This window comes from Microbacterium sp. NFH-22A-Y (assembly GCF_021401375.1).
Lineage (GTDB): Bacteria > Actinomycetota > Actinomycetes > Actinomycetales > Microbacteriaceae > Microbacterium > Microbacterium hominis.
In genome coordinates this window covers 113348-574720 of record NZ_JACBGF010000002.1, presented here as the reverse complement: position 1 = coordinate 574720, position 461373 = coordinate 113348, and the positions used below count along the sequence as shown (strand labels likewise).

Below are 461373 nucleotides of genomic sequence, written 5' to 3'. Positions count from 1 at the left end.
CAGCGGCGGCGACCCTTCTTGTCGTCCTTCTCGTGGCCGCGGAAGGTGCGGGTGGGCGCGAACTCGCCCAGCTTGTGACCGACCATGGTCTCGGACACGAACACGGGGATGTGCTTGCGTCCGTCGTGCACGGCGATGGTGTGTCCCAGCATGGCGGGGATGATCATCGAACGGCGCGACCAGGTCTTGATGACGTTCTTGGTGCCGGCATCGTTCTGCGAGACGACCTTGCGAAGCAGGTGCTCGTCGACGAAGGGGCCCTTCTTCAGGCTGCGAGGCATCTTCCTCTACTCCTACTTGCGCTTCTTGCCGGCGTTGCGACGGCGGACGATGTACTTGTCGCTTTCCTTGTTGGCGTGGCGGGTGCGACCCTCAGCCTGGCCCCAAGGAGAGACGGGGTGACGTCCACCGGACGTCTTGCCCTCACCACCACCGTGCGGGTGGTCGACCGGGTTCATCGCGACACCACGGACGGTCGGGCGCACGCCCTTCCAGCGCTTGCGGCCGGCCTTGCCCCAGTTGATGTTGGACTGCTCGGCGTTGCCGACCTCGCCGATCGTGGCGCGGCAGCGCGCGTCGACGTTGCGGATCTCGCCCGACGGCAGACGGAGCTGCGCGTAGGGGCCGTCCTTGGCGACCAGACGCACCGAGGCGCCGGCCGAGCGCGCCATCTTCGCGCCGCCGCCGGGGCGGAGCTCGATGGCGTGGATGACCGTACCGGTGGGGATGTTCTTCAGCGGCAGGTTGTTGCCCGGCTTGATGTCGGCGCCCGGACCGGACTCGACGACGTCGCCCTGCTGCAGCTTGTTCGGCGCGAGGATGTAACGCTTCTCGCCGTCCACGTAGTGCAGCAGCGCGATGCGCGCGGTGCGGTTGGGGTCGTACTCGATGTGAGCGACCTTGGCGTCGACGCCGTCCTTGTCGTTGCGACGGAAGTCGATGACACGGTACTGGCGCTTGTGGCCGCCACCGATGTGGCGGGTGGTGATGCGGCCCTGGTTGTTGCGGCCACCGGTCTTCGACAGCGGGCGCAGCAGCGACTTCTCAGGCGTCGATCGCGTGATCTCGGCGAAGTCTGCCACCGACGAACCGCGGCGACCCGGGGTCGTGGGCTTGTACTTGCGAATAGCCATGTTGGTTGTCCTCTATCCCAGCTGTCAGCCGACGGCCGTGAAGATGTCGATGGTGCCCGACTTCAGCGTGACGATGGCGCGCTTGGTGTCCTTGCGCTTGCCGGTGCCGAAGCGGGTGCGGCGGGCCTTGCCCGTGCGGTTGAGCGTGTTGACCGCGGCGACCTTGACGCCGAAGATCTTCTCGATCGCGAGCTTGATCTCGGTCTTCGAGGCGCGCGGGTCCACCAGGAAGGTGTACTTGCCCTCGTCGATGAGCCCGTAGCTCTTCTCCGAGACGACCGGCTTCAGGATGATGTCGCGCGGGTCCTTGTTGACGGAGACGTTCATGCCGAGACCTCCTCGGTGGTGGCGCTCTTCGACGCGACGAACGCGTCGTAGGCGGCCTTGGTGAAGACGATGTCGTCGGAGACGAGAACGTCGTAGGCGTTCAGCTGGTCGAACGTGAGCACGTGGACGTACGCGAGGTTGCGCACGCTCTTGACGCTCAGCTCGTCGCCGCGCTCGATGACGACCAGGACGTTCTTGGTCGGCGCGAGCTCGGCGAGGACGGCCGCAGCGGCCTTGGTCGACGGGGCGCCCTCGATGCCGAACGAGTCGACGACGTGGAGGCGGCCACCGCGAGCACGGTCGCTCAGCGCGCCCAGCAGGGCGGCGGCGATCATCTTCTTGGGGGTGCGCTGGGCGTAGTCGCGCGGCTTCGGGCCGTGGACGATGCCACCACCGGTCATGTGCGGCGCGCGGATCGAGCCCTGACGGGCGTTACCCGTGCCCTTCTGCTTGAAGGGCTTGCGGCCGGCACCCGAGACCTCGCCACGACGCTTGGTCGAGTGCGTGCCCTGGCGAGCCGCGGCGAGCTGCGCCACGACGACCTGGTGGATGAGGGGGATGTTCGTCTTGACGTCGAACAGCGCGGCGGGCAGCTCGACCGAGCCGGCCTTCTTGCCGTTGGGGCTGTGGACGTCGAGCGCGAGAGTCGAGTCAGCCATGATCAGGCACCCTTCACTGCGTTGCGGACGTAGACGATGCGGCCGCGCGCACCGGGGACGGCGCCCTTGACGAGCAGCAGACCCTTCTCGGCGTCGACGGCGTGCACCGTGAGGTTGAGGACGGTCACGCGCTCGCCACCCATACGGCCGGCCATGCGCATGCCCTTGAAGACGCGGCTCGGCGTCGACGAGGCGCCGATCGAGCCGGGCTTGCGGTGGTTGCGGTGCGCACCGTGCGAGGCGGAGACGCCCTTGAAGTTGTGGCGCTTCATGACACCCGCGGTGCCCTTGCCCTTGCTGGTGCCGACGACGTCGACCAGCTGGCCGGCCTCGAAGGTGGCGTCCACGGTGAGCTCCTGACCGAGTGAGTAGTCAGCGGCATCCGCGGTGCGCACCTCGGTGAGGTGGCGGCGAGGGGTCACGCCGGCGGCCTCGAAGTGGGCCGTCAGGGGCTGGTTGACCTTGCGCGGGTCGATCTGGCCGTAGGCGATCTGGACGGCGTTGTAGCCGTCGCGCTCCGGCGTGCGCACCTGGGTGACCACGTTGGGGGCCACCTCGATGACGGTGACGGGAACGAGCTTGCCGTTCTCGTCCCAGACCTGGGTCATGCCGAGCTTCGTGCCGAGCAGGCCCTTGGAAACCTTTTCGTTGATGTGTGCCATGACCGGGACCTCAGAGCTTGATCTCGATGTTGACGTCGGCCGGGAGGTCGAGGCGCATCAGCGAGTCGACGGCCTTGGGCGTCGGGTCGATGATGTCGATCAGGCGCTTGTGGGTGCGCATCTCGAAGTGCTCGCGGCTGTCCTTGTACTTGTGGGGCGACCGGATGACGCACACGACGTTCTTCTCGGTCGGAAGGGGCACGGGGCCCACGACGGTGGCGCCTGCGCGGGTCACCGTGTCGACGATCTTGCGCGCCGACGTGTCGATGACCTCGTGGTCATACGACTTCAGGCGAATGCGGATCTTCTGTCCCGCCATTGTCTGCTCACTCTCTTTCTCGCGTCGTACCTCGGGGGCATTGGACGCACAGGGCACAGGGTTGTGCCGGGCACTTGCGCACCACTGTTCTGATGTCAGTCCCGACCGCCGCGCGCACGCGCACGGATCCCGTTTCCGGGTGGAGTCGGATTGTCGTGTTCTGCTGCCCGCGGCCTAGGTCACTGCGCGTTCTCGTGAAGAGGATGCGCCGCCTATGCACTGCCCTGGCAGTGATCCCGCGCCGCGCTTTCGCGCACGCAGGAATGTGGAACTGGTCTAGTCTACGTGCCTCCCGGGCGTGTCGCAAACCCGGGCGTGTCGCGGACGGCGCGCGGCCTCGGCATCCGTCCGCGGGCGCCGCATCACGGCACAAAAAAGGGGAGGGGTGGGCCCTTGGGGAAAGCCCACCCCTCCCGGTCTCCGCGGGACGCGCGACCCCCCGATCACGCGTCCCGGGTCTCAGCGCGCCGCGTCCCCCCGACGCGGACGCGCGGCATCGAGGACGACGCCACGGCGCGGACGGCGTCGACGCGGAAGCCCCCCGGCATCCACGTCGACGGCGATTCGTCCATCGCCGGCAGGAGCGAGAGGCGCGCGGCCGGAGATCCCGTACCGCGGCGAGTGTGCTCGGGTCCCCCGAACGTCCCCCATAAATCCACGAGCAGCGCTCATGCCCCCACAACCTGTCACCGTGCACACACGCATTCTCTTCGTGGTGCGGCGGAACGAACCCCCACAGTTCGTCCAGTCGGTCTCAGCCCCCCGGCGTCGTACTGACCAAGGTCGACGCTAAGCGGTCCGGGTCCCGGCGTCAAGTCGGTTTTGATCTCGTTTTCGACACGGCACGACGAAGGGCCGGATGCCGCGGCATCCGACCCTTCTCGAACTCAGTTGCCGATGGCGCCGTCGACCTGGTCGCGCACCTCGTCGACCTTCGCGTCGAACTGGTCCGGGGCGACCTTCTTGACGAAGTCGGCCGCAGCGTCGAGGACGCTGTCGCTGACCTCCTCCGCCTTGTCGGAGTGGATCACCTCGTCGATCTTGTCCTTGTTCTGCTCGAGGAACTGCTTCCCCTGATTCACGATGTCATCCAGCCCCATGGCCGTCCCCTCTTCGTCGATCGATGCGGCGCGGGCGCGCTCGCTGCCATTCTGGCCGCAGACGACGTCGAGCAATAGGGGGCGGACCCCCGGAAACGACGACGCCTCCGGGAGCGCGAGGCTCCCGGAGGCGTCGTCGGTGCGAAGTGCTTACTTCAGGATCTTGGTGACGGTACCGGCACCGACGGTGCGGCCACCCTCACGGATCGCGAAGCCGAGGCCCTCTTCCATGGCGATCGGCTGGATCAGCTCGACCGACATCTCCGTGGTGTCGCCGGGCATGACCATCTCGGTGCCCTCGGGCAGCGTGATGACGCCGGTGACGTCCGTGGTGCGGAAGTAGAACTGCGGGCGGTAGTTCGTGAAGAACGGGTTGTGACGGCCACCCTCCTCCTTGGAGAGGATGTACGCGGTGCCCTCGAAGTCGGTGTGCGGCGTGACCGAACCCGGCTTGACGACGACCTGACCACGCTCGACGTCGTCACGCTTGGTGCCGCGCAGGAGCAGACCACAGTTCTCGCCGGCCCAGGCCTCGTCGAGCTGCTTGTGGAACATCTCGATACCGGTGACGATCGTCTTCTGCGTCGGGCGGATGCCGACGATCTCGACCTCGGAGTTGATCGCCAGCGTGCCACGCTCGGCGCGGCCCGTGACGACCGTGCCACGGCCGGTGATCGTGAAGACGTCCTCGATGGGCATGAGGAACGGCTTGTCCTTGTCGCGCACCGGGTCCGGGATGGACTCGTCGACGGCGTTCATCAGCTCGACGATCGACTCGACCCACTTCTCGTCGCCCTCGAGAGCCTTCAGGCCCGAGACGCGAACGACGGGGGCGTTGTCGCCGTCGAAGTCCTGCGAGCTGAGGAGCTCACGGACCTCGAGCTCGACGAGCTCCAGGATCTCCTCGTCGTCGACCATGTCGCTCTTGTTGAGCGCGACGAGCAGGTAGGGCACGCCGACCTGCTTGGCGAGCAGGACGTGCTCACGCGTCTGCGCCATCGGGCCGTCGGTGGCGGCGACCACGAGGATCGCGCCGTCCATCTGAGCGGCACCGGTGATCATGTTCTTGATGTAGTCGGCGTGGCCGGGCGCGTCGACGTGCGCGTAGTGGCGCTTCGGGGTCTCGTACTCGACGTGCGAGATGTTGATCGTGATACCACGCTGACGCTCTTCGGGAGCCGAGTCGATCGACGCGAAGTCACGCTGCACGTTGGTCGCCGACGGGTACTTGTCGGCGAGCACCTTCGAGATGGCAGCGGTGAGCGTGGTCTTGCCGTGGTCGACGTGACCGATCGTTCCGATGTTGACGTGCGGCTTGGTCCGCTCGAACTTGGCCTTGGCCACTGGGTCCTCCTCAGGACATTCGTGTAGAGGTTCCGGGCGCTGGATTGCGACCGGTGCTCTACGGGGATGGGTGTCAGTCTAGACGACTGGGTCTGTATTCAGTTTGTGCGGATGCTGTGCGCGGGGCCGTCTGCGCAGACGGCCCTGCGCACGGCATCCAGAGCGTTACTCGCCCTTGTTCTTCTGGACGATCTCGTCGGCGACGGCCTTGGGGACCTCGGCGTACGAGTCGAACTCCATCGAGTACACGGCCCGGCCCGAGGTCTTCGAGCGCAGGTCGCCGATGTAGCCGAACATCTCCGACAGCGGGACGAGCGCGCGGACGATCTTGATGCCCGAGCCGTCCTCCATCGACTGGATCTGGCCACGACGCGAGTTCAGGTCGCCGATGACGTCGCCCATGTACTCCTCGGGCGTGCGCACCTCGACGGCCATCAGCGGCTCGAGGATGGCGGGGGCGGCCTTGCGGACGGCCTCCTTGAAGCCCATCGAACCGGCGATCTTGAACGCCATCTCGGACGAGTCGACGTCGTGCGATGCACCGTCGAGCAGGATCGCCTTCACGCCCACGATGGGGTAGCCGGCGAGCACGCCGACGTTCATCGCGTCCTGGAAGCCCTGGTTGGTCGGCTCGATGTACTCGCGCGGGATACGGCCACCGGTGACCTTGTTCTCGAACTCGTACGTCTTGTCGGCCGTGACCTCGAGGGGCTCGAGCGCGAACTGGATCTTCGCGAACTGGCCCGACCCACCGGTCTGCTTCTTGTGGGTGTAGTCGTGGCGCTCGACCGCCTTCTTGATCGTCTCGCGGTAGGCCACCTGGGGCTTGCCGACGTTGGCCTCGACCTTGAACTCGCGCTTCATGCGGTCCACGAGGATGTCGAGGTGCAGCTCGCCCATGCCCTTGATGACCGTCTGACCGGTCTCGGGGTTGAGCTCGGTGCGGAAGGTCGGGTCCTCTTCGGCCAGCTTCTGGATCGCGGTGCCCAGCTTCTCCTGGTCGGCCTTGGTCTTCGGCTCGATGGCGACCTCGATGACGGGCTCGGGGAAGGTCATCGACTCGAGGACGACGGGCTCGGCGGGGTCGGCCAGGGTGTCACCGGTGGTGGTGTCCTTGAGGCCGATCACGGCGTAGATGTTGCCCGCGGTGACCGAGTCGACCGGGTTCTCCTTGTTGGCGTGCATCTGGAAGATCTTCCCGATGCGCTCCTTCTTGCCCTTGGTCGAGTTGATGACCTGGGCGCCGGAGTCGAGGTGACCGGAGTACACGCGGATGTAGGTGAGGCGACCGAAGAACGGGTGCACCGCCACCTTGAACGCGAGCGCGGCGAACGGGTCGTTGGCGTCGGGGTGACGCTCGATGACCTTCTCCTCGTCCTTGGGGTCGTGCGCCTCGATGGCGGGCACGTCCAGGGGCGACGGCAGGTAGTCGACGACCGCGTCCAGCATCGGCTGGACGCCGCGGTTCTTGAACGCCGAGCCGCAGAGCACGGGGTACAGCTCGCCGCCGACGGTGAGCTTGCGGATCGCGCCCTTGATCTCGGCGAGCGTGAGCTCCTCGCCGCCGAAGTACTTCTCGAGCAGCGCCTCGTCGGTCTCGGCGACCGTCTCGAGCAGCTTCTCGCGGTACTCGGCCGCGCGGTCGGCCAGGTCGGCCGGGATCTCCTGGACCTCGTACTTGGCGCCCATGGTGACATCACCCTTGGCGTCGCCGGGCCACACCAGGGCACGCATCTCGACGAGGTCGATGACGCCGACGAAGTCGTTCTCGGCACCGATCGGCAGCTGCAGCACGAGCGGCTTGGCACCGAGGCGGTTCACGATGGTGTCGACGGTGAAGTAGAAGTCGGCGCCCAGCTTGTCCATCTTGTTGACGAAGCAGATGCGGGGCACGTCGTACTTGTCGGCCTGACGCCAGACGGTCTCGGACTGGGGCTCGACGCCCTCCTTGCCGTCGAAGACGGCGACCGCGCCGTCGAGGACGCGGAGCGAGCGCTCCACCTCGACCGTGAAGTCCACGTGGCCCGGGGTGTCGATGATGTTGATCTGGTGCTTGTTCCAGAAGCAGGTGACGGCGGCCGACGTGATCGTGATGCCGCGCTCCTTCTCCTGCTCCATCCAGTCGGTGGTCGAGGCGCCGTCGTGGGTCTCGCCCAGCTTGTGGTTGACACCCGTGTAGAACAGGATGCGCTCGGTCGTCGTCGTCTTGCCGGCATCGATGTGCGCCATGATGCCGATGTTGCGGACCTTGTTGAGGTCGGTGAGCACTTCTTGTGCCACGGGGTGTCCTTACGTGTGGTTTCGGGTTGCGGACGTTTCGACTCGGCTCTGCGAGCCTCGCTCAACGACCGGGGGGGGGTGGGCCCCGCCGGTCGTTGAGCGAGCGCAGCGAGTCGAAACGCGTTACCAGCGGTAGTGCGCGAAGGCGCGGTTCGACTCGGCCATCTTGTGGGTGTCCTCGCGGCGCTTGACCGCGGCACCGAGGCCGTTCGAGGCGTCGAGGATCTCGTTCTGCAGACGCTCGGTCATCGTCTTCTCACGACGACCCTTCGCGTAGCTGACGAGCCAGCGCAGCGCGAGGGTGTTCGCGCGGTGCGGCTTGACCTCGACCGGCACCTGGTAGGTCGAGCCACCGACGCGGCGGCTCTTGACCTCGAGGGTGGGGCGGACGTTGTCGAGCGCCTTCTTGAGCGTGGCGACGGCATCCTGGCCGTTCTTGGCCTCGACGCCCTTGAGGGCGTTGTAGACGATCGACTCGGCGAGCGACTTCTTGCCGTCGACGAGGATCTTGTTCACCAGCTGGGTGACGATCGGAGCACCGTAGACCGGGTCGTTGACGACGACGCGGCGAGGTGCGGGTCCCTTGCGAGGCATCGGACTCAGCCCTTCTTGGCGCCGTAGCGGCTACGGGCCTGCTTGCGGTTCTTGACGGCCTGGGTGTCCAGGGCGCCGCGAACGATCTTGTAGCGGACACCGGGGAGGTCCTTGACACGGCCTCCACGGACGAGCACGAGCGAGTGCTCCTGCAGGTTGTGGCCCTCACCCGGGATGTAGGCCGTGACCTCGGTGCCGTTGCGGAGCTTCACACGGGCGACCTTGCGCATGGCCGAGTTCGGCTTCTTGGGCGTGGTCGTGTAGACGCGGGTGCAGACACCCGCCTGCTGGGGGTTCGACTTCAGGGCGGGAGCCTTGGTCTTGGTGACCTTCGGCGAGCGACCCTTGCGAACCAACTGCTGAATGGTTGGCACGTTCTCTCCTTGTAAGTCCGTGCGGTCTTCTCGTCCGCACGGGTGCTGCACGGTGACAGCGATGGTGGTTTCACCACAGATCCACCGGCGCGGCGGTGTGCCGAGCGTGTGTGGTGGATATGCCGTGGGGGCGGCCTGTTCGCAGACCGGTCCCGCTGTGTGCACCCGCCCCCTCCGCAGGCCGTGGCACGGCGGAGGGCGCGCATACGCGCACACCCGGTCAATACTACGCCGTATGACGAACTCGGGCAAACGCGCCCGGTGAGTCGCCGCACGGCCCACGGATGCCGTCGCGCGGGCCCCCGCTCAGTGATCGAGACGCTGCAGATGGAACTCTTCGTCGCCCAGGAAGAAGCGCTCGCCGGCGTCGATCTTCGATCCGGGTTCGACCTCGACCTCCTCGCCCATCAGCGTGCGCACGAGCACGCCGTTGGTCGAGGCCAGATCGGTGATGGTCCACACGTCGTCGTGGCGTTCGAGGCGCGCGTGGGTCTTCGAGACGGTGAGCGCCTCCCCCGGCACCGCGACCAGCTGCGCGCGCGGGAAGGCGGCGTCGCCGGAGGGTCGGCGCCCCAGGATGACGATGTCCGAGGTGATCGGCACGGGGGCGCCCGAGACCGGGACCAGCTGCCAGGTGGGCTTGCGGGCCCGGCGCGTGATGATCGTCTGATCGAGGTCGTCGTCGCCGGCGTCCCCGCGGCGGTGCTGGGCGGCGACGGCGCCCGCGGCCGAACGGGGCGACCCGGCGGCGGGCGAGCCGATGACCGCGGAGACCTCTCCCGACAGCTCCGGGAACCCGTCGGGCTCGTTCGGGGCGACCGCGAACGCCGGCCACGGGCGGGCGCGGCGCAGCTCGGGTTCCGGCGCCTCCGAGGACGGCCGGGCGGCGGCCGGCGGGGCGGCATCCGTCGCGGCCTCGGGCTCCCCACGCCGGGCGGGCGCCGGCTCGGGCACGGCGGCACGGGCCGCCGCCTCCGCCGCCGAGACGCGCTGGACGGGCGCGTCCGCCGGCGCGGCCGCCTGCTCCGACGGCGACGGCAGCGCCGTGCTGCGCCGGCCCGGCACGAAGTCGATGGGGGCGTCCTCGGTCACCGGCGGCATCGCGTGGCGCCACCCGGCGCCCGAGCTCGGCGGGAACGGCGACGGCGCGATCGCCGAGACGTCGTCGATCTCCGACGGCCATGCGTCGTCGTCGGAGGGAGGGCCGGCCTCGGCGGACGAGGCGACGACGGCCGCGGCGGACACGGGCGCGGGCGCCGCGGGGCGCGTGGCCGCCGGCGGGGAGACGACGGGCGAGGGCCCCACCGCGGCGGCGGGCTCGAGGGACGCTGCCGGGGCATCCGCGGCGGACGCATCGGGGACGAGAGGGGCATCCGCCGGGCGGTCGTCGAGGACGGACGCCGCGGACTCCGGCGGCGCGGTCGTCGTGTCGGGCGGGGTCCACTGCGCGGCCGGCGCGGAGGGCGGCGGCGCGAACAGGCGGACCAGGTCGTCGTCGGCCTCGTCCGCGTCGGCGTCCGCGCGACCGCGCGCGGGGGCGGCATCCGGGGCGGCGGCATCCGCGGGCGCGGCCAACGGCGGCTCCGGGACGAACGGCCCCGTCGGCAGCACGGAGACCACGACCGGCGCGGGCGATGCGGGTTCGGCGGCGAAGACGCCGCCGAGAGTGGCGGCGCGCGACGCGCCCTCGGAACGCGATCCCCCGGCGCGGGCACCCAGCCAGCGGGCCGGACCGAATCCGAGGATGCTCGCCCAGACCACGAACAGCACGGCGGAGACCACGGTCATGCCGGCGCCGTACCCGAATCCGGGGTTGATGCGGTGCGCGGCGACGATCAGCAGCACCCAGACCGCGACGGGGCCGAGGACCGGGACGAGCAGGAGCAGGATCAGCCAGGGACTGAAGCCGCCCCACGCCAGCACCGTCGCCTGATTGAAGAACGGCACCCAGCCCTTCCAGGCCTCGTCGCCCATCTTCCGGAACATCGCCGCGAGCGCCAGGGCCGTCCAGACGTACAGGGCGAGCCCGACGCCGACGGCGACCAGGCCCAGCAGGGCGCCGACGGAGTCGCCGATGGGTGCGTTCATGCGGTGCGCCGCGGGCGGGATGCCGCGCGACTCCCCCTCTCGAAGTGTGACCGGAACGATCGCGGGACGAACGATCTCAACGATACGGCCGCACGGAGCCGGCGCCACCGGGTCGGTGCGAGCACGGTGCGTTCCTCGTCGACGATCCGCCAGAACGCGTCGGCCTCGTCCGCGTCGATCACGCGCGCCGAGAACACCGCTTCGTCCGCGGCGCGCGCGAGGCCGCCGGCGGACGGGCGCGACAGCGCGGCGGCGATCTCGGTGCGCGTCGCGGCGGCCGGCAGCGGACGACGCGCGTCGGTCGCAGCATCCAGGTACTCGTCCCATCCGCCCGCGATGCGCGCGGCCGGAGCCTCCTGCCGGCGGCGGCGGCGACGGCGCACGGCCTTGGCGATCACGATCGCGAGGAAGGGCCCCGCCAGCACCAGCAGGACCGCGAGCACACCGCCGGCGACGCCCAGCGCGGTCCACAGTCCGCGCAGATCCAGAGCGTCGGAGCGGTCGGCGGGGGCGGCGGTGTCTTCCTGCGCGGGACGCTGCGGCTGCACCTCGTCGACGCCGTCGGGACGCACGGAGGTCGCGATCTGCGGGTCGGGCTGCTCCGTCACCTCGCGCTGCGGGGGGCGGGTGTGCTGCGGGGTCACGTCGACGGGGATCCACTCCCCCGTCGACGCGCGCACCTCGACCCAGGCCGACACGTCGCCGGCCCGGCACACCCCGTCCGTGCACGCGGCGGCATCCGGATCGGTCGACGACAGACGCGTGCCCACGACGATCCGCGCCGGGAAGCCGAGCTCGCGGGCGATGAGCGCGACGGCCACGGAGAACTGCTCGTCGTCGCCGACGGCGGCCACGAGGTCATCGGATGCCGCGGCGGCCGGGTCGGCCTCACGGGCCAGCAGCGCCGTGAACATGTCGTCGATGCGGGCGAGCGAATGGCCCGACGCGCTCGGGGCGAAGCGGTACCCGCCGGCGGCGGACAGCTCGCGCATCCAGGCGGCGCCGCCGTCCTGGCCCGTGAGGGCATGGCTGAGGTAGCCGCGCTCCCGCAGCAGGGCGACGATCCCCTCCAGGGCCGCGCCTCCCGTGCCGGTCGCGTGCTGCTGCACCCACGTGCGCAGGCTCGCCGGAGCCGCCGGTGCGCCGCCCGCGGCATCCGACGCTCCGCTCGCGGCGGACTGCCCGCCCGGCGCCGACACCGAAGCCAGCGCCGGCGCCGGCGCCACCGCGGCGCGCAGACGGTACTCGTCGCCGTCCTGCCAGGGGGCCGTCTCGACAGCGGCGTCGCGCGCGTCGCTCACGTAGAACCCGTCGGCGAGCACGCCGGCGCGCGGGCCCGTGAACGAGACGGATGCCACGACGCCCGCCGACGGCATCCAGAGCCCGTCCAGCGCCCCGATCGAGAAGACGGCGTCCACGGGGGCGCCGGCCACCATCGGGCGCGCCGACGCGAGGCGCACGAAGGGATCGCCGGCGGCGTCGGTGCGGAAGACGGCGCCGTCGTAGGCGTCGAGGACCGCCAGCCGCACCCGGTCGGGGACGGCCTCGCCGGACACGCGGAAGAGCTCCTCGTCGATGCGCGCGTCCGCGAACAGGGCGCGGTACGAGCTCAGGGGGCTGACCGCCTGCGAGATCTCCTCCCGCGGGCCGGTCACGCCGCGCAGCACGTCGCGCTGTTCGGGGGCGGCGACCGCGGGGACGGCGAGCGCCGCGACCGTGGCGATCGCGACCATCCCGGCCCCCAGCGCCGCACGCCGCAGCGCGGGCCCTCGCCCGCGGCTCGTCGCCGCACCGAGGCGCGCGCCCGCGTCGTCGGCCGCACGACGCAGGGCGCGCCGCCGCCCGTCGCGCGTGCGCCACGCCAGCCACAGCACGCCGCTGAGCAGGACCCCCGCACCCACGGCCGTCTCGACCGGTGCGCGAAGCGTCACCGCGCCGACGACGAGCGGCGCGCTCACCTCGGCACGCCCGAACAGCAGTCCGAACGCCGCCATCGCGATGGCGACCGGCACGGCGAGGACCGCGAGCGCATCCGTGCGCCAAGCGAGCAGCAGCACGCTGGCGGTGCCGACGAGGAAGACGACGAGCGCGGGGACGAGGAGGTTGCGGTAGGAGCCGACGGGCAGCTCCACGGTCAGCAGGTCCTTCCACCCCCACAGCACACCGGCGCCCAGCTCGCCGAGTCCGTGCACGACGTCCTCCGCGGAGCCGGTGCGAGCCGGCACGGCCAGCGGTACACCCACGATCAGGATCGTCGCGGCGAGCAGTCCCGCGGCGGCCCACCCGCTCCAGCGCCGCCACGCCACGAGGGCCGCGACGGCCGCCGCGAGCACCGCGGCGACGGCGACGAGCAGCAGGAAGGCCGGCGAGCGGTAGAGGGGCCAGGCCGCCACCGCGGCGAGCACCACCGCCACGAGCGCGTAGATCCCGCCGGCGACGATCCTCATGAGCGTGCGCCTCTCAGCAGCAGCCCGGCGAGGTCCTCGATCGTGCCGATCGTGAGCACGGTCAGCGGACCGGCCGCCTGCGTGCGCGGATGCGCGCGCTCGTCGCAGACGACCGCGATCACCGCGGCATCCGCGGGGAAGGCCAGGGCCGCCAGACGCAGCGTCGCCAGCCCCACCCCGGAGCCCGCCACGAGGACGACGACGGACAGCCGCTCGTTCGCCTCCGCGGTGAGGCGGCAGACCTCGGGGAAGGACATCGTCTCGGTGAGGCGCTCGACGCCGCTGAAGCCGTCCAGGACCACGCGCGGCGAGCCGGCGGGGATGTGCCGGATCGCGCGGAGGCGGCCGCGGACGACGCGCGGGATCTCGGCACCGACGACGATGTCGAGGTCGCGCGCGTCGTGCACGGCGCGCAGGGCCAGGGAGCCAGCGGCGCTGACGGCCAGCTCGAACTCGTCGTCCGAGGCGTACTCGCCCGCCGCGAGGCCGAGCACGACCGCCATCCGCGACCGCCGGGACTCCTCGTACTGGCGCACCATGAGCCGGCCGGTCTTGGCGGTCGACTTCCAGTGGATCTGGCGGCGGGCGTCTCCGGGCGCATACTCGCGGATGGCGTGGAAGGACATGTCGGCGTCGACGAGCCGCCGCGTGGCACTGCCGTCGAGGTCGCGGATGAGGCCCGCGCTCGACGAGGGGACGGCGACCGTGCGGGGGTGCACGAACAGCTCCTGCACCTCCTCGAACGCGTGCTCCCGGCGCAGCAGGCCGAGGGGATCCGAGCGGATCGTGGTCGCGGGTCCGATGCGCACGACGCCGCGGCGCTGAGGGGGCAGCTCCAGGGCATGCCGCGACACGGCGCCGGGGGCGAGCAGCGGGACGCCGAACTCGACCAGGCCCGCCCCGATCGGCACGTCGATGCGCCCCGGAAGGGCCGTGCGCGACCCGACGTTGCGCACCTCGACCGTCGCCCGGGCGGGAGTTCCGGCCACGACCCGCAGCCGGTCGAGCACGAGGCCCACCTCGTACGCCCGTGCGTTCAGCAAGAAGGGGATGCCGAGGATCAGGAGCGTCAGGGCCGCGACACCCGCGACGATCGCCTCGACCCAGCCGAAGGCGATGCCCGCGGCGAGTCCCGCCGTGGCGGCGAGGATCACCAGCGCGCCCGCGGGACGAACGGTCGCGCGCGCCCACTGGACCACGACGTGCGCGCCGGCGCGCACGGTCGTCCACGCGCGCGACGCCCGCAGCGCCGCGCCGACGAGGCGACGGCCGCGGCGCGCGGTGACCTCCGTGCGCTCCCCGGTGAGGCCCCCGGCCGACGTCCGGGTGAGCCGCGACTCGGCCGGCAGGGCGCGGCTGTCGCCGAGCGTCACACCGGCTCCCGGCGGGTGGGCGGCGCGACGTCGAGCAGCACCTGCCCGACCACGGCCTCGGGCGTGACCCCGTCGAACTCGGCCTCCGCGTGCAGGATGAGGCGGTGGGCGAGGACCGGCACCGCCAGACGCTTGACGTCGTCCGGGGTGACGTAGGTGCGGCCGTGCGAGGCGGCGCTGGCCCGCGCCGCGCGCGTGAGCGCGAGGGCGCCGCGGATGCTCACCCCCAAGCGCACCTCGTCCGCGGCGCGCGTCGCGTCGACGATCCGGGCGATGTAGTCCAGGACGAGCGCGTCGACGTAGACGTCGGCGGCGAGCTCCGTCATCCCGACCAGCGCGCCGGGGGTGATCACGGCGGGCAGGTCCGCGATCGGCACCGCGGCGCGGTCGAGGATGCGCACCGTCGCCGCGTGGTCGGGGTAGCCGAGCGCCGTCCGCAGCAGGAAGCGGTCGAGCTGCGCCTCGGGCAACCGGTACGTTCCGGCCTGCTCGACGGGGTTCTGCGTGGCGAGCACGAGGAACGGCGCGCCGACCGTGCGCGAGACGCCGTCGATGGTGACGCGCCCCTCCTCCATGACCTCCAGCAGGGCGGCCTGCGTCTTGGGGCTCGCCCGGTTGATCTCGTCGGCGAGCACGATGTTGGCGAAGATCGGACCGGCGTGGAAGTCGAAGGCCCCCGTCTTCTGGTCGTACACGGTGATGCCGGTGATGTCGCCCGGGAGGAGGTCGGGCGTGAACTGGATGCGCGTCGTCGTGCCCTGGACCGACTGCGCGACCGCGCGCGCGAGCGACGTCTTGCCCGTGCCCGGGACGTCCTCGATGAGCACGTGCCCCTCGCTCAGCATCGCCGTGAGCACGAGCTCGACGACGTGGCGCTTGCCGAGGACGGCGCGCTCGACGTTGTCGGCGAGCTGCGCGAACGTCTGCGCGAACCAGGTCGCCTGCTCGGTGGTGATCGTCATGGGGGACTCCGTGGGGGTCAGCCGGCCGGGTCGGGCGCGGTGGAGGGCGTGCAGCGGGTGGACAGTTCTGCGGTGGCCGGCGACAGGTTCCAGCCCTGGCCGGACCAGTCGACGACGACCTGGATGCCGGCGACGCGCGCGGCATCCGCCGGCACCGTCCACGGGTCGGCGCCGGGGGCGATGAGCGCGTCGTTGCGGTCGTAGTAGCGGATGGCGGCGGCGTCGAAGGCGATGTCGGCGCGCGAGCCGCTCGAGCTGCCCGAGGGCTCGAGCGTCGCTCCGCCCGTGCAGGATCCGAGCGTCCACGAGGCCTGCACCTGGTACGGGGCGCTGCCCGGCGCCGGGGTCACCGCCCCCCAGGCGGACTGCCACCAGCCGTCCTTGTGCTCGTAGCGCACCTCGATCCCGGGGTCTTTGTCGAACACGCTGCTCGGCAGTCCCCGGAAGACGACGTCGTTCTCGTTCGGCGGCGTCTCGGGGGAGGTCGGCGTCTGATCGATCGTCCAGGTCGCCCGGCCGGCGTCGTTCCCGCTGCCGCTGACGTGGGCCGTCGGCCCGACCACGAAGGTGTAGCCGGTGGGCGCGGCGCCGCTCTGCGTGGCGCGCACCTGCTGCGTGACGGTCGCCCGCCCGAACGACGTCCCGTCGTACCAGGACTCGACGCAGAGCACGAAGGTGTACAGCCGGCCGTCCGGAAGGTCGCCGAAGACCCGCCGCGCGCCATCCTCGCTCGTGCGACAGCTGTCCGCCGAGACCGGACCGTCGGCGGCGGGCGGGCCGTCCACGCGCACGATGCCGTAGCGCACGCGCGCATTGTCGCCGCCCGGCGACGCCGTGCCGACGGCGGTGATGTCGACCCGGCCGCCGCCGACGTTCACCGCCGTCAGGCTCAGCGCCGCCCCGGTGGGCGCGCCGATGCCGTAGGCCTGTACCGTCATGCTCCCGATCGCGGGGCCGGGAAGGCCCGGGGGGACGGCGTAGCGGGAGACCGGGGTCACCGTCACGGGCGTCGCGGTGTTCGCGCCGACGCGGAACGTCGGGACGGACACCTGGGTCTGATCGGCGGCGACGGCGATCGTGCGCGTCTCGCCGGAGGGGCTCGAGATCTGCAGTGCGCCGGTGTCGGCGGCATCCACACCGGTGAGCGTCAGCGCCGCGACGCCGCCGTCCGCGCCCGCCACGACGGGGACGGCGCTCCCGCCCGTCGGAGCGGCGGGCGGATCGTAGGCCCACGCGGTGGTGCGCACCGACGTCAGCGAGGCGCCGACGGCGTTGACGGCCACCGCCTCGTAGGAGCGCTGCTCGCCGTTGGGCGCGCTGATCGGCGGGCAGATGCCCTGGGGCGTGCACACCGCGACCCGCTGCCCGCCCTGACGCACCTCGAAGCCGGTGAGAGCCGGATAGGCGGCCTGCGCCGGTCCGGGGTCCACTCGCAGCGTGAGGCTGCCGTCCGCATACGCGGACTGCGCGACGCTGGCCGGCGCGCGGGGGAAGCCCTGCAGGTCGAGGAGGATGCGCCCGTCGCGCGCACTCGCGCTCTGGCGCCCCTGCGCGTCGCGGACCGTGAAGCTCGCCGCGCAGGCCGCACCCGGCGCGTCGTCGGTCCAGCTGGCGACGACGCTCGTCGGCGAGACGACCGCGAACGTGACCCCCGTGCACGCCGCCGCCGGCGCCACCGCGACCACCTGCAACGGCGTGCTCGGCAGCGGGTTGACCTCGCCGTTGGCCCCGATGACGTCGATCGTGCACGAGCTGCCGGCCGCCTGGCTGCACTGCTGCTGCACCGCGCCGCCCTGCGGGAGGGTCGAGGGCGCGGCGCCGACGCGGAGCGAGATGCGGGCGGGGGCGACGCCCGGGTGCGAGGCGACCTGCACCACGACGCCCTCGACGGTTCCGGGAACGGCGGCGTCGCGCCCGCGGACGGTGAGCTGGGCGCCCTGCAACGAGACGTCGAAGGATGCCGGTGTGCCGTCGATCCGGTAGACGATCGCCTCGGGACGGCCCTGCCAGGTCGTCATCGCGCCGAGGTCGAACACCTGGGTGTCGCCGGGGGCGACCTCGAGGGCCGCCGGCGACAGCCGCGGCTGGGGGTCGAGCGGGGTGACGACCACCGCGATCGACAGCACGGTCCACGTCGACTGGCCGGACAGCCGGACCGGCACGAGGCAGGCGTCGGTCCAGGGGGCGTCCGCGCCCGCGGTGTAGCGCAGCGTCGTGCCCGACACCACCGTGCACGTCGCGGCCGCACGCGCACCGGAGGCGCGCACCTCGTCGGACATCTCGAGCGTGCGCCCGCGCGGCACCGCGACGAGCGTGCTGACGTCAACGTCGGCCTGGCCGTTCTCCCCCACCGTCAACGGCGGCGACCCCGGCCGGAGGGTGAGCGGGGCGTCGGCGACGGCGGGGATCCGCAGGAACGCGTAGGTGGTCACCGGTCCGGCCGCGGTGGGGCCGGTGACCGAGAACGCGATGAGGTGCGCGCCGTCGTCCACGCTGCCACGCAGGCGGGTGCCGTCGACGGTGATCCCGGCCGGGGCGCCCCACAGCCCGACCGTGAGCTCGGCGGTGTCGCCGCCGGACCACACCGCCTTGCCGGCGAGCACGTCGATGCCGCGGGCCAGGTCGTCGCGTCCGTCGGCGCTGAGCACGGTGTCGGAGACGACCGGGAAGTCGGCGACGCGCTGGGCGACCACCTTCACGACGATGAGGCCGCGGGCGGTGTTGCCCGACGAGGAGACGACGTCGTACAGGAACGACATCGTCCCCGGCGACGCGCCGGCGGCGATCGTCAGCGCGTCCTCGCTCTGCGCGACGATCCGATCCTGCAGCCGCGCGAACTCGGCGGTCGGCGTGCCGTCGAGCGCGAACTCGGGCACGTCGGGGCGCACGCGCTCCAGCGTGAGACGCCCCTGCAGGGGATCGATGTCGTTCGCGAGCGGATGCACGCGGATGACGTTGCCGTCGCCGGCCTGCACCTGCACGTAGTCGGTGTAGGTGACGGGGGCGGGGCTGGCTTCGCCGTCGAGCACTCCCACCCGCACGGTGCCGATGGCGCTCCGACCCGACGGGTCGACGACGCGATAGGTGAAGGAGTCCTGCCCGGAACTGCCGGCGACGCTCGAGTAGACGATCGACGCCCCGTCCGCGGAGATCACGGCGGAGCCGTGCGCCGGCTGGTCGACGATGCGGTCCAGCCGCACGACGTCGCCGTCGGGATCCATGCCGAAGCCGCTGAACGGGATGGTCGTCGACAGGCCGCTGAGCACACGGCCGGACAGGGTGCGCGGCAGCGGATCGCGGTTGCTCTCGTCGCCCGCGACGCGGATGCGGACCGTCGCGATGTCACCGAGGGCCGGGGCCCCGGTCGTGAACGCGCGGTACTCCACGGTGTAGTCGCCCGGCGTCGTCGGCGCCAGGTAGCGCAGCACGTCCCCCGCCGCGAAGGCGAGGGCGTCAGGGCTCGACGAGACGATCGACTCGGGGTCCAGCCGCGGCCGGGTCCCGACGGCGGCGACGTCGTTGTCGAGCACCGGGATGTCGATCTGCGAGCCGGCGCGGACGACCACACGGTCATCGACCGCGATCGGCGCCTGCTCGTCGGCGGAGGGCAGCAGGTACACGGTGGCCTCGCCGATCACCGACGAGCCGTCGTCGGTCGTCCCGTCGCCGACGCGGTACGAGACGGTGCCGAGCAGCCCCGACTCGCCCGAGGGCGTCGTCCCCGACACCCGCAGCTGACTCTGGGCCACGATGTCGGCGGACAGCGACGCTCCGGTCGCCGGACGGATGACCGGATCGCTCAGCAGCAGCACGCGCCGCGTCGGGTTGGTCACCGCGGCCAGCACGTCCACCGTCGCATCCGCCTGCGGCCGGACGAAGGCGACGACCGGCGCGGTCGACAGGTTCGCGGCACCCGCGGCATCCAGGAGTGTGAGGCGCACCGTGCCGGTCGCCTCGCGTCCGCCCGCCGAGACGGTGACGGCCACGCGGTAGGCGCCCGGGGATGCCGCGGCGAAGTCGAACGTCGTCGAGCCGCCGACGACCGTCGCCGTCGCGGCGGCGTCGTCGAGCACGCGCGCCGCCGTGAGGGTGAGGTCACCCGCCGTGCCGGTCACGTGCGGCGCGACGTCGACCGACACGCGCGAGCCGGCCACGTCGACGACGGCGAACGACTGCACGACCGGCTGCGCGTCGTCGCGGATGCGGATCACGAGCTGCCGCGTCGCCGTGGCGCCGCGGACGTCGGCCACGGTCACCGTGACCGACGCGGCCTGCTCGCCCTCGACACCCGTGTCGTGGTGCTGGAAGACGACATCGCCCTCCGGCGTCGTGGCGACCTGCCCGAGCCCGGAGTCATCGGTCGCCGACAGCAGGAGCACGGGATCGCCCTCGGGATCCACCCAGTCGCCGAGGACGGGCACGCTGACGGTTCCGCCGGGGGCCACCTCCGGGCTCGGCCAGTCCTGCCGGCACGCCTCCACGCCGCACCAGACCGGGGCGGAGTTGTCCTCGTCGGAGACCGCCCGCAGCGTCACGGTCGCCGGCGGCGACAGCAGCCCGTCGGCGGTGGTCCCGTCGGTGACGGCGTAGGAGAAGGCGGCGGTCCCCGACGCCCCCGGCGCGACCCGCACCGCCAGGCGCTGGCGGTCGTCGGTGGTCGTCACCGTTCCGAAGGCCGGGTCCAGCCCCGTGACGGATGCCGGATCGACGGCGAGCACGTCGTCGTTCGGATCGTGGTCGTTCAGCAGCACCGGCAGGCTCACGAGAGCCCCGGGGCGCACCCCGAAGGCATCGTCCTGGGCCACCGGCGGACGCGGGTCGATGACCGGCGGCGGCTTCTGGTCGTTCGTCTTCGGGGCGGTCTGGACGTCGTCCTCGATGTCCCAGTTCTGACTCGACGGAAGGAGCCGCCCGTCGGGCACCGACCACACCCACCCGGATCGGGCGTCGTTGAGGACGACGCCGTCGCCGGCATCCACGAACACCGGTCGGCGCTGCGATCCGAGCCCCTGCCCGGCGTAGTCCAGCGGCACGTCCGCGCCGGTCGAGGTCCACAGCGTGCCGCCACGCGTGCCCTCGCCGAGCCACGCCGCGCTCACGACGCCCTCGCGGACGACGGGGCGCGCCGGCGTGCCGCGCGAGGTCGTGCTGTCACCGAACACCCGCTCCGCGCCGTCGCCCGACACCGGGATGCGCACGAGCCCGGACTCGTCGGCGACGTACACCGCGTCGCCGTCGGCCGAAGCACGCCCCACCGCCGTCGCTCCGGCGATCGGCACGCGTCCGCTCCCGCCGCGCGTCCAGAACCGCCCCGCGTCCGCCCCGCCCGTCTCCACGAGCACCCAGTCGTCGCCGGCGCCCGTGAGCACGGGCCGCTCCACCGTGGCCGCGACGGTGTCGGTGGCCAGGACGCTCCCGGTGGCGGCGTCGATGCGGGCCACCGTGCCGGCACTCGCGGAATAGCTGAAGACCGTGCCGCCCGATTCGGCGGCCACCGCCACCGAGGCCGCCACGTCGACCGCCGCCGCCGGTCCCGCCGACAGCCTGCCCACGAACACCGTCCCCGCGTCGGTGCGGTAGGCGACGATGTCGCCGGAGGCGTCCATGTCGGCGGTCCCCGCCGGCGCCGCCGTCGCCGAACGCAGGCCGTCCGCATCGAGATCGACCGGCGCGGCGTCGTCGATCCGCACGACCTTCGCGTCGCTGTCGGTGAACATGTAGGCGGCGTCGGCGGCGCCGACGATCCGGCTCGGGTTGCTGACGGCGCGCACGGTGTCGATCTCACCGATCGCGGTGTTCACGCGGGCATAGCGCAGGGAGTCGGCCTGCAGCACCCACGCCGTGGTCTGACGCGGCGGCGTGCGCTGGGCGTCCAGGCCCGGCCAGACCACGCTCACGCCGGCGATGAGCGCCAGCGCCGCGCCCGCGGCGGCGAGGCCCACGACCGTCCCGCGTTTCATGGGCCGATCACCGTCCACAGTGCGGCCCCGGCGGCGAGGAGCCCGCCCACCGCGACGATCGCGCCGACCACGGAGAGCACGATCACGCGCGGGGACCACAACCTGCGCGGCTCCGAGGCGCTGAGCCCGGTCGCGTCGTCCTCGGCGCTGGGGGTGCGGCGCGCGACGGCATCCGTCGGAACGCGGCGCCGGCCCTCTGCCACGCGGCTGCGGGCCGGGCCGCGCGCGGACACGTCGGTGAAGTCGACGGCGTCGGATGCCGGCATCCACTCCTGGGTCGGCACCTCCAGCGGCGTCGGCGCGAGTCCGACCGACCGCTGCACGTCGCGGATGGCTTCACCGAACGCGCTCGCCGACGCGTAGCGACGGTCGGGATCGCGGGTCATGGCCGTCGCGAGCACCTGCTGCAGCGCGTCGGGGACGTCGGGGCGCGGGATCGGGACGAAGGTCGCGCGAGCGATGCGGCGCCGCATGAGCTCGCGGGTGTTCTGCTCCTTCTCGCGACGCTCGAACGGGCTGTGCCCGGCGAGCAGGGAGTACACGGTCGCGCCGAGGCTCCACACCTCGCTCGCGATCGTGCCGCCGCTGTGCTCGGCGACGACCTCGGGCGCGCTCCACGGGATCGACATCGCGAGCACGTCGGAGGCCGCGCTGCGCTGCAGCGACGACGAGATGCCGAAGTCGGCCAGGACCGCCGACCCGAAGCTCGTGACGAGGATGTTGCTCGGCTTGATGTCGCGGTGGATGAGCCCCGCCCGGTGCGCGGACTCCAGCGCTCCCGCCAGGCGCACGGCGACCGCCATCACCTCGTCGACCGGCATCCGCTCGATGCGGTAGCGCTGGGCGAGCGAGCCGGGGCAGTACTCCATGACGATGTACGGGCGCCCGTCGGCCGAGATGCCCGCCTGGTAGACGGTCACGATGGCGGGATGCGCGGACAGATGCGCGAGCACGTCGGCCTCGGCGTTGAACATGCGCAGCAGATCGGGATCGCGCTCCCCCGCCGGCAGCACCTTCACCGCGACGGCGCGCCGGGGCATGTCCTGCTGATACAGGAAGACGTCGGCGAAACCGCCGGACCCCAGTGGACGCACATAGTCCAGCCCCGGCAGCTGCGGCGGCGCAGACGGGAGCCTGCGCGTCATGGCACCCCTCAGTCATCTCACGGACCCGGTCCCCGACGACGTCGACGACCCGGCCATGCTAACAAAACCCCCGGATAGCCCCTCCGCCGAGCCGCCACGTCCCGGCCGAGCCGCCACGCTCCGGACGGGCCGCGCGGTGGCGGTTCGGCGAACGGATAGCGGGTCGCGGGGGCGGGGGGAGCTACAGGTCGGGCAGGCCGGGGTCGGCGTGCGGGTCGAACGGGGCATCCAGCGAACGCGTGAGCTCCTCCAGCATCGCCGTGATCTGCGGCTCGACGTATTCGGCGATCGCGGCCTGGATGCGCAGCCGGTGGTGCAGCAGCACGGCGCACACCTCGCGACCGACCATGTTCGCGTAGTCGTCGGCGAGACCCACCTCCTGGCGCAGGGCGGCCTTCGCCTCGTCGCTCAGGGGCGGAAGGGCGGGGATGTCGGCGTCCGCCTCCTCGGCGAGACCGCCGATGGTGAACAGGAAGGGCGCCCCGGGAACGGGATCGGGATCCATCGGCAGGCCCTCGAACTCGGGGTCCAGGCCCTCCGCGGGACGGTAGCTGCGGGCGCGGTTGCGCGCCGCCTGCTGGTCGAGCTCGGCCTGCAGCATCGGGAGGTTGCGGGACGTGTAGTCCGCGACCGCGTGGTCGACGATGGTCTTGATGCGGGTCGACAGCCCATGCTGCACACCGTGCGGGACGTCGGAGCCGAGACCCGCCGCCGACAGCACCGGCGAGCCGAAACAGCGCCGGCACGGCGCGACGCGGCCCCGATGCGTGGAGGGCTCCCAGCGCGGCAGCCAGCGCAGCCACGCGTCCACCGCCTGGCTGACCTGGGTCTCGATCGACCGCTCCACGGGTCCATTGTCGCGGTTCCGGGCCGTTCCCGGCGGATTTGCGTCGCGGCATCCGCCGCAGGCGCTGTCGAATCCTGCTCGGAGGACGCCGCGAGGGTGTGCGCGGCGTCGCCGGCCGCGCAGGGCTCAGTCCTCGTCGCGCTCCCACGGCCAGCGCGGACGATCGGCACCGGTGCGCACGAGGGCGACGGCGACCCAGCCCGCCACGAGGGCGGCGGATGCCAGGACCACGGCGAACCACGAGGTCGCGAACCCGCCGATCGCAGCCGCGGTGCGCGCGGCATCCGTACCCCCGAGCACCGCCCCGACCAGCACGCCGAGAAGATAGGCGAGGAACGTCGCGACGACGACCGTGAGGACGGCGACGTACCGCGGTCGGGCCGGCCGGACGGCGAGCCACGTCGTCGACGCGAACGCCGCGAGCGCCAGCACCGCACCGCCCACGCCGGGCAGCTGCCCGAGCCCTGTCACCGGGAGCACCTCGGCGCCGCTGAACAGGCTCAGCATGCCGAACCCGGCGATCAGCAGCGCGAAGAAGCCCACGACGGCGAACGCCGTCGCGATCGGGGGCGCGACGCCGCCGCCGTCTCCGGCGCGGGGATCGCGCGACCCCGACATCAGCTCTGGTGCAGTCGCGGGCCCGCCTCGAGCGTGCGCTCGTACTCGCGCTGCGCCTCGTCGTTCAGCTCCGTCACGCGCTTGCCGCGCGCGGCGACCCAGGCGCCGAACCAGATCGTGAGCTCGCGGCCGAGCACGAAGGCGACGATCGCGAGCGGCGCCAGCAGCTGGCCCTGGACGAGATCCGCACCCTGTCGCGCCGTCAGCGTCCAGAACGGGGCCTGGAACAGCTGCCCCAGCAGGTGGCCGGCGTACGCCACGACGCCCACGAGCAGACCGAAGACCACCCAGTGACCCCAGCGGCCGCGGTTGATGATCGCGCCCAGCAGCCAGAACCCGAGGAAGAAGACGACCACCGGCACCCACAGCCACCACGACTGAACGGCCGCGAGCGCCGCCGTGCCGATGTTGGCTCCCGTGACGTCACCCGTGATGGCCTTCAGTCCGAGGGCCGCGCCGAGGTACAGCACCCCGAAGGAGACGGCGGCGAGCAGGCCGATCGCACCGGCCGCACCGCGGTTGCCGCGCAGACGCGGCGGCTCGGGGGCCTGGACGAAGATCGGCTGCGGCGCCGGCGCCACGACGGGAGCGACGGGCTCGGCGACGACGACGGTCTCCGCCGCGGCGCCGGAGTACGCACCGGGCACATAGGCCTCATCGACCGGGTCGTCGGCGTACGAGGAGCCGTAGACCGGGGCGGCGGGCGCCGTCTCGGCCGCGGCGACGGTCTCGGGGGCGTCGCGGGGAGCGTCCGCGACCGGGGCGGCAGGCGCGGCGGGAACCTCGGCGTCCGCGGGCTCAGCCGACACGACGGGCTCGTCGACCGCGGCCTCCCGAGAGGCGGCCTCCGCGTCGGCGAGGCCGGCATGGGCGCTCGCGACGGCGTCGTCCACCGACGTGGTCTCGACCGGGGTCGGCTCCTCGATCGGTTCGCCGTACTTGGGGTCGCTCATGGCGTGTGCTCCTCACGCGGGACGTGTGCCGCCGCACAGCGAGCGTAACCCGCACCCCGCGCGCCGGAGCGGAGCCATGCCGACGTGTCTCGACCCCCGGCGCCTGTGGGCCGCCTATCGTGAGCGCATGACCGTTCGCCCTCGCCTCGCCGCCCTCGGCCTCACGCTGCTCGCGGTCACGGGTCTCAGCGCCTGCGCCGGCGTGCCGGACGGCGGCGCCACGACCTCGGGCGCGACGGCCAGCGCGGCCCCCGCGACCCCCTCTCCCGCGCTGACCCTCGCCGCGTTCCCCATGGGCGCCTCGACGTCCACGACCGCGCTGCCCGCCGACCTCCCGCAGGGATGCCGCGACATCCTCACGGCGACGGTGCTGAAGGAGCTCGAGGGAGTACCGCTGAACGCGGACGGGATGGGCGGCGGCATCCGCTCCGACAGCACCCGGGTGTGCGTCTGGGGTGAGCCCGGGGCGGTCGCCACGCGGCTCGTGACCCTCATCGGCTACTCCCCCGATCGTGAGGCGCGCGACGCCCTCTACGCCCTCGGCAACGACGGCTACACGTGCTACGAGCCGCACGGCGGCATCCGTTGCGAGAAGACCTGGCAGTCGCCGACGCTCGCCGTGGAGGAGGGACGCACCCTGTTCTACCGCGACGGCGTCATCGTCGACACGCAGTACTCCAACCTCGCTCCCGCCGGCTACACCGACGCGGTCATCGACGCGCTGTGGCCGCCGGCGGGATCTCCGCCGCGGACGAGCGCCCCGACGCCCAGCCCGACGCCGACGCGGTAGCCGTCATCCCTCCCACGCGCTGAGGGCGCCCCACCGATCGTCCCGGTGACGGTTTCGTCGCGCCTCCCGCATCAGCACGGTGGCCGCCCGGTCGCGGGGGTTGTGGGCGACCCACGTGTCCACGGCGCCCTGGACCCAGTCCGTCGCCCCCAGTGCGGGGAAGTACAGCAGGTGTTTCAGGAGCGACCGGGCCTCGGGGCGAGTCCCGTGCACCCGCAACCACGACCGCACGGGGTCGAGCACCCAGGCGGCGCGCCGGTAGTCGGCGTCGTAGAGCAGGGCTCCGAGGAGCTCTCGAGCACCGGCATCCATCGTGTGGTCCTGAAGCCACCTGCGCACGGCGTCTTCGACCCACGGCGCGGTGCGCAGCGCCTCCCGTTGGCAGGCACGAGCGAGCAGCGGGCGCGCATCGGCGGACGCACCGTGGTGGTCGAGCCACCGTCGGATGGCGTCGTGGACCCAGGGCACGACATGAAGGTCGTCGTTCTCGAGCAGACGAAGCAGGATGCCGCGGGCGCCCTTCTCCGTTCCGTGGGCCTCAAGCCACCGGCGGGCATCGGAATGCACCCAGTCGGCGGACGCGAAGTCATCCTGCTCGATCACTCGCGCCAGGACGTCGAGCGTGTCGGCGTCGTCGCCGTGCGCGTCGATCCAGGTGCGCAGCGCGGTCTGCACCCACTGCCTCTCGCGCAGGTCGGGCTGCTCGATGAGGCGGGTGATGATCACGCGCGCCTCCGCGGAATCGCCGTAGGCGTCGAGCCAGCGGGACACGGCCGCCTGTGCCCACGGCTGCGTGCGGAGCTGGTTCTGCGCGATGACATTGCCCAGGATGCTGCGGGCTTCTCTCGACGTGCCCCAGACCTCCAACCACGACTCGACCGCGACGCGTACCCACTCTTCGGTGCAGAGCAGACTCTGACCGACCAGTCTCGAGAGAACGCCGCGAGCCTCCGGTGTGCGCCCGTGGAGCGCCAGCCAGGAGGAGACCCACCCTTGAAGTTCATCCGCGGGATACAACGGCGCGTGACCGACGATCTCGGCCAGGACCGTACGCGCATCGACGTCGTCGCCGTTGACCTCGAGCCACCGGGCGGTGCTCTGGCGCACGGTGGGCATCCCAGCCGCCGCGGGGGACTGGACGAGCGTCACGAGGACGCGACGCGCCTGCGGCGCCGCCTCGTTCGCGCTGAGCCACGGGACGATCACAGAGCTGACCCACTCGCTGTCCTGCCGCGTCGCGGTGCCGGCGATCCTGGCGATGAGCATGAGGGCCGACGGCCGGGTGCCGTAGAGAGCGAGCCATTCCTCAACAGCCGACCGAACCCACTCGAGTCGACTGAACTCGACGTTGCCGATGAGCGACGCGAGCACATTCTGCGCCGTCTCTTCGGAGCCGTGGAGCCGGCACCACTCGCGCCAGCAGTCGCCGACCAGCGCGGCGGTGTCCTCCGTCCTCAAGCGAGGATCGAGAAGGAGGCGCAGGACGGCCGCAAGCTCGCCGTCGTTCGTCTGGAGGACGGCGGCCCGCAGGACCGGAAAGGCCGCCTCCGCCCAGCCCCGCAGATAGAGGGAGCGCTCTTGCGGGGTAGCACGCCCGGAGGTGGCGGCATCCGTCGCGTAGCGCTGGAGGTGCAGGAGCAGGCTCGCCGCGGAGGGGAGGTGAGCGGCCACCGAGGTGAACACCACGCCCGCGTACTCGCGGCGCCCGTTCTGGATGTCGCTCTCGACGACCTCCGACATCAGGTGATCCACCACGGTGTCGTGGATCGAGGCCACTTGGCCGTCGGCGACGGCGACCCACCCCGCCGTCACCAGATGATCCAGCGTGCGTCGGGCGAAGAGATCCGGATCGTGCTCGCCCACGGCCTCGCAGACCCCGCTCGCGCCGCGCAGCGCGACATCCGTCGAGGCGGGGGTGGCGGCGACGAGGGCCACCGCGACGCAGAGAGCGGGCGGCAACTCTCTGCGCTCCGCCAGTCGCGCGGTCCGTGTGCCCGCGTAGCCGTCGTCGGCGAACCTCCGGCGCAGCCAGTCACCGAGATCACCGCTGCGAATCGCGGACGTCTCGCTGGCGCGCAGCGGAGCGTCCCGCGCGAGGGCCTCGAGCTGGCGGGCGATGAGGGTCGCGATCATGGGACGCGACCCGACGAGCCGTCGGAACTCTTCGTCCCCCAGCTGAACGGCCGCGGTGGGGGCGACGGACAACGCGATGGCGTGGGAGACACGTTGCTGATGCTGCTCGCTGTTGTCGATGGCCACGATCTCGAAGGGGCCGAGGTCGGGCGATGTCGCGAGCCAGCCGGGGCGCGCCGCGGCGAGGAACGACACCTGGATGCCGTGATCGCGCGCCTCGGGCAGGAGCTGGTCGCGTAGCTCGTGCAGCGCGAACCCGTCGAGCTCATTGGGATAGTCGATCAGGACGAGTACGGGCGCGGTGCTGGCCAGGACCACGGCCTCGAGGTCGCTGACGGTGCTCGACGGCGTGTGCAGGAGATGGATGACATGCCAGCCGGTGCGATGCGCCCGAGCGGCGATCTCGAGGAGCAACCGGGTCTTTCCCGCGCCCCCCACTCCTTTGAGGAGCAGGGCGCAGCCGTCGTCCGAGGAGAGTCGACGCCAGATGTTCTCGCGGTGCGCCGGATGATCCGGTGCGGGGTCGATGTACTCGTGGGCGCCGGCGACCTGGCCGCCGCTGCGACGCTGCAGCAGTGCGGTGTATCGACCGTGACTGGCGAACGCGCGAGACGTGGAGGCGAGCAGGTGCGCGGTCAGCAGCTCCTGAATGACACCGAGCGACGATTGCATCGCCGCCGCGTCGGCGAGCAGCTGACGTTCGGTCCACGAGGCGAAACGGATCGCACTCGCGCGCAGACTCTCACGAAGCGCCGCGCCGATCACACTCGCGTCGGCCGCATCGCGGACCCCGAGCGCGCGCAGCGTGTCGTCGTCGAGATACTCATCGAGGGGCGATGCCGCGCCGGCGCCGAGCCACGCCAGGAAAGAGGGGTGCTTCGCGACTTTCGTCGTGAGCACCGCGGAGGAGGTCCCCGCCGACCGCTCCACGTCCGCGACGACGGCACGGCGGAAAGCGCGATCGGCGAGGGCCTCACGGATCGAGGTCGCGGCCTCGCCGGTGGCCGCCCCCCACCCGAGATTCAATGCCTCGGCGAGATCGAACACCAATCCCATCCGAGATCCTCGCCCTTTATCGCGCTGACATTTCCGCTCAGCATAGCGACGCCGAGGCGGACGCCGAGCCGGACGCCGAGCCCGACGCCGACGCGGTGGCCGTCATCCCCAGACGCGCTTGGCGGTGCGGGTCACGTAGTCCGACGGATGCCACGCGTTCTCGCTCGTGGACAGCCACAGCCCGCCGCCGGCCTCGATCGTCTCGGTGAGGTCGCCGTCGGTCCGGCTGCAGCGGGTGCGCTCCTTCTCCGTCGTGCAGAAGAACCCCGCGGCGGGGAGCGCGGCGGCGGCGAGAGGTCCGGCATCCGTCGGCACCGTCGCGAGCGTCGTGGAGACGCTGCCGGCGTCGGCGTGCCAGAAGCAGGTGAACGTGACCTGCGGCTGCAGCGCCGTGACGAGCTGGCCGGCCGTCGTGGTCGGCGCGTCGGTCGAGGGGGTGAGCACCGCGCCCCGGGTGAAGCGCAGCGCGGCCCAGAGGGCCTCGTCGTACAGTCCGGCGCAGTCGGTGGGGACGCCCGCTGCTTCGTCGTCGGCGGCCGCGACCGGTTTCGAGGTGGCCGGCCCTTGGACGGCGCCGCCGACCCACGAGACGGATGCCGGGATCATCGGGATCGCGAGGTACGCCAAGGCGCCCACGGTCGCCGCGCATCCGATGCCGACGACCCACGCGAAGAGGGCGTTCCTGCCGCCGATCCGGGCCATGTCCTCAGGCTAGCCCGCCGCGCGGGGGTCACCCCCCGCGCCGTGCGCGAGCCGCCAACATCCGTGCGAGCCGCCATCACCCGGACGTACCGGGGGATGGCGGCTCGGCTGGGGCGTGGCGGCTCGCGGGAACGGCGAAGGGCCCCAGGAACGCGTCCTGGGGCCCTTCGCTCGCGATCAGTTGTAGGTGCCGGGCGTGAAGTCGTCCGTCGAGAAGCTGTCGAAGTCGACATAGCTCAGGTCGGCGTCGCTGTACGCGCCGTCCGAGGCGAAGATGCGGTTGGGGTACCGCTCGCTCTTGGCCTCCTCCGTCGCCTCGACCACGACGTTGCGGTACTTCGCAAGGCCGGTGCCGGCGGGGATGAGCTTTCCGATGATGACGTTCTCCTTGAGGCCGACGAGCGGGTCGCTCTTGCCCTCCATGGCCGCCTGCGTCAGGACGCGGGTGGTCTCCTGGAACGATGCCGCCGACAGCCACGACTCCGTCGCGAGCGACGCCTTCGTGATACCCATCAGCTCCGGACGGCCCGACGCGGGGCGCTTGCCCTCGGCCACGGCCTCGCGGTTGATCTGCTGGTAGCGCTTGAAGTCGACCAGCTCACCCGGAAGCAGCGTCGTGTCGCCGTGGTCGACCACGGTGACCTTCCGCAGCATCTGGCGCACGATGACCTCGATGTGCTTGTCGTGGATCGGCACACCCTGCGAGCGGTACACGCCCTGCACGCCGCCGACGAGGTACTTCTGCACCTCGCGGGCACCCTGCACGCGCATGACCTCCTTGGGGTCGAGCGTTCCGACGAGGATCGGCTGACCGACCGTGACGCGCTGGCCCTCCTCGACGAGAAGCGTCGCGCGCTTCAGGACGGGGTAGACGTGCGGCTCGTCGCCGTTATCGGGCGTCAGGATGACCTTCTTGGCCTTGTCGGTCTCATCGATCTTGATGACACCGTCGGCCTCGGCGATCGGGGACGCGCCCTTGGGGGTACGCGCCTCGAACAGCTCCTGCACACGGGGCAGACCCTGCGTGATGTCGTCGGCCGACGCGGAACCACCGGTGTGGAAGGTACGCATCGTCAGCTGCGTGCCGGGCTCACCGATCGACTGCGCCGCGATGATGCCCACGGCCTCACCGATGTCGACGAGCTTGCCGGTCGCGAGCGAACGGCCGTAGCACTTCGCGCAGACACCGACGGCCGAGTCGCACGTGAGCACCGAGCGGACCTTGATGGTCTCGACGCCGGCGGCCACGAGCTTGTCGATGAGCACGTCGCCCACGTCGTCCCCGGCCTCCGCGACGATCTCGCCCGAGGGCGCGACCACGTCGGCGGCGAGGGTACGGGCGAACACCGAGTTCTCGACGTTCGCGTCGCGCACCAGCGTGCCGTCGGCACCCGGAGCGGCGATCGTGAACTCGAGGCCCTTGGAGGTGCCGCAGTCGTCCTCACGGATGATGACGTCCTGCGAGACGTCCACGAGACGACGCGTCAGGTAGCCCGAGTCGGCCGTACGGAGGGCCGTGTCGGCCAGACCCTTACGGGCACCGTGCGTCGCGGTGAAGTACTCCGCGACCGACAGCCCCTCGCGGTACGAGGAGATGATCGGGCGGGGCATGATCTCACCCTTGGTGTTGTTGACCAGGCCTCGGATACCCGCGATGTTACGGATCTGCAGCCAGTTACCACGGGCGCCCGAGCTCACCATGCGGTTGATGGTGTTGTCGGCCGGGAAGTTGGCCTTCATGGCCGCCTGCACCTCGTCGGTCGCCTCGGTCCAGATCTTGATCTGCTCCTGACGACGCTCGGCGTCGGTCACGAGACCCTTCTCGAACTGGCCCTGGACCTTCTGCGCCTGCTTCTCGTACTTGGCGATGATCTCGCCCTTGTTCGGCGGGGTCAGGATGTCGCTGAGCGCGACCGTGACACCCGAGCGCGTGGCCCAGTAGAAGCCGGCGTCCTTGATGCGGTCCAGGGATGCCGCGACCTCGACCTTGGGGTACTCCTCGGCCAGCTTGTTGACGATCTGCGACAGCTTGCCCTTGTCGGCCTGCTCGCGCACGAACGGGTAGCCCTTGGGGAGCGTGTCGTTGAAGATCGCCTGACCGAGCGAGGCGTCCACGAGACCGTGGCGCTCGTAGCCCTCGGGGGCTTCGCCCTCGAGGAAGGTCAGACCGGGGATGCGGATGCGCACCTTGGCCTGCAGGTCGAGGGTGCCCTCGTCCTTCGCCAGGATCGCCTCGCCGACCGAGCCGAACACGCGACCCTCGCCCGCGGCGCCCTCCTTGACCGTGGTCAGGTGGTGGAGGCCGATGATCATGTCCTGCGAAGGCAGGGTGACCGGACGGCCGTCCGACGGCTTGAGGATGTTGTTCGACGCGAGCATCAGCACGCGGGCCTCGGCCTGGGCCTCGACCGACAGCGGCAGGTGCACGGCCATCTGGTCGCCGTCGAAGTCCGCGTTGAAGGCGGCGCAGACGAGCGGGTGCAGCTGGATGGCCTTACCCTCGACGAGCTGAGGCTCGAAGGCCTGGATGCCGAGACGGTGCAGCGTGGGCGCACGGTTGAGCAGCACGGGACGCTCGCGGATGATCTCCTCGAGCACGTCCCAGACCTCGGGACGCGTGCGCTCGACGGCACGCTTGGCCGCCTTGATGTTCTGCGAGTGACCGAGGTCGATCAGGCGCTTGATCACGAACGGCTTGAACAGCTCCAGCGCCATCTGCTTGGGCAGGCCGCACTGGTGGAGCTTGAGCTGCGGGCCGACGATGATGACCGAACGGCCCGAGTAGTCCACGCGCTTGCCGAGCAGGTTCTGACGGAAGCGGCCCTGCTTGCCCTTGAGCATGTCGGACAGCGACTTCAGCGCACGGTTGCCGGTGCCGGTGACGGGGCGACCGCGGCGGCCGTTGTCGAACAGCGCGTCGACGGCCTCCTGCAGCATCCGCTTCTCGTTGTTGACGATGATCTCGGGGGCACCGAGGTCGATCAGGCGACGGAGACGGTTGTTGCGGTTGATCACGCGGCGGTACAGGTCGTTCAGGTCGCTGGTGGCGAAGCGCCCACCGTCGAGCTGGACCATCGGACGCAGCTCCGGCGGGATCACCGGGACGACGTCGAGCACCATGGAGGCCGGGCTCATGCCGGTCTGCAGGAACGAGTTGACGACCTTGAGGCGCTTGATCGCGCGGATCTTGCGCTGGCCCTTGCCCTCGGAGATCTGCAGGTGCAGCGACTCGGCCTCGGCGGCCAGGTCGAACGCCTGGAGGCGACGCTGGATCGACTCCGCGCCCATGTAGGCCTCGAAGTACTGGCCGAAGCGGTCCTGCAGCTCGTGGAAGACGTCGTCCTCCTGCTTGAGCTGGCCGACCTCGAGGCCGCGGAACTCGTCCCACATGCGCTCGAGCTTGGCGACCTGGTCGTCCGCGTTCTTGCGGATGGAGGCCATCTCCTTCTCGGCGGCGTCCTTGACCTTCTTCTTCTGGTCGGCCTTGGCGCCCTCGGCCTCGAGTGCCGCGAGCTCCTCCTCCAGCTTGGCCAGACGCGTCGCCACACGGGCGTCGCGGCGGTCGCCGAGGTTCTTGATCTCGAGGCGGAGGTTCGCCTCGTGCGTGGGCATGTCGCGGTGGCGGGCGTCCTCGTCGACCGAGATCACCATGTACGCGGCGAAGTAGATGACCTTCTCGAGGTCCTTCGGCGCCATGTCCAGCAGGTATCCGAGGCGCGAGGGCACGCCCTTGAAGTACCAGATGTGGGTGACGGGGGCGGCGAGCTCGATGTGGCCCATGCGCTCACGGCGGACCGAGCTCTTGGTGACCTCGACGCCGCAGCGCTCGCAGACGATGCCCTTGAAGCGGACGCGCTTGTACTTGCCGCAGGCGCACTCCCAGTCGCGGGAAGGTCCGAAGATCTGCTCGCCGAACAGACCGTCCTTCTCGGGCTTCAGGGTGCGGTAGTTGATGGTCTCGGGCTTCTTGACCTCGCCGTACGACCAACGACGGATGTCGTCAGCGGTGGCCAGGCCGATGCGAAGCTGATCGAAAGTGGTGGACTCGAGCACTGGTTCTCCTGTGTCTCAGAAAGTTTCGTAACGGCCGGGTCAGATCTCGTCGATGGACGAGGACTCGAAACGGCTGGAGATGTTGATGCCGAGCTCCTCCGCGGCGCGGAAGGCCTCGTCATCCGTGTCACGGAGGTTCACCGCGGTGCCGTCGGCCGAGAGGACCTCGACGTTCAGGCAGAGCGACTGCATCTCCTTCATGAGCACCTTGAACGACTCGGGGATGCCGGGCTCCTGGATGTTCTCGCCCTTGACGATGGCCTCGTAGACCTTCACGCGGCCGACGATGTCGTCGGACTTGATCGTCAGGAGCTCCTGGAGCGCGTACGCGGCGCCGTAGGCCTCGAGGGCCCACACCTCCATCTCACCGAAGCGCTGACCGCCGAACTGCGCCTTACCACCGAGCGGCTGCTGGGTGATCATCGAGTAGGGGCCGGTCGAACGCGCGTGGATCTTGTCGTCCACGAGGTGGTGCAGCTTGAGGATGTACATGTAGCCGACCGAGATGGGCGCCGGGAACGGCTCGCCGGAGCGGCCGTCGAACAGCGTCGTCTTGCCCGAGCTGTCGATGAGACGCTCGCCGTCGCGGTTGGGCAGCGTCGAGTCGAGCAGACCCGCGATCTCCGCCTCGTGCGCGCCGTCGAACACCGGGGTCGCGACCTTCGTGCCGGGAGCGGCCTCGCGGGCCTCCTCGGGCAGGTGCACGGCCCACTCCGGGGTGCCCTCGACCTTCCAGCCCTGCTTGGCGATCCACCCGAGGTGGGTCTCCAGCACCTGGCCGAAGTTCATTCGACCCGGGATGCCGAGCGGGTTGAGCACGACGTCGACCGGCGTGCCGTCCGCGAGGAACGGCATGTCCTCGACGGGGAGGATCTTCGCGATGACGCCCTTGTTGCCGTGACGGCCGGCGAGCTTGTCACCCTCGGTGATCTTGCGCTTCTGGGCGATGTAGACCACGACGCGACGGTTGACGCCCGAGCCCAGCTCGTCGTCGCCGTCCTCGGCGTTGAACTCCTTGACGGCGATGATCGTGCCCTGCTCGCCGTGGGGCACCTTCAGCGAGGTGTCACGGACTTCGCGGCTCTTCTCGTTGAAGATCGCGCGCAGCAGGCGCTCCTCGGCGCTCAGCTCGGTCTCACCCTTGGGCGTGACCTTGCCGACGAGGATGTCGCCGGGACGCACCTCGGCGCCGATGCGGACGATGCCGCGCTCGTCGAGGTCCTTCAGCAGGTCGGGGCTGACGTTGGGGAGGTCACGGGTGATCTCCTCCTTGCCGAGCTTGGTGTCGCGAGCATCCACCTCGTACTCCTCGATGTGGATCGAGGAGAGGGTGTCGTTCTTGACGAGGTCCTGGCTGAGGATGATGGCGTCCTCGAAGTTGTGACCCTCCCACGTCATGAACGCGACGAGCAGGTTCTTCCCGATCGCCAGCTCGCCGTTCTCGGTGGCGGGGCCGTCGGCGATGACCTCGCCGACCTCGACCCGGTCGCCCGCCGAGACGATGACGCGCTGGTTGTAGGAGTTGCCCTGGTTGGAGCGGTCGAACTTGCGCAGGAAGTAGTCCTTCGTGCCGCCCTCGTCGAGCTGCACGGTGACGACGTCGGCGGAGACCTCCATCACGACACCGGCCTTGTCGGCGGTGATGACGTCACCGGCGTCGATCGCGGCGTAGCCCTCCATACCGGTTCCGACGAACGGCGAGTCGCTGCGCAGCAGCGGCACGGCCTGACGCTGCATGTTCGCACCCATGAGGGCGCGGTTGGCGTCGTCGTGCTCGAGGAACGGGATGAGCGAGGTGCCGACCGACACCATCTGGCGCGGCGAGACGTCCATATAGCCGATCTCGTCGGCGTGGAACAGGTCGACCTCGCCGCCCTTGCCGCGGCGGGCGAGGACGCGCTCGGTGGCGAACGAGCCGTCGGCGGCGAGCTCGGCGCCCGCCTGCGCGACGATGTAGTCGTTCTCCTCTGATGCCGTGAGGTAGTCGATCTGGTCGGTGACCTTGCCCTCGACCACGCGGCGGTACGGCGTCTCGATGAAGCCGAACGCGTTGATGCGGGCGAACGAGGCCAGCGAGCCGATCAGACCGATGTTCGGGCCTTCCGGGGTCTCGATCGGGCACATGCGGCCGTAGTGCGACGGGTGGACGTCGCGGACCTCGACGCCGGCGCGCTCACGCGACAGACCGCCGGGGCCCAGGGCCGACAGGCGGCGCTTGTGGGTCAGACCCGCGAGCGGGTTGTTCTGGTCCATGAACTGCGACAGCTGCGAGGTTCCGAAGAACTCCTTGATCGCGGCGACGACCGGGCGCACGTTGATCAGGGTCTGCGGCGTGATGGCCTCGATGTCCTGCGTGGTCATGCGCTCGCGGACGACGCGCTCCATGCGGGACAGACCCGTGCGGACCTGGTTCTGGATGAGCTCGCCGACGGCGCGGATGCGACGGTTGCCGAAGTTGTCGATGTCGTCGACGTCGAGACGGATCTCCGCGGCCTGACCGCCCCGGACACCCGGGATCGTCGTGTCGCCGTTGTGGAGGGCGACGAGGTACTTGATCGTCGCGACGATGTCGTCGACGGTGAGCACCGAGTCGCTCAGCGGCTTGTCGAGGCCGAGCTTCTGGTTGATCTTGTAGCGACCCACCTTGGCCAGGTCGTAGCGCTTCGGGTTGAAGTAGAAGTTGTCCAGCAGCGCGCGGGCGGCCTCGGCGGCGACCTGCTCGCCCGGACGGAGCTTGCGGTAGATGTCGCGGAGCGCGTCCTCCTTGGTGAGGATCGTGTCCTTGCTCAGCGTGTCGGCGATCGACTCGTAGCCGGCGAACTCGGCGAGGATGTCCTCGCTCGACAGGCCGAGGGCCTTGAGGAAGACGGTGACGGACTGCTTGCGCTTGCGGTCGATGCGCACGCCCACCTGGTCGCGCTTGTCGATCTCGAACTCGAGCCATGCGCCACGGCTGGGGATGACGCGCGCCGAGACGATGTCCTTGTCGCTGGTCTTGTCGGGGGTCTTGTCGAAGTAGACGCCCGGGCTGCGGACCAGCTGGGAGACGACGACACGCTCGGTGCCGTTGATGATGAACGTGCCCTTGCCGGTCTGCAGGGGGAAGTCGCCCATGAAGACCGTCTGGGTCTTGATCTCACCGGTGAGGTGGTTCATGAACTCGGCCTCGACGTACAGCGGCGCGGCGTACGTCTTGCCGCGCTCCTTGCACTCCTCGATCGAGTACTTCTCCGGCTCCAGGTACGGGTTCGTGAAGCTCAGCTGCATCGTCTCGCCGAGGTCCTCGATCGGCGAGATCTCCTCGAAGATCTCCTCGAGGCCGCTGGTCTCGGGCACGTCGGTGCGACCGGTCTCCTTCGCCTCTGCGACGCGAGCCTTCCAGGCGTCGTTGCCGACGAGCCAGTCGAAGGACTCCGTCTGCAGCGCGAGAAGGTCGGGGACCGTCAGCGTGTCGGAGATCTTGGCGAACGACAGGCGCGATGCGCCGCGGCCGTTCTTGGGGGTGGTGGTGGAATTGGTTGCGTTGCGCGCAGCAGCCAAGGGGATTACCTCCATGAGCCCGGGCAGGGGCTGGTTTCCTTGTCGTCAGGTGGAGTGCTCCGTTCCACTCCTGCGCAACACACCCCGACATGTCGGGGGCGCACAGGCACAAGCCGACCACCATATGAGGGCATGGGGGAAGGGAGCGCAACTACCCACTATAGTCCGGGCGACGCGCCATGTCCAGTCGATTCTTGACGCGTGCCGGATGCTGCGGTATAAACGCGCGACGCGGCGTCCGCCCGGCACCGTGCGGAGCCGCTCAGGGGACCGTCCGTGCGTGGCGGAAGCGGATGCGGGTGCCCGGTCGCGCCTGGCCGAGCGCGTCGCGGTCGGCGTCCGTGACGACCGCGACGACGGGATAGCCGCCCGTCACCGGACCGTCGGGCCCGAGGATGACGGGGCGCCCGTCCGGGGGCACCTGGATCGCCCCCGGGAGCATCCCCTCGCTCGGAATCTCGGCGGTGTCGGTGCGCTCGAGCCCCGGTCCGTCCAGACGGATGCCGACGCGGTCGGCCTGTGCGGACACGGTCCACACGGCGTCGAAGAGCGGCGCGAGCGTGCGGACCAGGTGTGCGCGCGGGCCGGGGGCGAGCGCGACCTCGAGGTCGGCGCCGGGCGGGCTCCACGGCCGCAGGTCGTCGGCGGGGAGGGGCCCCGCCACGGCGTCGCCGACGACGAGCGCCGTGTCCGCCGACAGCGGCGACGGCCCGAGACCGGCGAGGGTGTCGGTCGCGCGCGAGCCCCACAGCCGCGCGGCCTCGACGCCGCCGCGCAGGGCGAGGTAGCCGCGCGCGCCGTGATCGAACCAGTCGATGCGCAGCTCCGCACCCGGCGGCCAGCGATGGGCCGCATACGGGTCGACCGGGCGACCGTCCAGGAGGACCGGACCCCACGCCCCGGCGACCGCGAACCAGACGTCGTCGGATGCCGAGGCCTCGCGTACGGCGCGGAACCCGCCCATCGTGATCTCGATGCCGGCGGCGTTCTCGTCGGTGCCGACGAGCCGGTTCGCCGTCCGCAGTGCCGCCCGATCGGCGGCTCCGGAGACCGCGACGCCCGCCGCGAGCGCGCCCGGCCGCCCCTGGTCCTGCACGGTGGCGAGCAGCCCCGGCGCGAGGACGCGGATCGCGGCCGCATCCGCATCCGCTCGTCCGCCCGCGGGCGCTGCCGCGCGCCCATGAGAAACCATCGGCGCACCGAGACCACGCTCGGCATGCGATGTCTCGGTGCGCAATCGCGGTCTCGCGGACACGGCGGGCGTCGCGGAGGCGGCGGAGAGGGGCACGAAGCGGACGAGGTCGCCGGGCTGGAGGAGCGCGGGGGTCGCGGCATCCGGATCGAACAGCGGCGCCGAGGTCGTGCCGATCAGCTGCCACCCGCCGGGCGTCGCGCGGGGGTACGCGCCCGAGAACGCGCCGGCGAGGCCGACCGCGCCGGCCGGAACGCGGGGGCGCGGACGTGCACGTCGCGGCACGTCGAACCGCCAGTCGGGGCTCACGAGATAGCCGAAACCGGGCGCGAAGCCCGTGAAGGCGACCGTCCAGCGCGCAGCGGCGTGCCGGCGCACCAGCTCGGCGGGCCGGATCTCGAGCAGGGATGCCGCCTCCGCGAGGTCGTCGCCGTCGTAGACCACCGGGATCTCGACCGTGCGGGGCGTGCGCGCCGGCGCGGGCGTCCCGTCGGCGACGGCCGCGGCGATCCACGCTCGCGCCGCCGTCAGCGGCAGCACGGCGGGATCGACGACCACCAGCACCGTCCGCGCGGCCGGGACGAGGTCGACGACCCCGTCGATGCGCCCGGACGACAGCCGCGCGTGGAGGGCGAGCACGCGCTCGAGCCCATCCGTCTCGACGAGCAGGCCGCGGTCGCCGAACGGGCGGACGGAGACGGCGTCGGTCACCACGGCGCCGCGACCGCGATGCCCGCGGCATCCAGGGCGCGCCGCACGGCGCGGGCCATCTCGACCGCGCCCGGGGAGTCGCCGTGCACGCACAGCGACACCGCGCCGGTGTCGAGCAGGGTGCCGTCGACGGCCTCGACCACGCCGTCGCGCGCGAGCCGCACGGCGCGGTCGGCGACCTGACCCGGGTCGTGGAGGAGGGCGCCGGGCGCTCCGCGCGGAACGAGCGTGCCGTCGGGCAGATAGCCGCGATCGAGGAACGCCTCGAGACGGAAGGGCAGCCCGGCGCGAGCCGCCTCGGCGGCGATGAGGCCGTCGAGGCCGAGGATCGGGACGGCGCGCCCGAGCCGGGCGGACAGCGCGGCGACGGCGCCGACGACCGCCGCGGCGTGGGCCGCGTCGTCGCGGACCGCGTGATAGAGCGCGCCGTGCGGCTTGACGTAGCGGATGTCGGCGCCCGCGGCGTCGAGGGCGGACAGCTGCGCGTCGAGGCTCGCCCGCAGGTCGGCCGGGCCGATCGCGAGCCGCGCCCGCCCGAAGCCGGCCCGGTCGGGATAGGACGGGTGCGCGCCGATCGCGACCTCCGTCACCGTGGAGCGTTCGACCGCCGCGCGCATCGCGGCGGCGTCGCCGGCGTGGCCGCCGCAGGCGATCGAGGCGCTCGAGATCACCGCGAACATCGCGTCGTCGTCGCCGGTGGGCACCCCGTCGACCGTCTCGCCCAGATCGGCGTTGAGATCGATGACCGCCACGCTCCGAGCGTACCCGCGGGGTCCTCGACGCGGCGCACGCAGCCGACGTGCACAACTCCTCCTCCTTGTCGCACGGCGAGGCTCTCGCAGGTGATGGGGCAGGTCGAGGCGGAGTTGTGCACGCTGCTCCCGACCCGGCACGCCCGGTAGCGTGGGGGCATGGCCCGGGCACGCGTGGAGGACGACGGACCGCAGGCGCGCCTGTCCGACGGCACGCTCGCGCGCGTCGTGCCGAGCCGGTTCGCGGGCGGGTACGAGCTCGACGTGGACGGCACGCCGCAGTCGCACGTCGACCTGGACGACCCCAGCCACCTCCACTTCGAGTACGTGGCACGGATGGGCGCGGTCATCGACCGTCTCCGGATGCCGCGGCAGCCCCTCACCGCCGTCCACCTCGGCGCGGGCGCCCTCACCCTCCCCCGCTACGTCGAGCACACGCGGCCGGGCTCGCGCCAGCAGGTGATCGAGCTGGAGCAGCCGCTCGTCGACCTCGTCCGCGCGCAGCTGCCGCTCCCCCGCGGCGCGCAGATACGGGTGCGGATCGGCGACGCCCGCGACGTCGCCGCCCGACTGCCGGCCGGGCTGCAGGGCGCCGCCGACCTCGTCGTGTCCGACGTCTTCGCCGGGGCGCAGACTCCCGCGCACCTGACGACGGTGGAGTACTTCCGCATCCTCGCGGGCCTGCTCGCTCCCGACGGCGTACTGCTCGTCAACGTGGCCGACGGCGCCGGCCTCGCCTTCGCGCGCCGCGAGGTCGCGACGGTGCGGGCGGTGCTGCCAGAGGTGATCGTCCTCGCGGAGGTGCAGACGCTCAAGGGGCGCCGCTTCGGAAACCTCGTCATCGCGGCCTCGCCGTCGCCCCTTCCGATCGAGTGGCTCCCGCGCCTGATGGCCGCGGGCCCCCACCCGGCGAAGGTGGCCCAGGGCGCCGAGCTCGACGAGTTCGCCCGGGGCGCGCAGGTCGCGACGGATGCCGACGCCACCGCATCCCCCAAGCCCGCCGCATCGGTCTTCGAGCGTTGAGAATCCGGCGGCGCGGCGTGTGCGCACGGGCTCGCCGCGGCGGTCGGGTGAGACTGGACGGGCGCGCCGCACGCCCGCGCGATCCCGACGGAGGAGGGGGCTGCCGATGAGCTACATCAAGGGATACGACCCGCAGACCCTGCGGGAGATCGTCGACCCCGTCGACTGCCGGGAACGCCTCGACGAACTGGGAGACCAGCGGAGCCTCCCCGCGCTCCTCGAGCGGGTCTGGCTGCTGAAGGTGCTCGATCGCCTCGACGAGTCGCTCGTCGTGTCCGAGCAGTCGGTGCGGGTCGCCCGCATGGGCGGCACGCGCAAAGACCTGCTGCGCGCACGGATCCTGCACGCGAGCGTGCTGCAGTTCCGCGGGGCGTTCGCGGCAGCGCACCAGGAGCTGACGACCTGCGCCGAGGAGGCGGAGGGCCAAGGGTGGGCCGCCCTGGCCGCGTTCGCCTTCCAGCACCGCGGGAAGGTGAGCTACGAGGCCGAGGACTTCGCCGACGCGCGCGCCGACTTCAAGCGCGCCCTGTTCCTGCGTCAGCAGGCGGGTGCTCCCGAGGAGCAGCTCGAGTCGACGCTGCTCGCCATCGAGGCCGCCGATCGTCGTCGCACGGCTGTCGCCAGCTGAATGTCGCAGCCCCTCCCTAGCGTGACCGCATGACCGATCTGGACGTCGTCCGGCGCGAGGCCGAAGAGCTGATCCACGCGCATCTCGACACCTCCTGGACGTTCGCGTTCGACAACGCGAAGCGACGGGCCGGCGCCTGCGACTACACCCGCCGGCGCATCACCGTGTCGCGCTACCTCGCCGCCCGCTACGACGACGAGACCAACCGGCAGACGCTCCTGCACGAGGTCGCCCACGCCCTCGCCGGCCCGCGCACCGGCCACGGGGCGGCGTGGAAACGCACGGCGCGCGCACTCGGCTACACGGGCGGAACCACCCACCACGGCGAGACGGCCACCGAGCTCGCCCCCTGGGTCGGCGTGTGCCCCGCGGGTCACGTCGCCTATCGGCACCGCCGCGCGACGCGCCCCACCTCGTGCGCCCGGTGCTCGCGCTCGTTCGACGACCGGTTCCTGTTCACCTGGACCCGGCGCGAGATCTCCTCGGCCACGCGGCGCGCGGCGATGACACCGCGCGAGACCGTCGGCGCCGGGCGCTGACGGCGCCGCTGCCGGGCGCCGCGTTTCGACTCGTCGCTGCGCTCCTCACTCAACGACCGGGGGTGCGGGGCGGGCGGGCGTTTCGACTCGTCGCTGCGCTCCTCGCTCAACGACCGGGGGGGGTGCGGGGCGGGCGCCGCGTTTCGACTCGTCGCTGCGCTCCTCGCTCAACGACCGGAGGGTGCAGGCGGGCAGGCGTTTCGACTCGTCGCTGCGCTCCTCGCTCAACGACCGGGGGGTGCGGGGCGGGCGCCGCGTTTCGACTCGTCGCTGCGCTCCTCGCTCAACGACCGGAGGGGGTGGCGGGGCCCCGGTCGTTGAGCGAGCGCAGCGAGTCGAAACGCCCCGAGCCGAGCGGAAGCACCCCGAAGCGCCGGGTCAGGCGTAGGCCACGAACACGCCCGCGCGCAGGACGGGCGCGGATGCCGCGGCATCCACCTCTGCGGCCGCGAGCACCTCGTCACGCGCGTCACGTCCGATGAGCTCCTGTCCCGAGCCGCTCGCCGTGAGGAGGTGGCGCACGGCGGGCCGCAGCCCGCGGAAGGCCTCGCCCGCGGCGGCGGCTTCGGGCGACGTGTGGTCGATGCCGCGCGCACCCAGGGCGTCGATGACGGCTCCCGCGCCGAGCAGGTCCTCGACGGCGAACCGCAGCCGCGCATCGGACTCGCGGCCGGAGAGCTCACCGGCGGCGAGCACGAGGATGCTCGTGCGCGCGCCGCGGCGGCGCTGCTCCGCGAGGATCGCGTCGGCCACGGCGGCCGCATTCACGAGCGCACCGAGCAGCACGACGGCGCCGGTCGCGCCCGCACGCGCCGCGATCGCGGCACCGTTCACCGACGCGGCGTGCGCGGCGTCGTCCAGCGCCACCGCGTCTCCGGTCGCGACGCGGCGGGCGACCGTGCTGGAGAACCGCAGGACGTCGACGACGACCACGACGTCGGACGCCGCGACGCGATCGAGGCCGTCGGCACCCCATTCGAGGCGCACCTGGTACCGGGACTGATCGAACGGGGAGGCCATGTCTCCAGGCTACGGGGGCACCGGTGCGAGACTGGCGGTATGCGGATCATGCTCAAGCTCGTCCTCGACTGCGATGCGGATGCCGCGTGGCGCGCCCTGCACTCACCGCGTGCGGTCGCCGACCTCTACGGTCCGTTCCTCGACCTCGCGCCCCTCGCCGCCGAAGGCCTGCCGACCAGACTCGTGCCGGGCGCCGACGTCCCGGTGGCGATGAGCGTCGCCGGCGTCATCCCGCTCGGATCGCAGCTGATCCACGTCAGCGAGCGGCACACGGTCGACGCCCACGGCCCCGTGCGGATCTTCCGCGACAGCGGCATCCCGCTGACGGGACCGCTGGCCGCCCTCGACGTGTGGGACCACCAGATGGCGGTGGCGCCGGCGCCGGGCGACCCGTCGAAGACGCTGTGGCGCGACCGGCTCGTGATCGGCGGGGCCGCCGCGCCCGCGCTCTGGCCGGTGCTCTGGGCGACGTGGCAGTGGCGCGGCGCCCGCCTCGCCGCGCTCGCGCCGACCTGGGCCTTCGACCCCGACGCCCACCGCGACGAATCGCCGGCTGTCGCGGTCGAAGCCTGACCGCGACAGCCGGCACCGGACACCCCCAGGCATCCGGGTCCTCACTCGGCGAGCGCCTCCACGGCCGTCACCCGCGTCGCCAACCGCGTCGGGACGACCGTCGCGACGACGGTGAGGAGCGCAGTGGCCAGCACCACGACGAGCACCGGCATCCATGGCACGGCCGGGACCACCAGCGTCGGCGCGGAGAGCGCGGGCGGCACGGCCACCGAGCCGAGCAGCGACTGCGCGGCCACCCACCCGTAGGCGACGCCCAGCACGAGCCCGAAGGTGAGCGCCGTGATGGTGACGTGCACGGCCTCGAGCAGCACGACCCGTCGCACCTGGCGGGAGGAGAGGCCGAGTGCCCGCAGCAGTCCGAGCTCGCGACGTCGCTGGACGACGCCGATCGTCAGCAGGTTGACGAGGCCGACGGCGGCGATCACGGCCGAGACGGCGACCAGCCCCATCATGATGGCGGCGAAGGTGTCGAGCACGCGATCGAGCTCCGCGGGCGGCGTTCCCCCCGACGACGACGCGATCACGGCTTTGACCGACGCGCCGGCGACCGCGAACATCACGACGAGCGTCACGCCCATGACCACCCCGATCGCCATGCGGCTCGCCCGCTCGGGGTAGCGCAGGGCGTTCTCGGCCGCGAGTCGCGCCGGCGCCGACCGACCGAACAGGCGTCCGGTGAGGCGCAGCAGCGGCGGCATGACGATGACGGCGCCGAGGGTCAGGCCGGTGAAGGACAGGATGCCGCCGAAGAAGGCGACGATGACGCCGAGCGGCGACACGAGCCCGACGACGACGCCTCCGGCCAACAGCGCCGCCCCGGCGAACGACAGGATCACGGCCGCGACATCGCGCGCCGGCGAGCGGGTCTGCTCGTGCGTGCGCGGGGCCGATCCGGCGAGCGCCTGCAGCGGGGTGACGGTCAGCACCCGCCGCGATCCGCTCCATGCACCCGCCCACGTGGTCAGCGCGACGACGGCGGCGGGCAGCAGCAGCACCGGCTGCGCGACGGCGTAGCCGGCCATGATGCCCAGCAGCGCGTCGGCGAGGCGCACCAGGACGGCGGCGGCCGCGGTGCCCACCGCCAGACCGACGGCGGCACCGATGATCCCGACGCCGAGACCCTGGCGGCCGACCTCCTGGCGCTGGGCACGAGCGGACGCGCCGATGAGGCGCATCATGGCGATGTGACGGGTGCGCCCGGCGACGATCGTCGCGAAGGTGTTCGCCGTCACGATCGCGGCGACGTACACGGCGACACCGACGAGCAGGACGCTGAGGATGCCGAGCACGATCGCGACCGTCTCGCTGTTGCCGAGATACGGGTCGGCGCGCGCCCATGCCGCGATGTAGCCCGTCGCGGTGAGCAGCAGCACCCCGAACGCCGCGGAGATGGCGGCGACGAGCACGGTCGCGCCCATCCCCCGCTCGCGCACCCACGCGAGCCGCGACGCGCGGGACGTGATCGCCGCCGGCGCGCCGAGCGAGACCGGATCGGCCACGGCGGCGCTCACACCGCCACCTCGGACGCGAGCATGAACGCCGAGACCTGCTCCGCGCTCTGCCGGGGCTTGTCGGCGACGACCCGCCCGTCCCCGAGGAAGAGGACGCGATCGGCGTGGGCGGCCGCGATCGGATCGTGGGTGACCATCGCGATCGACTGCCCGTGCTCGCGGCTCGCGGTCCGCAGCAGCGCGAGCACCTCACGGCTGGAGCGCGAGTCGAGGTTGCCCGTCGGCTCGTCGGCGAACACCAGGTCGGGTGCGGTGGCGAGGGCGCGCGCGATCGCCACGCGCTGCTGCTGCCCGCCCGACAGCTCGTGGGGGCGGTGCCGCAGTCGATCGCGCACGCCGAGGGAGTCGATGAGGCTCTCGATGCGGGCGCGCTCCAGCGCCGTGGGCCGGCGCCCGTCGAGGTCGAACGGCAGCAGGATGTTGCTCAGCGCGTCGAGGGTCGGCACGAGGTTGAAGGACTGGAAGACGAAGCCGATGCGCCGGCGCCGCAGCAGGGTGAGCTCGAGGTCGGACAGCCCCGTGATCTCGGTGTCGCCGATCCAGGCACGGCCCGTCGTGGCGGCATCCAGTCCGGCCATGATGTGCATGAGCGTGGACTTGCCCGACCCGGAGGGCCCCATGATCGCGGTGAACTCCCCGCGACGGATGCCGACGGTCACGCCGTCGAGTGCGCGCACCCCCGTCTCGCCGGCTCCGTAGGTCTTCGTGACGCTCTGCACCCGGGCGGCGAGGCCCAGCTCGGTGGTCGTGATCTCCATATCCCTCACGCTACGGACGCGACCACGGGCACCGCGTCGGCCTGCGGTCGCGAACGCGTACATCGCGAGGATGACGCACCCGGACGGTCGGGGGCGGCCCCGCCGCCGACCGGCGGGTCATCCGCGGGTCAGGCCAGCCCGTGCTCGAAGGCGAACACGACGAGCTGCACCCGGTCGCGGAGGGAGAGCTTGCCGAGGATGCGGCTGATGTGCGTCTTCACGGTCGCCTCGGAGAGGAACTCCCGTTGCGCGATCTCGGCGTTGGACAGTCCTCGGGCGGCGAGGGCGAAGATCTCGCGCTCGCGATCCGTCAGCTCGGTGAAGGTCTCGGGGATGGTGCGCGACGGCTCGGAGAACTGCGCGAACAGCTCGCGGGTCGCCGAGGCGGCGATGACCGCCGATCCCGACTGCACCGTCCGGATCGCGGCGAGCAGGAACTCCGGGTCGGCGTCCTTGAGGAGGAAGCCGCTGGCCCCCTGCCGGATCGCCCGCGCGGCCGCCTCGTCGAGGTCGAAGGTGGTGAGCATGACGATGCGGGGCGGGTCGGCGGCCAGCGTCGGATCGGCGAGGAGCTCGGCCGTCGCGGCGAGGCCGTCCATCACCGGCATCCGGATGTCCATCAGCACGACGTCGGGCCGGGTCTGGCGCACGACGCGCACGCCCTCGGCGCCGTCGCCCGCCTCGCCGACGACCGCGAGGTCGGACTGCGAGTCGATCACCATGCGGATCCCCGCACGGAAGAGGGCCTGGTCGTCGACGAGGACGACCCTGATCGGGGCGCTCATGCCTGTCCCCCGGCGGCGGCGGACGGTGCGATCGGCAGCCGCGCCCGCACGACGAACAGGGCGCCCTGCCGGCTCGCGTCGAGCTGGCCTCCGACCAGCTGCGCACGCTCGCGCATGCCGATCAGGCCGTGCCCGCGGTACTCCTCGGCGGATCGGTCGCCGGCGACGGAGCCGCCCGCGGTCTCGACGGGGGCGACGGGATTGCGCACGGTCAGTTCCACTCCCCCAGCGTGCCACGCGAGATCGACGCCCACGGCCGCATCGGCGCCGTGGCGGAGCGCGTTCGTGAGCGCCTCCTGCAGAATGCGGAACACCGCGAGCTGCACGGCCGCGGGCACCTCCCCGACCGGCGCCGGATCCACGTCGACCCGGAGCGTCACACCCGCCGCACGCACCTGCGCGTAGAGCTGCTCGAGGTCGGCGAGGGTCGGCTGCGGGCCCTCGGCCTGCGTGTGGCGCAGCTGGGTCAGCAGCATCCGGACGTCGGAGAGCGCGGCGCGGGCCGTCGTGGAGATGGTGCCGAGCGTCACGGCGGCGACGGCGGGGTCGGATGCCGCGGCGTACCGCGCCCCGTCGGCCTGGGCGATGACGACGGCCAGCGAGTGGGCGACGACGTCGTGCATGTCTCGCGCGATGCGGGTGCGCTCCGCCTCGGCGACGGCGGTGGCCTCGGCGAGCTCCTGCGCGCGACGGTTCTCGCGGGCGCGCAGGCTCGTTCTGACCAGGGCGCCGGCGGTCCAGGCGAGCAGGAGGGCGAAGGCGGCGGAGGCGAAGGTCGCCGCGGTGGCGAAGACGTAGGTGCCGATGCCGCTGGTGGTCCACTGACCGAGCACGAGCGGCATGACGATGATGTAGATCGCGATGGCCACCGCCCCCAGCAGCGACGACGCGAACCCGAACCAGAAGGTGCGCCGCGCGCCGTAGGCCGCGGTCGTGTAGAGCACCCCGAAGATGGCGATGTTCGCCGGCAGCGGCGGCAGGCCGGTGGCCATCTGGAGGACCGCGGCGGCCCAGCAGACCGCGAGGGCGAGCTCGGGTGCCAGGCGGCGGACCGCGGCGGCCCCGGAGAAGACGAGGGTGAGCGCGAGCGCGACGATCAGCGCGACCCGCGAGGGGACCATCGCCGACCCGATCCCGTCGGACGGCACGAGCGTCGCGAACAGTGCGAACAGCGCGAACAGGCCGGCCGCGACGATGTCGACGGTCAGCTGCATGCGGGTCAGCGTCCGAAACACGCTACGACGCTACGCGACCGCCGCGCGCGGCGGCATCCATCGAGCGATGTATCGCCGTCGGCGCGCGCCGGGCCGGATCGGACCGCTTGGTCCGCGCGGTCTGCTTGGCCCGCGCGGCCCGCCTGGTTCGCGCGGTCCGCGCCGTCAGCCCGACTGCGGCACCAGCGGTCGGTGCTCGTAGAAGGTCTGCAGCACGACGGTCGTGCGGGTGCGGACCGCGGCGGCGAGCCGGATCTCACGCACGAGGTCTTCGAGGGCGCGCGGCGACGCGACACGGGCGAAGAGCATGTAGCTGGCGTCACCGGCGATGGAGTGGCAGGCCTCGATCGCGTCGAGGTGCTCGAGGAGCTCGGGGGCGTTGTCGGGCTGAGCCGGGTCGAGCGGCGTGATCTCGATGAAGGCGGCCAGCGGGCGCCCGACCGCCTCGGCGTCGACGAGCGCGCGGTAGCCGGTGACGACACCGCGCGACTCCAGCCGCTTGAGGCGGGCCTGGACGGCGGAGATCGAGAGCCCGACCGCGGCGGACAGGTCGGCGAGCGTCATCCGGCCGTCTCGCGAGACCTCGGCCACGATCCGACGGTCGACATCATCTTCCATGCATGGAAGAATATCCGATGCAAGGCAGTCTTGCCGTAAATATTCCTGTCTCGACGAGCGGAGGTGCCCACCATGTCCCTTTACACGCCCACGAAGTCCGTCATCGGAGAGCCCGAGGTCGTCGAAGACGACCGACCCATGGTGCCGCTCGTCGAAGACGACCGACCGATGGTGCCGCTCGTCGAAGACGACCGACCCATGGTGCCGCTCGTCGAAGACGACCGACCGCTCGAGCAGCAGCCCGCCTGGCAGGCGCTGAAGGATGCCGTCGGCCGGCTGCAACCGCTGCAGGCGCAGGACGGCTCGGTTCCCGGCGACGCCGACCGCGCCGTCGCCGCCGACCTCATCGACACCATCGCCGCCGGCATCCGCACCCTCGCACCGCTGTTCCCGCACGACGCCGACTACCTCTCGACCTGCGTCGTCGACCTCCGCCGGTGGGCGGACGCCGACTTCCCCGTGCCGGACTTCCTCGACTCGCTGGTCGCCTTCCAGCCCCAGCGCGCCCGTGTGGATGGCCTCCGCCACCTCGTCGTGTTCCCGATGTACACGCAGAACGGGTCGCGCGACCGGCACCTCGAGGCCGTGCTCTGCGAGGTGATCTGGCCGGAGTTCATCGGCGAGCTGGAGCAGACCTACACCAACGGCCTGTTCGTCTCGCTGCGGCTGATCGACTTCACCTCGGGCTACGACACCAACTCCGCCGTGCTCTTCCCCGAGACGGTGGCGATGCGCGAGATCCCCTCGTTCACGTGGGGGGCGATCTTCCAGGACCGCGAGGCCGCACGCTTCCGGCGGGTGGTGGCCGCGGCATCCGAGATCACCAAGCTCGACGTGCCGGACGGCGTCGCCCGGATGCTCGCCGATCAGGGCCTCACCGAGCGGACGTTCGTCATGTGGGACCTCATCCACGACCGCAGCCACATGCGCGGCGACCTGCCGTTCGACCCGTTCATGATCAAGCAGCGCATGCCCTACTTCCTCTACACGCTCGAGGAGCTGCGCTGCGACCTCACGGCGTACCGGGAATGCGTGGGCATCGCCGCGCGACTGTCGGCACGCGCGGCGGACGGTCACCCGCTGACGGATGCCGAGACGGCCATGCTCGACCACGCGCGCCTGGTGCAGTACGCCGTGATCTTCGATCGGATCTTCCGGTTCGCGATCACCGGCTCGCGCGTGCGCAACTACGACGGCCTCGGCGGCCAGCTGCTGTTCGCCTGGCTGCATCGGCGCGGGGTGCTGCACTGGACCGACACCGCGCTCGCCTTCGACTGGGACGGGGTGCCGGACGCCGTCATCGCCCTCAGCGACGCGATCGACCGCCTGTACTGGGAGTCGATCGACCGCCCCAAGGTCGCCCACTGGCTCGCGGCCTACGACCTGGTGCGCAGCGTCGTGACCCCGCATCCGGCCTCGGCCTGGGCGCACGGCCTGCCCGACGACGTGCTCGCCGGCGCGCCGAAGGGGTACACCGACGCGGTGCTCGACGACGAGTTCCCGCTCTCGATGTTCTTCGAGGCGCTCGACAAGAAGATGCAGGGCGTCATCGCTTCGACGGCGGGCATCACGGGTCGCGATGGGTGACGGGGTCCGCGGGCGCACGGTCGTGATCGCGGGTGCCACGAGCGCGAGCGGGCGCGCGGCGGTGCACGCGCTCCGGAGCGCCGGGGCGGTCGCGATCGCCGTGGGCCGCGACGACGCGAAGCTCGGCGGGCTGCGCGATCTCGGCGCGCGGACCGCGGTGTGCGATCTGACCGACGAGGCCGAGGTGGGCGCGTTCGCGGCGGCGCTCCGCGCCGACGGGACGCCGGTGGACGGCATCCTGCACCTCGTCGGCGGATGGCGCGGCGGCGGCGGGCTGCCGGGCCAGAGCGACGCCGACTACCGCGCGCTCGAGGCCGGACTGACCGCCCAGCGGCACGTCACCCGCGCTTTCTGGGGCGACCTGATCGCCTCGGATGCCGCGCGGGTCGCGATCGTCTCCTCGACCGCGGTCGCGCGCCCGCTGGCGGGGGGCGCCAACTACGCCGCCGTCAAGGCGGCGGAGGAGGCGTGGGCGCGGGCGATGGCCCAGGGGTTCGCTGCGGATGCCCGCGGCGCGCACCGCGCGCCGGCGGCGGCATCCACGATCTTCCGGGTGCGCGCGCTCGAGGGCCTGGAGGAGGAGCTCGCGGCGGCGTTCCTCGGCCTCTGGGACCGGGGAGCGGACGAGGTCAACGACGCCGTCATCACCCTCGGCCCGGGCTGAACTCCTCCATCGCACGCCCCTGGCCGCCGGACGCGGCCCTGTCGCCCCATACGCCCGCCTCGATGGAGGAGTTCGGGCCAGGGGGCGGCGAGCCGCGGTCTGCGACGTCGCGGACTCGCGCCCCCGAACTAGATTGGATACCCGTGACCACTCTGCATGACACGACCGCCCGCGGCTTCGCCAGCGACAACTACTCCGGCGTCCACCCCGAGATCCTCGAGGCGATCGCCGCGGCGAACCACGGCCACCAGATCGCCTACGGCGAAGACGCCTACACGATCCGTCTGCAGGAGGTCTTCCGCCGCCACTTCGGCGAATCCGCCGAGGCGTTCCCCGTCTTCAACGGCACCGGGGCCAACGTGGTGGGCCTGCAGTCGATGCTCCCCCGCTGGGGCGCCGTGATCGCGGCATCCACCGCCCACATCAACGTCGACGAGGGCGGCGCGCCCGAGCGGGTGGCCGGGATCAAGATCCTGAACGTCCCCACCCGCGACGGCAAGCTCACCCCCGAGCTCGTCGACCGCGAGGCCTGGGGCTGGGGCGACGAGCACCGCGCCCAGCCGCTGGTGGTCTCCATCACCCAGTCGACCGAGCTCGGCACGCTGTACACCCCCGACGAGATCCGCGCCCTCGCCGACCACGCCCACGCCCACGGCATGCGCCTGCACCTCGACGGCGCCCGGATCTCCAACGCCGCCGCCGCCCTCGACGTCCCGCTGCGCGCCTTCACGACCGACGCCGGCGTGGACGTGCTGAGCTTCGGCGGCACGAAGAACGGCGCGCTCGGCGGCGAGGCGGTCGTCGTCCTGAACCCGGATGCCGCGGAGGGCCTGCTCTTCCTGCGCAAGCTCAACATGCAGCTCGCCTCGAAGATGCGCTTCATCTCCGCGCAGCTGGTCGCACTGCTGGAGGGCGACCTGTACCTGCGCAACGCCCGGCACGCCAACGCGATGGCCCAGCGCCTGCGCGCCGGCGTCGAGGCGGGCATCGCGGACGGGTCGATCACCGGGGTGGGCTTCAGCCAGCCGACGCAGGCCAACGGGGTCTTCGCGACCCTGCCCGACGGCATCGCCGACGCGCTGCGCGAGAGCTTCCGCTTCTACGACTGGGGCCCCGCCGGCGGAGGCTCGACGGAGCGCGACGGCGATCCGTCGAGTGCCGGTGGGGAGGATGCCGCGAAGAACGAGGTCCGCTGGATGTGCTCGTTCGACACGTCGGAGGACGACGTCGACGCGTTCGTCGCGGAGCTCGCGCGCCTCACCTGATCCCGGCGCGGCCGGGCTCTCACCGCCGCATCCGCGGAGCGGTCACGCCCCGGCGAGCCACTCCCGGTACGCATCGAACGCGTACGGGCGCCCGAGGAAGGCCTCGACGAGCGCGGTCGCGTCGCGGCGTCCCCCGGGCTCGAGGATCTCGCGCCGATAGCGGGTCGCGGCCTCGGCATCCATCAGATCGCCCCCGAACCCCGAGAGCAGGTCGCGGGCGATCACGAGGCTCCACTGATACGTGTAGTAGCAGGCGCCGTATCCCGTCAGATGGCCGAAACCGGCGTACGGATGCCGGGCCCGCAGCGGCTGGACGGGACTCGTCGAGGCGTACCAGTGCTCCGTCGCGGCCTGCAGATCGGCCGGTCGATCCACGTGCAGGTGGTACGACACGTTGGCGTGACCGAGCTGGCGCCGCACCTCCAGCGCACGGCCGAAGCCGTCGGCGACGCGCATCTTGGCGACCAGATCGGCCGGAATGGGCTGCCCGTCGGCGTCGGCGGTGAAAGAGGCGAGGACCTCGGCATCCCAGGCCCATTCCTCGAGGAGCTGGCTGGGTGCCTCGACGAAGTCCCACTCGGTCGCGACGCCGGAGAAGCGGACGAAACGCTGATCGCCGCCGAGGATGTCGTGCACGAGGTGGCCGAACTCGTGGAAGAAGGTGACGACCTCGTCGTGCGTCATCAGCCCGCGCGAGAAGTTGCACAGCAGCACGGCCTCGGGGAGCACCCGTCCGGTCACCCCCGGGGCGAGCGGGAAGCACGCGGCGTGGTTGTACTTGCCGTCGCGCGGATGCAGGTCGAGGTGGATGCGACCGAGCCGCTCCCCGGCACGCACGACGTCGTAGGAGCGGACGTCGTGGTGCCAGGTGGGCACGTCGACCGGCACGTACTCGACGTCGAGCAGCCGCGACGTGGTCGCCAGGACGCCCGGCAGCACGCGGTCGAACGAGAAGTACGAGCGCACGAGCTGCGCATCGACGTCGTGCCGCTCGCGGCGCAGGGCGCTCAGCAGGTAGAAGAAGTCGGCGATGGTCACCTCGGTGGCGGCGGGGTCGTCGCGCTGGAGCCGCGCGAGGAGCACGGGGTACTCCGCCGCGGCGGCCGCCGCCGAGGCCTCGTCGAGGCGCGCGAGGAACTCCGCGATGGCCGCGCTGCCGCCGTCCGGGCGACCGGCGCCGATCATCCGCGTCTCGGTCTCGAAGTCCGCCCAGTCGCCATACCCGAGCAGCTGCGCCCGCTCCGCCCGCACGGCGAGCAGCTCCGCGAGGACGGCGTCGTTCTCGGGCCAGGCGAGGTCGTTGTAGGCCTCGACGAGCGCGGTGCGCGTGGCCCGGTCCGTCGCGTATTCCCGTACGGGCATGAGGTCGGTGTACTCGGTGGTGAGCACGACGAGGCCGTCGTCGCCGACGGGGTGGTCGTCGATGAAGTCCTGCGGCAGGCCGGCGAGCCCCGCGGGCGGCACCCGGATCTCGCGCCGTCCGTCGCGCACGTTGCGCGAGAACTCCAGGCTGAGCTGCGTGTCGCGGTCGGTGAGCTCCCGCACGCGCTCCCGCTCCGCGTCGGGAAGGGCGACGCCGCCGCGCCGGAAGTCGCGTCGCAGGTGGTCGAGCAGCCGGCGCTGATCGGCGTCGAGACCGTCGTCCGGCAGGTCCGCGAACGCGGCGAAGAGGCGGTCGTCGAGCAGTCGCGCGGCCGACAGGGCCTCCAGCGCCTGCACCTGCTCCTCCGCGGCGGCGCGCACCGCGGCATCCGGATGCGCCTCGCTGAGCAGATACGCCTCGCTCGTGGCCTGCCGCAGGGCGAGGTCGGCGTCGTTCCACAGCTCCAGGCGTGTCGCGGCGTCGAGGTCGTCGTCCGCCGCGGCGAGGCGTGCGTCGAGGTCGGCGACGAGGGCGACGGCGGCGGCCGGGCGGGCGGACGCGAAGGCGCTCCAGCCCGGGGCGTCGGTCGGGAAGGCGAGGGGCTCGATCGCGGTCATGCTCCGAGCCTACGACGGCGCGCCGTTGGCGCACCGAGGGCTCGACGGCTACGACGGTCGGTTCAGCGGCGCCCGAACAGGGTGTCGGCCACGGTCGGACGGAAGTGCCGGGCGACGTAGGTGAGCGCCTCGTCCACACCGAAGGCGCGCGTCGAGTTGCCGACCCGCACCCAGAGCTCCTTCGCGGCGCCCTGGGTCACGAAGACGGGCTCGGCGGCGCGCGGACACCGCACGGCGCAGACCGTGCGCCCCTCGACCTCTGCGAAGCGGATGCGGGGCATGGCGGCGGCGTTCTTGCCGAGGCTCGCCGCCAGCATGTCGCGCAACCACAGCTCGAAGCGGTCGGCGTCGGGGGTGCGCAGCGTCGCGAAGTCGCGGTCGAGGCCGTGGACGCGGCCGTCGTCGTCGACGCCGATCACGAGGGTGCCGCCGGCACTGTTCAGGAACGCGGCGACGGTCTTGGCCACGACCTGTTCCATGCGGGCGTCCTTCTTGTCGTCACGGACGTTCCAGCGCGCCGTCTCCTTGAACTCGACCTGCTCGCTCTCGCCCTTCTCGAGCAGCGCGGCGACGTCGATGGCACCGTCGCGGCGCACGATCGCGGCGATGCCGGCGACGACGAAGGACAGTCCCAGGCTCGTTCCCGCGGCCAGCAGCAGCGACGTCGGCATCCACAGTCGCAGCCCGAAGAAGAACCAGCCCGCGAGGAACAGCCCGAGGCTCACCCCGAGCAGGGAGACGATCGTCATGACCGACAACGGCAGGGAGAGGCGGGCGCCGAAGATGCGGCGGAGCACCCACGCGATGACGAAGGAGAGCAGCAGCGCGAGCGGGAGGGCGCCGGCGAAGTCGACCAGCATCTCGCTACGGGGCACGGTGATCACCTCTGAATCGGGGCGGGGGCGGGGTGAGGGTGAGACGGGCGGTGCGTCAGCGCAGAGCGCCGACGCTCGCCAGCGCCAGACGGATGAGGGTCGAGCGGCCGCCCTCCATCTCGGCGGCCAACGACTCCGACGACGCCTCTTCCGGGGTCATCCAGGTGACCTCCAGCGCGTCCTGACGCGGCTCGCAGGTGCCCGTCACGGGGATGACGAAGGCGAGGGAGACCGCATGCTGGCGATCGTCGTGGAAGGCGCTGACGCCCGGCAGCGGGAAGTACTCCGCCACCGTGAACGGCACGGGCTGCGGCGGAAGCTGCGGGAACGCCATGGGGCCGAGGTCGTTCTCGAGGTGGCGGAAGAGGGCGTCGCGCACCGTCTCGCCGTAGCGGACGCGCCCCGAGACGATCGAGCGGGTGATCTCCCCCAGCGGCGTCGCGCGCAGCAGCACGCCCACCTGCGTGACCGCACCGACGCCGTCGGTGCGCACCGGAACGGCCTCCACGTACAGGATCGGCAGTCGCCGACGCGCCTCGGCCAGCTCGATGTCGGTCAGCCACCCCGGGTTGGCGGCGCTGCCCGGCGTGGGCGAGCCGAACGAGCCGTCGCCCATCGGGTGGCCCGGACGCCCGCCGCCGAAGCCGCGGAGCGGATCGCGGGGGGTCCCGTCGTCGTCGCGTTCGTTCGGATCGGGGTCGGGGGTTCGAACGGCCATGCCTCATGTATACCCGCACCTCCGGTCGCCCCGTGTCCGCGACGCCCGTCGACGCCGGCGGTCGGGTGCCCCCGCGAGCACGGCCGCGGTGTCGGCGGAGGCTGAGAGGATGTCGGTATGAGCGCGATCGCGATCGACGACGACGCCGTCCTGTGGTCGGCGCCCACCGCCGAGCGCGCGGGCCGACCGCTGCTGCTGCTCCTGCACGGGTACGGCTCCGACGAGCGCGACCTGTTCGGCCTGGTCCCGTTCCTGCCCGATGCGTATGTGTTCGCGGCCGTGCGCGCACCGCTGTCGCCGCCGTTTCCCGCGCCGGGCTGGTCCTGGTACCCCATCGAAGGTCTCGACGGCCGCTCGAGCGGGGCGGTGACCGACGCCGCTGAGGCGCTGATCGCGTGGGTGGAGGCGGCGACGGATGCCGAGACCATCGGCATCCTCGGCTTCTCGCAGGGTGCGGCCGTCGCCCTGCAAGCCCTTCGGCTGCGGCCCGAGCGGTTCGCGTTCGCCGTCAATCTCGCGGGATACGTCGACCCGTCGCCGCTGCCCGCCGACGCACGGCTGGCCGAGCGGCGCCCCCCGGTCTTCTGGGGACGCGGCGCCCGCGACGAGGTGATCCCGCCCGCCGCCGTCGCCCACACCGTCCAATGGCTCCCCGAGCACGTCGAGCTCAGCGGTCGGGTCTACACGGGACTCACCCACAGCGTGTCGCAGGAGGAGCTCGACGACGTCCGCGTGTTCCTGCAGAAGCGCCTCGACGACGTCGCCGCCGGCCGCCCTGGCGAGGGCGCCGCGGGCTGAGGTAGGCTGTCCGGGTTCCTGTCCCGAGTGTGAGGAAGACCGTTGAAGGGTTTCGACGCCGCGCTGTGATCCCGCGCTGAGCCGTCGACCCTCCGTCCCTCCTCGGACACCGGGTTCTCCGACGCGTCGGCGCATCCTTCCGCGCCGGCCGTCGACCCTCCCGTCGTCCCGGGAACGGTGTCGTGCGCGCCTGCGCCCCGACATCGTTCACGACATCGACAGGAGGCTCCCATGCCCCACCCCTCACCCGCGGTCGTCCTCGACCGCCTCACCTTCGCCTGGCCCGACGGCACGATCGCCGTGGACGACGTCTCCGGCGCGTTCGGCACCGGCCGCACCGGGCTCATCGGGCGAAACGGCACCGGCAAGTCCACCCTGCTCGCACTCATCGCGGGACGCCTCGTCCCGGCATCCGGCGCCGTCGTCCGCACCGGCGCCGTCGAGATGCTGGCCCAGCGGCTCGACCCCCGGACGCGCGTCGCGGACGTGCTCGGCGTGGCCGGCGCCCTCGACGCCGTCCGCGCGATCGGCGCCGGCGACGTCGATCAGCGTCACTTCGACACGGTCGGCGCCGATTGGGATGTCGAGGCGCGCGCCGTGGCCGCCCTCGCCGAGGCCGGCCTGCCGCCCGACGCGCTGGATCGTCGCGTGGGAGAGCTCTCCGGCGGCGAGGCGATGCTCGCGGCGATCGTCGGCATCCGACTGCGCGGCGCCCCGATCGCTCTGCTCGACGAGCCCACCAACAACCTCGACCGCGACGCCCGCGCCCGCGTCCACGAGCTGGTGCGGGGCTGGCGCGGGACACTCATCGTGGTCAGCCACGACACCGCGCTGCTGGATCTCATGGACGACACGGCGGAGCTCTACGACAACGAGCTGACGACGTTCGGTGGACCCTACTCGCACTGGCGCGCTGCGCACGAGGCGGAGCAGGCGGCGGCGCGGGAGGCCGAGGCGGCGGCGCGTCAGCACGTGCGGCGCGAGAAGCGCGACCGCATCCATCAGGAACAGGTGCTCGCGACGCGGGCCGCGGTCGGCAGGAAGGCGTCGATGGACAAACGCGCGCCGAAGATCGTCATGGGTGGGAAGAAGCGTGCCGCCCAGGTCTCGGCCGGCCGCCTCCGCGTGGAGGCGCGGGGGAAGGAGGAGGACGCCCGCGCCGCGCTCGACGTCGCGGAGCGTCGCGTCCGCGACGACGAGTCCGTGCACATCGACCTGCCCGACCCGCGGGTGGCCGCCGGCCGCCGCATCGCGACGATCCGCGATGCGGAGCGGTCGTGGACGGTGCAGGGGCCGGAGCGGGTGGCCCTGGTCGGTCCGAACGGCGCCGGCAAGACGACGCTGCTGGAGCGCCTCGTCGGCGACGGTCGTGGCACCCCGACCGATGTGGATGCCGTGGCCCACACCGACCGGATCGGCTACCTCTCGCAGCGCGTCGACGGCCTGGACGACGAGGCGTCGCCGCTGGTGAACCTGCGGCGCGCGGCGCCCGGGGTCGGCGACGTCGAGCTGCGCAACCGCCTCGCACGGTTCCTCCTGCGCGGCGACACGGTGCTGCGGCCCGTGTCGGCGCTGTCGGGCGGCGAACGGTTCCGGCTGGCGCTGGCCTGCCTGGTGATGGCCGACCCGCCGCCCCAGCTGCTGGTGCTCGACGAACCGACGAACAACCTCGACCTCGACACCGTCGATCAGCTCGTCGCGGCGCTGTCCGCGTTCCGCGGCGCCGTGCTGGTCGTCAGCCACGACGACGGCTTCCTGCGCCGCATCGAGCCCGACCTCGTCCTCGAACTGCGCGACGGCCGGCTCGCCGAGTCTGTGGTGGGCTGAGCGGGTGAGCTGGGGCCGCCCGGGTGGCACGGCTGGTCGAGCCGGCCGGTCGAGCCGGCACGGACGGCCGTATTCAGTCTCCCCGGGTGCCGCAGCGGCGCTGGACCGCCTGATTCCGGGCCCGCCACCGCCCGATGACGCCGCGGAGACTGAATACGGAACACGCGCCGCACCCCGCGTGTCGGCGGTCCGCGGGATGATGGATCGATGGCCGATGTGCTGGAGCGGTTCGGTCCTGCGACCCAGGACTGGTTCCGTGGCGCCTTCGCCCAGCCGACGACCGCGCAGACCGGGGCATGGGAGGCGATCTCGGCCGGCAAGCACGCCCTCGTGGTCGCCCCCACCGGCTCGGGCAAGACCCTGTCGGCGTTCCTGTGGGCCATCGACCGGGTGTTCCGGGAGAAGGCCGCCGCCCCGGCCGACGGTACGGCCCCCGCGGGCGTCGCGCCCGCCGGGGCGGCCAGAAAGAGGCCGCCGAAGAAGGATGCCGCGGGCACGCGCATCCTCTACATCTCGCCGCTGAAGGCCCTCGGCGTCGATGTGGAGCGCAATCTCCGCTCGCCGCTGGTGGGCATCGGCCAGGCCGCGCGCCGTCTCGGCATCCCGTTGCCGGAGGTGACCGTCGGCGTGCGCTCGGGCGACACACCCGCCGCCGACCGCCGCAAGCTCGTCACCGATCCGCCCGACATCCTCATCACGACACCCGAGTCGCTCTATCTGATGCTCACCTCCCAGGCGGCCGAGACCCTGCGCGACGTGCACACCGTGATCGTCGACGAGGTGCACGCCGTCGCGGCCACCAAGCGGGGCGCCCACCTGGCGGTGAGCCTCGAACGGCTCGACGCCCTGCGCCGCGGCGACGATCCGGATCGCCCTGCCGCGCAGCGGGTGGGGCTGTCGGCGACGGTGCGCCCGATCGACGAGGTGGCGCGCTTCCTGGGCGGCTCCGCCCCGGTCGAGATCGTCGCTCCGCGCGCCACGAAGGCGTTCGATCTGCGCGTCGTCGTGCCGATGTCGGACATGCTCAACCCCCCGCCCCCGCCGGAGCACCGCCCGGATGACGACGCCGAGGGCGCGACGGCGGCGGATGCCGAGGGTGACGGCGACTGGTTCGCGCCGTCGCCGCCCACGGAGATCACCGGATCGGTGTGGCCCCATGTGGAGGAGGCGATCGTCGACCGGGTACTCGCGCACCGCTCGACGATCGTGTTCGCGAACTCGCGGCGGCTCGCGGAACGACTGACCGGGCGCCTCAACGAGATCTACGCGGAACGCCTCGGCCTCGAGCTGCCCGATGCGACGGTCCCCGCTCAGACGATGGCGCAGGCGGGCGCGAGCGCCGGCGCCCCTCCGGAGCTCGCGAAGGCCCACCACGGCTCGGTGTCGAAGGAGCAGCGCGCGCAGGTCGAAGACGAGCTGAAGCGCGGCATCCTGCGCTGCGTGGTCGCGACGAGCTCGCTCGAGCTCGGCATCGACATGGGCGAGGTCGACCTCGTCATCCAGGTGGAGGCACCGCCGTCGGCGGCGTCCGGACTGCAGCGCGTCGGCCGCGCCGGACACCAGGTGGGCGAGGTGAGCCGCGCCGCGCTGTTCCCGAAGCACCGCGGCGACGTCCTGCACACCGCGGTGGTCACCGAGCGGATGCTGGCGGGGCAGATCGAGGCCATCGCTGTGCCGCAGAACCCGCTCGACATCCTCGCCCAGCAGACGATCGCGGCCTGCGCCGTCGGCCCGGTCGACGTCGAGGGCTGGTTCGAGACCGTTCGCCGTTCGGCGCCGTTTCGGACCCTCCCGCGCTCGGCATACGAGGCCACACTCGACCTGCTCGCGGGCAAGTACCCCTCCGACGAGTTCGCGGAGCTGCGCCCGCGCGTCGTCTGGGACCGCGATCACGGCACCCTGACGGCGCGCACCGGTGCGCAACGCGTCGCCGTGACGAGCGGTGGCACCATCCCCGACCGGGGCCTGTTCGGGGTGTTCGTCGCCGGCGAGACCCGCAACGCACGCGTCGGCGAGCTCGACGAGGAGATGGTCTACGAGTCGCGGGTGGGCGACGTGTTCACCCTCGGCACCACGAGCTGGCGGATCGTCGAGATCACGCATGATCGCGTCAACGTGCTGCCCGCGTTCGGCCAGCCGGGCAAGCTGCCGTTCTGGCACGGCGACGGCCTCGGACGGCCCGCCGAGCTGGGCGAGGCGCTGGGGCGTTTCTCCCGCGAGGTCGCCGCCGCGGGCTCCGAGAAGGCCACCGCGCGTCTTCGCGACTCGGGGCTCGACGACAACGCCATCGGCAACCTGCTGGCCTATCTCGACGAACAGAAGGAGGCGACGGGCAGCCTCCCCACCGACCGCACCCTGACGGTCGAGCGTTCCCGCGACGAGGTCGGCGACTGGCGCATCATCCTGCATTCCCCGTACGGCATGCACGTCCACGCGCCCTGGGCTCTCGCCGTCAACGCGCGCATCCGCGAGCGGCTCGGCGTGGAGGGGTCGGCGGTCGCGAGCGACGACGGCATCATCGCGCGCGTGCCCGATGCCGAGAGCGAGCCGCCGGGAGCCGATCTGTTCGTCTTCGAACCCGACGAGCTGGAACGGCTCGTGACCGACGAGGTGGGCGGCTCGGCGCTGTTCGCCTCGCGCTTCCGCGAGTGCGCCGCCCGCGCCCTGCTGCTGCCCCGCCTCAACCCCCACAAGCGCTCGCCACTGTGGCAGCAGCGGCAGAAGTCCGCGCAGCTGCTGGAGGTCGCCAAGAACCATCCCACCTTCCCGATCATCCTGGAGACGCTGCGCGAGGTGCTCCAGGACGTCTACGACCTGCCCGCCCTGCTGCGCATCGCGCGGTCGATCGGCGACCGGCGCATCCGCCTCGTCGAGACCACGACCAGCCAGCCGTCGCCGTTCGCACGCGATCTGCTGTTCGGATATGTCGGCGCGTTCATGTACGAGGGCGACTCGCCGCTGGCCGAGCGCCGGGCCGCCGCGCTCTCGGTGGATCCCGCGCTGCTCGGCGAACTGCTCGGCAAGGTCGAGATGCGGGAGCTCCTCGACCCCGCGGTGATCGCGCAGTTCGAGCGCGAGGCGCAGCGGCTCGATCCGTCGCGCCGCGTGAGCGGCGTGGAAGGGGTGGCCGACCTGCTGCGCCTGCTCGGGCCCCTGGATGCCGCGGAGGTCGCGGCCCGCCTCGAGGCCCCCGACGTCACGCCGGCCCCCGCCGGGGACGAGACGGATCCGGCCGCGGACGCTGCTGCGACGGACGCGGCTGCGGCACAGACCGTGGCGGCGTCCCTGCTCGGGGAGCTGATCGACGCGCGTCGCGCGATCCGCGTCACGGTCGGCGGCGTCGAGCGCGTCGCCGCCATCGAGGATGCGGGCCGGCTCCGCGACGCTCTCGGAGCGGCGCTTCCCGTCGGCATCCCCCTCGCCTTCCTCGAGCCCGTCGCCGACCCGCTCGCCGACCTCGTCGCCCGCCACGCCCGTACCCATGGCCCGTTCCGGACCGCGGACGTCGCCGCGCGCCTCGGCGTCGGCACGGCGGTCGCGCGGCAGACGCTGCAACGCCTGGAGTCGCAGGGGCGCGTGTCGGCGGGCTTCTTCCTGCCCGACGCCGCCGCCACCACCGACGGACGCGCCCCCGCGGACGACCTGGAGTGGTGCGACAGCGAGGTGCTGCGACGCCTGCGGCTGCGATCCTTGGCGGCCATCCGCGGCACGGTCGAGCCGGTCGCCCCGGAGTCGTACGCGCGGTTCCTGCCCGCCTGGCAGCACGTGGCCGGGTCGGCCGGCGGCCGTCCGATGGAGGGCGTCGACGGAGTGCTCGCCGCGATCGAGCAGCTCGCGGGCGTCCCCCTCCCGGCGAGCGCGTGGGAGTCGCTCGTGCTGCCCGCGCGGGTCAGCGACTACACGCCCGCGATGCTCGACGAGCTCACCTCGACGGGCGAGGTCGTCTGGTCGGGGCACGGCTCGCTGCCGGGGCGCGACGGGTGGATCGCGTTGCACCCGATCGACGCCGTGCCGCTCACCCTCGCCCTGCCCGACGACCCCGAGCCGCCCACGGAACTGGAGCAGCGGATCCTCGACGCGCTCGGCGCGGGCGGCGCCTTCTTCGCCGGCCAGCTCGCCGGTATGACGTCCGCCCTCAGCGAGCAGGCGGTCGTCGAGGCGCTGTGGAACCTGACCTGGACCGGACGGGTGACGAACGACACCTTCGCGCCGGTGCGCGGCCTGCTCGCCGGCGGATCGCAGGCGCATCGCACGACGCGGCGCACGCCGCGGGCGCGGATGTTCCGGGGCACCTCGATCGCGGCGACCGTCACGGCACCGCGGGCGGCACCCCCGCGCCCTCCCCTCGTGGGCGGCCGGTGGTCGCTGCTGCCGCAGCCGTCCGCCGACGCCGCGCTTCGCGCCGCGGCATCCGCGAGCCTGCTGCTGGAGCGCTATGGCGTGGTCACTCGCGGGGCGGTGCAGGCGGAGGGGGTGCCCGGCGGCTTCGCGCAGACCTACCGTGTGCTGGCGGGTTTCGAGGATGCGGGCCACTGCCGTCGCGGATACTTCATCGAGAAGCTCGGGGCGGCCCAGTTCGCGGCATCCGCCACCGTCGACCGCCTGCGCGAGTACGCCGCGCTGCCCGATCCCGCGCCGCTGCGGGCGGTGACGCTCGCCGCGACCGATCCCGCCAACCCCTACGGCGCCGCGCTCGCGTGGCCGGCGCTGGAGGCGGTCGCGCACCGGCCGGGACGCAAGGCGGGAGGACTCGTGACGCTCGTCGACGGCGCCCTCGTGCTCTATCTCGAACGCGGCGGACGTTCGGCGCTCGTGTTCAGCGATGACGACGACGTGCTCGCCGCCGCCGCCGCCAGTCTCGTCGACACGGCGCGACGCCGGCACCTCGACACCCTGACCGTCGAGCAGGTGTCGGGCGCGTTCGTCTACGGCACGCCCGCCGGACGGGCGCTGCAGACCGCGGGCTTCGTCGAGTCCAGCCGTGGCCTGACCCTGCGGTGGCAGCGGTGACCCGCGGGGGCGCCGGAAGCGGCCGCGCGATCCACGGAGGGGCGCATGCCTGAGGGCGACACCGTGTTCCGCACCGCCCGACGGCTGCACGAGGCGCTCGCGGGCGCCGAGGTGACCCGCTTCGACCTGCGCGTGCCGCGGTACGCCACGGCCGACTTGACGGGTGAGCTCGTGCACGAGGTCGTGCCGCGGGGCAAGCACCTGCTGATGCGCATCGGCGGCTTCACCCTGCACTCGCACCTCAAGATGGAGGGCCGCTGGCTCGTGTTCCGCCGCGGCGAGCGGTGGCGCTCCCCCGCCTTCCAGGCGCGCGCCATCGTCGGCACCGCGCAGGTGGATGCCGTGGGCTTCGAGATCGCGATGGTCGACCTCGTCCCCACCAGCGAGGAGGACGCCCTCGTCGGCCACCTCGGTCCCGACCTGCTCGGCCCCGACTGGGACCCGGCCGAAGCGGCGCGCCGCCTCTCCGCCGATGGGAGGCCCGTGCACGTGGCGGTCCTCGATCAGCGCAATCTCGCCGGGCTCGGCAACGAGTACGCCAACGAGCTGCTTTTCGTCCGCGGCATCCTGCCGACGACGCCGGCCGCCGACGTGGATGTCGCGGGTCTGGTGGACACCGCCGCGCGGATGATCACCGCCAATCGGGACCGACCATCGCGGACCTTCACCGGTGACACCCGACCGGGTCGGCAGAACTGGGTCTATCGGCGCGAGCGCAAGCCCTGCCGGCGGTGCGGCGCGCCCATCCGCCGCACCGAGCTGGGCGCGACCGAGACGAGCGAGCGCATCGTCTTCTGGTGCCCCGTCTGCCAGACGTGACCGCGGCGTCCACCGAGGACGCCGCAGAATCGGAGCGTCGCACCGCATTCGGATGCCGCGGCATCCCCCGACCGCATCCGTGATCACTCTCTGCATGTACTGCAGCCGCGCGGGAGCACGCCCGGCGCCACCACCAGAATCGGACCACGGTCACAGAATCGGATGCCACGGCCCCCACCCTCCGCATCCGTGACCACTCTCCGCATCTGCTGCAGCCACGCGCGAGCACGCCCCGCGCCACCACCAGAATCGGACCACGACCACAGAATCGGATGCCACGGCCCCCACCCTCCGCATCCGCGACCACCCTCCGCATCTACTGCGGCCACGCGCGAGCGCACCCCGCGCCACCACCAGATTCGGAGAGTGGTCACAGAATCGGATGCCACGGCCCCCACCCTCCGCATCCGTGATCACTCTCCGCATCTGCTGAAGCGCGGCGACGGCGACACGCCGGCGCGCGGGTCAGCGACCGAGGTAGCGGCCGGGACGGTGGTTCAGGGCCAGCACCAGGTTGAGGAGCACCGCGCCGGCGGCGCTCATCAGCACGTTCTGCCACGGGACGACCAGCAGCGCGAGCGCGACGATCAGCACGTCGAAGATCATCATCGTCCAGCCCGCCCGGAAGCCCGTGCGGTCCTGGATCTCCAGCCCGATGATGTTGATGCCGCCGACGCTCGCGCGATGGCGGAAGAGGATGAGCACCCCCACGCCCGCCAGCAGGTTGCCGGCGAGGGTGCCGTAGAGCGGCTGCAACCCCTCGATGGGGAAGAGGGCGTCGTGCAGCGGCGCGAACGCCGACACGAGCGCGATGGAGATCACCGTGCGGATCGTGAAGTCCCAGCCCCGACGCCAGACCGCCAGCAGCGCGAAGGGCAGGTTGACCGCGGCGAACAGCACCCAGAACGGCCAGCCGGTCGCGTAACCGAGGAGCAGCGAGAGGCCGGCCGTGCCGCCGGTCACCGCCTGCGCGGCGTGCAGCAGGTGCAGTCCCGACGAGACGAGGAAGGTCCCGGTGAGCAGGCCGAGGATGTCTTCGCCGACCGAGTGATCCTGCGCCTTGGTGTCGAAGACGAGCGTCGGACCGGTGGTCGGGTCGTCATCTGCGGGAGCGGTCACGGCATCCATCTTCGCAACATCCGCGGGGCGCGACGTTCATAGCCGCCGCGTAGCCGCCGCCAAGGGGGCGCCTACCGCGACCGCCGAGGGTGGTCCTCATGAAAAAGCGTGTCAAGCACTCCCTCATCGCCGGTGGGGTCGCGGTCCTGCTCGCCGCGGGGGGCGGGACGGCCTGGGCACTCGACCGGTTCGTCGTCCCCCACGTCGTCGTCTCGGACGTCGCCGCCTACGAGGCGGCGCAGAACGGGACGGCCTCGGCATCCCCCACGGCATCGGCGTCCGCCGACGCGACGAGCACGGCCTCGACGCCCGTCGTCACCGCCACCACCTACACCTCCGACGACGCGGCGATCTCGATCAGCACGCACACCCAGGGCACCGGGGACGCCACGGTCACGTACTACGTCGCCGACATCACGCTGAGCGACGCGACCGCGCTGCGCAGCGCCTTCGCGAACAACCAGTTCGGCGAGAACATCACGGCCCTCGTGAGCGAGACGGCGACCGCCAACGGGGCGGTGTTCGCCGTCAACGGCGACTACTACGGCTTCCGCGACTCGGGGATCGTCATCCGCAACGGCGTCGTCTTCCGCGACGACGGCGCACGCGAGGGCCTCGTCTTCTACAAGGACGGCACGGCGGCGGTGTACGACGAGACGCAGACCTCGGCCGCGGAGCTGCTCGCCGACGGGGCGTGGAACACGTTGAGCTTCGGTCCCGCGCTGGTGGAGGACGGCGCGGTCGTCTCCGGCATCGACGACGTCGAGATCGACACCAACATCGGCAACCATTCGATCCAGGGGGAGCAGCCCCGCACGGCGATCGGCGTCATCGACGAGAACCACATCGTGATCGTGGTGGTCGACGGGCGCAGTCCGGGCTACAGCGCGGGCGTCACGATGAGCGGACTCGCCGACATCATGGTCTCGCTGGGCGCCACCACGGCGTACAACCTCGACGGGGGCGGGTCGAGCGAGATGTGGTTCAACGGCACGGTCGTCAACAAGCCCTCCAACGGGGGCGAGCGCGCGACGAGCGACATCCTCTACATCGCGGCGGGGTGATCGCGATGCACATCGTCCTGATCCCCGCGTACGAACCCGATGGCCGTCTCGTCGACGTGATCGCCGCCCTCACCGCCGCGGCGCCCGAGACGCCCGTCCTGGTCGTCGACGACGGCTCGGGTGAGCGGTTCTCCCCGGTGTTCGCGGCCGCCGCGGCGGCGGGCGCCGTCGTGCTCCGGCACGGACGCAACCGCGGAAAGGGCGCGGCGCTGCGCACCGGGTTCGCTCACGCCGCGCGGGCATGGCCGGGCGCGGCGGTGGTGACGGCGGATGCCGACGGCCAGCACACCCCGGCGGACATCCGCCGCGTCGCCGACGCGGTCGATCCCGACGGCGCGCGGCGTCCGCGGGAACTCGTCGGCCAGTCCGCCGGCTCCACCTCCGGCCCGCGGGCCGGCGCCCCCGCAGCGACGCCGACGGCGACGGCACCGGCGGCGGACGACGCGGCCCGCGCGCGCACGATCGTGCTCGGGGCCCGCGCCTTCTCCGGGGAGGTGCCGCTGCGCAGCCGCGTCGGCAACGGCACCACCCGCTGGGCCTTCCGCCTGGCGACCGGGCAGCGGCTGCGCGACACCCAGACGGGGCTGCGGGGGTATCCGGCCGCGACGCTGCCGTGGCTGCAACAGGTTCCCGGCGACCGGTTCGAGTACGAGCTGGCGATGCTGCTGCGCGCCCGCGGCGCCGGGATCGCGCTCGCGGAGGTGCCGATCGAGACCGTCTACCTCGACGGCAACCGCTCCAGCCACTTCCGGCCGGTGGCGGACTCGGTGCGCGTGTACGGCCCGCTGCTGAGGTTCACGGCCTCGGCGCTGCTCGCCTTCGCGATCGACACCGCCGCGCTGCTCGTGCTGGACGCGCTGACCGGGTGGCTGCTCTTCTCGGTGGTCTTCGCACGTCTGTTGAGCGCCAGCGTGAACTTCGCCGTCAACCGCTCGTTCGTGTTCGGTCGCGCCCGGTCGCTTCCCACGCGCACGACGGCGCTGCGCTACTTCTCGCTCGCGGGGCTGCTGCTGGCGGCGAACTACGGCATCCTCAGCGCCCTGACGGACGCCGGCATCCCCGTCCTGCTGGCGAAGATCGCGACCGAGACGACCCTCTTCGTGGTCAGCTACGGCGTGCAGCGGACGGTCGTGTTCGCCCCGACGCCCGGCCGGGAATGATTCCCGCCCCGACGCGGTTGCGATCACCAGGAGGGATTCGTGGGTAAGAACTACATCGACATCGAAGACGATCGCGGGCAGACGCTCCGCTATCGAAAGCACGTCAACGGCCGCGGGCTGGTCGCGAACGGCGCGAAGGTGCACGCCTCCGCGCTCGTCGAAGCGGGCGCGTATGTCGAACCGGGCGCGCAGATCGCCGCGGGCGCCCACATCGGCCGCGGCGTCTGGATCGAGCCCGACGCGGTCATCGGCCCCGACGCGGAGATCGCCCCGCACGCGCACATCGGATCCGGCGCGGCCATCGGCCCGCGCGCGAAGATCGGTGTCCGCACCGTCGTCGGCGCGCACGCGCGCGTCGCGGGCGGATCGCTCATCGGCGACGACGAGCAGATCGCCGACGGCGAGCGCGTCGCGACCGACCGCCGCGGATTGCGCCTGGCCGCCTGACGCCCGCCCGTCCCGCGTCGTCCGCCGGCCCACCCGGCTACGCTGGCCTGCATGGCAGGCAGTGGTGCGGGACGCGCGAACCGGCGCGGGGGCAGACCCGCCCGCCCGGGTTCGGGGCGCACGTCCGGAGCGCCCGCGGGCGCGGCCAAGAAGCCGCCGCAGAAGAGGCCCGCACCGCCCCCGCCGCCCGTCGAGCCGCACGGCACGTTCCGACTCGGGGCGATCGAGGGCGCGACGCCGGGCACCTGGATCGACCGCTGGCGTGAGCGGATGCCGCGTGTCGCGGTCGACCTGGTACCCCTGGGCATCGCCGATCAGCGTGAGGCGGTCGCCTCGGCATCCGTCGACGCTGCCCTCGTCCGCCTCCCGCTGGATCGCGCGGGGCTGCACGTCATCGAGCTGTACGACGAGGTGCCGGTGGTGGTGTGCGCGGCCGACTCGCATCTGACGGCGGCCGACGAGCTCACGCTCGACGACCTCGACGGCGAGGTCGTCATCGCGCCGCAGCATCCGCCCGTCGAGATCGCGGTGCCCGGAGCGCTCGTTCCCCGGTTCGCGGCACCCGAGAGCGTCGGCGAGGCGATCGCGATCGCCGCGTCGGGGGTCGGCGTCGTGATCGTGCCGATGTCGCTCGCGCGGCTGCACCACCGCAAGGACGCCACGTTCCGCCCCCTCGTCGGCGGACCGGTGTCGACCGTGGCCCTCGCGTGGCCCGTGTCGGCCGACGGCGACAACGGACCGCTCGTCGACGCGTTCATCGGGATCGTGCGCGGGCGCACCGCCAACTCGTCGCGCTGACGTCACACGCGGCCGCGTCGCGGCATCGCCGCCTAGACTCTCCGCATGGCTCCGCTCGTCTACGTGTGCGCGCGCCCCCAGCAGGGCGCGGCGGCCGCCGAGTACGAATCGTTCCGTCTCGCCATGCACCTCGACGAGGGCGATCTGCAACGGTGGGACCTCGTCCGCGACCCGTGGCCGGCCGATGCCGCCGTCCGGTGGCGCGGCGCCGTCGTCGGGGGAAGCCCGTTCAACGTGACCGACCCCGAGTCGGCGAAGACCGCGGCGCAGCGACGTCTCGAAGCCGACCTGGCGCGCCTGGCGGAGGCGGCGGCGGCCGGGGAGACCGCGGCCCTCTTCACGTGTTACGGCATCGGCGTCGCGACCCGCACGCTCGGCGGGGAGGTCACGCGCGCCTACCCCGAGGACACCGGACCGACGGTCGTGAACCTGACGGACGAGGCCCGCCGCGACGGCCTGTTCGGCGCCCTCGCGCCCACCTTCTCGGCGCTCACCGCGCACAAGGAGGGAACGGGGCGGATGCCGGAGGGTGCGGTGCTGCTCGCGACCAACGAGGCCTGCCCCGTGCAGGCCTATCGCCTGGGCGACACGCTCTACGCGACCCAGTTCCACCCCGAGCCCACCGGTCGCGCCTTCACGGAGCGCATGGCGGTCTACCGCGACGACGGCTATTTCGCGGCCCACGACTACGACCGCATCGCCGGGCTGGTGCTCGCCGCCACGCTCACCGAGCCGATGCGCATCCTCCGCGCCTTCTCGCAGACGTTCTGACGCGCGACCCTCGTCAGTCCCCGATGGTCGCGGCGACCGCGCGTCGGCGACCTGCCGCCGCGATCGCCGAGACCAGCACGACGCCGGCCACGACGAAGGCCGCGGTCGCGACCGCGGGGGCGTGCGGCTCGCCGCTCGTGCGCGCGATCCCGATCCACACGAGGCCCCACGACATCGCGAGCGCCGGGGCGATGCGTCCGCCCGATCCGAACGCGACCGCGACACCGACGAGGGCGACGACGACCAGGACGATCACGCCCCACAGCTGCTGACTGTCGGCATCCATCGCGGGCACGACGTCCGCGGCCAGCCAGGCCGTGATGTTGGCGACCGTCGCGAGGCTCACCCAGCCGAGGTGGATGCCGACGGTGCCGTCCATGAGCAGTCGATCGGCCCACGTCTCCGGAGGCGTCCGCACGAGAGCCCGCAGCGTCGCCACCAGGGCGACCAGGAGCACGATGATCGCGATCACCGTGGCCGGCAGCGTGAGGAACTGCGCCGCGAGGAGCCAGCCGCCGTTGAGGACGGCGGTGAGCGCGATCCACCACCCCGCGCGCCGCTGGCGCTCCCGCCCACGCTGTGCGGGCAGGGCCTGCCAGACGGCGTAGGCGACCATGAGGACGTAGACGACGGACCAGATCGAGAACGCCGGCGTCGCCGGCGCGAGCACGGTCGCATCGGCATCCAGTGCGCCGCCCTGCAGGTCGCGGACGTTCGTGCCGCCGAACAGTCCGGTCCCCACCATCGCGGCGATGATCATGAAGACCACCGCGGAGATGACGACGATCTGACGCGCGAGGTCGGCGCCCGTGGGGCTCTGCGTGCCGCGAGAAGTGTCCATGCCATTCACGGTATGGAGGGATGCCGCCGTGCGCCAGGCCCTTGACAGGCACCGCGACGGCGCCCGGCGCACCGGCGATCAGCGAGACACCGGCGGTCAGCGAGACACGGGGCCGACGACCGCGGCGGTGTCCGCCGGGAGCACGAGGGCACCGGCGTCCGCAGCGCCCGCGGGGGCGCCGGACGTGGCGAGCCACACCTCGCGCCCGTCGAGGTCGATGCTCCACGGCTCGGGCGAGAGGTTGACGTAGACGGCCGCGGCGTCGCGGCGGAGCACCCACCGTCCGGGGCCGGCGCTCTCGGCCCCGTGCCCGCGGCGATCCGGATCGGTCAGCTCGGGGCGGGCTCGCCGCAGCCGCGACAGCGCCCGGTACAGCTCCAGCAGTCGCGCGTGCACGCCGGCGCCGGGCTCCGCCCAGTCCAGCTTCGACCGCTCGAACGTCGCGGGATCGTTCGGGTCGGGCACGAGCGCCTCGTCCCAGCCCATCCGCGCGAACTCCGCCGTGCGGCCCGCGCGGGTCGCGGCGGCGAGCTCGGGCTCGGGATGCGAGGTGAAGAACTGCCAGGGCGTCGAGGCCCCCCACTCCTCCCCCATGAACAGCATCGGCGTGCCGGGGGCGGTCATCGTCAGCACCGCCGCCACCTCGAGGCGCTCCGCCGACAGCGACTGGCTGAGCCGGTCGCCGGCGGCGCGGTTGCCGATCTGGTCGTGATCCTGCGCGAAGGTCACCAGGCGCCATGACGGCACCGCGGCGGGGATCGGCGCCCCCCAGTCGCGATCCCGGAACGAGGAGAACGTGCCGTCGTGGTAGAAGCCGTCGGTCCACGTCTTCGGCAGCGCCTGCGGGTCGGCGAAGTCGGCGTAGTACCCCTCCGTCTCCCCGGTGAGGGCGACGTGCACCGCGTGATGCCAGTCATCGACCCACTGCGCGGTGAGCCCGTAGCCGCCGGCCTCGCGCGGAAGGATCATCACCGGGTCGTTGAGGTCGCTCTCCGCGATGAGCGTCAGCGACCGGCCGAGGTGGGCCGACAGCGCGTCGACCCGCTCGGCGATCTCCCGCAGGATGTGCACGGGGCTTGCGGCCGACTCGTGCAGGGCGTGCACGGCGTCCAGGCGCAGACCGTCGACGTGCATGTCCCCGAGCCACATCAGCGCGTTGTCGATGATGTGGTCGCGCACCGCGCGCTGGTCGAGGTCGACGCTCGATCCCCACGTCGTGCTCTGCCCGTCACGCAGGTACGGCCCGAACTCGGGCAGGTAGTTTCCCGAGGGGCCGAGATGGTTGTAGACGACGTCCTGCACGACCGCGAGGCCCGCCGCGTGCGCCGCGTCGACGAAGCGGCGGTACGCCTCCGGCCCGCCGTAGTCCTCCTGCACCGTGTACCAGAGCACGCCGTCGTAGCCCCAGTTGTGCGTGCCGTTGAAGCCGTTCACCGGCAGCAGCTCGACGTGCGTGACGCCCAGGTCGACGAGGTGCGGCAGGCGCCCGATCGCGGCATCCAGCGTGCCCTCGTGTGTGAACGTGCCGACGTGCAGCTCGTAGACGAGTCCCCCGGCGAGCTGACGCCCGGTCCAGGCCGCATCGGTCCAGGCGAAGGATGCCGGGTCCTCCCAGGCCGAGAGCTCGTGCACGCCCCGCGGCTGACGCCGCGAGCGCGGGTCGGGGCGCACGGCACCGTCGTCGAGCACGAAGCCGTACTCGTCGCCGGACGCCAGCGTCAGCGGAGCCGTCCACCAGCCGGCCTCCCCCGCGATCAGCTCGACGTCGTCGAGCCCCGGTCGCCGCAGTCGCACCCGCGCCGCGCGCGGCGCCCACACCTCGATCGTCATGCGACCATCCTGCCGGTCGCGACGAGATCGCCGTGACCCCTTGACCTCGCCCCACGAGCGGTCCTCTGCGAGGATGCTCCCCGTGCACCCTCGTCTCCTCTCCCGCCGCGCCCGCATCGTGAGTGTCCTCGCCGCCGCGACGGCCCTGCTGGCCGGATGCACGGCGCCGGACCCCGGCGCCGTGGCGAGCGGCGCATCGTCCGCCGGCCACGTCGTCGTCGACTACGCGGCGACGACGACACCGGAGAACGAGACCGAACGACGCCTCTTGCAGGACGCCGGGCTCCTCGAGGCCTTCGCCGCGTGGATGGAGGAGACGGTGCGCCTGCCGATGGACATCACCCTCGTCGCGAAGGAGTGCCAGGACGCCAACGCGTTCTACACGGCGCAGGACTCGACGATCACCGTGTGCTACGAACTGCCCGCGAGCGAGCGCGTCTCGCTGCGCGCCGACGGCACCGCCGACGCGGACATCGACACGCAGCTGCTCGAGAGCGCTCGCGAGGTCCTCTTCCACGAGGGCGGCCACGCCCTCGTGGCCGAGCTGGACCTCGCATTCACGGGCCGGGAGGAGGACGTGGCCGACCAGTTCTCCGTCTACGCGCTCACCGGCACCGAGGCCGACACCGACTCGCTGATCACGGTGGCGAAGCTCTACTACCTGCGGGCGCAGGCGGTCACGACCATCGACGAGCTCCCGTTCTCCGACACGCACGGACTCGACGCGCAGAGGTCGGCGAACTTCCTCTGCTACGTCTACGGGGCCGCCCCGGACCGCTACGACTACCTCGTCACCGACGGCGTCCTCGACGGCGACCGCGCCGCCGGGTGTCCGGAGGAGTACGCCCAGCTGACCGCGGGCTGGAGCGCCCTGCTCGCGCCGTTCCGGACCACCTCCGCGACCTCCTGACTCCGGCACCGGGCCCCGCACCGCGGGGCCCGGTGTCGTCGCTTCGCCTGTCTGCGTCCGCGCAGCGCGCTCAGTCCGCCCAGCGGGAGGGGCCGCCGGATGCCGCGAACTCCGCCGCCGCCGCGGCACGCAGCTCGGGGTCGGCCGCGTAGGCGACGGCCGTCGCGGCGAGGGCGGCCGCGGCATCCACGAGCGCGTCGGTCGCGGCCGGCAGCACCGTGAGGTCGGCGAAGGCCGCGTTGTGCGGGAAGACGTCGTCGGGTCCGCCGAGGCCGAGCGACGGGTGGATCGACGGCACGAGCCGGCTGACGTTTCCCATGTCGGTCGACGGTCCGCCCTGCGGCGGCTCGGCCGGCGGCGGGACCTCGTGCCCGCGTGCGGCGAACGCATCCACCCAACGCGAGGTCAGGGCGGTGTTCGTCTGCAGCGGCAGGTACGGCGGGACCGGGTCGACGTCGATCTCGGCGCGCGTTCCCGTGGCGAGCGCAGCACCCTCCAGCACCGCGACGACGCGGTCGGTCAGCTCGCGGAGCGCGGCGACGTCGGCCGACCGCACGTAGAACAGCGCCGAGGCGCGTTCGGGCACGATGTTGGGCGCGGCGCCGCCGTCGGTGATGATGCCGTGGAGGCGGTCGGTCGGCAGGATGTGCTGGCGCAGTTGCGCGATGCTCTGGTACGCCGTCACGACGCCGTCGAGCGCGTTGCGGCCGAGCCACGGTGCCCCCGCGGCGTGCGCGGCGCGGCCGTGATAGGTCACGGCGACCCGCCGCACCCCGGTGGTGCGCTGGCCGAGCACCGAGCTGGTGCCCGATCCGCTCGAGGGGTGCACCATGCCCGCGGCATCGACGTCGTCGAAGCCGCCGGCGCGGATGATGAGCTCCTTGCCGCCGCCGTTCTCCTCGGCGGGGGTGCCGATGAGCGACAACCGCCCGCCGAGGCCGGCGACCACCGGCGCCGCCGCGAGGTACGCGCCCACGGCGACGGCCGCGATCACGTTGTGCCCGCAGGCGTGGCCGATGCCCGGCAGGGCGTCGTACTCGGCGATGATCGCGAAGTGCGGGCCGGATGCCGCGCCTGCCGCGGCCGTGCTCGCGCGCAGGGCGGTGTCGAGGCCGAAGGCGCCGACCTCGACATCCACACCGTGTGCCGCCAGCAGCGACGCGATGCGGGCGACCGACGCGTGCTCCTCGAAGCCGATCTCGGGCTCGTCGTAGAGCTCGCGCGCGAGCCGCTCCAGCTCGGGGCGGAGCCGCTCGACGGCGTCCGCGATCTCCGCGTCGGCGCTCACAGCTCGACGAGCTCGCCGTCGGCGCGGCGCAGCGTGAGCCGGAACCCCGACTCCTCGCCCGCCACGACCTCCGCGACGCCGTCGCCCAGGCCGTACGCGCCCAGGATCGCCTGCAGCGGCGCGGGGTCGGGCTCGGTGCGCACGAGCGAGACCAGCTCGATGGTGGGGATGTCGCTGAGGCCCGGCTGCGGGGTCGTGCCCCAGTCGATGAGGAACGGCACGTCGATGCGACGGTTCTCCCCGCGGGTGAGCCGCCACTCCAGCAGCGTTCCGTCGGGCGTGCGCCGCGAGAGGTCGCTGACGTCACCCGGGTCGTAGCCACCGGCGCGAGCGGTGGCGACCGTCGCCTCGATGTCGGACGGGTGCACCGCGTAGGCCTGCACGCGGGGCGCGGCGAGGGTGGCGATGCCGAAGGTCTCCGGCAGTTCCGGCTCGGGACGCGCCGGGTTCGGGCCGATCAGCTCGATGTACTGCGGGCCGCGGCTGCCGTCGACCGTGAGCGCGACGAGCGCGTTGGCGGTGCCGGTCGGATGCGCGCCGCCGGGCGCGGCGACGACACCGGTGCGCTCGGCGAACCAGTCGACCAGGGCGGCCAGGTCGGGGCCGGCGATGACGACGTGGTCGAGAAGGGTGGGGATGCTCATGGATGTCCTCGCTATCGGGGTGGAACGTCTATCGGGTCGCGGCGCGTCGCGCGGGCACTTCGGGCTCGCCGAGCGACAGCATGAGGCGGTTCGCCCAGTTGAAGAACGCGGCGCCGCCGATGACGTCGACGATCTCGGCGTCGTCGAGGCCCGCATCCCGCAGGCGCGCGATGTCGGCCTCGCCGAACGCGAGCGGGGTGTCGGCGAGCGCCACGGATGCCGCGACCACCGCGTTCCACGTCTCGTCGCCGAGGTCGGCCTCCACGCCCTCGTCGAGCAGGCGCTGCACGTCGGCCTCGCGACCGGACTCGCGGGTGGCGGAGGCGGCGTGCACGGAGGCGCAGAAGACGCAGCCGTTGTGACGCGAGGTGGCCGCGGCGGCCAGCTCCCGCTCGGCGCGCCCGATGCCGCCGGAGACGTTGTAGAAGATGTCGAGGTCGGTGAGCGTGCGGGCACGGAGCGCCTCGGGGTCGCGTGCGAGCAGCCGGAAGTACGGCATCTTCGCGCGCGCGGGCTCGATGAGCGCGTCGCGCTGCACGTCGGTCAGCTCGTCCTCGGCCACCGGCAGCAGCCACGGCACCCAGCCGAGCCCCTGCTGCGTGAAGGCGTCGGGGCGGGCGAGGTCGGGGTACGTGGTGACGGTGTCGGTCATGTCAGGCTCCTTCGGACACGGCGGCGGCGGGAACGGCGACGGAGGCCGCGGCGAGCGTGCGCAGCCCCCACGCGACCCGCAACTGGAACGTGAGGAACGCGACGAGCTGCGACAGCGACACGATGTCGTCGGGGCTCCACCCGGCATCCACAAGGGCCTGGATCGCCTCGGCGCGGGCCTCGCGCGGACGGAAGACGAGCAGGTGCGTGTGCGTGAAGGCGGCCGCCAGTCGCGTCTGGAGCGCCTCCGCGGTCGCCGCGTCGGGTGTCCAGCGCGCGCCGTCGGTGGACTCCCCCTGCAGACGCGGCTCGCGGTAGGCGCCGAACGGCCCGGTCGCGGCGGCGGAGTCCGCGGCCGCCGCGACGACGGAGGTCAGCGCGGGGGCCTCGTCGCCGAGGAGGTCGCCGTAGAACGCCGTCGCCTCGGCGAACCCGTGCAGCTGCGAGACGAAGGAGGCCACCGCGTACCGCTCGGCGAGCGGGAAGGTGCCCGGGTCGGCGGGCTCGAGGAGCGCCTCGAAGCTGCGCTGCGCGTTCTCCCGCGCCTGCGCGCGCTGATCGCGCACGGCGGCGAGTGCGTCGCCCGGCGCGATGCCGGCCAGCAGGTCGATGATGTCGGCGGTGGGCGTGCTCATGCGATTCCTTCCGTGGGGGTGCCGGCGAGGGCGAGCGGCCGGTGCGCGCGATGGAGGTCGGCGGCGGCGTCGGGGCCGACGGTGAAGCCGAGGCGCGGAGCGACCTCGTCGGCGAGCAGCTGCAGCGAGCGGAGCGTGAGATCGTGGGTTGCCGCGATCGAGTGCACCTGGAACGAGACGTCGCTGGCCGCCGGCAGCGTCCGGTCGGCCGACAGCGACGCCACGACCTCGTCGACCGTGCCCACATGGGTGTCGGTGATCCGGATGAGCTCGTCGAGCGAGACCCCGTCGGTGTCGATGCCGAACATCGTGCGGGCGAGGTGGCGCAGGCCGTCGCCGGCCAGTTCGAGGGCGCGCGTGCGGTCCTCGGGATCGACGACGAGCGCGGTCCGCGACGCGAGGATGCGCACGGGCGCACCCTCGGGCAGGGCGGCGCGGTACGCCTCGATGATCGGCAGCTGCAGCTCGTGCAGCGGCGCGTCGGGAGCGTCCGGCGTGCGCGGCTGCGTGCGCGACAGCAGCAGGCCGTCGCCCCGCTCGCCTGCGCGGCGGCCGCCGTCGACCGAGAAGGTCGCCTGCCAGATGCGCGCCGACAGGTCGCCCGCGGAGGGGTAGATGTGCGAGTCGGTGCCGCGGACGCCGCGGCCCTCGAGTGCGTCGAGGAGCACGTCGAGGTGGTCGGCGAAGATCTCCCGCCGCCGGTCGGACTCCCGCCCGAACGCCGCGAACGACGACGGCGTGCCGCCGGTGGCCAGACCCAGCTGCACGCGCCCGCCGCTCAGCTGATCGAGCACGGTGGCGTCCTCCGCGACCCGCAGCGGGTCGTCGAGGGGCAGCGTGACGACGCCGGTCGCCAGCGCGATGCGGCTCGTGCGCTCCGCCGCGGCGGCCAGCAGCACGAACGGCGAGGGCAGCCCGCCCTCGTGCTCGCCGAAGTGGTGCTGCGCGACCCAGGCCGACGCGAAGCCGCTGCGCTCGGCCTGGGCGATCTGCTCGATCGCGAACCGGTAGCGGTCGGCGGCGGACGCCTCTTCGAGCACGCGGCTGAAGAAGCCGAGACGGGGGCCGCTCATGCGGGTACCTCTTCCTTGCGGGGGGCGGTCGGGTCGGGGGGCGTCGCCGTCTCTTCGCGCAGCGATGCGCCCGGGATCGCGGCGAGCAGCTCGCGGGTGTACTCGTGCTGCGGACGGTCGAAGACGGTCGCGGCGGCGCCGTGCTCGACCTGGCGGCCGCGGCGCAGCACCGAGACGGTGTCGGCGATCTGGCGGACGACGGCGAGGTCGTGCGAGATGAACACGTAGGTGAGGCCGAGCTCGCTCTGCAGCCGCGCGAGCAGCCGCAGGATCTGCGCCTGCACCGTCACGTCGAGCGCCGAGACCGCCTCGTCGAGCACGACCAGCTCGGGTTCGACGATCAGCGCCCGGGCGATCGCGACGCGCTGGCGCTGCCCTCCGGAGAGCTCCCGCGGATGCCGCGCCCCGATCTCGGGCGCGAGCGCGACGAGCTCGAGGTGGTGCGCCACGCGGTCGGCGCGGTCGGCGCGGGAGCCGATGCCGAAGTTGCGCAGGGGCTCGGCGAGGATGTCGGCGATGCTCTGGCGCGGATCGAGCGACGCGTACGGGTTCTGGTACACGAGCTGGGTGGTGCGGTGGAACGCGCGCCGCGCGCGCCCGCCCGACAGCGCCGTGACCTCCGTGCCGCCGACGCGAATGGTCCCGCGCGTCGGGCTGTTGAAGCCCGCGATCGAGCGCCCCGTGGTGGTCTTGCCCGAGCCCGACTCCCCGACGAGCGCGTGGGTCGTGCCGCGGGCGACGGTGAACGACACGTCGTCGACCGCCCGCAGCGGCGAGCGTCCCGCGCGGCGGAACTCCTGCGTGAGCGCGGAGACCTCCACGAGCGTGTCCGCGCCGGCCGCGGCATCCGGGGCGACCCGGTCGACGACGCGCGCGAGCGACGGCGCATCGGCGAGGAGGGTGCGGGTGTACGCGGATGCGGGCGCCGCGAGGACCGCGGCCGTCGCTCCGGCCTCCTGCACCTGACCGGCGCGCATCACCACGAGCGCATCCGAACGATCGGCCGCGACGGCGAGGTCGTGCGTGATGAAGAGGATGCCGGTGCCCGTCTCGGCCCGGAGCTCATCGAGCAGGTCGAGGACCGTCCGCTGCACCGTCACGTCGAGCGCACTGGTGGGCTCGTCGGCGATGATCAGCTCGGGCTGCAGCGCGAGAGCCGCCGCGATGAGGACGCGCTGGCGCATCCCGCCCGACAGCTCGTGCGGGTACTGGCGCGCGCGGGTCTCGGGGTCGTCGATGCCGACGCGCTCGAGCAGGTCGATGACGCGCGTCTGGATCTTGGCGCGGTCCTTCCACCCGTGGATGCGCAGCGCCTCCGCGACGCTCCAGCCGATCGTCGCGACCGGGTTCAGCGAGTTGCCCGGGTCCTGCGGGATGAGCGCGATGCAGCGTCCGCGCAGGTGCCGCCACCGCCGCTCCGACAGTCCCACGAGCTCGGTGGGTCCGTCCGTGCGCTCGGACAGGCGGATGCTGCCGCCGGCCACGCGGCCGTTGCCGGCCAGGAGGCCGATGACCGCCTGCGCCACGGTGGTCTTGCCCGAGCCCGACTCGCCGACGAGCGCCGTGACCGACCCCGCCTCGACATCGAACGAGACGCCGCGCACGGCGTCGACGGGGCCCCGGCGGGTGCGGTACTGCACGGCCAGGTCGCGGATGGACAGCAGCGGCTGCGCGCTCACGCGGCATCCCCTCCTCTGAGGGCCTGGCTGAGGCGGTTGGTGGCCAGCACGACGAACACGACGATGAGACCCGGAAGCACGGTCAGCCACCAGGCCGTCGCGACGTAGTTGCGCCCCTCGGCGATGAGCAGACCCCACTCGGGCGTGGGCGGCGGAGCGCCGTAGCCGAGGAAGCCGAGGGTGGAGATCTGCAGGATCGCCGAGCCGAACTGCAGAGCGGCCAGGGCGATCACCGGGGTCAGCGAGTTGGGGAGGATGTGCCGCCAGAGCACGCCGAAGAAGGTGCCGCCGGAGCCGTAGGCAGCCTCGACGAAATCGGTGACGCGCACGCTGACCACGCGGGAGCGCGCGAGACGCGCGAACACGGCGATCGACGTCACACCGACCGCCACCGCGGCGCTGGTGGTGCCGAAGCCGAGCAGGATGACCACGCTCAGCGACAGCAGCAGGGCCGGGATCGCGAGGAGCACGTCGACCACGCGCATGAGCACCTCGTCGACGGGCCCGCCGAGGGCGCCGGCCGCCAGTCCGATGGCCGTTCCCACGATGAGTCCGACGAGCACGGCGACGAGCGCGCCGATGATCGACTGCGACGCGCCGTAGACGACGCGGGCGTAGAGGTCGCGGCCCGTGGCGTCGGTGCCGAACCAGTGCTCGGCGCTCGGCGCCTGCAGCGCGGGCGCGACGGTCTCCGTCGGGTTCTGGCTCGTGAACAGGCTCGGGAACAGCGCCCACAGCAGGGCGACGACGATCACGAGGGCCGGGACGACGAAGCCGGCGCGCGAGAGGAGGCTCCGCCAGCGGAGGCGGCGATCGGCGGCGGGAGCGCCGGGGCCGGAGCCGCCGGGTGCCGTGTCGCCGGCGAGGCCGGCGGTGGTGGCGAGCGCGGTCATCGGGTCTCTCCTCGGGTTGCGGCGCCGACCGGTTCGCCGACCTCGGCATCCAGGCGCTCGTCGACGGCGCGCTCCGCGGCATCCGTCTCATCGGCCGCGCTCGCGCCGCCGCGGGTGCGGCCGGCGGTGCGCAGCCGCGCGTCGAGCACGGGGTAGAGCAGATCGACGATCAGGTTGATGACGACGAAGGCGACGGTGGAGATCACGACCACGGCCAGCAGCACCGGGGTGTCGCGGTTCGCGACGGCCTGGGCGGTGAGCTGGCCGATGCCGGCCCGCGCGAACACCGTCTCGGTGACGACGGCGCCGCCGACGAGCTCGCCGAACAGCAGGCCCGCCATCGTGAGCGTCGGCAGGAGGGCGTTGCGGGCGACGTTGCGCCACAGCAACCACGGCGTGCTCGCGCCGCGGGCGCGGACGACCGCGACGAACGGCTGCTCGCGCACCTCGTCGATCGAGCGCATGAGCACCTGCGCCAGCGGAGCGGCGATCGGGATCGCGAGCGTGATCACGGGCAGGATGAGCGCCTGCACCGGGTCGGCCCCGATCACCGGGACGAGCCCGAGGCGGAACGAGAAGACCTGGATCAGGATGATGCCGATCCAGAAGACCGGCAGCGAGACGAACAGCGGGGGGATGCTGCGGAAGACGCGCCGCAGCGCCCGCCCGGCGCCGTACGTCGCGGTGAACGCGATCGTCACCGCCAGCAAGACCGCGAGCGCGAGGCCGAGCACGGCCAGCGTGAGCGTCGGCGGCAACGCGGTGGCGATCAGGTCGGAGACGGCCGCGCCGCTGGCCACCGAATAGCCGAAGTCTCCCGTCAGGAAGCCCGCGATCGAGCGGAAGTACTGGACGATGAGCGGCTGATCGGCACCCAGCGACTGGCGGATCGCCTCGATCTGCTCGGGGGTGAGCCCCAGCTCGGGGCTCCCGTACCGGGCGATGACGGCATCGCCCGGGAGGGCCGCCAGCAGCAGATAGGCCGCCGTGTAGGCCAGAGCGAGGACGAGCACCGCCTGGCCCACACGACGAAGGACGTACGACATGGATTCTCCGTGAACCGGTCCGGGAACCGGGTTCTCAGCCTGCGAGCCAGGTCGAGTAGAACGTCGGGCGACCGACCGACTCCGTCTCGAAGCCCTGCACCTTGGCGGTCAGGCCGAACACCTGCGGCTCCTCGAAGATCGGCAGGATGTACGCGTTCTCGGCGAGGTACTTCTGCGCCGCCTCGGACGCCGCCTGACGCTCGGCCGTCGTGGGCTCGGACGCGATCGCCTGCAGCAGCGTGTCGAGCTCCGGGTCACCGACGGTGCCGTCGGCCGGGTTGAGGTTGAGCAGCGTGTTGCGGTTCTTGGAGAAGTACTGCGACTTCAGCACATCGAAGTCCGCGCGGCCGACCATCGAGTGGTACACCTGGATCGTGCTCTGATCGGTCGACGCCTTGGTCTGCGCGGCCATGTCGCCCGCGAACAGCGACACCTGGATGCCGAGCTTGCCCAGCTGCTCCTGGATGAGGGTCACGACCTCCTTGGAGCGCGGCTGCGGCAGCGCCTCGTTGAAGGAGAGCGTCAGCTTCTCGCCGTCCTTCGCGCGGATGCCGTCGGAGCCGAGCGTCCAGCCGGCCTCGTCGAGCAGGGTGGCCGCCTTCTCCGGGTCGTACGTGTAGTACGACGAGGTGTCGACGTAGCCGAGGGCGGTCGTGGCGAGCGCACCGGTGGCGAGGGGGTAGTTCTTCGTGAACAGGGTGTCGACGATCTTCTGACGGTCGATGCCGGCGATGATCGCCTGGCGCACCCGCACGTCGGCCAGACGCGGCTCGCGGAAGCGGAAGCTCAGGCCGTTGTTGACGCCGTTGGTCGCGGCGGCGTGCAGCGACAGGCCGCCGGCCGCGAACTGGGCCTCGTCGGGTGCGGGGATGTTGCGGGCGATGTCGGCCTGGCCGGCGACGACCGTGCCGACGCGGACGCTGTTCTCGGCGGCGACGACGTAGTCGATGCCGTCGAGGTAGGCCGCGCCCTGGTGCTTCAGCGACGGCGGCGCCCAGTTGTAGTCCTTGCGCGCGGTCACGCTGGTCTGCGTGCCGATCTGCTCGTCGGAGATGACGAACGGGCCGCTGCCGATGATCTTGGTGGCGTTGCCGGGGCCGAACTGCTCGCTCGTGCGGTCGAGTGTCGCGTCGGAGAGCAGCCCCGAGTTGATGGTCGAGACGGCCTGGGCGAATCCGGGCGACGGCGCCGTGAAGTGGAAGACGACCGTGTGCTCGCCGGTGACCTCACCGTGGTCGTAGTTGTTGATCGCCTCGGACACGGTCAGGGCGCGACCCTTGTCGCCCTTGCCGTAGAGGTCGATGTTCTTGACGACGTTGGCCGCGGTCAGCGGCGTGCCGTCGGAGTAGGTGACGTCGGTGCGCAGATCGAACGTGTACTCGGTCGCATCGTCGTTGACCTTGTAGTCGGTCGCGATCCACGGCTCGAGTTCGAGCGTCTCGGGGTTCTGGTAGAGCAGACGGTCGGTGATGTTGTTGACGATGCCGCCGTTGGGGTAGAAGCCCGCGGACGGCGGATACAGCGTCGTCCAGGTCTGCGGCTCGAGGTAGGTCAGGGTGCCGCCGGTCTTCGGCTCGCCGCTGCCGTCCGAGGCGGACGGAGCGGAGGCGCCGGAGGCGCAGCCGGCGAGGAGGGCGACCACGGCGACGGTGGATGCCGCCGCGAGGGCCGTGCGGGTGAATCGGGACATGGTGGTCTCCTGGGATGCGCCGGATGGCGCTGCGGTGTTCGGGATGATCCAGCCCACCATGCGACCCGAGGGCGGAGCCAGTCGCCGGTCACGGGGCGTAAGCGTTCGTCACGAAACGTCATACGCGCTGCGTTTCGACTCGCTGCGCTCGCTCAACGACCGGCGGGAGCGCTGCGTTTCGACTCGCTGCGCTCGCTCGACGACCGGCGGGAGCGACCCCCCGCGCTCGCTCGACGATCGGCGGGAGCGACCCCCCGCGCTCGCTCGACGACCGGCGCCCCGCCTCAGCCCCCGGTCGTTGAGCGAGCGGCGCAGCCGCGAGTCGAAACGCCCCGGCCCCGTCCGCGCCGAGCGGTCAGTCGCCCGCGACCAGCAGCGCGACCGGCAGGTCGGCGAGCACGACGGCCAAGGGCGCGGCCCCGCCGGCGAGCTCGCGGCCCGTGAACGCATCGCGCCAGCGCCCCGCGGGCAGCAGCACCGCGATGTCGCCCCAGCCGCCGCGCGCCGCGAGCCCGACGGGCAGACGCGTCGCCACCGCGATCGCACCGCCCCGGTCGAACGCGACGGCGTGCGCGGATGCCGCGCCGACGACGGGCAGCGGCGTGTACCGCGTGAACAGGTCGGGCCGGTCGCGGCGCAGCCGCAGGGTCCGCGACACGACGAGGAGCTTGGCGCCGCCGGTGCCGTCGAGCGGCGGCATCCACCCGTCGTCGAGCCGTGCGAGCAGCGCGCGGCGGCCGGCGAAGTCGACGGGGCGGCGGTTGTCGGGGTCGACGAGCGAGAGGTCCCACAGCTCCGTGCCCTGGTAGACGTCGGGCACGCCGGGTCCGGCCAGCTGCAGCAGCTTCGCCGACAGGGAGTTCGATCGGCCCGCCTCCAGCACCTCGGCGACGAGCGCCTCGACCGTCGGCCGCGCGGACGCGAACGCGGCATCCACGATCCCGTGGACCCGCGCCTCGAAGGCCTCGTCGGGGTCCGTCCAGCTCGTACCCACCCCGCCCTCGCGGGCCGCCTTCTCGGCGTAGCCGTGCAGGCGCTCGGGCAGGGCGGGGTCGTCCGACCACGCGCCGATCACCGCCTGCCACAGGAGCGCATCGAGGGGGCCGTCGCCGGTGGATGCCGTCGCACGGAGCGCGTCCAGCGCCTCGGCCCAGCGACCGGGGATCTCCGCGAGCACCGAGAGGCGCGCCCGCACGTCCTCGGAGCGCTTCGTGTCGTGCGTCGTCAGGGCCGTCAGGGTGTGCGGCCACGAGGCCTGGCGACGCGCGAACGCGGCGTGGAGTCCGGCGACGTCGAGCGCGAACAGCGACGGATCGCCGCCGACCTCGGTGAGCGACGTCAGCCGCGTGTACCGGTAGAACGCGCGGTCCTCCACGCCCTTGGCGGTCACCGGGCCGGTGGTCTGCATGAAGCGCCGCGACAGCTCGGCGTCCGCATCGGCGACGACCTCCGCCAGCGCGACGAGGGCATCGGCGAGGTCGGGCCGGCGCGCGGATGCCGTGGCCACGGCATCCGCCAGCAGCTCGCGGCCGGCCGGGAGGTACGCGCGGTAGACGGGGAAGGCGGCGAGCAGCTCCGCGAACGCGTCACGCGCACGGGCGTCGCCGAGGTCGGCGCGCACGGCGTCCGGCAGGCAGCGGATGAGGCGACCGACCTCGGCGGCCTGCGACGTGTCGGCGATCTCGCGTTTGGTGCCGCCGATCATGTCGTGCCAGTCCCCCGGCCCGCCGCGCAAGCGCTCGTCGAGCGCGGTCAGCGCCGGCGCACCGGCGGGGTCGACGAGCACCCGGTCGATCTCGCCGAGGGCGTCGTAGCCGGTGGTGCCGTCGGTGGCCCACCAGCCGGGCAGCTCCTCCCCCGGCTCGAGGATCTTCTCGACGTAGACGGGGATGCGCTTCGACGCGGCGCTGCGCGCCTCGCTCAACGACCGGGAAGCATCCTCCTCCCCCGCCGAGCGGGAAGCGCCCACGTGCCGGTCGTCGAGCGCGCGCAGCGCATCGGAGCGCGCCTCCCGCGCGTCCGCGACCGCCGCGGCGAGCGCGTCGAGGTAGCCGCCCGGATCGGCGAGGCCGTCGGGGTGGTCGATGCGCAGCCCGTCGACGAGCCCCTCGCGCACCCACCGCAGGATCTCCTCGTGCGACGCGGCGAAGACCTCGGGAAGCTCCACCCGTACGCCCGCGAGCGAGGTGACGGTGAAGAAGCGCCGGTAGTTCAGCTCCTCGGCATCCCGCCGCCACGACGTCACCCGCCAGTGCTGCCGCTCCAGCACGTCGCGCACCGCGAGGCGGTCGGTCGTCGCGTGCAGCGGCGCGGTGCCGGGGGCCAGCGGCAGCACGAGCTCGTAGTAGCGCGCCGTGCCGAAACCGTCGTCGTCGCCCGCCGGCGGTGCCACCTCGATCTCGCCGCGACCGAGCACCTCGTCGAGCGTCCCGCCGAGCACCGGCAGCACGACGCGCTCGGCGCCGTGCTCCCAGTCGATGTCGAACGCGGCCGCGTGCGCCGAGCGGCGCCCGTGGGTGAGCACGTCCCACCACCACGGGTTCTCGGTCGGGTCGGCGACGCCCTGATGGTTCGGCACGATGTCCACGAGGATGCCGAGACCGGCGTCCCGTGCCGCCGCGACGAAACGCGACAGCCCGCCCGGACCGCCGCGGTCGGCGTCCACGCGCGTGGGGTCGACGACGTCGTAGCCGTGGTCGGAGCCGGCCGCCGCCTGCAGGATCGGCGACAGGTAGGCCCAGTCGACGCCGAGATCGCGCAGGTAGTCGGTGACGGTGGCCGCGGCATCCAGGTCGAACGACGCCCGCACCTGGAGGCGGTAGGTCGAGGCGGGGCGGGGCGCCGTGGCATCCGACATGATCAGTGCGGCAGCTCGGCCTGCGGCGCGGGAGAGCGGACGATGTCGATCGGCACCGTGAGGGCGGCGAGCGACGCGGCGACCGAATGGTCGACGTCGGGCTTCTCCTCCTGATAGTCGCGCAGGACGATCAGCGAGCGCCCCGCCAGCTCGATGGCCTCTCCGCCGTTGCGCGGGTACGTGTCGGTGAGCTGGCCGGTCGTGTCGACCACGATCTCCCACTTCGGGCTGAACTCGGCGCGCGGGATCGTGAACTCGAGCCCTTCGTCACCCGCGTTGAACAGGATGAAGAAGTGGCGGTCCTCGATCTGCTCGCCGCGCCGGTCGCGCTCACGGATGCCGGCGCCGTTGAGGAACACGCCGACGGCGCGCCCGAAGCCCGACTCCCAGTCCTCCGGCTGCATCTCGGTGCCGTCGGGACGCAGCCACGCGATGTCCGGCAGCGGAGCCCCCTCTTCGCGGCGGACGGGGCGCCCGTCGAAGAAGCGGCTGCGCCGGAAGGTCGGGTGCTCGCGGCGCAGGCGCGCGAGCGCCGCCGTGAACTCGACCAGCGGCTGATCGACGTGGCTCCAGTCGATCCACGTGATCTCGTTGTCCTGCGCGTAGCCGTTGTTGTTGCCGCCCTGCGTGCGTCCGAGCTCGTCGCCGTGCGAGATCATCGGCACGCCCTGGCTCAGCAGCAGGGTCGCGAGGAAGTTGCGCTGCTGGCGGGCGCGCAGCGTGAGAACGCCCTGGTCGTCGGTGGGGCCCTCGACGCCGCAGTTCCAGGACCGGTTGTGCGATTCGCCGTCGTTGTTGTCCTCGCCGTTGGCCTCGTTGTGCTTCTCGTTGTACGACACGAGGTCGCGGAGCGTGAAGCCGTCGTGGGCGGTGACGAAGTTGATGGATGCCACGGGTCGCCGCCCCGAGTTCTCGTAGAGGTCCGCCGAGCCGGTCAGGCGCGACGCGAACTCGCCGAGGGTGGCCGGCTCGCCGCGCCACAGGTCGCGGACGGTGTCGCGGTACTTGCCGTTCCACTCCGTCCACTGCGGCGGGAAGTTGCCCACCTGGTAGCCGCCGGGGCCGATGTCCCACGGCTCGGCGATGAGCTTGACCTGCGAGATCACCGGATCCTGCTGCACGATCTCGAAGAAGGCCGCGAGCCGGTCGACCTCGTAGAACTCGCGGGCGAGGGTCGCGGCGAGGTCGAACCGGAAGCCGTCGACGTGCATCTCGAGCACCCAGTAGCGCAGCGAGTCCATGATCAGCTGCAGCGTGTGCGGGTTGCCCACGTTCATGCTGTTGCCGGTGCCGGTGTAGTCGGTGTAGTACCGCTTGTCGTCGGCCTCGAGGCGGTAATACGCCTCGTTGTCGATGCCGCGCATGGAGAGGGTCGGGCCCAGGTGGTTGCCCTCCGCGGTGTGGTTGTAGACCACGTCGAGGATGACCTCGATGCCGGCGGCGTGCAGCGCCTTCACCATGCTCTTGAACTCCTGCACCTGCTGGCCGCGCTGGCCGGTCGAGGCGTAGGTGTTCTGCGGGGCGAGGAAGGCGATCGTGTTGTAGCCCCAGTAGTTGCTGAGACCCTTCTCCTGCAGCGTGGAGTCGTTGACGAACTGGTGCACCGGCATGAGCTCGATGGCCGTGACGCCGATGTGCTTGAGGTGCTCGATGATCGCCGGGTGCGCGATCGCGCTGTAGGTGCCGCGGATCTCCTCGGGGATCTCCGGGTGCAGCTCGGTGAGGCCCTTCACGTGGGCCTCGTAGATGACGGTCTCGGCATAGGGCGTCTTCGGCTGCCGGTCGCCGGCCCAGTCGAAGAACGGGTTGACGACGACGCCCTTCATCATCGCGTGCGCCGAATCCTCGTCGTTGCGGGAGTCGGGGTCGCCGAAGTCGTAGCCGAACACCTCCTGGCCCCACTGCACCTGACCCTCGACGGCCTTCGCGTAGGGGTCGAGCAGCAGCTTGTTCGGGTTGAAGCGCTGGCCGTTCGCCGGGTCGTTCGGCCCGTGGACGCGGTAGCCGTAGCGTTGGCCCGGCTGCACGGTCGGCAGGTAGACGTGCCAGACGAACGCGTCGACGTCGCGCATCTCGATGCGCGTCTCCTTGCCCCGGTCACCGAACAGGCAGAGCTCGACCCGCTCCGCGCCCTCGCTGAAGAGAGCGAAGTTGGTTCCGCTGCCGTCGAAGGTCGCCCCGAGCGGGTACGCGGATCCTGGCCATGACTGCATGTGCGACTCCCTGTTCGATGACATCGCTCGGTGACATCGCTGCCACACCGTGACGAGACCGCCCCGTGACGAGATCAGCCTAGGGGGCGGATCCTCGCACCGGGGTGTCGGGCGGTGGGTCTGGACGGGGGCGCGCGGAGTTGCTATGCACCCGCGGCATCCCCGCGAGAAACCAGCCCCGGCGCGAGAAAGACGTGCAGAGGTGATGTCTCGCGTCGGGGATGGTTTCTCGACGGCTGCCGGATGCCGGCTCGGGCGAGGGGGATGCCGTCAGGCGGGGAGGAGGCGGGCGGCTTGGCGGGCGGCGCCGAGCGCGACGTACTCCCCCGGTGCGGGCACCTCGACCGGCACGCCCAGCACGTCGGGCGCGATGCGGCGGACGGCCGCCGACTGCGCCCCGCCGCCGACGAGCAGCGCGCGCTCGATCGGCACGCCGAGCCCGCGGATCGCGTCGAGGCCGGCGGCGAGCCCGCGCAGCATCCCCTCGACGGCGGCGCGGGCGAGGTTCTCGCGCGTCGTGGAGGCGAGCGTCATCCCGGTCAGCTCCGCGGTCGCGTCGGGCAGGTTCGGTGTGCGCTCGCCTTCGAAGTAGGGCAGCAGCCGCAGCCCGCCGGCCCCGGATGCCGCGGCCAGCGCGAGCGCGCTGAGCCCGTCGTGATCGACGGCGAGCAGCCGGGCGGTCACGTCCAGCACACGCGCGGCGTTGAGCGTCGCCACCAGCGGGAGGAAGTGGCCGTCGGCATCGGCGAAGCCCGCGACGGTGCCGGTCGGGTCGATCGTCCGCTCCGCGCTGACGGCGAACACCGTGCCGCTGGTCCCGATCGACACGACGACATCGCCGACACCGGCTCCGACCCCGAAGGCAGCCGCCGCGTTGTCGCCCGCGCCCGCGCCGACGCGGCGCCCGTCGGCATCCGCGACCGACTCGAGCGGGCCGAGCACGCGCGGCAGCGCGGCGTCGTGGCCGAGGGCGGCGACGAGCAGCGCGCGGTCGTAGCCGTCGGTCGCCGGATCCCAGTAGCCGGTGCCCGACGCGTCGGAGCGATCGGTGATCAGCTCGTCGAACGCCGGGGCGCCGTCGGCGACGGGGCCGTAGCCGCGCAGCCGCCACGTCAGCCAGTCGTGCGGGAGCGCCACGGCGGCCACGGCCGCGGCGTTGTCGGGTTCGGCGTCGCGCAGCCATCGGAGCTTCGTGATCGTGAACGAGGCCACCGGCACGACTCCCGTGCGCGCGGCCAGGGCGTCGGCGCCGAACTCGGCGATCAGATCCGCCGCCGCCCCCGCCGAGCGGGTGTCGTTCCACAGCAGGGCGTCGCGCACGACCCGACCCTGCGCGTCGAGGGCGACCATGCCGTGCTGCTGCCCGCCGATCGCCCAGGCGGCGACGTCGGCGATGCCGCCGGCATCCGCGATCGCCGCCTGCAGCGCGACCCACCACGCCTCGGGATCGACGCTCGTGCCGTCGGGATGCGACGCGCGCCCCGTCCGCACGACGGTGCGCGTCGCGGCGTCGACGATGACGACCTTGCAGGACTGCGTCGAGCTGTCGACGCCCATCACGAGTGCCATGTCGGCATCCTCATCTCTTCGTGAGTCGGGGGCGTCCGCGCGTGAGACCCCGGCCGGACGACCAGGGTCTCACGCGCGGACGCGGGCGGATGCCGGGGTCAGCGCGCGCCGAGCAGGTGCTCGGTCGCGAGCTGCTGCAGCCTCACGAAGCCGAAGCCCTTGCCGCCGAGGTACGCGTCGGTGTCGAAGTCCTCGTAGGCGGAGCGGTCGGCGACGAAGTCGTCGTAGCTCTCGCCCTCGGCGAACGTCGGCTGTGCGAGCTCCGCGACGCGCGCGGCGGCGAGCGCCTCCTGCACCTCGGGGTCGGCGCGGAACGCGGCCGCACGCTCCTTGAGCAGCAGGTAGGTGCGCATGTTGGCGGCTGCCGAGTCCCAGACACCCGTCTCGTCCTCGGTGCGCGACGGCTTGTAGTCGAAGTGACGGGGGCCCTCGTACGACTGCCCGCCGTTCGGGCCGCCGTTCTCGAGCAGGTCGACCAGCGCGAACGCGTTGTGCAGGTCGCCGTGACCGAACACGAGGTCCTGGTCGTACTTGATGCCGCGCTGGCCGTTGAGGTCGATGTGGAAGAGCTTGCCGTGGTACAGCGCCTGCGCGATGCCGGCCGCGAAGTTCAGCCCGGCCATCTGCTCGTGGCCGACCTCGGGGTTGAGGCCCACGAGCTCGGGACGCTCGAGCGAGTCGATGAACGCGAGGGCGTGACCCACGGTCGGCAGCAGGATGTCGCCGCGCGGCTCGTTCGGCTTCGGCTCGATCGCGAAGCGGATGTCGTAGCCCTTGTCGACCACGTAGTCGCCGAGGAAGTTGACGGCCTCGCGGTAGCGCTCCAGCGCCTGGCGGATGTCCTTCGCGGAGTCGTACTCGGCGCCCTCGCGGCCACCCCACATCACGAAGGTCTGCGCGCCCAGCTCGGCGCCGAGGTCGATCTGGCGCAGCACCTTGCGGATCGCGAAGCGACGCACGTCGCGGTCGTTCGAGGTGAACCCGCCGTCCTTGAAGACGGGGGCGCTGAAGAGGTTGGTCGTGACCATCGGCACGGTGAGGCCGGTCGCGTCCAGCGCGCCCTTCAGCCGGTCGATCTGATGCTGCCGGTCCGCCTCGGAGGAGCCGAACGCGAACAGGTCGTCGTCGTGGAAGGTGAGGCCGTACGCGCCGAGCTCGGCGAGCTTCTCGACCGCGTGGACGACGTCGAGCGGCGGACGGGTCGGCCCGCCGAACGGGTCGGTGCCGTTGTAGCCGATGGTCCAGAGACCGAAGGTGAACTTGTCGGCGGGGGTCGGGACGGTCATGGCGCTCCTTCGCGAGGACTCCCGTGAGGGAGTTTTGTTGTTAGTCACAACCTATACCACGACGCACCCTCCGTCCACCACGCCCACCGGCATCCGCGCCTCTAGGGTGGACGCGTGGCACGCGCAGAGGGAACCGTCGAGGGCGTCCGTCGCGCCAACCTCTCACGGGTGCTGCGGCTCGTGCACGAAGACGGCCCACTCTCGCGTGCCGCCCTGACCGAGTCGACGGGTCTGAACCGCTCCACGATCGGGGCCCTCGTCGCCGACCTCGTCGCGGCGGGACTCGCCAGCGAGGGCGCCCCGGAGGTGCATCGCCGCGTGGGGCGCCCCTCCCCCTCCGTCGCGGCCGCGCCGGATGTCGTCGCGATCGCGGTGAACCCCGAGGTGGACGCGCTCACCGTGGCGGCGATCGGGCTCGATCGCACGATCGTGCTGCGCGAGCGCATCGAGTTGGAGGGACTGATCTCGGCCGCGCAGGCCGTCGAGCTCACGACCGGCGTCACCGACCGGTGGCGCGGGGGCGAGCTCGCCGCCCACCGCATCGCGGGCATCGGCGTGGCCGTGCCCGGCCTCGTGCGCACCGCCGACGGCCTGGTGCGCCGCGCGCCGCACCTCGACTGGACCGACGCCCCGCTACGCGACACCCTCGCCCGCGCGAGCGGGCTGCCGGTCGCGATCGACAACGACGCCACGCTCGGCGCCCTCGCCGAGAGCATGTACGGCGCGGGCCGCGACGTGAGCGACCTGATCTACCTCAACGGCGGCGCGAGCGGCATCGGCGGCGGGCTGGTGATCGGCGGGCGCCTCGTGCGCGGCGCCGGCGGCTACGCGGGCGAGCTGGGCCAGAACCGCCCCGGGATCGCACAGCCCGCCGACCGCCGCTCCGGCGCGCAGGGAACGCTGGAGGACGAGGTGAGCCGGTCGCGACTGCTCGCCGTCGTCGGTCTGCACAGCGCGGACGAGCCGACGCTCGAGCGGGCGATCCGCGAATCGCGCAGTGTGGAGGTGGCCGCCGAGGTCGAGCGCCAGCGCCGCATCCTGGCGACGGCGCTCGCCAACGCCGTCAACGTGCTCAACCCGTCGACCGTCGTGCTGGGCGGCTTCCTCGCGACGATCCTGGAGCAGGATGCCGAGGCCCTCCTGTCCGCCGTGCGCGCGCAGGCCATGGCGATGAACGCCGAGGACCTGCAGCTGCGCCCGGCCGACCTCGGCCCCGACCGCCTGCTCGTCGGCGCCGCCGAGATCGCGTTCGAGGCGCTGCTGACCGATCCGCTCACGCCCGCGTGACGGTCCGACGCCGGGAGCGACCGGCGCCGCGCACCCCGGACGGCGGCGACCGGACCGTGCGTCAGCGCAGCGGAGCGGTCGTCGCCCGCGGGATCAGGCGCGTCGGGAGCACCAGGTGCGTCGCCTCCGGGGTGGCCCCGGCCAGCATGGTGACCAGCATCCGCGCCGCCTCGGCGCCGAGACGCTGGATGGGCTGGCGCACCGTGCTCAGCGGGCGCGCGGTGAGGAATGCCTCGGGGATGTCGTCGAAGCCGATCACCGACAGATCCCCCGGGACGTCGAGCCCGAGCTCCGCCGCGACGTCGATCAGTCCGAGCGCGGTGCGGTCGTTGGCCGCGAACACCGCGGTCGGGCGGTCGGGCTGCTGCAACAGGGCGCGTCCGACGACGCGCACCGTGTCGGGGTCGTACATTCCGACGGCCACGAGGGCGGGATCGAAGCGGATGCCGGACTGACGCAGTGCACGGCGGTAGCCCGCCTCGCGCATCTCCGAGGAGCGCAGTTCGGGGCGGCCCGCGAGGTAGCCGATGCGGCGGTGGCCGAGCTCGATGAGATGCATCGTCGCCTCGAAGCCGCCGGTGAGGCTGTCGGATTCGACCGAGGGGATGTCCACCCGGCCCGCGTGGGGGTCGACGGCGACGATCGGGACGTCGGCGTTCACACCCACCACGGTCGGGGTGACCATGATCGCCGCGTCGATCAGCGTGCCGCTGAGCCGGCTGAGCGAGCGCCGCTCCCACCCCTGCGGGTCGGCGTCGCGGGCGCCGCTGTAGGCCAGCAGGTCGTAGCGATGCCCGCTCAGCGCGGCGCCGACCCCCTTGAGCACCTCGGCACTGAACGGCTCGAAGTCCGACACCAGCACGCCCACGACGCCGGTTCGGCGCGAGCGCATGCTGCTGGCGACCAGGCTCGACTCGTACCCGAGCTCGGCCACGGCGTCGAGCACGCGCGACACGGTCTCGCTCGCCACGCCGTATCGACCGTTGACCGCTTTGGAAACCGTGGCCACGGACACACCGGCGGCCGCGGCGACGTCATGGATGGTGGCTCTGCGACTCACGTGGGTGATACTACGGGCGCGGAAACGTTATTGAAAAGGTTTTTGAAAACGTTTGACGTCGTTGACAACAAATAGTCACACTGGTGCTCATTCCGGCCCGAACGCGTTCACCGGAATACTCCGTGCCCCGAATGACCGGGGTGAGGCTCAATGAGGAGGACAGGAATCACATGAAGGCGAACAAGATCCTGACCGGAGCGGCGCTCCTGGTCGCGGGCACGCTCGGTCTGAGCGCCTGCAGCGGCGGGTCGGGCGACACCAACGCCGACGGCAAGGTCGAGATGACGCTGTGGCAGAACTCGACCACGGGCCCCGGCCAGCAGTTCTGGAAGGACGCCATCGCGGCCTTCGAGAAGGCGAACCCGAACGTCACCATCACGATGCAGTCGGTGCAGAACGAGGACATGGACGGCAAGCTGCAGACCGCCCTCAACGCGGGCGACGCTCCCGACATCTTCCTGCAGCGCGGCGGCGGAAAGCTCGCGGCGATGGTGCAGGCGGGCCAGCTCATGGACCTCACCGACAAGATCGGCGACACCGCGAAGTCCGAGATCTCCGAGGGCTCGTTCAAGGCCGAGACCTACCAGGACAAGATCTGGGCGATGCCGCTGGCGGTGCTGCCGAGCGGCTTCTGGTACAGCTCCGACCTCTTCACCAAGGCCGGCATCACGACCGCCCCGACGACGATCAGCGACCTCGAGTCGGCCGTCGACAAGCTCAAGACCGCGGGCGTCGCCCCGATCGCGCTCGGCGCGAAGGACGCCTGGCCCGCCGCGCACTGGTACTACAACTTCGCCCTGCGCGAGTGCAGCCCCCAGACCATCGAGAAGACCGGCGACTCGAAGGACTTCAGCGACGGATGCTGGCTGAAGGCCGCCGAAGACCTCAACGACTTCGCCGCGACGAAGCCGTTCAACGAGGGCTTCCTCACCACCTCCGCCCAGCAGGGCGCCGGCAGCTCCGCCGGTCTCGTCGCCAACCACCAGGCCGCGATGGAGCTCATGGGTGCCTGGGACCCGGGTGTGATCGCCTCGCTCACCCCCGACGAGAAGCCCCTCCCCGACCTGGCGTGGTTCCCCTTCCCGGAGGTCTCCGGCGGCCAGGGTGAGCCGGGATCGATGATGGGCGGCGTCGACGGCTACTCGTGCTCGGCCAAGGCGCCCAAGGAGTGCGCGGACTTCCTGAACTTCATCGCGTCGGCCGACCAGCAGGAGGCGTACTACGCGGCCTTCAGCGCCCCGCCGGTCAACAAGACCGCCCAGGCCGCCGTCAAGGAGCCCTACCTCCAGGAGGTGCTCGCCGCCTACAACAAGGCGCCGTTCGTCTCGCAGTGGCTCGACACCGTCCTCGGCCAGAACGTCGGCAACGCGCTGAACGTGGCCGTGGTCGACCTGCTCGCGGGCAAGAGCAACCCGCAGCAGATGATCCAGTCGGTCACCGACGCGGCCAAGAAGGGCTGATCGGATCGTGTCCCTCCGCGAGACCTCCGTGGCCGTCACCGACCCGGAGACGGATCTCGCGCAGCACGGCGGGGGCGGCGTGACGCCGCCCCCGCCCACGCCGCGCCGCCGTCCCCGTGGACTGGGCTGGGCCGGGAGATTCGAGATCGCGCTGCTCGTCGGGCCGGCGCTGATCATGTTCCTCGGCTTCGTGATCTTCCCGGTCGCGATGGCGGCCTACTACGGCTTCTTCCGGTGGCAGGGCTACGGCGCCCCCACCGACTTCGTCGGCCTGCAGAACTATCTGACGATCCTCACCGATCCGACCTTCCTCGAGGCGCTCGGCCACAACGGCTTCATCGTCATCGCCTCCATCGTGCTGCAGGGGCCGGTCGCGGTGCTGCTGGCACTGCTGCTGAACCGCCGGATGCGGGGGCAGTCCCTCATCCGCGTCCTCATCTTCGTGCCGTACGTCATCGCCGAGGTCGTCGTCGGCACGGGCTTCGGGCTCATGCTGCAGACACAGGGAGCGCTGAACGGCCTGCTGGAGAGCTGGGGGCTCGGCGCGCTCGCCCACGACTGGATCTCCGATCCGGCGATCGCCATCTGGACGCTCATGGCCATCCTCACCTGGAAGTACGTCGGCTTCGCCGTCATCCTCTTCCTCGCGGGGCTCCAGGGCATCCCGGAGGAGCTCTACGAGGCCGCCGCCCTCGACGGCGCGGGATACTGGCAGGCCCACTGGCGCATCACGCTGCCGCTGCTGGCGCCCACCCTGCGCATCTGGGCGTTCCTGTCGATCATCGGCGCCCTGCAGCTGTTCGACCTCGTCTACATCATCTGGGGCCAGTACGTCGCCTCGACGGCGGGCACCTCCACGATGGCGACCTACATGGTCGTCAACGGCCGCAACGCCGGCAACTTCGGCTTCGGCAACGCCGTCGCCGTCGTCATCTTCGTCATCTCGCTCGTCGTCGCCCTCATCTACCAGCGCTTCGTGCTGCGCCGCGACACGGCCGGCGCCATCACCGAAGGGAAGAAGACCCGATGAGCGCGCTCACCGTCGACACCGCCACCCTCGCGACCGGCGCCGCCGGCCGTGGGCCCGCACGCCGCCGCGCGAAGGAGCGCCTGCCCTGGGGCAGCCCGCTCGTCTACTTCATCGCGCTCGTCGTCATCGCCCTCATGCTCGCCCCGGTGCTCTACATCGTCATCGGCGGGTTCCGCAGCAACTCGCAGATCACGGTCGATCCCGCCGGCTGGCCCGACCCGTGGAACGTGCAGAACTACCTCACGGTGCTCACGGGTCCGCAGTTCTGGCGTCAGGTGCTCAACTCGCTGATCGCGGCGACGGCCACCACCGCGGGCGTCGTCGCGCTGGGACTCATGGCGAGCTACGTCATCGCGCGCTACCCGTTCCGCGGGCGCGGCGCGCTCTACGCGCTGTTCGCCGCCGGGCTGATGTTCCCGATCACGGTCGCGATCACCCCGCTGTACATCGTGATCCGCGACCTCGGTCTCATGAACTCGCTGGCCGGGATCATCCTGCCCCAGATCGCGTTCGCGCTGCCGACGACCATCATCATCCTGGTGCCGTTCCTCCGGGCGATCCCCGACGAGATCCAGGAGGCCGCGTTCATCGACGGGTGCAGCCGCCTGGGCTTCTTCTGGCGCATGGTGCTGCCGCTGTCGGTGCCGGGCGTCATCACCGTCGGCATCCTGGCGTTCATCGGCAGCTGGAACAGCTACCTGCTGCCCCTGTTCATCCTCAACAACGAGGCGAGCTTCACCCTGCCGCTGGGCGTGCAGGCGTTCTCGTCCCAGTACTCGGTCGACACCGCCAAGGTGCTGGCCTTCACCTCTCTGTCGATGCTCCCCGCGCTGCTGTTCTTCAGCCTGTTCGAGCGTCGTATCGTCGGCGGCCTCACGGGCGCCGTGAAGGGCTGATCCGCATGACGATCTCCGACAACTCCCTCGACCGCCGTCTCGTCCAGCCGGTCTCGCCACGGGTGGCCGCCCTCATGGCCGACATGACGCTCGACCAGAAGGTCGCGCAGCTGGTGGGCTTCTGGGTCGACCAGGGCGAGGAGGCGGTTGCGCCCCTGGCCGACGAGATGAGGGCCGGCGAGACGACCGCCTCCGACCGGTACGAGCAGGCCTCCGCCCACGGGCTCGGTCACCTCACGCGCGTCTACGGCACCCGGCCGGTGGATGCCGCGGAGCGCGCGAGCTGGCTGTGGGAGCAGCAGCAGCGGCTGCGCGCGGCATCGGGCCACGGCATCGGCGCGATCGTGCACGAGGAGTCGCTGACGGGACTCGCGGCCTGGAAGGCGGCGACCTTCCCGACGCCGCTCGCGTGGGGCGCCGCGTTCGACCCCGAGCTCGTCGAGCGCATGGGCCGCCTCATCGGCGACACGATGCGCGAGCTGGGCGTGCACCAGACCCTCGCACCGGTGCTGGACGTCATCCGCGATCCGCGCTGGGGCCGGGTGGACGAGTGCATCTCGGAAGACCCGTACGTCGTGGGCACGATCGCGACGGCCTACGTCCGCGGCATCCAGGATGCCGGGGTGCACGCGACCCTGAAGCACTTCGTCGGCTACTCCGCGTCGCAGGCGGGTCGCAACCACGCACCCGTGCACGCCGGTCCGCGCGAGCTCGCCGACGTGTTCCTGCCGCCCTTCGAGATGGCGGTGCGCGACGGCGGGGCGCGGTCGGTGATGAACTCGTACACGGACGTGGACGGCATCCCCGTCGCCTCCGATCCGCGACTGCTCACCGATCTGCTCCGCGGCGAGTGGGGCTTCGACGGCGTCGTGGTGTCGGACTACTTCGCGATCGCGTTCCTCCAGACGATGCACGCCGTCGCCGTCGACCGCACCGAGGCGGCGCGCCTGGCCCTGACGGCCGGCATCGACGTGGAGCTGCCCAGCGGCGACGCGTACGCGGCCCCGCTGCGGGAGGGCCTGCGCGACGGTCGCATCGACGAGGCGCTCGTCGACCGCGCGCTGGCGCGTGTGCTCGCGCAGAAGGAGGAGCTCGGCCTGCTCGATCCCGACGACAGCGCGCCGCCGACCGCCGTCGACCTCGACTCCCCCGCCCACCGCGCCGTCGCGCGCGAGCTGGCCGAGCGCTCGCTGGTGCTGCTGTCGAACGACGGCACGCTGCCGCTGGCCCGTCCCGGGCGCGTCGCCGTGATCGGGCCGAACGGCCACGACGCGTCGGCGCTCATGGGCTGCTACTCCTTCGCCAACCACGTGCTGGCCCACCACCCGGGCACGCCGTACGGGTTCGCGATCCCGACGGTCGCCGAGGCCCTTCGGGCCGAGCTGCCGGAGGCCGCGATCGTGTCGGTCGCCGGCTGCGACGTCGAGGGCGATGACCGCTCGGGCTTCGCCGCCGCGGTGGATGCCGCAGCATCCGCCGACGTGGCGATCGTCGTGGTCGGCGACCGCGCCGGGCTGTTCGGACGCGGCACGGTCGGCGAGGGCAACGATGCGGAGAGCCTCGAGCTGCCCGGGGTGCAGCGCGAGCTCGCCGAGGCGGTCGCCGCGACGGGCACGCCGGTCGTGCTCGTGGTGGTCACCGGCCGACCCTACGCTCTGGCCTGGGCGCTGGACGGCGACGCGGGCTCGGCCCCCGCAGCCGTCGTGCAGGCGTTCTTCCCGGGCGAGGAGGGCGGCACGGCGATCGCCCGCGTGCTCACGGGCGCCGTCGCCCCGTCGGGGCGGCTGCCCGTCTCGCTGCCACGGTCGGCGGGCGCGCAGCCGTTCTCGTACCTGAATCCGATCCTCGGCGGCGACAGCGAGGTGACGAGCGCCGACAGCACGCCGGTGCGACCCTTCGGCTTCGGGCTCGGGTACACGACCTTCGCGCGCACGGGCCTGTCGGCACCCGAGGAGGTCGCCGCGGGCGACGAGCTGACGGTGACCGTGACGGTCGCCAACACCGGTGACCGCGCCGGCACCGAGATCGTGCAGCTGTACGCGCACGACGTGCACGCGAGCGTCGTCCGCCCGGTCGCGCAGCTGCTCGGCTACGCGCGGGTGAGCCTGGCACCGGGGGCGTCCGCCACGGTCCGCTTCGACGTGCCGACGGCGCGCCTGGCGTTCACGGGACGGGACGGCATCCGGATCGTGGAGCCGGGCCGCGTCGACCTGTGGGTCGGCGCGTCGGTCGCCGACCGCGAGACGGCCGCGACGGTCACCCTCACGGGCGACGTGCACCGGGTCACCGCCGCGGACGCGCGCACCGTGGCCACCCACGTCGAGTAGCGGTCTCTCGTCTCTTCCGCCGCTCGATCGGACGGCCCGCCCCTCCCGGGGCGGGCCGTTCTCACGCGTCGATCAGGCGAGGGCGAGCTCGACGGTCGCGAAGGCGTGCGGGGGCAGCTGCAGGCGCAGGACGCCGTCGTCGATCGACGCGTCCAGCGGCACCGGGCGGACGACGTCGGGGCTCTCCGGCGTGTTGTGGGCCGCGGCGTCCGCGCCGGTGAGCACCCGGGCGCGGGTGAGCGTCGCGGCACGGCCGCGCAGGTCGATCTCGACCGCGAGCGGACCGTCGACGCCGACGTGCGTGAGCGACAGGAGCGCCGCGCCGTCCTTCGTGGATGCCGACAGCGACAGCGCCGGCAGCTCCGCGCCGTCGACGCCGACGGAGGGAACCGACACGACGTGCGCGGGCACGGACTGCGCGTCGTGGTGGCCGACGTTCATCTCGTACACGTGGTAGGTCGGTGTCAGCACGAGCCCGCCGTCGTCGTCGGTGAGGATCATCGCCTGCAGCACGTTGAGGGTCTGGGCGATGTTCGCCATGCGCAGGCGCGCCGCGTGGCGGTGGAACACGTCGAAGTGGATGCCGGCGACCAGCGCGTCGCGCACCGTGTTCTGCTGGAAGAGGAAGCCGGGGTTGGTGCCGGGCTCCACGCTCCACCAGGTGCCCCACTCGTCGCACACGAGGTCGATCGACCGCTCGGGGTCGTAGGCGTCCATGACCGCCTCGTGGGCGCGGATCACGCGCTCGATCTCGTAGGCCTTGCCGATCGTGCGCACGTACTCGTCGCGGGAGAACGTCGTGGCCGACTCCTTCTGGATGCCGGTGCCGGCGTGCGTGTAGTAGTGGAACGAGATCGCCTGGAACGGGGACGGCTGCGGGTCGGGCGCGTTCGACGACATCGCCGAGGCCATGAGCGCGTGCGTCCAGCGCACGTCGTCGTCGGCCGCGCCCGCGGCGATGCGGTACAGCCGGTTGCCGTCGTGCTCGCGGCAGAACGTCGCGTACCGGCGGGCGAGCGAGGTGTAGTACTCCGGCGTCATGTGGCCGCCGCATCCCCAGGCCTCGTTGCCGAGGCCCCAGAAGGGCACCCGCCAGGGCTCGTCGCGACCGTTCTCGCGGCGCAGACGCGCCATCGGGCTGTCGCCGGAGCGGGTGAGGTACTCGACCCACTCGCTCATCTCCTGCACCGTGCCGCTGCCGACGTTGCCGTTGACGTAGGGCTCGGCCCCGAGCAGGTCGCAGAGGTCCATGAACTCGTGCGTGCCGAACGCGTTGTCCTCGACGACGTCGCCCCAGTTCGTGTTGACCATCGTCGGGCGCTCATCGCGGGGCCCGATGCCGTCGCGCCAGTGGTACTCGTCGGCGAAGCATCCGCCCGGCCACCGGAGGTTGGGCACGTGCAGGCGGCGCAGGGCCTCCACGACGTCGAGGCGGATGCCGCGCTCGTTCGGGATCGGCGACTCCTCCCCCACCCAGAAGCCGCCGTAGATGCACCGGCCGAGATGTTCGGCGAAGTGCCCGTAGAGGTGGCGGCTGATCTGCGGACCGGTGACGTCGAGGTCGACGGCGGCGCGGGCGATGGTCATGACGGCTCCCGTTGTTCTGCGGCGACATCGCCGTACGGCCATCCTCCCACTAATATGTTCCGCATGACAACAAATATGGATCTCGCCGCGCTGATCGCAGACGATGCGGACGTGCGCGCGCTCTTCGCCGGCGACGGGATCCGTTACCGCGCCTCGGCATCCCTGCCCGATCTCACCTGGCACGCCCAGTCGACGTGCGCCCGGATCAACCGGATCTTCTTCGACGACCCCGCCGAGGCCCAGCGCCTGTTCCACGAGCTCGTGCCGGGCGCCGGATCCGGCATCGACTTCCGTCCGCCGCTCAACCTCGACTACGGCATCGGGCTCACGATCGGCGACCGCACCTTCCTCAACAAGGACTTCCTCGTGGTCGGCGGCGGTTACGTCACGATCGGCGCCGACTGCCTCATCGGGCCCCGCTGCAGCATCTACACGCCCAACCACGCCGAGGATCCGACCCTCCGCCGGGAGGGATGGGAGCGCGCGTCCGCCGTCACGATCGGCGACAACGTCTGGCTCGGCGGCTCGGTCACGATCCTGCCGGGCGGGACGATCGGCAGCGACAGCATCATCGGAGCCGGGTCGGTGGTCACACGCGACATCCCTGCCGGGGTCGTCGCGGTGGGCAACCCGTGCCGCGTCGTGCGGCCGATCCGCGCCGACGTCTGAGGGGCGGCACCCGCGCGCCGGAGGGCGCGGCATCCGCGGGGCGAGGGTCAGCGCAGCGAGAGCTGATCGTCCAGGTAGTCCGCCAGGGGGCGGCGCGCGCCGGCCGGCGTCCACGTCACGAGCGGGATGCCGTCGACCAGCGCCAGCGGACCCGACGCCTCCCCGCGGCGCACGGCGTCGAGGTCGATCGCCGTCGCACCGAGATGCAGCACCTCGCCGTCGGCGAACCCGCCACGCGCCGCGGCGGCGGCACGCTCGGAGCGGGCGCGCTGAGCCTCGGCGGTGTAGCCGCGGATCGCCTCGGTGCGGGCGCGCAGCACCTCGCCGGTCGCGAAGAGGTCGGCATCCCCGATCAGCAGGACGCCGACGTGCCACGCCTCACCCACCGGCACGATGCGCGGCGCGCGGCCGAACCCGAGCAGGCGGCGGGCATGCGCCCAGTCGCCGAGCCGCTCCTTCGGCGTGCCCACGAGCCGGCGGCGGGCGTCGTCGAGGATCGCATCGAGCAGTCCCGGCCCGACGGGGACGTCGGCGCCGGACGCGGACGGGGCGGTCATCGGGGGCCGGGCCGCACCGTCAGGTCGCTGATGACCGCGTCGCGCGGCAGGTCGAGCGCCGTGAGCGCGGCCGTCGCCACCGAGGCCGGGTCGATCCACCGATCGGGGTCGTAGGCGGCGCCCTCCTGCGCATGCACCTCCGCCTGCATGGGCGTCGCGGTGCGCCCGGGGTACACCGTCGTGACGCGCACGCCGTGCTCGGCCTCCTCGCCGCGCAGGGCATCGGCGAGTGCCTTGAGCCCGTGCTTGGACGCCGCGTACGCCGCCCAGTTCGGATGCGCCGTGAGGCCCGCCCCCGAGTTGACGAACAGCACCTGACCGCGCGCCGCGCGCACCCGGGGCAGCAGCACGCGGGTGAGCTCGGCGGGCGCCACGAGGTTGACGGCCAGCTGGCTCGTCCACGCCGAGACGGGCAGGTCGCCGACCCGCCCGAGCTCCACGATGCCCGCCGCGTGGATCACCGCGTCGATCCGGTCGGGGATGCCGTCGGCATCCCGCACCGCGTCGGCGATCGTCTCGGGGTGCGCGAGGTCGGCGACGATCGGGATGCTGCCGGGGAACGCGCGGACGAGGTCGTCCGCCCGCGCGCGGTCGCGCACGACCAGCACGAGCCGGTCGCCGCGCGCCGCGAGCCGCTCTGCGATGAGGGTGCCGATGCCGGAGCCCGCTCCGGTGATCACGTGGGTGGCCATCTGTCCATCCTTCCACCGCGGATGCCGCCCGCGCCCGCCGACGGCTCAGACGGCCTTGTCCTCCATGCCCCACGGAGAGCCGTAGCCACCGGGCGCCGGCGCCGCGAGCAGATCGAGGAAGGGCTTCGCGTCGAAGGCCTCGGGGCCGAGCACGCCGGTGCCGGTCCAGACGCCGGTCGCGAGCAGCTCGAGGGCGATGACCGGGTTGATGGCCGTCTGCCAGACGACCGCCTGGGAGCCGTACTCGCGCATCGTCTGCTCGTTGTCGGCCACGTGGTAGAGGTAGGTCGAGCGGGGACGGCCGTCGACGCCGGTGCCGGTCACCCAGACGCCCGCGCAGGTCTTGCCGCTCATCTTGTCGCCGATGGTCGCCGGATCGGGCAGGCACGCGGCGACGACATCGCGCGGCGACACCTCGACGCCCTTGACGTTCACCTTCTCGGTGCTGTCCAGGCCGAGCTTGTGCAGCGTCTTCAGCACGCCGATGAACTCGTCGCCCAGCCCGTACTTGAAGGTCACGCGCTTGGCCTTGGTCCACCGCGGCATGAGGAGCACCTCCTCGTGCTCGACGTTGACGCACTCGACCGGGCCGATGCCGTCGGGGAAGTCGAACACCTCGGGCTCGCTGAACGGCGCCGTCGTGTACCAGCCGCAGTCCTCCTCGTAGATGACCGGCGGGTTGAGGCACTCCTCGATCGTCGTCCAGATCGAGAACGAGGGCGCGAAGTCGTATCCGGCGACGACGAGGTTCGCTCCGTCGCGCACGCCCAGCTCGTCGATCTCGCTGAACAGGTGATCCTCGGCGTAGCGGGCGAACACGTCCGACAGCCCCGGCTCGACGCCGATGCCGACGAGCGCGAGCCGACCGGCATCCTTCCACTGGTCGTCCTTGGCGAACTGCTCGTCGCCGAGCTTCACCCCCGGCAGCGCGTGCGGCTGCTCGGGGTGCGGCGTCGAGAGGCTCATCGCCATGTCGAGGTAGGTCGCACCGGCGGCGAGCGCGCCGTCGAAGATCGGCATGACGAAGCGGGGGTCCACGGCGTTGAGCACGTGGGTGATGCCGTGCGCCTCGATGAGCCCGGCCACCGCATCGGCACGGGAGGCATCGACCTGGGCCGCCTCCACCCGCGGGTCGGCGACCTCGGCGACGAGCGCCTGCGGGCGCGCCGGGTCGTAGTCGGCGATGACGAGCTTCTCGAAGAAGTCGCGACGCACGGCGATGCGGACGGCGGCCGAGCCGACGCCGCCGGCGCCGACGATGAGGATACGCATGGTGTTCCTTAGTCGTGGTGATGAGGGTGCGGATGCCGGGTCGGCGCGGGCCGCCCGAGCCCGGCCGGGAGCCGGGGAGGTCAGATGCCGCCGTCGATGGAGCGGACGATGTCGCCCGGCTCGTCGGGCACGAGGACGGGGGTCTCGCGGTTGAGGGCCCGCCCCTGGAAGAACGGCTTCGAGCGCGGGAAGACGAACCAGACGAACATGAGCACGACGCCGACGAGCAGGGCTCCGATGCCGACCACGAACGTCCCGCCGATGCCCAGCAGCACCGAGTTGCCGTAGTCCACGTCGTACATGTCGATCGCCGACTGCACGAACGCGAACGTCAGCATGAGGGCGCCCAGCAGCGGGAAGATGCCCTTGAGCCACAGGTCGCGCGCGGAGCGGCCGAGGTCGCGCCGGTAGTACCAGACGCAGGCGAAGCCGGTGATGGCGTAGTAGAACGCGATCGCGAGCCCGAGCGACAGGATCGAGTCCTGCAGGATGTTGTCGCTGATCAGCGTCATGCCGACGTAGTAGCAGATGGCGACCGTGCCGCCCACGATCGTGGAGAACGAGGGCGTCTTGTAGACGGGATGCACGGTCTTGAAACGCGCGGGGAGCGCGCGGTAGACGCCCATCGCGAGCGTGCCGCGGGCGGTGGGCAGGATGGTCGTCTGCGTCGAGGACACCGCCGAGATCAGCACCGCGACCACCAGCAGCCACCCCCACGGGCCGAGCAGTCCGTCCTTGATCGCGAGGAAGAAGTCGTCCGCGTTGTCGGCGTTGCCCAGCCCCGTGCCGTCCTCGCCGAGCCCGGCGTACATCATCGCGGCGATCGTCACCGACACGTAGGTGAACAGCAGGATGATCGTGGTGAGCAGCGCCGCACGACCCGGGATGCGCTTGGGGTCCTTGGTCTCCTCGTTGAGGGCGAGGCAGGTGTCCCAGCCCCAGTAGATGAAGAGGGCGAGCAGCACCGCCTCGGTGAAGCCGTGGAAGTCGGTGAAGGCGAAGGGGTTCAGCCAGTTCCAGTCGAACGGCGTGGGGTTCGGTGCCGACCCGGCGAAGAACTGCCAGAGCGAAGCGACGACGAAGATCGCCAGCGCGAGGTACTGCACGGCGAGCAGCACGTTCTGGATCCGTTCGCCGATCTCCACGCCGCGCCAGCTCACCCACGTCATCGCCGCGATGAACAGGACGGCGACCAGCACGATGCGCCAGTCGTTGTTCTCGAGTTCCAGACCGAACAGGTCCCAGAAGTAGACGGAGGCGATCTGCGCGAGGTTCGCGAGCACGACCATGCCGGCCACCGCGACGCCCCAGCCGCCCATCCATCCCACCCACGGACCGAACGCCTTCGTCCCCCAGGTGAAGGTGGTGCCGCAGTCCGGGATCTCGTTGTTGAGCTCGCGATAGGCGAACGCGATGAACAGCATCGGCACGAAGGCGATGATGAACGCGATCGGCGCCTGGCCCCCGACGGCGAGCACGACGAAGCCCAGGGTCGCGACGAGGGAGTAGACGGGGGCGGTGGATGCCAGACCGATGACGGTCGACCCCCACAGGCCCAGCGTGCCGGCGGCGAGGCCTTTGCCCTCGCCGCGTTCCAGGTGGATCGGTGTGGTGCTGCCGAAGTCGCTCATCGCTCTTCTCCGCCCTCGCGTGATCATGCGTGCGCCGACGTCCCCAGTGACGCGGTGAGGGAAGACTAGAACGAGAGCGCACGCGAGCGCGGTCGACACGAGGGCGAATCTGCGCTGATCATGCGGCCCCCGCGTACATTCCGGGGCTGGGGGCGGGGGCGGGGCGGGGGCGGGGCGGGGGCGCGAGTCCCGGCATCCCCCGAACCCAACTGCAAGGCCTCCCGGGCGACACGCCGCACCGGATGCCGCCGCCACGGCGCGCCGCGCCTGCGCCCTTGCAGTTAGGCCCCGCCGTCACCGAGCACCGCGACCACCGCCACCGCCGCTTCGGCAGCCCGAGTCCCGGCATCCCCCAAACCCAACTGCAAGGCCTCCCAGGCGACACGCCGCACAGGATGCCGCGACCACGGCGCGCCGCGCCCGAACCCTTGCCGTTCGGTCTCCGCCGTCACAGCGCGGCACGACCACCGCCGCCGCCGCATCGGCCAAGCCCGACTCCCGGCATCCCCCAAACCCAACTGCAAGGCCTCCCGGGCGACACGCCGCACAGGATGCCGCGACCACGGCGCGCCGCGCCCGAACCCTTGCAGTTCGGCCACCCGCCGCCACCCGCCGCCACCCGCGGCCACCCGCACCACCCCCGCACCACCCCGCAGGCGCACCACCCCGGCGGTCAGACGGTGGCGCCCTCGGCGTCCACCAGAGCGGCCGCCGTCTCGAGACCGCGGATCGCCTCCCGGGGCGACGTGCGCACGAGCGCGAACGCGGCGACGACGAGACCCGTCACGGCGCCGGCGAGGCGCGTGCGCCCGACAGCGGATGCCGCGGGCACCGCGGCGTCGACTCCGCGGGAGATCGCCGCGTGCAGCTCGGCGCGGTAGTCCTCGATGACGCGGGCCACCTCGGCGTCGCGCGACACCGGGGCGCCGGCGGCGTTGATGAGGAGGCAGCCGTGGGTGGCGGGCATGGACCCGACCCGGCCGAACGCGGCGGTGAGTCCCCGCAGATAGTCGGCGAGCGCCCGCTCCTCGACCGCAGCGGCCTGGAGGGGAGCCAGACGCGGACGGACGATCTCGTCCAGATAGCTCTGCACGGCTTCGTCGAACAGTCCCCGCTTGGATCCGAACGCGTTGTAGATGCTGGAGCGGTTCAGCCCCGTGGCGGCCTCGAGCCCCGCGATGGACGCGTCCTCGTAGCCGTGCTCCCAGAAGAACTGCCGTGCGGCGCGCACGACCGCCGCACGATCGAACTCACGACTCCTGGCCACGGCATCCGCCCACTTTCCGAAACGACCGTTTCAGTATATATTGAACCAGTCAGTTCAGAAACAGGAGGATCCCCCATGGTCATCGTCGGTCTCGTGCTCGCCTCCCTCGCGGCGCTCCTGCACGTCTTCATCTTCTGGCTCGAGTCGATCGCGTGGACCACCCCCCGGGCGCGGGCGACGTTCGGCACGAGCGAGACGGAAGCCCAGGCCACGCGCGAGATGGCGTTCAACCAGGGGTTCTACAACCTGTTCCTCGCGATCCTCGTCGCCGTCGGCGTCATCCTCTTCGCCACGGGCGCCACCGCCCCCGGAGCGGCTCTCGTCTTCGCCGGCGCCGGCTCGATGGCCGCCGCGGCGCTCGTCCTGCTGCTGTCGAGCCCCGACAAGGCGTCCGCCGCGCTGAAGCAGGGTGTCCTGCCCGCGCTCGGCGTGATCGCGCTGGCCATCGGCCTTCTCATCTGACGCCACCCGCGTCCCCCTCCCGCCCCACCACCGGGCTCCGACCCGCACAGCCCGACCCCATCCCACAAGGAGAACGAATGACAGACGCCACCAGCACCCAGATCCAGCTCGCCGCCCGCCCCGTGGGGTGGCCGACGCACGACGACTTCCACGTCGCGCAGGTCACCTACGGCGCCCCGCAGCCGGGCGAGGTGCGCGTGCGCAACGAGTTCGTGTCCGTCGACCCCTATATGCGGGGACGCATGAACGACACCCGCAGCTACGTCGCGCCGTACGCCCTCGGCGAGACCATCACCGGCGGCGCCGTCGGACGCGTCGTGGCCTCGGCATCCGACGACCTCCCGGTGGGCACCGTCGTGCTGCACCAGCACGGATGGGCGGACATCGTCCAGGCGGATGCCGCGACCTTCCGCGCCATCCCCGAGATCCCCGGCGTGCCGCTGTCGCTCAACCTGCACATCCTCGGCATGACCGGCCTCACCGCCTATGTCGGTCTCACGGCGATCGCGCACCTGAAGCCCGGCGACACGGTCTTCGTCTCGGGCGCCGCCGGCGCGGTGGGCACCGCCGTGGGCCAGATCGCCAAGCGCCTCGGCGCCGGCCGGGTCATCGGCTCGGCCGGGACGGCGGAGAAGGTCGCCCTCCTCACCGAGAAGTACGGCTACGACGCCGCTTTCGACTACAAGTCCGGCGACGTGCGCACGCTGCTCGCCGAGGCCGCCCCGGAGGGAATCGACGTGTTCTTCGACAACGTCGGCGGCGACCACCTCGAAGCCGCCCTCGACGTCTTCAACGACGGCGGCCGCGCGGCCCTCTGCGGCGCGATCACCGGTTACAACACGACCGAGCGCACGGCGGGCCCCGACAACATGTCGAACATGATCACCCGCGCCCTCACCATGCAGGGCTTCACCCTCGCGGCGTACCTGCACCTCGCGCCCGAGTTCCAGCAGCACATGTCGGGCTGGTTCGCCGACGGCGGCATCGTCTACGACGAGACGATCGTCGACGGCATCGAGAACACCGTCGACGCCTTCCTGTCGATGATGCGCGGCGCCAACACCGGGAAGATGCTCGTCCGCATCTGAGCCGCGCCCGACGCGCGGAGGCGCGCCGCATCGGGGTCGCGTCCGCCCTGTGACACTCGTCACGGCGGATCGCGGCCCCGATTCGCGTCGTGGGCACCCCCGCGCGGCGCGCGCCGACCCGCTCGCGCGGCGGCCGGCCGAGCGCTCCCCGCGGGAGTCAGCGCAGGGCGAGCAGTCGGGCGGTGTCGCCGAAGACCTCGAGCCCGGCGCACGCACCGACGCCCTCCAGCAGCACCCGCCCCGCGGCATCCGCGTGCCGGATCATCACCCGGGCGTCGAGCGTCTCCTCCACCCGCTGGTGCATCGCGGTGCGCAGCGGCGCGTGCAGGAGACCGCCGCGCACACGCTCGGCCTCGAGCTCGAGATGCCCGTCGGGTCCGCTCATGCTCCAGCGCACCCGATCGTCGTCGATCTGCAGGCTGCGCTCGCGGGAGCGGTTGTAGGTGGTCCAGCGGTGCAGTCGGCCGCTGTGACGAAGCCCCACGATCGACCCGCGGAACGATCCGCGCAGCCACGGGATGATCGCCACGGATGCCACGAGTGAGGCATCCGTCGGCGCGTCGTCGACCGTGTCGATGTGGTTCGACGCCAGCCAGACGTAGCCGGCGGGAAACGCCTGACCCCAGTCCTTCTCGATGTAGCCGCGTCCGCCGTCGAACGCGACCTCCGCGCCCTCGACCTCCAGCGTGCCGGCGAGCCCGTGCCCGAAGGAGACGACGCCGTGGAAGCACTCCATGAACGGCACGAGCCCGTACCAGCCCATGATCCCGGGTTCGCGGGCGGTGACCGGCCACGGTTCGAGGGCCGTCGTGTACGAGATCCGCCCGCGAAGCTGCGGCAGATCGAGCACCGCACCTTCGGCGTCGAACACGTTCGCCCCGACGCGCACTTCGAACCGTCGATCGGATGCCGAGAACTCCGCCGGATCGTAACGGTGGTACCACGACCTCCCCGAGACCCCGTCGAGCACCTGGACGAACGCCTCGTCCACCGGCATCCCGCCGCGCCCGTCGCCCCGGAAGACCCCCGGGATCACCGCCCAGCGCTGCGCCCGGTCGGCCGTGACGAGCTTGACGTACCAGCCCTCGAAGAAGGGCCGCCCGGCCCCACAGCCGTGGAAGGCCTCGGGATGCCGCGCCCCCCGCAGATACGCCATCGGAGTCCGCATGCGGCTCACCCTACGCCCGGCCCGGGACGTTTCGACTCGCTGCGCTCGCTCGACGACTGGGGGGTGGGGGCGGGGGCTTTGCGCGACGGGGCGGGGGCTTTGCGCGACCGGACTGCAAGGGATCCGACGCGACACGCCGTGACCACGGCATCCGCGCCGGCGTGTCGCCTGACAGGCCTTGCAGTTGCGTCAGGGGGATGCCGCGGGGCGGAGCGTTTCGACTCGCTGCGCTCGCTCAACGACCGGGCGTGAAGGCGGCACGGGCGACCGGGCCCAGCGCGACCGAACTGCAAGGGAACCGACGCAACACGCCGTGACCACGGCATCCACGCCGGTGTGTCGCCCGACAAGCCTTGCAGATGAGTCAGGGGGATGCCACGGGACGGGGCGTTTCGACTCGCTGCGCTCGCTCAACGACCGGGCAGTGGGGGCGCGGTCGACCGGGCCCAGCGTGACCGAACTGCAAGGGATCCGACGCGACACGCCGGGACCACGGCATCCACGCCGGTGTGTCGCCCGACAGGCCTTGCAGTTGCGTCGGGGGGATGCCGCGGCGCGGGGCGCTTCGACTCGCTGCGCTCGCTCAACGACCGGGCAGTGGGGGCGACGCGGTCGACCGGGCCCAGCACGACCGAACTGCAAGGGATCCGGCGCAACACGCCGTGACCACGGCATCCGCGCCGGCGTGTCGCCCGACAGACCTTGCAGATGCGTCGGTGGGATGCCACGGCGCGGGGCGCTTCGACCCGCTGCGCTCGCTCAACGACCGGGCGAGAGAGCGGCGCGGGCGACCGGGCCCAGCGCGACCGAACTGCAAGGGATCCGACGCGACACGCCGTGACCACGGCATCCGCCCCGGCGCGTCGGCTGACAGGCCTTGCAGTTGCGTCAGGGGGATGCCGCGGGGCGGGGCGTTTCGACTCGCTGCGCTCGCTCAACGACCGGGCGTGGCAGCGGCGCGGGCGACCGGGCCCAGCGCGACGGGACTGCAAGGGATCCGACGCGACACGCCGTGACCACGGCATCCGCGCCGGCGTGTCGGCTGACAGGCCTTGCAGTTGCGTCAGAGGGGATGCCGCGGGGCGGGGTCAGCCGACGGCGGTCCCGAACAGCGTGCCGACGAGGAAGGTCGCCCCGAGCGCGAGCGCCCCGCCGATCACCGTGCGCATGATGGCGCGACCGCGGTTGGCCCCGCCGAGCCAGGCGGCGAGGTAGCCGGTGACGGCGAGCGCGACGAGCACCGCGATGAAGGTCCAGATGAGGCGTGCCGGGTGCGGCAGCAGCAGGATCGTCGCCATCGGCAGGAGGGCGCCGACGGTGAACGCGATCGCCGACGCGAGGGCCGCGTGCCAGGGGCTGACGACGTCGTCCTGATCGATGTTGAGCTCGGCCGAGAGGTGCGCGGACAGCGCATCGCGCTCGGTGAGCTCGGTCGCGACGCGCGTCGCCGTCTCCTCGCTCAGACCCTGCGCCCGGTACAGCCCGACGAGTTCGACGAACTCGGCTTCGGGATCGTCGGCGAGCTCCTTGCGCTCCTTCTCGATGAGCGCACGCTCGGTGTCGCGCTGGCTGGACACCGAGACGTACTCGCCCAGCGCCATCGAGATCGCGCCGCCGACGAGCGCGGCCGATCCGGCCAGCAGCACGGGCATGACCTCCGACGTCGCACCGGCGACGCCGACCACGACCGCGGCCGTCGACACGATGCCGTCGTTCGCGCCCAGCACCCCGGCGCGCAGCCAGTTGAGTCGCTGCGCGATGCCGGTGCGGTGCGGCTCGTCGGGGTGGGAGGAGTCGATCTCGCTCATACCGTCACCGTAGGCCGACCGCTGCGGGTCCGCCAGCAAGGCAAGCCCAAGCGAACTCGCCCGAGCCCGCCGTTGAGCGGGCGCAGCGCGTAGAGACGCGCCGTCAGGCGAGCGGATGCTCGTGCAGCGCCGACGAGAGGCTCGTCCCGTTGACGTCGAGGTACAGCTGGCCCTCGGTCACCGAGAGGGTGACGGCGTTGCGCCGCTCGACGGCGTCGGCCGCGGCATCCACGAAGCCGGGGTCGAAGGTGCGCAGCACGATGGCGTCGGCGCGGTGGATCTTCTTGCCCGCCCACAGGGGCAGGAGTTTCGCCGGGTCGCGGTGGCTGTAGACGACGGTGCGGTCGGCGAGCTTGCTGCCGCGGTGCAGCCGGTCGGCGTCGGGGGCACCCACCTCGATCCAGGCGGTGATCGATCCGGTCGCGTCGCGCACGAGCACGGCGGGCTCGTCGGTGGCCGACACGCCCTCGGTGAAGGCGATGCCCTCCACGTACTCGAGGCAGTACGCGAGGAGACGGGTGACCATGAAGGCGTCGGTCTCGGACGGATGCCGCGCCATGCGCAGCGACAACTCCTCGTAGACGCCGCGGTCGACATCCGCCACCTGGACATCGAAGGTGTGCATCACCGCGCCGGTCGCCATCCCTCCAGCCTAGGCGGCCGACCGCCGCGACGCCGCCGTTATCCTGGTCGCAGCCAGGAGGAGAGAACCCATGCCGATCACGGATGCCGCGGCGCGCACCGAGGCGATCGCCGACTACCGCATCGTCGGTGCTCCGGCGGAGCCGAACCTCGAGGGCCTGGCTCGCCTCGCGACGACCCTGTGCCGCGTGAGCGGTGCGGCCGTCAACATCATCGACGACCGGTACCAGTACCAGGTGGCCACGTCGGGGGTGGAGGGGGCGATCTGCGATCGCGAGGACTCGATGTGCGCGGTCGTGCTGCCCGACGCCCGGCACGTCTTCGTCAGCGACGCGCGCGCGGACGAGCGCTTCGCGGCGAACCCGTTCGTCACCGGCGAGCGCGGTCGCGTGCGCTTCTACGCCTCCAGCCCTCTCATCACCCCCGCGGGCGTCGCGATCGGCACGCTGTGCGTCTTCGACGACACGACCGGCACCCTGACGGCGGAGCAGAGCGCCGCGCTGGACCTCCTCGCCCGGCAGGCCGTGGAGGTGCTCGAGCTTCGCCGGCTCACCCACGAGCTGGAGCGCTCGAACGATCAGCTCGCGCACTTCGCCGGCCAGATCAGCCACGACCTGCGCAACCCCCTCACCGCGCTCATGGGCCAGCTCGACCTCGCTCTCGACGGGTTGGACGACGGCGACGGCTCACGGACGGTGCGGGCGCTGGGGCGGGCGGATGCCGCGGCATCCCGCATGGGCACGATGATCACCGAACTGCTGGCGTACGCGCGCGTGGGCGGGGCGGAGGCCCACCGCGAGCCCGCGGCGCTCGGTGTGATCGTGGAGGGAGTGGTCGCCGACCTGGAGCGGGCGGTGGCCGCGTTCGACGCCGCGATCACCGTGCGCATCGAGCCCGACGACGCGATCGTCTGCGACCCGACGCTCCTCGCCGTGCTGCTGCAGAACCTCCTCGCCAATGCGCTGAAGTTCGCGGCATCCGCCGGCGTCTCCCCCGTCGTCGACCTCGACGCGCAGGTGGGCCCGGCCGGGTGGACGATCACGGTCGACGACAACGGACCGGGCGTGGCCCCCGAGCTGCGCGAGCGCGTGTTCGAGGTCATGGAGCGCGGCGACCCGGGAGACGTGCCGGGGCTGGGGCTGGGACTCGCGACCTGCCGGCGCATCGTTCAGGCGCACGGCGGGCGCATCGCGATCGAGGACGGCGCGCTCGGCGGAGCGCGCGTGCGGGTGACGCTGCCGGCGGCGTGAGAGCGCTCGCCTGCGGCATCGGCGCGAGGCTCACTCGGGGTCGATGAGGAAGTTCGTGATGCGGGCGGTGGCCAGGTGGGCGCCGTCCTCGTGCGTGACGACGATCTGATGCGCCGTCGAACGACGCCCCAGATGCAGCGGGGTGGCCGTCGCACGGATCACGCCCTCGCGCGCGCCGCGGTGGTGCGTGATGTTCAGGTCGACACCGACGCACGCCTTGCCGAACGTGGAGGCGTAGACGAGCGCCGCCCACGACCCGACCGCCTCGGCGAGCGCCGCGCTCGCCCCGCCGTGCAGGCGCCCGAGCGACTGCGTGTTGCCCGCCACGGGCATCTCGGCGATCACGGCCGCCACGCTCTGCTCGAGGACGACGATGCCGAGCTTCTCATCGAGGGCGCCCGGGACGATGCGCCAGGGCTCGTGCGGACCGGCGCGCAGCGCCGAGGGGTCGGCGGGGCTGCTCACCGCGTCGCCGCCGCATCGGTCGGGCGTCGCTGCAGGCCGTCCCAGGCGATGCGCAGCACGTCGTCGGCGATCGCATCGGGGTCGAGGGGACCGCCCGGCCGGTACCACTCGGTGAGCGAGTTGACCATGCCGAAGACGAGGCGGGTCGCCACGGCGGCGTCGATGTCGGCGGCGAGGGCGCCGGCGGCCTGCGCATCCTCGACGAGGGCCGTGACGCGCTGGTCGAACAGGCGGCGGCGCTCCAGCGCCGCGCGCTCGACGTCGCTGTTGCCGCGCACCCGCAGCAGGAGCGTCACCTGGGGGAGCTGGGCGGCGAGCACCCGCACCGCCCCGCGCACGACGGCGCGCAGGGCTTCCATCGGCGGTATGTCCGCGGCGGCGGCCTCGTCGAGCACCGACTCGAGCGCCGTCAGCGCGTCGTCGAGCGCGGTGCTCAGGATCGACTCCTTGGAGTCGACGTGGTGGTAGAGCGCCGATTTGGTGAGGCCGAGCCGTCCGGCGAGATCGGCGACCGACGTGGCGTCGTAGCCCTGTTCGTTGAACAGCTGGACGGCGATGTCCACGACCTGCGCGCGGTCGTACCCCGGCCGCCCTCGGCGCGCAGCCGCCGGCGGGGTGGCCGTCTCCGGCTGCGGCGCGGTCGCGTGCACGGTCATCGCTCCAGTCTGGCACTGCGCCGATCGGGTCCGGCGGCGCGCGTCCCCGCATCCGGCGACGGCGGGTTGCCCCGGCGTCGGGACCTCTGTCATTATTACTGAACGATCATTCGGTAATCAACCCCGATGAGCGGATCCGCCGATGGGGGCGGACGAGAGGATGACGATGTCCGAGGCCTACCTGATCGGCGGCATCCGCACCCCCGTCGGCCGTCACGGCGGAGCCCTCGCCGACGTACGGCCCGACGACCTCGCCGCCCTCGTGGTGCGCGCCGCCGTGGACCGCGCCGGCATCGCGGTCGACGAGGTGGTGCTCGGGGCGGCGAACCAGGCGGGCGAAGACAACAGGAACGTCGCCCGCATGGCGGTGCTGCTCGCGGGGCTGCCCGACGAGATCCCGGGTCTGACCGTGAACCGGCTGTGCGCCTCCGGCATGTCGGCCATCGCGATCGCCGCCAACGCCGTCCGCGCCGGCGAGGCCGACGTGATCGTCGCCGGCGGCGTGGAGTCCATGACCCGCGCGCCCTGGGTGCAGGCCAAGCCGTCGCGGCCGTGGGCCGCGCCCGGCGAGACGCACGACACCTCGATCGGCTGGCGGTTCGTGAACCCCGCCCTCGCGCGGCGCGAGAAGGCCACCCTGTCGATGCCCGAGACGGCGGAGGAGGTGACCCGGCTCGAGGGGATCACCCGGGCGGATGCCGACGCGTTCGCGCTCCGCAGCCACCGGCTCGCGATCGCGGCGATCGACGCGGGACGATTCCGCGACGAGATCGTGCCGGTGCCCACCCGCGGCGGCGCCGTCGACACCGACGAGGGACCGCGCCGGGACACCTCCGCGGAGGCGCTGGCGGCCCTGCGCCCGGTCGTGGCCGGCGGCGGGGTGGTCACCGCGGGAAACTCCAGCGCGCTCAACGACGGTGCCGCCGCCATCGTGGTGGCCAGCGCCGACGCAGTCGCCCGTCACGGTCTGCGGCCGCGGGCGCGGATCGTGGCGCACGCGGCGGCGGCGCTGGCGCCCGAGATCATGGGCCTCGGGCCCGTCCCGGCATCCGAGAAGGCCCTCCGCCGGGCGGGCCTGGACGTGTCCGACATGGGAGCCGTCGAGCTCAACGAGGCCTTCGCCGCGCAGTCACTGGCCGTGATCCGCCGCCTCGGGCTGCGCCCCGAGTCGGTGAACGCGGACGGCGGCGCGATCGCCCTCGGACATCCGCTGGGATCGAGCGGCGCGCGCCTGGTCGTCACCCTGCTGGGACGGCTCGAGCGGGAGCGGTCCCGCTACGGGCTCGCCACGATGTGCGTCGGCGTCGGCCAGGGCACCGCGATGATCGTCGAGCGCGTCGCCGACGGGGCGATCACCCGATGACCGAGCCGAGCGTGCGCATCGAGGAGCGCCCCGACCGGGTGGTGGCGATCCTCGACCGACCGGCGACGCTCAACGCGATCGACCAGACGATGGTCGACGAGCTGCACGCCCTGTGCGCCCTGCTCGAAGCGCACCCGAAGACGCTCCTGCTCACCGGCGCGGGCGGCGTGTTCGCCTCGGGCGCCGACATCGCGCAGTTGCGCGAACGCACCTCCGCCGATGCCCGCCGCGGCATCAACTCCACGCTGTTCCGCCGGATCCGCGCGCTGCCGATGCCGGTCGTCGCCGCGATCGACGGCTACGCGCTCGGCGGGGGCGCGGAGCTCGCCTACGCGGCCGACCTGCGCATCGCCACGCCGGGGGCACGGTTCGGCAACCCCGAGACGGGGCTCGGCATCATCGCCGCCGCCGGCGCGACCTGGCGCCTGCCCGAGATCGTGGGGCACGCGCGCGCGAGCGACCTCCTGCTGACCGGTCGGATGATCGACGGCGAGACCGCCCTCGCGTGGGGACTCGTGAGCGCTCTGCATGAGCGGGCGGAACTTCTGGCGGCGGCGCACGCGATCGTCGACCGCATCGCCGCCAACGGCGCACGCGCGACACAGCTGACCAAACAGGCGCTCAGCGCGCCGATCGAGGCCCACCCCGCGATCGAGCTCGAGCTGCAGGCGGAGCTGTTCGACAGCCCCGAGAAGGCGGCGCGCATGACGGCGTTCCTCGAGCGGCGTCGCGACCGCGCCCACCGGACGGAGCCGCGCCGGTGAGCGCGCGGGATGCCGAGGCCACGCCCCCCGCCCGCGTGGGCGTGCTGGGCGGTGGACGGATGGGCGCCGGGATCGCACACGCCTTCGTGCTGGCCGGCAGCCGGGTCGCCGTCGTCGAGCGGGACGAGGCGAGCGCGCAGGCCGCGCGCGGCCGCATCGGTCGGATGCTCGCGGAGTCGACGGCGCGCGGCTCCGCGACGGCGCCGCTGTCCGCGCTCGAGGCACGCGTGCGCGTCGACCTCGACCCGGCCGCGTTCGACGGCGCCGACCTCGTGGTGGAGGCGGTGCCCGAAGACCGCGACGTCAAGACTGCGGCGCTGGCGCGCATCGCCGCGGTCGTGGGCGCGGCATCCGCGATCGCATCGAACACATCGTCGATCTCGATCGACGCGCTCGCGACCGCGGTGACGCGGCCGGAGCGTTTCCTGGGCCTGCACTTCTTCAACCCGGTGCCCGCGTCGTCGCTCGTCGAGGTCGTCGCGGGGACGGCGACGACACCGGGGCTCGTCGAGCGTGCCCGCGGCTGGACGCTCGCTCTCGGCAAGACGCCCGTGGTGGTGCGCGACAGTCCGGGCTTCGCCTCGAGCCGCCTCGGCGTCGCCCTGGGACTGGAGGCCATCCGCATGCTCGAGGAGGGGGTGGCCGACGCCGCCGACATCGACGCGGCGATGGAGCTCGGCTACCGGCATCCGATGGGTCCGCTGCGCACGACCGACATCGTCGGCCTCGACGTGCGGCTCGGCATCGCCGAGGAGCTCGAGGCGGCATTCGGCCCGCGGTTCACGCCCCCGGCCCTGCTGCGGCGACTGGTCGCCGAGGGCAACCTCGGCCGCAAGACCGGTCGCGGGTTCTACGAATGGAGCGACGCCCGATGACCGAGATCCTGCCCAGCTACGTGCGCGACGGCTGGTGGTCGCCGACCGACGACAGCGAGACGGCGACGGTGCGCGATTCCTCGACCGGCGCCGAGGTGTGCCGCGTCGGCACGGTCGGCATCGACCTGGCCGGGGCCGTCGCCCACGCCCGCAGCGTCGGACAGCGCACGCTCGGCGCCCTGACCTTCCACCAGCGCGCCCTCCTGCTGAAGCAGTTCGCGATCGCGCTGACGGCGCGCAAGGACGAGCTGTACGCACTCTCGGCGCGCGCGGGCGCCACGGCGCGCGACGCGGCGGCCGACGTCGACGGCGGCATCGGCGTGCTGTTCACCTACGGCTCCAAGGGCCGCCGCGAGCTGCCGAATGCGCGGGTGGTGCTCGACGGCCCCGTCGAGACGCTGTCGGCGGACGGCTCGTTCCTCGGCCGGCACGTGCTCACGCGCCTGCCCGGGGTCGCCGTGCAGATCAACGCGTTCAACTTCCCCGTGTGGGGCGCCCTGGAGAAGTTCGCCCCCGCGTTCCTCGCCGGCATGCCGACGATCGTGAAGCCCGCGACGCCGACCGCCTACCTCGCGGAGGCGTGGGTGCGCATCCTCATCGCATCCGGGCTCGTCCCCGACGGCACGCTGCAGCTGGTGAGCGGGCCGGTCCCCGGGCTGTTCGACCTGCTCGAGCTGGGCGACACCGTGAGCTTCACGGGCAGCGCCCCGACGGCCTCGCGCCTGCGCGCGCAGGTGCGGCCGGGCGTGCGGTTCACGAGCGAGACCGACTCGATCAACGCCTCCGTGCTGGGGCCGGATGCCGCGCCCGGCACCCCCGAGTTCGACGCGTTCGTCCGCCAGCTCCTGGTCGAGCTCACGACCAAGGCCGGCCAGAAGTGCACGGCGATCCGCCGCGCCATCGTGCCGGCCGGCCGGGAGGACGCGCTCATCGACGCGCTGGCCGCGCGGATCGCCGAGCGCGTCGTCGTCGGCGACCCCCGCGGTCCGGGCGTGACCATGGGACCGCTCGTCTCGCGCGACCAGCGCGACGAGGTGCTGCGCCAGGTCGCGGCGCTGCGCGAGGCCGGCGGGCGCCTGGTCCTCGGCGACGTCGACGAGCCCGCGGTCGTGCACGCCGACGGGACCGTCGCCCCCGCCGCGGAGGGGGCGTTCGTCGCACCGATCGTGCTCGCGTTCGACGCCGCGGATGCCGGGGCCGCGGTGCACGAGGTGGAGGCGTTCGGACCGGTCACGAGCGTGATCGGCTACCGCGACCTCGACGAGGCGGGCGCGCTCGTCGCCCGCGGCGGCGGCTCTCTCGTCACGAGCGTCGCGACGCATGATCCCGCGGTCGCGGCCGCGCTGCTGACGCGCATCGCCGACGTCAACGGGCGCGTGCTCTTCCTCGACCGCGACGACGCCCGCACATCCACGGGTCACGGGGCCCCCGTGCCGCATCTGGTGCACGGCGGGCCGGGTCGCGCCGGCGGAGGCGAGGAGCTCGGCGGCATCCGCGCCCTGCACCACTACCTGCAGCGCACGGCGGTGCAGGGCTCGCCGCGGATGCTGACCGCCGTGACGGGCGTGTGGCACGCCGGCGCCGAGGTCGACGTCTCGGACGTCCACCCGTTCCGCAAACCCCTCTCGCGGCTGCGCATCGGCGACCGGATCGCCTCACCCTCGCGCGAGGTGACCCTCGACGACATCGAGGCGTTCGCGCACCTGACCGGAGACACCTTCTACGCCCACATGGACGAGGAGGCGGCCGCGGCGAACCCGTTCTTCCCGGGCCGGGTCGCCCACGGCTACCTGCTGGTGTCGTGGGCGGCCGGCCTGTTCGTCGATCCCGACCCGGGCCCCGTGCTGGCCAACTACGGGCTGGACGACCTGCGCCTGCTCACGCCGGTCTCGCCCGGCGACCGCATCCGCGTGACCCTCACGGCGAAGCAGATCACGCCGCGCGAGACCGACGACTACGGCGAGGTGCGCTGGGATGCGGTCATCCACAACCAGCGCGATGAGGTCGTCGCCGCCTACGACGTGCTGACGCTCGTGGCGAAGGAGTGGGCGGCGTGAGCGGCGCCGAGGAGATGATGCGCCGCGACGCGGCCTCCGCGATGCTCGGGATGATCGTCGAGCGCTCCGCTCCCGGCGACGCCGTCGTGTCGATGAGCGTCCGTCCCGACATGCTCAACGGCCATGCGATCACGCACGGGGGGATCGTGTTCGCCCTCGCCGACACCGCCTTCGCCATCGCGTGCAACGAGGACGAGCGGGTGACCGTGGCCGGGGGTGCGGACATCACGTTCCTGCACCCCACGACGGCGGGGCAGACGCTGACGGCGCACGCGGTGCGACGGGCCCGGACGGGCCGCACGGGGCTCTACGACGTCCGGGTGGTCGATGAGACCGGCACCACCGTCGCCGAGATGCGCGGCCGTTCGGTGACGACGCGGCGCCACCCGGCCGGCGACCCCGCGGACGAGGGCGATCTTGACTTACTGAACGATCGGTCTGTAAAGTGACACCATCGTCCAGCCGAAGGAGTCGACGATGACGGCACCGACCGAGGATGAGCTCCACGGCGAGTTCGATGCGCTCATCGCGGCCGATCAGCGCATCGAACCGCGCGATTGGATGCCGGAGGCCTACCGCAGGACCCTCATCCGGCAGATCTCCCAGCACGCGCACTCCGAGATCATCGGCATGCAGCCCGAAGGGGCCTGGATCACGCGGGCCCCGAGCCTGAAGCGCAAGGCGATCCTGATGGCGAAGGTGCAGGACGAGGCCGGGCACGGGCTCTACCTCTACTCGGCGGCTCAGACGCTCGGCATCACGCGCGACGAGATGACCCGGCAGCTCATCGACGGACGCGCGAAGTACTCCTCGATCTTCAACTACCCCGCGCCGTCGTGGGCCGACATGGGCGCGATCGGGTGGCTCGTCGACGGTGCCGCGATCTGCAACCAGGTGCCGCTGTGCCGCGCGTCGTACGGACCGTACGGCCGCGCGATGGTGCGCATCTGCAAGGAGGAGTCGTTCCATCAGCGCCAGGGGTTCGAGATCCTCCTGAGCCTCATGCAGGGCACGCCCGCGCAACGCGCGATGGCGCAGGAGAGCGTCGACCGCTGGTACTGGCCGGCGCTGATGATGTTTGGACCACCCGACGACGCCTCCCCAAACTCCGCGCAGTCGATGGCGTGGAAGATCAAGCGGTTCAGCAACGACGAGCTGCGCCAACGCTTCGTCGGGATGCTCGTCCCACAGGCCGCGGCGCTGGGGGTGACCCTTCCCGACCCCGCCCTGCGCTTCGACGAGGAGCAGGGGCGCTGGATCATGAGCGAGATCGACTGGACCGAGTTCCACGAGGTGCTCGCGGGGCGCGGCCCCCTCAACGCCGAGCGCATCCGCAACCGGCGCGACGCGCACGAGGAGGGCGCGTGGGTGCGCGAAGCGGCCGCGGCCTACGCGGCCAAGAAGGCGGCGCGGACCGCCGCGACGGGCAGGGCCGCCTGATGCCGACGCCGGGCGGCTCCCCCGACGAGACGTGGCCGCTGTGGGAGGTCTTCGTCCGCGCGAGCCGCGGCCTGAGCCACGTGCATGTCGGATCGCTGCACGCGCCCGACGCCGAGCTGGCGGTGCGCAACGCCCGCGACCTGTACACGCGACGGGGCGAGGGCGTGTCGATCTGGGTGGTCCCCTCGGATGCCGTCACCACGAGCGATCCGGGGGCGAAGGGCGCCTTCTTCGAGTCCCCGGCGGGCAAGAATTACCGCCACGCCGCCTACTACACGGCATCCGAGGGGGTGCCGCACCTGTGACCCCGACATCCGACGACGTCCCCCACGGCACGGTCGAGGTCGACCGCGCCGCGCTCGACGAGGAGTTGCGGGGCACTCGCCGCCGCGCCGCGACGGCCGATGTCGCAGAGTACGCGCTGCGACTGGGCGACGACGCGCTCGTGCTGGCCCAGCAGCTCTCGCGCTGGATCGCGCACGCCCCGGAGCTGGAGGAAGACGTCGCGCTGGCCAACATCGCACTCGACCTCCTGGGCCACGCGCGCTCGCTGCTGCGCTTCGCCGGCTCGTACGACGGCAGGTCGGAGGACGACCTCGCCTACTTCCGGGGTGAGCCCGAGTTCCGCAGCGCGTGGCTGTTCGAGCAGGACAACGGCGACTTCGCCCGCACGATCGCCCGCCAGCTGATCGCCTCGGTCTACCTGTTCGAGCTCTACACCGACCTGCAGGCGTCCGAGGAGCCGGCACTGGCCGAGATCGCGGCCAAGGCCGTCAAAGAGGTGGACTACCACCGCGATCACGCCGCGCAGTGGACGCTCCGCCTCGCCGGCGGAACCGACACGTCGCGCCGCCGCCTGCTCCGCGGACTGACCGACATGTGGCCCTACGTCGACGAGCTGTTCCGCGACGACGCGCTCATCGACCGCCTCGGCGGCATCGCCGTGCGTCCGTCGTCTCTGCGGGAACGCTTCGACGACGTGGTCGCGGGCGTGCTCGCCGAGGAGGAGATGAGCGTCCCCGGGGTTCCCCCCGCCGCCGGGGGCGGGCGCGACGGACGGCACTTCCCCACGCTGGGGTTCGTGCTGGCCGAGATGCAGGTGCTCGCCCGACAGCATCCGGGGGCGACGTGGTGACCGCGGCGGCGGTCGAGACGGCGCGCGCCGCGGTCGCCGCCGTCTGCGACCCGGAGATGCCCGTGCTCACCATCGACGACCTCGGCGTGCTCCGGGACGTCCGCGTCGACGAATGCGGGGTCGTCGTGACGATCACGCCCACCTACTCGGGCTGTCCGGCGATGGACGCGATCCGCGACGACATCGTGCGGGCGCTCGCGCACGCGGGATTCGACCGGGTGAGCGTCGAGACCGTGCTGTCGCCCGCGTGGACGACCGACTGGATGAGCGATGCCGCGCGGCGCAAGCTCGTCGCCGCGGGCATCGCACCGCCCTCCGGACGGGCCTCCCTCGCGCGGTCGGGCGGCCCCGTCCGCGTGCGCCTCGCGGTGCGCTGCCCGCGCTGCGGCTCCCTCGACACGCAGGAGGTGTCGCGGTTCGGCTCGACCTCGTGCACGGCGCTGTTCTCCTGCCGCGCCTGCCGGGAACCCTTCGACCATGTCAAGGCGCTCTGAGGGGATCCGACCGTGCGCACCGACACCGCCGCGCCCGCCCGCCGCCGCGCCCGCTTCCACCGTCTGCGGGTGGCGGACGTGCGAGCGCTGACGGCGGATGCCGTGGAGGTCACGTTCGCGGTGCCCGACGAGCTCGCCGACGCGTTCGACTACGCCCCCGGGCAGTACGTGGCGCTGCGCACCGTGATCGACGGCGTCGAGGTGCGGCGCTCGTACTCGATCTGCCGGCCGCCGGTGCGCGGCGCCATCGCCGTGGGCATCAAGCGCGATCCCGGTGGGCGCTTCTCGACGTGGGCGCACACGGCGCTGCGGCCGGGCGACGAGATCGACGTGATGAGCCCGCAGGGCACGTTCGTGTCGGCGCGGGCCGATGCCGCCGCCGGCCACGTGGTCGGCATCGCGGCGGGCTCCGGGATCACACCGATCATGTCCCTCGCGGCATCCGTGCTGAGCGCCTCGACGACGTCGCGGTTCACGCTCGTGTACACCAACCGCTCGTCGACGGACGTGATGTTCGTCGACGAGCTGGCCGACCTCAAGGACCGCTATCCCGCGCGCATCGCCGTGCACCACGTGCTCTCGCGCGAACAGCGCGCCGCCCCGGTGCTGTCCGGACGCATCGACGAGGAGCGGCTGCGGCTCATCCTCACCGCGCTCATCCGCCCCGAGACGGTCGACGAGTGGTTCCTCTGCGGCCCGTTCGCGCTCGTGCAGCTCTGCCGTGACGTGCTCGCCGATCTGGGCGTCGACGCGGATCGCGTGCGCTTCGAGCTCTTCACGACCGGGGAGGCCCCGGCGCCCGCCACGGCACCCGGCACGGCGGGCGGACGGCCGCGCGCTGCGCGGCCCGACGAGCGGGTGCACCGCATCGACCTCACGCTGGACGGCACCTCGACGCGCGTCGACAGCCCGGTCGACGCGCACGAGAGCATCCTGACGGCCGCGCTGCGGGTGCGCCCCGACGTGCCCTTCGCGTGCGCGGGCGGGGTCTGCGGCACCTGCCGTGCACGCCTCGTCTCGGGTTCCGTGCAGATGAGCGAGAACTATGCGCTGGAGCCCGAGGAGATCGAGCGCGGCTACGTGCTCACCTGCCAGTCCCACCCGACGACCGCGCGCGTCGTCGTCGACTACGACGTGTGAGGGGAAGCCGTGATCGAGTACGCGTTCGAGCGCATCGAGACGGATGCCGGAGGCACCGCCGATCTGGCGACGATCACGCTCCGCAACGCGGCGGTCCGCAACGCCGTCGACGAGGAGTCGCTGCGCGCCCTCGACGCCGCGTACCGGAGGGCGGAGGCGGACGGCGCCCGCGCCGTGCTGCTGCAGGGCGAGGGCCGGGCCTTCTGCGCGGGCCGGGACATCTCCCGCGTCGATCCTCGCACCGACGACGTGCCGGGCTACCTCGACGGCCTGCTGGCACCCCTGCTGCGACGGATCGCGGACTTCCCGGCGCCCACCTTCGCGGCGGCCCAGGGCGCCTGCCTCGGCGTGGGCCTCGGCCTGCTGATCGCCACGGACGTCGTGTACGTGGCCGACGACGCCAAGATCGGGTCGCCCTTCGGCGCGCTCGGTGCGGCGCTGGACTCGGGGGGCCACGCGTTCTTCCTCGAACGGCTGGGGGCGCACCGCACCCTCGACCTCGTCTACACCGGCCGCCTCCTCACCGGCGCCGAGGCGGTCGCGGGCGGTCTCTTCTCGCGGTCGATGTCCCCGGACGAGCTGGCCCCTCGCACCCGCGAGGCGGCGATCGCCGCGGCATCCGGCCCCACCGCCGCCTTCGTCGCGAGCAAGCGGCTCCTGTGGCGGCTGCGCACCGAGCGGCTCGGCTTCTGGGACGCGCTCGACGCCGAGAGCAGCGTGCAGGCGACCCTGTCGACGACCGAGGACTACCGCGAGGGCTTCGCCGCGTTCCAGCAGCGGCGCGCACCCGTGTTCCGCGGACGGTGAGCCGGTGTCGGCGACGTGCGGCAGAGTGTGAAGCGCACGTCTTCGGACCCCACCGGAAGGACCCCATGCAGCAGCGCACGATCGGACCGTTCACCGTCTCCGCCATCGGGCTGGGCGCCATGCCCGTCTCGATGAACAACGACAACGTCCTGCCCGACCGGGGTGACGCCGTGGCGACGGTGCACGCGGCGCTGGATGCCGGGGTCACCTTCATCGACACGGCCGACATCTACGCGCCGTCCTGGGATCAGATGGGCCACAACGAGCGCATCGTCCGCGATGCGCTCGCCTCGTGGGACGGCGACACGAGCGGCATCCTCGTCGGCACGAAGGGCGGCATCACGCGCACGGCCGAGAAGGACTTCGGCCGCGACGGCTCGCTCGCCTACCTGCGCTCGGCGGTGCAGCGCTCCCTGGACAACCTCGGGGTCGAGGTCATCGACCTCTACCAGTACCACCGCCCCGACCGCTGGATGGTCTACGGCGAGATCATGCAGAACCTGAAGGCACTGCAGGACGAGGGACTCGTCCGCGCGATCGGCATCTCCAACGCGAGCGTCGAGGAGATCGCGATCGCCCGGGAGGTTCTCGGCGAGGGCAACCTGACCAGCGTGCAGAACGAGTTCTCGCCGCGGCATCCGGGCAGCTTCGACGAGCTGCGGTACTGCGACGCGCACGGCATCGCCTTCCTGCCGTGGAGCCCGCTCGGCGGCACCGGCGGGGGCGGCCGTTCGGTGGGCGAGCGGTTCGGCGTCTTCCGGGAGATCGGCGAGGCCCACGGCGTCAGTCCTCAGCAGGTGGTGCTCGCGTGGGAGCTGTCGCTGAGCCCCGTCGTGGTCCCGATTCCGGGGGCACGACGCGCGGCATCCATCATCGACTCGGCGCGCGCAGCCGACCTCGCGCTCGATGCGGACGAGCTCGCACGCTGCTCCGCCGCGGTGGGACTCGAGCTCTGACACCGCGTTTCGACTCGCTGCGCTGCCGCGAGTCGAAACGCCCTCACCCGGCGCAGCCCACCCGGTCGTTGAGTGAGCGGCGCAGCCCACCCCCCGGTCGTTGAGCGAGCGGCGCAGCCGCGAGTCGAAACGCCCTCACCCGGCACCGCCGCACCCCCGGTCGTTGAGCGAGCGGCGCAGCCGCGAGTCGAAACGCCCTCACCCGGCGAGCCCACCCGGTCGTTGAGCGAGCGGCGCAGCCGCGAGTCGAAACGCCCTCACCCGGCGGCGCTGAGCTCCTCCTGCCGCGACAAGGCGAACGCCTCGAGCAGCCGCTCGGTGTCGGCCAGCTGCGCGAGCCAGGTGACGCGCACGATGTCGATCCGGTCGTCGGGCTCCTGCAGCCGGGAGAGGTACTCCGCGATGGGCGCGAAGCCGCCGGGCGCGGTCTCGTGCAGCTGCAGCATCCGGAGGGCGATCTTCGTCTGCTCGCCGTAGATCGGCAGCTGCGGACCCCGCGGCGCCGTCAGCCCGATGAAGTACAGCTTCTCGAGCCCCGCGGGCACGATGCCCCCCGCGAACCGCAGCGGCACCGACGAGCGGCGCTCGATCAGCGCCTCGTCCAGGAACGGCAGGGAGACGTGGAAGCCCGTCGCCCAGAGGATGGTGTCGTACTCCCCCGCGGTGCCGTCGGCGAAGTGCACCGTCGTGCCCTCGATGCGGTCGATGCCGGGACGGATGTGCACCCGGCCGTGCTGCACCCAGTACAGCAGCAGGTCGTTGACGACCGCGCGCCCCTCGGCGAGGGTCGCGGCGGCGGGAGCCGGCATGCCCGGGTAGTCCTTCGCCTCGCCGATCGAGACCTTGGCGAGCATGCGGGCGATGAAGTCCTGCTCCTCGGGCGAGAACTGCCCCATCCACGGGATCTCCTGGCGGGGCACGCCGAAGTACGACTTCGGCTGGAAGAACATGCCCTCGCGCATCACGATGTCGACCTCGAAGCGGTGCTGCGCCGCGTCGACGGCGAGGTCGCAGCCCGAGTTGCCCGCGCCGACGACCAGCACCCGGCGCCCCGTGATGTCGGACGTGTTGCGGTACGAGCCGGAGTGCACCTGGGTGCCGGTGAAGTCACGACCGACCGCCGGGACCTTCTGATCCCACAGGTGGCCGTTGGCGACGAACACGCCGTCGTAGTCGCGGGACTCCCCGGTCGACAGGGTGACGGTCCAGCCGGCCGACCCGACCGGCCCCTCCGTCGCGCGCGGCACGACCGCGACGACCTCGACGCCGAAGACGACCTTCTCGAACAGACCGTGCTCCTGCGCGTACGCGGCGAGGTAGTCGCGCACCTGGTCGCGCCGCGGGAAGTGCGGGTACTCCGCCGGCATGGGGAAGCCCTCGAAGCCGGTCATGTCGCGCGAGGTGATGAGGTGCAGGGCGTCGTAGTCGGTGTTCCAGTGGCCGCCGACCCGGTCGGACTTCTCGAAGCAGTCGACCTGGTAGCCGGCACGGGTGAGCTGGACGACGGCGGACATGCCGGCCGCGCCGGCTCCGATCACGCAGTAGCGGGTCATGCGGGGGTTCCTTCCTGGGAGGTGGATGCCGCGGCGTCGGGGACCAGCCGCCGGGACGTGTGGAGCAGCGCCGCGCGTCGGGCGCCGGCCGCGGACGGGTAGCCGCGATCGGTGGGACGGATGCCGGCGTCGGCGAGGTGGCAGAGCTGCAGGACGTGTTCGAGCGCGAGCCGGTTCGGGTCGATCACCGGCACGTCGGCCGCGGTGCTGACGGCGCGGTAGCCGTGCGCGTCGAAGATCGCCCCGAGGTAGCCGCATCCGACGACGACCGCATCGGCGCCCTCGTCGACGGCGACCCGGGCGGACGCGTCGAAGCGCTCGATGAGGTCGGTCGGATCGTCGACGGCGCGCAGCACGTCGAGGTGCGTGGACTCGGGCCGGTAGGCCCGCACGGGCGGCGCGGCGAAGACTCCCGCACCTCCCAGCCCGCGGATCTCGTCCGCGAAGACCGGGACGAGGCTGTCGGCGACGGTGACGACCGCGGCGCGGCGGGCGAGCGAGCCCATCGCGCGCACGCTCGCCTCGGCCAGGCCGGTGACGGGGACCGTGACGGCGGCGCGGACGACCGCGGTCGGCGCACCCCAGCATCCGATGACGAACGCGTCCGCGTCGCCCGCCTCTTCCAGCGTGGCGGCGCGGGCGAGCAGGACGGCGTCGCTGAGCAGACGGTTGGCGGGGGTGCGGATGCCGCCGGCGTCGGCGCCCGCGTGGACGAGGCGCGTGCGCACCCGCCCCGCGGCGAGCCGTGCGATCCGTTCGCCGAGGAAGTCCCACAGCCCGCCCAGGGCCGGATCGCCCACGGTGGCCTCGAGCCAGACGACGGATCTCATGCGTACCCCCGGTTGAGCCGGCGCTCGACCCAGACCGACAGCCAGGTCGCCGGGACGGCGATGGCCGCGTAGATCAGCCCGGTCAGCGCGTAGACCCACAGGTACTGGAACGTGATCGTGCTGACCTGGTACGCCTGGCTCATCAGCTCGTTGACCGAGATGGAGTACGCCAGCGAGGTGCCCTGGAACGACATGATCGCCAGGCCCATGAGGGCCGGGATCGAGGCGCGCATCCCCTGCGGCAGCACGACACGCACGAACGTGGTCGTCCGCGACAGCCCGAGGGCCGCCGACGCCTCGCGCTGACCGGTGGGCACCGACTGGATGCCGGAGCGGATCATCTCGGACGAGTACGCCGCGGCCGTGAAGGTGAGACCGATCACCGCGGCCCAGAAGTTCTCGAACAGCACGCCGAGGGCGGGAAGGCCGAAGTAGACGATGTAGAGCACGACGAGCGCGGGGATGCCGCGGCCGACCTCCACGAGCACGAGGCACGGCCAGCGCACCCAGCCGCGCTGAGCGGACACCCCGAGGGCGAACAGCAGCCCGATGAGGTAGCCGAGCACGACGGAGAGGGCGGTCAGCTGCAGGCTGACGACGAGCCCCTGTCCGAGCCGGGGCAGGTAGACGGCGAGGTCGATCATGCGACGGCCTCCTTGCGCAGGCGGGTGTCGAGCCGGCGTGCGGTGACGGCGATCGGGATCGACACGACGAGGTACACGGCGGCGGCGAGGAAGAAGGGGACGATGCCGGCGACGGCCGGGTTCTGCCGGGCGAACATCGTGGCCTGGAAGACCATGTCGGCGACGCCGATCGTCGAGGCGATGGACGAGTCCTTCAGGAGCGACAGCAGGAAGGTCGCCATCGACGGCAGGGCGGTGCGGAACGCCTGGGGCGCCAGCACGCGGACGAAGGTCGTGACGCGTCCGAGTCCGAGGGCGGCGGCCGCCTCACCCTGGCCGCGGGCCACGGTGGCGAACGCGCCGCGGTAGATCTCGGCGAGGTAGGCGCTGGAGATGAGGCCGAGCCCCGTGACCGCCGCGGACAGCGAGTCGAAGCGGATCGTGCCCACCTGCACGCCGAAGTAGATGAGGAACAGCCACACGATCGGGGGCACGCCGCGCACGATGTCCACGACCAGTCGCAGCGCGAGTCGCAGCGGCAGGATGCGCGAGCGCAGGCCGAGCATGAGGGGGATGCCGAGCACGACCCCCACCGCGTAGGCGAGCGCCGTCACCAGCAGGGTCATGGGGAGGCCGGCGAGGACGAGGAGCATCGCCGCCGAGATGTCGACGCCGCCCATGTCAGCGCTCCAGCACGGCGCTGAGGAAGCGCCGTGTGCGCTCTTCGCGGGGGTCGGCCATCACCTCGTGCGGCACGCCCTCCTCGATGATGCGCCCGTCGGCCATGACCACCAGGTGGTCGCCGACGTCGCGGGCGAACTGCATCTCGTGGGTGACGACGATCATCGTCATGCCCGACTCGGCGAGCTCGCGCATGACGGCCAGCACCTCGACGCCGACCTCGGGGTCCAGCGCGCTGGTCGGCTCGTCGAACAGCATCGCGCGCGGGTTCAGCGCCAGCGCGCGCACGATCGCGATGCGCTGCTGCTGACCGCCGGAGCACCGACCCGGATGCTGGTGCGCCTTGTCCTTGAGGCCGACGCGGTCCAGCAGCGTGAGCGCGCGCTGCTCCGCTTCCTCGCGGGAGCGGCCGAGGATGCGCTCCTGCGGGAAGGCGACGTTGCGCAGCACGCTCATGTGGGGGAACAGGTTGAAGGACTGGAACACCATGCCCACCTGGCGCCGCAGGGCGAGCAGGTCGCGGTCGGGGACGCGGCGGCCCGCGGTGATCGTCTGCGAGCCGACGGTGATGGTGCCGGCATCCGGGGTCTCGAGGAGGTTGACGCACCGCAGCAGGGTGCTCTTGCCGGAGCCCGACGGCCCGATCAGGGCGGTGACGCTGCCCGGGCTGACCGACATGGAGATGTCGTCGAGCACGAGGTGGTCGCCGAAGCTCTTCGACAGGTTCTCGATCGTCACTCCGGCGATCGCGAGCTCGTTGGCCTGCGTGATGAGGGGTCGGGACACGGCGGTTCCTAACGTTCGAGGTGGTGGGGGCGCCCGGCGCCCCCACCACGGCCGGCTCAGCGGATGGAGGTCGCCGCTTTGTCGGCGGGGACGATGAGGGAGTCGGGCAGGTCGTAGCTCGCGTTGAGCTCGGCGAGCGTGCCGTCGGCGCGGAAGCCGTCGATCAGCTCGCTGAACGCGTCGGCGAGCGCCGTGTTGTTCTTGTCGATGGGGAACGCGATCATCGGCTGCTCGGTGGTGATGGCCACGCGGTCGTCCTCCTGGGCCGGCTTCACGACGAAGCCGGTGTCCTTGTAGGCGACGGTCGCGACGGCGTACCCGTCGAGGGCCGCCTGGATCCGACCGTTGAGGAGGTCCTGCTTCATCTCGGCGGTGCCCGGGTAGGTCTTGAACTTGTCGCCGAGGATGCCGGACATGTCGGCCTCCCACGAGAAGCCCGCGCCGGAGCCGACCGCGCCGACGCTCTCCAGGCCCGTGACGGTGTCGATGCCGTCCTTGGAGATGATGCCCATGGAGTCGTAGAAGGTGGGGCTGGTGAAGCCGACCTTCTCGGCGCGGGCCGCCGTGACGTACCAGCCGCCCGTGATCATGTCGGTCTTCTTCTGCTCGCTGATCATCGGGATGCCGTTGGCGTAGGTGATCGGCACGAACGCCAGGGCGAGGCACTCGGCCTCGGCGAGCTTGCGCACGACGTCGATTTCGAGGCCGGACGCGTCGGAGCCCTTGGTCTGCGTGTAGGGCAGGTTCTCCGGCACGCCCACCGTGAGGGTGCCCGGCGTGAAGGTCGTCAGCCCTTCGTGCGCGGGGGTGCAGTCGGAGGCGACGGTGGACGCGGGGGCGGCGGAGCCGGCGCAGCCGGTGAGCAGCACGGCGACGGAGGCGATGGACACGAGCGCGGTGGCGGCGCGGGCGCGGGTGGTGCGGGACATGGCTTCCTGCTTTCTGGGTAGTGCTCGAGTGGGTTTTCGGGTGTGGATTCGGGTGGGTCAGACGGCCGTCAGGCCGCCGTCGATCGTCAGGACGGATCCGGTGACGAAAGAGGAGGAGTCGGAGATGAGGTAGCGCACGAGCGGGGAGATCTCGTCGGGGCGCGCGCGTCGGCCGAGGGGGGCGCCGGAGGAGCTGCCCCCGGCGGGCTCGTCGTCGTTCATCGGGGTGTCGACGCCGCCCGGGCAGATCGCGTTGACGCGCACCAGCGGCGCGTACTCCACCGCGGCGACACGCGTCAGCGCGAGCACGGCGGCCTTCGACGCCGAGTAGGCGGCGTAGCCCGCGGTCCCCACCAGCGCCGCCGTCGACGACACGTTCACGATGGACCCGCCGGTGTGCATGAGCGGGGCGAGGGCGCGGATGCCGAGGAACGCGCCGAGCGCGTTGACCCGGTCGTGCAGGAGCCAGGTGGCCGCGTCGGTGTCGGCGATCGCCCCGTGCCGGAGGATGCCCGCGTTGTTGACGAGGCCGACCAGCGGGTCTCCCGTCTCGGCGAGCTGCGCGGCGAGCACGGCCCACCCTCCCTCATCGGCGACGTCGAGGGAGAAGTAGCGCGCGTCGGCGCCGCGGTCGCGCAGGGTCTGGGCGACGGCGCGACCGGCGTCGTCCATCCGGTCGGCCAGCACCAGCGCGTGGCCGGCCTCGGCCAGGGCGGCGGCGTGTGCCGCTCCCTGACCGCGCGCCGCGCCGGTGATGACCACGATGCTCATCGCATCACGTCCGCACCCGACAGGACGATGGTCTCGCCGTCGAGGAACGCGCCGTACTCGGGCTGGGAGACGAGCCACACCCACGCCGCGATCTCCTCGGGCGTCGCGACGCGGCCGAGGGGGATCGACGCGGCGGCCGCCTCCATCCGACCGGTCGCCGCGTTGCCGGGCGTCGCGACCCAGCCGGGTGCGATGCCGTTGACGCGGATGCCGTCGGGGGCGAGCTCGAGGGCGAGCGCCTTGGTCAGCATGACGACCGCCGCCTTCGAGGCGCCGTACAGGAGCTGACCGGGTGACACCGTGAACGCATCGACCGACGCGAAGTTCACGACGGACGCGCCGCGCGACAGGCGGGGGCGTGCGGCGGCGATCACGTTCAGCACGCCCAGGACGTTGATGTCGAAGATGCGCCGGTAGGTGGCCTCGTCGTAGCTCGCGAGCGTCGTCGGCGGGTAGACGCCGGCGATGTTGGCGACCACGTCGATACCGCGGCCGGGGGCGAGTACGGCGTCGACGGCGGCGGCCACGGCCTCCCGCGACCGGACGTCGGCGACGATCCGCAGCACGTCGCCGTCGATATCGGCGGGCTCCGCCGGCCAGGCGACATCCAGCGCGACCACCGTGTACCCGCGCTCGCGGAAGAGCTCGACGGTGCTCTGTCCCATTCCGCTGGCGGCCCCGGTGATGAGTGCAACCGGGGGTGTGGGGGTCTGCATGCGGGGATCTCCTCGGATAGTCGGGCCGTGTAAAACCCAGTGGACCACTGGCCGTCCACCAAGGACAATCCTCAAACCGTTATAGTCGCCATAGGACAAACCTCTACAAAGCGAGCGCCCATGGCCACCCCGACCGTACGACAGCTGCAGTACTTCCTCACCGCGGCGCGGCTCGGCACGTTCTCCGCGGCGGCCGCCGAACACCACATCGCGCAGCCGAGCCTGTCGGAGCAGATCTCGGTCCTCGAGGCCAACCTGGGGCTGCGGCTGTTCACCCGCACGACGCGGCGGCTCCTGCTCACCGACGTGGGCAAGCAGCTGGTCCCCCTCGCCGAGAAGACGCTCGCCGACGTCGACGAGATCGCCGACTTCGGGCGCCGAGTGGGTTCGCTCGAGGAGGGCACGGTGCTGTTCGGCACCTTCAACAGCGCCCACCTGTACCTTCTGACCGACCTGATCCGCGAGTTCCATTCGCGGCATCCGGCCGTGAAGGTCAAGGTCACCGGCTTGAACTCGTCCGAGGTCGCCGAGTCGGTGCGCAACGGCGACCTGGAGGCCGGGATCGTCCAGCTTCCGATCGACGACCGACAGCTGCGTCTGATCCCCGGCATCTTCGTGGACCACGTCGTGTACGTCTCGCGCAACCCCGAGCACACCCGCGCCCCGATCGACATCCGGACGCTCTCGACCCGGCCGCTGATCCTGTCCGAGGCGCGGTGGTCGCTCGACGATCCGCTACGCGTGTCGCTGCTGGAGCGCGCGCAGGCCGCGGGCGTACGGCTCGACCCGATCATCGAGGTCGAGTTCCAGACGCACGCGCTGGAGCTCGCGGCGCAGGGCGTCGGAGACTCGCTCGTGTCGTACCACGTCGGCCGCTCGGTGATCGCCGAGCGCGGCCTCTACATGACGCCGCTGTCACCCGCCGTCGAGGAGCACTACGCGTTCGTGACCCGCCGCGCCGGCTCCATCTCGCCCGCGACGGCCGCGTTCATGGCGCTCGCCCGCCAGATCCTCGCCGGCCTGCAGGCGCCTCCGCCGACGGCGGGCTGACCCGGGCGCACGTCGTTTCGACTCGCTGCGCTCGCTCAACGCCCGGCCCGCCCCCGGTCGTCGAGCGAGCGGCGCAGCCGCGAGTCGAAACGCCCCACCCACCGCCCCCGGTCGTCGAGCGAGCGGCGCCGCCGCGAGTCGAAACGCCCCCCACCGCCCCCGGTCGTTGAGCGAGCGGCGCCGCCGCGAGTCGAAACGCCCAACCCACCCCCTCCCCCCGGTCGTTGAGCGAGCGGCGCAGCCGCGAGTCGAAACGCCTCACCCCACCCCCGACCATCGGCTGGTTTTTCACGACACGCGTGGCCACGCGTCACGGCACCGAAACGCACGGCATCCATGATTGCGGGATGACGCACAACGAGCCGACGTCCGGGTTGGACCCGGAGGACGCCCGCGAGAACGCGCGCGAGCTGACGGGCGATCGCACCGAAGCGGTGCAGGACTTCTCCAGCGAGGATGCGGGCTACCACAAGACCCTGCGCCCGCGACAGATCCAGATGATCGCGATCGGCGGCGCCATCGGCACCGGTCTGTTCATGGGCGCCGGCGGCCGTCTCGCCTCGAGCGGACCGTCGCTGATCCTGGTCTACGCGGTCTGCGGCTTCTTCGCGTTCCTCATCCTGCGCGCGCTCGGGGAGCTCGTGCTGCACCGCCCGTCGTCGGGGTCGTTCGTGTCCTACGCCCGCGAGTTCTACGGCGAGAAGCTCGCGTTCGGCGCCGGGTGGATGTACTTCCTCAACTGGGCGATGACCTCGATCGTCGACGTGACGGCGGCCGCCCTCTACGTCAAGTTCTGGGCGCAGTACTGGGAGCCGCTGCAGCAGATCCCGCAGTGGCTGATCGCCCTCGTGGCCCTGGTCGTCGTGCTGTCGCTGAACTTGGTGAGCGTCAAGCTCTTCGGCGAGATGGAGTTCTGGTTCGCCCTCATCAAGGTCGCGGCCCTCGTGATCTTCCTCATCGTCGGCACCTGCTTCCTGATCTTCGGCGGCGCGACGGATGTCGGGCCCACCGGCTTCAGTGTGATCTCGGACAACGGCGGTCTCTTCCCGATGGGTGTCGTCGCACCCCTGCTGGCCATCTCGGGCGTGGTCTTCGCCTACGCGGCCATCGAACTCGTCGGCACGGCCGCCGGCGAGGCGGAGAACCCCGAGAAGGTCATGCCGAAGGCGATCAACACGGTCGTCATCCGCATCGCCGTCTTCTACGTGGGCTCGATCCTGCTGCTGTCGCTGCTGCTGCCGTTCGGCACCTACGAGGCCGGGCAGTCGCCGTTCGTCACCTTCTTCTCGCACATCGGCTCGCCGCAGACCGGCGCGATCGCCGGCTCGGTCATGAACTTCGTCGTCCTCACGGCGGCGCTGTCGAGCCTCAACGCGGGCCTGTACTCGACGGGCCGCATCCTGCGCTCGATGTCGGTCAACGGGTCGGCGCCGGCGTTCACCGCGGCGATGAGCCGCAACGGCGTGCCGTACGGCGGCATCCTGCTGACGGCCGTCATCACGCTCGCGGGCGTCGGCATCAACGCGCTCTGGCCGTCGCAGGCGTTCGAGATCGTGCTGGAGGTGTCGGCCCTCGGCATCATCGGCGGGTGGGCGACGATCATCCTCTGCCAGCTCAAGCTCGTGAAGTGGGCGAAGGAGGGCAGGCTCCAGCGGCCGTCGTTCCGTCTGTTCGGAGCGCCGTACACGTCGTACCTGACGCTGGCGTTCCTCTTCTTCGTGCTCGTGACGATGGGCTTCTCCGAGACGGGACGGTGGGTGCTCGCCTCGCTGATCGTGCTGATCCCGGCGCTGATCATCGGCTGGTTCGCCGCCCGCGGCAAGATCCAGGCGGCCGTCGCCGCGCGCGAGGGCTACACCGGCACCCATCCGGTCATCGCCGAGCGGCAGGCGACCGAAGCGGCCAAGCGGCGCCGCTGAGGTCGCGGCACGACCTGGCAGACTGGGCGCATGCGACGCTCCCGGACTCCGCGCGTCGCGCGGGGTGCCGTCGTCGCCTCCGTCGCGACGTTCACGGCGCTCGTGTCGCACGTCGTCGCCGGCGGGTCGGTTCCCGGACCGTTCGGGATCGTCGCCCCGTGGATGCTGGCGCTCATGGTGTCGACGCTCCTCGCCGGCCGGACGCTCTCCGCGGTGCGACTCGGGCTGAGCGTCGTGGCGAGCCAGCTGCTGTTCCACACCCTGTTCGTGATGGGCGCCCCCGTCTCGGGCGCCGCCTCGGCGATCTCGCACCACGATCACGGTGCGATGGCGATGTCCGCGGATGCCGTCACCACCACGTCTGCGAGCGCACTCGTGTCGGCGCTGTGCGCCGACCCGCTGATGTGGGCGCTGCACGCGGCGGCCGCGCTCGTCACGACCGCTGCGCTGTACCGCGGCGAGCGCACCGTCCGCGCCCTGCTGCAGCTGGCCCGTGACATCCGCGCCTGGGCCCGCCGCGCGGTCGCGCGGGCCCGTACCGTCATCGCCCGTCCCGTTCCCGCCGCCCGTGCGGCCGACGCGGTCGCCTGGAGGGTGCGCCCCGCCGCGCACGTCGTCGACGGTCGCCGCCGCGGACCCCCGCTCGCCCCCGCGCTCTGATCCCTGTCCCCGCCCGCGACGCGATGTCCGGGCGCGGATCCGCTGTGCGCTCGCACCTGCGTCGTGAGCGCGCGATCGATCGGTGGTCGTTCCATGTCGTCTTCCCGTTTCCGCACCCGTCTTCGCACGCTGCTGCTCGCCGTGGCCCTCGCCGGCACGTCGGTGCTCGTCACCGCCCTGCCCGCGGCGGCCCACGATGAGCTGCTCGGCAGCACCCCGGCATCCGGGGAGGCGCTCACCGACGCCCCGGCGGAGGTGACACTCACCTTCTCGGCCGACGTGCTGACGATCGGCGCCGCCGTGATCGTCGCAGACGGAGCGGACCGCGACTGGGTCGCCGGCGCCCCCGTCGTGCGCGACGGCACGGTGACGGTGAGCCTCGACCCGCAGCTGCCGACCGGCGGTTACGAGATCCGCTGGCGTGTCGTCTCGCAGGACGGGCATCCGATCAGCGGGATCATCCCGTTCACGGTCGGCGGCGCCGAGCCGTTGACGCGGACGCCGGCGGCCACGGCCCCGTCGACATCGACGGATGCCGGAACGGCCGCGGACGCACAGGACACCACCGCACAGGATCAGGGCGCACGAGAGGACCAGGGGATCATCCGGATCCTGCTGGTCGGCGCGGGCGGGGCGATCATCGCCGTCGCCGCCTACGCCGCTTTCCACTTCCTCCGCCGAAAGAAAGGCACCTCCTCGTGAGCATCCACACCACCACCCGCACCCGCCTGAGCGTCGCCGCCCGCGCCGGCGCTCTTCTGAGCGTCGGCCTGCTGGCCTTCGCGGGCTGCGCCAGCACGAGCTCCTCCGCCGGATCGACGCCGTCCGCCTCGGCGACGAGCGCCGACGCCGGCGCCGCCGTGACGATCTCCGACGCCTGGGTCAAGGCTGCCGACTCCGGCATGTCCGCCGCCTTCGGCACCCTCCGCAACGACTCGTCCGCGCCGGTCACCCTCGTGTCGGCGACCTCCCCGGCCTCCTCCATGCTGCAGCTGCACGAGACCGTCTCCGACGCCTCGGGCGCGATGGTCATGAAGGAGAAGGACGGCGGTTTCGTGATTCCGGCCGGCGGTGAGCTCGTGCTGCAGCCGGGCGGCAACCACATCATGCTGATGGACCTGACCGCGCCGCTGAAGGCGGGTGAGGAGACCCGCTTCACGCTGACGTTCTCCGACGGTTCCACGGCGGCGTTCTCGGCCCCGGTCAAGGACTACTCCGGTGCCAACGAGACCTACCAGGGCGGCGAGATGGACATGAGCCCGAGCCCCACGCCGAGCAACTGATGGCCGCGCCCGACACGGGCGCGGGTCGATCGGCGTCGACCCGGCGGCAGTTCCTCCTCGGAGGAGCTGTCGCCGGTGTCGGCGCCGCCGCCGCCATCGGCATCGACCTCGCCCTCACCCCGTCTCCCGACGCGGCCGCGCCGGCCGCGGCATCCGTCCCGCTCAACGGCACCGAGATCGTGCCGTTCCACGGCGTCCACCAGGCGGGCGTCGACACCGACGCGCAGGCGCACGGGACGTTCGTCGCGCTCGACCTGCACGCCGATGTCGACCGCGACGACCTGCGCCGCCTCCTGCGCGTGCTGAGCGATGACGCCGAGCGGCTGACGCAGGGGCGGCCGGCCCTCGCCGACTCCGAACCGGAGCTGGCCGCGGCGCCCGCCCGCCTCACCGTGACGTTCGCGTTCGGACCCGGGCTCGTCTCCCGGGCGCGGGGAGCCGCGCCGAGCTGGCTGCGACCGCTGCCCGCGTTCGGCATCGATCGCCTCCGCGACGAGTTCAGCCACGGCGACCTGCTGCTGCAGATCGCCGGCGACGACCCGCTGACGGTCGCCCATGCGACGCGGATGCTGCTGAAGGACGCCCGCAGCTTCGCCGAGGTGCGCTGGACGCAGCAGGGGTTCCGCCGCGCCTACGGCACGGTCGCGCCGGGCACGACCATGCGCAACCTCTTCGGCCAGGTCGACGGCACCGCGAACCCTCAGCCCGGAACCGGCCACTTCGAGGAGGTCGTCTGGTCGGATGCGGGGTGGATGGCCGGAGGCACGGGCATGGTCATCCGCCGCATCCACATGGACCTCGACAAATGGGACAGGCTCGACCGCCCGGGACGCGAGGACTCCGTCGGGCGCACGCTGTCCAACGGCGCTCCGCTCACCGGTGCGGCCGAGCACGACGAGCCCGACTTCGATGCGAAGACCCCGGTCGGCTTCCCTGTGATCCCGGAGTTCTCGCACGTGCGCCGCTCGCGGCCCGATGATGCGAGACAGCGGATCTTCCGTCGCGGCTACAACTACGACGAGCGTCCGGACGGCGGGCAGGTGTCCGACTCGGGGCTGATCTTCGTGTCGTTCCAGGCCGACGTGGACGCTCAGTTCGTTCCCATCCAGCGGCGGCTGGACGAGCTCGACCTGCTCAACGAGTGGACGACGCCGATCGGCTCGGCGGTGTTCGCCGTCCCACCCGGGTGCCGGCCGGGCGGGTACATCGGGGAGACGCTGCTGGCGTGACGATGCGGGCCGACGGCAGCCGGGCGGGCGCGCCGGTAATAATGCGGAGTCGACGGCGCACGCGGCGAATCCTGCCCCTATCCTGGAGCGGCGCGAGGTGCGGCACGTCCACCGCCGGGGGGCCGGCTCGAAGAGAGGTGTCCTGGGGATGGTGGATGCGGCATCCGTCGCCGTCGTCGACGACCACGAGCTCGTCGCGATGGCGGTGCAGAACCTCCTCGCCGCGACGCCCGAGGTCAGCTTCGTCGGTCACGCCCGCACCGTCGACGAGCTGGTGCGCCACCCGCGACGTGCCGAACTGGTCCTGCTCGATCTGAGCCTGCGCGACGGATCGCATCCGGCGGACAACGTCGCGGCGCTGCGCCGCTGGGGCGCCCAGGTTCTCGTGCTGACCTCCGGCGAGGATCCGTACCTCGTGCGCGCCGCCTCACGCGCCGACATCCGCGGCGTCGTGAGGAAGTCCGCGCCGTCGGCGGGGCTGCTCACCGCGATCGTGTCGGCGTCGCGCGGCGAGCACGTCTCGACGGCGGAATGGGCCTCGGCGCTGGACACCGATCCTCTGCTCGAGGGCGCCCCGCTCACCGCGCGCGAGCGCGAGGTCCTGGCGCTGTACGCGTCGGGGCTGGGCGCGCGGGACGTTGCGACACGGCTGTTCATCTCCGAGAACACCGTCAACGATCACCTTCGCCGCATCCGCTCCGTCTACCATCAGCTGGGCCGCCCGGCGGCGACGAAGGTCGAGCTGTATCAGCGGGGCCTCGAAGACGGCTACGTGCCGGTACCGCGGCGTGAGTGACGAGGATGCCGCCGAGCGCGCCGCTCGGCGGGTGCTGCTGGCGACCAGCGGCGCGATGGTGGCGGCGGTCGGCACGTTCAACCTGACCGTCGTGGCCCGCGAACACCCCGTCCTTCCCCTCTGGTATCTGATCATCGTGGTCGCCGCCACGGCCATCACCATCGTCGGCGGGGCGCTCTCCCCCCTGCTGGGCACCCGGATGCTGCGCCGCACGGCCGGCGCCGCGACGATCCTGTTCTGGGCCGCAGTCATCCTGTTCGCCCCGGCGGCGGCGACGTCGGAGGTGGAGCGGATGCCGTGGGTGCTGACGGCATCCAGCGCCGCCACCGCCTGCGCGCTCGTCGCCTTCGGCCCGCGTGCGGGGTGGGCCACGCTGGCGATCGGGACTCTCGCGGGGGCGACGTACCGTCTCACGTTCGGAGGCTTCGATCTGGACGGAATCGTCAACGACTCGCACGCGCTGCTGACCGCGGCCGTGGTCTGCGTGCTCGGCGGGCATGTACTGTCGGTCGGCGCCGGCCTGGACGCCGCCGCAGCGGAGCGCCGGGCCGCCGCGGCCCGCGAGTCGGCCGAGCGGGGTCGCCTGGCGGCGCGGACGCACGCGGCCGCCCTCGTCCACGACGAGGTGCTGGCGACGCTCGTGCTGGCCGCCTCCGAGCTCCCGGTTCCGCTCGATCGACTCGCCGTCCAGGCGCGGCGGGCGGCGGGGATGGTCACGTCGCTCGTCGACGACGGCGCGCGCGAGCCTCTCCCGCTGGATGCCGAGCTGGTCGTGGAGACCCGCCGGCAGGGTGCGGAGCTGACCTGCGACATCGAAGGTCCCCTCCTCCTCGACGACGGTGCGACCACGGCGATGCTGGGGGCGACGCGTCAGGCGCTGACGAACGCGGCCCGGCATGCACCGCTGGCGCGGCGGCAGGTCCATCTCCGTTCCCGCGACGACGACGTCCGCATCGACATCGTCGATGACGGCCCCGGCTTCGAGCTGGCCCGGATCGACGACGACCGCCTCGGCATCCGCCAGAGCATCGTCGCGCGCATGGAACGCGTTCCCGGCGGCGCCGCCGAGATCGTCTCCACACGAGGAGTCGGCACGCGCGTCACGCTGCGGTACGCGCCGCCCGCGCCGGGCGTCCAGATGGCGGCGGTCACCGACTCCGCGGCGCTGCGACGCGGTGTGACCCGCATCGGGGTGGGCTACGTCGTGCTGCAGTCGTTGTGCGCGATGGCGGCGACGGTCGTGGCGCCGCACACGTGGGCGCTGCAGGTGGCGGCACTGGCGGCGATCCTGGTCACCGCCGAGCTGCTGCGCCGCTCCCTGCCCGCCGAGCCGTCGTGGGGCCGGTCGATCGGCGTCGTCGGGCTCGTGGTCGGTGGCACACTCGGCACCGTCGCGGTCGCCCCGCTGACCTACGGCACCCTGTGGCCGGTGATGGCGCTGTCCTTCCTGCTCGTGCCGCTGGCTCTGCGAGGGCGCGGGGGCACGGCGCTCGTCGGCGCCGCCCTGGTCGTCGGTGTCCTGATCGCCGCGGGAGCCGCTCAGGGCGTCGCCCCCGGCCAGATCCTCCAGCTGATCACCCGCCCCGGACTGGTCGTCGGCGTCGCCGTCCTGATGCTGCACGTCATCGCGCGCATGCAGCGGGGCATCGTCGTCCTGCACCATGAGGCCGTCGCCGCCGCGGAACGGCAGAGCTGGTCGATGTCGGCGCGTGCGGAGCTGCGCGAGCACGCCGACGATCTCGCCGCCTCCGTCGTGCCCCTGCTGAACCGCATCGCCGAAGGGCGGTCGCCCTCACCCGAGGAGCGGCGCGCCTATGCGGCGCAAGAGGGACGACTGCGCGACGACCTGCGCGCCGGCGCGCTGGCGCGTGAGCCGCTGCGCAGCGCCGTCGCGGCCGCGCGCGCCCGCGGCGTCGACGTGGTCCTGCTCGACGACAGCGGCGCCGCCGCCGCCGACGACGGGATCGATGCGGCCGTGGGGTGGATGGCCGAGAGCATCTCCGATGCGCGCCGGCACGTCGTCGGACGCTTGCATCCGGACGGACGAGCCGTGCGGGCGACCATCGCGATCGACGGCCGCCCGCACGTGTTCGATGCCGTCAGCGGTCACGACCCGTCGAGGAGCTTCCACGGCGAGTAGTCGTGATCGAGCACCGACCGATCGGGACGCTGTCCCTGCGACCACCAGCGCGCCTCGTACCCGCTGCCGTCGTACAGGACGCGATCGCCCTGGTTGTAGAGGCCGGTGGCGGACCATTCCGGGTAGGTGCCCTCCGGCAGCTGCGGCAGGGTGAACGGGCGGTCGCTCGAGAGCACGGGGCCCACGTAGGTCCACGCGGATGCCGCGGCATCCAACGAGGGGTCATCGGGCTGGGGGCCGTCCTCGTTCCACCACTTGGACACGTAGACCGAGCCCCGCCAGACCACGAATACCCCCGCCGAGTAGAACGACTGCGACGTCCACAGCGGGAAGGGGCTGGTGGCGGCGTCGTCGGGGACGATCGGACCGTCGTGCGGGGTGAGGGGCTCCCCCGACGGCGTGCCCGTGTGCCCGTCGGCGAGGATGCCGGCGAAGCTCACGCCGGCCTGATCGACGCCGCTGCACAGGGGCGAGACCCGATGCACGAGCGGGTAGTTCGATCCGCAGGTGCGGTCGCGGTTGAGGGACCACATCGACATCCTCGCGATGCCCTGCGCGGTGGCGTAGTCGGCGAGCGCCCGGGCGTCATCGAGCGTGAAGACCTCGCGCTCGATGTCGCTCTGACCGATCATCGGGGTCGCTCCCAGCAACGCCCACGCTCCGCCCGGCGGCAGGGTGCGCCCGTGGGCGTCCCACAGGTCGGTGACCTGCCGGGCGGTGGCGTCCAACGCGCTGATCGCCAGCGACGACGTGGAGGCGGCGTGATCGTCGGCGTTGAAGTCCATCGTCATGGCGTTGACGCCCGCGATCTCGACTCCCCCGTCGAGCATCGCCGAGACCTGCGCGGACCCCTGGGCGGTGAGACCGTCGGGCGCCACGGGCAGTGTGAGCCACACCTGCAACGACGTGCCCTCCGCGCTCCGCTGCTTCTGCAGCTGTGCGATCGCCGCGGCACGTCGTGCCGTCGCGGCCGCGTCGTCGAGAGCATCCCCTTCGATGTCGAGGTCGACGGTGTCGATGCCGTACCGGTCGAGCACGGTGCGATACGCCGTCGCCAGGGCATCGACCGTCGCACACGCGGAGGCCAGCTCGGTGTTGAGGGCGCCTCCGAACGACACCGCGAGCGGGCGCCCCTCGCGCTGCATCCGCTCGACGCGACGATCGAGCTGGAACCGCTGGGCGGCGTCGTCGAGCGTGTACGTGCGTCCCCACGTGGGCGTGCAGTCGTCGTCACCCGCGGCGACGACGAAGGCGAGGACCAGCCCCCCGGGGGCATCGTCCATCGTGCTGCGCGACAGCTCGTCGCCGGATTCGAGCGTCACGTCGTAGTACGGCGCGAACCAGCGGTGGGCGGCGTCGGCGCCGGCCACCGCCGGCGGCAACGTCGGAACGAGGGCGGCCGCGGTCGCGCCGAGTCCCAGCGTGACGACCACGGCCATGCTGAGGGCGAGGCGCCCGAACGAGAGCTGCCGTCCGGCGAAACGCGAACGCCGGGGCGCGTGCACCGGGCTCATGAGAGTGCTCCGATCGCGTCCAGCGGCCCGTCGTCGAGGACCGCAGCCCACCGCGGAGAGGAGGCGACGGCGGGCGCGGCGGCGTCCCTCTTTTCCACCCAGATCCAGTCCATCCACGCGAACCAGAGATCGGATGCCGTGGCACGCACGCCGATGAGACGCACGATGGCCCACAGCGTCGCGATCGTGGTGAACGCCGCGAAGACCGCGGTGCCCCATGCTCCCGCCATCCCGGCGCGCACGCCGACGGCGCCCGCCACGAGTACCAGCGCCAGGGGCGCGACGAGGAAGAAGGCCGGAACGCGGGTGCGCGACGACACTTTCGGCGTCCGGGCGAACTGCGCCTTACGGCCGGTCAGGACCTGCAGCACCGACGCCGCACTGCCGGCGAGATTGACGGGCAGGAGCAGGAGGTTGAGTCCGTAGATGGCGACGACGTCACGCCGGTGGTAGCCGAGCACGCGCAGATCCGACGCCATCTCGACGAAGTAGGGCAACGCGATCAGCATGAGCAGGATGGTGACCAGCTGCCCGTCCATCGGGTAGAGAGTGAGCACCGCGAGCAGGCCCACCGTGACCCAGGAGATCGAACCGAGGTAATTCAGTCGGAGCAGCCGCTCGGCGACCCGCATCGGCTCGCCGACGCGGCGACGGCGAGCGGCCAGGGCGCGCAGGGCGGGGATGATCAGCAGCCCGCCGTCCGCCCAGCGGCGACGCTGGATGACGAGGGAGCCGAAGTCGGGCGGTGTGGCGCTGTAGCTGAGGCGCTCCGGGTAGTTCATCAGCGTCCAGCCGTGCTCGGCGATGTCGATGCTCGACTCGGTGTCCTCGATGGCCGTCCGGTCGGAGATGTACCGCACGATGCGCGTGCCGTCTTCCACCGACTCGCGTCGCAGCGAGGCCAGGGCCTGCCAGCGCAGCACGGCGTTCGCGCCCACCCAGAACGTCGCCCCGAACGCCGTGAGTCCCTGGTGCACGATGTGCTGCAGGTCGGTCGTCGCCCCGGCGATGCGTTCGAGCCGGGTCGGAGCCCCGCGGTAGGCGGAGTAGGGCGTCTGGGCGACCGCGACGCGCGCGTTCTCCGGCTGCTCGAGGGTGTGGACCAGCGTCGCGCAGTACCCGGGCAGCAGCATCGAGTCGGCGTCCAGGGTCAGCACGTAGTCGGGTTCGGCCACCTCGAGGGTGCTGCGCCCGGCGCCGGCATCCTCGAGCACCCGCTGACCGCCCACCCATCGCTCCCGGTAGCGACCGCCGATCAGGCCGAGGTACGCGTTCAGGTTCATGGCCTTGTTGGACACGTGCGACAACGAGGCGTAGCGCCGCCGCTCGAAGGTGGAGGCGTCCACACCGAAGATCCGCACGAGGCGGCTGACGAGCTGATGCGCCCGCGCGAGCGTCAGCGGCGCCGCCCCGCTCTCCGCGGCTTCGAGCAGCGCCGCGGCCGTGGCCTCGAGATCGGATGCCAGGCGCCGCAGCACCTGCTCGACGAAGAAGACCTCGACGTGCGTCCGGGTCGGCGCCTCCTCGGCGCGTGCGTGCAGCCACTGTGCGCACGCCGCGTGCTCGCGCATCACGAGCTCCGTCGCCGCGGCCGCGGAGAGTTCGCCCGCGCGGATGCGGGCGGCGGCGGCATCCACGCGCTCGAAGACCGGCCGCAGTGCGGCATCCAGCTCTCCCGTCAGGGCGCGGCACCCCTCCAGCCCGGCGCGCGCCGCGTCGTCGGCGGGGTCGGGGTCGTCGTCCAGCAGCAGCACGACGTCGAGCCGCGGAAACTCCTGCAACGCGACGGACCAGAGCGCCATCCGCACGAGGTCGGGATCCTCGCGTCGAGAGGGCAGCAGAGCGGTCAGCAGGGGTTCGTGATCGAAGAAGTGCTCGTCGATCGTGATGCGGCGGGGGCGGCGATGATCCGCGAGCCGAGGAAGGGCGCCCGCCCGCGCGAGCAGATACATGCAGGCCGAGAACGTGAGCGCGGTCACGGAGACGAGGAACAGCGTCGTGGCCAGGAGCTGGGTGGAGTCGACGAGCGCACCGCCGCGAGAGAGGGTGACGATGACCGTCGTGAGGTAGAGCATCCACAGCACCACGCACGAGATCAGGGCGATCCGCGACCGCGCGATACGGGCCGTGGAAGGCCGTGCGTGCTGCGCCGGCTGCGGTGTCGCGTCGCGATCGGTGCCGCGCTGGCGGCGGCGGGCTCGGGTGACGGCGGTGTCTGAAGTCATGGTCGATGTTCCTTCGACGGGGGGCCGCGGCGTCGGGTCGCCGCGGCGACGTGCCCGACAAGTCCCAGGTCGGTCACGATAGGGCCATCGTGCCGGGCGGGGCGGTCTCGTAGCGGCCGTTTCAGCCACCGGAATCGGTGGTTCTCCGTCGCACCCGGACACCCGATAAGGTCGGGCCATGTCGATCCCTCCGGATGCCGTCGACGGCACGCCTCGCACCGCCGCACCGACTCCGCCGGCCGTCGCCCCGGACGCCTACCGCACGTTCGGCATCGTCGGATTCGTGCTGTCGTTCTTCGTCGTCCTCAATGTGGCCGGCCTCGTGATCAGCATCATCGCCCTGGTCGGCTCTCGTCGGAACGGCCACCGCAACGGGTTCGCGCTCGCGGGCGTCGTCATCGCGGGCATCGGGGTCGCCGTGGCACTGGTGATCCTGTTCGTGATCGGCGCCACGCTCGTGGATGCGGCGCAGACCTGTGCACGCCTCGGAGAGGGCGTGCACACCGTCGGCCCCGCGACATACACCTGCGGACCCGGCTCCTTCTACGTCCGCTACGGCGGCTGACCGGCAGCCGCCGACGAACAAGGCCCCGACATCCGCGTGATGGTTCCGCGACCGGTGCGACGTACGACCGCCGACGCGCGGCCGTCGAAGGTCGTGTGCCGATCGGTGACGAAGCTCTCCTCCGTCGCCGCACGATGAGGGTCACGGATCCGGGCATTGAGCCCCCACGCTGCCAGCGGCCCCCGGCGCCGCTGGCGCGGGCGCTTCGAAGGCACCCCATGGATCGACCGGCCCGCCGCCGGCGATGAGCTTCGCGGCATCCGCGGGGCTCACGCCGCGTTCATACTTTCGTCGTCTCGCCATCCGTGTGGCGCGACCAATAGCGTGAGGTCATGGAGTCTCCTCAAACGCCGGCGGCCGATGCCCGTGACGCGCCACAGCTGACTCGACGTCAGGTCGTCGGCGTCGCCGGAGCGGCCGCCGCGACCTACGTTGCCGGGTCAGTCGTTCTGGGCGCCGCCCCAGCAACAGCCGCGGGGACCTGGACGCGCGCCCAACACGATGCACTCCCGATCGCGTGGAATCATCCGTTCACGCAACGAGCAGAGACGCGCCTGGGCGTGGACGGTTACCCGGAGCCCAGCTATCCAGGTCATCGTGGCGTCGACTACTACGTCACGCCGCGCGCAGGCACGCCTGCGTGCGCGGTCGCAAGCGGAGTCGTGACCGGTGGGGGTTACGAGCCGAGCGGGCGCGGTCAGTTCGTGACCATCAACCACGGCTCCGGGGTCTTCGGCGACTACTGCCACTTCATCCAAGGCAGCACGAGTGTGTCGATCGGGCAGAACGTGAGCGGCGGCACGGTGGTCGGCCTCACCGGCTTCACCGGCTACCTTGATCCCCCTGAGCGCGAGAACTCGCATCTTCACCTGCGCCTGTACCTGAGCGACGGCACCAACCTGAATCCGATTTGGTTGGTCACGAACGCCCCGCTCGCCGGGGACAGCCCGACAGGCCCGCCGCAGAACCCCGGAGAGGACGAACTCATGTACAAACTCATCACGTTCGCAGAGAACCAGCAGGTCTGGATCGTCGGCATCAGCGGTAAGCGCAAGTACATCCCGAACACCTACCACCTGAGCCTGCTGCAGCGATTCCTGAAGGGTGACAGCCTGCTGGGCGCGGAACTCGACATCATCGCGGGGTATCAGGCAGCCGTCGCTCCCTGAGCGAACCTCGCGTCGACGCTCCTCCCGAGCGCAGCCCGCCCTGGCACCATCCTCCCCGGCACGCGCCGAGGCTGCGCTCGTTTGTCCCCCCTGACCAGGTGGTGGTCCGAGTAGAAGCAGCAGTCGACGAGTAGCCGACCGCTCATCGCGTCCTCGACGACGAGGGGAAGGCCGGGGCGGAGGCGCGAGGCGGATGCAGGGAAGGAAGAACCCCCGCGATCCCAGTGTTTCCAGGGGATCTGCGGGGGTTCTCCGTGGCGGTGACGGTGGGATTTGAACCCACGGTAGGGGGTTACCCTACACAACTTTTCGAGAGTTGCACCTTCGGCCGCTCGGACACGTCACCGCCGTATAGCTTACGACACTCCGCGGGGCGCCGCGAACCGAGGAGATGTGGGATGCCGAGGAGCCCGGCGACCGGAAAGCTCCTCGGATCGCGTCATCTCCTCGGAAACGAGACGGTGAGTGTGGCCGGCGACGGCCGCGGCATCCCGAGCGGCCCTGTCCACCCCCTTCTCGATGTCCGTGCCGCGCCCTAGCGTGAGGACATGACCGAGCGGACACCGTGGCAGACAAGCTGAGCCCCCCGCAGCGCCTGGTGCTGGCGATCGCGATCCTCGGCTCGTTCGTGGCGTTCCTCGACGGCACCATCGTCAACGTGGCGCTGCCGGCCATCGCGCGCGACCTCGGCGGCGGCCTGTCCACGCAGCAGTGGACCGTCGACGCGTATCTGGTCACCCTCGGCGCGCTCATCCTCGTCGCGGGCGCCGTCAGCGACGCGTTCGGTCGCATCCTCGTGCTGCGCATCGGCCTCATCGGCTTCGGCATCGCCTCGGTCGCCGTCGCCCTTTCCCCCTCCCCCGAGCTGCTCGTCGCGGCGCGCGCGGTGCAGGGCGCGGCGGGGGCGTTCCTCGTCCCGAGCTCGCTCGCCCTCATCACGGCCACGATGCACGAACCGCTGCGCTCCCGCGCGATCGGCATCTGGACGGCATCCACCACCGCGGCCATGATCGTGGGCCCCCTGGTCGGAGGGGTGATCGTCGACAACTCCTCGTGGCGATGGGCGTTCGGGATCAACCTCCTGCCCATCGCCGTCGCCCTGTGGCTGCTCACCCGACTCGCCCACCGCGACGAGCGCCGCGCCGGCGCCCACGTCGATGTGCTCGGGGCGATCATGTGCACCCTCGGCCTCGGCGCGGCGGTGTTCGCGCTCATCGAGCAGCCCCACCTCGGCTGGACCTCACCGGCGATCTGGATGCCGGGGCTCGCCGGGCTCGTCCTGCTCACCGGGTTCGTGTGGCGCCAGCGTCACGTTCCCGATCCGATCCTGCCCCTCGACCTCTTCCGCAGCCGCAACTTCTCCGCGGGAAACCTCTCGACTCTCTTCATCTATGCCGCCCTGTCGCTCAACGGCTTCGTGCTCGCGATCTATCTGCAGCAGGGCGCGGGCCTCAGCGCCACCCTCGCCGGACTCGCGAGCCTGCCGACGACGCTGCTCATGATCGCCCTGAGCGCACGCATCGGCGCCCTCGTCGGCCGGTGGGGACCCCGGCTGTTCATGACCGCGGGCCCGCTGATCATGGCCGGCGGCGCCCTGCTCCTGCTCCTCGTCGCCGACGACTTCGACTACTGGTGGCAGGTGCTGCCGGGGATGATCGTGTTCGGTCTGGGACTCGCGCTCACGGTGTCGCCGCTGACGTCCACGATCCTCGGCGCGACCGACCCCGACCGCTCCGGCATCGCCTCGGCCGTCAACAACGCCGTCGCCCGCGTCGCGGGACTCCTCCCGATCGCCGCACTGGCGGCCATCACGGGCGGAACCCTCGATCTCGCGGGCTTCCACCGCGCGGCGATCACGACGGCCGCGCTCCTCGTCGTCGGCGGCCTCGTCGCGCTCGGCGGCATCCGCAACCCGTCCTCCGCCGGACGGGATCAGCCCGCGGCCGATCCTCCCGGCCCGTAGAGCGCCGCGATACCGGGAGAGCCGATACCGCCCTCGTACGTCGGATGCTGCGGCCACCCGTGCGGCGAATCCTCCCAGGCCTCCTGACGCCCGTACGGCAGCACGTCGACGAGCCCGTGGAGGTGCCCGAGCTGCTCCGTACCGCGACCGTCGGTGTGCCAGGTGCGGTAGACCGTGTCGCCGTCGCGCAGGAACACGTTGACGGCGAACCCCGCATCGGGCGGCGCCCCCATGTCGGCTCCGAACGGGCTGTGCGCCGTGGAGTACCAGTCCATGCGGTTGCCGACGCGCTCCCGGTAGGCGAGCGCCTCGTCGATCGGCCCCTGCGTCACGATGACGAACCGCGCGTCGTAGTCGTCGAGGAACTCGAGCCGCGTGAACTGGGCCGTCCAGCTCGTGCAGCCCGGACATTGCCACTGCTTCCCGTCCGCCCACATGTGGCTGTAGACGATCAGCTGCGGCTTGTCGCCGAAGATGTCCGCGAGTCGCACGGGGCCGTCGGGCCCTTCGAGCACATAGTCCGGCAGCTCGACCATCGGCAGCCGGCGTCGCTGCGCGGCGATCGCGTCGAGCTCGCGGGTGGCGGCCTTCTCGCGTACGCGGAGGGCATCGAGTTCGCGTCGCCAGGTGTCGGCGTCGACGACAGGGGGCAGGGCCGGGGCATCCGTCATGCCGCCCATCGTCCGCCGCTCGGCAGCCGCCCGCAAGGGCCGCGCCGGTCGCGGGACGCCACCGCCGACGCGGCCGCGGTGGCCTCGGCATCCCCCGCCTGTCAGACTGGGGCCATGAGCGTGATCGAGAACTCGAAACTCACCGTCGTCGGCGCCGGCGCGGTCGGATCGTCCGTCGCCTATGCGGCCCTCATCCGCGGCTCGGCCCGCCACGTCGCCCTGTACGACATCGCGGCGGAGAAGACCGAGGCCGAGGTGCTCGATCTGGCGCACGGCGCGCAGTTCACGGGGTCGAGCGACATCATCGGCGGCGCCGACATCTCGGTCGCCAAAGGCTCGCACGTCGTCGTCATCACCGCGGGCGCCAAGCAGAAGCCCGGCCAGACGCGTATCGAGCTGGCCGGCGTCAACGCCAGCATCCTCAAGTCGATGATGCCGCAGCTGCTCGACGTCGCCCCCGACGCGACGTTCGTCATCGTCACGAACCCCTGCGACGTGCTGACCGTGCTCGCGCAGGAGACCACCGGACTGCCCTACGAGCGCATCTTCGCCTCCGGCACCGTGCTCGACACCTCCCGCCTGCGCTGGAAGATCGCCCAGCGGGCGGGCGTGTCGATCTCGAGCGTGCACGCCTACATCGTGGGCGAGCACGGCGACACCGAGTTCCCGCTGTGGTCGCACGCCACGATCGGCACCGTCCCGATCCTCGACTGGCAGCCGCTCGACGGCCAGCCGAAGTTCACGGTCGAGGAGCTCGACCAGATCGCCGTCGACGTGCGGGATGCCGCGTACAAGGTCATCCAGGGCAAGGGCGCGACCAACTACGCCATCGGGCTGTCGAGCGCGCGCATCGTCGAGGCGATCCTCGACGACGAGCACGCGGTCATGCCCGTCTCGGCCGTGCTCGACGACTTCCACGGCGTCAGCGGGGTCGCCCTCTCGGTGCCCGCGGTCGTCTCGGCCGCCGGCGCGGTGCCGATCCGTGAGACGTCGTTCTCCGACCACGAGCTCGGACTGTTCCGCCGCTCGGCGGACGCCCTCCGCGAGGTCGCCGACTCGCTGCGCTGAGTCGCGGGCACCGGCGGGGCAGCCGCCGCGCGGGCACTGTCGGATGCCGCGACTAGCCTGAACGCATGGCATCCAAGCGCACCGCGACCACGAGCGCGTTCCGCTGCACGGAGTGCGGCTGGACGAGTGCCAAGTGGGTGGGTCGCTGCGGTGAGTGTCAGCAGTGGGGCACGGTCGTCGAGGCCGTGTCGTCCACGCCCGTCCACGCGGTGGCGCCGCTCGCGCCGACGCGCGCGGCCCGCCCCATCACCTCGATCGACACGCGCGAGACACCCCGGCGCACGACGGGCATCGGCGAGTTCGACCGCGTGCTCGGCGGGGGGCTCGTGCCGGGGGCGGCGATCCTGCTGTCCGGCGAGCCGGGGGTCGGCAAGTCGACCCTGCTGCTCGAGGTCGCCGCACAGACCGCGCGCGCAGGACGACGCGTGCTCTACGTCAGCGCGGAGGAGTCGCTCGGGCAGGTGCGGCTTCGCGCGGAGCGCACGGGCGCGCTGCACGACGAGCTCTACCTCGCCAGTGAGACCGATCTCGCCACGATCCTCGGTCACGTCGACGAGACCCGGCCCGAACTGCTGATCGTGGACTCGGTGCAGACCGTCGCCTCGAGTCTCGTCGACGGGGCGCCCGGACATCCGAGCCAGGTGCGAGAGGTCGCCTCGACGCTCATCCGCGTCGCCAAGGAGCGCGATCTCCCGGTCATCATCGTCGGACACGTCACCAAAGACGGTCAGGTCGCCGGGCCGCGCGTGCTCGAGCACCTCGTCGACGTCGTCTGCCACTTCGAAGGTGATCGGCAGACGGCGCTGCGGTTCGTCCGCGCCCTCAAGAACCGTTTCGGCGCGACCGATGAGGTCGGATGCTTCGAGCAGACCAGCCGCGGCATCGCCGAGGTACCCGACCCCAGCGCGCTCTTCCTCGGTCACGGCTCCCGCGAACCGGGGACCTGCGTCACGATCGCGATGGAGGGGCGGCGCGCCCTGCCCGTCGAGGTGCAGGCGCTGACCCTGCCCGGGTCGGGGCCGAACCCGCGGCGCATCGTGAGCGGCGTCGACGGCGCCCGCGTGGCGATGGTGCTCGCGGTGCTCGAGAAGCGGGCCGGCATCCGCGTGTCCGACCAGGACGTCTACGTCTCGACCGTCGGCGGGGTGCGGCTGGTCGAGCCCGCGGCCGACCTCGCCATCGCGCTGGCGGTGGCGAGTGCCGTCACCGGCCGGGCGACGCCGAAGGGCCTCGTCGCGATCGGCGAGCTGAGCCTCGCGGGCGAGGTCCGCGCCGTGACCGCCCACGAGCAGCGCCGGTCGGAGGCGAGCCGGGTCGGGTATCGGTCGGTGATCGACACGGCATCCCGCGATCTGCGCGGAGCCCTGCGCGATCTGACGCAGCGGCATCCGGTCGAGCCGGGCGACCAGCCCGACTTCTGATCCTCCCCCGCTCCACCCGGTCGTTGAGCGAGGACGCGCAGCGACCGAGTCGAAACGCCGAACCACCGCGTTTCGACTCGCTCCGCTCGCTCAACGACCGGGGGGGCACCACCGCACCTCCAACACCCGGACGTTGAGCGAGGACGCGCAGCGACCGAGTCGAAACGCCGAACCACCGCGTTTCGACTCGCTCCGCTCGCTCAACGACCGGGGGCAGCACCACCGCACCCCCAACACCCGGACGTTGAGCGAGGACGCGCAGCGACCGAGTCGAAACGCCGAACCACCGCGTTTCGACTCGCTCCGCTCGCTCAACGACCGGGGCGCAGCTCCGCTCGCTCAACGACCGGGGGGGCAACACCACCGCACCCCCAACACCCGGACGTTGAGCGAGGACGCGCAGCGACCGAGTCGAAACGCCGAACCACCGCGTTTCGACTCGCTCCGCTCGCTCAACGACCGGGGGTGGCGAAGCCGCTCAACGACCGGGCGGCGAAGCCGCGGTCAGGCGCCCAGGTCGAGGGCCGCCAGAAGGTCGCCGGGCGCGGCCTGCATCGGATGCGGGCCGGCGATGTCGAAGAAGACGGTCGTGATCTCCTCCCGGTGCGCGGCCAGGAACGCGCGCAGCCACGCGGGCGACTGCAGTGCGACCGCGGGCGGCAGCGCTTCGGGTTTGTTCGCGGCGTCGCTGAAGAGCAGCAGCGCGACATCGCCCGTGTTCGGGTCGCGGTACGTCCAGACCTCGCCGCTGTCGCGGGGGTCGTCGCGCTGGCCCGGCCGCAGGAGCGGCGCCACGGTGGGACCGTGCCGCAGTGCGAAGGCGAGGGCGGCCATGTCCTGGGTCTGCAGGGCGTCGGCGAGCTGCGTGTTGCGGAACTCGAGCGGGGGCTTCGCGCGCTTCTTGCCGACCATCCGTCCAGCATACGAGGGTGTCACCGGTCGCCAGAAAGGAGGGGCCCTCTCGATCCCCACATTGGGGGCTGGGGGGATCGAGAGGGCCTGAGCTCGTCGGGCGTTCGTGCCGGAGATGCCGGTCATTGGGGGTGACGCGACGACCGTCGTTGGGGGCGACGGCGGCTCGCACCGAGAGCTGAGACAAGGGTAACCTCGCTCACTTCGGTGGCGGCAACGAGGAACGTGAGAAATCTCTCAGACTCAGAGATATATCAGTATCTAGATATCGTCAGCGCAGTTCGAACATCTTCGTGTCGGCGGCCTGGATGCCTCCGATGGACACCGACAGGTGGTAGTAGCCGGCCGCCGCCTGGGGTCGGGACGACCCGCACGTGTCGACGGACGACCGCGTGCGATCCCACTGCAGCGGACTGACGCTCGACACCGTCTGCCCGCCGGCGAGCTGCACGACCTGGTCGCTGGACTCCGACTGACAGTCGGTCGAGCGCCACCAGGTGTCGCTCCCGCTCGTGATCACGAACGACTGCGTCGCCGTGCCGACATTGATCAAGCAGGGCACCGCGGTCGTGTTGGAGAGCGTGATCGACAGCTTCGGCTGCTCGCCCGACGCGTAGACGTCCTGGTCGGTGACGGCCTGCACCGAGATGTCCGCCGTCGAGCAGGCCGCGACGGCCGGGGTGCTCGCCGAGGGGTCGGGCGCCGGTGCGGGCTCCTCGGATGCCGCGGCATCCGCGGCCGGAGTCTCCGGCGCCGGGGAGGTGACGAGCGCGCTGGGCGAGGCGCTCGGTGTCGCCGACGGGGATGCCGCCGGCTCTCCGCTTCCCCGCCACGGCTGCCAGAACGCCAGCACGACGGCGGCCACCACGGCGATCAGGATCAGCACGGCCACGAGCCGGCGCCGCCGGTACACGGCGGGGCTGGGTCGTCGTGTGCGACGCGTCGGGGTGCTCACCCTTCCAGGCTAGGCCGCGGCATCCCCCGCCCTCGACGTGGCGCGCGGGGGGTCAGAGGTTCTTCAGCATCCGCGTGTTGCCGAGCGTGTTCGGTTTGACGTGCGCGAGATCCAGGAATTCCGCGACACCCTCGTCGGGGCTGCGCAGCAGCTGCGAGTACACGTCGGGGTCGACGACCTGCTCGCCGATGGGGGCGAATCCGCGGCGGGTGAAGAAGTCCACCTCGAAGGTGAGGCAGAACAGTCGCGTGAGACCGAGCTCCCGAGCGCGCTGTTCGAGCTGCGTGACGATCGCGCCGCCGACGCCGTGGTGCAGCCACTCCTCCGCGACGATCAGGGTGCGGATCTCGCCGAGGTCCTCCCACATGACGTGCAGCGCACCGCACCCGATCAGCTCGTCGCCGATCTCCGCGACGACGAACTCCTGCACCGATTCGAAGAGCGTGACGATCTCCTTGCCGAGCAGGATGCGGCGCTGCACCCAGGGCTCCAGCAGGTCCAGGATGCCGCGGACGTCGGAGGTCCGAGCGGGGCGGACGACCGGTCGCGGCGGCCGGGCCGGGTCGGAGGGGGCGGGAAGGGTCACCGACCCACTGTATTGCCCCCTACGCTGGAGCCGGGAGGGGACTTCGCCGTGAGTGTGTTGCGCGACTATGCCGCGACGGTGTCGCAGCCGACGCTGCCCCTGTCGGCACCGCCGGAGACGTTCCGCTACGACGAGTTCGTCGATGCCGAGGGCGGCCTGCGCCCCGGCTGGAAGGCGCTGGCAGCCCACGCGCTCAGCCTCACCGCCGACGATCTCCACCGCGTCGACGGCGAGATCGTGCGTTTCCTCGCCGATGACGGCGTCTCGTATCTGCGCGGCGAGTCCGGCCCGCAGCCCTGGCAGCTGGATGCCGTGCCGTTCGTGCTCGACGCCGCCGGCTGGTCGCCGCTCGAGGTCGGCCTCGCCCAGCGCGCCGAGCTGCTGAACGCCGTGCTGGTGGATCTGTACGGCGAGCAGTCCCTCCTGCGGGAGGGCATCGTGCCGTCTGCCGTGGTGTTCGGCCACTCGGGTTTCACCCGTCCGCTGGCGCGGGCGAGCGCCGTCGACCCGCATCCGCTCCTGCTCGCCGCCACCGATCTGGGCCGTGACGGTCACGGCGACTGGCATGTGCTCGCCGACCGCGTGCAGGCACCGTCGGGGCTGGGATTCGCGGCGGAGAACCGCCGCGTCATCTCACAGGTGCTCCCCGACCTCTTCCAGGAGGGGAGTCTGCACCGCATCGACCCGTACTTCTCCGCCCTGCGGGCGGCGCTGCTGTCGTCGGTGGCCGACGAGGTCGAAGACCCCCGCGTCGTCATCCTCTCCCCCGGAACCCTGAGCGAGACCGCGTTCGACCAGGCCTTCCTCGCGACCGCCCTCGGCTTCCCGCTGGTGCAGGGCAACGACCTCGTCGTGCGGGACGGGTACGTGTGGATGAAGCCGGCGGGCTGGCCGCGCACACGCCCGACCGACCGCATCGATGTCATCATCCGCCGAGTGGATGCCGCGTGGTGCGACCCCCTGGAGCTGCGCGGCGACTCACGACTCGGTGTCGCCGGGCTGACGGAGGCCGTGCGCCGCGGCCGCGTGCGGCTCGTGAACGGGCTCGGTGCGGGCGTGCTCGAGAACCCGGGCCTGCTGCCGTACCTCCCGGCCGCGTGCGAGCACCTGCTCGGCGAGCAGCTGCGCATCCCCGCGGTGCCGACCGTGTGGTGCGGCGAGCCCCAGGCGCTCGACGCCGTGCTCGCGCGCCTGCGCGACGGCGACCCGGAACTGATCGTCCGGACCGTCGACGAGCCGCGCAGGGTCTTCAGCGACCTGCCGGCCGACGAGCTCGCCCGACGCGTCGAGGCCGCTCCGCACCGCTTCGTCGGGCAGGATCTGCTCCCGCTGTCGCAGACGCCCGTCTGGGCGTCGGGCGCCGACGGCCAGGGCGCGCGCATCGGTGCGTTGCCGCTCACGCTGCGCGCGTTCGCGCTGCGGTACGGCTCGGCCTACCGTCCGCTGGTCGGCGGCCTCGCGACCGTCCGCGAGAGCCCCGACGGCCCGCTGCGGACGAAGGACGTCTGGGTGCTGAAGGCGGCGGAGGACGATCCCGACCAGAACCTGGCGGAGATCGCCCCCGGTCCGACGGCGCGCAGCATCCCGCCGCTCGCGCCCCGCGCACACGCCGACATGTTCTGGATCGGCCGCTACGCCGAGCGCACGGAAGACCTCCTGCGTCTGCTGCTCACCGCGCAGACCGAGCTCGACCAGCCGGGAGCCTACGCATCGGGCGCTCTCGCCGAGAGCCCGCGCGTCCTGCTCGACGTGCTGGGACGGCTCGCCGGCATGCGGTCGCTCGATCCCGAGGCGGAGTTCCGTTCCCTGCTCCTCGACGCGCGGCGCCCGGGATCGGCGGCCCACTCGATCGCCCGGTTGCGCGAGGCGATGGAGGGCGTGCGCGACCAGCTGTCGGGCGACACGTGGCGCGTGTTCGCGACGATCGATCGGGCGACGCGGGCCCTGCGGGGATCGGCCCACCCGCACCGGACGGCGGAGTCGGGCGGCCGGATGCTGTCGGCGATGCTGTCGCTGTACGGCATCACGGCGAACATGATCCGCGACACGGGCTGGCACATGATCGAGGCGGGTCGCTTCCTGGAGCGCGGTCTGCAGCTGTCGGAGCTGCTGTCGACGGCCCTCGCCGACCGGCACGGCCCGCGCGCGGCGCGCAGCGTGCTGGAGGCGGTGCTGCTGGCGGCCGAGAGCGTCGTGACGCACCGTCGACGCTACCGCGGCTCGATGCGGGCCGCCGACGTGCTCGATCTCCTGCTGCTGGACCACAGCAACCCCCGCTCCCTCGCCTTCGCCCTGGCCCGCTTGCGCGAGCATCTGGCCGCCATGCCGGCATCCACCGGCTCGACGCGCGCGGAGCGTCTGCTCGACCACCTCGAGACCGAGCTGACCGCCGCCGATGTCGCGACGCTGGGCGCGATCGAGGGGGGCCGTCGCGAGGTGTTGGTCGACTTCCTCGCGGGCGTCACGGCGCAGCTCGAACAGCTCTCGGATGCTGTCACCCACCTGCACTTCGAGAGCGGCCCGCCGGCCGTGGCGATGACCGACCTGTCCCTCGTCGAGCTGATGGAGAGCCGCGCATGATGCAGTACCGCGTGTGGCACCGCACGGCGTACGCCTACGGCAAGCCGGTGCAGGACAGCGTCGGGCAGTTCCACCTCGTCCCCCGCGAGCTGCCGTGGCAGCAGGTGTCGTCGGCGCGCGTCGAGGTCGACCCGGCGCCGGGAGACATCGCGCCCGATACCGATGCCTTCGGCAACTCCGCCACCTACTTCCACCTCACCGACCCGCACGATGAGCTCACCATCACGGCATCCAGCGATGTCACCGTGCATGAGCCCGCCTACGACGCCGATGCCCTCGCGCGGCCGTGGGAGGACGCCCGGCCACTGCAGAACCCGCACCTGCCCGAGGCCTGGCGGGCCGTCGAGTACGCCCTCGAGTCGCCGCGGGTGCGGCACGAGGCCGAGGCCGCCGCCTACGGCGCCGCCTCGCTGACGCCCGGTCGTCCGATCGGCGAGGCCGCCACCGACCTCATGCGACGGATCTACCGCGACTTCGACTACGACAAGACGGCGACCACCGTCACCAGCACGGTCGGCGATGCGATGCGCGCCCGCGCGGGCGTCTGTCAGGACTTCGCGCACGTCGCGCTGGCATGCCTGCGGTCCCACGGCGTCGCGGCGCGCTACGTCTCGGGGTACCTCGCGACGCAGCCGCCGCCCGGCAAGGAGCGCGTGTTCGGTGCGGATGCCTCGCACGCCTGGCTGGCCGTGTGGCTGCCCGGCACCGACCAGTGGCTCGCGATCGACCCGACGAACGACCAGTGGGCGAACGACCGATACGTCACGGTCGCGTGGGGTCGCGACTACGGTGACGTGTCGCCGGTGCGCGGCATCATCTTCACGAAGGCGAAGAACTCCACGCTGCGCGTCTCGGTCGACGTCGCGCCGCTCGCGGTCGCGGACGGCGCCGCGTGAGCTCGGCGATGGGAAGCGGACGACCGGTCATCGGACTGACCACCTACCTGGAGCGCGCGCAGCAGGGCGTGTGGGACGTGCGGGCCGCGTTCCTGCCGCACGTGTACCTCGACGCGGTCACCGCCGTCGGCGGCGCGGGCGTGCTGCTCACACCGCAGATCGAGCCGGATGCCGCGGCGGAGGCGGTCCTCGACGGTCTCGACGGCCTCGTGCTCACCGGGGGTCTCGACGTCGACCCCGCGCTCTACGGGGCCGATCCGCACCCCGAGACCGACGCGCCGCGCCGCGACCGCGACGCGTGGGAGCTCGCGCTGCTGGCCGGGGCGCGTCGCCGCGGCATCCCGGTGTTCGGCATCTGCCGCGGGCTGCAGCTCGGCAACGTCGCCTTCGGCGGGACGCTGCACCAGCACCTGCCCGATGTCCTCGGCACGGATCGGTACCAGATGGGCGGGGGCGTCTTCGCCCTCAACACCGCGACGGTCTCCGCGGGCTCCCGCCTGGCCGCCGTCGTCGGCGCCGGCGACATCGCGGTGCGCAGCTACCACCACCAGGGCATCGACCGGGTCGGCGACGGCCTGACCGTGACGGCGCGCAGCGACGACGGGCTGCCCCAGGCGATCGAGGCCGCCGACGGGTCGTGGTTCGTCGCGGTGCAGTGGCATCCGGAGGAGGATGCCGCCGACCGGCGCCTCTTCGCGGCCCTGGTCGCGGAAGCGCGCCGCTTCCGCGCGGGGCGTTAGGCGTTCGCCGCCGCCGCGGGAGCGGGCGGCGGTCCCGAACTCCTCCAGCTGCCCGCTCGCACCCCGAAAAGCGGTGCCCTCGACGCCTGCGACGGTCGGTGTGGAGGAGTTAGGGCCCGGGCCCTCACCCGCCCCGCCCCGCCCCCGGTCGTTGAGCGAGGCGCGCAGCGCCGAGTCGAAACGCCCCCACCCCGCCCCCGGTCGTTGAGCGAGGCGCGCAGCGCCGAGTCGAAACGCCCCCACCCCCGCCGCACACGCCGGAGGGGCGGATGCCGCAGCATCCGCCCCTGCGGGTGACGTTCGATCCGGGTCAGCCTCCGGCGACGATGTCCGGGGTGGCCTCGATGGCTCCCGCCGCGCCGACGCCGACCGCGACCTTCTCGCCGCGCGGGCCGTGCTCGAACAGGAACTTGCCGTTCTCGGCATCCACCTTGACGTGGTCGCCGGGGTTGAGCTCACCGTGCAGGATCCGCTCGGAGAGCTGGTCCTCGACCTCGCGCTGCATGGCGCGGCGCAGCGGCCGGGCACCGAGCGTCGGGTCGAACCCGATCTCGATGAGGCGGTCCTTCGCGGCGTCCGACAGCTCGACCGTCATGTCGCGGTCGAGCAGACGCTCGCTCAGCCGCTTCGTGAACAGGCCCACGATCTGACGGAGCTCGTCCTTGTTGAGCTGCGGGAAGACGATGACGTCGTCGACGCGGTTGAGGAACTCGGGCTTGAAGTGGCGCTTCAGCTCCTCGTCGACCTTGCCCTTCATCCGCTCGTACGTCGTCTGCGCGTTGCCCTCGACCTGGAACCCGACCGGGCCGCCGGCGATCGCCGACGAACCGAGGTTGGTGGTCATGATGATGACCGTGTTCTTGAAGTCGACGACGCGGCCCTGACCGTCGGTCAGGCGACCCTCTTCGAGGATCTGCAGCAGCGAGTTGAAGATGTCGGGGTGCGCCTTCTCGATCTCGTCGAAGAGCACGACCGAGAACGGCTTGCGCCGCACCTTCTCGGTGAGCTGGCCGCCCTCTTCGAAGCCGACGAACCCGGGAGGGGCACCGAACAGCCGCGAGACGGTGTGCTTCTCACCGAACTCGCTCATGTCGAGCGAGATCAGCGCGCCCTCGTCGTCGAACAGGAACTCGGCGAGCGCCTTGGCGAGCTCGGTCTTCCCGACGCCCGTGGGGCCGGCGAAGATGAACGAGCCGCTGGGACGCTTCGGGTCCTTGAGCCCGGCACGCTGGCGGCGGATCGTGCGGCTGAGCGCGGCGATCGCCTCCTCCTGGCCGATGACCCGCTGGTGCAGCGCCTTCTCCATGAAGACGAGACGGCTGGTCTCCTCCTCGGTGAGCTTGAAGACGGGGATGCCGGTGGCCTGCGCCAGCACCTCGGCGATCAGACCCTCGTCGACCACCGCGTGGCTGGCGACGTCGCCGCTGCGCCACTGCTTCTCGAGGCGCAGACGCTCGGCGAGCAGGGACTTCTCCTCGTCGCGGAGGGCCGCGGCCTTCTCGAAGTCCTGCTCCTCGCTGGCGGTCTCCTTGTCTTCGCGGACCTTGGCGATCTTCTCGTCGAACTCGCGCAGCTCCGGCGGGCTCGACAGGATCGACAAGCGCAGACGGGCGCCGGCCTCGTCGATCAGGTCGATGGCCTTGTCGGGCAGGAAGCGGTCGCTGATGTAACGGTCGGCGAGGTTCGCAGCCGCGACGATCGCGCCGTCGGTGATCTGCACCTTGTGGTGCGCCTCGTAGCGGTCGCGCAGCCCCTTCAGGATGTTGATCGCGTGGGGCAGGCTCGGCTCGGCCACCTGGATCGGCTGGAACCGGCGCTCGAGCGCGGCATCCTTCTCGAAGTGCTTGCGGTACTCGTCGAGGGTCGTCGCACCGATCGTCTGCAGCTCGCCGCGGGCGAGCAGCGGCTTGAGGATCGAGGCGGCGTCGATCGCGCCCTCGGCGGCACCCGCACCCACGAGGGTGTGGATCTCGTCGATGAAGACGATGATGTCGCCGCGGGTGCGGATCTCCTTGGTGACCTTCTTCAGGCGCTCCTCGAAGTCGCCGCGGTAGCGGGAACCGGCGATGAGCGAGCCGAGGTCGAGCGAGTAGACCTGCTTGTCCTTCAGGGTCTCGGGCACGTCGTTCTTCACGATCGCCTGCGCGAGGCCCTCCACGACGGCGGTCTTGCCGACGCCGGGCTCACCGATGAGGACGGGGTTGTTCTTCGAGCGGCGCGAGAGGATCTGCATGACCCGCTCGATCTCCTTCTCGCGTCCGATCACGGGGTCGAGCTTGTTGTCGCGCGCGGCCTGCGTGAGGTTGCGGCCGAACTGGTCGAGCACCGCCGAGCCGCCCTGGGCGGCCTGCTGGTTCTGCTCGCCGGCACCGGCGGCGACGCCCGCGGGCTCCTTGCCCTGGTAGCCGCTGAGCAGCTGGATGACCTGCTGGCGCACCTTGTTGAGGTCGGCGCCGAGCTTGACGAGCACCTGGGCGGCGACGCCCTCACCCTCGCGGATGAGACCGAGCAGGATGTGCTCGGTGCCGATGTAGTTGTGGCCGAGCTGCAGCGCCTCGCGCAGGCTCAGCTCCAGCACCTTCTTCGCGCGCGGCGTGAAGGGGATGTGGCCGGTCGGCTGCTGCTGACCCTGGCCGATGATGTCCTGGACCTGCTCGCGGACGGCGTCCAGCGAGATCCCCAGGCTCTCGAGCGCCTTGGCGGCGACGCCCTCGCCCTCGTGGATGAGACCGAGCAGGATGTGCTCGGTGCCGATGTAGTTGTGGTTGAGCATCTTCGCCTCTTCTTGGGCGAGAACGACCACACGACGGGCACGGTCCGTGAATCTCTCGAACATTCGTCGACACTCCTCCGGCGCACGTCTTCTGGTGCGCTTACGTCGAGGGTAACGATCAGCGAATGCCGGTATGCCCGTGTTCGCCGTCGGCGCACCGCCGCGGCATCCGCTCGGCCCGCCGCCCGCACGAGCGAGGCGGGTCCGTCCGACGAAGGCCTCGCCGCCACCGAGCGGACCGAGACGATCCGCGGGCTCGGCTCAGCCGGCGATGGGGATGGTGACCGGGGTCGCGAACTGCGCGTCGCCGCCGGAGAGCGTCGCGGTCATGCCGGATGCCGCGGTCGCGCCGTCGACGTGCGCGAGGGCGACGCGCGGCGCCATGTCCATCGTGCAGGGCTGACCGTCCGGCAGGTCGGCGAAGGTCACCGCGATGTCGGTCTGGCCGGCGACGGCATCCTTCACGGTCGGCGCGCACGAGGACGAGCCCCACGTGAGGATGGCCAGCATCCCGTCGCCGACCCAGCCCGCCGAGGGCGCATAGTCGGCCACCTCGGGTCCGGCGTACGGGGACAGCACGGTCTCGCCGGGCGCTCCCCCGTCGAGGGACACCGTGAGGGCGATCTTCTGCGTGGCGTCCACACCGGCCGGCAGGGAGACGAGGCTCGCGCGGGGCGCGTAATCGGCGGTGCAGACGACATCGCCGGTGGGGTTGTCGAGGGTGACGGCGACGGAGCCGTCGGCCTGGAGGTCGACCGCGGAGGCGGTCGGCACACAGCTGGACGAGCCCTGGGTGACGACGGCCACGGCGCGGCCCCCGTCGAGCCAGCCGGCCCAGACCTCCAGCGCGCTCGCGTCGCCGCTCGCCGCGGGCGTCGCCGCCGGCGAGTTGGAGCCGGATGCGCAGCCGGCGAGCGCGAGCGCCCCCGAGATCACGAGGGCGGACAGGGCGAGCGCGCGTCGGGACGTCATGGCACCATCCTGGCGGAGCGTTCTGAACCCGTCCCGTGAGGGCGGTCACGACCGGATAACGACTGCCGCGCGCCTCACTGCAGGGCGGAGGTGAGGCGCGCGAGGTTGTCGAGCACCGTCGAGCGCAACGGCTGCTTCATCCACTCGTCGAGCGTCAGTTCGCGGCTGAGCGCGCGGTACTCGTCCTCGACGGCGCGCAGCTGGCCGACGAAGTCCTCGCCGCGCACGAGCAGCGAGATCTCCAGGTTGAGGCCGAAGCTGCGCATGTCCATGTTGCTCGACCCGATGACGGCGACCTCGTCGTCGATCGACATCGACTTGGAGTGGAGGATGAACGGCTTCTCGTACATCCAGATCTTCACTCCCCCGCGCAGCAGGGCCTCGTAGTAGCTGCGCTGCGCGTGGTAGACCATCGCCTGGTCGCCCTCTTCCGAGACGAACAGCTCGACGTGGACGCCCCGCTGGCACGCCGTCTGGATCGCGAGCAGCAGTCCTTCGTCGGGCACGAAGTAGGGCGAGACGATGATGATCTTCTCACGCGCGGCGAAGAGCAGCGTCATGAACAGCTTGAGGTTGTTCTGGAACTCGAATCCCGGGCCGGACGGGATGACCTGGCAGTCGAGGTCTCCGCCGCCGGTGCGCACGTCGAAGAGCTCGATCCCCTCGACGATCTCATCCGTCTCGCTGTACCAGTCGCTCAGGAAGACGGCGTTGACGGATGCCACGACCGGCCCGTCCAGTCGCGCCATCATGTCGACCCAGTGCAGGCCGCGCTTGATGTTCTTGCGGAGGTTGTAGGTGGAGTCGGTGACGTTCTGCGAGCCCATGAAGGCGGTGTGCCCGTCGACGACGAGGAGCTTGCGGTGGTTGCGCAGATCGGGCCGCTGGTACTTGCCGCGCAGCGGCTGCACCGGCAGCATCAGGTGCCACGTCGCACCCATGGCGTCGAGCCGGCGACAGGTCTCGGCGTAGAAGGGCTTGCCCCGGTTGGCCCAGTGGTCCAGCAGCACCCGCACCACCACGCCCCGCTCGATGGCGTCCTCGAGGGCGTCGAAGAAGACCTCGGTGGTGGCGTCGCACTGCAGGATGTAGAACTCGACGTGCACGTAGCTCGTCGCCTCGCGGATGGCGGCGGCCATCTCCTCGATGCTCTCCTCGTATCCGGAGATGAGCGTCGCGTCGTTCTCACCCGAGAGCGGCATCGCCCCGAGGTTGCGGTTGAGCCGTACGAGCTGAGCGAACCAGAGCGGCGGGTCGGGGCGCAGCGTGCCGAGGTCGAGCCCGTGGCTGGTGGTGCGGATGTAGTCGTTGATCTGCTGCTGCTTCTTGCGGCGCTTGCGCGGCAGGCGCGGATTGCCGATCATCAAGAAGAGGAAGACGCCGATCAGCGGGATGAAGTAGATGGCGAGCAGCCACGCCATCGCCGCGGTCGGGCGACGGTTGCGCGGGACGATGATCACCGCGAGGATGCGGACCGTCACATCGGTCACGAAGACCAGGATCACCCAGGCGAGGGTCCATCCGGTCTGATCCACGTCGCTCTCCCCGCTGTCGGACTCCGCCCAGCGTAGCGACTATCTCCGACTCAGGTCGTCGGCGGCGCGTCGGCGGTCGCGGCCGTCGGGGATGCCGCGACGCGCGCCTCCTCGCCCGCGCCGACGGGCGGCAATCCGCGCTTGGCGCGCTCTTCGTTCTCGACCTCGGTGTAGACGCGACGCTCGGTGCGATCCATCCGCAGGATCGAGCGCAGGACGAACACGAACAGCCCCAGCACGACGACGGTCGGCAGGAGCGACCACGCGACGGCGGTCCAGTACGAGTCCATGCCCTCCATCGTACGCGCGTGGTCGCCGTCTCCTCCCCAGCACCGACGTCCGCGGAGGTTGTCCACGGGTGACGTCCGCGCCGCCCGGCGACCTCGCCCGCCGATCAGACTCGCCGCATGTCCACGATCGTCCGGGCCGCCGACGCGGCACAGTTCCTGTCCGTCCTCCCGCACATGCTGGGGTGCACACCGCACGACAGCGTCGTGGTCGTTCCGCTGGCGCAGGGGCGGAGCCGCGGCGTCCTGCGCGTCGATCTCCCATCCGAGGAGGCGGCCGCCGGCGCCGCGGCCAGCATCATCGGCATGGCCTGCCGCATCGCCGAGGTGGAGACCGTGATGATCGTCGTCTACACGGATGCCGAGATCAGCGCGGATGCCGCGGACGGGGAAGGGGCGGCGGCCGACGGCGGCGCGCGATCCGCGGGTGCACTGCCGCACCGTCCGGTCGTCGATGCGCTCCTGAACCGCGCCGACGACTGCGGACTCCCGGTCGGCGATGCGTTGATCGTCGCGGCGAACGGCTGGGGTTCGGCGCGAGCCGACGGCCTGCCGCCCGGCGGTCACCCGCTGGCCGCCATCGCGCCGCGCGACGACCTGCCCGCGGAGGCCGTCGACGGTCCGCTCGCCGCGGATCAGGCCGCGGGAGCGCGGCTGCCCCTCCCCGGCGTCACCCGGCGACGCGCCGTCGGGCAGGCGCTGCGCTCGCTCGACGCGGCCCTCGAGACCCTCTGCGGCATCCCTCGGGTGAGCGGATCCGCTCCCTCCCGTATCGACCCCGCCGCGCTGCAGGCGGCGTGCGCGCTCGACGACCTGCCGGCCCTGTTCGAACGCGCACTGTCGTGGAACGCCGAGGATCTCGCACCGATGGATGCCGCGATGCTCGGCTGGTGCTTCGCACGTCCCGCGCTGCGCGATGTCGCGCTGGTCCAGTGGGCGAGCGACGTCGACGGCGGCGACGCGGCGATGGAGGCGCAACGGCGCTGGGAGGACGGCGAGGAGTACCCGAGCGATCTCGCGGAGGTGATGTGGGGCGACGGACCCCGCCCGGATCCCGTACGCCTCGACACGGCGCTGCGCCTGGCGCGCGCGGTGGCGGCGGTCATGCCGAAGAAGCGGCGCGCGGGGGCTCTCGCGGTGTGCGGCTGGATCGCGTGGGCCCGCGGCCGCTCGACGCACGCGGAGGCGTACATCCGGCAGGCGCTGCACGCTGAGCCGCGGCACGGGCTCGCGGAGATCGTCGGCTCTTTCGTCACCGCGGGCCATCTGCCCGACTGGGCGTTCCGTGCGCGGTAGTCGTCAGGCCGACGCGGCAGCGAGCTCGCCGAACCCGTCGTCGACGAGTCGGCGGATGGCATCGACGGCCGCGGCGGCCTCCGCCCCGATCGCGGTGATGCGCACGGTGTCGCCCTCCGACGCTCCCAGGGTCAGCAGACCGATCAGGCTGGCGGCGGAAGCGGGGCCGGCACCCGTCGTGACATCGGCGATCGCGACGTCCGCATCGAACCCGCCGGCGGCTTTGACGACCAGGGCCGCCGGCCGCGAGTGCAGCCCCATCGGGTTTCGCAGCAGCGCGTCGACGGAGGCATCCGGCGTCGACGCGCCGTCGGGGGCGACCGGGGTGAGGGCTCCGGGGTTGGCCGCGCCGGGGGCGGGCGCTCCAGGCGCTGCGGGGATGGACGCGCCGGGGGATGCCGGCGATCCCTGCGGCTGCTTGGCCGCGAGCGCGGCGGCGGCCTCGTGTGCCACGTCGTCGAGGCTGCCGCCGGTGGCCGCACGCACCATCCCCGCGGTGATGCCCTCCACGAAGGGACCGTCGCTGATGCGCACCGGCACCGTGCTCGTGCGCAGGTCGAGAGCCAGCTCGGAACTGATCACCGCGGAGCCGAGGTCTGTGATGATCACCACGCCGTCGGAGTCGGCCAACGCATCGACGGCGTCGGCGATGGCCGCAGCATCCGTGCCGAATCCGCCGTCGGCGCCCGAGGCGACCCGCACCGGCGGGGCCTCACCGTGGACCATCTGCATCGCGAGGTCGACGGCGGCGTGCGCGAGGGGCTCGCTGTGCGAGACGATGACGAACCCGATCACGCCGCCTCCCCGGCGAGCGCGTCGGCGAACGCCCTCAGCAGCAGAGCGGTCGAGGCCGAGCCGGGGTCGATGTGACCGACGCTGCGCTCCCCGAGATACGAGGCGCGCCCCTTGCGTGCGACGAGCGGCTCGGTGTCGGCGCTGCCGCGCTCGGCGGCGTCCGCTGCTGCTCCCGCCGCCGCGGCCAGCGTCGCACCGCCGGCGAGTGCGCGGTCGAGCGCATCCAGGGCGGGGCCGAACGCATCGATCATCGTCTTGTCGCCGGGCTGCGCGTGCCCGCGCGCCACGACGGCGGCGACACCGGCGGACAGGGCGTGAGCCCATTCGACTGCCGACAGCGACGTGCCGTCGGGCGCGTTCTTCCCCATGTCGAGGAACAGCGTTCCGTACAGCGACCCGCTCGCTCCGCCGACCTTGCTGACGAGGGTCATACCCACGGCCTTGAAGAACTCCGGCACCGTCTGCGGCGGCGTCGCGTCCAGTTTCGCGACGATCGCCGTGAAGCCGCGATGCATGTTCGTGCCGTGGTCCGCGTCACCGATCGCCGAGTCGAGCGCGGTGAGCCGGTCGGCCTCGGCGTCCAGCCGGGCGGCGCCGAGACGCACCCACCGGTCGAGGATCTCGAGCGTCACCGCGTCGGTCGTCGCCGCATCCGTCATCTCAGCGCCCCCACCGCAGCGCGCTCGTCTCGACGGGAGCATCCCAGAGGCGCAGCACCTCGTCGTCGGCGCGCAGGAGGGTCAGCGAGCACCCCGCCATGTCGAGGCTCGTGACGTAGTCGCCGACGAGGCTCCGCGCGACGGTGATGCCCTTGGCGGCCAGCGCGTCGGCGATGTCGGCGTAGATCACGTACAGCTCGATGAGAGGAGTGCCGCCCAGCCCGGTCAGCAGAGCGATCACGGGAGCCCCGGTGAAGTCCAGATCGCCGGTGATCGCCTCGACGAGCTCGCCCGCGATATCGCGCGCCGGCGCGAGGGGCACGCGGGTGCGCCCGGGTTCGCCGTGGATGCCGACACCCATCTCCATCTCGTCCTCGGGCAGATCGAAACTGGGATGCCCGACGGCCGGGACCGTGCAGCTGGTGAGCGCCACCCCCATCGACCGCCCCTGCGACGCGACGTGCTCGGCGACCGCTTTCACCTCCGCGAGGCTCTTGCCCTCCGCGGCCGCGGCTCCGGCGATCTTCTCGACGAGCAGCGTCGTGCCGACGCCGCGACGCCCGGCCGTCCAGGTCGAGTCCTTGACGGCGACGTCGTCGGCGACGATGACGGATTCCGAGGCGATCCCCTCGTCGGCGGCCAGCTCGGCCGCCATCTCGAAGTTGAGCACGTCGCCCGTGTAGTTCTTGACGATGAACAGCACGCCCGCACCGGAGTCGACGGCCTGCGCGGCGGCGAGCATCTGGTCGGGCGTCGGCGAGGTGAACACTTCGCCGGCACAGGCGGCATCCAGCATGCCCGCACCGACGAACCCGCTGTGCAGCGGTTCGTGACCCGAGCCGCCCCCCGAGATGAGGGCGACACGTCCCTCTCGCGGAGCGTTGCTGATCACGACGCGGTTGTCATGATCGACCGTGAGCTCGGGATGCGCGGCCGCGACGCCGCGCAGGGCGTCGGCCAGCACCGCTTCGGCCGAGTTGATGAGCTTCTTCATGCGCGGTTCTCCTCTTCGCTGAGTTCTTCGCTCGAGTTCTTGGCTCGGGTTCTTCACTGGCTTCTTCGCGGTGCGTCACGGGGCCGCGGCTGCACCGTGGGGTTTTCGACATGATCGACTGCGATTCGTCTATGTCGAATATCTTCCCCATCTGCACCCCTGTCAAGAGGTAGTGTGACGTCCACCGTCCGCGCGCGAAAGGCCTCGGGATGATCCAGTCCATCGACCGCGCCGCGCGCATCCTCTCTCTGCTGCAGGGCGCGCGGCGTCTCGGCATCAGCGAGCTCGCCGCCGCGCTCGAGCTGCCGCCGTCGACGGTGCACGGCCTCGTGAAGTCGCTGCAGGAGCACGGCCTGGTCGCGCAGGAGACGCGTGGCAGCCGCTACGCGCTCGGCCCGGCGCTGCTCACCCTGTCGAGCGTGTACCTCGACACCCTCGACGTGCGCGGTCGGTCGCTGCGCCGTATGCACGATCTGTCGCACCGCACCGGACTCGCCTCGCGCCTCGGGGTCGCGCACAACACCGACGTCCTCGTCATCCATCACGACCGGCGTCCCGACGGCACCGAGCAGATGCCCGAGACCGGCATCACCCTGCCGGCCCATGCGTCCGCGCTCGGGAAGGTCCTGCTCGCCTACGACGACGCGTTCCGCGCGGACGTTCTCACCCGCGATCTGGCGGACCTCACCGGCGACACCGTCACCGACGGCGACGCGCTGCGCGACCAGCTCGCCGGCGTGCGCGACCGGGCCCTCGCCACCGAGGACGAGGAGGCGGTGATCGGGGATGCGTCGATCGCGGTCCCGGTCGCCGGGGAGGACGGTGTCGTGGTTGCCGCGCTCGGGGTCGTGTTCCCCGCGCCCGCGTCCGCGCTGGATGCTGCGGTGCTCAAGGAGCTGCGCGACGCGGCGCAGGCGATCTCGCGCGATCTCGGTGCGCCCGGCTGGCCCCCGCGACCCGGGTCCGGGATCTGATCACCGCGTTTCGACTCGTCGCTGCGCTCCTCGCTCAACGACCGCGGCTCCACCCCACCCCACCCCCGGTCGTTGAGCGAGGCCGAAGGCCGAGTCGAAACGCCCCACCCCGCCCCCGGTCGTTGAGCGAGGCCGAAGGCCGAGTCGAAACGCCCCGCCCCCACCCCCGGTCGTTGAGCGAGGCCGGAGGCCGAGTCGAAACGCGCCGCGCCCCCGGTCGTTGAGCGAGGCCGAAGGCCGAGTCGAAACGCCCCACGCCCCTACTTCACCAACGGGAACAGGATCGTCTCGCGGATGCCGAGGCCGGTGATCGCCATGAGCAGTCGGTCGATGCCCATGCCCATGCCGCCCGTCGGGGGCATGCCGTGCTCGAGCGCCCGCAGGAACTCCTCATCGACGCGCATGGCCTCGTCGTCGCCGCGGGCGGCGAGCTTCGCCTGCTCCACGAAGCGCTCCCGCTGGATGACGGGGTCGACCAGCTCGGAGTATCCGGTCGCCAGCTCGAAGCCGCGGACGTACAGGTCCCACTTCTCCACGACGCCCGGGATCGAGCGGTGCTCCCGCACGAGGGGCGAGGTGTCGAGCGGGAAGTCCATAACAAACGTGGGCCGCTCCAGGCCGCCCTTCACGAAGTGCTCCCACAGCTCCTCGACGTACTTGCCGTGGGTCGCGACCTTCTCGGGCACCTCGACGCCGACGGAGGCGGCGAGCGCCTTCAGCTCGTCGAGAGGGGTTTCGGGCGTGATCGAGATGCCCGCGGCATCCGACAGCGACTCGTACATGGAGATGCGGTCCCACTGCCCGCCGAGATCGAACGCGGTGCCGTCGGCCCAGGTAACCGTGGTCGAGCCCGCCACCGCGATCGCGGCGTTCTGGATGAGCTCCTGGGTGAGGTCGGCGATCCCGTTGTAGTCCGTGTACGACTGGTAGGCCTCGAGCATCGCGAACTCGGGGCTGTGGGTCGAGTCGGCGCCCTCGTTGCGGAAGTTGCGGTTGATCTCGAACACGCGGTCGATGCCGCCGACCACGGCGCGCTTGAGGAAGAGCTCCGGGGCGATGCGCAGGTACAGCTCGGCGTCGAAGGCATTGGAGTGGGTGACGAACGGCCGGGCGGCGGCGCCGCCGTGCTGCACCTGGAGCATGGGGGTCTCGACCTCGAGGAAGTCGTGGTCGGTGAAGGTCTGCCGCAGCGACGCGTTCACCCGCGCCCGGGCGACCGCCGTCTCGCGCGCCTGGTCGCGCACGATGAGGTCGAGGAACCGCGAGCGCACCCGGCTCTCCTCCGACAACTCGGTGTAGAGGTTCGGCAGCGGCAGCAGCGCCTTGGCGGCGATGACCCAGTCGGACACCATGATCGACAGCTCGCCCCGCCGGCTGGAGATGACCTGACCCGTGACGGAGACGTGGTCGCCGAGATCGACGAGGTCCTTCCACGCCTGCAGCGACTGCTCGCCCACCTCGGCGAGCGACACCATCGCCTGGATGCGGCTGCCGTCGCCGGCCTGCAGCGACGCGAAGCACAGCTTGCCCGTGTTGCGGCTGAACACCACGCGGCCCGCGACGGCGGCGATGACGCCGGTCTCCGCGCCGGGCTCGAGGTCGGAGTACCGCGCGCGAAGGGCGGCGATGGTGTCGGTGACCGGAACGGTGACCGGGTAGGCGCCGCCCGCGGCATCCGCACGCTCGGCGAGCAGCCGCTCGCGCTTGGCGAGGCGCACCGCCTTCTGCTCGTGCACGTCGGCGAGATCGAGATCCCCGGCGTCGGGCGCGGCCTGGACGGGCGTGGACGCAGCGTTCGGCGTCTGAGTCATGGTGCGGGGCTCCTCGGAATCGACGTTCCAGTCTACCGAGAGCGCACTCCTCATCCCCCGGGGGCCGCGGCTCCGGGAAGACCCGGCCGCGTCAGACGTCGATGACCGGCGAACCGTCCTGGAGGGCACGGTCGACCGCCGAGTGGACGAGCATCGACAGGTACCGCCCGGGCTCCTCGATGCCCGCCGTCCGCAGCAGCGACGTCGCCTGCCGCACGACGGATGCCGAGAACTCGGTCGCCGTCGCGATGGCCTCGCCGTATGCCGCCCGGTCCGCTTCGGCGACGACGACGGGCTCGCATCCGAGCTCCACGGCGAGGGCCTGCGCGATCGGCAGCACGGCGGCCGGCGCGGTGACCGCCGCGAACGCGTCGTGCAGCAGCCGCAGGTCCATCGAGGTGCCGGTGAAGGTGACCGCCGGGTGCACGGCGAGCGGGATGGCGCCCCGGCGCGCGGCGGGAGCGAGCACGTCGGTGCCCCACACCGGGTCGGTGTGCAGGACGAGCTGGCCGATCTGCCAGCGCTCGAGCTCGGCGAGCCCCGACACGAGACCGGGAAGCTCGTCGTGCGGCACCGCCAGCACGACCAGCTCGCTGCGGCGCACGATCTCGTCGGGATCCAGCACGGGAACGCCGGGGAGCACCGCTTCGACGCGGTCGCGGTCCGACCCCGCCGTGATCCCGACGAGCGCATGGCCGGCTCCGGCCAGCGCCGCACCGATGACCGGTCCGACCTTCCCTGCGCCGATGATCCCGACACCCAGCCTGCTCGCGCCTGTCACGCGTTCTCCCTCCGTTCCTCGCCCGCCGGTCCGACCGCCGCGGCGGCGCTGACGGGCAGGTCGCGCGCACCGGCACCCGCGTCGGCATCGCCCGCACCGGCATCCTCGGCCCCGCCGGCAGCGCCCGCTCCGGCATCCCCCACTCCAGCATCACCCGCTGCGCCGTCACCCGGCTCGGCATCCCTCGGCGGCTCGGCGTCCCATCGATGGGAGCGGTCGGTGGCGGCGGCGGCGATGACGGCCGCCGCGATCCGCTGCCACAGCCCGTAGGCGTCATCGCGGTCGATGATGCCCACCGCTCCGGCGACCTGTCCGGCGACCGTGTGTCCGGTCAGGTTCGCGACGCGGCGGGCACGGTCGAGCGGACCCTGCGAGATGCCCACCGACTGCAGGCGCGCCAGCGGGAGGATGATCAGCGAGCGCCAGATCATGCCGCGGCGCAGCAGCAGCGCATCGGGCGTCAGCAGCACGCCGTTGCGCCGCCACGAGAGCGGCCGCAGCCACCAGGCGCGCCGCGGGGTCGTGACGTACGGATCGCCGGCGTGCGGGCCGAGGAGGCCGTGGACCACCAGTTCCTGCCACTGTGCGGCCGAGATGCCGGGAAGGAACAGGCGCAGCACCCGTTCGACGTCATCACGGGTGCCGACGGGCAGCACGTCGGCGAACTGCTGGGACTGGGCATCGTTCGCGGAACGACCCGAGAGTCGATTGACCCGGATGGCCCACCACCCGAAACCGCGCCACAGCAGCGGCTGACGGATCTCGAACGCGTGCACCCGACCCGGCGGCAGCGTCTCGGTGATCGTCGTGAACAGCCCGAACGTGATCCGCACCCCCGAGGGCGTGGGGGCGATCGAGTATCGCAGCGCGCGCGTGATCGTACGGAACCAGTACGCCCCGAAACCGAGGATCGCGGGCACCAGCGTGAACAGCACCCACGGCGTGCCCACGATGGCCCCCACCACGATCGCGGCCGCGAGCAGCAGCAGCCAGAGGGTCGATCCCGACAGCAGCCGGGAGGCGATGAGGCGTCCGGGCGGGATGTGCACGACGGATGCCGGTTCGGCGACGGGCTGCTCGGCGCCGTCGATCAGCCCGGTCAGTCCGGCGCTGACGGCCGCCACGGCGGCGCGGCCGCGACCTGCCGGGCCCCCGGCATCCGCGGCGCGTGCGAGCTGGCGACCCGACGCGAGGCGCAGGATGTCCGCCCGCACCGCCTCGGCGTTGGCGGTCGAGAGGTACTCGAGCTTGACGTTCGCGTCGAGGCCGGCGCCGACGACTTCGAGCTTCGCGGCACCGAGCAGGCGTGCGACCATCGGGCGCGTCAGGTTGACCCCCTGCACCCGGTCGAGGGGCGCCCGCCGGTGTGTGCGGAAGAGGATGCCGCTGCGCACCTCGACGTCGTCACCGGTGATACGGAAGGTGTGGAAGCGCCACGACAGCCAGAACCCGCCCAGCAGCAGCAGGAGCACCCCGAGCACGGCGAGCAGCGCGAGGAGGACGAGGTTGTTGCTGACGACGTAGTCCACCGGGTCGGCCTCGTAGCGTTCCCAGTCCTCGAGACCCGGGACCAGCCACCCGATGATGCGATCGCGGAGGTTGGTGATGACGATGCCGAGCACCACGAGGAGGAAGAGCCCTCCGCGCAGGACGGGCGTGAGCGGATGCAGCCGGTGCCACTCGCCGTCGCTGAGGGGCGAGCGCACGTCGGCGACGGCGGCGGGATCGGTCACAGGCCGGTCCGCCTCGTCTCGGCCACCGCGATCAGGGTGTCGCGCAGGCGCTCGGCGGCGGGCTGCGCGAGCCCGGGGATCGTGACGCCGGTGGTCGCGGCAGCGGTGACGAGCTTGAGCTGGGCGATGCCGAACACGCGGTCCAGGGGCCCGTGGGTGATGTCGACGAGCTGCATGCGTCCGTAGGGGACCGCGACGAGACGCTGCCAGAGGATGCCGCGGCGGAAGACCAGGTCGTCCTCGCGGAGCTGATAGCCGTAGGCGCGGGCCTGGCGCGGCAGGATCACGAGCGTCCAGACCGTCACGACGACGACGATCGCCGCCGGGATCCAGACCCACGTCAGACGCAGGACGAGCGCACCCACCAGCGCCGCGGCGAGGACGAGCACGAGGAACGTGATCGTCGAGATCAGCCGGACCCAGACGTAGTTGCGCGAGAGCTGGTGCCACGTGCCGTCGCCGAGCGGCAGCCGGTTCGCGCTGCGCGGCTCGAGGATGCGCTCGTACGTCCCCTCGTCGAGCGCCTCACCCGCACCCCCGGTCGTTGAGCGAGCGAAGCGAGTCGAAACGCCCTGAGCCTCGCCCTCACCCCCGGTCGTTGAGCGAGCGGAGCGAGTCGAAACGCCCTGAGCCTCGCCCGCGCCCCCGGTCGTTGAGCGAGCGAAGCGAGTCGAAACGCCCTCACCCACGCCCGCGCCCTCACCCGCCGAAGGACCGTCAGTCGTGGTGGGAGAGACCGAAGCCGGGTTCGGGAGGTCCGGGGTGCTCGTCATCGTCGTCCTTCCGGATGGTGCAGAGGTGTTCGGCCACGAGGCCCGCCGCAACGAGCACGAGGCCTCCGACGATCGAGGCGATCACCGCTCCCGTCGAGCCTAACGAGGGCGCGACGGGACGGGTGAGCAGGAAGGCGAGCAGGCCGCCGGCGACCCCGGCGACCGCGGCTCCGACGAGCGTGGACGCCTTGGCGAGCATCGCGATGCGCACGGCGCGGAACGGGTCGACGGGTGTCGGGTTCGCCCCCGAGATCGCCCGCCGGATCGGCAGGGCGAACAGCACGAGCGCGATGCCCAGCAGCACGAGCAGGATCGGCAGCAGGAACGACGGCGTGAAGGTCGGGCGCCCCGTCGCGGTGAGCACCTGGTCGATGGCGAAGCCGAGGAACACGCCGATCGCGACCGCGGCGACGATCGTCCCCGCTCCCGTCCGCTTCACGCCGCACCGCCGTCCGCCGGCGCGGCTCCCGCATCGGGCCCGGATGCCGGCGCCTCCTCCAGACGCGCGAGAAGCTCATCCACCCGCCCGGCGCCCGGGAGCACGGCATCCGGGTCGACGTGCAGCCACGGCGCGAGCACGAACGTCCGCTCCGCCGCCCGCGGGTGGGGCAGGGTCAGCGCGGGGTCGGCGGAGCGCACGTCGCCGTAGGCGATGAGGTCGAGGTCGAGGGTGCGGCTCTGCCACCGCAGGTCGTCGACGCGCCGCGGGGGCCTCCCATGCGCCTCCTCGATGGCGTGGAGGTAGCCGAGCAGCACCGAGGGCGCGAGGCGCGTCGTGACGAGGGCGACGGCGTTGAGGTAGGCCGGGGCCTCGGCATCCGGTCCGTCGAGGGTCAACGCGACGGTCTCGATCGGGGCCGAGGCCACGATCCGGGTGGTCAGCGGCAGGCGGGCGAGATCCTCGAGGGCGGCGGTCATGGTCGCCTCGCGGTCGCCGAGGTTGGTGCCGATCGCGACGACGGCGACGGTCTCGTTGTGATCCCGGGGCGAGGACTCGTCGTGATAGCCCTGCGCGAGGCGGCGGTTCATGCGGACGCTCCTTCACGGACGCGGCGGATGGAGACGCTCACATCGTCGAACGGCACCGCGATGGGCGCCTGCGGTTTGTGGATCGTGACCTCGACGGCATCCACGCGGGCGTAGCCGAGCGCGCGGTCGGCCACGCGCTGCGCGACGGTCTCGAGGAGGTCGGCGGGATCGCCCGCGAGGACGGCGGCGACCTGGTCGGCGAGCTCGCCGTAGTGCACCGTGTCGGCGACGTCGTCGCTGCGTGCGGCGTCGGCGAGCGAGAGCTCCAGCACGACGTCCGCGATGAAGACCTGTCCCTCACGGCGCTCGTGCTCGTAGACCCCGTGGTAGCCCGTCGCGCGGACTCCGGTCAGCGTGATGCGGTCGCTCATGCGTGTCCTCCGTCGCTCTCGCCGTTCCAGTTCGTCCAGACCGCGAGCGCATCGCGCGTGGCCGCCGCGTCGTGCACCCGCACGGCCCACGCGCCGCTCTGCGCCGCCAGCACGCTGGTGACCGCGGTCGCGAGGTCGCGCCGTTCGGCCGACACGTCCTCCTCGGGAGTGAGGGCGGCCAGCGCTTCGGCGAGGAACCGCTTCCGACTCGTGCCGACGAGCACCCGCGGACCGATCGCGACGACCCGCTCCAGTGCCCGCAGCGCCTCCCAGTTCTGCGCACCGCGCTTGCCGAAGCCGATGCCGGGATCGAGGATCACCCGGTCGGGAGAGATCCCCGCCGCGACGGCCGCGGCGAGGCGCACCTCGAGCTCCGCGATGAGGTCGCGGCCGAGGTCGTCGTACCCCGCGTGGGCGTACATGTCGGCGGAGGGCCCGCGCCAGTGCTGCAGGACGACGTCGACGCCGGATGCCGCGACCGCGCTCAGCATGTCGGGATCGCTGAGACCGCCCGAGACGTCGTTGACGATGCGGGCACCGCGCTCGACGGCGGCGAGCGCGGTCGATGCGTTCATCGTGTCGATGCTGACCGTCGCGCCGTCCGCGACGAGAGCAGCGATCACCGGAAGCACGCGCGCCCGCTCCTCGGCGGGATCCACCCGTTCCGCGCCCGGCCGGGTCGACTCCCCGCCGACGTCGAGGAGGTCGGCGCCGGCCGCGCGCAGGGCCCGGCCGTGCGCGACGGCGGCGTCGGCGGACAGGAAGCGCCCGCCGTCGCTGAAGGAGTCGGGCGTCACATTGACGATGCCCATGATCGCCGTCATGTCGGCGTCCCGGTCACGAGCATCATGATCTCGGCACGGGCCGCCGGGTCGGCGAGGGCGCCGCGCGCGGCGATCGTGACCGTGGCGGCATCCGGCTGGCGGCCGCCGCGCATCGTGACGCACTCGTGGTGGGCACCGAGCACGACCAGCACCCCGCGGGCATCGAGCGCCGCCGCGATCGTGTCGGCGATCTGCTCGCCCAGTCGCTCCTGCACCTGCGGCCGCGCGGCGAGCACCTCCACGACCCGGGGCAGCGCCCCGAGCCCGACGACCTGCTCGCCCGGGAGATACGCGATGTGCGCGCGCCCGGCGAACGGCAGCAGGTGGTGCTCGCAGACCGAGCGGAAACGGATGTCGCGCAGCAGCACCGCCCCCGACGGCAGCGTGTCGGGTGCGGGACCCCGCGACACGCTGATGGTGTGGGCCAGCGGAGCGCCGGCATCCTCGCCGACGCCGGCGAAGAAGTCGGCGTAGGCCTCGGCGACGCGCTGAGGGGTCGCCTTCAGCCCCGGGCGATCGGGGTCTTCCCCGATCGCGACGAGGATGTCGCGCACGGCGGCGGCGACGCGGTCTCGATCGACGGCCACGTCACGAGCCTAGGCGGTGGCGGGGCGCGCCTGCCCGCTCGGGCGACGCTGCGCCGCCGTGTGCGCGGCCGGCTGGTCCTCGGCGACGGATGCCGCGGCCAGCCCGGTCTCGTCCTGCCGGCGCGGCACGTCCACCGGCGGCAGCATCGAGACGGGACGGTCGTCGCTGGACAGCCACTGCGGGCGCGGCGGCAGCTTCCTGACGTCGGTGAAGATCTCGGCGAGCTCGAGGTGGTCGAGCGTCTCCTTCTCCAGCAGGGCGAGGGCCAGCTTGTCGAGGATGTCGCGGTTCGCGTTGATCACCTCGTACGCCTCGTTGTGCGCCTGCTCGATGAGCTCGCGCACCTGCTGGTCGACGCGCTCGGCGATGCGCTCGGAGAAGTCGCGTCCGTGACCCATGTCGCGCCCCATGAACACCTCACCCGAGGACGAGCCCAGCTTGACCGGGCCGACGTCGGTGGTCATGCCGTACTCGGTGACCATCTTGCGAGCGATGCCCGTCGCCTTCTCGATGTCGTTGCTGGCGCCGGTGGTCGGGTCGTGGAAGACGATCTCCTCCGCGACGCGGCCGCCCATCGCGTACGTCAGCTGGTCCTGCAGCTCGTTGCGGGTGACGGAGTACTTGTCCTCGAGCGGAAGCACCATCGTGTAGCCGAGGGCCTTGCCGCGCGGAAGGATGGTGACCTTCGTGACCGGGTCGGTGTTGTTCATCGCGGCGGCGGCGAGGGCGTGACCGCCCTCGTGGTACGCCGTGATGAGCTTCTCCTTGTCCTTCATGATGCGCGTGCGGCGCTGCGGACCGGCGATGACGCGGTCGATCGCCTCGTCGAGGGCTCGCATGTCGATGAGCTGCGCGTTGGAGCGCGCCGTCAGCAGGGCGGCCTCGTTGAGCACGTTCGCGAGGTCGGCACCGGTGAAGCCGGGCGTCTTGCGGGCGATGACGGCGAGGTCGACCGACGGCGACAGCGGCTTGCCGCGGCCGTGCACCTCGAGGATGCGCTGACGGCCCTTGAGGTCGGGGGCGTCGACGCCGATCTGGCGGTCGAAGCGGCCCGGACGCAGCAGGGCCGGGTCAAGGATGTCGGGACGGTTGGTCGCCGCGATCACGAGCACGGACGCCTTGGGGTCGAACCCGTCCATCTCGACGAGCATCTGGTTGAGCGTCTGCTCGCGCTCGTCGTGACCGCCGCCCATGCCGGCGCCGCGGTGACGGCCGACGGCGTCGATCTCGTCGATGAAGATGATCGCGGGGGCGTTCTCCTTGGCCTGGTTGAACAGGTCGCGAACGCGGCTCGCACCCACGCCGACGAACATCTCCACGAAGTCGGAGCCCGAGATGGAGTAGAACGGCACGCCCGCCTCGCCGGCGACGGCGCGCGCGAGCAGGGTCTTTCCGGTTCCGGGAGGGCCGTACAGCAGCACGCCCTTCGGGATGCGGGCGCCGACCGCCTGGAACTTCGCGGGATCCTTCAGGAAGTCCTTGATCTCCTGCATCTCCTCGATGGCCTCGTCGGCACCGGCGACGTCGGCGAAGGTGACCGTCGGGGTCTCCTTCGTCACGAGTTTCGCGCGGGACTTGCCGAACTGCATCACCTTGCTGTTGCCGCCCTGGGCAGCGGAGAAGAAGAACCAGAAGAGCAGACCCAGCAGCAGGATCGGGATCAGCAGCGACAGGAGGCTCTCGAAGAAGGTCGTGCGCGGCACGACGTCGTTGTAGCCGTCCTTCGGGGTCGCGGCATCCACCGCCGAGACGACCTCGTTCGCGCGCGCGCCCACGTAGTAGAACTGCACCTGCGTGGCGCCCTCGAACGGTGCGGACAGGGTCATGTCGACCCGCTGGTCGCCGTCGGTGTTCGTCACCTGGGTGACCGTGCCGCCCTTCAGGAGCGTCAGGCCCTCCTGCGTCGTGATCTGCTTGGCGCCGGTGAGCGTCGAGATCAGCGACATGCCGATCAGCAGCAGGGCGCCGATGAGCAACACGTAGACGAACGGGTTGCGGCTGAGCTTCTTGAAGTCCATGATCCGCTCAGGCTACCGCGCACCGACTATGGGGCGTCTGTGCATTCGCCACAGGCGAACCGGGAGGGACCCGGGCTCCGTCTGCGTTTCGACTCCTCGCTGCGCTCGTCGCTCAACGACCGGGACTTTCCCCCCGGTCGTTGAGCGAGCGCAGCGAGTCGAAACGCCCACCCCACCCCGGTCGTTGAGCGAGCGCAGCGAGTCGAAACGCCGCGTCAGCTGTAGACGTGCGGCGCGAGCACCGCGACGTCGCGCAGGTTGCGGAACCGCTCGTCGTAGTCCAGGCCGTAGCCGACCACGAACTCGGTGGGGATGTCGAAGCCGACGTAACGGCAGTCGATCTCGACCTTGGCCGCTTCGGGCTTGCGCAGCAGGGCGAGGATCTCGATCGAGGCGGCGCCGCGCGAGGCGAAGTTCTCCAGCAGCCAGCTCAGGGTGAGGCCCGAGTCGATGATGTCCTCGACGATCAGCACGTGCTTGCCGGTGAGGTCGGTGTCGAGGTCTTTGCGGATCTGGACGACACCGCTGGACTTCGTGCCCGCACCGTACGACGAGACGGCCATCCAGTCTATGACGATGTCGCGGCGGAGCTTGCGGGAGAAGTCCGCCATCACCATGACGGCACCCTTGAGCACCCCCACGAGGAGCAGCTCCTTGCCCTCGTAGTCGGCCTCGACGCGCTGGGCGAGCTCACCGAGCTTCTCGTGGATCTGTTCCTCGGTCACGAGGATGGTGGACAGCTGGTCAGCGATGTCGGCTGCGCGCATTCCTCGATTTTAGGCCCGTCGGCGGGCGTTCTCAGTCCGCGACGAACTCCAGCCGGCTGCCACTGCGCCGGGCACGGCATCCGGGGAGGTCGATCGGCCCCTGACCGTGCCAGTCGGTGACGAGCCGCGCGACCTCGAGCGTCTGGGCCCGGGTGAGGCTCGCCCCGAACTCGCTCGCGACGACGTGCCGGATGATGCGGTGACGCAGGGCCGGCGGGTTGGCGGCGAGCGCGGGAACCGAGACCGCGATGCCGGCCTCGGCGTGTTCGACGATGTCCTCGATCGTCTCGTCGATCATGTCGGCGAAGGCCGCGGCATCCTCGCGGAGCTGGTCGCTCGTGCGGGCGAGGGCTTCCGCCACGCCGGGGCCGAGCTCGGCCTCGAGCACGGGCATGACGTCCTGGCGCACGCGCACGCGCAGGAACCGGCGGTCGAGGTTGTGCGGGTCCTCCCACGGCGGCAGCCCCGCCGCGGCGCAGGCCGCGCGGGTGGTGGCGCGGCGCACCTCGAGCAGGGGACGCAGGATGCGGATGCCGTCCTCGACCCGGTCGGGCGACATCGCGCCGAGACTCGCGGCGCCGGAGCCGCGGGCGAGGCCGATGAGCACGGTCTCGGCCTGGTCGTCGAGAGTGTGGGCGAGCATGATCGCCTCGGCCCCGGCCTCCCTCGCGGCGGCGAGCAGGGCCGCGCGGCGGGCGTCGCGGGCGGCGGCCTCGGGCCCGCCGTCGGTGCCGACCTCGACCCGGACGACCCGCGCGGTGAGACCTCGCTCCTCCGCGACGGCCGCCGCACGCGCGGCGACGCGGTCGGACCCGGGCTGCAGGCCGTGGTCGATGACCGCAGCGGATGCCGCGATGTTCGCTTTCGGCGCCTCGAACGCGACGGCGTCGGCGAGTGCGAGCGAGTCGGCGCCGCCCGAGAGCCCCACGAGCACCGGCCCCGTCACGGTCGCGAGGGCGGTGCGCACGGCACGACGGATCTCGGCGACGGCGGGATCGAGGCTGGGGCGATGGTCCACGGCATCCACGGTAGCGAGTTGCCACCCGCACAACTCCGCCTCAATGGGGGTAGGGGCCTCCGACCGGACCGATACGGGCGGCTGAGGCGGAGTTGTGAAGGTGACGGCTGCGCAACCGGCGCGCGGTGGCCCCCGGACTAGGCTGGATGCCGGCATCCACCAGACCCTCCGAACATCCACCAGATCCTCCGAAGGAGCACCAGTATGGGCGCATACGACGCCGTCATCGAGATTCCGCGCGGCAGCCGCGTGAAGTACGAGGTCGACCACGGAACGGGTCGGGTGTTCCTCGACCGCGTGCTGTTCACGCCGATGGGCTACCCCGCCAACTACGGCTTCTTCGAGGACACCCTCGGCGAGGACGGCGACCCGCTCGACGTACTGCTGCTGCTCGACCGCGACCTGTACCCGGGTGTCATGGCGAAGGTCCGCCCCGTCGCGGTGCTGAAGATGCTCGACGAGGCCGGCGGTGACGACAAGGTCGTCGCCGTGCTCGCGAAGGACCCGCGCTGGAACCACATCCAGGACGTCGACGACCTCGACGAGTGGACCAAGGGCGAGATCGGCCACTTCTTCGAGCACTACAAGGACCTCGAGCCCGACAAGTGGGTCAAGGTCGACCAGTGGGCCGGCGCCGAAGAGGCCGAGCGCCTGGTGTCCGAGGCCTTCCAGCGCTTCCAGGACGAGGGCGCCCAGACGGCCACGCAGGGCGAGGGCCACGCCCCGAAGACCATCTGAGCCCCGTCTCACACGCAGAAGAGCGGATGCCGATCGGCATCCGCTCTTCTGCGTGTTCGGCGCGAGCCGTCAGTAGACGTTGATGCCGTGGTCGAGGAGGACGGGCGCGGGGTCGATCCGCACGCCCTGCCAGTAGACCTCGAAGTGCAGGTGGCAGCCGGTGGAGGCTCCGGTGTTGCCGACGTAGGCGATGACATCGCCGGCGTTGACCCACTGGCCGTAGCTGACGCTGTAGCCGCCGTTGACGATGTGCGCGTAGCCGGTGACGATGCCGCCGCCGTTGTCGATCTTGATGTAGTTGCCCCAGTCGCCGGTGTACTGGGCCCAGACCACCGTTCCGGAGGCCGCCGCGTAGATCGGCGACCAGCAGGAGGTGGCGAAGTCGATACCGCGGTGTCCGCCGCTGGTGCACGAGCCGTTGCCACACACCGAGCCGCGGTTTCCGAACCACGAGCTGATGTAGCCGGATGCCGGGCGCACCCAGCCTCCGGTGCCGGCCGATCCACCGCTGCCGCTGCTTCCGCCGCTGCTGCTTCCGCCGCCGCCACCACCGCCACCGGCGTTCGCCGCGGCTTCGGCCTCGGCCTGCCGCCGACGCTCTTCGGCGAGGGCGGCCTGACGGGCCTCCTCGGCCTTGCGCGCGGCCTCGACGCCGGCCTGGTAGTCGGCGACGGTCTTCGCGGTCTGGTCCTGGAGTGCCGCGAGCTGCGCCTGGAGCGTGCCGAGGTTCTTGTCCTGCTCGGCGAGGGCGGCCTGCGCCGCGGCGGCGGCATCCTGGGCCGCCTGCATCTTCTGCTCGGCTTCCTTCTGCAGACGATCGCGCTCGTCGCGCGCCACCTTCGCCTTGTCGCTCAGGCTCTGGGCGTTGTTGCGGGCGCTCACCGCGTCGGCGTAGACGCCGCGGTTGGCCTCGACGAGGCGGTCCATCGTGCCGAGCTTGGTGAGCAGGTCGTCGGCGCTGGCGGCGGAGCCGGAGAAGAAGAGCTCCATCGACGGGTCGTCGCCGCCGGAGCGGTACTGCTGCGCCGCGAGGCGTCCGAGCTTCTTGGCGGTCTCGGTGGCTCGGGCCGATTCGGCGTCCGCCTGCGTCTGGAGCGCATTCGCGTTGTCGGCGGCGGTCTCGAACGCGATCTGCGCCGCGACGTACTCGTTCGCGAGGCGTTCGGCTTCGGCCTGCTTCGCGGCGACGTCGGCCTGCAGTGCGGCGATGAGGTCCTGGATGCGGGAGACCTCGGCCGCCTTCGCGGCTTCGTTGTTCTTGGCGTTCTGGACGTCATCCCAGGAGGGGTAGTCGGCGGCGAACGCCGACGGGCTGAACCGCAGTCCGAGAGCGCTCACGGCGCCGAGGCTGAGAACGCCCAGGCCCGCCAGTCCGAGCGCCGTGCGGCGGCTCAGGGGGCCCCGGAGGGTCGTCAGTTCCTTCGCGGTCGGCGCGCACCCGCAGTCCTCCGCCGAAGCGGCCTTCTCGGTCTTCACCTCGAACCTCCGTCATTCACGCGCGTCGACCCCCGCCATCCTGCGATGGCAACACACGTCACACTAACAACATTCGTCACATTCGCCCAAGGGTTTCTTCGACGCCCCGAGGGGAGCGAATCCGGCCGCGACCAGCGGCGACGTGCCTGCGCGCGACGGATGCGGATGCCGCCATCCTCCCCCGCGGAGGGGGCGCGCCGCGGCATCCCACGCCCTCGATTTCCGATTTGGGGAGGGATCTCGTATGCTTGAGCGTCGGTAAGAATGAGCCCTCGGGTTCGCTCGGCCCCATCGTTTAGCGGCCTAGGACGCCGCCCTTTCACGGCGGTAGCACGGGTTCGAATCCCGTTGGGGTCACTCTCCGACACACAACTGAATACGTATGGCCCTGTAGCGCAGTTGGTTAGCGTGCCGCCCTGTCACGGCGGAGGTCGCGGGTTCAAGTCCCGTCAGGGTCGCTCCGAGCGACGGGCCCTTTTCTTTCGAGATCGAGGGCCCTTCGCGTAGGACGCGGCAGGTTCTGTACAGCGCGTGCCGCGCGGCTCTGTAGCTCAGTTGGTAGAGCGCACGACTGAAAATCGTGAGGTCACGGGATCGACGCCCGTCGGAGCCACACGGACCGTCGTTACAACGGTCCCAGAAACCCTCGCCTAGCTTCTACATGGCGGGGGTTTTGCTTTGGGCTGGTGAGGGCGTCTTCGTAGCCGCTCTGCTCTGTGCGCCTCCGGCTTGATGAGCGAGAGCCCGGGGCAATGCTCGGCCTGCAGGCCGGGAACCGCAACAACAAGAAGCGGGGATTGGGCCACGCGTTCCTGCACCACTCCGTGGACGACTGCACCCGGCTCGCCCACTCAGAACAGCTCGGCTACGCACGCAAGGAGACCGCGGCAGCGTTCTGGGAGCGCGCCCGCGCGTTCTTCACCGAGCACGGCATCACCGTGACGGGCGTGATGACCGACAAAGGCTCCTGCTACCGATCCCACGTACTCACCGACGCGCTCGGCACGACCGCAACGCACCGCCGCACCCGCCCTACCGGCCGCAGACCAACGGGTAGGTCAAGCGCTTCAACCGCACCTCCCGACCGAATGGGCGTACGCCGCGACCTATCCGTCAGACGCCGCCCGCGCAGCGACCTACGACGCCTGGCTCCATCACTACAATCACCATCGGCCCCACACCGGCCTCGCAGGCTCAACCCCTGCCGAACGCGTTCACAACCTCACGGGGACCAGCTAGCCCCCCCCCCCCCCCCCCCCCCCCCCCCGTTTTGTCTGCAGCGAACGATACCCTCGGTGCATGCAGGGGATAGTTCGTCACACGCTTCGCAATCTGAACAGCATGGACGCAGTCGACGACGTCATCGCGGCCTCCAAGGCATGGGTCGACGGCGACACCGTGATCCTCGATTTCCAACGCTTGCACACAACCTGGCCGGACACGACTGTTAGCTTGGCTGCGGCTCTCGACTACCTGCGCACCCATCGCCGTATGAAGTTCATACCCGATCATCTCCACTTCAACCAGTCAAAGACCTGGCTACACGCACCTCGTGCTATCTCCGAGCTATCGAAGAACGATTACCCGACCAATGTTGTCTGGCGTTATGACAGCGAGCGCGAGGCACAACTGCTGGCGGACGCCTTCATGAAGAGCCTCACCGATCTGGTTGTTTGCGAATCAGGCGTGATCGACACCCTGAATTGGTGCATCTACGAAGTACTGGACAACGTCTTTCAGCACAGCCATGCCGATCGCGGCTTCGTGATGATGCAGGTTCACACCCGCAACCGCACCTGCGTATTGGGCGTCACAGACACGGGCCGCGGAATCCACCGCGCCATGGTCGATGCGGCTCACGGCAGTTCGGTCGACCCGACGCGAGTCCGAACTGCTGACAGTGCTATCGCACACGCGCTAGAACAGGGGGTGACTAGCAAGGGCAAAGATAACCAAGGCAACGGTCTCCACGGCCTTCGAAGAGCGGTCGAGATCAACGGCGGCCAGCTATCCGTGCGGTCCGGTCGCGGCTCCTGGCGATATCGCGACGCGGCTGTCACGACTGCGATCGATGTTCGTCGACCGCTACTGGACGCGAACTCAAGCCATTCGACGACCGTGGATTGGCGTCTGGATTGCGCAAAGGCCGTCAGCATCAACGAGGCACTTGGCCGCCCAGAGATTGAGAGCGCTGTCCTCGAAGCGATTACGACAGCAGAAGACTACTATCGCATCGACGCGACTGAGCTTGAGGCGCTCGTCGGTTCACGTCAGCATGGTTCCGAGGTTCGAACCCGAATCCGGAACTATGTCACGGCCGGCGCGGGTCAGGTTGTTCTCGACCTTCGCGGCATCCCCTTGGTGTCCTCCAGCTTCGCCGACGAGGTAATGGGAAAGCTCGCTCTCGAGATGGGCGAGTTGGAGTTCAGGCGCACGATATTCGTCGACGGCGCTTCGCCTGTCAACCGCGGGTTGATTGAACGAGCCATTGAGCTGCGTCTTCAGTCGGGCACCTGAGCCGGGGAGATTGCTTCCCGGGCCGATCCTAGGCCGAAAAGCTGGCTGACGTCATCCATGACCAGCCGCCACCGCTCAGCACGACTTCCGCGGAATCACGCGGCGAACGAGCGCCCGTGAGCAGCAGCGAACCCGGCGCATGCAACTGAAAACCGTAAGGTCACGGGATCGACGCACGTCGGTGCCACGGGGACATTCGTTACAACGGTCCCAGAAACCCTCGCCTAGCTTCTACATGGCGGGGGTTTTGCTTTGCCCTGGTGAGGGCCGTTTTCCACTTGAGCTCACGGGTCGAGGTCGCGAATGGAGACGCGCTTCGCGTAGAGCAGGCGGTCCCGAGGCGGCTCCTCGCCGTCCAGACCCTCGCCGGGGCCGACCCACGCGAACCCGACGATGTCTTCACCGACCTCGGCCACACGGATGACCATGCCATCCCGCCGCTCCGCCAGCACCTGACGCCACATCCGGTGCCGCCTGTCGACGTACTCCGCCGAGAAGTAGCCGTCGGGCAGCAGATGCGCGTAGGCCTCCTTCCACGTGGCGACGTGGAGCTCGGCGACGGCCGCCGCATCCGCGGGCTGGGGCTCTCGGATCACGAACGCCATGCACCGATCGTGTCACGAGCGATCACTCCGATCGGCCCGCGGCGAGGGCCCGCCGGCGCGGGTGCGTGCCCCCTCCGAGACGGGCGGCGCCCGACTGATATCCTTCTTACCCCCACCCGGAAAGTGCCCCATGGCCGAACGCGTCGCCGAGCGGGTGGCCCGTCTCATGGCGGAGCACCCCGACATCATGGTCCGCTTCACCTCGGCTGTCACCGCTGACAGCTACCTGTTCAGTATGAGCCGCAGCATCCCGGTGATCTTCATGAACCCCGTCCACGAACCGCTGGTCGAGAGCCTGCGCGCTGCGCAGCAGAATCGAGACAACGCGGCGACCGCCTGACGCCTCGGGCGTCGCCGGGGCCTCCCGGCTACGCACCGACCTCGGGTGTGGGCCGCACGGCGTTCGCGGCGGGGTCGACGACGAGCTGGGCCGTCGTTCCCGCGTCGAGCACGGTGTTGCGCACCGAGCCCGGCTCGACGAGGACCGTGATGACGGCGAGATCCTGCGCGGTGCGCGCCGACAGCAGCGCGTCGACCTGTGCCGCGACGCAGTCGTCGCCCACGTCGGCGCCCCGATCGCGCGCGACCACGTGCGTGCTCGCGACGTAGTTGTCGGTCCCGGAGACGATCTGGATGATCACGGGCTTCGCGCCGACGGGACGGACGTCGCCCGCCGCGATGACCGTCGAGAAGTGGTTGGCGATGAGCGAGTTGCCGTCGCCCTCGACGCGCAGCAGACCGTACTCGTCGTCGCGGCCGGCACCGGCACCGAGGAAGGGCGTCCAGGGCTCCTGGTCGCGGAGGAAGTGGTTCGCGGCGACCAGGTTCTCCGCACTCGCCCCGTCGAGCACGACCATGCCGGGAGCGAACGCGTGGAGGCGGTTGCCCGTCACGTTCGACCGCGTGACGCCCCGCAGGTGCACGCTGCTGGCTCCGCGCGGGAAGACGTTGTTGGCCGAGACGAGCAGACCGCCGTGAAGTTGTCGTGGATCGAGAGCGCATCGGCGTGGTGGATGACCAGCGCGTGCTCGAGGTAGACGAAGCCCATGCCGTTGATGCGCACGGAGTCGTTGGCGGTGGCGGCGTAGATGCCCGTCTTGCCGTTGACGTAGGTGTTCTCGGGATGCCGCTCCGACCCGTCGGGCTCGAAGTGCAGGCCATCGATGCAGAATCCCGCGAACTCGATCGAGCTCAGCCGCGGCCGACATCCCGCCGACGGTCCGCCGACGGGGGCGAATAGGGTGAGGCCATGGAGCAGCCCGTCGCCCCCGAGGTCACGACATCCACCGGCACCGTTCGCGGCAGCCGGACCGACGGGATCGGCCGCTTCCTCGGCATCCCGTACGCGGCGGCGCCCGTGGGCGGACGCCGCTTCCGCGCGCCCGCCCCGCCGGCGGCCTGGTCGGGCGTGCGCGACGCGACGCGGTTCGGCGCGACGGCGCCGCAGGGGCCCTACGCAGGCGCGATCGGCGCGCTCCTCAGCTGCCCGGTGATCGAGGGCGACGACATCCTCACCGCCAACGTGTGGACCCCGGCGGATGCCGCGGCATCCGCCGCCCCCGTCGTCCTCTGGATCCATGGCGGCGCCCTCGAGCGCGGGGCCGCGGCCGAGCCCACCTACGACGGGACCGGCTTCGCCCGCGACGGGATCGTGTTCGTGTCGGTCAACTATCGCCTCGGCGTCGAGGGGTTCAGCGTGCTCGACGGGGCGCCGACGAACCTCGGACTGCTCGACGTGGCACGGGCGCTAGAGTGGGTGCACGCCGAGATCGGCGCCTTCGGCGGCGACCCCGCTCGCATCACGCTGATGGGAGAGTCCGCCGGTGGGGCGCTGGTGGCCGCACTCCTGTCGCGCCCGGCATCGCGCGCCCTGGTCGCCGGCGCGATCATCCAGTCCGGGCCGCTCGACGCGGCACCCCTGCAGAAGGCGCGCCGCGCGTCGGATGCGATCGCGCGCCGCCTCGGCATCCCGGCGACGCGCGAGGCGTTCGCGGCGCGGACGACGGCCGAGCTCCTGCGGGCGCGATCGCAGATCGCCGCCGGCTCGTCCCCGTTGCGAGGCGCACCCGGCTTCACGCTCGCGCTCGACCCGGAGACCCTTCCCGCATCGCCCGTCGACGCGCTGCCCAGCCTCGGGATACCGCTCCTGATCGGCACCAACACCGACGAGTACCGCCTCTGGCTGACGCCCGACGCCATCGCCGACATCGGCGGCGTGAAGTCGTGGCTCGCCCGACGCGCCCTGCGCACCCCCGAACGCGCCGCCCGGGCCGTGCGGGCCGCGATGCCCGACGCGAGCGCCGGCGAGGTCCTCGGGCAGCTGCTCACCGACCGCCTCCTGCGCGGCCCCGCGACCCGCGTCGCACGGGCGCGGACCGCCCCGACCTACGTCTACGAGTTCGCCTGGGAGAGCCCGGTGCGAGACCTCCGCGCCGCGCACGCGTTGGAACTCGGCTTCGTCTTCGACACCCTGACGACCGATCAGGCCGTGAGACTGGCGGGCGACGACGCACCCGCCGACCTCGCCCGCGACATGCACCGCGCGTGGGTGGCGTTCATCACGACGGGTGATCCCGGCTGGCCGGCTTTCGGCGCCGATCGGACGACGAAGGTGTGGGATGCCGCGTCGCGCGTGACCCCTCAGCGCCGCGCGGCCGTCGTCGACGCACTGGGGTAGGGCGCTTCGACTCGGCGCTGCGCGCCGCGCTCGACGACCGGGAGGTGGGCGGGAGGGCGCGGGCGGCGAGCGCGTCTGAACACCGGGAGAACGGGATCTGTCCACAGTCCGACGATTGACGGTGGCGCTCCGCACGATCGGCGGGGTAGAGTCGCTCCCGACGCACGCGTGACAGCCGGGGGGCTGGTCCGCAGGAGACGGGGGTCTTCGCGTCGTCTTACTGGGGATGGGGCGGATCACGATTCGCCCGTCGGTTTGCTGGGGGGCAAAATGCCGACTTTGCTGTTGCGTTCCGTCGTGGCGGTGGTCACGCGATGACCGCGATCCACGACGCCGCGAGCATCGCGCGAACGGGCTTCGCCGCACCGTTCACGACGATCACCTCGCGGGCATCGGCGACCGCCGGCCCGTCACGGGCGCTGGAGCGGCGTCACTCGTGGGAACGCCGCTACCGGTGGATCCTGCGCACGAGCGACGCCGCCGCGGTCGTGATCACCTGCGCGATCGCGACGGTCGTGTCGACAGGGGTCGCCGGCGGTCCGCTCGCCGCCGGCGACCCCGGCCTCGTCGGTCAGATCGCCCTCGTGACCGCGGCCGTGTGGCTGCTGATGCTGTCGCTGTTCGCCACGCGCGATGTGAAGCTGATCGGCTCAGGCGCCGCCGAGTACACCCGGCTGGTGCACGCGACCGGATTCGCGTTCGGGCTGCTGGCGATGCTCGACGTCGCCCTCGACGTCGACGGCATCCGCTCTCAACTGTTCGTCGCGCTCCCGCTGGGCGTCAGCGTCCTGCTCGTGGAGCGCTGGCTGTGGCGCCGCTGGCTGATCCGCCGCCGCGCGACGGGGGCCTACACCTCGCGCGCCATGGTGGTCGGCGACCGCGCCGACGTCGAGTACGTCATCCGCACGATCGCCGACCCCGGGCTGGGCTATCAGGTCGTCGGGGCCTCGCTGCGCGGCGACGAGCTCGACAGTCTCCGCGTCGACGACGCCACCTACCCGGTCCTGCGCACACACACCGTCGCGGAGGCGGCCGCCGCCCTCGACGCCGACACGATCATCGTCGCCAGCGGCGGTGATCGCGATCCCGACGACATCAAGCACCTCGCCTGGCAGTTGGAGAACACGGCGGCCGAGCTCGTCATCTCGAGCCGCCTGTCCGACGTCGCCGGACCCCGCATGTCGCTGCGCCCGATCGAGGGCCTGCCGCTCATCCACGTCGAGATCGCCTCGTTCGCCGGTCGCGCCTATCTCGCCAAGCGCGCGCTCGACATCGTCGTGTCCGCCACGGCCCTTCTGCTCTTCGCACCGGTCGCGGCGGTCATCGCCCTCGCGATCCGGCTCGACTCGCCCGGTCCGCTGCTCTTTCCCCAGGCACGGGTCGGACGGGACGGTCACGAGTTCCGGATGATCAAATTCCGCTCGATGACCGTGGATGCCGAGGAGCGGCGCGCCGCGCTGCTCGCGGCGAACGAGGGCGCGGGCCCGCTGTTCAAGATGCACGACGACCCTCGTGTCACCCGCGTGGGCCGGATCCTGCGGAAGTACTCGCTCGACGAGGTTCCCCAGTTCTGGAACGTGCTGGTCGGCGACATGAGCGTCGTGGGTCCGCGCCCTCCCCTCCCGAGCGAAGTCGCGACGTACGACGACGACGTCCTCCGCCGGCTCTACATCAAGCCGGGTATCACCGGCCCCTGGCAGGTGGGCGGACGCAGCGACCTGAGCTGGGAGGAGAGCGTGCGCCTCGACCTGCGCTACGTCGAGAACTGGACCGTGATGACCGACCTGGTGCTCATGTGGCGGACGGTGCGCGTCATGCTCCGCCCGGACGGGGCCTACTGATGACGCGCCGCACCGTCCGCATCCTCGGCACCCACGGGGTGCCGGCCGCCTACGGCGGGTTCGAGACCGCCGCCGAACACGTGGGGCTGTACCTGCGCGACCACGGGTGGGACGTCGTCGTCTACTGCCAGGTCGACGGGGAGGGCGAGATCGCCTCCGACCGGTGGAACGGCATCGAACGCATCCTCATCCCCGAGCCGCGCGACGGCTGGAAGGGCACCTCGCACTTCGACCTCGTGTCCATCCGCCACGCGACGCAGCACCACCGCGACGGCGACGTCTGGCTGACGTTCGGCTACAACACGGGCGTCCTCGACGTCATGCCGCGCCTTCGCGGCATCCCGAACGTGATCAACATGGACGGCATGGAGTGGACCCGCCGCCGGTGGGGCCTCGCGAAGCAGGGCATCCTGCTGGCCAACGAACGCCTCGCGGGTCTCGTGGGCGACGTCCTGATCGGCGACCACCCCGTCATCTCGGCCTATCTCGGACGCCACTTCGGCCGCCGCCGGGTCGAGACCATCACCTACGGCGCCCCTTCGGTGACGTCGGCACCGGTCGCGCCGGTGCGCGACCTGCACCTCGAGCCCGACGCCTACGGCATCGTGGTCTGCCGTCCCATTCCCGAGAACTCCGTCCTCGAGATCGTCACCGCGTGGTCGGCGCGACGCCGCGGGATGCCGCTGGTCGTGGTGGGCCCGTACACCGACACCGATCCGTATCACGTCGCCGTCCGCGCGGCGGCATCCGACGAGGTGCGCTTCCCCGGGGCGATCTTCGACAGCGGGCGCCTGCAGGCGCTGCGCTTCCACAGCGCGCTCTACCTGCACGGGCACACCGTCGGGGGCACGAACCCGTCCCTGGTCGAGGCGATGGGCGCCGGCAACGCCGTCGTGGCCCACGACAACAGGTACAACACGTGGGTCGCGGGCCCCGGGAACGCCTATTTCCGAGGTGCGGACGATCTCGGCGACCTGCTCGACGACCTGCTCGCCGACCCGCGACGCCGACGTCGCATGGGCGAGGCGAGCCGCGCGCGCCATCGCGAGGAGTTCACCTGGGACCACATCGGTGCCCAGTACGAGCAGTCGCTGCTCACGGCGCTCGCGCGCCACGGTCATGTCACTCGACGAACGGAGGTGCTGGTGTGATCGATGTCGCTGTCGTGGGCCTCGGCAAAATGGGGCTGTCTCACCTGTCCATGATCAAGGCGCACCCGGAGGTGAACCTCGTCGGCGTGTGCGACGCGACGGGGTACCTCCTCGACGTCCTCGCCAAGTACACGGGGGTGGCGACCTTCAAGGATCTCGGCAAGATGCTCGACACGGCACAGCCCGACGCGATCATCGTGGCCACTCCCACCCACCTGCACGCGGGGATGATCCGCGAGGCGATCCGCCGCGGCATCCATGTGTTCTGCGAGAAGCCGCTCGTGATCGACCCCGACGAGGGCGCGGAGCTGACCGCCCTCGCCGAGGCGCGCGGGATCGTCACCCAGGTCGGGTACCACAACCGCTTCGTCGGGGCGTTCCGCGAGGTGCAGCGACTGCTGGAGCTCGGTGCGATCGGCACGGTGGAGACCGCGCTCGCGGAGGCGTACGGGCCGGTGGTGCTCAAACCCTCGGGTCACACGTGGCGCAGTCAACGGGCCACGGGCGGAGGATGCCTGTACGACTACGCCGCCCACCCGCTGAACCTGCTGACCTGGTATCTCGGCGAGCCGGAGTCCGTCAGCGGAAGCCAGCTCACCAGCATCTTCTCCGCCCAGATCGACGACGCCGTCGCCGCGACCCTCCACTACCCGCAGGGGACGGCGCAGATCATCGCGAACTGGTCCGACGAGTCGCAGCGCAAGATGACGACGAAGGTGACCCTCTGGGGCGAGCACGGGCGCATCTACGCCGACCGGCAGGAGATCCAGGTCTACCTGCGCGACACGGCCGAGATCCCCGAGGGCTATCGCGCAGGCTGGAACGTCCGCTACACGACCGACCTCACCGCCGCGCCCTGGTTCTACCTGCGCGGCGAGGAGTACAGCGCGCAGCTCGACGCCTTCGTGTGGCGCGTGCGTGCGCACGCCGTGCACGGTCAGAACGACTTCGGCTCGGCCGCCGCCACCGATCGCGTCATCGCCATGATCAGCGAAGACGCGACCCGCGTCGACGCGAGGCTGACGACCCCCGGACACGTCGCCACCATCACACCCCTGCCCGCTCGACGCGGCAACCCGTTCGGAACGGCGCTGCGTGCGCTGCGAGGAGGAGCACGATGACTCTCATCACACCGTCGTCCACCCGGACCATGGATCGCCTGCTGTTCGGCGACAACCAGTTCTTCGGGGTGAACCACATGTCGGAGGAGAAGGCGCGCGCCCAGCAGATGCGCTTCCAGGACACCGACGCGATCATGTCGGTGCTGGATGCCGCGTACGACGAGGGCGTCCACACGTTCATGTGCACCACCCACGACCGCATCGGGGAGATCGCCGAGCGCGTGCGGACCCATCCCGACCGCTACGAGGGCATGAGCTTCTTCCCGTGCATGCCGTACGCGCACAAGTACGCGAACGCGATCACCGACGACGGCTTCCTCGGGGCCGTGCGGCGGTTCCTGCCGGAGGAGGGTCTGCTCGACAGCATCGCCCGCGGCGCGTCCTCGTTCGCCCGCAAGGACATCGAGGGCGTGGCGACGCTGCTCATCGACGCCGAGCTGAAGATGTTCGCGGGACTGTCCACCCCGGTGATCTGGCTGCAGAACGTGATCGTCGACCTGTTGTCGGGGCTCGGCTTCACGGACGCGTTCCGGATCTTCGCCGACCACGTCCGCACGCGCTACGGCGCCGAGCCGGGCTTCATCACGATGAACCTGCCGCGGGTGCTCGACGATCTCGACCGCGCCGGGGTGGAGAACCCGATCGTCTGCTCCAACATCAACAAGCTCGGCTTCCGCATGTCGGGCGGGGTGGAGAGCTATCTCGACGCGATGGAGCGACGGCCCTTCCGCGCCGTGGCGATGTCGGTCTTCGCGAGCGGGGCGATCTCTCCGCGCGAAGCCATCGAGTGGGTGACCGCGCTGCCCAACCTCGAGGCGATCGTGTTCGGCGCCTCCAGCCGCGCGAACATCGCGTCGACGGTGAGCCTCGTCGACGAGTACTGGCCCGAGCGCTGACATGTCCGCCGCCGATCGCGCTCGCACCGTCCTCGTCGCCAACCCGTCCGCCGATCTGTACGGGTCGGACCGGATGATGCTCGAAGGGGTCCGCGGCCTCGTCGAGCTCGGGTGGCGCGTGGTCGTGACGAGCTCGGACGACGGCCCGCTCATCCCGCTCCTTCGCGCCGCCGGGGCCGACGTCCGCTTCCTCGATGCGCCCGTCATCCGCAAGAGCGCCCTGCGTCCGCGCGGTCTCGTGCGACTGCTTGGCGACGTCGTGGCGCACGGGCCGAGGATGCGGCGCCTCATCGCCGACGTCGGCGCCGATGTGGTGCTGGTGAACACCGTGACCATCCCGTTCTGGATCCTCGCCGCCCGCCGCGCGGGCGTGCCGAGCGTCGTCCACGTGCACGAAGCCGAGTCGACGCTTCCCGCCGCCGCGCGGGCGATCCTCACCCGCCCCCTGCGGTGGGCGTCGGGCGTGATCTTCAACTCTCAGACCAGTCGGCGCGTCGCCGGCTCGGCGTGGCTGGAGCGCCGCGATCGCGCGCGCGTCGTTCCCAACGGCGTCGCCGGACCGTCGGCACCGACCCCCGCCCGGATCCGCCTCGACGCACCGCTGCGCATCGTCTACGTCGGGCGGCTCTCGCCGCGCAAGGGCGTCGACCTCGTCGTCGACGCGGTGGCGCGGCTGCAGGGGCTCGGGCTGGCGGCCGAGCTGGAGATCGTCGGCGACGTCTTCCCGGGCTACGAGTGGTACGAGCAGAGCCTGCGCGACCGCGTCTCCGAGCTCGCCATCGGCGAGCGGGTGCGATTCGCCGGCTTCCAGCGCTCGGTGTGGGACCGCCTCTCCGCCGCCGATGTCGCCGTCGTCCCGTCGCGCGGCGCGGAGTCGTTCGGCAACGTGCTCATCGAGGCCGCGCTGTGCGCCCGCCCCGTCGTGGCGGCCGACCACACCGGCCTGCGGGAGGCGTCCGCGGACCTCGCCTCGGCGCTCCTGGTGGCCACGAACGACGTCGACGCCCTCGCGGCGGGACTGCGGCGCGTGCACGACGAATGGGATGCGATGCGGGAGGGCGCCTGGGGGGATGCCGAGCGCGTCCGGCTGCGCCACTCCCCCGATCGGTACCACCGCGCGCTGTCCGCGGCGCTTCTCGAACGCCTGGGCGAGGAGACGGGATCGGCCGCTGCGCCGGCGCACGCACCCTCCCCGCAGGCCGGATCACGACGGCCGCGACTCACGGAGGAGCTGACACCATGACCACCGAGAGATCTGCGTCCGGGGCGCTGTCCCGCGGCATCGGCGCGACGCTGCTGGCGCTGATCGTCGCCGCCGGGGCGACGGGCTGCGCGGCCTCGTCCCGCGGCGATGCGGCATCCCCGCCCGCGGCGACGCCGGCCGCGGCGACGCCCACGACGACGCCCGGAACGGCCGCGACCGCATCGCCCGCCCCCGCGGCGCCGACGGCAGCCGCGGATGCGCCCGTCCCGAAAGCCGGCCGCGACGGCGCCCCCGCCGCTCCCGCGATCAGCGCGGCGGTCGCCTCGCCGGCCGAACAGGTGACGTACGGCGACGGCGTCGTGCTGAGGATCTCGTCCGTGACGTACGGGTCCGAGACCGCACAGGGACCGGGCGCCGCGACGGGCCGCGAGTTCGCGCGCATCTCGCTCGAGCTGACCAACGGGTCGGACGGCGAGATCGACGTGTCGTCCACCGTGGTCACGGTGCTCGACTCTTCCGGAGCCCGCCTCGTTCCCGTGTACACGACGGAGTCCGGCGCACGCGACTTCGCCGGCACGGTCGGGCCCGCAGCGATCACGACCGCCGTGTACGCCGTCGCGGCACCGGCCGATCACTCCACGCCGCTCACGATCGTCGTCGACTTCGACGCCGTCCACACCTCCGCGGTCTTCCGCGGGGCTCTCAGCTGATGTCCGTCCGTCCCGCCTGCCACGGCGTCCCGCACTCCGTCCGAGGAACATCATGATCCGCACCACTTCGCGCCGACCGCGGCTGGCCCGCCTGCTCGCCCCCGTCATCGCCCTGGCGACGATCGTCGCCGGAGCCGTCGTCGTCACCGCCGCGCCCGCCTACGCGGACGCGGCGCCTGCGGCGCCCGAGACCGCGACCGTCGACCTCCTGCCCACCTGGCAGATCAACGGCGTCGTCTGGAGTCAGGCCGTCGCCGGCAACACCGTGTACGTCACCGGCAGCTTCACCAAGGCCCGGCCCCCCGGGGTGGCCGCGGGAGGGGCGGGAGAGATCGACGCGAACAACGTGTTCGCCTTCGACATCACGACGGGCAACCCGGCCCCGAACTTCTCGCATTCCTTCGACGCGCAGGGGCTGGTCGTCCGGGCCGCGCCCGACGGCAAGACGGTCTACTTCGGCGGCGACTTCACGACCGTCGACGGGCAGGCACGGGCGCACGTGGCCGCCTTCGACGTCGCGACGGGAGCGCTCACCGGCTGGGCGCCCCGCACGGACGGGCAGGTGCGCGGCTTCGCCGTGATCGGCGACACCGTGTACGCCGGCGGCAACTTCCGTTCCAGCAATGGTCAGCCGCGCACCGAGCTCGCCGCCTGGAACGCGACGACGGCGGCGCTCACGCCGTGGGCGCCGACCGCCGCCGGCAACGGGTTCGTCTGGGACATGCTGACGAGCCCCGACAACTCCCGCATCATCGTCGCCGGATCGTTCACCCTCCTCAACGGCGCCGCCGCGTTCGGCATGGGAGCCCTGGATGCCGCGACGGGCGCGGCCCTGCCGTGGGCGGCGGTCGACCGCATCCGCACCGCGGGGCTGAACGGTGCGATCTCCAGCCTCAGCACCGACGGCACGCAGGTCTACGGCACGGGCTACGCCTTCGGTGCCGGCGCCTCGTTCGAGGGCACCTTCGCCGCCGATCCCTACACGGGCGCCCTGAACTGGGTGAACGACTGCCTCGGCGACACCTACTCGAGCTTCCCGCAGGGGGGCGTGCTGTACGCCGTCGGTCACCGTCACGACTGCAGCGTCGTCGGCGGGTTCCCCGACACCAACCCTCGGTCGCGGTGGATGAAGGCGACCGCCGAACCGACCTCGCCGACCGGTGTCATCACGCGCAAGGACGCCTACGGGTGGGACTTCACGGGTCTGCCGTACGCCGGCCTGCTCAACTGGTACCCCGACCTGGAGTTCGGCTCCTACACCTCCGCCCGCCAAGCGGCCTGGAGCGTGACGGGCAACAGCGACTACGTGGTGCTCGCCGGCGAGTTCCCGAAGGTGGGCAGCACGGCCCAGCAGGGACTCGCCCGGTTCGGCAAGCGCACGGTGTCGCCGCACCTGAGCGGGCCCATCTACACCTCCGCGATGACACCGGCGCCGTACTCGAACGAGCGCGGCACGGTACGCGTGCCCTTCGCGAGCGCCTGGGACCGCGACGGCGCCCCCATCACCTACGACGTCTTCCGCAGCCCGGCCACGAAGATCGCGACCTTCACCCGCACGGACAGCCGGTTCTGGTCGTTGCCGAGCCTCAGCATCACCGACACCGGACAGACGCCCGGCGCCCAGGTGCGCTACCAGGTGCGCGCGAAGGATGCCGACGGCAACGTGCAATGGAGCGCCTGGTCGCCCTGGACCACCGTCTCCGATGCGGCGACATCCGCCTATCGTTCGGCCGTGCGCAGCAGCGGCGCCTCGCACTACTGGCGTCTGGGCGAGGGCTCCGGCACGCGCCTGTACGACGACATCGGCGACATGCCCGGAACCACGACGAGCCTCACCCTCGGCACGCCGGGCGCGCTCGCTGGCGACACCGACACCGCCGTGACGTCGACCGGCGGCAGCACGCCCCGGATGACGACACAGGACGTCGTCCCCAGCGATGCCGCGGTCACCGTCGAAGCCTGGGTGAACACGACCAGCACCCGGGGTGGACGCATCGTCGGCTTCGGCGACTCCGCCACGGGCACGTCGTCGTCCGGCGGCACCGACCGCGTGCTGTACCTCGATGCCTCCGGGCGTGCGAACTTCGCGATCAACGACGGCAGTTACCGCACGATCTTCAGCCGCGCCGGGGTGAACGACGGCCAGTGGCACCACATCGTGGGCACGGTCGACGGCTCCGGCATGCAGCTGTACGTCGACGGCATCCGCGCGGGCAGGTCGCAGGCCGCGACCTCACCGAAGAGCTACGCGGGCTACTGGCGCATCGGCGCCGACCAGACCGGCGGCTTCACCAACCGTCCGAACGACGCCGGCCTCGCCGGCAGCATCGACGACGTGGCCGTCTACCCGAAGGCCCTGCCGCAGAGCGACGTCCAGGCGCACTACCTCGCCAGCGGACGTTCCGCGAGCTGGAGCGCCGTCGCGACCGACGCCTACGGGGCGACGGTGTCGACCGACCGTCCCGACCTGTACTGGCGGCTCGATGAGCCCGCCGGCAGCACCACCCTGACGGATGCCGCCGCGGGCGGACCCACGGGCGCACTGGCCGGAGCGGTCACCCGCTCGGTGGCCGGCATCACGGGTTCCGGGACGGCCACCACCTTCAACGGGACCAATGCGGTCGGCGTCGCCCAGGAGGCGTGGGACTCGCCGCTGGCCTACAGCGCAGAGCTGTGGTTCAAGACGACGAGCACCAAGGGCGGCAAGCTGATCGGGTTCGGCAACACGTCCTCCGGTCTGAGCAGCAGCTACGACCGTCACGTCGTGATGCAGTCGAACGGACGGGTCAACTTCGGCACGTACAACGGGACGCAGAACACGATCACCAGCACCGGCGCCTACAACGACGGCCAGTGGCACCACCTCGTCGCCTCGCAGGGCGCCAGCGGGATGAAGCTGTGGATCGACACGCAGCTCGTCGCGAGCTCGCCCGTGGCCACCGGCCAGGCCTACCGCGGATTCTGGCGGATCGGCGGGGACAAGACGTGGGGGAACACCTCCAGCAACTACATCGCCGCGACCCTCGACGAGGTCGCCGTCTACCCCGGCGTCCTCAGTGAGGACCGCGTGCGCGCGCACTACGCCGCCGCCGGACGAGTGCCGAGCGAGCGCGCGCCGGTCGCCGCCTTCACGCTGTCGTCGACATATCTCGGCATCGGCGTGGATGCCTCCGCCACGACGGATGCCGACGGCAACCTCGCCACCTACGCGTGGAACTTCGGCGACGGGACGTCGGCGGCCGGCCCGACGGCGACCCACACCTATGCCGCGGCCGGGACATACACGGTGACGCTGACGGCGACCGACGCGACCCTGCTGACCGGAGCACTGTCGAAGACGGTGACCGTCGCGCCGAACCAGGCGCCCACGGCATCCTTCACGCCGACGATGGACCACCTCGCCCTGACGGCCGATGCGAGCGCATCCCGCGACACGGACGGCAGCGTCTCCTCCTACGCGTGGGACTTCGGCGACGGGTCCACCGCCACCGGGGCGACGGCGGCGCACACGTACGCCGCGCCCGGGGACTACACGGTGCGCCTCACCGTCACCGACAACGACGGGCTCACCGGGACGACGACCCGCACGGTCACCGCCAGCGCCCGTCCGAACCAGGCGCCGGTCGCCGCGTTCACCTCGACGACCGACTTCCTCGCGCTCACGGTGGACGCCACGGCCTCGTCCGATGCCGACGGCACGGTCGCCTCCTCTGCCTGGGACTTCGGCGACGGGACGACCGGCGCGGGACCGACCGCGACGCACACGTACGCCTCGGCCGGGACCTTCACGGTCGCGCTGACCGTCACCGACGACGCCGGCGCGACGGCCACGACCTCCCGCGCCGTCACGGTCGTGGCCAACCGTGCGCCGACCGCCGCGTTCACCACCACGGTCGCCGATCTGCGGGTGACCGCGGACGGCAGCGGCTCGGCCGACCCCGACGGGACGGTCGCCTCGTACGCCTGGGACTTCGGCGACGGGACCACCGGCTCGGGAGCGACCGCGACGCACGACTATGCGAGTGCCGGCACGTACACCGTCACCCTCACGGTCGCGGACGACCGCGGCATCACCGCGACGCAGAGCGCAGCGGTGACCGTCACCGCTGCGCGCGTGTGGGCGCGCGACGACTTCGAACGCACCGCGACCGGCGGGTGGGGTGCGGCCGATGTCGGCGGGACGTGGGCGATCACGCCGGGAACCACGACCGCGACCTCGAAGTTCTCCGTCGCCGGCGGGGTCGGCAAGGTCACTCTGTCGCCCGGCAACTCCTACACCGCCGCGCTGACGTCGGCGGCACCGTCGACGGACACCGAAGAGCGGTTCACGGTGTCGTTCAACCAGCCCGCGACCGGAGGCGGCTCCTACTTCTCGGCCATCGGACGCCAGGTCGACGCCGCGAACGACTACCGCGCCAAGGTGCGCGTGGCCTCCACCGGCGCCGTCGCGGTGTGGCTGACCCGCACGGTCGGCGGAACGGAGACGGTGCTCACCAGCCTCACGATCCCGAACACGACGGTGACGGCGGGCGACGCGCTCAGCATCCGCTTCCAGGTGACCGGTGTCAACGCCACGACCCTGAAGGCCAAGGTCTGGCGCACCGCGTCGCCGGAGCCCGCCGCGTGGACGCTCACGTCCACCGACGCGACGGCCGTGCTGCAGGCACCCGGCGTCGTCGGGATCAACAGCTACCTGTCCGCGAGCGCGACGGCGGCGCCGGTGGTCTACTCCTACGACAGTCTGTGGGCCGGCCCGGCGAAGTAGCAGGACCCGGGCGCGCACCCCGCCGCCCCGCACCCCGCCGCCCGTCATTGCGTCGCGGCTGCGGGGTGCCGCGGCCGCGTGCCGGCGGCGCCGGCCCGGGCGCGGTCGCCGATCAGGGCATCCGCGCCCCGACACCGTTCGGGGCGCCCGTCCACAGCGCGGCCGCACGCGCGGGTCGCGCCTGCGCGAGGCCGTTCACCGGCACGTCGCCGAGCAGGGCGCCGTTCGCCGCGGTCACGGGACGGCCGTCGATCGCGAGCGAATGGAGATCCTGTCCGGTGGCCACGCGGTACGCGTCCAGCGAGGTGAACACGAACGGATTCACGTTCGCCGCGCCGCGGGACCACACGACGAGCCACGCGGGCTGCGGGGCGCCGGCCGGTGAGGCCGTGTTCCGCTGGAACACGTTGCCGTCCGAGCGGATGTTCAGGTCGCTTGCGGCGTACCGGTGCGAGTAGTCCTCGACGCACAACGTGCACGTGCCGGAGCTGCCGGCGATCACGTTGTTGCCGATCGAGATGTCACGGATCAGCCAGGGCATCGTGGGGTCCGGGAAAGGGCGTCGCGGGTCGTGGCCCGGCACCGCCGGGTCGGCGGCGTCACGCGGATCCTGCACGATGTTGACGGTGCGGTTGCCGCCGACGATCGTGTTGTTCCAGATCAGGACGTCCCCGGTGTTGTTGATCTTCAGCCCGTTGCCGCCGTTTCCGACCACGAGGTCATCCACGACGTCCACCTTCTGGGTGAGCTCGATGAACGCGCCGTGACCGAGGTTGCCGACGAGGTCGCTGGAGGCCACCGTCAGGTCGTAGACCGACTGATCGGTCCAGATCCCCGGACCGTCGTTGCGCAGGAACGCGGAGTCGGTGATGTCGACACCGCGCGACTTCGCGATCTTGATCCCGCCCGACACGGGGGCCTGGTTGAAGTGCTCGGCGTTGTTCTCGACGGCGAGTACGTCATCGACGCGCAGGCGGTCGGCGAGGTTCGCTCCGATCCCCATGAGGCCGTTTCGCGCCACCGTCACGCCGTGCAGGGTGGCATCGCTCGCCCCCACGAACACGCCCGTGGTCGCGTTGTCGTACACGACGACGTTGTCGAGAACAGCCCGCGGCGCCTCGATCGTGACCGTGCCCATCATCCAGACCGAGGTGGCGTAGCGCCGGATGCCGATGTCGCGCACGACCGTGCCCTCGCCTCGCACCGACAGCGCCTTGGCCAGCACCGACGCGCGCACCTGATGCCCGTCCGGTGCGGATCCGATGTAGAGACGGCGCGCGGCGGCATCCACGTAGAACGTGCCCGGCGCGAGCGCCGCACGGCTGCCGACCTGCGCGAGGGCGGCACCGTCGATCCAGACCTGGTCGGGATGCGCGGCGAGCGGATGCGCGGAGTTGAGCCATTGCCAGCCGCTCGCGGTGCCGTCGGCGGCGCCGCGGGTGAAGGTCGGGCTCGAGTCGAAGTCGGAGGTCCAGCCGTCCACGTACCAGGCGCCGTCGGCGTTCTTCCACCCCGTGACGAGGCGCGATCCATCGAGCCACACCTGCTCTCCCGGCGCGGACTGGATCGTCACGCCCTTTCCGGCCGGGACCGTGACGCTCTCGTTGTAGGTGCCGCCGCGCACGACGATCACGGCACCGGCCGCCGCCCGGTCGACGGCGCTCTGCACGGTCGAGAGGGGCGCCGCCGCCGTGCCCGCACCGCCCGCGCGAGCGCGTGAGTCGACGAAGATCGCGCCGGCGGGCGCGGGCGGCGCGACGGTGCCGAGGGGGGCGGCCCCACGGACGCGGCGCGTGCCGGAGACGTCCCAGACCGGTGCGCCATCCGTCGTCGCGGGGACGGCGGCGGGCGGCGCGCTCGTCGGCGTCGGGGCGGGAGTCGGCGTCGGCGTGGCGGTCGGGGTCTGGGTCGGCGTGGCGGTCGGGGTCGGCGCCGCGGTGGGGGTCGCGGGAGCGCTGGGCGTCGCGGCGGCTGCGGTCGTCGTCACGCGGTAGTCGTCGAAGACGATCGCCTGCGCGGGGGAGCTGCTGGAGAGGTAGGCTCCGACGCCCACGCCACCCGCGCCCGCCTGGCGCGACGAGCTCGCGTCGATCGCCGACACCCGCGCGACGACGCCGGCGACGCTCACGCTGGCGTCGATCGCGACCGCCGCAGTTCCGCGCACACTGGTCTGCACGGTGAGCGGTGAGCCCGCGCTGACGCGAGGGACCTGCGTCGTGCGGGCGAGCACCGTCTGCGTGCGGCCGTTCACCCGCAGCACCTCCAGCAGCGCCGCACCCTTCGCATCTACGACGACCTGCACGTGATACCGCCCGGCGGCGGTCGTGCGCGACTGCAGATTGAGATAGACGCCGCGGCCGAAGGCGGGCAGCTGCGGCACGGTGAAGACGACCGACTGCGACACGTCCTCCGCCGACACGACGGCCGGCGATGCGGTCACCGACGTCCCCGGTACGCGCAGCGTGGCCTGGGCGGTCCCGCCCGAGACGGCGAACGCGCGCGGGTCGGAGAGCCGGTACGCGCCGCCGACCGGAGCGTCGCCCAGCCCTGCCGAGACCCGACGATCCATCGTGTCGGACACGACGAGCGTCGGGCCGGATGCCGCGGCGGGCTGCGACGCGGATGCCGCCGCGGGGACGGCCCCGAAGAGGATCGCGCTCGCGGCGACGATCGCCGTCAGCGCGCGGAGGGAGACGGCTGTCGCCGAAGAACGCATGAGGAGTCTCTTTCTCCCCAAGAGTCCGCCCGCGGCAGAAAACACCGGCGGGTCACACCGACCCTAACAACCCGCGGTGGACGGACCACGCACTATGAGACTCTTCTCACGCCGCCCCGCCGGTCGCGGGCTCACCCGAGCCGTCCCATGCGTCGGAACCACACCGGCAGCGCGGCCACCAGATAGAGCACGGCGGCGATCGCGAGCAGCGAGTACACGACGGCGAAGACCGGCGGCATCCCCCACAGCACGAACGAGAGGCACCACACGCCGTAGTCGACGGGGAGTCCGAGAACGGATCGCAGCGGCGACGAGCCGCCCGCCTCCGCCGCTTGCGGCACGCCCGACCGTGCGCGCAGCAGGTCGTTCAGGATCATGGCGAAGAAGGTCACCGTCGCCACGATCGCGAACCCGAGCGGGACCAGCGTCCACGCGAGCGGCAGGCCGAAGAAGCGGAACGCGCCGATCGCCACCGCGATGTGGAGCGAGACGAGCTTCGCGGCATCCACGACGTGGTCGAGCCATTCCCCGGCGAGCGATCCTCCACCCCGGAGGCGCGCGACCTGCCCGTCGGCGCTGTCCCACGCATACCCCGCGGCCAGCAGCAGCCAGACGCCGATGCCGAGGGCCGTCGACGGCGGGACCAGCGCCAGCAGCGCCACGCCCGTGAAGGTGAGGACCGCGCTGACCGCCGTCACCTGGTTCGGCGACAGCCCCCACGTGTACGCCCCGGCGGCGATCACCCGCCCGACGGGGCGGTTGACGTACAGCGAGTAGGCGGGCGCGCCCCGCCCCCGCCCCTTCTGCGCGGAGCCGAGCAGGGCGTAGGCGTGGGCGATCGTCACGGGGTCACGGCTTTCGCCTGGAAGTCGTCGAACCGCACCGCAGACGGGAGGGCCGTGAAGCCCGTGCCCGCGTACGTCGTGAAGCCGGGGAAGCCGGCCGTCTGCAGCGCGGCCGTCGTGTCGGTCGTGCTCAGCTGCCACGCCGCCGGCTCGGCCGTCCCGGCCGGCCAGATCTTGCTGCGCAGCGCCGTGGTGCCGGTGCCGTCGACCTGCACCCGGACGCTGTAGACCGTGCCGGCGCTCACGGTGAAGCCCGGGAGATCCAGCGACGCCAGCACGGTGCCGCCGCGCGCGAGCTGCGCCTGCACGGCGCCGCCGGGCGCGATCACCCACCGGGCCCGGTAGTCGTCGGAACCCACGACCCGGCCGAGCGCCGAGACGTACATCCGGGCGCCCGTCGGGAGGGCGGAGAGCGAGAAGCCGAACGTCAGATCCGTGCTCGTCGAGGTGGCCGCGTTGAGCGTGGCGGAACGGGTCTGCCCGGCGGCCTGCGTCGTCAGCTTCGCCGCGCCGGCGTCGATCGCGACGTTGGCCGTCCCGGAGGTCTGTGTCCAGGTCCCCCCGGTGGTCGCCGCCCCGAGGACCGTCCCCGACGTGCGTTCGAAGGCATCCACCGCGAACGGGGCCGCGGCGGGCGCGGTCACGGTCACCGGGTTGGTCGTGGTGCCGGTGGCGCCCTTGTCGTCGGTCACCGTCAGCTTCACCGTGTACGTCCCGGCCGCCGCGTAGGCGTGCGACGCGGTCGCCCCCGTGCCGGTCGCCCCGTCACCGAAGTCCCAGGCGAACGCCGTCACCGTGCCATCCGGATCGGACGAGCCCGAACCGTCCACCGCCACCGACAGCCCCGACGGCGTCGAGGTGAACACCGCCGTCGGCGCCTGGTTCACCGGAGCCGCACCCGCGGACGATCCGGCCCAGAAGTTGTCGAAGCGCGTCTCGAAGGGCACGGTGGTCACGCCGCCGCCGAGGTAGACGCCGAGCCCGACGGCCCCCGGCGCCTGCAGGGCGGCGGTGGCGTCGGTCGCCGTCGCCGTCCAGGCGGTCGGCTCGGCCGTGCCGACCTTCCAGACCTTCACCCGCAGCGTCGTGGGCGAGGTGCCCACCGCCTCGGTCCGCACGTGCAGGGTGTCGCCGGCGGCGACGGTGAGAGCGGTGCCCACGTTCGCCAGGGTCACGCCCGTCTGCTGCAACTGCACGGTGAGGCCGCCCGACGGGGCGACGACGAGCCGCGCCTTGTACTCCGCGATGCCCACGCGCCGCGAGTGCACCGTCACGTACGCGCTGCCGCCGACGGGACGCTGCGGAAGCGTCACGTCCACGTCGACCGCGGTGTCGGTGGACGACACCCCCGTCAGGTACGCGTAGCGCTGCGACGTTGCGGACGGCTGGATGAAGACGGCCTTCGTGCCGTCGACGCGATAGTTGGATGCCGTGTTGGACAGCGTCCACGCACCGCCGTTGTCGGCGGTGCCGAGCCCCGCCGCCACGGCCCGGTTGAACGAGTCGTTCGCATAGGTCGCCCCGACGACCGGAGCGGTCACCGTCACCGGGATCGCCTGCGTGGCCGTCGCCCCGTCGTCGTCGGTGACGGTGAGCGTGATCGTGTAGGAGCCCGCCGTCGTGTAGGCGTGGGTCGCCGTGACGCCGCTGCCCGCCGGGGAACCGTCGCCCCAGTTCCAGGCGTACCCCGTGACATGCCCGTCGCCGTCGGTCGATCCGCCCGCGTCCACGGCGACCGTGAGGTCGGTGGCGGTCGAGGTGAACGACGCCGACGGCGCCTGGTTGGCCACCGCGACGACGGGCGCGGACGACGTCGCCGTCGCCCCCTTGTCGTCGGTGACGGTCAGGGTCACCGTGTAGGTGCCCGCCGCCGCATAGGTGTGCGTCGCCGTCGCACCGGCACCGTCGGGCGTCCCGTCGCCCCACGACCAGCTGTACCCGGCGACCGTGCCGTCGGCATCCGTCGAGCCGCTCCCGTCGACGGCGACCGCGAGCTTGGTGACGCTCGACGTGAACGAGGCGGTGGGCGGGAGATTGGCGGCCGCTCCCGTCGCGCCCAGCGCGTGATGCTGGGCGACGTCGCTCGCCGCGAGCGGGGCCGCGTAGACGGCGACCTCGTCGATGCGGCCGTCGAACTCCCAGTCGCCCGGGCCCCACGTCACGTCGCCGCCGACGTGCCAGTAGCCGGTGTAGTCCTGCGCGTTCGACTGGGTGTTCGACCCCTTCAGCACGCCGTCGACGTAGAGCCGCATGCCCTCGCTCCCCTGGGTCGCCACGACGTGGTGCCACGCACCGTCGTTGTACCCGGGCCCCGACTGCAGCGTCTCGGCGAACCCGACCCACACGCCGTAGACGAGGGTGCCGTCCGGCGTCATGTAGACGTGCCGGTCGTAGTTGTTCGAGTTGCCGTCCGGGCTGTTGCCGAACCCGATGATCTTGCCGCCGGTGGTCGTCGACGTCTGGAACCACGCCTCCAGGGAGTACGACCTCGGATTGGAGAACGTGTTCTTGCTGATGACCTGACCGCCGGCGAAGGTCGCGGCGGTGTCGGCGACCCCGGCGAGCGCCCCGCCCGCGCCCGGCGCGACCGCGCCGATGTAGGTGCCGGGCTGGCCGAAGCCGGAGGAGTCGGCGGCGACCGGTCCGTTCTGTTCACCCAGACGCCAGTAGAGCGAGGGCTCGAGCGCGTACACGGCGGCGCCGTAGGCGTCGCTCGGCGCGGTCGCCGCGGTCAGCGTGCGCCCCGATGCGACGTAGTGCGCGGCGACCTGCTGGCGCGTCAGCGGCGCCCCGTAGATCGCGACGTCGTCGATCGCCCCCGCGAAGAAGGCGTTGCCCGACCACGGGCTGTCGCCGCCGACGCGCCAGTAGCCGTTGTACGGCTGCGCGGACGTGACATCCGTGCGCATGGCCACGCGCACACCGTCGACGTACAGGACCATGCCCGACGCGCCCATGCCCGCGGAGATCTGATGCCATTGCCCGTCGTTGTAGGTCTTCGACGACGTGATCGTCTGCGCCGAGCCCGGGTAGACGCCGAAGGTGATGCGCCCGTCCGGCTCCATGTACACGTGGCGGTCGTAGTTGCTCGAGGTGCCCGTGGAGCTGTTGCCGAACCCGACGATCTTCCCGCCGGCCGTCGTGGTCGTCTTGATCCACGCTTCGATGCCGAACGAGTCGGGACCGGCGATCGGCTGCGTCGTCGAGGCGAACCCCGCCGCGCTGCCGTCGAAGGTCGACGAGGGTCGCGCGTCGTTGAGCATGGCGCCGGCGGTGCCGCGTGCGACGCCGCTGTTGACGCTCAGGTCGGCCGCGCCCGCCCAGTCGTAGGAGACGGTCGTCGAGTCGTCGTCGAGAGGCCAGTAGTCCAGCGGCGCGTCCGCGAGGACGGCATCCCTGTAGGCGCTCGCGGTCGAGGTCCCGCTCGCGGTGACCGTCGCGGTGCCCCCGAGGATCGCGTGCCCCTGCGGATCGGTCGCGCGCACACGGTAGGTGTAGGTCGTTCCCGACGTCACGGCGTTGTCGATGTAGGCCATCGCGGGGAGGCCCCAGTCGGGCGACTTGGAGCGCACGTTCTCGAACGTCTTGACGACGACGTTGTTGCGGAGCACCTCGTAGGTGAGGAACTCGCTGTCGCGGTCGTAGTTGAGCGGCCAGCTCACGCGCACGGATCCGCCCGACAGCGAGATCGCAGTCGCCGGCCACGCCGTGTTCCACAGGAGCGGCCCCTGCGCGTTGGTCGACTTCCCGCCGACCGCGAAGCGCACGAGGCCCTGTTGGCCGGTGTTGTTCACGCGGGTGAACTCGCCGCCGTAGACGAGGTACTGTCCGTTGCCGTTGACGGTCCACGGTCCCTGCGATGCGCCGCTGACCGAGCCCGTGTTGAAGCTCGGGAACCAGTGGAGCAGTCGCGGCGCCGGGTTGCCGCCGAAGTCGTAGTAGCCGTTGTTGAGCCCGGCGGGCGTGATGCGGGCGGGCTCGTTGGTCACGGCGATGCCGCGGTAGAACGTCCACGGGTCGCTCTGCGGGAAACCGTCCTCGAGGCTGCCGCAGTAGTGGGAGTGGCCCGCCGCGTAGACGACGTCGCCCATCGGCTGGACGTCGTACTCGTCGCCGTGGCAGTCGTTGACCCACACGAGGCTTCCCGTCGCCCACGACGAGCGGAAGCTGCCTTCGAGGTTCCCCCCGCTGCCGTACACGTAGCCCGTGCCGTAGAACGACCCGGCGCCGTCGGACTTGAGCGACAAGATCGAGGCGTCCAGCCCGGCGTTGCGGATCACGTCGTTCGTCTGGAAGGGAAGCAGCGAGGCGTCGGCGGCGCTGACCATCGCGAGGCCGTAGCCCGGATTGCTGCTCCCGTTGAGCGTCTGGAAGTTGCCGCCGAGCACGACCTTGCCGCCGTCGGGCGAGACGACGACGACGCGGCCCTGGCGCCCCTCGAGCACCGGGGCCCACGGCAGCAGCGCGCCGGCGCGGGTGACCGCCGCCGCACCGGCGCGGTCGTTGCCGGAGATGCGGCCGAAGGTGCCGGTGAGATAGACCGTGTCGTTCGTCGCGGCGACGCCCGAGGTGACGCCGTTGGAGTTCGGGTTGAAGCTCGAGAGCGTCCCGCTCGGGAGGTCGAAGGCCGCCACGCGGTTGCGCGTCTGCCCGTTGACGGTGGTGAAGTCGCCGACGATGTACAGGCGCGTGCCGTCGGGCGAGGCCTCGACCTGACGCACCTGCGCGTTGATCGACGGCGCGAACGAGGCGATCAGGACGCCGGTCGTGATGTCGTAGGCGAGCAGGTTGCTGCGGGGCGTCTCGTTCGTGCCCGCCGCCGCGCCGGCCGGGCGCGCGGACGTGAACTTGCCGGCCGCGTAGACGACGTTGCCGACGACCGCCTGATCCCAGACGATGCCGTTGATCTGCACCGTCGGGAGCGCGTCGGCGGTCACGGTCGACGGCGTCCCCGTCGGCGGGCTGACGTCGGCGTGCGCCGGAGCGACGGCGACGAAGCCGCTGATGACGACGGCGAGCGCCGTCACGAAAACCGCCGCGATGTTCCGCGTCCGCTGTACGCCGACGCCGGCACGAATACGCACCATGACTCCCCCAGTCATCCCCCGCGACCGGATCCCCATCCGTTGATGCCGCGAAGGCGATAGTCCCCCCAGCGCCCGCTACGGCCTGGGGCCGACGAAGACGATGTCTGGCGCAGACGCCAGCAGGTCGACGGTAACACGGATGTCCCCCTCCGCCGCAAGGGGTGCGACGAACGTGAAGTCCGCCGTGGCCTCGGCTCCCGGGGCGATGGATGCCGGGAAGGTGCGCGCGGTCTTGTCCGTGACGGCGATCGCCGGCGTCCTGTCGTCGCCGCCGTAGCTGAGGGTGACGCTGGATCCTGCGGTGTCGATCGGCGTCGTCCCGCCGTTCGCGATGCGCACCGACACCGTGATGGCATCCCCGCTCGGCTCGCCCGGGACGTCGCCGGTGAACGAGCCCGCGGTGAGACCGACCACCTCCACGACGGCGCCGGCCACGGGCGGGGCGGCCTGATCGAGCGGCACCTCCGTCGAGGAGGGCGGCTTGGCGACGTCGGCGGTCGCGCCGGGGCTCGGCGTCTCGAAGGCCGTCGGCTGCGGCGTGGGCGTGGCCCACGACGGCGACGGCGACGCGGCGGCCGCGGCATCCCCCGCCGGGCCCTGGCTCACCACCGCCCACACGATCCCGCCGACGAGAAGCGTCGCGACGAGCGCGAACACCAGCCACGGCGCCTGCGTGCGCGCACGCCCGATCCCACCCCTGTGATCCGTCATACGGAAAGCACCCCCCACGTGCTCACGCACCGTGTCGGGGCCCCAGTTCCCCGGATGCGTTCCCTCAGCGTACGCCGACGACGCCCGCCTGGCGAGGGTGAATCCGCGGCCGGTCGTCCGGCGGCGGGCGATCCCCGTGCCGGGAGCGACGTGTGAGCACCGCCGAGAGCGTGACGAACAGCACGAAGGGCATGGCGCTGTCGACCATGCCGCTCTCCGTGAAGGTGCGGATGACGAACATCGTCAGCAGCGGCAGCACGAGACCCCGGCGCGAGCCCGCCGTCACGGCGGTGACCAGACACCACGCCACGAGGAGGCCGACGAGCACGACGCCGACGAGGCCGGCCTGCGCGAGCAGCGACACCCAGCTGCTGTCGAGCACCTGCGAGGAGCGCCACTTCTCCTGGACCGCGACCTCCTTGACCGACAGCCCCACTCCCAGCCAGCGCTCCCACGACGTCCAGTCCCAGCCCAGCACCACCTGCCATCCCGTGAGGCGCGAGTCCAGCGCGGTGCTCTCGGCCGACGTGCCGCCGCGACTGGCGAGGCCGTCGACGACGCCGGTGAACACCACGACCGCGTAGACGAGCGGCACGAACGCGAGCAGCGCGTAGAGCACGCCGCGTCGGCGGACGCCGTTGGTGATCAGCGCCACGATCGCGCCCGCCAGCGTCCCGACGAGCGCGATGCGCGAGCCGGTCGCGACGACGATGGCGAACAGCACGACGATGCCCGCGACGGGCCCGGCCCGCACACCCCGACGCAGCACGAGGATGACGAGGGCGATCAGCGGCAGCGCCGCCAGCCCAGCGAGCTCGTTCGGATGGATCTCGGGGATGCCGCCGCCCAGACGTCCCCCGGCGAGGGTGCGCGCACCGGTCGCCGCGGCGACGATCGCCACGAGGGACATCGCCGTCAGCAGCGCGGCCACCGCCCGATCCCACGGCGCGTTGGTCAGCAGCAGCAGCAGGGTCGCCATGACGATGAACACCCGCGTCACCAGCACCGCGGTGGCCGTGCCGTTGCCGGCGACCACGCCGCCGAGGAGGCTGACGGCCAACGTGAGGGCGAGGACGGCCGCGGGGCCGAGCCCGACGGGAATGCGGTGCCGCGTGTACAGCGTCAGCGCCGCGGCGCCGCCGAGGGCGACGAGGGCGATCGCCGCCTTCGCGAGGACCACCGGGTCCACCCCTCCGGCATAGAAGGCCTGGGGCCGCCACGGGATCACGCTGACGATCACCAGCAGGAACAGGGCCGTGAGCACGGCGAAGCGCCGACGGGTGGGATGCGCCGCGTCGGCGTGCGCCGCGACGCGGACGGGCATCCTCGATCGCACGACCGTCGACATCAGCGGAGCCTCAGCGCGGCGTCGGCGCAGGCTGCGGGTCGTCGCCGCCCCGCCAGGTCTCGGTGACGACACCCGTGGAGTGCGCCGGGGCGCCGGTGAGGAGGACCCCCAGCGGGTGCACGTCGGCGAAGGAGAGCTTGGTGACCAGGGCCGTCAGGGCGGATGCCGACGTCGACCCGCTCCGCACGGCGATGACCACGCCGGTGCCGTCGCGGACGAGCTCGCGGGCGACCGCGGTCGCCCCGGCATCCGCGATCGCGACGGCCGCGTCGATGTGCTCCGCGAGGGCCGCCCAGAGTAGCGGCATCCGCTCCTGGAGCACGGCCGTGGAGGGAGGCACGGCATCGGCGAAGCGCCGACCCGCCACCTCCGCGGCGAACTCGAGGTCCGCGGGCCACGACGCCTCCCCGACGAGGTCCAGGAGCGCGGCGAGCGATGCCGGCTCGTCGCTCGGATCGGAGTCGGCACGGGTGTCGACGATCGTCGCAGTGCGCCCCGCCGCGGCGAAGGCGGCGGCCAGGCCGTCCTTCTCGGCGTCGGCGATCGCGTCGTCGGACGCCGTCAGCACGAGCACGGCCGACACCTGCGGGCCGCCCAGCACGCCGAGGTTCGCGATCGTCTCGTCCCAGGCGGACTCCTGATCGAGGCTCCCGCCGCGCCGCCACCGCCGACGCCGCGGGATGCGCCCGACGACCCGCAGCCCGGCCAGGCGACGGACGTCGGAGATCGTGATGACGGTGCGGTTGGTCACGGTGCGGTAGACCGCGACGATGCCGCCGACCGCGATGCCGAGGATGAGGCCGAGCCCGGTGATCGCCAGCACCTGCGGCGAGACCGGCGCGAGCGGCTCGACCGCCGGCAGCACGACCGTGAGGTTGACCTGGTAGCGATCGTCCGCGTCGGAGTTCTCCGTCGACTCGATGAGGCGCGACAGATGCGACGCCGCCGCGTTGGCGATCGCCGCGCTGAGCGGCGCCGTCGGGGCGTCGGCCCGCACGACGAGCAGCACGGTGTCGGTGGTGTTCTCGGCGGAGACCATCCTCCGCAGGTCACGATCGCTGTACTCGTCCGGCGACAGTCCCAGGTCGGTGCGGATGCCGCTGATCACCTGCGGACTGTCGACGAGCTCCGGATACGACCGGATCCGCGCCAGGCTGAACTGGTTGCGCTCGAACAGCGACGCTTCCTTCGAGTCGACCTGCAGCATCATCGTCGACGTGGACGCGTAGGTCTCCGGCAGCAGCTTCGCGACACCGTAGGCCGCGCCCGCGCCGAGCAGCGCCATGATCAGGACCAGCAGCCATCCTTCACGCAGGATCCGTCCATACGGAACGTCGTCCATGCTCCCCACCCCCCCAAGATGAGCCCGACCGCCGGACGTACCCCTGTCATCGTCCGAGCGTCTTCGTGCTGGGCCGAACCTACCACCAGAGTGCTCGACGCGCCTCTGCTCACAGGTGGTTGGGAGAGACGGCCCCGGGGACGGCTCAGGCCGGGGGAGGATCGGCATCCGGTCGCGCCGAGGCCGCGATCGCGCGGAGGGCGAGTCCGCCGAGCAGGGATGCCGCGGCGAGCGCGAACGGCACGAGCGCGGCGCCGCCTCCGGCCAGCAGCACGACCGCCGTGAGCACGAGGGCCAGCACCGTGTCGGCCAGGCGGATCAGGAACACGGCCCGCTGGCGCCCGCCGACGGCGCTCAGCGCCCCGTAGGGGGTCACCATCGCGACCGACAGGCCGTAGACGAGCCATCCGACGAGCGTCACCGGATCGAACGCGACTCCGAAGGCGAGCGGACCCAGCCAGGGGGCGAGGGCGAGGGCGACGCCGCTCATCGCCGTCGTCCCGACGACGAGCACGACGACGACGCGGTCGGCCTCGCGGAGCGATCCGGCGCCGCCCGCGCGCCGCCGGTCGGCGAAGCGCACGAACAGGAACGACGAGAGGCCGCCGACCACGAGCAGGAGCGGCGACGCGTAGGTGCGCGCCGCTTCGAGCAGACCGACCGCTGCCGCCCCGGAGACCGCGAGCACGGCGAGGCGGACGACCGTGAGCATCGCCGGTCTCAGCGTCTGCTGCAGTCCGCGCCAGGCCCCGTATCCCCACACGGACGCCAGATCCGCACCGCGCCATCCGACCAGCACGCGCTCGGCGCGCGGCAGCAGCCGCCAGCCCACCAGCGCGCCGACGCTCTGCCCCGCCGCGATCGCGCCGAGGAAGGCCGCCAGCGAAAGCCCGCCGAGCGCGGCCGCACCGCCGAGGAAAGCCGCACTGACCGCGAAACCCGTGAGGTCGGCGGCCACGACACGGGTGAACCCGTACCCGGCCATGAGGAGCCGGCGCACGATCTCCTCCACCACGAACGCGGCCAGCGCGAGCGCGAACAGCAGCGCCTCCAGGGGGCTCGCGAACCCGGTGAGCGCCGCGACGGCGCCCGCGAGCAGGGCGGTCGCGCCGGCGGCCACGGCGAGCCAGACCTCCAGCCCCGCCCGGATGCGACGGGACGCGCGATCGAGCACGACGAGGGCGTCGCCGACGAGGCCCGTGACGATGCCCGAGGCCAGCACGACGACACCGTAGAGGATCGCGAAGCGCCCGTAGTCCGCGATGCCGAGGAGGCGGGCGACGAGGATCTGCAGCGCGAGGCTGACCGCCGCCTGCGCCGCCTGCGCCGCGATCGCCCCCACCGCCTGCCGCTTCACGCCGTCCCCTTCCCCCTCGCCCATCATGCCCGAGTCGGGCCGCGCGCCGAGGGGCCGCCTGCGCCCGCACTGTCGTCGACGACCCGGGTGCGGTAATGTGCAGCCGTGGGCCGGGGGGCCCGCATCGAGCCGGGGGGCTCGGACCGGGCCGGGGGGCCCGGGATTTCACGTCAGCAGCTGGGGGGGCTCGCTATGGCTGTGTCGATCGGATACGCCGCGGGGGCGTTCGATCTGTTCCACATCGGACACCTGAACATCCTTCGACATGCGAAGGAGCAGTGCGATCTGCTCATCGCCGGGGTGGTCAGCGACGAGATGCTCCGGCTGGTGAAGGGGGTCGAGCCCTTCGTCCCGACGATCGAGCGCGCGCAGATCGTCCGGGACATCAGGTACGTCGACCACGTCCACATCGAGACGGTGCCCGACAAGCTCGAGGTCTGGCGGGAGGTGGGCTTCACCCACTTCTTCAAGGGCGACGACTGGCGCGGCACCGAGAAGGGCCTCCGCCTCGAGCGCGACTTCGCCGCCGTCGGCGTGCAGGTCGTGTACTTCCCGTACACGGCGCACACGTCGAGCACGCAGCTGCGGCGCGCGCTGGAGGCGGCGAGCGCGGCCGGCGAGGACCGGCCGAGCGCGCGCGAGACCGCCTGACGACGCCACGACGGATGTCGCCGCCGCGCCGTCCCGGCCGAGGTCAGGCGCGCGCCGACGAGAGGAGGAGCGGGCCGACCGTAGGATGATCCCGGGCGCGGGGTGCGCCCTCGTCTTGGGGGTCATACATGGGCGGTCTGCAGACCAGTCGTGGCGTTCTCGGCCGGGCGCTCGCCGCCGGCCTCATCGTCGGGGCCGTCGCGGCGGCACTGTCCGGCTGCGCATCCGAGCCGACGGACGGTTCCACGCCGGATGCCGGGGCCTCGGCATCCGTCGCCTCGCCGACGCCGACGCCGACGCCGCTCACGGCGTCCGAGCAGCTCCTCGCCGCCCACCCCGACGTCGTGGGCGCCTGCGCCGTCAGCTTCCGCGTCGACGGCGTCACCCTCGATCCACAGCTGCAGGTGCAGGACCGCCTGTACGACCATCTCCCGATCCCCCGCGCCGACGGACGCGTCTTCGCGGGGTGGTATGCCGATGCGGCGACGGCGGCCGCGGCATCCGCCGACCCCGCCGCGCACGCCGGAGACCCCGCCACGAGGATCAACGGATCCGACCTCGTCTCGTGCACGGAGCGCCAGACGACGCTCTACGGAGCCTGGACGAACGCCGACGCGGTCACCGCCGCGAAGGCGCGGGTGCCGATCCTCATGTACCACCAGTTCACGACCAAGCCCGGCGGCGAAGAGGGCTGGCTGCGCGGCAACTACGCGTACATCGAGGACTACCGCGCGCAGATGCAGTACATCAAGGACCAGGCGTTCTACCTGCCCACCTGGGACGAGCTGAGCGCTTTCATCGACGGAGCGCTGTACCTCCCCGATCACTCGGTCATCATCACCGACGACGACGCCGACCCGTCGTGGTTGACCATGGCCTCGCCGATCAACGAGCAGCTGCAGCTCATGGCGACCTCCTTCGTGATCACCGGCTCGGGCGTGCCCGCGCAGAACCGTTTCATCCTGCCGCGCTCGCACACCAACGACATGCACAAGGCGGGCGCGAACGGAAAGGGGGAGATGGTCAACCTCTCCGCTGCGCAGATCGCGGCCGACATGACGGCGTCGGCGACGGCGCTCGGGGGCGTCGCCGAGGTCATGGCCTATCCGTACGGTCACAACAACGACACCGCCAAGGAGGGCCTCCGCGAAGCCGGCTTCGAGATGGCGAGGACCATCGAGCAGGGCTACGTGTCGGTCGGCACGGAGAAGCTCGCGCTGCCCTGCATCCGCATCAACTACGGGATGGGCGTGCCCGATCTGAAGAAGCAGATCGGCTGATCACCGGCGCCGCAGGACCTTGCGGAACTGACAGAGCACGCACAGCACTTGCCCAACTCCGCGTCGATAGGCTGGGACGGTTCTGTCCCTGACCGATCGCGAGCGCATGCCCATGGATCTTTCCGTCATCGTTCCCACCTTCAATGAGGGGGAGAACGTCGCCGAGCTGGTCCGACGCATCGGCGCGGCGCTGGGGGACGTCGACTTCGAGATCGTGTTCGTCGACGACTCGACCGACGACACGCCCGCCACGATCGCAGCGGTCGCCCGGGCCACCGACTTCCCCGTCCGTGTCATCCACCGCGACGCGCCCGAGGGCGGTCTGAGCGGCGCCGTGCTCGAGGGCTTCCGCAGCGCGCAGGCGCGCTGGTGCCTCGTGATGGACGGCGACCTGCAGCATCCGCCGGAGGACATCCCCCGCATGCTCGACCGCGCCGCGCTCGGCGACGTGGACATCGTTGTCGCCTCGCGCTACGTCGCCGGCGGCACCGCCGGCGGGCTCGCCGGAGCGACGCGCACCGCGGTCTCGCGCACCTCCACCCTTCTGACGAAGGCCATGTTCCCGCGGAAGCTGCACGGCTGCACCGACCCGATGACCGGGTTCTTCCTCGTCGACCGCGACACCGTCGACCTCGACGACCTGCGCCCGCGCGGCTTCAAGATCCTGCTCGAGATCCTCGCGCGCCGTCAGATGCGCATCGGCGAGATCCCGTTCGCCTTCGCCACCCGCTTCGCCGGCGAGTCGAAGGCGACGTTCTCGCAGGGCATGCGGTTCCTGACCCAGCTGGCGATGCTCCGCTTCGGCCGTATGTCGGCGTTCGCCCTCGTCGGCGGCGTCGGGGCGATCGCGAACCTCGTCATCATGTGGGGTCTCATCCACCTCGGCATGAACTACCTCACCGCCGCGATCATCGCGAGCGAGGTGACGATCATCGGCAACTTCCTGCTGCTCGAATACCTCGTCTTCGCCGACATGCGCTCCGAGTCCGGCCAGATGTGGGTGCGTTTCCTGAAGTCGTTCGCGTTCAACAACGTCGAAGCCGTCGTCCGCATCCCGATCATCCCGCTGCTCGTGCAGGGCGCCCACATCCCGAGCGTCCTGGCCGCGGCGATCACGCTCGCGGCGGCGTTCGTGGTGCGATTCGTCTACCACGCACTGTGGGTGTACGCCCCGAAGAAAACGTCCACGTCCCGTGTGGCGACCCGGGCCGTCAGCCGCGCCGCCGAGCGTACGCTGGAATCATGACCTCCGAGAACACCCCGATCACGATGTTCGGCGCCGACTGGTGCCGCGACTGCATCCGCACCAAGAAGCAGCTCGACGAGCTGGGTGTGGAGTACACCTATGTGGACCTCGTCGCCGACCCCGCCGCCGCCGACGTGGCCCGCGAGATCTCGGGTCGCACGAACATCCCCGTCGTCGTCTACCCCGACGCCTCCCACCACGTCGAGCCGACCAACGCCGACGTCGAGGCGAAGCTGCGCGAGCTCTCGCTGATCTGAGCGCGCGCCCGGGACCGGGCCGCGAGCCGCCGGAACGGCATCGAGTGGCAATGACCCTGGGACTGCGTCTCGCTCCGACGTAAGCTGGAGGCCCGCGCGCGAGCGCGAACCCGCTTCGAAGGAGAACGCCGTGACCGCAGGCGCCCCGTCCGCACCACCGAAGACGTCGACCGGAGACCGGCTCGACCACGACGTGCAGGACGATCTGGATGCCGCGATCGCCCAGCTCCGCAGCGGCACCCGCGCGTGGAGCGCCCTCACGCTCGGCCAGCGGCGCACGCTGATCCGCCGCGTCCGCGTCGCGACCGCGGCGGTCGCCGAGGAGTGGGCCGACACGGCGGCGACCTCGAAGGGACTGCCGCCCGGGCATCCGCTGCGCGGCGAGGAGTGGCTGTCCGGACCGTACGCGGCCCTCGTCGCCCTCGACGCCTACGCCGACACCCTGCACGCCCTCGCGGTCGGCCGGTCGCCGCTCGAAGACCTCCGCACCGGGTCCGCCCCCGGTGCGCGCACGGTCGTCCACACCTCGCCGCTGACGGCGACCGACACGCTGCTGCTGTCGGGCTACACCACCGAGGTCTGGCTGCAGCCCGGCGTCGACGCCGCCACCGCCCGCCGCGAGGCGGGCCTCGGCCAGCTCGACCCCGCGGCATCCGGCGGTGTGGGCCTCGTGCTCGGCGCGGGCAACATCACCTCCATCCCCTACCTCGATGTGCTGTACGAGCTGCTGGCGTTCAACCGCGTCGTGATCCTCAAGGTCAACCCCACGCAGGACGCGCTGGTGCCGGTGTTCGAGCGCGCGCTGGCGCCGCTCATCGAGCCCGGACTCCTGCGGATCGTCCGCGGCGGCGGCGACGTCGGGGGCTACCTGACCCAGCATCCGGACATCGATCACGTGCACATCACCGGCTCGGAGTCGACGTTCGGCGCGATCGTGTGGGGGCCGTCGCACACGCCGGGAGCCGCGGGTGCGGCCACGCGTCGGCGGCGGGAGGGACGACCGCTGCTGAAGAAGCCGATCACGGCCGAGCTCGGCGGCGTGTCGCCCATCATCGTGGTGCCCGGTGACTGGTCGGCGGCCGACCTGCGCTTCCAGGCGGAGCACGTCGTCACCATGCGGCTGCACAACAGCGGCCACAACTGCATCGCCGGGCAGGTCGTGCTGCTCTCGGAGGACTGGCCGCAGCGCGACGCGTTCCTCGACGAGGTGCGCGCCGCGTACGACCGCGCGCCCTCGCGACCCGTCTGGTACCCGCACAGCCAGAGCAAGCTCGACGCGGCGCGCTCCTCCTACCCGGATGCCGCCTGGTGCGCCGGCGGGACCCGCGCCCTCATCGAGGCGCGCCCCGAGGATGCGACCACCCTCGAGACGACCGAGTACTTCGCGCCCGTGCTCGCCGTGGTGGGCCTGCGCGGGACGGGTCAGGAGTTCCTCGACGCCGCCGTCGCGCACGCCAACGACCGGCTCGTCGGCACCCTCGGCGCCAATGTGCTCATCGACCCCGTCACCCAGAACGCGCTCGGCGACGGCTTCGAACGCGCCGTCGCCGACCTGCGGTACGGCACCGTCGCGGTCAACGCCTGGACGGCGTTCGGGTTCCTCACCCCGACGGCGACCTGGGGCGCGTTCCCGGGAGGCACCCTCGCCGACGCGCCAAGCGGCATGGGCATCGTCCACAACGCGCTGCTGCTCGACCGGGTCGAGCGCACGGTCGTGCGCGGCCCGTTCCGCCCGTTCCCCCGGTCCGTCTCCTCCGCCGCCCGCGGCGGCGGCCTGTCGGTGCTTCCCAAGCCGCCCTGGTTCGTGACGTCGCGCACCGGCGCCGCCGTGTGCGAGGGGTTCACGCGGTTCCGCATCGACGGCAACCCCGCGAAGATGGCCGTCACGCTCGTGAAGGCCTTCGGCGCGTGAGCGCGTCGAGACGGGCGACCCGCGGGAGGCCGTCCACGCTGGAGGCCGACTACGTCATCGTCGGCGCCGGCTCCGCCGGGGCCGCCCTCGCCGCCCGTCTCAGCGAGGATCCGGCGACGTCGGTGCTCGTGCTGGAGGCCGGGCCGCCGGACGCGGCCCTCGCGCTGCACGTGCCGGCGGCCTTCTCCACCCTGTTCCGGGGGCGCTACGACTGGAACTACGACACGGTGCCCCAGCGCGAGCTGGAGAACCGCACCATCTACTGGCCGCGGGGAAAGACGCTCGGCGGGTCGTCGTCGCTCAACGCGATGATGTGGGTGCGCGGTTTCGCCGCCGACTACGACGAGTGGGCGCAGAGCGCCGGCGACAGCTGGTCGTGGGCGTCGCTCGCGCCGTACTTCCAGCGCGTCGAGGCGACGCAGGGCGCCGCCGACGCCAGCCAGGGCACCGCCGGCGCGCAGCCGGTCGAGCACCAGCGCGATCCCCGGCCCCACACGGCGGCATTCCTGCAGGCCGCGCGCGAGCTGCGGCATCCCGTCACCACCGCGAACCTGCCCACCCGTCAGGGCTTCTCCCAGACGATGGTCACGCAGCACCGCGGCGCCCGCGCCTCGACCGCCGACGCGTACCTTCGCCCGGCCCGCGCCCGAGCCAACCTGCGGGTCGTCACCGACGCCCTCGTCCGACGCGTCACCTTCGAGGAGGGCGACGGACGCCCCCGCGCCACCGGCGTCTACGTCGACATCGCCGGCATCACCCGGCACGCGCGCGCCCGCCGCGAGGTCATCCTCGCCGGCGGAGCGATCAACACGCCGCAGCTGCTCCTGCTCAGCGGGATCGGCGACGCGGACGAGCTCCGCAGCCACGGCATCCGGGTGCGGGTCGATGCCCCCGGCGTCGGTGCGAACCTCCAGGACCACCTCGTGGCGGGGCTCGCGCCCGCCGCCCGCGGCGGAACGCTCTACGGGGCGCAGCGGCCCGGCCAACTGGCGCGCTACCTCTCCTCGCGACGCGGCATGCTGAGCTCGAACGTGGCCGAGGCCTACGGCTTCGTGCGCACCGCGGTCGCCGACGACCGGGGCGCGCCCGCGGGGCTGCCGGACATCGAGATCATCTTCGCCGCCGCCCCGTACGTCGGTGAGGGCCTCGTGCCGCCGCCCGCGGAGGGCATCACCGTGGGGGCCATCCTCCTGCGCCCGCGCAGTCGCGGGATGATCCGTCTGGCCTCGGCCGACCCCACGGACGCCGCGATCATCGACCCCGGCTACCTCACCGATCCCGAGGGCGTCGACGCCGAGACCCTGCGGGCGGGGCTCGCGGAGTGCGAACGCCTCATCGCGACGCCCGCGCTGCGCGCCGTGACCACCGGCGGATGGGTGCGGCCGGCCGGTGGCGAGCGGATGAGCGCCGCCGAACGCATCGAGTTGTCGCTGCGGCGGTATTCGCACACCCTGTACCACCCGGTGGGCACGGCGCGTATGGGCGAGGACGCGGCATCCGTGGTCGATCCCGCACTGCGCGTGCGCGGAGTCGACGGCCTGCGGGTCGCGGACGCGTCGGTGATCCCCACGATCATCCGCGGGCACACGAACGCGCCCGCGATCGTGATCGGCGAGCGCGCCGCGGACCTCATCCGCGCGGTCTGACCCCGCCCGCCGAGTGGTGCGCGCGGGGGGCGCGGGCGCCGGTAGGCGGCCGGCCTCAGTGGGCGGTGGCGGTGGAGCGGTGGCGCCGGTGGGCGCGTGACCAACGCCGGACACCGTCAGCTCACCCGCGGGCGCGCCGCAGAAGCCCGCGGGTCGTCTGCCGGGCCCGCGTCGATCGTCCGACGTTCGTCACGGCGAACCGGGGACGACCAGTGGCGGCGTGGACGCGGCGGCGGGTGGCGCGGGTGGGCGGGTGACCAACGCCGGACAACCGTCAGCTCACCCGCGGGCGTGCCGCACAAACCCGCGGGTCATCGGCCGGGCCGGCGTCGATCGTCCGACGCTCGTCACGGCGAACCGTCGAGGCCCGCGGGGCCGCGACCCCGACCGCCCGGGATCAGCGTCCGGAGCGGCGCGGGCCGCCATTCTGCCGCACGACCGATCCCACCATGAGCTTGCCGCCGGTGGCACCGGCTCCCCCGGCGTGCGTGGCGCGGCGTCCCGCCGTGCGCGCGTTGCCGGATGCCGCGGGCTGCGCGGCGGCACGGTGATCGCGAGCCGGGCGCTGCTCGCGACCGCCGGCGGCACGGTCGGCGGCCGGGCGTCCGGCACGATCCGCGGCCGGGCGTCCGGCGCGGTCCGCGCGGGGCTGATCCTGGCTGCGCTGGCCGTTGCCACGGCCGCCGCGTCCGCCCTGGCCGGCCGGCGCGCCCTCGCGGGCCGCGCGCTTGCGCTGCGCATTGGCGCCCTGGCTGCGACCGCCGCCGCCCTGGCCACGGCCGGGCTGCTCGGACTTCGGCGCGGGTGCGACGTAGGGGGCGACCTCACCGACGAGCGCGGTGACCTGCGGGGAGGTCGGCGTCACGGGCACGGGGGTCGCGGTGATCGCGGCCTTGCGGAGGAGGTCCTTGACGTCCTTCTCCTGACCGGGCAGCACGAGCGTGACGACCGAGCCCTCGGCGCCGGCGCGGGCCGTGCGGCCGGAGCGGTGCAGGTACGCCTTGTGCTCCATGGGCGGGTCGACGTGGATGACGAGCTCGACGTCGTCGACGTGCACACCGCGCGCGGCGACATCGGTGGCGACGAGCACCTTCGCGGCGCCCGAGCTGAAGGCGGCGAGGTTGCGGTCACGGGCCGGCTGCGACAGGTTGCCGTGCAGATCGACCGACGGGATACCCTGCGACGTCAGCTGCTGGGCGAGCTTCTTGGCGTGGTGCTTGGTACGCATGAAGAGGATGCGACGGCCGGTGCCCGAGGCGAGCGTGCGCACGAGCTCCTTCTTCTCCTCGACGCCGCCGACGTGGAAGACGTGGTGGGTCATCGCGGCGACGGGCGAATGCGCCTCGTCGACCGAGTGCAGCACCTCGTTCTGCAGGAACCGCTTCACGAGCTTGTCGACGCCGTTGTCCAGCGTGGCGCTGAACAGCAGGCGCTGCCCGTCGCGCGGGGTCTTGTCGAGGATGCGCGTGACCGAGGGCAGGAAGCCCAGGTCGGCCATGTGGTCGGCCTCGTCGATGACGGTGATCTCCACGGCATCCAGCTTCACGAAGCCCTGCGAGATGAGGTCTTCGAGGCGGCCGGGGCAGGCGACGACGATGTCGACGCCGGCCTTCAGCGCGGCGACCTGGCGGTTCTGGTTGACGCCGCCGAAGATCGTCGTGGTCTTCATGCCGTACGCGGCCGCCAGGGGCTCGAGGGTCGCGTTGATCTGCGTCGCGAGCTCACGCGTCGGCGCGAGCACGAGACCGAGGATGCGGCCGGAGCGGCGGCTGCCGCCGGCGAGCGGGCCGCCGAGGCGGGCGGCGAGGGGGATGGAGAAGGCGAGGGTCTTGCCCGAGCCGGTCTTGCCGCGGCCGAGCACGTCGCGGCCGGCGAGCGTGTCGGGCAGGGTGTCGACCTGGATGGGGAAGGCGGTGGTCTTGCCGTCCTTCGCGAGCACGTCGAGCAGGGGGGCGGGCACGCCGAGCGCGCCGAAAGTGATGTCAGACATGGTGATGTTTCTGGGCGGGACGCCCGGATCGGTGGCCTCTGCGCGGATGCGCACAGGGTCGCCGTACGAAGAATGTCAGCCGATCATCCGGTCGGGGCCGGGCGGCGAGGGAAGCGTTCTACGACGCGAGAGCGCCGATTCGGCGCTGCAAGTACCCCCATCCTAGCAGTCCCCCCACCCTCCCCCTTCTCGCCGAGCCGCTATCGCCCGGCCGAGCCGCCACGATCCGGCCGGTACAGCGCGTGGCGGCTCGCACGCGGAGTAGCGGCTCGCGCTCCAGGGGGAGAGGAGGAGGGGGGCTAGGCGAAGCGGTCGGTGGCGGCGCGGAGGGCGCGGGCGATGCCGGGCTCGGATGCCGAGTGGCCGGCGTCGTCCACGACGACGAACTCGGCCTCGGGCCACGCGCGGTGGAGGTCCCATGCCGTCATGATCGGGGTGCACACGTCGTAGCGCCCCTGGACGATGACGGCGGGGATGTCGCGGATCACGCCGACGTCGTCGATGAGCTGGCCCTCGCGCAGCCACCCGCCGTGCACGAAGTAGTGGTTCTCGATGCGGGCGAACGCGACGGCGGTCGCGGCGTCGGTCATCGAGGCCACCAGATCGGGATCGGGATGAAGGGTGAGCGTCGACATCTCCCACGTGGTCCACGCGATCGCCGCCGGCTCGTGGACGGCGGGATCGGGGTCGGTGAGCCGCCGGTGGTAGGCCTCGATCATCCGCGAGCGCTCGAGCACGGGGATCGGCGCGACGTACGCCTCCCACAGATCGGGGAAGATCGCCGACGCGCCACCCTCGTAGAACCACTCCAGCTCGTGGCGACGCAGCGTGAAGACGCCGCGCAGCACGATCTCGCTGACGGCATCCGGGTGGCACTGCGCGTAGGCGAGCGCGAGGGCGGAGCCCCACGATCCGCCGAAGACCTGCCACCGGTCGATCCCGAGGTTGCGCCGCAGCAGCTCGATGTCGGCCACCAGGTGCCAGGTCGTGTTGAACCGCGGATCGGCGTCGGGCGCGCTCATGTGGGGCGTCGACCGGCCGCAGCCGCGCTGGTCGAACAGCACGATGCGGTACCTCTCCGGGTCGAAGAAGCGGCGGTGCCACGGCGAGGTGCCGCCGCCGGGACCTCCGTGCAGGAACACGACGGGCTTGCCGTCGGGGTTGCCGGACTGCTCCCAGTAGACCCGTTGGCCGTCGCCGGCCAGCAGGTACCCCGTCTCATAGGGCTCGATCGCGGGATACAGGATGTCGTCGAGGTGCGCCGGGCCGTTCACAGTTCTCCTCCCGACACCGAGAAGGTGTCGCAGGCGTCGAGCCCGCTCTGGTATCCGGTGGTGAACCAGCGCTGGCGCTGCCCGCTCGACCCGTGGGTCCAGGTCTCGGGGTTGACCCGTCCCGACTGCGCCTGGATGCGGTCGTCGCCGACGGCGGCCGCCGCATCGAGCGCGTCGCGCAGCTGCGCGTCGGTGGGCTGCTGCAGGTAGGCCACGCCGTTCGCGTCCGTCGTGGAGGTCGCATCCGCGATCCACGCGCCGGCGAAGCAGTCGGCCTGCAGCTCGGTGCGCACCCCGTTGCTGGTCGGCCCGGTGCCGTCGTTCGGGTACTGGTCCATGATCCCGGTGATCTGCTGGATGTGGTGGCCGTACTCGTGGGCGAGGACGTAGAGCTGGGCGAGGTCGCCCGCCTGCGCTCCGAACTGGCTGCGGAGCAGGCCGAAGAACGTCGGATCGACGTAGATGGTCTCCTCCGGCGGGCAGTAGAACGGGCCCGTCGCGTTCGAGGCCGTGCCGCACCGCGTCGAGGTCGACCCGTCGACGATGATCAGCTGCGGCGCACGGTAGCCCTGCACCTGATCGGCCCAGTAGCCGTCGAGCGCCTTCTGTCCGAACACGAGCCGGCAGTCGTCGTTCGCGTTCGCGTCGGCGCCGGTGTCGCAGCCCGCGATGGCGGAGTCCTGCCCGCCGCCCGTGCCGCCGAGCAGGCTCGTGACGTCGCCGCCGGTGAAGAGCACGAGCAGGAGCACCGCGATCCCACCGAGGCCGGCCAGCCCGCCGCCGGCGACCGCCGCGGCACCTCCCCCGCGGCCTCGTCGCCGTGCGGTCGTCCCTCCCAGCTCTGCATTGCTGTTGAAGGTCATGCCCCACCGTACCGCCACCGGGCTTGCCCCCGTAGGCTCAGATCCATGGATCCCACGACAGTCACCGTGACCGGAGCCGGCGGACAGATCGGCTACGCGCTGCTGTTCCGGATCGCCGCCGGCGACATGCTCGGCGCCGACCGTCCGGTGCGTCTGCGCCTGCTGGAGATCCCGCAGGGGCTCGCCTCCGCCGAAGGGGCCGCACTGGAGCTGCAGGACTGCGCGTTCCCCCTGCTGGCGGATGTCGAGATCACCGACGACCCGCGCGTCGCCTTCGACGGCGCCAACATCGCGATGCTCGTCGGAGCCCGTCCCCGCTCGGCCGGGATGGAGCGCGCCGACCTGCTGGCGGCCAACGCGGGCATCTTCGGTCCGCAGGGCGCGGCGCTGAACGCGGCGGCCGCCGACGACGTGCGCGTCGTGGTGGTGGGCAACCCCGCCAACACCAATGCGCTCATCGCGGCGGCATCCGCCCCCGACATCCCGGGCGAGCGCTTCGCCGCGCTGACGCGCCTCGACCACGACCGCGCGCTCGCCCAGCTCGCCGCCGCGCTGGAGACGCCGGTGGCGGCGCTGCGCGGCGTCATCGTCTGGGGCAACCACTCGGCGACGCAGTTCCCGGACGTCGCGCACGCGACGGTGGCGGGACGCCCGGTCACGGACGCGCTGGCCGAGCGTCTCGGCGGCAGCGCGGCGGCCGCCGCCTGGCTCGACGAGGCGTTCGTGCCGCGGGTCGCCCAGCGCGGTGCCGAGATCATCTCGGTGCGCGGATCGTCGTCGGCCGCGTCGGCGGCCCACGCTGCGATCTCCCATGTCCGCGACCTCGTGCACGGCACGGGCGACGGCTGGACGTCGGCGGCCGTCCTGTCGCACGGCGAGTACGGCGTGCCCGCGGGGCTCTACTCGTCGGCGCCGGTGACGAGCGACGGCACGGCGTACCGCGTCGTCGACGGGCTGGAGCTGGACGGGCGCGGCCGCGCCCGCCTCGACGCCTCGGTGGCCGAGCTGGTCGCCGAGCGCGACGCGGTGCGCGCCCTCGGTCTGATCTGAGTCCGCGGTGAGCGACCTCACCTGGCTGATCGCGGGCATCGCGGTCATCGGCGTCTCGACGGTCCTCGCGCGGCGGCTCGGCGTCGCGGGGCCGCTGATCCTCGTCGCGATCGGTCTCGTGGCGTCGCTGCTGCTGCCGGCGTTCTCGGTGCCGCCGGACCTCATCCTGGTCGGCATCCTCCCGCCCCTGCTCTACGCCTCGGCCGTGCGACTGCCGGCGGTCGAGTTCCGTCGCGACGCGATGCCGATCGCGGGCCTGGCCGTCGTGCTCGTCGTCATCAGCGCCCTGGCCCTCGGCACCCTGTTCTACTTCGCCATCCCGGGACTCGACTTCGCGCTCGCCGTCGCCCTCGGCGCCATCCTCAGTCCCACGGATGCCGTCGCCACCTCGATCGCGAAGAAGCTCGGCATCGCGCCGCGGGTCATCACGATGCTGGAGGGCGAGAGCCTGCTGAACGACGCCACCGCGCTCGTGCTGCTGCGCAGCGCCGTGGCGGCATCCGCGGCGGGGTTCTCGCTGGGCAGCACGATCGGCGCGTTCGCGTGGGGCGTGCTGGTCGCGGTCGTCATCGGCGTCACCGTGGGCGTGCTCACCCTGCGGATACGGCGGTGGATCGGCGAGCCGGTCGCCAACACGGCGATCGGCTTCATCGTGCCGTTCATCGCGTACCTGCCCACCGAGCACCTGGGCGGCTCGGGCCTCGTGGCCGCCGTGGCCGCGGGCATCACGACCGGTCAGGGTGCCGCACGGTGGTCGACCCCCGAGCAGCGGGTCTCCGACGAACTGAACTGGCACACCCTCGAGCTGCTGCTGGAGGGCGCGGTCTTCCTCATCATGGGGCTCGAGCTGCGCGACATCGTCACCGGCAACATCGACAAGCACAACGGTGTGGGCATCGGCATCACGCTGGCGCTGGTGGCGCTCGCGATCGTGCTGGCCGTGCGCGCGCTCTACGTGTCGGGACTCGTGTTCCTCATCGACCGCCGCGCCCGGCGGATGCAGCGCGACCGGCTGCAGGCGTTCAGCGACCGTCTCGACGCCTTCGATCCGGGCACGAGCGATCTGCGCGAGCTGAGACCGCCGCGCGAGGACGGGGACCCCGCCGGCGGGGAGCGGCCGGGGCTGCTGCGACGCACGGCGCGCGGCACCGCCCGCCGCCTGGCCCGTCGCGTCGCACGTCGAGAGCCGGATGCCGCCGCCACGCAGCAGCGCGTCGAAGGGCTCCGGTCGCGGATCGGCCGGGTGCTCAACGACATGGACTACTACCAGGGCTCGCCCCTCGGGTGGAAGGACGGGGTGGTCATCGTCTGGGCCGGGATGCGCGGCGTCGTCACGCTCGCGGCAGCCCAGACGCTCGAGCCGTCCACCCCCGCGCGGGAGCTGCTGATCTTCATCGCGTTCGTCGTCGCCCTCGTCAGCCTCATGGTGCAGGGGCTCACCCTCCCCTGGGTGATCCGCATGCTGAAGATCCCCGCGAGCACGGGCGACGGCGGCTCTGCGGAGGAGGGCGAGCGGCTGGACGACGAGCTGCGCGAAGCCGCCCTCGCGCGGCTGCGCACGCCCGGGCTGGCGGATGCGAGCGGCGTGCCCTACCCGCCGGAGGTGCTCGCGAAGCTGGCCGAGCGGATGAGCGCTCCCCGGATCGAGTCGCCCGAGATCAGCTCGGCCGGCGTGATCGACCTGCGGATCGCGCTGATCGAGGCGATGCGGGAGCGGCTCGTCGACGTCTCGCGGGAGGGGTCGTACTCGTCCGCGGCGCTGCGCCACGCCCTCGCACAGCTCGACGCCGACCAGCTGAGCATGCAGCTGCGCCGCCTCGAGGACGACTGACGCGCGCCGCTGCACGTCGCACACGTGCGTGTCGGCGCCGTGGGACAGAATGGATGCCGTGAGCACCCCGCATCCGGACGACCAGCGCGCCCCCGCCGACTACGCGGAGTCGATCGCGCTGCCCGCGGTCACCTCCGCGGTGCCCGTGGTCGTCTCGGGCACCGACTGGTGGGCCGCCCGTCCGGCGGGCTCGCGACTGGTGGGGCTCGTGGTCGCCCGCGACGACCTGCCGTCCGTGATCGCCCAGCGCGACGCCCTGGCGGAGTTCGGGGTGCCGATCGAGGGCTTCCGGCATCCCGCCCCCGAAACCGGCGAGAGCTGGTCGGAGCGCCTCACGCGCCTGTTCGGCCGACTGGTGTCGGGCGACGTCGTCGTCGTGGCCGACAAGCACGCCCTCGGGCGCACGGTCGACGAGGAGACCCACGCGATCGCCGAGCTGCGCCGCCGCGGGATCATCGTGAAGGTGCTCGGCCACTCCCGCGGCTGACGCCTCCGGCGGCGATCGTCGTCCCCCGAGGTTCGCGAGGCCCTCCACCCGCGGCGTCGGAGCACCGGGGTGGAAGGCCTCGTGAACCTGCGGAGCGCGGGCGCGCTCCGCAGGTCGACATCACTGACCGAGCTGGCTGGCGAGCTGCTCGTCCGTCGACTGGAGGGCCTGAGCGGCCTTCTCGAGGAAGGCCGCCATGCCCTCGATGCCCTGGACCGTCTTGGTCGCACCGGTGGTGAACTCGGTGTACGAGGCGTCGAACGCGCCCGAGGCACGGCTCGTGGTGAAGCCGTCCTGGACCAGCTGGGCGACCAGCTGACGCAGGCGCTGGAGGTTCGCCTCGAGCTCGCTCTGGCCGTCACGCAGGCGCGAAGCGGCCGAGTTCATCTGGTCGTAGGTGACATTCAGATTGGCCATGAGGGCCCCTTTCATCTGGCCCGGCCGGTGTGCCGGGAGGTCTTGTTGTTTCGACGATAGGCGGCGGTGCCGCCCGTGACCATGGGCAGAACTCCCCATGAGCGCTCCGTGCGGGCGACGTTCGCGCGCCCCGTCACGAGACGGCTCCCGTCGCCGCCAGCTCGGCCGCCGCGGTCGCGATCGGGAACTGGATGCGCACCGTCTTGCCGCGGTGGGCGAGGATGCCGCGCCCGACGGGCAGCTCGCCGCGGACGAGGCGCGGGAACGGGGTCTTGAGCACGACCTCGCCGTCGATGGTCTCCGGCTGGAGCACCACGCCGCGGCGCGCCGCCTTGATCTCGCCGAGCAGGCCGAAGTTCGTCGTCCACTCGCTCATCTCGCCGACGACGACGAAGAAGACCTCGCCGCGGCCCGCGCGCTTCACGAGGGTGGAGAGGTTCATCTCGATGAGAGAGGTGGCGAACTCGCCGATGCCCTCGAGCACGACGATCGGCACGGCGCCGCCCTCCGCGGTGCGGTCGGCGGCCTCGTCGACGGCACCGAGCACCGCCATCGCCGCCGAGGCGGATTCGGCGGTGGCCGTCCACGCGACGGCATCCTGCACCGGGGAACGGCGATCGCCGATGTAGAAGGCGGCCGTGTCGGGCCGTGCGCGCAGGGTCTGGCGGACGATGGCGGCGGCGGCGTTGGAGCGTCCGGCACCGGGCGAGCCCGCCACGATGAACGTGCCCGCCGGCTCGATGCCGTAGGGGCCGAGATCGAGGTCGGACAGGCCGATGGCGACCCCCGTGCCCGCCGTCGGCGGCAGCTCGTCGATCGCGTACTCGACGGGAAGCGCGCGGATGCCGGGGGCGGGCGTCGTGCCGCGGCGGATCATCGCCTCGGCCATGCGATCGATCGCCAGCGACTGGTCCTTCGTGCTCGCGGCGCCGCCGATCACGGCGATCTGCGCTTCGTGGTCGTCGACGATCGCCCGCCCCGGCGCCGCGTCGGGCCCGAGGATGTCGCGCGGCATCCCGAGCAGCGCGTAGCCGTCCTCATCCGCCATGCGCAGCACGATGCGGCGCTGGATCATGGCCTGCAGCGAGGTGGGCACGCTCTGCCCGCGGTCGGCCGTGAGGGCCACGTGGATGCCGAGGCCACGACCGTCGGTGAGCACCTGCTGGAACGCGCGGTAGGACTCCGCGCGACCGGGCACGCCCTCGAAGGCGGAGCGGAAGGCGGGGAAGCCGTCGACGAGCAGCAGGATGCGCGGCTCGTCGCCGCGGCCGGCGAGCGTGCGGTACTCGGTGAGGGTCGACGCGCCGGACGCCGCGTACGCGTCGCCGCGGCGGTCGAGCTCGGCCCGCAGCATCCCGAACAGCCGCTCGATGCGCTCGGTGTCGTCGCCCGAGATCACCGCGCCGACGTGCGGCAGCGACTCCAGCATGCGCAGTCCGCCGGTGGCGGCATCCAGCCCGTACACGTGCACGGGACCGCCGCGCGGCGTGATCCCGGCCGAGACGGCGAGCGTGCGCAGCGCCACCGACTTGCCGGAGCCACCGGTGCCGAAGACGGCGAGGTGGCCCTCGGTGTCGGGTTCGAAGAAGAACGGCACCTGGTCCTGGCGCTCGGGCACGTCGACGACACCGAGCACCAGCCGCGCGTCGGTGCGCTGGTGCAGCTTGGTCTGGTCGAACGTCCGCGCGAGCTCGTCGAGCCACGGGCGGCGCGGCGGAGCGATGCGGGCCAGCTGGGCCGCGTCGCCGAAGCGGGCGACCAGGAGCTGCTGGTCGTTCGGGCCCAGATCCTCGGTCTCGGCGGGGGCCTCGGAGACCGCGGGCTTCTCCCACAGGGGCGCCTCGCCGAGCAGGAACGGGCGGACCTCCACCGCCGGCTCGGGCTCGGCGCGCAGGCTCCAGCCGCCGGAGTAGGCCGACTGGAAGAGGCTCATGCGGCCCGGTCCGGTCTTCGCGATGCCGCGCCCGGGGATGCCCGGGTCGAACAGCGCGGCCTCCTTCGAGCCGATGACGTCGTCCGAGTCGGTCTCGTCGGCCATGCGGAGGGCCACGCGGAGGTTCGTGTTGGCCCGCAGGTTGTCCTTGATGACACCGGCCGGACGCTGCGTCGCCATGATGAGGTGGATGCCGAGGGAGCGCCCACGCTGGGCGATGTCGACGACACCGTCCACGAACTCGGGCACCTCTTTGGCGAGGGCGGCGAACTCGTCGATCACGAGCACGAGGGCGGGCGGCGCATCGGGGTCGGCGGCCTTCTCGAGCTCGAGGAGGTCCTTGGCCTTCTTGCGGTTGAAGAGGTGCTCGCGGTGGTGCAGCTCGGCGCGCAGGCTCGTCAGGGCGCGGCGGACCAGGTGCGGACTCAGGTCGGTGACGAGACCCACGCAGTGCGGCAGGTTGACGCAGTCGGCGAAGGCCGAGCCGCCCTTGTAATCGACGAAGAGGAACGTCACGCGCTCGGGGCTGTACTCGGCGGCCATGCCGAGCACCCACGCCTGCAGGAACTCGCTCTTGCCCGAGCCGGTCGTCCCGCCGACGAGGGCGTGGGGGCCCTGCTGGCGGAGATCGAGGTGGAGCGCTCCCTGCGCCCCCTGGCCCACGAGGGCGCGCAGCTTCGGCTGGTAGCCGGCGCCGGAGCGCGTCGCGCGGATCGACGCGTTCTGCGTCCAGCGGTCGATCACGGCGTCGGCGCTGGTCGCCATGTCGGGGCCCAACAGCTGCAGCAGCGGGATCGTGCGCGGCACGTCACCGGCATCCTCGGCGACGTCGCCGATGTCGGTGATGCGCGCGAGCGCCCGGGCGACGACGCCGAAGCGCGCGGCGTCGAGAGCCTCGACGCGCAGCGGCGCGACGACGGCGCCCAGGCGCACGAAGTGCGCGCTCGCATCGCCGTCGGCGGGCAGTTCGACCCACGTGCGGCAGGCCGCGGGCAGGTGCTCCACCTTCGAGACGGCCCACACCGGGACGACGCCGCTGCCGGCGGCCCGCTCGCTGAGCTGGATCAGCCGGCCGCGGTCGACGGGGGCGTCGGGCGTGATGATGACGACATATGCCGGAAGCGGCATCTCCTCCTCGCGCCCGCGGGACTCGCCCACCTCGGCGCCGGCGGAGGTCGCGGCATCCGTCGCCTTGAGGGCCCGCAGCCGCCGCAGCCGCTTCGTGCGGGTGTCGACGAGCTCCTCGAGCTGCGCGAGCAGCCGCGAGGCGGTCGCCGCGTTGTCGGCGATGGGTGCCGTGCCCAGGGCGTCCTCGGCGGCCCACGTGTGCGGCAGCCACTTCAGGTCGGCGAGCGCCGCGCGGGTGGCGGGGCCCACGAAGGCGACGATGTGGACATCCGACGGTGCGTGCAGACCCGCCGTCTGTGCCAGGAGCGCGCGGGCGGTGTCGCCGACGCGCGCGGTGGCCCCCGCGATGCCGATCGCCCCCGCCTCGGCGAGCGACTCGAGGATCGGCACGTCGTCGACCTCGCGGAAGGCCTCGACGACCTCGTCGAGACGGTCGACGTACGAGGGGATCGCCGCATCGCGCTTGGTGGACTCCGCGACCGTGTTGCGGCTCGCAGCGATGCCGTCGCCCAGACGCACGTGCAGGAACGACCAGTGCTCGGGCCGGCGCGTCCAGACGAGCGGACCGGCGGCGAGCGCGTCGGCGCAGATCGGGTCGAGCTCGGGCACCTCGCCGCGGCGGACGCGACGCTCGGTCTCGCGCTCCTGCTCCAGGCGCGAGGAGAGCCGCGTCAGCTGCTGCTCGAAGCGGTCCTTGTCGCGCTGCAGCTGCGCGCGCCCCTGCAGGCGCGTCGTCAGCCACGTGCCCAGCATCAGCAGCGGGGATGCCGCCACGAACACGAGCGCCATCGGGTTCCTCATCACGAAGAACAGCACCGCACCCATGATCACGGGCGCGATCATCGCGAGCCACGGGAACATCTGCGGCGCGGGCGGCGCGGGCAGGTCGGTGCCCGGCAACTCCTCGCCGAGGTAGCGGGCCTCGACCCGCGGCGAGCGCACGAACGGGACCTGCCGCCACGTCGAGGGCGCGACGGTCGCATCTCCGGCCGCGGTGATGCGCACGCGCGTGTCGCCCAGGACGGCGTCGATCTCGCCGTCGGCGGCGGTCAGATAGGTGACCGGTGCGCCGTCGACGAGGATGCCGTTGGCCGAGTTGAGGTCGACGAGCTCGGCCCGTCCCTGCCCCACCTCGAGCCGGGCGTGCCGCTTCGAGACGAGCGGGTCGTCCAGCACGATGTCGCACTGCGGGTCGCGACCGATGATCACGACCGTCCGCTCCAGCGGGATCGTCGTCCCGGCGCCGGGCCCGGACACGATCTCCACCTCGCCGACGCGCTGTCGCGGCTGGTAGCCGGCCGGGACGACCCGGATCGCCGACCCCGCGCCGAGCTGGACGTGGGCGACGGATGCCGCGGCATCCAGCACCTCGCCGGGTCCCTGCGCGATCGTGCCGAACGCTTCCAGGGTGACGTCCTCGCGCGGGTCGCCTCCGCCGCGGGGGTCGACCTCGGCGATGGTGCGGGCGAGGTCGCCGACGGTCGCGTCGGCGTCGGCGTTGATGACGAGATCCTCGGGTTCTCCCCCGGGTCGGACGAGGGTCGTGCGCAGCTTCATCCGTCTTCCTTTCGGCGCGGGGCGTCGTCGCCGGCCTCGCGCTCGAAGCGCGCGGGATCGTCGAGCAGGGCGAGGTCGTCGCGGACGACCAGGCGCGAGGCGACGGCGTGCTCGACGAGGCGCACCCGCCGGTTGGTCGCCGAGCTCGTCACTCCGCCGCGCAGCCCGGGGACCCCCTGACGGTCGAGCTTGTCGCACACGTTGTCGAGCTTGCGGTTGAAGCGGGTGATGCTCCAGCCCAGGCGCTGGGCCGCCGCGGCGGAGCTGGGCAGCTCGCTCATGCCGGTGCCCTCGCGGCGCAGCACGGGCTCGGCGAGGGACAGGATGAGGAGCTTCTGGCTGGGCGTGAGGGGAACGGCACCGATCGTCGACTCGCCGTCGGCCACCCGCTCCGGAACCGTCGCACGGAACGCCGGCTGCGCCGTGTGCACCGACAGCTCGTAGGTCGTGGGACCCGCGCTGAACACCACGGTCGTTACGCCGAACACGATCGGCAACCGCGCCCCCGGCGCCAGCTGCGCCTGCACGCGACCCTCCGTGTCGGTGACGGTCGCCGACAGCCGCGAGCCGATGTTGACCAGCCACCACAGTCCGCCGGACTGCTCGATCGAGAGGAAGTGCCGGTGCAGGAAACGGTTGTCGTCGATGGCGAGGTCGCCCTCGCGCCCGATCGTGAACCGCGTTCCGGACGGCACGGTGACGTACTCGCCGGCGAACTCGACGGTGATGTCCGCCCCCGTCACGTCGTCCCCGGGGGCCTCCGCGGGGGGAACGGTGTCGTGGATGTCGGTCATGGGGTGCACTTCCGTGTCTCGGTGCCCGCGGTGCCGTCCTTGCGGACGAGCGTCACCGCGATGCAGGTCGTGCCGCCGGCATCCACCGGCAGGGTCACGCTCGTCTCGGTGACCTTGCGGGTCTCGCCGTCGCCGGCGAGCGTGTACGGATACCAGAGATAGCCGTCGCCGTCCTGCGGCTCGGGATTGGTCCAGGTGAACACGGCGTCGCCGCCCTGCACCGTGCCGGCGAGCGCCTCCACCGGCGGCACGTACCCGCCCAGCGGGTCTTGCGGCGCGGCGGACGTCGTCGGCTCGTCGTCGGCGGGCGGCTGCACCGCGGGCGCCACGAGGCTGGCGCCGACGGCGACTCCCGCGACGACGACCACCACGGCGGCGATGCCGAGACCGATCCACAGTCCGCGGCGCGTGCGCGGTGCCGGCGCATCGGCGGCGTCGGCCGCCTCGGCGGGATCCGCGACGGACGGCGACGCGGCGGCAGCGACGGCGGGGTCGACGGTGCGGGCCGCCGCGGCCCGGCCGGGTCGGCGGATCGTGGACGAGGTGTCGAGGTCCGCCGCCTGCGGCGCGATGGAGACGGGGCCCCGCAGCAAGGTCGGGTCGGCGGTGTCGGTGGGAACGGGCGGCGCCGGGACGACGGCGGGCGCGGCGGCCGCGGTGGCCGCGGTGTCGTCCGTCCGGTCGCGCCGACGCGTCGGGCCGGCGGCCGGGTGGGTCTGCGGCTCGATGCTGACGATGCCGCGGACGCGCGTGAGCTCGCCGTCGAGGTCGTCCTCGGCGGCGTCCTCGGGGGCGTCGTCGAGGATGTCGATCGGGGTCACCGAGTGGGCGAGCTCGATCTGCACGCGCTGGAGGGCCCGCGCGAACGCGATCGCCGAGTCGTAGCGGTCGCCGGGGCGCTTGGCCATCGCGCGTTCGAGCACGGCCTGGAGCGACGGCGGGGCGTCGGCGCGCTCCAGACGCGGCACCGGCTGGGACTCGATGCGCTGGATGAGATCGGCGCCGCCGTTGCGCCCGCCCGGCTGCTCGAACGGCGAGCGACCGGCCAGCAGCGTGTAGACGGTGGCGCCCAGGGCGTAGACGTCGGTGGCGACGCCCGAGCCGGGCACGTCGCTGAACGACTCGGGCGGCGACCACGGGATCGACATCCCCGCCGACGACTCCTCCGACTCGGCGGTCGTCGCGATGCCGAAGTCGGTGAGGGCCGGACGGTTGTACTCGGTGACGAGGATGTTCGCCGGCTTGATGTCGCGGTGCAGGATGCCGGCGCGATGCGCGGTCTCGACGGCGGCGGCGACCTGCACGCCGACCCGCAGCGCCTCGGCGACCGAGAAGGCCGCGGCCCGCGAGCGCACCTGCAGATTGGGGCGCGAGCAGTACTCCATCACGAGGTACGGACGCCCGTCGTCCGAGACGCCCGCCTGGTAGATGGTGACGATCGCGGGATGCGTCGACAGCAGCGCCATGACGTTCGCCTCGGCGGTGAACTGCTCCGCCGATCCCGACGCCATGCGGTCGGGGAGCATGACCTTCACCGCGACCCGGCGGCGCGGCAGGTGCTGCTCGTAGAGGTAGACGTCGGCGAAGCCGCCGGAGCCGAGCACGTCGACGTAGGTGAACCCGGGCAGCGCGGGCGGCGGTGCCGGAGGACGCTTCGCGGCGCTCACGGGAGGTCCTCGAAGGTCACGGTGACCTCGTCGCCGAGGTCGAGGACGTCTCCCGTGACCACCATGGTCGGCTCGTTGGGGTGCAGTCGCACCGGCTCATTGCCGCCGCGCAGCAGCACCGTGCCGTTGGTGGTGTCGAGGTCGGTGACGAGGACGTGCTCGCCCTCGGCGCGGATCTCCACGTGACTGCGCGAGATGTCCTGCTCGGGGCTGTCGACGGCCACGAGGGTCGGCAGCTCGGCTCCCGAGGTGCGCGTGGACTTCGGGCGACGTCCGATCACGACGGGCCGCTCGAGCTCCACGACGCGGCCGGTCGACAGTCGGATGCGGCCCCGCGCGGGGCGGCGGGCCGGGACGCTGTCCGTCGACTCGAACGCGATGCGCTCCGCCCGCATCGCCCGCACGTCCGCCACGGCGATCGTCGCGCCGTCGTGGTCGCCGAGCCCATCGGGCGTGGCCGGTGCGTCCGCTCCGTCCGCTGCGCCGGGCCGCGGCGCCGCGGCGGGAGCGGCCGGGTCGGCCGACGGGGCGGGTCCGGGTTCCGCACCCGGTGCGGCGGCGGCATCCGCGGCATCCGTCTCCGCTTCGACGGGGGCGATCGCCGCCGCCGACACGGGACGGGCGACCGTCTCGCCCCACAGCAGGTCGTACTCGTCCACGGGTGCGGGCTCGGCGTCCTCGGCGGCCGTCGCCTCCGGGATCAGCGTGTCGGCGGAGGTGTCGGCACGCGGCGCCACCCCGGGCTCGGGCGGGGATTCGGGTGCCGCATCGGACTCGGACTCGGACTCGGCGGGAGGCGCGGGCTCGGCCGCCGTCGCCGCCACCGGCGCGGCCGTCTCGGCGGGTTCTGACGCCGCCGCCGGGGCGGTCGCCGACCGCGCCCCGAACAGTCCCGGCGGCACCGAGTCGATGACGGATGCCGAGGAGGCGGCGGGTGACGAGGAGATGGCGGGTGCCGCGGAGGCGGCAGATATCGAGGAGATGGCGGATGCCGCGGAGGCGGCAGCGGCCGACGGCTCCTCAGCATCCGACATCTCCTCAGGATCGGACGGCTCGGCCGCCCCGACAGCCGGCGCAGCAGATTCAGCGGATGCCGCGGATGACGCGGATGCCGCGGCCGTGGCGACCGCCGGCTCGACCCGGGTCGGCGACGCGCCCAGCTCCAGCCGGATCTGGTCGGCGCGCACGACGCCGGAACGCAGCGGCACGTCGGCGGCCGGCGCGGTCGTGGCCCCGGCCGGCACGATCGTCGCGCGGACCGCTCCGGGCAGGAAGCGCTCGGTCCACGTCGCGACGCCCGTGCCCGACACGGCCTCGACGCCGTCGCCCTCGACGATGATCTCCACGTCACCGCGCACCGCGACGCGCAGACCGCCGGGCTCGGCGATCGCGAGCGCGAACGGCGGGATCGCGGCCAGCGAGGTGCCGAACGCGCCGGTGAGCGCCTCCAGCACCGCCCCGATCCCGCCGGTGCCGAGGCCGCGCCAGATGGTCGCCGCCGTCGCCGCCGACACGACGGGCGACAGCGCCGCCAGGGCGCCGTCGTCGACAGCCACCCACCAGGCGGCCTCGGCGTCGGCCGGCCGGTAGTCGACTCGTGTGCTCGTCATCGCATCCCCCACCATCAGAAGTCACCCCTCGCGTCCGCGCGCGGGCGCGTATCGCCGTCGGCGTCGCCGCGTCGCGCCCCCGCCGGCGCGGTGTCGTACACGTCGTCGTAGCCCGACACCGCGAGCGCGTCGACGACGACGGCCGTGATGTTGTCGCGCCCGCCGTGCACCAGCGCCTCGTGGATGAGGCGGGTGGCCGCGGCATCCGGATCGGACTCGTCGGCGAGGATGTCGCGCAGCCGCTCGGCGGACAGCTCCCCCGACAGCCCGTCGGAGCAGACGAGGATGCGGTCGCCCGGCGCGGCGGGGACCATCCAGTAGTCCGCCTGGCCGTCGCTTCCCGCGCCGATCGCTCGGGTGATCTCGTTGCGGCGGCTGTCGGTCGCGGCATCCGCTCCGCTGAGCACGCCCGCGTCGAGGAGCTCCTGGACCACCGAGTGGTCGACGCTGATCTGCTCCAGGACGCCGTTCGCGAAGCGATAGGTGCGGGAGTCGCCCACGTTCACCGTGAGCCAGTAGCCCACCCCGCCGACCTCCGCGACCACCACGCCAGCGAGGGTGGTGCCGGCGGCGCGGCCGTCGCTGGCGATCGCCTCCACGCGGGCGCGGGCACGACGCAGCGCCGTGCGCATCTGATCGATCGCCAGGCTCGCCCCGCCGACCAGGTGCGCGAACTCCGCGACGACGGCGGCACTCGCACGGTCGCCGGCGTCGTGACCGCCCATCCCGTCGGCGACCAGGAACAGCGGCGCCTGCGCGAGGAACGCGTCTTCGTTCACGCGGCGGCGCAGCCCCGTGTGGGTCGCCGCGCCCGCGCGCACGACGATGGGCACCGCGGTCACGACGCCACCTCGATCGTCACCTGCCGGTCGCCGAACTCGAGCACGTCGCCGCTGCGCACGCGCGTGCGTTCCCCCGGGACCAACGGCTGCGCATCCGCGCCGCCGACCCCGCGGCGCAGCACGACGCCGTTGGTCGAATGCCGGTCGACGACCCAGACGGAACGGTCGTCGGCGGGGACGAGCTCGAAATGGGTCTTGGACAGCGACAGCGTCTCATCGCGCACCGCAGAGACCATCGCTCCCGTCTCGGGGGCGGGATTGCGCCCGAAGAGCGTGCGGCCGTACACGGCCTGGCGGGTGCCGTCGTCCCAGACGAGGCGCGCGAACGGCCGCTCGCCCGTGGAGATGCGGGTCTCGTCGAGGTTCTCGATGAGCGGGACGTCGGCCGTCCGCGGGCCGGGCGCCGCCGCGGTGTCGCGGGCGGGCGGCGGGCCGACCGGCGCCGCATCGACCGTCGGCACCGCCGGCGCCGAGGCGGGTGCCGGCTCGTCCAGACGGGAGGGGTCGCTGACGCCGGGGACGAAGGAGATCACGCCGCTCGCGAGCGGTGACGCGGGCGCCGGGGCGGCGGGGCCGGCCGGCGTCCAGCCGTCGAGGTCGGCGGCGTCGCCGGCCGGGAGGATGGGCGCGGGCGGGAGCACCGACGGCGCGAGAGCACCGACGGGAGCCGCCGGCGTCGGCGCGACCGACGCGTCCTCGGAGGGCACGGCCGGGCGGCCGGCGACGTCGGTCATCACCGCTCCCGCGGCACGGTCGTGCCAGCCGCGACGCCACGGCGTCCCGTCGAACAGGGGGGAGAAGTACCCGACCACGATCGCGGCGCCCAGGCCCCAGACGAGGTTGCGCCCGAGCGCTCGACCGAAGCCGAGGGGCGCGGCATCCGACGCGCCCTCGCGGACGAGGCGCAGACCGAGAGCGCGCATGCCCAGCGAGCCCGCCCCCGCCTGCAGGACCGTGTAGACCACGAACCAGCCCAGCCCGACGACGTACGCCAGCAGCACGGCGACCGGCAGCGGCAGCCCGCCGCCCGTGCCGAACGAGATGCCGGCGAACACACCCACGGCGATCAGCAGGACGATCAACCCGATCGCCGCGTCGATCAGATACGCGCCCGCACGACGCCCCAGCCGAGCCGGGCGGTGGACCGATGCCGGATCACTCATCGGAGGACTCCGTTCCACGAGAGGGGTGTCGACGGATGCTGCGCCGCACCCAGGCGCCCACGGACGCGCCGGCACCGGCCACGGTGCGGCGCACGGCCTGCCACGGCGGGCCGCCGTGGCGCAGGGAGCGCAGACTGAGCCGCGCGCGCAGGCGCTGCCACAGCGTGGCGGAACCCCTCATCTCCCCGACGATGTCGTCCACCTCGCGCCAGAACGTCTCGACGTCCTCGGGCGTCGGATCACCCGGTCCGAAGACATCGACATCGGCCCGGGTCGCGAGCGAGGCCACGCGCGGCTGGGCGAAGGCGGCACCGAGCACGTCCGCGCTCTCGGCACGGGTGGCGCCGGCGACGACGGGCGCGCGCAGATCGACGGCGGAGTCGACCAGTTCGTCCCAGCCGCCGGAGATGCGGTCGGCGGTCCGCGCCGCCCCGCGCCGACGCGCCCGCCGGGCGCCCTTGATGACGCCCATCACGATGAAGGGGGCCAGCAGCAGCGCGAGCACCCCGAGGGTGATGCCGCCGTAGAGCAGCACCGGCCCGAGCCAGCTGAGCCCGGCCGCCTGGTCCTCCTCCTGATCGCGGTTCTCCGCGATCGCGGGCGGCAGGTCGGCCGGCTCCTGGGCCGGGGGCGGCGGCTGCAGCACCTGCGGCTTGGGGTTCGCCTTCGGCTTGGTCGACTGGTCGTTCGGCTTGTTGTCCTCGTCCGGCGTCGGGTCGAAGACGATCCAACCGTGGTCCTGGAACGCGATCTCGACCCAGGCGTGGAGGTTGCCGCCGGTCGCGGTGAGCGTGGGACCGTCCTGCGGGTGCTTGTCGTCGGCGTGCCACCCCATCACGACGCGGGCCGGCATGCCGAGCTGCGTGGCCATGAGGGCCATGGCGACCGCGTACTGCTCGTCGTCGCCGACCATCTGCTCGCTGCCGAACAGCGACGTGATGCGGGCGGCGCCATGACCGGAGAGGGAGAGGACCTCGTCGCCGAGGCCGTGGCTGAAGAAGCCCTGCGTGTGCAGGTAGCTCTCGAGGGCCCGCGCCCGCTCGATGGGCGTCTCGGCGCTCGCGGTCGCCTTCGACGCGAGGTCGGCGATCTTCTCGGGGATGCCGCTCTGCTTCGGCATCTTCAGCGACGCGAAGGGGACATCCGCCAAGGCGGCGTCGCTGGGCTGCTCGGGCACGACCGTCTCGATCGTGTAGGCGTCGCCCTTCGCGAGGCCGATCGGGGAGACCGCGGTTCCCGTCGCATCGTTGAAATGGGTCGTGCGGGCGAGCTCGGACGCCCGCGGCCCGTCGAAGGCGAAGTCGCGGACGGCACCGACATCCGGCACCCACACGCCGTCGAGGTCGCCGACCTCCACGCGCACGGTCGCCGGGGTGCCCGTCGCGGTCGGCGACATGTTCGAGCGGATCGGCGTGAACGCGCTGGACGAGCCGGCGCCGTCATCCGAGACGTTGTACACGATGCCGTCGTACGCATCCATCGTCGCCAGTCGCACCCGGCCGTCCTCGGGCAGCCCGGTGACGGTGAACAGCGTCTTGTCGGCGTCGTCGCGGACGTGGCCGCGGAACGACTGCAGCGGACTGGGGTACTGCGTGACATCGAACGGCGGAACGATGAAGTCGCGCAGGATGTACCGCGGCGGGGTCGCCACGGCGGCCGTCGCGATGCCCGCCGCCGAGGCCACCGCCAGCACGATGCCGCCCGCGACGAGGCGGCGCGTGCGGGAGCTGCGCACCGTGGCGGCGTCGGAGGCGCCGGCGGACTCCACCCGGACGGCGGCGCGGTCGTGGTCCCACACCCGCCGCAGGGCGAGCCACACCGTCGCCACGACGGCGAAGAGGATGCCCTGCACGAGCGGCGCCGCGGGCTCCGCGACGCCGAGGAGCACCGTCGTGACGAGCACGGCGAGCGCCGGCAGCAGCGCCCAGGCCGCCTGACGGGCCCGCAGCGCGAGGGAGCCCGTGAGCACGGCGCCGACGAGCGTGAGGATGAACGGCACGACGAGGTGGCCGTCGCCCGCCGCGACGGGCGGGACCGTGGTCAGCAGCTGCTTCCACGAGGTGACGGCGCCGAGGGCGAGCTGCTGCAGGGTGTCCAGCGTCGGCACGACGCCCAGCAGCGCGGTGTGCGGCAGCGCGAGCGCCCCGCCGAACACGAGGTAGGCGCCGACCGTGCCGCCCGCGAGGCTCAGGATGCCCCAGCGCCACCGCGCTCCGACCACTGCGAGGGCGAGACCGAGCGCGAGGCCGCCGATCCCGGCGACGAGGTACTGCGGCGAATCGAACGTCGGGGCGAACCCGATGACCGACACGATGAGCAGGAGGGCGGCGGCGACGACATCCAGCGCGACGCGGCGCGGCTCCCGCGTCTCCGGCACCCGCGACGACGCGGGACGCGGGCGCAGACGCGGCATCCGGGCCCGGGCGCTCACGACAGCACCTTCCGGACGGCGCGCGGCAGCTGGTCGAGGGCCCCGATCGTGACGACGTCGGCCTCTCCGATGCGCTGGAGGGCGGGCGCGTCGACGCGGACGTCCGCGACGACGGCGAGGGCGCGCACGCCCTGCGGCAGACGGGAGCAGGCCAGACGCAGCTCGGCGGCGTCGATCCGGGCGCCCGTCACGAGCACGACGACCGCGGCATCCGGGGCGTGCGCGGCGATGCTGCCGGCGAGGGCGACCGTGCCGCCCAGCCGGGGCCGCGACGCGCCCAGCATCGACAGCTCGTCGAGGAAGCGCCGCGCCGTGACGGAGCGCACCGGGCCGTGCTGCGTGCGGACGTCGAGGATGCGGGAGTCGCGCAGGGCGCGCAGCCCCACCGAGCCGGCGACCGAGATGGCGAGCTCGAACTCCTCGGCCTCGCGGTACTCGTCGGGAAGGGTCGAGAGCCCGACGACGAAGTGCGAGCGCCGCGTCTCCTCGTACTGGCGGACCATCACCTCGCCGACGCGCGCGGTCGACTTCCAGTGCACGTGCCGCAGGTCGTCGCCCGGCTGGTATTCCCGCAACGCGTGGAAGGAGACGTCGTCGCGGGACAGGTGCTGCACCGGCAGGCCCTCGAGGTCGCGCAGGTGCCCGAGCGAGAGGCCGTCGAGCGTCGTCGTGCGCGGGTGGACGTAGAGGTCGACGGCCTGGCGGCGGTCGTGGGCACGCTCGAACAGCCCCAGCGGATCGCCGCGGCGCACGCTCACCGGGCCGACCGACAGGACGCCACGTGCCGTGGTCGGGATGGCGAAGACCTCTTCGTGCTCCTCGCCGGGAACGAGCCGCGGCACCTGGAAAACGCCCCGGCCGGCGCCGACGGGCAGGATCACTTCCGAGGGCAGGAGGGTGCGCGAGGTGCGGTTGGCCAGCATGAGGCCGCCGACGGCGCGCTCGCCGACGACGACGTGGGTGCGCGTCAGATCCAGCCCGATCTCGTACGTGGTCCGCCCGAAGAGGAAGCCGAGGCTGACCACCAGCGTGGTCGTGACCACGCCCGCGACGACGAGGAACTCGCGCCAGCCGTACGCGAAGGCGAGCCACCAGACGAGCACCGCCGTCGCGATCAGCACCCAGCCGAGCGGCTGCACGACGTCGGCGACCGTGCGCAGCGCACGTGTCGTGCGCCGCCGCACCACCTCGATCCGCTCCCGGCGGCGCTCCGCCGCCGTCGCCTCGCGCGGGGCGACCAGAGGCGCCTCGTCGTCGCCGGCGACGTCCTCGGATGCCGGCGCGGGTGTCGGCGTCCCACTCGCGGGTACGCCGGAGTCGCCGCCCCGCCGGCGCGCACGACGCGACGGGGTCAGGGTGTCCGGCGCCGACGACATCAGCTCGCGGCCCGCGCCAGGGGTGCCTCGACCGCGCCGACGGCGCGCTGCACGACGCTCTCGGCGCTCGTGCCGGAGAACTCCGCTTCGGGATCGAGCACGAGCCGGTGCGCCCAGACGGGCACCGCGAGCGTCTTCACGTCGTCGGGCACGACGAAGTGGCGGCCCTGCGAGGCGGCGTAGACCTTCGCGACGCGGATCATCGAGATCGCCCCGCGCACCGAGACGCCCAGGCGCGTCGACTCCGATGCGCGCGTGTGCTCCACGAGCTGCGCGGCGTAGCGGGCGACGACCGGGTCGACGTGCACCGTCGCGGCGAGGTCGGCCATGTCGGCGACGGCGCTCGTCGTGATGATGGCGCTGAGGGATGCCGAGGGGTTGCGGTCGACCGCACCGGCGAGGATCCGCTCGGTGACGGCGAGCGTCGGGTAGCCGATGGAGGTCTTCAGCATGAAGCGGTCCAGCTGCGCCTCCGGCAGCTTGTACGTGCCCGACTGCTCGATGGGGTTCTGCGTCGCGATGACCAGGAACGGGCGGCCGACCTCGTGGGCCACGCCGTCGACCGTCACCCGGGACTCCTCCATCACCTCCAGGAGCGCGGACTGCGTCTTCGGGGAGGCGCGGTTGATCTCGTCCGCCAGCACGATCGAGGAGAACACCGGGCCGCGGTGGAACTCGAAGCGGTGGTTCTGCTGGTCGTAGATCGTGACGCCCGTGACGTCGGAGGGCAGCAGGTCGGGCGTGAACTGGATGCGGGTGCTCGTGCCCTGGACGGAGGCGGCGATGGCCTTCGCGAGGCTCGTCTTGCCGGTGCCCGGCGCATCCTCCAGCAGCACGTGGCCCTCCGCGAGCATGGCGGACAGCACCAGGCCCACCACTTCGCGCTTTCCGAGCAGCGCCTGATCGACGTTGTCGACCAGCCGCGTGAAGGTGTCGCGGAACCACGCCGCCTGTTCGGGGGTCATGCTCATTCGTTCGTTCCTTGCTGTGCGAGTTCGTTCGTGGACGTCAGTTCCGTGGCCACCAGGACGTCTCCGTGTCGACGGAGCCACCCCAGCCGAGGATGTCGACCCACACGTCGTAGCCGTCGGCGCCGAGGAAGCACTCCAGCTGCTTCGAGCCGTTGGCGGGCAGGTCGAAGGGACCTTGCCACGTGTTGATCGGACCGTTGCCGCCGCTGCGGTAGCAGTTGATCTTGTAGCTGCCGGCCGGGAAGTTCTGGGTGTTGACGACGAACTTGTAGCAGCCGTTGACACACCCGTTGTTGACGAAGTCGCCGCGCGTGACCCACACCCGCGGTTTCGGCGGATCGGCGGTGCGCGCCGAGTCGGAGGCCGTCGTCGTCTGGCCCGCCGCGCTCGTGCGCACCTCGATGCTGTGCGTCTCGGCATAGCCGTAGCCCCGGGTCAGCGATCCGTTCGCGTCACGGCTGACGAGCCCGCCGTCGATGTACACCTCGGTCGAGATGTCGCGCCCGTTGCGGCCCGGCGACGACCAGGAGTAGGTGATGTTCGTGCCGGATGCCGACGCCCGCGCCGACGGGTTGCCGATCGGACCGTAGGGGGCGACGGCGTTGGACTCGTTCGACGCGCCGCTCGCGAAGGAGCTTCCGTCGACGGTCGACACGGCGCGCACGCGGATCTTGTAGGTGCCGTTGTTGGCCACCTGCGACCCGCTGATCGTGCCGGAGCCGTTGGTGCCGCCCGACGCCCAGGAGCCGCTCCACCCGCCGTTGTTGACCGAGTACTCGTAGCGGATCTCGTTCGCGGCCGCACCGTTGCCCGACCCGGCCGTCCACGTGACGCCGACCGCGTTGTTGCCCTCGCTCGCCGCGACACCGGTCGGCGCCGCCGGAGCCGTCACACCGCGACGCGGCGCCGACTGCGGGCTGCGCTCGCCCCAGCCCGCCTTGTTCTGCGCGCGCACGTCGAAGGTGTAGTCCGTCGTCGAGGTGTCGACGACGACGGCCTGACTGGTCTGGCTGCCCGAGACGGGGACGGTCTTCACGACCGATCCCCCCCGCAGCACGCGCAGCTCGTACGCCGAGATCGTGTCGCCGTTGTTGGCGGGGGCGCTCCAGTCGACACGGATCTGGGCCTGTGAGCCCACCGGGTCGAGCAGCGTCGTCGTGGGCGCGTTCGGCGCCGCCGGCGGCGCGGCCGGCACCATCGAGGCCGACCAGGCACTGAACTCGCTCGGCTCCGGCGCGCGGTTGTGCGCCCGGACGCGCACCTGGTACGACGAGCCGTTCTCGAGGCCGTCCCACACGATCGTGGTGCCGGTGACGCCGGTCTTCTGCACGATGCCCGACGGCGGCGCGGGCGAGATCTCGAGCGTGTACGACTCCACCGGAGAGCCCTCGGTGCGCGGCGCCACCCACGAGACGGTGAGGCTGCGGTCGCCGAACTTCAGCGTCGGCGGCGCGGGCGTGTCGGGGCGGACGTCGGGACGGGCGGTCTCCGACGGCATCGACGGGTCGGACGTGCCGACCTTGTTGCTCGCGGTGACCACGAAGTTGTACTCGACGTTGTTGGTGAGCCCGTCGAGGGTGCACGTCGTCGACGCGCACTGCTTCATGTAGTTGTTCGCCGTCGAGGTGACCGTGTACCCCGTGATCGGCGAGCCGTTGTCGGTCGGCGGCGTCCAGGAGAGCACGACGGTGCGACTCTGGATGCTCGACACGACGGGCCGGCCGGGAGCGTCCGGCTTGCCCTGCACCGTGATGCGGATGCGTCCCTCGACGGCGCGGTCGGGGTCCCCCGTGGCATCCATCACGCGGTAGCGCGCGACCACGACGCCCACGAAGGCCTTGTCGCTCGTGACCTCGACGCGGTCGCCGCGGACGGCGACCTGCGCCTGGCCGGTCTCGAGCGTGGCGCTCTCGACCTTCAGCGGGGTCTCCGGGAACGGGTTGACATCGTTGTCGAGGACGGCGACGGACTCGGTGGAGCCCTGGTTCGACTGGGCGATGACGTCGTCGTTGGCGCTGGCCAGCGGCCGTGTGGACGCCGTCACGGTGATCGAGATCGTCGCTTCCGCCGGCGGCGTCGTGCCGTCGTCCGCGGTGACGGTGAGATCGGCCCGCGTGCCCTTCTTCGTCGACGCGGATGCCGACACCTTGAGCTGGGTGCCGTCGACCGCGGCGGTGAGCCCGTCGGGGGTCGATCCCTTGATGCGGAACGTGAGCTTGCCCTGGTCGCCCGGATCGGGGTCGCTCGCCAGCGCCGCGAGGTCGAGCACCGTGGCGTCTTCTCCGGGCGAGACGTTCATCGACGCGCCGAGCATCGTGGGCGACTGGTTGTCGGGCGGGAGCACCGTGATCGGGATGGTCAGCGTCGCCTTGCGGCCGGTCGGATCGTCGGGGCCGTCGCCGTCGGTGACCTCGAAGGTTAGCGCATCGGAGCCGAAGTACCGGTCGGCCGACGTGTACACGAGGGTCTGCTGATCCTTGATCAGGTTCGCGCCGTTCGCGTGCACGGCCGTGACCTTGGCGGCCTCGGTGATGACGACGCCCTTGCCGCCGGCGGCGCGGACGTACTGCGAGAGAGGCAGCTCGATGGTCTCGCCGCTCTTCACCTCGACGGGCTTCGTCGAGATCAGGCTGGGCGGCAGCTCCGACAGCGCGGGCACCCGGATGAAGGCGGAGTCGGTGAGGCCGTCCGGGTCGGTCACGGTGTAGGTGATCAGCTGACGCTGGTCGCCGACCTCGACCCGCACGGAGCCGTCCGCGCCGACGCGGGCGGTCTCGCCGCCGACGCCGAGCGTGACGGTCAGGTCGGCCTTCGTGCCGTCGGGGTCGTCGTCGTTCTCGAGCACCGCGATCTCGGCGGTCGTGCCGTCCTTGACGTCCTCCGCCCGCACGCGATCGTCTCGCGCGATGGGTCGCTCCAGCGGCACCTCCGGGTCGACGGTGATCTGCACGCTCGTGCTCGCCCGCGCGCCGCGCGCGTCGGTGATCGCGTACTGCAGCGAGGTGTTCATCTGCTCTTCGGGAGCGGTGATCAGCAGGTACTTCCCGCTGATGCGCGCCTTCAGGCCGGCGACGTCGGGAAGCGTGATCGGGTCGTCCTCGGCGAAGCCGAACTCGTCGCCGTCGGGGTCGGAGTCGTTGGCCAGCACCGGCACGGCGACCTCTCGGCCGGGCCGGATCACGACGGCGTCGCGCACGGCGTAGGGCGCCTGGTTGACCGACGCCGCCGGGGCGATGCCCACCTGGATGGTCGCGGTCGCGTCCTTGCCCAGGCTGTCGCGCACGCGGTACGAGAAGGTGTCGACGCCGACCGCGTCGCCGAACGCCTCGTACGTGAACGAGTTGGCCCCCGTCTCGGCGATGCGCCCCTTCTTGGGCGCTTCTGCGATGCCGATCAGCTCGACGGAGTCGCCGTCCTGGTCGATCCCGTCCAGCGGCACCGGGATCGTCACCGTGGCCCCGCTCAACGTGCGCGCGGTGATGTCGTGCGGCTTCGGAGCGGAGTTCGCCTCGTCGTTGCGGGGCAGGATCTGGATCGTGACGTAGCCGGCGTCGCGCTGGCCCGACGAGTCGACCGCCTCGTACGTCACATAGACGGTCTTGGGCGTGTCCCCGGCACGGAAGCGCACCTTGTCCTCCGAGACGAACGCCGCGCCGTCGGCGGGGTCGACCAGCGGGGCGACGAGATCGGGGGCGACGTGGATGGTGTCGCCATTGGGGTGGTAGTCGTTCGCGAGCACCGGGATGGTGACGGTGTCGCCGACGCGCACGACGGCCTGGTCGTCGTTCGCGACCGGCGGGCGCAGCTTGGCGGGCGGCGGCACGGGGATCACGACGATCTCGCCGGTGGCCGACCGCGACCCGTTCGAGATCGTGTAGCCCACCCGCACCTGCTTGTTGAGCGAGCCGACGTCGCTGATGCGCACCGTCTCGTGGCCGAGGACGGCCGCCGCGACGCCGGAGCCCGGCTCGGACGTGACCGACTGCACCACGAGGATGCCGCCGCCCGGGTCGGTGTCGTTTGACAGCACGTTCACGAGCACGTCGCCGCCGACCGGCAGCAGCGCGATGTCGCGCACCGCGACGGGCGGGAGATCCTCGTTGGATGCCGGGAGCACATCGACGCGGACGAGGCCGGGAACGGAGTTCGGGCCCGCCGACACGAGGTATTGCGGGTAGTAGGTCCCCGGGCTGGCCGCGGTGAACGTGAAGGTCTTGTTCGCGAAGTCCGGAACGATCGTCGCCCCCGGCACCTCGTCGACGCGGGTGAGGCGCAGCGGCTCGCTGCCGGAGCTGGTGTCGTTCGTGAGGGGGGAGACGGTGACGGTGCGGCCCGCGCGGGTGACGACGTGATCGGAGTTCGTCACCGGCAGCGTGGTGCCGAGCGGCCGGATGTCGTAGCGGGAGATGCCCGGACCGTCGGCGGAGCCGTCCGAGACCAGGATCGGCACGTCCTTCCGACCCTGGGTGCCGCCGATCGCGCGGTACGTGATCTGGCCGTCGGGGGTGAAGTCCGCCTCGTCGCCGCCGTCGGCCGCGACGTCCTTGAGGAAGATGTCGTCCCCGTCCGGGTCGATCCAATCCGAGAGCACGTTGTACGACGCGGTGCCTCCCGACTCGACCGTGATGGGCGTGGTGCGCTTCTGCACGGGGGCGGAGTTGACGTCGAAGGGGTGCACCGTCACCGTGACGGTCGCCGATGCCTCGCCTCCGCGCCCGTCGTCGACCGTGTAGCGGAAGCTCGTCGATCCGGTGGCGTCCTCCGGCGTCGTGAACTGCAGGGCCGCGCCGTTGTTGATCGGCTCGACGCTGCCGAAGCCGGGCGTCGACGACGCGGCGGCCACGAGCACGTCGCCGTCGGCGTCGGTGTCGTTGTCGAGCACGGGCAGCACGGTCGTGCGGCCCGGCCGCACGCCGTACTCGTCGTCCTGCGCCACCGGGGGCGTGTTCTGGTCGGTGCGCTCCGGGAGGGTGGTCTGCACCGTCTCCTCGGTGGTCTCCTCCTCATCGTCGCCCTCACCCTCGGGCGGCGTGATGTCCTGCCAGTTGTCGACGCGCTGCATCGAGTCCGACGCCATCCACGCCGCCCCGCCGAACACGTCGTTGAGGACGACGACATCGCGGTTGACGCGGAAGCGGAGCACGCTCGTGGGCTCGATGCCCGGCACGTCCTGGACGACGTCGTCGGCCTCGCCGGGGCAGTCGCGGACGAAGCGTCCGCTGCCCGACCAGGCGCCGTACGCGCACCCCGCGACGTAGACGGGCTCGGCGGGTGCGCCCTCGGCGCTCCCGGCATCCACGGTCTCCGGGTCACCGCCGCCGATCGGGACCCGCACGAGAGCCGTCGGCGTCGCGAGGGTCACGGCGCTCGCGGTTCCCGACGGCTGCTGGAGGACGGCGCCGCGGGGCACCTGCACGCGGGAGCCGTCGCCGCCGTAGAGGGTGTCGGTGTCGTGATCGAGCACGTACGGCGTGGTGCCGACGACGGTCAGCGACAGCGTGTGGTCGGCGGAGACGCCGTCCAGGTCGCGCGACGACTTCTGCACGGTGGTGCTGTCGTCGCCCGGGCCGTAGGAGCGCAGCACCGCGTCGGCGGCCGACGCCGCGTACACGGTCCCGTCGACGCCGACGGCGACCTTCGCGTTCTTGCCCTCGTCCGCCACCGGTTCGGTGCCCTCGGCCCCGATCCCGCTGATGGCCGTGAAGGGGCTGGTCCAGAGCGCACCGGTCGGCTCGAGCACCGCGACCGTGTCGGCACCCATCGCGACGGCGGCGCCCGGCTTCAGCTCGGCGGAGTCGGACAGGATCACCCGTGCCGGATCGATCGCGGCCATCGAGGATGCCGTCGAGTCGACGACCAGCACCCGGGTGCCGCTCTGCAGCAGGTCGTAGTCGGCGGTGCCGTTGCGCAGGCCGCCGTCGAGGACGCGCGAGGAGTGGTTGAAGTGGCCGATGAGCAGGCTCGACTGCTTGGTGACCCACACACCGCCGTCGTTGAGGTCGACCTCCGTGGTCGGCTTTCCCTCGTACGAGACGGCGAAGAAGCCCACCACCAGGGCGGCCGCCGTCACGGCAGCGGTCGAAATCAGCGTGCGCGGACGCGCGCGAAGCCACGCAAAGGACTTCATTGTGGGCTCGGCTCCCCTCCGGGCTCGTTGTTTGCGTGGCGTCGGGACCTGTTGCTGAAGCAGGCGCACACGTCGTGCAGACCCGGATAGCCTACGTCACAGAATTCACGGCGGTGCACCCTTGCGCATGGGGAGAACTACCCACTATCGGCTCGTCATCCTCCGACGTACGTCGCGAGATGACGGGCCGTCAGCGTCTCGCGCTGCGCGACGAGCGCGGCCGGCGTCCCCTCGAAGACCACCCGTCCCCCGTCGCGGCCCGCCCCGGGGCCGACGTCGATGATCCAGTCGGCGTGCGCCATGACGGCCTGGTGATGCTCGATCGCGATCACCGAGTTTCCGGCATCCACCAGCCGGTCGAGCAGCGCCAGCAGGTTGTCCACGTCGGCCAGATGCAGCCCGGTCGTGGGCTCGTCGAGCACGTAGACCGCGCCCGGCTTCGCCATGGCGATCGCGAGCTTGAGGCGTTGGCGTTCCCCGCCGGAGAGCGACGCGAGCGACTGGCCGAGGGTGATGTAGCCCAGGCCCACGTCGATCATGCGGACGAGCACCGCGTGCGCCGGCCCCTTCCCCACGAACGGGGCCGCCTCGTCGACCGGCATGGCGAGCACCTCGGCGATGGTGCGCCCCTGCCAGCGGTACTCCAGCACCGTGTCGCTGAAGCCGCTGCCCTCGCACAGCTCGCACCGCGTCTCGACGCTCTGGGTGAAACCGAGGTTCGTGATGATGACCCCGAGCCCCCGGCACGCGGGGCACGCCCCTTCCGAGTTCGCGCTGAACAGTCCGGGCTTCACGCCGTTGGCCTTCGCGAACGCGGCGCGGATCGCGTCGAGCACGCCGGTGTAGGTCGCCGGGCTCGACCGGCGGGAGCCCTTGATGGGCGTCTGGTCCACGACGACCACGCCCTCGAAGGCGGGCAGACTCCCGTGGATCAGGGAGGATTTGCCCGAACCCGCGACGCCGGTGACGACGGTGAGGATGCCGAGGGGCACGTCGACGTCGACGCCCTGGAGGTTGTGCAGGCGCGCACCGCGGATCGGCAGCGCGCCCCGGGCGCCGCGCGTCTCGGGCTTCAGCCGGGCCCGATGGTCGATGTGCCGGCCGGTGACGGTGTCGGACGCGCGCAGTCCGGCGACGTCGCCTTCGTACGTGATGCGCCCGCCGGCCCGCCCCGCGCCGGGTCCGAGGTCGACGACGTGGTCGGCGATCGCGATGACCTCCGGCTTGTGCTCGACGACCAGCACGGTGTTGCCCTTGTCGCGCAGTAGGAGCAGGAGGTCGTTCATGCGCTGGATGTCGTGCGGGTGCAGACCCGTCGTGGGCTCGTCGAACACGTACGTGACGTCGGTGAGGCTCGAGCCCAGATGGCGGATCATCTTGGTGCGCTGGGCCTCGCCGCCGGAGAGCGTGCCGCTGGCGCGATCGAGGGACAGGTAGCCCAGCCCGATCGCCACGAACGAGTCCAGCGTCTGGCGCAGCCCCGTCACCAGCGGCGCGACCGACGGGTCGTCGATCGTCGCCACCCAGGCCGCGAGCTCGGTGATCTGCATCGCCGCGGCATCCGCGATGCTGACGTCCGCGATCTTCGACGAGCGCGCCGCGTCGTTGAGTCGCGTCCCATTGCATGCCGCGCACGGCATGAACTTCACCGCGCGGTCGACGAAGGCCCGGACGTGGGGCTGCAGGCCCTCCCGGTCCTTCTGCAGCATCGACTTCGTGATGCGCGGGACGAGTCCCTCGTAGGTCATGTTGATGCCCGCGATCTTCACCTTCGTCTGCTCCCGGTGCAGCAGCACGTGCAGCTCGTCGTCGGTGAAGTCCGCGATGGGTTTGTCGGGGTCGAAGAACCCGGACTCGCTGTAGCCCTTCACCATCCAGCCGTCGGGCGTGTAGCCCGGAACCCGGATGGCGCCCGCGCGCAGCGACAGCGAGCGGTCCAGCAGCTCGTCGATGTCGATGTCGCTCACCTGCCCCAGCCCCTCGCACGCGGGGCACATGCCGCCGGTGACCTCGAACGAGCGGCGCTCGGTCTTGCCGTCGTCGGCGCCGACGGCGATCGTGATTGCCCCCGACCCCGAGACCGACGGCACGTTGAACGAGAAGGCCTGCGGCGAGCCGACGTGCGGCCGGCCGATGCGACTGAAAAGCACCCGCAGCATGGCGTGGACGTCGGTCGCCGTGCCGACGGTGGAGCGCGCGTTGGCGCCCATCCGCTCCTGATCGACCACGATGGCCGGGCTCACGTTCTCGAGCGCGTCGACGTCGGGGCGACTCAGCTGTCCCATGAACTGCTGCACGAACGTGGGATACGTCTCGTTGATCAGCCGCTGCGATTCCGCCGCGATCGTTCCGAACACGAGGCTGGACTTGCCGGAGCCGCTGACGCCGGTGAAGACCGTCAACCTCCGCTTCGGGATCTCGACGTCGATGCCCTGGAGGTTGTTCTCACGCGCCCCGACGACGCGGATACGTCCGTGCGAGTCGGCGACGTGCTCGGATGCGGGTGCCATGGCGTCAGTCTGCCGCGTGGGTGCGACACGGCGCACCCCTCCCGGCGATCGCCTCCCGTCGATCAGGGTGCGCGGTGGCACCCGTGAAGGTGGTCGTCGACCATCCCCGCCGACTGCATCAGCGCGTACATCGTGGTGGAGCCGACGAAACGGAACCCCGCCGTGCGCAGCGCGGCGGACAGCGCATCGGATGCCGGGGTCACCGCCGGCACGTCCGCGAAGACGCGCGGCCGCTCCGCCTCGGCCCTCGCGTCGGGCGCGAACGACCACATCAGCGCGTCGAGCTCACCGGGACGCATGTCGCGGACGAGCCGCGCGTTGCCGATCGTCGCGAGGATCTTCGCGCGGTTGCGGACGATCCCGGCATCCGCCATCAGCCTGTCGACGTCACCGTCGTCGAATCCCGCGACGACCTCGGGGGCGAAGCCGGCGAACGCCTCGCGGAAACCGGGACGCTTGCGGAGGATCGTGATCCACGACAGTCCCGCCTGGAAGCCCTCGAGGCTCAGCTTCTCGAAGAGCGCGCGGTCGCCGTGCAGCGGGCGGCCCCACTCCTCGTCGTGGTAGCGACGGTACTCCGGGTCGTCACCGACCCAGCCGCACCGCGAGACGCCGTCGGGGCCCACCCGCAGATCACTCACTCCGTCAGGCTAGCCGCGGGCGCCGACACCGCGCGGCCGCGTCGCGCCGTCGGGAGCCCCGGCATGACCGGGGTGGCGGGGACGGGCGCCGAGGTCCGGGTCCCGAACTCCTCCAACTCGCTGCGGTCGCGGGGCAGGGACGCCCGGACGCGGCCCGCACCCCCGCGCGTGGAGGAGTCCGGCACGCGCGCGGGGTCGGCCGGCCCGCCACTCACCCAACCACCACCGAGCCGCTACGCCGTGACCGAGCCGTCACACGATGGCCCGGCCGCGCCGTAGCGGCTCGCGCGAATCGTGTCGGCTCGCGGGGCGTGGCGGCGCTACTTCTTCTTCAGGGTCTTCTCTGAGACGGGGGCGGCCCCCGAGGCGGCGAGGTCGGCGTAGTAGGTGCGGGCCTCCTCCTGCCGCTCCCGCTCGGCTCCCGAGGCGATCGGCGCACGCACGTGCTCGGGCTCGAACCCGAACGCGTCGACGAGGTCCTGCGCGTGCGGGCGCAGGCGCAGGAGCAGCCGGTCGATGTACTTCGACACGGAGGCCGCGCGCTGCGCCGACAGGCGCCCGTTGATCAGGTACCAGGCGAGGTGCTTCTCGATCAGGTGCAGGCCGAACAGGTCGCGCAGCCACGTGAGCACCTGAGCCGTGCCGGCATCCGAGACGCCGGCGATGCCGTCGCTGAACGCCTCCCACTGCAGCAGCTCGCCGTGGGCGCGCGCAGCCTCGATGAGCTCGGCCTGGTTGGCGTTGAAGATCGCCGCCGCCTCGGCCGGCGAGGCCTTGGATGCCGGGCGCAGCCGACCCGCGATGTCTTCGATCATCTGCTGTACGCGTCCGGCCAGCAGCTCGTGCTGCTGCTCGGCCCGCAGGCCGAGCTCCACGGACCGCGCCGTCGAGCCGAGGTCCGTCACCGCCTGGCCGAGCTGGCGCAGCCCCGCGCCGTGGAACACCTTGCCTGCCGTCTGCCTGGCGGCGAAGGAGGCGAGCTTGGCGGCATCCGCGCCCCGGAACTGCTTCGCGAAGTCGCTGAGCAGCCGCTTGCCGACGAGCTGGAGGAGCACGTTGTTGTCGCCCTCGAAGGTGACGTAGACGTCGAGGTCGTGGTGCAGCCCCACCAGACGGTTGTCGGCCATGAAGCCCGATCCGCCGCACGCCTCGCGGCACTCCTGGATCGTGTCGAGCGCGTTCCACGTCGACAGCGGCTTGAGGGCCGCCGCGAGGGTCTCCAGGTTCTCGCGCTCCTCGGGGGTGTCGGTGCGGCCGCTGAAGACGCCGTCGAAGGTGCGCAGCAGCTCGTCGTTGGAGAAGAACTGCGCGTACACCTGCGCCAACCGCGGCAGCAGACGCCGCTGGTGCTTGCCGTAGTCGAGCAGCACGACCTCGTCGCTGCCGGAGCCCGAGTCGAACTGGCGGCGCTGGCCCGCGTAGGTGATCGCGATGTTCAGGGCGAGGGCCGTCGCCGTGGTCGCGGCGCCGTCGAGCGAGACGCGCCCCTGCACCAGCGCGCCGAGCATCGTGAAGAAGCGGCGGCCGGGGCTCGGGATCTCCGAGGTGTAGGTGCCGTCGGCGGCGACGTCGCCGTAGCGGTTGAGGAGGTTGAAGCGCGGGACGCGCACGTGGTCGAAGGCGAGCCGGCCGTTGTCGATGCCGTTGAGGCCGCCCTTCACGCCGTCGTCCTCGCTCTGCACGCCCGGGAGCATCTCGCCGTTCTCGTCGCGGATGGGGACGAAGAAGCAGTGCACGCCGTAGTTGACCCCGGCGGTGATGAGCTGGGCGAACACCGTGGCGGCGCGCCCGTGCAGCGCGGCGTTGCCGAGGTAGTCCTTCCATGCGCCGCGGAACGGCGTGTGGATGACGAACTCCTCGGTCTCGGGGTCGTAGGTGGCGGTCGTGCCGATGGCCGCGACATCGGAGCCGTGGCCGATCTCGGTCATGGCGAAGGCGCCGGGGAGCTCGAGGTCGATGACGTCGCGCAGCCACGCGTCGTGGTGCTTCTCGGTGCCGAGCTGGTAGATGGCGGAGCCGAACAGACCCCACTGCACGCCCGACTTGATCTGCAGCGACGGGTCGGCGAGGACGAGCTCCATGAAGCCGGCGAGGTTGGCGCCGTTGTCCTCGAGGCCGCCGTACTTCTTCGGGAACGCGCGGCGCGATCCGTTGTTCTCGACGAGCACGCGCAGCTGCCCGAGGACGCGCTCGCGGTGGTCGGCCACCGACAGCCCCTCGATCTTCCACATCGCGGGGTCCTTGATCATCTCGCGGGCCTCGCGCCGCGTGTCGGCCCAGGTGCCGAGCAGCAGGTCGGTGACGGTGTCGACGTGGATGCGGGCCTCGTGCGCCTCGGCCGCGGTGTGCGCGGCGGTGGGGGCTCCCCCCGCGGGAGTGCGCGTGTTCGTGGCGGGCTTCTTCGGACGGACGGCGGCGTCGGTCATCGGCGTACCTTTCGACAGCGGACAGCAGAACTCAGTCTCGACGGTAGGAGGGCTACAACACCGCCGCAAACCCGTTGCGGGCTCTCCACAACGCTCGCGACCGTCGCGGCATCCGGACCTGTATGGAACCCACACCCACGCTTCGTGAGACTGAGTCTCACGGCATGCGGGGCGCGGGCCGCCGCGGAATCGGAGCACCAAAACAGAATCGGATGCCGCGCGCCGCGGCATCCGATTCTGTCGCCCTCCCCCGATCAGGCGAGACGACCCCGCGCGGTCAGAGATCGACGCCGTGGCCGAAGCGGAACAGCGGGTCGACCGTGTCGAACGGGACGTCGGGACGCGAGGCCTCCACCGCGGCCATCGACCGCGGCAGGTCGAAGGGGAGCCGTCCGCGGGCGACGGCCCGACCCGAGAGCACGTCGAGCAGCGCGGCGGAGCTCGCACCCCAGTTGCCCGTCACCGTCACGCCCAGCTCGACCAGCGGCGTGAGGATCGCGGGACGGTCGAGGAACACGTCGACGACGGTCGGCACCGCGGCCGCGACCTCGGCGACGTGGGCGACGACCTCGTCCGGGAAGTCGAGCGACCCGGCGTGGAAGAAGTTCTCGAACATCGAGCCGCGCTGCTCGTACGGCGCCTGCAGGCGCAGCACGGCGACGTCGGCCTCGCCCGGTGTCGCGACGACCTGCCCGTACTGCGCGGCGAGGTCGGCGTCGATCCCCTCGACGTAGAGCTTCGGCTCGGGCCCGAACGGCACCGCGTCGGTCGCGGCGAGCACCGTGATCGCCGCGCGCTGGGCGGCCTCGCCCGCCGCCCGGAAGTCCGGGGAGCCCACGATGCGATCCGCGGCGTCGACATCGACGTAGGGGTCGTCGAACAGGCCGAGCAGGAACTTCTCCCGCAGCAGGCGCCGGGCCGAGACGTCGAGACGGTCCTCGGCGACGACCCCGTCGGCCACCAGCTGCAGCAGGATCTCGGTGCAGCGCTCCCCGCCGAACTGGTCGGCGCCCGCATCGAGCGTCTTCGCCATGCGCTCCGCCGGGGTCAGGTGCTCGACGCCCCAGGCGCGGGCCGGGAACGGCGTTCCCATGATCTCGCTGTCGGTGAGCAGACCCCAGTCCGTGCAGACGATGCCGTCGAACCCGAACCGCTCCCGCAGCAGACCCGTGAGCACGCTCTTGTTGAACCCGAAGCCGACCTCCTCGTACTGCGTGCCGACCGGCATCCCGTAGTAGGGCATGACCTGGCGCACGCCGGCCGCGAACGCCGCCTCGAACGGCTTCAGGTGCAGCTCGAACGCGTCGCCGGGGTACACCTGCTCGCGGCCGTAGGCGAAGTGCGGATCCTCCCCGTCCTTCTGCGGCCCGCCGCCCGGGAAGTGCTTGACCATCGCGGACACCGACCCCGCCCCGACGCTGTCGCCCTGGAATCCGCGGATGTACGCGGCGCCCAGCCGCGCCGACAGCTCGGCATCCTCTCCGAAGGTCTGCAGCTGACGCGCCCAGCGCGGCTCGGTCGCGAGGTCGACCTGCGGATGCAGGGCGACGCGGATGCCGACGGCGGTGTACTCCTGCCGCGCGATGTCGCCGAAGGTGCGCACGAGCTCCTCGTCGCGCGTCGCCGCGAGGCCGAGCGCGTCGGGCCACTGCGAGAACGGGCCCGAGAGCATCGCGGTGCCGGGGTTCTCGGTGAAGGAGTGGCGCGGGTCGGTCGAGATCGTCACGGGGATGCCGAGACGCGTCGAGGCCGCGAGCTCCTGCAGGCGGTTGTGCCACTGCGCGATCTCGCGCGCGGTCGGGGCGACGCCGAGCAGGTTGAAGTGGGTCATGTGCCGCTCACGCACGTACTCGTCGGTCGAGGGGAGCCCGAAGGCGGGGTCGCCGTCGGAGAGCGCGCCGTCGGGGCCCATCGCGATCATCGTCTGGAAGAACAGGCCCACCTTCTCCTCGACGGTCATCTCCCCCAGCAGCAGCTCGACGCGCTCGTCGATCGGACGATCGGCGTCGAGCCAGGGCCGCTCGATCGCGGTGGGCGGGGTCGTCGTGGTGTCGGTGGTCATTTCACTCCCTTGATGCGGTAGACGAGGACGGCGCCGGCGAGGGCCACGAGGGCGCCGAAGAGGTAGTACGTCGTGTAGCCCCCGAGCGGCGTCGCGGCGCCGAGCGCGATGATCGACGGCGCGATGGCGGGGGCGATCGACTGCGGCAGCGCGTTGGCGATGTTGAGCACGCCCAGGTCTTTCGCGACGTCGTCGGGGTTCGGCAGCACCTGGGTCGCGAGGGCGAGATCGACGGAGAAGAACGACCCGGCGCCGAACCCGATGATCGCCTGCGCGACGATGAGCACGGGGATGCTGGGTGCGAAGGCCAGCAGCACGAGGCCGACGACCATGATCAGACCGGCGATCGCGACGAAGGGACGCCGCTTGCCGATGCGGTCGGACAGGATGCCGCCGAGCGGGCTCGACACCATCATGGCCGCCATCGACGCGAGGTTCGCCACCAGGATCGTCGCGATGGCTCCCTGCTCATCGAGGCCGAACTTCTCCACGAGGTAGAACGGGAGGAAGGTCGCGATGCCGGCGTAGCCGAACATCACCAGGAACTTGGTGAGCCAGGTCCAGCCGAAGTCGGGGTGGGCGGCGGGGTTGAACACGAACGAGCCGAAGAACTTGCCGATCGTGAAGCGGTCGACGGGCTTCTCCGTGCGGACGCGGTCCTTGAGCATGACGACGAAGACGACGGCGAGCACCGTCGAGATCAATGCCGGCACGAGGAAGCGGAGGAAGTCCTCGGCGATGAAGTTCATCAGGAAGCTGCCGCCGAGGATGCCGAGGGGCGTCGTGATGCCCACGAGCCCCGAGACGGCGCCGCGACGGGCCACCGGCACCTGGTCGGGCAGCGTCGCGTTGGCCGCCGCGAGGAGTGCGTTCATCGCCGCCTGCGCGAGGCACCATCCCACCAGCACGACCCACACCGAGGTGGCGGCGCCGATCAACGCGAAGGCGCCGAGACCGACGATCGCCCCGCCGAGGATCCACGGCCGCCGCATGCCCCAGCGCGACGTCGTCCGATCGGAGAGGCGTCCGGCGAGGGGGTTCGCGACGAGGGCGAACAGCGCACCGACGCCCAGGACCAGCCCGAGGTTGCCGGTCGCGGCGGCGGCATCCGTCGAGATGTGCTGGATCTTGAACGCCATCGACACCATGACCGGCGTGAGCAGCGCCAGATAGACGCCGAAGTTCACGGCGGCGAGGCTCGCGGTGTAGCCCCGCGGCGTCTTCGACGGGGTGGTGCCCGGCGTCCGGATGCCGGTCGTTCCGACGGCCGCGGCGGTCGCAGCCGGTGACAGCTCTGTCATGGAGAGTCCTTTCACAGCGATGTGAGGCTGAGACGCGAGGTCTCGAGGGACACGGTACACGAAACCCGACCGATTGGTAACTGAATCCTTCGGGAGGGCAGGGGCCGCAGTAGGGTGGTCTCTCGGGAGGCGAGCATGACGACGAGCACGCCGCAGCGCACACGCAACGCCGCCGCCACCCGCGACCGCATCGTGGAGGCGGCCCGAGACGTGTTCGTCTCGCGCGGCTACCGCGCGGCATCACTGCGCGACGTCGCCGCCGCCGCCGGAATCACGCACCCCGGCCTGCTCAAGCACTTCGCCTCGAAGGATCTGCTCCTGACGGCGGTGATCGCCTCCTTCGACCGCGCCACCGAGGAGGCGCTGCTCGACGGCGACGCCGTCCCCGCGCCGGGCACGCTGATGTTCGCCGCCATCGCGGCGCGCAACGAGGGCCTCGAGGGCTACCTGCCGCTGTACGCCGCACTGGTCGGCGAGAGCTCGACGCGGGACCACCCCGCCCACGCCTACATGCGCGAGCGCTACGCGCGGCTGCGCGAGTTCTCGGTCGTCGCCCTGCGCGACGCGGCCGCCGCCGGCACCGTGGATCCAGGCCGCGACTTCGAGGGCGAGGCCGTGCGCGTCGCGGCCGTCTGGGACGGCCTGCAGCTGCTGGAGCTCTACCTCCCCGACCGCGTCGACCTCGTCCCGTTGCTCACGGAGGTGCAGCACGCGCTCGCGACGCCCCCCGGATGGCACGGGGATGCCGCGGCCACGACCGTGGGCCGGGGGTCTGGGGGTTCCGGTTCCGGGGGTCCTGGTTCCGCCGTGTCCGTCTCGTGGCAGCCGCTCGACTCGGCATCCGCCGACGAGACCGGCACCGACGGCTATCGGGTCGGCCGCGAGCGCCGGGCCCGTATCCTCCGCGACGCGACGGCCCTCTTCGCCCGCGACGGCTACGCCGCCACGAGCCTCCGCGAGATCGCGGAACGTGTCGGCGTGTCCAAATCGGCCCTGCTGCACCACTACTCCTCCAAGGACGCGCTGCTCGGCGCCGTCCTCGCCGAGCGCGACCGGGCCGTCTCGGTCGAGCCCCTGGAAGGACTCACCCGCGCCGCCGACATCCTGCGCGACATCCCCCGCGGTGCCGCCGCCAACGCGGCCACCGCACCCGGACTGATCGAGGTCTACGCGGTGCTCTCGTGCGAGGCCCTGCCCGACGACCACCCGGCTCACGACTACTTCGAGCGCCGTTTCACGCTCGCGATCGACCGCCTCGCCGCGATGCTGAGCGCCGCGCGCGACGACGGCGACCTGCCGGCGCACCGCGACCCCGAGCGCGAGGCGATCCGCCTCGTCGCGCTGTGGGACGGCCTGCAGTACCAGTGGTTGTACGACCGGGAGAGCGTCGACGTGGCCGCGCACCTCGCTGCCCACCTCGACGACATCCTGCCCCGACGCTGACCGCCCGGGCCGGGGCCGCTGCCGCGCCGCAGCGGATTCGGAGGAGCGCAGCAGATTCGGACCACATGCGCTCCCGCATCCGATTCCGGCGCGCACGTCCGACTCCGCGGCGGCGGGGCGGGCGGTAGGGCTCAGGCCGCGCGGGCAGACGGCCGAAGCGGGCAGGCACACCGGATGCCGCGTCGAGTGCTGGATGCCGCGCAGCGGATGCGGAGACCGCAAGCGGATTCGGACCAGGGCGGCCCCCGCATCCGATTCTGGCGCGCGCCTCCGATTCCGCGGCGGCGGGGCGCGAAGGCGACGGAGCAAGCGGTCGCGGGGCGGGTGGGACACAGACCGGATGGCGCGTTGCGCACACCGGATGCCGCGTCGAGTGCTGGATGCCGCGCAACGGATGCGGAGAACGCAAGCGGATTCGGACCCGGGGAGCCCCAGCATCCGATTCTGGTGCGCGCCACCGATTCCGCGGCGGCGGGAAGGCGGGGGAGCAAGCGGTCGCGGGGCGGGTGGGACACAGACCGGATGCCGCGTCGCGCAGACCGGAAGCCGCGTCAAGTGCTGGATGCCGCGCAGCGGATGCGGAGAACTCAAGCGGATTCGGACCAGGGCAGCCCCAGCATCCGATTCTGGCGCGCGCCAGCGATTCCGGGACGACGGGCCCGGGCAACGCCGGGCCCGGGCCCAGCCCGGCCCCCCGCCCGGAGGTCAGGCGCCGGCGGCGGAGAGGATGGCCGCGGCATCCGACTGGACGGTCGACGCGTCGACGAGATCGCCGGCCTGAGCGGTCAGCAGCGCCGTCCACGCGTCGACCGAGGCGGACAGCGTGCCGTTCGCGATCAGCGTCTGCTGCAACTGCGTCTTCTTCTCGGCGATGAGCTGGGCCCACGTGCTGTTCGCCTCGAACGCCGTGACGAGCGGGTTGTCGGAGGCTCCTCCGCGCGCGCCGCCCCCGCCGGCCGCCCCGCCGTCGGCCTGCCCGCCCGGAGCCCGCCCGCCTCCCGGCGCGGCACCGCCGGCACCCGCGGCACCGCCGGCCCCGCCGGCCTGACCGCCCCCACCGACGTTCTGCACCCCGAAGGCGAGGTTGTGGTCCCACGCCACCACGGTGAACCGTTGGGTGCTCGAATCCCAGAACAGGTACGCGTTGTTGCCGGGCCCCGAGATGTCGTCGAAGTTGTCGATGGCCTCCTCGAGGGCCAGGTAGGTCGCGAACGAGTCGACGTCGAGCAGCGTGGGGAGCTTCTCGGCGATCTCGTCGGCCGTGCCGTTGTTGACCAGATCGAGCAGGGTGACGAGCGGCGCGTAGTCCTCCGCACCGGCCTCGATGTCGAACGAAGCACTGTAGTCGCCGTCGGCGCCCGCCCAGTCCCAGTTCCCGTCGGCATTGGCCTTGTAGAGCACCGAATCGGCACCGGCGTCGGGGAAGTTCTCGTCGACCCACGAGTCGTTCAGCGCCTGGACGCTCAGCCGCAGGACCTCCGTGCCGCCGTTGACCGAGAACCTCGTCGCGGCGGACTTCTCGGAGGCGAGACCCGCGGCGGACAGCGCGTCGAGCGCGACGGCCTCGTTCATCGACGTCGACGAGGAGTTGGCGCGGATCGTGAAGTCGGTGACGCCCGACGCGTTCTGGCCGTCGACGTACTTGTCCAGGCGGATGCGCCACGGCAGCGTCGACGCGTCGCTGTCGCTCGTGATCCCCTTCAGGGTCGAGTTGCCCTTCAGCTTGATGCCGACGTTCTCGTAGGCGACGCCGTCGATCGTGACCGTCGCCGTGAGCCACTCCTTGTCACCCGCGGACAGGTAGGTCGCGAGCATGTCGGAGAGCGCATCGGCATCCACCTGGACCGACACCGTGTGGACGGTCGACGTGTCCCAGAGCGACCCCGAAGCGTCCGCGACGACCGTCTCGGAGCTCACCCCGGTCGACGTCGGCATCGACGACACCGTGTCGAGGGCGGCGAGCGAGCCGCAGCCCGCGAGGCCGAGCGTGAGCACCACGGCGGTGACGGGCAGCAGCACACGACGTGACGGGTGGACGCGCGAGCGGGATCGATCGGTCATGCAGACCACCCGAACATCCGCGCCTATGGTTCACGCCTCCCCGGGCTGTGGAGCGCGGGGACGGTTCCTATGAACCTGCGATGACGGCGAGGACCGCCTCGCCGTACGCCTCGCGCTTCTTCGCCCCGATGCCCGTGATGCCTTCCAGCGCGGCGACGGATGCCGGGCGCTGCGCGGCCAGCGCCCGCAGGGTCGCATCGCCGAAGACGATGTAGGCCGGCACTCCCTGCTCCTTCGCCGCGCCGGCACGCCACGCGCGCAAGGCCTCGAACAGGTCGCGGTCGCCGTCGGCGACGGCATCCGCGGCGGGGGTCTTGCGTACCCGCGCCGCCCCGCCGCCCTTGCCGAGCACGTCGCGTCGCAACGGCACGGCGAGCTCGCCGCGCAGCACCGCCGCACCCTCCTCGCCGACGGCGAGCACGCCGTACTCGCCCCGCGCGACGATGATGCCGCGGGCGAGGAGCTGGCGGATCACGCTGCGCCAGTCCTGGTCGCTGAGGTCGGCTCCGAGCCCGTACGTCGCGAGGGCATCGTGACCCTGCTGGCGGATGCGCTCGGTCGACGCGCCGCGCAGGATGTCGACGAGGTGCCCGGCGCCGAACGCCTGGTTGCGCTCGCGCTGCAGGCGGACGATGGTCGACAGGAGCTTCTGCGCGGGCACGAGCCCGTCCCAGGTGTCGGGAGTGTCGAGACAGGTGTCGCAGTTGCCGCACGGCTCGGAGCTCTGACCGAAGTAGTTGAGGAGGTTCTGGCGGCGGCACGACACGGTCTCGCAGAGGGCGAGCATCGCGTCGAGGTGCTGGCCGAGGCGCATCTTGTACGACCGGTCGCCCGGTGACTGGTCGATCAGGCGGCGCTGCTGCACGACGTCGCCGAGGCCGTACGCCATCCAGGCCACCGCGGGCTCGCCGTCGCGGCCGGCGCGACCGGTCTCCTGGTAGTAGCCCTCGACGGACTTCGGCAGGTCGATGTGCGCGACGAAGCGCACATCGGGCTTGTCGATGCCCATGCCGAACGCGATCGTCGCGACCATCACGACGCCGTCGTCGCGGAGGAAGCGCTGCTGGTGACGCGCGCGGATCGCGGCATCCAACCCCGCGTGATACGGCAGGGCGTCGACCCCCTGCGTGCGGAGGTAGTCGGCGGTCTGGTCGACCGACTTGCGGCTGAGCGCGTAGACGATGCCGGCGGAGCCCGCCGGCTGCGCGCGCACGAACTGCAGCAGCTGCCGGCGCGGGTCGACCTTCGGCTCGATGCGGTACTGGATGTTGGGCCGGTCGAAGCTCGCGACGAAGTGGCGCGCGTCGGGCAGCTGCAGACGCTCGGTGATCTCCTGGTGCGTCGCGCGCGTCGCCGTCGCGGTGAGCGCCATGCGCGGCACGCCCGGGAACCGCTCGGCGAGGTCGCCCAGCGCGAGGTAGTCGGGGCGGAAGTCGTGGCCCCACTGGCTGACGCAGTGCGCCTCGTCGATCGCGATGACGCTCAGCCGACCGCGCTGCAGCAGCGCCGTCGTCGCGGGTGCGCTCAGCCGTTCGGGGGCGACGTAGAGCAGATCGAGCTCTCCGGCGAGGAAGTCCTGCTCGACGCCCGCGCGCTCGGCGGGGTTCTGGGTGGAGTTGAGGAACGCGGCGCGCACGCCGTTGGCCCGCAGGGCGTCGACCTGGTCGTGCATCAGGGCGATGAGCGGGCTGACCACGAGCCCCGTGCCCGGGCGCACGAGCGCGGGCACCTGGTAGGTGATCGACTTGCCGCCGCCCGTGGGCATGAGCACCACGGCGTCGCCGCCGGCCACGACGTGCGCGACGATGTCGGCCTGGTCGCCGCGGAACTCGTCGTAGCCGAAGACCTCCTTCAGGACGGCCTTCGGATCGGTCGACCGCGGCGGACGGGCGACCCCGGCCGCAGGCCGCGCTGCGGGGGCGTGGGCCGGGGCGGCGTGGGATGCCGCGGCGGAACGGCCGGCGGATGCCACGCCCCTCGGTGACGCGGAACGGCCGGCGGATGCCGCGCCCCGCGGCGGGGCGACATCGCCACGAGATCCTGGGCCCTCCGGCGACGCCGCGGTGTCACGCGTGGCGCGCGCGAGGGCACCGGCATACCCGTCGTACTCCGGCGGCGGCGGCACATCGAACTCGTCGGGCGGGGTCAGCTCATCGACATCCCACGGCACGTCCGCATACGGGTCGTCGTCGCGGTGGATCGATGCAGTCACCCGTCCAGGCTAGCCGCGGCATCCGACACCTCGTCCCCCTCCGTCGCCAGCACCCGCCGAGCCGCTACGCGCTGGCCGAGCCGCCATCGCACGTCCGTCCGCGCCGTGGCGGCTCGGGCAGGGCGTGGCGGCTCGCGGGAGGAAGCAAGAAGAGGGCGGGCTAGAGGCGGACGAGCTCGACGGCGCGGACCACGGCGGCGCCCTCCTCGACCGAGGCGCCGAGGTCGACCTCGGCGCGCAGGCGCCAGTCGTGATCGCCCTCGGGGTCGTCGATGGTCTGCTCGACGCGCCAGATGCCGGATGCCGCGGCATCCGCCCGGTCGATCGCGCACAGCCGGGGCGCGCGGGCCGGTCCGCCCGTGAGGATCTGGTCGTGCTCGTCGTAGTAGCGGTCGAGCGCGGCCGGCCAGTCGAGGTCGGGGTCGAGGGCGACCAGCGCGTCGTCGTCCTGCAGCGCCGCGAGCTGCACGCGCCGGAACAGCTCGTTGCGCACGAGCACCGTGAAGGCACGCTCGTTCGTGAGGATCGACGGGGGTGCGGGCGGCACCACGGGAGCGCCGTCCTCGGGCAGCACCGCCGAAGGGTCGACGAGCGCGGACCACTCGTCGACGAGACTCGAGTCCACCTGACGCACGAGCTCGCCGAGCCACTCGATGATGTCCATCAGCTCGTCGGTGCGCGCCTCCGCCGGGACGGTCTGGCGGATCGCGCGATACGCGTCGGAGAGGTAGCGCAGCACCAGCCCCTCGCTGCGCGCCAGCTGGTAGAAGGAGACGTATTCCGCGAACGACATGGCCCGCTCGAACATGTCGCGGACGACCGACTTGGGACTCAGCTCGAAGTCGCGCACCCACGGCTGACTCGACGCGAAGACCTCGAACGACTGCGCCAGCAGGTCGGCGAGCGGCTTCGGGTAGGTGATCTCCTCGAGCAGCGCCATCCGCTCCTCGTACTCGATCCCGTCCCGCTTCATGGCCGCGACCGCCTCGCCGCGGGCGCGGTACTCCTGCTGCGAAAGGATCGCCCGCGGATCGTCGAGCGTCGCCTCGATCACGCTGAGCACATCCAGGGCGTAGTGGCCGGTACCGATGCCACCCGCGGCGACGGCGGTCGCGCCGGCGCGACCCGAACTCCTCCAATCCGCACCCCGATCCCCCGGATCAGCCTCGACAGCGGCGGGAGCGCCCGCGGTGGAGGAGTTCGGGACGGCAGCGGCGCCGGGCCGCACGTCGTCGTCGGGCGAGAGCAGTTCGATGGCGGCGAGCGCGAACGGCGACAGGGGCTGGTTGAGGGCGAAGTTCGGCTGCAGATCGACAGTGAGGGCGATGCGCGGGCCGGATGCCGCGTCGCGGTCGACCTCGACGATCCCCGCGTCCACGAGCGTCCGGAAGATCGCGATCGCCCGTCGGGCGAGGGCGTAGCGGCGCTCGCGCGGCTCGTGGTTGTCGAACACGAGCGACCGGACGTTGCCGAAGACGTCGCCGCCGCGGCCGATGACGTTGATGAGCATCGCGGCCGTCAGCTTCAGCTGCGGCACGAGCGGCTCGGGCGGCGCCGCGATCAGCCGCTCGTACGAGCCCTCGCCCCAGCTGACGACGCCGGTGGGCGCCTTCTTGCGGACGATCTTCTTGCGCTTGGCCGCGTCGTCGCCGGCCTTCGCCAGCGCGACCGCGTTCTCGATCTCCCACTCCGGAGCCATCACGACGACGTTGCCGTGCGTGTCGTAGCCGGCGCGGCCGGCGCGACCGGCCACCTGATGGAACTCGCGCGCGCTGAGCTGGCGCATCTTCGTGCCGTCGTACTTGCTGAGCGCGGTGATCATGACGGTGCGGATCGGCACGTTGATGCCGACGCCGAGCGTGTCGGTGCCGCAGATCACCCGGAGCAGTCCGCGCTGCGCGAGCGTCTCGACGAGGCGGCGGTAACGCGGCAGCATCCCGGCGTGGTGCACGCCGATGCCCGCGCGCACCAGACGCGACAGCGTCTTGCCGAAGCCCGTGGTGAAGCGGAAGCCGCCGATCGCCTCCGCGATCTCGTCGCGCTGCGCGCGGGTGGTGAGGGTGACGGATGCCAGGGCCTGCGCGCGTTCAAGCGCGGCCGCCTGCGCGAAGTGGACGATGTAGACCGGCACCTCGCGCTCGTCGACGAGCATCGTCAGCACCTCGTGCACGGGGCGGCGCTCGTACGAGAAGTGCAGGGGCACCGGGCGCTCGACACCGGTCACGAGCGCCACGGGCCGCCCCGTCCGCCGCGCCAGGTCGTCGGCGATGGGCGTCACGTCGCCCAGGGTCGCCGACATCAGCAGGAACTGCGCCCGCGGCAGCAGGAGCAGCGGCACCTGCCACGCCCATCCGCGGTCGGGGTCGCCGTAGTAGTGGAACTCGTCCATCACGACCTGATCGACGGGGGCGTCACCGCCCTGGCGCAGCGCGATGTTGGCGAGGATCTCCGCGGTGCAGCAGACGATCGGGGCGTCGGGGTTGACGGACGAGTCGCCGGTGACCATGCCGACGTTCTCGGGACCGAAGATCTCGACGAGGGCGAAGAACTTCTCGCTGACCAGCGCCTTGATCGGCGCCGTGTAGTACGAGCGCCCTCCGGCGGCGAGACACGTCGCGTGCGCCGCGATCGCGACGAGCGACTTACCGGTGCCGGTCGGGGTCGAGAGGATGACGTTCGCGCCGGAGACCAGCTCGATGATCGCCTCGTCCTGAGCGGGGTAGAGCGTCAGCCCCCGCCCGGTCGCCCACGCGACGAAGCCCTCGTAGGCGGCATCCGCCGTCGCCTGCGCGGGCACGAGGTCGGTCAGTGCCGCGGCAGAGGTCATGTCCCGAGTCTGCCAGGCGCCGCCTCCGCTCGGTCACGCCGCCGGGATCGGCTCGCGCACCCGACACGACGACGGCGGATGCCGGATGCCGCTCACGCCGCCGCACCCCGCGACCCGGTCACCCCGCCGCACCCCGCACGCTGGTCACGGCCGCGCGGCTTTGGCGGCCAGCACGTGGCGCGCGGCGTCGTCGACGCGGGCTGCGAACACCGGGTCGGACTGGGCCTTCGCCAGCACGGCGTCGTACATGGCCGGGAAGACGGTGGGATCGGTCGAGGCCAACACGACGTCGATGCCCGCGGCGATGGCGAGCACGGCGCGATCGGCGGGACTCCAGGCCTGCACGGCCTGCGCCGCCGACAGATCGTCGGTCATGAGCATGCCCTCCGGGCCGACCTTCGCCCGTGCGAGGCCCACCACCGTCGGCGAGAACACCGCCGGCGCCGACGGGTCGAGGTTCTGATAGATCGCGCTCGAGACCATCACGCCCGCCGGCCCGCCCGCGAGCAGCGTGCCGTAGACGGCGATGTCGGGGCCGTCGGCGGTGACGGTCGTGTCGACGACGTCGGCCGTCGTGTCGGTGTTGGCGGTGACGTGCCCGAGTCCCGGGAAGTGCTTGAACACGGGCATCACGCCGGCCGCGCGCATGCCGTCCGCGAAGGCGCCCGCCTTCGCGGCGACGGTCGCCCCGTCGTAGCCGTACTGTCGGCCCAGCCCGCCGATGGGCGGGTTGTCGAACCGGGTCGCCGCGCTCGTGACGATGTCGGCGACCGGGGCGAGGTTCAGCGTCACGCCCGCGGCGGCGATCTGACCACCCCACGTGGTCGCCGCGGCGCGGAGCTGGTCGTCGGGCAGATCCGCCTGCCGGATCGCGTAAGGCATGTCGTCGAACCCGGGCCCCGTGAGCACCTGCACCTCGCCGCCCTCCTGATCTGTCGACACCCACAGGGGGATGCCGTCGGCATCCGCCGTCGTGAACGAACCGACCACCCCCGCCACGGCCTGGGCGCCCGCCTGCGAACGCCCGTGCAGGAAGATGCCGCCCGCGTGCCGGTCGACCACCGCCGAGAGCGTGTCGGGAGTGACGGCGTCGACCGCCGTTCCGACGATGAACAGCTGTCCGACGCGCTGGCGCAGGTCCAGTCCGGCCAGGGGGTCGGGGGTCGCGGTCGGCGCGGGGGTCGGCGCGGGCGTCGCGGTCGGGGTCGACGTCGGCGAGGGCGACGGGGACGGACCGTAGGCCCCGCATCCCGAGAGCAGGAGCGCGGTCGCCGCGACGACCGCTCCCGCGCAGACGAGGAGGCGCGGACGGCGGCGGGCAGAGCGGGGGGTCATGCCGCCATCCTCCCCGCTCGCGCCTCCCGGCGACAGCCCTGGCGGAACAGGCGACGACGCGCCTACGTTGGGGAGGACACATCGACCCGACAGGAGCGTCATGACCGACGACGTCCGCATCTCACGCAACGACGAGAAGGACCGCTACGAGATCCTCGTCGACGGCGACATCGCCGGCTACACCGAGTTCGAGGAGGATGCCGAGGGGCGTCTGGTCTTCCCGCACACCGAGATCGATCCGGCCTACGGCGGTCGGGGCCTCGGCACGAAGCTGGTCGCGGCGGCGATGGCGGACGAGGCCGCCCGGGGCGACGCGGTGGTGCCGGTCTGCCCGTTCATCGTCACCTACCTGCAGAAGCACGAGGTCCCCGGGCTGAAGGCGGTGTGGCGCGAACGCGACGTCGAGACGGCGGAGCACGCGTCGACGGCGGAGCCCACCCCGGGCGACGAAGGCGTGGGAACGCCGCGCGGATGACCCGCCTCGACGACGCCCCGCCCGACGTGGCCGGCCCGGCGGTCTGCGACGGTCCGCGGGCGTTGCTGCTGGAAGCCCGGGAGGTCCCGCTCGGCGGGGTGCGCGCCATGGAGGTGCACCGCAGCCTGCCGCAGCGGGCGCTGCCCCTGGTCGGCGCGTGGTGCTTCCTCGACCGGTTCGGCCCGCAGACGGCGCGCATGCGCGTCGAGCCGCATCCGCACATCGGCCTGCAGACGGTCACCTGGCCGCTCGTGGGCGAGGTGCGCCACCGCGACACCCTCGGCAGCGACGTCGTCGTGCGCCGCGGGGTGCTCAACCTGATGACCAGCGGCGCCGGCATCGCCCACTCCGAGTACTCGGTCGGCGAGGAGGCGGTGGCCCTCGACGCCCTGCAGCTGTGGGTCGCGCTGCCCGAGTCGCGCCGCCACGGCGCCGCCGCCTTCGAGCGCCACGACGACCTGCCCGTGACGACGATCCCCGACGCCGCCGGCGGGACGGGCGCCACCGCAACGGTCGTGGTGGGCTCGTTCGCGGGGGCGACCTCGCCCGCGACGATGTACACCCCGATCGTCGGCGCCGAGCTCCACCTCCCGGCCGGCTCCCGCGTCCGGCTCCCGCTCGAACCGTCGTGGGAGTACGCGCTGGTCGGCATCGACGGCACCCCCGAGGTGTGGGCGACAGCGGATGCCGCGACCGCCCTGCCCGACCAGGGCCTGCTGTACCTCGGCATCCACCGCGACGGCATCGAGGTCACCGCGGTGCGCGAGACGACGCTCCTCCTGCTGGGCGGGGAGCCGTTCGAAGCCGACATCGTGATGTGGTGGAACTTCGTGGCGCGGTCGCACGAGGAGATCGTCGCGGCGAGGGCGGCGTGGGAGGCCGAGGCGGAGGACGCCCCGACGCCCGCGCCGCAGGCGCGCTTCGGTCACGTCGTCGGGCACGGCGCCGAGCGGGTGCCCGCACCGCCGCTTCCCGCGGTGCGGCTGACACCGCGGCGGCGCAGCATCTGAGCATTTTTCCCGGCCTGAGCCCCGGGGACGCGCGGCTACGCTGGGATCGTGGCCCGAAACACCGTCCTGTCGACGCGCGTCCTGCTGGTGTGCGCGGCCATCGGTGTGGCCACCGGCATCCTCGGCGGCATCGCCGGACTCGTCACGCCGGTGGTGCTCGCGGTGCCCGGCCTCGCCATCGTCTACGGGCTCGTCCTCGGGGCGCACGTGCTCCCCGGGATCGTCGCGCAGGAGGTGCTGCGGCTGCCGCTCGTGGCCCTGCTCACGCACGTGCTCGCCGCGCTGGTCGCCAGCGCGTTCGCCCCCGTGTGGACGATGCGGTTCCTCGGCACGGCCCTGCTGTTCGGCGCCATCCAGGAGGGGGTCGCGGCCCTCACGCGCTATCGCGCCTGGGGAGCGTGGCGCTTCTTCATCTCCGCGGCGGTCATCGGCGTGCTCGTGGCGGTCGTCGTCTTCTTCGCGGCGCATCTGAGTGCCTACGCCCTGTGGGCCCAGATCGCCTACCTCGCCCTCTCCGTGTGCGGTCCCGTCGCGTGGACGGCGATCGGCCTGGGCGTCGGAGCCTCGCTGCGGCGCGCCGGCGTGGCGCGGCAGACCGTCCGGCGCTGACGACTGTTGGCCGCTGAGGTTAGGCTGGGCTAACCTGGGAGCGACCCTCTGCCCGACCGCTGGGATGATCCGTGACCTCTGCCGTCTTCGGAGCGGAAGCCGCTGCTCCCGCCGGCCGTGAGCCTGCTCCGCTGCTGCGCGTGCGCGATCTCGCGATCCGGCATGAGGGCGCGGATGCCGATGCCCCGGCATCCGCCACGTTCGACGTGGCGCGCGGTGAGGTGGTGCTGCTGCTCGGACCCAGCGGCGCCGGGAAGTCCACGCTGGCGCTCGCTCTCAACGGCCTCATCCCGCACGCCGTGCCCGCCGCCCTCTCCGGCACCGTCGAGGTCGCCGGGCTCGACACCGCCACGACGCCCGTGGCCCGGCTGAGCACGCACGTGGGCATGGTCTTCCAGGACCCGGACGCACAGCTGGTGACCGGCACGCTGCTCGACGAAGTGGCGTTCGGTCCCGAGAACCTGCGGCTGCCGGTGGACGAGGTGCTGACCCGGGCCGAGGAGGCGTTGCGCCGCGTCGGCCTGTGGGAGCGCCGCCACGAGAACCCCGACCGTCTGAGCGGCGGCGGCCGGCAACGGCTCGCGATCGCGTGCGCCCTGGCGATGGGCTCGCCCCTGCTCGTTCTCGACGAGCCCACGGCCAACCTCGACCCGCAGGGCATCGAGGAGGTCTACGCCGCACTGGGCGACCTCGTCGCCGCCGGCGACCGGGCGATCCTGCTGGTCGAGCACAACCTCGACGCCGTCGTGGGGATCACCGATCGGGTCGTCGTGCTCGACCACGTCGGGCGCACCGTTGCGGACGGCACCGTCGACGACGTGCTCCGCGCCCGCGCCGCCGAGCTGCACGAGATGGGCGTGTGGCTGCCCGTGTCGACCCTCGCCGCCCTCCGCCTGCGCGCGGCCGGCTGGACGCTCGACCCCCTCCCCCTCGAACCCGCCGAGCTGCACGCCGCCCTGGAGTCGGCCGACACATCCGCGGGCGGCGGTCTGCACGACTCCGCCTCGACGGCGGCCACCGCCGGCTCCAACCCCTCCGAAGGCCCGTCCAGGCGGAGTCGTGCAGACGATGCGGAGGCACCGGGCGCGGCATCCCCCGTCATCCGTGCGCGCGGGCTGCGCACGCGCCGCGGGCGCCGCGAGATCCTCCACGGCATCGACCTCGACGTCGACGCCGGCGCGTTCGTCGCGATCGTCGGCGCGAACGGCGCCGGCAAGACGACGCTCCTGCAGTCGCTCGCGGGAGTCATCCCCGTCCCGCGCGGGCAGGTCACCGTGGACGGCGTCGACGTGGGCCGCACCGACCTGCGCACCCTGTCACGGCGGATCGGCTTCGTCTTCCAGAATCCCGAGCACCAGTTCATCGCCCACACGGTGTACGACGAGCTCGCCCACGGCCTGCGCCGACAGCGGCTGCCCGAGGAGGAGGTGCGCGAGCGCGCGTTCGACGTGCTGCGCCGGTTCGGCCTCGAGGACAAGGCCGAGGTCCACCCGTTCCTGCTCTCGGGCGGCCAGAAGCGCCGCCTCTCGGTCGGCACGGCTCTGGTCGCGGGCGCACCGGTGCTCGCGCTCGACGAGCCGACGTTCGGTCAGGACCGCGCACGCGCCGACGAGCTGATGGGCCTGCTGAGCGACCTCAGCGCCGAAGGCACGACCATCCTCGTCGTCACCCACGACATGCAACTGGTCACCGAGCACGCGCACCGCACGATCGTCGTGGGCGACGGGCGCATCATCGCGGATGCCGCGACACCCGCCGTGTTCGCCGACGACGATCTGCTCCGCGCGGCGGGGCTGCGACAGCCTCCCCTGCGCCGCGCGTTCGCCGGCCTGACGCGGCATCCGTCCCTCGCCGGCGTCACCCGGCTCGCCGATCTGCCGGCGGCGGATGCCGCGGGGAGGGCGGCCCGGTGAGCGCGACGACCGTCGACCCCTGGGCCCGCGTCGACGCGGGCGGGCTCCTTGCGGGGCTGAACCCGCTCGCGAAGCTCGCGGCACCGCTGCCGGCGATGGTGCTCCTCGTCTTCGCGCGCGACCTCGCGACCCCGCTCGCATTCCTCGCCCTCGCCTGTGCGGTCATCCTCGCCGGCACCCGGATCACCCGGCGGATCGCGCTGCTGCTGCTCGTGGCGGTGCCGGTCGCGGCGATCGTGATCGGCCTGTCGATGAGCCTGTGGACCGATCCGGCGCGCGTCGGCGGCGACGTCGTCGCCCGGATCGGCGACTGGAGCCTCACGACCGGTGCGCTGACCGTCGGGTTCGCGACGGGTCTGCGCCTGGCGGCGATCGTCGCGCTCGCGCTCATCGCGGGGCTGACGACCACCGGACCCGATCTCGTGCGGGCGAGCGTGCAGCAGCTGCGGGTGCCGTACCGCATCGGCTACACCGCGCTGGCCGCGTTCCGCTTCGTCCCGAGGTTCGGGCACGAGCTCGACGTCATCCGCCAGGCCCACCGCGTGCGGGGGTCGCACGGCGGCCGCGGCCCCGTCGCCGCGCTCGCGCGCTGGTGGGGCTACCTCGTGCCGCTGCTGGCGGGCGCGATCCGGCACGCCGAGCGGGTCGCCCTCGCGATGGATGCGCGCGCCTTCGGCGCCCACCCCGACCGCACCGAACGGCACCTCGTCCCGTGGCGCCGACGCGACACGGTGTTCGTCGCCGTCTTCTGGCTGACCAGTGCCGTCATCCTCGTCGCCCTCTTCCCGTGGGCACCCTGATCCGTCGCAGAAAGGACGCCGCATGGCCCGCTCCTCACGCCTGACCAAGCCCGCCTCCCAAGACCTTCTCCGACTGGAGGTGGTCGCCGTCCGCCGCCTCGCCCCCCACTGGATGCGCGTCACGCTCGGCGGCGGCGACATCGGCCGGTTCGCGCCGCTGGGCTACGACCAGTGGTTCCGACTGTTCCTGCCGCACCGCAGCGACAGCGCGGGCGCGGGTCTGGAGCGCATCCCCGCGAAGGCGAACCGGATCTTCGGGTACCTGTCGTACCTGCGCATCCCGGAGGGCATCCGGCCCGCGATGCGCAACTACACGGTCCGCGCCTACCGCGCGAGCGGACCCAGCGGCGGACCGGAGCTCGACGTCGACTTCGTGCTGCACGGCTCCGGGCCGACCGCGGGTCCGGCGTCGCGCTGGGCCGCCTCCGCGACCGTGGGCGAGTCAGTCGTGATCATCGACGAGGGGCTGGGCTTCTCACCGGAGCGCGGCGTCGAGCGCGTCCTGCTGATCGCCGACGAGACGGGCGTCCCAGCGGTGTCCGGCGTGTGCGCGTCGCTGCCGTCCACCGCGACCGGCACCGTGCTGGTCGAGGCGCCGTCGGCGGAGGACGTGCTGGAGATCGACGCGCCCGAGGGCGTGGAGGTGCGGTGGCTGGTGCGGGATGCCGGGGCGCGCCCCGGAACGCTCGCTCTGAGCGCTCTGCGGCAGCTCGACCCTCCGGCATCCGATACGCATGTCTTCATCGTCGGCGAGCAGTCGCTGCCGGTCGCCGCCCGCCGCCACCTCGTCGCGTCGGGGCACCCGAAGGACCGGATCAGCTTCGTCGGCTACTGGCGTGCCGGGTCCGCATCGCCGACGCCGGCGGCGGAGCGCAGCGGCGCGGAGGAGCACTGATGGGCCGGGTCACGACCGCCTACCTGTTGACCTGCGCGGCCATCGGCGTGGCGGGAGGCGTCGTCCTCGCGGCGGGCTGGTGGCTGTCGCTGGCATTGTTCGCGACGCTGCCGTTCGTCTCGATCGGTATCGCCGGTCTCTGGGTGATCCCCGCCGTGGTCGCGCTGCGGCTGCTGCACCGCCCCGTCGCCGGCCTGCTGGTCGGACTCATCTCCGGCCTCGTGCTCGCGCCGTTCTTCACGATCTCGGCGGTGGCGACCACCCTGTTCTGGGCGTTCTTCCCGGAGCTGCCGTTCCTCCTGACGGCGTACCGCCGCTGGGCCACGTGGATGCACTACGCGGGAGCGATCGTCATCGGCATCGCCTACCCCGTCCTCGCCGCCCAGTCGTTCGACCTCTGGGCGATGTCGCCGGTCGCGCTCAGCGGCTTCATCGCGCTGTGCGTGGCATCCTGCGTGGGCGGCACGGCGATCGGGATCGTCATCGCCGACCGGCTGCGCGCCGCCGGGGTGGCACGCCTCGCCCGTCACCGCGCGGTGGCGTGATCGGTGCGGCCCGGCGTCAGCTGACCGCCTGACGCAGAGCGTCGGCCATCCACCGGGCGTAGCGGTGCCACGGGGGCACCGTCCCCGCGAGCTCGGCGGCGTGGGCCCGCAGCGCCGGCTCCGCGCGAAACCACTCGCCGCCTTCGCGCAGGTGCGCGAACTGCGCGTGCCGCGCGCGCTCGACAGCGCGCCCGCCGAGTTCGAACGCCAGCAGCTCCTGATGCCGGATCGCGGCGAGACGCCGCCGGGGCTCACGACTCGTGCCGATCTTGATGCGCTCTTCCCACCGCAGGTAGTAGACCACCTCGACGCGCGGGCGCGGCAGGTCGGGATCGGGACTGTCACCGAGCCGCCACCCGCACACCGGGCAGGTCGGGGTGCCGCCGGCATCCGCGGTCGGCTGCGCGAGCCCGCACATCACGCACCGCTGCGCCTCCGCCATGCCCGCACGCTACCCGCACCCGCCGACACCCCCGCCGCCCTCGCCCGCGCCTCGCCCGCGCCTCGCCCGCGAGAAACCATCCCCACAACGAGAAACCACCTGCGCACCGGTTTCTCGGTGCGCAGATGGTTTCTCGCGGCAGAGCGGATGCCGCGGCAGAGCGGATCTCGCAGTCAGCGCTTGCCGACGATCTGGCGCGACACGATGTCGCGCATGATTTCGTTCGTGCCGCCGTAGATGCGGTGGACGCGGGCGTCGAGGTAGGCGCGGGCGATCGGGTACTCGGTGATGTAGCCGTACCCGCCGTGCAGCTGCACGCCGGTGTCGAGCAGCTCCGCCTCGCGGTCGGTCGACCAGAACTTGACCTTCGCGGCCTCCTCGGCGGTGAGCTTCTTGTCCTTGTAGAGCATCATCGCGCGGTCGTTGTAGGTCCACATGACGTCGACCGTCGTGGCCATGTCGGCCAGCAGGAACCGCGTGTTCTGGAAGTCGGCGATCCGCTCGCCGAACGCCTCACGGCTGAGCACGTAGTCGCGCGTCCAGACGAACGCGGCCTCGCCGGCTGCCGCCGCGGCCACGCCGATCGACAGGCGCTCGAGCGGGAGGTTCATCATCAGCTGGATGAAGCCCAGCCCCTCCTTGCCGCCGATGAGGTTCGCCTCCGGGACGAAGACGTCGGTGAAGCTCAGCTCGGCGGTGTCCCACCCGTGGAAGCCCATCTTCTCGAGCTTCTTGCCGTGGTCGAAGCCCTCCATGCCGTCCTCGAGGATCAGCAGGCTGAAGGCATCCGGACGGTTGCCCTCGCCGGTCTTCACGAACGTGACGACCATGTCGGCGGTCTTTCCCGAGGAGATGAAGGTCTTCGCGCCGTTGACGAGGTAGCCGCCGTCGACCTTCTTCGCCGTGGTCTTGATGCCGCGCAGGTCGCTGCCGGCGCCGGGCTCGGTCATCGCGAGCGCGCCGAGGATCTCGCCGGTCGCCATCCCCGGCAGCCACTTCTCCTTCTGCTCCTGCGTCCCCATGTGCACGATGTACGGGACGGCGAGGTCGTCCTGGATGCCGAAGGCCCCGGCGAGCGAGCCCTGGCCGGCCCCGATCGTCTCCTCGAGCACGATCGCGCGGAAACGGTAGTCCTGCAGCATCCCGGCGCCGCCGAACTCCTCCGGCACGCTCAGACCGATGATGCCGGCCTCGCCGGCGGCGAGCATGGTGGCGCGGTCGATCTCCCCGTCCGCCTCCCACTGCTTGCGCTTCTCCTCGGTGGCGAAGCGCTTGAGGAACTCCTTGACGACGTCGCGGAACGCCTCGTGATCCTCGTCGTAGATGTCGCGCTCCATGGTGCGCCCGTCCTCTCGTCGTCGAGTGTCGAATCTGCGGGACGCGTCGCGATGAACGACGGATGCCGGTGGCATCGCATCCCAGCATCCATGGTACTGGGTTTCATGTCGGTGGCGACAGGACGACCCTCGCGCGACGGCGACCCCGCGCGATCAGTAGTCGGGGGCGGCCGGCAGCCCGAAGAAGTCCTCGAGCGTGTGGAAGCCGCCCTCGTGGTACGCCTTCGCGAGCTCGGGGCCGATGTAGCGCAGATGCCACGGCTCGGCCTCGTACCCCGTGGTGGCGGTGTAGCCGCTCTCGTAGCGGACGATGTAGCCGAACCGCCACGCGTTCTCGGCGACCCAGGCGCCCTGCGGCGTCCCGCCGAACGCTTCGATCGCGCCGCAGCCGCCGTCGCAGGCCGCCACGTCGGTGGCGAGTCCGGTCTGGTGCTCGCTGAAGCCGGGCCGCGCGCTCTGCTGGTCGGCGGCGGCGCGACCGAGGGTGTTCACGTAGCCGTTGTAGGTGCGTGTCTGCGAGGCGAACGAACGGTAGGCGCTGTTGAGGCCGATCGCCCCCGCGCCCTCGTTCGCCGCCGCCGCCACGAGCGCGGTGAGCGCCTCCGCCGCCGCGGGCTGCAGCCGGCCGTCGACGGTTCGCTGCATGTCGGCGGGGGCGACGACCGAGGTCGGCTCGACGTCGATCGGGTTCAACGGGCGCTGCTTGTCGACGACGATCCACAGCCGGTGCGGGTCGCCGAGATCGATGCAGGGCGCTGCCCCCGACACGACGGCGGCGCGGAAGGCGGCGCCGCCTCCGAAGGCGGTGATGACGTCGGCATCCCTGCCCTCGGCGAGCGCCGACGAGACCGCGGGATCGTCGCAGGATGCCGCGGCCACCCCGCTCTGCGCGGGCACGGGCAGGCCGGTCGCGGGCGTACCCGACCCCGCCCCGTCCGGCAGCGCGACCGCGTCGGTGGGCGCCATGACGCCCGCGGCACCGCCCTCGGGCGCCGTGGCAGCGCCTCCGGGACGCGTCAGCGCGATGACGACGACGAGCACCACCAGTGCCGCGAGACCCGCCAGCACCACGAGACCGCGGCGCCCGACGGCCGGCATCGACCGACGCGCGGGCGACGCCGGCGCCGCCTCGGCGGCGAGGCGCGCGGCGCGTCGGCTGGTCGGCTGCTCGGGTTGCGGCACCCGCCCATTCTGCCGCGCCCGGCCGAGAGGACGGTGCGCATTGCACAATCATCGAATCTATGTTCGTATATCAGGCATGCGCTGGCGTGGACAAAGCATCGATTCGACGGATGCCGCAGCCCTGCCCGGCCTCGAGACGCGGGAGGGACTGGTCCGCACCGTGACCACCCCCGAGTTCGCGGGCATGACCTTTCACGAGGTCGCCGCGAAGTCGGCGCTGAACCATGTGCCGTCGGCATCCGCGATGCCGTTCGACTGGACCGTGAACCCCTATCGCGGGTGCAGCCATGCGTGCTCGTACTGCTTCGCCCGCAACACCCACACCTATCTCGACCTCGACGCCGGACGTGACTTCGACGAGCAGATCGTCGTGAAGGTCAACGTCGCCGAAGTGCTGCGACGCGAGCTCGCCGCGCCCTCGTGGGGGCGGGAGCCGGTCGCGCTCGGCACCAACACCGACCCGTACCAGCGGGCCGAGGGGAGATACCGGCTCATGCCGGAGATCATCGACGCGCTCGCGGCGAGCCGGACGCCGTTCTCGGTGCTGACCAAGGGCACGCTCCTGCGCCGTGACCTGCCGCTGCTCGCGGAGGCCCGCCGGCGCGTGCCGGTGCACCTGTCGATGTCGATCGCCATGCCCGACGAGCGCCTGCGGCAGACGCTCGAAGCGGGCGCCCCCACCTTCCAGGCCCGGCTCGACACCGTGCGGGCGGCCACCGACGCGGGCTTCGCCGTGACCGTGTTCCTCATGCCGATCGTGCCGCATCTGACGGATGCCGTGGCGGTGCTCGACGACGCGCTGGCGCGCATCGCGGCATCCGGAGCCGTCCGCGTCGTCTTCGGAGCGCTGCACCTGCGGCCCGGAGCCCGCGAGTGGTTCTGGCAGTGGCTCGAACGGGAGCACCCCGAGCTGGTGCCCGCGTATCGGGGGCTCTACCCCGGCGCCAGCGTGTACGCGCCCGTCGGCTACCGGAAGTGGCTCGCGGCGCGGGTCCGGCCGCTGCTGCGGCGACACCGGCTCACGGGCGGTCCGGAGGAAGAAGTCGAGACCCGGCCGGCGCGACCGGGGCCCGTGCGGACCACGGCGCGGGCCGCGGCATCCGCCGCCGCCCCGGCGATGCTGTTCTGACCACACGCCGGAGGGGCCGCGACGCGAACGTCTCGGCCCCTCCGGGTGCGGGTGTCAGCGGTCGACGTGCGCGGCCTGCCGCCCGGACAGCTCCTCGATCACGTCGTCGCCGGGACGGGCGTCCTCGAACGGCGCGTCGATCTCGGCGCGGTCGAGCATCTCGGTCATGCGCCGGCGGCGCTGACGCGGGATGAGCGTCACGACGGTGCCGGAACGACCCGCGCGACCGGTGCGACCGGAGCGGTGCAGGTACGTCTTGTACTCGTCGGGCGCGTCGGCCTGGATGACCAGGTCGATGTCGTCGACGTGGATGCCGCGCGCAGCGACATCCGTCGCCACCAGCACGCTGACGCGGCCCGAGGTGAGCCGCTCGAGGTTGCGCGTGCGCTTGCCCTGGTTGAGGTCGCCGTGGAGGGCGACCGCGTGGATGCCGGCGTCATCGAACTGCTCGGCGAGCATCTCGGCGTACGCACGGGTGCGGGCGAACACGAGCGTCTTGCCGGCGCGGTCGACGAGCGAGGTGAGGATGTCGGCCTTGTCGCGGTGGTCGATGACGAGCACGCGGTGGTCGATCGTGCCGGAGTCCTGGTCCTCGCCGGCGACCTCGTACACCGCCGGGTCGACGAGGAACTCATCGACGAGCGCCGCGACCTCGCGGTCGAGGGTCGCCGAGAACAGCAGCTTCTGCGCGTCGGGCTCGACCAGACGGAGGATCCGCTGCATCGGCTCGAGGAAGCCGAGCTCGCTCATGTGGTCGGCCTCGTCCAGCACGACGACGCCGATCTCGGACAGGTCGAGCTTGCCCTGCTCCTGCAGGTCTTCGATGCGGCCCGGGGTGCCGATGATGATGTCGACGCCCTTCTTGAGCGCACCGACCTGGCGCGCCTGGGGCACACCGCCGTAGATCTGGGTCGTGAACAGGCCGACGCTGCGGGCGATCGGCTGGATCGTGCGGTCGATCTGCAGTGCGAGCTCGCGCGTCGGGGCCAGGATCAGCGCGCGGGGGCTGCGGCCGAACGCGCGGCGCTTGCCGGCCTGGCTGCGCAGCACCGACTCGACGAGCGGGGCACCGAAGGCGATGGTCTTGCCCGAGCCGGTGCGGCCGCGCGCGAGCACGTCCTTGCCGGCGAGGATCGGCGCGATCGTCGCCGCCTGGATCGGGAACGGCGCCGCGGCGCCCAGCTCGGCGAGCGCCCGGACGATGTTCTCGCCCAGGCCGAGGCCGGCGAAGCTCACGTCCGCGACCTCTTCGGCCTGCACGGCCTGCGCCTGCAGCTTCTCGTGCACGACGTCGGCGTGCGCCTCGTAGGCCTTGCGGGCCGCGGCATCCTTCGCGTCGGCGTTCCAGTCCGCACGGTTGCCGCCGGTGGCGCGAGCCGGGCGGTCGTCGCGGCGGGGGCGGTCGTCGCGGGCCGGGCGGTCGTCGCGGCGGGGGCGGTCGAAACTCCTCCGATCCGTGTCGCGCGAGCCGAAAGCAGGCCGCTCACGGCGATCCCCGCCCGACATGGAGGAGTTGCGGCCGCGGTCATCGAACGACCGAGCCGGGCGGTCATCACGACGCGGGCGGTCATCGAACGAGCGAGCCGGACGGTCGTCGCGGCGCGGGCGGTCATCGAACGACCGAGCCGGGCGGTCATCACGACGCGGGCGGTCATCGAACGAGCGAGCCGGACGGTCGTCGCGGCGCGGGCGGTCATCGAACGACCGGGCGGGCCGGTCGTCGCGGCGGGGGCGGTCGAAACTCCTCCGATCCTCGTCGCGAGAGCCGAAACCAGGCCGCTCACGGCGATCCCCGCCCGACGTGGAGGAGTTACGGCCACGGTCATCGAACGACCGAGCAGGCCGGTCGTTACGACGCGGCCGGTCGTCGAACGACCGGGCCGGCCGGTCGTCGCGGCGCGGGCGGTCGAAACTCCTCCGATCCGTGTCGCGAGAGCCGAAAGCAGGCCGCTCACGGCGATCCCCGCCCGATGTGGAGGAGTTACGGCCACGGTCATCGAACGACCGAGCCGGGCGGTCGTCACGACGGCCACGGTCATCGAACGACCGAGCCGGGCGGTCATCACGACGCGGGCGGTCATCGAACGACCGAGCCGGGCGGTCGTCGCGGGCCGGGCGGTCGCCGTGGGCGCGGGAGCGGATGCCGCGCGCCTCGTCGCGGCCGGCGCGCTCCTGGGCGCTCCAGCGCTGCTTGGGCGCCGCGTCGGTCGCCTCGGCGGCGCGATAGCCGCGGTGGCCGGGGCTCTTGCTGCCGGGCTTGCCGGCAGAGGACTGACCGGGACGGCGCTTCGCGTCCTGGTAGCTGGTCTTCGCGCCGTAGCGCGGCTCGAAGTTCTGGGCGCGGCCGCCGGCCGGCTTCTTGCTCTTGGGCATGGTGTTCTTCCTGGGTTTTCTCGCGCGAGAACAGCGCCTCCGCGCCGAAGGAGTCCCCCACGACGCGATGGTCGAGGAGATCGGGGCGGCGGGCGACCCGGTGGTCCGGGGGCCATTCACAGTGATGGTCATGTGCGCCGAGCGGCGCTCACCATCGGCCCCTTGGACTCACAAACCCACCCGCGCCGCAGCGCGGTGTCCAGAGCCGACCGCACCACTGTATCGGTCACACCTGTGAGAGCGCCGGTCGGGTCCGGCCACGCCGGGATCGCGGCCCGCCGGCGGCCCCCTACACTGGCGCCATGACCGCAGCGGAACCCACCCGATTCCCCGCCGCCACCGACGCCGATCGCGCCCCCGCGCCCTCGTTGCGCGTCGAGGCGGAGGCCCTGCTCGCCGCGGCGATCGCCGCCGTCTCCGGCGGCGTCGTCGGGCTCATCGTCGGACTGCTCGGCATCGGCACGCGCCTGTGGGGCGACGGGAGCATCGCCGGCTGGGCGGCGGCCGGGGCGGGCCTCGCGGCGGGCGTCAGCTCCGCGCTCGGCTATTGGCGCGCCCGCACCACCGACGGTCAGGAGTGGCGGCGCAGGATCGCGAGCTGGCGCTACGTGGTGTCGACGGCATCCGTCGTGATCGCGCACGGCGCCCTCGCGGCGATCGGGACCGTCGCGCTGTTCGCCGTGCTCTCGCGCGCCTTCATCGACGTCGAGCTCACCGCGTTCTGGACGACCGTCCTGGCGGCCACGGCGACGGGCCTGTCGGGCTGGCTGAGCTACCTCTCCGCCTCGCGGATGACGACCCAGCGCCTCACGACGCTGCTGGTCACCTTCATCGGGATCGGGACGCTGGCGGCCATGATCACGACCTCCGACCCGCTCTGGTGGACCTACCACTTCAGCCAGCTGGGCACGTTCGGCGACATGTCGAGCTTCCTCTTCAACGGCACGCTCGTCGCCGGAGGCCTGCTCGTGACGACCTTCACGCTGTACGTCTCCCACGACCTCGCCGCGCTGGGCGAGGCGCCGCGCGGCATCCGTGTCGTCGGCACGGCGCTCGCGATCATGGGCGTCATGCTGGCCTGCGTCGGCATCTTCCCGGTCAACGTGAACATGCTGCTGCACAACCTGTCGGCGTCGGGCATGGCCCTGATGTTCCTGCTGCTTCTCGTCGGCGGCCCGTGGATCGTGCGACGGATGCCGCGCGCCTACTTCCTGGCGTCGTGGGCGTTCCTCGCCGGCCTGGTCGCCTCGATCGCACTGTTCGCCACGGGCTACTTCGGGCTGACGGCCTTCGAGATCATCGTGTTCGCGCTGATCTTCGGGTGGCTCGCCGTCTTCATCCGCTTCATGGTGGTCGCCGATCAGCCCGATCCGCGCGGCTGAGGCGCCCCGCTCACCCCGCGTTGGCGGCCCGCAGGGCGGCCACGACGGCGGGGAGGTAAGCGGACTGCATCGCCGCTTCCTTGCTGTTGCCGACGATCGCCAGCCACGTCGTCCCCTCGAACGCATAGCCGACCGCCCCGTCGGCGATCTCACCGTGCACGGCTGAAGTGAAGACCGTGGCGTCGTCGATCGCGGCCTCGGTGTACCCGTCGGCGGTGCGCAGCGCACTCACGAGTTCGTCGCGCACCTCGGCGGGCAGCTCGAGCACGGCCGCGTGCACGCCACCGTCCGAGCCGCCGCGGACGCCCCATCCGCAGTCGACGGCACGCTCTGCCTTCTCGACTGCTGAGCGTGCCACCGGGCCGGGAAGAACCTGCCCGATGGTCCATCCACCGCCGTCGGTGTACCCGACGACGTCCGTCGAGAAGTTCTGCTGCAGCAGCTCGATCGGGATCAGGTCCTCGCAGCGGGGGAAGACGGCCGCGGCGGCCGCGGCCGCGGTCGGCGTCGGCGTCGGCGCGGCCGCGGCGCCTTCATCGCTGGCCGTGGCCGGCGCCGTGGAGGTGGCCGCCGGGACGCTCGCGGCGCACCCGGCCAGTGCGACGCCGAGGGTGAGGACGGCGACGCCGAGGAGTCGGGAACGCATGACCCGACTCTACTTCCCGCGCAGCGCGCGGCGCGGGTGCAGCGCGGCGGCACCGGATGCCGGGGCGACGGGGTCCGCACCGGCATCCGCGGCCGCCTCGTGGCCGCCGTCTGCGGCTCCCCGGCGGGCGGCCCGGCGCTCGCGGGCCCCCTCGACGAGGTTGTAGAGCGTCGGCAGCACCAGCAGCGTCAGCACGGTCGAGGAGACGAGGCCGCCGATCACGACGATCGCGAGGGGCTGCGAGATGAAGCCGCCGTGGCCGGTGATGCCGAGCGCCATCGGCGTCAGCGCGAAGATCGTCGCGAGCGCCGTCATGAGGATGGGTCGCAGGCGTCGCGAGCCGCCCGCGACGGTCGCGTCATGGGTGCTGAGCCCCTTCTCGCGGTACTGGTTGACGAGGTCGACGAGCACGATCGCGTTGGTGACGACGATGCCGATCAGCATCAGCACACCGATGAGCGAGGCGACGCCGAGCGGCACGCCGGTGGCGATCTGCAGGAGGATCGCACCGGTCGCCGCGAACGGCACCGACACGAGCAGCAGCAACGGCTGGCGCAGCGACTTGAAGGTCGCGACCATGACGATGTAGACGATCAGGATGGCCGCGAGCATGGCGAGACCCAGCTGTCCGAAGGCATCCGTCTGCTGCGTCACGACACCGCCGACCTTCGCGTCGGCCCCCGTGGGCAGATCCAGGCCGGTGAGGGCCGTGCGGACGCTCGCCGACGCGGTGTTGAGGTCGTCGGTCGACGGAGTGACCGTCACGGTCGCGGTGCGCTGGCCGCGCTGGGTCGTGATGGAGGTCGGACCCTGGCTCTGCTCGACGGTGGCGACCTGGTCGAGACGCACGAGGCCGTTGGCCGAGGCGATCTGCAGGCCCTTGAGCTCGTCGATCGTCTGCGGCACGGTCGCCGCCTGGAGGTAGACGGTGAGCGAGGTGCCGTCGATCTCGACCGCGCCGATCTGACGCGGCTGCATCGTGTTGGAGACGAGCCCGCCGACGGCGACCTCCGACAGCCCGAGCTGGGCGGCCTTCGCGCGGTCGACGGTGACGGCGACGTACGGGAGGGATGCCGAGAGGTTCGAGGTGATCTGGCCGATGCCGTCCTTGCCCTGCAGCCCGGCGACGACCGCGTCGGTGGCCTTCTGGAGCGCGTCGGCGGACGGGGCGGTCACGTCGACCTCGACGTTGCTCGAGCCGAATCCGCCCTGACCGGAGGAGATCGTGACGGTGCCGACGTCGCCGAGTCCGGCGATCGCCTTCTCGACCTCGTCGCGGACGGTGAGCTGGTCGGCCCCCGTGTCGGTCGTGACCGAGTAGGTGATCCCGGTGCTGCCGCCGCGGAAGGCGTCGCGCACCGCCGATCCGCTGGAGCCGATCGAGGTCTGCACCGTGGTCACGCCGGCGACGCCCTTCACGGCGGTCTCGACCTTCTGCGCCGCGGCGTCTTCGGCGTCGAGGCTCGGCGCCTGCCCGACCTGCTGCGTGATGGTGAAGGTGTTCTGCCCGCTGTCGCCGAGGAAGTTCGTCTTCATGAGGGGCGCCGCCGCGGCGGTGCCCCCGAGCACGAGCACGGCGAGCAGCAGCGTGACCCAGGAGTGCTTCAGCGTCCAGCCGAGGATGGGCAGGTAGCCCCGCTGCAGGCGGGACGGGGGCGCTGCGGGGTCTTCCGGGTCGATCGGGTCGCCCTCGGCGTCGCGCACCGGCTTTCCGGGCCGCAGGAACCAGTAGGCGAGCACCGGCACGATGGTCAGCGCCACGAACAGCGAGGCGGCCATCGCGATGGTGACGGTCATCGCGAACGGGCGGAACAGCTCGCCGGTCACGTCGCCCACGAAGGCGATCGGCAGGAAGACGGCGACCGTCGTGATGGTCGAAGCGGTGATCGCGGCGGCCACCTCGCGGACGGCGAGCAGGATCGAGGCGAGCTTGTCGGCCCCCTCGACGTAGTGGCGCTTGATGTTCTCGATCACCACGATGGAGTCGTCGACGACGCGGCCGATCGCGATCGTCAGCGCCCCGAGCGTGAGGATGTTCAGCGAGTAGCCGAACGCCTGGATGCCGACGAAGGTGATGAGAACGCTCGTCGGGATCGAGATCGCCGTGACGAGCGTCGAACGCACCGACAGCAGGAACACGAGGATGACGAGCACGGCGAAGACGAGTCCGAGCAGGCCCTCCTGCGCGAGCGACTCGATCGACTGCTCGATGTAGGGCGCCTGGTCGAAGACCACGGTGAACGACGCGTCGCCGCCGATGTCGCTCTGCAGGGTGGGCAGCAGCGCGGTGACGGCACGGCTGACGTCGACCGTGTTCGCCGCGGGAAGCTTGGTGATGGAGATCGTCAGGGCGGGCTCGCCGTTGACGCGCGAGATCGAGGTGACCGGGTCTTGCGCCAGCGCCACGGTCGCCACGTCGCCGACGGTGAGCGCGCCGCTGGCGAGGGCGCCCTCGAACTGCGCCGCGGACGTCGGCACGAGCGGCAGCGCCGCGATCTGGTCGACGGAGGTCAGCTTGCTCCCCGTCTGCACCGTGAGCGTCTGGTCGCCCTCCGTGACGGTGCCGCCGGGGAAGAGCACGCCGTTCTGTGTGAGCGCGTCGGTCAACGCCGTCTGCGTGAACCCGGCCGCGGCGAGCTTCTGCTGGTCGGGGGTGATCGTCACGCGCTGCCCCTGGCCGCCGACGATGGAGGCCGCGCTGACGCCCTTGACGTCCTCGAGGTCGGGGATCGTGGTCGCCTGCAGCTTGGCCTGGATGGTCTTCTCGTCGCTGTAGCCGGTGACGGCCAGTGCGATGACGGGGAGATCGTCGATGGAGAACGACACGACGTTCGGCTCGACGCCGCTGGGCAGATCGGACTTGATGCGGTTGATCGCCTGGAGGATCTTCTGCTCGGCGGTGGCCAGATCGGTGCCGTAGGTGAAGGAGGCCTGGATGATCGAGGCGTTCGTCGTGCTCGTGGCGGTCGTGGACTCCAGGCCCGGGATGCCCTGGATCGCGGACTCGATGGGCGTCGAGACGTCGTTGTTGACGACGTCGGGCGACGCGCCCGGGTAGGTCGACAGGATCGACAGCTGCGGGAACTCGACCGAAGGGATGAGCTCCTGTTTGAGGCTCGTCAGGGCGAGGCCGCCGAAGATCGCCGCGACGATCGTGATCAAGGCGATGAGGGCCCGGTTCTTCAGGCTCAGTACGGCGAGATGCGACACGGGAACCCTTGCTCTCCAGACGGGCGCGCACGAGAAGCTCGATACACGCGTGTATCGGCTTCATTGTCGCACGCGCGCTGGTTCCGATCCGCGCACCGCCACCGTCCCGATCTGCAAGGGCGCCCCGTCGACGCGCCGCCTCGGCGACGGATGCCGCGGCGCGTCGCTCGGCATCCCTTGCACATCGGCACGGACGCCGGCCGGGCCGCCGCGGGAGCGCCGGGTCAGCGGGGGAAGAGGCCCCCGAGGAGCAGGCCGAGGGCCGCGGCGGCGAGCGAGAGCACGAGCGTGCCGAGGAGGTTGATCCACGCCCAGTCGCGGCGTCCCCGCTCGGCGAGCAGCGCCGTCTCCGTCGAGACCGTGCTGAAGGTCGTGAAGCCGCCGAGCACCCCGACACCCAGGATGCTCATCCACACCGGTGCGACCGACGTGCCGAGTCCCGTCAGCAGTCCGAGGAGGAACGACCCCAGCACGTTCACCAGCAGGATGCCGACGGGGAACGCCCCCGACCGGCCGCGCATGACCGCGGCATCCATCAGATAGCGCGCCCCCGCCCCGAGCCCGCCGCCGACGATGAGCGCCGCCACCTCGACCGCGCTCATTCCGCGTCCTCGGGCCGCTCGATCTCGCCCGGGCGGTCCGCGAGGCGACGGCCGACGGCGAGACCCGCGACGGCGGCGAGCACCCCGCCGAACAGCGAGACGACGATGAGCGCGATGCCGACGAACGGCGAGGCGGTCGCCGTCGTCACGGCCTGGACGGCGAAGGCGCTGTAGGTGGTGAACCCGCCCATGACCCCTGTGCCGAGGAAGAGTCGTGCGCGTGGATGCCGATCCGCCAGCCATCCGACGATGACGCCGAGCAGCAGCGAACCGATCAGGTTGACGACGAGGGTCGCGGCCGGGACGACGAGCGGATGCAGGCCGGCGGCGGTCAGCGGCACGACGACGACCGCCCGCAGCGCCACGCCGACCATGCCGCCGGCGATCACCAGCAGCAGAGCGACGAGCGAGAACCGGCGGGCGGGGGGCACGTCCGCAGACTAGCGCCGGCTCACGAGGCGAGGAGGGCGCGGATCGCCGATTCCGGGGAAATGGAGGTGTCGAGCAGGACCCCGCGTCGGTAGCGGGCGAACACCCGCGGGTCGATGTACGAGCTCTTGGCGACGGCGGGCGTGTTGCCCAGAGCCGTGGCCGTCGCTCTGACCGCGAGGACCTCGGCGCGCTTGCGATCGGTCTTCGTCGACGTCGGACCGATGCGGGCGAGGGCGTCGGCGGCGAGGATCGTGCCGCGGAGGGTGCGGAAGTCCTTCGCGGTGAAGCTTCCGCCGGTCATCGCCCGCACGTACGCGTTCACGTCCTTCGGCGTGAGCGCGACCCGGCGACGCCCGCGCGCGTAGGCCAGCAGCGGCGCCGCGGGCCGCCCCGCCGCGAGGAGTCCGACCACCACGGCGAGGTCGGCGTCATCGACGTCGAGGCGCTGCCGTTTGCCGCTCTTGCCGGGAAAGCGCAGGCTCGTGACGCTGCCGTCGACGAGGGCGTCGCGTCGTTGGAGCGTCGTGAGCCCCCGGCTCCCGTGGGCGGAGAAGTACCGCTCGCTGCCCACGCGCGGCGCCGCCTGATCGAGGAGGCGGAAGGCCGTGGCCAGCACCCGCTCCCGGTCGAGATCGTCGCGGCGCAGGGATGCCGTGACGCGGCCGCGCGCATGCGGCAGACGCTCGGCCAGCTCGAGCGCGCGAGCGTACTTGCCCTTGTCGCGACGGGTCGACCAGTCCGGATGGTAGAGGTACTGCATCCGGCCCGCCTCGTCCACGCCGGTGGCCTGGATGTGCCCGTTGGCCGCCGCCGCGATCCACACATCGCCCCAGGCCGGCGGGATGACGAGCGCCCGCACGCGGTCGCGCTCGGCGGCCGGGAGGGGCGACCCGTCGGCATCCACGTAGCGGAATCCCGTGCCCGAGCGCACGCGTCGGTAGCCGAGGTCGCGGCCGGGCCGGACCCTTCGAAGGCGCGCCACCTCAGGAGTCGCGGAGCATGTCGACGAGCTCCGCCTTCCGCGCGTTCGCGTAGCCGCGGATGCCGAGTTCCTTGGCGCGTCCGCGCAGCTCGGCGACGGTCCAGTCCTCGTACGATCCCGCCGCGCCGCCGCGGCGACCCACGGCCGTGCGGCCGTCGCGGGCGGCGGCGTTGGAGATGCGGGCGGCCTTCTGCTTCGATGCGCCGTCCGTGCGCAGCTCTTCGTAGAGCTGCGGATCCTTCAGGGACGCGGGGGTGTCGTTCTGGGGCATATAACGGCCCTATCGCACGGGAAGAGCCCGTGGCAAGGGGGGTGCCCGCGGCCGCGAACGCGACTAGCTTCAGGGGGTCATGGAGTCCCTCGAGAATGGAGCAATCACATGAATCTCGCTCTGATCATCATCATCGTCGTCGCGATCGTTCTTGCGATCGTCGGCGGCATGAACGCCGCCCTGAACTGGCTGCTGTGGGTCGCCCTGATCGTCGGCATCATCGCCATCATCGCGTTCCTGCTGCGACTCGTGCGAGGCGGTCGCGCCTAGCGTCGACCGCCCGGACCGCGCCGGCTCACCCCTGGGGTGAGCCGGCGCGGTCGCGTGTGCCGCTCGTCCGTCCCGCGTGGTCGCATCTCGGATGCCGAAGCGACAGCGCGGGACGGATGGGCGGCGCGCCCTCACCGCTGCGCGGTGAGGTAGGCCTCGAGCGAGGCGCGGACGAACTCCGCACCGGCGGGGCCGCCGTAGTTCGCCGCGAACCGCGGCTCGGCGACGTACATCTCGCCGAGCCCCCGCAGGTAGCCGGCGATGTCGCCGTCCGGCGCCGCGGCGGGCGTCCCCGGGATGCCGCGGAGCCAGGCCACGTGACGGGCGGCGAGCTCCTGGGCCTCGCCTCCGGCGGGGTCGAGGCCGCGCCCGGCGGCATCCACCCACGCGGCGTTGAGCGCGGCGACCCGCGCCTTCGCGTCGCGGTGCCCCTCGGCATCCAGCCCCCGCCACCAGCGGTCCGCGTCGGCGTACGCCGCCTCACCCCAGCGCTCGATGACCTCGTCGTGGTATCGCGTGTGGTCGAACCCGTCGAACATGTTCTCGGCCATGGGCTCTTCTCCTTCCTCCAGTGCGGTGATGGTCGATGCGACCGAGGCGATCCGACGCGCGAGCCGTTCCTGCTCCTCGTGCAGTGCCCGCAGGTGGCGCCGCAACGCGTCGGTCTCGGTCGTGGGCCGTTCGAGCACCTCCGCGATCTCGGGCAGAGCGAGCCCCATCTCGCGCAGGAGCAGGATCCGCTGCAGGCGCACGAGGGCCGCGGCGTCGTAGTACCGATAGCCGTTGGCACCCACGCGGCTCGGCCGCAGCAGCCCGAGCTCGCCGTAGTGCCGCAGGGTGCGGCTCGTGGTGCCCGCGAGGCGCGCGGTCTGCTGGATCGACCAGTCGTTCATGAGGACGACGCTAGAGGTTGACGTCGCGTCAAGGTCAAGGAGACGTCGGCGAAGGCTCTGGCAAATCGAGATATATCGTGTTATTCTCGCCACAACGCGATATATCTCGAATCGCCAGAACCCAGGAGAAACCCATGACACTCGAGAAGTGGCTCATCAAGCCGGGCGAGACCCGGGTGATCGACCTCGAAGACGTCCGCAAGCTCAAGATCGGACTCGTCGGCGGACAGGTGGATGTCGTCGCGCACGACGAGCCCGGGGTGCGCATCGAGGTCCACGCCGTGACCATCAAGGACCTCCGCATCGAGGCGTCGGGCGACGTCGTGGAGATCGACCACCCGCAGCTGCGCTGGGACAACTTCCTCGAGGTGTTCCGCAACTTCGGTTCCGGCGGCCCCAAGGCCGAGATCAGCGTGGCGGTCCCCCGCGGCATCCTCCTCAACCTCGGCGTCGTCTCGGCGAGCGCCCTGGTGTCGGGGCTCGCCTCGGGTGCGCGTCTGAACACCGTGTCGGGCGACATCATCGTCGACGGCCTGACGGGCGACCTGTCGGTCAACGCGGTCTCGGGCGACGTGCAGATCCGCGGACTCGACGGCACCCTGAGCGCCAACTCGGTCTCCGGCGACGTCGCGGCGACGGGCAGCATCCGCAAGGCGACCATCGACACCGTGTCGGGCGGCATGCTCGTCGACTCGACCGATCGCGTCGACGTCGTCAGCCTCAACACGGTCTCCGGCGACGCCACCGTGCGCCTGGACGAGGGCCACCCGGCCAACTTCGTGCTGCGCAGCGTCAGCGGCCGCCTCATGGTCGACGGCGTCAAGCGCTCGACATCCGGGCCCTCGAACTACGTCGACTCGGTCGGCGAGCTCAGCGGCAGCTTCGCCGACGTCCGCGCGAACTCGGTGTCGGGCGACGTCACGGTGCTGCGTCGGGCCACGGCGACCCCGGATGCCGCGGCCTCCGCGACCGCCGAGGAGGTCTGACGATGCCCCCCGTCTTCTCGCACGGCGACCTGCGCCTCTACCTGCTGAACCTCCTCGACGAGTCGCCCCGACACGGCTACGACCTGATGCAGGCGCTGTCGGATCGCACCGGCGGCACGTACACGCCGAGCGCCGGAACGATCTACCCGCGGCTGTCCAAGCTGGAGGAGGAGGGCCTGGTCACGAAAGTGGTCGACGGTCGCAAGACCGTCTACGAGATCACGGACGCGGGCCGCGCCGAGGTCTCCGCGCGGGCGCACGAGCTCGAGGGCATCGAGGCGGGACTCGCCGACAGCGTCCGCCTCATCGCCGACGAGGTGCGCGGCAGCGTGCGCGAGGCGATGAAGAGCCTCCGCGCGGATCTGGCGGCGTCGGCCCAGTCGGAGCGCGCCCAGGCGCAGCGCGATCGCGACGAGGCCCGCGCCTCGGCATCCGCGTCGCCGTCGGATGACGCGCGCGCGTCGTCCCGCGAGCAGCTGCGGCGCACCGAGGCGATCCTCGGCGAGTTCCGGGCGACCGTGCGCGCCGATGTGCGCACGCATCTCGCACACGGCGGCGAACTCGCGGCATCCGCCGTCGACGACCTGTCGCGCGCGCTCGACGACGCGCTCGCCGCGCTGACCCGCGCCCTGCGCTGATCCCCCGCCTGCCTGCCGAGCCGCCATCCCCTGTGCGAGCCGCCACGCGGTGTACAGCACAGCGGATGGCGGCTCGGCCGCGGTATGGCGGCTCGCGGCAGGGGGAGAGGGGAGAGAGCTAGGCGGGCCAGGGAGTGTCGTCGTCGAGCGGCTCCTCCAGGGGAACCACGAGGATCGGGCGCGACTGGCGGTGCGCGAGCCGCGCGGCGACCGAGCCCGTGAAGAACTCGCGGATCGACTCGCCGAACCCGCGGCGCCGCGTCCCCACGACGATCAGGCGCGCCTGCGCGCGCTCGGCGAGATGCTTGATCGCCAGCGCCGGGTCACCCACGAGCTGCGTGACGGTCCACTCCACGCCGGAACCCTCGAGCGCGGATGCCGCGGCATCCCGCACCGCCGCGAGCTGCACCTCTCCGACGGCGAGGTCGATGTCGATCGGCGCCGAATGCACATAACCGTCGGGATCTTCGTACGTGACGAACCGCGTGACATCGACGTGGGCGACGATCAGGGGCGCCTGGAAGAGCTTCGCGTACCGCGCCGCCTCTTTGAGCACCCGCGCCGGCTGGTCGGGGATCGCGCCGACCACGACCGCGTGGAGCGGGACCGGGCTCTCATCCGAATCGACCATGACACCCTCCCCGTCCTCCCCCGCACCGCGAGGCGCCGGGGGCACCGTGTTATTCTGAATGCTACTCTTCCCGGCAGGAAGCCGGATCGTCAACCGCATCGTGAATGCGCCGGACCAAAGTGCGGAACACCGCATCGTCCGTGACTCAGAAATGAGGGGGTCTCGCATGGGGCGTGGCCGTCAGAAAGCGAAGCACACCAAGATCGCTCGCGAGCTGAAGTACGACACCTACACCGTGAACTACTCCGCGCTCGAAAAGGAGCTCGGACACCACGAGGACGACCCGTACGTCGACAAGTGGGCCGATCAGTATGCCGACGACGAGGACGAGCTGGAGACAGCCTGACGCCCTCGTCATGCCGTGCTGAACGGCGTCACGTGTGCAACGTCGGACTTTTCAGCGCGCTGATTCTGTGAAGGCAGGAGCGTGCGGGCGTGGACCGCGGCGTCGTCGTAATCTCCGACGTTCGTCACAGGCCCGGCACCGCACTGATCCTCACCACACGCCGTGGCGGCGCTCCCACTCGTCTTCGATCGTCCGCGGCTTCGACACGATGATCCCGGTCGGGATCGCCGCCAGGAACAGCGCGCCGAAGACGAGGAGCACCGGCTGCCAGCTGCCGGTCAGCTCGTGCACCACGGCGAACATCAGCGGGAACAGCGCCGCGATCGCGTAGCCCACGCTCTGCGCGAAGCCGCTCAGCGCCACGGCGCCCTCGTGCGTGCGCGTGCGCAGCTGGATGAGCACGAGCACGGCGGGGAACAGCGCCTGCGGGGTGCCCAGCAGGACGACCCACAGGATCGTAGCGGCCGTCGGGGCCAGCACCATGCCCCCGACACCGGCGAGACCCGCCACCAGGGCGACCGCGTAGATCACGCCGACGCGTCGCCACCGCGTGATGACGATCGGAACCAGGATCGACCAGGGCAGGCCCATCGCGCCGAACAGCGAGAGCAGCGCGCCCGCCTCGGCGTGCGAGACCCCGGCCACGTCGACGAGCACGACCGGGAGCCACGCGAAACACGCGTACACGCTCGCGGCGGAGATGCCGAAGGTCGCCGCCAGTGCCCACGCCAGCGACAGTCGCGGCAGGCGTCCGAGCACCCCCGGCGCGGGCTCCTCGATCGCGACCGCCGACTGCTGCGCGGCGGAGGTACGGGCCCGGACGACGAGAGAGACCCACGGCACCACCGCGAGCAACGCGAAGACGGCCCACATCCCGAGCGAGAAGCGCCACCCCGCGGCATCCGCGACGGGCACCGCGACCAGCGGCGGCACGAAGGCCGCCACGGCGAGCAACGCGGAGTAGAGCGCGGTCATCGTGCCGATGCGATCGGGGAAGTACGCCTTGATCAGGGGCGGCAGGACCACGTTGCCGACGCCGACGGCGGCGAACAGCACCGCGGTGGCCACCAGCAGCGTCACGGCGTCGCCGGCAAGCGCGCGCCAGATGAGCGCCGCCGTCACGACGACCATGGATGCCGCCGCCAGCCGCTGCAGCCCGAAACGCCGTTCGAGCATCGGCGTCACGATGCCGAACACGGCGAAGCAGACGGGAGGGGCGGTGCCGATGAGGCCGACGACCCACGTCGGCACCGCGAAGTCCTCCTGCACCTCGGCGAGGATCGGGGACAGCGCCGCCACGGCGGAGCGCAGTGAGAAGGCGACGAGCACGACGCCCGCGAGTGCGAGGAGCCTTCCCCGCCAGAGGGATCGGGGGCGGGGAGCGGTCACCCGATCCAGCCTAGGGCGGGGCGCAGGGGGTTTCGACTCGCTGCGCTCGCTCAACCACCGGGGGCAGGGCAGGCGCAGGGGTTTCGACTCGCTGCGCTCGCTCAACCACCGGGGGCACGGCGGGCGCAGGGGGTTTCGACTCGCTGCGCTCGCTCAACCACCGGGGGCGAGGCAGGCGCAGGGGTTTCGACTCGCTGCGCTCGCTCAACCACCGGGCGCAGGGCGGCCGGCGGTGGTTGCCGGGCGTTGAGCGAGGCGCGCAGCGCCGAGTCGAAACGTCCGCGACGCGCGGGGTCAGCTCTCCTGCGTGCCCTCGACCCAGGCGAGGTACTCGTCCGACACCGTGCCGGTGATGTACCGCCCGTCGAAGCAACTCATGTCGAGGTCTTCGACGTCGGGCGCCCCCTCGAGGATCGCGGCCTTCAGGTCGTCGATCTCCTGGTACACCATGTAGTCCGCGCCCAGCTCCGCCGCGATCTCGGGGATCGTGCGGCCGTGGGCGACGAGCTCGTGCCGCGACGGCATGTTGATGCCGTACACGTGCGGGTAGCGCACGGGCGGGGCGGCCGAGGCGAACGTGACGCTCTTGGCCCCGGCATCCCGGGCCATCTGGATGATCTCCTTGGACGTCGTGCCGCGGACGATCGAGTCGTCGATGAGCAGCACGTTCTTGCCCTTGAACTCGCTCGACATCGCGTTGAGCTTCTGGCGGACGCTCTTCTTGCGCACCGCCTGCCCCGGCATGATGAAGGTCCGCCCGACGTAGCGGTTCTTGTAGAAGCCCTCGCGATACTCGATGCCGAGCTTGCGGGCCACCTGCATGGCGGCGGGTCGCGAGCTGTCGGGGATGGGCATGACGACGTCGATCGCCCCTGCCGGCGTGTACTTGGCGATCGTGTCGGCGAGACGCTCGCCCATCCGCAGGCGCGCCTCGTACACCGAGATGCCGTTCATGACCGAGTCGGGACGGGCGAGGTAGACGTACTCGAACGAGCAGGGCACGAGCTGCGGGTTCGTCGCGCACTGCTGGGTGTGCAGGCGTCCCTCGAGGTCGATGAAGACGGCCTCGCCGGGCTCGACGTCGCGGACGACCTCGAAACCGCCGTTCTCCAGCACCAGCGACTCGGAGGCGACGATCCACTCGTAGCGGCCGGTGGCGGTGCCCTCGGCATCCACCGCGGGGCGCGTGCCCAGGATGAGGGGGCGGATGCCGAACGGGTCGCGGAAGGCGAGCAGGCCGTACCCGGCGATCAGCGCGATCGTGGCGTACGACCCCTCGACGCGCTCGTGCACGCGGGTGACCGCCTGGAAGACCTGCGCCGGGTCGAGCTCGAACCCGGAGATCGAGGACTGCAGCTCGTTGGCCAGCACGTTCACCAGCAGCTCGGTGTCGGAGCTGGTGTTGAGGTGGCGGCGGTCCTTGCTGAAGAGCTCCTTGGTCAGCTCACGCGTGTTGGTGAGGTTGCCGTTGTGCACCAGCACGATGCCGTAGGGGGCGTTGACGTAGAACGGCTGCGCCTCCTCCTCGCTCGACGCGGTGCCCTTGGTGGCGTAGCGCACGTGCCCGAGGCCGATGTTGCCGAGGAGGGCGCGCATGTCGCGGGTGCGGAAGGCCTCGCGCACCTGGCCCTTCGCCTTGAAGAGGTGGAAGACGCCGTTGGTCTCCGCCGTCGCGATGCCGGTGGAGTCCTGACCGCGATGCTGCAGCAGCAGGAGCGAGTCGTAGATGTCCTGGTTGACCGGGCCCTGTCCGACGACGCCGACGATTCCGCACATGTGGTGTAGCTCAATCCGTTTCTGCGTCTAAACCGCTGATGAGTAGGCGCCGACCAGACGCACGGCGCCGCCGTCCACGCCCTTGGCACCCTGCTCGAAGTGCCCGTCGGGACGGGCGCCCTCGTGCACGACGCCGACCTGCCACGTCGCGATGCCGGCCGCCGACAGGAGGGAAGCCGCGGCATCCGCCTGCGCCGCCGAGACGACGGCGACGAAGCCGATGCCGAGGTTCCAGGTGCCCTCGGTGTCTTCGAGCCGCAGTCCGCCGAGGTCGGCGAGCACGCGGAACACGGGCGTCGGCGACCACGTGGAGCGGTCGATCTCGACCCACGCCTGCGGCGGGAGCACGCGGGCCACGTTCGCGGCGATGCCGCCACCGGTCACGTGGCTGAGCGCGTGGACCGCGCCCGGCAGGGCGGTGAGCAGGTTCAGCAGCGGCAGCGTGTACAGACGGGTGGGCTCGAGCAGCTCCTCGCCCCACGTGCGGCCGAAGTCCGCGGCGTGGGCGCCGTAGCTGAGGCCCGTGCCCGCGACGATGTGGCGGATGAGCGAGTACCCGTTGGAGTGCGGGCCGCTGGATGCCAGGGCCAGCACCACGTCGCCCGGCTGCACGCGGTCGGCGCCGAGCACGTCACCGGCATCCACGACACCGGTCGCCGCTCCCGCGACGTCGTAGTCGTTGACGCCGAGCAGACCCGGGTGCTCCGCGGTCTCGCCGCCGACGAGCGCCGTGCCGGTCTGCTCGCACCCGGAGGCGATGCCGCGGACGATGTCGGCGATGCGCTCGGGGAAGACCTTGCCGCACGCGATGTAGTCGGTCATGAAGAGCGGCTTCGCGCCCACCACGACGATGTCGTCGACGACCATGCCGACGAGGTCCTGGCCGATCGTGTCGTGCTTGTCGAGGGCCTGCGCGATGGCCACTTTCGTGCCGACGCCGTCGGTCGAGGTCGCCAGCAGCGGCTTCTCGTACGCCTGCAGCGCCGAGGCGTCGAACAGGCCGGCGAAGCCGCCCACACCGCCCAGCACCTCGGGCCCGTGGGTGCGACGAACCGCCGACTTCATCAGTTCGACGGCGAGGTCTCCCGCCGCAGTGTCGACGCCGGCTTCGGAATAGGGGTTCTGTGGGGCTTCTGCCACGCGAACAGCCTACCGGCAGGGGCGGGGCGCGCGGACCGCGGCATCCGGCCGTGCGTGCGGGCGACGCTGCGGCGCCGACCGCGCAGGAGACGCCTACGACGCCGAGGGATCGTGCGGGTTCCCCGGGCCGTGGTGACGACCGGTCGCGGGATCGATCCAGTTGCCGGAGCCGGTGAGCCGGTGCCAGCGCCGGTGGAACGCGAGATCGGTGTCGTTCGCATCCACGACGGCGGCCCCGCACAGGTCGCAGATGCGCAGGATGACGACATCGCCGCCCGCGGTCGTGACGACGACCGACCCCTCCGGAAAGTCGACGCCCATCGTGTGCCCCTCCCCCTGCGGCCGACCGTCATGGTCCGGCTCCGAGAATGCCCTCAGACTACGCGAGGCGCGCACCCTGTCGCCGGCCCGACCGCTGTCCCTAGGATGGCGGCATGGCAGCGGCGGGAACACCGGAATGGATCGTGCGCGAAGACGCGAGCCTCCCCGTCCTCGTCGCCCTGTATCTGCGTCAGGTGCTCGGCATCCGTTTTCCCGAGGAGCTGCCGCACCTGCGCGGCATCCCGCCGACGGCTCGCGCCGAGATGGGCGAGTACGACGATCGGCCGGCGATCGAGCGCGAGTGGCGCGCGTACTGGGACCTGACCGTCGAGCCGCAGGCGAACCCTTCGCCCGTGCCGCTGGAGCTGATCGACGGGTTCGACACCTACGTCGCGCTGCCGGTCGAGGGGTTCACCGAGCTGCAGGCGGCGATCGCCCCCCACGGCGAGGATGCGGTGGCGTACGCGCGGTCCGCGAACGGCCGCTACCGTTCCAGCCTCGGCAGCGGGGCGTCGTACCGGGCCTACGCGAGCGCGATCGCCGAACACGAGCGGGTGGTGGGGCGCCGCGCGCACTCCTTCGAGCTGAACGTCCAGGTGCTTCCGTTCACGCAGCGCGGCGTGTGGTGGATCGGCGCGCTGACGATCGCCGTCACCGACGGTCTGCGCGGCGACATCGCGGCCTTCGACGCCGCCGTGGGGCCGATCATCGCCGACATCGCCTGATCGCGGCATCCGCTGTCACGGCGCACGGGCCGGGGCGGGTGAGCGGCCCGGGCGGGCGAGCGGCCGGGAACAAGCCGTTCGCGGCGAGAACCGCCTGCTGCCGGCAGATCGCCGGCCCTCGGGCGGCGACGGTCGTGCGAACGGGGCTTACTCGGCGTCGTCGACGGTGATGACCTCGTGATCGACGCGCACCTCGCGGGCGCGGCGGGCGAGGGAGCGATCGAGCACCAGCGCGACCACGCCGCCGACGGCGATGCCGAGGGGGATCGCGAAGAGGCACACGAAGCCGAAGACCTGCGAGGTCGAGTAGGTCACACCCGTGGTCGCACTGACGTTCTCGGTGCCGTCGAACGCGAAGGTCAGCACCAGGGCGACCAGGATGCCGAGGGCAGCGCCCGCCAGGAGGAACACCGCGTACCGCGGGCTGCGCCGCACCTGGGCGGTCTCGATGCGGTGGTCGGCGGTGGGCGTCATGACCCCATTGTCCCACCTCCCATCCGGAGGCGGGCGACACGAGCTCGTCACGGCGTCGCGGTAATCTGCGGCTATGACGGCATCCGCTCCCCTGGCTTCTGACGGCGCGACGAACCCGGTTCCGGATGCGAGGCCGCACGTGGTCATCATCGGCGGGGGCTTCGCCGGAATCAGCGCGGCGCGGGCGCTGCGCCACGCACCGGTGCGCGTGACGCTCGTCGACCGGCGCGTCTACAACACCTTCCAGCCGCTGCTGTACCAGGTGGCCACCGGCGGGCTGAACCCCGGCGACGTGACCCACTTCCTGCGAAGCCTGCGCGTGCGCCAGCCCAACCTCGACGTCGTGCACGAGCACCTCATGGAGATCGACACCGATGCCCGCACCGTGCGTCTGCTCGACGGTCAGGAGATGTCGTACGACTACCTGCTCGTCGCGAACGGCGTCACCACGGCGTATCACGGCACCCCCGGGGCGAAGGAGAACTCGTTCGCCGTGTACTCCCGCTCGCAGGCGATCGCGATCCGCGACACCCTCTTCACCCGCCTGGAGCGCGTCGCGGTGCAGGGCGGCCGCACCAAGGGGCTCTCGGTCGTCGTGATCGGCGGCGGGCCGACCGGCATCGAGATGGCCGGTGCCCTCGCCGAGCTGCGCGACCAGGGACTCGAGCCGGCGTACCCCGAGCTCGACGGCGATGCCTTCCGCATCACGCTCGTGCAGCGCAGCGAGATCCTCAAGCCGTTCATCCCGAAGCTCCGCGACTACGCGGCCGCCCAACTGCGGCGCCGCGACGTCGAGCTGCGCCTCGGGGCGGGCGTGGACGAGGTGCGACCGGATGCCGTCGTGCTCTCCGACGGCACCGTGCTGCCGTCCGATCTCACGGTGTGGGCGACCGGTGTCGCGCCGCACGAGGAGGTGCGCGACTGGAGCCTGCCGCTGGACAAGGGCGACCGCATCCGTGTCGGGGAGGACCTGCAGGTCGTGGGACTGCCCGGGGTCTTCGCCGCCGGCGACGTCGCGATCGCGCCGCAGGATCTGCCCCAGCTGGCGCAGCCGGCCATCCAGGGCGGTGAGCACGTGGCGCGCCAGATCGTGCGCCTCATCGCGGGCGAGCCGACCGCGCCGTTCTCCTACTACGACAAGGGTCAGCTCGCGATCATCGGCCGTCGCTCGGCGATCGGGGAGCTCCCCGGCATCGCGAACCTGCCGGTGCTGCACCGCCTGCGCTTCCTCGGCAAGATCCCGCTGCTGCGCAAGACGGTGGCGCTCACCGGATCGGTCGCGTGGATGACGTGGCTGTTCGTCCACATCGCGAGCCTGCTCGGGCCCCGCAACAAGCTGATGGTGCTGATCGGACTGGTGGCCCGCTACGGCGTGCACCTGTATCGCACACCGGTGCCGATCGTCGGCGACGTGCCCGCGATCCGCCCGTCGAAGGCGCAGCGCCGCCGCCTCACCCCCGAACAGCGCGCCGCGGCCGATGCCGACGCCGGCGTCCCCGCTGCCCCCGACGCCGACTGAGCCGACTGAGCCGCGGCCGGGCCGGGGGCGGGGCCGGGGTCGGTGCCGAAGTGCAAGGGATGCGGGGCGACACACCGCGGCATCCCCCTGCGAAGACGGCGTGTCCGACACCGCGCCTTGCAGTTGAGGCCGCGCGCGGGCGTTTCGACTCGGCGCTGCGCGCCTCGCTCAACGACCGGAGGTGCCACACGCCGGTGCCCCCGCCTGTGCCCCCGGGCCGAAGTGCAAGGGATGCGGGGCGACACACCGCGGCATCCCCCCGCGGAGACCGCGTGTCGGACACCGCGCCTTGCAGTTGGGGCCGCGCGCGGGCGTTTCGACTCGGCGCTGCGCGCCTCGCTCAACGACCGGAGGTGCCACACGCCGGTGCCCCCGCCTGCGCCCGCATGCCGAACTGCAAGGGATGCCGGGCGACACACCGCGGCATCCCCCCGCGGAGACCGCGTGTCGGACACCGCGCCTTGCAGTTGGGGCCGCGCGCGGGCGTTTCGACTCGGCGCTACGCGCCTCGCTCAACGACCGGGGGCGCCGCACGCCTGTGCCCCCTACCTGCGCCCGCGCGCCGAAGTGCAAGGGATGCCGGGCGACACACCGCGGCATCCTTCGCGGAGACGGCGTGTCGGACACCGCGCCTTGCAGTTGGGGCCGCGCGTGCGGGCGTTTCGACTCGGCGCTGCGCGCCTCGCTCAACGACCGGGGGCCGCGCAAGACCGCGGCCTCGGGCGGGCGCGGGCGCCGCGCCGCAACGCCGCAGCGCCCCGCCGAAGCCAGGCGGGGCGCTGCGGGATCGAGGGCTCAGACCGTGCGGTCGGCCATCGTCCTGCGGCGGATCGCCACCAGGCCCGCACCGAGCAGGAGCATTCCGAGCCCCACCCAGACGGTTCCGCCCGGCATCGTTCCGCCCGTGGCCGCGAGTGCTCCCGACGTCGCCGTGTCGCACGGCACGTCCGCACCCAGCGGGAAGGTGAACGACACCGGGTCGAGGCTCTCGCCCGCCGCGTAGAAGCCGCCGAAGGCCTCCGCACCGGCCGCCGTCAGGGTGGCCGCGGCATCCGTCCACGCGATCGCGCCGCCGCGGGTCGTCGCCGCCGGGAGCGTCAGGTTCGCGAGCACGACGCGGCCGTCGACCGACGGGCTGCCGCCGTATCCCTTCGACTGCACGTAGGCGCTGAGGGTCGCAGTGCGCGCGCCGGTGACCTGGATCACGGGGTTGGAGATCGTCAGGTCGAGCAGGCCCCCGTGTCCGGTGAAGCTCGCCGCTCCGCCGAAGGACACCCGGCCGATGCCCTCCTCGGTGTTGAACGCCCCCGATCCGCTGCGCCACGCGATCGACGCGGAGCCCTTCGCGATCGGGCCGTTCACGTACGACACGAAGCTCTGCTTCACACCCCACGTGAGGGAGGCCCCGTCGACCGCCCGCGCCGTGCAGACCGCGACCGGTGCGGTGACCGCCTCGGGCGCGGGGGATGCCGATGCGGCCTCGATCGTGATCGGCTGCTGCACGGTGATGTCGCCCGCACGGACGACGACCGTGTGCGCGCCCGCGGGCAGGGTGGCCGGGATGACGCCGGTGACCGAGAAGAGGCCGCCGTCGCCGACGGTCGTGGTGCCGAGGGTGACCACGTCGGAGTGCACCTCGACGGTGACGGCGACCCCGGCGGGGAAGCCGCTGCCGCGCACCGTGAGCGATCCGCCCTGGACGACGCTGGGTGCGCTCAGGAACACGGTGGGCGTCGTGGTGGTCGGCATCGCCACCGTCACCGCCGTGAAGGTGTCGAGGCTGCGGTCCGTCAGCGACAGCCCGTGCGCCGCGGACGTCGCGACCTGGTAGCTCGTGCCCGGCTCGAGGGTGCCGGCCGGGATCGTCAGCGTCGTGGTGAACGCGCCGTCGAGGATCGTCGGGACCCAGGCCTGCGCGATCCACCCGCCGGCGGGGAGCGCGGACTGCCCCGACCACAGCGAACTCTCGCCGAACAGCACGTACACGCCGTTGGCCGCGCCGGGTCCGGTGAAGCCGGTGCCCGAGACGGTCAGGACGTTCTCGACGGCGGGGTCCAGCCCGGATGCCGGGGTCACGGTGACCGTCGGACCATCGACCGGGGGCACCTCGGCCGCGAACGAGATCGGCGTGGCGGTCTCGAACGGCGCGTACGTCGCACCGCCGGCCGCGTAGGTGTACACGCCCCACGTGCCGTTCGCGAGCGCGCCGTCGGCCTTCGAGACGTGCAGCGTGGTCGAGAAGCTGCCGTCGGCGGCGATCTCGATCGCACCTGCGGCGGCGCCCCCGACCTTCGAAACGTCGGCGGCGAGCAGGCCCCACTTCGTGTCGAAGCCCTTGCGCGCGGAGGAGGTCGCGCCGGTGCTCGGTCGCCAGTCGGCGGCGAAGGAGCCGAACACGACGTAGGCCCCGGTGAACGAGCCCTGCAGCGGCGGCCGGGTGCCGTCGGTGTCGGGCGAGTGGGGGAGGAAGCCGGTGCCGGTGACCGTCACCGTCTCGCCGGTCGGGTCGAGATCCGCCGTCTTCGACACGGTGACCGTCGGGGTCGGGGCGGGCTCCGGCGCGGAGCCGGCCGCGTCGACGACGGTGAACGTCGAGAAGGGCGCGTAGACCGCGCCGCCGGCGGCCCACGTGCGCACGCCGAAGCGGGCGCCGTCTGGCGCCGTCGCGCTGCGCACGACGCTCAGCGTCGTGGCGAAGGTGCCGTCCGCCGCGATGGCGACGGCACCCGCCGCCGCGCCGCCGATCTTGGCGACATCACCCTCCGACACCGCCCACCGGGTGTACTCGGTGCTGCGGCCGGCCGAGGTCCAGGCGTCGCCGGCGGAGAAGCCGAAGCCCACGTACGCGCCGCCGAAGGCGCCCGCGAGAGGCGGACGCGTTCCGTCGGTCGCCGGCGCGTCCGGCACGAAACCCCGGCCCTTCACGACGACGGTGTCGCCGTCGTACAGCGCCTGACCCGTGTACGCGGTGACGCCGTCGGCGAGGAACACCGAGACGGCGGGCGCCGGCTTCTCGGGCTCGACGACCGCGGCGATGTCGTAGGCGACGGCATCCGACGTCGAGCCGCTGGTGGCGGCATCGGCCGGGGTGAACACGGCCGTCAGCGAGTGCCCGCCGACGCTCAGCGCCGAGGTGCTCACCTGCGCCGAGCCGGCGGCGACGGCGACGGCGACGGAGCCCAGCGACACGGAGCCGTCGAAGAACTCCACGGCGCCGGATGCCGCGGGCGTGACGGTCGCGGTCAGTGCCACGCTCGTGCCCGACACGGCGGACCCGCTCGGCGACACGGTGAGGGTCGTCGTGGTCGCGGTGGGCGGGAACAGCGCCTCCCAGTCGATGGTGACCGCGGTGCGCGCGAGCAGGTTCGACGCCGACGGGAACGAGCGCGACGGCCACGCGATCACGTCGTACGCCGTCGCGCGATCCAGCTTCGCGGCGGTCTGCGTGAGGGTTCCGGCCACGTTTCCGCCCGCATCCACGACGGCATCCGTGTTCGGAGTGCTGGCCTGGTCGACGTCGTAGCCGTCGCGCGTCACCAGCGCGAGGTAGACGTGCGGTGCCGTCTGACCCGGCAGCGCCTGCACGTTCTGGAACCCGGTGCCCGCGACCGCGATGTCGATGCCGACGCCGGGGGTGACGCCGACGGTCGCCGTCAGCGCGGGATCGGATGCGGCCTGCGCGGGCGCGGCGACGCCGACGAGCGCACCGGCGGCGACGAGCACGGCGGCCAGCCCGCTCGCGAGGGCGCGTCTCAGCGACGGCCTCCTTGTTCTGTGCACGGGAGAACCTCCAGGAGTGTGGCGAAAGGAAGCGGATGACGTAGGGCAAACGTCCGGCTTGGAGTTAGCTTAGCCTATCCTTATTCATTCCATTCACCGGTATGAACCGCGCCGGGGGAGGATGATCGGCCGGCCCGTGTCGGGGTCGGCCAGCACGCGCACGGGGATGCCGTAGACCTCGGCGATCCGCTCCTCCACCAAGACCTCCGCGGGTTCGCCGTGCGCGACGAGTCGGCCGCGATCGATGACCGCGATCTCGTCGGCGTAGGCGCCGGCGAGCGACAGGTCGTGGAGCACCACGACCACCGCGCGCCCCTCCGCCGCCAGCTCCCGGGCGATCCGCAGCACGTCCTCCTGGTGGCGGAGGTCGAGGGCGGCCGTGGGCTCGTCGAGCAGCACGATGGGCGTGTCCTGCGCCAGCACGCGGGCCAGCGACACCCGCGCCTTCTCGCCGCCCGACAGCGACGGGAACTCCCGCTCGCGCAGGTGGGACACGTCTGCCCGCGTCAGCGCCTCGGCGATGAGGCGATCGTCGTCGTCGGCCCGCGCCGTGTTGATCCAGGGCGCTCGACCCATCTCCACGACGTCGGCCGCCGTGAACGAGAACGCGACCCGATGCGACTGCAGGAGGACCGACCGGGCGCGTGCGAGCTCCCGCGCGCGCCACTGGGCGAGCGGACGCCCGTCGAGCTCCACCGTGCCGGCGGAGGGCGCGGCATCCCCGGTCAGCACGCTCAGGAGAGTCGACTTCCCCGCACCGTTGGGACCGACGAGGGCCAGAACCCGCCCGTAGGCGATGTCGAGGGTGACGCCCGCGAGGATCTCGGCGCCTCCCCCGGGCGAGCCGACCCGGTAGGACACGTCGCGGAGCGCATAGGCGAGCCCGCTCACGCCCAGCCTCCGGCGCGGCGACGGGTGCGGCGGATGAGCACGTAGAAGAACGGTCCGCCGACCAGTGAGGTCAGCACGCCGATGGGGAGGTCTGCCGACGGGATCACCGTGCGGGCGAGGAGGTCGGCAGAGACGAGCACGACCGCCCCGCCGAGCAGCGAGGCGGGAAGCAGCGTGCGGTTCGAGGGGCCCAGCAGCATCCGCATCACGTGCGGCACCACCAGCCCCACGAACGCGATAATGCCCACGAAGGCCACGGCGACGCCCGTGAGCAGGGCGACCAGCACGATCGCGATCACGCGCAGCCGTTCGACCCGCACCCCCAGGTGCGCCGCCGTGCGGTCGCCGAGGGCCAACAGGTCGAGCCGGCGGGCGAGACCGACCGTGGCGGATGCCGCGGCCAGCCCGACCAGGGCGACGAGCCCCACCTCGGTCCACCGGGAGCCGTTCATCGAGCCCAGCTGCCAGAACACGATCTGCTCGCGAGACGCCGTGTCGCCCGCGAACATCAGCACGGCGAGCGCGGCTCCCGTGAAGGCGTTGACCGCGATGCCGGTGAGGATCAGCGTGACCGATTCGGTGCGGCCCTGCGACCGGGCCGTCGCGTACACGACGAGGGTCGCCGCCAGCCCTCCGACGAAGGCGAACACGGCGGTCGTCCAGCCGCCGAGGGAGGTGAGGCCGAGCGTGATCGCGGCGGCGGCCCCGACGGCGGCGCCCGACGACACCCCGACGACGCCGGGCTCGGCCAGGGGGTTGGCGAAGATGGCCTGCATGACGGCGCCGGCGAGCGCCAGCAACGCCCCCACCAGCACCGACATGACCACGCGGGGGAAGCGGATCTGCCACAGCGTCTGCTCGATCAACGGCGCCGACGGCGCCCAGGCGTTCGGGATGCCGAGGGAGCGCAGCAGGGAGCCGACGACCTCGGCCGGGCCGATGGGCAACTGACCGATGCCCGCCGAGAGGATGACCCCGACCAGGAGCAGGGCCGCCGTCACCGCGAAGACGGCGCCCGCACGGCCCCGACGGCGCGGACGCGGCGGCACTCGCGTCGCCGCGCCGCGCGACGGACCGGGCGAGGGGGCAGGGGCGACGGCGGTCACGGGCCCTGCTCCGCCGGCACGGCCGGCGACGCGGCATCCGACGCGCCGTCAGGCGCATAGACCGCCCGCGCGAGCGCATCCAGCACCTCCGCCGACCGCGGGCCGAACGAGAGGATCTGCCCGTCCGCCATGTCGACGAAGCGTCGGTGCTGACCCGCGGAGGTGAGCGCGATCGCGGGCTTCTCGGCGAGCAGCCCGTCGATGCCGCCGACCGACGCGATGCCGGCGGTCATGACGAGGATCAGGTCGGGGTCGGCGGCGACCATCGCCTCGTCGGTCATCGGCTGCATGCCGCGCCAGCCCAGCTGACCGGCGACGTCGATGCCGCCGAGGGCGCCGACGAGGTCGTCGGCGCCGGACTCGCTGCCGAACAGGTAGTAGATGCCCGACGTCCCGCGCAGATAGAGGAAGACCATGCGCAGCCGGTCGGACTCGACGGCGGGCGCGATCCGGGAGATCTGCGCGGTGACGGTCTGCAGTTCGCCCTCGATGCGGCCGGCCAGCAGGTCTCCGGCGTCGGCGGCACCGAAGATCGCGGCGACGGCGCGCGCCTGCGCGGCGGCGCCCACGAACGAGGACGAGCGCTCGACGAACACCACCGTGATGCCGACGTCGCGCAGCTGCTGGACGACGTCGGCCGGACCGATGCTCCCGTCCGTGATGACGAGCGTCGGCGCGAGCCCGATGATCGCCTCGGCGTTGACGGAGTGGCCGCCGGAGGTGATCACGGGCAGGTCGCTCACGCCCGCGAAGGTGGTCGAGATGTCGCGGCCGACCAGCCGGTCGGCGAAGCCGAGCCCCGCGACGGTCGCCGCGAGGGAACCGGAGAGGTCCATGGCGATGACACGCGAGGCGTCGGTGACGGTGACCTCCACATCGCCCGACAGGTCGCGGGAGGTCACGGTGACCGGCAGCCGCGACGACGGCGCGGCGAGGACGGGCTCGATCGCGGCGTCGTCGAGCGTCGCGGTCGAGGGGCCGACGTACGCCTTGGGGTCGGCGAGCGGGCTGACCTCCGACAACGCGACGCGCGGAGCGGATGCCGTGGGCTCGGCGGGCGCCGCCGCGGCGGAGCAGCCGGCCAGGAGCACGACGACGAGGCTCAGCGCCGTCGCCGCGACGCGGCGGAGGATCACGAGCCCTCCCCTTCCGCGCCGGCGCGGTTCCGGCGCCGGCGGACGAGGAGCAGCGCGGCCGCCCAGACCGCGACGACGGCGGCGGCCGCTCCGGCGATCGCCCCGACCGGCGCCGAGGGCTCAGGGCTCGCGGCGAGTGCGGCGTCGTCCGTCCCGGATTCCGCGGGGGCGGCGGGCGCGACCTCGGCGGTCGGGGTGGATGCCGGGCACTGCGCCGTGACCGAGAACGTGAGCGGGTCGAACGCCGTTCCGGCCGGATAGCTGCCGAAGGCGGCGAAGCCCTCCTCCGTCACGGCGGTCGCGGCATCCGTCGCGGAGAACGTGACGACGTCGCCGGCGCGCACGTACTCGATGGCGGCCGCGTCGACCGTGACGAACGGAGTCTGGGTGACCGTGTCGACGGTGCCGTCGCCGGCCATCGCGTTCTCCATCGAGACGCCCGCGACGTCGAGGAGCAGTCGGGCCCCACCCGCCGACAGCGCGAGCGTGGGATGGGCGACGGTCGTGTCGAGCAGCCCGTCGTGCCCCGTGAACCGGATGCCGCCGGGGAAGGAGACCACGCCGACGGTGCCGTCCGGGGAGACGGTGCCGGTGCCGGCGGACCAGTGGAAGGCGGGCGTGGTGTACGTCGCACCATCGACCGTCTCCCACGCACCGCGGGCGATCGAGCCCGAGATGTAGGAGCGGAACGACTCCTTGAACCCCCAGGTCAGCGACGCGGCCGTCACCGTGCAGTCGGCGGGATCGGTCTCTCCCGTCGCGGCGGCGGGGGCGGCGGGAGAGACCGCCGCGACGATCGCGAGCAGGGCGATCGCAACGGAACGCGCAGACGGGGCAGGGCGCACGGGAGCTCCTGACGGGACGACGGCCGGAGCCGACTTCGGATAAGGATTGCCTTACCTAAAGTACACGGCCGGGTGGGCCTCCCGCGCGACGGCGCCTCGCGTCAGGTCGTCCGGCGGCGGTAGATCGCCGAGGCGGCGACGAAGGCCGCGACGAGGATGCCGAGCACCCAGCCCAGGGCCACCCAGATCTGACCCGAGACCGGCGCGCCCGCGAACAGGGCACGGATCGTCTCGACGATCGGCGTCACCGGCTGGTTCTCCGCGAACCAGGCGACCGGAGCCGGCATGGAGTCGGTGGGCACGAAGGCGGAGCTGAGGAACGGGAGGAAGATCAGCGGATAGCTGAAGGCGCTCGCGCCATCCACGGTCTTGGCCGTCAACCCCGCGATCACCGCCACCCAGGTCAGCGCCGTCGTGAACAGCAGCAGGATGCCGATCACCGCGAGCCAGCCGAGCACGCCGGCCCCCGTGCGAAAGCCCATGGCCAGCGCGACGGCGACCACGATGACCAGCGAGGCGGTGTTCGCCGCCAACGACGTGAGCACGTGCGCCCACAGCACACTCGACCGGGCGATCGGCATGGACTGGAACCGCTCGAGGATGCCACCCTGCAGATCGAGGAAGAGACGGTACGCGGTGTACGCGATGCCGGAGGCGATCGTGATGAGCAGGGTGCCGGGGAGCATGTAGTCGATGTACGGACCCGACCCGGTGTCGATGGCCCCGCCGAACACGTAGACGAACAGCAGCAGGAGTACGACGGGCGTCACGGCCGTCGTGATGATCGTGTCGGGGCTGCGCAGGATGTGGCGCAGCGAGCGCCCGGTGAGGATGCGGGTGTCCAGGAGTGCGGTGCTCATGATGCGCGCCTCTCGGTGTCGGTGTGGGGATCGGTGTCGGTCTCGGGATCGGCCGCGCCGGTGAGGGCGAGGAAGATCTCCTCGAGCGTGGGCTGCTTCTCGACGTATTCCACCGTCGCCGGGGGCAGCAGGCGCTTCAGCTCCGCGAGCGTGCCCTCGACCAGGATGCGGCCGCGATGCAGGATGGCGATGCGGTCGGCCAGCTGCTCGGCCTCGTCGAGATACTGGGTCGTCAGCAGCACGGTCGTCCCGCCGTCGGCGAGCGCACGGACGGTGCTCCACACCTCCGCGCGCGCCTGGGGGTCGAGGCCCGTCGTCGGCTCGTCGAGGAAGACGACGGACGGATCTCCGACGAGGCTCATGGCGATGTCGAGTCGACGCCGCATGCCGCCGGAGTACGTGCCGGCCGGGCGCGACGCGGCATCCGTCAGCGAGAACCGCGCGAGCAGAGCGTCGACGACGTCGGCCGGTGCGGCCACGTGCCGCAGCCGGGCGACGAGCAGGAGGTTCTCCCGCCCCGTCAGCACCTCGTCGACGGCGGCGAACTGGCCGGTCAGGCTGATGGCGCGCCGCACGGCATCCCCGTCGGTGGCCACATCGTGCCCGTCGACCGTCGCGAGCCCGCGATCGGGTCGCAGCAGCGTCGCCAGGATCCGCACGAGGGTCGTCTTGCCGGCCCCGTTCGAGCCCAGCAGGGCCACGACGGTGCCCCGCGGCACCTCGAGGTCGACGCCGCGGAGCACCTCCAGGTCTCCGAACGACTTCTCGATGCCGGCGACCCGGATCGCGGGCGCGGTGGTGGGGGGCGTGGCGGTGGCGTTCATGAGCGTTCCCGTTCGGCCCGCTCGATCGCCTCGACCAGCCGCGCGCGCTCCTTGTCGATCCACTGCCGGCCCGAGTACGCGCGGACGAAGTCCTCGCCGAACTCGACGGGGTCCGCGCCGACGATGTCGCGCAGCGGGGTGGCGTCGGCCGCGGCGCGCTCCCAGAGGTCGACGAAGTCCGCGAACAGGGTCACGAGCGTGTCGCCGTCGAGGAATCCCGCGGAGTACATGAAGTACCGCTGATAGGCCTTCGCCGCGTCGCGGTAGGGCGCGGGCAAGGCATCCATCCGCGCGACGGCGTTCTTGTACTGCTTCTTCTGCTCGAGCGATCCGGTGAGCTTCTCGATCCACGACATCTCAGTTCTCCTTCTGGTCGTCTTCGGCGTGGAGCTGATCGAGTCGGTCGGCGAGGAAGCTCCACGTTCCCCAGAACTCTTCGAGCTGGTCCGCGCCCTGCGCGTTCAGCGTGTAGACCTTGCGGGGCGGCCCCTTCTCCGACGGCACCTTCTCGACGTCGACGAGACCGCGTTGCTCGATGCGCACGAGGAGCGCGTACACCGTTCCCTCGGCGATCTCCGCGAACCCCTGCTCGCGCAGCCAGGCGGTGATCTCGTAGCCGTACGCCGGACGACGGCCGAGAATCGCCAGCACGATGCCCTCGAGCACGCCCTTGAGCATCTCGGTGGATTGGCGTCCCATGGATCCTCCTCAGTCGGTACTCATCAACAACGAGTACCGGTACATAGTAAGCATGAGTACCGGTACTCCGCAAGACTGAGTACCGATCCCGGTTTTGACCTGGAGCGCGCTCCAGGTGGTGGGCTGTGGAGCCATGGACACCACTCACCGCAAGGAACTGGCTCTGGGCACGATCTGGTTCGGCACGCGACAGGATGCCGAATGCTCGTATGCGCTGCTCGATCACTACGTGGCACGCGGCGGGCGCTGGCTCGACACCGCCGACAACTACGCGTTCTGGGAGTCGCCGAGCGGCACCGGCGGCGCGAGCGAGACCGTCATCGGCGACTGGCTCCGCCGGCATCCGGGCATACGCGACGAGGTGGCGATCTCGACCAAGATCGGCGCGAACCCGACGGTGCCCGGCACGTGGGCCGCCCCGATGGAGGGTCTCGGCCCGCGCGCCGTCGAGGAGGCGGTCGCGCCGTCGATGGCCCGTCTCGGCGTGGACGTCATCGACCTGCTGTGGGCGCACATCGAGGACCGCGCGGTTCCCCTCGAAGAGCAGGTCGAGGCGCTCGGGTCGCTCGTCGCCGACGGCCGGGTACGCCGACTCGGCGCGTCGAACCACGCGACCTGGCGCGTCGAACGCGCCCGCTCCCTCGCCCGCACGCGCGGACTGGCCTCCTACGATGCCCTCCAACTGCGGCACAGCTACCTCCAGCCGATGCCGTTCGCACCGCTGCCGCCGGGCCACGTGGTCGCGACCCCCGAGTCCCTCGACTACGTCGCCTCCGAGGGACTCGGCATGTGGGCCTACACGACGCTCCTGTCGGGGGCGTACGCGCGCACCGACCGGCTGCCGCACGCCTATCGGCATCCCGAGACCGACCGGCGCCTGGCCGCGCTGGATCGCGTCGCCCGGCGCCTGGACGCCACGCGCAACCAGGTGGTGCTCGCGTGGCTGATCGGCGGCACGCCGGCCGTCACGCCCGTCGTCGGCGTGTCCGACATCGCACAGTTGGATGAGGCGATGGACGCGCTCGCACTGCAGCTGGATGCCGAGGCGCGCGCCGTGCTCGACGGAAGGGATGCGCAATGACCACGATGCTCACGATGGGCGAGGCCGTCGCGGCGAGCGGCCTCTCGGCCGACACCCTCCGCTACTACGAGGACGAGGGGATCATCGGCCCGCTCACGCGCGATCGCCGCAACCATCGGGTGTTCAGCGACAACGATCTCGCCTGGATCGGGGTCGTCACGTGCATGAAGGATGCCGGGCTCGGCATCGACGATCTGCGCACGTTCGCCGATCTCCTCCACGGCCCCCACGCCTCGGTCGACCCGGTGGCCTTCCTCGAGGAGCGCCGCGGGGCCCTCGAGGAGCGCCGTCGCGTGCTCTCCCGCGCGATCGCGGTCATGGACGACAAGATCGCGCACTTCCGCGGGTCTCGCGATCGAGCGGGCTCTCCCGACGCCGGCTGAGCCGGGCGCGCGTTTCGACTCGGCGCTGCGCGCCTCGCCCCCGGCCGTTGAGCGAGCGCAGCACCCCACCCCCGGTCGTTGAGCGAGCGCAGCGAGTCGAAACGCCCCACCCCCCCCCGGTCGTTGAGCGAGCGCAGCGAGTCGAAACGCCCGACCCCCGCCCGCGACGTGAGCGAGCCGTGAGGACCGCCCGCCGGGCCGTAGGGAAACCGTAAGGACGGCGCAGCCCGCCGCGATGCCGGAGTTGGATCGGATTCCGTGCCCACGGTGGGCGCCCGCGCAGAGGCCCGATGACGGAGCGCGGTCAGTGTCCGGGAGTTCCTGTGCTCGATGTGATCTACGTCGTCGTGACGATCGCGGTGTTCGCGGTCGTCGCCCTCGTCGCGAAGGGGGCGGAGCGACTCTGATGGACGTCTTCTCGATCATCGGCGCCGTGCTCGGCGTCGCCAGCGTCGTCTACCTGGTCGTCGCCCTCGTGAAGCCGGAGCGCTTCTGATGGGCGTCGACACCGCCGACATCTGGTTCGGCGTCCTGCAGATCGCGACGCTCGTCCTGCTGCTCGCGCTGCTCTACCGTCCCGTGGGCGATCTCATGTTCCGCATCTTCACGAGCGAGAAGGATGCCGCCGCCGAGCGCGTCGTCTACCGCCTCATCGGCGTCGATCCGCAGAGCGAACAGACCTGGCAGGCCTACACCCGCGGCGTGCTCGCCTTCTCGCTGCTGGGCGTGCTGTTCGTCTACGCGCTCCAGCGACTGCAGGCGTTCCTGCCCGCTTCGCTCGGGCTGCCGGCCGTGCCGGAGGGGCTGGCGTTCAACACCGCGGCATCCTTCGTCACGAACACCAACTGGCAGTCGTACTCGCCCGAGGCGACGATGGGCTACCTCGTGCAGCTCGCCGGTCTCACCGTGCAGAACTTCGTGTCGGCCGCGGTGGGCATCGCGGTCGCGATCGCGCTCGTGCGCGGCTTCGCGCGGCGCGGGCAGAGCACGATCGGCAACTTCTGGGTCGACCTGACCCGCGGGCTCGGCCGGCTGCTGCTGCCGATCGCGGTCGTGGCGGCGCTCGTGCTGCTGGCCGGCGGCGTCATCCAGAACCTGAACGGCTTCGTCGACGCGCACACCCTCACGGGAGCGACGCAGTCGATCCCGGGCGGGCCGGTCGCCTCGCAGGAGGCGATCAAGATGCTCGGCACCAACGGCGGCGGGTTCTTCAACGCGAACTCCGCGCACCCGTTCGAGAACCCGACGCCGTGGACGAACCTGGTCCAGCTGCTGCTGATCCTCGTCATCCCGATCTCGCTCCCCCGCACGTTCGGCCGCATGGTCGGCGACAACCGCCAGGGCTACGCGATCCTCGCCGTCATGTCGACCCTCGCGATCGCGTCGATCGCCGCGGTGAGCGCGCTCGAGGTCGCCGGCCACGGCACCGCGCCGCAGCTCGCGGGCGGCGCCATGGAGGGCAAGGAGCAGCGTTTCGGCATCGTCGGCTCCGCCCTGTACGCGGCCGTGACGACCCTCACCTCGACCGGCGCCGTGAACTCGATGCACGACTCGTACACCGCCACCGGCGGCATGATCCCCCTGCTGAACATGATGCTCGGCGAGGTCGCCCCCGGCGGCGTCGGCTCGGGACTGTACGGCATGCTCGTGCTCGCGATCATCGCGGTCTTCGTCGGCGGCCTGCTCGTCGGGCGCACCCCCGAGTACCTGGGCAAGAAGATCGGCCCGACGCAGATCAAGCTCGCGAGCCTCTACATCCTCGTGACTCCGACGCTCGTGCTCGCCGGCACGGCGCTGAGCTTCGGCATCCCCGCCGTGCGTGCCGACGTCGAGGCGACCTCGATCCTCAATCCCGGCATCCACGGGATGACGGAGGTGCTCTACGCGTTCACCTCGGCCGCGAACAACAACGGCTCCGCCTTCGCGGGCCTCACCGCCAACACGCCCTGGTTCAACACGGCGCTCGGGGTGGTGATGCTGCTCGGCCGGTTCGTGCCGATCGTGCTCGTGCTCGCCCTGGCCGGCTCGCTCGCCGCGCAGGAGCGTGTTCCGTCCACCGCCGGGACGCTGCCCACGCACCGTCCGCAGTTCGTCGGCCTGCTCGCGGTCGTGACGGTCGTCATCACCGCTCTCACCTACTTCCCCGTTCTCGCGCTGGGTCCCCTGGCAGAAGGTCTGTCCTGACATGAACACGTCCACCCCGGTCCTCCACCGTCCGCAGCCCGCCGGCGACGACACCGCGTCGTCGCCCGCCCCCGCCCGCCGCGCGTTCGGCTGGACGCAGCTGGTCGGCGCCCTCCCCGGCGCCCTCCGCAAGCTCAACCCCGCCGAGCTGTGGCGCAGCCCCGTCATGTTCCTCGTGTGGGTCGGCGCGGCCCTCACCACCGCCATCGCCATCGCCGAGCCGTTCCTCGGCGGACCGCAGAGCTCCGGCGGCACGCCCGTGCCGGCCGGTTTCACGTGGGGCATCGCGGTGTGGCTCTGGCTGACCGTGCTGTTCGCCAACCTCGCCGAGTCGGTCGCGGAGGGCCGCGGCAAGGCGCAGGCGCAAGCCCTGCGGACGACCCGCACCGCGACGCTCGCGCACCTCGTGCGCGGCTACGACCCCACGACGGATGCCGCGGCCACCGCGGCCACCACCGACGACGTCGCCTCGTCCGAGCTCGCCCTCGATGACGTCGTGGTCGTGTCGGCGGGCGAGCTCATCCCCGGCGACGGCGACGTGATCTGGGGCATCGCCACGGTCGACGAGTCGGCGATCACGGGCGAGTCCGCCCCCGTCGTCCGGGAGTCCGGCGGCGACCGCAGCGCCGTCACCGGCGGCACGCGGGTGCTCAGCGACCGCATCGTGGTGCGCATCACCTCCCAGCCGGGCCAGACCTTCGTCGACCGCATGATCGCGCTCGTCGAGGGCGCGAACCGCCAGCGCACGCCCAACGAGATCGCCCTCGGCATCCTGCTGGCGAGCCTGTCGATCGTGTTCGTGATCGTCGTGCTGACCCTCAACCCGATCGCGTCGTACGCGGCGAGCCCGGTCAGCATCCCCGTGCTCGTCGCCCTGCTCGTGTGCCTCATCCCGACCACGATCGGCGCCCTCCTGTCGGCGATCGGCATCGCGGGCATGGACCGCCTCGTGCAGCACAACGTGCTCGCCATGTCGGGGCGCGCCGTCGAAGCCGCCGGCGACGTGACCACGCTGCTGCTCGACAAGACCGGCACGATCACCTACGGCAACCGCCGCGCGAGCGCCTTCGTCGCGCTCACCGGTGTCGCCGGCGACGAGCTGGCTCGCGCGGCCGCACTGTCCTCGCTCGCCGACCCGACCCCCGAGGGCGTGTCGATCGTCGAGCTTGCCGCGGCTCAGGGGGTCGCTCCCGCCGCGCCGGACGGATCGACGCCCGTGCCGTTCACGGCGCAGACGCGCATGAGCGGTCTCGATCTGGTCGACGGCACGCAGGTGCGCAAGGGCGCGGCATCCGCCGTGCTCGCCTGGCTCGAGGCGGAGGGGCACGCGGTGGCGCCGCAGCAGCGCGCCGAACTCCTCCAATTCACCGACGCCATCGCCCAGTCCGGCGGAACCCCGCTGGTGGTCGCCACGCTCGACCCCCGATCTGGAGGAGTTCCGCTCGGCGCCGTGCACCTGAAGGACGTCGTCAAGGAGGGTCTCGCCGAGCGGTTCACGCAACTGCGTGCGATGGGCATCCGCACCGTGATGATCACGGGCGACAACCCGCTCACCGCGCGGGCGATCGCCGCGGAGGCGGGCGTCGACGACTTCCTCGCCGAGGCCACCCCGGAGGACAAGCTGGCGCTCATCCAGCGCGAGCAGGCCGGCGGCGCGCTCGTCGCGATGACCGGTGACGGCACCAACGACGCCCCCGCGCTCGCGCAGGCCGACGTCGGCGTCGCGATGAACACGGGCACCTCGGCCGCGAAGGAGGCCGGCAACATGGTCGACCTCGACAGCGACCCGACGAAGCTCATCGACATCGTCCGCATCGGCAAGCAGCTGCTGATCACCCGCGGCGCCCTGACCACGTTCTCCCTCGCCAACGACATCGCGAAGTACTTCGCGATCATCCCGGCGATGTTCATGGGGGTCTTCCCCGGACTCGCGGCGCTGAACCTCATGCAGCTGCACTCCCCGGCATCCGCCGTGACGAGCGCGATCATCTTCAACGCGATCATCATCGTCGTGCTCATCCCGCTGGCGCTGAAGGGCGTCGCGTACCGGCCGGCGAGCGCCTCGCAGATCCTCGGACGCAACCTCCTCATCTACGGCCTGGGCGGAGTGGTCGCCCCGTTCGTCGGCATCAAGCTCATCGACCTCGTCGTGAGCCTTCTCCCGGGCTTCTGACCGGGCTTCCGAAAGGCATCGTCATGTCCACCCGCACCTCCACCCGTACCTATGCCCGCCACCTCGGCGTCGCCGCCCGCGCGATGCTCGTCGCCACCGCCGTGCTCGGCCTCGCCTACACCGCCCTGATCACCGGCATCGGGCAGCTCGCCCTCCCCGCGCAGGCGAACGGCTCGCTCGTGCGCGGCACCGACGGACAGGTCGTCGGCAGCGCGCTGATCGGCCAGTCCTTCACGGATGCCGACGGCGCGGCCCTCCCGCAGTACTTCCAGTCGCGGCCGTCCGCCGCCGGCGACGGCTACGACGGCACGGCCTCGAGCGGCTCGAACCTCGGGCCCGAGAACGCGGACCTCGGCGCCGCGATCGGCGAGCGCCAGGCCGCAATCGCCTCGTCGGACGGCGTGGCGCTCGGCGACATCCCAGCCGACGCCGTCACGGCATCCGGGTCGGGCCTCGACCCGCACATCTCGCCGGCGTACGCGCAGCTGCAGGTGGCGCGTGTCGCCGAGGCCCGGGGCCTGGATCCCGCCGCGGTGTCGGCGCTCGTCGATCAGCACACCACCGGCCGGGACCTCGGTTTCCTCGGCGAGCCCCGGGTGAACGTGCTCGAGCTGAACCTCGCCCTCGATGCCCTCGGACGCTGACGCGTGCGGGACGGCGGCAAGCGGGGTCTCGACGCGCTGCGCTCGCTCGCTCGCTCGCTCGACGAGCGGGGCGGAGTCGGAACCCCCGGGAGCAACCGCACTGCAAGGCCGCCGCGCCGACACGCCGCCGGTGCGACGGATGCCACGGCGTGTCCCCCGGCATCCCTTGCAGTTCGGGTCGCGTGTGGTGGGTTCAGGGCGGGCAGGTGGGGGGCAGCCGGGTCCCAACGACCGGCAGCGCCTACCCCACCCCAACTGCAAGGCCGACGCCGCGACACGCCACCGGTGCGACGGATGCCACGGCGTGTCCCCCGGCATCCCTTGCAGTCCGGGCCGCGTGTGGTGGATTCAGGCCGGGCAGGTGGGGGTGGCCGGGTCCCAACGACCGGCAGCGCCTACCCCACCCCAACTGCAAGGCCGACGCCGCGACACGCCACCGGTGCGACGGATGCCACGGCGTGTCCCCCGGCATCCCTTGCAGTTCGGGCCGGTTGCGGTTTTTCCAGCTCGGGCAGGTGGAGGTGGTTGGTCGGGTCGGGTCGGGCCCACGGCGGGAGCCCCGTCCGGACCACGGACCCCACCCCAACTGCAAGGCCGACGGGCCGACACGCCGCCGGTGCGACGGATGCGACGGCGTGTCCCCTGGCATCCCTTGCAGTTCGGGTCGGTTGCCGGGTCGGGCGAGCGGCACGGCCCGGGCCCACGAGAACAGCTTCGGCGGGGCCGGAGAACCGACGGGAGAACTAGGGTGAACGCATGAAGCGCGGCAGGCTGCGGGTGCTGCTCGGGGCCGCGCCCGGCGTGGGCAAGACGTACGAGATGCTCTCCGAGGGGCGTCGGCTGCTCGCCGACGGCCACGACGTCGTCGTCGGCATCGTCGAGACGCACGGGCGCGCCGCGACCGCCGCGCAGGCGGAGGGCCTCCCCACGCTCGCGCGCCGGCGGCTACGCCACCGCGAGGTCGAGCTCGACGAACTCGACCTCGACGGCCTGCTGGAGCGGCATCCGGAGATCGCGCTCGTCGACGAGCTCGCGCACACCAACGCGCCGGGCTCGCGCAACGAGAAGCGCTGGCAGGACGTCGAGGAGCTGCTGGCGGCGGGCATCGACGTCATCACGACCGTCAACGTGCAGCACATCACCTCGCTCGGCGGGGTGGTCGCGCAGATCACGGGCGTCGCGCAGCGCGAGACGGTGCCGGATGCCGTGGTGCGCGCGGCCGATCAGATCGAGGTGGTCGACCTCGCGCCGCAGTCGCTGCGCGACCGGCTCGCCGCCGGTGCGGTCTACCCCGCCGAGCGGATCGACGCAGCCCTGTCGAACTACTTCCGTCTGGGCAACCTCACGGCACTGCGCGAGCTCGCGCTGCTGTGGCTCGCCGACGAGGTCGACAGCGCGCTGCAGAGCTACCGCGAGGAGCACGGCATCCGCGGCGCATGGCAGGCCCGCGAGCGCGTCGTCGTCGCCCTGACCGGCGGCCCCGAGGGCGACACCCTGCTGCGCCGCGGCGCACGCATCGCGGCGCGCGCGGCCGGCGGCGAACTGCTGGCCGTGCACGTGACGACGCAGGAGGGCTTGCGCGCCGCCGCGCCCGGGGCGCTGGCCGCCCAGCGCGCGCTGGTCGAATCGCTGGGCGGCAGCTACCACCAGGTCATCGGCGAAGACGTGCCGCGCACGCTCGTCGACTTCGCGCGCTCCGTCAACGCGACGCAGCTCGTGCTGGGAGCGAGCCGGCGCAGTCGGCTCGGCGCGGCGTTCACGGGTCCCGGCATCGGTGCCACGGTCATCCGCGAGTCGGGCGACATCGACGTCCACATCGTCACGCACGCGGCCGCGGGCGGCGCGCTGCACCTGCCGCGGGTCACCGGCGGCGCGCTCGGCTGGCGCCGCCGCATCCTGGGGCTCGTCGTCGCGCTGACGGGCGGGCCGTTGCTGTCGTGGCTGCTGTTCGCGACATCCAACGACGAGACGATCACCTCCGATGTGCTCGCGTATCAGCTGCTGGTCGTGGTCGTCGCCCTGATCGGCGGCATCTGGCCGGCCCTGTTCGCGGCGGTGCTGTCGGGACTCACGCTCGACTTCCTCTTCATCGATCCCCGCTTCACCGTCACGATCGACAACCCGCTGCACGCCCTGTCGCTCGTGCTGTACGTCATCATCGCGATCCTGGTGAGCTGGATCGTCGACCAGGCCGCGCGGCGCACGCGGCGGGCACGTCGGGCGGCGGCGGAATCCGAGCTGCTCGCGACCGTGGCCGGCAGCGTGCTGCGGGGCGAGAGCGCCGTTCCCGCGCTGGTCAGCCGCACCCGCGAGGCGTTCGGCCTGAGCGGGGCGCGCCTGCTCGCCGGCGACGGATCGAGTGGAGAGGTGCTCGCCACCGACGGCGAGCCGGTACGGGACGGTCGCGCCGTCGTCGTGCCGGTCGGCGCCGACGCGAGCGGACGACCCCGTGCCACCCTCGAACTCCACGGCGGCGACGTCGACGCGCTCGAACGCCGGCTGCTCGACGTGATCACGGCGCAGCTCGCGGCCGCGCTCGAGCACGGCGACCTCACGCAGACGGCGCGCACCGCCGATGCCCTCGCCGCCACCGACCAGGTGCGCACGGCGCTGTTGTCGGCGGTGAGCCACGACCTGCGGCGTCCCCTGGCCGCCGCGATCGCCGCCGTCGGGGGCCTGCGGGCCGCGGGGCCCTCCCTGAGCGCCGACGACCGCGACGAGCTCATCACCACGGCGGATGAGTCGCTCGCCGCGCTCGCGTCGCTCGTCACCGATCTGCTCGACGTCAGCCGCGTGCAGGCCGGCGTGCTGGCCGTCTCGCTGGCCCCGGTGGATGTCGCGGCGACGGTGCTGGAGGCGATCGACGAGCTCGGGCTCGGCCCCGATGCCGTCGAGCTCGCCCTCGATCCGGCGGTCCCGGCCGTCCGCGCCGATCCGGTGCTGCTGCAGCGCGTCGTGGTCAACGTGCTCGCGAACGCCCGCCGCTACGCCCCGTCCGGCACGCGCGTGCGCATCGCGTCGAGCCGCCTCTCCGCGACCGTCGAACTGCGCATCGTCGACCACGGTCCGGGCGTCGAGACGGAGCGGCAGGGCGACATCTTCGCCCCGTTCCAGCGTCTCGGTGACACCGACAACACCACCGGGCTCGGCCTCGGCCTCGCCCTTTCGAAGGGTTTCACCGAGGGGATGGGCGGAACGCTCACGCCCGAGACCACTCCCGGCGGCGGCCTCACGATGGTGATCTCGCTGCCCGTGGATGCCGCAGCATCCGTCACCGCGACGACCACCCGCTCCGGGGCGGGAGGATGACACCGTGAAGATCCTGGTCGCCGACGACGACCCGCAGCTCGTGCGGGCCCTGCGCATCACCCTCGCCGCGCACGGCTACGAGGTCGTCGCCGCCCCCGACGGCGCCGCCGCGATCGCGCTCGCGGCGCAGGCCCGGCCCGACATCGTGATGCTCGATCTCGGGATGCCGCGCCTCGACGGCGTCGAGGTGATCCACGCGCTCCGCGGCTGGACCGACGTGCCGATCCTGGTCGTCTCCGGACGCACGGGATCGGCCGACAAGGTCGAGGCGCTGGATGCCGGGGCCGACGACTACGTCACGAAGCCGTTCCAGATCGATGAGCTGCTCGCGCGGCTGCGGGCCCTCGGGAGGCGCCGATCCGGGGGTGCCGCGGCATCCGCCGACGCGCCCGTCGTGCGCTTCGGCGACGTCGAGGTCGACCTCGCCGCGACGCGGGTGGTGCGCGGGGGCGAGGTCGTGCACCTCACGCCCACGGAGTGGCGCATGCTCGAGTTCCTGGCCCGCAACCCCGGGACGCTGGTGACCCGGCAGAACCTGCTCAGGGACATCTGGGGCACCGATCAGGTGGCGGACTCGGGATACCTGCGCCTGTACATGTCGCAGCTGCGCAAGAAGCTCGAACGCGACCCCGCCCACCCGCAGCATCTGCTGACGGAGCAGGGCATGGGCTACCGGCTGGTGCTCGGGGACTGACCCGACCACGCCGCCGCGGCGTGCCACGTTTCGACTCGCTGCGCTCGCTCAACGACCGGACGGCGCACCCTCCCCGGTCGTTGAGCGAGGCGCGCAGCGCCGCGTCGAAACGCCCCGACCCTCAGCCCGCGACGACCGCCTCCAGCCGCGCGTACGACGACTCCATGCCGTCGGTCATCCCCGTGGCGAGGATCATGTCCCGCGTCTCCTTGTCGGGGTACTCGATCAGCAGCGTCAGCAACGTCGCGCCATCCTCCTCGTAGAGCTGGAGGTCGTTGAGGTTGGCCGGTCCCGGAACCCCGATCATCCGCTCGGTCGACACCTCGCGCCAGATCGGCTCGCTGAGCACGGTCTCGCTCTCGAATCCGAACCGGGTTGACTCGTCGTCGCCCTGCTGCCACACGAAGCGGGTGGTCTCGCCGACCTCGCACTCGATCATCTGCCAGCCGTCGGGTCCCAGCAGCCACTGCCGCAGCAGCTCGGGCTCGTGGTGGGCGCGCCACACCAGCTCGCGCGAGCCCTCGATGAGTCGGGTGATGCGCACGTGCTGATCGGTCAACAGCTCGGTGCGGGTGCCCTTGCCCTGCGCGTAGGCGCGGAGGTCCTGCAGCACCGCGTCGAGCTGGCTCATCGCGAGGCGCGAACCCTCGATCGCGCCCATCGCGACGACCTGCTCGAGCGCCTCGAGCGAGGTGAAGTAGGTGGTGTTGGTCAGGCGAGAGCCCTCGGCGGTCGCATCGAAGGAGAACAGCATCCGCATCGACGGGAAGCCTTCGAGCTTCTCGCCGTCGTCGCCGACGAACGAGTCGAGCACCTCGAAGCTGCGACCGGGCTCGACGTTCAGGACCTCCCACGATCCGGCGGAGCGCTCCCCCCGCGGACTCGTCATGCGGTAGTCCACGCGACCGCCGGGGCGGAGGTCGAACGCGGTGAACGTCGCCGGCCAGCCGGGAGGACCCCAGAACCGCTCGAGCTGCCGCGGGTCGGTGAAGGCCTCCCAGAGCCGGGAGACGGGAGCCGCGGCATCCGCGACGAGGGTCATCGTGAGGTTCTCGGGGTCGGTCGTGATGTCGGTGACGGGCATGTCAGTCTCCTTGCGTGGGACGGGGATCGTGCGGTTCAGCCAGCAGGGCGTCGAGGCGGTCGATGCGCGAGCGCCAGAGGTCTTCGTAGCGGGCGAGCAGCGCCCGGGCGCGGGCGATCATGCGCGGGTCGGCGCGCACGAGGCGCTCGCGTCCCTCGGCGCGCTTGATGACGAGGCCGGCGGCCTCGAGCACGGCGATGTGCTTCTGCACGGCCGCGAACGACATGTCGTAGTCCGCGGCGAGCGCCGACACCGACTGCTCGTCGACGATCGTGCGTCGCAGGATGTCGCGCCGCGTCGCCGCCGCGAGGGCGTGGAACAGGCGGTCGGTCTCATCGTCGCTCAACTCAGTTTGTACAACCATTTGGTTGTACGTTAGGGCAGGGGATGCCGCGTGTCAATGCCCCCGTTTCACAGCCCGGAGACCTCACCGTCGAACCTCCGCGGATGTCGCGGCGCACACCGACGGCGCCGGCCCCCCGGGCTGCGGACACGAAGCCGCGCCTGCTTCGTGTCGAACGCCTGTGGCGGCCCGAACTCCTCCACATCGGACGACGCCGCCCACCCTGAGGCGCTCCTGGACGGCTTCGACGCGCGAATGGAGGAGTTGGGGACCCGGCGGCGCGGCGAGTCGGGCAGGCACGGCGACCCGGCGCGCCCGGCCCGTCAGGTGCCGCCGGCTTGCGCGGCCCGAACTCCTCCATATCGGCCGCTGGGTCCCGCCCCGCGGCGTTCCTGGACAGCTTCGACCCGCGAATGGAGGAGTTCGGGACACGGCGACGCCGGCGCGGCGCGGCTCGGAAGGGCACGGCGGGCCAGGCATCGCGACCCGGGCACGCGTGGCCCGTCAGCCGACGCTCGCTTGCGCGACCCGAACTCCTCCACATCGGCCGCTGGGTCCCGCCCCGCGGCGTTCCTGGACAGCTTCGACCCGCGAATGGAGGAGTTCGGGACACGGCGACGCCGGCGCGGCGCGGCGACCCCGGCACGGCTCGGCACGGCTCGGCACGGCTCGGCGGGCACCGCACGGCGCCGCGGCCCCCGCTACCCGGGCACCGCACCGCGACCCGGGCACGGCGCGGTGCGTCAGGCGGCGCAGGCGATGCAGGTCGTCGCCATGGGGCGCGCCTCGAGCCGGCCGGGAGCGATCGGGGCACCGCACACGACGCAGACGCCGTAGGTCCCGGCATCCACCCGCGCGAGCGCGGCGTCGACCTCCGCCCGCTCGTCGCGCACGGAGCGACGGAGCGCGTCGATGCGCTGCCACTCCCCCGACAGGGTCGAGCCCTCCGGGTCGTGCTCGTCGTCGGCGGTCGCGTCGGACCGGTCGGCGCGCACGGCGACCTCATCGGCGTCGAGCCGGGCGAGCAGCTCGTCGAGCTCCGCGGCGCGAGCCCGCAGGCGCACGACGGGGTCGGTCATCCCTGATAGCCGATGAGCCAGGTCACCCCGAACCGGTCGCGCACCTGTCCGTCGTGATCGCCCCACGGCCGCAGTGCGAGGGCGTCGAGCACCTCGCCACCCTCGGCGAGCGCCGCGAACCACTCCTCGAGCGTCGCCGGATCGGCGGTGCCCAGGAGGGAGAACAGGATGCCGCGGAGCTCGAGGGTCTGCTCGCCGCTCCCGGCATCCGACGCGAAGAGCTCGACCGGACCCTGCAGCATGCCGTGCGCGATGCGGTCGGCGGGCCCGTCGTCGCGACCGAACTCGCCGAAGGTCGAGAGGACGAGTTCGCCGCCGAAGACGCCCCGGTAGAACTCGAGCGCGTCGCGTGCCGTGCCGTCGAAGGAGAGGTACGGGGTGAGTCCGGTCATGGGGGCGAGGATACGTCGAACCCGCGACACGCACGACCCCTCCTGTCAACCCCCGTGCGCGTCGCGCCCACCCGGCGAACAGTGGAGGAGACCACGAAGGAGGACGAGATGACCGATCCACAGACGTCCGACACCGTCGACCGCACGGCCGGCGTCGGCACCGAGGACGCCCCCGAGAGCGTCGCGCCCGACACCGAGGCGCTGACCGAGCCGAGCACCGAGAAGGACCCGGGCGAGGAGCCCCTGGCACCGCATCCGGAGGAACCGCTCGCGCCGAATCCGGAGGAGCCCCTCGCGCCCACTCCGGACGAGCCGACGATGCCGCAGGTGGAGGAGCCCAGCCACCACGCCGTGGGCATCGGCGTGATCGACGACGAGGTGCAGCGCTAGCTGTTCTCCCCGTGAGGTTGTGAACGCATTCGGTGGGGTTTGAGCCTGCGGGGGCGGGTGTGGGATCGATGGTGATTGTAGTGATGGGGCCAGAGTCGGCGTTGGTGGCTGCGCGGCGGCGTCTGACGGATAGGTCGCGGCGTAGGCCCATTCGGTTGCGAGGGTGCGGTTGAAGCCTCTGTCTTCCCGTTGGTCTGCGGCCGGTAGGGGCGGGTGCGGCGGTGGGTCACGGTTGTGCCGAGCGCGTCGGCGAATACGTGGGATCGGTAGCAGGAGCCGTTGTCGGTCATCACGCCCGTCACGGTGATGCCGTGCTCGGTGAAGAACGCGCGGGCGCGCTCCCAGAACGCCGCCACGGTCTCCTTGCGTTCGTCGCCGAGCTGTTTTCTGAGTAGGCGAGCCGGGTGCAGTCGTCCACAGCGTGGTGCAGGAACGCGTAGCCCAATCCACGCTTCTTGTTGCTGCGGTTCCCGGCCTGCCGGCCGAGCATGCGCCCGCCGCCGCCGTCAGGGATCATGCCGAGCGTCTTGATGTCCACGTGGAGGAGTTCGCCCGGCGTCTGCTTCTCGTAGCGGACAGGCTTGGGCTTGCGGACCGGGAGTCCGGTGGCCTGGTCGAGGTGATGCAACAACGGCATCCGGTAGCGGGCGAGCACGCGCCCGACCGTGGAGCGCGGGATACCGAAGTGGTAGCCGGTGCGGTGTGGTCCCCATCGCCTCGTGACAGGTGGTCCGAGCAGAGCGTGTGGGCGCGGGTCCTCGAGAAGGCGCAGTCCCTCGTGCACCCGCGCGGCGAGTTGGACTGGGGCGCGTCGATCGACTCCACGATCGTCCGCGTCCACCAGCGCGGGGAGCACTCGCGCTCGTAGCGCTCGCCCGTCGTGCTCGCGGGATCATCCCCGCGGATGCGGGGAGCACGTCGCGCCGTCGCTCGAGCGAGCACGTGGCGAGGGATCATCCCCGCGGATGCGGGGAGCACGCAGCGTACGACACAAACGGGCAGGGTGGCGAGGGATCATCCCCGCAGATGCGGGGACCACAGGATCGCCTCGGCCAGCAGCGGCGGCACGGCGGGATCATCCCCGCAGATACGGGGAGCACTCGCTGGCGGCGTTGGAGATCGACCGGGCCGTGGGATCATCCCCGCGGATGCGGGGAGCACGTGAAGCTGCTCCCGTTGCGTCCGCGGGGCGCGGGATCATCCCCGCGGATGCGGGGAGCACCAGTCGCAGTGCACGCTGACGCACTCGACGTGGGGATCATCCCCGCGGATGCGGGGAGCACCTGTCTCCGGCTGAGCAGCAGGAGGTCACCCGGGGATTATCCCCGCGGATGCGGGGAGCACCCCCGCTGCGCGTGGGCGGGGCCTTCTGTCCGTAGATGGACTGGGATCATCACACAGCGGTCGACGATCACAAAGCAGGCGACGATGAGGAGGATGCCGGCGCCGGCATGATCGGAACCGTCGAGTTCACCTCGTCGACGCTGTTCCGCTACGCGACTGTCGACGTGAACGCATTGCAGCGGAACCTCGGCGACGCTGAGGCGACGCAGCTCGCCGTCATTGAGTTTCTCCGCTCTTTCATCACGAGCATGCCGAGCGGGAAGCAGAACACCTTCGCCAACCGCACACTGCCCGACGCCGTCGTGATCTCGCTGCGCACCACTCAGTCGGTGAACCCGGTGGGCGCGTTCGAGGAGGCGGTCGCCGGTAGCACGCGTGTCAAGACGGCCAGTGAGAAGCTTGCGCGAGAGCTTCTCGAGATCGACGCCGCCTTCGGCACCACGCCCGAGAAGACCTGGGTCGTGCGTATCGGCGAGGCGACCGCTGCGCTCGACGATCTCGGCGAACGCGTGACCCTGGATGCCGCCGTGTCCGCCGCCGGTGACGCGGTCGCCGCCCGCCTCACCGCCGAGCCGTGAGCGCCCGGACCCTGCTGATCACGCTCGCGGGCCCTCAGCAGGCATGGGGCTCGCGCAGTCGCTTCGCGACGCGCGGAACTGAGCGCGCCCCGACTCGCAGCGGAGTGATCGGGCTGCTCGCCGCGGCCCTCGGCTTGGAGCGGACGGAGCCTCTCGACGTGTTCGACGGGCTCCGCTTCGGGGTGCGCATCGACCGGGCGGGCATCGTGGAACGCGACTTTCAGACGGCGCGGACTCTCGATGGTAAGACCTCCATGCCACTGTCCGACCGGCATTATCTGGCCGACGCCGTGTTCGTCGCGGGACTGGAATCGGAGGATCACGCCCTGCTCGAGCGTCTGCGGCAGGCGCTGCGCGAACCGCGCTACCCGCTGTATCTCGGTCGACGGGCGTTTCCCCCGGCCGGTCCCGTGCAGGCGCGGATCGTCGAAGGTTCGCTCCTCGAATCTCTGTCCGCTGAGCCCTGGCACGGGCGAGCGGGACACCCGCCCGAGACGCTGGAGATCCTCGTCGACGCACGGCCCGGCGATCGGGTCGACCTCACGCTGTCCGACAATCCGCGCAGCTTCGACCCCCGGCGGCGGCGGTATGACTGGCGCGACGTGACGGCCGGCGTCGTCCGCCGATCAGATGCCCCAGCCACCGCCCCGGCGGCATCCGGGTCAGCCCGCCCGGAACATGATCCGTTCGCACTCACCAGCGACGAGGAAGTCTGATGTACCTTTCCCGCATCCAGCTCAATCCCGCCCGACGCGGGGCGCAGCGCGTGCTGTCGTCGCCGCATGTACTCCATGCGGCCGTCCTCGCGGCATTCCCAGATCCATCCGCGCGCGAGGCGGGACGCGTCCTTTGGCGACTCGACACCGCCCCCCATCGTGCGCTCGTCTATATCGTCAGCCCCGGCCGCCCCGACCTCACCCATCTCGCCGAGCAGGCGGGATGGCCTTCGCTCGAGGACTCCTGGGGAACGCGGCCATACGACCCCATCCTCGGCCGCATCGACAACGGGCACCGCTACCGCTTCCGCCTGACGGCGAATCCGGTGCGCTCCGAACGCCTACCTGCGGGCGAGCGCGGCAAGGTCTATGGACACGTGACCGTCGACCAGCAGGAGCAGTGGCTCCTCACGCGCGCAGCGAGACGGGGATTCGACATCTCCGCCGGACCGCAGACCGACCGGGCCGACCTCGTCGTCAGCGACCGCCGCACGCTGACCTTCGCCCGCCGGGAGACACGGGTGACGCTCCGTGTGGCGACCTTCGAGGGCACGCTCACGGTCACCGACCGTGAAGCCTTCGTGCACGCACTTGGCCATGGCATCGGTCGCGCGAAGGGGTACGGCTGCGGTCTTCTCACGATCGCGCCTGCCGAGTAGACGGAGAAGAATATGACGATCCCAGGGGTGCGCCCTCCCGACCTGCCGGACCTGGTTCGTGCGGAAGACCGGCTGAGCTTCATCTATCTCGAGAAATGCAGCATCCATCGAGAGGCGAATGCGATCACCGCGACCGATGAGCGCGGCGTCATGCACATCCCCGCGGCATCCCTGGGCGTGCTGCTCCTCGGCCCCGGCACGACCGTCACCCAGCAGGCGATGGTGCTGATGTCCGAGAGTGGATCGACGGTCGTCTGGGTAGGCGAGGAGGGCGTGCGCTACTACGCGCACGGTCGCTCTCTCGCCCATAGCTCGCGCTTGCTGGAAGCGCAGGCTCAGCTCATGACGAATCAAACGAGCAGGTTGCGCGTCGCGCGCGAGATGTACGCAATGCGCTTTCCCGGCGAGGACACCTCGGGCCTCACGATGCAGCAGCTTCGCGGTCGTGAAGGGGCGCGGGTCCGACGGGCCTACCGGGAACATTCCGCTCGCACCGGGGTCGCGTGGAACCGGCGCGACTACGATGTCGAAGACTTTGCGTCGAGCGATCCCGTCAACCAGGCGCTCTCCGCGGCGAACACCTCGCTCTACGGCGTCGTGCACTCCGTCATCGTGGCCCTCGGCTGCTCACCCGGCCTCGGGTTCGTGCATACCGGGCACGTGCGCTCCTTCGTCTACGACATCGCCGATCTCTACAAGGCAGACCTCACGATCCCGCTGGCGTTCGACCTCGCCCACGAGATGCCCTTCGACATCGGATCCGCTGCGAGGCGGGCACTGCGCGACCAGTTCCATGGAGGCGCGTTCCTCGAACGGTGCGTCCGTGACATCCGGCACCTGCTGCTCCCCGAGGCGGAAGCAGATGCCACAGACGCCGGCCTCGCGGAGAACATTGTCTACCTCTGGGATGGCTCACGCCGTGCCGTCGCGAGCGGTACGTCGTATGGCGAGGATCTCTAGCGGTGGTCGTGCTCGTGTTATCGGCCTGCCCGCCCGGACTTCGCGGCTTCCTGACGCGATGGATGCTGGAGATCTCGGCGGGAGTCTTCGTCGGTCAGGTCTCGAAGCGCGTACGCGAGCGCATGTGGGTCCGCACGGTTGAGATGGTAAGAACCGGCCGCGCCATCATGGTGTCTCGGCTCGCAACGAACAACGACTGAGCTTCCTCGTGCACGGCCATCATTGGGAGCCCGTCGACGTCGACGGCATCACCCTCATGCTGCGTCCCCATGCCGACCGGGGCGCTGGCGACTCCGAATCGGATGACGCCCCCGCACCGTCGCGGGCACGCCGCCGCGCTCCGGTTGGAGCAAGGCCTCCCGCCACCGCAAACGCGGGTGAAGCGAGGTCGCGATAGCTCGCCCTGACCTACCCAACGACTCAGGACCTCAGCCCGCGCCGGGCGGCGACCGCGCCGCACCGCCAGCCGGGCGCATCGCCGCCGCGAGGCGGCGCGATCTCGGCGGTGTCGATCCCCGAGCCCTCCAGAAGCCAGGCGATCAACGAGTTCGAGTTCCACATGTCGCCGATCCCGAACGGATCGCGCCCCCAGACGAAGCGGGGCGCACGGCCCACCCGCGCGATCAGCGCGCCTGCCGCCGCGGGTGACAGGGCGAGCCGACGGGGCGGCTCCACGGCCCACCGGCGATCGGGGATGACGCCGTCCTTCCAGCAGCGGATCTCGTAGCGGAAGAGTCGGGAGCCCCCGAGCCGGCGCGATCCCACCGGTCCCTCGGCGACGACGCCGCGGGGGCCCACCGGACCGCCCCAGGCCGGCGTCATCTCGATGACGTATCCGGCCTCTCCGTCGAAGACCTCGAGGGCGGCATGGAAGAGGGGCCGCGGCGCCCGACGCGCCCGGAGGGCGCGCAGCGACTCCCACCAGCGGCTCGTCCGGACGACGACGCGCCCACCCGCCCCGACGGGCAGCCACCACAGGTCGGCGTGAGAGCCGGTCATGAGCGTCGACCGACGCGAGACGGAGACCCCATGCGTCGAGGCTACCGACCCTCGTCATCCGGGCCGCGGCCCGAACTCCTCCACCCCGCCGCCGCACCCGGCGGATCGGGCTGTGGCCGCCTCTGACAGGCGCGGATGGAGGAGTTCGGGACACGAGCAGACGCGGAGCGGACCCCGCGGAGCGGGCCACGGGCGCGCGCCCGTGCCGGACAGCGTCCCGGCTAGACTGAGGCCGTCCCCGGCACCCGAGTCTTGGAGTCCCGCCGCGTGAGCACCCCCGCATCCGACAGCAAGGTCGCAGACACTGTCGAGAACGCCGTCCAGACGCCGGAGAAGGAGCAGCCGTACGCGGCGCTCGGACTCAAGAGCGACGAGTACGACCAGATCAAGCAGATCCTCGGCCGCCGCCCCACCAGCGGCGAGCTGGCGATGTACTCGGTGATGTGGAGCGAGCACTGCTCGTACAAGTCCTCCAAGATCTACCTGCGCCGCTTCGGACAGAAGGTCTCCGAGGAGATGAAGGCGCGCCTCATGGTCGGCATGGGCCAGAACGCCGGCGTCGTCGACGTGGGCGAGGGCTGGGCGGTCACCTTCAAGGTCGAGAGCCACAACCACCCCAGCTACATCGAGCCGTTCCAGGGCGCCGCGACCGGCGTCGGCGGCATCGTCCGCGACATCATCTCGATGGGCGCGCGCCCCGTCGCGGTCATGGACCAGCTGCGCTTCGGCGCCATCGACAACCCCGACACGGCCCGCGTCGTGCACGGGGTGGTCAGCGGCATCAGCTTCTACGCGAACTGCCTGGGCCTGCCGAACATCGGCGGCGAGACGGTCTTCGACTCCGTCTACCAGGGCAACCCGCTCGTCAACGCCCTCGCGGTCGGCGTCATGCGCCACGAGGACATCAAGCTCGCCAACGCCACCGGCGCGGGCAACAAGGTCGTCCTCTTCGGCGCCCGCACGGGCGGCGACGGCATCGGCGGCGCATCGATCCTCGCGTCCGACACCTTCGCCGACGGCGGCCCCACCAAGCGGCCGGCCGTGCAGGTGGGCGACCCGTTCGCCGAGAAGGTGCTCATCGAGTGCTGCCTGGAGCTCTACCGCGACGAGCTCGTCGAGGCGATCCAGGACCTCGGCGCCGCCGGCATCTCCTGCGCCACGAGCGAGCTGGCCGCCAACGGCGGCTCGGGCATGCGCGTCGACCTCGAGAACGTGCTGCTGCGCGATCCCACGCTCACGCCGGAGGAGATCCTCATGAGCGAGAGCCAGGAGCGCATGATGGCGATCGTCGCGCCCGAGAAGCTCGACGCGTTCCTCGCCGTCACGGGCAAGTGGGATGTCGAGACGAGCGTGCTCGGCGAGGTCACCGGCGACGGCCGCCTGCAGATCTTCTGGCACGGCGAGCAGATCGTCGACGTCGACCCCTCGACCGTCGCCGTCGACGGCCCGGTCTACGAGCGCCCGGTCGCCTACCCCACCTGGATCGACGCCCTGCGCGACGACTCGGCCTCGGCCCTCGACCGCACCGACGACCCCGCGACCCTGCGCACGCAGTTCCTCGATCTGCTGGGCAGCCCCAATCTCGCCGACACCAGCTGGGTCACCAACCAGTACGACTACTACGTCATGGGCAACACGGCGCTGAGCTTCCCCGATGACGCCGGTATGATCCGCGTCGACGAGGAGAGCGGCCTCGGCTTCGCGATCGCGACCGACTGCAACGGCCGCTTCTGCCAGCTCGACCCGTACGCGGGTGCGCAGCTGGCCCTGGCCGAGGCGTACCGCAACGTCGCCGTCACGGGGGCCGTTCCCACCGCCGTCACCGACTGCCTGAACTTCGGCAGCCCGGAGAACCCCGAGGTCATGTGGCAGTTCGGCCAGGCCGTCGACGGTCTCGCCGACGCGTGCCTCGAGCTCGGCGTCCCGGTCACCGGCGGCAACGTCAGCTTCTACAACCAGACCGGCGACACCCCGATCTTCCCGACGCCGGTGGTCGGCGTGCTGGGCATCATCGACGACGTCGCCCGCCGCATCCCGAGCGGCTGGCAGGATGCCGGCGAGAACATCTATCTGCTGGGTGTCACGGCCACCGAGCTGAGCGGATCGGCGTGGGCCGAGACCGTGCACGGCCACCTCGGCGGACGCCCGCCGGCGGTCGACCTCGCGCAGGAGAAGCGCCTGGCGGAGCTCATCCACGCGGCATCCCAGCAGGAGCTCGTCTCGAGCGCGCACGACCTCTCGTCGGGCGGGCTCGCCCAGGCCCTCGCCGAGGCGGTGACGCGGTTCGGTGTCGGCGCGCGCGTGTGGCTGCGGGAGATCATGGAGCGCGACGGCGTGGATGCCGCGACCGCCCTGTTCAGCGAGTCGACCGGCCGCGTCATCGTGTCGGTGCCGCGCGAGGAGGACGTGAAGTTCCGCGGACTGTGCGAGGGCCGCGGCTACCCGGTGCTGCGCATCGGCGTGACCGACGTCGCGGCGGACGGCGACGAGCCGGCACTCGAGGTGCAGGACGTGTTCACGGTGACCGTCGGCGAGCTGCGCGCCCGCGCGCAGGCCACGCTGCCCGCGGCGTTCGGTCCGACCGTCACCGAGCCCGTAGGCTGAGCGCATGAGCGACGAGGACGAGTACACCGGCATGAACGAGGCGCGCACGCGCCGCACGCGCATCATCGCCTGGGTCACGATCATCGCCCTCATCCTCGTGGGCGGCGGCGCGACGGTGCTCGCCCTGCTCTTCGGCTGAGCCGGCGCGCGGGCTCCTCGGCGCATCGCGCACTCCGCGTCGGATCGAGAGGCCTCGGCCGGTACGGATGCCGCGGCATCGGGTCTGCGAGCGCTCCCAGGCGTTCTCGTTAGGCTGAGGACGTGGATCCGCTCTGGGCGTCTCTCGCCGAGTTCTGGTGGATCGGGCCGACGGTGATCGGCACCGGCACCCTCGGCTGGCTCGGGCTGCGCCGGGAGCGTCGGCAGCGCCACCGCCGCATCGAGCTCGACGCGGCGCGCCTGGAGATGCACGCCGCCCGCCGCGCGGCGACGGCCGCGCGTGCCCGGCACCGGGTGGCGCGCACCGAGCTGGCGCGGGTGCAGGCCGAACAGGCGACGGGGCGCGCCGGTCGCGCGGACGTGATCGCCGCACGGCGCGAGCTCGACCGTGCCGCCGACGAGGCGCGAGCCGCCGCGGCGACCGCGCGCGCCCGACGTGCGCACGTGGCGGCCGCCCGCGCGGCGCTGCCCGCGGCGACGGATGCCGCCGACACCCCCACCGCGCGACTGCTGGCCACGCACGACGCGATCACGGCGCGATGGATGACCTATGAGACCGATCCCGCGCGGCTGATCGCCTTCCCGGCGATGACCGATGCCCGCCAGCCGCTGACGGCGGCGTTCCTGGCCGCGGAGCGGCGGGCGCGCGAGCGGCGTCCGGCCTCCGCGCAGGCGCGCATCACGCCGCCGCAGTTCGCCGCGTACCGGGATGCCGTGGCGGCCGTCTCCCGCGCATTCGATGCGGCCGAGGCCGACGCCTGGCGGCAGGCGCGGGCGGCGGGCGACGCCCCGGCACGACCGGCGCCCGGCGACCCCGATGCGCCGCGCGCCGGCACGATCGGGATCGCCCCGTGGACGGAGATCGCGCAGAACCTCACCCAGACGGTCACGCACACGGTGATCGCGCGGGGGACGGAGGCGTTCGCCCGCGTGATGGCGACCCGGGGATCGCAGGCGGCGCCGGCGCCGCGCGGCGACGCGGCCACGACGCAGAACCCCGAAGACCCACCCCCGGGCGCCGCCGGCCCCGCCGCTTCCGGCCGTCCCGACGCTCCCGGCGGTCCGATCTGGCCCGTGCCGCGACGCCCGCGCGCCTAGGCCTCGCCGCGCAGAGGCCTCCCCGCGCATAGGGTTGAGGCCGTGGACCAGTTCTGGATCTTCGCCCAGCACTATTGGTGGCTGGTGTTCCCCGTTCTCGGCGTCGCGGGCGGCGCACTGCGCCGGTGGGACGTGCTCGCGCAGCGTCGTCACGCGCGTCGGCTGGAGGTCATGAAGGCGAAGGCCGAGCTGAAGACCATCACGGCGTCCACCCGCGTCTCCGGAAGCGACCCCCAGCCCATCACGAAGCCCTCCCCGCTGCCCGATCAGCTGGAGAAGCTGTTCGCGGTCCACGACGACGTGACCGCGCGGTGGTTGGAGTACGAGCTCGATGTGGCCCGCATGATCGCCTTCCCCACCATGAGCGACGGCCGCCAGCCCCTGACCGCGGCGTTCCTGCGTGCCAAGAAGGTCGCCGACCGTCTGCGCCCGCCGTCGGCCGATGCCCGGGTCGGCGCCGACCAGGTCGCCGAGTACCGGGCGGCGGTGACCGACTACGAGGTCGCCTTCGATCTCGCCGAACGCGAGGCCCGACGCGTGCGCGACTCGCAGTTCACCGAGACCGAGCGCAAGCGTCTCGCCACCGCGCAGCAGCTGCTGGCCGTCGCTCTCGACGAGTCCGCGACGCCGGCCGAGCGCCAGGTCGCCTACCGACGGGTGCGCGAGGAGGTCGACGGCCTGCTGGCCCTGTCCGACGAGGCCGTCGAGATCCTCGAGAACCGCGTGGCCCTCCAGCTCGAGCGTCCGCATCCCGCTTCCGACGACGAACGGGGTCCGGCGAACGCCGGACCCCGTCCCTGACGGTCACGCCTTACGCGGTGAGGCCGTCGACCCATTCCTGGTTGTCGGCGATCCACTGCTTCACGACGGGGCCGTAGTCGTCGCCGCTGTACTGGTTGAACATGGCGTCCTCGAGCGAGGCGAGCTTGTCGCCCGGCATCGAGAAGCCCGAGATCCAGCCGTGCACCTCGGGGTGGTCCTGCGCGAACGAGGTCGCGGCCACCGAGTGGATGCTCTCGGCATCCCCCAGCAGTCCCTTCGGGTCGGCGAGATCCTTCACCGGGAACGCGTTGTACGCCCAGTGCGGCCGCCACAGGGTGACGGCGATGTTCTGCCCGGCATCCGTCGCCTTCTTCAGCTCGGCGAGCATGGCGGGCGTCGACGACTCGACGAGCTGCAGGCCGTCCAGCCCGTAGCCCGGCACGACGTCGTCGCCGGTGATGCGCATGAGTCCGGATCCGGGCTCGATGCCGATGATCCGGCCGCCGAACTGGTCGGATGCCGCGGCGAGCTCGTCGAGCGAGTCGATCGGCGCATCCGCGTTCACGGCGATGGTGAGCCGGGCGTCGTCGTTCCAGGCGCCGAGGTCCTCGACCTTGTCGCCGTAGCGCTCCATGTAGTCGGCGTGGGTCGTGGGCAGCCAGGTGTCGAGGACGAGGTCGAAGTCGCCGCGGGCGAGCCCCTGGTACACCGGCGCGACGTCGGCGTACGTGAGCGTCACGTCGTAGCCCTTGTCCTCGAGGATCGACTGCCACAGGTACGACGCGGCGATGCCTTCGTCCCACCCGTTGAACACGGCGATCTCGATCGACTTCGGGTCGGAGGCGGATCCGCCGGCGCCTCCGGCGCATCCGCTCAGGGCGAGCGCGGTCGCCGCGGTCAGGGCGATGCCGCCCAGAATGCTCCTGGTGTTCTTCATGCTGACGTCCTCTCCATCCGCGTGCTGTCCGCGGATCGTTCGGTGTCAGCCGCGGACTCTCCGCGGCTGGGGCGGGCGTCGTGCCCGCCGGGTCGGGGGGTGGTGCGGGCACGGCGCGGTGCGCGTGGGCGCCCGAGCGCCGAGGTGAGGCGGTCGAGGATCATGGCGATCATCACGACCGACAGCCCGGCCTCGAAGCCGAGGCCCACGTTGATGCGGCCGATGGCGCGGACGATCTCGCCGCCGAGGCCGCCGGCGCCGACCATCCCGGCGATGACGACCATCGAGAGGCTGAGCATGATCACCTGGTTGATGCCGGCCATGATCGACGGCAGCGCGAGCGGGATCTGGATCTGGCGCAGCACGCGCGCCGGGGAGGCCCCGAAGGCGTACCCGGCCTCGACGACCTCGCTGTCCACCCCGCGGATGCCGAGCTCGGTGAGGCGGACGCCGGGTGCGATGGCGAACAGGATCGTGGCGATCATGCCGGGGACCGCCCCGACGCCGAAGAAGATGATCGCCGGGATCAGGTAGACGAAGGCGGGCATCGTCTGCAGGAAGTCGAGCACGGGACGCACGATGCGCGACACGGTGTCGCTCCGCGCCGCCCAGATGCCGACCGGGATCGCGATCACGATCGCCACCAGCGCCGCGACGATCACGAGCGCGAGGGTGTCCATCGCGTTGTCCCACTGGTCGACGGCGACGATGACCAGCAGTCCCAGCGCGGTGCCGAGCGCCAGCCGCCAGCCGCTCACGGCGAAGGCGGCCGCGGCGAGCACCAGGATCAGCAGCCAGAACGGGGGCGCCATGAGCACGGCATCCACCCCGTCGTAGACGGCACCGAGCACGAACGCGACGGCGTCGAAGAGCCCGCGCAGCACGTCGCCGAGCACGTCGACGACGGCCTCGGCCCACTCTCCGACGGGAATGCGCAGCGCCTCCATCAGCGACCCCCTTCCGCCGCGGCGTCGACGAGCGGCGTGAACTCCGCCACCATCTCCAGCGGCGTCTGCACGACCGGCATCTCGCGCGTGGTCGGCGGCACGTTGCCGAGCGCCGCGAGCAACGTGATGCGCGGGATGACGCCGCGCAGGCGCCCGTCGGCGTCGACGACCGCGAGCGGGACGGTCGCCTCGACGGCGGTCTCGACGATGTCGGTGAGCAGGTCGTCGGGACCGACGGTCGGCACGTGCGCATCGACGATGCGGCGGAGGTCGGTCTCCCCCGACTTCACGGCGCGGATGACCGCCCGATCCGTCACGACGCCGACCAGACGCCGATTCTCGGTGGCGAACACCGCGCCGGCCTGGTTCTCGCGCATCGCGCGGAGGGCCCCGCGCACGCCCGCGGTGATCGGCGTGGACAGCGTGGGCGGCTCCATGACGGCGGATGCCGTGAGCACACGCGCCCGGTCGACGTCCTGGACGAACTGGGCGACGTAGTCGTTGGCCGGGTCGGTGAGGATCTCCTCCGGCGTGCCGTTCTGCACGATGCGGCCATCGCGCATGACCGCGATGCGGTCGCCGAGGAACATCGCCTCGTTGAGGTCGTGCGTGATGAACACGATCGTCCGGCCCAGCTCGCGCTGCAGCTCGACGAGCTGCTCCTGCATCTCGCGACGGATGAGGGGGTCAAGGGCGGAGAAGGCCTCGTCCATGAGCAGGATGTCGGTCCCGGCGGTGAGCGCCCGCGCGATGCCGACGCGCTGGCGCATGCCGCCGGACAGCTGGTCCGGAAGCGCGTCCGCGCGATCGCCGAGCCCGACCCGCTCCAGGATGTCGCGGGCCCGCTCGCGGCGCTCCGCCTTTCCGACGCCCTGGATCTCGAGGGCGTAGGCGGCGTTGTCGAGCACGCTGAGGTGCGGCAGCAGCGCGAAGTGCTGGAAGACCATCGACACCGACGCGCGGCGGATGCTGCGCAGCTGCGCGGCGGAGGCCGTCGTCACGTTGCGGCCGTCGATCGTCACCTCGCCGGCGGTGGGGGCGAGCAGGCCGTTGAGCATGCGGATGATCGTCGACTTGCCCGAGCCGGACAGCCCCATGATCACGAAGATCTCGCCGCGGTTCACGGTGAAGCTGGCATCGACGACGGCGGCCGTCCCGGCATCCGCCACGTCGGCGCGGGACTGTCCGGCGCGCAGCCGCGCGACGGCGTCCTTCGGATCGCGTCCGAAGACTTTGAACAGATGCCGCGCCTCCAACAGGGGCGCAGCGGAAACAGCGTCGGTCACAGAACACCTCGGCAGCCCGGTGCACAGGCTGCATCGGTCACGCCCGGGTGACGGCCGCTCGCGCTCGTGCTGAACGCTCGGCGCAGGACATCGGGTCCGCGCAAAGGCCGCCGACCGTACGTCCGCCGGTGCCAACGGGCACGACAGCGGTCGCGGACTGGTCTGGGTCATCGACCCCGCAAGGGGCCGTGCTCCACGGTTTCATCCCTGTGAATGCTCACGCAAATTGGACCTTTCGCCGACGACTCGCTATCGCGCGTGCGCGCGGGCCGGGCCGCGGGACGCGACGCTTGACGTCCTCGACGTTCTATGGTTACTTAGCTAAGTAACTAACCAAGAAACCGGATGCCGGGAGGTCCCGTGATCGACGAGGGACGCGCACTCTTCGTGCAGATCGCCGAGAACGTCGAGGACTCCATCGTGGACGGCAGCCTCGCCGAGGACTCGCGTGCGCCATCGACCAACGAGCTCGCGGCGTTCTACCGCATCAACCCGGCCACGGCCGCGAAAGGGGTGAACATGCTCGTCGAGAAAGGTGTCCTCGTGAAGCGGCGCGGCATCGGGATGTTCGTCGCGATCGGAGCGCGCGAGCAGCTGCGCCTCGAACGCAGGGCCGCGTTCGCCGCACGCTTCATCCAGCCCCTGCTGGCCGAGGCGCGCACGCTCGGCCTCACCCCGGACGAGCTCGCCACCCTCGTCCGCGAACAGGCCGCCGCACGGCCGGCCTCCGCCGCCCACCCGTCCGCACCAGCACCGACCGCCCCGTTCCCGGAAGGAGACGCACGATGACCGTCGTCGACGTGACCGATCTCGTCAAGCGCTACAAGGACACCACCGCCCTCGACCGCGTCTCGCTCGCCCTCGAGGAGAACGTCATCTACGGCCTGCTCGGACGCAACGGCGCCGGCAAGACCACGCTGATGTCGATCCTCACGGCGCAGAACTTCGCCACCTCCGGCGACGTGCGCGTGTTCGGGGAGAGCCCCTACGAGAACGCCCGGGTGCTCACCCGCGTCTGCTTCGTGCGGGAGAGCCAGCGCTACCCCGACGACGCCCGACCGGGCCACGCGTTCCGCATGGCACGCATGTTCTTCCCCCACTGGAACCAGGAGCTCGCGGACGACCTCGTGCGCGCGTTCCAGCTGCCGATGAAGACACGGATCAAGAAGCTCTCCCGCGGACAGCTGTCGGCCGTCGGCGTGATCATCGGCCTGGCCTCGCGCGCCGAGCTGACCTTCTTCGACGAGCCCTATCTCGGGCTGGATGCCGTCGCCCGACAGATCTTCTACGACCGCCTCCTCGCCGACTACGTGGAGCACCCCCGCACGATCGTGCTCTCCAGCCACCTCATCGACGAGGTCGCCGACCTCATCGAGCGGGTCATCGTCATCGACCGCGGCCGCATCCTGCTCGACGAGGAGACCGACGCCGTGCGCGGGCGGGCCGCGACGATCGTCGGCGACGCCGACGCGGTGGCCGCCTTCACCGCGGGCCGCGAGGTGCTCCACCGGGAGAGCCTCGGGCGCGTCACCAGCGTCACGGTGCTCGGCGCGCTCGATGCCGACGACCGGGCACGCCTGGCGGCATCCGGCCTCGAAGCGGGGCCCGTGTCGCTGCAGCAGCTGATCGTCCGCCTCACCCAGCACCAGGCCGAGAACGCCGCCGCCGAAGGAGCACTCCGATGAACCGTGTCGTCACCGTCGCCCGCATGCAGTTCGTCAACAAGTACACGTTCGTGTGGCTGCCGCTGATCATCCTCGGCGCCACGCTCGTGCTCTCCATCGCGATCTTCGCGATGATCCCGTACGGCGGCGCGAAGTACGGCGGCGGAAGTCAGGCGCCGATCTGGTACTTCTTCGGCCTGGGCATCATGTCGCTGAGCTACACCTTCCCGTTCTCGCAGGCGCTGAGCATCACCCGGCGGGAGTTCTTCTTCGGCACCATGCTGGCCGCCCTCGTGACTGCGGCGATGCTCGGCCTCGTCTTCGCCGTCGGCGGCGCCGTCGAACGGGCCACGGGCGGCTGGGGGGTGAACGGCTACTTCTTCTCGCTCGACTGGATCTGGACCGCGGGCGCGATCGGCGCCGGCGTCTTCTTCGGCGTCACGGCGATGCTGCTGTTCATCCTGGGGTTCTGGGGAGCCACGATCTACCGGCGGTACGGCGCCCTCGGCCTCACCGTGGCCCTCGTCACGGTCGGCCTGCTGCTGGTCGCCGCGCTGTGGCTCGTCGCCCGACTGGAGGCCTGGGCCGCGGTCGGCGCCTGGCTCACCGCGCTGGGACCGATGGGCCTCACCGGCGTGCTGGCGGTCGCGGGGGTCGCGCTGGGGGCGGTGTCGTTCGCGACTCTCCGCCGCGCCATCCCCTGAGCCGTCGGGCCGCGACGCCGGGCCGCGTCAGTCCGCGGCGCCCGCCGCCGTGTGATGGCGGATGACCTCCGCGACGACGAAGTTGAACCACTTCTCCGCGAACTCGGGGTCGAGGTCGGCGTCGAGCGCGAGGCGGCGCAGACGCGCGATCTGCTGCTCTTCGCGGGCGGGGTCGGATGCCGGCATCCGGTGCTCCGCTTTGAGCACACCGACCTGCTGCGTGGAGCGGAAGCGCTCGGCCAGCAGGAAGATGAGTGCGGCGTCGATGTTGTCGATGCTGGCACGCAGGCGCTGCAGGTGCGCGGCGGCGTCGGTCATGTGCTCCCTTTCGTCTCCGCCGACCTTACCGGCTCCGCCGCCGCGCAGCCTTAGAGTGTGACCATGGCAGTAGGCACCGACGAGCCCGGCAAGCGTTCACTTCTGCGGCGCGCGAAGACGCAGACGACGCCCGACGTCGACGAGGGCGGCCGGCCGCCGGCCGCGTCCTCCGCGGAGTCCGGCACGCCGCCCGTGGCACGATCCGGACGGCAGGTCTGGACCACGATCAACCGCCCCTTCGTCGCCGGCTTCTTCCTCACGTTCGGCGGGTTGGTCGCGATCCTCCTCGGCCTCGCCGTCAGCAGCCTCGTGACCGTCTGGATCTACGTCGCCTTCGCCCTGTTCGTGGCGCTCGGCCTCAACCCCGTCGTGCAGCGTCTGCAGCGTCACGGCGTCGCGCGCGCCTGGGCGATCGTCATCGTCTACTTCGCCTTCGCGGTCCTGATCACCGCGGTGGTGTGGCTGATCGTCCCGACGGTCGTCCGCCAGATCAGCCAGTTCATCACCGACCTGCCGACGCTCGTCTCGTCGTTCCAGCAGACGGAGCTGTACGCCTGGGTGCGCGAGCAGTTCGGCGACCAGGTGCCGGTGATCCTCTCCGAGGTGCAGAGGTTCCTGACCGATCCGGGGCACATCGCGGCCATCGGCGGCGGCGTCCTGCAGATCGGCATCTCGATCGGCACGACCCTCTCCGGCATCATCATCATCGTCGTGCTGAGCCTGTACTTCCTGGCCTCGCTGCCCGAGATCAAGCAGGCGTTCTACCGCATGGTCCCCGCGCGCAGCCGCGAGCTGGCGGCGGATCTCACCGAGCAGATCACCGAGTCCGTCGGCGGATACCTGGGCGGGATGGTCGTGCTCGCGTTCTTCAACGCGGTGGTCAGCTTCATCCTCTACACGGTGCTCGGACTGCCGTTCCCCGCCCTCATGGCGGTCGTGGCCTTCTGCCTGACGATCATCCCGCTGGTCGGAACGGTGCTCTTCTGGGGCATCGCCTCGATCGTCGCCCTGTTCGCCAGCCCGCTGTCCGCGCTGATCTTCGCCCTCGCCTACCTCGTGTACATGCAGCTCGAGGCATACGTGCTGACGCCGAAGGTCATGAACAAGGCGATCGCGGTCCCCGGGGCGCTCGTCGTCATCGGCGCGCTCGTCGGCGGCACGCTGATGGGCTTGCTCGGCGCTCTGGTCGCGATCCCCGTGACGGCGTCGATCCTGCTCATCATCAAGAAGGTCTTCATCCCGAAACAGGATGCCGCCATCTGAGGCCCCTGTCATTCTGAAGCCCCTGTAATTGCTGGGCTTATTTTAAGTCCTTGACAAAGTAGACGTCGGCTCGCGATGCTGACCAGCGACGGAACCAGTGGGTGTTCCGCGCTGATCAAGGAGGATCGTGAAACGACATGTTCTCGCCGCGCTGGTCACAGCCGCGGCCGTGGCGGCGACCGCCGTCCTACCCGTGACGGCGGCGCACGCCGCCGCCCTCACCTCCGCCGACTTCCTCAAAGCCAGCGGCAACGTGCTGAAGAAGTCCTCGGGCACGGGCGCCGCCGTGAACCTCCGGGGCACGAACATCGGTGGATGGCTCACCCAGGAGGACTGGATGTCGCCGCTGGGCGAGTTCGCCGCCGACCGCACCGGCTGGACCGCGACGGCCTCGGCGGGGACCCCCGCGAACGCGCTGGACGGATCGGGCACGAGCCGATGGACGACCGGAGCGAACCAAGCCGGCGGCGAGTGGATCCGCCTCGACCTGGGGGCGGCCACCCTCTTCAACCGGCTCACGATCGACAACACGGCCAACGGCGGCCAGTGGCCACGGGCGCTCACCGTCGAGACCTCGTCGAACGGCTCGACGTGGACGAGCGTGGCGAACCAGCCCGGAGCGGACGGTCTCACCACGGTGAAGTTCAGCCCGCAGGTGGCGCGATACGTGAGAGTCACGCAGACCGGCACCGCCGCGGCGCCGTGGTCGGTCGGTGAGATCAACCTCTACAGCGACCCGGTGCTGTTCAACGGCACGCACACGGCCACCGCGACCTCCAGCGCCCCCGGCACGAACGCCCAGATGACGCTCGACGGCAACGTCTCCACCGTGTGGCAGAGCGGCGCCCCGCAGGCGCCCGGACAGTCCCTGACGGTCGACCTGGGCCGCAACGTCGACATGGACAAGGTGCTGTTCGACGCCGGCGCGGCCACGGCGAACGACTATCCCCGGGTGTACGACGTGTTCACGTCGTACGACAACGCGAGCTGGACGAAGGTGGCGAGCGGCTACGGCGCGAACCGCGTCGTGCAGGCCGACTTCCAGGGCACCAAGAACGGCCGCTACCTGCGGATCACGTCCAACGGCACCTCGTCGCAGTGGTGGTCGGTCGCGGAGATCGCGATCTCGAGCGGAACCTCGCTCGACCGCGGCGGATGGGCCGTCACCTCCTCGGTGGGCGCCTCCCCCGCGAACATGCTCGACGGCACCACCTCGACACGGTGGAGCACCGGCGCCGCGCAGGCACCGGGACAGTCGGTGACGGTGGACATGGGCGCGCTCATCACCCTCAACAACGTCACGACCGACACGGCCAAGAACACGACCGACGAGGACGACTGGCCGCGCGGCTACACGCTCCAGCTGTCGCGAGACGGGTCGAGCTGGAGCACCGTGGCCACCGGCGCGGGAACCAAGAAGGCCTCGACGATCGGGTTCACGGCGCAGGCGGCGCGCTACTTCCGGCTCACCCAGACCGCAAGCGCGGGCAACTGGTGGTCGATCGGCGAGCTCACCGCCGGTCTCTACAACGACGACTACTCGCTGACCAACACGATGACCGCGCGCTTCGGCGCCACCACCACGGCCTCCGTCGTCGGCACGCACCAGGACACCTGGTTCACGGCGAACGACCTCGACGCGATTCAGGCCACGGGGATGAACTTCATCCGCGTGCCGATCGGGTGGAACGTGTTCCTGAACCTCGACGGCACCTGGAAGTCGAACCCCTGGTCGAAGATCGACTGGGTCGTGAACGAGGCGGCATCCCGCGGGATCTACGTGCTCATCGACCTGCACACGGTTCCCGGCGGCGGCTGCCCGTGGGGCTCCTGCGGTCGCATCGGCCCGAATCCCAACGGGTTCTGGGGCAGCGCCACGTATCAGAACTGGGTGGAGGACATCTGGAAGAAGATCGCGACGCGCTACAACGGCAACCCCGCTGTCGCCGGCTACGACCTCATCAACGAGCCGCTGATCGACTACAACGAAGACAGCGACGACGTGGCCCAGAAGAGCGACTACTACAACCGGCTGTACACCGCGGTGCGCGCCATCGATGCGGATCACGCGATCTTCCTCGGCGCGTTCTTCGGCCTGGACAAGCTGGCGTCGCCGTCGACCTACGGGTGGACGAACGTCGTCTACGAGTACCACCCGTACGACATGCCGAACTCGAAGGACTGGACGGCGCAGAACCAGCTCGTGACGAACGAGCTGGGCGGACTGGCCGCGAAGCTGTCGAATCCCGGCGTGCCCATCCTCTACGGCGAATACTCGCTGTACTACAACGACGACGTCTGGGCACGGTTCATGGCGGGCCTCAACGCCTCGCAGGTGTCGTGGTCGAACTGGTCGTACAAGGTCAAGGGATCGGCGGAGGACGGCTTCGCGTACTGGGGCATGTACTACGACGATCGCAAGCCGGTGCCGGTCATCAACAGTGACGACGCGGCGACCTACCAGTCGAAGCTGTCGCAGTTCGGCACGGCCAATTTCACGCAGAACGCGCGCTTCGTCGCCACCATCGCGAAGTACGCCGGCGGCCTGTCGAGCTTCGCCCCGGTCGCCGTGAGCCACTCGGGCTGGACGGCGACGGCATCCACGACCGCGGCCGGCAGCACAGCCGGCGCGGGGATCGACGGTGCGAACGGCACCTCGTGGAAGAGCGGTCAGGCCATGGCCGGCGGGGAGTGGTACCGCATCGACATGGGTGCGACCCGCACGGTCGCGATGGTGACGGTGCAGACCGACAGCGGATCGACGTGGGACTACCCGCGCGGGTTCACCGTCGAGACCTCGCTCGACGGGTCGACGTGGTCGACGGCCGCGACCGGCATCGCGTACGGCTGGAAACGCCCGATCTCGATCGCACCGACGAGCGCCCGCTACATCCGGATCACGCAGACCGGAGTCGCGCCGCAGTGGTGGTCGATCGACGAGGTGACGGTGTACTCGTCCTACTGAGCACGATCGGTGCAGGGGGTCGCGATGGCTGCGGCCCCCTGCGTCGTGTGCGGCGGATCTCCTCTTGCCGCCAGATCCGACATGCCTTAATCTAAGGCTTAGAGAAAGGACGAAGGAGTCTCTTCCCGTCCTCTCGCCGCCGAGTCCCGACTCGGCACCGCACCTCCTGCACCCCGAAAGGACATCTCGATGAAGAGAATGCGCTGGCTCGCTCTGGGCACCGCCGCCCTGACCGCAGCCACCCTCGCCGGATGCTCGTCATCCGCACCCGGCGACGGCGGCACCACCACCACGGAGCTGACCGTCTGGGTCATGGGCGACAGCTCCGCCCACTTCGACGCGCTCGTGAAGCCGTTCGAAGACAAGACGGGCATCGACGTGAAGACCGTCGCCATCCCGTGGGACAGCGTCGACCAGAAGTTCACGACGGCGGTCGCCTCGGGCGACGGGCCGGACGTGCTGCAGATCGGGCTCTCCAAGCTGCGCACCTACGCCGACAGCGGGGCGCTGCTCACCCTCGACGAGGCGACCCTCTCCGGCCACGAGAACCTCGCGGCATCCCGCTTCGTCGACGGGGTCGCCGGAGACGCGACCGCCATCGGCGGAAAGGTCGTGTCGGTGCCGTGGGTGTCGGACACCCGCGTGCTGTTCTACCGCAGCGACATCCTCGAGGCGGCGGGCATCAGCACCCCGCCCGCCACCTGGGACCAGCTGCGCGCCGACGCGAAGACCCTGGCCGGTCGTGGCGACGGATCGTACGGGTACTACATCCCCCAGTGGGACAGCGCCCTCCCGGTCATCATGACGTGGGATCAGGGCGGCGACATCGTCGACGGCCAGGGGAAGATCGACTTCGACACCCCCGCCTTCGGCAAGGCCGTGGACCTGTACACCGGGCTGTACGCCGACAAGAGCGTGCCGACGAACAGCGACTTCGACCAGACGCAGGGCTTCATCACGGGAAGCACGCCCATGCTCGTCAGCGGCCCCTACCTCGCGGCCGCCATCTCGCAGTCGGCGCCGGAGCTGGCCGGCAAGTGGAACGTCACCACCGTGCCCTCGGGGGCGAAGGACACGTCGCTGCTCGCCGGCTCGAACCTCGGCGTCTGGGGCTCCACGAAGAACAAGGACGGCGCGCTCCAGCTGCTCGACTACCTGTCGCAGCCCGACGTGCAGGTGAGCTGGTACCAGTCCGACGGCCAGCTGCCGACCGTGAAGGCGGCGCTCACCGACAGCGCGCTGACCAGCGACCCGATGGTCTCCGTCTACACGAAGCAGCTCGCGTCCTCGCGCCTGCTGCCGCTCGTGCCGAACTGGGACGGCGAGACGGGGAAGGCGCTGCTCGACGCGCTGAACTCGATCGTGCTCACCGGGGCGAACCGTGATGAGGCGCTGACGACGCTGTTCACCACCACCGCCGGGACCCCCGCGAACTGATCTCCGGGGGTGCGCGGCGACCCGATCGCCGCGCACCCCCGGCCCTGAGGCCATGAAGAACCGCATCGTCCCCTATACGTTCATCGCTCCGGCGATGCTCCTGCTCATCGTCTTCGGCATCCTGCCGATCGCCGTGGCGCTCCTCGTGAGCTTCACCGACATGAACCTCGCCGGTCTCGGCAACTGGTCGCGCATCCAGTTCATCGGCGCCGACAACTACACCGCGCTGTTCGCCGACCCCGACTTCTGGCAGGCCCTCGGAAACACGGCCCTCTTCGCGGTCGTCGGCGTGCCGAGCGTGATCGTGCTGTCCCTGGCGATCGCGCTCGCGCTCAACCGGTCGCAGGGGCGCTTCTTCCGCGCCCTGCGCTCGTTCTACTTCGTCCCGGCCATCACCGCGATCGTGGCCGTCGCCCTCGTGTGGGGCTACCTCTACAACACGCAGTTCGGCCTGTTCAACTACCTGCTCTCGCTCGTCGGGCTGCCGCCGGTCCCCTGGCTCTCCGACCCCACCGTGGTGAAGTTCTCCGTCGGGCTCGTCGCCGTCTGGCGCGGTCTGGGGCTGAACGTGATCATCTTCCTCGCCGCCCTGCAGGGCGTGCCGAAGGAGTACCTGGAGGCGGCGGCGATCGACGGCGCGTCCGGGCTGCGACGCATCTTCTCGATCGTCCTCCCGCTGCTGCGCTTCGCCATCTTCTTCGTCACGATCACCACCGTCATCGCCTGGCTGCAGTTCTTCGACGAGCCCTTCGTGCTCACCAAGGGCGGCCCGCTCGGCTCCTCGACCTCCATCGCGCTCTTCCTCTACCAGAAGGGCTTCTCGTCGAGCCAGTTCGGCTACGCGAGTGCAGGCTCGGTCGTCCTGGTCGCCATCATCGCGACCATCACCATCGTCCAGCTGCGTCTGAGGAGGTCCGATGTCGACCACTGAGCTCGTCACCCGCGGCGGCCGCCGCCTCGCCTCGCATCCGTCCGCGTCGCGCGTCGGGCGCCCGGGGCGGCGCCGCGGACGCACCGGCACCATCGTGATCGGCGCGCTGCTGACCGTCGGCGCGCTGATCACCGCGTTCCCTTTCCTGTGGATGATCTTCGCCTCCGTGAAGCCGCGCAGCGAGTCCGTCGCGTTCCCCCCGCAGCTGCTGCCCCGCAATCCGACGCTCGAGTACTTCATCCAGCTCTTCACCGAGCTGGACTTCGGGCGCTACCTCCTGAACACCCTGCTCATCGTCGTCATCTGCATGGTCGGTCTGCTGCTCATGGCGGCGGCCGGCTACGGCTTCGCCAAGTTCGACTTCCCCGGCAGGGATGCCCTGTTCTTCCTCGTGCTGGTCACGATGATGATCCCGGGTCAGGTCACGATGATCCCGAGCTACCTCATCCTCAACGGGATGAAACTCACCAACACGCTCATCGGCATCGCGCTGCCGATGCTGGTGTCGGGCTTCGCCGTGTTCCTCTTCCGTCAGTTCATGGCCACGATCCCGACGGAGATCCTCGAAGCGGCGCGGATGGACGGCGCGGGCGAATGGCGCATCTTCTTCCGGATCATCCTGCCCATGTCGGGACCGATCCTCGCCGTCCAGGTTGTCCTCACCTTCATCGCCGGGTGGAACAGCTTCCTCTGGCCGCTGATCATCGCCAACGACCAGGGCCTGTACACGCTCTCGGTGGGCATCTCGCTGCTCAATCAGCAGATCTCCACCAACCCGTCGCTGCAGATGGCGGCCTCGACGCTGATGGTCGTGCCCATCCTCATCGTCTTCGTCGTCTTCCAGCGCTACGTCGTCCAAGGGTTCGCCCTGTCCGGCCTGAAATGAGGCCCCGCCCGTGAGGAACACCATGACCCCGCCCCCTCGCCCCCGCGGCTTCGTCCGCGCCGTCGGCACCGAGCTCGTCGATGACGACGGACCCCTGCTCCTTCGTGGTGTGGGACTCGGCAACTGGCTGCTCGCGGAAGGGTACATGTGGCGCTTCGGCGACGAGCTGGCCTCTCCGCGTCAGATCGAAGCGCGGATCGCCGCTCTCGTGGGGCCGGTGCGGGCGGCCGAGTTCTGGCGCCGGTTCCGCGACGAGTTCGTCACCGAGAAGGACTTCGCCCTCATCGCGGCGCAGGGCTTCGATCACGTCCGCCTGCCGATCAACGCGCGCGGCGTGATGGACGACGACGGCCGCTTCCTCGACGACGGCTTCGCGCTGATCGCCCGCGCCGTCACCTGGGCCGAACGCCACGGCCTGCGGGTGCTGATCGATCTGCACGGCGCGCCGGGCGGGCAGACGGGGACCAACATCGACGACTCGCCCCGCGGCATCCCCGAGCTGTTCATGTCGGAGCGCCACCGCGCGCACACGGTCGCGCTGTGGCGCGAGATCGCCCGCCGGTTCCGCGACAGCGAGACGGTGCTCGGCTACGACCTTCTCAACGAACCGCTGCCGAACGAGTGGCAGCACCGCTATCAGGACGACCTGGTCTCCCTCTACCGCGAGCTCACCGCGGCGATCCGCGAGATCGACCCGCACCACCTGCTCATGTACGAAGGCAGCCACTGGGCGACCAACCCCGAGCCCGTGCGGATGCGCTACGACGACAACCAGGCCGTGCAGTTCCACCGGTACTGGTGCGCGCCCGACGAGACGAGCATCGCCGACTTCCTGCAGCTGCGCCGCGAGTCGGGCCTGCCGATCTACATGGGCGAGGGCGGCGAGAACACGCCCGGCTGGGTCTACGCGGCGACGCGGCTCTACGAACGCCACGGCATCGGCTGGAACTTCTGGCCCTGGAAGAAGCTCGACACGCTCACCTCCCCCCTCTCGGCGCGGGTGCCGGAGGGGTGGGAGCTGATCGCCGACCCGACGGCGACGCTCGACCCCGACCGCGCGTGGCGCATCCTGGAGGAGTATCTCGCCGCCGTCGCGGTGGAGCGCTGCGAGGTGCGCACCCCGGTGCTCGATGCCCTCTTCGCGCGCCCCGACCTGCAGCTTCCCGCTTGGACGGGACGCAGCGGATCGGGCGAGACCTCGATCGCCCGGTTCACCGCCGCCCCCGTCCCGGAGGGGATCTGGCATCACACCGCGGGGGCCGCCTACCGCAGCGACGAGTACGTGCCGGTGGAGGTCACCGCCGACACCCCCCTCTCCTTCGGGTTCTCCACCCGCCCGGCATCCTGGCACGTCGACGCCGACGACCCGCGGGCCGTCTCGGCGCGGTGGGACGACGGGCGCCTCCAACTCACCGCCACCCGGCCCGTGCTGGTGCGACGACTCGAGGTGCGCACATGACGGGCTATCGTCGAACCATGAGTGCACAGGCCCGGGGGGCCGGCTCCCCGGCGCGCGCCTCCGCGACCGTCACGACATTGCGTCAGCAGAACCGGGCGGCCGCGCTGCGCTTCGTGCTCCAGCAGGGCGAGACGACGCGCGCGGACCTCGCCCGGCGATGCGGCTTCTCCGCGGCATCCGCCGCGAACATCACGTCCGAGCTGATCGACGACGGACTGCTCGCGGAAGTGGGATCCGTCTCCTCGCGGGGCGGACGGCCCATCTCTCTCATCGCCCCGCGCGCCGAGGGCGCCTACGCGATCGGTGTGGATGTCGGCGAGCGCGGGGTGGCGGTCGAGCTCTTCGACCTGTCGCTCACGATGGTCGACCGCGAGTTCCGCGGCGGACGCCACGATGAGACTCCTGACGGCATCCACCGCGATATCGTCGAAGCCGTCGCCGCCCTGCGCGCGCGCAACCAGGAGCGGTGGCCGCGCGTGCTCGGCATCGGGCTGGGCCTGCCCGGCGTCGTGGAGACCGGACCGGACGGTGCCCAGGTGCTCTACGCCCAGAGCCTCGGGTGGGAGCCCTGGCCCCTCCCGCGCGACCTCGATGCGGACCTGCCGGTCTTCGCCGAGAACGGCGCGAAGACGCAGGCCCGGGCCGAGCTCTGGTACGGCGCCGCCCGCGGCATCGACCATGCCGTCGTCGCCCTCCTCGGGCGCGGCGTCGGACTCGGCGTGATCACCGACGGGTCTCTAGCGCACGGGGCGTTCAGCAGCGCGGGCGAGTGGGGTCACACGAAGATCAACGTCGGCGGTGCGCGCTGCCGCTGCGGGCAGAACGGCTGCGTCGAGGCCTACCTGGGCGCCGATGCGATCCTGCACGCGTGGCAGGCGCGCGGCGGCTCGTTCGACGGGTCGGGATGGCAGGCGGTCGGCGCGCTCCTCACCGCGGCGGACGGCGACGCGGATGCGCGCGCCGTCGTCGACGACGTCGTCGAGGCGCTCGGTGCGGCGCTCGGCAGCGTCGTCAACCTCACCAATCCGGAACGCGTCGTCGTCGGCGGATGGGTCGGGATGCGGCTGATGGAGCACCGGTCGGCGCAGATCGCCGACGCCGTGCGGCGCAACTGCCTGCACCGCCTCGGGATGCAGTTCGAACTCGTGCCGGCGACGTTCGGCGGCGACACCGTCGCACTCGGCTCGGCGCTCATGCCCATCACCGCGCTGATCGACACGCCGCGCAGCGAGCTCTTCGCGGTCTAGTCCCCACCCCGGCATCCGCCTGTTCTGGGCAGACGGCCTGCGCTGAGCACGCGGGGGCCGGGCGACGAGGTCAGGATGCCGGGAGCACGCAGGTCGGCGACGGGGCGTCGACTCGGCGGCGGGCGCGGCCGGGCACGCCGGTGCGCTCGTCGAGTGCCAGCGCCACCACCTCGTGGGAGAGCTGACCGGCGACCAGCACCGTGTCGCGCACGACCACGTGGTGGCGGGGCCCCTCGACGCCCGCGTCCACCAGGGCGACCGGACGCAGCTCGGCCCCATCCCCGCGCACCTCGAGCACCGCCAGCGTGTTCGAGCCGCGGAGACCGGCGTAGACGTAGCGACCGTCGCGCGAGAAGGCGAGCTCCGCGGCGGCATCCCCGGGGAGCGCGGCCGGCGACAACGGCACGCCGGCCACGACACGCCACTGTCCGTTCGGGTCGGGCGCCAGGGCGTAGAGCTCGGTGGACAGCTCGGTCACGACGAACAGGTGCCCCGACGGATGCCATCGGCTGTGGCGCGGTCCGGTTCCGCGCGGAAGCACGACATCGCGCGAGCCCTGCCCGCCGTCGCCGTGCCAGAACCGCACGAGGTCGAACCCGAGATCGGTCGTCGCGACGGTGTTCCGCGGAAGGAAGCGGACGTGGTGGGCACGCGACGGGCGGGGAGGCGTCGCCGATATGCCGCCGAGGGCATACGGGTCTTCAGCGGCGGCCAGATCGGCCGCCGCGACGGGTCGGCCCTCGCCGTCGAGGCGGACCCGCACCAGCCGGCCGTCACCCCAGCAGGCGGCGACCACGGCGTCGCCCGACGGGGCGACCGCGACATGGCACACCGCCTCTCCCGCCGCGACCGGCTCACCGAGCGGGGCGAAAGACTCGTCGCCGATCCGCCGGAACGCCTGCACGAGACCCCGATGCTCCAGCGCCGCGTAGAGGACGGGCAACGTCGGATGCCACGTGATCCACGACGGCGAGTCGGCGCGCACCGCGGGCGCCGCGCACCGCGACAGCTCCCCAGCGGCGGAGGCATCGTCGGGATCGCCCGCGAGGAGCACCCCGATGCCCTCGGCCGCGCCACCCCCGTCGGCGGTGTAGCCCCCGAGGAGGAAACGCACGTCAGTCGACGAGGTCGTGGCGCACGATGACCGCGTCGCGGGCGGGGCCCACGCCGATCACCGAGATGCGGGTACCGCTCATGGCCTCGAGCGCGAGCACGTACTCCTGCGCCTGCACCGGCAGGTCGTCGAAGGTCCGCGCCCCGGAGATGTCGTCCTTCCAGCCGGGGAAGAACTCGAGGATCGGCGTCGCGTGGTGGAAGTCGCTCTGGTTGACCGGCACCTCGTCGAACCGCTCGCCGTCGACGTCGTAGGCGACGCACACGGGGATCTCGTCGAGACCCGTGAGGATGTCGAGCTTGGTGAGCACGAGGTCGGTGATGCCGTTGATGCGGGTCGCGTACCGGGTGATCGGGGCGTCGTACCAGCCCACGCGCCGCGGGCGGCCCGTGGTCGTGCCGAACTCGAAGCCGCGCTTGCGCAGCCACTCGCCCTGCTCATCGAACAGCTCGGTCGGGAAGGGGCCCGAGCCGACGCGCGTCGTGTACGCCTTCACGATGCCGACGATGCGGTCGAGGCGGTTCGGCCCCACGCCGGAGCCGGTGGACGCGCCGCCCGCCGTCGCCGACGACGACGTCACGAAGGGGTAGGTGCCGTGGTCGACGTCGAGCATGGTGGCCTGGCCACCCTCGAAGACGACGACGTCGCCGGCATCCAGGGCGCGGCTGAGCAGCAGCCCGGTGTCGCACACCATGGGGCGCAGGCGCTCGACGTAGGAGAGGAGGTCGTCGACGATCTCGTCGACCGTGATGGCCCGGCGGTTGAAGACCTTCACCAGCAGGTGGTTCTTCTGGTCGAGGGCGCCCTCGACCTTCTGGCGCAGGATGTTCTCGTCGAACAGGTCTTGGATGCGGATGCCGACGCGGTTGATCTTGTCGGCGTAGGTCGGGCCGATGCCGCGACCCGTGGTGCCGATCATGCGCTTGCCGAGGAAGCGCTCGGTGACCTTGTCGAGCGTGCGGTGGTACTGAGTGATGACGTGCGCGTTCGCGCTGATCTTCAGGCGCGAGGTGTCGAGGCCGCGCGCGTTGAGCGCCTCGAGCTCCGCGAAGAGCACCTCGAGGTCGACGACGACGCCGTTGCCGATGACGGCGTTGACGCCGGGCGAGAGGATGCCGGAGGGCAGCAGGTGCAGCGCGTACTTCTCGTCGCCGATGACGACGGTGTGACCCGCGTTGTTGCCGCCGTTGAACTTGACGACCCAGTCGGTGCGGTCGCCGAGGAGATCGGTGGCCTTCCCCTTGCCCTCGTCACCCCACTGGACGCCGACGATGACGATTCCTGGCATGGACAGCTCCCCCGTTTTCGGCCTTCTGGCGCACATCGGACGGTTGCACCGGGAATGCCGGTACACCCCATCCTATCGAGCACCCTCGACACCGCCCCGCCGCGGTCGGGCGGTGCGCACCTGGCGTACGCACCGCCCGGCCGGCGGATCAGACCTCGCGGCGACGGCGACGGGTCAGCAGGGCGATGCCCGCGAGCACGCCGCCCACGCCCAAGCCCGAGAGCGCGACGATGATCGCCGAGCTGCCGCCCGTGGCCGGCAGCGGCTTGTCGAAGCGGTTGTCGACCGCGACGGCGATCGTCGTGTCCTTGCCGATGGTCAGGGATGCCGGGTTCTTCGCCGGGGCGCCGTCGACGGTCACCGTGACCTGCGTGGCGTCACCGGTGCGCGACTCGGTGAGCACGCACTCGGCATCCGTCGGCAGGTCGGTGTAGACCACCGGCGTTCCGACGACGAGGTCGCGGACCGCTCCCCCGGGGATCGGCAGGTCGGCCCCGTACCAGGTGCAGACGAGCGTCACGCCGAACGTGTCGCCGCTGTGCGCGGCGGAGGCGGTGCCGGAGACCGTCTTGGTGACCGAGATCTGGCCGGCCGTGAACGTGTTGGCGATCGTCATCAGCTGCGGCGTCTCCCCGCCGACGAGCTCGATGGTCGCCGAGGTCCCCGTGACGGGATCGGCGTCGTCGACCGTGATGGTCGTCGCGTCGGCGTGGCCGGTGACGGTCTCGGTGACCTCGCACGTCGCCCCCACGGGGAGGTCGGCGTAGGTCGCGCGGTAGTCGTTGTCGGCCGTCAGCTGACGCTCCGACCCGCCCGGGACCTCGAGCGCGGTGACGGTGCCGTCGACGACGTAGGTGCAGACCGCGTCGACCGTGAACGGACCTGCCGCACCCGGGTTGAGCAGATTGCCCTCGCGCTCCTTGACGACGTCGAACGAGGCGAGGTCGAAGCGGTTGGTGGCCGTGACGGTCACGTCTCCGATGCCCGCGGGGTCGGTCGCGGCGACGATGGTGACCTTCCCGTCGGCGGGGTCGAGGGTCGCCTCGGTCGCACCGCCGGTGGTCAGCTCCGTCACGTCGCAGAGCGTGCCCGCCGGGTAGACCCCGAAGCTCTGGGTGTCGCCGCCGCGCAGCGAGAAGCGCTGATCGAGCAGCGTCTGGCCCTGGTAGACGCAGACCGCGGAGAAGTCGAACGCGCCGGTGCCGTACAGGTCGGCACCCGCCCCGGTGACGTCCTTGGCGACGGTGAGGCGCCCGGCGTCGTAGCCGTTGGTCACGGTGACCTCTGCGGCATCCACGCCCGGGGTGACCGTCGCGGAGCCGTCACCGGCGTCGTCGACGTTCGTGCCCGTGATCACGATGTGATCGGCGAAGAAGTCGTCGGTCTCCGTCAGCGTGCAGCTCGCACGGGCGGGGATCCGGTCCGCCGGGGCGTTCCAGGTCTCGCCGGCCGCGAGGGTGAAGGTCAGCGTGGTGGTGCCCTGCTCGTCGAACACGACCGGGCTTCCCGTCGCGCTGGTGCACGACAGCGAGAAGGTGAACGGTCCGAACGCGCCCGACGTGGCCTCGGTCTGCACCTGCTTGGTGACCGACAGTCCGGTGAACTGGTAGTCGTTCGTGATCGCCGCGATCTGGGCGACGGGGATCTCCCCCTCGGTCCCGTCCTGCGGGGCGGCCTCGGTCACGGCGACCGTGGTCGGCGACCCGGTGCGCGACGTCTCGCCGAACGCGCCGACGTCGCCCTGCTCGGTGACGGTGCAGGTCGTGCCGGCCTCGCTCAGCGGGATGCCGTCGATGCGCGCCGCATAGTCACCGGCCGCGCTCAGGGTGACGGTGGATGCCGAGCCGAGGTCGAGCGGGACCCCACCGGCGGTGCAGACGACGTCGGCGAGGAAGCTCGTCGGCGCGTACCGCGAGGCGGGGCCGGTGATCTCCTTCGTCACGCCGATCGACCCGAAGCGCAGGTGGCTGCCGACGACGGCGGGCGCGATCTTGCGGAACGTGCTCTCGGTGGTCAGCTCGTACTTGACGCCGTACTGGTTCCACGCGAACTGGTCGGTGGCCGGGACGACGGCCGACGCCCCGTCGGGACGGTCGGCCGAAGCCAGCCGGTTGACGGTGGAGAAGGTGACGTCTGCGGCCTGACCCGGGGTGAGGGCCTTCGCCGTCGTCGTGCGGAAGTCGAGGTGCACGCGGATGCCGGTGACCTTCGTCCAGTCGGTGTCGGCGGACACCGCGGTCCACTGCTCGCCGCTCTGCTCGCACACGGGTGCGGTCGTCAGCGTCGACCAGGTGTTGACGCAGACATCCGGGCTGCTGGTGACCTCGACGGTCTGGGTGGTGCCCGCGGGCGCCGCGACCTTGAGCGAGTCCGCGACGAGCTCGGGGCGCAGCGTCGACCCACGGCCGGTGCCGGAGATCAGCAGCGTGTCGCCGGGCGTCGGGAGCTGGTCGAAGACCGTCATCTCGGCGACCGGGACGGTGCCGGCGTTGACGTTGTGCAGCACCCAGTCGTCGGTGCCGTCGACCTGGGAGTTGGCGACACAGGGGGCACGGAAGTACCCCTTGCCCTGCGCGACGAGGTTCTGCTGGCAGATCGCGTCGGCGACGCCGGGCTGGTAGGCGCCCGGGAGCGAGCCGACGACACCCTTGACGGTGTACAGGTTCGAGCCCGCGACGACGCCGACGTAGTCGGTGGTGCCGCACGTCGTCGGGTCGTTCGCGAACGCGCTGGTGGTCGAGCCGCCCGGCACCGTGTTGCGGCAGGCCGTCAGCTGTTCGGCGGTCTGGATCGTCATGGTGTTCGTGGCGCGCTCGCCCTGGGCGAGACCCGGCTGCAGCTCGAGGTAGAGGCGCACCTTGAAGACCTCGCCCGGCTTCATGCGGTCACCGTCCGACGGCCACGTGAACGTGACCGTGCGGCCGTCGGGGCTGAGGCCCAGGGTGACCTGGTCGGAGAGCAGACCATCGGCCTGCTTCGTGTAGATCGGCGCCGGCGTCGCGAGGAAGTTCAGCTCCGCGGGCAGCGTGTCGGTGAGCTGCGACACCGTGAGGTATCCCGTCCCGGTGTTCTGGAACGTCAGATCGAACGGCACGGGCGAGCCGACCGAGACGAGGCGGTCGCCGTTGTTGCTCAGCTTGTTCACCGCGATCTGGTGGGTGCCCTGGGTGAGCGTGACCTGCGCAGCGGCCTGCTTGCGGCCCGAGTCGTTGCCGTCGGTGCGGGTCGACTGGGATGTCTGCGTGTTCGTCACCGTGTGGTCGAACACGACCGGGCCGCTGGCGTCGCGGTACGTGTCGCGCACCACGACGGAGAACGCGGCCGAGGCCGACCAGTTCGCCGCGGGCAGAGTGGAGGAGAACAGTCCGCCGTCGGCGCGGGTGAAGGTGAACCGCAGGCCCTGGACGGCCCCGGCCTCGACACCGGCGGGCAGCGCGGCGGTCGCCGCCGGCGCTCCGAGCACCCACGCGGCACCCGTGTACGCGTCAACCTGCACGCGATCCGCGCCCGCCGGGAGCGTCACCGCGCCCAGCGCGACGAAGTCGAAGGTGTTCCAGAAGTCCGTGGCGTCGGCCTGGTCCTCGATGACGACGACGTTCGGCGACAGCGTGCTGCGCGGGTTGGAGCCCTGGTTGGCGCCGAGGGTCACGGTGACGGGCGTCGCCTTGGCCGGCTGCGCGATCGAGGAGGGGCTGATCGACTTCGTCGGGGTGATGTTGACGTCGCCGCCCGTGAGCACGACCTTCGCGTCGGCGACGTCGCCGGTCTTCGTCGTCGGGGACAGCACCGGGTCGTAGGACTGCGCGAACACGCGGTTCGCCACATCGACGGTCTTGCCGGCAGGGAGCACCTGGGCCGCGCCGCTCGAGCGCAGCGCCGGGCGGAGCCGACTGTCGATCGTCATCGTGAACCGGTTGTCCTGGTCGATCGTCCCCGTGCCGCCGGCGCTGACGCCGCGGAACGTGACGCTCACGCCGACGACGTCGGCGAGCTGGTCCGCCGTGAAGGCGTTGACCTCGGCGATCGTGTGCGACGTCGTGGTGTAGACGCCCCCCGCGTAGTGCAGGAGCCACACGGTCGAGCCGGCGGCGTCGATCTGGCCGGGGATGGTCGCCGCGATCGAGATCTTCGTCGCGGTGAAGCGGTCCAAGGGGCTCGGGGTCCCGGCATCCGTCAGGTAGTCGGTCTGACCCGACGTGTCGAACGGGTCGGCGAACGCGGCGCTCACGTCGGACTGGCAGCCGCCGAGTGCGGTCTGGCTGCAGGTCGCCGGGTCGGTGAGGCGGATCGCACTGGCCTTGGCGGTCGAGTCGTTGCGCGCCGTCATCGTCCACTGCGACGTCGGGTAGTCCTGCGCAGGCGTGCCCTGCACCGGGGTGAAGATGGCCGACGTCGGGGATGCCGACTTGGTCACCTTGACGCCCGGGGGCTGGTTGATGATCTGGATCGTGTCGTCGTCGCGGTCGGTGACCACCGGGCCGCCGGCCAGCGGCAGCGACGAGATCTCCACCGTGTTGTCCACGACACCGGCGGTCGAGGTGTTCAGCAGGGAGGCCGCCGTGACCGGCGTGGCATCCGCGCGCGTGACGTCGCGCAGCTGCCAGGTCAGGGCGAACTGACGCTGCACGCTGCCGGAGCCGACGCCCGAGCCCGGCGCGGGAGCGAACGGGTCGAAGGCGGGACCGGTCTGGCGCGCCGCCTCGCGCGCGGCGGTGTCGGCGGCGGTCTCGTCGAGGACGAGGCGAACGGCGGTCGTCTTGGCCGACTCGTCCGCGGTGAGGGTGTAGCCGACGAAGCCGCGGCCGGAGCTCATCCAGCTGCCGCCCGGAGCGGGCACCGTGTGCCAGCTGTTGTCGAAGAACAGCTCGACGGCGGTGACCGTGTCGTACTTGAGGTACCACCCGTTGCTGTACGGGTCGGAGCTGGCCGCGATCGGGCGCACCGCGACGAGGTCGAACGCGTCGAAGACGGTGGCCTTCGGGTTCGCCGCATCCGTCGCCGGGTCGGTGATCGTCACGGGAGCGTAGCCCGACGAGACGTGCCAGCCGAGCGTGGTGTCGGCCTGCTGGCCGGACTGGGCGTTGACGAAGTCACGGTTCCAGCGCTTCTGGATGTCGGGACCCGGTCCGGGCGGGTTGTCGTCGGTCTGGATCGTTCCCGGAGCCGTGTCGCGCGCGTCGTCCGTGAGCGGCTTGCCGCCGTCGCTCACGCCGTCGACCGTCGCGACGGCCGTGTTCGTGTAGGTGGTGGGACGGTCGGGACCGGGGGTCGTGGCGCCGCCGCTGCGACGCTCGCTCTGCGCCTCGAAGACGAGGTTCGGCGTCACGTTCGTGGTGTCGGAGAACCCGGCGTCGCTGTGGAACGTGAAGCGCACCCCCTCGACATCCGACGGAGCCAGCGGTGCCAGCGCGGCCGCGACCTGCGCGGCATCCATCTCGAAGACGAACGCCTGGGCCTGGGCGGGGGCGACCGCGAGGGTCACCCACGTACCGTCCGGACGCTTGACCTCGACGGTCAGGTCGGCCGTCGCGGGGACCTGGGTCGGCGCGATGGCGGTGAGGTCGAACGCGTTCCAGAAGGCGTTCTGCGAGCCGTCCCACGCGTCCTCGACGACGATGTCGTGGATCAGCGCGCCGTCGCCCGTCGCGTCGGCGGTGGTCTGGAGCGACGCGATCACGCTGTCACCGGGGCCGACGGGCGCCCCCGGACGCACCGTCTTGTCGATCGTGACCGACACCGACGGGTCGATGATGACGAGCGTGTCGCTGTCGGTGGCTTCGGCGGTCAGCCCGTTGGGTGCCGTGACGGTCGAGGTGACGCGGTTGGTGAGGGTGAGGCTCGGCGCCCCGCCCGTCGCGTTCTCGGTGGTGTCGATCTCGAACACCGCGGATGCCGGGGCGTCGGCCTGGATGAGCGTGCCGGTGTAGACGATCTCGAACCCGCTGATCGGGGCCGAGGGGGCCGACGGGACGGCACCGTCGGCGAAGGCGACGTCCTGCGTGCCGCCGGCGGCGAGGTGGTAGACGACGGTCGCGGAGGAGGCGCCGGCCGGCCAGACGGGGGCGGCGGTGAAGCCGCCGAACGCGATGTCGGCGGTGAAGAAGTCGAGGTCCGCGATGCGCAGCTCGGCCACGGGGACGTCGCCGTTCGTGGCGGAGAGGGTCGCCGCGGCCTTCTGGCCGGCGGTGATCTGTCCCGGCTCGATGTTCTTCGTGGTCTGCACCGTGGGCATCGACGGCGTGACCGTGTAGTTCGCGGTCGCGTCCTTCGTCGCGGAGCGGCCGTGCGCGGTCGCGGTGCCGGTCGCGACGTTGTCGACGCGGTGCTCGGCCTTGGAGAGATCGGCACCCGTGTCGCGCTGCGTCGCCCGCTGCGCGAGGCCGAGGTCGAAGCGCACCTCGTCGCCCGGCGCGATGGTTCCGTCGCACGTCAGGCGGATGCCGCCGACCTGCGCGTTCGTCACGCCGTCCGGGAGGGTCAGGGTCGCCGACGGCACGCCGGCGGTCCACGTCCAGGCGGTGCCGTCGAAGACGTACGCGTCCACCTGGACGGTCGTGCAGCTGGCCGGGACGGCGACGGCCTCGAAACCGGTGAAGTCGGTGATCGTGAACGGGTTGCTCGCGTCGAGCGTCGCGGCGCCCTCGGTGGCGGCCTTCGGCTCCTGGATCACCAGCTGGTCGACGTTGACGTTGGAGGCGTTGGAGATCTTGAGCGCGATGTCGGAGTGGGCGCCGGGCTCGAACGACTGGCGGGACGGGGTCCAGGTCTTCAGGTCGTCGACGCCGATGTTCTCGGGGACGTCGATGTTGATGGTCGCGGAGCTGTCGACCGGGTTGGCGTTGGTCGCGGTGACGGCGGCCGTGTTGACGATGTCGCCGCTCTCGCCGGCGGGGTAGTCGTCGGGAACCCGCAGGCTCACGAGCATCGAGAACGTCGTGCCTGCCGACATGCCGACCCCCACCGGGGTGTCGGTGGTCTCGGTCAGATCGACCGTGACCTTGGTGTCGGCGGCGACCTTCGCCGGAGGCGTGGCGCTGCCGCCCGTCCAGGTGGCCGTGTAGGGCGTGGTGTCGGGGGTGAACCGCACGGCCTCGATGTCGAAGCCGACCAGTCCGGCGGGGAAGGCGTCGGTCAGCTGGGTGTCGAGGCAGTCCTGCTCGGAGCAGGTCACCTTGACGGTGTAGGTGAAGGTCTCACCCGGCTGCGGCGTGGGCTTGTCGACGCTCTTGTCGATCTGCAGGTAGTCGCCCGGACCGGCGGCGGCGACCGCGGCGGGGGCGACGGTGCCCACCACGCCCCCGATCGCCAGGAGAACGACCATGAGCCCCGCCAACAGCGGATGCTTCGCGGACACGACGGAAGAGCGCGCAGCGCGCATGCCAACTACCCCCAAGGTAGAGCGCCCCTGCAACCGACCCCACGTCGGTGGCCCCGATCCCACATCGGAGAGCGCACGTTGCCGACCACTATAGGACACCGGCGCCGTTTCCCGTCAACACGGCGACCCCCCGGACGACCCCCGGCTGGCCTCTCGGGCCGACCAGTCCGACAGCCCCGCGACGGGGACGGCCCGCTCCAGCCCGCCCCGTCGCAGCGGCATCGGCGGCGCTCAGTAGACTGAGGTTCCATGTCGAAGGTCCTTCAGTCCCTGCCCGTCGGCGAGCGCGTCGGCATCGCCTTCTCGGGGGGTCTCGATACCTCCGTCGCCGTCGCGTGGATGCGCGACAAGGGTGCCGTCCCCTATACGTACACCGGCGATCTCGGCCAGTACGACGAGGACGACATCGCCTCGATCCCCGGTCGCGCGCTGCAGTACGGCGCCGAGCAGTCGCGACTCATCGACTGCAAGCCGCTCATGGTCGAGGAGGGTCTGGTGGCCCTCGCCTGCGGCGCCTTCCACATCCGCTCGGGCGGACGTACCTACTTCAACACGACGCCGATCGGCCGCGCCGTCACCGGCACGCTCCTCGTGCGCGCCATGAAGGAGGACGGCGTCGACATCTGGGGCGACGGCTCGACCTACAAGGGCAACGACATCGAGCGCTTCTACCGCTACGGACTGCTCGCCAACCCCGCGCTGCGCATCTACAAGCCCTGGCTGGACGCCGATTTCGTCACGGAGCTCGGCGGGCGCAAGGAGATGAGCGAGTGGCTCGTCGCCCATGACTTCCCGTACCGCGACTCGGTCGAGAAGGCCTACTCCACCGACGCCAACATCTGGGGCGCGACGCACGAGGCGAAGACCCTCGAGCACCTCGACGTCTCGCTCGAGGTCGTCGACCCGATCATGGGCGTGCGCTTCTGGGACCCGTCCGTGGAGATCGCGACCGAAGACGTGGCGATCACGTTCGAGGCGGGCCGCCCCGTCGCCATCAACGGCGTCGAGTTCACGGATGCCGTGGCCCTCGTCCGGGAGGCGAACGCCATCGGCGGTCGCCACGGTCTGGGCATGAGCGACCAGATCGAGAACCGCATCATCGAGGCGAAGTCCCGCGGCGTCTACGAGGCGCCGGGCATGGCGCTGCTGTTCATCGCCTACGAGCGGCTGATCAACGGCATCCTCAACGAGGACACGCTGGCGACCTACCACGAGCAGGGCCGCCGCCTCGGCCGCCTCATGTACGAGGGGCGCTGGCTCGAGCCGCAGTCGTTCATGCTGCGCGAGTCGATCCAGCGCTGGGTGGGCTCGGCGATCAGCGGCACGGTCACGCTGCGCCTGCGCCGCGGCGAGGACTACACCATCCTCGACACGGTCTCGCCGAACCTCTCCTACGCCCCCGAGAAGCTCTCGATGGAGCGCGTCGGCGACGCCGCCTTCGGCCCCACCGACCGCATCGGTCAGCTCACCATGCGCAACCTCGACATCGCCGACTCGCGTGCACGCCTCGAGCAGTACGCCGGGCTGGGCCTCATCGGCGGCGCCACCGCCGAGCTCGTCGGCGAGCTGTCCTCCGGCGAGTCCGCGGGGATCACCGGCCACGCCGCACCGTTCGACGCCGCGCGCGAGCAGCTGGCCGAAGCCCTGGACGAGGCCTCGGAGTCGGCGTCCTTCGACTTCGGCGCCGACTGACCGCGCGCTCACGGCGTTTCGACTCGGCGCTGCGCGCCTCGCTCAACGACCGGCATGCCCCACCCGCACCACCCGGCCGTTGAGCGAGCACAGCGAGTCGAAACGCCCCACCGCGCACCACCCCCGGTCGTTGAGCGAGCACAGCGAGTCGAAACGCCCCACCGCGCACCACCCCCGGTCGTTGAGCGAGCGGAGCGAGTCGAAACGCCCCGCCCCGCACCCCCCGGCCGTTGAGCGAGCACAGCGAGTCGAAACGCCCCACCGCGCACCACCCGGTCGTTGAGCGAGCGGAGCGAGTCGAGACGCCTCGCTCCCCGAAACTTGCACAACCGTGTGCAAGTTAATACACTGACCCGGTGACGACCACCGCACCCCTCCGTCGGCCCCGCAAGGATGCCGCCGCCAATCGCGCCGGCATCCTGCGCGCCGCAGCGACCACCCTCGCGGTCGACCCCTCCGCCTCGATCGACCAGATCGCCCGCGCCGCGGGTTTGTCCCGGCGCGCCCTGTACGGGCACTTCGACGACCGTCAGGCGCTGCTCACCGAGCTCATCTCCGCCGGCGCCCAGCGCTTCAACGCCATCGCGTCCTCCCTCGACGAACCGCATCCGCCGCTCGCCCTCGCCCGTCTGACCGCGGCCCTGTGGGCCGAGGCCTCCCACGTGCAGGTCGCCGCCGCCCTCGCGCTCGACGAGACGCACCTCGAGCAGACGGCCACCGCCCTCGCGCCGCTGCGACGCGCTCTCGTCGCCGTCGTCCGCGCCGGGCAGGACGACGAGAGCCTCCGGGCCGACATGGCCGCACCGACCCTGGCCCGCCTCATCGAGGAGACGGCGCGCGCCGCCGTCAGCCGCATCGACGCATCGTCGCCCATCGCCGCCTCGCTGGCCGTCCGCGCCGTGCTGAGCATCGCGGGGCTGTCGTGGCGCGAGTCCGAGGCGCTGCTCAACGCCCACCCCGACGTGCTGGAGGCGAACTGATGCGCGTGCACCTCGACGAGGTCCAGAAGGGGCGGCGCGGCGAGGCCCTCGGCGCGACGAGCCTCACCTACCGCAGCGGCCGCGCCACCCTCGCGGTCGCCGAGACCGAACAGCGTCCCACCGTGCTCGGGCTCATCGCCTCGGGCCGCATGCGACCGGATGCCGGCACCGTCTCCCTCGACGATGCGGACGACCGCCGTGCCCACAACGCGCTGCGTCGCCGGGTCGCCCTGATCGACGCCCCCGATGTCAGCGAGCCGGCGCCGAACATCGCGGTGGCCGGTGTCGTCGCGGAGGAGCTGATGTTCGCCGGTCTCGCCTCCGACCCGCTCTCGGCACGGCGGTGGCTCGACGAGCACGATCTGCGCTCGTCCTCGCGTCTGCCGATCGCCGATCTCTCCCCCGCGCACCGTCTGCGCATCCTGCTCGAGCTGGCCTCGGCGCGTCCCGGCGTGGACGGCCTGGTCCTCGTCTCCCCCGACCGCCACGGCGGCGACCCCGCCCAGTGGTGGGAGCTCGCCGAGGAGTTCGCCGACCGCGGCTTCGCGGTGCTGGTCATCGCGGGCGAAGCGGCAGCCGCCGTCCTGTCCGATGCCTCGGCATCCGCCCCTCAGCATCCGTCGAGCGCCCGCGTCCTCAAGCCCAGTCGCGTGCGCCTGCGCCCCACCACCCCCCTCGCCGGAGGCCACCGATGAAGATCCCCGCCATGATCGCTGCCGAGCTGCGGCGCCTGACGGCGACGCGGATGTCGGTGCTCGCGCTCGTCGCCCTCATGCTCGTGCCCGTCCTCTACGGCGGCCTCTACCTGTGGGCCAACCAGGACCCGTACGGCCACTTCTCCGAGGTTCCGGTCGCGCTCGTCGACCTCGACGAGGGGTCGGGCAGCGGCGCCGACGCGGCCCAGTACGGCAGTCAGGTCTCGCAGCAGCTCATCGACGGTCACGCGTTCGACTGGCGCGCGCTGAGCGAGGCGGATGCCGCGACCGCCCTCCACGATGGCACGGTCGACTTCATCGTGACGATCCCCTCCGACTTCTCCGCCGCGCTGGTCTCCTCCGGCGGATCGGCCCCGCGGCAGGCGACGATCGGCTTGCAGACCAACGACGCCAACAACTACCTCGCCTCGACCATCGGAACGCAGGCCGTGGAGAAGATCCGCCGGTCGGTCGCGGAGCTCGTCGGGCAGGAGGCCGCCTCGCGTCTGCTCACGGGGCTCAGCGACATCCGCGCGCAGCTCGTCCAGGCCACCGACGGCGCGACGACCCTCACCGACGGCGCCCAGCAGGTCGCGGACGGCAGCACGACGCTGGCGCAGGGCACCGCGACCCTGGCGACCGGTGCCGCGACGCTCACGGGCGGCGCCACCCAGGTCGCCGACGGAGCGGCCCAGGTGGCCGAAGGCGCCGCCCAGGTCGCCGACGGGACGGCGACCCTCGACGGGTACGCCGACCGGGCCGCCGCCGCGGGGCAGGACGTCGTGGACAGCCTGCCGCAGGCGCGCGCCGACATCGCCGCGCTCTTGGCCCAGCAGGGCGTCGACCAGGCGACCATCGACCGCGTCCTCGCCTCGCTCGATCCCGTCGGGGATGCCGCGCGCACCGGCAACGCGCGCCTCCAGTCGGCGGTCGCGCAGGTCGACCGCCTCGCCGCCGGCGCGGCACAGGTGGCTTCCGGTGCCGCCCAGGTCTCGTCCGGAGCCGCCCAGGTGGCGTCGGGCGCCGGGGCGCTCACCGACGGGGCGAACCAGGCGGCGACGGGAGCGGCGACGCTCTCGTCGGGCGCCGGTCAGGTGGCCTCGGGTGCGGCGCAGCTGCGCGACGGGCTCGCCTCGGGCGTGCAGGCCATTCCCGACACGGATGCCGCGACCCGCGACGCCCAGGCCAAGGTGATCTCCGACCCGGTGGCCGTCGACTCGAGCGCGCAGACCTCGGCCGGCGACTACGGCGCGGGCCTCGCGCCGTTCTTCGCGGCGCTGGCCGGATGGATCGGCATCTACGCGCTCTTCCTCATCGTGAAGCCGATCTCGCGCCGCGCCGTGACGGCGCTGCGCTCCCCGATCCGCGTGACGATCGCCGGCTGGCTGACGCCGGCGCTGCTGGGCAGCGTCGGGATGGTCGCCCTGTTCGCGGTGCTGTCGTTCACCCTCGGCTTCCGTTTCGCCAACCCGCTCGGCACCCTCGGCATCCTGATGCTGGCGTCGTTCACGTACGCGGCCATCATCCTCGCGCTGAACGTGTGGCTCGGGTCGGTCGGCCAGTTCGTGGGTCTGGTGATGATGGTGCTCCAGCTGGTGACCGCGGGCGGCACGTTCCCGTGGCAGACGCTTCCGGCGCCGCTCGCCGCGCTGCACCACATCCTGCCGATGGGCTACGTCGTCGACGCCATGCGCCAGCTGATGTACGGCGGCGACCTCGCCCGGGTGAGCACCGACATCGGCGTGCTGCTGCTGTGGCTCGGCGGGGCGCTTGCACTGTCGGCGGTGGGCGTCACCCGGATGACGCACCGCCGGACGCTGCGCGACCTGCAGCCGAGCCTCATCGGCTAGCCCCGCCCGCGCCGGTCGGGCGCCGGGCGTCCGCTGCCGTCTTCAGTCTGGATGGGGGCGCATCCCTCCCGGAACCCCGGAATTCCGGGCGTCGCGCCCGGCGGCACCGGCCGGGAGACTGAATACGGAACACCGGACCCCCACCCGCAGCCCCGGCCGGGCGACGCGGCGAGACGGCCTGTCAAGGCCCCTCGCCCCGCGGCGTTCCCGCCTACGATCGGAAGGGACCCGGAGGAGACCCCATGGCGACCGCCAGTGTCCGACTGTTCGACTGCACCCCCGACGACGTGTTCGCCGTGCTGGGCGACGGCTGGGTGTATCCGGCCTGGGTGGTGGGCGCCTCGCGCATGCGCGCCGTCGACCCCGAGTGGCCCGCGGAGGGCGCCCACATCCACCACTCCCTGGGCGCGTGGCCCGTGCTGGTCGACGACGACACGCAGATCGTCGAGTGGTCGCCCCCGCGGCGCCTGCGCCTGCGGGCCAAGGCGGGCCCGTTCGGACGCGCCGTCGTGGTCATCGAGGTGCGGCCCCGCGGGGAGGGCTGCGTCGTGCGTCTGGCGGAGGAGCCGGTCGGCGGCGCGGGACGCCTGCCCCGGTTCCTGTGGGCGCCGTTGCTGCACCTGCGCAACGAGGAGACGATCCGGAGGCTGCGCTACCTGTCGGAGGGCCGTCGTCGCGAACGCGACGCCGCGCAGACCTCCGCGCGACCGGCCGTGCCCGACCCGGCCGGCGGCACCCCCGATGCGGATGCCGTGGCCGACGCCGCCGAGGCGACGGATGCGCACGACGCGGCGGCGGGAGCGGCGTGACCGACGTCGAGGTGGTCGGCTCGGGACCCAACGGCCTCGCCGCGGCGGTCACGCTCGCGCGCGCCGGACTCTCGGTGCGGGTGTTCGAGCGGATGCCGCAGTGGGGCGGCGGTGCCCGCACGGCGGAGACCGTCGCCCCCGGTTTCCGGCACGACACGTGCTCGGCGGTGCATCCGCTGGCGGTGGCATCCCCCTTCTTCCGCGCGTTCGGCCTCGCCCGGCGCATCCCGTTCGTCACCCCGGAGATCTCGTTCGCCCACCCGCTCGGCGCGGCGGACGGGGGGTCCGGGATCGCCTACCGCGACCTCGACCGGACGGTGGCGGAGCTCGGACGCGACGGCGCCGCGTATCGACGGCTCCTCGGCCCGCTCGCCGCCCGCGCACGCGAAGTCGCGCGGTTCACGGGATCACCGCTGCTGCGCGTGCCGCCGCATCCCGTCGTCGCCGCGCGGTTCGGGATGCGGGCGCTGCAGCAGGGCAGCCCCCTCTGGAATGCGGGCTTCGCGGAGCGGGTGGCACCGGCGATGATGACGGGCGTCGCGGCGCACGCGATCGCCCCGCAGCCCAGTCCGGTCGCGGCGGCCGCGGGTCTCGCCCTGCAGGCGCATGCGCATGCCGCCGGATGGCCCCTTCCGGTCGGCGGCTCCCAGGCGATCTCCGATGCCCTCGCGGACGATCTCCGCGCGCACGGCGGTGAGATCGTCACCGATCACGAGGTGACCTCGCTCGACGAGCTCACCGCCGCGGCGGTCGTGCTCGACGTGACCCCGCGCGCGCTGATCCGACTCGCCGGGCACCGGATGCCGGCCGGCTACCGGAGCCGCCTGGAGCGCTTCCGGTACGGCAGCGGGTCGGCGAAGGTGCAGTTCGCGCTGTCGGGGCCCGTCCCCTGGGCCGACGAGCGCATCGCGCGCGCCGGCACCGTGCACATCGGCGGCACGCGCGAGCGCATCGCCGCGGGCGAGCGGGAGGTGCTGGCGGGGCGGCACGCGGCATCCCCGTACGTGCTCGTGGCGCAGCCGTCGGTGTTCGACTCCACCCGCGCCCCGGCCGGGCAGCACGCGCTCTGGGCGTACACCCACGTCCCGACGGGTTCGACGGTGGATCAGACGGAGGCCGTCACTCGCGCGATCGAAGAGGTGGCCCCCGGGTTCCGCGACGTCATCCTCGCCTCGCGCGGCACGACCGCCGCCGAGCTCGCTCTCGACAACCCCAACTACGTGGGCGGCGACATCGCCGCCGGCGCCGCGACGCTCCCGCAACTGCTGGCCCGCCCCGTCCTGAGCGCGGACCCGTGGCGGACGCCGCTGCCCGGCGTGTACCTCTGCGGAGCCTCCACCGTGCCGGGCCCGGGCGTCCACGGCCAGTCGGGATGGTTCGCGGCCCGCAGCGTGCTGCGCCACGAGTTCGGCATCGCGCGGACACCGTCCCTCGCCCCCTGACCGCGCCGGCGCGCGGGCGGGGAGGATGTCGGGGCCGGGCCGGTCACCCCCCAGTTCCGCGCCCGGCTCCCGACCCTTCGAGTGTGACGCGTCGGGAGGCCGCCGCGTCGTCCGTCCACAGGTGCGGCTCGGAGATCTCCGAGCCCCCGGGTTGTGGAGGAGGGTACGCGCCGTCGGCGGGTGCTCAGCCGCCGGCGCCGGGGGGCGTCCGGCGGGCGGCGTCGAGCTCGTCGACGTACAGCGAGCGCTCGTCGATCGTGCCGTTGCGGTAGGCCTGACGGCCGACCATGTGCGCCGACAACGGCGCGGTCGCCAGCTGCATCATCACGATGGGCACGAGGAAGGCGATGACGGGCCACGACCGCAGCGACAACGCGATCGCGAGGCAGATGAGGATGAGACCCAGCACCTGGGGCTTGGTGGCGGCGTGCAGCCGAGTGGGCACGTCATGGAAGCGCAGGAGCCCGATCGCGGCGGTGATGCAGAGCAGCCCGCCGATCAGCACGAGCACGAGGGCGGCGGTGTCGAGGATCTCGTTCATCGGTCGGTGTTGTCCCTCCGCGCGACGAAACGGGCCACCGCGATCGAGCCGAACACGCCCACCGCGGCGATGATGAGCAGCGCCGGCAGCGAGCGGGTGTGATGGTTGATGACCATGTCGGCGCCGAGCGCGCACATCACCAGGGTCAGCAGCACGTCGGATGCCACGGCGCGGTCGAGGATCGACGGCCCGACGATGATCCGCCACAGCGTCAGGAGCCCGGCGATCGCGAAGACGACGTAGACGGCGACGATCAGGACGTTCATCGGCCCGCCCCCCCTTCGCGCGGGCTCTGGGCACCCGCGGTGCGGATGGCGGCGAGCTGGGCGCGCGATCCCACGGCGCGGACGATACGCGACTCCCAGCCCTGCACCGCACGGCGCTGGTTCTCCACGTCACGGTCCGACGAGACGCCGATGACGTGCAGGTAGAGGATGCGACGGTCACGATCGACGTCGACGATGAGCGACCCCGGGATCAGCGAGGCGGTGACGCCGACGTGCGCCATGATCAGGTCGTCATCGGTGCGCAGCGGCACGGCGATGACCGCCGTGCCCGGGTAGCGCCGTGGGTTCAGCGTCTGCCAGGCGACCAGCAGCGAGCCGCGGATCAGCGCCAGGAAGAACATCACGACGAACACGGCGCCGTACCAGATGTTGACGCGGCCGGAGAGCTCCACGGGGGGAAGGCGGAAGACGCGGGTGACCACGATCGCGACGATCAGCCCCGTGACGGCGGCGAGCACCGTGAACTGTCCCCACAGCAGCATCCAGAGGGCGACGAGCCAGACGAAGAAGGGGAGCTGGCGCCACACGGCGGACGCGACCGAGGTGGACGGGCTCACGATCCGCCTCCTTCATCGAGCTGCACGAGCGTGACCGGCGTCAGGAGGGCGTCGCCGATGCTCGCGCACAGCGCGTACAGCGGTCCCGCGAAGATCGTGAGGGCGACCGTGACGGCGACCATTCCCGCGGTCGTCGCCGTCATGATGCGCGGAATGACGCGTCGCGCGCCCTCGTCGTCGGCGGCCGGGGCATCGCCGAGGTAGGAGATGCGGTCGACGACGCCGGTCTCCTCGGTGTGGTCGTCGTCCTCGCGCCAGAAGGCGAGGTTCCAGGCGCGCATGAGTGTGTAGAGCGTGAGCAGCGAGGTGACGATGCCGCCGATGATCAGCACGTACATCAGGGGCGTTCCCACCTCGGCGGCGGCGTCGAAGAGCGCGAGCTTGCCGATGAATCCGGAGAACGGCGGCAGACCGCCCAGGTTGATGGCCGGGATGAAGTAGAGCACGGCGATCACCGGCGCGGCGCGCATCAGCCCCTTGACCTTGAGGATCGAGGTCGATCCGGCCCGCCGCTCGATCAGTCCCACCGCGAGGAACAGGGTGGTCTGCACGATGATGTGGTGGACCATGTAATAGATGGTCGCGCCGAGGGCCAGCGGGGTGGCGATGGCCAGTCCGAAGACCAGATAGCCGACGTGGCTGACGAGGGTGAACGACAGGATGCGCTTGAGCTCGGCCTGCGCCAACGCGCCGAGCACGCCCACGATCATCGTGGCGAGCGCGACGATCAGCAGCAGGGTGTTGACATCGTTGTCGCGGAAGATCTGCGTCTCGGTGCGGATCATCGCGTAGACGCCGACCTTGGTCAGCAGGCCCGCGAACACCGCGGTGACGGGAGCCGGAGCGGTCGGGTACGAGTCCGGAAGCCAGAACGACAGCGGGAAGACCGCGGCCTTGATGCTGAAGGCGAGCAGCAGCATCAGGTGCAGCACGAGCTGCGTCGAGTCGGGCAGCTCGGTCATGCGCTCGGCGAGCTGCGCGATGTTGACGGTGCCCAGCGCGCCGTAGATCGCGGCGATCGCGGCGAGGAAGAGGATCGACGACACCAGCGACACCACGATGTACACGACGCCGGCGCGGATGCGGGACTCGGTGGATCCGAGGGTGATGAGCACGTACGAGGCCACGAGCAGGATCTCGAAACCGACGTAGAGGTTGAACAGGTCGCCCGCGATGAACGCGTTGAAGATGCCCGCCGACAGGATCAGGTAGGAGGGGTGGAAGATCGTGACGGGGGTGTCGTCGTCGCCGTCGGCGGCGCCCTGCCCGACCGAGAAGAGGAGGACCGCGAGCAGCACGATGCTCGAGATGACGACGAGCAACGCGGCGAGACGGTCGACGTACAGCACGATGCCGAACGGGATCGGCCAGCCGCCCACCGACACGGCGATCGCCTGCCCCGACGAGTCGACGGTGTACAGGAGCACGGCGGCGATCGCCAGCACGAGCGTGAGGGTGACGACGGACACGCCGACCTGCACGCGGCGCTGACGACCGAAGACGAGCGCGATGCCGGCCCCGAGCAGGGGGAGGGCGACCAGGAGCGGGACGAGGGCGTTCACCGCGGCTCACCTCCCTCGTCGCGGCGACCTCGCGCGTCGCCGCGCGGGCGGTCCACGGGGGCGTCGTCGCGGATGCCGTCGAGATCGCGATGGTGCAGGACGGTGATCGGCGCCGTGTCGGTGCCGATGAAGTCGGTCGTCGCGTCGTCGTCCTCGTCCTCGATCGAGGTCTCGTCATCCATCTGGTCTTCCTCGACGGTGCCGCGATCACGCACGGCGATGTCCTCTTCGTCGTCGACGACGGTGTCGGCCTGGCCGAGCTGCCACGACCGGTAGATGAGCGCCAGCAGGAAGGCCGACACGGCGAAGGTGATGACGATGGCCGTCAGGGTGAGCGCCTGCGGCAGCGGATCGCTCATCTCCTCGACATCGCCCGACCCGAAGAAGGAGGCGACGCCGGGGCGACCCATCACGATGAGCAGGAAGAGGTTGGTCGCGTTGCCGAGCAGCAGGAACCCGATCAGCACGCGGGTGAGGCTGCGCTCGAGCATCGCGTACACGCCGCACGCGAAGAGCACCGCCATGATGATGACGAGCACCGCGGACACCGTCATGAGACCGTCACCCCCCGCTCGCGCAGCTCCTGCGTCTGGCGGTCGACCTCGCCGCCGAGCGAACGCAGCACGTCGAGCACGAGGCCGATGACGACCAGGTAGACACCGATGTCGAAGAGGGTGGAGGTGACGAACTCGATGTGGCCGATGACGGGGATCTCCGTCTCCCAGAACCAGCTGGTCAGCGGCGGCAGGCCGAACAGCAGCGGCACGACGGCGCACGCGACGGCCAGCGTCATGCCGGCGCCGAGGAGCCGTCCCGCGTCGGTCGGCGCGGCCGCGCCCAGCTCGTACCGGCCACCGGCGACGTAGCGCATGACCAGCGCCATGCCCGCGACGAGGCCGCCCGCGAATCCGCCGCCGGGGAGGTTGTGCCCGGCGAAGAGCAGATAGATCGAGACGACGATGATCGTGTGGAAGAGGATCCGGACGATGACCTCGAGCATGATCGACCGGTTCTCCGGCCGAACCTTCTGCCCGCCGACCAGCCAGGTCTGTCGCGTGCTGCCGGGAGCGCTCGCGCGCGGTCGGGGGCCCTCGTCGGTCTCGATGAGGGGTCGCCGGGTGCGCGTCGCGCCCGTGGGCAGCGCCGAGATCGACCGCGAGATGAGATCCGAGCGGTGCGTGACGAACACGAGGGATGCCACGCCGGTCGCCGCCACGATGAGCACGGACAGCTCGCCCATGGTGTCCCAGCCGCGCAGGTCGACGAGCGCCACGTTGACGACGTTCTTGCCGTGGCCGAGTTCGTAGGCGAGCTCGGGGAAGCGCTCCGAGATGGGCGTCGCCACCCGGGCGCCGGTGGCCACCATCGCGACCATGGCCATCGTCGCCCCCACGGCGACCGCGAGGATCGCGCGCGCCAGCGGCAGCACCGACGCGTTGTGCTCGCCGAGTCGGGCGGGGATGCGGCGCAGCACCAGCGCGAAGGCCACGAGGGTGACCGTCTCGACCAGGATCTGCGTCAGGGCGAGGTCGGGTGCGCCGCTGGAGGCGAACAGTGCGATCATGCCGAGGCCGGTGGCCGAGACGAGCACGACGCCGGTGTAGCGCTTGCGTGCCCGGACGGCGAAGATCCCGGCGATGATCATGATCGGCGCGACGACCAGCTGCATGGGGGTCTGCCACGCATCCAGCGAGATCTGCCACGACGGGCTTGCCAGCAGGGCGGTGCCCTCGGCGGCGACGAACACGACGAAGATCGTGCCCACGTACACCGGCAGCGAGCCGCGCTGGGTGAACGTGGTGGTCCACACCGCCAGGCGCGCGATGACGCGCAGGGACGCGTTGTAGACGTCGGCCGCGGTGAAGGGCAGGATGCGGCGCGGGACGAGTCCGGTGCGCTGGGCCAGCCAGAACAGCACGGCGCCGAGGGCGATGCTGCCGAGCGAGAGGAAGAGCGCGGGCTCCCATCCGTGCCAGAGCGCGAGGTGGTACGGGTACCCGTTCTCCCCGCCGGCGGCCGGAAGGGTGTCGGCGTAGCCCGAGAACGCGGCGTCGAGCAGCGGCGCGGCGAAGCCCGCGACGACGGTGAGTGCCGACAGCAGCACCGGCGCGGCGAGGAATCCCATCGGCGGGTCGGGCCACACCGTGACCGGCAGCGGCGTGCCGGCGGCATCCTTCTTCGTCCAGAACGCGCCCCACACGAACCGCAGGCCGTACGCCGTCGTCAGCACCGAGCCGAGCACGATCCCGATGAGCGGGATGAGGGCTTCCGGGCGCGACCCGCCTTCGAGCAGCGAGGTGAGCACGGCCTCCTTCGCCACGAATCCGACCGTGGGTGCCAGTCCCACCATCGAGGCGATCGCGATGATCGAGAAGACGGCCAGCGTCGGGGCCTGGCGGCCGACTCCGGACAACTCGCCGATGTCACGCGTGGAGAGCTGCCGGTCGATCACGCCCACGACCAGGAACAGCGACGACTTGAACAGCGCGTGGCCGATCAGCAGCGCGAGACCGGCGAGCGCCGAGTTGCGCTCCCCGTAGCCGAGGACGACGGTGAGCATGCCCAGCTGGCTGACGGTGCCGAACGCGAGGATGCGCTTGAGGTCCGACTCGCGCAACGCCTGGAGGCCGCCGAGCAGCATCGTGAACAGGCCCAGGCTGATCACGATCGGACGCCAGAACTCGCTGTGCGCGAAGGCCGGAGCGAGGCGGGCGATGAGGTAGATGCCCGCCTTCACCATCGCGGCCGCGTGCAGGTAGGCGCTCACCGGCGTCGGCGCCGCCATGGCGCCCGGAAGCCAGAAGTGGAAGGGGAAGATGGCCGACTTGCTGAGTGCGCCGACCAGCAGCAGCACGATCGCCACGTTCAGCAGACCTTCGCTGCCGGGCCTGAGCGTCGCGGTGCCGCCGACGATGGCGGCCAGGCTGTTGGTGCCGTAGATCACCGCCATCATGACCGCGCCGACGAACATGACGAGGCCGCCGAGGGTCGTCACGAGCAGCGCCTGCAGCGCGGCACGGCGGCTCGCGCCACGCGCGTGGTAGAAGCCGATGAGGAGGTAGGACAGGATGCTGGTGATCTCCCAGAGCATCACGAGCACGATGATGTCGTCGGTCAGGACGAGGCCGTACATCGCTCCCGCGAACCCGAGGAGGACGGCGGCGAACAGGCCGACGCCCTGCTTCTTGCCGTCGAAGTACCAGCGGCAGTAGATCAGCACGAGGGCCCCGACGCCGGTGACGATGAGCGTCATGAGCCAGCCCAGCGTGTCCATCCGCATCGACAGATCGATCCCGAGCTGCGGGATCCACGACACCGATTCCGTCGGCACCCGACCGGCGATGACTTCGGGGGTCATGAGCAGCGCGTGGACGAAGGCCACGACCGGCAGGACCGCCGCGACGAGGAACGCCCGTGGGCCGATGCGACCGAACAGCCATGGCAGCGACAGCGGAACGACCGCGAACGCAGCCAGGAGCACGAGCAATCTGGCCTCCTGACAGGTCGCGGGGGTCGGATTCCCAGTCTACCCGGCGTGCGGGCCTAGCCGACCCGCGCGGTGGTGTTGCCGAGGCGGAAGGTGGAGATCAGATCGACGGATGCGGGCTCCCGCCCGTCGAGCATCGCGGCGATCGCGGCGCCTGCGGCGCGGCCCTTGTCGGTCGCGGGCTGCACGAGAGTCGTCAGCTCGTAGGGGGCAAGGCCGTCCACGGGCACCCCGTCGAAACCGGTGACGCTGACGTCTTCGGGAACGCGCAGCCCCGCGTCCTCGGCCGCGCGGATGACGCCCGCGGCGAGCAGGTCGCTCTGCGCGATCACGGCCGTGGGACGCGTCCGCGGGTCGGCGAAGAGCACCCGTCCCGCCGCGAACCCGTCGTCGATGGAGCTGCCCCCCGTCGCGAGCGCGGGCGCGTCGGGGAAGACGTCGCGTGCGCCCTGCAGGCGATCGCGGGTGACGTCGACGGTGATGTCGGCGTCGGGCGCGATCCAGCCGACGGTGCCCGCGGCATCCTGCCAGAGGGTGACGATCGCCACACGCGTGTGGCCGAGGTCGCGGATGTGCTCGGCCGCCCGGCGCTCCGCCTCGCGGTTGTCGAGGGCGATGCGCGGGATGCCCTCGCCCGCGTCGCCCTCCACCACGACCACGGGGATGCCGCGCGCCAGCACGATCGGCAACGACTCCCGCAGCGACCCGTCGCATCCGATCAGGACGGCCGCGTCGATCGATGCCGTCGTGAGGGTGGGGGCGTTCTCGATGTCGAGCTCCGCGTCTCGGCGCAGCAGCAGCAGGCCGGCGCCGAGCGGAGCGACCGCCTCCGCCAGACCGTCCATGAGCAGACGCTGCACGGGGTCGACGAACATGAAGTTGAGCGACGAGCCGACCACGACGGCGACGATGCCGCTGCGCCCCAGTCGCAGCGACGCCGCGCGCGGATCGGGACCCGTGTAGCCGAGCGAGGCGGCCGCGTCCATGACGCGCAGCCGAGTGGTGTCGGAGACCGGTGTCTTGCCGCTGAAGACGACGGACGCCGTCGACGGCGACACGCCCGCGACCCGAGCGACGTCGGCGATGGTGGCGCGGCGGTTCGTCACTCCCCGATGGTAACTCGCGTCAGAGGCGATCCGAAACGATTCGTCGAATCGTTTCGGCAGGGGTCGAATCGATTCGCTAAGGTGAAGTGTGATCACCAGAACCACGCTCGATCGTCGCGGACTCGTCCGATGGCGCACCGCGATCTTCACCCTGTTCCTCCTGAGCGGAGTGACGTTCGCGTCGTGGGCGTCGCGCCTGCCGGCCGTCAAGCAGAACCTGGGCATCGACGACTTCGAGGTCGGCATCCTGCTCTTCGCGATGGGCGCGGGCTCGCTCCTGGGAGTGATGTCCGCGAACGTCATCGTGGTGCGGTGGGGCGCCAAGCGAGGGCTGTCGGTGACGATCGTCGGCGTCGCCGTCGGCCTCTTCCTCGCCGCCCTCGGCGTCGATGCGCTCTCCTCCTACGCGGTCGCCGTCGCGGGCCTCGCCATCCTCGGGCTGTGCTTCGGCGCGACCGACGTCATGATGAACGTCGAAGCGGCCGCCGTCGAGCAGGCCTTCGAGCGGACACTGATGCCGCTGTTCCACGCGTTCTTCAGCCTCGGCACGGTCGCCGGGGCCGGCGTCGGCGTCGCGATGGCGGCGTGGGGCGTCGGGGCCTCCTGGCACCTCGGCACGGTCGCCGTGGTCTGGCTGATCGTGACCGCCAACGCGTTGCGCGCGATCCCCGCGCAGGCGCTGGCTGTCGTCGACTCCGAGGCCGTGGCCCCGTCGCGGGGCGCGCGGTTGCACGCGGCCCTGGAGGTGTGGCGCGACCCGCGCACCTACGCCATCGGCGCCATCATCCTCGGCATGGCCTTCGCCGAAGGCAGCGCCAACGACTGGCTGACCATCGCCGTGGTCGACGGCCACGGCGAGTCGGAGGCGATCGGCGCGATCTTCCTCACCGTGTTCTCCGTGTCGATGACGGTCTTCCGCGCCGCCGGCGGCCCGCTCGTCGACCGCATCGGACGCGTGTGGACCCTCCGCGCCCTCTCGATCGCGGCGGGCCTCGGCCTGATCGTGTTCATCCTCGCGCCCAACCTCCCGCTCGCCTTCGTGGGCGTCGCACTGTGGGGCGCCGGCGCCTCGCTCGGCTTCCCCCTCGGCATGTCGGCGGCGGCGGACGACCCCCGCAAGGCCGCCGCGTCGGTGTCGGCCGCGGCGACGATCGGCTACGTCGCCTTCCTGTGCGGGCCGCCCGTCCTGGGCTGGGTCAGCCACCAGATCGGCATCCTGAACACCCTCTGGATCATCGTGGCGCTCATCGCGATGAGCGGCTTCGCCTCCGGAGCGGCCAAGCCCATCGCCGGCTCGAAGGTCGGCGTCGGCCACCACTGACTCGCGCGTCCGAGGGCGGATGCCGCCTCCCGAAGCCGTGGATGCGTGAACGGATGTCGGAGGGTCGCGAGACGATCGAGGTATGACGGACGTCGCGCCGGGGGGCGTCATGGAGGCCCGCAGCAGTGGCCGGTTCGTGGCCGCGCTGGCGGGTCTCGTCGACGAGACCGACACCGGCGACACTCCAGGCGTGGGAGTCGGGGAGGATCACGCGCGGTCATGTCCGCGTGATCGTCGACGCCGGTGGGCTCGTCCCCGTCGAGCGGCGAGCCGCGTTCGAGGCGGATGCGATCCGGTTGTGCGAGGGCGACACGCCGAACCGGGTGCGCGCCGCGGTGGAGATCCTGGCGGAGCGGACCACGGAGCGATCCTTCACCGAGCGGAATCGCGAGGCTGCGGCGTGCCGCCGTGTCCGGGTGATCCCTCGCGCGGACGGCATGTCCGATCTGGTCGCGACGCTGCCTACCGCGAAGACACGCCCGTTCCCTCTGTGGGATTCGTCACGAGTCCTTCCCCACCCGATCCCGATCGCCCCCGCGGGAGTCTCCCCCACCGTTCTGACGGTCACCCAGCGATGCCCCGGTGCTACCCCGGCGATGATCGCGCGCCCGGAGACTGCGAGACTGGACGGGTGCGTCTCATCATCGCCCGCTGCTCCGTCGACTACTCCGGACGGCTGAACACCCATCTTCCGCTCGCCACGCGTCTCATCATGATCAAGGCCGACGGGACGGTCGCGTTCCATCGAGACATCCAACACGCCCCCCTCAACTGGATGAGCCCGCCCTGCACGCTCACCGTCGAGGTGCCGGATGCCGAGTCGATCGCCGCCGGCGTGCAGGAGCACTGGCGGGTGACGCATGCGAAGACCGGCGACGCCCTGCTGGTGCGCATCTACGAGGTGCTGCACGACTCCTCGCACGAGCTGGGCGTCGACCCCGGACTGCAGAAGGACGGCGTCGAGGCCGACCTGCAGCGACTGCTGGCCGAGCAGGTCGAGGTCATCGGCGACGGGCTCACCCTCGTGCGACGCGAGTTCCCGACGGCGATCGGACCCGTCGACCTGCTGCTGCGCAACCCCGCGGGCGGCACGATCGCCGTCGAGGTGAAGCGTCGCGGCGACATCGACGGCGTGGAGCAGCTCACCCGCTACCTCGACCTGTTGAACCGCGACCCGCACCTCGCACCGGTGGCGGGCGTGTTCGCGGCGCAGGAGATCAAGCCGCAGGCCAAGACGCTCGCCGGCGACCGCGGCATCCGTTGCGTCACCCTCGACTACGAGGGCATGAAGGGCATCGAGTCAGGCGCGCCGCGGCTGTTCTGACGCCGGCATCCGCACCCGCGGGACCGCGGTCTGCGTCGGCGCTCCCGCTCGTTAGGCTGAGGGCATGGCGTTGAGATCTCCGTGGACCTGTGTGCTGTGGGACGTCGACGGGACTCTCGTCGACGCCTCCGATGGGATCCTGCGTCGTCTGACCACCGCGCTGGAGCACTTCGGCAAGCCCGCGCCGACGCGCGAGGAGCTCGTCCACTGGATCGGTCCGCCGATGTTCGAATCGTTCCAGACGAACGTGGGGATGTCGCCCGCCGAGGCCACCGAGGCGGTCGCCTTCTACCGCACCCTCGGGAAGGCGGACGGCTACACGACCGGAGCGCGGCTCTACCCCGGGGTCGCCGACATCATCGCCGAGCTGGACGACGCGGGCGTCGCTCAGGCCACGGCGAGCTCGAAGCCGGAGGTGCAGGTGGTCGCCCTCATGGAGCACTTCGACCTGGCCCCGCACCTGCAGGCGATGGCCGGATCGACGCCCGATGAGAAGACCCTCGCGTCGAAGACGGACATCGTCGCCGAGGCACTGCGGCGCCTGCGCGCCGCGGGAGCCGACACGAGCCGGCCCGTCCTGATCGGCGACCGACACCACGATGTCGACGGCGGTGCGGCACAGGGAGTGCCGGTGATCTTCGTGCGATGGGGATTCAGCTGGCCGCACGAGGCGGACGGCGCTGCGGCGGCCGTCGACGACGCCGCGCAGTTGCGCGCGCTCCTCCTCATCGACGACGCGGCATCCGCTCCCGCGGATTGACGTCGACCGCGTGGGCGATCGATGACCCGACGCGGAACCGTCACCACGGGGGCGCGCTCACGCGCCGAAGGAGCCGCCGCCGCACCGTGACGGTGGGCGACGGCTCACGCCGACGTGAAAACGGCCCGCTCGGAAGCGGGCCGTTCAACTCACAGGGGGCGGATGTTCTCCGCCTGCAGGCCCTTGGGGCCCTGGGCGATCTCGAACTCGACGCGCTGGTTCTCCTCGAGCGAGCGGTAGCCGCCCGACTGGATGGCGGAGTAGTGGGCGAAGACGTCAGCGCCGCCCTCATCGGGAGCGATGAACCCGAAGCCCTTCTCCGAGTTGAACCACTTGACGGTACCGCTGGTGCTCATGAACTGCCTTACTGACGTGCGACGACGACGCGACTGCGCCGACGGGGTCCACGCTAACGGTCGGCATCCTCGCGCGCAGTACCAGATGAGACAAGGTGACACAAACGTTGCAAGAACTCCGCCGAAAGTGGCAACGCCGCCGCCCCGGCGCAGGGGTCCTCGGGGTGTTTCCGGGCGCAGGCGGACGTACACTCTTCCCAGCGATGTCCCCGAAACTCTCGCCCATCGATCACAGCGATCTGACCAGCGGCGTCAGCCTCAGCGATGAGGTCTACGCCCGCATCGGCGCGGCGATCCTCGACGGCACCCTCGCGCCCGGCGAGCGCCTGCGCGACGTCGACATCGCGACGCAGTTGGGCATCTCCCGCACCCCGGTGCGGGAGGCGCTGCAGCGGCTCGAGCGATTCGGCCTCGTGGAGGTCGCCGTCGGCCGCTACACCCGCGTCTCCGTCCCGGACGACCGCGTGCGCCGTGAGACCGGGGTCTTCACGGCCTACCTCATGGGCAACGCCGTCCGTCTCGCGCTCAGCGCCGCAACGGAGGAGGAACTGGCCGTGATCGTCGCGACAGCGGATGCCGTCGTCGACAGCGCCCGCGCGGAGGACATCGCCCTCCTCTTCGCGAAGTGCACCGAGATGTTCGAGCTGGTGACCCGCGCCACGCACAACTCGGTGTTCATCGGCGTCGTGCGCGAAGCCGCGCTCGCCATCGAACGGAACCTGCGGGGGTGGGAGCCCTTCCTCGCCGACACGGTCCGACGCGTGGACCTCTTCGTGCGGCTGCGCGCACAGATGCACGCCCGCGACGGCGCCGGGGCGGAGCAGAGCCTGCGGGAGCTGCACGGCGTCGCCTGATCCGGGCCGACCGACTCGCCGGCATCCGCGAGGCGTCGTCAGACGGCCTGTCGCATCATCCATTTGAATGAAAGACGCCCACGGGTCTCGGCGGCGGGATGCCGAGGCGCGCGGCCTCGGATCCGCATGATCACGCGGATCCGAGGCACCGTGAGGCCCTCAGAGGCACCGCCGCCGGCTGTCGACGTGGGCGGAGAGCGCCACCCACGGCGCGCACAATGTGCTCGCCGATACAGGACTTCGCCCGAGGAGACGCCGTGGACGCCGCACATGCTGCCTTCGCCCGCGCGGACGCGTTGTTCTACGACAAGCCGGGCCGACGCGACACCGACTCGTCGGCACGGTTCGAGGTGCCGGACTCCCGGGACTGGACCCTGTGGACCCGCGTCGACGACGATCACTGGACCCACTGGCTGCCGCGCACGGCGGGCCTTCCCGACCAGGGCTGGAAGATCCACGTCAGCGTCGTGCCCGCCACCGCCGCGGCGACCCTCGATGCGGTCGCGGCCTTCTGCCACCATCATCTCCTCGCCTTCAAGCACGTGGGCAGCCGCCTGCACCTCGGCTTCAGCCTCGCCAAGGACGCGGATCGCGGCGCGGCGGGAAAGTTCATCACCGTCTATCCGCCCGACGATCACCGCCTCCGCGTGGCGCTCGAAGGTCTCGATGCGCTCATCGGCGGATGCCCGGGGCCCTACATCCTCTCCGACGTGCGCTGGCGGCAGGGTCCGCTGTTCGTCCGCTACGGCGCGTTCCTCACCCAGACCGTCGTCCACGAGGGCCGCTCGGTGCCCGCGCTGCGCGATCTGCGCACCGGCGAGCTCGTGCCCGACGTGCGGGCGCCGTCCTTCCGCTGTCCCGACTGGGTGCGCCCGCCGGCGTTCCTGCAGGAGGAGATCGACGCCCTCGGCGACATGACGCCGCCGCCCGGGTTCCCGCGGATCACGGCCGCCCTGCACCACTCCAACGCGGGCGGCGTCTACGCCGCGATGATCGACGATCGGCCGGTCGTCCTGAAGGAGGCCCGGCCCCACAGCGGGTGGACCCCCGACGGCCGCGACGCGGTGGACCGCCTCGTCGACGAGGAGCGCACGCTCGCGCGCATCCCGGACTCGGTCTCGGCGCCGCGTTCCGTAGGGGTGCTCCGCGCGCACGGCCATCGTTTCCTCGCGCTCGAGCACGTCGCCGGGTCGTCGTTGATGGATGCCGTGGTGTTGCGCAACCCGCTGACGGATCGCACGAGCACCCCCGCGGACATCGCGTCGTATCGCGAGTGGGCGCTCGGCGTGGGCGCGGAGCTCCGGCGGCAGGTGCGCCGACTCCACGCCTCCGGGCTGACCCACGGCGACCTGCATCCGCGCAACGTGCTCGTCACCGACGACGGGGCCGTGTCTCTGCTCGACTTCGAGATGTCGCTTCCGGTGTCGGCACGCGCCGGTGCGCCGGTGGGCGCACCGGGTTTCGTCGCGCCCGGTTCGCCGTCGCCGCGGGCGCGGGACGAGTACGCGCTCGCGTGCGTCGAGCTGTTCATGTTCCTGCCCCTCACCGCGCTGCTGCCGTTGGACGCCGACAAGGCGCACCAGCTGCTGCGCACGGCGAGCGAGCACTTCGACCTCGACGATCGGTGGGTGGCCGACCGGGCCCGCGTGCTCGAGCGCGCGACGCGTGGACGCGGCCGGCGGCGCGCACGACCGGATGCGCCGCGGGCGACGATGGACGAGATCGCGCACACCCTCTCCCGCGACGGCGTCCCCGACCGCGACGACCGGCTGTGGCCCGGCGATCCCCGTCAGTTCGAGGAGCCACCGTATGCGCTCGGCTTCGGCGCCCTCGGGGTGGGGGCCGCGCTGGCCGCTGCCGGGGTCGCGCTCAGCGAGGCGCAGCGCGACTGGGTCCGCGACGCCCTCTCGGGCGATCTGTCGCGTGAGCCCATCGGACTCATGAACGGCCTGGCCGGTGCAGTGTGGGGATGCCGCGCCGTCGGCATGCCGGACGTCGCCGACCACCTCCTCGACGAGATCGTCCGCCGTGACTGGCGCGAGCTCGACGCGACGCTGTACTCCGGCATCCCGGGCGTCGCCCTGACCTTGCTCGCCGATGCCGACGAGCACCCGCGATGGGGCGTCGCGGCGAGCGCGATGGGACGGCTGCTGCGCGACCGTCTCGACGCCGCCCCGCGTCGAGACCGCGTCGCGACGAGCCGCGGCGGACTGTTCGCGGGCGCGACCGGGACGGCGCTCCTCGGTCTCCGGCTGTACGAGACCTACGGAGACCGCGCCCACCTCGACCTCGCCGCGCGCGCTCTCGACGTCGACCTCGCCACCCTCACCGCGGCGCCGGACGGCGGGCTGCACGTGAATGAGGGCTGGCGGCTCATCCCCTATCTCGGCTACGGGTCCGCGGGCATCGGGCTGGTCCTCGCGCAGTTCCTCGACGTGACTCCGGGAACGGACCGGCACCATCGCGCCCTCGACGGCATCCTCGCCGCCGCGACGGGTCCGTTCAGCGTGCAGGCCGGACTGCTCCACGGTCGCGCGGGGCTCATCCACGTGCTCGCGGAGGCGGAGCGGCTCGGTTTCGGGTCGGTCGACGCCCGCCGGGCGCGCGAGCGGCACGTGGCCGCCCTCGACCTGCACACCGTGCGCGGAGCCGGCGCGAGCGAGGTGCGCTTCGCGGGTGACGGTCTGATGCGGGCCTCGTGCGATCTCGCGTCCGGAGCCGCGGGCGTCCTCGTCGCGCTCACGAGTCACACCGCGGCGGGAGAAGGTGTGGGGACACTCCCGGGGGCCCTCGGATTCCTCGGGCCGTTCGGATCACGCGCACGGCGTGATCCCCGACGAGGGAAGGGAGGTGAGAGGGATGGGGTTCCTTCTCTCCCTGCAGGCACTGGAGGGCGAACACGGTGACGGTCATGGTGCCGTCGGCGTCAGTCACGTCAGCAGTGCGTGCAACAGCAGCTTCTCCAGCGTCTGCTGAGCACAGAGCGCTCCCGTACTGTCGTGACATGACGAGTCACGATCCCGCCGGGGCGTCGGCGCTGCTGACGCCCCGGCGATACGACATCCTCGGCTCCCGTCGCACTGCGGTGCTCTTCTCGGTCACGGTGTTCGTCACGACGCTCATCCAGGTGCTCTCCAACCCGGTCTCGCTCCTGATGGAGGGCTACATGTCCTGGGAGCTCCCGCTTCCGGAGTGGGCGGTCATGACGGTCATCGTCGCCGGATGCGCCGTGCAGTCGGTGGCCCTCGTATGGGCCGAGCGGATGCCGCACCAGGCGGTGCTGATCACGGTGGCCACCTACCTGCTGATCGCCGTCGGGCTGCAGATCCCGTCGTGGCTGTCGGCCATGTACCTCGTGATCTCGGCCGCCCTCTTCCTCCTGGCCACCCGACTCAGCGCCCTCGCCACCGTGCTGTGGACATCGGGGGTGATCGCCGCGGTCGTGATCGCCCTCTTCCTCGCGCTGCTCAGTTGGGGACGCAGCGTCGGCGAGGCGCAGGCGTACGTGCTGCGCGAGTCGGCGGGATTCACGATGCCGGCGATCGCCGTCGCGGCGCTGGGCCTGTGGTGGGGGACGCAGGCGCGACGCGTGGAGCGCGCGAGCGAGGAGGCCGCCCTGGCGAAGCAGGAGCACGATCGGCGTATCGAAGAGGCGCAGCGCGCGGAGCGGGCACGCATCGCGCAGGAGCTGCACGACGTCGCCGGCCAGCACCTCGCCGGCCTCATCACGCTCGCCGAGGCGGCGGCGACCCTCGTCGACACCCAGCCCCAGCGGGCGATGGAGCTGGTGGCGTCGGTGAAGAACGAAGGCAGGTTCGCGGCCGCGAGCGTCACCGGTGCGCTCTCCGATCTGCGCGCGACCGGCGCCGAGCCGCCGTCGAAGACCGCCGACCTGCGGCGCGCGTGGGAGCTCGCCGAGTACTGGGACCGGATCGGGATGTCGGTCGAGGTGGACGTCGTCGGTTCCCTCGACGACCTTCCGGTCGTCGTCTCCAGCACCGCGTACCGCGCGCTCCAGGAGGCGCTGACGAACGTCGCGAAGCACGCCGCGGGTGCGCCCGTGCGGGTCCGGATCCGCGTCGACGCCTTCCTCGACATGGTCATCGAGAACGACGCGGACGGCGGACGGGTCAAGCCGGCCTCCGACGTCGGCCTCGGGTGGGGGTTGGCGTCGATGCACGAGAGGACGCTCCTGCTGCGCGGCACCCTCACGGCGGGCCCCGTCGCCGGAGGCGGGTGGCGTGTGCACCTGCGGGTGCCGCTGAACGAGGAGGCGCTCGTGAGGGATCGACGATGACCGCGGCCCCCGCCCGCATCCGCGTGCTCATCGCCGACGACAATCGAGCGGTGCGACTGGGCATGCGGCTGCAGCTCGACAGCGTCCCCGACATCCTCGTCGTCGGGGAAGCGGCCAACGGGGCCGACGCGCTCACCGCCGCGCGCACCGAGCGGCCGGACGTGGTCCTGATGGACCTGCAGATGCCCGGCGTCGACGGCATCGAGGCGACCCGTCAGCTCACCGCACCGGATGCCGAGCACCCGGCGGCCGTCGTGGTGATGACGAGCTTCGCCGTCGACGGATACGTGCGCGACGCGCTGGATGCCGGCGCGGCGGGCTACCTGCTCAAGACGCACGACTCGCACTACCTCGTCGACGCGATCCGCGCGGCGGCGCGTGGGGAGGCCGTGGTCTCGCCCCGGATGATGGCCCCCGTCCTCAAGGAGTTCGTGCGCCGCGGGCGTCCCGCGTCGGGCGACGCGCTCCCCTCGTCGCTGTCGCCCGCCGAGCGCCGTGTGGTCTCGATCCTCGCGAGCGGGGTGACGAGCAACGAGGACATCGCGGCGCATCTGAAGGTCTCGGCGCACACGGTGCGGTCGCAGTTGCAATCCGCCATGCGCAAGACCGGCGTCGCCGACCGCACGCAGCTCGCGCTGTGGGCGGTGCGCCGCGGCCTGGAGCGGGACGACGTCTGAGCACCGGCGTGGGTCAGGGCGACGTAACCTCCACCGCGTGGGTCACAACACTGCTGCTGAACCGGTGCGAAGACGAGCCGGGGAGGAGGAGAGTACTACCTCCCCTCCTCCCCGGTTCGGGCCGTAGTGGCCCCACCGGCGTTCGCCGGTGACGCGCCGCCCCCCAGCGGCGCTGCCTGTGGATGCCGCAGACGGTGCGGATCGAGAAGGAAGACGACGATCAGCACCAGGGCGGATGCAACGGCGAAGCCGATGCCGTACCCGGTTTTGAGCACCATCGCGACCGTTCCCATGTACGGAACGTGGAAGACATAGAGGCCGGCAGTGTCAACGGCGTACGGCTCAGGATCGTCAGTGGCGTTCGCGTCGCCGCGAAGCGTGACATCGACCGTGGTGCCGTCTACGTCATGGACGGACGTCACACGATGAGTGATGAGTCCGAGCCCACGAGGGCGCTCGAGCGTTGCGATGTCGCCGACGGCGAGCTCGGCTGCCGGAACCGTCCGTGAGAAGACGACTGACCCGACCGGGAGAGTCGGCTCCATGCTGCCGGAGAGCACGATGAGCGGCCGCACTCCGAACGCGAACGACACCCCGAAGACGAGCACGCACACGATCCCGAGCACCGCCGCGGAGGTGAGGATCACCGAGCGCAGCAGGCTCCACGCGAACCAGAGCCGGGACGAGTGGCCCGACAACGACCTCCCGCGTCGGGATCGCCTCGTCGTCATCGGCGCTGTCATGGCTTGCGCGAAGCGGCGTCGAACTGGACAGCCAGCGCCGACTGCCCGCCGTTGAGGCTTTCGACCCCTGCCACGTCGAGGTAGCGGATCGTGAGAGTGATGATGTCGGAGCTCGCAGTGGCACCCGGAGTGTAGGCGTCGCCTGCAACGAGCGGCTGCTCGCCTCGTGCCGACAGGGTTCCCAGACTGGCGTGAGCGTCTGCCAGTGCAGCATCCGAGAAGAGCACGCTCCCGTCCGCCCTCGATGCCGTGAACCGGAGATACGGCGTGATGTTCGGCACGGATGGCGACACCGCGCCCGTCCCATCGCGGGCCACCAGGGTGACGACCGTGTCCGCGTCCAGGTCTGTGGTGTTGTTGAAGACCGGGATCTGTGTGACGACGGTGCGGCCGGGAACGAGGGTCTCTGCGTCTGTCACGGGCCAGGCGTAGCCGGCCGGCGCATCGGCCTGCTCGACCGTGCCGTCGGGCAGAACGATCCCGATGTCGAAATGCCCCTGATAGCCGACCCCGGCGTCTCCCGCGAGATTCATGTTCGCCTGGTCCGTATAGGCCGCTGAGGTCGCCGCTGCGGTGACGACCACCGCGCCGACCACAGCGATCGCGCCGGCAGCGACGGCGAGCGCGAAACGCCTGGTTGTACGTCGGGGCGCGCGGTCTCGAGCACGAATACGCATGTCGCGTTCTCCCTTACTGCGCGATCATCGAAAGGTCCCAGGAGACCTTGCGGTTGGTGGTGGTGCCGACGCTGGGCAGACCGATCGCGCCCTGTGGGTTGTATCCGCGACCCCAGAACGTGCCGTCGCCACGCTGCCAGATGTAGTAGCCCTGCCCGGCGGCGAACTGGCGCACGTCGTCGTCGACCTTCGTCGGGGCCTGGGGCAGCTGACCATAGTCATCGCTGGCCCCGTAACCCCACAACGAGCCGTCGTTCTTGGCCATGACGACCCCCGTCAGGCCGAACTGCATCGAGGTGATGCCGCTCAGAGTGGTGACGAGCGCGGGCGTACCGGGGGTGCCGGATCGGTTGCCGATGCGCGTCGCAGACCCGCCCCAGCTGAGGAAGGTTCCATCAGACAGGAGCGCTCCTCCCATGGAGATGCCCCCGTCGACGGCGACGATGTGCGGCTGCCCGGTCGCGACGGTGGAGGCGAACCAGGGCGACAGTGATGTGAGCTTCACCGCCGTGGTCCCGCTGGAGTAGCCGGTCGGGGTACTGGAGGTGCCGCCCCACGCGTAGACGTCGCCGTTCTCCAAGATCACGAAGAAGTTCGTGTACGCGCCCTTGATGTAGACGGGTCGATTGCCGGCGACGGTGGGGTCGGGCAGTCCGGTGAGCTTCTGCGCACCCGAGACGGTCGAGCCGCCGTATGCACTGGATCCCCACTTGTACACCTCCCCCGTGTTCGTGATCGCCGCGCCGGCCATCTCTGTGGACGCGATCGTCAGAGCTCCGGTCAGGAGCGGCCCCGTGCCGTTCCATGCGGTGCCGATGCGGATCTGTCGGGGTTGATTGGCCGATGAGGATGCGCTCGTCCCATTGCGGCTGTTGTAGGCTCCCCAGCCGTATACGGTCCCGTCCGCCGCCAGCGCGTTGGCGTCGTAGATCATGCCGGAGATCTGCTTGATGCCGTCGGGAAGCGGGACGGCCTGAGGCGCGCGGTCGCCGAGGAGAGGTGAGGTCGAACCCGAGATCTCCGACGAGCCTCCGAACCATCCCCAGACGTACACGCGGCCGTCGTTGCCGAGCGCGATGCCGGTGTCGACCATGCGCGCGTTCCTCGCGAGCCCCGGCCGGAAGGGCGCCGACGCCTCAGCGGCGATCGAGTCCGTGCGCGCGTGAGCGACGTCCTGGTAGGCGGCACTCGTCCCCGCGACGCCGGCGAGGAGGCCGACAGCGGCGAGTCCGGCGGCCAGGGCGAGCAGGCGACGGTTCGTCTTACGCATCAGTGCGGGCCTTTCGTCGAGTGAGTAGCAAGACACCAAGGGTGAGAAGAGCGCCACCCAGAAGCAGGAACACGATCGGTGCCGTCCCACCGGTCTGCGCGAGGGGCGTCCGTGGATCGACCGCAACGAACTCGAACACGAGCTCGCCGCTGAGCCCCTGGTAGGAGTTGTCCGCCGAGCGCGGGAGGCTGGCGGTACCGGAGAGCGCATACGTCGCGCCTGCGGGCAACGAGGGCAGGACGATCAGCTGGCCGATGAGATCCCCCGCCGCCAACGGGCCGACCACGATGCCACCTGTCGCGTCGCGAACGGTGACCTCCAGTGGTGTCGCACCGACGAAAAGCGGTACGCGCTCGCCGCTGACCCGCAGCGAGAGAGGCACAGCGACGGAGGTGACGTTGGTCACGGTCATCGTCCAGTCCATGGCATGGCCGGGCGCAGGAGTGTCGATCCCGATCGTCGTGGGTGCCGCATCTATGAGATCGTCCTGGGCGGCAGCCGGAGCGGCGGCCGTCCATACGGTGAGAGCCGCCAGTAGGACAGCGGTCCTCCATGTACGGAGGCGGGAGATGCGCGTCATCGGCTCGTCCCGTTCGTCTGCAGTCCGATCGCCGTCGACGTGCCCGCCACGCTGAGACCCGCGCCGGTCGCGATGACGGCGTCGACCCGCACGTGGTGTTCGATGCCCGGCTCGACCGCAGTGAAGCCGAGGCCGGCCGCATTCACGGTGTCAGCGGTGGCGTCAGTGATCGCCGGTGTCGCCGAGCCGTCCAGGTACAGGCTGAACCGCAGCGATCCGAACAGATCGGAGGACTGTGGATCCGGGTCGTAGAGCGAGAGCATGAGATCGCCCGTGACGCCGGGGGTGCGGTTCGCGATCGTGACGTCGAAGCGCACCGGTGTTCCCTCCGTGAACACGGTGCCCGAGGTGACGGGAAGCACGACCGCGTCGGCTCGAGTCACCGCGTCCTGTAGTTCGTTCTGTGCGTCGCGCACCGCGATATCGAAGCGGTGGGGGTTTCCGATCCCCGATCCTTCGCTGCCGGTGCCCAAGAAGACGAGAGCGGCGTCGGTGTACGCGGCAGCGGTGACCCCGCCGCAGGCGAGGAGGACAGCGCCGGCGGCGAGGAGCAGGCGTCGCGTCCCGGAGCGGCGAGGAGTGCCGGTCATGAGTTCTCCGCTTCGAAGTGGAACTGTACGGCTGTGCTGGCGCCCTGCCATCGGTTGTCGACACTCGGCGGCAGATCGATCTGCACGTCCAACACCATGTCGTCGCCCGAGGCGAGTGCGGCGGACCACACGTACGTCGTCAATGCGGTCGCAGGGACGTGGTCGAAAAGGACGGTCGATCCCTGCTTCACCGTGAAGACGAGCTGATCGAACAGCTCGACATAGCGCCCGGTCGTCGGGTCGATCTCCTGCCCGCGGGGCTGAGGATCGACGATGTCCAACGAGAGCGTCCCGGCCAGCGCGGGACTGTTGTTCTGAACGGCAACCCTCAGCACGAGCACGCCGCCGGGCGCGAGCGTGGCCCCGCTGTGCAGCGCGACCTCGTACGCATCAGGGTTGCCCTGCTGCCAATCCGAGGGACTCGGCTCCCACCCGGTTGCGTCGCTGCCGGCGGTGCGGATGTCGAACGTCGTGCGCGTGCCGTCCAGCGCGACGCGCACATCGGCGAGATCGACGAACGCTGCGGCGGTGGTGAGTGCGCCGATGGCGAGGACGGCACCGGCGGCAATGATGAGCCGACGGGCCCCGCGTCTGAGGACGGGCATGGGCTCTCCTTCTGGGCTGCTCGCGGATGTGCACGCGCACTCGTACGCTGCCGGAGCGTCAGAGAGCTGCGTACCTGGAGAGGGCCCGCGGGACGGGGCGGACGCATCGGCACGTGGGGAGACCGAGCGTCGGCCGGGCTGGGGACTCGGCCTTCCCGCGAGCGGCCTTGGGGTGCACGCTCGCGGTCGGGTGAACGTCCCCGCCCCGCGGGAGTCGGCTACGGCTGGACCGAGATCGCGTCGAAGTGGGCCTGCACGTAGGAGACCTGCCCCTGCAGGGCGTTGTTGTCCGCGGCCGATCCCTGATCCGGGAGCGTGATCGCGACCTCGAGGGTGCCCTGCTCGCCCGTCAGGTAGGTGCCGAGATCGAGATCATCCACAGTCGCCTGCGTGGCGTCGGTGACGATGTCCGTGCCGTCGAGCGTGATTGTGTAGCGCAGGGCCGCGACCATCGCGGGGTCGGACGTGTAGCCCGGGCGATCCTGCAGGGAGAAGGAGATGTCTGCGCTCAGCGCCGGGCTCTCGTTGCGGAACGGAATGGCGACACTGATGGTGTCGCCGGGAGTGATCAGCTGCGACCCCGGGACGTTGATGTTGACGCCCGCTTCGGTGTCGGCCTCCTGCCACGTGCCTGCCACGGGGTTGCCGTCGGCGTCCGTGCCGACGACCTGGATGTTGAAACGGTTGTTCCCACCGATACCGCTGTCGTCGGTGCCGTTGCCGAGGTTCAGGTTGGCGAAGTCGGTGAAGGCGGCGGCCGTGACGAGGCTGGCAGCGCCGAGCAGCGCTCCTCCCGCGATGAGGAGGCGCTTACGGCCGGGAACGCGTGTCTTGGTGTCCATGGGTGTCCTTTGCGTGGGGTGAGCGCGCGACTGTGGTGTCGCACGGAGTACGGCACTGCGACACCATCGAGAGATGGCGCCCGCCGCCGGGAGACGAGCGACCCGACGCGAAGTCCCCCTTGCGCCGCTCGGCTCGTCCCGCGATCACTGTACCAATTTTCTTTGGTTATCGCAAAGGAGAAGAACTGTTCCCTTCAGGGCCCTGCGCTACATCGACCCGGACGCACCGTCCCGCCGCGGGGTGACCATGAGCGCCATCAGCGGCGTGACTCCGATCAGTCCGAAGGCGACGGGATAGCCGACGGCGGCGATCAGTGCACCGACGAACGGACCGACGGCGGAGGCGGCGAGGAACTGTCCCGTGTTCTGGATACCGAGGGCACGACCCGACCAGAAGGGCCCGGCCGCCTCGGCGACCGACGTGTAGGCGAGGCCGTTGTCGGCGACCGAAACCGTCGAGGCGACGAGGTACAGCACAACGACCAGCGGGTCGAAGCGCATGGCGCCGGCCACGGCGAGGGCGACCATGACCAGCACCCCCGCGCCCGCCACCCATCGCAGTACGCCGACACGGGTGCCGACGCGGTCGCTGAGATGACCGACCAGGATTCGGCCACCAGCGCCGACGAACTGCGAGACCGCGACGAGGGCACCCGCCTCGGCCGCGCCCCATCCCATCGCTGCCACGAGCCACACCATGCCGAAGATCGAAAGCGCGAACTGCGGCACGACCAGCAGCGCGGATGCCACGTGGATGCGGACCAGGAAGTCGTTCGCGCGGTACGGGCTGACCGCGGCATCCACGGGTCCGGATCCGCGCGCCGGTCGCGGAGGATTGCGGATCCCCCATGCGCACAGCACGACGAGCACCCCCGTGATCACCCCCGTGACTACCATCGGCGCCGCGAGCCCGCGCATCGCCAGCGGGGGCACGATCAGCGCGGCCACCGCCACCCCGAGCGGCTGGGACATCTGCCGGATCCCCATCGCGAGGCCTCGGCGCCGGGCAGGGAACCATCCGATCACGACGCGACCGCTCGCGGCGTTCGCGCTGGCCGACGCCGCGCCGCCGAAGGCGAGCAGGACGCCGAGCAGCAGGTAGCCGTCGTCGCTCACGGCGGCCGCCGCGAAGGAGGCCGCCGCGGTGAGCACGAGCCCCGCGACGATGATCTCGCGCTCCCCGTACCGATCGGTGAGGACGCCCCACGCCACCAGAGTGCACACCATACCGAAGGTGGGTACCGATGCGAGCAGGCCTGCCTGCGTCAGCGGAAGGCCGCGTTCGCTGTGCAGGAGCGGGATCAGGTAAGCCGGCGTCGACACCAACAAGGTGCCCGCCGCCTGAGCCAACACGCCCAGCGTCAGCATTAGCCAAGCACGCGCGGGCGCGGCCGTGGAAGTCCTCGTGATCAGCATCGCGGCGTCCTTTGTCGGATAGAGTGCTGGTATACCAGTCTGGTACACCAGGAGAGTAGCCGTGACCCCGCCCGCCCCCTACGACCGCCTCCGCGCCGCCGTCCTGTCACTCGACCTGTTGCCGGGTGAAGGATTGAGCGAACGCGGCCTCGAATCGCTCCTCGCTGCGTCGCGCACACCCATCCGCGCCGCCCTGATGCGCCTCGAGAACGAAGGGCTCACCGTGCGGGATGGGCGCAGCTGGCGCGTGGCCCCGATCGACCTCAGCGAGATCCGGGCGGTGATGGAGTTTCGTGAGGCGGCCGAGGTCGCCGTTGTGACTCTCGCCGTAGAGCGCGCTGATGAGGCGGAGCTCGACAGCTTCGCCGCCCTCCTCGACGAGAGCGGCACACACGACGATGCCGACACCGTGCTGCGTGACGGCAGCGACTTCCACATCGCGCTCGCACGTCTGTCGCGCAATCCGTTCCTCGTGGATGCGGTGTCCGGGGCGCTCCTGCGCCTCAGCCGAACCCGGTGGCTCGAGGTGCGCAGCGCGGCGTCGCGCGCGCAGGCGCGAGCCGAACACCGAGAGATCGTCGCGGCGATCGCGGCACGGGATCCCGAGCGGGCACGTGAACTCGTCATCGCACACGGACGCGGGACGCGCGACCGTGTGCTCGCCGTTCTGTCCGCAGAGCGAGGGCGTCTGCGCGGACGCGGCCTGTCGATCGTGGAGTCCGCGGTGACGAGATGAGCGGCCGGCTCCCTGCCAGCGTGGCCGACACCACGCATCCTGACGTCGCTCACGGCGAAACCGCGGATCACGACCCCCCAGCGTCGCGACGGCGTCATTCTCTGGTCGGCACCCCCTGCGATCCTGGGCGGCGCCGCCTACGGCGAGATCCGACCTGTCGCAGCGTCTGCGCGCGACGTACCATTCGATGCAGATGAGTGACACCCTTTCTCCCATCGAACTCACCAGCGGGATGATCCTGAGCGACGAGATCTACGCCCGCATCGGTGCGGCGATCGCCGACGGCACGTTCCCTCCGGGCCATCGGCTCCGCGACGTCGAGCTCGCGCGGCAGCTCGGCGTGTCCCGGACGCCCGTGCGTGAGGCGCTGCAGCGACTGGAGCGCTTCGGGCTCGTCGAGATCGCCGTCGGCCGCTACACCCGGGTCACCGCTCCCGACGATGCGCTCCGCCGCGACACCGGCGAGTTCGCCGCGTACTTCCTGGGCAACGCGGTGAACCTGGCCGTCTCCCGGTGCTCGGACGAGGACCTCGCCGACATCGTCGGCACCGTCGACGCCGCCCTCGCGGGCATCGACGCGGGCGAGCCGGCAGCGGTCTTCGCCGCGGCATCCGCTTTGGGGCTCCTCGCCACGCGGGCGACCGGCAACGGGGTCTTCCTCACGATCATCCGCGAGACCTCGATCGTGGTGCAACGCAACCTCCGGGGGTGGTCGGGCGTCGTCGCCAGACCGGCACCGCGCCGCGAGAACTGGCAGCGGCTGCGCGACCGCATCGCCGCGCGCGACGCGGTCGGCGCGGAACAGGCCATCCGGACGCTCTACGGCGTGACGCCCGGCGCCGCGCCGGCCAATCGTGAACGGGGTGACCAGCGAGGGCCGAATGTCGACTCAGCCGAGTGAGTGACCTTCGCACACCCTGAAGTCTTCGAAGACCGTGAACAGCAGAAAAGGCCACCCCGGAGGGTGACCTTTTGCATCGCACCGTAGGAGACGAGATCACCATCGGCACAGCCGGGCTGATCTCCGTCGTCTTCCTGTGGTGCGCGAGGGGGGAGTTGAACCCCCACGCCCTTTCGGGCACTGGCACCTGAAGCCAGCGCGTCTGCCTATTCCGCCACTCGCGCGAGCCGCGACATCCGAGGATCTCACGGACTCAACTTCCCGAGGATATCACGAGACGGGAGGCGTTTCGACTCGGCGCTGCGCGCCTCGCTCAACGCACGGGCGGCGCTGCGCGCCTCGCTCAACGCACGGGGGGCGCACGGGGCGGGCGGGGCCCCCGGTCGTTGAGCGAGCGCAGCGAGTCGAAACGCGACGCCCGACATCGCACGTTCCGCGTGCGCTCAGCCTGTGCAACTAGCATGTACGCACCGGTCGGCGATCCTGAGGAGCCCTGTGGGACTACTGGACAGCTTCGAGAAGGGACTCGAGCGCGCAGTGAACAGCGCGTTCGCGAAGTCCTTCCGTAGTGGCATTCAGCCCGTCGAGATCGCGGCCGCCCTGCGCAGCGAGCTCGATGCGAAGGCTGCCGTCGTCAGCCGCGACCGCATCCTGGCCCCCAACACGTTCGAGGTGCGCATGTCGCCGGCGGATGCCGAGCGCATGCTGTCCCTGGGCAGCGCGCTCGACTCCGAGCTGCACACGCTCGTCGATGCGCACGCGAAGGCGCAGGGCTTCACGTTCGCGGGACCCGTGACCATCTCGCTCACCGCGGATCCGACGCTGTCGACGGGGACGCTGCGCGTGGCATCACAGACGGCCGCCGGCCAGGTCGCGTGGCGCGGCGTCGTGGAGATCGCCGGAGCGCAGCACCCCCTCGCGAAGGGGCGCACTGTCATCGGGCGCGGCAGCGACGCCGACATCACCATCCCGGATGCCGGCACCAGCCGCCGCCACGTCGAGATCCTCTGGGACGGCGAGCGCGCGATGGTCCGCGACATGGGCTCCACCAACGGCACGCAGCTGAACGGAACCAAGATCGCGGAGGCCCCGCTGCCGCCCGACTCGGTGATCACGATCGGACGCACCGACATCGTCTTCCGCGTCGTCGCACAGGCGACGCCTCCCCGCCCCACCACCTCTGCCGCCGACGCGACCCGCGCCTTTGGATTCGGAGGATCCGCGTGAGCGAGTTGACCCTCCTGCTGCTGCAGATCGGATTTCTGATCCTGCTGTGGTTCTTCGTGTTCGCCGTCGTCTACTCCCTGCGCGCCGACCTCTTCGGCGTGAAGGTTCGAAAGCTCCCCGAGCCGGCGGCCGCGGGGCTCGCCCCGGCGGCGGCATCCGCTCCCGCGCAGGCCGCCACGGCGCCCATCGCCCCCGCCGCCCCCGCGGCGGCGCCCACACCGAGCGGGCCGCAGAAGGCGACCCGCGACGCCGTGTCGCGCATCGTCATCACGAGCGGACCGAAGGCCGGCCTCGAACTCCCCCTCGGCTCCGAGGCCCTCACGATCGGCCGCTCCAGCGAGTCAGGGCTCGTCATCCGCGACGACTACACGTCCAGCCATCACGCCCGCCTGCTGCTGTGGGGCGACCAGTGGATGATCCAGGACCTCGACTCCACCAACGGCACCTGGCACGACGGCGCACGCGTGAGCACCCCGGTGCCCGTGCGCGTGGGCGCACCGATCAAGGTCGGCGCGACGACGTTCGAGCTGAGGAAGTAGCCCGCGGCTCATGGTGTTCGAGGGATCGAGCGTCGCCATCTCCCATACGGGGAAGGTGCGCTCCAACAATCAGGACTCGGGCTACGCCGGCTCGAACCTCTTCGTCGTCGCCGACGGCATGGGCGGCCACGCCGGCGGGGATGTCGCCTCGAGCATCGCCGTCCACCGTCTGAAGGAGCTCGACCACCCGTACGGGTCCACCGGTGAGGCCGAACAGGCCCTTCAGGAGGCGATCTCCTCCACGGCGGCCGTGCTCATCGAGACCGTCGCACGCCGGCCCGAGCTCGCCGGCATGGGGACGACCGTCAGCGGCCTCATCATGGTCGACGACTACGCCGTCATCGCCCACATCGGCGACTCCCGCATCTACCTGTACCGCGACGACGCGCTCACCCAGATCACCACGGACCACACCTTCGTGCAGCGCCTGGTCGACTCGGGTCGCATCACCCCCGAGGAAGCGCGCTACCACCCCCGCCGGTCGGTGCTCATGCGCGTGCTCGGCGACATGGATCCCGACCCCGAGGTCGACACCTTCATCATGCCGACGCAGCCCGGCGACCGCTGGCTGCTGTGCTCCGACGGTCTGTCCGGGGTCGTCGACGACGCCCACACGAGCAAGGTCCTGGGCCACCACTACCCTCCCGGGCGCACGGCCGACCTCCTGCTCAAGCAGGCCCTCGACGGCGGGGCTCCCGACAACGTCACGGTCGTCATCGTGGACGTGGGCGGCAGCCACCCCATGTTCAGCGGGACCGCCACCATCGTCGGCTCGGCATCCAACCCGCAGGGCGTCGAGGTTCCGGCCGCCCGACCCGGTCGCACCAGCTGGCTGCACTCGGCGCGGCAGGCCGCGAACGAGCCGACGCACTTCGAGCCCGCCGCCGAGTTCCTCGAGGAGCTCATCGAGGAGGATCGGCGCCGCGCCCGCCGTCGACGCGTGTGGTGGGTGGTCGGGCTGCTGACGATCCTCCTCGCGCTCGCGGCGGCGGCGCTGGGCGCCTACAGCTGGACCCAGACGCGGTACTTCGTGGGCGCCGACACCGACACCGTCGTCATCTTCCGCGGCATCCAGCAGGATCTCGGTCCGCTCTCGCTCTCCTCGGTCTACGAGGACACCGGCATCTTGCTGAAGGACCTGCCGTTCTACCAGCGGCTCGCTGTCACCTCGACCATCTCCGCGCGGTCGCTGTCCGACGCGGAGCAGATCGTCGACACACTGCGCACCACCGTGGAGGATGAGCGATGAGCGCGTCGACCGACACCGTCCAGACCGATACGACGGTCGTCAAGGCGTTGCGGAGACTCCGCGTGCCGCAGACGCAGCGCAATCGCGAGCTGGGCCTGCTGCTGTTCGCGTTCGCGATCAACGGCGCCGCCATCGCACTCGTGCAGCTGGGCGCGCTCGGCCACATCGACTGGACGTTCCTCTACTACTGCGGCGCACTGACGGTCCTCGTCCTGGGGCTGCACATCGTGCTGCGTTTCAAAGCGTCGCAGGCCGATCCCTTCGTCGTCCCGATCGCGACCGTGCTGTCGGGACTCGGGCTCGCCATGATCTACCGCATCGACATCGAGGATCAGAGCACCGGCTGGGACGCCCTGTCCACGCGCCAGCTCGTCTGGCTCGCGATCGCCACGGCGGCGGCCGTCGCGATCGTCGTCTTCCTCAAGAACTACCGCGTGCTGTTCCGCTACACGTACGTGTTCGGTTTCGCCGGCATCCTCCTGCTCGTGCTGCCGTTCATCCCGGGCCTCGGCACCGACGCCAACGCCGACGTCTGGATCTCGATCGGCGGCATCTTCTCGTTCCAGCCGGGCGAGCTCGCCAAGATCGCGCTCGCGATCTTCTTCGCCGGCTACCTGGTGCGCACCCGCGAGGCGCTGAGCTCGGTCGGCACCCGCTTCCTCGGGATGACCTGGCCACGCGCCCGCGAGCTCGGTCCGCTGCTGCTGATCTGGCTCGCCTCGATGGCGATCATCGTCTTCCAGCGCGACCTCGGCACCGGTCTGCTGATGTTCGGCATGTTCATCGCCATGATCTACGTGGCGACCGGCAAGACCAGCTGGGCGGTGCTCGGCGTGCTCCTCGCCGTCGGCGGGGCGATCATCGCCTCGCAGGTGCTGACGTACGTCGGCTGGCGCTTCCAGAACTGGCTCGACGCCTTCAACCCCGCCGTCATCGATCGCGACGGCGGCAGCTACCAGCTGGTCAGCGGCATCTTCGGACTCTCCGAGGGCGGGCTGCTCGGGACGGGACTCGGTCGCGGACGCCCCGGCCTGACGCCGCTGTCGCAGAGCGACTACATCTTCCCCAGCCTCGGCGAGGAGCTGGGCCTGATCGGCGTCTTCGCGATCCTCTGCCTGTACATGGTCTTCGCGAGCCGCGGCATCCGCATCGGTATCGCCGGACAAGACGACTTCGGCAAGCTCCTCGCGACGGGCCTGTCGTTCACGATCGCCCTGCAGGTGTTCATCATGGTCGGCGGCGTCACCCGCCTGATCCCGCTGACGGGTCTGACGACCCCGTTCCTCGCGGCCGGCGGCTCCTCGCTGGTGGCCAACTGGATCATTGTCGCGCTGCTGTTGCGGATCTCGGATGCCGTGCGCTCCCGACCCCGGGTGGTGATCGGATGACCCGCGAGCTGCGACGGCTGTCGTTCATCATGCTGGCGATGTTCATCGCCCTGTTCGGCGCGACCAGCTGGATCCAGGTCGTGCAGGCCGGCGACCTCGGCGAGAACCCGCGCAACAAGCGCGCCCTGTACGACGCCTTCGAGGTGCAGCGCGGGTCGATCATCGCGGGCGACACCGTGATCGCCGACTCCGTACCCAGCGACGACGTGTACGCGTGGCAGCGCCAGTACGTCGATCCGCAGATGTGGGCGCCGGTCACCGGCTACATGAACCCGCTGCTGAACTCCCTGACGGGTCTCGAGCAGTCCATGAACAAGGAGCTGTCCGGCACCGCGAGCTCGCAGTTCCTGTCCCGCGTCGAGCGGGTGATCACGGGTCAGCCGGCCCGCGGGTCCAACGTGCTGCTCACCCTCGACCCGACCATCCAGAAGGCCGCCTTCGACGCCCTCGGCAGCTACCAGGGCGCCGTCGTGGCGATGGACCCCACGTCCGGACGCATCCTGGCGATGGTGACCAGCCCGAGCTATGACACCAACGCGATGGCGGTGCACAACGCCAAGCAGGTCAACACGACGTACGACGAGCTGCTCAGCGCGGCGGTCAACCCGCTGGAGAACCGCACGATCGGCACCCTCAACCCGCCCGGCTCGACGTTCAAGCTCGTCGTCGTGTCGGCCGCCCTGTCGTCCGGGAAGTTCACTCCGGACTCGACCTTCCCGAACCCGGCGACCTACACCCTGCCCGGCACCTCGACCTCCATCCGCAACTTCGACGGCAACACGTGTGGACCGGGCGACCAGGTCACCATCGCCACCGCGCTGCGGCTGAGCTGCAACATCCCGATGGCCCAGCTCGCCGTCGCCCTCGGCCAGGACGCGCTGCGCGCCGAGGCGGAGAAGTTCGGGTTCAACGGCGCCGACCTCGACATCCCCCTCGCGGTCACGGGATCGGTCTACCCGACCTCGAAGCTCAGCGATGCGCAGGTCGCGCTCAGCGGTTTCGGCCAGGGCGACGTCACGGCGACGCCGCTGCAGATGGCGATGGTCGCGGCCGGTATCGCCAACGACGGGGTCGTGATGAAGCCCCGCATGGTCGACCGCGTCGTGGCCCCGGATCTGACGGTGCAGGAGAGCTTCGCCGACACCGAGCTGGGCCGCGCGCTCAGCACGACGGATGCCGCGACGATGACCTCGCTGATGATCTCGAATGTCCGTGACGGCGCTGCCAGCGGTGCAACAATAGACGGGGTCGATGTGGCCGGGAAGACCGGGACGGCAGAGCACGGGGCTTCGGATCCGTACACGCTCTGGTTCACGGGCTTCGCCCCGGCGCAGGATCCGAAGGTGGTCGTCGCCGTCATGGTGGAGAACGGCGGAGGTCTCGGGCAGTCCGGCACGAGCAACGGGATCGCGGCTCCAATCGCGAAGAAAGTCATGGAGGCGGTGCTGAGCAGATGAGACCGACACAGGGTGTGAGCTTCGGTGGACGCTACGAGCTGGACTCGCGGATCGCGATCGGCGGCATGGGCGAGGTCTGGGAGGCCACCGACCACGTGATCGGACGCACCGTCGCGATCAAGATCCTCAAAGACGAGTACATGGGCGACCCGGGCTTCCTGGAGCGTTTCCGTGCCGAGGCCCGCCACGCGGCGCTCGTCAACCACGAGGGCATCGCCAGCGTCTTCGACTACGGCGAGGAGAACGGCTCGGCCTTCCTCGTGATGGAGCTCGTGCCCGGCGAGGCGCTGTCGACGATCCTGGAGCGCGAAGGGTCGCTGTCGACCGACAAGACGCTCGACATCGTCGCGCAGACCGCCGCCGCCCTGCAGGCCGCCCACGCGGCCGGCCTCGTCCACCGCGACATCAAGCCCGGCAACCTCCTGATCACGCCCGACGGGCGTGTGAAGATCACCGACTTCGGCATCGCGCGCATCGCGGACCAGGTGCCTCTGACGGCGACCGGACAGGTGATGGGCACGGTCCAGTACCTGTCGCCCGAGCAGGCGTCGGGTCACCCGGCATCCCCGGCGACGGACATCTACTCGCTGGGCATCGTCGCCTACGAGTGCCTGGCGGGCAAGCGCCCCTTCACCGGTGAGTCGCAGGTCGCCATCGCGATGGCGCAGATCAACGACGCTCCGCCTCCGCTGCCGGCCACCATCGCCGAGCCGGTGCGCAACTTCGTCATGAGCATGATCGCCAAGAAGCCCGAAGACCGGCCGGCCACCGCGTCGGCGGTCGCCCGGGCCGCCACGGCGCTGCGTCGCGGCGACGTCGCCGGGGCGGTGGCGATCGTCCCCGCGATCGCGGGAGCGATGGCGCTCGACGACGTCACCAAGCTGCTCACTCCGGGGATGGCGACCCAGGAGGCGACCCGCATCCTGCCGACCGCCGCCGCGCTGGGTTCGGCGGCGGACGCGGGAGCGCCCGCCGAGGAGCCGAAGAAGAAGCGCAGCCCGTGGACGTGGCCGCTCGTCGCGCTCATCGCGCTGCTGCTGATCGTCCTCGGCGGCACGCTGTTCGCACTGTTCGCCAACCAGGGCGGGCAGCCGACGCCGACGCCGACGACCACGTCGACGACGGCCTCCCGCACACCCACGACTCCCACGCCGACGCCCAGCAAGACGACGGTGTCGATCGACAGCCTCGGACTGATCGGAAAGACGTGTGACGAGGCGCAGTCCATCGCCACCGCGAACGACGTCCAGATCACGTGCGAACGCGGCTCCGCCGCTCCGACCGACGCCGAGATCGGCAAGATCTACCAGACCAACCCGACGCGCGGCGAAGTCCCCACCGGCAGCATCATCACGGTGACCTTCTACGACGAGATGTCGCCGATCGGCACGCCCACGGCGCCGACCGTGACGAACGATCCCAAGGGGTCGCAGACGTTCACGGTGACGTGGGAGGCCTTCAGCTGCCCGGCCGGGTCGTCGGTCACGGCGTACAACTTCACGGTGATCAACGGCACCTTCAACGCCAACGACAGCACGACCTACCAGTCGCCGACCGCACCGCGCAGCTTGCAGGTGACCGCCGACAAGGACGTGCAGCCGGGATCACTCATTCTGGTGAAATACACCGCTCAGTGCGGCGACCGCGAGAGCGGCTCCTCGCAGGAGGGCCAGGCGCAGATCCCCACGGCGAGCACGTCGACGGGAACTCCGGCGCCCTGAGCGGCGAGCCTCCTGGGACGGGGGCGCCCCAGGAGGCGTTCAGCAGGGTTCGATTAGGCTGGCGGTGAGTCAGCCCAGGGGAGAGAAGTGTCGGGAGAGCAGCGTGTGCTGTCCGAGCGGTACCGCGTCGATGAGCTCATCGGCCGCGGTGGGATGGCGAGCGTCTACCGTGGACAGGATCTGACCCTCGGCCGCCAGGTCGCGATCAAGGTCCTCAAGCGCGAGCTCGCCGACGACAACGCCTTCCGCACCCGTTTCCGGCTCGAGGCGCAGTCCGCCTCGAGGATGTCGCACCCGGCGATCGTCCGCGTCTACGACGCCGGAGAGGACACCGAGACCGACCCCGACGGCACGGCGCACCAGGTTCCGTACATCGTCATGGAGCTCGTCGAGGGCACCCTGCTGAAAGACCTGGTCGCCGATGGCGGTGTCGCCGTCCCCGATGCCATCCGCTACGTGGACGGCATCCTGGAGGCCCTCGAGTACTCGCACCGCGCGGGCGTCGTGCACCGCGACATCAAGCCGGGCAACGTCATGGTCACCGCGGCCGGCCAGGTCAAGGTGATGGACTTCGGCATCGCCCGCGCCGTGTCCGACTCCTCCTCGACGGTCGCCGAGACGACCGCGATCATCGGGACCGCCGCCTACCTCTCGCCGGAGCAGGCGAAGGGCGAGCCGGTCGATGCCCGGGCCGACCTCTACTCGGCCGGCATCGTCCTGTACGAGCTCCTCACCGGCCGTCAGCCGTTCCGCGGCGAGTCGCCCGTCGCCGTGGCGTACCAGCACGTCAGCGAGACGCCGCTGGCACCCTCGGAGCTCGTCGACGCGATCCCCCGCTCGGTGGATGCCGTGGCCCTGCGTGCTCTCGCCAAGGATCCGTTCCAGCGCTACCAGGACGCGGCGTCCTTCCGACAGGCGCTCGACGCGACCCTCGAGGGGCGCGCACCCACGAAGAAGCAGGTGGGGGCGCTCACCAGCGAGCTCTACGGCGCCAACCCGCGGCAGGCGGCCGAGACCGCGCGGTCGCTCCGGCAGCTGACCGCGGACACGACGATGAGACGCACGCAGGCCGGCCCGCCCGCGGCCTGGATCTGGGCGGGCGTCGCCGTGCTGGCGGTCGTCCTGATCTCCGTGCTGATCTGGGTGATGACGAGTCGCCCGGGCACGCCCGTGCCCCAGAACTCCCGCATCGTCGAGGACGTCACCGACATGTCGTGGGACCGCGCGAGCGAGACGCTCACGGCCCAGGATCTGCAGCCGCGGCGCGTCGACCAGAGCAGCGACCAGATCACGGAAGGCAACGTCATCCGCACCGATCCGGGCGCGGGCACCACGGTCGCACCGGGTCAGTCGATCACCGTCTACGTGTCGACGGGCCAGCAGACCAGCGCCGTGCCCGCGCTCACGGGTCTGTCGTCCACGCAAGCCGAGGCCGCTCTGAAGACGGCGGGCCTGCAGCTGGGCGCGGTCACGACCCGCAGCGACCCCGATCTGGCGCAGGGCATCGTGATGTCGGCCGACCAGACCGAGGGAGCGCAGGTGCCCGTCGGCACGCGCGTCAACCTCACGGTGGCCAGCGGCAAGGTCGCGCTGGTGAATCTGGTCGGCTACACGGTGGAGGCCGCGACGCGCGAACTCGAGTCGGACGGCCTGAAGCTCACGCCGACCGTCGTCGAGGATCCGTCGTGCCCCGCCAACCCCGGCACGCCGATCGTCGCCGGACAGTCGTTGCCGCCGGGAGACGTCCCCATCCACTCCACGGTGGAACTGCGGGTCTGCTCCGGCACCTGACCGGCCGCGAGCGGGCTCAGCCTCGAAGCGGGTGCAGTCGCGCGCCGCGCGCCGCCGCACCGGGCACGCCCACCCGTTCGAGCCAGTTTCCGAGCAGCAGGTAGCCGCCCTCGGTGAGCACCGCCTCCGGGTGGAACTGCACCCCCCACAGCGGCAGGTGGCGGTGGGCGAGTCCCATCACCACCCCCGACGCCGTCTCGGCCGTGACGTCGATCTCCTCCGGGAGCGTGTCCCGCCTCACAGCGAGCGAGTGGTACCGGGTCGCCGTGAACGGCGACGGCAGTCCCGTGAAGGGGACGTCCCCGCGATGCCGCACGCGCGAGGTGGTGCCGTGGCGCAGTTCGGGCGCCTCCGCCACGGTCGCCCCGAAGGCGACCGCGAGGGCTTGGTGCCCCAGGCAGACACCGAGCAGAGGGATGCCGGCGGCAGCGGCGGCGCGGACGACGGCGACCGACGACCTCGCGTCCTCGGGACGTCCCGGGCCGGGGGAGACCAGCACGCCGGCGAACGCTCCGATCGTGCGGACCGGGTCGGCGACGGCATCCGCTTCGACCATCTCGGTGTCGGCGCCGAGCTCGTGCAGGTAGCCCACGAGCGTGTGCACGAAGCTGTCGTGATTGTCCACGACCAGCACGCGCGCGCGATCAGCCACCGACAGTGGCCTCCTGCGGGTTGATGAACTGACCGACCCAGGGGAACACGTACCAGAACAGGCCGTAGAGCACGGCGGCCAGCAGGACGAGGAGGATGAGCACCCGCACCCAGGCCGGGCCGGGCAGGACGCGCCACAGAGCGGCATACATCAGGCGGTCACTCCCTGAGTCAGTGAGGCGGGGGCACCCGCGGCGGTCGGGGTGAAGCTCTCGAACACCGCGTAGGCGATGATGCGCTCGAGCATGTTGAGCTTGGGGGCGCAGCTGGTCAGCGTGAGGTAGCGGCCGTTCGCCGCCAGACCGACCTGCTGCGGCACGGGGAGGAGGACCTCGACCTGGGTGTCCTGCACGTACTCCAGCGTGCGGAAGCGGTAGGTGTACCAGCCGTCGGGCGTCTGGATCACGATCGCGTCGCCGATGACGAGCTTGTCGATCGGGTCGAACGGGGCACCGGAGGTCCAGCGGTGCGCGGCGTAGACGGTGTTGCCGACCTCGCCCGGCATGGCGGTGTCGGTGTAGTGACCGATCTCGCCCGCGTCGAGGATGTCGCGACGACCCGTTCCGGCGGCGACCGTGAACTGCCAGTTCGGACCGAAACGAGGGATGAACATCACGCCGAACTGCTGGCCGTAGTCCTGCTGGGCCAGGACGGGCACGACCGGATCACCCGTCTCGGTCGGAGACGCGCTCGGTGTCGCGCTGGGCGAGCCGGATGCCGTCGGGTCGTCGCTCGGCTGCTGCAGCCAGCTCTGCGACAGCGCGCTGGCCTCGTTGTGCTTCTGCGAGCCGATGATCAGGTCGCCGATCCACATCTGCCAGGCGACGTACAGGAGGGCGACGACACCCGCCGTGATCAGCAACTCGCCGAGCACGCCCAGGAAGGACGCGCGCCGTCGCGGACGCGCGGGGGTCACGACGGGGGTCGCGGGAGCCTCCGCGGCCGGTGCGGCGGAGGTGGCGGGGGCGGCGGCATCCGCGGACGAGGGGGTCGACGGACCGCCCGCACCGTCCTGTGCGGCGAGTCGACGCGCGCGACGCGACGTGTGCTCACCCGGGCCGGCGACCCGGGGCCCGTCGTCGCCCATACCCTCGTTCACGGTGCGATTCTCGCACAGCATGGCTGAGGGAGACCTGCCAGGTAGAATCTTCGCCATGGCACGTTCAGGCAAGGAAGACGAGCAGCTCGCGGAGTACGGCGAGGGCGAGTCCGCACCCAACCCGGTGTGGTTCAAGCCCATCATGCTCGGGCTCATGATCCTCGGTCTGCTGTGGGTGATCGTGTTCTACCTGAGCAACCAGGCGCTGCCGATCCCGGGCATCGCCGGCTGGAACCTGGTGATCGGCTTCGGCATCGCCTTCATCGGGTTCCTCATGACGACGCGCTGGCGCTGACCCCCGCACGACCCGTCGTCCGCGCTGTCCACAGGCGCATCCCCCTGTGAATTACACCGGTGTGATTCATCCCCATGTGTGGATGAAGCTGTGGATAACTCTCTCCCGCGGCACCCGCGGACCCCGCCTCCCGCGAGGCGGACGGCGTCAGGCGTACACGAAGAGCGGCACCGCCAGCAGCGCGACGAGCCCGACGGCGACGGCGATCAACAGCCAGGTCTGCAGCGCGCGCTGACGGATCTTGCGGGTGCGCGCGAAGATCACGCCGATCAGCGCCCCCACCAGACCGCCGCCGATGTGCGCCTGCCAGGCGATGTTCGAGCCCGGCAGGAACGTGATCACCAGGTTGATCCCCAGCAGCACCGCGATCGCCGTCACGTTCGCGCCGAGGTGTCGGCCGATGATGAACATCGCACCCAGCAGACCCCAGACCGCGCCCGAGGCGCCGACGACCACCGTCGCCGGCGCGAGCAGTGCCGTGAGCACCGACCCGCCGACCGCACTCAGGACGTACAGCGTGAGGAACCGCCACCGCCCGAGCAGCGGTTCGAGGCTGCGCCCCAGCGCCCACAGCGCGAGCATGTTGAACGCGATGTGCCAGATGCTCGCATGCACGAGCGTCACGGTCACGAGCCGCCACGGCTCGGTGTAGGCCAGGGGGGCGTAGAACGCGAGCGTATTGCGCACGGTCGCGCCGACCCCGCCGGGGATCAGGCCGATGAGGTAGAGGGCGCTCGTGACGATCAGGAGGGCGTACGTGACGACCGGCTTGCCGTCGAGTCCGGCCACGCGGCGCCGCGGCATCCGCGTGACGTTCGCCGCCTTGCGCTGGTCGGCCAGGCACTCCGGGCAGATGACTCCCACGGGCAGCGGCGTCTGGCACTCGGGGCAGATCGTCCGCAGGCAGCGCTGACAGAGCACGAAGCTCTGGCGATCCGGATGCCGGTAGCAGAAGTTGTCCGGGTTGGTCCGGAGTTCGGAGTCGGTCACGCCGGCCGGTTCCGCGCGATCAGGCCGCGACGACGTCGATGGAGCTGATGACGACGGGCTCGATCGGGCGGTCGCCCGCGGCGGTCGGGACGGCCGAGATCGCGTCGACGACGGCGCGCGACGCATCGTCGGCGACCTCGCCGAAGATCGTGTGCTTGCCGTTGAGCCACGGCGTCGGGTCGGTGGTGATGAAGAACTGCGAGCCGTTCGTGCCCTCGGCCTTACCGGTGATCGCGTTGCGACGCAGACCCGCGTTGGCCATGGCCAGCAGGTAGGGCGCGCCGAAGGTGAGCTCGGGGTGGATCTCGTCGTTGAAGTTGTAGCCCGGCCCGCCGACGCCCTGGCCGAGCGGGTCGCCGCCCTGGATCATGAAGTTCGGGATGATGCGGTGGAAGATGACGTCCTTGTACAGCGGGCCCTCACCCGGCTTGCCGGTCGCCGGGTGCGTCCACGCCTGCGAGCCGTCGGCGAGACCGGTGAAGTTCTGCACGGTGCGGGGTGCGTGGTCTCCGAAGAGGTTGACGACGATGTCGCCGTGGTTGGTGTGGATGGTCGCGACGGCGGTGTGGATCGGCATGCCTAGCATTCTCTCACCTGTCAACCCCTCGCAAGGCCCGGGAGGTCTGGCAAGATGGGATGAAACCCAGCCGGAACCCAGGGAGGGCACCGTGAGCCTCAGCCGCAAGCGCAAGAAGGAACTCCGCAAGCTCCAGCACCAGGCGAACACGCTGTGGGAGTCGCAGCAGGTCCTGATCGGACAGGCCGGCGAGGTCGCCCGCGAGGCGGGACGCCAGCTCGGCAACTACAACCGCGAGCAGGTCGTGCCCACCGTGCAGCACACGTATGAGAAGTACGCCGCCCCGTACGTCGAGCAGGGCGTCGCGACCTCCAAGAAGGTCTACAACGACAAGGTCGTCCCGACCGCCGGTGCCCTGATCGGCTCGGCGCTGTCGGTGTGGGATGCCGCGAGCGAGAAGCGTCACGACCTCGCAGCCGGTCGCGGTTTCGGCTCGATCGACCTGGCGGCCATCCAGAAGAAGGCCGACAAGTACGGCAAGAAGGCGACCAAGCAGCTCAGCGTCGCGGCACCCAAGAAGCGCATCGGCGCCGGCGGTGTCATCGCGATCCTGCTCGGCGTCGCCGCGGCCGCGGGCGTCGTCTACGCCGCCTGGCAGACACTGCGCGCCGACGACGAGCTGTGGGTGGCGGACGACCCGCTTCGCGCACCGGATGCCTGAGCAGCCCCGGTCGCCGAGCTCCCGCAGCCCCCGGTCGTTGAGCGAGCACAGCCCCCGGTCGTCGAGCTCCCGCAGCCCCCGGTCGTTGAGCGAGCGCAGCGAGTCGAAACGCCATGACTGATCCGCTCGCGCGCGTGCGCACCGCCGCCGCGGCGCGCGGTCTCGACATCGAGCTGCGCGAGCGACCCCCGGCATCCAGTCTCGACGAGGCCGCGCGGTTGCTGGGTCTCCAGCCGGCCGACATCGTGAAGACCCTCGTGGTGAAGAAGTCGGACGACACCTACCTGTTCGCGCTGATCCCCGGAGACCTGGCGATCTCGTGGCCGAAGCTGCGCGCTCTCGTCGGCGTGAACAAGCTGCGCCTGCCGGAGCCCGAGCTCGCCCTGCAGGCGACCGGGTACGAGCGGGGGACGATCGTCCCCATCGGCAGCACGACCGACTGGCCGGTGTACGCGGACGCGTCGATCGCCGGGCGCCGCATCGCGATGGGCGCCGGCGCGCACGGGTACAGCCTCTTCGTGGACGCCGACGAACTGATCGCCGCCTACGACGCCACGGTCGCCGACATCTCGCAGCCGGTCAGCCCGACGCGCTGAGGGCGAGGCCGGCCATGCCGAGCGCCACGTCGACCAGCTTCACCCGTTGCGGCGGAAGGGCGCTGAGCGGAAACCACTCGGCGCGGTCGGTCGACCCGTTCTGCTCGTGCCGCAACCGGCCGCCGGTCACCTCGGCTCGGTAGACGATCCGCAGGGTGTGGAGCGGTTCCGTGTCCTCCGCATACACGCGTCTGCTCGCGGGGATCACGCGGGAATGGATGCCGAGCAGCTCGCCCACCCGCACGCGGAAGCCGGTCTCCTCCCAGACTTCACGGCGGGCCGCGTCGACGGGGTCCTCACCGGGCTCGAGGCCACCGCCGGGCATGGTCCACGCGCCGCGGCGCCCCTGATGCCAGTGGGCGAGCAGCACGCGATCGTCCGCGTCGACGACGACGGCGTACGCCGCAACCCGCAGGTCCATCCCGTGAGCCTAGCGGGCGCGCCTATGACGCCGGGAGGCGTCTTTTCCCCGTCGTGCACGCGGGTCAGACGGCCGCGGTCCGCAACTCCCGGTCGCGCAGGGCGCGCTCGACCGCCTCGACGTCGCGCACGGCGCCCCGGTCGGCCGACGTCGCCATCGCGGCGTAGGCGCGCAAAGCGAGCGACACGGGCCGGTTGCGGTCGCGGGGCGCGTAGCCGCCGTCCGCCAACAGCCGGGCACGCCGACGCTCGAGCTCGTCGTCGTCCACGCGCAGGCTCATGCCGCGCGAGGGGATGTCGATGTCGATGATGTCGCCGTCTTCGACGAGCGCGATGATCCCGCCGCTGGCCGCCTCGGGGGAGACGTGTCCGATCGACAGACCCGACGTGCCGCCGGAGAACCGACCGTCGGTGACGAGGGCGCAGACCTTGCCCAGACCGCGGCCCTTGAGGAACGAGGTCGGGTGCAGCATCTCCTGCATCCCCGGCCCGCCCTTCGGTCCTTCGTACCGGATGACGACGACATCGCCCGGCTGCACCTGCTTGCCGAGGATCTTGGCGACCGCCTCCTCCTGCGACTCGCACACGACCGCCGGTCCCGAGAAGACGAGGATCGACGGATCGACGCCCGCCGTCTTGACGACCGCCCCGTCGACGGCCAGGTTGCCGCGCAGCACCGCGAGCCCGCCGTCGGCCGAGTACGCGTGCGCGGCGGACCGGATGCAGCCGTTCTCGGCATCCTCATCCAGCGCCGCCCAGCGTTCGGACTGCGAGAACGCGCTCGAGGACCGCACGCCGCCGGGGGCCGCATGCCACAGGTCGCGGGCGGTGTCGGACGCGGTGCCTCCGCGCACGTCCCACTCCGCCAGCCACGAGGCGAGGGAGTCGGAGTGGATGGACGACACATCCTCGTTGAGCAGACCCGCGCGGTGCAGCTCGCCGAGGATCGTGGGGATGCCGCCCGCGCGGTGCACGTCCTCCATGTAGTACATGCGGCCGTACGCCGGGTTGGGGGCGATCTTGGCGAGGCAGGGCACGCGGCGGGAGATGGCGTCGATCTCGTCGAGCCCGAAGTCGATGCCGGCCTCGTGTGCCGCGGCCAGCAGATGCAGGATCGTGTTGGTCGATCCGCCCATGGCGATGTCGAGCGCCATGGCGTTGGCGAAAGCGGCGGGACTCGCGACCGCCCGGGGGAGCACCGAGGCGTCGTCCTCGTCGTAGAAGGCGCGGGTGATCTGCACGGCGACCTCGCCGGCCTTCTCGTACAGGGCGCGGCGGGCCGTGTGCGTCGCGAGCACCGATCCGTTGCCGGGGAGGGCCAGGCCGAGGGCCTCGACGAGGCAGTTCATCGAGTTCGCGGTGAACATCCCCGAACACGAACCGCAGGTCGGGCAGGCGTTCTCCTCGATGCGCTGGATGTCGGCATCCGACACGGTGTCGTTGGCCGCCTCGGAGATCGCGTCGACGAGGTCGAGGGTGCGGACGGTCCCGTCGACGAGGGTGGCGCGGCCCGACTCCATCGGCCCGCCCGAGACGAAGACCGTCGGGATGTTCAGACGCAGCGCCGCCATGAGCATGCCGGGGGTGATCTTGTCGCAGTTGGAGATGCACACCAGCGCGTCGGCCTGATGGGCGTTGACCATGTACTCGACCGAGTCGGCGATGAGGTCGCGCGAGGGCAGCGAGTACAGCATGCCGCCGTGGCCCATCGCGATGCCGTCGTCGACGGCGATCGTGTTGAACTCGCGCGGGATGCCGCCGGCGGCGGAGATCGCCTCGGACACGATGCGACCGACCGGCTGCAGGTGGGTGTGGCCGGGGACGAACTCGGTGAAGCTGTTCGCGACCGCGATCATCGGCTTGCCGAAGTCGGCCGCGTTGACACCGGCGGCGCGGAAGAGAGCACGGGCGCCGGCGGCGTTGCGGCCGTGGGTGACGGTGCGGGAGCGCAGAGGGGTGGGCATGGTTCCACCCTGGGGGCCGGCGGCGGTCGGCGGAAGTGGCTGCTGATACTAGTAGTGGGAGCACTAGGTTTGTGGAGTGACCGATGAGCACCCCCATGACGTCCGTGACGACGGCCGTCAGCAACGGCGGGAGCTCGGATCGTTCCTGCGCCGGCAGCGCGAGCGCCTCGACCGCTCGGCGTACGGTCTCCCGCCCGCCGGACGCGGACGCACGACGGGCCTGCGCCGCGAGGAGGTGTCGTACCTCTCCGGCGTGAGCGTGACCTGGTACACGTGGCTCGAGCAGGGCCGCGACATCCATCCCTCGCGCCAGGTGCTCGACGCCGTGGCGACGGCGCTGCGCCTCACCGATACGGAGCACGACTACGTCCTGAGCCTCGTGGGACTCGCTCCGAGGCCCGCGGTGCGCGCGGGAGCGGTGGACGTCGCCCCCGCGCACGTCCAGCGCTTCCTCGATGCGCTCGACGAGCACCCCGCCTACGCGCTCGCGCCCGACTGGGGCATCGCGGGGTGGAACCGCGCCTACGCGCGGCTCTATCCGGGGGTCGCGACCACGACGGCCGAGGATCGCAACCTGCTCTGGCTGGTCTTCACCGATCCGTCGGTGCGCTCGCTCCTGGACGACTGGGATGACACGAGCCGCCGTTTCCTCGCCGAGTTCCGCGCCGAAGCGGGCCCTCGACTCGGCGACCCTCGGTATCGCGACCTGGTGGCCCGCCTGTCCGCCGCGAGTGATGACTTCCGTGCGCGCTGGAACGAGCACGGCGTGAGCGGGTTCCGCTCCCGCGAGCGCGTGTTCCGGCATCCGGTGCTCGGACCCCTCGTGTTCGAGCACCACCAGCTGCGCCCCTCCGACGAGACCGATCTGCAGCTCGTCGTCTACGTGGCGGATGCCGAGACGCGAACGCGCTTCCACGGCTCGGCATCCTGAGCGGACGCCTCTCGGTCAGCTGCGCAGGGCCACCACCGGCTCGATCCGCGCCGCGCGGCGCGCCGGGATCCATCCCGCGACGAGTCCGACCACTCCGCCGAGGACGGCGCCGGCGGCGGCGAGCAGCGGGTCGAGGACGGGGACCCAGCCCGCGACGAGCGAGACCACGAGCACACCGAGCACCGCGAGCGCGGCCCCCATGATGCCGCCGAGCAGCCCGATGACGACCGACTCCACGACGAACTGCCCGGCGATCTGCCGCGAGGTCGCCCCGAGGGCGCGGCGCAGGCCGATCTCCGGTGTGCGCTCCATCACGGAGAGCATCGTCACGTTGGCGATGCCGAGGCCGCCCGCGAGGAGCACGATGACCCCGAGCGCCACGAAGACGATGTTCACATCCGATTGCACGCCGCGGCTGAGGTCGCTTCCGGCGCGGGGCGCGGCGACCTCGACGGCATCCGGATCGGCGGGGTTGAGGGTGAGCGGCGCCTGGTCCTTCACCTGCGGCCCGGCGCCGACGACGATCCGCGCCTGCACGCTGCCCGGTCCGCCGAGGCCGAAGTCGGCACGGGCCGCGCCGGTCGGGACGATCACGGCGTCGAGCAGGTCGGCGCGACGTTCGAACCCGTCCACGATGCCGATGACGGCGTACGCGATCCCCCCGATGAAGATCGACGGTTGACTGTCGATGCGGTTGATCGAGAGACGCTCCGCCACGCGGGCGCCCACCACGGCGACGCGGTCGCCGCGCCGATCGTGACCGAGGTCGAACATGCGCCCCGCCTGGACGGTGCCGCCGATCGTGTCGAGCAGCTCCGCGGATGCCGCCACGATCGGCGGGGCCGCGGGCAGAGCGATCGAGGGGTCGTTGACCGGCACCGCGGTGACGGTCGCGCCGTCGGGAAGCGCCACGTCGGACAGGAGCACGGCGGACTCGACGCCCGCGAGGCGCTCGACGCGCTCGACGGCATCCCACGGCAGCCGCGCGGTGGCGACCTGTCCGCCGCCCCGCGTGCTCGCCGTCGACGGGGTGATCTCGATACCCGTCGCCGCGGCGGCGTCGAACTGTCGCGCGATCTGTCCCGCGGCCGTCTGCGCGAAGCCGAGTGTCGCGACGAGGGCGCCGACGCCGAGGACCGTGCCCGCGAGGGTCATCACGAGTCGCGCCGGTCGTGCGCCGATGTCCACCGTCGCCTCGGCGACGAGGTCGGCCGCGGAGAACCGATCCGCGCGGGCGACGGGCGGGATGAGCCCGTCGACGCCCGCTTCCTCGGCGGGAGGACGGCGGTCGCGGCGACGCGGAATCCATCGCACGTCAGGCCACCTCTTCCAGTCGCCCGTCGGAGATGCGCACGCGCCGCCCGGCCCGTGCGGCCACGGTGCTGTCGTGCGTGATGACCACCAGCGTCTGACCCTCGCCGTGCAGCTCGTCGAACAGCTCGAGCACCTCGTCGGAGGTACTCCGGTCCAGGTTGCCGGTGGGCTCGTCGGCGAGCAGAAGGCTCGGCCGGCCCACCACCGCACGGGCGACGGCCACCCGCTGCCGTTCGCCGCCCGACAGGAGCGTGGGCAGGAAGTCGACGCGGTGACCGAGACCGACGCGGTCGAGCGCCGCGCGCGCCCGCGACTCGCGCTCGCCCCGCGGCACGCCGCTGTAGAGCATGGGGACCAGGACGTTCTCGAGGACGGTCCGACGGGGCATGAGGTGGAACGCCTGGAAGACGAAGCCGATGCGCCGGGCTCGCACCGCCGCACGCCGATCCTCGTCGAGGGCGCCGGTGAGGACGCCGTCGAAGCGGTACTCGCCGACACTCGGGCGGTCGAGCAGGCCGAGGATGCTCAACATGGTCGACTTGCCCGACCCGCTCGGCCCCACGATCGACACGTAGTCCCCGGTGTCGACACGCAGATTGATCCCCTTGAGGGCCTGCACCTCCGGCGGTCCGGGAAACGACCGGGTCACGTCGCGCAGTTCGACCAGGGGTGCGACGGCATCCGCCGCACTCACTTCCCGACCACCACGAGGTCGCCCTCCGTGAGCTCGCCACCGGACGGCGTCACCTCGACGACCCCCTTCGCCGACAGGCCCGTCTGCACGGTGACGAGCCGCGTCTGCGCGCGAGGGTCGCGAGGATCACCGACGACGACCTCGACGCGTGCCTCCCCGCCGGTGCCCGCCGACAGTGCCGCGAGGGGGACGGAGAGCACCTTGCCGTCGGTCGCGCCGACCGGGATGGACACACGGACGTTGCTGCCCTGGATCTGCTGGATCTGCTCGGTCGAGAGGGGGTCGGGGGTGAGCGTCAGCGACCAGCGGCCGTTCGCGTCCTTGCCGCTTGCGGGGGTGATCGCGGCGATCGTCGCCGTGTGCGCCGCGCCGTCCGGCAGCGCGAAGCTCGCTTTCCCGCCGACCGTCAGAAGCCGCGCGTCGGCCGAGGCCACCGAGCCGGTGAGCTGCACGGTGGCGCCCGAGACGGTCATCGCCTTTCCCTGCAGCACGCTGCCGCGCTTGGCCGTCACCTCATCCACACGTCGCGGAAGACTGCTGAGATACAGCACCTCGGAGGAGGGCAGTGCGGTGAGTGCGGCTTCACGGGCCCGCGCCAGGTCGGCCTCGGCCTGGGCGACCTGCTCGCGCGCGGCATCCCTCGCGGCGCGCTGCGCCGAGGTGTCGGGAGCGGCGGACAGCTGCTCGCGCCGCAACTGGGCCAGCGCGAGGTCGTCCTGGAGATTGGCGATGCGCGAGGGTGCCTCACCCGCGGCCTGGGCGTCGGCGACCGCGCGCTGCGCGGCGGCGACCTCGTTGTCCGCCTGACGGATCTCGACCGCCGAGGCGCCGGAGGCGGCCTTGCCGAGATCGGCGGATGCCGCGCCCAACGACTGCTGCGCCGACTGCAGCCCTTGCTCCGCTGCGCGGACGGTCGCGGCCGCGGAGGCATCCCCGCCCGGGGCGGGATAGCCGGCGGCCGTGTACAGCGCGTCGACGCCGGCCGCGGTGCTCTCGTCGAAGCGGTCGGATGCCGGATCGCCGCCGTCGATGCCGACCGCGCGCAGCGCGTTCTTCAACTGCACGACGTCGGGACCGGAGACGCCGAAGCGGAGCGTGCGGTACGCGGGCAGCTCGCCCGGCAGGACGATCACCGGCCTGCCGGCCACTTCGAGCGCGATCGACAGGGGGTTCAGCTCCGCGCCCGTGGCGGGCACCTGGCCGGTCACGACGGCGGGACCCTCGACGCTCGCGGTGTCGATCGTCACCTCCGTGGCGTCGGCGTAGCCGACGTCGGCCCGGACGGTGACATCGTTGCTCAACTCACCGAACTCGACGGGCACGGTGACGAGCCCGGCCGCGGGCGCGGCGGCGTTGGCCCCACCCGCCGGCGCGACGACGAAAGTCCCCACGAGGAGTCCGGCGACGAGGGCCCCGGTGGCGACGAGCGCGGTGATCCACAGCGCTCGATTGGCCCGCAGCATCCCTCGCCAGCCGGAGCGGCGCCCGGCATCCGGCGCATCGGATGCCGCCGCATCACCGGCGGGCACGACATCGTCGGTAGGTGCGAGATCGCCGAGCAGGTCGACCTCGGAGGAGCGGTCGGGGTCGCCGGCGGCGCGGTCGCTCGTCATCTATCGGCCCGCCTGCTCGGCGGCCGCCTTGAGCGCCTCGAGCTCGGCCTTGTGGTCGGCGATGAACTGTCGCTCCAGCTCGAACTGCACCTTCTGCTGCTCCGCGGTGTATCCGGTCTTCGTCCGGCAGTCGAGGTCGGCCAGGGCGACGGCGACCTCCTCCTCGGCGAGCGTGGCGAGTTCGGGGTCATTCTCCTGCGCACCCGAGGAGCCGCTCATCTTCTCGTAGTACGACGACAGCTTGTTCGAGATCGACATCTGCGCGTCGGTCTGCGCCGAGAAGCCCGTGTGTCCGGCGTCGCTCATGCAGGACGACCACTTCTGGTTGATCTCCGCGAAAGCCGTGTTGGTGGCCATGTCCGTGTAGAACGTGTTGATCGCTTCGTTCAGCGAGGCGAACTGCTCGTCCTGCATCGGATCGCTGTTGGTCTCGTGCTGCGCCGCGCCCTGGCATCCCGCCGTCTTCCAGTCGTACTCGTACGACCCGTCCTCGCCGAGCTGGTCCTCGGTGGGCTGCGGTCCGTAGAGCGCCTCCCAGTACGCGGTCTGCTCCGTCTGGGAGAGGCTGTCGAGGTAGCCCTGGTTCGGGTCGGTGTACGGGGTCTCTTGCGCGGGCTGGTCGGACATCGGGTTCTTCACCATGCCGTAGCCGTACTGCGAGACCCAGTCCCGGTCGTCGGGCTTCCACATGTCCGCGTCACCGGCCGAGAACGAGACGTTCTGGGTGTTCGGCGTGTACTCGAAGCCCTGGTCCTTCATGCACTGGGCGACGAGCTCCTCGGACTTCTTCTGCGATTCGGCGTATCGCTGCTCCTGCTCCGAGGCCGACAGGTTGGTGCCGTAGACGGCGCCGAGGTACTCCATCAGCGGCGAGTCGGTCTTCCCACCATTGCCGTCGGAGGCGGCCGTGCAGCCGGATGCCGAGATCGCGAGGGCGACCGCGGCCAGCGTGGTGGTGGCGATACGGGTGAGGGTCTTCATTGCGGGGGTCCCATCGTGTCGTCGGAGCGAAACGGCTCCGATGAACACGCTATGAGAGGCCCATGGACCCTCGCGTCCCCCTAGAGGATGATCCGCTCCGCGGCCCGGCCGTGTCTCGCCGACGCGTGGCGGATGTCGGTGCTCAGGCGAGCCTCGCGACGATCGCCGCGATGCGACGCGCCCGCGTCTCCTCCGCCTTCGCCGACAGCACGTTCGTGACGTGGGCCTTCCGCGCGCTCGGCGCGAGCGCGTCGAATGCGGCGCGAGCTCCGGCATCCGCCAGCGCGCCGGCCAGGTCGTCGGGGAGCTCGACGGTGCGCGGTGCCGTGTCGAGCTCGAGGACGACCTCGATGGCGTCACCGCCGGCCAGGCCCGTCGCCGCCCGTTTGTCGGATGAGAAGGGGATCAGATGCCGCCCGCCCATCACCGCGAGGGTGCTCGGGTAGGTGAAGCCGTTGACGGTCACGGAAACGGCGGCACGACTGCCCCCACCCAGTCCGTCGACGATCTCGGGCGGCACCACGATCCCGGTGTTGTTGCCCTGCTGGAACAGCGTGGTCTCAAAGCGCATGCAGTGAGTATCCCAGCGCACGACCAGCGGCGGAAGACGGGGCGAGATGTCTGTGGAGCCTAGGAGATTCGAACTCCTGACATCCTGCTTGCAAAGCAGGCGCTCTACCAACTGAGCTAAGGCCCCGGACGGGAAGTGGTGGGGCTACCAGGACTTGAACCTGGGACCTCTTCATTATCAGTGAAGCGCTCTAACCGCCTGAGCTATAGCCCCGTCCGGAGGCGGCGTCTCCGCCGTCAACCTCCAAGACTTTACCCGACGAGCGGGCAAACCAAAAATCGGTCAGTTGGAGGTGAACCCGACGAGCAGGCCGCCGGTCACCTTGACCATCAGGTTGTAGATCCCCGCGATGACGGCGCCCAGCACGGTGAGCACGATGAGGTTCAGGATCGCGACGACCGCGGAGAACGCCATCACCTGCGGGAGGTTGATGACGTCGCTCAGCTTGAAGTTGTCGTCGAACGCCGTGAAAAGCTCGTCGAGCTTGCCGATCAGACCCGTGGTGCTCAGCACCATGTACACGAGGAAGCTCGCCACCACCGTGACGATCGCCAGGGCGACCGCCGCGAGGAACGACAGCTTCACGGCGGACCAGAAGTCGACGTAAACGAGGCGCAGGCGCACCTGCTTGGCGCTGGTCTTGCTCGATGACTTCTTGGCGAGCTTGTCGGCTACCGTGCTCATGCGTCAGTGTCACTTCCTTCGGGGCGTGAAGCGGGGGGTTCTTCGGCGTCTGCCGTCTCGGCCGAGTCATGCTCCTGACGGAGAGCTCGCTCCGAATTACGGGCGATCGCGAGGATGCGGTCGTCGTCATCGGGACGGGCGAAAACCACTCCCATGGTGTCGCGACCCTTCGCAGGCACCTCGGCCACGGCAGAGCGTACCACCTTGCCGCTGGCAAGAACCACCAAGACCTCGTCGTCCTCACCCACGATCAGACCGCCCGCGAGAACGCCCCGATCCTCGTTCAGTTTGGCCACCTTGATGCCCAATCCGCCGCGACCCTGGAGCCGGTACTGGTCGACCGCGGTGCGTTTGGCGTAGCCGCCTTCGGTCACGACGAACACGTACGCGTCGTCCTTCGCGACGGATGCCGACAGCAGCATGTCGTCCTCACGGAAGGACATTCCCTTCACGCCTTCGGTCGAGCGTCCCATCGGCCGCAGCGACTCGTCGGTGGCCGTGAAGCGCAGCGACATGCCCTGGCGGGAGATGAGGAGGATGTCGTCGGTGTCGTCGACCAGCAGTGCGCTGACGACCTCGTCGCCGTCCTCCTCGTCCTGACCGCGCAGGCGGATCGCGATGATCCCGCCCTGACGGTTGGTGTCGTACTCGCTGAGGAAGGTCTTCTTTACCTTGCCGTCGCGGGTCGCGAGCACGAGGTACTGCGCGAACTTGTAGTCGCGGATGTCGAGGATCTGCGCGATCTCCTCGCCCGGCTGCAGCGCGAGCAGGTTCGCGACGTGCTGACCCTTCGCATCGCGGCCGGCCTCGGGCACCTCGTACGCCTTGGACCGGTAGACGCGGCCCTTCGTCGTGAAGAAGAGGAGCCAGTGGTGCGTCGTCGTCACGAAGAAGTGCTCGACGACGTCGTCGGCGCGCAGCTGGGCACCCTTGACGCCCTTGCCGCCACGGTGCTGCGAGCGGTAGTTGTCGCTGCGCGTGCGCTTGATGTAGCCGTCGCGCGTGACGGTGATGACCATCTCCTCCTCGGGGATCAGGTCCTCCATCGACATGTCGCCGTCGAAGCCGTGCAGGATCGTCGTGCGCCGCTCGTCGCCGAACTTGTCGACGATGCCCGTGAGCTCTTCGGCGATGATCGTGCGCTGACGGCCCGGCGTGACGAGGATGTCGTTCAGGTCGGCGATCTGCGCCTCGAGCTCGGTCGCCTCGTCGATGATCTTCTGGCGCTCGAGAGCCGCCAGGCGGCGCAGCTGCATCGCGAGGATCGCATCGGCCTGCACGTCGTCGATCGCGAGCAGCGACTTCAGACCCTCGCGCGCCTCGTCGACCGTGGGCGAGCGGCGGATGAGCGCGATGACCTCGTCCAGCGCATCCAGCGCCTTCAGGTACGCGCGCAGGATGTGCATGCGCTCTTCGGCCTTGCGGAGGCGGAAGCGCGTGCGCCGCACGATGACCTCGACCTGATGGTCGATCCAGTAGGAGATGAAGCCGTCGAGGGCGAGCGTGCGCGGCACGCCGTCGACGATCGCCAGCATGTTGGCGCCGAAGTTCTCCTGCAGCTGCGTGTGCTTGTACAGGTTGTTGAGGACCACCTTCGCGACGGCATCCCGCTTCAGCACGATCACGAGCCGCTGGCCCGTGCGGTCGCTGGTCTCGTCGCGGATGTCGGCGATGCCGGTGATACGCCCGTCGCGGGCGAGGTCGCGGATCTTCAGCGCGACGTTGTCGGGGTTCACCTGGTAGGGCAGTTCGGTGATGACCAGGCAGGTGCGCCCCTGGATCTCCTCGACGTTGACCACGGCGCGCATCGTGATCGACCCGCGGCCCGTGCGCTGAGCCTCGCGAATGCCCTTGGTGCCCAGGATCTGGGCGCCCGTCGGGAAGTCGGGACCGTGGATGCGGCCCATGAGAGCTTCGAGCAGCTCCTCGCGGGTGGCATCCGGGTTCTCCAGCGCCCACAGCGCGCCGTCGGCGACCTCGCGCAGGTTGTGGGGCGGGATGTTGGTGGCCATGCCGACCGCGATGCCGACCGACCCGTTGACGAGGAGGTTGGGGAAGCGCGAGGGCAGGACGACGGGCTCCTGGGTCTTCCCGTCGTAGTTGTCCTCGAAATCGACGGTGTCCTCGTCGATGTCGCGGACCATCTCCATCGCGAGCGCGGCCATCTTGGTCTCGGTGTACCGCGGGGCGGCGGCGCCCTGGTTGCCGGGAGAGCCGAAGTTGCCCTGTCCGTCGGCGAGCGGGTAGCGCAGCGACCACGGCTGCACGAGGCGCACGAGGGCGTCGTAGATCGCGCTGTCACCGTGCGGGTGGTACTGGCCCATGACCTCGCCGACGACGCGGGCGCACTTGTTGAAGCTCTTGTCGGGACGGTACCCGCCGTCGTACATCCCGTAGATGACGCGGCGGTGCACCGGCTTCAGACCGTCTTCGACGCGCGGCAGCGCGCGGCCGACGATGACGCTCATGGCGTAGTCGAGGTAGCTGCGCTGCATCTCGACCTGGAGATCGACCTGGTCGATGTTGCCGTGGTTGTGCCCGGCGTTCGGGTCGGGGCGTTCTTCGTCAGTCATGTCTTCTCGTTCTCACATGGGTCGGGGTGCGTGTGTCGCGTTTCGACTCGTCGCTGCGCTCCTCGCTCGACGACCGGATCGAACCCGACCGGTCGTTGAGCGAGCGCAGCGAGTCGAAACGCATCAGATGTCGAGGAAGCGGACGTCCTTGGCGTTGCGCTGGATGAAGCTCCGGCGCGACTCGACGTCCTCGCCCATCAGCACCGAGAAGATCTCGTCCGCCGCGGCCGCGTCGTCGATCGTGACCTGGCGGAGGGTGCGGGTGTTGTGGTCCATCGTCGTCTCCCACAGCTCCTTCGGGTTCATCTCGCCCAGACCCTTGTAGCGCTGGATGCCGGAGTCCTTCGGCATCCGCTTGCCGTTGGCCAGGCCGTCGGCCAGCAGCGCATCGCGCTCCCGGTCGCTGAACACGTACTCGTGCTCGGCGTTGGACCACTTCAGCCGGAACAGCGGCGGCATGGCGAGATAGACGAAGCCGGCCTCGATGAGTCCGCGCATGTAGCGGAACAGCAGCGTCAGCAGCAGCGTCGTGATGTGCTGTCCGTCGACGTCGGCATCGGCCATCAGCACGATCTTGTGATAGCGGGCCTTCGCGACATCGAAGTCCTCGCCGATCCCGCAGCCGAACGCCGAGATGATCGCCTGGATCTCGTTGTTGCCGAGCGCGCGGTCGAGCCGCGCCTTCTCGACGTTGAGCACCTTGCCGCGCAGCGACAGGATGGCCTGGGTCTCGGGGTCGCGGCCACGCACGGCCGAGCCACCGGCCGAGTCGCCCTCGACGAGGAAGATCTCGCTGATCGAGGGGTCTTTGCTCGTGCAGTCCTTGAGCTTGTCGGGCATGGATGCCGACTCGAACACGCTCTTGCGCCGCGCCGTCTCCCGCGCCTTGCGGGCCGCGAGGCGCGCGGTCGCGGCGTCGATCGCCTTCATGATGACCCGCTTGGCCTGCGCGGGGTTGCGGTCGAGCCAGTCGGTGAGCTGGTCGCCCACGACCTTCTGCACGAACGCCTTGGCCTCGGTGTTGCCGAGCTTCGTCTTGGTCTGACCCTCGAACTGCGGCTCGGACAGCTTGACGGAGATGACCGCGGTCAGACCCTCTCGGATGTCCTCACCGGTGAGGTTGTCGTCCTTCTCCTTGAGCAGGCCCTTCTCGCGCGCGTACTTGTTGATGTACGTCGTCATCGCGGCGCGGAAGCCCTCTTCGTGGGTTCCGCCCTCGTGCGTGTTGATCGTGTTGGCGAAGGTGAAGACGTTCTCCGTGTAGCTCGTCGTCCACTGCATCGCCAGCTCGAGGGAGATGTGGCGCTCGGTGTCTTCCGACTCGACCTCGATGATCTCGTCGTTGACGACCTCGGCCTTGCGGATCTTGTTGAGGTACTCGACGTAGTCGACCAGTCCGCGCTCGTAGTGGAAGTCGTCGAACGGCTGCTTCTCGACGGCCTGCCCGTCTTCGCCGTCGACGACGTAGGCCGAGGAGGCGCGCAGGTCGCTGAGCGTGATCCGCAGACCCTTGTTCAGGAACGCCGTCTGCTGGAAACGGGTGCGCAGCGTGTCGTAGTCGAAGTCGGTGGTCTCGAAGATCGAGGCGTCGGGCCAGAACGTGATGGTCGTGCCGGTCTCCTCCGTCGCCTCGTCCTCGCTCAGCGGAGCCTGCGGCACGCCGCCGTCGCGGAACGACTGGCGCCAGACGTGCCCTTGCCGGCGCACCTCGACGTCGAGGCGGGTGGACAGCGCGTTCACCACCGACGAGCCGACGCCGTGCAGACCGCCGGAGACCGCGTACCCGCCGCCGCCGAACTTGCCGCCGGCGTGGAGCACGGTCAGCACGACCTCGACGGTCGACTTCCCCTCGGTCTTGTGCATGTCGACCGGGATGCCGCGACCGTTGTCGACGACACGGATCGCTCCGTCCTCGAGGATCGTCACCGTGATCGTGTCGCAGTAGCCGGCGAGGGCTTCGTCGACGGAGTTGTCGACGATCTCGTACACGAGGTGGTGCAGGCCGCGCTCACCCGTCGAGCCGATATACATACCGGGGCGCTTGCGCACCGCCTCGAGGCCCTCGAGCACCTGGATGGCGTCGGCCCCGTACTCGTTCTCGACCTTCTGGGACTGCTTCGGCGGAAGTTCCTGGGGAACGCTGTCGGGGGTGTCGGACGTCATAGGTTTCGAGCGCTCCTGAATGGTCGATCAAAGACGTCTCATTCTACCCCCAGTCGACCCTCGAAAGCCCGCAGAAAGCCCCTGTGGCGCCCTGAAATCGTTCCGGATGCCGTCGGACCCTCCTCAGCCGTAGGTATCGCGAGGACCCCGCCCTGGAACGGCTCTGGGGCCCCATTTCCACGAGGGGACGTCCGGCCCGACGAATCGGACGTTCTGCACACCGGCATCCGGGAACCGTCTCATCAGCTGAGTGACGATCTCGGCCCGCATCAGCTGGAGGTTCTTCGCCCACGCGGTGGAGTCGCACTGCACGGTGAGCAGCCCGTCGGACAGCGCCACCGGATGAGCGTGACGCGCCGTCTCCTCGCCGGTGACGTCCGTCCACTGCAGCACGAGGTCCTCCCGCGCCAGCTGGGTGTCCCACCCCGACTGACGTGTCAGATCCGCCAGCACGTCGGCCACGCCCTTGGGATCGCGCCCGGGCGCGAACGGCTGCTTGTCGTCGTCCTCGGCCGCACGTCTCTTGCGCCGTCGCGCGGTCCGCGGCGAGGGCTCGAGACCGCGCAGGCGCAGATACGTGCCGATCGTCTCCGGCACCATCCCCGGCACCTCGTCACTCATCGACGCCTCCCGTCGTGGCGGGTTCGATGATCGTCCCCGCGACGACCCGCACGGTGCGCGCGCGCAGCGCGCTCGGCACATCTTCCTCCACCGCCGCGGTCACCACCACCTGCTCGTATCCCTCGACCAGGCCCGCCAACCGGGCGCGGCGATCCGTGTCGAGCTCGGCGAACACGTCATCGAGGATGAGGACCGGATCGCCCAGCTGCGACTGGGCGCGCAGCAGCTGCGCAGACGCCAGACGCAGGGCGAGGGCCACCGACCATGATTCGCCGTGCGATGCGTAGCCCTTCACCGGCAGGCCCCGCACGCGCAGCAGGAGGTCGTCGCGGTGGGGTCCGACGAGAGTGAGCCCGCGTTCGAGCTCGGAGGAGCGGCGCGCCGCGAGCGCATCGCGGAAATTCTCGCGGACCTCCTCCGCGCTGAGTCCGGTCACCGCTGTGCGGTCGCCCGCCTGGTCGGCCTCGTCGTCGTCGACGTCGGGGTCCGCGCCCCCGATCGACAGCATCCACTCCAGCTCCGGCCGGTGATCCTCGCCGGCGATCGCGCGGTACGCCTCGGCGACCGGGCCGGCGAGGTCGTCGGCGAGCACCGAGCGGGCGCGGATGACGTCGGTGCCCAGCTGCACCAGCTTGTCGTCCCAGACGTCGAGCGTCGTCAGTGCATCCGCGCGGATGCCGCGGGCGCGCGCAGACTTCAACAGCGCGTTGCGCTGCTTGAGCACGCGGTCGTAGTCCGCCAGGACACCCGCCATCCGCGGAGCGCGCTGGATGAGGAGCTGATCGGCGAAGCGGCGACGCGCGGAGGGGTCGGAGCGGACGATCTGGAGATCCTCCGGCGCGAAGAGGACGACCTGTGCGTAGCGCGGGAGCTCGGCGGTGCGGACGGCCGAGCCGTTGACCCGGGCCTTGTTGCTGCCCGACCGGTTGAGCTGGGCCTCGAGCAGCACACGACGGTCACCGTAGGCGAGACGCATGCGGACGATCGCGGCATCCGCCCCGTCGCGCACCATCGGGGCATCCTGCGAGACCCGGTGGGAACCGAGTGTGGCGAAATAGCCGATGGCCTCGGCGAGATTGGTCTTGCCCTGACCGTTGCGACCGACGAACACGTTGGCTCCCGCCGCCAGAGTCACATCGGCGGCCGCATAGTTGCGGAAGTCGACGAGGCTCAGCTGTTCCACGATCACCGATCCAGCCTATGCGGCAGCGCCGACGCCGGTCGGAACGCGAGGATCGTCAGCGCAGCAGGAGATTCGGCTGCAGCAGGTACTTGAAGCTCTCCGGGGTGCCGGAGGTCTGCGGCGTGATGAGCACCGGGCTGAGCTTGTTCGCGTTGTCGCTCGAGGTGAACGTGATGCGCGCGAACTCGCTCTTGACGGCGCCGAGCGCTTCGAGCAGGTACTGCGGGTTCAACCCGAGCGTGACCTCCTCGCCCGCGAGGGTCGCATCGACGGACTCGGTCGCCCGCGCCTGCTCGGTGCCGGACGCATCCATCGACACGCCGTCCTCGGTGAAGGTGAAGCGCAGCGGAGCGGAACGGTCGAGCACGAGGGCGACGCGGCGCACCGCCTCGGCGAGCTCGGCGGTGTTCACGACGGCGTAGTGGTCGGTCTGCTCGGGGAACAGTCGGCGCACGGGCGGGAAGTTGCCCTTGATGAGCAGCGACGTCACGGTCTTGTTGCCGGCGGTGAACGCGATGATCTCCCGATCTCCCGAGCCGGAGAACGCGACCTGGATGTCACCCGAGTGGGCGAAGGTCTTGCCGACCTCGGTGAGCGTGCGCGCGGGGACGAGCGCGGTCGTCGACTCGTCGCCGGCGACACCGCCGCCGTCCCAGGCGACGTCGCGCAGGGCGACGCGGTAGCGGTCGGTCGCGACGAGGCTCAGCTGTGTGCCGGCGACCTCGAGCTGCACACCCGTGAGCACCGGGGTGACGTCGTCGCGGGACGCGGCGAAGGCGACCTGGGCGATCGCGGTGGCGAAATCCTCCGCGGGGACCAGACCCGACTCGCCCGAGACCTCGGGGATCGCGGGATATTCCTGCACCGGCATCGAGGCGAGGGTGAAGCGGGCGGAGCCGCAGCTGAGGACGATGCCGTCGTCCTCACCGACCTCGATCTGGATCGGCGCGTTCGGCAGACGGCTGGCGATCTCCGACAGGAGTCGGCCGTGGACGAGGATCGTGCCGGGCTCGTCGACGGTCGCTTCGATGGTCGTGCGCGCCGAGGCCTCGTAGTCGAACGCCGCCAGCGACAGCCCCTCGTCGGATGCTTCGATCAGCACACCCGCCAGGATCGGCTGCGGGTTCCGCTGCGGCAGGAGCTTGACGACGAATGACACGGCCTCGCTGAACACATCGCGATTCACGTGGAACTTCACTGGCGCTCCCTTGACGTCGAGTAGGGCCCTCCCATGCTAGTGCCCCGACCGGAACGGATTGTCCCGGCATCCCGTCGACCGCCTCCGACGCCTCGCACCGCAGAGGTGATCGAATCGGATTCTCTAAGGAAGGTCTCTGTCATGGTGTTAACGGCTGTGGAAACTGTGGACAACTCCGCCGATCCCAGTCGCGACAGGGAAACCACACGCGTGTAAGTTGTGGGCGCGATGCGGAGAGCCGGTGCGGACGCCATCGTGCATCCCGGTCGAGACATTCTTGTCATCCACAGCTTCGGGCCATCGACTCACAAGAGTCCACGGGGAAGTGGAGTTATCCACAGCCTGTCCACACTGTGCAGAACGCGTATATTGGCGGCGCCCGTGCGCCGATGTCAAGCACTCCGCACGCAGAAGACCCCCGGTTTCGTGGCCGGGGGTCTTGCGGGGCGCGGGATGCCGCGGGCGAGAGCCGTCAGCGTCCGACGCGGCCGAGCTGCGTGGTGATCTCGGAGACCTGGTTGTAGATCGAGCGGCGCTCCTTCATGAGCTCGCTGATCTTCTTGTACGCGTACATGACCGTGGTGTGATCGCGATTGCCGAACAGCTGGCCGATCTTCGGCAGGGAGAGACTCGTGCGCTCGCGGCACAGGTACATCGCGATCTGACGGGCCGTGGCGATCGACTGTGACCGGCTGGATCCGTAGAGGTCGTCGACCGACAGGCGGAAGTACTGCGCCGTCGCCGTGATGATGTCGGTCGGCGAGATGACGTTGGCGTCGTCGGTGTCGACGATGTCGCGCAGCACCGTCTGGGCGAGGGAGATGTCGAGATTCGAGCGGTTCAGGCTCGCGAAGGCCGACACCCGGATCAGCGCGCCCTCGAGCTCGCGGATGTTGCTCGACACCTTGGTGGCTATGTACTCGAGTACCTCGTCGGGGACGAGCAGCCGCTCGGACTGTGCCTTCTTGCGGAGGATCGCGATGCGGGTCTCGAGGTCGGGGGCTTGGACGTCGGTGATGAGGCCCCACTCGAACCGGCTCCGCATGCGATCCTCGAACCCGGTCAGGTGACGCGGGGGGACGTCGCTGGTGATCACGACCTGCTTGTCGTGGTCGTGCAGCGTGTTGAAGGTGTGGAAGAAGGCCTCCTGGGTCTCGGCCTTGCCCTGGAGGAACTGGATGTCGTCGATGAGAAGGATGTCGACGTCGCGGTAGCGCGCCTGGAAGGCGGATCCGCGGTTGTTGGCGATCGAGTTGATGAAGTCGTTCGTGAACTCCTCGCTCGAGACGTACCGGACGCGGATGCCCGCATACAGACTGAGCGCGTAGTCGCCGATCGCGTGCAGGAGGTGGGTCTTGCCCAGACCCGAGTCGCCGTAGATGAACAGCGGGTTGTACGCCTTCGCCGGCGCCTCGGCCACGGCGACGGCTGCCGCGTGGGCGAAGCGGTTGGACTGGCCGATGACGAAGTTGTCGAAGCTGTACTTGGGGTTCAGTCGCGTGTCGTTGCGCGACGGCGCGGCCGCGGTCTCCACGTAGTCGTCCGCCGCAGGGCGCGCGATCGGCACGGGAGCGGATGCCGACTGCACCGGCACGGGCACGGTGAGGTGGGCGTCGGCGAGCTCCGGGTTCACCACGACGCGGAACGAGGATGCGGCCGGCTCGGCGTCGACGCGCGCGAGCGCCTCCATGATCGGTGCGCGCAGCCGCTTGTTCAGCTGTGCGGCCGTCAGGTCGTTCGGCACGTCGAGGTACAGGGTGCCGCTCATCACGCCCTGCGCGACGGCGAGACTGATGAATCCCTGCAGCTGGGGGGTCACCCGTTCGTCGCCCGACAGCTCCTGCAGCACTGCGGTCCAGACGGGGACATCCGGAATATCGTGCTGTGACATGTCCCCTCCGGGGGTGCGATCGGTGCGGCACAGGCGATCGTGAACGACGATCGAGCCTGTGGATAACTACCGCAGTCACGGTAGTCAGCGACCCTGTGAAGAGCAAAATCCACTGTAGATCCGCCCCGCGTGTCTTCACCAGACGCTATCCACAGTCCGTGGATAATGTGCCGTCCGGCTCGGCCGGTTTGAGTTCTCGTCGCTCTCGACGTAGCCTTAGTCGGTTGACTTATGCCCTGGGGTGCCCTCGGACGCCCCCGGACAGTCCCTGTACCCCGTGTCCCCGGTCTAGAGCGTTCGGGTGACCGCCGATCCGGAGTGATCCTCATGAGCAAGCGTACGTTCCAGCCCAACAACCGTCGTCGCGCCAAGAAGCACGGCTTCCGCGCCCGCATGCGCACGCGTGCCGGCCGTTCGATCCTGTCGGCGCGCCGCGCCAAGGGTCGCACCGAGCTGTCCGCCTGATCCGACGAAAGTGCTGGCGCGCGGGAACCGCATCACCCGCGGGGCGGAGTACAAGACCGTCGTCCGCAGGGGCGTCCGCTGTGCCGCGCCGCACACGGTGACCTACGTCATCGCGTCCGCCGAAGACCGCCCCGCGCGGTTCGGCTTCATCGTCAGCAAGCAGGTCGGCGGCGCCGTCACGCGCAACACCGTGCGACGTCGGCTGAAGGCCGTCTGCGCCGAAGCCCTTCCCGGCGTCGGCCGTGGAGCGGATGTCGTCATCCGGGCACTTCCGTCCGCGGCATCCGCCGACTTCGCACAGCTGCGCGCGGAGGTCACGCGCTGCCTCGCCCGACGGGCCGCGGCGTGAGCACCTCGACACTTCCCTCCTACGCGCTCGGCTCCGGCCGGCTCTCGCCGAGGTCGGCGCTGCGTGCGGTGCCGCTGGTTCCCCGCAACGCCGGGCTCGTCCTCCTGCACGCGTACCGTGCGACGATCTCCCATCTCTACGGCGACGTCTGCAAGTACTACCCGTCGTGCTCGGCGTACTCGGTCGGCGCTGTGCAGCAGCACGGTCTCCTCAAGGGATCGGCGCTCACCGCAGCTCGCCTCGCGCGATGCCACCCCTGGGCCCGTGGTGGAATCGATGACGTGCCCCCACACGCGCACTTCCGACACGAGCTGACCCGTCATGGGTTCGTCGTGCCATCCACAGACGACGGGTCCGCGGACTCCTCGCCGAGAAAGGACTGATCCGTGCTGGATCTTCTGTATGCCGCCGCCGCTGCGACGCCGACCCCGGTCGTGCCGACGCCGACGACGCCCGCGCCGTCGAGTAGCCTCGACTTCTTCAGCACCATCATGTGGCCGTTCAAGTGGATCGTCGAGGCGATCCTCGTGTTCTGGCACTGGATCTTCACCTCGGTGGGCCTGCCGGCCGATGCCGGACTCACCTGGGTCCTGTCGATCATGGGGCTCGTCATCGTGGTGCGAAGTGCCCTCATCCCCCTCTTCGTGCGGCAGATCAAGAGCCAGCGGAAGATGATGGAAATCGCTCCTGAACTGCGGAAAGTTCAGGAAAAGTACCGCGGGAAGAAGGATCAGCTCTCCCGTGAGGCCATGAGTCGCGAGACCATGGCGCTGTACAAGAAGCACGGCACCACACCGGTCTCCAGCTGTCTGCCCCTCCTCGTGCAGATGCCCATCCTGCTGGGCATGTTCTACACGCTGAGCGACGTGAAGAAGCACGCGGAGTGGGGCGTGGGCGGCGTCGGTCTGCTGAGCAAAGACCTGACGTGGCAGTTCTACGAGGCGAAGCTGTTCGGCGTCGCTCCCCTGCACACGAGTCTCATCGAGGCGTTCAACCAGAAGCCCGACGGCTGGGAGGCCACCGTCGCGATCCTCGTGGTCCTGGTCATCCTGATGATCGCGTCGCAGTTCATCACCCAGCTGCAGATCATCTCGAAGAACCTCTCCCCCGAGGCCAAGACCGGCCAGGCGTACCAGATGCAGCGCATCATGCTGTACATCCTGCCGCTGGCCTTCATCTTCTCCGGTGTGTTCTTCCCGCTGGGTGTTGTCCTCTACTGGTTCACGTCCAACATCTGGACGATGGTGCAGCAGTTCCTCGTCATCCGTAACCTGCCCACGCCCGGTTCCGAGGCGGCGAAGGCACGTGAGGAGAGGCTGGCGCGCAAGGGCAAGGCGATCGACGCGAACGGCAAGATCGTTCCGCTCGAGAAGTACCAGGCCGAGCAGCAGCGTCTGTACGAAGAGGCGCAGAAGGCGAAGGCGCAGGCTCCCAAGCGTCAGCAGCCGGTGAGCAAGCAGCGCGCCAAGAAGCAGTCGAAGAACACCAAGCCCAACACCGACTCGTGACCGGGTCGACGTCTCTCGAGGAACAGTCATGAGCACCACTTCCGACCACGACGCGGCCGAGCGCCCCGCGGCCACGATCGAGCAGCTCGAGCAGGAGGGCGACATCGCCGCCGACTACCTCGAGGTGCTGCTGGACATCGCGGACATCGACGGCGACCTCGCCCTCGACGTCCGCAGCGGCCGCGCGTACGTCTCGGTGGAGAACGATGACCCGGCATCCCTTCGTCTGCTCGCCGAGCCCGACACCGTTCAGGCTCTGCAGGAGCTGACGCGCATCGCTGTGCAGACGAAGACCGGACGCTTCTCCCGCCTCATCCTCGACGTGGGCGGTTCGCGCGATGCGCGGCAGCGCCAGCTGGAGAAGCTGGTGGATCGTGCGATCGCACGCCTGGACGAAGGGGCGACGCAGGCCTCGCTCCCCTCGATGACGAGCTACGAGCGCAAGCTCGTCCATGACATCGTCGCCGACCGGGGTCTCGTGTCTGAGTCCTACGGTGAGGGCGCCGACCGTCACACCGTCATCCGCCGCTCCTGATCCGATGGACGATGTTTCACGTGAAACACCGGTGATCGAAGAAGAGCCGGCCGTCGCGGCATCCCTCTTCGGTGACCGCATCGAGCTCGCGCGTCGCTTCACGGCCGCGCTGGGGGCGCACGGCGAGGAACGCGGACTGATCGGCCCGCTCGAGCCGCCCCGTCTCTGGAACCGTCACATCCTCAACTCCGCGATCGCCGCTCCCCTCTTTACTGCGGGAGCCCGTGTCGGCGACGTCGGCTCGGGCGCGGGTCTTCCCGGGCTCGTGCTCGCGATCGCCCGCCCCGACGTCGAGTGGGTGCTCATCGAGCCGATGGAGCGTCGCGTTGCCTGGTTGCAGGAGCAGAAGGACGAGCTCGGGCTCGACAACGTCGCAGTCGTGCGCGCTCGGGGTGAGGAGTGGAAAGGGGGTGCGGTGCTGGATGCCGTGACCGCGCGCGCCGTGAGCGCCCTGCGCACCCTCATCCCCCTGACCGTTCCCCTGTTGCGCCCCGGAGGAGAGCTGATCCTCCTCAAGGGCGTCAACGCCGAGAACGAGATCGCCGCGGCGGAGAAGGCCATCCGCAAGTACAAGCTGAGCGATGTGCGCGTCGAGGTCGTCGGTGAGGGCATCATCTCAGAGCCGACCCGCGTTCTCCGCGCCACTCGCTCCGCCTGACCGCGCCACCGCCAGATGTTTCACGTGAAACGCACGTGAGGGCGTTTCGACTCGGCACTGCGCGCCTCGCTCAACGATCGGGACGGAGTAGCGCAACCACCCCGGCCGTTGAGCGAGCGAAGCGAGTCGAAACGCAGCTCTCCCACAGATGCCAGCACATGTTTCACGTGAAACGGGACGTGGGGACGTTTCGACTCGGCGCTGTGCGCCTCGCTCAACGACCGGGATTTGGGCAGCGCGACTACCGGCCGTTGAGCGAGCGGAGCGAGTCGAAACGTCGCTCGAGCACAGACGCCCGCGCGTGTTTCACGTGAGACGGGGAGTGGGGGCGTTTCGACTCGGGGCTGCGCGCCTCGCTCAACGACCGGGACGGGTAGCGCAACCCCCCGGCCGTTGAGCGAGCGAAGCGAGTCGAAACGTGGCGAGGACGCTGGTAGGTGTTTCACGTGAAACGGGGAGTGGGGGCGTTTCGACTCGGCGCTGTGCGCGCCTCGCTCAACGACCGGGAGTTGGATAGCGCGAGTCCCGGCCGTTGAGCGAGCGCAGCGAGTCGAAACGCGGGAAGGACGCAGGCACATGTTTCACGTGAAACGGGACGTGGGGGCGTTTCGACTCGGCGCTGTGCGCCTCGCTCAACGACCGGGAGTGAACCAACACGCCCACTCGCCCCGCAACGGGTTTCACGTGAAACACCAGTAGCGGTGGCTCTCGATGACCGGGGTGTGGGACCCCTCGACTACAGTAGAGGAGTCCCGAAAAGACAGGAGTTGATGGTGCCGGAACCGGAGAACGCGACCGCACCCGCACCCTTCTCCATCGACGACAGCCCCATCGCGCGGGAGCTTGCGGATCTCACATCCCGCCGCCGAGCGCTGGATGCCGTCACGGTCGACTTCCACGGCGAGACACGCATCCTCACCGTGTCGAACCAGAAGGGTGGGGTCGGCAAGACCACGACCACCGTCAACATCGCCGCGGCCCTCGCTTCTCTCGGTGCTCGCGTCCTGGTGATCGATCTCGACCCGCAGGGCAACGCATCCACGGCCTTGGGGGTGCCGCACTCGGCCGACATCCCCAGCGTCTACGACGTGCTGATCGACGAGTTCCCCCTCGCCGAGATCATTCAGACGAGCCCCGAGTCGCCGAACCTCCTGTGCGCTCCCAGCACCATCCACCTCGCCGGCGCCGAGATCGAGCTGGTGTCGCAGGTGGCCCGCGAGCATCGCCTTCGGACGGCCATCGAGGACTATCTGGCACAGGCCGACGAGCGCCTCGACTTCATCCTCATCGACTGTCCGCCCTCGCTGGGACTGCTCACCATCAACGCGTTCACGGCTGCCGGGGAGCTCCTGATCCCGATCCAGTGCGAGTATTACGCCCTGGAAGGCCTCAGTCAGCTGCTGGGGAGCGTCCGGATGATCCAGAAGCACCTCAACCCGCGGCTGCACCTCTCGACGATCCTGCTCACGATGTACGACGGACGCACTCGGTTGGCGCAGCAGGTGGCCGACGAGGTTCGCCAGCACTTCGCTCGCGAGGTGCTCCACACGGTCATCCCGCGATCGGTCCGCGTGTCCGAGGCGCCGAGCTTCGGCCAGACCGTCATCGCGTACGACGGCCAGTCGGCCGGGGCCGTCTCCTACCGGGAGGCAGCGGTCGAACTCGTCCAACGCGGACAGCGCACCACCACGAACGAGGAGAACTCCTGATGGCCAAACGCACCGGTCTGGGCCGCGGAATCGGCGCCCTCATCCCCACCGCCGACAGCGCGGAGGCGCGGCCCGTCGACGTCTTCTTCCCTGGTGCGCCCCTCGCGACCGTGCCGACGCCGGATGCCGCCGATGCAACGGATACCGGGGGACAGGCGGATGCCGCGGCATCCGCGCCCGATGACACCCCCGGCGAACTCGTCGCGGTGCCCGGTGCGCGCCTGATCTCCCTCGATCCGAACGACATCGTCCCCAACCCCCGCCAGCCGCGGACCAACTTCGACGCCGACGACCTGGCCGAGCTCGTGCACAGCGTTCGGGAGTTCGGGGTGCTGCAGCCGGTGGTCGTGCGCCTGAACGAGGACGGCGCCTACGAGCTCATCATGGGTGAGCGCCGCACCCGTGCCTCGCGCGAGGCGGGTCTCACCTCCATTCCGGCGATCGTCCGCGACACGGCGGACGAGGATCTCCTGCGTGACGCGCTTCTCGAGAACCTCCACCGGTCGCAGCTGAACCCACTCGAGGAGGCGTCGGCGTATCTGCAGCTCCTCGAGGACTTCGGCATCACTCAGGAGCAGCTCGCGTCGCGCATCGGCCGGTCGCGGCCCCAGATCAGCAACACGATCCGCCTGCTCAAGCTCCCGATGCCGGTGCAGCAGCGCGTCGCGGCCGGTGTCATCAGTGCCGGGCACGCACGCGCGATCCTCTCGCTGGACGACTCCGATGCGATGCAGAGGCTCGCCGACAAGATCGTCAACGAAGACCTCTCGGTACGCGCCGCGGAGGCTGCGGCGAAGGGAGCGGCGGAGCTGGGCGCACGGCGTCCGGCACCCAAGGCCGGCGCCCGTCGGGCCCACCTCGATGACGTCGCCGAGCGACTCGGTGACCGCCTCAACACCAAGGTGAAGATCACTTTGAGTGCGAGAAAAGGCCAGATCAACATTGATTTCGCCACGATCCAGGATCTCAACCGCATCCTGGGGGAACTGGGGGAGACCGAGTACGGCGTCGGAGCCGGCGCGTAGGCTGGCAGGGTGACCGATCGTCCTCACCTTCCCCGGCGCGCCAGTCTGGAGCTGCTGCGCGCGGAGGCATCCGACGAACTGTCGGTGCTGATCGAGGAGCGCATCCGCGACGGTGAAGATCCCTGGGACTTCATGGAGGATTTGCCCTCCGTCGACGAGCTGGTGGTCCTCACGCTGCGCGCGGAGAACATCGCGTCGGACGGCGGCAACAAGCCCACGGCGGCGAGGAACTATCGCGTGCTTCGCCAGATCGCGTTCGACTACCCGCCGCTCACGCGTGCCGTGTGGCGTCTGCTGGGAAGCGAACCGCACCGGCGCTGGGACGCCTCGGTGCGAGCCGAGGCGTCCTGATCAACGCCGGTGCGGTGAGTCTGCCGTGCATCTGCGGTGGGCCGCACGTGGCGGCGTCACGCGCGAGGGTCGTCAGCCGAGGTAGGCGGCGAGGTCCTGCTCGAGCGCGAACTTCGGCTTGGCGCCGATGATCGTCTTCTCGACCGCGCCCTTGTTGAACACCTTCATCGCGGGGATCGAGGTGATCTGATACTCCATCGCGAGGTTGGGGTTCTCATCGACGTTGAGCTTGAGCACCGTGATCTTGTCGCCGTTCTCCGACTGGATCTCGTCGAGGATGGGTCCGACCATGCGGCACGGACCACACCACGCGGCCCAGAAGTCGACCAGCACGGGTCCCTCGGCGTCGATGACGTCCTGCTGCCAGGTGCTCTCGCTCGTGGCCTTGGCGGTCATGTCTGTCTCCTTCGTTGCGAGCCGCCATCGTGCGGCTCTGGGGTATCAAACGCGACGGATGCCGGAGATGTTCCCCGACCCGTGCGGGGCTCAGGCGACGGGCTCGAGCCCGTCGATCTCGGCGGCATCCACCTCGGGCGCACCGGCGTCGCCGCGCGCGGCGAGGTAGTGCTCCACGTCGAGGGCGGCCGTCGTGCCGCTGCCGGCCGCCGTCACCGCCTGGCGGTAGATGGGGTCGACGACGTCACCGGCCGCGAAGACGCCGGGAACCGACGTGCGCGACGAGCGGCCGTCGACCCACACGGTGCCGTGCTCGGTGAGCTTCAGCGAGTCGTGCACGAGGTGCGTACGCGGGTCGTTGCCGATCGCGACGAAAACCCCGGTCACAGGCAGTTCTCGCGTCGAACCATCGACGGTGTCGCGCAGCAGCAGACCCGTCACGGCGTCACCGCCGAGCACGTCGACGACCTCGCTGTTCCACACGAACTCGATCTTCTCGTTCGCGAAGGCGCGCTCCTGCATGATCTTGGAGGCGCGCAGCTGGTCGCGGCGGTGGATGATGTACACCTTCGACGCGAACTTGGTGAGGAACGTGGCCTCCTCCATCGCGGAGTCGCCGCCACCGACGACGGCGATGGCCTGCTCGCGGAAGAAGAACCCGTCGCACGTCGCGCAGTAGGAGACGCCGTGTCCGGACAGGCGCGACTCGCCCTCGATGCCCATCTTGCGCGGTGCCGAGCCGGTGGCGAAGACAATGCTCTCGGCCTCGTGCTCCGTGCCGCTGCCGAGGACGACCTTCTTCACGTCGCCGGTCAGCTCGAGCTTCACGACGTCGTCGTAGACGACCTCGGTGCCGAACTTCTCGGCCTGCTCCTGCATCTTCGCCATGAGGTCCGGTCCCATGATGCCCTCGGGGAAACCGGGGAAGTTCTCCACCTCGGTGGTGTTCATCAGCTCGCCGCCCGCCTCGACCGAGCTCGCGATGAGCAGCGGCGAGAGGTTCGCCCGCGCCGCGTAGATAGCGGCGGTGAATCCGGCCGGACCGGAACCGATGATGATGACCTGTCGCACGTGCTCTTCCCTTTCCGCACGAGCCCCTGACGGGCTCCAGTGCGTGCAACCAATGCTAACCGCGGGGCATTCCGAGCAGACGGTGCACCGCGCGGCGCGCTCGTCAGCGCCCGATGAGGCGCCGCAGCATCCGCCCGCCGATGGCGAGCTCGGGAGCCCGCAGCAGCGCGAGGGCGGCGACGTACACCAGCAGGGCGACGCCGCCGACGAGTGCTCCGGCCACCGCACCGAGGAGACGGTCCGACGCGGGCCATCCGTCGGCGCCGCCCAGGAACAGGAAGAACAGCCATCCGGCGGCGAAGGCGGGGACGGCGGCGACCGTGAACCGCCCGAGCGACCGCCAGGTGGCGCGCAGCGGCGCCGTGTCGGTGTGGCGACGCAGCAGACGCAGGGCGACGGGCAGCTGGACGTAGGTGGAGAGCGACTGGGTGAGGGCGACGGCGGCGGCGAGGAACCCGAGCGGCAGCAGACCCATGCCGACGGCGGCTACGGCGATGACGGCGCCGAGGGCGGCCAGCGACGCCTGGACGAGGGAGAAGACGAACGGCGTCCGCGTGTCCTGGAAGGCGAAGAACGCCCGGCGGATGATCACAAGCACGCCGAAGGGGACGAGGGCGATCAGGTACCCGCAGAGCACCCAGGCCATCGCGACCGCGCCGTCGGTGCTGGTGGTGAACACCCGCGAGACGGCGACGGATGCCGCGGCGATGGCCGCCGTGAAACCGAAACCGAACAGCGCGATCGCGCGGATCGACTCGTCGAGGTTCGGCGCGACCCGGTCGAGGCGGCCCGCGGTGATCTCCTCGGCGAGGCGTGTGAAGTACGTCGTCGAGATCGACATGGCGACGATCGAGTGGGGAAGCATGAAGATCAGCCACGCGTACACCATCACGGTGACGCTCGCCTCGCCGGAGGCCTGGGTGACGACCAGCGACTGCACGATACCGGCGAGCTGACCGACCACGACGGCGAGGAACGTCCACCAGGCCAGGGTGCCGACGTGACGCAGGCCGATGCCACGCCAGCCGAAGTCGGGACGGATGTGCAGGCGGGTGCGCTTCCAGAAGAAGAGCAGCACGACCGTCTGCATCGCGATGCCGAGGGTGGCGGTGCCGCCGAGGAGGGCGATCATCCCGGCATCCCAGTCGCCGATCGCGGTGAACGGGCCGCCGAAGACGACCAGGAACACCCCGAATCCCGCGATCGAGACGATGTTGTTGACCGTCGGTGCCCAGCTGTACGGGCCGAAGACCTTGCGCGCGTTGAGCACCTCGCCCAGCAGGGCGAACAGGCCGTAGAACAGCAGCTGGGGCAGCAGCCAGTAGGCGAAGGCGGTGGCCAGGGCCTTCTGCTCCGGCCCCCAGCTGGCCGCGTAGAGCCAGATCAGCACCGGCGCGAGCGCCATCATCAGCGCTGTCGCGGCGACGAGGACGACCGCGCCGAGCGTGAGGAGCTTCGACACGTACCGCGAACCGCCGTCGGTGTGCGCGGCCGCCTTGACGATCTGTGGCACGAGGATGCCGGTGATCACGCCGGCGGCGAGCAGCTCGTACACGTTGGTGGGCAGCATGGCCGCGACGCTGAAGGCGTCGGCGGCCTTGCTGCCGAACGAACCGATGACGGCGACGAGGACGACCGAGCGCACCAGGCCGGTGACCCGCGAGAAGAGCGTGCCGGCTCCGATGATGGCGCTCGCGCGACCGAGACTAGCCATCGACATCCTCTTTCTGCGGGGCTTCCTTCTGCGGCGCTTCGCCGTGCTCGTCCTCGGCGGGCGCGGCCGCGCCGCGCCGACGCAGCTTGCGTACGGTGCGGATCAGACCCAGCACGAGCATCGCTCCGATCAGCACCACCATGAGCACGATGCCCACCGACTCCCACTCGGCGCGCACGGTCACCGCGACGCGGACCTCCGATCCGATCGGCACGCCCGCGGTGCTGCGCAGCTGCAGGTCGAGGGTGGACTCGCCGCTGCCGACGCGTGCCTGCACGGGCACCTGCACTCGCGTGCTCTGCGCGGAGCCGGCCGAGACCTCCGCGGTCTTCTGGACGATCAGGCGCGGGTCGTTGGGGTTCACCGACAGGGTGAGGGTGACCGGCCAGGGCAGATCGTTGCGCACCGAGAAGGTGAGCGGCGCCGACGAGGCGAGCAGGGTGATGTCGCTGGGCGGAACGATGGCGACGGCCCCCATCGTCTTCGCCGTCGCGTCGCGGTGATCGCTGACCGCCGTGGCGAACTGATCGGGCACCGCGAGCCAGACGTTGGCGAGCAGCTGCAGGATCTTGGCGCGTTCGGGGGCCGTCAGGAGAGCGGGGTCGCTGAGCACGGTCGCGAACGCCGAAAGGGCGGTCTCGTCGTCGAGCAGGCCGTGGAGGGCGTCGACGCGTGCGGAGTCGGGTGCGGTGCCACCGGTGACCGTGACGGCCGTCGCGGGCGCAGCGGCCACCGCCGACAGATCGATCGCGGTGCGACCGGCGAGCGAGGTCGCCGCGGTGATCGCCGCCCGCAGGCCGGTGGACGAGCGGCCGCTGGCCCGGTCGATCACGACCAGTAGGGGCGCCGAGGCGGACGCGCCCTGAACGGCGAGGCTCGCATAGGCGGATGCCGCGGCGAGCCCCGCGCCCTGGTGGACGCCGTCCGAGGCGAGCGACGCCGTCCGCAGCGCCGCCGAGACGTCCGCGTCGTAGGAGAGGATCGCGGCCCCCTCGGCATCCGCTCGCGCCCCCACCGCGCCCGTGAGGGTGTTCGATGACACGAGGGTGAGCGGCGTCTCGCTCTCGTCGGTGCCGCTGGAGGTGCCGGTGGAGGTGCCGGTCGCGAGGGCGGACACGAGGCCCGCTGTCGCCGACCCGGTCGCGGGCCAGAACACGCCCGTCCGGGCTCCGCCGATGTCGAGGAGCTCGGAGAGGCTCGGCAGCGTGCGTCCGGACGCCGGCGTGGGCGTCGGCGATGCACTCGGCGAGTCCGAGGATGCCGGGAGCGGCGTCGCGGTCGTCGTGAAGTTCCGCGCGGACATGTAGGGGTCGAGGCTCGAGACGGAGAGCGGCTCGACCTGCCCCGCGGCGAACTGCGTGGCGAGATCGGCATCGCCGAACTGGAGCGCGAAACGCGAGTTGGGCAGCGCGAGCAGGTCGGACAGCCACTGCTGAGCCGATGCGGGCGCCGCCGTACCCAGCACACGGATCGCCGCGACGATCGCGGGATCCACGGCGAGGATCGCGGTGGTGCCGGTCACCGCGTCGAGCTGGATGCGGAGTCCGCCGTCGGCGGCGGTCAGCGTGGCGAGGTCGTCCGACGTGAGCAGCCCCGTGGTGGTGGGGGGCGCCGTCAGCGGCACGACGACGGCGACGCCTCCGCCGGAGGAGGCGGCATCCGGGACGACGATCGCCGTGTGTGCGACGAGATCGCCCTGGGCGGCGGGGAACGCCGCGCTCACGGGGTAGACGCCGGGGGCGAGGTCGCCGCCGGTGGCGGCCAGGTCGATCGCGGTCGTCGAGGTCGCCGTCCCGCGCGCGGCGACGGCTGTCACGGCCGCCGTCGCGACCTCGGTGTCGGCGCGCGCGTCGGAGTCCAGCCACGCCGTCACCTCGGCGGCGGTGGTCAAGGGCGACCGGGTGAGCGCCACGCTGACCGTGCCGCCGGCAGCGGGCGTATCGCCGGTGTTGGTCACCGAGAACGTGACGGAGAACACCGACGCGCCGATGACCCCGTTGCCCGACGGCGACACCGCGACGGTGAGCCTCCCGCTCTCGGCGGGCGCCTCGGTCGCGGCGACCGCGGTGCCGGCGACGGGCGCTGCCACGACGAGGGCCATCGCGACGGCGACGGCGCTCCGCCAGCGCGCGCGGCGACGGCGCCTCGTCCCGACTCCGTCGGGAGTCCGGCGCGCGGGACGGGAAAGAGGAAAGGTCATGTCGGGAATCGGCTCCTGTGCGATCCCTGACCGCACGATCAGGTCAGATTCTAGGGTCCCCGCCCTGTGCGCGACCCGTGACGGGCCGCGGGCGCCGGTATCCGCGCGCGGCGGCATCCGTCGGTCCCGTCGGTCCCGCACCGCCGGCACGTCCCCGCGTGCGTGAGGATGGGATGCTGTGGACCATCCCCTGAACCCCGATCCCGCCCTCGTGGCCGACCTCCGCCGCGATCTGGCGGCCGCCGGCTACACCGCAGACGCCGTGCGGACCGGGTGGGGCCCTCTCGCCGACGACGCCGTCGGGCACGGCCTGCACGGACCCGCGCTCGCCGCCCTGGGAACACGGGACGACGCATCGGCGACGTTGGCGCGGCTGCTGTTCCTCGGCGTCCGCACGGCGCGGGACGCCGTCGACCGCGCGCTGCCCCACCTCGGCGCCGGCGGACTCGCGACGCTCGGTCTGGCCCGCATCGACGATGCCGAGGTGACACCGCTCGCGCTCGTGCGACCGCAGGGCTTCGCCGACGCGGACGGCGCCGGGCACTGGTGGATCGCGAGCGATCTCGACGAGGCGGCGCTGGGCGGACCACTGCCGACCGGCCACGTGCTGGGTGTCGGCGGCGCCTCCCTCACCCTCGCCGGCTTGCAGCTCGCGACGCCCGCGCGACGGGTGCTCGACGTCGGCACGGGCTGCGGCATCCAGGCGCTGCGGGCGCACCGCGCCCTGGCGGCGTCCGCGGATGCCTCCGCGGATGCCGATGCCGATGCCGACAGTGATGCCGTCCTCGTCGCGACGGACGTGTCGCCCCGGGCACTGGCGTTCACGACGCTCAACGCGCTCCTGAACGGCGTCGGGGGGATCGAGACCCGACACGGCAGCCTCTTCGACCCCGTCGCGGGCGAACGGTTCGACCGCGTCGTGTCGAACCCGCCGTTCGTCATCACCCCGCGCGTCGCCGGCGTTCCCGAGTACGAGTACCGCGACGCGGGGTTCGCGGGGGACGACCTCGTCGCGGCGTTCGTCCGAGGGGTGGGCGAGGTGCTCGCTCCGCAGGGGACGGCGCAGCTGCTGGGCAACTGGGAGTATCGCGACGGCGGCGACGGCCTCGAGCGCGTCCGCGCCTGGGTGGCCGCCTCGCCCGTGCCCCTCGAGGCCTGGGTGATCGAGCGGGAGCGACTCGACCCCCTCGCGTACGCGGAACTGTGGGTCCGCGACGGCGGCACCGCCCCCGGCACCCCCGGCTACGCGGCCCTCGTCGATGCGTGGCTGGACGACTTCGCCGCGCGCGGCGTGGAGGCGATCGGGTTCGGCTACATCCTGCTGCGACGACCGGCATCCGGGGTCGCCGCGCTGGCGCGCTACGAACGCATCACCCACGCCCTGCCGGAGACCTCGGGAGGGCTCGGCCGGCACCTGTCCGCTGCGCTGCAGGCCTTCGACGCACTGGAACTGCTCGACGACGACGCCCTGGCCCGTGCGCACACCGTGGTGGCCGGCGACGTCACCGAGGCCCGTCATCATCTGCCGGGCGCCGAGGCCCCGAGCGTGATCGAGCTGCGCCAGGGCGGCGGGCTCGCCCGCACCGTCGAGGTAGACCCCGCCCTCGCCGCCCTCGTCGGGGCCTCCGACGGCGAGCTCACCGTCGGACAGCTCTCCGACGCGATCGCCGAGCTGCTCGAGGTGGATGCCGGCGCCCTCCGCGCCGACCTGCTGCCGCGCGTGCGCGAGCTCGTCTTCACCGGGATGCTGCGGCTGGCGTGAGGGGTCGCACGACGGTCGCGGGCGGGGGCGACGGAAGGCGCGCCGGTAGTCTGGAGACCATGCTCAACATGGCCGAAGGCCTCGACCGGCTGGGGTCGCTCGCGACTTCTCCGATCATGGCCTCCCTCGGTGCGGCGTTCGCCCAGGCGGGGTTCGAGCTGGCGATCGTCGGCGGTCCGGTGCGCGACGCGCTGCTCGGCCGCCCCACCCACGACCTCGATCTCACGACGAACGCGCGCCCCGACGACATCCTCCGCATCGTGAAGCCGCTGGCGACCGCGACGTGGGACATCGGGCGCGCGTTCGGCACCATCGGTGCGAAGATCACCGGCCCGAGCGGGACGTCCGAGCAGGTCGAGATCACGACGTACCGCGCCGACAGCTACGACGGGGTCACGCGCAAGCCCACGGTCGCCTTCGGAGACCGCCTGGAGGACGACCTCGCCCGCCGCGACTTCACCGTGGGCGCCATGGCGCTGCGCCTGCCCGTGCCGGCGCTCGTCGACCCGACCGGGGGTGTCGAGGACCTGCTCGCAGGCGTGCTGCGCACGCCGGGCGACCCCGACGTCAGCTTCGGCGACGACCCGCTGCGCATGCTGCGGGCCGCCCGCTTCGCCAGCCAGCTCGAGTTCGACGTCGCCCCGGCGACGCTGGACGCGATGGAGCGCCTGCGGGCGACGATCGAGATCGTCAGCCCCGAGCGGGTGCAGGCCGAGCTGGTGAAGCTGCTCGCGACGGACGACCCGGTGCGCGGCATCCGGATCCTCGTCGAGACCGGGCTCATGGGCGAGATTCTGCCCGAGGTGCCGGCGCTGCGGCTCGAGGTCGACGAGCACCACCACCACAAGGACGTCTACGAGCACTCGCTCACGGTGCTGCGCCAGGCCATCGAGCTGGAGCACGCCCGGCATCCGGGGGCGGCGCCCGACACGACGCTGCGCCTGGCCGCACTGCTGCACGACATCGGTAAGCCCGCGACGCGCAAGCTCGAGCCGGGCGGCGGCGTGAGCTTCCACCACCACGACGTCAAGGGTGCGCGTCTGGCCCGCAAGCGCCTGCAGGCGCTGCGCTTCGACGGCGACACCATCGCCGCGGTCACGCAGCTCATCGAGCAGCACCTGCGCTTCTTCGGCTACGCCGAGGGCGCGTGGACCGACTCCGCGGTGCGGCGCTACGTGCGGGATGCCGGTGATCAGCTCGAGCGGCTCCACATCCTCACCCGTGCCGACGTCACCACGCGCAACGCGAAGAAGGCGACGCGCCTGCGCCGCGCGTACGACGACATCGAGTGGCGCATCGACGAGCTCGCCTCGCAGGAGGAGCTCGCCGCCATCCGCCCCGAGCTCGACGGCAACCGGATCCAGGAGATCCTCGGCATCCCGCCCGGACGCGAGGTCGGGGAGGCGTACCGCTTCCTGCTGGAGGTGCGCCTGGACGAGGGTCCGATCGGCGCGGATGCCGCCGAGCAGCGCCTGCGCGCCTGGTGGTCCGCCCGCTGACCCGCCCCGCGCCCGCCCCCGCGCCGCGCCGCGATCGCCGAGCCGCCACTGCCCGGCCGAGCCGCTATCCGGCGGGCCGGCCGAATCTTGGCGGCTCGGCCGAATCTTGGCGGTTCGCGACTTAGACTGACGACACCTCCTCATTGGTGAACGGAGTCGCCGTGCCCTCGCCGTGGTCATCGCGCCGCGAGGTCTCGCCCGAGACGTCGCGTCTGCTCATCGAGCGCGCGCACGAGGAGCTCGTGGGTGGCAACGTCGGCGATCCGCGGCTGGGTCAGATCCGCCCGCTGGTGCAGGATTCCTGGCGCCGGTCGCTGGCGCACCTGGTGGGGGCCGAAGGGCTGCCCCCGCTCGATCTGGGTGACGACGAGCTCGAGGCCTACCGGCGGGCGCACCCGCTCGCCGCCGCTATGGACATGATCCGCTCCCTGCTGCTGCCCGGCGGCGAGGACAGCGACTCGGGCGTCGTCGTCGCCGTGGGCGACGCCGTGGGACGACTCCTGTGGGTCGAGGGAGACCGGCGTGTGCGGTCGCTCACCGGCGACATGGGCTTCGTGGCCGGCGCGAACTGGTCGGAGGAGGCGGTCGGCACCTCCGCACCCGGCACGGCGCTCGCGCTCGGGCGATCGGTGCAGATCCACGGAGCCGAGCACTACAACCGGCTCGTCCAGCCGTGGTCCTGCACGGCCGCGCCCGTCTACGACCCCGAGACGCGCCGCGTGCTCGGGGTGATCGACGTCACCGGCGACAGCGATGCCGCCACGCCGCAGGCGCAGCTCCTCGTCGACGCGACCGCCCGCGCGGTGGAAGCCGAACTCCTCGTCGGGCGGCTGAGAGCGCGGGCTCAGGCTCCCGCACCGAGCCGCATCCGCCGCGCGGCACCGGCTCCGCGGGCGGCGACGACGATGCTCCGCGTCCTCGGGCGGGACAAGGCGCTCCTCGATGTCGCCGGCCCCGACAGTGCGACGGTGACCGAGCTGTCGGCGCGGCACGCCGAGATCCTCCTCATGCTCGCGGTGCACCGCGAGGGGTTGTCGGCCGAGCGCCTCGGGCAGCTCGTCTACGGCGAGGATGCCGCGGAGGGGACGCTGAGGCCGGAACTCGTCCGGCTGCGCAAGGTGCTGGAGCGGGTTGCGCCGCAGCTGGTCCCGGCATCCCGGCCCTACCGCCTCACCGCGGAGCTGCACACCGATGCGCATCAGGTCGTCGCGCTGCTCGGCCGGGGCGCCCACCGGGTGGCGCTCGCCGCCTATCGCGGGCGGGTGCTTCCCGACTCGGTCGCGCCCGGGGTGGAGGAGTTCCGCGACTCGGTGCGGCTGGCGCTGCGCGACGCCCTGATGACGGAGGCGTCCGTGGATGTCCTGCTCGCGTACGCCGACACCGACGACGGCGCCGAGGACGTCGAGGTCCTGCGTCTGGCCCTCGAGATGCTGCCGGCCCGCTCTCCCCGCCGCGCCGGGCTCGTCGCACGGATCGAGAAGCTCGAGGCGTGAGCCCCGCCCCGGCGTGCACAACTCCGCCGGAGCTGCTGTTTCCGCGGTCCTCACACCCACAACGGCCCACGGAGGCGGAGCTGTGCATGCTCCCCCGGCGAGGATGCCAGGATGGGCGCAGACGCCGTCACCGGCGCCGAGGGAGGATCGACATGACCGACGACGCGCCCACCCCCGACCTCGTGCGGCTCGCCGCCGTGCACGGCATCGCGACCGAGTACTGGTCGTTCTTCGGCGACCGGGTGCAGGTCCCGGCATCCACCCTCCGCGCGGTGCTCGCGGCCATGCGCGTCGACGCCTCGTCGGATGCCGCGGTCACGGCATCCCTCATCGCCGAGGAGGAGCGGGTGTGGCGCGAGCTGCTGCCCGCCTCGTTCGTGACGCGCGCCGGGGTCGGCGTGCTGTGGCTGCACGTCTTCGACGGGCACGACGTGACCGTGACGGTGGCTTTCGAGGACGGGGCGGTGCGCGTGCTCACGATCCCCGAGCAGCGGCCGGCCGCGCGTCTGGTGGACGGCATCCTGCGGTGGCGGGTCGAGATTCCGGTGCCCGACGACCTGCCGCTGGGGTGGCACACCGTGCGCGCGGAGCAGCGCCCGTTCGGCGGCGCCGACGCCGACCGCACGGCATCCGCCCCGTTCGTGATCACGCCCGATCGCCTCGGCGACCCGCCCGCCCGTCCCGGGCGTACACGCGGCTGGGGCCTCATGGCGCAGCTGTACTCCGTCCGCTCACGGGCATCGTGGGGCCTCGGCGACTTCGCCGACCTCGCCGATCTCGCCGCGATCGCGGGCGAGCGCGGCGCCGACTTCCTGCTGATCAACCCCGTGCACGCGGCCGAGGTGACCAGTCCGATCGAACCGTCGCCGTACCGCCCCGCGACCCGCCGCTTCCTGGCGCCGCTGTACGTGCGCCCCGAGGACATCCGGGAGGTCGCTTACCTGACGCCCACCGAGCGCGCCGTCGTCGAGGCCGCCCGCGGTCCCGTCGCGGCGATGGACGACGACGCGGACCGCATCGATCGCGACGCGGTCTGGGCAGCCAAACGGCTCGGCCTCGACGCGATCTTCGCGGTGCCGCTGACGCCGTCGCGCCGCGCCGAGCTCGATGCGTTCGCCGCGCGCGAGGGGCAGCCGCTGCAGGACTTCGCCCTGTGGTGCGCGCTCGAGGAGCACTACCTCGGTCGCGAGCGGCCCGTCGAGGTCGACGACATCCGCTCCCCGCTGGTCGCCGAGCTGCGCACGCGCCTGGCCGACCGCGTCGCGTTCCACGTGTGGCTGCAGTGGATCGCCGACCAGCAGGTCGCCGACGCGCAGGCCGCGGCGACGGCGGCGGGCATGGCGATCGGTGTCATGCACGACCTCGCCGTCGGCGTGCACCCCCAGGGGTCGGATGCGTGGTCGCTGCGGGAGATGTACGCCACCGGCATGGCGGTCGGCGCGCCGCCGGACATGTACAACCAGCAGGGCCAGACCTGGAACCAGCCGCCGTGGCTGCCGCGCGCGCTCGCCGAGGCCGGGTACGCCCCGCTGCGCGACATGATCCGCACGCTGCTGCGCCACGCCGGCGCCCTGCGCATCGACCACGTGATCGGGCTGTTCCGCCTGTGGTGGATCCCCGAAGGGCTGAGTCCCGCCGCCGGCACGTACGTCCGCTACGACCACGAGGCGATGATCGGCGTGCTGCTGCTCGAGGCCCACCGCGCCGGAGCGGTGCTCATCGGCGAGGATCTCGGCAACGTCGAGCCGTGGGTGCGCGAGTACCTGGCGGCGCGCGGCGTGCTGGGCACCTCGGTGCTGTGGTTCGAGCGCGAGGGCGACGGCTTCCGTCCGCCGGAGCAGTACCGCCGCTCGCTGCTGGCCACCGTGAACACGCACGACCTGCCCCCGACCGCGGGGTATCTGGCCGACGAGCACGTCGCCCTCCGCGCGCGGCTCGGTCTGCTGACGCGTCCGGTCGAGGACGAGCTGGCCGACGCGGATGCCGAGCGGGCGACCATGCTGGCGCTGCTGCGCGACCGCGGGCTGCTGGGCGCCGACCCGTCGGAGGCGGAGGTGATCGAGGCCCTGAACGCGCTGATCACGGCATCCCCTTCGCAGCTGCTCGGGGTGGCGCTGGTGGATGCCGTCGGCGAGCGCCGGGCGCAGAACCAGCCCGGGACCGACCGCGAGTACCCCAACTGGCAGATCCCGCTCGCGGGACCGGACGGTCGCGCCGTGCTGCTGGACGACCTGCGCGACCACGGCCGTTTCGTCGCTCTCACCCGCGCGGTGGATTCCCGGCTCTGAGCTCCGCGGCGGCGGGTGAGGCGGGGCCGGGTGAGGCGGGTCCGGCGGGTCCCGCGGGTTCCGCGGGCTCGATCCCGGCCGTTCGTGGTCGCGTCAGCGTGCCGGCGAGCACCCCCACCACGACGAGCGCGAGGCCGACCATCTGCGCGGGTCCGAAGGGTTCGTGCGCGAGCCACACGCCGAGCAGCACGCCGGTGACGGGGTTGAGCAGTCCGATCACCCCGACGACCGCACCGGGAAGACGGGCGAGGCCCGTGAACCACGCCGCGTAGGCGATCGCCGTGGCCACGAGGATGACGTACGCGAACCCGAGCAGCGCCGGCCCGTCCAGGGCGGGCGGTGCGCCCTCGACCGCGATCGCGAGGGGCGCGACGACGAGGGAGCCGGCGATGAGTTGCCACGCCGTCATCGTCAGCGGCGGGATGTCGGCACCCCAGCGGCGCGTGAGGACGAATCCCAGCGACGAGGAGAGCATGGCCAGCACGGATGCCGCGATGCCCCAGCCGTCGGCCTCGCCGCCGCCCGGCTGCAGCATGACGACGACGCCGAGGATGCCGAGCACCGCTCCGGCGGCGGCGCGCAGGGCGGGGCGCTGGCCGAGGACGATCCAACTCAGCACGATCAGCGCGGCGGCCGAGGTCGACATGATCGTGGCCGCGAGGCTCGTCGCCAGGCGCTGCGCGGCGACGTAGACGAGGACGTTCAGCCCGCCGACCGTGAGCGCGCCGAGCACGACCGACCGCCACCACCACGCCCCGCGCGGCAGTCGCCGGGTGACCAGGAGCACCAGCACCCCGGCCGGCAGGCACCGGATCACGGCGCCCCACAGCGCCGCGTCGGGCGGCAGCAGATGACGCGTCACGAAGTAGGTGCTCCCCCAGGCGACGGGGGCGATCGCCGTCACGAGAACCCATCGCATCCTTTTATCTTCCATGGAAGAGAATATAGCTTCCGCGGAAGGTAAAGTCGACGGCGTGCAGGATCACGTCGACCTCGTCCAGGAGCAGTGGCGCCGCGAACGCCCCGATCTCGATCCGTCGCCGCAGGGTGTGATCGGCCGCCTCCATCGTCTGGCCGCGGCGCTGACGGCGGAGCTGACCGCCGTCTACGCGCAGTTCGGACTGAGCGAGGCGGAGTTCGACCTCCTGGCATCCCTTCGCCGCGCCGGTGCGCCGTACGAGCTGCCGGCGGGCGAACTGGCCGACCACACGATGGTCACCACCGGCGGGCTCACCAAGCGCGTCGACCGCCTGATCGACCGCGGCCTCGTCGTCCGCACGGATGCCGACGACGACCGCCGTCGGCGCCTCGTGCGCCTCACCCCCGAGGGCGTCGATCTCATCGACCGCGCGTTCACGGCGCACCTCGCCAACGAGCACCGTCTGGTCGCGCTCCTGCCCGCGGGCGACGCCGACGCCCTGCGCGACGCCTCCCGCCGCTGGCTCGCCGCCCTCGCCCACGACTGACCCCCGGCATCCGCCCCGCCCGCCGCCGCCCGCCGCCCCCGCCGCCGCGAGAAACCACTCGCACAGCGAGAAACACCCCGCGCAGCGGTTTCTCGATGCGCAAGGTGCGTCTCGCGACGGATGCCGCGGCGCAGGCCGCGACGGATGCGGCGGCGCAGGCCGCGGCGCAACGCGATGCAACGTTGCGGTGCGTAGCGTCAGCGCATCCGAACGCGGCGAGGGATGCCGCGGACCATGCACTGTCGAAGGAGACATCATGACCATCGTCGAAGAGGGCGTCTCGAGCGTCTACGCCGCTCCGGGCCAGCGCGGCGCGATCGCTGAGTACCGTCCGCGGTACGGGCACTACATCGGCGGCGAGTTCGTCGAGCCGATCAAGGGCCAGTACTTCGAGAACATCACGCCGGTCACCGGCAAGCCGTTCACCGAGGTCGGGCGCGGCACCGCGGAAGACATCGACCGCGCCGTCGACGTCGCGTGGAAGGCGTTCGAGTCGTGGAAGAAGACGACGCCCGCCGACCGCGCGAACATCCTCAACAAGATCGCCGACCGCATCGAGGCGAACCTCGAGAAGATCGCCGTCGCCGAGACGTGGGAGAACGGCAAGCCGGTGCGCGAGACGCTGGCCGCCGACATCCCGCTGGCGATCGACCACTTCCGCTACTTCGCCGGCGTCCTACGCGCCCAGGAGGGTACGCTCAGCCAGATCGACGAGGACACCGTCGCGTACCACTTCCACGAGCCGCTGGGTGTGGTGGGCCAGATCATCCCGTGGAACTTCCCGCTGCTGATGGCCACGTGGAAGCTCGCCCCCGCGCTCGCCGCCGGCAACTGCGTCGTCCTCAAGCCGGCCGAGCAGACCCCGGCATCCATCCTGTTCCTCTTCGACATCATCGGCGACCTGCTGCCGGCGGGCGTCGTGAACATCGTCAACGGTTTCGGCATCGAGGCGGGCGCACCGCTCGCGCAGCACAAGCGCATCCGCAAGGTCGCCTTCACGGGCGAGACCACCACGGGCCGGCTCATCATGCAGTACGCGTCGCAGAACCTCATCCCGGTCACCCTGGAGCTCGGCGGCAAGAGCGCGAACATCTTCTTCGAGGACGTCGCGCGGCAGAAGGACGCCTACTACGACAAGGCGCTGGAGGGCTTCACGTTCTTCGCGCTCAACCAGGGCGAGGTGTGCACGTGCCCGTCGCGCGCGCTCATCCAGCGCTCGATCTACGACCAGTTCCTCGGCGACGGCCTGGAGCGCGTCGGCAAGATCATCCAGGGAAACCCGCTGGATCCGGCCACCATGATCGGCGCGCAGGCCTCCAACGACCAGCTCGAGAAGATCCTCAGCTACATCGAGATCGGCAAGGCGGAGGGCGCGAAGCTCCTCGCCGGCGGCGAGCGGGTGGACCTCGGCGGTGAGCTCAGCGGAGGCTACTACGTGGCGCCGACGGTGTTCGAGGGCCAGAACAGCATGCGCATCTTCCAGGAGGAGATCTTCGGCCCCGTCGTCTCGGTGACCAGCTTCGACGGGTTCGACGACGCCATCCACACCGCCAACGACACCCTCTACGGCCTCGGCGCGGGGGTGTGGAGCCGCTCGGCCGACACGATGTACCGCGCCGGGCGCAGCATCGAGGCGGGTCGCGTCTGGACGAACACCTACCACCAGTACCCGGCGCACGCCGCGTTCGGCGGGTACAAGCAGTCGGGCATCGGTCGCGAGAACCACCTCAAGATGCTCGATCACTACCAGCAGACCAAGAACCTGCTGGTGTCCTACGCCGAAGGAGCGATGGGCTTCTTCTGAGCCGCGTCGCCGAAGACGATCCGGCGCACGGGACGCACGCGCGTCTCGGGCGCCGGATCATCTCCGGAGGGAAAGGTCGAGCGATGACCACCACTGTCAGTCGCGTCGCGGTCACGGATGCCGCGGCGGCACTGCTGCGCCGGCTGACGGCGCAGCACGGGAAGCTCATGTTCCACCAGTCCGGCGGATGCTGCGACGGCAGTGCACCGATGTGCTACCCCGTCGGCATGTTCCTGACGGGGCCGTCGGACATCAGGCTCGGCGACCTCGACGTGGGACTGGACGATCCGATCGAGGTGTTCATGTCCGAGGCGCAGTTCGCGTACTGGAAGTACACGCACCTCACGATCGACGTCGTCCCGGGCCGCGGGGCCGGCTTCAGCGTCGAGGGTCCGACGGGGATGCGATTCCTCATCCGCTCGCGGATGCTGGACGACGCCGAGCTCGACCACTTCGGACTGCGCTGACGGCGGCATCCCCGCGGCCTCGCCGGTCAGGCGCGGTCGTGCAGCGTGATGCGGTAACCGTCGGGGTCGACGAACGTGAAGGTGCGGCCGAACGGGCCGTCGATCGGCGCCGCGACGATCTCGTGGCCGGCGGCGGCCAGGGCGTCGTGGATGTCCTGCACCTCGGTGGCGTGCAGCCAGAGCGCGATGCCCGCCCCCGGCGGGGTGGCGGCATCCCGGACGGCGTCATCGACGATGTCCCGCACGGCGAACGCGATCGGCGTCGTCGTGAACACGACGGCGTGCGGGGGTCCGGCCGGTGAGCGCACGAGGCCGAGGAAGCTCTCGTAGAACGCCTGGGATGCGGCGAGGTCGCGAACCTGCAGGGAAATGAAGTCGGGGCCGGTGACGGGCATGGGATCGTCCTCTCGTGTGTCAGTTATCTGACATGCAACTGTATGTCAGGATACTGACATGAGTCAACGCCTTCCCGCCATCGATCTGCCGACTTCCGTCGGCTATCGCCTCAAAGAGGCAGCCAGCGCCCTCCGGGCCGCGATGGAGGACGTTCTGCGACCGCTCGGGATGAACGTCACCCACTACGCGTGCCTCGAGCTGCTGGCACAGCGCCCCGGCCTGTCGAACTCTGATCTGGCCCGCGGCACCTTCGTCACCCGCCAGACCATGAACGTGCTGCTGCAGAAGCTCGAGCGCGACGGTGAGATCTCGCGGCCCGACACCCCCGTCAGCGGCAAGGTGCTCCCCGCGACGATCACCGATCGCGGCCGCACCGCGCTGGCCGCCGCCAGCACCGCCGTGCGCTCGGTGGAGGATCGCATGCTGGACGGTCTCGACGCGGACGACCGCGATGAGGCGCTACGCCTGCTCGCCGCGATGATCCGTTCGCTGCGCGGCTAGAGCCAGCCGTTCTCGTCGGCGATCCGCACGGCATCGGCGCGGTTGCGGGCCTCCGTCTTGCCGATCGCGCTGGAGAGGTGATTGCGGACGGTGCCCTCGCTCAAGTGCAGCATCTGCGCGATGTCGGCGATCGAGCCGCCGGTACGCGCGACGGAGAGCACGTCGGTCTCTCGGCCCGTGAGCGGCGACTCCCCCTGCGCGAGCGAGTCGGCGGCGAGGGCCGGGTCGACCACCCGCAGCCCTTGCGACACGCGGCGCACGGCGTCGGCGAGCTGTGCGGCCGGTGTGTCCTTGACCACGAAGCCGGCCGCTCCCGCCCGCATCGCGCGCGTCAGGTACCCCGGTCGCCCGAAGGTGGTCACGATGAGCGTCCGGCACGCGGGTCGTGCGCTGCGCAGCGCGGATGCCGCCGCGATCCCGTCCATCCCGGGCATCTCGATGTCCAGCAGCGCGACGTCGGCGGCCGAGCGCACCGCGGCATCCACCACCTCGTCGCCGCGCCCCACCTCGGCGACCACCTCGATGTCGGGCTCGAGCCCGAGCAGGGCGGAGAGCGCGCCGCGCACGAGCGCCTGGTCATCGGCGATGAGCAGCCGGATCACAGCGTCACCCGCAGGAGGAACCCGCCGAGGTCGCTGCGTCCGAGCGTGAGGCGTCCGCCGGCGGCCTCCACCCGTTCGCGCAGGCCGATCAGCCCGGTGCCGGCGGCGGTCGCTGCGGGTGCCGGGCCCACCCCGTCGTCCTCGATGCTGACGCTGCGCGCGCTCAGGCGCACGCGGCACCGCGACGCCTGCGCATGGCGGATCACGTTGGTCACACCTTCGCGCACGATCCAGCCGGCCAGTTCGCGGCGCTCGGCGGGGACGTTCTCGGTGGCGGTGGGCAGCTCGGCCGCGATGCCCGCGGCATCCAGCGCCGCCCGCGCAGCGGCGAGCTCGCCGGCGACGCTGACCCCGCGGTAGCCGGCGACGGTGGTGCGCACATCGGCGAGAGCCCCGCGGGCGAGGGCCTCGACTTCGCCGATCTCCCCCCGTGCCCGTGCCGGATCGACCTCGATCAAGCGTCCGGCGAGCTCGGACTTCACCGTGATGACCGTGAGCGAGTGGCCGAGGATGTCGTGCAGGTCGCGCGCGACGCGGCTGCGTTCGCGTTCCACGGCCATCTCCGCCATCTGGTCGCGGGTCGCGCGGAGGGCGTTCATGGCCGCGATGTTGCGTCCGAACGCGGCCATCATCGCGGAGACCGAGACGATGATCGCGGGCAGGAACAGCACGCCCTCGGTCCAGCCGTCGGAGATCACCCCGACGACCAGGGATGCCGCTCCGAGCGCGAGCAGCAGCAGCCAGGTCGTGCGCAGCCGGACCACGGCCATTCCGATCGCGACGCCCACGTAGCTCCAGACGCCGCGGACGTCCCACCCGATCCAGGGGAACAGGCTGAAGGAGAGCACGAACAGCCAGGCCGCCGGAAGCAGCCGAAGGCGCAGGGGCAGAAGGCGCGAGACGGGGACGGCGATCAGGAAGGATGCCGCGAAGCACACCAGCAGGGCGATCACGACGGCGCTCGACACCGCCGTGTCGGCCGCCGCGACGGCCTCGGTGGCCACGATGAACAACCAGATGAGCGAGATCGACGCACCGACGTACCAGCCGCGGGCGGCGCGGGCGGTCAGGACCTCACGGGGCGTCGGTGCGGCCGACGAGGCGGGGACCGGGGGAACCTCCCACCCGGTCCCGTCGAGATCGTCTCGCGTCGCGCTCACGGACTTCACTGTAGGGCGCGCCTCTCACACGCGCTTCGTGTCGCGCCGGAACGCCCAGGTCGTCCCCGCGACGAACACGACCAGCCACACCAAGGCGTTGATGAGCCACATCGCGTCGAAGCTCTCCCCGGTCAGAGGCGAGCGGGCGAGCTCTCCGATGCCGTACACCGGTGTGAACTTCGCGATCGTCTGCATGAAGTCGGGCATGCTGCTCAGCGGGTAGAACAGGCCTCCGAGGAACGACAGGAAGACGACGATGAGGCTCGTCACCTGGGCGGCGTTCTCGCTCGGCATGAGGTAGCCGACGAAGAGGCCGAGCGTCGTGAACACGGCGCTCGCGAGCACCCAGCCCACCAGGCCCGTGCCGATCCACTGTCCGGCGCTGAGCTGGATGCCGCTGATCGCGCCGGCGGCATAGGTCGCAACCACGGCGAGCAGCCCCAGCACCATGCCCGCGATCATCTTGATGATGATGTTGACGAGCGGGTTCAGCGGGGTGAGGCGCAGCTGGCGGCTCCACCCCTGCGTGCGCTCGAGCGCGACGGCGGCGCCCGTCTGCGTGGCCGACATCATGGCGCCGTACATCGCCATCGACACCATGATGTAGGCCGCGACGGAGACACCGCCGTCGGCGACGGGCGTCGCCGTCAGCTGTTCGTCGCGCAGCCGCAGGCCGATGATGACGTACATCACGACGGGGAACGCGATCGTGAAGAAGAGCGTCCGGCGATTGCGCAGGCGGCGCTTCAGCTCGATGCCCAGATAGGTCAGGTTGAAGCCGCCGAGCGGCGGCACCCGCCGGTCGAGGGTGACGCGATCGGTCGACAGTGCGGTCGGCGCGGTGGATGCGGTGCTCATGCGGGGGCTCCTTCGGAGGTGAGCGCGAGGAAGACGCTCTCGAGGTTCTGGGACGTGATCTCGATGTCGCGGGCCGCGGTCTCGGTGAGGAGGTGGCGGGCGACGGCATCCGAGTCCTTCGTGTGGATGCTGATGCGGTCGCCGGCGAACTCGACGTCGTCGACGGCGGGAAGGGCGGCGAGGCGCGCCGGGTCGGCGCCCGGCAGGGTGGCACGCACGATGCGTCCCGACACGAGGTTCTTGATCTCGGCGGTGGAGCCGTCGGCCACGATGCGGCCGCGGCTCATGAGCACGATGCGGTCGGCGTACTCGTCGGCCTCGTCGAGGTAGTGGGTCGCGAACAGCACCGTGCGGCCGCGGGCGGCGTCGGAGCGGATCGCGCTCCAGAACGCGCGACGCCCCTCGACGTCCATGCCGGTGGTCGGCTCGTCGAGGATCAGCAGTCCGGGGTCGCTGAGCAGCGCCATGGCGAAGCGCAGCCGCTGCTGCTGGCCGCCTGAGCACAGGCCGACCCGTCGACTCCCGAGCTCACTGATGCCCGCACGCTGCATGACCTCCTCGATCGGACGCGTGTCGGCGAACAGGCTCGCCGTGAGAGCGAGCGTCTCGCGCACCGTGATGTCCTTCAGCAGGCCGCCGGTCTGCAGCACCGCCGACACCAGTCCGTGCGAGATCGCCGCCCGCGGGCTCTCACCGAACACCCGCACCGCGCCGCCGTCGGGGTCGGAGAGCCCCAGCAGCATGTCGATCGTCGTCGTCTTTCCCGCGCCGTTCGGGCCCAGGAAGGCGACGATCTCACCCGGGCGCACCCGCAGATCGACGCTCTCCACCGCTCGGACGCTGCCGAAGCTCTTGCGCAGGCCCGCGGCATCCACCGCGAGCACTCCCTCGTTCTGATCCATGTCTCCGACTCTGCCGCGGCCCGGTGCGACGTGCCGCACACGGGCGTCACGACCGCGCCATGACATTCGTCACGGCAGGAATCTCGCCGAACCGCGTCACAGATCGGTGGTTTCGGACTCTCACTTACGGGAGGAGAGGAGTCGGGATGGTCCAGCCGGGAGGGGGAGCGCTGCGGCGCGCCGCCATCGTCGATGCGTCGAGCGCGCGCCGCGGGCGTGCTCGCGAGCTGCTGACGCGGCGTCTCGGCATGAGCGTCGTGGACGAGTCGGCGTCGCTGCACGACCTCGCGATGCGGCTGCGGGGCACCGATCGGGCGGCACGGGCTCAGATGATCCTGCTCGTCTCGGCGTCGCTGGCCGACGGACCGGAACTCGAAGCGCTCGCCGCCTGTCGTGCCGCCGGGCTGCGCGTGGTCGCCCTGGTGCCGGGCGCGGGCGATCGCACGATGTGCGTGCTGAGGGATGCCGGGGTGGACGGCATCGTGTCCTCCCTCGAATCTGAGCGGGTCGTGCTCGCCGTCATCGACGCCGTGCGCCGCCGCGCACGCGCCTGGTCCCCCCGCGCACGCGCGGTTCTCGCGGCGCTGCCCGTGCGGCCCGCGCTGAGTCCCCAGGAGGAGCGGCTCGTCGTGCTCTACGGCGCCGGCCACACGATCGGCGAGGTCGCCGAACGCATCGGCGTGCGGGAGGACACCGCCCGCAAGTACCTCAATCGCGTCAAGGCGAAGTACGCGGCGGTGGGTCGCCCGGTGCACACGAAGGTCGAGATCGCGCGGGTCGCGCGCGCCGACGGGCTGCTCACCGGGACGGACGGCGACCGCGGCGCCTCGTGACGGAACGGCGATCCACGATCGCTGGTCCCGGGTTTCATTCTCGTTACAAAAAACGCGATGACGGGGTGAATTCCGGATGCCGGGGTCAAGATAGCGGTCTGGACTCCGCCTCCCCGGCGGGGTCGACCGACACACAGCAGAGGTAGTTCATATGGCACTGCACTTCACTTCCCCGGGGACTGGTCGAGGCCGCATCGGCCTGGCCGCCGGGGCACTCGCCGTCTCCGCGCTCCTGCTCGCCGGCTGCGCCGGCGGCGGCTCGACCGGTGGCTCGACCGACGGCGCCGCCGGAGGCCCCGTCATCGTCGGCACCACCGACAAGGTGACCACCCTCGACCCGGCCGGCTCGTACGACAACGGCTCGCTCGCCGTGCAGACGCAGGTCTTCCCGTATCTCGTGAACACGGACTACAACTCGACCGAGGTCGTGCCCGACCTCGCGGAGTCGGCCGAGTTCACCGCCCCCAACGAGTACACCGTCACGCTGCCGGCCGGTCTGAAGTGGGCCAACGGCCACGACCTCACCTCCTCGGACGTGAAGTTCTCCTTCGACCGCAACCTGAAGATCGCCGACCCGAACGGGGCGTCGAGCCTGCTCTACAACCTCGACAGCGTCGAGACCCCCGACGCCACGACGGTGGTCTTCAAGCTCAAGACCGACAACGACCAGGTCTTCCCCTTCATCCTCACCTCGTTCCCCGGCGCGATCGTCGACGAGGAGGTGTTCTCGGCCGACGCGATCACGCCCGACCAGGACATCGTCTCGGCCGATGCCTTCGGCGGGCCCTACTCGATCACGAAGTGGGACTTCAACAAGACCGTCGAGTTCACCCCGAACGCCAACTACAAGGGACTGCTGCCCGCCGCGACCAACTCGGGCGTCATCCTGAGCTACTTCGCCGAGTCGTCGAACCTGAAGCTCGCCGTGCAGCAGGGTGACGTCGACGTGGCCTACCGCAGCCTGTCGGCCACCGACGTGTCCGACCTGTCGGGCAACGACAAGGTCAAGGTCGTCGAGGGCCCCGGCGGCGAGATCCGCTACATCGTGTTCAACTTCAACACGCAGCCGTTCGGCGCCACGACCGCCGAGGCCGACCCGGCCAAGGCGCTCGCCGTCCGCCAGGCGGTGGCCGACCTCATCGACCGCGAGACCATCTCGGAGCAGGTCTACAAGGGCACGTACACCCCGCTGTACTCCTACGTCCCGGCCGGCTTCGCGGGTGCGACGGATGCGCTGAAGGGCCTGTACGGCGACGGCAACGGTGGTCCGGACGCCGACAAGGCGAAGGCGACGCTCGCCGCGGCCGGCATCACGACGCCCGTCACCCTGAGCCTGCAGTACAGCCCGGACCACTACGGCCCCTCCTCGGGTGACGAGTACGCGCTGGTCAAGCAGCAGCTCGAGAAGGACGGTCTCTTCACGGTCAACCTGCAGTCGACCGAGTGGGTGCAGTACTCCAAGGACCGCACCGCCGACGTCTACCCCGCCTACCAGCTGGGCTGGTTCCCGGACTACTCCGACGCCGACAACTACCTGACGCCGTTCTTCCTCGAGAAGAACTTCCTGGGCAACCACTACGTCAACCAGGAGGTCAACGACCTGATCCTCAAGCAGGCCGTGGAGCCGGATGCCGCCACGCGCACGTCCGACATCGAGAAGATCCAGGAGCTCGTCGCGAAGGATCTGTCCACCGTCCCGCTGCTGCAGGGCGCCCAGGTCGCGGTCACCGGTGCGGACGTGAAGGGAGTGACGCTCGACGCGTCGTTCAAGCTCCGGTTCGCTCCGATCACGAAGTAACCGCCGCGGGCGTTTCGACTCGTCGCTGCGCTCCTCGCTCGACGACCGGGGGATCACACCCCCGGTCGTTGAGCGAGCGCAGCGAGTCGAAACGCCCATCATCCGTAGAGTAGGCATCCATGACCAGCAACGTCGCGGCATCCTCCATCGCCGAGCCGCCACCCGCGCTCGAGGTGACGAAGAGTCGTTCGGGGTCGACGCTGGGCCGGTACATCCTCATCCGGTTCCTGCTGATCTTCCCGACCGTGCTCATCCTGGTGACGCTGGTCTTCTTCCTCATCCGCCTGACGGGCGACCCGATCACGGCGGCGCTGGGCGGACGGCTGCCGGCCGACCAGCTGGCCGAGCGCATTCACGAGGCGGGCTACGACCGCCCGATCTTCGTGCAGTACGTCGAGTACCTCGGGCGCATCCTCACCTTCGACTTCGGCACGACCATCACCGACAACCAGCCGGTCGTGCAGGTCATCGTCACGTACGGCACCGCGACCCTCGAGCTCGTGCTGTACTCGCTCGTGGTGGCGTTCCTCGTCGGCATCCCGCTGGGCCTCGTCGCCGCGGCGTTGCGCGACCGCTGGCCCGACGCGCTGCTGCGCGTGAGCGCCATCCTCTTCTATGCCACGCCGGTGTTCTTCGCGGGCCTCGTCGCCAAGCTGATCTTCGGTGTCTGGCTGGGCTGGCTGCCCGTCTCGGGCCGGGCGAGCGTGCGCACCGAGCTGGCCATCGGCCGCAACGGTGGGACCGGCATCTACCTCATCGACGCGATCGCGACCGGGAACCCCGCCTACATCCAGGACGTGCTGCTGCACGCGGTGCTCCCCGCGCTCACCCTGGGCCTGCTGACGGCGGGCATCTTCCTGCGCCTGGTGCGCACGAACGTCATCGGCACGTTCAACATGCCGTACATCGACGCCGCCCGCTCCCGCGGCGTCCGCGAGGGTCGTCTGGTCCGCACGCACGCGTACAAGCCGGCCCTGATCCCGATCATCACGGTGATCGGTCTGCAGATCGCCCTCATGCTCGGCGGTGCGGTGCTCACCGAGACGACCTTCGAGTGGAAGGGGCTGGGCTTCCAGCTGGCCGCGTACCTGGCATCCCGCGACTTCGTCGCCGTGCAGGGCATCGTCGCCATGATCGCGATCATCGTCGCGCTCACGAACTTCGCCGTCGACATCATCGCCGCGTTCATCGACCCGCGGGTCCGGTACTGAAGAGGGATGCGGACATGACCAAGCCCCGCCTCATCGACCGGATGCCGGTCGTCCATCAACTCCGCCAGAGCGTGGGCCTCCAGCGCGGCATGCTCGTCGCCGGTCTCGTGCTCACCGGCATCTTCGTGCTCTGCGCGATCCTCGCCCCCCTCATCGCGCCCTACGGGTTCGCGCAGCTGAGCGGCCCCGACGGCAACTTCGGGGCGCAGCAGCCGCCCAGCGCGGAGCATCTGCTCGGCACCACCGTCGGTGGGTACGACGTGCTCTCCCGCGTGATCTGGGGTGCCCAGACGGCGCTCTACGTCGTCATCGTGGCGATCGTGCTCTCGGTGTTCATCGGCATCCTGCTCGGCCTCGTCTCCGGCTACCTCGGCGGCTGGGTCGATCGCACCCTCGTCGTCGTGGCGGATGCGATCTACGCCTTCCCGACCCTGCTGCTGGCGATCGTGGTCGCGATCGCCATCAGCGGCGGCCAGTCGGGGCTGTGGCCCGGCATCCTCGCCGCCGCGGCATCCATCACCGTCGTCTTCATCCCGCAGTACTTCCGCGTCGTGCGCGCCGAGGTCGTGCGCATCAAGGCGGAGGCGTTCGTCGAGTCGGCCAAGGTGATCGGCGCCTCCACGCCGCGCATCATGTTCCGCCACGTGCTGCGCAACGCCACCCGGACGCTGCCGCTCATCGTGACGCTCAACGCGTCGGAGGCGATCTCGACCCTCGCCGCCCTCGGCTTCCTCGGTTTCGGCATCGAGCCGACGGCCGCCGCCGAGTGGGGCTACGACCTCAACAAGTCGATCAGCGACGTGGCCGCCGGCATCTGGTGGACCGCGATCCCGCCGGGCGTCGCGATCGTGCTGACGGTGCTGGGCATCACCCTCATCGGCGAGAGCCTGAACGACCTGGCCGACCCGCGCCTGCGGGCCCGCCGCCGCGCGAAGGCGCAGACGCCGGCCGACGCCGTCGCCGCCACGCAGCCGGCCTCGCGCGAGTTCATGGGAGAGGTGGAGTGATGGCCACGGCATCCTCCGACGCGTCCGCCGTCGACATCCGCGGGCTCGACGTCACGTTCGCGACCGACGGCGGCGACGTCCACGCCGTCCGCGGCGTGAGTCTCGACGTGCGGCCCGGCGAGGTGCTCGCGATCGTCGGCGAGTCGGGCAGCGGCAAGACCGTCACGGCGCGCACGATCCTGGGACTCCTGCCCGAGACGGCGCTGACCCAGGGCGCGGTCGTGCTCGACGGCACCGACGTGGTGGGGCTCGATCGCGAGTCGCTGCGGCGCCTGCGCGGGACCACGGCCGCGATGATCTTCCAGGAGCCGTCGACGGCGCTCAATCCGGTGTTCACCGTCGGCTGGCAGCTCGCGGAGGGCCTGCGGGCGCACGGGAAGTACACGAAGAAGCAGGCCCGTGCCCGCGCCATCGAGATGCTGGGCCGCGTCGGCATCCCCGACCCCGAACGACGCGTCGACGACTATCCCCACCAGTTCTCGGGCGGTCAGAAGCAGCGCATCGTCATCGCGACGGCGCTCGCGCTCGACCCGACCGTGATCATCGCCGACGAGCCGACGACCGCGCTCGACGTGACCGTGCAGGCGGAGATCCTCGATCTGCTGCGTCGGCTCCGCGACGAGGACGGCACGGCGATCGTGCTCATCACCCACAACATGGGCGTCGTCGCCGATCTCGCCGATCGCGTCGCGGTCATGCTCAACGGCGAGGTCGTCGAGACCGCCCCGGTCGCCGAGCTGTTCGCCGCGCCCCGCGACGCGTACACCCGGCGCCTGCTGGCGGCCGTGCCGCGACTGGAGATCGTCGATCGTCAGCCGCCGGCGGGTGCCGCGGAGGCGGTGCCGGTGGTCGCGGCCGAGGATCTCGTCATCGAGTACGCCGGACGCCTGCGCCGCGCCGGCTTCCGCGCGGTCGACCGGGTGAGCTTCACGATCGCCCCCGGCGAGGTCGTGGGACTGGTGGGCGAGAGCGGATCGGGCAAGACCACCATCGGTCGGGCGATCGCGGGGCTCACGCCCGTGACCGGGGGGTCGCTGCGGGTGCTCGATGTGGAGATGAACGGCGTGAAGGAGCGCACGTTCCGTCGCCACCGCAAGGACCTCGGCTTCGTCTTCCAAGACCCGGCGACGAGCTTCAACCCGCTGCTGACGATCGCGCAGAACGTCGCCGAGCCGCTCATCGTGCACGGCGGCGCGCGGGATGCGGCCGATGCGCGCGACCGCGTCGACGAGCTGCTGGAGGCCGTGCAGCTTCCCAAGGCGTTCGGCGACCGCTTCCCGCACGAGCTGTCGGGCGGCCAGCGCCAGCGGGCGTCGCTCGCGCGCGGTCTCGCCCTCGACCCGAAGCTGCTCATCGCCGATGAGCCGACCAGTGCGCTCGACGTGTCGGTGCAGGCGCGTGTGCTCGAGCTGTTCGGCGAGCTGCAGGAGCGCTTCGGGTTCGCGACCCTGTTCATCACCCACGACCTCGCCGTCGTCGACATGCTCGCGCACCGCGTCGTCGTGCTCCACAAGGGCACCATCGCCGAGACCGGCCCGACCGCGCAGGTGCTCGGCGACCCGCAGGACGACTACACGCGCAAGCTGATCGCGTCGCTGCCGGTGCCCGACCCCGTCGAGCAGGCCGCGCGCCGGGAGGCGTGGCGCGCCGCTCGCGGTTGAAGCCGCGGCATCCGCGTGCCTGCGGCCTGCGGCTCTGGGGCCCGCGGCTCTGGGGCCCCCGCGCGGCGTGCGTAACTCCAGCTGGATGGCACCGGCGCGGGCCTGCGGCCCGGGCGCGTGCGGTTCAGGCGGAGTTGTGCACGCGGGGCGCGCGAGGGCGAGTGTCTCCGGCCTGCCATAGCCTGACGGGATGACAGTGAAACTCGGCTTCATCGGCATCGTCGTGCGCGACATGGCGGCATCCCTCGCGTTCTACCGCGCGCTCGGCGTTCCGATCGCCGACGGCCAAGACGATGCGCCGCACGTGGACGCGGTGCTGGACGGCGGCGTCGCCCTCGCCTGGGACACGGTCGAGACGATCCGCAGCTTCGACCCCGGCTACGAGCCGGCGTCGGGGGGCCATCGCATCGCGCTCGCGTTCGTGCAGGACAGCCCCGCCGAGGTGGATGCCGTCTACGCCGCTCTCGTGGCGGCGGGGCACGACGGTCACGTCGCGCCGTTCGACGCCTTCTGGGGGCAGCGCTACGCGACCGTGCTCGACCCCGACGGCAACGCCGTCGACCTGTTCGCGCCCTTGCCGGCCGCCTGAACTCGTTGTCGCGCGACCAGCGACGCCCAACGTTTCACGTGCAACGCGGGTGTCAGTTCGACAGGTTGTCGATGAGTGACGCGAATACGCCGAGCGGGCCGAACAGCATCAGCATCAGCACGGCGCCGATGATGATGATGGCGGCCCACGGAACGCGTCGGCGGAGGCGGCGGCCCGCCGGCGCGACGCCGGGCGGTGGCCGCAGGGATGCCGTGGGCGCCCCGAACGGCAGCGCCGCCGACGCGGGCTCCGCCGACGCGGCATCCCTTGTCGTGGCGTCCCCTGCCGCGGGATGCGTCGTCACCGCCGCCGTGGGCGGAGCGAGCCGGTCGTCGCGCCAGCGCTCCCACTGCGCGAGCTTGTCGAGCAGTGCCGCCACGACGGAGAACAGCCAGGCCCAGGTCGCCGGATCGAGGGTGGAAGCCTCGCGCTGCGTGTAGAGGAACAGCCAGTCGTCGACGATCTCCACGTCGAGGGCGGCCGCGTGATCGACGAAGCGGGCCATGATGTCGGGCGTGAAGAGGTACAGGGCGTCGGCCTCGTAGCCGGACGGGCAGTAGAGGGTGAAGTAGCGGTCGAAGTCGCCCTCGAGACTGAGCCGCTGCGCCCCGTCGAAGGCGGCCGGCAGGGTGGAGCCGAACAGTCCGTTGTTGCCCAGGGCGTCCAGCACGATGTTCGACAGGGGCGTCGCGAGCTTCACCGCGACGTAGCCCCACCGATGGGTGGATTCGTTCTTGCCCGAGCCGGTGCGGTAGACGTAGTTGCCGAACTCCACGAAGCGCGGGCTCTCGCCGCGGACCACGTCGGTGGCTTCGCGGCCGTGTCCGAGGCCGAACACCATCCCCGGAAGCGGCGGCGCGGGCACCGACGGGTACCAGGTCATGGCGTTGGCGCGCGCGAAGCGATCGAGGCGCCACCAGCGCTCCCCCGTCCGGGCGCCGAACGCCCGCGCGATGCCGACCGCGAGGACCGCGACGACGGCCACGAGCATGACCACCGGCGCGAAGGCCAGCACCGTGAAGCCGTCTCCGGAGACGGCCGCGGATGCGGCGCTCATCGCTCCGGCGAGCACGCCCAGGATCGTCGACCCGAAGACGATCGCGAAGACCACGCCGACGATCACGGCCATGACGACCCGCGCGCCCGTCGCGGCGGCCGGTGCCCGTCCGCCGGCGCGCAGCTCGCGGACGTAGGCGCGCACCGCCGCGCGATCGGCGGGCTCGATGAGCGGTCGCGCGTCGAAGGGCGAGGATGCCGCAGGCGTGCTCATGTCGTCACGCTACCGGGCCGAGCTTTCAGGGCGCCGTCCGTGCGTCCTCGTCACGATAACGGGCGCGCAACTCTTTCTCGACGGACGCCGTCGGCAGCCCGACCGCGACCACGAGCAGCCCCAGCACCAGC

General features: G+C 71.6%; 383 protein-coding genes, 7 tRNA genes and 4 pseudogenes (2 of these 394 only partly in view). 175 read left to right on the top strand and 219 right to left on the bottom strand.

The annotated features are described in order from the left end of the window. The 20 genes from rpsS to L0965_RS08410 all read right to left on the bottom strand — a co-directional run. On the bottom strand, positions 1-281 hold the 5' portion of the coding sequence (gene rpsS / locus L0965_RS08505) for a 30S ribosomal protein S19 (protein ID WP_005050512.1). The gene continues 1 nt to the left of window position 1, outside the view; 281 of the gene's 282 nt are visible here — the first part of the coding sequence; it begins with the start codon at positions 279-281; only part of the stop codon is in view: it crosses the left edge, with 2 bases visible at positions 1-2. Positions 282-293: 12 nt separating this feature from the next. Next, positions 294-1133: a 50S ribosomal protein L2 gene (gene rplB, locus L0965_RS08500; RefSeq protein ID WP_060960253.1), complete on the bottom strand. Its 840-nt coding sequence runs from the start codon at positions 1131-1133 to the stop codon at positions 294-296. A 24-nt stretch (positions 1134-1157) separates the two neighbouring features. After that, positions 1158-1460: a 50S ribosomal protein L23 gene (gene rplW, locus L0965_RS08495; RefSeq protein WP_060960252.1), complete on the bottom strand. Its 303-nt coding sequence runs from the start codon at positions 1458-1460 to the stop codon at positions 1158-1160. Continuing rightward, entirely contained in the window at positions 1457-2119 is a 663-nt protein-coding gene (gene rplD, locus L0965_RS08490; RefSeq protein ID WP_060960251.1) for a 50S ribosomal protein L4, read from the bottom strand. Before rplD ends, rplW begins: the two co-directional genes overlap by 4 nt. 2 nt (positions 2120-2121) lie before the next feature. Continuing rightward, positions 2122-2781, bottom strand: coding sequence for a 50S ribosomal protein L3 (gene rplC, locus L0965_RS08485; RefSeq protein ID WP_060960250.1), 660 nt, complete (start codon positions 2779-2781; stop codon positions 2122-2124). A gap of 10 nt (positions 2782-2791) precedes the next feature. Beyond that, positions 2792-3100: a 30S ribosomal protein S10 gene (gene rpsJ, locus L0965_RS08480; protein WP_005050520.1), complete on the bottom strand. Its 309-nt coding sequence runs from the start codon at positions 3098-3100 to the stop codon at positions 2792-2794. Between the two features lie 887 nt (positions 3101-3987). Beyond that, the gene (locus L0965_RS08475; protein ID WP_060960346.1) at positions 3988-4200 is read right to left on the bottom strand and encodes an Rv0909 family putative TA system antitoxin; all 213 of its coding nucleotides are present in this window, start codon (positions 4198-4200) and stop codon (positions 3988-3990) included. A gap of 150 nt (positions 4201-4350) precedes the next feature. Continuing rightward, complete coding sequence (gene tuf, locus L0965_RS08470; RefSeq protein WP_060960249.1) at positions 4351-5544, bottom strand: elongation factor Tu; 1194 nt, start codon at positions 5542-5544, stop codon at positions 4351-4353. Between the two features lie 165 nt (positions 5545-5709). Next, complete coding sequence (fusA, locus tag L0965_RS08465; protein WP_060960248.1) at positions 5710-7824, bottom strand: elongation factor G; 2115 nt, start codon at positions 7822-7824, stop codon at positions 5710-5712. A gap of 123 nt (positions 7825-7947) precedes the next feature. Continuing rightward, positions 7948-8418, bottom strand: a complete 471-nt coding sequence (gene rpsG, locus L0965_RS08460) for a 30S ribosomal protein S7 (protein ID WP_005050524.1) — start codon at positions 8416-8418, stop codon at positions 7948-7950. Positions 8419-8423: 5 nt separating this feature from the next. Continuing rightward, positions 8424-8792: a 30S ribosomal protein S12 gene (gene rpsL, locus L0965_RS08455; RefSeq protein WP_017201609.1), complete on the bottom strand. Its 369-nt coding sequence runs from the start codon at positions 8790-8792 to the stop codon at positions 8424-8426. A 306-nt stretch (positions 8793-9098) separates the two neighbouring features. Then, positions 9099-10880, bottom strand: coding sequence for a DUF5684 domain-containing protein (locus tag L0965_RS08450; RefSeq protein WP_101306892.1), 1782 nt, complete (start codon positions 10878-10880; stop codon positions 9099-9101). Continuing rightward, complete coding sequence (locus L0965_RS08445) at positions 10877-13327, bottom strand: transglutaminase-like domain-containing protein (protein ID WP_101306893.1); 2451 nt, start codon at positions 13325-13327, stop codon at positions 10877-10879. Before L0965_RS08445 ends, L0965_RS08450 begins: the two co-directional genes overlap by 4 nt. Then, entirely contained in the window at positions 13324-14700 is a 1377-nt protein-coding gene (locus L0965_RS08440; RefSeq protein ID WP_101306894.1) for a DUF58 domain-containing protein, read from the bottom strand. Before L0965_RS08440 ends, L0965_RS08445 begins: the two co-directional genes overlap by 4 nt. Beyond that, a complete protein-coding gene (locus L0965_RS08435) occupies positions 14697-15662 on the bottom strand; it encodes a MoxR family ATPase (protein ID WP_101306895.1) in 966 nt (321 codons plus the stop codon). The genes L0965_RS08440 and L0965_RS08435 overlap by 4 nt, the downstream gene beginning before the upstream one ends. A 17-nt stretch (positions 15663-15679) precedes the next feature. Continuing rightward, positions 15680-21622, bottom strand: coding sequence for an Ig-like domain-containing protein (locus tag L0965_RS08430; protein WP_101306896.1), 5943 nt, complete (start codon positions 21620-21622; stop codon positions 15680-15682). Then, on the bottom strand, positions 21619-22767 hold the full coding sequence (locus L0965_RS08425) for a serine/threonine-protein kinase (RefSeq protein WP_060958400.1): 1149 nt from the start codon (positions 22765-22767) through the stop codon (positions 21619-21621). The genes L0965_RS08430 and L0965_RS08425 overlap by 4 nt, the downstream gene beginning before the upstream one ends. Positions 22768-22948: 181 nt before the next feature. Continuing rightward, positions 22949-23614 carry a hypothetical protein gene (locus tag L0965_RS08420; RefSeq protein WP_060958399.1) on the bottom strand — a complete coding sequence of 222 codons (666 nt, stop codon included), beginning with the start codon at positions 23612-23614 and terminating at the stop codon, positions 22949-22951. Positions 23615-23740: 126 nt separating this feature from the next. Next, positions 23741-24232, bottom strand: a complete 492-nt coding sequence (locus L0965_RS08415) for a hypothetical protein (protein WP_101306897.1) — start codon at positions 24230-24232, stop codon at positions 23741-23743. Beyond that, positions 24232-25185, bottom strand: a complete 954-nt coding sequence (locus tag L0965_RS08410) for an ABC transporter (RefSeq protein ID WP_101306898.1) — start codon at positions 25183-25185, stop codon at positions 24232-24234. The genes L0965_RS08415 and L0965_RS08410 overlap by 1 nt, the downstream gene beginning before the upstream one ends. Positions 25186-25312: 127 nt before the next feature. Between L0965_RS08410 and L0965_RS08405 the strand changes: the two genes are divergently transcribed. Then, positions 25313-25975 carry a hypothetical protein gene (locus L0965_RS08405; RefSeq protein WP_060958396.1) on the top strand — a complete coding sequence of 221 codons (663 nt, stop codon included), beginning with the start codon at positions 25313-25315 and terminating at the stop codon, positions 25973-25975. Between the two features lie 3 nt (positions 25976-25978). On the opposite strand, the gene L0965_RS08400 is transcribed toward L0965_RS08405, so the two are convergent. The 6 genes from L0965_RS08400 to pxpA form a co-directional block, all read right to left on the bottom strand. After that, the gene (locus L0965_RS08400) at positions 25979-29164 is read right to left on the bottom strand and encodes a hypothetical protein (protein ID WP_157831645.1); all 3186 of its coding nucleotides are present in this window, start codon (positions 29162-29164) and stop codon (positions 25979-25981) included. Between the two features lie 102 nt (positions 29165-29266). Then, positions 29267-29866, bottom strand: coding sequence for a hypothetical protein (locus L0965_RS08395; RefSeq protein WP_101306900.1), 600 nt, complete (start codon positions 29864-29866; stop codon positions 29267-29269). 177 nt (positions 29867-30043) lie between these two features. Continuing rightward, positions 30044-33919 carry a DNA-directed RNA polymerase subunit beta' gene (gene rpoC, locus L0965_RS08390; protein WP_060958393.1) on the bottom strand — a complete coding sequence of 1292 codons (3876 nt, stop codon included), beginning with the start codon at positions 33917-33919 and terminating at the stop codon, positions 30044-30046. Between the two features lie 39 nt (positions 33920-33958). After that, positions 33959-37459 carry a DNA-directed RNA polymerase subunit beta gene (gene rpoB / locus L0965_RS08385; RefSeq protein ID WP_101306901.1) on the bottom strand — a complete coding sequence of 1167 codons (3501 nt, stop codon included), beginning with the start codon at positions 37457-37459 and terminating at the stop codon, positions 33959-33961. A gap of 262 nt (positions 37460-37721) precedes the next feature. After that, the gene (locus L0965_RS08380) at positions 37722-39362 is read right to left on the bottom strand and encodes an urea amidolyase family protein (RefSeq protein ID WP_198553640.1); all 1641 of its coding nucleotides are present in this window, start codon (positions 39360-39362) and stop codon (positions 37722-37724) included. After that, positions 39359-40114, bottom strand: coding sequence for a 5-oxoprolinase subunit PxpA (gene pxpA / locus L0965_RS08375; protein ID WP_101306903.1), 756 nt, complete (start codon positions 40112-40114; stop codon positions 39359-39361). The genes L0965_RS08380 and pxpA overlap by 4 nt, the downstream gene beginning before the upstream one ends. 159 nt (positions 40115-40273) lie before the next feature. On the opposite strand from pxpA, the gene L0965_RS08370 reads away from it, so the two are divergent. The 3 genes from L0965_RS08370 (at position 40274) to L0965_RS08360 (ending at position 42304) form a co-directional block, all read left to right on the top strand. Continuing rightward, a complete protein-coding gene (locus L0965_RS08370; RefSeq protein ID WP_101306904.1) occupies positions 40274-41137 on the top strand; it encodes a spermidine synthase in 864 nt (287 codons plus the stop codon). A gap of 106 nt (positions 41138-41243) precedes the next feature. Then, positions 41244-41765, top strand: coding sequence for a hypothetical protein (locus L0965_RS08365; protein ID WP_060958389.1), 522 nt, complete (start codon positions 41244-41246; stop codon positions 41763-41765). Between the two features lie 29 nt (positions 41766-41794). Further along, a complete protein-coding gene (locus tag L0965_RS08360) occupies positions 41795-42304 on the top strand; it encodes a SprT-like domain-containing protein (RefSeq protein WP_061781892.1) in 510 nt (169 codons plus the stop codon). Positions 42305-42682: 378 nt separating this feature from the next. Here the strand turns inward: L0965_RS08360 and L0965_RS08355 are convergent, their stop codons facing one another. Beyond that, positions 42683-43324, bottom strand: coding sequence for a 2-phosphosulfolactate phosphatase (locus L0965_RS08355; protein ID WP_061781893.1), 642 nt, complete (start codon positions 43322-43324; stop codon positions 42683-42685). Between the two features lie 39 nt (positions 43325-43363). Between L0965_RS08355 and L0965_RS08350 the strand changes: the two genes are divergently transcribed. Then, positions 43364-43897 (top strand): hypothetical protein, encoded by a 534-nt coding sequence (locus L0965_RS08350; protein ID WP_101306905.1) that lies wholly within the window; start codon positions 43364-43366, stop codon positions 43895-43897. 41 nt (positions 43898-43938) lie between these two features. Here the strand turns inward: L0965_RS08350 and L0965_RS08345 are convergent, their stop codons facing one another. The 5 genes from L0965_RS08345 to L0965_RS08325 form a co-directional block, all read right to left on the bottom strand. Continuing rightward, complete coding sequence (locus tag L0965_RS08345) at positions 43939-45408, bottom strand: FtsX-like permease family protein (RefSeq protein ID WP_374198333.1); 1470 nt, start codon at positions 45406-45408, stop codon at positions 43939-43941. Beyond that, on the bottom strand, positions 45405-46166 hold the full coding sequence (locus L0965_RS08340) for an ABC transporter ATP-binding protein (protein ID WP_101306906.1): 762 nt from the start codon (positions 46164-46166) through the stop codon (positions 45405-45407). Before L0965_RS08340 ends, L0965_RS08345 begins: the two co-directional genes overlap by 4 nt. 128 nt (positions 46167-46294) lie before the next feature. Beyond that, entirely contained in the window at positions 46295-46951 is a 657-nt protein-coding gene (locus L0965_RS08335) for a response regulator transcription factor (RefSeq protein WP_060958385.1), read from the bottom strand. Further along, positions 46948-48186 (bottom strand): sensor histidine kinase, encoded by a 1239-nt coding sequence (locus L0965_RS08330; RefSeq protein ID WP_101306907.1) that lies wholly within the window; start codon positions 48184-48186, stop codon positions 46948-46950. The genes L0965_RS08335 and L0965_RS08330 overlap by 4 nt, the downstream gene beginning before the upstream one ends. A gap of 144 nt (positions 48187-48330) precedes the next feature. Beyond that, on the bottom strand, positions 48331-48783 hold the full coding sequence (locus L0965_RS08325) for an Lrp/AsnC family transcriptional regulator (protein ID WP_101306908.1): 453 nt from the start codon (positions 48781-48783) through the stop codon (positions 48331-48333). A 72-nt stretch (positions 48784-48855) separates the two neighbouring features. On the opposite strand from L0965_RS08325, the gene L0965_RS08320 reads away from it, so the two are divergent. The 3 genes from L0965_RS08320 (at position 48856) to L0965_RS08310 (ending at position 52299) form a co-directional block, all read left to right on the top strand. Beyond that, positions 48856-50370, top strand: coding sequence for a DUF6421 family protein (locus L0965_RS08320; RefSeq protein WP_374198332.1), 1515 nt, complete (start codon positions 48856-48858; stop codon positions 50368-50370). Next, positions 50363-51034, top strand: coding sequence for an SDR family oxidoreductase (locus L0965_RS08315; RefSeq protein ID WP_101306909.1), 672 nt, complete (start codon positions 50363-50365; stop codon positions 51032-51034). The genes L0965_RS08320 and L0965_RS08315 overlap by 8 nt, the downstream gene beginning before the upstream one ends. 143 nt (positions 51035-51177) lie before the next feature. Then, positions 51178-52299, top strand: coding sequence for a low specificity L-threonine aldolase (locus tag L0965_RS08310; RefSeq protein ID WP_101306910.1), 1122 nt, complete (start codon positions 51178-51180; stop codon positions 52297-52299). 42 nt (positions 52300-52341) lie between these two features. Here L0965_RS08310 and L0965_RS08305 read toward each other — a convergent pair whose 3' ends face one another. The 3 genes from L0965_RS08305 to L0965_RS08295 all read right to left on the bottom strand — a co-directional run bounded on the left by L0965_RS08305 (position 52342) and on the right by L0965_RS08295 (position 55872). Continuing rightward, positions 52342-54279 carry a M3 family metallopeptidase gene (locus L0965_RS08305; protein ID WP_101306911.1) on the bottom strand — a complete coding sequence of 646 codons (1938 nt, stop codon included), beginning with the start codon at positions 54277-54279 and terminating at the stop codon, positions 52342-52344. Positions 54280-54341: 62 nt separating this feature from the next. After that, the gene (locus tag L0965_RS08300) at positions 54342-55154 is read right to left on the bottom strand and encodes a helix-turn-helix domain-containing protein (RefSeq protein WP_232783938.1); all 813 of its coding nucleotides are present in this window, start codon (positions 55152-55154) and stop codon (positions 54342-54344) included. Between the two features lie 55 nt (positions 55155-55209). Next, on the bottom strand, positions 55210-55872 hold the full coding sequence (locus tag L0965_RS08295) for an NUDIX hydrolase family protein (protein WP_060958379.1): 663 nt from the start codon (positions 55870-55872) through the stop codon (positions 55210-55212). Positions 55873-55989: 117 nt separating this feature from the next. Between L0965_RS08295 and L0965_RS08290 the strand changes: the two genes are divergently transcribed. From L0965_RS08290 to L0965_RS08275, 4 genes are all read left to right on the top strand, one after another. Continuing rightward, on the top strand, positions 55990-56670 hold the full coding sequence (locus tag L0965_RS08290; RefSeq protein ID WP_101306912.1) for an alpha/beta hydrolase: 681 nt from the start codon (positions 55990-55992) through the stop codon (positions 56668-56670). 231 nt (positions 56671-56901) lie between these two features. Then, entirely contained in the window at positions 56902-58497 is a 1596-nt protein-coding gene (locus tag L0965_RS08285) for an ABC-F family ATP-binding cassette domain-containing protein (protein WP_101306913.1), read from the top strand. A gap of 207 nt (positions 58498-58704) precedes the next feature. After that, on the top strand, positions 58705-63507 hold the full coding sequence (locus tag L0965_RS08280) for an ATP-dependent helicase (protein ID WP_101306914.1): 4803 nt from the start codon (positions 58705-58707) through the stop codon (positions 63505-63507). Between the two features lie 45 nt (positions 63508-63552). After that, positions 63553-64326 (top strand): DNA-formamidopyrimidine glycosylase family protein, encoded by a 774-nt coding sequence (locus tag L0965_RS08275; RefSeq protein WP_101306915.1) that lies wholly within the window; start codon positions 63553-63555, stop codon positions 64324-64326. A gap of 465 nt (positions 64327-64791) precedes the next feature. Here L0965_RS08275 and L0965_RS08270 read toward each other — a convergent pair whose 3' ends face one another. Then, entirely contained in the window at positions 64792-65454 is a 663-nt protein-coding gene (locus tag L0965_RS08270) for a YitT family protein (protein ID WP_060958371.1), read from the bottom strand. An 89-nt stretch (positions 65455-65543) separates the two neighbouring features. Here L0965_RS08270 and L0965_RS08265 point away from each other — a divergent pair, with 89 nt between their 5' ends. Genes L0965_RS08265 through L0965_RS08245 form a run of 5 tightly spaced genes read left to right on the top strand, consistent with a single transcriptional unit; the run spans position 65544 to position 69685 of the window. After that, positions 65544-66509, top strand: coding sequence for a phosphodiester glycosidase family protein (locus L0965_RS08265; protein ID WP_060958370.1), 966 nt, complete (start codon positions 65544-65546; stop codon positions 66507-66509). 5 nt (positions 66510-66514) lie between these two features. Then, positions 66515-67669, top strand: a complete 1155-nt coding sequence (locus L0965_RS08260; protein ID WP_101307280.1) for a bifunctional glycosyltransferase family 2/GtrA family protein — start codon at positions 66515-66517, stop codon at positions 67667-67669. 39 nt (positions 67670-67708) lie between these two features. Continuing rightward, the gene (locus tag L0965_RS08255) at positions 67709-68116 is read left to right on the top strand and encodes a transferase (protein ID WP_061782438.1); all 408 of its coding nucleotides are present in this window, start codon (positions 67709-67711) and stop codon (positions 68114-68116) included. A 51-nt stretch (positions 68117-68167) separates the two neighbouring features. Continuing rightward, the gene (locus tag L0965_RS08250; protein ID WP_101306916.1) at positions 68168-68914 is read left to right on the top strand and encodes a LysR substrate-binding domain-containing protein; all 747 of its coding nucleotides are present in this window, start codon (positions 68168-68170) and stop codon (positions 68912-68914) included. A 45-nt stretch (positions 68915-68959) separates the two neighbouring features. After that, on the top strand, positions 68960-69685 hold the full coding sequence (locus tag L0965_RS08245; RefSeq protein ID WP_101306917.1) for a GMP synthase: 726 nt from the start codon (positions 68960-68962) through the stop codon (positions 69683-69685). Positions 69686-69698: 13 nt separating this feature from the next. Here the strand turns inward: L0965_RS08245 and L0965_RS08240 are convergent, their stop codons facing one another. Continuing rightward, positions 69699-70526 carry a TspO/MBR family protein gene (locus tag L0965_RS08240; RefSeq protein WP_101306918.1) on the bottom strand — a complete coding sequence of 276 codons (828 nt, stop codon included), beginning with the start codon at positions 70524-70526 and terminating at the stop codon, positions 69699-69701. A 96-nt stretch (positions 70527-70622) separates the two neighbouring features. Beyond that, the gene (gene treZ / locus L0965_RS08235) at positions 70623-72356 is read right to left on the bottom strand and encodes a malto-oligosyltrehalose trehalohydrolase (protein WP_101306919.1); all 1734 of its coding nucleotides are present in this window, start codon (positions 72354-72356) and stop codon (positions 70623-70625) included. An 82-nt stretch (positions 72357-72438) separates the two neighbouring features. Between treZ and L0965_RS08230 the strand changes: the two genes are divergently transcribed. Then, positions 72439-73266 (top strand): DUF4344 domain-containing metallopeptidase, encoded by an 828-nt coding sequence (locus L0965_RS08230; RefSeq protein WP_157831646.1) that lies wholly within the window; start codon positions 72439-72441, stop codon positions 73264-73266. A 70-nt stretch (positions 73267-73336) separates the two neighbouring features. Here the strand turns inward: L0965_RS08230 and L0965_RS08225 are convergent, their stop codons facing one another. The 13 genes from L0965_RS08225 to xylA all read right to left on the bottom strand — a co-directional run bounded on the left by L0965_RS08225 (position 73337) and on the right by xylA (position 90790). Beyond that, complete coding sequence (locus L0965_RS08225; protein WP_061782442.1) at positions 73337-74554, bottom strand: amidohydrolase; 1218 nt, start codon at positions 74552-74554, stop codon at positions 73337-73339. Further along, entirely contained in the window at positions 74551-75198 is a 648-nt protein-coding gene (locus tag L0965_RS08220) for a VOC family protein (protein ID WP_060958363.1), read from the bottom strand. The genes L0965_RS08225 and L0965_RS08220 overlap by 4 nt, the downstream gene beginning before the upstream one ends. A gap of 28 nt (positions 75199-75226) precedes the next feature. Beyond that, on the bottom strand, positions 75227-75850 hold the full coding sequence (locus tag L0965_RS08215) for an alkylhydroperoxidase domain protein (protein WP_101306921.1): 624 nt from the start codon (positions 75848-75850) through the stop codon (positions 75227-75229). Position 75851: 1 nt separating this feature from the next. Continuing rightward, entirely contained in the window at positions 75852-76484 is a 633-nt protein-coding gene (locus L0965_RS08210) for a CMD domain protein (protein ID WP_101306922.1), read from the bottom strand. Continuing rightward, positions 76481-77557, bottom strand: coding sequence for a putative FMN-dependent luciferase-like monooxygenase (locus tag L0965_RS08205; RefSeq protein WP_101306923.1), 1077 nt, complete (start codon positions 77555-77557; stop codon positions 76481-76483). The genes L0965_RS08210 and L0965_RS08205 overlap by 4 nt, the downstream gene beginning before the upstream one ends. Next, the gene (locus tag L0965_RS08200) at positions 77554-79236 is read right to left on the bottom strand and encodes an ABC transporter ATP-binding protein (RefSeq protein WP_101306924.1); all 1683 of its coding nucleotides are present in this window, start codon (positions 79234-79236) and stop codon (positions 77554-77556) included. Before L0965_RS08200 ends, L0965_RS08205 begins: the two co-directional genes overlap by 4 nt. Further along, complete coding sequence (locus L0965_RS08195; RefSeq protein WP_061782447.1) at positions 79233-80129, bottom strand: ABC transporter permease; 897 nt, start codon at positions 80127-80129, stop codon at positions 79233-79235. The genes L0965_RS08200 and L0965_RS08195 overlap by 4 nt, the downstream gene beginning before the upstream one ends. Then, entirely contained in the window at positions 80126-81175 is a 1050-nt protein-coding gene (locus L0965_RS08190) for an ABC transporter permease (RefSeq protein ID WP_101306925.1), read from the bottom strand. The genes L0965_RS08195 and L0965_RS08190 overlap by 4 nt, the downstream gene beginning before the upstream one ends. A gap of 34 nt (positions 81176-81209) precedes the next feature. Beyond that, a complete protein-coding gene (locus L0965_RS08185) occupies positions 81210-82865 on the bottom strand; it encodes a TIGR04028 family ABC transporter substrate-binding protein (RefSeq protein WP_060958402.1) in 1656 nt (551 codons plus the stop codon). Between the two features lie 355 nt (positions 82866-83220). Beyond that, the gene (gene treY, locus L0965_RS08180; protein WP_101306926.1) at positions 83221-85722 is read right to left on the bottom strand and encodes a malto-oligosyltrehalose synthase; all 2502 of its coding nucleotides are present in this window, start codon (positions 85720-85722) and stop codon (positions 83221-83223) included. A 2-nt stretch (positions 85723-85724) separates the two neighbouring features. Further along, positions 85725-87935 carry a glycogen debranching protein GlgX gene (gene glgX / locus L0965_RS08175; protein WP_101306927.1) on the bottom strand — a complete coding sequence of 737 codons (2211 nt, stop codon included), beginning with the start codon at positions 87933-87935 and terminating at the stop codon, positions 85725-85727. A gap of 270 nt (positions 87936-88205) precedes the next feature. Then, on the bottom strand, positions 88206-89504 hold the full coding sequence (locus L0965_RS08170) for an FGGY family carbohydrate kinase (protein ID WP_101306928.1): 1299 nt from the start codon (positions 89502-89504) through the stop codon (positions 88206-88208). A gap of 98 nt (positions 89505-89602) precedes the next feature. Next, positions 89603-90790 carry a xylose isomerase gene (xylA, locus tag L0965_RS08165; protein ID WP_060960640.1) on the bottom strand — a complete coding sequence of 396 codons (1188 nt, stop codon included), beginning with the start codon at positions 90788-90790 and terminating at the stop codon, positions 89603-89605. 114 nt (positions 90791-90904) lie between these two features. Between xylA and L0965_RS08160 the strand changes: the two genes are divergently transcribed. Next, positions 90905-92077, top strand: a complete 1173-nt coding sequence (locus L0965_RS08160; RefSeq protein WP_101306929.1) for an ROK family transcriptional regulator — start codon at positions 90905-90907, stop codon at positions 92075-92077. Between the two features lie 61 nt (positions 92078-92138). Here the strand turns inward: L0965_RS08160 and L0965_RS08155 are convergent, their stop codons facing one another. Beyond that, positions 92139-93137, bottom strand: coding sequence for a LacI family DNA-binding transcriptional regulator (locus L0965_RS08155; RefSeq protein ID WP_060960629.1), 999 nt, complete (start codon positions 93135-93137; stop codon positions 92139-92141). 170 nt (positions 93138-93307) lie between these two features. Here L0965_RS08155 and L0965_RS08150 point away from each other — a divergent pair, with 170 nt between their 5' ends. The 4 genes from L0965_RS08150 to L0965_RS08135 are packed head-to-tail and all read left to right on the top strand — an operon-like array spanning position 93308 to position 98850. Continuing rightward, the gene (locus L0965_RS08150; protein WP_101306930.1) at positions 93308-94597 is read left to right on the top strand and encodes an ABC transporter substrate-binding protein; all 1290 of its coding nucleotides are present in this window, start codon (positions 93308-93310) and stop codon (positions 94595-94597) included. Between the two features lie 28 nt (positions 94598-94625). Continuing rightward, positions 94626-95627 (top strand): carbohydrate ABC transporter permease, encoded by a 1002-nt coding sequence (locus L0965_RS08145; RefSeq protein WP_060960651.1) that lies wholly within the window; start codon positions 94626-94628, stop codon positions 95625-95627. Further along, a complete protein-coding gene (locus L0965_RS08140; RefSeq protein ID WP_060960627.1) occupies positions 95624-96523 on the top strand; it encodes a carbohydrate ABC transporter permease in 900 nt (299 codons plus the stop codon). The genes L0965_RS08145 and L0965_RS08140 overlap by 4 nt, the downstream gene beginning before the upstream one ends. Before the next feature lie 5 nt (positions 96524-96528). After that, complete coding sequence (locus tag L0965_RS08135; protein ID WP_101306931.1) at positions 96529-98850, top strand: glycoside hydrolase family 3 protein; 2322 nt, start codon at positions 96529-96531, stop codon at positions 98848-98850. Positions 98851-98922: 72 nt separating this feature from the next. Here L0965_RS08135 and L0965_RS08130 read toward each other — a convergent pair whose 3' ends face one another. Further along, positions 98923-100437 (bottom strand): alpha-N-arabinofuranosidase, encoded by a 1515-nt coding sequence (locus L0965_RS08130; protein WP_101306932.1) that lies wholly within the window; start codon positions 100435-100437, stop codon positions 98923-98925. A gap of 63 nt (positions 100438-100500) precedes the next feature. Here L0965_RS08130 and L0965_RS08125 point away from each other — a divergent pair, with 63 nt between their 5' ends. Then, the gene (locus tag L0965_RS08125) at positions 100501-101106 is read left to right on the top strand and encodes a sugar O-acetyltransferase (protein WP_101307281.1); all 606 of its coding nucleotides are present in this window, start codon (positions 100501-100503) and stop codon (positions 101104-101106) included. 47 nt (positions 101107-101153) lie between these two features. On the opposite strand, the gene L0965_RS08120 is transcribed toward L0965_RS08125, so the two are convergent. The 5 genes from L0965_RS08120 to L0965_RS08100 form a co-directional block, all read right to left on the bottom strand. Further along, positions 101154-101663: a glutaminase gene (locus L0965_RS08120; RefSeq protein ID WP_101306933.1), complete on the bottom strand. Its 510-nt coding sequence runs from the start codon at positions 101661-101663 to the stop codon at positions 101154-101156. Beyond that, the gene (locus L0965_RS08115) at positions 101660-102355 is read right to left on the bottom strand and encodes an SDR family oxidoreductase (protein WP_101306934.1); all 696 of its coding nucleotides are present in this window, start codon (positions 102353-102355) and stop codon (positions 101660-101662) included. Before L0965_RS08115 ends, L0965_RS08120 begins: the two co-directional genes overlap by 4 nt. Positions 102356-102400: 45 nt before the next feature. After that, on the bottom strand, positions 102401-103627 hold the full coding sequence (locus L0965_RS08110; protein WP_101306935.1) for a saccharopine dehydrogenase family protein: 1227 nt from the start codon (positions 103625-103627) through the stop codon (positions 102401-102403). A gap of 80 nt (positions 103628-103707) precedes the next feature. Beyond that, positions 103708-105258 carry an APC family permease gene (locus L0965_RS08105; protein ID WP_060960620.1) on the bottom strand — a complete coding sequence of 517 codons (1551 nt, stop codon included), beginning with the start codon at positions 105256-105258 and terminating at the stop codon, positions 103708-103710. A 673-nt stretch (positions 105259-105931) separates the two neighbouring features. Further along, complete coding sequence (locus L0965_RS08100) at positions 105932-106525, bottom strand: TetR/AcrR family transcriptional regulator (protein ID WP_101306936.1); 594 nt, start codon at positions 106523-106525, stop codon at positions 105932-105934. A 75-nt stretch (positions 106526-106600) separates the two neighbouring features. Between L0965_RS08100 and L0965_RS08095 the strand changes: the two genes are divergently transcribed. Both L0965_RS08095 and L0965_RS08090 read left to right on the top strand, forming a co-directional pair. Beyond that, positions 106601-106987, top strand: coding sequence for a DUF1304 domain-containing protein (locus tag L0965_RS08095; protein ID WP_060960618.1), 387 nt, complete (start codon positions 106601-106603; stop codon positions 106985-106987). A 77-nt stretch (positions 106988-107064) separates the two neighbouring features. Then, entirely contained in the window at positions 107065-108075 is a 1011-nt protein-coding gene (locus L0965_RS08090) for an NADP-dependent oxidoreductase (protein WP_101306937.1), read from the top strand. A 157-nt stretch (positions 108076-108232) separates the two neighbouring features. Here the strand turns inward: L0965_RS08090 and L0965_RS08085 are convergent, their stop codons facing one another. From L0965_RS08085 to L0965_RS08075, 3 genes are all read right to left on the bottom strand, one after another. Then, positions 108233-109243 carry a tocopherol cyclase family protein gene (locus L0965_RS08085; protein WP_101306938.1) on the bottom strand — a complete coding sequence of 337 codons (1011 nt, stop codon included), beginning with the start codon at positions 109241-109243 and terminating at the stop codon, positions 108233-108235. A 1088-nt stretch (positions 109244-110331) separates the two neighbouring features. After that, a complete protein-coding gene (locus L0965_RS08080; protein WP_101306939.1) occupies positions 110332-111051 on the bottom strand; it encodes a VIT family protein in 720 nt (239 codons plus the stop codon). A gap of 103 nt (positions 111052-111154) precedes the next feature. Further along, positions 111155-111694: a YaeQ family protein gene (locus L0965_RS08075; RefSeq protein ID WP_101306940.1), complete on the bottom strand. Its 540-nt coding sequence runs from the start codon at positions 111692-111694 to the stop codon at positions 111155-111157. A gap of 70 nt (positions 111695-111764) precedes the next feature. On the opposite strand from L0965_RS08075, the gene L0965_RS08070 reads away from it, so the two are divergent. After that, on the top strand, positions 111765-112943 hold the full coding sequence (locus L0965_RS08070; protein WP_101306941.1) for an ATP-binding protein: 1179 nt from the start codon (positions 111765-111767) through the stop codon (positions 112941-112943). Between the two features lie 30 nt (positions 112944-112973). Here L0965_RS08070 and L0965_RS08065 read toward each other — a convergent pair whose 3' ends face one another. Further along, the gene (locus L0965_RS08065; protein ID WP_101306942.1) at positions 112974-113408 is read right to left on the bottom strand and encodes a PaaI family thioesterase; all 435 of its coding nucleotides are present in this window, start codon (positions 113406-113408) and stop codon (positions 112974-112976) included. After that, entirely contained in the window at positions 113405-114064 is a 660-nt protein-coding gene (locus L0965_RS08060) for a TetR/AcrR family transcriptional regulator (RefSeq protein ID WP_101306943.1), read from the bottom strand. Before L0965_RS08060 ends, L0965_RS08065 begins: the two co-directional genes overlap by 4 nt. Before the next feature lie 166 nt (positions 114065-114230). On the opposite strand from L0965_RS08060, the gene L0965_RS08055 reads away from it, so the two are divergent. The 12 genes from L0965_RS08055 to L0965_RS08000 all read left to right on the top strand — a co-directional run bounded on the left by L0965_RS08055 (position 114231) and on the right by L0965_RS08000 (position 125095). Beyond that, a complete protein-coding gene (locus L0965_RS08055) occupies positions 114231-115427 on the top strand; it encodes an acetyl-CoA C-acyltransferase (protein WP_234057974.1) in 1197 nt (398 codons plus the stop codon). Continuing rightward, entirely contained in the window at positions 115424-116191 is a 768-nt protein-coding gene (locus L0965_RS08050) for an enoyl-CoA hydratase/isomerase family protein (RefSeq protein WP_101306944.1), read from the top strand. Before L0965_RS08055 ends, L0965_RS08050 begins: the two co-directional genes overlap by 4 nt. Next, positions 116188-117066, top strand: coding sequence for a 3-hydroxyacyl-CoA dehydrogenase family protein (locus L0965_RS08045; RefSeq protein WP_101306945.1), 879 nt, complete (start codon positions 116188-116190; stop codon positions 117064-117066). Before L0965_RS08050 ends, L0965_RS08045 begins: the two co-directional genes overlap by 4 nt. After that, a complete protein-coding gene (gene paaZ, locus L0965_RS08040; protein WP_101306946.1) occupies positions 117063-119123 on the top strand; it encodes a phenylacetic acid degradation bifunctional protein PaaZ in 2061 nt (686 codons plus the stop codon). The genes L0965_RS08045 and paaZ overlap by 4 nt, the downstream gene beginning before the upstream one ends. Then, the gene (gene paaI / locus L0965_RS08035; protein WP_232783939.1) at positions 119120-119572 is read left to right on the top strand and encodes a hydroxyphenylacetyl-CoA thioesterase PaaI; all 453 of its coding nucleotides are present in this window, start codon (positions 119120-119122) and stop codon (positions 119570-119572) included. Before paaZ ends, paaI begins: the two co-directional genes overlap by 4 nt. 28 nt (positions 119573-119600) lie before the next feature. After that, positions 119601-120563 (top strand): 1,2-phenylacetyl-CoA epoxidase subunit PaaA, encoded by a 963-nt coding sequence (gene paaA, locus L0965_RS08030; RefSeq protein ID WP_101306947.1) that lies wholly within the window; start codon positions 119601-119603, stop codon positions 120561-120563. After that, complete coding sequence (gene paaB, locus L0965_RS08025) at positions 120563-120868, top strand: 1,2-phenylacetyl-CoA epoxidase subunit PaaB (RefSeq protein ID WP_060960606.1); 306 nt, start codon at positions 120563-120565, stop codon at positions 120866-120868. Before paaA ends, paaB begins: the two co-directional genes overlap by 1 nt. Then, on the top strand, positions 120865-121698 hold the full coding sequence (paaC, locus tag L0965_RS08020; RefSeq protein WP_198553642.1) for a 1,2-phenylacetyl-CoA epoxidase subunit PaaC: 834 nt from the start codon (positions 120865-120867) through the stop codon (positions 121696-121698). The genes paaB and paaC overlap by 4 nt, the downstream gene beginning before the upstream one ends. After that, positions 121695-122192, top strand: a complete 498-nt coding sequence (gene paaD, locus L0965_RS08015) for a 1,2-phenylacetyl-CoA epoxidase subunit PaaD (RefSeq protein WP_374198334.1) — start codon at positions 121695-121697, stop codon at positions 122190-122192. Before paaC ends, paaD begins: the two co-directional genes overlap by 4 nt. A 12-nt stretch (positions 122193-122204) precedes the next feature. After that, on the top strand, positions 122205-123332 hold the full coding sequence (paaE, locus tag L0965_RS08010) for a 1,2-phenylacetyl-CoA epoxidase subunit PaaE (protein WP_101306949.1): 1128 nt from the start codon (positions 122205-122207) through the stop codon (positions 123330-123332). Between the two features lie 9 nt (positions 123333-123341). After that, positions 123342-124139 carry an enoyl-CoA hydratase/isomerase family protein gene (locus L0965_RS08005; protein ID WP_374198331.1) on the top strand — a complete coding sequence of 266 codons (798 nt, stop codon included), beginning with the start codon at positions 123342-123344 and terminating at the stop codon, positions 124137-124139. A 65-nt stretch (positions 124140-124204) separates the two neighbouring features. Next, complete coding sequence (locus tag L0965_RS08000; protein WP_101306950.1) at positions 124205-125095, top strand: aldo/keto reductase; 891 nt, start codon at positions 124205-124207, stop codon at positions 125093-125095. A 257-nt stretch (positions 125096-125352) separates the two neighbouring features. Here L0965_RS08000 and L0965_RS07995 read toward each other — a convergent pair whose 3' ends face one another. From L0965_RS07995 to L0965_RS07960, 8 genes are read right to left on the bottom strand one after another with little or no spacing between them, the layout of a single operon-like run. Continuing rightward, positions 125353-126648, bottom strand: a complete 1296-nt coding sequence (locus L0965_RS07995) for an NAD(P)/FAD-dependent oxidoreductase (protein ID WP_060960601.1) — start codon at positions 126646-126648, stop codon at positions 125353-125355. Continuing rightward, positions 126645-127478, bottom strand: coding sequence for an aspartate/glutamate racemase family protein (locus tag L0965_RS07990; RefSeq protein WP_061781954.1), 834 nt, complete (start codon positions 127476-127478; stop codon positions 126645-126647). Before L0965_RS07990 ends, L0965_RS07995 begins: the two co-directional genes overlap by 4 nt. Next, on the bottom strand, positions 127475-128122 hold the full coding sequence (locus L0965_RS07985; RefSeq protein WP_060960599.1) for an amino acid ABC transporter permease: 648 nt from the start codon (positions 128120-128122) through the stop codon (positions 127475-127477). Before L0965_RS07985 ends, L0965_RS07990 begins: the two co-directional genes overlap by 4 nt. Next, positions 128119-128781 (bottom strand): amino acid ABC transporter permease, encoded by a 663-nt coding sequence (locus L0965_RS07980; protein WP_060960598.1) that lies wholly within the window; start codon positions 128779-128781, stop codon positions 128119-128121. Before L0965_RS07980 ends, L0965_RS07985 begins: the two co-directional genes overlap by 4 nt. A 1-nt stretch (position 128782) precedes the next feature. Continuing rightward, the gene (locus tag L0965_RS07975) at positions 128783-129568 is read right to left on the bottom strand and encodes an amino acid ABC transporter ATP-binding protein (RefSeq protein ID WP_269801237.1); all 786 of its coding nucleotides are present in this window, start codon (positions 129566-129568) and stop codon (positions 128783-128785) included. A 56-nt stretch (positions 129569-129624) separates the two neighbouring features. Then, positions 129625-130497 (bottom strand): ABC transporter substrate-binding protein, encoded by an 873-nt coding sequence (locus tag L0965_RS07970; RefSeq protein ID WP_060960597.1) that lies wholly within the window; start codon positions 130495-130497, stop codon positions 129625-129627. Positions 130498-130554: 57 nt separating this feature from the next. Then, a complete protein-coding gene (locus tag L0965_RS07965) occupies positions 130555-131268 on the bottom strand; it encodes an SDR family NAD(P)-dependent oxidoreductase (RefSeq protein ID WP_101306951.1) in 714 nt (237 codons plus the stop codon). After that, entirely contained in the window at positions 131265-131984 is a 720-nt protein-coding gene (locus L0965_RS07960) for an SDR family NAD(P)-dependent oxidoreductase (RefSeq protein WP_101306952.1), read from the bottom strand. Before L0965_RS07960 ends, L0965_RS07965 begins: the two co-directional genes overlap by 4 nt. A 120-nt stretch (positions 131985-132104) precedes the next feature. Here L0965_RS07960 and L0965_RS07955 point away from each other — a divergent pair, with 120 nt between their 5' ends. The 8 genes from L0965_RS07955 (at position 132105) to L0965_RS07920 (ending at position 141061) form a co-directional block, all read left to right on the top strand. Further along, a complete protein-coding gene (locus L0965_RS07955; RefSeq protein WP_060960594.1) occupies positions 132105-133034 on the top strand; it encodes a LysR family transcriptional regulator in 930 nt (309 codons plus the stop codon). A 347-nt stretch (positions 133035-133381) separates the two neighbouring features. Then, positions 133382-134953: an amino acid permease gene (locus L0965_RS07950; protein WP_101306953.1), complete on the top strand. Its 1572-nt coding sequence runs from the start codon at positions 133382-133384 to the stop codon at positions 134951-134953. Positions 134954-134983: 30 nt separating this feature from the next. Next, a complete protein-coding gene (locus L0965_RS07945) occupies positions 134984-135613 on the top strand; it encodes a hypothetical protein (RefSeq protein WP_101306954.1) in 630 nt (209 codons plus the stop codon). Between the two features lie 93 nt (positions 135614-135706). Then, on the top strand, positions 135707-136315 hold the full coding sequence (locus L0965_RS07940; RefSeq protein WP_101306955.1) for a copper resistance CopC family protein: 609 nt from the start codon (positions 135707-135709) through the stop codon (positions 136313-136315). Further along, positions 136312-136896, top strand: a complete 585-nt coding sequence (locus L0965_RS07935; RefSeq protein ID WP_232783940.1) for a copper chaperone PCu(A)C — start codon at positions 136312-136314, stop codon at positions 136894-136896. The genes L0965_RS07940 and L0965_RS07935 overlap by 4 nt, the downstream gene beginning before the upstream one ends. Continuing rightward, positions 136896-138125 carry a Dyp-type peroxidase gene (locus tag L0965_RS07930; RefSeq protein WP_101306956.1) on the top strand — a complete coding sequence of 410 codons (1230 nt, stop codon included), beginning with the start codon at positions 136896-136898 and terminating at the stop codon, positions 138123-138125. The genes L0965_RS07935 and L0965_RS07930 overlap by 1 nt, the downstream gene beginning before the upstream one ends. A gap of 148 nt (positions 138126-138273) precedes the next feature. Next, positions 138274-138921: a response regulator transcription factor gene (locus tag L0965_RS07925; RefSeq protein WP_101306957.1), complete on the top strand. Its 648-nt coding sequence runs from the start codon at positions 138274-138276 to the stop codon at positions 138919-138921. Then, entirely contained in the window at positions 138914-141061 is a 2148-nt protein-coding gene (locus tag L0965_RS07920; protein WP_101306958.1) for an ATP-binding protein, read from the top strand. Before L0965_RS07925 ends, L0965_RS07920 begins: the two co-directional genes overlap by 8 nt. Here the strand turns inward: L0965_RS07920 and L0965_RS07915 are convergent. Together L0965_RS07915 and L0965_RS07910 are read right to left on the bottom strand one after the other, a co-directional pair. Beyond that, positions 141028-142575, bottom strand: a complete 1548-nt coding sequence (locus L0965_RS07915) for a chitinase (protein ID WP_157831647.1) — start codon at positions 142573-142575, stop codon at positions 141028-141030. The two genes, L0965_RS07920 and L0965_RS07915, sit on opposite strands and share 34 nt — an antisense overlap. Beyond that, a complete protein-coding gene (locus L0965_RS07910) occupies positions 142572-144800 on the bottom strand; it encodes a glycosyltransferase family 2 protein (RefSeq protein ID WP_157831648.1) in 2229 nt (742 codons plus the stop codon). The genes L0965_RS07915 and L0965_RS07910 overlap by 4 nt, the downstream gene beginning before the upstream one ends. Positions 144801-144978: 178 nt before the next feature. On the opposite strand from L0965_RS07910, the gene L0965_RS07905 reads away from it, so the two are divergent. Both L0965_RS07905 and L0965_RS07900 read left to right on the top strand, forming a co-directional pair. Then, positions 144979-145365, top strand: a complete 387-nt coding sequence (locus L0965_RS07905; RefSeq protein ID WP_101306961.1) for a hypothetical protein — start codon at positions 144979-144981, stop codon at positions 145363-145365. Positions 145366-145697: 332 nt separating this feature from the next. Then, positions 145698-146534 carry a M23 family metallopeptidase gene (locus tag L0965_RS07900; RefSeq protein ID WP_082734246.1) on the top strand — a complete coding sequence of 279 codons (837 nt, stop codon included), beginning with the start codon at positions 145698-145700 and terminating at the stop codon, positions 146532-146534. A gap of 255 nt (positions 146535-146789) precedes the next feature. Here L0965_RS07900 and L0965_RS07895 read toward each other — a convergent pair. Continuing rightward, positions 146790-146880: transfer RNA gene (locus L0965_RS07895), tRNA-Ser, on the bottom strand. Positions 146881-147099: 219 nt separating this feature from the next. Here L0965_RS07895 and L0965_RS07890 point away from each other — a divergent pair. Then, complete coding sequence (locus L0965_RS07890) at positions 147100-148497, top strand: MFS transporter (protein WP_234057973.1); 1398 nt, start codon at positions 147100-147102, stop codon at positions 148495-148497. On the opposite strand, the gene L0965_RS07885 is transcribed toward L0965_RS07890, so the two are convergent. Continuing rightward, positions 148467-149168 carry a DUF899 family protein gene (locus tag L0965_RS07885; protein WP_101306963.1) on the bottom strand — a complete coding sequence of 234 codons (702 nt, stop codon included), beginning with the start codon at positions 149166-149168 and terminating at the stop codon, positions 148467-148469. The two genes, L0965_RS07890 and L0965_RS07885, sit on opposite strands and share 31 nt — an antisense overlap. A gap of 114 nt (positions 149169-149282) precedes the next feature. Here L0965_RS07885 and L0965_RS07880 point away from each other — a divergent pair, with 114 nt between their 5' ends. Next, positions 149283-150236, top strand: a complete 954-nt coding sequence (locus L0965_RS07880; RefSeq protein ID WP_101306964.1) for an L-lactate dehydrogenase — start codon at positions 149283-149285, stop codon at positions 150234-150236. A 65-nt stretch (positions 150237-150301) separates the two neighbouring features. Then, complete coding sequence (radA, locus tag L0965_RS07875; RefSeq protein WP_101306965.1) at positions 150302-151657, top strand: DNA repair protein RadA; 1356 nt, start codon at positions 150302-150304, stop codon at positions 151655-151657. A 504-nt stretch (positions 151658-152161) separates the two neighbouring features. Here radA and L0965_RS07870 read toward each other — a convergent pair. The 3 genes from L0965_RS07870 to L0965_RS07860 form a co-directional block, all read right to left on the bottom strand. Beyond that, positions 152162-152569, bottom strand: a complete 408-nt coding sequence (locus L0965_RS07870) for a dehydrogenase (RefSeq protein WP_101306966.1) — start codon at positions 152567-152569, stop codon at positions 152162-152164. A 271-nt stretch (positions 152570-152840) separates the two neighbouring features. Further along, positions 152841-153524 carry a hypothetical protein gene (locus tag L0965_RS07865; protein WP_198553643.1) on the bottom strand — a complete coding sequence of 228 codons (684 nt, stop codon included), beginning with the start codon at positions 153522-153524 and terminating at the stop codon, positions 152841-152843. A gap of 52 nt (positions 153525-153576) precedes the next feature. Then, complete coding sequence (locus tag L0965_RS07860; protein ID WP_060960557.1) at positions 153577-154110, bottom strand: amino-acid N-acetyltransferase; 534 nt, start codon at positions 154108-154110, stop codon at positions 153577-153579. 48 nt (positions 154111-154158) lie between these two features. On the opposite strand from L0965_RS07860, the gene L0965_RS07855 reads away from it, so the two are divergent. The 3 genes from L0965_RS07855 to L0965_RS07845 are packed head-to-tail and all read left to right on the top strand — an operon-like array spanning position 154159 to position 158326. Continuing rightward, positions 154159-156690, top strand: a complete 2532-nt coding sequence (locus tag L0965_RS07855) for a circularly permuted type 2 ATP-grasp protein (protein ID WP_101306967.1) — start codon at positions 154159-154161, stop codon at positions 156688-156690. After that, entirely contained in the window at positions 156687-157586 is a 900-nt protein-coding gene (locus L0965_RS07850) for a transglutaminase family protein (protein ID WP_101306968.1), read from the top strand. The genes L0965_RS07855 and L0965_RS07850 overlap by 4 nt, the downstream gene beginning before the upstream one ends. A gap of 8 nt (positions 157587-157594) precedes the next feature. Next, complete coding sequence (locus tag L0965_RS07845) at positions 157595-158326, top strand: gamma-glutamyl-gamma-aminobutyrate hydrolase family protein (protein ID WP_101307288.1); 732 nt, start codon at positions 157595-157597, stop codon at positions 158324-158326. A gap of 310 nt (positions 158327-158636) precedes the next feature. Here the strand turns inward: L0965_RS07845 and L0965_RS07840 are convergent, their stop codons facing one another. The 4 genes from L0965_RS07840 to L0965_RS07825 form a co-directional block, all read right to left on the bottom strand. Beyond that, positions 158637-161162, bottom strand: coding sequence for an ATP-dependent Clp protease ATP-binding subunit (locus L0965_RS07840; protein ID WP_060960554.1), 2526 nt, complete (start codon positions 161160-161162; stop codon positions 158637-158639). Between the two features lie 198 nt (positions 161163-161360). Continuing rightward, the gene (locus tag L0965_RS07835; protein WP_101306969.1) at positions 161361-162071 is read right to left on the bottom strand and encodes a hypothetical protein; all 711 of its coding nucleotides are present in this window, start codon (positions 162069-162071) and stop codon (positions 161361-161363) included. A gap of 74 nt (positions 162072-162145) precedes the next feature. Beyond that, entirely contained in the window at positions 162146-163606 is a 1461-nt protein-coding gene (gene cls / locus L0965_RS07830) for a cardiolipin synthase (RefSeq protein WP_101306970.1), read from the bottom strand. Positions 163607-163656: 50 nt separating this feature from the next. After that, a complete protein-coding gene (locus tag L0965_RS07825) occupies positions 163657-163896 on the bottom strand; it encodes a hypothetical protein (RefSeq protein WP_101307289.1) in 240 nt (79 codons plus the stop codon). Between the two features lie 117 nt (positions 163897-164013). Between L0965_RS07825 and L0965_RS07820 the strand changes: the two genes are divergently transcribed. Further along, positions 164014-165189: a DUF4192 family protein gene (locus tag L0965_RS07820; RefSeq protein WP_101306971.1), complete on the top strand. Its 1176-nt coding sequence runs from the start codon at positions 164014-164016 to the stop codon at positions 165187-165189. A 3-nt stretch (positions 165190-165192) separates the two neighbouring features. Here the strand turns inward: L0965_RS07820 and L0965_RS16740 are convergent, their stop codons facing one another. Genes L0965_RS16740 through dhaK form a run of 3 tightly spaced genes read right to left on the bottom strand, consistent with a single transcriptional unit; the run spans position 165193 to position 167637 of the window. Next, the gene (locus tag L0965_RS16740) at positions 165193-165984 is read right to left on the bottom strand and encodes an HPr family phosphocarrier protein (RefSeq protein ID WP_101306972.1); all 792 of its coding nucleotides are present in this window, start codon (positions 165982-165984) and stop codon (positions 165193-165195) included. Then, the gene (dhaL, locus tag L0965_RS07810; protein ID WP_101306973.1) at positions 165981-166643 is read right to left on the bottom strand and encodes a dihydroxyacetone kinase subunit DhaL; all 663 of its coding nucleotides are present in this window, start codon (positions 166641-166643) and stop codon (positions 165981-165983) included. Before dhaL ends, L0965_RS16740 begins: the two co-directional genes overlap by 4 nt. Position 166644: 1 nt before the next feature. Further along, a complete protein-coding gene (gene dhaK, locus L0965_RS07805; protein ID WP_101306974.1) occupies positions 166645-167637 on the bottom strand; it encodes a dihydroxyacetone kinase subunit DhaK in 993 nt (330 codons plus the stop codon). A 209-nt stretch (positions 167638-167846) separates the two neighbouring features. On the opposite strand from dhaK, the gene L0965_RS07800 reads away from it, so the two are divergent. After that, positions 167847-168611: an IclR family transcriptional regulator gene (locus L0965_RS07800; RefSeq protein WP_101306975.1), complete on the top strand. Its 765-nt coding sequence runs from the start codon at positions 167847-167849 to the stop codon at positions 168609-168611. Positions 168612-168871: 260 nt separating this feature from the next. Here L0965_RS07800 and lysS read toward each other — a convergent pair whose 3' ends face one another. The 12 genes from lysS to tilS form a co-directional block, all read right to left on the bottom strand. Beyond that, positions 168872-170422, bottom strand: a complete 1551-nt coding sequence (gene lysS, locus L0965_RS07795; protein ID WP_101306976.1) for a lysine--tRNA ligase — start codon at positions 170420-170422, stop codon at positions 168872-168874. A gap of 91 nt (positions 170423-170513) precedes the next feature. Further along, complete coding sequence (locus L0965_RS07790) at positions 170514-171203, bottom strand: DUF2520 domain-containing protein (RefSeq protein WP_061781947.1); 690 nt, start codon at positions 171201-171203, stop codon at positions 170514-170516. Then, the gene (locus L0965_RS07785) at positions 171200-172936 is read right to left on the bottom strand and encodes a PH domain-containing protein (protein ID WP_232783941.1); all 1737 of its coding nucleotides are present in this window, start codon (positions 172934-172936) and stop codon (positions 171200-171202) included. The genes L0965_RS07790 and L0965_RS07785 overlap by 4 nt, the downstream gene beginning before the upstream one ends. Beyond that, positions 172933-173433 carry a PH domain-containing protein gene (locus tag L0965_RS07780; RefSeq protein WP_101307291.1) on the bottom strand — a complete coding sequence of 167 codons (501 nt, stop codon included), beginning with the start codon at positions 173431-173433 and terminating at the stop codon, positions 172933-172935. The genes L0965_RS07785 and L0965_RS07780 overlap by 4 nt, the downstream gene beginning before the upstream one ends. 220 nt (positions 173434-173653) lie before the next feature. Further along, entirely contained in the window at positions 173654-174148 is a 495-nt protein-coding gene (locus L0965_RS07775) for a DUF3180 domain-containing protein (RefSeq protein WP_060960543.1), read from the bottom strand. Beyond that, the gene (gene folK / locus L0965_RS07770; RefSeq protein WP_101306977.1) at positions 174145-174738 is read right to left on the bottom strand and encodes a 2-amino-4-hydroxy-6-hydroxymethyldihydropteridine diphosphokinase; all 594 of its coding nucleotides are present in this window, start codon (positions 174736-174738) and stop codon (positions 174145-174147) included. Before folK ends, L0965_RS07775 begins: the two co-directional genes overlap by 4 nt. Then, a complete protein-coding gene (gene folB, locus L0965_RS07765; RefSeq protein ID WP_060960541.1) occupies positions 174735-175109 on the bottom strand; it encodes a dihydroneopterin aldolase in 375 nt (124 codons plus the stop codon). Before folB ends, folK begins: the two co-directional genes overlap by 4 nt. Further along, a complete protein-coding gene (gene folP / locus L0965_RS07760) occupies positions 175106-175933 on the bottom strand; it encodes a dihydropteroate synthase (RefSeq protein WP_101306978.1) in 828 nt (275 codons plus the stop codon). Before folP ends, folB begins: the two co-directional genes overlap by 4 nt. After that, positions 175930-176520, bottom strand: a complete 591-nt coding sequence (folE, locus tag L0965_RS07755) for a GTP cyclohydrolase I (protein WP_060960539.1) — start codon at positions 176518-176520, stop codon at positions 175930-175932. The genes folP and folE overlap by 4 nt, the downstream gene beginning before the upstream one ends. Before the next feature lie 9 nt (positions 176521-176529). Further along, on the bottom strand, positions 176530-178539 hold the full coding sequence (gene ftsH / locus L0965_RS07750; RefSeq protein WP_060960538.1) for an ATP-dependent zinc metalloprotease FtsH: 2010 nt from the start codon (positions 178537-178539) through the stop codon (positions 176530-176532). Positions 178540-178754: 215 nt separating this feature from the next. Beyond that, complete coding sequence (hpt, locus tag L0965_RS07745) at positions 178755-179306, bottom strand: hypoxanthine phosphoribosyltransferase (RefSeq protein ID WP_060960537.1); 552 nt, start codon at positions 179304-179306, stop codon at positions 178755-178757. Positions 179307-179337: 31 nt separating this feature from the next. After that, positions 179338-180333: a tRNA lysidine(34) synthetase TilS gene (gene tilS, locus L0965_RS07740; protein ID WP_101306979.1), complete on the bottom strand. Its 996-nt coding sequence runs from the start codon at positions 180331-180333 to the stop codon at positions 179338-179340. 195 nt (positions 180334-180528) lie between these two features. Here tilS and L0965_RS07735 point away from each other — a divergent pair, with 195 nt between their 5' ends. Beyond that, positions 180529-181062: an inorganic diphosphatase gene (locus tag L0965_RS07735; RefSeq protein WP_060960536.1), complete on the top strand. Its 534-nt coding sequence runs from the start codon at positions 180529-180531 to the stop codon at positions 181060-181062. 69 nt (positions 181063-181131) lie between these two features. On the opposite strand, the gene L0965_RS07730 is transcribed toward L0965_RS07735, so the two are convergent. Further along, complete coding sequence (locus L0965_RS07730; RefSeq protein ID WP_101306980.1) at positions 181132-182538, bottom strand: peptidoglycan DD-metalloendopeptidase family protein; 1407 nt, start codon at positions 182536-182538, stop codon at positions 181132-181134. A gap of 284 nt (positions 182539-182822) precedes the next feature. On the opposite strand from L0965_RS07730, the gene L0965_RS07725 reads away from it, so the two are divergent. The 5 genes and pseudogenes from L0965_RS07725 to L0965_RS07705 all read left to right on the top strand — a co-directional run bounded on the left by L0965_RS07725 (position 182823) and on the right by L0965_RS07705 (position 185055). Next, positions 182823-182895, top strand: a tRNA-Glu gene (locus L0965_RS07725). Positions 182896-182922: 27 nt separating this feature from the next. Further along, positions 182923-182996: transfer RNA gene (locus L0965_RS07720), tRNA-Asp, on the top strand. Between the two features lie 82 nt (positions 182997-183078). Further along, positions 183079-183151 (top strand) — tRNA-Phe (locus L0965_RS07715). Between the two features lie 139 nt (positions 183152-183290). Beyond that, positions 183291-183777, top strand: a pseudogene (locus tag L0965_RS07710) (integrase core domain-containing protein); the annotation flags it as partial. Positions 183778-183879: 102 nt separating this feature from the next. Beyond that, positions 183880-185055 (top strand): ATP-binding protein, encoded by a 1176-nt coding sequence (locus tag L0965_RS07705; protein WP_198553644.1) that lies wholly within the window; start codon positions 183880-183882, stop codon positions 185053-185055. A 284-nt stretch (positions 185056-185339) separates the two neighbouring features. Here L0965_RS07705 and L0965_RS07700 read toward each other — a convergent pair whose 3' ends face one another. Continuing rightward, positions 185340-185660, bottom strand: coding sequence for a GNAT family N-acetyltransferase (locus tag L0965_RS07700; RefSeq protein WP_101306982.1), 321 nt, complete (start codon positions 185658-185660; stop codon positions 185340-185342). A 130-nt stretch (positions 185661-185790) separates the two neighbouring features. On the opposite strand from L0965_RS07700, the gene L0965_RS07695 reads away from it, so the two are divergent. Next, a complete protein-coding gene (locus L0965_RS07695; RefSeq protein ID WP_101306983.1) occupies positions 185791-186000 on the top strand; it encodes a chemotaxis protein CheY in 210 nt (69 codons plus the stop codon). A gap of 28 nt (positions 186001-186028) precedes the next feature. Here L0965_RS07695 and L0965_RS07690 read toward each other — a convergent pair. Continuing rightward, a pseudogene (locus tag L0965_RS07690) lies at positions 186029-186861 on the bottom strand (right-handed parallel beta-helix repeat-containing protein); the annotation flags it as partial. Between the two features lie 48 nt (positions 186862-186909). Between L0965_RS07690 and L0965_RS07685 the strand changes: the two are divergent. The 8 genes from L0965_RS07685 (at position 186910) to L0965_RS07650 (ending at position 200025) form a co-directional block, all read left to right on the top strand. Continuing rightward, positions 186910-188337 (top strand): carboxylesterase/lipase family protein, encoded by a 1428-nt coding sequence (locus tag L0965_RS07685; protein WP_101306985.1) that lies wholly within the window; start codon positions 186910-186912, stop codon positions 188335-188337. Between the two features lie 314 nt (positions 188338-188651). Continuing rightward, positions 188652-190178, top strand: a complete 1527-nt coding sequence (locus L0965_RS07680; RefSeq protein ID WP_101306986.1) for a sugar transferase — start codon at positions 188652-188654, stop codon at positions 190176-190178. After that, a complete protein-coding gene (locus L0965_RS07675) occupies positions 190178-191329 on the top strand; it encodes a DUF1972 domain-containing protein (RefSeq protein WP_101306987.1) in 1152 nt (383 codons plus the stop codon). Before L0965_RS07680 ends, L0965_RS07675 begins: the two co-directional genes overlap by 1 nt. Continuing rightward, a complete protein-coding gene (locus L0965_RS07670) occupies positions 191326-192450 on the top strand; it encodes a Gfo/Idh/MocA family protein (RefSeq protein ID WP_060960525.1) in 1125 nt (374 codons plus the stop codon). The genes L0965_RS07675 and L0965_RS07670 overlap by 4 nt, the downstream gene beginning before the upstream one ends. Then, positions 192447-193346: a hypothetical protein gene (locus L0965_RS07665; RefSeq protein WP_198553645.1), complete on the top strand. Its 900-nt coding sequence runs from the start codon at positions 192447-192449 to the stop codon at positions 193344-193346. The genes L0965_RS07670 and L0965_RS07665 overlap by 4 nt, the downstream gene beginning before the upstream one ends. A 1-nt stretch (position 193347) precedes the next feature. Beyond that, on the top strand, positions 193348-194589 hold the full coding sequence (locus tag L0965_RS07660) for a glycosyltransferase (protein WP_101306988.1): 1242 nt from the start codon (positions 193348-193350) through the stop codon (positions 194587-194589). Continuing rightward, positions 194586-195260 carry a hypothetical protein gene (locus L0965_RS07655; protein WP_157831650.1) on the top strand — a complete coding sequence of 225 codons (675 nt, stop codon included), beginning with the start codon at positions 194586-194588 and terminating at the stop codon, positions 195258-195260. The genes L0965_RS07660 and L0965_RS07655 overlap by 4 nt, the downstream gene beginning before the upstream one ends. A gap of 52 nt (positions 195261-195312) precedes the next feature. Further along, entirely contained in the window at positions 195313-200025 is a 4713-nt protein-coding gene (locus L0965_RS07650) for a LamG domain-containing protein (RefSeq protein WP_101306990.1), read from the top strand. 112 nt (positions 200026-200137) lie between these two features. Here L0965_RS07650 and L0965_RS07645 read toward each other — a convergent pair whose 3' ends face one another. The 7 genes from L0965_RS07645 to L0965_RS07615 all read right to left on the bottom strand — a co-directional run bounded on the left by L0965_RS07645 (position 200138) and on the right by L0965_RS07615 (position 213431). Continuing rightward, positions 200138-202741, bottom strand: a complete 2604-nt coding sequence (locus L0965_RS07645; RefSeq protein ID WP_157831651.1) for a right-handed parallel beta-helix repeat-containing protein — start codon at positions 202739-202741, stop codon at positions 200138-200140. A gap of 131 nt (positions 202742-202872) precedes the next feature. Continuing rightward, positions 202873-203586, bottom strand: a complete 714-nt coding sequence (locus L0965_RS07640) for a CDP-alcohol phosphatidyltransferase family protein (RefSeq protein ID WP_157831652.1) — start codon at positions 203584-203586, stop codon at positions 202873-202875. Continuing rightward, on the bottom strand, positions 203583-208673 hold the full coding sequence (locus L0965_RS07635) for a PKD domain-containing protein (protein ID WP_198553646.1): 5091 nt from the start codon (positions 208671-208673) through the stop codon (positions 203583-203585). Before L0965_RS07635 ends, L0965_RS07640 begins: the two co-directional genes overlap by 4 nt. A gap of 75 nt (positions 208674-208748) precedes the next feature. After that, the gene (locus tag L0965_RS07630) at positions 208749-209384 is read right to left on the bottom strand and encodes a hypothetical protein (RefSeq protein WP_101306995.1); all 636 of its coding nucleotides are present in this window, start codon (positions 209382-209384) and stop codon (positions 208749-208751) included. A 64-nt stretch (positions 209385-209448) separates the two neighbouring features. Then, entirely contained in the window at positions 209449-210732 is a 1284-nt protein-coding gene (locus L0965_RS07625; RefSeq protein ID WP_157831653.1) for an O-antigen ligase family protein, read from the bottom strand. Positions 210733-210742: 10 nt separating this feature from the next. After that, complete coding sequence (locus tag L0965_RS07620) at positions 210743-212074, bottom strand: YveK family protein (protein ID WP_157831654.1); 1332 nt, start codon at positions 212072-212074, stop codon at positions 210743-210745. Positions 212075-212219: 145 nt separating this feature from the next. Further along, positions 212220-213431: a hypothetical protein gene (locus tag L0965_RS07615; protein ID WP_157831655.1), complete on the bottom strand. Its 1212-nt coding sequence runs from the start codon at positions 213429-213431 to the stop codon at positions 212220-212222. A 192-nt stretch (positions 213432-213623) separates the two neighbouring features. Here L0965_RS07615 and L0965_RS07610 point away from each other — a divergent pair, with 192 nt between their 5' ends. The 6 genes from L0965_RS07610 to L0965_RS07585 all read left to right on the top strand — a co-directional run bounded on the left by L0965_RS07610 (position 213624) and on the right by L0965_RS07585 (position 220423). Next, positions 213624-214082 (top strand): adenylyltransferase/cytidyltransferase family protein, encoded by a 459-nt coding sequence (locus L0965_RS07610; protein ID WP_101306998.1) that lies wholly within the window; start codon positions 213624-213626, stop codon positions 214080-214082. 128 nt (positions 214083-214210) lie between these two features. Further along, the gene (locus L0965_RS07605; protein WP_101306999.1) at positions 214211-215362 is read left to right on the top strand and encodes a polysaccharide deacetylase family protein; all 1152 of its coding nucleotides are present in this window, start codon (positions 214211-214213) and stop codon (positions 215360-215362) included. 112 nt (positions 215363-215474) lie between these two features. Continuing rightward, positions 215475-216608 carry a glycosyltransferase family 2 protein gene (locus L0965_RS07600; protein ID WP_101307000.1) on the top strand — a complete coding sequence of 378 codons (1134 nt, stop codon included), beginning with the start codon at positions 215475-215477 and terminating at the stop codon, positions 216606-216608. Continuing rightward, positions 216605-216865, top strand: a complete 261-nt coding sequence (locus L0965_RS07595) for a glutaredoxin family protein (RefSeq protein WP_060961124.1) — start codon at positions 216605-216607, stop codon at positions 216863-216865. The genes L0965_RS07600 and L0965_RS07595 overlap by 4 nt, the downstream gene beginning before the upstream one ends. 130 nt (positions 216866-216995) lie before the next feature. Then, positions 216996-218777: an aldehyde dehydrogenase family protein gene (locus L0965_RS07590; RefSeq protein WP_101307001.1), complete on the top strand. Its 1782-nt coding sequence runs from the start codon at positions 216996-216998 to the stop codon at positions 218775-218777. Continuing rightward, positions 218774-220423, top strand: coding sequence for a GMC family oxidoreductase (locus L0965_RS07585; protein WP_232783942.1), 1650 nt, complete (start codon positions 218774-218776; stop codon positions 220421-220423). The genes L0965_RS07590 and L0965_RS07585 overlap by 4 nt, the downstream gene beginning before the upstream one ends. A gap of 397 nt (positions 220424-220820) precedes the next feature. Here L0965_RS07585 and L0965_RS07580 read toward each other — a convergent pair whose 3' ends face one another. The 3 genes from L0965_RS07580 to L0965_RS07570 all read right to left on the bottom strand — a co-directional run bounded on the left by L0965_RS07580 (position 220821) and on the right by L0965_RS07570 (position 224550). Then, on the bottom strand, positions 220821-222413 hold the full coding sequence (locus tag L0965_RS07580; protein WP_101307295.1) for a DEAD/DEAH box helicase: 1593 nt from the start codon (positions 222411-222413) through the stop codon (positions 220821-220823). A 299-nt stretch (positions 222414-222712) separates the two neighbouring features. Next, the gene (gene pip, locus L0965_RS07575) at positions 222713-223687 is read right to left on the bottom strand and encodes a prolyl aminopeptidase (RefSeq protein ID WP_082734312.1); all 975 of its coding nucleotides are present in this window, start codon (positions 223685-223687) and stop codon (positions 222713-222715) included. Beyond that, the gene (locus L0965_RS07570; RefSeq protein WP_061781925.1) at positions 223684-224550 is read right to left on the bottom strand and encodes a neutral zinc metallopeptidase; all 867 of its coding nucleotides are present in this window, start codon (positions 224548-224550) and stop codon (positions 223684-223686) included. Before L0965_RS07570 ends, pip begins: the two co-directional genes overlap by 4 nt. Positions 224551-224595: 45 nt before the next feature. On the opposite strand from L0965_RS07570, the gene L0965_RS07565 reads away from it, so the two are divergent. From L0965_RS07565 to L0965_RS07555, 3 genes are read left to right on the top strand one after another with little or no spacing between them, the layout of a single operon-like run. Then, positions 224596-225600, top strand: a complete 1005-nt coding sequence (locus tag L0965_RS07565; RefSeq protein WP_234057972.1) for a malate dehydrogenase — start codon at positions 224596-224598, stop codon at positions 225598-225600. Between the two features lie 7 nt (positions 225601-225607). Next, the gene (locus L0965_RS07560; protein ID WP_101307004.1) at positions 225608-227431 is read left to right on the top strand and encodes a sodium:proton antiporter; all 1824 of its coding nucleotides are present in this window, start codon (positions 225608-225610) and stop codon (positions 227429-227431) included. Between the two features lie 49 nt (positions 227432-227480). Beyond that, the gene (locus L0965_RS07555) at positions 227481-227918 is read left to right on the top strand and encodes a dehydrogenase (protein ID WP_060961130.1); all 438 of its coding nucleotides are present in this window, start codon (positions 227481-227483) and stop codon (positions 227916-227918) included. A 120-nt stretch (positions 227919-228038) separates the two neighbouring features. On the opposite strand, the gene L0965_RS07550 is transcribed toward L0965_RS07555, so the two are convergent. From L0965_RS07550 to L0965_RS07475, 16 genes are all read right to left on the bottom strand, one after another. After that, positions 228039-228335 (bottom strand): WXG100 family type VII secretion target, encoded by a 297-nt coding sequence (locus L0965_RS07550; RefSeq protein ID WP_060961131.1) that lies wholly within the window; start codon positions 228333-228335, stop codon positions 228039-228041. Positions 228336-228468: 133 nt separating this feature from the next. Then, the gene (locus tag L0965_RS07545) at positions 228469-232953 is read right to left on the bottom strand and encodes an FtsK/SpoIIIE domain-containing protein (RefSeq protein WP_234057971.1); all 4485 of its coding nucleotides are present in this window, start codon (positions 232951-232953) and stop codon (positions 228469-228471) included. Then, a complete protein-coding gene (locus L0965_RS07540) occupies positions 232950-233747 on the bottom strand; it encodes a hypothetical protein (protein WP_101307006.1) in 798 nt (265 codons plus the stop codon). Before L0965_RS07540 ends, L0965_RS07545 begins: the two co-directional genes overlap by 4 nt. Continuing rightward, the gene (locus L0965_RS07535; protein ID WP_101307007.1) at positions 233744-235414 is read right to left on the bottom strand and encodes a serine/threonine-protein kinase; all 1671 of its coding nucleotides are present in this window, start codon (positions 235412-235414) and stop codon (positions 233744-233746) included. Before L0965_RS07535 ends, L0965_RS07540 begins: the two co-directional genes overlap by 4 nt. Further along, positions 235411-237024: an FHA domain-containing protein gene (locus tag L0965_RS07530; protein ID WP_232783943.1), complete on the bottom strand. Its 1614-nt coding sequence runs from the start codon at positions 237022-237024 to the stop codon at positions 235411-235413. Before L0965_RS07530 ends, L0965_RS07535 begins: the two co-directional genes overlap by 4 nt. A gap of 14 nt (positions 237025-237038) precedes the next feature. Next, positions 237039-237866 (bottom strand): PP2C family serine/threonine-protein phosphatase, encoded by an 828-nt coding sequence (locus L0965_RS07525; protein ID WP_061781920.1) that lies wholly within the window; start codon positions 237864-237866, stop codon positions 237039-237041. Beyond that, the gene (locus L0965_RS07520) at positions 237863-239029 is read right to left on the bottom strand and encodes an RDD family protein (RefSeq protein WP_101307008.1); all 1167 of its coding nucleotides are present in this window, start codon (positions 239027-239029) and stop codon (positions 237863-237865) included. Before L0965_RS07520 ends, L0965_RS07525 begins: the two co-directional genes overlap by 4 nt. Continuing rightward, positions 239022-241460 (bottom strand): transglutaminase family protein, encoded by a 2439-nt coding sequence (locus L0965_RS07515; RefSeq protein WP_101307009.1) that lies wholly within the window; start codon positions 241458-241460, stop codon positions 239022-239024. Before L0965_RS07515 ends, L0965_RS07520 begins: the two co-directional genes overlap by 8 nt. After that, positions 241457-242836 carry a DUF58 domain-containing protein gene (locus L0965_RS07510; protein WP_101307010.1) on the bottom strand — a complete coding sequence of 460 codons (1380 nt, stop codon included), beginning with the start codon at positions 242834-242836 and terminating at the stop codon, positions 241457-241459. Before L0965_RS07510 ends, L0965_RS07515 begins: the two co-directional genes overlap by 4 nt. Beyond that, complete coding sequence (locus L0965_RS07505; protein ID WP_060961084.1) at positions 242836-243807, bottom strand: MoxR family ATPase; 972 nt, start codon at positions 243805-243807, stop codon at positions 242836-242838. Before L0965_RS07505 ends, L0965_RS07510 begins: the two co-directional genes overlap by 1 nt. Before the next feature lie 37 nt (positions 243808-243844). Continuing rightward, on the bottom strand, positions 243845-249877 hold the full coding sequence (locus L0965_RS07500; protein WP_231735209.1) for an Ig-like domain-containing protein: 6033 nt from the start codon (positions 249875-249877) through the stop codon (positions 243845-243847). Positions 249878-250089: 212 nt separating this feature from the next. Further along, on the bottom strand, positions 250090-252444 hold the full coding sequence (locus L0965_RS07495) for an excinuclease ABC subunit UvrA (RefSeq protein WP_101307011.1): 2355 nt from the start codon (positions 252442-252444) through the stop codon (positions 250090-250092). Between the two features lie 62 nt (positions 252445-252506). Further along, complete coding sequence (locus L0965_RS07490; protein ID WP_101307012.1) at positions 252507-253085, bottom strand: DNA-3-methyladenine glycosylase I; 579 nt, start codon at positions 253083-253085, stop codon at positions 252507-252509. A gap of 320 nt (positions 253086-253405) precedes the next feature. Then, the gene (locus L0965_RS07485) at positions 253406-255511 is read right to left on the bottom strand and encodes an acyl-CoA dehydrogenase (RefSeq protein ID WP_101307014.1); all 2106 of its coding nucleotides are present in this window, start codon (positions 255509-255511) and stop codon (positions 253406-253408) included. 277 nt (positions 255512-255788) lie between these two features. Then, the gene (locus tag L0965_RS07480) at positions 255789-257573 is read right to left on the bottom strand and encodes a glycoside hydrolase family 3 N-terminal domain-containing protein (protein WP_101307015.1); all 1785 of its coding nucleotides are present in this window, start codon (positions 257571-257573) and stop codon (positions 255789-255791) included. Continuing rightward, entirely contained in the window at positions 257570-258874 is a 1305-nt protein-coding gene (locus L0965_RS07475; RefSeq protein WP_060961091.1) for an MFS transporter, read from the bottom strand. Before L0965_RS07475 ends, L0965_RS07480 begins: the two co-directional genes overlap by 4 nt. A gap of 135 nt (positions 258875-259009) precedes the next feature. Between L0965_RS07475 and L0965_RS07470 the strand changes: the two genes are divergently transcribed. Then, complete coding sequence (locus L0965_RS07470) at positions 259010-260317, top strand: TetR/AcrR family transcriptional regulator (RefSeq protein ID WP_101307016.1); 1308 nt, start codon at positions 259010-259012, stop codon at positions 260315-260317. Positions 260318-261022: 705 nt separating this feature from the next. On the opposite strand, the gene L0965_RS07465 is transcribed toward L0965_RS07470, so the two are convergent. From L0965_RS07465 to L0965_RS07450, 4 genes are all read right to left on the bottom strand, one after another. Then, positions 261023-262378 (bottom strand): CotH kinase family protein, encoded by a 1356-nt coding sequence (locus L0965_RS07465; RefSeq protein ID WP_101307017.1) that lies wholly within the window; start codon positions 262376-262378, stop codon positions 261023-261025. Between the two features lie 67 nt (positions 262379-262445). Beyond that, positions 262446-264590: a DNA helicase RecQ gene (gene recQ, locus L0965_RS07460; protein WP_101307018.1), complete on the bottom strand. Its 2145-nt coding sequence runs from the start codon at positions 264588-264590 to the stop codon at positions 262446-262448. 160 nt (positions 264591-264750) lie between these two features. Further along, positions 264751-267417 carry an RNA helicase gene (locus L0965_RS07455; protein WP_101307019.1) on the bottom strand — a complete coding sequence of 889 codons (2667 nt, stop codon included), beginning with the start codon at positions 267415-267417 and terminating at the stop codon, positions 264751-264753. A 144-nt stretch (positions 267418-267561) separates the two neighbouring features. Then, positions 267562-268752 carry a glycoside hydrolase family 3 N-terminal domain-containing protein gene (locus tag L0965_RS07450; protein ID WP_101307020.1) on the bottom strand — a complete coding sequence of 397 codons (1191 nt, stop codon included), beginning with the start codon at positions 268750-268752 and terminating at the stop codon, positions 267562-267564. A 100-nt stretch (positions 268753-268852) separates the two neighbouring features. On the opposite strand from L0965_RS07450, the gene L0965_RS07445 reads away from it, so the two are divergent. From L0965_RS07445 to L0965_RS07415, 7 genes are all read left to right on the top strand, one after another. Continuing rightward, positions 268853-269227, top strand: a complete 375-nt coding sequence (locus tag L0965_RS07445; protein WP_101307021.1) for a GNAT family N-acetyltransferase — start codon at positions 268853-268855, stop codon at positions 269225-269227. Then, complete coding sequence (locus L0965_RS07440; protein ID WP_101307022.1) at positions 269224-270237, top strand: pirin family protein; 1014 nt, start codon at positions 269224-269226, stop codon at positions 270235-270237. The genes L0965_RS07445 and L0965_RS07440 overlap by 4 nt, the downstream gene beginning before the upstream one ends. 48 nt (positions 270238-270285) lie before the next feature. Further along, on the top strand, positions 270286-270846 hold the full coding sequence (locus L0965_RS07435; protein ID WP_060961104.1) for an ECF transporter S component: 561 nt from the start codon (positions 270286-270288) through the stop codon (positions 270844-270846). 71 nt (positions 270847-270917) lie between these two features. Next, the gene (locus L0965_RS07430; protein ID WP_234057970.1) at positions 270918-272759 is read left to right on the top strand and encodes an ABC transporter ATP-binding protein; all 1842 of its coding nucleotides are present in this window, start codon (positions 270918-270920) and stop codon (positions 272757-272759) included. Next, positions 272756-273559: an energy-coupling factor transporter transmembrane protein EcfT gene (locus L0965_RS07425; RefSeq protein WP_061781910.1), complete on the top strand. Its 804-nt coding sequence runs from the start codon at positions 272756-272758 to the stop codon at positions 273557-273559. Before L0965_RS07430 ends, L0965_RS07425 begins: the two co-directional genes overlap by 4 nt. Positions 273560-273581: 22 nt before the next feature. Next, positions 273582-274454, top strand: coding sequence for a siderophore-interacting protein (locus L0965_RS07420; RefSeq protein ID WP_101307024.1), 873 nt, complete (start codon positions 273582-273584; stop codon positions 274452-274454). Then, a complete protein-coding gene (locus L0965_RS07415) occupies positions 274454-274999 on the top strand; it encodes an ECF transporter S component (protein WP_101307025.1) in 546 nt (181 codons plus the stop codon). The genes L0965_RS07420 and L0965_RS07415 overlap by 1 nt, the downstream gene beginning before the upstream one ends. 16 nt (positions 275000-275015) lie before the next feature. Here the strand turns inward: L0965_RS07415 and L0965_RS07410 are convergent, their stop codons facing one another. The 3 genes from L0965_RS07410 to L0965_RS07400 form a co-directional block, all read right to left on the bottom strand. After that, positions 275016-275441, bottom strand: a complete 426-nt coding sequence (locus L0965_RS07410) for a GIY-YIG nuclease family protein (RefSeq protein ID WP_101307026.1) — start codon at positions 275439-275441, stop codon at positions 275016-275018. Positions 275442-275614: 173 nt separating this feature from the next. Continuing rightward, positions 275615-276778 carry an acyl-CoA dehydrogenase family protein gene (locus L0965_RS07405; RefSeq protein ID WP_060961109.1) on the bottom strand — a complete coding sequence of 388 codons (1164 nt, stop codon included), beginning with the start codon at positions 276776-276778 and terminating at the stop codon, positions 275615-275617. A gap of 153 nt (positions 276779-276931) precedes the next feature. Continuing rightward, positions 276932-277960 (bottom strand): M15 family metallopeptidase, encoded by a 1029-nt coding sequence (locus L0965_RS07400; RefSeq protein WP_232783944.1) that lies wholly within the window; start codon positions 277958-277960, stop codon positions 276932-276934. A gap of 76 nt (positions 277961-278036) precedes the next feature. On the opposite strand from L0965_RS07400, the gene L0965_RS07395 reads away from it, so the two are divergent. Continuing rightward, positions 278037-279089: an Rv2578c family radical SAM protein gene (locus L0965_RS07395; protein ID WP_101307027.1), complete on the top strand. Its 1053-nt coding sequence runs from the start codon at positions 278037-278039 to the stop codon at positions 279087-279089. Positions 279090-279143: 54 nt separating this feature from the next. Here L0965_RS07395 and L0965_RS07390 read toward each other — a convergent pair whose 3' ends face one another. Continuing rightward, on the bottom strand, positions 279144-281462 hold the full coding sequence (locus L0965_RS07390) for a DEAD/DEAH box helicase (RefSeq protein WP_101307028.1): 2319 nt from the start codon (positions 281460-281462) through the stop codon (positions 279144-279146). A 302-nt stretch (positions 281463-281764) separates the two neighbouring features. On the opposite strand from L0965_RS07390, the gene L0965_RS07385 reads away from it, so the two are divergent. Beyond that, the gene (locus L0965_RS07385) at positions 281765-282844 is read left to right on the top strand and encodes a hypothetical protein (RefSeq protein ID WP_060960520.1); all 1080 of its coding nucleotides are present in this window, start codon (positions 281765-281767) and stop codon (positions 282842-282844) included. Between the two features lie 10 nt (positions 282845-282854). Here the strand turns inward: L0965_RS07385 and L0965_RS07380 are convergent, their stop codons facing one another. The 6 genes from L0965_RS07380 to L0965_RS07355 all read right to left on the bottom strand — a co-directional run bounded on the left by L0965_RS07380 (position 282855) and on the right by L0965_RS07355 (position 288987). Next, positions 282855-283490, bottom strand: coding sequence for a hypothetical protein (locus L0965_RS07380; RefSeq protein ID WP_101307029.1), 636 nt, complete (start codon positions 283488-283490; stop codon positions 282855-282857). Positions 283491-283499: 9 nt separating this feature from the next. Continuing rightward, positions 283500-286700: an efflux RND transporter permease subunit gene (locus L0965_RS07375; protein ID WP_061781907.1), complete on the bottom strand. Its 3201-nt coding sequence runs from the start codon at positions 286698-286700 to the stop codon at positions 283500-283502. A 224-nt stretch (positions 286701-286924) separates the two neighbouring features. Next, positions 286925-287302: a fluoride efflux transporter CrcB gene (gene crcB / locus L0965_RS07370; RefSeq protein WP_101307030.1), complete on the bottom strand. Its 378-nt coding sequence runs from the start codon at positions 287300-287302 to the stop codon at positions 286925-286927. Then, positions 287299-287733: a CrcB family protein gene (locus tag L0965_RS07365; protein WP_223848753.1), complete on the bottom strand. Its 435-nt coding sequence runs from the start codon at positions 287731-287733 to the stop codon at positions 287299-287301. The genes crcB and L0965_RS07365 overlap by 4 nt, the downstream gene beginning before the upstream one ends. A 20-nt stretch (positions 287734-287753) precedes the next feature. After that, positions 287754-288716: a DNA topoisomerase IB gene (locus L0965_RS07360; protein WP_101307031.1), complete on the bottom strand. Its 963-nt coding sequence runs from the start codon at positions 288714-288716 to the stop codon at positions 287754-287756. Position 288717: 1 nt separating this feature from the next. Then, the gene (locus tag L0965_RS07355; RefSeq protein WP_101307032.1) at positions 288718-288987 is read right to left on the bottom strand and encodes a Rho termination factor N-terminal domain-containing protein; all 270 of its coding nucleotides are present in this window, start codon (positions 288985-288987) and stop codon (positions 288718-288720) included. A gap of 108 nt (positions 288988-289095) precedes the next feature. Between L0965_RS07355 and L0965_RS07350 the strand changes: the two genes are divergently transcribed. Continuing rightward, positions 289096-289257: a hypothetical protein gene (locus L0965_RS07350; RefSeq protein ID WP_167626506.1), complete on the top strand. Its 162-nt coding sequence runs from the start codon at positions 289096-289098 to the stop codon at positions 289255-289257. 131 nt (positions 289258-289388) lie between these two features. On the opposite strand, the gene L0965_RS07345 is transcribed toward L0965_RS07350, so the two are convergent. Next, the gene (locus tag L0965_RS07345) at positions 289389-290150 is read right to left on the bottom strand and encodes a MerR family transcriptional regulator (protein ID WP_101307033.1); all 762 of its coding nucleotides are present in this window, start codon (positions 290148-290150) and stop codon (positions 289389-289391) included. Positions 290151-290284: 134 nt separating this feature from the next. Between L0965_RS07345 and L0965_RS07340 the strand changes: the two genes are divergently transcribed. Both L0965_RS07340 and L0965_RS07335 read left to right on the top strand, forming a co-directional pair. After that, the gene (locus tag L0965_RS07340; RefSeq protein WP_101307034.1) at positions 290285-291136 is read left to right on the top strand and encodes a DUF4097 family beta strand repeat-containing protein; all 852 of its coding nucleotides are present in this window, start codon (positions 290285-290287) and stop codon (positions 291134-291136) included. 2 nt (positions 291137-291138) lie between these two features. Next, complete coding sequence (locus tag L0965_RS07335; RefSeq protein ID WP_061781903.1) at positions 291139-291774, top strand: PadR family transcriptional regulator; 636 nt, start codon at positions 291139-291141, stop codon at positions 291772-291774. 118 nt (positions 291775-291892) lie between these two features. Here the strand turns inward: L0965_RS07335 and L0965_RS07330 are convergent, their stop codons facing one another. After that, positions 291893-292405, bottom strand: coding sequence for a universal stress protein (locus L0965_RS07330; RefSeq protein ID WP_101307035.1), 513 nt, complete (start codon positions 292403-292405; stop codon positions 291893-291895). A 166-nt stretch (positions 292406-292571) separates the two neighbouring features. On the opposite strand from L0965_RS07330, the gene L0965_RS07325 reads away from it, so the two are divergent. After that, entirely contained in the window at positions 292572-292751 is a 180-nt protein-coding gene (locus tag L0965_RS07325; protein WP_060959110.1) for a DUF3073 family protein, read from the top strand. A gap of 150 nt (positions 292752-292901) precedes the next feature. Here L0965_RS07325 and L0965_RS07320 read toward each other — a convergent pair whose 3' ends face one another. The 4 genes from L0965_RS07320 to L0965_RS07305 all read right to left on the bottom strand — a co-directional run bounded on the left by L0965_RS07320 (position 292902) and on the right by L0965_RS07305 (position 297377). Further along, positions 292902-294140 (bottom strand): MFS transporter, encoded by a 1239-nt coding sequence (locus tag L0965_RS07320; protein ID WP_101307036.1) that lies wholly within the window; start codon positions 294138-294140, stop codon positions 292902-292904. 294 nt (positions 294141-294434) lie between these two features. After that, entirely contained in the window at positions 294435-295916 is a 1482-nt protein-coding gene (gene purF / locus L0965_RS07315) for an amidophosphoribosyltransferase (protein ID WP_060959108.1), read from the bottom strand. 27 nt (positions 295917-295943) lie between these two features. Next, positions 295944-297056, bottom strand: a complete 1113-nt coding sequence (gene purM / locus L0965_RS07310) for a phosphoribosylformylglycinamidine cyclo-ligase (RefSeq protein WP_060959107.1) — start codon at positions 297054-297056, stop codon at positions 295944-295946. Between the two features lie 93 nt (positions 297057-297149). Then, positions 297150-297377, bottom strand: a complete 228-nt coding sequence (locus L0965_RS07305; RefSeq protein WP_101307037.1) for a histidine ammonia-lyase — start codon at positions 297375-297377, stop codon at positions 297150-297152. A 113-nt stretch (positions 297378-297490) separates the two neighbouring features. On the opposite strand from L0965_RS07305, the gene L0965_RS07300 reads away from it, so the two are divergent. Next, complete coding sequence (locus L0965_RS07300) at positions 297491-298102, top strand: hypothetical protein (protein WP_060959105.1); 612 nt, start codon at positions 297491-297493, stop codon at positions 298100-298102. Positions 298103-298249: 147 nt separating this feature from the next. Here the strand turns inward: L0965_RS07300 and L0965_RS07295 are convergent, their stop codons facing one another. Further along, positions 298250-298576: a hypothetical protein gene (locus L0965_RS07295; protein WP_060959104.1), complete on the bottom strand. Its 327-nt coding sequence runs from the start codon at positions 298574-298576 to the stop codon at positions 298250-298252. A gap of 139 nt (positions 298577-298715) precedes the next feature. Here L0965_RS07295 and L0965_RS07290 point away from each other — a divergent pair, with 139 nt between their 5' ends. Beyond that, positions 298716-300095 carry an NAD(P)/FAD-dependent oxidoreductase gene (locus L0965_RS07290; protein WP_101307038.1) on the top strand — a complete coding sequence of 460 codons (1380 nt, stop codon included), beginning with the start codon at positions 298716-298718 and terminating at the stop codon, positions 300093-300095. A gap of 795 nt (positions 300096-300890) precedes the next feature. On the opposite strand, the gene L0965_RS07285 is transcribed toward L0965_RS07290, so the two are convergent. From L0965_RS07285 to L0965_RS07245, 9 genes are all read right to left on the bottom strand, one after another. After that, positions 300891-303875 carry an HtaA domain-containing protein gene (locus L0965_RS07285; protein ID WP_234057969.1) on the bottom strand — a complete coding sequence of 995 codons (2985 nt, stop codon included), beginning with the start codon at positions 303873-303875 and terminating at the stop codon, positions 300891-300893. A 93-nt stretch (positions 303876-303968) separates the two neighbouring features. Then, positions 303969-304766, bottom strand: coding sequence for a heme ABC transporter ATP-binding protein (locus L0965_RS07280; RefSeq protein WP_101307040.1), 798 nt, complete (start codon positions 304764-304766; stop codon positions 303969-303971). Further along, on the bottom strand, positions 304763-305815 hold the full coding sequence (locus tag L0965_RS07275) for an iron ABC transporter permease (RefSeq protein ID WP_101307299.1): 1053 nt from the start codon (positions 305813-305815) through the stop codon (positions 304763-304765). The genes L0965_RS07280 and L0965_RS07275 overlap by 4 nt, the downstream gene beginning before the upstream one ends. Before the next feature lie 53 nt (positions 305816-305868). Beyond that, on the bottom strand, positions 305869-307008 hold the full coding sequence (locus L0965_RS07270; protein WP_232783945.1) for a hemin ABC transporter substrate-binding protein: 1140 nt from the start codon (positions 307006-307008) through the stop codon (positions 305869-305871). Then, complete coding sequence (locus L0965_RS07265) at positions 307005-307853, bottom strand: HtaA domain-containing protein (RefSeq protein ID WP_101307041.1); 849 nt, start codon at positions 307851-307853, stop codon at positions 307005-307007. The genes L0965_RS07270 and L0965_RS07265 overlap by 4 nt, the downstream gene beginning before the upstream one ends. Before the next feature lie 101 nt (positions 307854-307954). Continuing rightward, positions 307955-308713, bottom strand: a complete 759-nt coding sequence (locus L0965_RS07260) for an ABC transporter permease (protein ID WP_101307042.1) — start codon at positions 308711-308713, stop codon at positions 307955-307957. Further along, complete coding sequence (locus L0965_RS07255; RefSeq protein ID WP_101307043.1) at positions 308710-309537, bottom strand: ABC transporter ATP-binding protein; 828 nt, start codon at positions 309535-309537, stop codon at positions 308710-308712. Before L0965_RS07255 ends, L0965_RS07260 begins: the two co-directional genes overlap by 4 nt. Then, positions 309534-309893 (bottom strand): DUF1048 domain-containing protein, encoded by a 360-nt coding sequence (locus L0965_RS07250; RefSeq protein ID WP_101307044.1) that lies wholly within the window; start codon positions 309891-309893, stop codon positions 309534-309536. The genes L0965_RS07255 and L0965_RS07250 overlap by 4 nt, the downstream gene beginning before the upstream one ends. A 1-nt stretch (position 309894) precedes the next feature. After that, complete coding sequence (locus L0965_RS07245) at positions 309895-310236, bottom strand: PadR family transcriptional regulator (protein WP_060959096.1); 342 nt, start codon at positions 310234-310236, stop codon at positions 309895-309897. Between the two features lie 133 nt (positions 310237-310369). On the opposite strand from L0965_RS07245, the gene L0965_RS07240 reads away from it, so the two are divergent. The 8 genes from L0965_RS07240 to L0965_RS07205 all read left to right on the top strand — a co-directional run bounded on the left by L0965_RS07240 (position 310370) and on the right by L0965_RS07205 (position 320704). Next, a complete protein-coding gene (locus tag L0965_RS07240; RefSeq protein ID WP_101307045.1) occupies positions 310370-311317 on the top strand; it encodes an aldo/keto reductase in 948 nt (315 codons plus the stop codon). After that, the gene (locus tag L0965_RS07235; RefSeq protein WP_060959094.1) at positions 311314-311700 is read left to right on the top strand and encodes a MerR family transcriptional regulator; all 387 of its coding nucleotides are present in this window, start codon (positions 311314-311316) and stop codon (positions 311698-311700) included. The genes L0965_RS07240 and L0965_RS07235 overlap by 4 nt, the downstream gene beginning before the upstream one ends. 406 nt (positions 311701-312106) lie before the next feature. Then, on the top strand, positions 312107-312196 hold the full coding sequence (kdpF, locus tag L0965_RS07230) for a K(+)-transporting ATPase subunit F (protein WP_060959093.1): 90 nt from the start codon (positions 312107-312109) through the stop codon (positions 312194-312196). Further along, positions 312196-313884: a potassium-transporting ATPase subunit KdpA gene (gene kdpA, locus L0965_RS07225; protein WP_060959092.1), complete on the top strand. Its 1689-nt coding sequence runs from the start codon at positions 312196-312198 to the stop codon at positions 313882-313884. The genes kdpF and kdpA overlap by 1 nt, the downstream gene beginning before the upstream one ends. Position 313885: 1 nt before the next feature. Then, positions 313886-316057, top strand: a complete 2172-nt coding sequence (kdpB, locus tag L0965_RS07220; protein ID WP_101307046.1) for a potassium-transporting ATPase subunit KdpB — start codon at positions 313886-313888, stop codon at positions 316055-316057. A gap of 23 nt (positions 316058-316080) precedes the next feature. Further along, positions 316081-316701: a potassium-transporting ATPase subunit KdpC gene (gene kdpC / locus L0965_RS07215; RefSeq protein ID WP_101307047.1), complete on the top strand. Its 621-nt coding sequence runs from the start codon at positions 316081-316083 to the stop codon at positions 316699-316701. A gap of 756 nt (positions 316702-317457) precedes the next feature. Next, entirely contained in the window at positions 317458-320010 is a 2553-nt protein-coding gene (locus L0965_RS07210; RefSeq protein ID WP_101307048.1) for a DUF4118 domain-containing protein, read from the top strand. Between the two features lie 4 nt (positions 320011-320014). Beyond that, positions 320015-320704, top strand: a complete 690-nt coding sequence (locus tag L0965_RS07205) for a response regulator (protein ID WP_101307049.1) — start codon at positions 320015-320017, stop codon at positions 320702-320704. A gap of 121 nt (positions 320705-320825) precedes the next feature. On the opposite strand, the gene L0965_RS07200 is transcribed toward L0965_RS07205, so the two are convergent. The 4 genes from L0965_RS07200 to L0965_RS07185 form a co-directional block, all read right to left on the bottom strand. Then, positions 320826-321788 carry an SRPBCC domain-containing protein gene (locus tag L0965_RS07200; RefSeq protein WP_101307050.1) on the bottom strand — a complete coding sequence of 321 codons (963 nt, stop codon included), beginning with the start codon at positions 321786-321788 and terminating at the stop codon, positions 320826-320828. A gap of 1 nt (position 321789) precedes the next feature. After that, the gene (locus L0965_RS07195; RefSeq protein WP_060959087.1) at positions 321790-322152 is read right to left on the bottom strand and encodes a helix-turn-helix transcriptional regulator; all 363 of its coding nucleotides are present in this window, start codon (positions 322150-322152) and stop codon (positions 321790-321792) included. A gap of 722 nt (positions 322153-322874) precedes the next feature. Next, positions 322875-323210 carry a TraR/DksA C4-type zinc finger protein gene (locus L0965_RS07190; protein ID WP_101307051.1) on the bottom strand — a complete coding sequence of 112 codons (336 nt, stop codon included), beginning with the start codon at positions 323208-323210 and terminating at the stop codon, positions 322875-322877. Further along, a complete protein-coding gene (locus tag L0965_RS07185) occupies positions 323207-323602 on the bottom strand; it encodes a VOC family protein (RefSeq protein ID WP_157831656.1) in 396 nt (131 codons plus the stop codon). The genes L0965_RS07190 and L0965_RS07185 overlap by 4 nt, the downstream gene beginning before the upstream one ends. A gap of 108 nt (positions 323603-323710) precedes the next feature. Between L0965_RS07185 and L0965_RS07180 the strand changes: the two genes are divergently transcribed. After that, positions 323711-323992: a hypothetical protein gene (locus tag L0965_RS07180; protein ID WP_101307301.1), complete on the top strand. Its 282-nt coding sequence runs from the start codon at positions 323711-323713 to the stop codon at positions 323990-323992. A 13-nt stretch (positions 323993-324005) separates the two neighbouring features. On the opposite strand, the pseudogene L0965_RS07175 reads toward L0965_RS07180, so the two are convergent. Next, a pseudogene (locus tag L0965_RS07175) lies at positions 324006-324785 on the bottom strand (integrase core domain-containing protein); the annotation flags it as partial. Between the two features lie 586 nt (positions 324786-325371). On the opposite strand from L0965_RS07175, the gene L0965_RS07170 reads away from it, so the two are divergent. Genes L0965_RS07170 through cas2e form a run of 5 tightly spaced genes read left to right on the top strand, consistent with a single transcriptional unit; the run spans position 325372 to position 328449 of the window. Further along, a complete protein-coding gene (locus tag L0965_RS07170; protein WP_234057968.1) occupies positions 325372-325914 on the top strand; it encodes a type I-E CRISPR-associated protein Cas7/Cse4/CasC in 543 nt (180 codons plus the stop codon). Further along, the gene (gene cas5e, locus L0965_RS07165; protein WP_232783946.1) at positions 325911-326630 is read left to right on the top strand and encodes a type I-E CRISPR-associated protein Cas5/CasD; all 720 of its coding nucleotides are present in this window, start codon (positions 325911-325913) and stop codon (positions 326628-326630) included. The genes L0965_RS07170 and cas5e overlap by 4 nt, the downstream gene beginning before the upstream one ends. Next, positions 326630-327289 carry a type I-E CRISPR-associated protein Cas6/Cse3/CasE gene (cas6e, locus tag L0965_RS07160; RefSeq protein ID WP_101307057.1) on the top strand — a complete coding sequence of 220 codons (660 nt, stop codon included), beginning with the start codon at positions 326630-326632 and terminating at the stop codon, positions 327287-327289. The genes cas5e and cas6e overlap by 1 nt, the downstream gene beginning before the upstream one ends. A gap of 12 nt (positions 327290-327301) precedes the next feature. Then, a complete protein-coding gene (cas1e, locus tag L0965_RS07155) occupies positions 327302-328249 on the top strand; it encodes a type I-E CRISPR-associated endonuclease Cas1e (protein ID WP_101307058.1) in 948 nt (315 codons plus the stop codon). A gap of 2 nt (positions 328250-328251) precedes the next feature. Further along, a complete protein-coding gene (cas2e, locus tag L0965_RS07150) occupies positions 328252-328449 on the top strand; it encodes a type I-E CRISPR-associated endoribonuclease Cas2e (RefSeq protein ID WP_232783947.1) in 198 nt (65 codons plus the stop codon). A 220-nt stretch (positions 328450-328669) separates the two neighbouring features. On the opposite strand, the gene L0965_RS07145 is transcribed toward cas2e, so the two are convergent. Next, positions 328670-329248, bottom strand: a complete 579-nt coding sequence (locus L0965_RS07145) for a hypothetical protein (protein ID WP_101307059.1) — start codon at positions 329246-329248, stop codon at positions 328670-328672. Between the two features lie 267 nt (positions 329249-329515). On the opposite strand from L0965_RS07145, the gene purL reads away from it, so the two are divergent. From purL to L0965_RS07130, 4 genes are all read left to right on the top strand, one after another. Continuing rightward, on the top strand, positions 329516-331852 hold the full coding sequence (gene purL / locus L0965_RS07140) for a phosphoribosylformylglycinamidine synthase subunit PurL (protein WP_061782386.1): 2337 nt from the start codon (positions 329516-329518) through the stop codon (positions 331850-331852). Between the two features lie 4 nt (positions 331853-331856). Continuing rightward, the gene (locus L0965_RS16595) at positions 331857-331991 is read left to right on the top strand and encodes a hypothetical protein (protein WP_255266093.1); all 135 of its coding nucleotides are present in this window, start codon (positions 331857-331859) and stop codon (positions 331989-331991) included. 122 nt (positions 331992-332113) lie between these two features. Then, positions 332114-333109: a hypothetical protein gene (locus tag L0965_RS07135; protein ID WP_101307060.1), complete on the top strand. Its 996-nt coding sequence runs from the start codon at positions 332114-332116 to the stop codon at positions 333107-333109. Between the two features lie 42 nt (positions 333110-333151). Next, positions 333152-333910 carry a hypothetical protein gene (locus tag L0965_RS07130; protein ID WP_101307061.1) on the top strand — a complete coding sequence of 253 codons (759 nt, stop codon included), beginning with the start codon at positions 333152-333154 and terminating at the stop codon, positions 333908-333910. A gap of 10 nt (positions 333911-333920) precedes the next feature. Here L0965_RS07130 and L0965_RS07125 read toward each other — a convergent pair whose 3' ends face one another. The 3 genes from L0965_RS07125 to L0965_RS07115 are packed head-to-tail and all read right to left on the bottom strand — an operon-like array spanning position 333921 to position 337041. Continuing rightward, complete coding sequence (locus L0965_RS07125) at positions 333921-334808, bottom strand: glycine betaine ABC transporter substrate-binding protein (RefSeq protein ID WP_101307062.1); 888 nt, start codon at positions 334806-334808, stop codon at positions 333921-333923. Further along, positions 334805-335755 carry a proline/glycine betaine ABC transporter permease gene (locus L0965_RS07120; RefSeq protein ID WP_101307063.1) on the bottom strand — a complete coding sequence of 317 codons (951 nt, stop codon included), beginning with the start codon at positions 335753-335755 and terminating at the stop codon, positions 334805-334807. Before L0965_RS07120 ends, L0965_RS07125 begins: the two co-directional genes overlap by 4 nt. Beyond that, a complete protein-coding gene (locus tag L0965_RS07115; RefSeq protein ID WP_101307064.1) occupies positions 335755-337041 on the bottom strand; it encodes a glycine betaine/L-proline ABC transporter ATP-binding protein in 1287 nt (428 codons plus the stop codon). Before L0965_RS07115 ends, L0965_RS07120 begins: the two co-directional genes overlap by 1 nt. A gap of 360 nt (positions 337042-337401) precedes the next feature. On the opposite strand from L0965_RS07115, the gene L0965_RS07110 reads away from it, so the two are divergent. The 3 genes from L0965_RS07110 to L0965_RS07100 are packed head-to-tail and all read left to right on the top strand — an operon-like array spanning position 337402 to position 339409. After that, positions 337402-337830, top strand: a complete 429-nt coding sequence (locus L0965_RS07110) for a GntR family transcriptional regulator (RefSeq protein WP_060959654.1) — start codon at positions 337402-337404, stop codon at positions 337828-337830. Further along, positions 337827-338726, top strand: coding sequence for an ABC transporter ATP-binding protein (locus L0965_RS07105; protein WP_060959653.1), 900 nt, complete (start codon positions 337827-337829; stop codon positions 338724-338726). Before L0965_RS07110 ends, L0965_RS07105 begins: the two co-directional genes overlap by 4 nt. Continuing rightward, a complete protein-coding gene (locus L0965_RS07100; protein WP_060959652.1) occupies positions 338723-339409 on the top strand; it encodes a hypothetical protein in 687 nt (228 codons plus the stop codon). Before L0965_RS07105 ends, L0965_RS07100 begins: the two co-directional genes overlap by 4 nt. Before the next feature lie 27 nt (positions 339410-339436). Here L0965_RS07100 and L0965_RS07095 read toward each other — a convergent pair whose 3' ends face one another. Then, positions 339437-339727: a chorismate mutase gene (locus L0965_RS07095; RefSeq protein WP_060959651.1), complete on the bottom strand. Its 291-nt coding sequence runs from the start codon at positions 339725-339727 to the stop codon at positions 339437-339439. Between the two features lie 63 nt (positions 339728-339790). On the opposite strand from L0965_RS07095, the gene L0965_RS07090 reads away from it, so the two are divergent. From L0965_RS07090 to L0965_RS07060, 7 genes are all read left to right on the top strand, one after another. Beyond that, positions 339791-340990: an AI-2E family transporter gene (locus L0965_RS07090; RefSeq protein ID WP_060959650.1), complete on the top strand. Its 1200-nt coding sequence runs from the start codon at positions 339791-339793 to the stop codon at positions 340988-340990. Positions 340991-341117: 127 nt separating this feature from the next. Further along, the gene (locus L0965_RS07085; RefSeq protein ID WP_101307065.1) at positions 341118-343955 is read left to right on the top strand and encodes a discoidin domain-containing protein; all 2838 of its coding nucleotides are present in this window, start codon (positions 341118-341120) and stop codon (positions 343953-343955) included. Between the two features lie 189 nt (positions 343956-344144). Continuing rightward, a complete protein-coding gene (locus L0965_RS07080) occupies positions 344145-345392 on the top strand; it encodes an extracellular solute-binding protein (RefSeq protein ID WP_223848756.1) in 1248 nt (415 codons plus the stop codon). A 52-nt stretch (positions 345393-345444) separates the two neighbouring features. Beyond that, the gene (locus tag L0965_RS07075; protein WP_060959647.1) at positions 345445-346323 is read left to right on the top strand and encodes a carbohydrate ABC transporter permease; all 879 of its coding nucleotides are present in this window, start codon (positions 345445-345447) and stop codon (positions 346321-346323) included. Further along, complete coding sequence (locus tag L0965_RS07070; protein ID WP_101307067.1) at positions 346310-347209, top strand: carbohydrate ABC transporter permease; 900 nt, start codon at positions 346310-346312, stop codon at positions 347207-347209. Before L0965_RS07075 ends, L0965_RS07070 begins: the two co-directional genes overlap by 14 nt. A 22-nt stretch (positions 347210-347231) precedes the next feature. Next, entirely contained in the window at positions 347232-348668 is a 1437-nt protein-coding gene (locus tag L0965_RS07065; protein ID WP_101307068.1) for a glycoside hydrolase family 5 protein, read from the top strand. Positions 348669-348685: 17 nt separating this feature from the next. Next, on the top strand, positions 348686-349915 hold the full coding sequence (locus L0965_RS07060; protein ID WP_234057967.1) for an ROK family transcriptional regulator: 1230 nt from the start codon (positions 348686-348688) through the stop codon (positions 349913-349915). A 70-nt stretch (positions 349916-349985) separates the two neighbouring features. Here L0965_RS07060 and L0965_RS07055 read toward each other — a convergent pair whose 3' ends face one another. The 3 genes from L0965_RS07055 to L0965_RS07045 form a co-directional block, all read right to left on the bottom strand. Beyond that, positions 349986-351029, bottom strand: a complete 1044-nt coding sequence (locus L0965_RS07055) for a beta-propeller fold lactonase family protein (RefSeq protein ID WP_101307069.1) — start codon at positions 351027-351029, stop codon at positions 349986-349988. 1 nt (position 351030) lies between these two features. Continuing rightward, positions 351031-352317 (bottom strand): adenylosuccinate synthase, encoded by a 1287-nt coding sequence (locus L0965_RS07050; RefSeq protein ID WP_060959642.1) that lies wholly within the window; start codon positions 352315-352317, stop codon positions 351031-351033. A 148-nt stretch (positions 352318-352465) separates the two neighbouring features. Continuing rightward, positions 352466-359671 carry a DUF5979 domain-containing protein gene (locus tag L0965_RS07045; RefSeq protein WP_234057966.1) on the bottom strand — a complete coding sequence of 2402 codons (7206 nt, stop codon included), beginning with the start codon at positions 359669-359671 and terminating at the stop codon, positions 352466-352468. A gap of 273 nt (positions 359672-359944) precedes the next feature. Here L0965_RS07045 and argG point away from each other — a divergent pair, with 273 nt between their 5' ends. The 6 genes from argG to L0965_RS07015 all read left to right on the top strand — a co-directional run bounded on the left by argG (position 359945) and on the right by L0965_RS07015 (position 367163). After that, positions 359945-361387 carry an argininosuccinate synthase gene (gene argG / locus L0965_RS07040; protein ID WP_061782382.1) on the top strand — a complete coding sequence of 481 codons (1443 nt, stop codon included), beginning with the start codon at positions 359945-359947 and terminating at the stop codon, positions 361385-361387. A 356-nt stretch (positions 361388-361743) separates the two neighbouring features. After that, positions 361744-362367, top strand: a complete 624-nt coding sequence (locus L0965_RS07035; RefSeq protein WP_101307071.1) for a TetR/AcrR family transcriptional regulator — start codon at positions 361744-361746, stop codon at positions 362365-362367. Beyond that, on the top strand, positions 362367-363062 hold the full coding sequence (locus L0965_RS07030; protein ID WP_234057965.1) for a hypothetical protein: 696 nt from the start codon (positions 362367-362369) through the stop codon (positions 363060-363062). The genes L0965_RS07035 and L0965_RS07030 overlap by 1 nt, the downstream gene beginning before the upstream one ends. After that, positions 363059-364912 (top strand): YhgE/Pip family protein, encoded by a 1854-nt coding sequence (locus L0965_RS07025; RefSeq protein ID WP_101307073.1) that lies wholly within the window; start codon positions 363059-363061, stop codon positions 364910-364912. The genes L0965_RS07030 and L0965_RS07025 overlap by 4 nt, the downstream gene beginning before the upstream one ends. A gap of 242 nt (positions 364913-365154) precedes the next feature. Continuing rightward, the gene (locus tag L0965_RS07020) at positions 365155-365721 is read left to right on the top strand and encodes an SRPBCC family protein (protein WP_101307074.1); all 567 of its coding nucleotides are present in this window, start codon (positions 365155-365157) and stop codon (positions 365719-365721) included. Continuing rightward, the gene (locus L0965_RS07015; RefSeq protein ID WP_101307075.1) at positions 365718-367163 is read left to right on the top strand and encodes an NAD(P)/FAD-dependent oxidoreductase; all 1446 of its coding nucleotides are present in this window, start codon (positions 365718-365720) and stop codon (positions 367161-367163) included. Before L0965_RS07020 ends, L0965_RS07015 begins: the two co-directional genes overlap by 4 nt. Positions 367164-367347: 184 nt before the next feature. On the opposite strand, the gene mnhG is transcribed toward L0965_RS07015, so the two are convergent. The 7 genes from mnhG to L0965_RS06980 are packed head-to-tail and all read right to left on the bottom strand — an operon-like array spanning position 367348 to position 374703. Next, complete coding sequence (mnhG, locus tag L0965_RS07010; RefSeq protein ID WP_060959635.1) at positions 367348-367704, bottom strand: monovalent cation/H(+) antiporter subunit G; 357 nt, start codon at positions 367702-367704, stop codon at positions 367348-367350. Then, positions 367701-367970, bottom strand: a complete 270-nt coding sequence (locus tag L0965_RS07005; RefSeq protein WP_060959634.1) for a monovalent cation/H+ antiporter complex subunit F — start codon at positions 367968-367970, stop codon at positions 367701-367703. Before L0965_RS07005 ends, mnhG begins: the two co-directional genes overlap by 4 nt. Next, positions 367967-368548 carry a Na+/H+ antiporter subunit E gene (locus L0965_RS07000; protein ID WP_060959633.1) on the bottom strand — a complete coding sequence of 194 codons (582 nt, stop codon included), beginning with the start codon at positions 368546-368548 and terminating at the stop codon, positions 367967-367969. The genes L0965_RS07005 and L0965_RS07000 overlap by 4 nt, the downstream gene beginning before the upstream one ends. After that, positions 368545-370110, bottom strand: coding sequence for a Na+/H+ antiporter subunit D (locus tag L0965_RS06995; RefSeq protein ID WP_060959632.1), 1566 nt, complete (start codon positions 370108-370110; stop codon positions 368545-368547). Before L0965_RS06995 ends, L0965_RS07000 begins: the two co-directional genes overlap by 4 nt. Further along, positions 370107-370664, bottom strand: a complete 558-nt coding sequence (locus L0965_RS06990; protein ID WP_061782378.1) for a Na(+)/H(+) antiporter subunit C — start codon at positions 370662-370664, stop codon at positions 370107-370109. The genes L0965_RS06995 and L0965_RS06990 overlap by 4 nt, the downstream gene beginning before the upstream one ends. Further along, positions 370661-373597, bottom strand: a complete 2937-nt coding sequence (locus tag L0965_RS06985) for a Na+/H+ antiporter subunit A (protein WP_101307076.1) — start codon at positions 373595-373597, stop codon at positions 370661-370663. Before L0965_RS06985 ends, L0965_RS06990 begins: the two co-directional genes overlap by 4 nt. A gap of 56 nt (positions 373598-373653) precedes the next feature. After that, complete coding sequence (locus tag L0965_RS06980) at positions 373654-374703, bottom strand: LacI family DNA-binding transcriptional regulator (protein WP_060959629.1); 1050 nt, start codon at positions 374701-374703, stop codon at positions 373654-373656. 88 nt (positions 374704-374791) lie between these two features. On the opposite strand from L0965_RS06980, the gene L0965_RS06975 reads away from it, so the two are divergent. The 4 genes and pseudogenes from L0965_RS06975 to L0965_RS06960 all read left to right on the top strand — a co-directional run bounded on the left by L0965_RS06975 (position 374792) and on the right by L0965_RS06960 (position 378108). Further along, complete coding sequence (locus L0965_RS06975) at positions 374792-376024, top strand: MFS transporter (RefSeq protein ID WP_061782376.1); 1233 nt, start codon at positions 374792-374794, stop codon at positions 376022-376024. Positions 376025-376197: 173 nt separating this feature from the next. Further along, positions 376198-376491 (top strand): annotated as a pseudogene (locus L0965_RS06970) (DUF222 domain-containing protein); the annotation flags it as partial. A gap of 164 nt (positions 376492-376655) precedes the next feature. Then, complete coding sequence (nucS, locus tag L0965_RS06965) at positions 376656-377348, top strand: endonuclease NucS (RefSeq protein ID WP_101307077.1); 693 nt, start codon at positions 376656-376658, stop codon at positions 377346-377348. Between the two features lie 64 nt (positions 377349-377412). Continuing rightward, a complete protein-coding gene (locus tag L0965_RS06960; protein ID WP_234057964.1) occupies positions 377413-378108 on the top strand; it encodes an HAD hydrolase-like protein in 696 nt (231 codons plus the stop codon). Between the two features lie 149 nt (positions 378109-378257). Here the strand turns inward: L0965_RS06960 and L0965_RS06955 are convergent, their stop codons facing one another. Further along, positions 378258-378464: a cold-shock protein gene (locus L0965_RS06955; RefSeq protein ID WP_028496198.1), complete on the bottom strand. Its 207-nt coding sequence runs from the start codon at positions 378462-378464 to the stop codon at positions 378258-378260. 203 nt (positions 378465-378667) lie between these two features. On the opposite strand from L0965_RS06955, the gene L0965_RS06950 reads away from it, so the two are divergent. The 4 genes from L0965_RS06950 to L0965_RS06935 all read left to right on the top strand — a co-directional run bounded on the left by L0965_RS06950 (position 378668) and on the right by L0965_RS06935 (position 384292). Beyond that, entirely contained in the window at positions 378668-379318 is a 651-nt protein-coding gene (locus L0965_RS06950) for a GntR family transcriptional regulator (protein ID WP_101307078.1), read from the top strand. A gap of 257 nt (positions 379319-379575) precedes the next feature. After that, positions 379576-382224, top strand: coding sequence for a class III lanthionine synthetase LanKC (gene lanKC, locus L0965_RS06945; RefSeq protein ID WP_101307079.1), 2649 nt, complete (start codon positions 379576-379578; stop codon positions 382222-382224). Between the two features lie 98 nt (positions 382225-382322). After that, entirely contained in the window at positions 382323-383615 is a 1293-nt protein-coding gene (locus L0965_RS06940; RefSeq protein ID WP_060959623.1) for a sensor histidine kinase, read from the top strand. Continuing rightward, entirely contained in the window at positions 383612-384292 is a 681-nt protein-coding gene (locus L0965_RS06935) for a response regulator transcription factor (protein WP_101307081.1), read from the top strand. Before L0965_RS06940 ends, L0965_RS06935 begins: the two co-directional genes overlap by 4 nt. Before the next feature lie 95 nt (positions 384293-384387). Here the strand turns inward: L0965_RS06935 and L0965_RS06930 are convergent, their stop codons facing one another. The 8 genes from L0965_RS06930 to L0965_RS06895 form a co-directional block, all read right to left on the bottom strand. Next, positions 384388-384939 (bottom strand): signal peptidase I, encoded by a 552-nt coding sequence (locus tag L0965_RS06930; protein ID WP_234057963.1) that lies wholly within the window; start codon positions 384937-384939, stop codon positions 384388-384390. Positions 384940-385031: 92 nt separating this feature from the next. After that, the gene (locus tag L0965_RS06925; protein WP_157831658.1) at positions 385032-385712 is read right to left on the bottom strand and encodes a hypothetical protein; all 681 of its coding nucleotides are present in this window, start codon (positions 385710-385712) and stop codon (positions 385032-385034) included. A 13-nt stretch (positions 385713-385725) separates the two neighbouring features. Continuing rightward, positions 385726-386982, bottom strand: coding sequence for a hypothetical protein (locus L0965_RS06920; RefSeq protein ID WP_101307084.1), 1257 nt, complete (start codon positions 386980-386982; stop codon positions 385726-385728). Beyond that, positions 386975-387388, bottom strand: coding sequence for an LPXTG cell wall anchor domain-containing protein (locus L0965_RS06915; protein ID WP_157831659.1), 414 nt, complete (start codon positions 387386-387388; stop codon positions 386975-386977). Before L0965_RS06915 ends, L0965_RS06920 begins: the two co-directional genes overlap by 8 nt. A 170-nt stretch (positions 387389-387558) precedes the next feature. Further along, positions 387559-388152, bottom strand: a complete 594-nt coding sequence (locus tag L0965_RS06910; RefSeq protein ID WP_101307086.1) for a hypothetical protein — start codon at positions 388150-388152, stop codon at positions 387559-387561. After that, positions 388149-388757: a hypothetical protein gene (locus L0965_RS06905; protein WP_101307087.1), complete on the bottom strand. Its 609-nt coding sequence runs from the start codon at positions 388755-388757 to the stop codon at positions 388149-388151. Before L0965_RS06905 ends, L0965_RS06910 begins: the two co-directional genes overlap by 4 nt. 218 nt (positions 388758-388975) lie before the next feature. Further along, on the bottom strand, positions 388976-389599 hold the full coding sequence (locus L0965_RS06900) for a hypothetical protein (RefSeq protein ID WP_101307088.1): 624 nt from the start codon (positions 389597-389599) through the stop codon (positions 388976-388978). Between the two features lie 207 nt (positions 389600-389806). Next, positions 389807-391015, bottom strand: a complete 1209-nt coding sequence (locus L0965_RS06895) for an MFS transporter (RefSeq protein WP_101307089.1) — start codon at positions 391013-391015, stop codon at positions 389807-389809. Between the two features lie 61 nt (positions 391016-391076). On the opposite strand from L0965_RS06895, the gene L0965_RS06890 reads away from it, so the two are divergent. Then, on the top strand, positions 391077-391751 hold the full coding sequence (locus tag L0965_RS06890; RefSeq protein WP_101307090.1) for a GntR family transcriptional regulator: 675 nt from the start codon (positions 391077-391079) through the stop codon (positions 391749-391751). Positions 391752-391944: 193 nt separating this feature from the next. Then, complete coding sequence (locus L0965_RS06885) at positions 391945-392652, top strand: GntR family transcriptional regulator (RefSeq protein WP_101307091.1); 708 nt, start codon at positions 391945-391947, stop codon at positions 392650-392652. 137 nt (positions 392653-392789) lie between these two features. Here the strand turns inward: L0965_RS06885 and L0965_RS06880 are convergent. Further along, a tRNA-Leu gene (locus L0965_RS06880) sits at positions 392790-392876 on the bottom strand. A 271-nt stretch (positions 392877-393147) separates the two neighbouring features. On the opposite strand from L0965_RS06880, the gene L0965_RS06875 reads away from it, so the two are divergent. From L0965_RS06875 to pknB, 7 genes are all read left to right on the top strand, one after another. Then, positions 393148-393879, top strand: coding sequence for a DUF3662 and FHA domain-containing protein (locus L0965_RS06875; protein ID WP_060959616.1), 732 nt, complete (start codon positions 393148-393150; stop codon positions 393877-393879). Next, a complete protein-coding gene (locus tag L0965_RS06870) occupies positions 393876-394418 on the top strand; it encodes an FHA domain-containing protein (RefSeq protein WP_101307093.1) in 543 nt (180 codons plus the stop codon). The genes L0965_RS06875 and L0965_RS06870 overlap by 4 nt, the downstream gene beginning before the upstream one ends. Positions 394419-394428: 10 nt before the next feature. Beyond that, the gene (locus L0965_RS06865) at positions 394429-395667 is read left to right on the top strand and encodes a PP2C family serine/threonine-protein phosphatase (RefSeq protein ID WP_101307094.1); all 1239 of its coding nucleotides are present in this window, start codon (positions 394429-394431) and stop codon (positions 395665-395667) included. After that, positions 395664-397055 (top strand): FtsW/RodA/SpoVE family cell cycle protein, encoded by a 1392-nt coding sequence (locus tag L0965_RS06860; protein WP_060959613.1) that lies wholly within the window; start codon positions 395664-395666, stop codon positions 397053-397055. Before L0965_RS06865 ends, L0965_RS06860 begins: the two co-directional genes overlap by 4 nt. After that, on the top strand, positions 397052-398512 hold the full coding sequence (locus tag L0965_RS06855; RefSeq protein WP_101307095.1) for a penicillin-binding protein 2: 1461 nt from the start codon (positions 397052-397054) through the stop codon (positions 398510-398512). The genes L0965_RS06860 and L0965_RS06855 overlap by 4 nt, the downstream gene beginning before the upstream one ends. Further along, positions 398509-400233, top strand: coding sequence for a serine/threonine-protein kinase (locus L0965_RS06850; protein WP_101307096.1), 1725 nt, complete (start codon positions 398509-398511; stop codon positions 400231-400233). Before L0965_RS06855 ends, L0965_RS06850 begins: the two co-directional genes overlap by 4 nt. Positions 400234-400320: 87 nt before the next feature. Further along, positions 400321-402024, top strand: a complete 1704-nt coding sequence (pknB, locus tag L0965_RS06845) for a Stk1 family PASTA domain-containing Ser/Thr kinase (protein WP_101307097.1) — start codon at positions 400321-400323, stop codon at positions 402022-402024. A 16-nt stretch (positions 402025-402040) separates the two neighbouring features. Here the strand turns inward: pknB and L0965_RS06840 are convergent, their stop codons facing one another. Genes L0965_RS06840 through L0965_RS06830 form a run of 3 tightly spaced genes read right to left on the bottom strand, consistent with a single transcriptional unit; the run spans position 402041 to position 403774 of the window. Then, on the bottom strand, positions 402041-402676 hold the full coding sequence (locus tag L0965_RS06840; RefSeq protein WP_232783949.1) for an aminodeoxychorismate/anthranilate synthase component II: 636 nt from the start codon (positions 402674-402676) through the stop codon (positions 402041-402043). Further along, the gene (locus L0965_RS06835) at positions 402669-402827 is read right to left on the bottom strand and encodes a hypothetical protein (RefSeq protein ID WP_223848761.1); all 159 of its coding nucleotides are present in this window, start codon (positions 402825-402827) and stop codon (positions 402669-402671) included. The genes L0965_RS06840 and L0965_RS06835 overlap by 8 nt, the downstream gene beginning before the upstream one ends. Further along, positions 402827-403774 carry a class E sortase gene (locus tag L0965_RS06830; RefSeq protein WP_374198330.1) on the bottom strand — a complete coding sequence of 316 codons (948 nt, stop codon included), beginning with the start codon at positions 403772-403774 and terminating at the stop codon, positions 402827-402829. Before L0965_RS06830 ends, L0965_RS06835 begins: the two co-directional genes overlap by 1 nt. A 55-nt stretch (positions 403775-403829) precedes the next feature. Between L0965_RS06830 and L0965_RS06825 the strand changes: the two genes are divergently transcribed. Further along, on the top strand, positions 403830-404069 hold the full coding sequence (locus L0965_RS06825; protein WP_060959608.1) for a cell division protein CrgA: 240 nt from the start codon (positions 403830-403832) through the stop codon (positions 404067-404069). 147 nt (positions 404070-404216) lie between these two features. Here the strand turns inward: L0965_RS06825 and L0965_RS06820 are convergent, their stop codons facing one another. Together L0965_RS06820 and L0965_RS06815 are read right to left on the bottom strand one after the other, a co-directional pair. Further along, positions 404217-405059, bottom strand: a complete 843-nt coding sequence (locus L0965_RS06820; protein ID WP_101307099.1) for a rhomboid family intramembrane serine protease — start codon at positions 405057-405059, stop codon at positions 404217-404219. 19 nt (positions 405060-405078) lie between these two features. Next, complete coding sequence (locus L0965_RS06815) at positions 405079-405636, bottom strand: peptidylprolyl isomerase (RefSeq protein WP_060959606.1); 558 nt, start codon at positions 405634-405636, stop codon at positions 405079-405081. Positions 405637-405727: 91 nt separating this feature from the next. Between L0965_RS06815 and L0965_RS06810 the strand changes: the two genes are divergently transcribed. Together L0965_RS06810 and L0965_RS06805 are read left to right on the top strand one after the other, a co-directional pair. Continuing rightward, complete coding sequence (locus L0965_RS06810) at positions 405728-406297, top strand: hypothetical protein (RefSeq protein ID WP_060959605.1); 570 nt, start codon at positions 405728-405730, stop codon at positions 406295-406297. 113 nt (positions 406298-406410) lie between these two features. Continuing rightward, positions 406411-406893 (top strand): aminoacyl-tRNA deacylase, encoded by a 483-nt coding sequence (locus L0965_RS06805; RefSeq protein WP_060959604.1) that lies wholly within the window; start codon positions 406411-406413, stop codon positions 406891-406893. Here L0965_RS06805 and L0965_RS06800 read toward each other — a convergent pair. Next, complete coding sequence (locus tag L0965_RS06800) at positions 406877-407314, bottom strand: NUDIX hydrolase (protein ID WP_101307100.1); 438 nt, start codon at positions 407312-407314, stop codon at positions 406877-406879. The genes L0965_RS06805 and L0965_RS06800 overlap by 17 nt on opposite strands. A 64-nt stretch (positions 407315-407378) precedes the next feature. Continuing rightward, positions 407379-409277, bottom strand: a complete 1899-nt coding sequence (ilvD, locus tag L0965_RS06795; RefSeq protein ID WP_101307101.1) for a dihydroxy-acid dehydratase — start codon at positions 409275-409277, stop codon at positions 407379-407381. A 76-nt stretch (positions 409278-409353) separates the two neighbouring features. On the opposite strand from ilvD, the gene L0965_RS06790 reads away from it, so the two are divergent. Further along, a complete protein-coding gene (locus L0965_RS06790; protein WP_101307102.1) occupies positions 409354-410208 on the top strand; it encodes a helix-turn-helix transcriptional regulator in 855 nt (284 codons plus the stop codon). 15 nt (positions 410209-410223) lie between these two features. Here the strand turns inward: L0965_RS06790 and L0965_RS06785 are convergent, their stop codons facing one another. The 14 genes from L0965_RS06785 to dnaA all read right to left on the bottom strand — a co-directional run bounded on the left by L0965_RS06785 (position 410224) and on the right by dnaA (position 425694). Beyond that, entirely contained in the window at positions 410224-411522 is a 1299-nt protein-coding gene (locus L0965_RS06785; RefSeq protein WP_308192903.1) for an ABC transporter permease, read from the bottom strand. 1 nt (position 411523) lies between these two features. Further along, positions 411524-412216 (bottom strand): ABC transporter ATP-binding protein, encoded by a 693-nt coding sequence (locus L0965_RS06780; RefSeq protein ID WP_101307103.1) that lies wholly within the window; start codon positions 412214-412216, stop codon positions 411524-411526. Next, positions 412213-413829: a hypothetical protein gene (locus tag L0965_RS06775; RefSeq protein WP_232783950.1), complete on the bottom strand. Its 1617-nt coding sequence runs from the start codon at positions 413827-413829 to the stop codon at positions 412213-412215. The genes L0965_RS06780 and L0965_RS06775 overlap by 4 nt, the downstream gene beginning before the upstream one ends. Next, entirely contained in the window at positions 413830-414810 is a 981-nt protein-coding gene (locus L0965_RS06770; RefSeq protein WP_101307104.1) for a hypothetical protein, read from the bottom strand. A 142-nt stretch (positions 414811-414952) separates the two neighbouring features. Next, complete coding sequence (locus L0965_RS06765) at positions 414953-415381, bottom strand: YdeI/OmpD-associated family protein (protein ID WP_101307105.1); 429 nt, start codon at positions 415379-415381, stop codon at positions 414953-414955. 53 nt (positions 415382-415434) lie between these two features. After that, a tRNA-Ala gene (locus L0965_RS06760) sits at positions 415435-415507 on the bottom strand. Positions 415508-415517: 10 nt separating this feature from the next. After that, positions 415518-415594 (bottom strand) — tRNA-Ile (locus tag L0965_RS06755). 69 nt (positions 415595-415663) lie between these two features. Continuing rightward, positions 415664-416065: a DUF3566 domain-containing protein gene (locus tag L0965_RS06750; protein ID WP_060960835.1), complete on the bottom strand. Its 402-nt coding sequence runs from the start codon at positions 416063-416065 to the stop codon at positions 415664-415666. Then, positions 416062-418638: a DNA gyrase subunit A gene (gene gyrA / locus L0965_RS06745; protein WP_101307106.1), complete on the bottom strand. Its 2577-nt coding sequence runs from the start codon at positions 418636-418638 to the stop codon at positions 416062-416064. Before gyrA ends, L0965_RS06750 begins: the two co-directional genes overlap by 4 nt. A 123-nt stretch (positions 418639-418761) precedes the next feature. Then, the gene (gene gyrB / locus L0965_RS06740) at positions 418762-420801 is read right to left on the bottom strand and encodes a DNA topoisomerase (ATP-hydrolyzing) subunit B (protein ID WP_060960833.1); all 2040 of its coding nucleotides are present in this window, start codon (positions 420799-420801) and stop codon (positions 418762-418764) included. Between the two features lie 123 nt (positions 420802-420924). Further along, positions 420925-421422 carry a DUF721 domain-containing protein gene (locus L0965_RS06735; protein ID WP_060960832.1) on the bottom strand — a complete coding sequence of 166 codons (498 nt, stop codon included), beginning with the start codon at positions 421420-421422 and terminating at the stop codon, positions 420925-420927. Then, the gene (gene recF, locus L0965_RS06730) at positions 421415-422611 is read right to left on the bottom strand and encodes a DNA replication/repair protein RecF (protein ID WP_101307107.1); all 1197 of its coding nucleotides are present in this window, start codon (positions 422609-422611) and stop codon (positions 421415-421417) included. The genes L0965_RS06735 and recF overlap by 8 nt, the downstream gene beginning before the upstream one ends. A gap of 49 nt (positions 422612-422660) precedes the next feature. Then, the gene (gene dnaN / locus L0965_RS06725) at positions 422661-423803 is read right to left on the bottom strand and encodes a DNA polymerase III subunit beta (RefSeq protein ID WP_060960830.1); all 1143 of its coding nucleotides are present in this window, start codon (positions 423801-423803) and stop codon (positions 422661-422663) included. 472 nt (positions 423804-424275) lie between these two features. Then, positions 424276-425694 carry a chromosomal replication initiator protein DnaA gene (dnaA, locus tag L0965_RS06720; protein WP_060960829.1) on the bottom strand — a complete coding sequence of 473 codons (1419 nt, stop codon included), beginning with the start codon at positions 425692-425694 and terminating at the stop codon, positions 424276-424278. A 327-nt stretch (positions 425695-426021) separates the two neighbouring features. Between dnaA and rpmH the strand changes: the two genes are divergently transcribed. From rpmH to L0965_RS06675, 9 genes are all read left to right on the top strand, one after another. Continuing rightward, positions 426022-426159, top strand: coding sequence for a 50S ribosomal protein L34 (gene rpmH / locus L0965_RS06715; protein ID WP_005054680.1), 138 nt, complete (start codon positions 426022-426024; stop codon positions 426157-426159). Between the two features lie 10 nt (positions 426160-426169). Next, a complete protein-coding gene (gene rnpA, locus L0965_RS06710) occupies positions 426170-426508 on the top strand; it encodes a ribonuclease P protein component (protein WP_101305164.1) in 339 nt (112 codons plus the stop codon). After that, on the top strand, positions 426505-426891 hold the full coding sequence (gene yidD / locus L0965_RS06705; protein ID WP_232783951.1) for a membrane protein insertion efficiency factor YidD: 387 nt from the start codon (positions 426505-426507) through the stop codon (positions 426889-426891). The genes rnpA and yidD overlap by 4 nt, the downstream gene beginning before the upstream one ends. A gap of 3 nt (positions 426892-426894) precedes the next feature. After that, the gene (gene yidC / locus L0965_RS06700; protein ID WP_082734276.1) at positions 426895-428016 is read left to right on the top strand and encodes a membrane protein insertase YidC; all 1122 of its coding nucleotides are present in this window, start codon (positions 426895-426897) and stop codon (positions 428014-428016) included. Between the two features lie 28 nt (positions 428017-428044). Then, complete coding sequence (locus L0965_RS06695; protein ID WP_060960826.1) at positions 428045-428551, top strand: R3H domain-containing nucleic acid-binding protein; 507 nt, start codon at positions 428045-428047, stop codon at positions 428549-428551. A gap of 4 nt (positions 428552-428555) precedes the next feature. After that, the gene (gene rsmG, locus L0965_RS06690) at positions 428556-429209 is read left to right on the top strand and encodes a 16S rRNA (guanine(527)-N(7))-methyltransferase RsmG (protein WP_101305167.1); all 654 of its coding nucleotides are present in this window, start codon (positions 428556-428558) and stop codon (positions 429207-429209) included. Between the two features lie 773 nt (positions 429210-429982). Continuing rightward, positions 429983-430918, top strand: coding sequence for a ParA family protein (locus tag L0965_RS06685; protein ID WP_101307108.1), 936 nt, complete (start codon positions 429983-429985; stop codon positions 430916-430918). Then, positions 430918-431943, top strand: coding sequence for a ParB/RepB/Spo0J family partition protein (locus L0965_RS06680; RefSeq protein WP_101305168.1), 1026 nt, complete (start codon positions 430918-430920; stop codon positions 431941-431943). Before L0965_RS06685 ends, L0965_RS06680 begins: the two co-directional genes overlap by 1 nt. Positions 431944-431952: 9 nt before the next feature. Continuing rightward, a complete protein-coding gene (locus L0965_RS06675) occupies positions 431953-432294 on the top strand; it encodes a hypothetical protein (protein WP_060960823.1) in 342 nt (113 codons plus the stop codon). A gap of 72 nt (positions 432295-432366) precedes the next feature. On the opposite strand, the gene trxA is transcribed toward L0965_RS06675, so the two are convergent. The 4 genes from trxA to L0965_RS06655 form a co-directional block, all read right to left on the bottom strand. Next, on the bottom strand, positions 432367-432690 hold the full coding sequence (gene trxA / locus L0965_RS06670; protein WP_060960822.1) for a thioredoxin: 324 nt from the start codon (positions 432688-432690) through the stop codon (positions 432367-432369). 90 nt (positions 432691-432780) lie between these two features. After that, entirely contained in the window at positions 432781-433761 is a 981-nt protein-coding gene (gene trxB, locus L0965_RS06665) for a thioredoxin-disulfide reductase (protein ID WP_060960821.1), read from the bottom strand. 103 nt (positions 433762-433864) lie between these two features. Next, positions 433865-435475, bottom strand: coding sequence for a murein biosynthesis integral membrane protein MurJ (murJ, locus tag L0965_RS06660; protein ID WP_101305169.1), 1611 nt, complete (start codon positions 435473-435475; stop codon positions 433865-433867). Beyond that, a complete protein-coding gene (locus L0965_RS06655) occupies positions 435468-437675 on the bottom strand; it encodes a DUF6049 family protein (RefSeq protein WP_234057962.1) in 2208 nt (735 codons plus the stop codon). Before L0965_RS06655 ends, murJ begins: the two co-directional genes overlap by 8 nt. Positions 437676-437853: 178 nt before the next feature. Between L0965_RS06655 and L0965_RS06650 the strand changes: the two genes are divergently transcribed. The 4 genes from L0965_RS06650 to malQ all read left to right on the top strand — a co-directional run bounded on the left by L0965_RS06650 (position 437854) and on the right by malQ (position 444717). Next, positions 437854-439437, top strand: coding sequence for a methyltransferase (locus tag L0965_RS06650; RefSeq protein ID WP_101305170.1), 1584 nt, complete (start codon positions 437854-437856; stop codon positions 439435-439437). A gap of 59 nt (positions 439438-439496) precedes the next feature. Continuing rightward, complete coding sequence (locus L0965_RS06645; RefSeq protein WP_101305171.1) at positions 439497-440936, top strand: CCA tRNA nucleotidyltransferase; 1440 nt, start codon at positions 439497-439499, stop codon at positions 440934-440936. 161 nt (positions 440937-441097) lie between these two features. Further along, complete coding sequence (locus tag L0965_RS06640; protein WP_060960847.1) at positions 441098-442429, top strand: GAF domain-containing protein; 1332 nt, start codon at positions 441098-441100, stop codon at positions 442427-442429. 152 nt (positions 442430-442581) lie between these two features. Beyond that, complete coding sequence (gene malQ, locus L0965_RS06635; protein WP_101305172.1) at positions 442582-444717, top strand: 4-alpha-glucanotransferase; 2136 nt, start codon at positions 442582-442584, stop codon at positions 444715-444717. On the opposite strand, the gene L0965_RS06630 is transcribed toward malQ, so the two are convergent. Further along, on the bottom strand, positions 444689-445636 hold the full coding sequence (locus tag L0965_RS06630; RefSeq protein ID WP_232783953.1) for a DMT family transporter: 948 nt from the start codon (positions 445634-445636) through the stop codon (positions 444689-444691). The two genes, malQ and L0965_RS06630, sit on opposite strands and share 29 nt — an antisense overlap. 55 nt (positions 445637-445691) lie before the next feature. Here L0965_RS06630 and L0965_RS06625 point away from each other — a divergent pair, with 55 nt between their 5' ends. The 3 genes from L0965_RS06625 to L0965_RS06615 all read left to right on the top strand — a co-directional run bounded on the left by L0965_RS06625 (position 445692) and on the right by L0965_RS06615 (position 448454). After that, positions 445692-446183: a MarR family winged helix-turn-helix transcriptional regulator gene (locus L0965_RS06625; RefSeq protein ID WP_061782369.1), complete on the top strand. Its 492-nt coding sequence runs from the start codon at positions 445692-445694 to the stop codon at positions 446181-446183. A 256-nt stretch (positions 446184-446439) separates the two neighbouring features. Then, on the top strand, positions 446440-447987 hold the full coding sequence (locus L0965_RS06620; protein WP_060960815.1) for an aldehyde dehydrogenase family protein: 1548 nt from the start codon (positions 446440-446442) through the stop codon (positions 447985-447987). An 83-nt stretch (positions 447988-448070) separates the two neighbouring features. Beyond that, positions 448071-448454, top strand: a complete 384-nt coding sequence (locus L0965_RS06615; RefSeq protein WP_060960814.1) for a DUF779 domain-containing protein — start codon at positions 448071-448073, stop codon at positions 448452-448454. A 26-nt stretch (positions 448455-448480) separates the two neighbouring features. Here the strand turns inward: L0965_RS06615 and L0965_RS06610 are convergent, their stop codons facing one another. Continuing rightward, entirely contained in the window at positions 448481-448849 is a 369-nt protein-coding gene (locus tag L0965_RS06610; RefSeq protein WP_101305173.1) for a VOC family protein, read from the bottom strand. A 58-nt stretch (positions 448850-448907) separates the two neighbouring features. Here L0965_RS06610 and L0965_RS06605 point away from each other — a divergent pair, with 58 nt between their 5' ends. Continuing rightward, positions 448908-449351, top strand: a complete 444-nt coding sequence (locus L0965_RS06605) for a MarR family winged helix-turn-helix transcriptional regulator (RefSeq protein WP_060960813.1) — start codon at positions 448908-448910, stop codon at positions 449349-449351. Here the strand turns inward: L0965_RS06605 and L0965_RS06600 are convergent. The 4 genes from L0965_RS06600 to L0965_RS06585 are packed head-to-tail and all read right to left on the bottom strand — an operon-like array spanning position 449348 to position 452873. After that, entirely contained in the window at positions 449348-449953 is a 606-nt protein-coding gene (locus L0965_RS06600; RefSeq protein WP_101305174.1) for a response regulator, read from the bottom strand. The two genes, L0965_RS06605 and L0965_RS06600, sit on opposite strands and share 4 nt — an antisense overlap. Next, positions 449950-451113, bottom strand: a complete 1164-nt coding sequence (locus L0965_RS16735; RefSeq protein ID WP_232783954.1) for a sensor histidine kinase — start codon at positions 451111-451113, stop codon at positions 449950-449952. Before L0965_RS16735 ends, L0965_RS06600 begins: the two co-directional genes overlap by 4 nt. A gap of 24 nt (positions 451114-451137) precedes the next feature. Beyond that, positions 451138-451971 (bottom strand): ABC transporter permease, encoded by an 834-nt coding sequence (locus L0965_RS06590; RefSeq protein WP_101305176.1) that lies wholly within the window; start codon positions 451969-451971, stop codon positions 451138-451140. Further along, positions 451968-452873: an ABC transporter ATP-binding protein gene (locus tag L0965_RS06585; protein ID WP_101305177.1), complete on the bottom strand. Its 906-nt coding sequence runs from the start codon at positions 452871-452873 to the stop codon at positions 451968-451970. Before L0965_RS06585 ends, L0965_RS06590 begins: the two co-directional genes overlap by 4 nt. A 146-nt stretch (positions 452874-453019) precedes the next feature. On the opposite strand from L0965_RS06585, the gene L0965_RS06580 reads away from it, so the two are divergent. From L0965_RS06580 to L0965_RS06555, 6 genes are all read left to right on the top strand, one after another. Next, positions 453020-453706 carry a response regulator transcription factor gene (locus L0965_RS06580; protein ID WP_060960808.1) on the top strand — a complete coding sequence of 229 codons (687 nt, stop codon included), beginning with the start codon at positions 453020-453022 and terminating at the stop codon, positions 453704-453706. Positions 453707-453857: 151 nt separating this feature from the next. After that, the gene (locus L0965_RS06575; RefSeq protein WP_101305178.1) at positions 453858-455504 is read left to right on the top strand and encodes an ABC transporter substrate-binding protein; all 1647 of its coding nucleotides are present in this window, start codon (positions 453858-453860) and stop codon (positions 455502-455504) included. 119 nt (positions 455505-455623) lie between these two features. Further along, entirely contained in the window at positions 455624-456715 is a 1092-nt protein-coding gene (locus L0965_RS06570; protein ID WP_101305179.1) for an ABC transporter permease, read from the top strand. A gap of 14 nt (positions 456716-456729) precedes the next feature. Next, positions 456730-457722, top strand: coding sequence for an ABC transporter permease (locus L0965_RS06565; protein WP_060960805.1), 993 nt, complete (start codon positions 456730-456732; stop codon positions 457720-457722). After that, on the top strand, positions 457722-459383 hold the full coding sequence (locus L0965_RS06560) for an ABC transporter ATP-binding protein (protein WP_060960804.1): 1662 nt from the start codon (positions 457722-457724) through the stop codon (positions 459381-459383). The genes L0965_RS06565 and L0965_RS06560 overlap by 1 nt, the downstream gene beginning before the upstream one ends. A gap of 190 nt (positions 459384-459573) precedes the next feature. Then, entirely contained in the window at positions 459574-459972 is a 399-nt protein-coding gene (locus tag L0965_RS06555) for a VOC family protein (protein WP_101305180.1), read from the top strand. Positions 459973-460024: 52 nt separating this feature from the next. On the opposite strand, the gene L0965_RS06550 is transcribed toward L0965_RS06555, so the two are convergent. Beyond that, the gene (locus tag L0965_RS06550; protein WP_101305181.1) at positions 460025-461242 is read right to left on the bottom strand and encodes a hypothetical protein; all 1218 of its coding nucleotides are present in this window, start codon (positions 461240-461242) and stop codon (positions 460025-460027) included. Positions 461243-461267: 25 nt separating this feature from the next. Next, positions 461268-461373, bottom strand: partial view of an MFS transporter gene (locus L0965_RS06545; RefSeq protein ID WP_101305182.1) — the 3' portion only. Its footprint extends 1460 nt past the window's final position; 106 of the gene's 1566 nt are visible here — the last part of the coding sequence; its start codon lies off the right edge, out of view; its stop codon occupies positions 461268-461270.

What these genes read in the sequence shown, in the direction of transcription:
- L0965_RS07820 (WP_101306971.1), top strand. Translation starts at nt 164,014, where the DNA reads ATGTCCACGATCGTCCGGGCCGCCGACGCGGCACAGTTCCTGTCCGTC.
- L0965_RS07645 (WP_157831651.1), bottom strand. Translation starts at nt 202,741, where the DNA reads ATGCGTTCTTCGGCGACAGCCGTCTCCCTCCGCGCGCTGACGGCGATC.
- L0965_RS06590 (WP_101305176.1), bottom strand. Translation starts at nt 451,971, where the DNA reads ATGAGCACCGCATCCACCGCGCCGACCGCACTGTCGACCGATCGCGTC.
- L0965_RS07540 (WP_101307006.1), bottom strand. Translation starts at nt 233,747, where the DNA reads ATGACCGACATCCACGACACCGTTCCCCCCGCGGAGGCCCCCGGGGAC.
- L0965_RS07070 (WP_101307067.1), top strand. Translation starts at nt 346,310, where the DNA reads ATGTCGACCACTGAGCTCGTCACCCGCGGCGGCCGCCGCCTCGCCTCG.
- glgX (WP_101306927.1), bottom strand. Translation starts at nt 87,935, where the DNA reads ATGCAGTCATGGCCAGGATCCGCGTACCCGCTCGGGGCGACCTTCGAC.
- radA (WP_101306965.1), top strand. Translation starts at nt 150,302, where the DNA reads ATGGCATCCAAGCGCACCGCGACCACGAGCGCGTTCCGCTGCACGGAG.
- L0965_RS07510 (WP_101307010.1), bottom strand. Translation starts at nt 242,836, where the DNA reads ATGTCGTCGGCGCCGGACACCCTGACCCCGTCGCGTCGTGCGCGCCGG.
- L0965_RS06630 (WP_232783953.1), bottom strand. Translation starts at nt 445,636, where the DNA reads ATGCGATGGGTTCTCGTGACGGCGATCGCCCCCGTCGCCTGGGGGAGC.
- L0965_RS08335 (WP_060958385.1), bottom strand. Translation starts at nt 46,951, where the DNA reads ATGAGCGCCCCGATCAGGGTCGTCCTCGTCGACGACCAGGCCCTCTTC.
- L0965_RS08185 (WP_060958402.1), bottom strand. Translation starts at nt 82,865, where the DNA reads ATGTCCCGATTCACCCGCACGGCCCTCGCGGCGGCATCCACCGTCGCC.
- L0965_RS07840 (WP_060960554.1), bottom strand. Translation starts at nt 161,162, where the DNA reads ATGTTCGAGAGATTCACGGACCGTGCCCGTCGTGTGGTCGTTCTCGCC.
- L0965_RS08425 (WP_060958400.1), bottom strand. Translation starts at nt 22,767, where the DNA reads ATGACGCGCAGGCTCCCGTCTGCGCCGCCGCAGCTGCCGGGGCTGGAC.
- L0965_RS06680 (WP_101305168.1), top strand. Translation starts at nt 430,918, where the DNA reads ATGGCCAAACGCACCGGTCTGGGCCGCGGAATCGGCGCCCTCATCCCC.
- L0965_RS08210 (WP_101306922.1), bottom strand. Translation starts at nt 76,484, where the DNA reads ATGAGCACGCCCACCGCCGACATCATCGACCTGCTGGCCGGCATCGCG.
- L0965_RS07980 (WP_060960598.1), bottom strand. Translation starts at nt 128,781, where the DNA reads ATGGGCGGCGTCGACATCTCGGCGGCGATGCTCCTCGTCCTCGCCGGC.
- L0965_RS07915 (WP_157831647.1), bottom strand. Translation starts at nt 142,575, where the DNA reads ATGAGCCCGGTGCACGCGCCCCGGCGTTCGCGTTTCGCCGGACGGCAG.
- L0965_RS07635 (WP_198553646.1), bottom strand. Translation starts at nt 208,673, where the DNA reads ATGGTGCGTATTCGTGCCGGCGTCGGCGTACAGCGGACGCGGAACATC.
- L0965_RS07235 (WP_060959094.1), top strand. Translation starts at nt 311,314, where the DNA reads ATGACCACGATGCTCACGATGGGCGAGGCCGTCGCGGCGAGCGGCCTC.
- L0965_RS06815 (WP_060959606.1), bottom strand. Translation starts at nt 405,636, where the DNA reads ATGCCGATCCACACCGCCGTCGCGACCATCCACACCAACCACGGCGAC.
- L0965_RS08090 (WP_101306937.1), top strand. Translation starts at nt 107,065, where the DNA reads ATGACAGACGCCACCAGCACCCAGATCCAGCTCGCCGCCCGCCCCGTG.
- L0965_RS06750 (WP_060960835.1), bottom strand. Translation starts at nt 416,065, where the DNA reads ATGAGCACGGTAGCCGACAAGCTCGCCAAGAAGTCATCGAGCAAGACC.
- L0965_RS06925 (WP_157831658.1), bottom strand. Translation starts at nt 385,712, where the DNA reads ATGCGTATTCGTGCTCGAGACCGCGCGCCCCGACGTACAACCAGGCGT.
- L0965_RS07195 (WP_060959087.1), bottom strand. Translation starts at nt 322,152, where the DNA reads ATGGTTGTACAAACTGAGTTGAGCGACGATGAGACCGACCGCCTGTTC.
- L0965_RS07170 (WP_234057968.1), top strand. Translation starts at nt 325,372, where the DNA reads ATGGACTGGGATCATCACACAGCGGTCGACGATCACAAAGCAGGCGAC.
- L0965_RS07505 (WP_060961084.1), bottom strand. Translation starts at nt 243,807, where the DNA reads ATGAGCATGACCCCCGAACAGGCGGCGTGGTTCCGCGACACCTTCACG.
- L0965_RS08075 (WP_101306940.1), bottom strand. Translation starts at nt 111,694, where the DNA reads ATGGCGACCGGCGCGGTGATGCACACCTTCGATGTCCAGGTGGCGGAT.
- L0965_RS06955 (WP_028496198.1), bottom strand. Translation starts at nt 378,464, where the DNA reads ATGAGCACCAGCGGTACCGTCAAGTGGTTCAACTCGGAGAAGGGCTTC.
- L0965_RS08280 (WP_101306914.1), top strand. Translation starts at nt 58,705, where the DNA reads ATGGCCGATGTGCTGGAGCGGTTCGGTCCTGCGACCCAGGACTGGTTC.
- L0965_RS07685 (WP_101306985.1), top strand. Translation starts at nt 186,910, where the DNA reads ATGGAGCAGCCCGTCGCCCCCGAGGTCACGACATCCACCGGCACCGTT.
- purF (WP_060959108.1), bottom strand. Translation starts at nt 295,916, where the DNA reads ATGTGCGGAATCGTCGGCGTCGTCGGACAGGGCCCGGTCAACCAGGAC.
- L0965_RS07555 (WP_060961130.1), top strand. Translation starts at nt 227,481, where the DNA reads ATGGATGCCGTGAGCACCCCGCATCCGGACGACCAGCGCGCCCCCGCC.
- L0965_RS06905 (WP_101307087.1), bottom strand. Translation starts at nt 388,757, where the DNA reads ATGCCCGTCCTCAGACGCGGGGCCCGTCGGCTCATCATTGCCGCCGGT.
- L0965_RS06620 (WP_060960815.1), top strand. Translation starts at nt 446,440, where the DNA reads ATGACCATCGTCGAAGAGGGCGTCTCGAGCGTCTACGCCGCTCCGGGC.
- L0965_RS07450 (WP_101307020.1), bottom strand. Translation starts at nt 268,752, where the DNA reads ATGACCCCCCGCTCTGCCCGCCGCCGTCCGCGCCTCCTCGTCTGCGCG.
- L0965_RS08195 (WP_061782447.1), bottom strand. Translation starts at nt 80,129, where the DNA reads ATGACCGCGCTCGCCACCACCGCCGGCCTCGCCGGCGACACGGCACCC.
- L0965_RS08400 (WP_157831645.1), bottom strand. Translation starts at nt 29,164, where the DNA reads ATGGGATTGGTGTTCGATCTCGCCGAGGCATTGAATCTCGGGTGGGGG.
- L0965_RS07335 (WP_061781903.1), top strand. Translation starts at nt 291,139, where the DNA reads ATGCCCCCCGTCTTCTCGCACGGCGACCTGCGCCTCTACCTGCTGAAC.
- L0965_RS07255 (WP_101307043.1), bottom strand. Translation starts at nt 309,537, where the DNA reads ATGAACGCCACCGCCACGCCCCCCACCACCGCGCCCGCGATCCGGGTC.
- L0965_RS07700 (WP_101306982.1), bottom strand. Translation starts at nt 185,660, where the DNA reads ATGGCGTTCGTGATCCGAGAGCCCCAGCCCGCGGATGCGGCGGCCGTC.
- L0965_RS07905 (WP_101306961.1), top strand. Translation starts at nt 144,979, where the DNA reads ATGTCGATCCCTCCGGATGCCGTCGACGGCACGCCTCGCACCGCCGCA.
- L0965_RS08445 (WP_101306893.1), bottom strand. Translation starts at nt 13,327, where the DNA reads ATGAGGATCGTCGCCGGCGGGATCTACGCGCTCGTGGCGGTGGTGCTC.
- L0965_RS07420 (WP_101307024.1), top strand. Translation starts at nt 273,582, where the DNA reads ATGGCCCGCTCCTCACGCCTGACCAAGCCCGCCTCCCAAGACCTTCTC.
- L0965_RS08305 (WP_101306911.1), bottom strand. Translation starts at nt 54,279, where the DNA reads ATGACCGCGATCGAGCCCCTCGCCTTCCCGACCGACGCCCCGGGCTGG.
- L0965_RS06555 (WP_101305180.1), top strand. Translation starts at nt 459,574, where the DNA reads ATGACAGTGAAACTCGGCTTCATCGGCATCGTCGTGCGCGACATGGCG.
- lysS (WP_101306976.1), bottom strand. Translation starts at nt 170,422, where the DNA reads ATGACTCAGACGCCGAACGCTGCGTCCACGCCCGTCCAGGCCGCGCCC.
- L0965_RS08320 (WP_374198332.1), top strand. Translation starts at nt 48,856, where the DNA reads ATGTCCCTTTACACGCCCACGAAGTCCGTCATCGGAGAGCCCGAGGTC.
- L0965_RS07445 (WP_101307021.1), top strand. Translation starts at nt 268,853, where the DNA reads ATGACCGACGACGTCCGCATCTCACGCAACGACGAGAAGGACCGCTAC.
- L0965_RS07060 (WP_234057967.1), top strand. Translation starts at nt 348,686, where the DNA reads ATGAGTGCACAGGCCCGGGGGGCCGGCTCCCCGGCGCGCGCCTCCGCG.
- L0965_RS08250 (WP_101306916.1), top strand. Translation starts at nt 68,168, where the DNA reads ATGGCAGGCAGTGGTGCGGGACGCGCGAACCGGCGCGGGGGCAGACCC.
- L0965_RS08135 (WP_101306931.1), top strand. Translation starts at nt 96,529, where the DNA reads ATGACGATCTCCGACAACTCCCTCGACCGCCGTCTCGTCCAGCCGGTC.
- L0965_RS07545 (WP_234057971.1), bottom strand. Translation starts at nt 232,953, where the DNA reads ATGAAGCTGCGCACGACCCTCGTCCGACCCGGGGGAGAACCCGAGGAT.
- L0965_RS07520 (WP_101307008.1), bottom strand. Translation starts at nt 239,029, where the DNA reads ATGAGTGATCCGGCATCGGTCCACCGCCCGGCTCGGCTGGGGCGTCGT.
- L0965_RS07415 (WP_101307025.1), top strand. Translation starts at nt 274,454, where the DNA reads ATGGGCCGGGTCACGACCGCCTACCTGTTGACCTGCGCGGCCATCGGC.
- rplC (WP_060960250.1), bottom strand. Translation starts at nt 2,781, where the DNA reads ATGGCACACATCAACGAAAAGGTTTCCAAGGGCCTGCTCGGCACGAAG.
- L0965_RS07620 (WP_157831654.1), bottom strand. Translation starts at nt 212,074, where the DNA reads ATGGACGACGTTCCGTATGGACGGATCCTGCGTGAAGGATGGCTGCTG.
- L0965_RS07655 (WP_157831650.1), top strand. Translation starts at nt 194,586, where the DNA reads ATGACCACCGAGAGATCTGCGTCCGGGGCGCTGTCCCGCGGCATCGGC.
- gyrB (WP_060960833.1), bottom strand. Translation starts at nt 420,801, where the DNA reads ATGACGTCCGACACCCCCGACAGCGTTCCCCAGGAACTTCCGCCGAAG.
- L0965_RS08220 (WP_060958363.1), bottom strand. Translation starts at nt 75,198, where the DNA reads ATGAGCATCCCCACCCTTCTCGACCACGTCGTCATCGCCGGCCCCGAC.
- folP (WP_101306978.1), bottom strand. Translation starts at nt 175,933, where the DNA reads ATGACGGCGATCATGGGCATCGTCAATGTGACGCCCGACTCCTTCAGC.
- L0965_RS07025 (WP_101307073.1), top strand. Translation starts at nt 363,059, where the DNA reads ATGAAGATCCCCGCCATGATCGCTGCCGAGCTGCGGCGCCTGACGGCG.
- gyrA (WP_101307106.1), bottom strand. Translation starts at nt 418,638, where the DNA reads ATGACTGACGAAGAACGCCCCGACCCGAACGCCGGGCACAACCACGGC.
- L0965_RS06585 (WP_101305177.1), bottom strand. Translation starts at nt 452,873, where the DNA reads ATGGATCAGAACGAGGGAGTGCTCGCGGTGGATGCCGCGGGCCTGCGC.
- L0965_RS07020 (WP_101307074.1), top strand. Translation starts at nt 365,155, where the DNA reads ATGGCGACCGCCAGTGTCCGACTGTTCGACTGCACCCCCGACGACGTG.
- L0965_RS07080 (WP_223848756.1), top strand. Translation starts at nt 344,145, where the DNA reads ATGAAGAGAATGCGCTGGCTCGCTCTGGGCACCGCCGCCCTGACCGCA.
- L0965_RS08120 (WP_101306933.1), bottom strand. Translation starts at nt 101,663, where the DNA reads ATGACCGCCCCGTCCGCGTCCGGCGCCGACGTCCCCGTCGGGCCGGGA.
- L0965_RS08055 (WP_234057974.1), top strand. Translation starts at nt 114,231, where the DNA reads ATGTCCGAGGCCTACCTGATCGGCGGCATCCGCACCCCCGTCGGCCGT.
- L0965_RS06950 (WP_101307078.1), top strand. Translation starts at nt 378,668, where the DNA reads ATGTCCCCGAAACTCTCGCCCATCGATCACAGCGATCTGACCAGCGGC.
- L0965_RS06865 (WP_101307094.1), top strand. Translation starts at nt 394,429, where the DNA reads ATGGTGTTCGAGGGATCGAGCGTCGCCATCTCCCATACGGGGAAGGTG.
- crcB (WP_101307030.1), bottom strand. Translation starts at nt 287,302, where the DNA reads ATGAGCGCGGTCGAGGTGGCGGCGCTCATCGTCGGCGGCGGGCTCGGG.
- L0965_RS07675 (WP_101306987.1), top strand. Translation starts at nt 190,178, where the DNA reads ATGACGCGCCGCACCGTCCGCATCCTCGGCACCCACGGGGTGCCGGCC.
- L0965_RS07465 (WP_101307017.1), bottom strand. Translation starts at nt 262,378, where the DNA reads ATGACCGATCGATCCCGCTCGCGCGTCCACCCGTCACGTCGTGTGCTG.
- L0965_RS08000 (WP_101306950.1), top strand. Translation starts at nt 124,205, where the DNA reads ATGCAGCAGCGCACGATCGGACCGTTCACCGTCTCCGCCATCGGGCTG.
- L0965_RS08080 (WP_101306939.1), bottom strand. Translation starts at nt 111,051, where the DNA reads ATGAGCGAGATCGACTCCTCCCACCCCGACGAGCCGCACCGCACCGGC.
- L0965_RS07985 (WP_060960599.1), bottom strand. Translation starts at nt 128,122, where the DNA reads ATGATCGACCTCGCCGTCTACCTGCCCCGGCTCGGACAGGGGCTCGTC.
- L0965_RS07495 (WP_101307011.1), bottom strand. Translation starts at nt 252,444, where the DNA reads ATGGCACCCGCATCCGAGCACGTCGCCGACTCGCACGGACGTATCCGC.
- L0965_RS06610 (WP_101305173.1), bottom strand. Translation starts at nt 448,849, where the DNA reads ATGCCCGTCACCGGCCCCGACTTCATTTCCCTGCAGGTTCGCGACCTC.
- L0965_RS08115 (WP_101306934.1), bottom strand. Translation starts at nt 102,355, where the DNA reads ATGGCCACCCACGTGATCACCGGAGCGGGCTCCGGCATCGGCACCCTC.
- L0965_RS08365 (WP_060958389.1), top strand. Translation starts at nt 41,244, where the DNA reads ATGAGCTACATCAAGGGATACGACCCGCAGACCCTGCGGGAGATCGTC.
- L0965_RS07835 (WP_101306969.1), bottom strand. Translation starts at nt 162,071, where the DNA reads ATGACGTCCCGACGCGCGCTCGCCCTGTCCGCCCTCGTGATCTCGGGG.
- L0965_RS07650 (WP_101306990.1), top strand. Translation starts at nt 195,313, where the DNA reads ATGATCCGCACCACTTCGCGCCGACCGCGGCTGGCCCGCCTGCTCGCC.
- L0965_RS07565 (WP_234057972.1), top strand. Translation starts at nt 224,596, where the DNA reads ATGGATCCCACGACAGTCACCGTGACCGGAGCCGGCGGACAGATCGGC.
- L0965_RS07870 (WP_101306966.1), bottom strand. Translation starts at nt 152,569, where the DNA reads ATGGTCGGCAAGAAGCGCGCGAAGCCCCCGCTCGAGTTCCGCAACACG.
- ftsH (WP_060960538.1), bottom strand. Translation starts at nt 178,539, where the DNA reads ATGGACTTCAAGAAGCTCAGCCGCAACCCGTTCGTCTACGTGTTGCTC.
- rplW (WP_060960252.1), bottom strand. Translation starts at nt 1,460, where the DNA reads ATGAACGTCTCCGTCAACAAGGACCCGCGCGACATCATCCTGAAGCCG.
- L0965_RS06960 (WP_234057964.1), top strand. Translation starts at nt 377,413, where the DNA reads ATGGCGTTGAGATCTCCGTGGACCTGTGTGCTGTGGGACGTCGACGGG.
- L0965_RS08190 (WP_101306925.1), bottom strand. Translation starts at nt 81,175, where the DNA reads ATGTCGTACGTCCTTCGTCGTGTGGGCCAGGCGGTGCTCGTCCTCGCT.
- L0965_RS08395 (WP_101306900.1), bottom strand. Translation starts at nt 29,866, where the DNA reads ATGGCCCGGATCGGCGGCAGGAACGCCCTCTTCGCGTGGGTCGTCGGC.
- L0965_RS07105 (WP_060959653.1), top strand. Translation starts at nt 337,827, where the DNA reads ATGACCGTCGTCGACGTGACCGATCTCGTCAAGCGCTACAAGGACACC.
- L0965_RS07065 (WP_101307068.1), top strand. Translation starts at nt 347,232, where the DNA reads ATGACCCCGCCCCCTCGCCCCCGCGGCTTCGTCCGCGCCGTCGGCACC.
- L0965_RS07185 (WP_157831656.1), bottom strand. Translation starts at nt 323,602, where the DNA reads ATGACCGGACTCACCCCGTACCTCTCCTTCGACGGCACGGCACGCGAC.
- L0965_RS07625 (WP_157831653.1), bottom strand. Translation starts at nt 210,732, where the DNA reads ATGTCGACGGTCGTGCGATCGAGGATGCCCGTCCGCGTCGCGGCGCAC.
- L0965_RS07090 (WP_060959650.1), top strand. Translation starts at nt 339,791, where the DNA reads ATGGCAGTAGGCACCGACGAGCCCGGCAAGCGTTCACTTCTGCGGCGC.
- L0965_RS07570 (WP_061781925.1), bottom strand. Translation starts at nt 224,550, where the DNA reads ATGACCTTCAACAGCAATGCAGAGCTGGGAGGGACGACCGCACGGCGA.
- mnhG (WP_060959635.1), bottom strand. Translation starts at nt 367,704, where the DNA reads ATGAACGAGATCCTCGACACCGCCGCCCTCGTGCTCGTGCTGATCGGC.
- L0965_RS07120 (WP_101307063.1), bottom strand. Translation starts at nt 335,755, where the DNA reads ATGGAGGCGCTGCGCATTCCCGTCGGAGAGTGGGCCGAGGCCGTCGTC.
- L0965_RS07005 (WP_060959634.1), bottom strand. Translation starts at nt 367,970, where the DNA reads ATGAACGTCCTGATCGTCGCCGTCTACGTCGTCTTCGCGATCGCCGGG.
- L0965_RS06910 (WP_101307086.1), bottom strand. Translation starts at nt 388,152, where the DNA reads ATGACCGGCACTCCTCGCCGCTCCGGGACGCGACGCCTGCTCCTCGCC.
- L0965_RS06935 (WP_101307081.1), top strand. Translation starts at nt 383,612, where the DNA reads ATGACCGCGGCCCCCGCCCGCATCCGCGTGCTCATCGCCGACGACAAT.
- L0965_RS06860 (WP_060959613.1), top strand. Translation starts at nt 395,664, where the DNA reads ATGAGCGCGTCGACCGACACCGTCCAGACCGATACGACGGTCGTCAAG.
- L0965_RS07550 (WP_060961131.1), bottom strand. Translation starts at nt 228,335, where the DNA reads ATGGCCAATCTGAATGTCACCTACGACCAGATGAACTCGGCCGCTTCG.
- L0965_RS06900 (WP_101307088.1), bottom strand. Translation starts at nt 389,599, where the DNA reads ATGGACACCAAGACACGCGTTCCCGGCCGTAAGCGCCTCCTCATCGCG.
- L0965_RS08170 (WP_101306928.1), bottom strand. Translation starts at nt 89,504, where the DNA reads ATGGCACTCGTGATGGGCGTCGACAGCTCGACGCAGTCCTGCAAGGTC.
- L0965_RS08350 (WP_101306905.1), top strand. Translation starts at nt 43,364, where the DNA reads ATGCGGATCATGCTCAAGCTCGTCCTCGACTGCGATGCGGATGCCGCG.
- L0965_RS06800 (WP_101307100.1), bottom strand. Translation starts at nt 407,314, where the DNA reads ATGGACCTGCGGGTTGCGGCGTACGCCGTCGTCGTCGACGCGGACGAT.
- rpmH (WP_005054680.1), top strand. Translation starts at nt 426,022, where the DNA reads ATGAGCAAGCGTACGTTCCAGCCCAACAACCGTCGTCGCGCCAAGAAG.
- L0965_RS08290 (WP_101306912.1), top strand. Translation starts at nt 55,990, where the DNA reads ATGAGCGCGATCGCGATCGACGACGACGCCGTCCTGTGGTCGGCGCCC.
- trxA (WP_060960822.1), bottom strand. Translation starts at nt 432,690, where the DNA reads ATGACCGCCAAGGCCACGAGCGAGAGCACCTGGCAGCAGGACGTCATC.
- treY (WP_101306926.1), bottom strand. Translation starts at nt 85,722, where the DNA reads ATGTCGGATGCCACGGCGCCCCGCCCCGCCTCGACCTACCGCCTCCAG.
- L0965_RS08405 (WP_060958396.1), top strand. Translation starts at nt 25,313, where the DNA reads ATGACCGTTCGCCCTCGCCTCGCCGCCCTCGGCCTCACGCTGCTCGCG.
- L0965_RS07405 (WP_060961109.1), bottom strand. Translation starts at nt 276,778, where the DNA reads ATGGAGCGCGACATCTACGACGAGGATCACGAGGCGTTCCGCGACGTC.
- L0965_RS07440 (WP_101307022.1), top strand. Translation starts at nt 269,224, where the DNA reads ATGACCCGCCTCGACGACGCCCCGCCCGACGTGGCCGGCCCGGCGGTC.
- L0965_RS06575 (WP_101305178.1), top strand. Translation starts at nt 453,858, where the DNA reads ATGGCACTGCACTTCACTTCCCCGGGGACTGGTCGAGGCCGCATCGGC.
- L0965_RS07355 (WP_101307032.1), bottom strand. Translation starts at nt 288,987, where the DNA reads ATGCCCCAGAACGACACCCCCGCGTCCCTGAAGGATCCGCAGCTCTAC.
- L0965_RS08325 (WP_101306908.1), bottom strand. Translation starts at nt 48,783, where the DNA reads ATGGAAGATGATGTCGACCGTCGGATCGTGGCCGAGGTCTCGCGAGAC.
- L0965_RS07955 (WP_060960594.1), top strand. Translation starts at nt 132,105, where the DNA reads ATGGCCACCCCGACCGTACGACAGCTGCAGTACTTCCTCACCGCGGCG.
- L0965_RS06735 (WP_060960832.1), bottom strand. Translation starts at nt 421,422, where the DNA reads ATGAGTGACGAGGTGCCGGGGATGGTGCCGGAGACGATCGGCACGTAT.
- L0965_RS08125 (WP_101307281.1), top strand. Translation starts at nt 100,501, where the DNA reads ATGACAACAAATATGGATCTCGCCGCGCTGATCGCAGACGATGCGGAC.
- L0965_RS06570 (WP_101305179.1), top strand. Translation starts at nt 455,624, where the DNA reads ATGACCAGCAACGTCGCGGCATCCTCCATCGCCGAGCCGCCACCCGCG.
- L0965_RS08260 (WP_101307280.1), top strand. Translation starts at nt 66,515, where the DNA reads ATGCACATCGTCCTGATCCCCGCGTACGAACCCGATGGCCGTCTCGTC.
- L0965_RS07125 (WP_101307062.1), bottom strand. Translation starts at nt 334,808, where the DNA reads ATGAAGAACACCAGGAGCATTCTGGGCGGCATCGCCCTGACCGCGGCG.
- L0965_RS08415 (WP_101306897.1), bottom strand. Translation starts at nt 24,232, where the DNA reads ATGTCGGGGTCGCGCGATCCCCGCGCCGGAGACGGCGGCGGCGTCGCG.
- L0965_RS06835 (WP_223848761.1), bottom strand. Translation starts at nt 402,827, where the DNA reads ATGTATGCCGCTCTGTGGCGCGTCCTGCCCGGCCCGGCCTGGGTGCGG.
- xylA (WP_060960640.1), bottom strand. Translation starts at nt 90,790, where the DNA reads ATGACCGTCCCGACCCCCGCCGACAAGTTCACCTTCGGTCTCTGGACC.
- L0965_RS07190 (WP_101307051.1), bottom strand. Translation starts at nt 323,210, where the DNA reads ATGACCGACCCCGTCGTGCGCCTGCGGGCTCGCGCCGCGGAGCTCGAC.
- L0965_RS06940 (WP_060959623.1), top strand. Translation starts at nt 382,323, where the DNA reads ATGACGAGTCACGATCCCGCCGGGGCGTCGGCGCTGCTGACGCCCCGG.
- L0965_RS08430 (WP_101306896.1), bottom strand. Translation starts at nt 21,622, where the DNA reads ATGAAACGCGGGACGGTCGTGGGCCTCGCCGCCGCGGGCGCGGCGCTG.
- paaA (WP_101306947.1), top strand. Translation starts at nt 119,601, where the DNA reads ATGACGGCACCGACCGAGGATGAGCTCCACGGCGAGTTCGATGCGCTC.
- L0965_RS08140 (WP_060960627.1), top strand. Translation starts at nt 95,624, where the DNA reads ATGAGCGCGCTCACCGTCGACACCGCCACCCTCGCGACCGGCGCCGCC.
- L0965_RS08410 (WP_101306898.1), bottom strand. Translation starts at nt 25,185, where the DNA reads ATGAGCGACCCCAAGTACGGCGAACCGATCGAGGAGCCGACCCCGGTC.
- L0965_RS08205 (WP_101306923.1), bottom strand. Translation starts at nt 77,557, where the DNA reads ATGAGCGGCCCCCGTCTCGGCTTCTTCAGCCGCGTGCTCGAAGAGGCG.
- L0965_RS08150 (WP_101306930.1), top strand. Translation starts at nt 93,308, where the DNA reads ATGAAGGCGAACAAGATCCTGACCGGAGCGGCGCTCCTGGTCGCGGGC.
- L0965_RS06645 (WP_101305171.1), top strand. Translation starts at nt 439,497, where the DNA reads ATGCTCAACATGGCCGAAGGCCTCGACCGGCTGGGGTCGCTCGCGACT.
- L0965_RS08050 (WP_101306944.1), top strand. Translation starts at nt 115,424, where the DNA reads ATGACCGAGCCGAGCGTGCGCATCGAGGAGCGCCCCGACCGGGTGGTG.
- L0965_RS07340 (WP_101307034.1), top strand. Translation starts at nt 290,285, where the DNA reads ATGACACTCGAGAAGTGGCTCATCAAGCCGGGCGAGACCCGGGTGATC.
- L0965_RS06885 (WP_101307091.1), top strand. Translation starts at nt 391,945, where the DNA reads ATGAGTGACACCCTTTCTCCCATCGAACTCACCAGCGGGATGATCCTG.
- L0965_RS07925 (WP_101306957.1), top strand. Translation starts at nt 138,274, where the DNA reads ATGGTGGATGCGGCATCCGTCGCCGTCGTCGACGACCACGAGCTCGTC.
- L0965_RS06920 (WP_101307084.1), bottom strand. Translation starts at nt 386,982, where the DNA reads ATGCGTAAGACGAACCGTCGCCTGCTCGCCCTGGCCGCCGGACTCGCC.
- L0965_RS07300 (WP_060959105.1), top strand. Translation starts at nt 297,491, where the DNA reads ATGGCAGCGGCGGGAACACCGGAATGGATCGTGCGCGAAGACGCGAGC.
- paaZ (WP_101306946.1), top strand. Translation starts at nt 117,063, where the DNA reads ATGACCGAGATCCTGCCCAGCTACGTGCGCGACGGCTGGTGGTCGCCG.
- L0965_RS08295 (WP_060958379.1), bottom strand. Translation starts at nt 55,872, where the DNA reads ATGGCCGTTCGAACCCCCGACCCCGATCCGAACGAACGCGACGACGAC.
- L0965_RS06805 (WP_060959604.1), top strand. Translation starts at nt 406,411, where the DNA reads ATGACTGATCCGCTCGCGCGCGTGCGCACCGCCGCCGCGGCGCGCGGT.
- dnaA (WP_060960829.1), bottom strand. Translation starts at nt 425,694, where the DNA reads ATGTCACAGCACGATATTCCGGATGTCCCCGTCTGGACCGCAGTGCTG.
- L0965_RS07210 (WP_101307048.1), top strand. Translation starts at nt 317,458, where the DNA reads ATGAAGCGCGGCAGGCTGCGGGTGCTGCTCGGGGCCGCGCCCGGCGTG.
- L0965_RS08355 (WP_061781893.1), bottom strand. Translation starts at nt 43,324, where the DNA reads ATGGCCTCCCCGTTCGATCAGTCCCGGTACCAGGTGCGCCTCGAATGG.
- L0965_RS07965 (WP_101306951.1), bottom strand. Translation starts at nt 131,268, where the DNA reads ATGAGCATCGTGGTCATCACCGGCGCGGCGCGCGGTCAGGGAGCGGCA.
- rplD (WP_060960251.1), bottom strand. Translation starts at nt 2,119, where the DNA reads ATGGCTGACTCGACTCTCGCGCTCGACGTCCACAGCCCCAACGGCAAG.
- L0965_RS07825 (WP_101307289.1), bottom strand. Translation starts at nt 163,896, where the DNA reads ATGGACTCGTACTGGACCGCCGTCGCGTGGTCGCTCCTGCCGACCGTC.
- L0965_RS06580 (WP_060960808.1), top strand. Translation starts at nt 453,020, where the DNA reads ATGGTCCAGCCGGGAGGGGGAGCGCTGCGGCGCGCCGCCATCGTCGAT.
- L0965_RS07610 (WP_101306998.1), top strand. Translation starts at nt 213,624, where the DNA reads ATGGCTGTGTCGATCGGATACGCCGCGGGGGCGTTCGATCTGTTCCAC.
- folK (WP_101306977.1), bottom strand. Translation starts at nt 174,738, where the DNA reads ATGAACCGCCGCCTCGCGCAGGGCTATCACGACGAGTCCTCGCCCCGG.
- L0965_RS06560 (WP_060960804.1), top strand. Translation starts at nt 457,722, where the DNA reads ATGGCCACGGCATCCTCCGACGCGTCCGCCGTCGACATCCGCGGGCTC.
- L0965_RS07240 (WP_101307045.1), top strand. Translation starts at nt 310,370, where the DNA reads ATGGACACCACTCACCGCAAGGAACTGGCTCTGGGCACGATCTGGTTC.
- L0965_RS06850 (WP_101307096.1), top strand. Translation starts at nt 398,509, where the DNA reads ATGAGACCGACACAGGGTGTGAGCTTCGGTGGACGCTACGAGCTGGAC.
- L0965_RS06550 (WP_101305181.1), bottom strand. Translation starts at nt 461,242, where the DNA reads ATGAGCACGCCTGCGGCATCCTCGCCCTTCGACGCGCGACCGCTCATC.
- kdpB (WP_101307046.1), top strand. Translation starts at nt 313,886, where the DNA reads ATGAACACGTCCACCCCGGTCCTCCACCGTCCGCAGCCCGCCGGCGAC.
- L0965_RS07660 (WP_101306988.1), top strand. Translation starts at nt 193,348, where the DNA reads ATGTCCGCCGCCGATCGCGCTCGCACCGTCCTCGTCGCCAACCCGTCC.
- L0965_RS07880 (WP_101306964.1), top strand. Translation starts at nt 149,283, where the DNA reads ATGAGCGTGATCGAGAACTCGAAACTCACCGTCGTCGGCGCCGGCGCG.
- L0965_RS07395 (WP_101307027.1), top strand. Translation starts at nt 278,037, where the DNA reads ATGCGCTGGCGTGGACAAAGCATCGATTCGACGGATGCCGCAGCCCTG.
- kdpA (WP_060959092.1), top strand. Translation starts at nt 312,196, where the DNA reads ATGGGCGTCGACACCGCCGACATCTGGTTCGGCGTCCTGCAGATCGCG.
- L0965_RS06655 (WP_234057962.1), bottom strand. Translation starts at nt 437,675, where the DNA reads ATGACCTTTCCTCTTTCCCGTCCCGCGCGCCGGACTCCCGACGGAGTC.
- L0965_RS08070 (WP_101306941.1), top strand. Translation starts at nt 111,765, where the DNA reads ATGCCGATCACGGATGCCGCGGCGCGCACCGAGGCGATCGCCGACTAC.
- L0965_RS08105 (WP_060960620.1), bottom strand. Translation starts at nt 105,258, where the DNA reads ATGAGCGACTTCGGCAGCACCACACCGATCCACCTGGAACGCGGCGAG.
- L0965_RS08060 (WP_101306943.1), bottom strand. Translation starts at nt 114,064, where the DNA reads ATGACCGTGCACGCGACCGCGCCGCAGCCGGAGACGGCCACCCCGCCG.
- L0965_RS07970 (WP_060960597.1), bottom strand. Translation starts at nt 130,497, where the DNA reads ATGTCCCGCACCACCCGCGCCCGCGCCGCCACCGCGCTCGTGTCCATC.
- L0965_RS07850 (WP_101306968.1), top strand. Translation starts at nt 156,687, where the DNA reads ATGATGCAGTACCGCGTGTGGCACCGCACGGCGTACGCCTACGGCAAG.
- L0965_RS07800 (WP_101306975.1), top strand. Translation starts at nt 167,847, where the DNA reads ATGATCCAGTCCATCGACCGCGCCGCGCGCATCCTCTCTCTGCTGCAG.
- L0965_RS06615 (WP_060960814.1), top strand. Translation starts at nt 448,071, where the DNA reads ATGACCACCACTGTCAGTCGCGTCGCGGTCACGGATGCCGCGGCGGCA.
- paaB (WP_060960606.1), top strand. Translation starts at nt 120,563, where the DNA reads ATGCCGACGCCGGGCGGCTCCCCCGACGAGACGTGGCCGCTGTGGGAG.
- L0965_RS07845 (WP_101307288.1), top strand. Translation starts at nt 157,595, where the DNA reads ATGGGAAGCGGACGACCGGTCATCGGACTGACCACCTACCTGGAGCGC.
- L0965_RS07950 (WP_101306953.1), top strand. Translation starts at nt 133,382, where the DNA reads ATGACGCACAACGAGCCGACGTCCGGGTTGGACCCGGAGGACGCCCGC.
- ilvD (WP_101307101.1), bottom strand. Translation starts at nt 409,277, where the DNA reads ATGCCCACCCCTCTGCGCTCCCGCACCGTCACCCACGGCCGCAACGCC.
- malQ (WP_101305172.1), top strand. Translation starts at nt 442,582, where the DNA reads ATGACCGACGACGCGCCCACCCCCGACCTCGTGCGGCTCGCCGCCGTG.
- L0965_RS07705 (WP_198553644.1), top strand. Translation starts at nt 183,880, where the DNA reads ATGGACGCAGTCGACGACGTCATCGCGGCCTCCAAGGCATGGGTCGAC.
- L0965_RS16595 (WP_255266093.1), top strand. Translation starts at nt 331,857, where the DNA reads ATGAGCGACGAGGACGAGTACACCGGCATGAACGAGGCGCGCACGCGC.
- dhaK (WP_101306974.1), bottom strand. Translation starts at nt 167,637, where the DNA reads ATGAAGAAGCTCATCAACTCGGCCGAAGCGGTGCTGGCCGACGCCCTG.
- L0965_RS07485 (WP_101307014.1), bottom strand. Translation starts at nt 255,511, where the DNA reads ATGACCGACGCCGCCGTCCGTCCGAAGAAGCCCGCCACGAACACGCGC.
- L0965_RS08370 (WP_101306904.1), top strand. Translation starts at nt 40,274, where the DNA reads ATGGCCCGGGCACGCGTGGAGGACGACGGACCGCAGGCGCGCCTGTCC.
- L0965_RS07470 (WP_101307016.1), top strand. Translation starts at nt 259,010, where the DNA reads ATGACGACGAGCACGCCGCAGCGCACACGCAACGCCGCCGCCACCCGC.
- kdpC (WP_101307047.1), top strand. Translation starts at nt 316,081, where the DNA reads ATGTCCACCCGCACCTCCACCCGTACCTATGCCCGCCACCTCGGCGTC.
- folB (WP_060960541.1), bottom strand. Translation starts at nt 175,109, where the DNA reads ATGAGCGACCGCATCACGCTGACCGGAGTCCGCGCGACGGGCTACCAC.
- L0965_RS07605 (WP_101306999.1), top strand. Translation starts at nt 214,211, where the DNA reads ATGGGCGGTCTGCAGACCAGTCGTGGCGTTCTCGGCCGGGCGCTCGCC.
- L0965_RS07180 (WP_101307301.1), top strand. Translation starts at nt 323,711, where the DNA reads ATGACCGATCCACAGACGTCCGACACCGTCGACCGCACGGCCGGCGTC.
- L0965_RS08215 (WP_101306921.1), bottom strand. Translation starts at nt 75,850, where the DNA reads ATGACCGACACCGTCACCACGTACCCCGACCTCGCCCGCCCCGACGCC.
- L0965_RS07455 (WP_101307019.1), bottom strand. Translation starts at nt 267,417, where the DNA reads ATGACCTCTGCCGCGGCACTGACCGACCTCGTGCCCGCGCAGGCGACG.
- L0965_RS07200 (WP_101307050.1), bottom strand. Translation starts at nt 321,788, where the DNA reads ATGCCCGTCACCGACATCACGACCGACCCCGAGAACCTCACGATGACC.
- L0965_RS07305 (WP_101307037.1), bottom strand. Translation starts at nt 297,377, where the DNA reads ATGGGCGTCGACTTTCCGGAGGGGTCGGTCGTCGTCACGACCGCGGGC.
- L0965_RS07325 (WP_060959110.1), top strand. Translation starts at nt 292,572, where the DNA reads ATGGGGCGTGGCCGTCAGAAAGCGAAGCACACCAAGATCGCTCGCGAG.
- L0965_RS07480 (WP_101307015.1), bottom strand. Translation starts at nt 257,573, where the DNA reads ATGACCACCGACACCACGACGACCCCGCCCACCGCGATCGAGCGGCCC.
- L0965_RS08360 (WP_061781892.1), top strand. Translation starts at nt 41,795, where the DNA reads ATGACCGATCTGGACGTCGTCCGGCGCGAGGCCGAAGAGCTGATCCAC.
- L0965_RS08475 (WP_060960346.1), bottom strand. Translation starts at nt 4,200, where the DNA reads ATGGGGCTGGATGACATCGTGAATCAGGGGAAGCAGTTCCTCGAGCAG.
- rpsJ (WP_005050520.1), bottom strand. Translation starts at nt 3,100, where the DNA reads ATGGCGGGACAGAAGATCCGCATTCGCCTGAAGTCGTATGACCACGAG.
- L0965_RS07900 (WP_082734246.1), top strand. Translation starts at nt 145,698, where the DNA reads ATGGAGTCTCCTCAAACGCCGGCGGCCGATGCCCGTGACGCGCCACAG.
- L0965_RS07030 (WP_234057965.1), top strand. Translation starts at nt 362,367, where the DNA reads ATGCGCGTGCACCTCGACGAGGTCCAGAAGGGGCGGCGCGGCGAGGCC.
- murJ (WP_101305169.1), bottom strand. Translation starts at nt 435,475, where the DNA reads ATGGCTAGTCTCGGTCGCGCGAGCGCCATCATCGGAGCCGGCACGCTC.
- L0965_RS07530 (WP_232783943.1), bottom strand. Translation starts at nt 237,024, where the DNA reads ATGACGAGCACACGAGTCGACTACCGGCCGGCCGACGCCGAGGCCGCC.
- L0965_RS07630 (WP_101306995.1), bottom strand. Translation starts at nt 209,384, where the DNA reads ATGACGGATCACAGGGGTGGGATCGGGCGTGCGCGCACGCAGGCGCCG.
- L0965_RS06775 (WP_232783950.1), bottom strand. Translation starts at nt 413,829, where the DNA reads ATGACGAGCGACCGCGCCGCCGGCGACCCCGACCGCTCCTCCGAGGTC.
- L0965_RS06770 (WP_101307104.1), bottom strand. Translation starts at nt 414,810, where the DNA reads ATGAAGACCCTCACCCGTATCGCCACCACCACGCTGGCCGCGGTCGCC.
- L0965_RS07260 (WP_101307042.1), bottom strand. Translation starts at nt 308,713, where the DNA reads ATGAGCACCGCACTCCTGGACACCCGCATCCTCACCGGGCGCTCGCTG.
- L0965_RS07295 (WP_060959104.1), bottom strand. Translation starts at nt 298,576, where the DNA reads ATGACGCCCACCGCCGACCACCGCATCGAGACCGCCCAGGTGCGGCGC.
- cas1e (WP_101307058.1), top strand. Translation starts at nt 327,302, where the DNA reads ATGACGATCCCAGGGGTGCGCCCTCCCGACCTGCCGGACCTGGTTCGT.
- L0965_RS06855 (WP_101307095.1), top strand. Translation starts at nt 397,052, where the DNA reads ATGACCCGCGAGCTGCGACGGCTGTCGTTCATCATGCTGGCGATGTTC.
- L0965_RS07475 (WP_060961091.1), bottom strand. Translation starts at nt 258,874, where the DNA reads ATGACAGAGCTGTCACCGGCTGCGACCGCCGCGGCCGTCGGAACGACC.
- L0965_RS06565 (WP_060960805.1), top strand. Translation starts at nt 456,730, where the DNA reads ATGACCAAGCCCCGCCTCATCGACCGGATGCCGGTCGTCCATCAACTC.
- L0965_RS07095 (WP_060959651.1), bottom strand. Translation starts at nt 339,727, where the DNA reads ATGACCGACGCCGCCGCGCACCTGCAGCGCCTGCGTGCCAGCATCGAC.
- kdpF (WP_060959093.1), top strand. Translation starts at nt 312,107, where the DNA reads ATGGACGTCTTCTCGATCATCGGCGCCGTGCTCGGCGTCGCCAGCGTC.
- L0965_RS07250 (WP_101307044.1), bottom strand. Translation starts at nt 309,893, where the DNA reads ATGTCGTGGATCGAGAAGCTCACCGGATCGCTCGAGCAGAAGAAGCAG.
- L0965_RS08285 (WP_101306913.1), top strand. Translation starts at nt 56,902, where the DNA reads ATGCCCCACCCCTCACCCGCGGTCGTCCTCGACCGCCTCACCTTCGCC.
- L0965_RS07665 (WP_198553645.1), top strand. Translation starts at nt 192,447, where the DNA reads ATGACTCTCATCACACCGTCGTCCACCCGGACCATGGATCGCCTGCTG.
- L0965_RS08435 (WP_101306895.1), bottom strand. Translation starts at nt 15,662, where the DNA reads ATGACGATCACCACCGAGCAGGCGACCTGGTTCGCGCAGACGTTCGCG.
- L0965_RS07580 (WP_101307295.1), bottom strand. Translation starts at nt 222,413, where the DNA reads ATGTCTGACATCACTTTCGGCGCGCTCGGCGTGCCCGCCCCCCTGCTC.
- L0965_RS07345 (WP_101307033.1), bottom strand. Translation starts at nt 290,150, where the DNA reads ATGAACGACTGGTCGATCCAGCAGACCGCGCGCCTCGCGGGCACCACG.
- L0965_RS07930 (WP_101306956.1), top strand. Translation starts at nt 136,896, where the DNA reads ATGGCCGCGCCCGACACGGGCGCGGGTCGATCGGCGTCGACCCGGCGG.
- L0965_RS06895 (WP_101307089.1), bottom strand. Translation starts at nt 391,015, where the DNA reads ATGCTGATCACGAGGACTTCCACGGCCGCGCCCGCGCGTGCTTGGCTA.
- L0965_RS08110 (WP_101306935.1), bottom strand. Translation starts at nt 103,627, where the DNA reads ATGCGTATCCTCATCGTCGGCGCCGGCGGCGTCGGCTCGGCCGCCGTC.
- dhaL (WP_101306973.1), bottom strand. Translation starts at nt 166,643, where the DNA reads ATGACGGATGCGGCGACGACCGACGCGGTGACGCTCGAGATCCTCGAC.
- L0965_RS07885 (WP_101306963.1), bottom strand. Translation starts at nt 149,168, where the DNA reads ATGACGGATGCCCCGGCCCTGCCCCCTGTCGTCGACGCCGACACCTGG.
- L0965_RS07990 (WP_061781954.1), bottom strand. Translation starts at nt 127,478, where the DNA reads ATGAGATCCGTCGTCTGGCTCGAGGCCACCGTGGGCGATCCGGCCCTG.
- L0965_RS08095 (WP_060960618.1), top strand. Translation starts at nt 106,601, where the DNA reads ATGGTCATCGTCGGTCTCGTGCTCGCCTCCCTCGCGGCGCTCCTGCAC.
- L0965_RS07330 (WP_101307035.1), bottom strand. Translation starts at nt 292,405, where the DNA reads ATGGTCGATTCGGATGAGAGCCCGGTCCCGCTCCACGCGGTCGTGGTC.
- L0965_RS07960 (WP_101306952.1), bottom strand. Translation starts at nt 131,984, where the DNA reads ATGCAGACCCCCACACCCCCGGTTGCACTCATCACCGGGGCCGCCAGC.
- L0965_RS07050 (WP_060959642.1), bottom strand. Translation starts at nt 352,317, where the DNA reads ATGCCAGGAATCGTCATCGTCGGCGTCCAGTGGGGTGACGAGGGCAAG.
- L0965_RS06765 (WP_101307105.1), bottom strand. Translation starts at nt 415,381, where the DNA reads ATGCGCTTTGAGACCACGCTGTTCCAGCAGGGCAACAACACCGGGATC.
- L0965_RS07145 (WP_101307059.1), bottom strand. Translation starts at nt 329,248, where the DNA reads ATGACCGGCTCTCACGCCGACCTGTGGTGGCTGCCCGTCGGGGCGGGT.
- L0965_RS08130 (WP_101306932.1), bottom strand. Translation starts at nt 100,437, where the DNA reads ATGACCATCGCCCGCGCCGCCGTCGACCTCGACGTCACCGGTCCGCAG.
- L0965_RS07100 (WP_060959652.1), top strand. Translation starts at nt 338,723, where the DNA reads ATGAACCGTGTCGTCACCGTCGCCCGCATGCAGTTCGTCAACAAGTAC.
- L0965_RS07595 (WP_060961124.1), top strand. Translation starts at nt 216,605, where the DNA reads ATGACCTCCGAGAACACCCCGATCACGATGTTCGGCGCCGACTGGTGC.
- L0965_RS07945 (WP_101306954.1), top strand. Translation starts at nt 134,984, where the DNA reads ATGCGACGCTCCCGGACTCCGCGCGTCGCGCGGGGTGCCGTCGTCGCC.
- L0965_RS08450 (WP_101306892.1), bottom strand. Translation starts at nt 10,880, where the DNA reads ATGAACGCACCCATCGGCGACTCCGTCGGCGCCCTGCTGGGCCTGGTC.
- hpt (WP_060960537.1), bottom strand. Translation starts at nt 179,306, where the DNA reads ATGCGCGCAGCCGACATCGCTGACCAGCTGTCCACCATCCTCGTGACC.
- L0965_RS06605 (WP_060960813.1), top strand. Translation starts at nt 448,908, where the DNA reads ATGAGTCAACGCCTTCCCGCCATCGATCTGCCGACTTCCGTCGGCTAT.
- L0965_RS07695 (WP_101306983.1), top strand. Translation starts at nt 185,791, where the DNA reads ATGGCCGAACGCGTCGCCGAGCGGGTGGCCCGTCTCATGGCGGAGCAC.
- L0965_RS08270 (WP_060958371.1), bottom strand. Translation starts at nt 65,454, where the DNA reads ATGGATGCCGTGACCGCTCCCGCAGATGACGACCCGACCACCGGTCCG.
- L0965_RS08240 (WP_101306918.1), bottom strand. Translation starts at nt 70,526, where the DNA reads ATGGACACTTCTCGCGGCACGCAGAGCCCCACGGGCGCCGACCTCGCG.
- L0965_RS07680 (WP_101306986.1), top strand. Translation starts at nt 188,652, where the DNA reads ATGACCGCGATCCACGACGCCGCGAGCATCGCGCGAACGGGCTTCGCC.
- rpsG (WP_005050524.1), bottom strand. Translation starts at nt 8,418, where the DNA reads ATGCCTCGCAAGGGACCCGCACCTCGCCGCGTCGTCGTCAACGACCCG.
- argG (WP_061782382.1), top strand. Translation starts at nt 359,945, where the DNA reads ATGTCGAAGGTCCTTCAGTCCCTGCCCGTCGGCGAGCGCGTCGGCATC.
- L0965_RS08245 (WP_101306917.1), top strand. Translation starts at nt 68,960, where the DNA reads ATGGCTCCGCTCGTCTACGTGTGCGCGCGCCCCCAGCAGGGCGCGGCG.
- L0965_RS07940 (WP_101306955.1), top strand. Translation starts at nt 135,707, where the DNA reads ATGTCGTCTTCCCGTTTCCGCACCCGTCTTCGCACGCTGCTGCTCGCC.
- L0965_RS08085 (WP_101306938.1), bottom strand. Translation starts at nt 109,243, where the DNA reads ATGCGGACTCCGATGGCGTATCTGCGGGGGGCGCGGCATCCCGAGGCC.
- rplB (WP_060960253.1), bottom strand. Translation starts at nt 1,133, where the DNA reads ATGGCTATTCGCAAGTACAAGCCCACGACCCCGGGTCGCCGCGGTTCG.
- L0965_RS07380 (WP_101307029.1), bottom strand. Translation starts at nt 283,490, where the DNA reads ATGCGTTCCCGACTCCTCGGCGTCGCCGTCCTCACCCTCGGCGTCGCA.
- L0965_RS08315 (WP_101306909.1), top strand. Translation starts at nt 50,363, where the DNA reads ATGGGTGACGGGGTCCGCGGGCGCACGGTCGTGATCGCGGGTGCCACG.
- L0965_RS08265 (WP_060958370.1), top strand. Translation starts at nt 65,544, where the DNA reads ATGAAAAAGCGTGTCAAGCACTCCCTCATCGCCGGTGGGGTCGCGGTC.
- rsmG (WP_101305167.1), top strand. Translation starts at nt 428,556, where the DNA reads ATGGACGATGTTTCACGTGAAACACCGGTGATCGAAGAAGAGCCGGCC.
- L0965_RS06695 (WP_060960826.1), top strand. Translation starts at nt 428,045, where the DNA reads ATGAGCACCACTTCCGACCACGACGCGGCCGAGCGCCCCGCGGCCACG.
- L0965_RS07600 (WP_101307000.1), top strand. Translation starts at nt 215,475, where the DNA reads ATGGATCTTTCCGTCATCGTTCCCACCTTCAATGAGGGGGAGAACGTC.
- L0965_RS08340 (WP_101306906.1), bottom strand. Translation starts at nt 46,166, where the DNA reads ATGGAGATCACGACCACCGAGCTGGGCCTCGCCGCCCGGGTGCAGAGC.
- L0965_RS07350 (WP_167626506.1), top strand. Translation starts at nt 289,096, where the DNA reads ATGAATCTCGCTCTGATCATCATCATCGTCGTCGCGATCGTTCTTGCG.
- L0965_RS07245 (WP_060959096.1), bottom strand. Translation starts at nt 310,236, where the DNA reads ATGGGACGCCAATCCACCGAGATGCTCAAGGGCGTGCTCGAGGGCATC.
- L0965_RS06990 (WP_061782378.1), bottom strand. Translation starts at nt 370,664, where the DNA reads ATGACGGTGTCCGCGGTGCTCGTCATCATCATGGCGGTGCTCTTCGCG.
- treZ (WP_101306919.1), bottom strand. Translation starts at nt 72,356, where the DNA reads ATGACGATCGAGGTGTGGGCGCCGCGCGCGGCGCGGGTGCGACTGCGG.
- L0965_RS07995 (WP_060960601.1), bottom strand. Translation starts at nt 126,648, where the DNA reads ATGACCCGCTACTGCGTGATCGGAGCCGGCGCGGCCGGCATGTCCGCC.
- L0965_RS07075 (WP_060959647.1), top strand. Translation starts at nt 345,445, where the DNA reads ATGAAGAACCGCATCGTCCCCTATACGTTCATCGCTCCGGCGATGCTC.
- L0965_RS07385 (WP_060960520.1), top strand. Translation starts at nt 281,765, where the DNA reads ATGACCGCAGCGGAACCCACCCGATTCCCCGCCGCCACCGACGCCGAT.
- L0965_RS07410 (WP_101307026.1), bottom strand. Translation starts at nt 275,441, where the DNA reads ATGGCGGAGGCGCAGCGGTGCGTGATGTGCGGGCTCGCGCAGCCGACC.
- L0965_RS07390 (WP_101307028.1), bottom strand. Translation starts at nt 281,462, where the DNA reads ATGCCCAAGAGCAAGAAGCCGGCCGGCGGCCGCGCCCAGAACTTCGAG.
- L0965_RS07910 (WP_157831648.1), bottom strand. Translation starts at nt 144,800, where the DNA reads ATGACTTCAGACACCGCCGTCACCCGAGCCCGCCGCCGCCAGCGCGGC.
- L0965_RS08275 (WP_101306915.1), top strand. Translation starts at nt 63,553, where the DNA reads ATGCCTGAGGGCGACACCGTGTTCCGCACCGCCCGACGGCTGCACGAG.
- L0965_RS07735 (WP_060960536.1), top strand. Translation starts at nt 180,529, where the DNA reads ATGGGCGCATACGACGCCGTCATCGAGATTCCGCGCGGCAGCCGCGTG.
- L0965_RS06825 (WP_060959608.1), top strand. Translation starts at nt 403,830, where the DNA reads ATGGCACGTTCAGGCAAGGAAGACGAGCAGCTCGCGGAGTACGGCGAG.
- cas6e (WP_101307057.1), top strand. Translation starts at nt 326,630, where the DNA reads ATGTACCTTTCCCGCATCCAGCTCAATCCCGCCCGACGCGGGGCGCAG.